Raw genomic sequence first — 456,762 nt, 5'->3', positions numbered from 1 at the left:
CTCAGGAGTGAGGGCACGCCGTTCCCGGTGCAGGCGGACTTCCGCTCGGGCAATACCCGCGTGGCGTTCGTGGGCACGGTTAACGACCCGATGAACATGGGCGGCGTCGACCTCCAGCTTAAGTTTGCCGGGGATTCGCTGGGTGAACTGTACGATCTCACCGGCGTGCTGCTGCCGGATACCCCGCCGTTTGAAACGGACGGGCGGCTGGTCGCAAAAATCGACGCTGAAAAATCGTCCGTCTTTGACTACCGGGGGTTCAACGGCCGCATCGGCGATAGCGATATACACGGCACGCTGACCTACACCACCGGAAAACCGCGCCCGAAACTGGAGGGGGACGTTGAATCCCGCCAGCTGCGTCTGGCCGATCTTGGTCCGCTGATTGGCGTAGATTCGGGTAAAGGCACGAAGTCAAAAGAGGTCAAAAAGGACGCTCAGCCTGCGGGTAAAGTGCTGCCCTATGACCGCTTCGAAACCGACAAGTGGGACGTAATGGATGCGGACGTGCGCTTCAAAGGACGTAAAATTGAGCATGGCAGCACGCTGCCGTTGAGCAACCTCTCGACCCATATCATCCTGAAAAACGCCGATCTGCGCCTGCAACCGCTGAAGTTTGGCATGGCCGGGGGAACCATTTCCTCGAATATCCACCTTGAGGGGGATAAAAAGCCGATGCAGGGAAGGGCGGAGATCCAGGCGCGTCGTCTGAAGCTGAAAGAGCTGATGCCGGACGTGGAGTTGATGCAGAAAACCCTCGGTGAGATGAACGGCGATGCGGACATTCGCGGCACGGGTAACTCTGTGGCCGCGCTGTTAGGCAGCGGAAACGGCAACCTGAAGCTGCTAATGAACGACGGGCTGGTGAGCCGTAACCTGATGGAGATCCTGGGGCTGAACGTCGGTAACTTCATCGTCGGACAAATCTTCGGAGACGATGAAGTGCGCGTGAACTGCGCGGCGGCAAACGTGGACCTGGTCAACGGTGTGGCGCGTCCGCAGATTTTCGCATTCGACACGGAAAACGCGGTTATCAACATCACCGGTACCGCCAGCATGGCGTCCGAGCAGCTGGATTTAACCATCGATCCGGAAAGTAAAGGCATTCGCATCATCACCCTGCGCTCGCCGCTCTACGTTCGCGGGACCTTCAAAGATCCGCAGGCGGGCGTGAAGGCCGGGCCGCTGATTGCGCGCGGTGCGGTTGCCGCCGCCCTCGCCACGCTGGTCACCCCTGCGGCGGCGCTGCTGGCGTTGATTTCGCCGTCAGAAGGCGAAGCGAATCAGTGTCGGACGATTTTGTCGCAGATGAAGAAGTAAGGTGTGGCCTGTTCTTGCCGGGTGACGCTGCGCTTACCCGGCCTACATGTGAATCGTAGGCCGGGTAAGGCGTAGCCGCCACCCGGCATTCGCTTACAGAGTCTGATGCTTAGTTTCGTGCGTCAGCAGCAGCGCAATCAGCGTCAACGCTGCCATTGCCGCCAGATAGACACCCACATAGAACAGACCATAGTTCGCCTGAAGCCACGTGGCGATATACGGGGCCACCGAGGCGCCCAGAATAGACGAAACGTTATAGGAGAACGACGCGCCGGTATAACGCACTTCAGTCGGGAACAGCTCCGGCAGCAGCGCGCCCATTGGGCCAAAGGTCAGCCCCATCAGGCTCAGACCAATCAGCAGATACGCCATCACCAGCGCAGGGCTACCTGAACCCAGCAGCGGCGGGAAGACAAACAGTGCGAACAGGATGATCAGCGAGGTGATGACGATCATGCTTGAACGACGGCCAAATTTATCCGCCAGCAGGCCCGCGATGGGCACCATCACGCCAAATCCAATAACCGCCATCATCAGCATCCACAGCACTTCGTTACGCGGCAGGCCCAGTCCGACCGGTACGGCGGCGGTACTGTAGGTCATGGAGTACACGGTCATGATATAGAACAGCGTGTAGGTCGCCAGCATGATGAACGTACCCAGCACGGTCACGCGGAGGTGTTTGGTCAGCAGCGTCCCCAGCGGAACTTTAACCTGCTTTTTCGCCGCGGCGACTTTAGCGAAGACCGGCGTCTCGTGCAGCGACACGCGCACGTACAGGCCAATCAGCACCAGCACGGCAGAGAAGACGAACGGAATACGCCAGCCCCAGTTCATGAACTGTTCATCGGTCAGCAGCCAGGAGAGGAGCAGGAAGGTGCCGTTCGCGAAGAAGAAGCCAATCGGCGCGCCCAGCTGTGGGAAAGAGCCATACAGGGCACGCTTACGCGCCGGGGCGTTCTCGGTCGCCAGCAGCGCCGCGCCGCCCCATTCCCCGCCCAGCCCCAGGCCCTGACCAAAGCGCGCCAGCGCCAGCAGCACAGGCGCCAGAATGCCGATAGTTTCATAGGTCGGCAGCAGGCCGATGGCGACGGTGGAGATCCCCATCGTCAGCAGCGAGGCAACCAGCGTCACTTTACGACCGACGCGATCGCCAAAGTGGCCAAAGACCGCTGAACCTATAGGACGCGCAACGAAGGCGATAGCAAAGGTAGCTAAAGACTGTAGCGTGGCTGCCGTCGGGTCGCCCTGCGGGAAGAAAATATGCGGAAAGACAATGACCGCAGCGGTGGCGTAAATATAAAAGTCGAAGAACTCAATGGCGGTGCCAATCAGCGATGCGACGACGACTTTATTGCGGGAGTTGACCGGAACGTGTTCCGCCCCTTCGTTAAGTGTGGTGGCTGTTGCTTGCATAATATTTTCTTATTTTTGGACGAACGAAGGGCCATATTAGGCACAGCAAAAGCGACATTTCAATCTGTAACAAAGGCGTGACATGGTCATAAAAGCAACAAAAAGCGGATAATTTTCAGGCCAGCGAAAACACTTCCATGAAATGCTTCACACATTTTAAATATCAGTCATTAAAACTGGTTTTGAGTTAAATAAAAGTTACGGTCTGGATTTATATGCTGAAATGATGAATCGGGCTGAAATATCAGCCCGACAGGACATCAGTGGTGGGTTTTTCCCGGCATGCGCGGGTCGTCTTTATACTCTGCGGTGGCGATCCACGCGGCACAGAACAGCGTCAGGCGTGCGAAGAAATAGAAGAAGGCCATCAGCCCCAGCACCGAACCAAAGGCCGCGCCGGAGGGGGACTTCACCAGCGATGGCAGCGTATAGGTCATCACAATTTTGATCACCTCAAAGCCAATGGCGGCAATCAACGTCCCACGGATCAGCGCCTTCTTGCGCGGCCGATGGCGGGGCAAACGCCAGAAGATCCAGAAGAACAGCAGGTAGTTAGCAAAGATGGAGATAGCAAGCCCTATACCGCGCCAGGCCGGTTTCAGCCATTCAATGTAGTCCAGATACAGCGCGGAGATAATCATCTGCTGCGCAGAACCGGCGACCGAGGTGATAGAGAGCGTGATGACCAGCGCCACCAGCAGACCAATCAGCGAGATAAAGTCGCGCAAATACTTCACCCATATCTTCTCCTGATCCTGCGGCGTACGCTCCCAGACGTCACGCGACTGGGCGCGAATGGCTTCACGCAGGTTGCCCATCCAGTTAACCCCGGAATAGAGCGCAATCAGCAACCCGACGATACCCACGGTGGTACGCTGCTGCACGGCGGTATTGATGGTGCTTTTGAGCGTCGTGGCGAGCGTCTGGTCGCTGACGTTGGTCAGGATCTTATTGAAGATGTCCTGCAACAGCGTCGGGTGAGACGCCAGAACAAAACCGGCGGCAGCAAACGACACCATCAGGATGGGGATCATCGACAGGAAAGAGAAGTAGGTGATCGCCGCGCCAAACTGATTTCCCATGCGGTCGTTAAAGCGCTCAGCGGCGCGGATCAGGTGAGCAATCGCGGGTATCTGCTGAATTTTTTCGGCTATGCCGGTCACGGTGCCCAGCGCTTTGCTGGTCGTTCCAGGCTCCTTCGGCGCTTCAGGCTCGTTATCCATCTTTTTGATGGGTTCATAATCTAAATGTTGAGTCGGTCGTTGCGGGTTATTTTCCGGCGTCACGCGCATTTTCCTTTTCGTTGAGCTGGATGTTACTGAATTATAGCTTGCGACTAGTCCACGTAACTTTTTGTGAGTTCGGTAAGCCACTCCATAAACACATGCACCCGACGGGAGAGATTACGGCGGTGGGGATAAATGAGGGAGACGGGCATTGGTTCAGCCCGATATTGCGGCAGGATCTCAACGAGTTTTTTCGTGCGCAGGGCATCACGCACCCCGACGCGCGGGACCTGAATAATGCCAAGCCCGGCGATACAGGCGGCCTGGTAGGTTTCCGTGCTGTTAACCGTCAAAACGCCTCCCGTTTTTATCCACTGGGTCGCGCTGCCGTTGAAATACTCAAAACCCAGAGGACGGGTGCCCAGCGTGGCGGAGTAATGAATGAGGGCGTGTGAGCCCAAATCATCCAGCGTCTCAGGGTAGCCGAATCGCGTGAGATAATCCGGGCTGGCGCAGTTAATCACTGAAAGCTTCCCAAGCGGGCGGGCGATAAGCCCGGAGTCCTTCAAGTTTCCCACGCGAACCACGCAGTCAAATCCTTCGCGGATGACATCGACCAGACGATCGCTGCTGCTTAGCTCAAGCTCAATGCCGGGAAACTGTTGTAAAAATGCAGGCAGTTTCGGAATGACGACATTTCGTGCAATGGCAACGGGCATATCCACACGTAGCCGACCGCTGATGGTGGAAGGGTCGTGCAGAAACATGCCGTCCAGTTCGTCCAGATTCATCAGCAGATCTTTTGCGCGTTCGTAATAAACCATGCCGTCCTGCGTCAGGCTGACGCGGCGGGTAGTGCGGTGCAGCAGTTGAGTGCCAAGCGCGTTCTCCAGCGCCTGGATCTGCCGCGAGACACTCCCCTTCGGCAGGCTTAACGTCTCCGCCGCGCGGGTAAAACTCTCCAGTTCCGCGACGCGAAGGAAAAGCTGCATTGCGTATATTTTATCCATAGATATGGGTCATTGTTGTTTGAAATGAAACAGTGAAGCGTTGGCGGCACTATTTATTGATTTTCTACCATCTAATAAGCTCATTCTCAATCTTCATCGCAGTCGAAACGAGGTGAATTATGCGTGAACGTATTGCATTAGTGACGGGCGGTAGCCGCGGCCTGGGTAAAAATGCGGTTTTGAAGCTTGCTGCGGAAGGGACAGATATCATCCTGACCTGGAACAGCAGTCAGCAGGAGGCGCAGGAAGTTGTACGCGAAATTGAGGGAAAAGGTAGAAAAGCGGCAGCATTGCAGCTTAACGTCGGCGATACGGCAAGTTTTGCGCGCTTCGCTCAACAGGTGAAGGAAACCCTTACACACGTCTGGCAACGTGACACCTTTGACTATTTAGTGAACAACGCAGGTACAGGGTTATACGCACCCTATACCGAGACGACAGAAGCGCAGTTTGATGATGCGGTGAATATTCACTTCAAAGGTCCGTTTTTCCTCACACAACAGCTGCTGCCGCTCATAAAAGACGGAGGACGGATCCTGAACGTCTCAAGCGGACTGGCCCGTTTTACTCAGCCAGGTTCAGGGAGTTACGCAGCAATGAAAGGAGCGATGGAAGTGCTGACCCGCTATCAGGCAAAAGAGCTTGGCGTGCGCGGAATTTCCGTCAATATCATCGCGCCTGGCGCGATTGAAACCGACTTTGGAGGCGGACGCGTAAGGGATAATGCGGAGCTTAACCAGCTGCTGGCCTCGCAGACGGCGCTGGGACGGGTGGGCCTGCCCGATGATATCGGTGACGCCATTGCGGCGTTGCTCAGTGACAAACTGGGCTGGATGAATGCGCAACGTATTGAAGTTTCAGGCGGTATGTTCCTGTAATGTTCAGACTTAAGGGGGAGGGAACCCTCTTAAGGAAATCCTTAAAGCAGGTGTGTCTAAATGATGAAAGATATAAAGAGAGCTGGGTGAATTGTAACCTCTCCATTCATTGAGTTTTTTCTTAAAAAATGCCTCTGTAGAATCCCCCTTCGCTATTCTCAGAGGAGTAATACGATGCGAGTAATCATGTTTGACAGGCAGTCATTATTTATTCATGGAGCGAAGTGCAGTTTGCAGAAATTAATTCCGGAAATAGATTTGACAGGAACTCGTCAGACTGATGAATTATGGGCACACTTATCCGCGTCACCTTCCGCTATCGTCATGATAGATGGGTATTTAATTCATGATAACGGTGTGGCTTTACCGGAAGAGATTATGAATCGTTTTCCAACAGCGCGCGTGGTGCTGGTGTTAACGAAAAAAGAGCCTCGCTGGGTTGAGCAAATGCTACAGCGCAACGTGGTGGCAATAATCCCTCGTAATGCGAATCCCGAACGCTTTTCCGCCGTGCTGGATTCTGTATCGCGAGGGATGGTCTGTTTTCCCGGCGAGTGGATGAACCAGCACTCCTCTCATGATGAGCTGTCATTGTTAAGTGAGCGCCAGCGTGAGGTATTGAAATTACTGGCGGCCGGAGAGTCAAATAAAGAGATAGGTCGTAATCTCAATATCAGTGCGGCAACGGTAAAAGCCCATCTTGAGACGCTTTTCCGTTGTCTTGATGTCAAAAACCGGACGCAGGCCGCGATGTACTATACCCGGGCGACGGCCTGAAGGATCTTCTCTGGCAGAGGGGAATCTTCCCCAAAACTGAAGAGCGTTAATACCAGTGCATCATGCTGCTGTTGGGTTAATGGGCGTTTGTTCATTTCCCGCAGCAGCGACTCACATAAATGAATATCATTGAAAAGCAAATTCTCCGCCTCAGTCGGCGTGATGAGGCCGTTAAATTTTTCCCACTGGCGAATCACGTGACCGTAACCTATAACCCATATTCCCTTTTCGTCACGGTATTTCTCCAGGGAAAGACCCTGCTGTTTTTTAATTAATGCGATTGCAGCAGAAGATATCTGCATTGCATAACCCGTCATAAGCGTTTCCTCTTTATGGCGGAACTATAAAGGGAAAACAGCCCGGGGAATATCCGCCAAATGGCCGTTGATCAGGTTTTACTGAACAGATATTCCTTTTTCAGTAAACCGAATAGCCAGTCGTTATGCCATTGCCCTGAAAGGAAATAACTCTCGCGCAACTCACCTTCCAGCTGAAAACCTGTTTTTTCCAGCAGTCGCCTTGAGGCGATATTTCCCGCCGTCACGGTCGCGGTGAGCCGACGGATATTGCCCTGGGTCAGCGCGAAATCACACACCGCCCGCAGAGATTCAAAGCCGTAACCTTTCCCCTGCGCAGAGGGCGCAAAGAGAAAACCGACTTCGGCACAATCTGCTTCCCGGTGCACATAGCCGGTTACGCCCAGCGGCGTCTGGCTGGCCGTCTCACGCACCACAAGGCAGAGCCAGTGCGAGCTGCCCGGTGCCCACGGCAACAGACGAGACACAAAGGCCTCCCGAATGTCAGCCTCGCTACGCTCATGGGCGACAAAACGCATCACGTCAGGATTTTGCTGTAGCGACAGAAAAAAGGGCCAGTCTTGCTCTTGCAGCGGCAAGCAGGTGAGACGCGCGGTGGTTAAGGCGGGCATGACGATCCTCCGGAGACATTGCAAATGATTATAGGGTTGTCACTTTATTTCAACAGAAAGTCAGGTATGTTTAACCTCCTATAAATAAAAAGAAAAACGACTTTTAATGCCGCTTTGGCGGTACTCATTGTCTCTCAAGGAAAACAATGATGATTAGCTCATCGCATCATACCCGCGAACAGTTTGAACACTGTCTGGCGGCGATCCGCCAGGCGTCTGTTGAAATCTTACTTCTGTTGAATGTACATGTTTCTGAAGGAAAAGATCCACGCTGGTTTCTGGAACAACTGGATAGCGCCCGCCTGGGGCTGGGCGGGTGGGGCGCCGTAGCCAGAAAGCTGAACCTGAATGATGCGGAAATGACGGCCTTTACGCTGCAATTACGCTTGCTTCAGCAGCGCGTTCCCCAGTATGAAAGCGGGCAGGATGTCAGCGAAAACCAGCTGATTGCGGCGATGCGCTTCGTCACATCCCTTGAATATCTGCGTCTGCAACAGCCCCTTCTGACCTACGATACCGGGAGGGTGCCAGACAAGGCGAGCCAGCTCCAGGCGCAGAAACAGGTGCTTGCCATTGAGCTGATGATAAAAGGATTGATACAGCAGGCATGGCCCGATCCGGTGCGGCTGAATAATCATCTTAAGACCTTGTTTAATGCTGAACGTGTGCGTCGCTGGCTGAAAAACGGTGAAATTAATGATGTTCTGAGCGGCATGTTATTTAGTGAGCTGGCCCAGCTGCTGGTGGATAAGAAAGAATTTAGCCGCTACTACGTGTCGCTGTTTAACGCCCCGGACATGCTGACGCTGCTGGTAGAACCCCGCAAAACCCTGCAAACCTTCCTCGAAGATATCCGTCAAATCCGCAACAGCATCACCGTGCAGCAGCCGTTGAGCGGGGCGCAAATCCAGCTGCTCGACAGCTATTACATGCAGATCACCCGCTCCGTTCAGCGCGCGTTTGAGGAAGGGCGGACACGCGTTAACCCGGCGGCGCTGATGGCGGTGGATGAAAGCGAGCTGCATGCATTCTGGGAAAAGGCGCAAAAAATAGACCGCACAACAGGCGGCGATCTGTTTGAAGTGCGTGACAGCATAGAGAAACCGACTCAGCGCGCCGCGCGTACGCCAGAGCAGCGCGAACAGCTGATTTCCGGCGTGCTGTGGGGAGCGGTTGGCGTGATGGTTATCGCGATTGTCGTGGGAGGAGCCTGGCTGGTAACCAGCAGTAAACCGCAGCCGACTGTGGCCAGCACGGCATCTCCCGCGCCGGTGCAGGAGATGCGCGAAACGCCTTCCTCGCGAGAAACGCTGACGCGCATGGGTGTCACCTGGGATGAAAACAACTTCCGTTCAGCGATTAGCCGCAACGATACCCGCGTGGCGCTCCTGTTCTTGCAGGGTGGCATGGACTGGAAAATGTCATGGACGGAGGAGGCATTGTCGGCAGGCTACGATGACGTGCTGGAAGTGATGTTGCGCTACCGCCTGCAAATGACAGAGCAAAAGCCCTGCCGACGCTTTATTAATACGCTTAGCCATGCGATGGCGAACGGCGAATCGCTGACGTCTATGCGTAAGCAGTACCTGAAAGCATTCTGTACCGTCCCCGCGGTAGTGAAACGTCAGCAGCACGACGCCGATATGGCAACGCGCCGCGCGAAGACGCAGCCCGATGCCAGTACAAAAAAATGGCAGTCCATCCAGACTGCCATTTATGAAGTGATCCGCTGATTATTTTTCCCCCTCACCCCGGCCCTCTCCCCAAAGGGGCGAGGGAGAAAAGGCCGCACCGTTAAGTCCCCTCTCCCCTCAGGGGAGAGGGTCAGGGTGAGGGGTGAGACTCAGGGCTCCCCATACAGCCCAATCAACCGCCGCACCACCCCATTCGTCCAGCCGAAGCCATCCTGCAACGGATACTCACCCCCGCCACCTTCGCGTGGCGTGCTGCTGGCGATGTGGTACTTCTCAATCAGCTTATGATGGGTTTTGTAGTAATGGTTTACCGTGTGCAGCCAGCTCCAGGCGATCTCATCCCCCAGCGAGTCGTTGCCGTACTGCTTGAACCCCTGGATCGCCATCCATTGTAGCGGTGCCCAGCCGTTCGGCTTATCCCACTGCTCACCTGTTTCATATTCGGTGGCGAGAATACCGCCCGGCGTGAGCAGACGGGCTTTAACGGCATCGGACAGCCGTTCAGCCTGCTCATGCGTCGCCATGCCCACATACAGCGGCACAATGCTGGCCGCAGAGAACAGCGCCAGGGCTTCACGGCGCCAGTCGTAATCACGATAACAGCCGTTCTCTTCGTCCCACAGATAGCGGTTCACCGCCGCGCGCCGGTCGCTGGCTTTCTGGCGGAATAGTTCAGCCGTCTCTTTATCCCCTTTCGACGCTGAGATATTGGCGATAGCGCTCTCCAGTTTGAACAGGAATGCGTTCAAATCGATGGGGATAAATTGCGTCGTACGGATGCTGGCCAGCCGCGCAGGATCGCGCAGCCAGCGGGACGAGTAATCCCATCCTGAGGCTGCCCCGGCGCGCAGGTCGCGATACACCTCGTTCGGCGGACGACCGGAATGACGGGCGGTTTCAACGTCCTCAATCCAGGATTCATCCCGTGGCGTATCACGATCGTCCCAGTAGCGGTTGAGCAATGAGCCATCCGGCATGCGCACCGCACTGCGATAGGCCTGGTTGAGCAGCAGCGATTCCGCCCCGTCCATCCAGAAGGCGTACTCCATCTTGAGATGCTCAAGATAGCGCTTCGCCCCGCGCACGCCGTCCTCTTCAAACAGCTCCACCATCAGGGCAAAAACCGGCGGCTGGGAGCGGCTGAGGTAGTAGGTGCGGTTGCCGTTCGGGATATGTCCGTAGCGCTCAATCAGCCAGGCGAAGTTATCGGCCATGCATTTCAGCAGATCGTTACGACCGCTTTCTGCCAGCCCCAGCATGGAGAAATAAGAATCCCAGTAGTAGGTCTCGCTGAATCGCCCGCCGGGCACAATATAGGCCTGCGGCAGCGCCAGCAGCGACGACCACGGGATGTGATCCTGCGGCTCGCGCGTCAGCACCGGCCACAGGTTATCAATGTGTTCTTTCAGGGAGAAGCCGGGATCAGAGACATACTCTTTACTGTAGTCCTCCGGCAGCCAGAAGTGATTCTCCACAAAGCGCGCCAGGTCAAAATCCCGATGACGACGCACTTTACGGTAGCGGATCAGGATATCCAGCGGGTCCATTTTCGGCGCGCAGTCTGGGAAAGTTTTGCTGTCCGCAAACAGCCGTGTCGACTGCACATGTTCGAACAGTTCAAGATAACGATCGGCAGGCGTCAGGGCATCGGAGGCAGGTAGCCCCTCGATCATTTCGGGTTCCGGCTCCGCCTCAATCATTTCATCCAGTTTCAACTCGCAGGGATCGGTCTCGTAGCGCAGCTCTTCTGCAATCTCGAACTCGATGTTCTCGGTAGCCTGTAGTTTCTGGTTGAACATGGTGATAAGGACCTCCGGTTGTGTGTTCTAAAAGACAGGTTTTTCCGGGCGTCTTATAAGCGTAGACATTCGCTTCGGTGGATGTGGAGGGATATGTGCGGTAGATCACGATTTTCGGAGCATTCGTTTTGCAACGATTTATGAATGTTAAAAAAATGCCCCTTTGAAGAGGGGCATCAATATCAACGCATTGTTACAAACTCTTCTGCCGCAGTGGGGTGGATCGCCACGGTGTTATCGAAGTCTTTTTTCGTTGCGCCCATCTTCAGCGCCACTGCGAAGCCCTGCAGGATCTCGTCCATGCCAAAGCCTATGCCGTGGATGCCGACGATCTTCTCGTCCGGGCCCACACAGACCAGCTTCATGCGGCACGGCTGACGGTGCGAGGTGACCGCGGTATACATCGCGGTAAACGCCGATTTATACACTTTCACCTGATCGTCGCCGTACTGCTCGCGCGCCTGCGGCTCGGTTAAGCCGACGGTGCCGATTGGCGGGTGGCTGAAGACCACGGTCGGGATGTTGCTGTAATCCAGATGTTCGTCCGGCTTGTTGTTAAACAGACGCTCGGAAAGACGACGCCCCGCGGCCACGGCAACCGGCGTCAGTTCTACGGCACCTGTGTTATCACCAACGGCATAAATGCCCGGTACACTGGTGTTCTGGAACTTATCAACGACGATGTAGCCTTTTTCATTGGTTTTCACCCCGGTTGCGGCCAGGTTGAAGTTGTCGGTGGCCGGTTCACGACCAATCGCCCAGATCAGGCAATCAACGGTCTGGCTGCGGCCATCTTCCAGCTCCAGGGTCAGGCTACCGTCCGCATTTTTAACCACCGCTTTTGGCACGGCGTTGGTGTGCAGGGTTGGGCCTTCGGCGTTCATCACCTCGACCAGCGTGTCGACGATTAGCGGATCAAAGCTACGCAGCGGCGCGTGTTTACGCACAAACAGGTGCGCTTCCGCCCCAAGGCCGTTAATCACGCCAGCAAGCTCAACCGCGATGTAACCCGCGCCTACAATGGCAACGCGCTCTGGCAGAGCAGGCAGCTCGAAGAACCCGTCGGAGTCGATGCCGTATTCCGCGCCCGGAATGTTCGGATGGCTCGGACGGCCACCGGTGGCGATCAGGATGTGATCGGCGGTGATCGTCTCGCCGTTCACTTCGATCGTCTTCGCATCCACGAAACGGGCGAAGCCGCGGATCACGTCGACGTTATTCTTGCCCAGCACGTTATCGTACGAGGTGTGAATACGGTCGATATAGGCGGTACGGCTGGCGATCAGCTTATCCCAGTCGAAGTGGTTAATGGTGGTGTCAAAGCCGTAGTCCGGGCCATACATATGGATAGCTTCACGGATTTGCGCGGCATGCCACATCACTTTCTTCGGTACACAACCCACGTTTACGCAGGTGCCGCCGAGTTCTTTGGCTTCAATCAGCGCACACTTCTGGCCGTACATGGCCGCACGGTTGATGGAGGCGATGCCGCCGCTGCCGCCGCCGATTGCGATGTAGTCATAATGCTTAGTCATAGCTTTTGTCCTTAATCGTGAATTGCCGCGATTGTATACCTGAAATCAATAGGTTCCACCGATGGCTGCGATTACTCCGGCACGATCCAGCTTATGGTGGCGTGGCCCGTACCGGCTGGCACCAGCGTTTTGTGCAGCCACGGCAGCACGTTGTTCATCTGCGCTTCGAGCTTCCACGGCGGGTTAATCACAATCATGCCGGACGCGGTCATGCCACGCTGGTCGCTGTCGGGGCGCACCGCCAGCTCAATCTGCAGGATTTTGCGGATGCCGGTCGCCTCCAGATCCTTGATCATGCGCTTAATTTGCGCGCGTAGCACTACCGGATACCACAGGGCATAGGTTCCGGTCGCAAAGCGTTTGTAACCTTCGTTGATACCGGTCACCACCGCCTGATAGTCGGTTTTGATTTCGTACGGCGGGTCGATCAGCACCAGGCCGCGACGCGAAACCGGCGGTAGTTTGGCTTTTAGCTGCTGGTAGCCATCGGCTTTGTCCACGCGGGCGCGGTTATCTTTCTGAAACTCAGCGCGCAGCAGCGGGAAGTCGCTTGGGTGCAGCTCGGTCAACTGGAGGCTGTCCTGCTCGCGCAGCAGCTGGCGGGCAATCAGCGGAGAGCCAGGGTAATAGCGCAGCTGGCCGTTGCGGTTGAAATGATTCACCACGCCGATGTACGGCTCCAGTTCGGCAGGCAGATCGTCCTGCTGCCAGATACGGGCGATGCCTTCCAGATATTCACCGGTACGCTCGGCATGTTCGCCGCTCAGCTGATAACGGCCCGCCCCCGCGTGGGTGTCCAGGTAGAGAAACGGCTTGTCTTTCTCTTTAAGCGCTTCAATGATCAGGCTCTGAACGGTGTGTTTAAGGACGTCGGCGTGGTTGCCAGCGTGGAAGCTGTGGCGATAACTGAGCATGGGTAATGATTTTCCGCTGAATTGACGATTTTCCACAGTTTACAGCAGAACGGCACAGATTACCCGTAGGCCCGGTAAGCGCAGCGCCACAGGGCGTTTTTCGACAACCTCCGGCATTGAAATCCTCTACACTTAACCCCATTACAGAAAACAATATGCACAGCGCCGGATGCGCGCTTCATTCATCTATTTCAACAGGACAGCGTTTATGACTAATCCATTACTGACGCCTTTTTCGTTGCCACCGTTTTCTAAAATCCTCCCTGAGCATGTGGTTCCAGCCGTTACCCAGTCGCTGGAAAACTGCCGCGCGGCGGTAGAGAACGTGGTCGCGCAGGGCGCGCCGTACACCTGGGAAAATCTGTGTCAGCCGCTGGCCGAAGTGGACGACGTGCTGGGGCGCATTTTCTCCCCGGTGAGCCACCTGAACTCGGTGAAAAACAGCCCGGAGCTGCGCGAAGCCTACGAACAGACCCTGCCGCTGCTCTCCGAGTACAGCACCTGGGTCGGCCAGCACGAGGGGCTCTACAAAGCCTACCGCGACCTGCGCGACGGCGACCATTATGCCGAACTGAACACGGCGCAGAAAAAATCGGTCGATAACGCGCTGCGTGATTTCGAACTGTCCGGGATTGGCCTGCCAAAAGAAAAACAGGTTCGCTACGGCGAAATCGCCGCGCGCCTGTCCGAGCTGGGCAACCAGTACAGCAACAACGTCCTCGACGCCACCATGGGCTGGACGAAGCTGATTACCGATGAATCCGAACTGGCCGGTATGCCGGAAAGTGCGCTGGCGGCGGCAAAAGCCCAGGCCGAAGCGAAAGAGCAGGAAGGCTTCCTGTTAACGCTGGATATCCCAAGCTATCTGCCAGTGATGACCTACTGCGACAACCAGGCCCTGCGCGAAGAGATGTATCGGGCCTACAGCACCCGCGCCTCCGATCAGGGACCGAATGCCGGTAAGTGGGATAACAGCCCGGTGATGGCGGAGATCCTCGCCCTGCGCCACGAGCTGGCACAGCTGCTGGGCTTCGACAGCTACGCGGATAAATCCCTCGCCACCAAAATGGCCGAGAACCCACAGCAGGTACTCGACTTCCTGACCGATCTGGCGAAACGCGCCCGTCCTCAGGGTGAAAAAGAGTTAGCTCAGCTGCGCGCCTTTGCGAAAGCGGAGTTCGGCGTGGACGAGCTTCAGCCGTGGGATATCGCATACTACAGCGAAAAACAGAAACAGCACCTCTACAGCATCAGCGACGAACAACTACGTCCGTACTTCCCGGAAAACAAAGCCGTCAACGGTCTGTTCGAGGTAGTAAAGCGCATCTACGGCATTACCGCGAAAGAGCGTACCGATATCGACGTCTGGCATCCGGACGTGCGCTTCTTCGAGCTGTATGACGAGAACAACGAGCTGCGCGGCAGCTTCTATCTCGATCTCTACGCGCGTGAGAACAAGCGCGGTGGGGCGTGGATGGACGACTGCGTGGGCCAGATGCGTAAAGCGGATGGTTCCCTGCAAAAACCTGTTGCCTACCTGACCTGTAACTTCAACCGTCCGGTGAGCGGCAAACCTGCTCTGTTTACCCACGATGAAGTGATCACCCTGTTCCACGAGTTCGGTCACGGCCTGCACCACATGCTGACCCGCATCGAAACCGCTGGCGTCGCTGGTATCAGCGGTGTGCCATGGGATGCGGTCGAGCTGCCAAGCCAGTTTATGGAGAACTGGTGCTGGGAGCCGGACGCGCTGGCGTTTATCTCTGGTCATTACGAAACGGGCGAACCGCTGCCGAAAGAACTGCTGGATAAAATGCTGGCGGCGAAAAACTACCAGGCGGCGATGTTTATCCTGCGTCAGCTGGAGTTCGGCCTGTTTGACTTCCGCCTGCACGCCGAGTTCAGCCCGGAGCAGGGGGCGAAAATCCTCGAAACCCTGGCTGAGATTAAAAAGCAGGTTGCCGTCATTCCAGGCCCGACCTGGGGACGCTTCCCGCACGCGTTCAGCCATATCTTCGCAGGCGGGTACGCCGCAGGCTACTACAGCTACCTGTGGGCCGACGTGCTGGCGGCGGATGCCTTCTCGCGCTTCGAAGAAGAGGGGATTTTCAACCGCGAAACCGGTCAGTCGTTCCTCGACAACATCCTGACCCGCGGCGGTTCAGAAGAGCCTATGGAGCTGTTCAAACGCTTCCGTGGCCGCGAGCCGCAGCTGGATGCGATGCTGGAGCATTACGGAATCAAAGGCTGATTGCTACGTGAAGATCTGCTTAGTAGATGAAACAGGCGCCGGTGACGGCGCCTTATCTGTTCTGGCGGCCCGCTGGGAGCTGGAACATGATGAAAAGAACCTGATGGCGCTGGTGATGACGCCGGAACATCTGGAGCTGCGCAAGCGCGATGAGCCAAAGCTTGGCGGGATTTTTGTCGATTTTGTCGGCGGCGCGATGGCGCATCGGCGTAAGTTCGGCGGCGGTCGCGGCGAAGCGGTGGCCAAGGCGGTTGGCATTAAAGGGAGCTATCTTCCGGACGTGGTGGACGCCACGGCGGGGCTGGGGCGCGATGCGTTTGTGCTGGCCTCGGTGGGCTGCCGTGTTCGGATGCTGGAGCGTAATCCGGTTGTCGCCGCGCTGCTCGACGACGGGCTGACGCGAGGCTATGCGGACCCGGAAATCGGCTCGTGGTTACAGGAACGTTTGCAACTTATTCATGCCTCCAGCCTGACGGCGCTGACCGATATCACCCCGCGCCCGCAGGTGGTCTATCTCGACCCGATGTTCCCGCATAAGCAGAAAAGCGCGCTGGTGAAGAAAGAGATGCGAGTGTTTCAGTCGCTGGTGGGGCCAGATTTAGATGCCGATGGCCTGCTGGAGCCGGCTCGTCAACTGGCGACGAAGCGGGTGGTGGTGAAACGTCCTGACTATGCGCCGCCGCTGGCGGACGTTGCGACCACTAACGCGGTGACCACCAAAGGGCATCGCTTTGATATCTATTCAGGTACGCCGGAATAAAAAAAGCCGGGTGGCGGCTTCGCCTTACCCGGCCTACATTCAGTGCCGCTTGTAGGCCCGGTATGCGTTAGCGCCGCCGGGCTTTTTTGCACTTACTCGTCTTCTTCGTCACGCAGTGGAACAATCAGCATATCCACGTGTACGGTGTTAATCAGCTGACGTGCGGAAGACATCAGTTTGCTCCAGAAGTCCTGATGGTGACCGCATACCACCAGGTCCATATCGTATTTCTTAATCGCATCAACCAGCACCTGGCCCAGATCGCCGCTACCGCTTAAGGTTTCAGTGATTGGATAGCCCGCGTTGGTAGAAAGCTCGCTCAGCGCGTGGTGAGTCTCTTCGGAGATGCGTTTCTGCATATCGCCGAGATTCACGTCGATCAGACCGGTGTAGAGGTCGGAGTAATTCACATCAACGTGAATCAGCGAAACTTTCGCGTTGTAGGGACGTGCCATGGATACTGCTTTATCAACCAGCACTTTACTCTCCGGGGAGAGGTCTACCGCGATAAGAATGTGTTTGTAAGCCATAGTGTTACTCCTTCCTTAAGTTATCGATGACTAAATGGGAAAGCCGTCGTCTGATGCTTTCATTACGGCCCAGTTAAACATATTTTTCAAGCTTTGGTGTTGATAACGATTAACCTTGTGGCAAAAAAATTAACGGATCTCCTACACTATTTAATGAGCCGTTCGGATATTAAAACGCGAACCGGATCGACTTTTAGTCATTCTTTCACTGAACTGTCTGTCAGGGCATTGGGGTGCGGTAGCTCAGGAGCCTTGCTTCGTGGGTGGACGCCGGGGAGGATGTATGATTAGCACCGTCGCATTGTTTTGGGCGTTATGCGTGGTTTGCATAGTGAATATGGCGCGCTACTTCTCATCGTTACGTGCGCTGTTAGTGGTACTTCGTGGTTGCGATCCGTTGCTTTATCAATATGTGGACGGTGGAGGGTTCTTCACCTCGCACGGACAGCCCAGCAAGCAGATGCGTCTGGTGGGGTATATCTACTACCAGCGCTACCGCGATCACCACGATGAAGAGTTTATCCGTCGCTGCGAGCGCCTGCGTCGTCAGTTCATTTTGACCAGCGCCCTGTGTGGTCTGGTTGTGGTGAGTATGATTGCGCTGATGATATGGCACTGAGCATAAAAAAAGCGGGCCAGTTTCCTGACCCGCTTTTTTGTCGCCTTCAGCCGATTAAATTAGCTTCAGCGAAATCCAGTACAGACCGCCAGACAGCAGGATGGACGCCGGGAGGGTGAACACCCAGGCCATCAGAATGTTGGTCACGGTTTTACGCTGCAAACCGCCGCCGTCAACAATCATGGTACCTGCCACGGACGAAGAGAGTACGTGGGTGGTGGAGACTGGCATACCGGTGTAGCTCGCCAGACCGATAGACACTGCCGCCGTCATCTGCGCGGACATGCCCTGAGCATAGGTCATGCCTTTCTTACCGATCTTCTCACCGATGGTGGTCGCCACACGACGCCAGCCAATCATCGTACCGATACCCAGCGCCAACGCGACCGCCATGATGATCCAGATTGGCGCGTACTCAATGGTGTTGAGCATATCGCCTTTCAGTTTCTTCAGCAGACGCTTATCGTCAGCATTGACCTCTGGCAGCTTCGCGACTTTATCGGTCACGTCGGAGATACAGAGCATGATACGACGCAGCTGACCACGCTGTTCTACAGCCAGTTTGTCGTAGCTTTCGATATCGGCCAGCATGCCTTTCGCACGTTCCAGCGCGTTAATCGCGTTTGCCGGGTGGCAATGGAACTCGCCCGGTGCAGTCAGTGCGCCAGAGTCAGGAGAAGGGATCAACTGGTCTACGCCGGTCGCTTTCTTCAGCAAATCAGGATGCTGCTGGAAGTAAGTCTCAACGTTGTTTACCGCATCACGGGTACGGGTGATCTCATAGCCAGAGGCGTTCATGTTAACCACGAAGCCTGCCGGTGCGACGCCAATCAGAACCAGCATCACCAGACCGATACCTTTCTGACCATCGTTCGCGCCATGAGAGAAGGCGACGCCGATAGCGGAAATGATCAGCGCGATACGCGTCCAGAACGGCGGCTTTTTCTTGCCGTCTTTCTTCTCACGCTCTGCTGGCGTCAGGTGGATACGTGCACGTTTCTTCGTGTTGCTCCAGTAGCGACGCAGGATGAAAATCAATCCACCTGCTACCACCAGACCGACGATAGGGGAGATGATCAGAGAGCCGAAAATACCCAGTACTTTAGGAAGGTTCAGCGCATCAACAACCGATGTACCGGTCATCAGGGCGTTAGTTAAACCGATACCGATAATCGCGCCGATAAGGGTGTGAGAGCTGGATGCCGGCAGGCCGAAATACCAGGTACCGAGGTTCCAGATAATCGCAGCAAGCAGCATTGAGAACACCATGGCCAGGCCATGACCGGAACTCACGTTAAGCAGCAGATCCGTTGGCAGCATATGCACAATGGCATAGGCAACGCTCAGTCCGCCCAGGAGGACACCAAAAAAGTTAAATACCGCCGCCATAACGACCGCAAGCTGCGATCGCATTGCGCGAGTGTAGATAACCGTTGCAACTGCGTTTGCAGTGTCGTGGAAGCCATTGATCGCTTCGTAAAACAGCACAAAAACCAGAGCAAGCAATAATAAAAGCCCGGTATGTAAATCCAGGCCGGCAAACAAATGTAGCATAGGACGTTACGCCATTTTGAGGACATGAACGCGGCGCATTATCCAGGACAAATGCGCAACGGGCAAAGTGAAATATAGACTTTTTTTGACATACCACCTGATTTGAGAAATGTGCCTGAATAGATAATCTTTAAATATCAATGAAATGGCTTTGTAATATCTTTTTACGCTGGTGCGACCACTGAGGAAACTTTACAATCCGCGGCAGTTAACGAAGAGGATTTTGACGTGGAAAGGTTTGATGCCGTAGTAATTGGCGCCGGTGCGGCGGGTATGTTTTGTGCGGCAATGGCCGGACAAGCGGGTCGTCGTGTGCTGCTGCTGGATAACGGAAAAAAGCCTGGCCGCAAGATCCTGATGTCCGGTGGCGGGCGCTGCAATTTCACTAATCTTTATGTCGAGCCTGCGGCCTATTTGAGCCAGAACCGTCATTTTTGTAAATCTGCGCTGGCGCGCTACACGCAGTGGGATTTCATCGAACTGGTGGGTAAACACGGCATCGCGTGGCATGAGAAGACGCTGGGACAGCTGTTCTGCGACGACTCTGCCCAGCAAATCGTGGATATGCTGGTGGCCGAGTGCGAGAAAGGCGGCGTAGTCATGCGCCTGCGCACCGAAGTGCTGGACGTCGCCCGTAACGAGCAAGGGTACACGCTGCAACTCAACGGCGAAACCGTCAGCGCCGATAACCTGGTGATCGCCAGCGGCGGCCTCTCGATGCCGGGGCTGGGTGCCTCACCGTTCGGCTACAAAATCGCCGAGCAGTTTGGCCTGAAGGTACTGCCCACGCGCGCCGGGCTGGTGCCGTTCACGCTGCATAAGCCGCTGCTGGAACAGCTTCAGACGCTCTCCGGCGTGTCTGTGCCGTCGGTCATTACGGCCGAAGACGGCACGGTGTTCCGCGAAAACCTGCTCTTTACCCATCGCGGTCTCTCGGGGCCAGCGGTATTGCAGATCTCCAGCTACTGGCAGCCGGGGGAGTTTGTCTCCGTAAACCTGGTGCCGGACTGCGATCTGGACGCCTTCCTCAATGAGCAACGCGCCGCGCACCCGAATCAAAGCCTGAAAAATACCCTGGCGATGCAGCTGCCGAAGCGTCTCGTGGAGTGCTTGCAGGTGTTAGAGCAAATTCCGGATGTTGCGCTTAAGCAGCTCAACAGCCGCGAGCAGGACACGCTGGTGGAGACGCTGACGAACTGGCGCGTGCAGCCAAACGGCACCGAAGGCTACCGCACGGCGGAAGTGACGCTGGGCGGCGTGGATACACACGAACTCTCATCCCGCACGATGGAAGCCCGCAACGTGCCGGGTCTTTATTTCATTGGTGAAGTGATGGACGTGACCGGCTGGCTCGGCGGGTATAACTTCCAGTGGGCGTGGGCCAGTGCCTGGGCATGCGCGCAGGCACTCGCTGAGGGTAAATGACAAGCGGGCGCGGTCATTCATCATTGCATTTCAGGGGCTGACGGCGACGTCAGCCAGGTGTACAACGTCCAGAATATTGCTGGCGGCCACGGTTCCCATCTTGATGTATGACGCTGCGCTGACGCCGCCAATATGCGGCGAAATGATGACGTTATCGACGGTCTGCCACAGGTTCGGGGCGGTCAGTGGCTCGCTGGTAAAGCTGTCGAGTGCCGCGCTGTGCAAGGTTCCATCCTTCAGCGCGTGTAACAGGGCTTCATCGTTAATTAACCCGCCGCGCGCTGTGTTCACCAGAATCGCGTTACGTTTACAGTGCGCGAGCGTGTCTGCGTTGATCATTCCTCTGTTGTCGTCAGTGAGCGGACAATGCAATGAGATAACATCGGCACGGGATAAAAGGTCGGGTAAGGTGTTTGCCCGTTCACAACCAGATGGCATCGTTTTAGCGTAAGGATCATACGCCACAATCTGCATGCCGAATGCCTGCCCCACCAGCGCAACCCGCGAGCCAATCGCCCCCAGACCGATAAGCCCCAGCGTCATGCCTTCCAGCTCGATAGATTTGTGCGTGGCTTTATCCCAGTGCCCGTCGCGCAGGCGTTTATCGAGGGTGACCACGGATTTGGCACAAGCCAGAATCAATGCCCAGGTATGTTCTGCAACCGCTGCCGCATTGGCGCCGGGGGCGGAACGAACGGCGATATTACGCGCCGCTGCCGCTGGCTGGTCTATCACGTCAATGCCGCTTCCGTGTTTCGATATAACCTGTAATGCAGGGGCTGCATCCATGATCCTTGCGGTTATTTTGCCGTAACGCACCAGGATGGCCACAGGATTGTGCCGTTCGCACAGCGTAACCAGCTGATCTTCTGTGGGCTGGTGACCGGCATACACCACGTCAAAGTCTCGCAGCATGCTGACAGCCTGGTCCGCCAGGTCGCACCCCGTGACCAGTACAACGCGTTTATCTTCCATTACAGCGTCTCCCCGTCAGATAACATGCCTGCCTTACGCAGCGCGTCGTTAAGCCAGTGTGGACGTAAATCGCCCTCACGAATAGCAGCAAGACGTCGGGTCTCTGTTTCGAGTTTCCCTTTGGCCATGGCGATAACGGCCTGCACTTCATCACGCGGGATCACCACCACGCCGTCGATATCCGCGACCACCAGATCCCCGGCTCGTACCGTTGCACCAGCGATAGAGATGGGGTGATTAACCCGGCCAGGAATTGATTTTGTCGGGCCACAGGGGTTAAGACCGGCGGCGAAGACGGGGTAGTGCCCTTTACTCAGGGTATCGGCATCACGTACCGCCCCGTCAATGATGATGCCCGCAATACCGCTTGCCTGGGCCTGCGTCGCCATAATCTCACCGAGCAGCGCACAGGTCAGGTCGCCTTTCCCGTCAACAACCAACACATCGCCAGGCTGTGCTACGGCCATTGCGGCATGGATGGCCAGATTATCTCCCGGGCGCACCTCCACGGTGACTGCCGGGCCCGCAACGGCCATGTGAGGCGCGAGCGGTTTGATACGACCATGGAGTGTACCGCGGCGACCGGCAACATCCGCCAGAATGGCGGCCTGATACTCGGCAGCCTGGTGAACCTGTTCAGCCGATACGCGTTCGACCTGACGATTAATCAATGATTTTTCAGAAACGGACATATATGCCTCCATATTGTTTTACTGTGTACAATGCAGGTGTACAATACAAAACAACTATAGCGGTGTTACTTTCCCATTAGCCAGATCTGCGATGGCGTTTGTGATGTAAACACGAAGTGACTCACAAAAATTGAGGTACACTCACTGCCGAGCAGAAAAGGAGATGATGATGGGTAACGAAGGCGTTGTAGCGGTCGAAAAGGCGCTGGCTTTACTGGATTGCTTCCGTCCCGGCGATGAGAGCCTGACGCTGACCGCGCTGGCGCAGCTATCGGGTTATCACAAAACCACGGTTTACCGGTTAATGAATTCGCTTGAGCGAATGAACTATGTCGTCAGGCATGATGACGGCAATTATGCGCTTGGCCCACGTCTGCTTTACCTTGGCAAACTTTATGAACAATCTTTCCATCTTTCCCGGGTGGTGCAGCCTGAGCTTCAGGCGTTATCACAGGCCTCTCAGGAGAGCGCCAGCTGGTATGTGTTAGAAGGCGGGCAACGTCTGTGCCTGTTCCGGGCAGAAGCATCGCACGGGTTGCGTCACAGCAATCTGCCGGGTACTCAGTTTCCGCTGGACGATTCTGCCATCAGTAAAGTGCTTCGCCACTGGGGCCTTAATGACGCGCTGCCAGAGGGGAAGCCCGCTGTTCCGCTCTATACCGCAGGCGCCCGTGACCCGCATACTGCGGCGTTCGCAATGCCCGTCTTCGGCGTCAATGACAAGCTGATTGCGGCGCTGGCGTTGACCGGGCCCATCTCCAGACTGACTGAAGATCGCCGTGAACAGGGGATCAGCCAGCTAATGCATGCCACCGCCAGCCGCCTGTCACAGAAAATGGGGGCCAGTAAGCCTTTTTGCCAGCAGTTTTATGGGGAAACGCAGGATACTGCGGAAGAGAGTCTCTAAGCATAAAGCGGGACGTGCGTCCCGCTTTTGTTATGTCTAATGGGTGACCTGCTTTTCATGCAACTGAGCATTGCTGGCCTGGCGTCCCATCACCAATACCGCGATACCCCCCGTGACGCATAACGCCGCCAGAGGAAGCATGGCCAGCGTGTGGCTACCCGTCCGTTCGTTGATAATACCGTAAGCGTTGACCATCACCGCACCGCCGATAAGGTTAGCGATGGCGCCAATTGCAGCCAGGCCCGCAGCCGCCGACGTGCTGCTCATCCAGCCTGACGCCAGCGCCCAGAAAGGCCCCTTCATTGAATACGCCCCTATCAGCATGATGCTCAGGATAACAATGGTGGCGGAAAGAGAGACGCTGACAAAGGCGGCAAATACGCCTGCGGCAATAATGAAAAGGGTCAGAGCGGTATGCCAGCGGCGTTCGTTGGTTCGGTCCGAACTGCGTCCCCACACAATCATCAGTACGGATGCCAGACCGTAAGGAATGGCGTTGAACAGACCCGTCTCCAGATTATCAAGGTGGAACGATTTCAGCAGCTGCGGTGACCAGACGCTGATGGTGGTGCCCGCTGATGACGCGCCTGCGTAAATCAGCGCCAGCAGCCAGATTTGACGATGCCTGAGCAACTGCCATGTCGTCTGGTGTCCGATATTTTTTTGCTGTTGACGCTCGGTTTCAAGCGTCGTTTCCAGCCATTTTTTCTGTTCCGCGTTAAGCCAGTTAGCCTGGTGCGGACGATCGCGAAGAACAAACCAGGCGGCAATACCCAGCAGGACGGCGGGTAAACCTTCAATGATAAACAGCAGATGCCAGCCGCGCAGACCCAGCCATCCATCCAGCGACAGAATCAACCCGGACAGCGGCGAGCCAATAAAATTGGCCAGCGGGATCGCGACCATAAAGGACGCGATAATTCGCGCACGGTAGCGGGAAGGGATCCACCAGGTCAGAAAGAGTACGACGCCGGGGAAGAAGCCCGCCTCCGCGGCACCCAGCAGAAAACGCACGATATAAAGCGACGTCGTGTTTTGTACCAGTGCCATACACATGGATACCACCCCCCAGCTGATCATAATGCGGGGGATCCACAGACGTGCGCCAACTTTCTGCATTGCCAGATTGCTTGGAACTTCAAACAGAAAATACGCCACGAAATAGAGGCTACTGGCGAAGCCAAACGCCGCTTTGCTGAGACCGAGATCCTCATTCATCTGTAGCGAAGCCATGCCGATATTGCCGCGATCGATAATGGAGACCAGATAACTGACTATCAGAAACGGGAGGATACGCCAGATCACCTTGCGCATAGTCTCTCTTTCTATGTCCTCAGTGGCGGCAGTGCCATTACGAATATGTTCTGTCATGTGTTCCTCGCAGGGTCTGTTCTTGGTTTTATCAGGTACAACTCTGTTTTATTAAACAAAACCACTATAGCGTCGGCGCCTTCTTTTTATCCAGTTAATGGAAGGTTTAAATGATGTAAATAAGACGTGACTCACAGTTAACGAGCTTTACCTCGTGAGCCTAAACGACAGATGCGCCACCCCCCGTTGTGAGGTAAAGTACACACCTTGCGCAGCCAAAGAGCTGCGGTTTTGTGGGGTATAGGCGAATAACACGCTCCCCCATTCTCACTTCTGGTTTACGCCAGCCTGCATGGTGTTGTGTTTTGTCTTCTTAAAAGGGTTGTCTATGTCTGCTGCTCATCTCGGTTTCCCGACGGAAACCGTTGTTGTCTTTGTGGTGATGGCCGTTGGGGCGATGTTTATCGACCTCTTCATGCACCGTCACGATAAACCGATCTCGCTGAAAAGCGCGGCCTTGTGGTCCATCTTCTGGGTCATGATGGCGATGGCGTTTGCTGGCTTCTTATACGTGCACCACGGCGCGGAGATGGCCAGTCTGTTCCTCACCGGCTATGCACTGGAAGAGGTGCTCTCCGTCGACAACCTGTTTGTGATGATGGCGATCTTCGCCTGGTTCGGCGTGCCGGATAAGTATCGTCACCGCGTGCTCTACTGGGGCGTGCTGGGGGCGATTGTGTTCCGCGGTATTTTTGTTGCCATCGGCACCAGCCTGCTAAGCCTGGGGCCATACGTTGAGGTGATTTTTGCGCTGGTCGTCGGCTGGACCGCGGTGATGATGCTGAAACGCAATGAAGAGAGTGATGAAGTCGAGGATTACTCCAACCATCTGGCGTACCGCCTGGTAAAACGCTTCTATCCGGTCTGGCCAAAAATCAGCAGCCACGCGTTTATCCTGACCCAAAAAGAGGTGGACGCCGAGCTGGAGAAGCCTGAAAACAAGGATGTAATGGTAGGTCGTGTGAAGAAGGCGAAGCGCTACGCGACGCCGCTGCTGCTCTGCGTGGCGGTGGTAGAGCTGTCCGACGTGATGTTCGCCTTCGACTCCGTTCCCGCGATCATTGCCGTCAGCCGCGAGCCGCTGATTATCTACAGCGCCATGATGTTCGCGATCCTCGGCCTGCGTACCCTCTACTTCGTGCTGGAAGCGCTGAAGCAGTATCTGGTGCATCTTGAGAAAGCGGTAGTGTTACTGCTGTTCTTCGTGGCGTTCAAGCTGGGGCTGAATGCGACCGATCACTTCTGGCATCACGGTTATAACATCGGTGCCACGGCAAGCCTGTTTGTGGTGCTGGGGGTACTGGCGCTGGGGATTATTGCGAGCGTGATGTTCCCGGGGAAACGTGAGGCCTGATGTATCGCCCGGTGGCGCTTCTGTATGACCGGATACATAGGTAACAGATCAGACCGGGAACATAGGTAACACTTTTCAGTCTATCCGGAGCACACTCTGGGTTTTTCGGTCGTAGTACGCAAGCGTTATTCCATTAAAGATGATGGCCTCCAGGCCATCATCTTGTTCTTCCAGCATGATGTACTCATCAGTCAGCGCTTCACTCAGGAACACCGTCCCCTTTTTCCCCATATAGAGTGTCCCCCTTGATTTCACCCTGTAGACCGTACCTCCTTCCGGATAAGCATATTCAGGAACCCTGCCATCCCAGTGCCGGCCTGAGGGTTGCCATACCGTTCCGGGCGTTGCACCCGCCAGGGCTTCATGTGGCCTTTCATAGTTAAACTCTTCCCGGTAGCCACTGAACCACCGCTGTTGTTCTTCCATCGTCATAAATATGTTGCCCTGTTTTACTGCACTTTTCAGCGAACGATGCATTCGCTCATGACGGCCGTTTTCTTCCGGATGCCCCTTTCTGATGCGTTCCGGTCTGATGCCCAGCTTTATCAGCCAGACTGCAAGGCGACTTAACCCGGCGATACCTGTTCCTGCGAAAGGCTGACCATTATCCGTTCTCAGGACTTCCGGCAGACCGTACTCCAGGAACGCATCCGTCAGGCACTGCCTGACGAAGGGCTCGCTCTCCCGGTCTGCTCCCCGGCAGCTCAGAAGATACCGGCTGTGATTGTCGGTGAGGGTGAAGGGATGACAGTATTTCCGGCTCAGCAGCCTGAACTTGCCTTTAAAATCAGCGCTCCAGACCTGATTGTTCTCACTGATGATGGTCAGGGGCTGGCGATTGCCCGGGGTTCTGCGTTTTCGCTTTTTATCCGGAACCAGGCCTTCACGCTTGAGGATATCGCCGATAGTACTGGCAGCGGGGACGGTAAAATCGACGTGATGATTGAGCAGCCACATCCGCAGTTTTTTGGGGCCCCAGTCAGGGTGTTTTTGCCTCAGGGCCGTAAGCTGCCCGGCGATATCATCAGGAACTGTCCGGGAGTGGGAGTGCGGAGCACGCGACCGGTCAGAGAGAGATGACAGGTCAGAGGGGTCAAAACGCTGAAGCCATTTGTAACCGGTTTTTCGACTGATGCCGAAGAGACGGCAGAGGGCAGAAAAAGAATCCGTACCTGCATGGCAGGCACGGATGAAATCAAGGCGTTGCATAGGTCGCGTCTCAGTCCAGGGCATAGCGAGTCTCCTCTTCTATGCCAGTTATAACTGTTACCCATGTATCCGGTCTAAAGTGTTACCCATGTTTCCGGTTCATACCCTTCGCTTACCGGGCCTACGATTGGGATGTAGGCCGGGTAAGGCGCAACCGCCACCCGGCAAAAGGCTACTTTATTATCGGTGAGTTTCGGCGCTTGCGCGGATGATGGAAATGGCGCCAGTGCGGATCCTGCGCCGCCGCCAGCAGCTCGTGGTCGCCACGTGTGTCGCCCCAGGCGCGCAGGTGATATGCGTTCAGATCGCCATACACCTTTTCCAGCCTCGCCACTTTCTGCGCGCAGCGGCAGTTGTTGCCGGTGATCCGCCCGGTCAGCTTGCCGTCTTTCACTTCCAGCTGCGTGCCAATCAGCTTAATGCCGAGCTTATCGGCCCACGGCTGCAATACCAGCGCCGGGGAGGCGGAGCAAATCGTCACTTCCGCACCGGAATTAACTTCGTTGGCGACAGCCATGACCCCTTCCGGGCGCATCAGCTTGTTCCAGTATTTTTCACAGAAGGCCTCTGCCTGCTGACGTAACCAGTGCTCATCCACCCCCGTCAGGAAGGTTTTGATCAACACCTCTTTCAGCTCATCACGCGTCAGCTTGCGACGCACGCAGTGCAGCGTGGGCAGGGCCATGCGCACCAGGCGACCCGCAAAGTAGCGCTTGCCAAAGGCAAAGCGCAGGAACGGAATAAAACTGTCGTGGTGCGTCAACGTACCATCAAAGTCAAAGACAGAGAGCACGCTGGACTTCGCCACGGCTTCGTCGGCAATCATATTGGTCATAAATACGTCTTAGCTGAAATACACATTCTGTTCACTAGTTTACCTGCTTTACCTTCACAGTCCTTCTATCCGATCTCATTTTTTCTCGAACCTGTGGCCTGACGGGTCAAACTATGTCATCCACCACGCCACCGTCAACGCGCAGCGCCGCGCCGGAAGTCGCGGAGGCCTGCATGGAACAGACATACACCACCATATTCGCCACTTCTTCTACCGTTGCGGCGCGCTGAATAACCGAGCTGGGGCGATTCTCCATCACGAACGCTTTCGCCAGCTGCTCCAGCGATTTGCCGGTTCTCTCCATCTCGTCTTTCATCATTGCGGCAAAACCGTCCGACATTGTCGGGCCCGGCAGCACGCTGTTCACCGTGACGCCGCTGCCTGCCACGAACTTCGCCAGACCGCGCGCCAGCGAGAGCTGGGCGGTTTTTGTCACGCCATAGTGGATCATATCCGCAGGAATATTGCAGGCCGATTCTGACGAGATAAACACTACCCGACCCCAGCCTTTTTGTACCATACCGGGCAGCAGGGCACGGGAGAGGCGCACGCCGGACATCACGTTGGTTTGCCAGTAGCGTTCCCAGGTCTCGTCGTCGGTGGAATAAAAATCCTGCTGGCCATAGATCCCGGCGTTATTCACCAGAATATCGACGTGCGTGGCGACCCTGAGCAGTTCGTCAACGCCCTCCTGCGAGCTCAGGTCGGCGATGGCGGCACGGACCTGTACGCCTGGCACCACCTGCTGGAGCGCCTGAATGCCTTTGTTCACCGAGTCGACGCTGCGCCCGTTGACGATCACTTCCGCACCGCTCTCCGCCAGTCCGCGGGCGATGGCAAACCCAATACCGCCGGTGGACGCGGTCACCAGCGCTACTTTCCCCGTTAAATCGATTTTCATCGTTCACTCCTTGCCGTTTTATGGTTCAAAACTTAAAGCGTAGCAGTTGACGATGACGGCTCCTGTTTAAAAAGGCGCAACAGCGTCTCAACCTGCTCGTCCAGCGGGCTGAGGGAGCGTTTAACGATGAGGTGCAGCGGCGTGGCGCGTCGAACGCCGTGGCTGAGGGGCAGGATTTTGAGGATGCCCTGCTGGAGCGGGGTCTGAATGCGTTCTTCCGGTAACCAGCCATATCCAACCTGATACATCACTGCTTCGATCGCGGCATCGATGGTGGAGAATGTCCACGACTCCCCGGTGGGGCGAACGGTGGGCTGGCTGTCTGCGATCTGAATGCGCGGCCACGGTCGAAGCATCTCGTCGTTAAGCGGTGTATCCAGCGCAAACAGCGGGTGCGCGTGATGCGCGACGGCAACAAAATCGATATTCATCAGCCATTCGCCCAGGCCGGTAATGTCCTGGCGGCGGGTTAAGACCATCACGTCGGCCTCATCATTGAGCGCATCTGCGCGGCTGTTTTCCAGCACCTCGGTAAGCCGCACCTGCGTTTGCGGGTACAGCTGCTGAAACTGGCGCAAAATCGCGAACAGCCGGCTGCGCGGAAAAATACTGTCTACCATCAGGTCGATACGGGTTCGCATCCCGCTGCGCAGGGTTGCAGCGCGCGTTTCAACGTAGGCGAAGGCTTTCAGCAGCGGTTTAACCTGATTCAGCAACAGCTCACCCGCCGGGGTCAGCACGGCACGGCGTCCCTCTGTCATCAGGAGCGCTACGCCCAGCCGCTCCTGCAAAAGCGACAGGTTATAGCTGACCGAGGACTGGCTGCGATGGGTCTCTTCCGCCGCCTTAGCGAAGCTGCCAGCCTCGATGACTCTTTCCAGCAAGGCCCACTGTTCGAGCGTCGTCTTGTGCATGATTAATCTAAATTTTGGATGAATTTGATTAAAACATAGCGTTATTCATTCATTTTTTGAAGGGGTACGATCGTCTCATCAAAACAAAGGAGACATCTTATGAGCACCTTCGATAAACATGATTTAAGCGGCTTCGTTGGCAAACATCTGGTATATACCTACGACAATGGCTGGAACTACGAAATTTACGTTAAAAACGAGAACACGCTCGACTACCGTATTCACAGTGGTCTGGTGGGCAATCGTTGGGTGAAAGATCAGCAGGCCTACATTGTCCGCGTCGGGGAAAGCATCTATAAAATTTCCTGGACGGAGCCAACCGGTACCGACGTGAGCCTGATTGTGAACCTGGGCGACCGCCTGTTCCACGGCACCATCTTCTTCCCACGCTGGGTCATGAATAATCCGGAAAAAACCGTCTGCTTCCAGAACGATCACATTCCGCTGATGAACAGCTACCGTGATGCCGGGCCAGCGTATCCAACCGAAGTGATTGATGAATTTGCGACGATTACTTTTGTACGCGACTGCGGTGCGAATGACGATAGCGTTATTGCGTGTGCTGCCAGCGAGTTGCCAAAAAACTTTCCAGATAATTTAAAATAAGCTTAGCAACGCGTTAAATGCACAACGGCCATTTCGGTTTTAACCCGAATGGCCGTTTTTTATGCTGCAGAAATACCGGAGTAAGTCACCGATTCCGCCGTTAAGGTGAAAGGCGTAGGAGTACAGACCGCCAGGCTCAGCGAGCCGAAGCGAAGCTGGCTGACCGGGAGCGACTGGGCGGTGCTGTCAATGCTGACAATCTGCCACGCGCTGCCGCCACGCTGTTTGACGATCGCCTCTTTGCGCGTCCAGATGCGCCAGAATGCGGAAAGCTGTTCTTCCGGCGCTTCACGCTCCAGCTCGTCATGCTCGGTGAGGCTGAAAACGGCATTCGCCAGCGCCTGCCAGTTCTCCCGCGGGCGGATCACTTCGATATCGCAGCCAACCTCGCCTTCATCGCTTATCAGCATGGCAATGTCGTCCCCGCTGTGGCTCAGGTTAAACCACAGCGGATGGCCGTTAGCGAAGGCCGGTTTTCCCTGCTCGCCGTAGATTATCTCGGGAAGCGGTGAGGGGGATAAAGTTCTGGCGAGCAGCGTCCGGCCTGCAAGCCAGGAAGCGTATCGCGCACCCTGAGGTGCCATGTCTGCGAGCGTTGACGCCAGCGGGTCCGCGCTAAGGGTGGAGATCTTTCCCAGTACAAACTGGTACATAGTTACGCCCAGCGTTTAATGATTATCGAGGTATTAATGCCGCCAAAGGCAAAGTTATTGCTCTGAATAAATTCGCAATCAATCGGGCGGGTTTCCCCCATAATATAATCTAAAGCGCCGCATTGCTCATCCGGTTGTCTTAAATTGAGCGTCGGCGTGAACCAGCCCTCCCGCATCATATGCAGACTCAGCAAGGCTTCCAGCGCGCCGCAGGCACCCAGGGTATGGCCGAAATAGCTCTTTAAGGATGAAATGGGCACGCTGTCGCCGAAAATAGCGGCGGTCGCCTGACTCTCGGCGATATCCCCGCGATCGGTTGCCGTGCCGTGGGCAGAAATGTAGCCAATGTCCTGCGGGCTAAGACCCGCCATCGCCAGCGACTGCTCCATACACACCTGCATGGTTTCACGCTGGGGCTGGGTGATGTGCGCCGCATCGCAGTTGGTGGCAAAGCCCACGATCTCGCCATAGATTGTCGCCCCGCGTGCTCTGGCGTGATCCAGCGCTTCCAGCACCAGCGTGCCCGCCCCTTCGCCAATCACCAGGCCATCGCGCTGAACGTCAAACGGCGACGGCGTGGTTTTGGGCGCGTCGTTACGCTGGCTGGTGGCAAACAGGGTATCGAAAACCGCCGCTTCCGACGGGCACAGCTCTTCCGCGCCGCCTGCCACCATCACGGTCTGGTAGCCGTGACGAATCGCTTCCCAGGCGTAGCCAATCGCCTGGCTGCCAGAGGTACAGGCGCTTGAGGTGGGGATCACCCGTCCGCGCAGGCCAAAGAACAGTCCGGTATTCACCGCCGTGGTGTGCGGCATCATCTGCACGTAGGTGGTGCCGGCGATGTTGTGGGTGTGCTTTTCGGTGAGCATGGAGGCAAACTCGCTGACCGGTCCGGTGCTGCCCGTCGACGAGCCGTAGGCGATGCCGGTCTGACCGTTGGTCAGCACCGCGTCGTCGATCAGTCCCGCCTGCTCCAGCGCCAGCTCGGTGGCGCGGGTTGAGAGCAGCGACACGCGGCCCATGGCGCGAATGCGCTTACGGGTATAGTGAGCGGGCAGAGTGAAATCTTCAATCGGCGCGGCGAGCAGGGTTTGCAGGCCGTCATACGCCTGCCACTCCGTCATGGTACGTACCGCATTTTCATACTCGCGCAGACGGCGCGAGATGGTCGGCCAGTCCTCGCCGAATGCGGTGATGCCGCCCATGCCCGTAATCACTACCCGGCGGGTCATAGCATGCCTCCGTTGATCGATATCACCTGTCGCGTCACATAGCCTGCTTTATCCGACATCAGGTAGCTCGCCAGCCCGGCGACCTCCTCGGCCTGGCCCATACGCTGCATCGGGATCATCGACATCGCCGCGTTCAGCGCGGCTTCATCCATCTCGATCATACCGGTATCAATCAGCCCCGGCGCGATGCAGTTGACGGTGATTTTGCGTTTTGCCAGCTCGGTGGCGAGCGCTTTGGTGGCGCCGATGATCCCGGCTTTCGCCGCGCTGTAGTTCACCTGCCCACGGTTGCCCATAATGCCTGACACCGACGACAGGGTGATGATCCGCCCGCCCTTGCGGGTGCCGATCATCGGCATAATGCAGGGATGAATGACGTTATAAAAACTGTCGAGATTGGTGTGGATCACGCTGTCCCAGTCATCGTCGCTGAGCGCCGGAAATGCGCCGTCGCGGGTAATACCGGCGTTACTGACCACGCCATACCACGCGCCGTGGTCAGCGATCGCCTGTTCCAGCACCGTACGGCACTGCTCGCGGTTGCCCACGTCAAAGGTGAGTAAACGGCCCGCGCCGCCTGCCTGGACAATCGCCTCCAGCGTCTCCTGCGCGCCCGCTTCATCACGATGGTAATGCACGCCGACGGTGAAACCGTCCGCCGCAAGCTGAAGGGCGATAGCGCGGCCAATGCCTTTGCTGGCGCCGGTGACCAGTACGGATCTCATGATGGTGTTCCCTGGTTAAAAAGTGTGGTTAATTCTTCCTCGCTCGGCTGGAAGGTGTTCACGCGGCCCGTGGCGAGGGAGACATTGTCCGCATGAATGGTGCACTCGAAGCTGCCAAAGCGCTCATCCTGCATCAGACGTTCGATGGTGATGGTCAGCGTGCAGCCTGCGGCAAAATGCCCTGCGTCGCACACCAGCTCGCGCGCGCCCAGCACCATACCCAGCGCACAGTGCGGCAGCCCTTTTTGCATCCGGTGCCATTCAGACCAGACGCCCACGGTCTGAGCCATCAGCTCCAGCGCAAACCAGCCGGGCAGGTTGCCGCCTGCGTCCAGAAACGGCGCCAGAACGCCCCGATCGTTCACCGTCACGTTGCAAACGGCGCGGTCATCGGTGACGCTTTCCACGCTCTCAAGCAGCAGCATCGGCGTGTCGTGAGGAAGATAATCCCCGGGTGGTAAGTAGCGCATCATACTCTCCCCAGCAGAAGGCTGGCGTTGTTGCCGCCAAACGCGAAGGAGTTTGACAGGATCACTGGTTTATTCAGCGGTGCGCTCTGGTGCAGTAGGCCGAAGGCGGGCAGGGTGTCGTCCGGCGCGTAGCGGGAAAAATCCTGCGGCGGCAGCGGCAGGTCTCGGGTCAGGATCAGCCAGCTCAGGGCGGCCTCGGTGATCCCGGCGGCACCCAGCGTGTGGCCGGTAAGATGTTTCGTGGAGCTGCACGGCACGCGGTCGCCAAAGAGATCGTGGATCACCTGCGCCTCAATGCGATCGTTCAGCGGCGTGGCGGTGCCGTGCAGGTTGATATAACCGACGTCCGCCGCCGTCATGCCCGCCTCGTTCAGCGCCTGGGTGATGGCGCGGATCGCCCCTTCGCCCTGCGGATGTGGGGCGGAAATATGGTACGCATCGCTGGATTCCCCCGCGCCCAGGAGCGCAATCTCGCCCGGCTCGCGGGTCAGTACCATCAATGCTGCCGCTTCGCCAATGGTGATCCCCCGACGGTTGCGGCCAAACGGTTCGCACAGGGTCGGGGAGAAGGATTCCAGGCTGTTGAAGCCGTTGACCGGCATTCGGCTCAGGCTGTCGGCCCCGCCGACGATGGCGACGTCCACCAGACCGGCGTCGATCAGGCGTCGACAGCTGATGATCGCCCGTGCGCTGGAGGAGCAGGCGGTCGAGATGGTATACGCCGGGCCGTCCAGCGCAAGCCAGCTGGCGAGAAAGCGCGACGGATCGCCCAGCTCCTGTTGCGGATATTGCCACTGCGGACTGCGCTCGCCGTTCTGCGCGCGGCGCACGTACTCATCACCCTCGTCCAGTCCGGAGGTGCTGGTGCCCAGCACCACCGCCACGCGGTCGCGCCCCACGCGCGCAATGGCCGCATCGACGGCGGGCCGGATTTGCGCCAGCGCCGCCAGCAGCAGCTGGTTGTTGCGACTTCGATGCGCAGAAAAAGACCCGGGGACAGGGGGAAGATCACCCTCTACCCCGCCCAGCACGGCCTCGGGTAGGCCCTGTAGCCAGCCCGCACGCTGGTGCATCCCGGGGGCCACGCCAGCGTTCAGGTTTGCCGCTATTTCATCAGCCGAGTTGCCGAGCGCGTTGACCATGCCAACGGCAGAAAGGTAAATCATCTCAGTCACCCAGATATTGAATGGTGATGTGGTAGTGAAAAGCGTGCTGCACAATGCTAATCGGTTCGCGCCTGCCGTTACGGTTCAGGTAGGCAATTTCCGTGACCAGCTTGCCATCGGGGTTGCGCAGTTCGCGTCTGGTGTCAGTATCGTTCAGCGTCCAGCCTTTCGGCAACTGCGGCTGCCAGGCGCTGAGGGGCCAGTGGCTGAGCATCACGTCGGCCAGCACCTGGCTGGCTGGCGGCAACTGCGGCATCACAACCGACTGCTCGGTGTGGATCCCGGTGTCGTCGTAGGTGGCGAGGAACAGGCGGATCCCGACGGAGGAGAGGCCGGCAAGCGTCACTTTATTTCCATCGGCGTTCAGCATCACCAGCAGCGACTGGGTCTGGCCTTTAAAACTGCCGGTAAGCAACTGCTGCGCGCGGATGGCAGGCGTGATGCCCGGCGGTGGCAGCGTGACGCGGGTGCCGGGCTGGAGCCAGGCCTGAGGGCGCGCGTCATCGCGGTTCGACGTATGGCTACACCCCGCCAGCAACAGGGCCATCATCACTGCCGCCAGGCGAATGAAACGGGTCATGGTAAGTTCTCTTTGTTAGTCGGCATCGCCAGCGGGGCGAGCAGGAACGCGGTGAAGATACCGCTCACCAGCACAATGCCAAAGCTGCTGATGGCCTGAGTGGTGCTGAACACCAGCATTCCCAGCGTCAGCAGGGTGGTCATCATGGCGAGGGTAATCGCCAGCATGGAGGTCAGCGGCGTGCCGCGCGGGTTGCTGAAAAACAGCGTGTAGTTGATGCCAATGCCGAGGACCAGCACCAGCGCCAGCAGGGAAAACAGGTTCACCGGATGGCCCGTCACGGCCAGCGCCGCCAGCCCGCCGCCCAGCGACAGCACGGACGGCACCAGCGCCACCAGCCCTTTTCGCCAGCCGAGGCGCACCACCGCGCCGCAGGCAATCACCGCCAGCGCCACGCCCAGCAGCCCCGTCAGCAGCGCGCGGTAGAGTGCAAACAGGCTGTCGAAGCTGGCCTTACGGTCAACCCAGACGACTCCGGGATGGCGGGCGGCCAGCTCACCGAGCGCAGCGCTGTTTCTGACGCCATCGACCGGGACCAGCACACCGCTTTTGCCGTCCGGCAGCGTCAGCCACAGCAAACGCCAGCCCTCGCTGGCCGGGCTGGCGAGCCACGCCTCTACGCTGACAGGCATGGCGTTCAGATTCGGGGCGACGGCATTCAGCCCCGTGCTTTGCAGCATTTTCGTCACCGTCGGTGCGGCGTTACGCAGAAGTTGCAGATCGCTGTTCTGCCGCGCCAGCGAGTTCAGCGGCAGGGTGCGCCAGCGGGTTAATTCTCCGGCTTTTTGCGCCTGCGCCAGCGCCGGGGTAAACGCCTCCAGCCGCTCCAGCGTTTCCTGAGCCGACGCGCCATACACTACGAACCACTTCTGATCGACATTTTGCCCGGTCAGGGCGGTGATGGTTTTTTCCTGCGCCAGAATGTCCTGCGGCAGCGCCTGAAGCCGGGCGATATCGTCATCCACCCGCAAGCTGGCGATCCCGATGGCGGAGAGCAGCGCCAGTGCTACCGGCAGCCCGACGGAGAGGGCTTTGCTGTCGCGCCAGGCGTTCAGCCAGCGCTGCATCATCCCTCTCAGGGGGATCGGGCGAACCGGCATGCCACGGCACAACCACGGGTGCCAGAAAATTACCGTCAGGCACGAGGCGCTCAGCCCTGCGGCGGCGAACACCGCCATCTGACGAATGCCGGGGAAGGGGGCCAGCATCATGAAGAGATACGCCACGACGGTAGTCAGCAGCGCCAGCAGCAGCGCGTTACGCACTTTTGCCAGGCTTTGCCAGGGCGAGTGTTCCGCGCCGTGCACCATCCGCTCCGTGAGGTAGTAAATCGTATAGTCCGCCGAGATGCCGATGATGCTCATGCTCATCACCAGCGTCATCAGGTGCAGCTCACCGAACAGCAGGAGCGTCACGACCGTCCCCGCCAGCGCGCCGATGGCAATGGAGAGCAGGCTCAGCAGCAGCGGACGCACGGAGCGAAACACCGACACAATCAGCAGGATCACCCCGAGCACCGTGGCGACGCCGAGCGTGGAAATATCTTTTTTAGCCTGCTGGCTGGCGTAATCGCTGTAGAACACCGTCCCGCGCGAGAGCAGCTGCGCCTGTGGATACTGGCTTTTCAGCGTCTGCTGCATCGCGTTGAGGGTGGTCACCAGCTGGTGGGTTTGCTGCATGTCAAACGAAGAGCCTGCCAGCTCGCCGTGCAGCAGATACCAGTAGTTCCCGGCCGCATCTTTTGTCACCAGCCAGCCGTCCATCAGCTGCATCTTCTGGCTGTTCTTCGCCAGCGCGAGCTGCGCGCCGCGCATCAGCATCAGCGGATCGTTTTGCAGCTCCTTGCCGCTCACGCCGGAAAAGGCGGAGTAAAGCTGGGACAGGATCCACTGAGCCTGCGCTTCACCGCCGTTTTGCAGGCGGGCGCGGGTGGCCGGATCGACCAGGCCATTGCGGTGCTGCCAGAAGAAATCTCCCCAGGCCTGTTGCCCGGCGGCGTCCAGCGGGCCTTTTACCTCGCTGAGCGCCTGGCTGCGTTGCAGCAGGGTTAACCACTGCTGCGCCACGCGCGGGTCCGGCTGTTTACCGGGGCTGACCAGCCAGATGAGCTGGCGGTCGAGGCGCTGCATAAATCCGTCGTTGAGGGCGGGAGGGATCGCGCCGAGCGTCTGTTTCGGCAGCATGGCGAGCACGCTGCTGTTCAGCCGCGCGCCGGGCAGCAGCGACAGCAGCACGCCCAGCAGGATCAGGCATACCGCGGCCCACAGCAGCGCCGGGCGCAGGGCGTTACGGTGCGGCAAAGCGCTGGCGTTCTGCATCGGTCAGGCGGGCGGGCGTCAGTTGGTGGCGGGAGAGGGCGATATCCGTCGTGTCGCCTTGCTTATCGTTCAGGCGAATGGATTCCAGATAGATCGCGCCCTTCAAATCAAGGGTGGAGAAAATCTTGTCCAGCGGCGTGGTAACGGGCGTCAGCACCAGCGACCAGCGGCCTTCGCCCAGGTCTTTGAAATCGATGCGGAAGTTCTCTTCCAGCACCTTGCGGTCGGCCTGGAACAGCGCCCGCAGCAGATGGTTGAACTGGAACATCTGCGGGTTAGTGTCGGCGGTAATGGTCTGCGGCGGCTGACCGTTGACGATTTGCACCATTCGTTTGTCATCCAGCAGCAGCGTCATCGGGAACGGCGCTTTTTGATCCCACAGCAGGCCATTGTCACGGGCGATCAGCATCTCCCCCTGCGAGCGCAGGGGCTGAGGCATGTCCTTGATCGTGCGGGTCTGTTCGAAGTGTGCGCGCACCACCGGTTGCTCCGCAAACCGCTGTTGCAGTTCATCCAGCGTGACCGCGTTCACCAGCGGGCTTACCAGCAGCGCGAGTAGCGTTATCCACTTCATGGCGCGATCCCCATGCGTTCGAACAGAATTGCCGGGCTGACAAAGCACATCTCCCGGCTTGCTTCTTCCACCGCCACCTGAATGGTGTAGCCGGTGGTGGTGCGTTTCCCGGTTTGCGCGTCGAAGATTTGATAGGCGATGCGCAGACGGTTTTCAACCTCTTCAATATGGGCGCGGACGCGAATGCGCTGCTCGAAGGTCACCGCGTCGCGGTATTTCACCCGGGTATCCACCACCGGCCAGACGTAGCCGGACGCTTTCATCTGGCGATAGCCGTAATCAAACTGGTTGAGCAGCGCTTCGCGGGCAATCTCAAAATAGCGGAAATAGTTGCCGTGCCACACCACGCCCATCATATCGACGTCGTGGAACGGAACGGTGATTTCAACTTCAGCCGTAAAGCGGGGATCGGTCAGCACCCTTTACTCCTTCTCGTTGACCTCTGGCAGCTGCCAGAAATCGAAAAAATTAAACCAGTCGAGCGGCGACAAGAGCGCGTAATGCTCCAGCCGCTGCGCATAGCGATCGACGGTCTGCTGTAGCGCCTGCTGGCGTTCGCCGCGTGGCAGCAGCAGCGGGTCGGCAAACGGCTCGCAGTGCAGGGTCAGCTTTCCCTGCTGGCAGAGGGCAAAAATCAGCACCACCGGGCAGCGCAATAGGGACGCCAGGATAAACGGTCCCTGCGGGAACGGCGCGGGCTGGCCCATAAATTCGCTCCATATCACCCGCCAGCTGCCGCCGCGCTGCGGGGTGACGGCGATCCGATCGCCCACGATTGCCACCCACTCGCCGCGATCCAGCTTCTCTTTAATGAGGATGGCGGTCTCCGGGCCAATGTCGGTGACCGGCATCAGGTGAATGCCCGCCTGCGGCGCCATCTCCTCCATCACCTGTTTAAAACGCTGAGCATTGTCGCTAAAGACCAGCGCGTTGATGGTTTTCGCCCCTTCGCGCTGGGCCAGCGCCCGGCAGGCTTCCACATCGCCAAGATGCGACGCGAGCAGCAGTTTGCCCTGAGGATCGTCAAGACCCAGCGCCTCCTGCGCGCCTGGCGCAAAGACCAGATCGCGATGAAGCTTCATTTCGCCGCGCCAGCTGGCCACTTTGTTCAGCATGGCATGACCGAAGCGCAGGAAGTGGGAAAAACTGTTAAGCCGTGCGGGTTGCGGCATTTGCCGCTGTGCCATCACCGTTTTAACCCGCGTCAGCCACTGCTGCGACGCCTGACGCGCAGCGCGGGCGGTCAGCCAGTAGACGGCCGTAACCGGCCACAGCAGGATGGTAAACGCCTTTCGCCCCAGCAACTGCCAGACGCGCAGCATCAGGCGCATGCCCCATAATCCTTTCACCTCCTGCTGCTGCGCCCAGTGCTGCGAGCGGCGACGCATCAGCAGGGAAGGAATGCGCGGCAGCATGCCGAGAAACAGACGGGTATGCATCAACGAGATGCGCACGTTGTCTTTCAGGGCATCGAAATGGGATACCCCGTCCGGCGGATAGGTCACGCGGGTGGGCAGAAAATAGCTGGTGTTGCCCTGCCAGTAGAGGCGCACCATCACTTCAGTATCAAAATCCATCCGCCTGCCGAGCGGCGTGCCCGCCGCCAGGCGCATTACCGGCGCTATCGGGTAAACGCGAAACCCGCACATGCTGTCTTTTAGTTGCAGGGAGAGGGTTTCAATCCAGACCCAGACGTGTGTTATCCAGCGCCCGTACAGGCGCGAACGGGGGATCGAGTCATCATAAACGGGCTGACCGGAAATGAGCGCATCGGGATGGCGTTCGGCCAGCGCCAGCAGTTTGGGGATGTCTTCAATAGCGTGCTGGCCGTCAGCGTCCACCTGAACGGCGTGGGTGAAGCCGCGATCGGCACAGGCTTTCAGCCCCTGCATCACCGCCGCGCCTTTGCCGCTGTTTTCGGCGAGGCGCAGCAGCGTGACCTGCGGACGATCCGCCGCCAGCGCTTCAAGCGTGCGGCGCGTGGTTTCATCGCTGCCGTCGTCCACCACCAGACAGGGCAGATCGAAAGGCGCCAGGCGCGCCAGCACCGAAGCCATCATCGCCCCGTGGTTGTAGCACGGGATCAGGACGCAGGGACGGAAGGTTACTGACATAAGCGAATCTTCCCGCTGCTGGCGGTGTGACGCTCGTTACCCGCATGGCGCTGGTAGCTAAAGGTCAGCATCTGGCGTTCGGGCTGCCAGGCAAGGAGCAGCGTGACCGTGTTCTCCGGTAACAGCGGGGCGGCGAACTTTACGTTCTGAATACTGTGAAAACGGTAGCCCGGCGCCAGCGCGGCGGCGTAATGCATCACCCGGTCGAGCTGGGCTACGCCCGGCAGCAGCGGCTGTACGGCGAAATGTCCCTTAAACCAGAGCAGGTCAGGATCAAGATAAAGGGTTATCTCCAGATACCCGGGTCCAGGCTCGCGGCGTTCGATTTCAGGGATTTTCATGAAACAACTCCTGTAGCTGCGCAGTTACGCGCTTGTTCATGCTGTTGACCGGAATTTCATCAACGATCCGCCAGTAGCGCGGCACGGCAACCGGTTCAAGCCAGGGGCGAAGGGCGCGACGCCAGGCGAGCTCCTGCGCTTTTTTGCTCTGTTCGTGTTGCTGACGCACCGCTTCATTCAGCACCAGCAATACGCCAATACCCTGGCGCCCGCCGCGCGTCACCGTCAGCGCGGCGGCTTCGCGGATGCCGTCCAGCGCCAGCAGGCGGCGCTCAATGTCATCGAGCGAAATGCGCTTATCTTCAATTTTGACCACCCGACCGCGGCGCCCGACGAGGCTGAACTGCCCGTCAGCCGTGAAGTGCAGGATATCATCCAGCAGGACCCCCTCCGCCTCGGGGATCAGCGGCGACGTCACGCGATCGCCGTGAAACGTCACGCCGGGGAAAGGCTGCCAGCGGATGCTTTCCTCCTGACGGTAGCGCCAGGCCATAACCCCCGTTTCTGTGCTGCCATATATTTCATCCGGCCAGACGTTGAGCCAGGCCTGAACCGCGGCGACCTCCTGCCAGGGCAGCGCGCCGCCAGCGGAGAAGAGCAGGTTGACGGGGGGCGGCGTCAGTGACGCGTCCAGCCGCTTGAGAAACGCCGGACTGCTGATGAAAAGATAGCGTTTATTGTCGGGAAGGGCAGAGAGCTGCTCGGCATAGTTGAGCAGGCTGGCGTGCAGCGGCAGGCCGAGCGCCATGGGTAAGACGACACGAAACGTCAGGCCATACAGGTGGTGCAGCACCACGGAAGCGACGACGTGACAGCCTGCCAGACGCTCGCCAAAATGTTCCGCCAGCAGACGAGCCTCACGATCCAGGCTGACCACCGGCTTACTCACCCGCTGCGGCGTGCCGGTCGAGCCGGAGGTGTAAAGCTCGATCGTGCGCATCTCATCGATGGCAGGCAGCGGTGAAAAGGGATGCCCTGCCCGCTGAGCGGAAGCCACCCGCAGCTGTCGCCCCTGAAAATCGAGCGTGGTGTCGCTCAGGACGCCGCTGAACAGCGCCCGCTGTTCGTTAAGCTGTGCCGCCCGGCTGTGCCCGGGGAGGACCGGCGTTTTACCCGCATGCAGCGTCGCCAGCAGCGCGACAATAAACAGATAGCCGTTTTCGATGCACAGCGCCCAGCGCTCGCCTTCTTCATCACGCAGCGTGTCGACCAGCTGAGTGACGTCGTGGCGCAGATCGCCAAGCGTCCAGAGATGGTTGTCCTGCCAGGCGACAGGGGTGTCGTCAGGGCGGGGGGCACTGAGCCACTGGCTAAGCGGGAGAGGGTTAAGCATCGTTTTTCATCACCCGTTGTCGCACCAGCCACTCGCCGGCCATCAGCGTGCCCATCAGGAGATAGGCAATCATCCCGTTCCACAGCGTCCACAGACGGATATCGGCGTGTAATACGGTAAACAGCGCGATCGCCCCGTTAATAATAAAAAAGCCGCACCAGACCCGGGTAACCCGGCGCGTGTAACGTACCCCGACGGGGGAGAGATCCGGTTCACGCAGGCGCGCCAGCCGTTCGACGACAGGCATTGCCGTCCACAGCGAACCGCCAAACACCACCAGCATCACCAGATTCACCACCACCGGATAAAACAGCACCCACTGGTGCGCGTGCAGGACGTAGCTCGCCGCGCAAAGCGCTATGCCAGCCAGCGCCACGCTCACGAAAAGATAACGCAGGGGACCGCCCTGCCGACGGGCCTGGCAGACGCGTAACAGCAGCACCAGCGCCATCACGGGCAGTATCCCGTGCAGGCTATTATTCGCCAGCCCGAAGCCGATCAAAAACGGCCATGCCAGCAGCATCAGCCCCGTCAGGGCGGGAAGAACTGGAATCGAACGCACGTTACGCGTCGCGCTGAAGCTGTTCCACAACGTCCACGACGTCCTGCACCGTGCGCACCGCTTTGAAGGTTTCGGGCTTGATTTTATGGCCCGTCTTCTTTTGCAGGTGCACTACCATATCGACGGCATCAATGCTGTCGAGATCCAGATCCTCGTAAAGCCGTGCCTCAGGGGTAATATCCTCCGGAGCGACTTCAAACAGCGTAATAAGAAGCGCAGAGACTTCCTGATAAATCGTTTGTTGTTCTGTCATAGCGGTCATTCTCAGGCGCGTTGTTGATGAATAAAAGCCGCGAGCGTGGCAACGGAATAGAAGTGCTGACGCATCTCGTCACTTTCGGCAGAAAGCACTACGCCGTACTGATTTTTTACCGCCAGCCCCAGCTCAAGGGCGTCGATTGAGTCCAGACCGAGGCCGTCGCCAAAGAGCGCGGCGTCTGTATCAATATCCTCTGGGGTAAGTTCTTCCAGATTCAGCGTAGAGATAATGAGATTCTTAATTTCAAGATAGAGCGCTTGCATCTTTCGTTCCTGACAAAGATTGAAGACCGGTTGTTAACTGATGCTGCATATGCCGGTTTAACTGCCTTGCTGCCAGCGCCGGTTCGTGCTGACTCGCATCATAAAAATCATGAATGTTGATGCGTTCGCGAACATCCACGGTGAAAACAGGTTTGTTGGGGGGCACGTTATACCAGTTGCTCTGTTTATCCAGCATCCGTTCGCTACAGTGGATCACCACCACGCGCACGGCGCTGTTGCAGCGAACGGCGATATTCGCCGCCCCACGTTGCAGGGTCATGGCTTCTCCCACCCGGGTGCGGGTGCCTTCAGGGAAGATAAGCAGGGTGTCGCCCTGGGCCAGACGCTGCTGGCTTGCGGCAAGCAGCGTGTCGGCTTCGCTGTTAATCAGATAGTCCGCCGCGCGGATCACGCCGCTGACGAACGGGTTACGCAGCAACGCGCTTTTCACCAGACAGTCAGTTTCGTTCATCACCGACGCCAGCAGAACGTAGTCCAGCAGCGAGGGATGGTTCGCAATCACCAGACAGCCCCGCTCGGCGCGCAAAACGTCCAGGTTGTTGAAACGGTAATCCAGTACCCCTACACCGCGTACCACCGCGAGGAACAGGCGGAAACTGGCAGAAATAGTGCGGCGTGCCAGGCGGCGACGTTGGGTGCGGTCACGCTGGAAAATCAGCAGCAGGTTAAACCACACCAGCGACAGCGTCAGCCCGCCGAGGCCGAACAGGGCGAAGCACAATCCGGTCATCAGCATGCGCCATACCCGATCGAGGCGGGAACGTAACCCTCTCATTGGCGCGTCCATTGCCACAGCAGGCGCTCGCCCGGCAGGGTAAACTGGCGCTCGTCCCGCAGGTAATGGCGCAGGAACTGCAGGCTTTGCGGCAGCGCGGGCTCTTCAGGCCTGCGGTTGGCGTGCGTTTCACAGCTGAGCGTATTTCCGGCCTCAATTACCAGCGCCAGCGCGTAGGGCCAGACGGGCATCTGCGGCGGCAGCCCGGCGTGATAAAACTCTGGCAGCAGACCGTCGAAATCTACCAGCAACACGCGTGAGTAGCCCGCATGCAGCAGGCTCAGCACCTCGCATAAGCTCTGTTGGAAGGTATCCATACCGGCGGAAACCGACGAAGAGACAACAGGCTGACGCGCGGCGATAGTGAGATTGCCGACCGCCGAGTTGTGTACCGACATGGCAAAATCGGTGGGGGAAACGGGCTGATCTGCCGCCAGGGCCTGGAGAATACGAAAATTGCGTTCCAGCTCCCCGTGACGGCTGCTGTAGACGACGGCGTCGATGCGGTGTTTGCGCAGCATCATCAGGCCAAGATCGACGGCCAGCTTGCTGCCTGAATTCAGGCGGCGGGCGGTCATCATCGGCAGATCGGTCAGTTTCGCCAGCGGTGCATCAGGATCGATGGCGTCAGACCGGCGTGACCATGCCTGCCATTCGTCGGCATCGCTGAGTCCTGGCGCTCTTGCCTGCCAGTCGATAAGGGTAAGTGTAAATTTCATCTACGCGCGTCCGCGATAAACCTGTTTCTGTGACTTTTTCTTCGCCAGCGCGATTTGCTGCGCACATCGTACAATGTTGTCGTCGCGCTGGCGAATAAACGTCACTTTTAACCCTTTCCACCCGGTTATCCCGGCAAACGGCTTTTTGGCCGACCCGGACCCAGCAGAATGGCGAGTTTACTGCCTCCTTTCGTGGTTTCCATCCAGATTTTACAGACGCTGGTGAGCGGCACGGAGAGCAACATGCCCACCGGTCCCAGCAGCCATCCCCAGATCAGTAACGATAAAAACACCACCATCGTCGACATGCCCAGACGGTGACCCATCATGCGCGGTTCGAGAATATTGCCCAGCACCATATGCACGACGAGGAACAGCGCTCCTACCAGCATGCACTCATAAAAACCGTTAAACAGGAACGCCTGGATCATCGGCGGAACGGCAGAAAGCACCGCGCCGATATTGGGCACGTAGTTCAGTAAAAACGCCAGCACGCCCCACATCAGCGCGAACTGCACGTCCAGCAGCACCAGCCCCAGCCAGACGATCACGCCGGTCCACAGGCTTAACAGCGTTTTCAGCGCCAGATATTTGGACACACCCTTCAGCGCGCGATGCAAGCCGGCAATGTGGATCTGCGGATTGTTCAGGGCAAAACGCAGCTTATACGGCACGTGGCGCACTTCGAACAGCATAAACACCACCGTCATCACCAGCAGCAGAATGCTGGCCATTGCCCCGGAAAGCCCGGTCATCAACGTGGTGGCGTAGGTCATCACCTTCTCGGAATCCATCCGGCGCAGCATCCGTTCCGGTGAGATATGCAAATTAACGAACGGCAACATGCGCTGGAGATCGACCAGCTTGCGCGTCAGCTCTTTATTGTACTGCGGCAGCATGGTGGAAAATTCGCTCAGCGAGGCGGCGAGCACGCCGAACAGCGCCGTCAGGACAACCAGCATCACCATCACCACAATGGTAATCGCGACCGGGCGGCTGATGCCCCGGCGTAAAAACCACGTCACCAGCGGGTTGAGGACGATGGCGAAAAACAGCGCCAGCAGAAGCTGAACAATGATATCCGCCGCCGCATGGATACCCGCAAGGATAACCACCAGGCAGGCGAGTTTTAATAAAATATGAAGTCCGGCTTTGTCGGGCGGGCTGGCAGTCATAAGAATTCCTTTTTCCGGGGGGCTTGCTAATTGTAGTGCGCCGGATTCGCTTCGTCTGGAGCGTTAGTCTTAAAGTCATGGAAAAAAAATGGCCCCCGGCGCAAGCGACGGAGGCCACGTCATCCTGGTGAACGATTACTGGATCACGAGGGTGTTAATGATGTTTTCAGCGGTTGCCTGCGCTTTTTGCTGATTATCTGCAGGCAGAGTGATCTGCATGGTCAGCAGTTTATTATCTACCTTGCCGAGAACCACGGAGGAGTAAGCGGTCTGGCCTTTGGCGGAGATGATGCTGTCCAGCTGTTGCAGCGTGTGGCCTTTCAGCTCGATAGACTTATTGGTCACCACCTGAAGCTGCGGGTCGCGGCTGCGCTGCTGATCTTCCAGACGTTTGGACAGCACACCCAGATCTTCGCTGGTATCGTCACCGACAATCACAATGACTGCTTTTTGCCCGGTGGCATCGGAGTAGACGTGCATGTTGTTCGCCTGGGTGCCCAGCTTACCGCTCTGATCGGTCATGTCCGCGGGCAGAGAGAAACTGAGTTTGCCATCCATCAGGCTCACCGGCTGACCGGTGGCGTTGCTTTCTGCTGACGCGCCCTGAGCAGGCGTTTTGGTGTCGCTGTTATCACAGGCTGCAAGGCCAACAACCAGCAGGCCAATCCCGACATATTTAACCAGATTGCGCATTGACTTCTTCCTTTCGATAAACGGCCATAGCGGCTCATTCGTTCATCTTATCACAACTGATAAAGCGAACCCTTAACCTGCCTGCAATGCGGAGATTTCAGATTTATCTGCCAGTCTTTTCAGCAGCATATTCAACAGCACGCCGTACATCGGCAGGAAGAAGACCAGGCTGATAAGCACCTTAAAGGCGTAGTCCACCAGAGCGATTTCCATCCAGTGTTCTGCCATGAAGGCGTCCGGGCTGCGCCAGAAGGCAATGAAGAAGAAGGCCAGCGTATCGCTCACGTTACCGAACAGCGTGGAAGCCGTTGGTGCCATCCACCAGCGATGGTTCTGACGCAGGCGGTTAAACACGTGGACATCGAGGATCTGCCCCAGGGCATAGGCCATAAAGCTGGCGGCGGCAATACGCGCGACGAACAGGTTGAAGTGCGTCAGCGCTTCGAAGCCCTGCCAGCTGCCCATGTAAAACAGCGAGGAGATGGCGTAGGAGACAAACAGTGCCGGGATCATCACCGCAAAAATAATCCGCCGCGCCAGCGGTGCGCCAAAAATACGCACGGTTAAATCCGTCGCAAGGAAAATAAACGGGAAACTGAACGCGCCCCAGGTGGTATGGAAACCAAAAATGGAGATGGGGAGCTGTACCAGATAGTTACTGGAGATGATCACCAGCAGATGAAATAGCGAAAGCCAGAACAACGCCTTGACGCGTTGCGATTGTGTAAAGGAGTTCATATTGTACCTTTTTGATTAATATTTGGGGTGAGGGAACCCAATAAAGCCGCCGCATGATACTGCTTTAACGACACTTTGCAATGGCTAATTTTCACGCAATCGTTAACCTGGTTTGCATTGGCGATAGCGGGGCGTAAACTACAGCCGTTTTTACCTGAACGAGAAGAACATGACCGACCTGTTTTCCAGCCCAGACCACACGCTTGATGCTCAGGGCCTCCGTTGCCCGGAGCCGGTAATGATGGTGCGTAAGACCGTCCGTAACATGCAGAGCGGCGAAACGCTGCTGATCGTCGCCGATGACCCGGCTACCACCCGTGATATCCCCGGCTTTTGTACCTTTATGGAACATGAGCTGGTGGCGCAGCAAACCGAGACCTTGCCGTACCGGTATTTGATTCGTAAGGGGTAAGTGCGGCCTGACGCCCGGCGGCGCTTCGCTTGCACGGGCCTACGGGTGTAGTAGGTCGGGTAAGGCGCAGCCGCCACCCGACAAGTACTCATCACAATTTCGAACCATCGTTTCAAAATTTCGCGCTTTTTGTGAGGCGCTTCACCCTCCTTTTTCCAGCCGTAGTCTAATTTTTAAACGTCAAAAACTAAAACATCGTTTTAACGCTTATTTCACTACCCTGGAGTTGACTCAATGAAAACGACCCTCAAGCCGTTACTGGCTGCTCTGTGCCTGTCTGCTTTTGCCTGCACCGTTTCTGCCCAGACCATCAAAGCCGCCGATGTGCATCCTGAAGGCTACCCGAACGTGGTGGCGGTTCAGCAGATGGGTGAAAAACTCAAACAACAAACCGATGGCAAGCTGGAGATTAAGGTCTTCCCCGGCGGCGTGCTGGGGGATGAAAAGCAGATGATTGAGCAGGCGCAGATGGGGGCGATAGACATGATCCGCGTCTCTATGGCGCCGGTTGCCGCCATCCTGCCGGATATCGAAGTGTTTACGCTGCCCTACGTATTCCGCGATGAAGACCACATGCACAAGGTGATCGACGGGGATATCGGCAAGCAGATTGGCGACAAGCTGACCGCCAACCCGAAATCGCGCCTGGTCTTCCTCGGCTGGATGGATTCCGGCACCCGCAACCTGATCACCAAAGAGCCAATCGTTAATCCGGAAGACCTGAAAGGGAAGAAGATCCGCGTCCAGGGTAGCCCGGTGGCGCTGGCCACGCTGAAAGCGATGGGGGCGAACTCGGTGGCGATGGGCGTCAGCGAGGTTTACAGCGGCATGCAGACCGGGGTGATCGATGGCGCGGAGAACAACCCGCCAACCTTTATCGCCCACAACTACATGCCGATCGCCAAAAACTACACGCTGAGCGGCCACTTTATCACTCCGGAAATGCTGCTCTACTCCAAAGTGAAATGGGACAAGCTCAGCGCTGACGAACAGCAAAAGATCCTTACGCTGGCCCGCGAAGCGCAGTTCGAGCAGCGCAAGCTGTGGAATGCGTATAACGACCAGGCGCTGGCAAAAATGAAGGCTGGCGGCGTGAAGTTCCACGATATCGACAAAACGGTGTTCATCAAAGCCACTGAGCCGGTGCGCGCGCAGTATGGCGACAAGCATCAGGATCTGATGAAAGCCATCGCTGACGTTCAGTAATCCGGAGTACGTATGTCCGAACTCTACCTGAAGTGGATGGATCGTCTGTACCTGCTCGCCATGGCGGTGGCGGGTCTCTCGCTGCTGGTGATGACGATTGTCATCCCCATCGGCATCTTCTCACGCTACGTGCTCAACCGCGGCGAATCCTGGCCGGAACCGATCGCCATTATCTGCATGGTGACGTTTACCTTCATCGGCGCGGCGGTGAGCTACCGCGCCGGGTCGCATATCGCGGTCAACATGCTTACCGACCGCCTGCCCGCGTCGCTGCAAAGGCTGTGCGCGCGGGTAGTGGATCTGCTGATGCTGCTGATTTCTGGCCTGATGTGCTGGTACAGCTACTGGCTGTGCGTTGAGCTGTGGGAGCAGCCGGTGGCGGAGTTTCCGCTCCTGACCTCCGGCGAAAGCTATCTGCCTCTGCCTGTCGGGTCGGCCATTTTGATCCTGTTTGTGCTTGAACGCCTGCTGTTTGGCTCGCAGGAAAACCGTCCGGTCGTGCTGATCGGCAATCACAGTTAAGGGGTGAACAATGGATGCTTTTGTTTTGTTATTCACCCTCGCCATTTTGCTGGCGCTGGGGATGCCGGTGGCCTTCGCCGTCGGCTTAAGCGCCGTGGCGGGCGCGCTGTGGATTGACCTGCCGCTGGAGGCGCTGATGATCCAGATCACCAGCGGGGTCAATAAATTTACCCTGCTGGCAATCCCGTTCTTCATTCTTGCCGGGGCGATCATGGCGGAAGGGGGCATTGCCCGACGGCTGGTGAATTTCGCCTACGTGTTCGTCGGCTTTATCCGCGGTGGGCTGTCGCTGGTGAACATTGTCGCCTCGACGTTCTTCGGCGCGATTTCCGGCTCGTCGGTGGCGGATACGGCGTCTATAGGCAGCGTGATGATCCCGGAGATGGAGAAGAAGGGTTATCCGCGCGAATACGCGGCGGCGGTGACGGCCAGCGGGTCGGTGCAGGCGATTCTGATCCCGCCCAGCCACAACTCGGTGATTTACTCCCTGGCGGCGGGGGGAACGGTCTCCATCGCCACGCTGTTTATCGCGGGCGTGCTGCCGGGCCTGCTGCTGGGGGTGAGCCTGATGGTGCTCTGCCTGTGCTTCGCCCGCAAGCGCGGCTACCCGAAGGGGGACAAAATCCCGTTCAGGCAGGCGCTGAAAATTATGCTCGATGCCCTGTGGGGGCTGATGACGGTGGTGATTATCCTCGGCGGGATCTTGTCCGGGATTTTTACCGCCACCGAATCTGCCGCCGTGGCCTGCCTGTGGGCGTTCTTCGTCACCATGTTTATCTACCGCGACTACAAGTGGAGCGAACTGCCGAAGCTGATGTGCCGCACGGTGAAAACCGTCACCATCGTGATGATTTTAATCGGCTTTGCCGCGGCGTTTGGGGCGGTGATGACCTACATGCAACTGCCGATGCGCATCACCGAATTCTTCACATCGCTCTCCGATAACAAGTACGTGATCCTCATGTACCTCAACATCATGCTACTGCTGATTGGCACGCTGATGGACATGGCGCCGATCATCCTGATCCTGACGCCGGTGCTGCTGCCGGTGACCAATGCACTGGGTATCGACCCGGTGCATTTTGGGATGATCATGATGGTTAACCTGGGGATTGGGCTGATCACGCCGCCGGTCGGATCGGTGCTGTTTGTGGCGAGTGCGGTGAGTAAGCAGAAGATCGAACACGTGGTGCGGGCGATGCTGCCGTTTTACGGTATGTTGCTGGTCGTGCTGGGGATGGTGACGTACATTCCGGCGATTTCATTGTGGTTGCCGGGGCTGTTAGGGATGCAGTGACGCGTGCGGCCTGATGCCCTCACCCCGGCCCTCTCCCGCGGGGAGAGGGGGCAAACACGAGAAACGGCAACCCGGTTGCCGTTTCACTTTTACCTTTGACGCAACAACCGCAACGCGTTCGCCGTAACCAGCACCGTCGCCCCCGTATCCGCCAGTACCGCCAGCCACAGTCCGGTCATGCCGAGCAGCGTGGTGACCAGGAAAATCCCCTTCAGACCCAGCGCAATGGCGATGTTCTGCCGAATATTGGCGCGTGTTGCCCGCGCAAGTTCTATCATCTGCGCCAGCCCGGTCAGGCGGTTGTGCGTCAGCGCCGCGTCGGCGGTCTCCAGTGCCACGTCGGTGCCGCTGCCCATCGCAATGCCGATGCTGGAAGCTTTCATTGCCGGGGCATCGTTTATTCCGTCCCCGACCATCGCCAGCGGGGCGTTGCTGTTCAGCCCGGTTACCGCGCTGACTTTATCCGCAGGCAACAATCCGGCCTTAAACTCCAGCCCCAGCTCGCCTGCAATCGCCGCCGCCGCGCGCGGATTATCGCCGGTCAGGATCACGCCCTGTACTCCCAGCCTGTGCAGTGCGTCGACGGCCTCTTTCGCATCGTCACGCAGGGTGTCGCGCAGCGCCAGCATGCCCATCGGCACACCGTCCTGCATCACGGTAATGACCGTCTGCCCGGCCTGCTCCAGCGCCTCAACCTGTGGAGTAGAGCGCGCGTCCGCCGCGGCGATCAGCACTTTTTTGCCTTCGACCACAGCTTCAATCCCTGACCCGACCAGCGCTCGCTGGGCCGTTGCCGGAGGGATGTTCAGCCCGCGGCCCTTCGCTTCACGCACAATCGCCTGCGCCAGAGGGTGGGTGGAACCCTGCTCCACGGCAGCGGCCAGCGTCAGCAGGGCGTCTTCACTAATGTCCTGCGGATACACGCCGGTCACCTGCGGCCTGCCGACGGTCAGCGTGCCGGTTTTATCGAAGGCGATGTGCTGGACCTGACTCAGTTGCTCCAGCGCCGCGCCGCCCTTAATCAGCGCCCCGCGACGTGCCGCCGCCGCCAGCCCGGAGGTAATCGCCGCCGGGGTGGAGATCACCAGCGCACACGGACAGCCGATCAGCAGCAGCGTCAGCCCTTTGTAAATCCAGCCCTCCCACGGCGCGCCGAAGAACAGCGGCGGGACGACGGTGACCAGCAGCGCCACCAGCATGATGGCGGGGGTGTAAATCCGGCTGAAGCGATCGATAAAGCGTTCTACCGGCGCGCGGCGCTCCTCGGCCTCTTCAATCAGCCTGAGGATGCGGTCGATGGCGCTGTCGCCCGGTTCGGAAATGACCGTCAACTGCACCAGTCGGTCGACGCTGGTGGCGCCCGCAGGCACCTTTTCACCCGCCGCGCGCGCAACCGGGATGGATTCCCCGGTCAGGGCACTTTCGTCAAAACTTGCGGTGGCGGTAACGAGGGCCCCATCGGCTGGCAGACGTCCGCCTGCGGGCACTTCAATCACGTCACCCGGTCGCAGGGTGTTGATGGCGACCGTTTCACGCTGACCATCAATAACCCGCGTGGCGGTTTCCGGCTTTAGCGCCATCAGCGCGCTCACCCCTTTACGCGCCCGGCTCGCCGCCCAGCCCTCAAGGCGTTCGCCAATTAAGAACAGCAGCAGCACCATCGCCGCTTCCGCCGTCGCGCCAATAAACAGCGCCCCGATAGCCGCCACGCTCATCAGCGTTTCGATGGCAAACCAGCTGCCGCTTCTCATCAGACGCAGCGCCTGACGGGCAATCGGGAACAGGCCAACCAGCGTGGTGGCGATAAACGCCAGGTTGCCGAACGGGTGGTTGATCTGCTCCAGCCCCCAGCTCAGGGCCATCATGATGATGAGGGTGATAAGGGGCAGGTTTTCTTTTAGCGGGGACGTTTTTTCTGCGGGCGCCGTTTCGCTGCGCAGGGTATAACCCGCTTTGCTGACGGCGGCTTCAACCTGTCTGCTGACGTCGTTTTCGGCGCTGACCAGCAGCTTTTCGGTAGCGAACAGCACCTGAACGTGGCTCACGCCCGGCACCTGCTTCACCGCGTTTTCCACTTTGCGGGCGCAGGCCGCGCAGTCCATGCCGTTGACGACCCAGCTGTAGTGATTGCCGCTTTCAGGCAGCGTTTGAGTTTGCGTTTCGCATGCGCCCTCGCAGCAGCAGTCCTCTTTTGGCGGAACCGGGCTGAGCTTAAGTGCCGAGAATTTGGGAACTTTTTTAGGTATTTCTGGAGTCGACATGGCAGTCTCCGGTAATGATAATTTTCTCATTAACCGCAGCATACACTCTGGAGTCGACTCCAGAGTCAAGCGTTATTTAGATATACAGTGAACGCACAATCAGGAAGTGTCCGGCAAAGTAACAGGCGGCAGAAATCGCATTATCCGCACGGAAGCGGCGGCGATAGTGGCTGCCCAGCCAGACGATGTTACCCAACAGCAACAGTGCGGCACCGAAGAACGCGGACATCGCAGGCGCTGTCGGACGGAAGAACCACAGCTCGCCCGCCAGCCACACCATCACCAGCGTCATGGCGATAAACGTACAGACCGGCAGACGCATCTCTTCCAGACGCGACCAGATCACCGCGATCAGCAGGGCGCCAATCACCAGCAGCACCAGCGGCAGCGGCCAGAAGATGGAGAGCGTCATCTGGCTGGCAAAGTAGATGGTATAGAGCAGATGCGACAGGAAGAATGCCCCCACGGCGTACAGCAGACGCTGGCGCGGCAGCAGGGTTAAGGCATCGCCAATCAGGGACGCACACAGCCCCGCGAGGACAAGATAGCTGATGGCGTTAAACATCGGTGCCTGCCAGGCAAGCAACAGCAGGAGCAATAGCGTGACGGGTTTAAACAACCAGCGCTGCCAGGCTGGGCCACGGTAAGACGCATCGACGTAAAGCCATGCGGAAAAACAGACAGCGATAAATGACCAAAGCATATTAACTCCCTGTAACTGTTGAGGCTGAATGATCAGTTTCTGATCCAGTGTAGTGACGCGTGCGGGCGTTTGGCAATGCCGGGGCAGGCGAGGTATCCTGAATTCCGCATAATCTGATGGGATTTTTCAATGAGCAAGATGCCGCTGTTTTTTATTGTCGTGCTGGCGATTATCGTCATTGCCGCCTCGTTTCGCTTCGTGCAGCAGCGCCGTGAGAAGGCCGACAACGATGCCGCGCCGCTGATGCAAAAGCGCGTGGTGGTGACGAACAAGCGCGAGAAACCGCTTAATGACCGCCGATCCCGCCAGCAGCAGGTGACGCCTGCGGGCACAACGATGCGCTATGAAGCGAGCTTTAAGCCGGAAACCGGCGGGCTGGAGATGACCTTCAGACTGGAGGCGCAGCAGTACCACCAGTTGACGGTAGGGGAGAAAGGCACGCTGAGCTACAAAGGGTCGCGGTTTGAAGGGTTTGAACCGGAGCAGTAATTTTCCCCTCACCCCGGCCCTCTCCCCGAAGGGGAGAGGGTGTAAGCGTCCCCTCTCCCTGTGGGAGAGGGTTAGGGTGAGGCGGTTACTTCTTCACCTGCGCCTTAAACTTCTTCATCCACACCAGCAGCTCAAATACGCCGAAAATAAACACCCGTAGCTGCTGCCAGCCGGTCATCGGTGGGCTATCTTTCGGCAGTCCGTTTTTCAGCATCACCATCTGCAAGGCATGCATGAACGCGGTGAAAATCAGCGCCACGTTAATGAAGATATTCAGCGGACGCGGGAACGGGTGCACCAGATTCAAAATCAAAAATGCCCAGACGCCCAGCATCAGCAAGCGCCCTACGTTAATCAGTACTGGCATCGGATCCTCCTTGTGCCTGACGGTGATACAGACGATAAGCCACCTGGCCGGCGACCTTCTCGCGGTGCAGATCCCAGTGAACGGGAACGGGCGGCAGACCATTTTCCACTTCGCTTTCAACGTAAATCAGCGCGTCGTCTGCCAGCCAGCCATTTTTTTCCAGCAACGATAATGTCTCTTCCAGCAGCCCTTTACGGAACGGCGGGTCAACAAACACTACGTTGAACGGCGTCCCCTGTTGCGCGAGGAAGCTCAGCGTGTTGGTATTCACCACTTTGGCGTTGGTTGCTTTCAGCGTAGCCAAATTTTGCTGCAACGTCTGCGCGACGCCGCGCTCCATCTCCAGCAGCGTGGCGCTCGCAGCATAGCGCGACAGCGCTTCCAGCCCTAATGCACCGCTTCCGGCGAAGCAGTCCAGGCAATGGGCGTCTACCATTGACGGGGCGAGCCAGTTAAACAGCGTCTCGCGAACGCGGTCCGTGGTAGGGCGTAAACCGGGGCTGTCCGGCACCGGTAATTTCCGGCCTCGCCACTGACCGCCGATAATGCGAATTTGACCGGCCGGGGCGCGGGTGGGTTTCTTCATCTCAGGAAAGCTCTGTTAACAATGCCCTGCGATTGCGGGCGGTGATGTCAATTAAGTAAAGTGTTAGACTATTTCATCATTTTTTTAGCTTCCCTGTATATAGCGCCGCGAGGAGTGTAGTCGCAGATGGCAAAACAAAAAAAACGTGGCTTCTTTTCCTGGTTGGGTTTCGGTGAAAAAGAGCAAGAAACAGAACAGAAAACCGAAGAACAGCAGGTTGTAGAAGAGCAGTCACAGCCTGAAACGCCTGTCGAAACCGCTGCGGTTGTCGAAGCGGAAGAGCCAGCCCACAGCAAAGAAGAGATTGAATCCTTTGCTGAAGAGGTGGTTGAGGTTACTGAACAGGTTCAGGAGAGCGAAAAACCAGAGCCGGTTATCGTTGAAACCCTTACCGAAGCGCCGCAGGCCGCTATCGAACACGAAGCGCTGCCGCTGCCGGAAGAGGTGAAAGCTGAAGAGGTTTCTGCCGAAGAGTGGCAGGCCGAAGCGGAAACCGTTGAAATTGTTGAGGCGGTGGAAGAAGAAGCGGCCCTTGAGCCAGAGCTGACCGACGAAGAGCTGGAGGCCCAGGCGCTGGCGGCGGAAGCGGCTGAAGAAGCGGTCATCGTCGTGCCGGTGGAAGAGCAGGCCGAAGAAGAGATCGTTCAGGAGCAGGAAAAACCGACCAAAGAAGGTTTCTTCGCGCGCCTGAAGCGCAGCCTGCTTAAAACCAAAGAAAACTTAGGTTCCGGATTTATCAGTCTGTTCCGCGGCAAGAAGATCGACGACGATCTGTTTGAGGAGCTGGAAGAGCAACTGCTGATTGCGGACGTGGGCGTGGAAACCACCCGGAAAATCATCGCCAACCTGACCGAAGGGGCGAACCGCAAACAGCTGCGTGACGCCGAGGCGCTGTACGGCCTGCTGAAAGACGAGATGGGTGAAATTCTCGCAAAAGTTGACGAACCGCTTAATATTGAAGGCAAAATGCCCTTTGTTATTCTGATGGTTGGCGTCAACGGCGTGGGTAAAACCACCACCATCGGCAAGCTGGCGCGCCAGTTTGAGCAGCAGGGCAAATCGGTGATGCTGGCGGCGGGCGATACCTTCCGTGCGGCAGCGGTGGAACAGCTCCAGGTGTGGGGCCAGCGCAACAATATTCCGGTCATTGCCCAGCACACCGGCGCGGATTCCGCGTCCGTGATTTTCGATGCCATCCAGGCGGCGAAGTCGCGTAACGTGGACGTGCTGATTGCAGATACCGCAGGGCGTTTGCAGAACAAATCGCACCTGATGGAAGAGCTGAAGAAAATCGTTCGCGTCATGAAGAAGCTGGACGAAGATGCACCGCATGAAATTATGCTGACTATCGACGCCAGCACCGGACAGAACGCCATCAGCCAGGCGAAGCTGTTCAATGAAGCGGTAGGACTGACCGGGATCACGCTGACCAAGCTGGACGGCACCGCGAAAGGCGGGGTGATCTTCTCCGTGGCCGACCAGTTCGGCATTCCTATCCGTTATATCGGTGTGGGCGAGCGTATTGAGGATTTACGTCCGTTTAAAGCGGACGACTTTATTGAGGCACTATTTGCCCGAGAGGACTAACAATGATTCGCTTTGAACACGTCAGCAAGGCCTATCTCGGCGGGAGACAAGCGCTGCAGGGGGTAACATTCCACCTCCAGCCAGGCGAGATGGCATTCCTGACCGGCCATTCCGGCGCGGGGAAAAGTACCCTGCTCAAGCTGATCTGTGGGATCGAGCGGCCAAGTGCCGGGAAAATCTGGTTCAGCGGCCATGAAATTAGCCGTCTTAAGAACCGTGAAGTGCCGTTCCTGCGTCGTCAGATTGGCATGATTTTCCAGGATCACCACCTGCTGATGGATCGCACGGTTTTCGATAACGTCGCGATCCCGCTGATTATTGCCGGCGCCAGTTACGATGATATCCGCCGTCGCGTTTCGGCGGCGCTGGATAAGGTCGGGCTGCTGGACAAAGCGAAGAACTTCCCGATCCAGCTCTCCGGCGGTGAGCAGCAGCGCGTGGGCATCGCCCGTGCGGTGGTGAACAAGCCTGCCGTCTTGCTGGCGGATGAACCGACCGGTAACCTGGACGATGCCCTCTCTGAAGGGATCCTGCGTCTGTTTGAGGAATTTAACCGCGTGGGGGTCACGGTACTGATGGCGACGCACGACATGGGGCTTATCTCACGCCGTTCGTACCGCATGCTGACCCTGAGCGACGGGCATTTGCACGGAGGCCACGGTGAATAAGCGTGATGCAATGAACCAGATTCGGCAGTTCAGCAACCGGTTTGACCGTTTCCGCAAGCCTCAGGGCGGCGGGGACGGCAATCGCCATGCGCCTAAGCGTGCCAAAGCGACACCGAAACCGAACTCCCGTAAAACCAACGTCTTCAACGAACAGGTGCGCTACGCCTTCCAGGGCGCGTTGCAGGATCTAAAAAGCAAACCGCTGGCGACGTTCCTGACGGTGATGGTGATTGCCATCTCCCTGACGCTGCCCAGCGTCTGCTACATGGTTTACAAAAACGTAAACCAGGCGGCGTCCCAGTACTATCCGTCGCCGCAGATTACCGTTTATCTGGATAAAGCCCTCGACGATAACGCGGCGGCTCAGGTAGTGGGGCAGATTCAGGCCGAGCAGGGCGTGGAGAAGGTGAACTATCTTTCCCGCGATGAAGCGCTGGGCGAGTTCCGCAACTGGTCCGGGTTCGGCGGCGCGCTGGATATGCTGGAAGAGAACCCGCTGCCCGCCGTGGCGGTGGTGATCCCGAAGCTCGATTTCCAGGGCACCGATTCGCTCAACACCCTGCGCGACCGCATTACCCGCATCAATGGGATTGATGAAGTGCGCATGGACGACAGCTGGTTTGCCCGCCTTGCCGCCCTGACCGGGCTGGTGGGGCGCGTATCGGCGATGATCGGCGTGCTGATGGTGGCGGCGGTGTTCCTCGTCATCGGTAACAGCGTGCGCCTGAGCATCTTCGCCCGTCGCGATACCATCAACGTGCAGAAACTGATTGGCGCAACGGATGGTTTCATCCTCCGCCCGTTCCTCTATGGCGGCGCGTTATTAGGTTTTTCTGGTGCATTTCTTTCATTGATTTTGTCAGAAATTTTGGTGATGCGGCTGTCGTCTGCCGTCACCGAGGTGGCGCAGGTTTTTGGAACGAAGTTTGATATCAGTGGCTTAGGGTTCGATGAGTGCCTGCTGTTGCTGCTGGTCTGCTCCATGATCGGCTGGGTGGCGGCATGGCTGGCAACGGTTCAACATTTACGCCACTTTACTCCCGACTAATAAAAGCGTGATATAATCTTTCCCTGCACCGAGATGTTCGCTTGCAGGGAAAGCGTCCCTGTTGTCTCTTCCCCTGTAATCATCTTCATGTCACATTTTGTGCGTAATTTATTCACTGTTGCACCTGGAACTTGTGGATAAAATCACTGTCTGATAAAAGAGTGAATGCTAATCTCGTTGCTCAAACGCTTTGGCATGGTTGTTGCCTGACGGGGACAACCTGGACCAGAAGAAACATTGAGAGGAATGAATGACCAAAGAAATGCAAACTTTAGCTTTAGCCCCTGTTGGTAACCTGGAATCTTACATCCGGGCTGCGAACACCTGGCCGATGTTAACGGCTGAGGAAGAAAAGGAGCTTGCTGAAAAGCTGCATTACCAGGGCGATCTGGAAGCAGCTAAAACGCTGATCCTGTCTCACCTGCGCTTTGTTGTTCACGTTGCTCGTAATTATGCGGGCTACGGCCTGCCGCAGGCGGACCTGATTCAGGAAGGTAATATTGGCCTGATGAAGGCGGTACGTCGCTTCAACCCGGAAGTGGGTGTGCGACTCGTCTCCTTCGCCGTGCACTGGATCAAAGCGGAAATTCACGAATACGTCTTGCGTAACTGGCGTATTGTGAAAGTCGCTACGACGAAAGCGCAGCGCAAACTGTTCTTCAACCTGCGTAAAACCAAGCAGCGTCTGGGCTGGTTCAACCAGGATGAAGTGGAAATGGTGGCGCGCGAGCTGGGCGTTTCCAGCAAAGACGTCCGCGAGATGGAATCCCGTATGGCCGCGCAGGACATGACGTTTGATATGTCTGCCGACGACGATGCCTCCGACAGCCAGCCGATGGCCCCGGTCCTGTATCTGCAGGATAAAACCTCTAACTTTGCTGACGGCATTGAAGAGGATAACTGGGAAGACCAGGCGGCAAACAAGCTGACCTTCGCGATGGAAGGCCTCGACGAGCGTAGCCAGGATATCATCCGTGCCCGCTGGCTGGACGAAGATAACAAGTCCACGTTGCAGGAACTGGCCGACCGCTACGGCGTCTCCGCTGAACGTGTGCGTCAGCTTGAGAAGAACGCCATGAAAAAACTTCGCGCCGCTATCGAAGCGTAACTTCCGCGAAGTACACCGAGAACCCCTGGATGAGAGTCTGGGGGTTTTGTTTTTTTAGCGCCCGCTCTGGCGAATTTCTTCCCCCTGGCAAACACTTACTGATGCGCTAAGCAGGCGACTTTCAGAGGGTGACAGGGTGAAAAATAACGAACTGAACGACCGGCGTTTACAGGCGACGCCGCGCGGTATCGGCGTCATGTGTAACTTCTATGCCGATAAAGCCGACAACGCCACGGTGTGGGATGTAGAAGGTAACGAGTATATTGATTTTGCCGCCGGGATCGCCGTGCTGAATACCGGGCATCGCCATCCTAAAGTTATCGCCGCCATCGAAAAACAGCTTCATGCCTTTACCCATACCGCTTACCAGATCGTCCCCTATGAAGGTTATGTGGCGCTTGCCGAGCGCATCAACCAGCGCGTACCCATAGAGGGGCCAGCCAAAACCGCCTTTTTCTCAACCGGTGCAGAAGCGGTCGAAAACGCGGTGAAAATTGCTCGCGCGTACACCAGACGTCCCGGCCTTATCACCTTCGGCGGCGCGTTCCACGGCCGTACCTTTATGACCATGGCGCTGACCGGCAAAGTGGCGCCCTATAAGCTCGGCTTCGGCCCGTTCCCCGGCTCGGTGTACCACGCGCAATTCCCCAACAGCCTGCACGGCGTCAGTACCGCCGAAGCGTTAAAAAGCCTGGAGCGCATCTTCAAAGCCGATATCGCGCCCGATCAGGTGGCGGCAATCATTATTGAACCGGTTCAGGGCGAGGGCGGATTCAACGTCGCGCCCGCTGATTTTATGCAGGCGCTGCGTGCCCTGTGCGATACCCACGGGATTTTACTGATTGCCGACGAAGTGCAAACCGGCTTCGCCCGTACCGGCAAGCTATTCTCCATGGAAAACCACTGCGTGAAGCCCGATCTGATCACCATGGCGAAAAGCCTGGCGGGCGGAATGCCGCTCTCTGCCGTCTCTGGCCGGGCAGAGGTGATGGACGCGCCCGCTCCGGGCGGACTGGGCGGCACCTACGCGGGTAACCCGCTGGCGATTGCGGCGGCCCATGCGGTGCTGGACGTGATTGACGAGGAAGATCTCTGCACGCGCGCGTCTCATCTCGGCCATCATCTTGTCGAGGTGCTGAATAAAGCGAAGGATGGCTGTCCCTGGATCGCCGATATCCGTGGGCAGGGCTCGATGGTGGCGGTGGAATTTACCGATCCGCAAACCGGACAGCCGTCGCCGGAATTTACCCGTCAGGTTCAGGAGCGCGCGTTGAACGAAGGGCTGCTGCTTTTGAGTTGCGGCGTCTACGGCAACGTTATCCGCTTCCTCTACCCGCTCACCATCCCCGAAGCGCAGTTCCGTAAAGCGCTGGATATTATTTCCGCCTCGCTGACACGATAAAGCCAAAAGCCCGGCTCAAATGACAGTCGGGCTTATCATATTTTCATTTCAAATTAGCTATTCCAAAATCATAAAAATGGGGTATGTTTTAGCAGAGTATGCTGAAAAAGCGCGAACAGCACGCCTATAATTGAAATAAAGCGCTACACAACAACATCACAACAATCGTTATAACCATAATAATGGGGAATCTCAGGATGAACATGAAGGGTAAAGCGTTACTGGCAGGATGTATCGCGTTGGCATTCAGCACTATGGCGCAGGCCGATATTAAAGTGGCCGTGGTGGGCGCGATGTCCGGTCCGGTAGCACAGTACGGCGACCAGGAATTTACGGGCGCGGAACAGGCGGTTGCAGACATTAATACTAAGGGCGGCATCAAGGGCGAAAAGCTGCAAATCGTAAAATATGACGATGCCTGTGACCCGAAACAGGCGGTCGCGGTGGCGAACAAAGTGGTAAATGACGGGATCAAATACGTTATCGGTCACCTGTGCTCCTCTTCCACCCAGCCCGCGTCTGACATCTACGAAGACGAAGGCATTCTGATGATCACGCCGGCTGCGACGGCACCAGAGCTGACCGCGCGCGGCTATAAGCTGATCCTGCGTACCACCGGTCTGGACTCCGATCAGGGGCCAACCGCCGCGAAATACATCGTGGAAAAAGTGAAGCCGCAGCGCATCGCGATTGTTCATGACAAACAGCAGTACGGCGAAGGCCTGGCCCGTGCGGTGCAGGATAACCTGAAAAAAGCGAACGCCAACGTGGTGTTCTTTGACGGTATCACCGCCGGTGAGAAAGACTTCTCGACTCTGGTAGCGCGTCTGAAGAAAGAGAATATCGATTTCGTTTATTACGGCGGCTACCACCCGGAAATGGGGCAGATCCTGCGTCAGGCGCGTGCGGCGGGTCTGAAGACACAGTTCATGGGGCCAGAAGGCGTGGCGAACGTTTCCCTGTCTAACATCGCGGGTGAGTCTGCTGAAGGGCTGCTGGTGACCAAACCGAAAAACTACGACCAGGTGCCTGCGAACAAACCTGTTGTAGATGCCATCAAGGCGAAGAAACAGGATCCAAGCGGTGCGTTCGTCTGGACCACTTACGCAGCGTTGCAGTCTCTGCAAGCGGGCCTGAACCAGTCAGCCGATCCGGCGGAGATTGCCACCTGGCTGAAAGCGAACTCGGTGGAAACCGTGATGGGGCCGCTGTCCTGGGATGAGAAGGGTGACCTGAAGGGCTTCGAGTTCGGCGTGTTTGACTGGCATGCCAACGGCACGGCGACAGACGCCAAATAAAAGCAAAAAGGCAACGTAAGTTGCCTTTTTTAATGTTTTCTCCCTCTCCCCGTGGGAGAGGGCCGGGGTGAGGGCATCAGGCCGCTCAGCCCTCTTTTGCCCGGTGGCGCTTCGCTTACCGGGCCTACAATGAGCACCTCGCAGCCGCCACCCGGCTTTCTTTTAGCGCTTCTCCCACCCGTTCGCCTGCGCCGTAAACCCTAACGCCTGCATAAACGCCGCCATTACGCCGCGATCCTCCACGCCCACGTCGGCCATCCACCAGGAGGTCACGCTCGGGTTTTCGCGGATCACCTCTTCAATCAAATACTGCCCGACCCCGCGACGACGGGTCACGTCGCGCACGCGCAGGGAGTCCAGCGCCCCTTCCGTGCCGCTCAGCGTTACGCGGACGGCGGCCAGCAGGCGCTCGTTAAAGCGCGCGGCATAGATGCGGTGGTTCTCATCGACGGCCAGCGATGAAGAAGAATATTCCGGCCAGATCTTGCCCAGGTCGATATGATCCTGGTCGCTAAAGGTCACCAGACGCACGATAGTCAGTTTCATTAGCTGCTTGTCCAAATCAAAAAGAGTACGGCCAGTGTACTCAATTTAATTGCTCAGGCACTTTCTCTTTTTCTTCCTATTTACCAGGTGATTAGTTTTTTGGCAACGCGATGGGCAGTTTGAAAACACATGGATCGAAAAATAAGCAGAATTTTAACCTGAATGGTAGTGATTTATTCGGCGCTTTGTACCGTTATTTTATGCTGCAAACTGCGCTTTTATTTGTTTATCTCCGTCTGATTTCAGAATATTATCTTTGCTTAATCGCCTGAAAAATAGAGATATTAGTCTGGTTTTTGTTAAAAACCTGCGCTAAACCATTAAAGGCACTGGTAAAAATAGCGTTGTTCATTAAAAGTACAGAATGCTTTTTAACCATAATAAAACAAAATATAAACATCACTTCACGAATGGGGATTCTGAGATGAAAAGGAACGCGAAGACGTTAATCGCGGGGATGGTCGCACTGTCGATCTCGCATGCCGCTATGGCAGACGACATTAAAGTTGCGGTAGTGGGTGCGATGTCCGGCCCCGTTGCCCAGTGGGGCGATATGGAGTTCAACGGCGCGCGTCAGGCCATCAAAGATATCAATGCTAAAGGCGGCATCAAAGGCGACAAGCTGGTGGGCGTGGAGTATGACGACGCCTGCGATCCAAAACAGGCCGTCGCGGTCGCCAACAAAATCGTTAACGACGGTATCCAGTACGTCATCGGGCACCTGTGTTCCTCCTCCACGCAGCCTGCGTCTGATATCTACGAAGACGAAGGCATCCTGATGATCACCCCGGGCGCCACCAACCCGGAACTGACCCAGCGGGGTTACCAGCACATTATGCGTACCGCCGGTCTGGACTCCTCGCAGGGGCCAACCGCCGCCAAATACATCCTCGAAACCGTTAAGCCACAGCGCATTGCCATCATTCATGACAAACAGCAGTACGGTGAAGGCCTGGCGCGCTCCGTACAGGACGGCCTGAAAAAAGGCGGGGCGAATATCGTCTTCTTCGACGGCATTACCGCCGGTGAGAAAGACTTCTCCGCGCTGATCGCCCGCCTGCAAAAAGAGAATATAGACTTCGTTTACTACGGCGGCTACTACCCGGAAATGGGGCAGATGTTGCGCCAGGCGCGCGCCACCGGTCTGAAAACCCAGTTTATGGGGCCTGAGGGCGTTGGTAATGCCTCCCTGTCGAACATCGCGGGCGATTCTGCCGAAGGCATGCTGGTGACGATGCCAAAACGCTATGACCAGGATCCGGCGAATAAAGCTATCGTGGATGCGCTCAAGGCACAGAAGAAAGATCCGAGTGGCCCATACGTCTGGATCACCTATGCCGCCGTACAGTCTCTGGCAACGGCCATGGATCGTACCGGCAGTAAAGAGCCGCTGGATCTGGTGAAAGATTTAAAAGCGCACGGGGCGAACACCGTGATTGGGCCGCTGAACTGGGATGAGAAAGGCGATCTGAAGGGATTTGAATTTGGTGTCTTCAAGTGGCACGCCGACGGGTCTTCCTCGGTCGCCAGATAATAATCCCACCGCCCGGTTTACCGGGCGGATATAAAAAGGTTTGCATATGTCCGAGCAGTTTCTCTACTTTTTGCAGCAGATGTTTAACGGCGTCACGCTGGGAAGCACCTACGCGCTGATCGCCATCGGCTACACGATGGTTTACGGCATTATCGGCATGATCAACTTCGCCCACGGCGAGGTGTACATGATCGGTAGCTACGTCTCCTTTATGATCATCGCCGCGCTGATGATGATGGGCATCGACAGCAGCTGGTTGCTGGTGGCCGCCGGGTTTGTCGGCGCGATTGTGATTGCCAGCGCCTACGGCTGGAGCATCGAACGGGTGGCCTACCGGCCGGTGCGCAGCTCCAAGCGCCTTATTGCGCTGATCTCCGCCATCGGTATGTCCATCTTCCTGCAAAACTACGTCAGCCTGACAGAAGGTTCGCGTGACGTGGCGCTGCCAAGCCTGTTTAACGGCCAGTGGATTGTGGGGGCCAGCGAAAACTTCTCTGCCTCTGTCACCACCATGCAGCTGGTTATCTGGATTGTGACCTTCCTGGCGATGCTGGCCCTGACCGTTTTCATCCGCTACTCCCGCATGGGACGCGCCTGCCGCGCCTGCGCGGAAGACCTGAAGATGGCGAGCTTGCTCGGGATCAACACCGACCGCGTGATTGCCCTGACCTTCGTGATCGGTGCAGCGATGGCGGCGGTGGCGGGCGTGTTGCTCGGCCAGTTCTACGGCGTAATCAACCCGTACATCGGCTTTATGGCCGGGATGAAAGCCTTCACCGCCGCGGTACTGGGCGGTATCGGCAGCATTCCGGGCGCGATGATTGGCGGCCTGATTTTGGGCGTGGCCGAAGCGCTCTCCTCGGCGTACCTGAGCACCGAATATAAAGATGTGGTGTCGTTTGCCCTGCTGATTCTGGTTCTGCTGGTGATGCCTACCGGTATTCTGGGCCGTCCGGAGGTAGAGAAAGTATGAAACCGATGCATTTTGCGATGGCGCTGCTTTCTGCCGCCATGTTCTTCGTCCTGGCGGGCGTCTTTATGGGCGTTCAGTTAGGGCTGGACGGCACGAAGCTGGTGGTGGATACCGCCCCCGACATCCGCTGGCAGTGGGTGTTTATCGGCACCGCCGTGGTATTCCTGTTCCAGCTGCTGCGCCCGGTCTTCCAGAAGACGCTGAAAAACGTCTCCGGGCCGAAATTCGTGCTGCCCGCTATCGACGGTACAACGGTGAAGCAGAAGCTGTTCCTTGTGGCGCTGCTGGTGGCTGCCGTGGCGTGGCCGTTTATGGTATCGCGCGGGACGGTGGATATTGCCACCCTGACCATGATCTACGTGATTCTGGGGCTGGGTCTGAACGTGGTGGTGGGGCTGTCTGGCCTGCTGGTGCTGGGCTACGGCGGGTTCTACGCCATCGGCGCGTACACCTTCGCGCTGCTGAACCATTATTACGGCCTCGGCTTCTGGACCTGTTTGCCGCTGGCGGGGCTGGTCTCTGCCGCCGCGGGCTTCCTGCTCGGCTTCCCGGTGCTGCGCCTGCGCGGTGACTACCTGGCGATTGTGACCTTAGGCTTCGGTGAAATCGTCCGTATCCTGCTGCTCAACAATACCGAAGTGACCGGCGGTCCGAACGGCATCAGCCAGATCCCGAAACCGACCTTCTTCGGCCTGGAGTTCAGCCGTACCGCCCGCGAAGGCGGCTGGGATACCTTCAGCAACTTCTTTGGCATCAAATACGACCCGTCCGACCGCGTGATCTGGCTCTACCTGGTGGCGCTGCTGCTGGTGGTGATTACCCTGTTTGTGATCAACCGCCTGCTGCGCATGCCGCTGGGCCGCGCATGGGAAGCGCTGCGTGAGGATGAGATCGCCTGCCGTTCCCTGGGCCTGAATCCGACCCGTATCAAGCTGACCGCGTTTACCATCAGCGCCGCGTTTGCCGGTTTCGCCGGAACGCTGTTTGCCGCGCGTCAGGGCTTCGTCAGCCCGGAATCGTTCACCTTTGCCGAATCGGCCTTCGTGCTGGCGATTGTGGTGCTCGGCGGGATGGGTTCCCAGTTCGCCGTGATCCTCGCGGCCATCCTGCTGGTGGTCTCGCGCGAGCTGATGCGCGACTTTAACGAATACAGCATGCTGATGCTGGGTGGCTTGATGGTGCTGATGATGATCTGGCGTCCGCAGGGCTTGCTGCCGATGACGCGTCCACAGCTGAAGCTTAAGAGCGCGGAAGCGAAAGGAGAGCAGGCATGAGTCAGCCATTATTATCCGTTAACGGTCTGATGATGCGTTTTGGTGGCCTGCTGGCGGTCAACAACGTGAATCTGGATCTGCATAAGAAAGAGATTGTCTCCCTGATTGGCCCGAACGGCGCAGGGAAAACCACAGTATTCAACTGCCTGACCGGTTTTTACAAGCCGACAGGTGGCACCATCATGCTGCGCGACCAGCACCTCGAAGGGCTACCGGGCCAGCAGATTGCCCGCATGGGCGTGGTGCGTACCTTCCAGCACGTGCGTCTGTTCCGGGAGATGACGGTGATTGAGAACCTGCTGGTGGCGCAACATCAGCAGCTCAAAACCGGCCTCTTTTCCGGCCTGCTGAAAACCCCGGCCTTCCGCCGCGCGCAGGAGGAGGCGCTCGATCGCGCCGCCACCTGGCTCGACCGTATCGGCCTGCTCCAGCACGCCAACCGTCAGGCGAGCAACCTCGCCTACGGTGACCAGCGTCGCCTTGAGATCGTGCGCTGCATGGTGACCCAGCCGGAGATCCTGATGCTCGACGAACCGGCGGCGGGCCTTAACCCGAAAGAGACCAAAGAGCTGGACGAGCTGATTGCCGAGCTTCGCGATCATCACGACACCACCATCCTGCTGATTGAGCATGACATGAAGCTGGTGATGGGCATTTCGGACCGTATCTACGTGGTAAACCAGGGCACGCCGCTGGCAAACGGCACGCCGGAAGAGATCCGCAGCAACCCGGACGTGATCCGCGCATACCTTGGTGAGGCATAAGATGGAAAAAGCGATGTTAACGTTCGACAAGGTCAATGCGCACTACGGCAAGATCCAGGCGCTGCACGACGTCAGCCTGCACATCAATCAGGGCGAGATCGTCACCCTGATTGGCGCCAACGGCGCGGGGAAAACCACGCTGCTCGGCACCCTGTGCGGCGATCCGCGCGCCACCAGCGGGCGGATTATGTTTGACGGCAAAGATATTACCGACTGGCAGACGGCTAAAATTATGCGTGAAGCGGTAGCGATCGTCCCGGAAGGGCGTCGCGTGTTCTCGCGCATGACGGTCGAAGAGAACCTGGCGATGGGCGGTTTCTTCGCCCACCGGGATGAATACCAGACCCGCATCAAATGGGTATACGAACTCTTCCCGCGCCTGTGGGAGCGGCGAATTCAGCGCGCGGGCACCATGTCCGGCGGGGAGCAACAGATGCTGGCGATTGGCCGCGCGCTGATGAGCCAGCCGCGTCTGCTGCTGCTGGATGAACCGTCGCTCGGGCTGGCGCCTATCATCATTCAGCAGATTTTCGACACCATCGAGCAGTTGCGCAAAGAGGGGATGACCATCTTCCTCGTCGAGCAGAACGCCAACCAGGCGCTGAAGCTCGCTGACCGTGGCTACGTGCTGGAGAACGGCCGCGTGGTGCTCTCCGATACCGGCGATGCGCTGCTGGCGAACGAAGCGGTGCGGAGCGCGTATTTGGGCGGCTAATTGCATTTCCCCCTCACCCTAACCCTCTCCCTCAAGGGAGAGGGGACCGATCGCTTTTCTCCCTCTCCCTGTGGGAGAGGGGCGGGGTGAGGGCACCAGACCGCACCCAACCACACCCCAACCCCCTTCACACAACCATCATCCCTCTGACGCCTGGCTGTCACCTATCTGTAAACAAACAGTTATTTTTCTGTCATTCGAGCATGTCATGTTACCTCGCGAGCACAAAACGCGTGATATCGCGCATCCGGCATAATAAGAGAGATGACAATGACATCGTTACGACACACAGCTTTGGGTCTGGCAATCGGTCTGGCTTTTGCGGCGAACGCAATGGCTGTGACCACCATTCCGTTCTGGCATTCTATGGAAGGGGAGTTGGGTAAAGAGGTTGACTCCCTGGCGCAACGTTTCAACGACACCCACCCGGATTACAAAATTGTGCCGGTGTACAAAGGCAACTACGAGCAGAGCCTGAGCGCGGGCATCGCCGCCTTCCGTACCGGCAATGCGCCAGCCCTGTTACAGGTTTATGAAGTCGGCACCGCGACCATGATGGCCTCCAAAGCCATCAAGCCGGTCTATGAAGTGTTCAAAGACGCGGGCATCAACTTTGACGAATCCCAGTTTGTGCCGACCGTCTCCGGTTACTACACCGATTCCAAAACCGGCCACCTGCTGTCCCAACCGTTTAACAGCTCCACGCCGGTGCTGTACTACAACAAAGATGCCTTCAAAAAAGCCGGTTTAGATCCGGAACAGCCGCCAAAAACCTGGCAGGATCTGGCGGAGTACACCGCGAAGCTGAAAGCGGCGGGGATGAAGTGCGGCTACGCCAGCGGCTGGCAGGGCTGGATCCAGATTGAAAACTTCAGCGCCTGGCACGGCCTGCCGGTTGCCACCAAAAACAACGGCTTCGATGGCACCGACGCGGTTCTGGAATTTAACAAGCCGGAGCAGGTGAAGCACATCGCGCTGCTGGCCGATCTGAACAAGAAGGGCGACTTCAGCTATTTCGGGCGCAAAGACGAATCCACCGAGAAGTTCTACAACGGTGACTGCGCCATTACTACCGCGTCTTCCGGTTCGCTGGCGGACATCCGTCACTACGCCAAATTCAACTACGGCGTGGGCATGATGCCGTACGACGCTGATGTAAAAGGCGCGCCGCAGAACGCCATCATCGGCGGGGCGAGCCTGTGGGTGATGCAGGGTAAAGACAACGGCACCTACAAAGGCGTGGCCGAGTTCCTCGACTTCCTGGCGAAGCCGGAAAACGCCGCCGAGTGGCACCAGAAGACCGGCTACCTGCCGATCACCAAAGCCGCGTACGACCTGACCCGGGAGCAGGGCTTCTACAGCAAGAACCCAGGCGCGGACATCGCGACGCGTCAGATGCTGAACAAGCCGCCGTTGCCGTTCACCAAAGGCCTGCGTCTGGGCAACATGCCGCAGATCCGCACCATCGTTGATGAAGAGCTGGAAAGCGTCTGGACCGGGAAGAAAACGCCTCAGCAGGCGCTGGATTCAGCGGTAGAGCGCGGCAACCAACTGTTACGCCGCTTTGAGCAGTCGACGAAATCGTAATTAAAATCTTACCCCTCACCCTAACCCTCTCCCCATAGGGGAGAGGGGACTGCACGGAGCCGTCTTTTCTCCCTCGCCCCTATGGGGAGAGGGCCGGGGTGAGGGGCGAAAACCTACTTGAGCTAACCTATGTCATCATCCCGTCCGGTGTTCCGTTCCCGCTGGCTGCCGTACCTGCTGGTCGCGCCGCAGCTGGTCATCACCGTTATCTTCTTTATCTGGCCTGCGGGCGAAGCGCTGTGGTACTCGGTACAAAGCGTCGATCCGTTCGGGCTTTCCAGCCAGTTTGTCGGGCTGGACAACTTTACCGCGCTGTTCCATGACAGCTACTACCTGGACTCCTTCTGGACGACGATCAAATTCAGCGCGCTGGTCACCGTCAGCGGTCTTGTCGCGTCGCTGTTCTTCGCCGCGCTGGTGGATTACGTAGTGCGCGGCAGCCGTCTGTATCAGACCCTGATGCTGCTGCCTTACGCTGTGGCTCCCGCCGTGGCCGCCGTGCTGTGGATCTTCCTGTTTAACCCGGGGCGCGGGCTGATTACCCACTTCCTGGGCGAGTTTGGCTACGACTGGAACCACGCCCAGAACAGCGGTCAGGCCATGTTCCTGGTGGTGTTCGCCTCGGTGTGGAAGCAGATCAGCTATAACTTCCTGTTTTTCTTCGCCGCGCTACAGTCTATCCCGCGTTCGCTGGTGGAGGCCGCCGCGATTGACGGCGCAGGGCCAGTGCGCCGCTTCTTCCGGCTGTCGCTGCCGCTGATTGCCCCGGTGAGTTTCTTCCTGCTGGTGGTCAACCTGGTGTACGCCTTCTTCGACACCTTCCCGGTGATCGACGCCGCCACTGCGGGCGGTCCGGTACAGGCGACGACCACGCTGATTTATAAAATTTACCGCGAAGGCTTTGCCGGGCTTGATCTCTCTGCCTCTGCCGCCCAGTCCGTGGTGCTGATGTTCCTCGTCATCATCCTGACGGTGGTGCAGTTCCGCTATGTTGAAAGTAAGGTGCGCTACCAATGATTGAGAACCGTCGCGGGCTGACGATTTTCAGCCATACCCTGCTGATCCTGGGCATCCTCGTCATCCTGTTTCCACTGTACGTGGCCTTCGTCGCCGCCACGCTGGACACCAAAGCGGTGTTCGACACGCCGATGACGCTCGTCCCCGGCGGGCATCTTTTCGAGAACATGAAAACTATCTGGACCCAGGGCGTGGGGGCCAACAGCGCGCCGTTCTGGCTGATGATGCTCAACAGTTTCATCATGGCGTTCGGCATCACCATCGGCAAAATCACGGTGTCGATGCTTTCGGCCTTCGCCATCGTCTGGTTCCGCTTTCCGCTGCGTAACCTGTTTTTCTGGATGATTTTTATCACTCTGATGCTGCCGGTGGAGGTGCGTATCTTCCCGACGGTGGAGGTGATCGCCAACCTGAAGATGCTCGACAGCTACGCGGGCTTAACCCTGCCGCTGATGGCTTCGGCGACCGCCACCTTCCTGTTCCGCCAGTTCTTTATGACCCTGCCGGATGAGCTGATTGAAGCCGCGCGTATTGACGGCGCCTCGCCGATGCGCTTCTTCCGCGACATCGTGCTGCCGCTGTCGAAAACCAACCTTGCGGCGCTGTTTGTGATCACCTTTATCTACGGCTGGAACCAGTACCTGTGGCCGCTGCTGATCGTTCAGGACGTCAACCTCGGCACCGCCGTGGCGGGCATCAAAGGCATGATCGCCACCGGCGAAGGCACCACCCTCTGGAACCAGGTGATGGCGGCGATGCTGCTCACCCTTATCCCCCCGGTCGTTATCGTTTTAGCCATGCAGCGTGCGTTTGTGCGTGGTTTAGTGGACAGTGAGAAATAAGATGGCAGGTTTAAAATTACAGGCAGTAACCAAAAGCTGGGACGGCAAAACCCAGGTCATTCAGCCGCTGACGCTCGACGTGGCGGACGGGGAATTTATCGTCATGGTCGGCCCGTCCGGCTGTGGGAAATCCACGCTGCTGCGCATGGTGGCGGGGCTGGAACGCGTGACGTCCGGGGATATCTGGATTGACCGCCAGCGCGTTACCGAGATGGAACCCAAAGATCGCGGCATCGCGATGGTGTTCCAGAACTACGCCCTCTATCCGCACATGAGCGTGGAAGAGAACATGGCCTGGGGGCTGAAAATTCGCGGCATGGGCAAAGGCCATATCGAGGAGCGCGTGAAAGAAGCCGCGCGCATTCTGGAGCTTGACGGCCTGCTCAAGCGTCGCCCGCGTGAGCTTTCCGGCGGCCAGCGTCAGCGCGTGGCGATGGGGCGCGCCATCGTGCGCGACCCGGCGGTCTTTCTGTTCGACGAACCGCTGTCAAACCTCGACGCCAAGCTGCGCGTGCAGATGCGCCTTGAGCTACAGCAGCTGCATCGCCGCCTGAAAACCACGTCCCTCTACGTGACCCACGATCAGGTAGAGGCCATGACTCTCGCCCAGCGCGTGATGGTGATGAACAAAGGCATCGCCGAGCAGATTGGCACCCCGGTGGAAGTCTACGAAAAACCGGCCAGCCGTTTTGTGGCGAGCTTTATCGGCAGCCCGGCGATGAACCTGCTGGACGGGCGGATCAATGCTGCAGGAACCCATTTTGAGCTGGAAAGCGGGATGGCGTTGCCGATCAACTGGTACTATCGTGGCTACGCCGGGCGTAAGATGACGCTCGGTATCCGCCCGGAGCATATTGGTTTGACGTCTCAGGCGGACGGCGGCGTGCCGCTGGTGATGGACACGCTGGAGATGCTGGGCGCAGACAACCTGGCGCACGGACGCTGGGGCGAACAAAAGCTGGTGGTGCGCCTGCCGCATCAGGAGCGCCCGAAGGCAGGCAGCACGCTGTGGCTGCATATGCCGGAAAATCACCTGCACTTATTTGACGGTGAAACAGGACAACGAGTATGAGCAACTGGCCTTACCCCCACATTGTCGCCCACCGTGGCGGCGGTAAACTGGCGCCGGAAAACACCCTGGCGGCAATTGACGCTGGCGCGCGCTACGGCCACACGATGATCGAGTTCGACGCCAAGCTGTCGAAGGACGGCGAAATTTTCCTGCTGCATGACGACAACCTTGAACGCACCAGCAACGGCTGGGGCGTGGCGGGCGAACTGCCGTGGCGCGATCTGCTGAAGGTGGACGCCGGAAGCTGGTTCAGCGGCGAATTCAAAGGCGAGCCATTGCCGCTACTGGCGGAAGTGGCGGACCGCTGCCGACAGCACGGCATGATGGCCAACATCGAAATCAAACCGACCACCGGCACCGGGCCGCTGACGGGCAAAGTCATCGCGCTGGCCGCGCGTGAGCTGTGGGAAGGGATGACGGTACCGCTGCTGTCGTCGTTTGACATCGACGCGCTGGAAGCGGCACAGGCGGCCGTACCAGAGCTGCCGCGCGGGCTGCTGCTGGACGAGTGGCGAGAAGACTGGCGCGCGCTGACTGCCCGCTTAGGTTGCGTGTCGATCCACCTCAACCATAAGCTGCTGGATGAAGCGCGCGTGACGCTATTGAAAGAGGCTGGTCTGCATATCCTGGTCTACACCGTCAACAAACCCCAGCGTGCAGCCGAGCTGCTGCGCTGGGGCGTGGACAGCATCTGTACCGATGCGATTGACCAGATCGGGCCGAACTTTATTTATTAAGCATACTGCCGTTCTGCTGGGTCGGCAGCATATGCTGCTGACCGCTGCTTTGCGACACCCCGCCCCCTAACATCCCACCGTTTGAGTTTGACAGCGGCTGCTCGCGCATCTGGCCCTGCTGCACGCGCTGGGTATTAGCGTTCATCTGGTTTTGCAGGTGCTGCTGCTGCACCTGGGTCTGCGTCTTTAACTGCTGATTAAGCATCCCTTTCTGCTGCTGTTGCTGGCTCATCATCTCCGTCTGCATACGCTGCTGGCTCGGAATGACATAGCCCTGCTGGTTTGGGTTGTTCAGCGTGTTTATCGGCTGTGCGAGCGCGGCGAACGGAAGCAGCGCGATCAGGATCGGTAATCGTTTCATGGTTATCTCCTCCTTTGAGGCTTCTCTTAAGTTTATCCTGATTCCGGCATAACGATGATTTTTTAAGAGTTGTGAACCAGGCTTAAGCGGGGAATATAGGCCCCTTCACCTGGAGAACAATAATGATGAAACCAACCTTTTTGCGCTGGGTCGCCATCGCTGCGCTGATGGCAGGCGGCACATTTACCGTGGTGGCCAACCCGCCCGCCGCTCCTCCGGTCTCTTACGGCGTGGAGGAGGATGTTTTTCATCCCGTGCGGGCGACGCACGGCATGGTGGCCTCGGTTGACGCGCTGGCAACTCAGGTGGGCGTCGATATTCTTAAACAGGGCGGAAACGCGGTGGATGCGGCGGTCGCGGTCGGGTACGCGCTGGCGGTAACGCATCCACAGGCGGGGAACCTGGGCGGCGGCGGGTTTATGATGCTGCGCACGAAAGACGGTAAAACTACGGCCATCGACTTCCGTGAGATGGCACCGAATCAGGCCTCCCGCGATATGTTCCTCGACGATCAGGGCAATCCGGACAGTAAAAAATCCCTGACCTCGCACCTTGCCTCCGGCACGCCGGGCACCGTTGCGGGGTTCTCGCTGGCGCTGGAAAAATACGGCACGCTGCCGCTGAATAAAGTGGTACAGCCTGCCATCAGGCTGGCGCGCGACGGCTTCGTCGTCAACGGCGCGCTGGCGGACGACCTCAAAACCTACGGCAGCGAAGTTATTCCCAATCATGAAAACAGCAAGGCTATCTTCTGGAAAGACGGCGAGCCGCTGAAGAAGGGCGATAAGCTGGTGCAGAAGAACCTCGCAAAAAGTCTCGAACTGATTGCCGAAAACGGTCCGGACGCCTTCTATAAGGGGCCGATTGCCGATCAGATTGCCGATGAGATGCAGAAGAACGGCGGGCTGATCACCAAAGCGGATCTGGCGGAATATAAGGCGGTGGAGCGCGAGCCGATCAGCGGCACCTATCGCGGCTACGAGGTCTTCTCTATGCCGCCGCCGTCCTCCGGGGGCATTCACATTGTGCAGATCCTCAATATTCTGGAAAACTTCGATATGCACAAGTTCGGCTTCGGTAGTGCCGATGCCATGCAGGTGATGGCGGAGGCGGAAAAGCGCGCCTACGCGGACCGCTCGGAATATCTTGGCGATCCGGATTTCGTGAAGGTGCCGTGGCAGGCGCTGACTAACAAAGCCTATGCCAAATCGATTGCCGATGAGATCGACATCAACAAGGCTAAACCGTCCAGCGAGATCCGCCCGGGCAAGCTGGCGCCGTATGAAAGTAACCAGACCACCCACTTCTCGGTCGTGGACAAAGACGGAAACGCGGTGGCGGTGACCTACACGCTCAACACCACCTTCGGCACCGGGATTGTGGCGGGCAACAGCGGTATTTTGCTGAACAACGAGATGGATGACTTCTCGGCCAAGCCGGGCGTGCCGAACGTCTACGGGCTGGTCGGCGGCGATGCAAATGCGGTCGGGCCGAAGAAGCGCCCGCTGTCGTCCATGTCGCCCACCATCGTGGTGAAAGACGGCAAAACCTGGCTGGTGACCGGCAGCCCGGGCGGGAGCCGGATTATCACCACCGTGCTGCAAATGGTGGTGAACAGCATCGACTTTGGGATGAACGTCGCCGAAGCGACCAATGCGCCGCGTTTCCATCACCAGTGGCTGCCGGACGAGTTGCGCGTGGAGAAGGGCTTTAGCCCGGATACCCTCAAGCTGCTTGAGCAGCGCGGGCAGAAGGTGGCGGTGAAGGAGGCGATGGGCAGCACCCAGAGCATTATGGTCGGGCCGGACGGGGCACTGTTTGGCGCGTCGGATCCGCGGTCGGTGGATGATTTAACGGCGGGGTATTGAGGGCTCCCCTCACCCTAACCCTCTCCCCATAGGGGAGAGGGGATTGCACGGTGCGGTCTTTTCTCCCTCGCCCCTTCGGGGAGAGGGTCGGGGTGAGGGGTTACTTCATACGCGCCATATAATACGCATCCACGTACTCGCCGTTGCGCAGGGCGTAGCGCCTGCCGGTGCCTTCAATCTCAAACCCGTGCTTTTTGTACACCGCGATTGCCGGTGCGTTATCGACAAACACCGTTAACTCGATGCGGTCGACGCGCAGCCAGTTGTCGCACATATCAATCATGGTGCGTATCAGCGCGCTGGCGATGCCCCGGTTTTGCCACTGCGCACCCACACAAATTCCAAAATCGGCAACGTGGCTGCGGCGCGGACGCTGGGCTACGGCAATGCACAGATGCCCGGCGACGATATCATCAATACAGGCGACAAGCTGCTTGATACCGGGCTGATCGGTTAGCCGGTCATGCCACATCTGCTCTGAGGGATGAGGAACCTGTAGCGTGTTGTGGTACACCTCCGGCTGGGCGTGGATCTGACGAATGGCGTCGTAATCTTTCGGTTCAGCGTGGCGTATCACTATCTCACTCATTCCTTGTTCCTCAGTCAGTTAAAAGTCCCTTCCAACATCAGTGACTTTAAAAGTTGAGTCAATCGCTATTTTTTGCAAAAAGTGTTGGACAAGTGCGAATGAGAATGATTATTATTGCTCTGCATTCAGGAAGACCTCCTACGGGAACCTGAAAGCACGACATTGCTCACATTGCTTCCAGTATTACTTTAGCCAGCTTCTCGCTGGCTTTTTTTTTGTTATGGTTAGACTCAGTAACCTTCCAAAAGGACTGAGCCATGACACTACATTGTGCATTTATTGGATTTGGCAAAAGCACCACGCGTTACCACCTTCCGTATGTTCTTAACCGAAAAGAGACCTGGCACGTGGCCCATATCTATCGCCGCCGCGCGAAGCCAGAAGAGCAGTCTCCGCAGTATTCCCATATTCATTTCACCAGCGATCTTGATGAAGTGTTAAATGATCCGCAGGTGAAGCTGGTGGTGGTCTGTACCCACGCCGACAGCCACTTTGACTACGCGAAACGCGCGCTGGAAGCGGGTAAAAACGTGCTGGTGGAAAAACCGTTCACCCCGACCATCGCCGAAGCGAAGGAACTCTTTGCGCTGGCGAAAAGCAAAGGGCTGACCGTCACGCCCTACCAGAACCGTCGCTTTGACAGCTGCTTCCTGACGGCAAAAAAGGCAATCGAAAGCGGCAAGCTCGGCGAGATCGTGGAGATCGAAAGCCACTTCGATTACTACCGCCCTGTGGCAGAAACCAAACCCGGCCTGCCGCAGGACGGTTCGTTCTACGGTCTGGGCGTACACACCATGGACCAGATCATCTCCCTGTTTGGCCGCCCGGACCACGTGGCGTACGACATCCGCAGCCTGCGCAATAAGGCCAATCCGGACGATACCTTCGAAGCACAGCTGTTCTACGGCGACCTGAAAGCCATAGTCAAAACCAGTCATCTGGTGAAAATCGACTACCCGAAATTTATCGTTCACGGCAAGAAAGGCTCCTTTATCAAGTACGGCATTGACCAGCAGGAGACCAGCCTGAAGGCCAACATCATGCCGGGCGAACCGGGCTTTGCGGCAGATGATTCCGTGGGCGTGCTGGAGTACGTGAACGACGAGGGCCTGACGGTCAGGGAAGAGCTGAAGCCGGAAACGGGCGATTATGGACGCGTCTACGATGCGCTGTATGAAACCCTCTCCAGCGGCACGCCGAATTACGTCAAGGAATCTGACGTTCTGACGAACCTGGAAATCCTTGAGCGGGCCTTCGAACAGGCTTCCCCTGCCACGGTAACCCTCGCCAGATAAGCAAAAATGGCTCCTTTGTGCTTGTTCTAAATTTTTGAACAGAGGAGTCAATTTTCACCCTCTATGATCCCTGAGCGTTTGCGTCCACACTTACTCCATCGAAACGAACTGAGGGTGAAAACAATGATCTACTTACGCAAAGCAAACGAACGTGGTCACGCGAATCATGGCTGGCTGGACTCATGGCATTCATTCTCGTTTGCCGACTACTACGACCCGAACTTCATGGGCTTCTCCGCGCTGCGCGTCATTAACGACGACGTGATTGATGCAGGCCAGGGCTTCGGTACCCACCCGCACAAGGACATGGAAATCCTGACCTATGTGCTTGAAGGGGCGGTTGAGCACCAGGACAGCATGGGCAATAAAGAGCAGGTTCCGGCGGGCGAGTTCCAGATTATGAGCGCGGGGACCGGGGTGCGTCACTCTGAGTACAACCCGAGCAAAACGGAAAAACTGCACCTGTATCAAATCTGGATCATTCCAGAAGAGACCGGCATCACGCCACGCTACGAACAGCGCCGCTTCGATGCGAAACAGGGTAAACAGCTGGTGCTCTCCCCGGATGCGCGTGAAGGTTCCCTGAAAGTGCATCAGGATATGGAGCTGTACCGCTGGGCGCTGGCGAAAGATGAACAGTCTGTGCACCAGATCGCCGCCAACCGCCGCGTCTGGATCCAGGTGGTGAAAGGCGAGGTGTCCATCAATGGCACCAAAGCCACCACCGCCGATGGCCTGGCAGTCTGGGATGAGCAGGCGCTCTCCGTGCATGCCGACAGCGAAAGTGAAATTCTGCTGTTTGATCTGCCGCCGGTCTAAATAATTTCTCAACCTTCCCTTTAAACGGGGAAGGTTGAGCTTTGTCCGTGATAAACTGAGCAAATCTCTCACTTCAAGATTTCTCAGGACGATGAAAAAGAAACGCCCCGTACTTCAGGATGTCGCCGATCGCGTCGGTGTGACCAAAATGACGGTCAGCCGTTTTTTACGTAACCCGGAGCAGGTTTCCGTGGCGTTGCGTGGCAAGATTGCCGCCGCCCTTGATGAACTGGGTTATATCCCCAACCGCGCGCCCGATATTCTCTCCAATGCGACCAGCCGTGCGGTGGGCGTCCTGCTTCCTTCCTTAACCAACCAGGTTTTCGCTGAAGTGCTGCGTGGCATCGAAAGCGTGACCGATGCCTTTGGTTATCAGACCATGCTCGCCCACTATGGGTACAAGCCGGAACTGGAAGAGGAACGTCTTGAATCGATGCTTTCCTGGAACATTGACGGCCTGATTTTAACGGAACGTACTCACACCCCGCGCACGCTGAAAATGATTGAAGTGGCAGGCATTCCGGTGGTGGAGCTGATGGACAGCCAGTCGCCGTGCCTCGACATCGCCGTGGGGTTCGATAACTTTGAAGCGGCGCGTCAGATGACGGCGGCGATCATCGCCCGCGGTCATCGCCATGTGGCCTATCTGGGTGCGCGTCTGGATGAACGTACTATCATCAAACAGAAGGGATACGAGCAGGCGATGCTCGACGCCGGTTTAACCCCGTACAGCGTGATGGTGGAGCAATCTTCCTCTTATACGTCGGGTATTGAGCTGATGCGTCAGGCGCGACGCGAGTATCCGCAACTGGACGGTATTTTCTGTACCAACGATGACCTTGCGGTCGGCGCCGCGTTTGAGTGTCAGCGCCTGGGTTTAAAAATCCCGGATGATATGGCGATTGCCGGCTTCCACGGCCACGACATTGGCCAGGTGATGGAGCCGCGTCTGGCAAGCGTCCTGACCCCGCGTGAACGCATGGGCCGCATTGGTGCAGAACGCCTGCTGGCGCGCATTCGTGGTGAGGCAGTTACCCCTAAAATGTTAGATTTAGGTTTCACCTTGTCACCGGGTGGATCTATTTAATCCGACAAATTTGAAGTAGCTCACACTTATTCACTTCGCGCACGTTTGGATATTGCTTCTCTTATGCCCCGGCAGGACAATGTTACCGATAACTGTTACCCGTAACAATTGACTGAGGGACACCCTTTGAGCACGACTAATCACGATCACCACGTTTACGTCCTGATGGGCGTGTCCGGTAGCGGTAAATCTGCCGTGGCGAGCGAAGTGGCGCATCAACTCCAGGCTGCGTTTCTTGATGGTGACTTCCTCCATCCGCGTAGCAACATCATGAAAATGGCTTCCGGCGAGCCGCTGAATGACGACGACCGCAAACCCTGGTTGCAGGCGCTGAATGATGCCGCGTTCGCGATGCAGCGCACCAATAAAGTCTCCCTGATAGTCTGTTCCGCGCTGAAAAAAACCTATCGCGACCTGCTGCGCGATGGCAACCCGAACCTCTCTTTCATCTACCTGAAAGGCGATTTCGGGGTAATTGAAAGTCGCCTGAAGGCGCGTAAAGGCCACTTCTTCAAAACCCAGATGCTGGTAACGCAGTTCGAAGCGTTGCAGGAGCCGGGGGCTGACGAACAGGATGTCTTAGTGGTTGATATCGATCAGCCGCTGGAAGGTGTTGTTGCCAGCACCATCGAGGTTATTAATAAAAGGCAGTAAGTTTTGAGTACATTAACGCTAGTTTTGACAGCAGTGGGTTCCGTATTGCTGCTGCTGTTTTTAGTGATGAAGGCACGTATGCACGCCTTCGTTGCTTTGATGGTGGTTTCTATTGGTGCCGGTCTCTTTTCCGGAATGCCGCTCGACAAAATTGCGGCGACGATGGAAAAAGGGATGGGCGGCACGCTCGGCTTCCTGGCCATCGTAGTCGCGCTCGGCGCGATGTTTGGCAAGATTTTGCACGAGACGGGCGCGGTCGATCAGATTGCCGTCAAGATGCTGAAATCCTTCGGACACAGCCGTGCGCACTACGCGATTGGTCTGGCTGGTCTGATTTGCGCGCTGCCGCTGTTCTTTGAAGTGGCGGTGGTGCTGCTGATTAGCGTGGCGTTCTCCATGGCACGCCATACCGGTACCAACCTCGTGAAGCTGGTCATTCCGCTGTTTGCGGGCGTGGCGGCGGCGGCGGCGTTTCTGCTGCCGGGGCCTGCGCCGATGCTGCTGGCTTCCCAGATGCATGCTGACTTTGGCTGGATGATCCTGATTGGCCTGTGTGCGGCGATCCCGGGGATGATTATCGCCGGTCCGCTGTGGGGCAACTTCATTAGCCGTTACGTTGAGCTGCACATTCCGGATGACATCTCCGAGCCGCACCTGGGCGAGGGCAAAATGCCGTCCTTCGGCTTCAGTCTGTCACTGATCCTGCTGCCGCTGGTGCTGGTGGGCCTGAAAACCATCGCTGCGCGTTTTGTGCCGGTGGGGTCAACCGCTTACGAATGGTTCGAATTTATTGGCCATCCGTTCACTGCGATCCTGGTGGCGTGTCTGGTCGCGATTTACGGGCTGGCGATGCGTCAGGGCATGCCAAAAGATCGCGTGATGGAGATATGCGGTGCCGCGCTACAACCGGCGGGGATTATTCTGCTGGTGATCGGGGCGGGCGGCGTGTTCAAGCAGGTGCTGGTGGATTCCGGCGTTGGCCCGGCGCTGGGCGAAGCGCTGACCGGAATGGGCCTGCCGATTGCGGTCACCTGCTTCGTGCTGGCCGCGGCGGTGCGTATCATTCAGGGCTCCGCGACCGTGGCGTGCTTAACCGCGGTGGGGCTGGTGATGCCGGTGATTGAACAGCTGAACTACTCCGGCGCGCAGATGGCGGCGCTCTCTATCTGTATCGCGGGCGGTTCGATTGTGGTTTCTCACGTGAACGACGCAGGCTTCTGGCTGTTCGGTAAATTTACCGGCGCAACCGAAGCGCAAACCCTCAAAACCTGGACGCTGATGGAAACCATCCTCGGCACGACGGGTGCGGTTGTCGGGATGATTGCGTTTACGCTGCTGAGCTAACGAGACCGTATTTTGTCGGGTGGCGGCTTCGCCTTACCCGACCTATAAAAAAATCAGGTCCCGTAGGCCGGGTAAGCGTAAGCGCCACCCGGCTTTTTTACATCTTCACCCTTTCATCCATGCCCGGATCCCATCCAGGAACATCTGCGTCGCCATCATCACCAGAATCAGCCCCATCAGGCGCTCGAGGGCGTTCACCCCTTTCTCGCCCAGCAGGCGCAGGAACAGCGACGACTGCAGCAGAATAATAAATGTCCCGCCCCAGGCGATCAGCAGGGCAATGACCAGGTGGCTCATCTGATTCGGGTACTGATGCGACAGCAGCATCAGCGTTGCCAGAATCGTTGGCCCGGCGACCAGCGGAATCGCCAGCGGCACGATAAACGGTTCTTCACCCGCAGGCAGGCCGCTGCTGCTGCCCTCCGCGCTCGGGAAAATCATCTTTATGGCAATCAGGAACAAAATGATCCCGCCGGAAATGGAGACCGTTTCGGCACGTAAGTTCAGGAAAGCGAGGATTTTTTCACCGGCGAACAGGAAAATAAACATCACCAGCAGGGCGATGAGCAGCTCGCGGATCATGATCGCCCGACGGCGCTTCGGCTCGGTGTGCTTCAGCACCGACATGAAGATCGGCAGATTACCGAGCGGATCCATAATCAGGATCAATAAAACCGCTGCGGAAATGATTTCACTCATCTTAAATTATCCCTGATACTTATTGTGGTCATTGCGATGATTAGCACTTTTTCTGATTGCCGGGCAATCATCGATTAATTTCGCTTGCGACTTTGGCAGCATTTTGTAATGTGAAGCATATCCCAGTTCAATACTGGCTTGCACAATCAGCACACACCCCTTGCAGGAAAAAAATGCTATGAAAAACGTTGGTTTTATCGGCTGGCGCGGTATGGTCGGCTCTGTACTCATGCAACGCATGGTTGAAGAGCGCGATTTCGACGCCATCCGCCCGGTCTTCTTCTCCACTTCCCAGCTCGGCCAGGCTGCACCGTCCTTTGGTGGTACCACAGGCACGTTGCAGGATGCTTACGATCTGGAAGCGCTGAAGGCACTCGACATTATTGTGACCTGCCAGGGCGGCGATTATACCAACGAAATTTATCCGAAGCTGCGTGAAAGCGGCTGGCAGGGCTACTGGATTGACGCGGCCTCTTCGCTGCGTATGAAAGACGATGCCATCATCATTCTCGACCCGGTTAACCAGGATGTCATCACCGACGGCCTGAACAACGGCGTGAAAACGTTTGTTGGCGGTAACTGCACCGTCAGCCTGATGCTGATGTCCCTCGGCGGCCTGTTCGCACAGGATCTGGTGGAGTGGGTCTCCGTAGCGACCTACCAGGCGGCGTCCGGCGGCGGCGCGCGTCATATGCGCGAGCTGCTGACCCAGATGGGCCAGCTGCACCAGAGCGTCGCGACCGAGCTGGCAAACCCGGCGTCCGCGATCCTCGATATCGAGCGTAAAGTCACTCAGCTCACCCGCAGTGGCGAATTGCCGATGGATAACTTTGGCGTACCGCTGGCCGGCGGCCTGATCCCGTGGATCGACAAACAGCTGGATAACGGCCAGACCCGCGAAGAGTGGAAGGGCCAGGCTGAGACCAACAAAATCCTCGCCACCGCGAACACCATTCCGGTTGACGGTCTGTGCGTGCGTATCGGCGCGCTGCGCTGCCACAGCCAGGCTTTCACCATTAAACTGAAAAAAGATGTGTCTATTCCGACCGTGGAAGAGCTGCTGGCCGCGCACAACCCGTGGGCGAAAGTGGTGCCAAACGATCGCGATATCACCATGCGCGAACTGACCCCGGCAGCCGTTACCGGCACGCTGACCACCCCGGTTGGCCGCCTGCGCAAGCTGAACATGGGGCCGGAGTACCTCTCCGCGTTCACCGTTGGCGACCAGCTTCTGTGGGGTGCCGCCGAGCCGCTGCGCCGCATGCTGCGCCAGCTGGCGTAATAATTTGTTAAACACCGGGGGTGAATGTCACCCCCTTTTTTTGCGTACTACATGGAGTAAAACGCAGATGTCTTATTTTTTATCAGGAGGGCCCACGACGTTGGCTATGCTTTAAGGAAGATTTATTTCTCACCTGAGGGTAGGGCGGAGCAGAGAGGATTAACTGCACCGTTTAGGTCACATTAAAAGTCGTCCCGGAGCGCGTAAAAAGGGCGACATAAAAAAACAGGATGAATACCATGTCCGATCGTATTTCGAGAGACGTGATTAATGCGCTTATTGCGGGTCACTTTGCCGACCCCTTTTCTGTGCTAGGGATGCACCGTACAGAGGCCGGACTGGAAGTTCGGGCGCTGTTACCGGATGCAACAGAAGTGTGGGTTATCGAACCCAAAACCGGCCGCAAGGTGGGTAATCTGGAATGCCTCGACTCGCGTGGCTTCTTCTCGGGCGTCATGCCCCGCCGTAAAAATCCTTTTCGTTATCAGCTTGCCGTTATCTGGCACGGTCAGCAAAACCTGATTGATGATCCCTATAGCTTCGGCCCGCTCTTAAAAGAGATGGACGCCTGGCTGCTGTCCGAAGGGACCCATTTACGCCCCTACGAAACGCTGGGTGCCCATGCGGATACCATGGACGGTATCACCGGCACGCGCTTTGCCGTATGGGCGCCAAACGCCCAGCGCGTCTCCGTCGTCGGGCAGTTCAACTACTGGGACGGTCGTCGTCACCCCATGCGCCTGCGCCGGGAAACCGGCATCTGGGAGCTGTTTATCCCCGGCGCGCACAACGGTCAGCTCTACAAATTCGAGATGATCGATGCCAACGGCAAGCTGCGTATTAAATCCGACCCGTACGCCTTTGAGGCCGAACTGCGCCCGAATACCGCCTCGCTGATTTGCGGCCTGCCGGAGAAGGTTGTCCAGAGCGAGGAGCGCAAGCAGGCCAACCGCTTTGATGCGCCGATCTCCGTCTATGAAGTGCATCTCGGCTCCTGGCGTCGCCACACCGATAACAACTTCTGGCTGAGCTATCGCGAGCTGGCGGACCAGCTGGTGCCGTACGCCAAATGGATGGGCTTTACCCATCTGGAGCTGCTGCCAATCAACGAACACCCGTTCGACGGTAGCTGGGGCTATCAGCCGACCGGGCTATATGCGCCTACGCGCCGCTTCGGCACGCGCGATGACTTCCGCTATTTCATTGATGCCGCGCACGCCGCCGGACTGAACGTGATCCTCGACTGGGTGCCGGGCCACTTCCCGTCGGATGATTTTGCGTTGGCAGAGTTTGACGGTACGAAGCTGTACGAGCATAGCGATCCGCGCGAAGGCTATCACCAGGACTGGAACACGCTGATCTACAACTACGGTCGCCGTGAAGTGTCAAACTACCTGGTCGGGAACGCGCTGTACTGGATCGAACGTTTCGGTATTGATGCCCTGCGCGTGGATGCGGTGGCGTCGATGATCTACCGCGACTACAGCCGCAAAGAGGGTGAGTGGATCCCAAACGAGTATGGCGGGCGTGAAAACCTCGAAGCGATTGAGTTTCTGCGCAACACCAACCGCATCATCGGCGAGCAGGTGGAAGGCGCCGTGACTATGGCGGAAGAGTCAACCGACTTCCCGGGCGTTTCCCGTCCACCGGCAATGGGCGGCCTGGGCTTCTGGTACAAGTGGAACCTCGGCTGGATGCACGACACGCTCGACTACATGAAGCTTGACCCGGTTTATCGTCAGTATCACCACGATAAGCTCACCTTCGGGCTGCTCTACAACTACACCGAAAACTTCATGCTGCCGCTGTCGCACGATGAAGTGGTACACGGCAAGAAATCCGTTCTCGACCGCATGCCGGGGGACGCGTGGCAGAAGTTTGCCAACCTGCGCGCCTATTACGGCTGGATGTTCGCCTTCCCGGGCAAAAAGCTGCTGTTTATGGGCAACGAATTTGCGCAAGGGCGCGAATGGAACCACGACACCAGCCTTGACTGGCATCTGCTGGAAGGCGCGGACAACTGGCACCACGGCGTGCAGCGTCTGGTTCGCGACCTGAACCTGACCTATCGTCACCACAAAGCGCTGCACGAGCTGGACTTCGATCCGTACGGCTTTGAGTGGCTGGTGGTGGACGACCACGAGCGCTCGGTGTTTGTCTTTGTGCGCCGCGACAAGGCGGGTAACGAGATCATCGTCGCCAGCAACTTCACGCCGATACCGCGCGAACACTACCGCTTCGGCATTAACCAGCCGGGCAAATGGCGCGAAATCCTTAACACCGACTCCATGCACTACCACGGCAGCAACGCCGGTAACGGCGGGCTGGTACAGAGCGACGCCATCGAAAGCCACGGTCGTCCGAACTCCCTTGGCCTGACGCTGCCGCCGCTGAGCACAATCTGGCTGGTGCGGGAGGGAGAATGACGCAGCTCTCGGCAGGTAAACCCGAACCGCTCGGGGCGAGTTTTGACGGAAAGGGGGTGAACTTCACGCTCTTTTCTGCCCACGCTGAGCGGGTGGAACTCTGTGTGTTTGACGGGGAAGGTAACGAACACCGTTACGATTTACCGGCGCGCACGGGGGATACCTGGCATGGCTACCTGCCCGGAGGACGGCCGGGGGTGCACTACGGTTTTCGCGTTCACGGCCCCTGGGAGCCCTCTCAGGGGCACTGGTTTAACCCGGCGAAGCTGCTGATTGACCCATGTGCGCACCGCGTGGACGGCGAGTTTAAAGACGACTCGCTGTTCCACGTTGGCTACGGCGAACCAGACCACCGCGACAGCGCACCCGTCGCGCCCAAAAGCGTGGTGGTACACGATCTCTACGACTGGGAAGACGATGCCCCGCCGCGCACGCCGTGGGGCAACACCGTTATTTATGAAGCCCACGTCAAAGGGCTGACGTATCTGCATCCGTCAATCCCCAAAGAGATGCGCGGTACCTACAAAGCGCTTGGGCATCCGACGATGGTCGCGTACCTGAAGCACTTAGGGATCACCGCCCTGGAGCTGTTGCCCGTGGCGCATTTTGCCAGCGAGCCGCGGCTGCAGCGTCTTGGGTTAAGCAACTACTGGGGCTACAACCCGCTGGCGATGTTCGCCCTCGACCCGCGCTACGCGGTGCATCCGGAGAAGGCGCGGGATGAGTTTCGCGATGCGGTGAAGGCGCTTCACGCGGCGGGTATCGAGGTCATTCTGGACGTGGTGTTGAACCACAGTGCAGAAAGCGATCTTGATGGCCCGACGCTCTCACAGCGCGGAATCGATAACCGTAGCTATTATTGGATCAGGGACGACGGCGATTACGAGAACTGGACCGGGTGCGGTAACACCCTCAACCTCAGTCATCCGGCCGTTACGCATTACGCGTACGCGTGCCTGAAATACTGGGTTGAGACGTTCCACGTGGACGGTTTTCGTTTCGACCTGGCGCCGGTAATGGGGCGCACCCCGGCGTTCAGCCAGCAGGCGCCGCTGTTTGAGGCCATCAAAAACTGTCCGGTGCTTTCAAAGGTGAAGCTGATTGCGGAGCCCTGGGACATCGGCGAGGGCGGTTATCAGGTGGGGAACTTCCCGCCGCTGTTTGCCGAGTGGAACGACCACTTCCGCGATGCCGTCCGCCGCTTCTGGCTGACGCGCGATCTGTCGCTGGGGGAGTTTGCCGGTCGCTTTGCCGGCTCCAGCGATCTCTTTAAGCGTGACGGCAAACGTCCGTCGGCCACCATTAATCTGGTGACGGCGCACGACGGTTTTACGCTGCGCGACTGCGTTTGTTTCAATCAGAAACACAATGAGGCAAACGGCGAAGAGAATCGCGATGGGACTAACAACAACCATAGCTTTAACCATGGTATAGAAGGGTTAGGCGGAAGTCTGGATGTTATCGAGCGGCGACGCGCCAGCGTTCATGCGCTGCTGACGACGCTTTTGTTGTCGCAGGGCACGCCGATGCTGCTGGCGGGCGATGAGCACGGTCACAGCCAGCACGGCAACAACAACGCCTATTGCCAGGACAACACCCTGACCTGGCTCAACTGGGAAGAAGCGAACAGCGGGTTGACCCATTTCACCGCGGCGCTGATCCATCTTCGCCAGCACATCCCCGCGCTCACCGCCGACTGCTGGTGGGAAGAGGGCGACGGCAACGTTCGCTGGCTGAATAAAGACGCGCAACCGTTAAGCGCGCAAGAGTGGCAACACGGCATACCCTGTCTGCAAATCCTGCTTTCGGATGCGTGGCTGGTGACGCTGAACGCGACGGATGACGTCGCAGAGATTGTTTTACCTGACGGGGAATGGCGAGCCATTCCTCCCTTTGCCGGAGCGGATAATCCGGTTGTTATGGCTGTCTGGCACGGGCCTGCGCACGGAGTGTGCGTATTCCAAAGATGATAAAAAAGGAGTTAGTCATGGTTAGATTAGAGAAGAACGATCCGTTAATGTTGGCGCGCCAGCTACCATTAAAAACAGTTGCCCTGATCCTCGCGGGCGGGCGTGGTACCCGTCTGAAAGATTTGACCATCAAGCGCGCCAAACCGGCCGTTCACTTTGGTGGTAAGTTCCGTATTATCGATTTTGCACTCTCCAACTGCCTGAACTCAGGCATTCGCCGTATTGGCGTCATTACCCAGTATCAGTCGCACACGCTGGTGCAGCACATTCAGCGCGGCTGGTCATTCTTCAGCGAAGAGATGAACGAGTTTGTCGATCTGCTCCCGGCGCAGCAGCGCGTACACGGGGAGAACTGGTACCGCGGCACGGCGGATGCCGTAACCCAGAACCTCGACATCATTCGCCGCTACAACGCGGAATACATCGTTATCCTCGCCGGGGACCACATCTACAAGCAAGATTACTCCCACATGCTGATCGACCACGTCGAAAAAGGTGCGCGCTGCACCGTGGCGTGTCTGCCGGTGCCTGTTGCAGAAGCAACCGCGTTTGGCGTGATGCATGTAGATGGCGATGACAAGATTATCGACTTTGTCGAAAAACCGGCGAATCCGCCAACCATGCCGGGAGACGACACCAAATCGCTCGCCAGCATGGGGATCTATGTCTTTGATGCCGATTATCTTTATGAGCTGCTGGAAGAAGACGACAAAGACGAAAACTCCAGCCACGACTTCGGTAAAGACATCATCCCGAAAATTACCAAAGCTGGCATGGCGTATGCACATCCTTTCCCATTGTCCTGCGTGCAGTCCGATCCAAATGCGGAACCTTACTGGCGCGACGTCGGCACGCTGGAAGCCTACTGGAAAGCCAACCTCGATTTGGCATCTGTGACGCCTGAACTGGATATGTACGACCAGAACTGGCCGATTCGCACCCATATGGAATCGCTGCCGCCGGCGAAGTTCGTCCAGGATCGCTCCGGCAGCCACGGTATGACGCTGAACTCGCTGGTCTCTGGCGGGTGCATTATCTCCGGTTCGGTGGTGGTGCAGTCCGTGCTGTTCCCGCGCGTGCGTATAAACTCATTCTGTAATATCGATTCGGCAGTCCTGCTGCCGGATGTCTGGGTAGGGCGCTCATGTCGTCTGCGTCGCTGCGTTATCGACCGTGCCTGCGTCATTCCCGAAGGGATGGTGATTGGGGAAAACGCGGAAGAAGATGCACGTCGTTTCTACCGATCGGAAGAGGGGATCGTGTTAGTAACACGGGAAATGTTGCGGAAGCTGCAAATCAAACAGGAGCGATGATGCAGGTTTTACACGTATGTTCTGAGATGTTCCCGTTGTTAAAAACGGGCGGACTGGCGGATGTTCTTGGTGCATTACCGGCGGCGCAAATTGCCGGAGGGGTGGATACCCGCGTGTTGTTACCCGCTTTTCCGGATATCCGGCGGGGTATTCCCGATGCGAAGGTTGTTACCCGCCGCGAGACCTTCGCGGGACGTATCACCCTGCTGTTTGGACATTACAATGGCGTAGGGATTTACCTGATTGATGCGCCGCATTTATACGACCGACCCGGCAGCCCGTATCACGATACCAACCTGTACGCCTATACCGATAACGTGCTGCGCTTTGCCCTGCTCGGCTGGGTGGGGGCGGAGATGGCCGTCGGGCTGGATCCGTTCTGGCGTCCGAACGTGGTGCATGCGCACGACTGGCATGCGGGGCTGGCTCCTGCGTATCTGGCGGCGAAAGGACACCCGGCGAAATCGGTGTTTACGGTGCACAACCTGGCGTATCAGGGCATGTATTACGCGCATCATATGAATGACATCGATCTGCCATGGTCGTTCTTTAACATGCACGGACTGGAGTTTAACGGACAGATTTCGTTCCTGAAGGCCGGTCTGTACTACGCCGACCACATCACGGCGGTCAGCCCAACCTACGCGCGGGAAATTACCCAGCCGGAGTTCGGTTACGGTATGGAAGGGCTACTGCAACAGCGCCACCGTGAAGGTCGTCTGTCGGGCATTCTGAACGGCGTGGATGAACAGATCTGGAATCCGGAAACGGACCTCCTGCTGGCAGCGCGCTATGGTCGCGACTCCGTGGAGGACAAAGCGGAGAACAAGCGTCAGCTACAGATTGCGATGGGGCTGAAGGTCAACGACAAGGTACCGCTGTTTGCGGTGGTCAGCCGCCTGACCAGCCAGAAAGGGCTGGATCTGGTGCTGGAAGCGCTGCCAGGATTACTGGAGCAGGGCGGCCAGCTGGCGCTACTCGGCGCGGGCGACCCGGTATTGCAGGAAGGTTTCCTCGCGGCCGCGGCGGAACATCCGGGGCAGGTGGGCGTGCAGATTGGCTATCACGAAGCGTTCTCGCACCGCATCATGGGCGGCGCAGACGTGATTCTGGTGCCGAGCCGTTTCGAGCCCTGCGGCCTGACGCAGCTCTATGGTCTGAAATACGGCACGCTGCCGCTGGTACGCCGCACGGGCGGGCTGGCGGATACGGTGTCTGACAGCTCCCTGGAAAACCTGGCGGATGGTATCGCCAGCGGGTTTGTTTTCGAGGACAGTAATGCCTGGTCGCTACTTCGGGCGATCCGGCGTGCTTTCGTCTTGTGGTCCCGTCCATCCCTGTGGCGTTACGTACAACGTCAGGCGATGTCCATGGACTTTGGCTGGCACGTTGCGGCGCAGTCCTACCGCGACCTTTATCAACGCTTGATGTAACGAGGCGAAGTTACTGATATGAATGCTCCATTTAGCTACTCTTCCCCCACGCTCAGCGTTGAGGCGTTGAAACACTCCATCGCCTATAAGCTGATGTTTACCATTGGGAAAGATCCCGTTATTGCCAACAAACATGAGTGGCTGAACGCCACGCTGTTTGCGGTGCGTGACCGTATGGTCGAACGCTGGCTGCGCTCCAACCGCGCCCAGCTCTCGCAGGAGACGCGACAGGTGTATTACCTGTCGATGGAGTTTTTGATTGGTCGCACCCTCTCCAATGCGCTGTTATCGCTCGGGATTTATGACGACGTCAAAAACGCACTGGAAGAGATGGGGCTGGACTTAGAAGAGCTGATTGACGAAGAGAACGACCCGGGGCTGGGTAACGGCGGTCTCGGGCGTCTTGCCGCCTGCTTCCTCGATTCACTGGCGACGCTGGCGCTGCCGGGACGCGGGTACGGTATTCGCTACGACTACGGCATGTTCAAGCAGAACATCGTTGATGGCCGTCAGAAAGAGTCGCCGGACTACTGGCTGGAGTACGGTAACCCGTGGGAGTTCAAGCGCCACAACACGCGCTACAAGGTGCGTTTTGGCGGGCGTATTCAGCAGGAAGGGAAAAAATCCCGCTGGGTGGAAACCGAAGAGATCCTCGCCGTGGCCTATGACCAGATTATCCCCGGCTACGACACCGATGCGACCAACACGCTGCGCCTGTGGAACGCGCAGGCCAGTAGCGAGATCAACCTCGGTAAATTCAATCAGGGTGACTACTTCGCGGCGGTGGAAGATAAAAACCACTCTGAGAACGTGTCCCGCGTCCTGTATCCGGATGACTCGACCTACTCGGGCCGCGAGCTGCGTCTGCGTCAGGAGTATTTCCTCGTCTCGGCAACGATTCAGGATATCCTTAGCCGTCACTATCAGCTGCACAAAACCTATGCGAATCTGGCGGAAAAAACCGCTATTCACCTCAACGATACCCATCCGGTGCTGTCGATCCCTGAGCTGATGCGCCTGCTGATTGACGAGCATAAGTTCAGCTGGGATGACGCGTTTGAAGTGACCTGCCAGGTGTTCTCGTACACCAACCATACGCTGATGAGTGAAGCGCTGGAGACGTGGCCGGTGGATATGCTCGGCAAAATTCTGCCGCGCCACCTGCAAATCATCTTCGAGATCAACGACTACTTCCTCAAGACCTTGCAGGAGCAGTACCCGAACGATACCGGCCTGCTGAGCCGCGCCTCGATCATTGATGAATCCAATGGTCGCCGCGTACGCATGGCCTGGCTGGCGGTGGTGATCAGCCATAAGGTCAACGGGGTTTCAGAGCTGCATTCGAACCTGATGGTGCAGTCGCTGTTTGCAGACTTTGCGAAGATCTTCCCGACGCGTTTCTGCAACGTGACCAACGGCGTCACCCCGCGCCGCTGGCTGGCGCTGGCGAACCAGCCGCTGTCTGACGTGCTGGACGAAAATATCGGCCGCACCTGGCGCACCGATTTGAGCCAGCTGAGCGAGCTTGAGCAACACATTGATTTTCCGACGGTGAACAAAGCCGTACGGGAAGCCAAGCTGCTGAACAAGAAACGGCTGTCAGTCTGGCTGGCGATGCATCTCAACGTGGTGGCGAACCCGAAAGCGCTGTTCGACGTGCAGATCAAACGTATCCACGAGTACAAGCGTCAGCTGATGAACGTCCTGCACGTCATCACTCACTACAACCGCATTAAGGCTGACCCGACGGCGGAGTGGGTGCCGCGCGTGAAAATCTTTGCCGGTAAGGCGGCCTCCGCGTACTACATGGCGAAGCACATCATTCATCTTATCAACGATGTGGCGAAGGTAGTGAACCAGGATCCGGACATTGGCGACAAGCTGAAAGTGGTGTTTATCCCGAACTACAGCGTAAGCCTGGCGCAGCTGATTATTCCGGCGGCGGATCTCTCTGAGCAGATTTCCACGGCGGGGACGGAAGCATCCGGCACCAGCAACATGAAGTTTGCCCTGAACGGCGCGCTGACCATCGGCACGCTGGACGGCGCAAATGTCGAAATGCTGGAGCATGTGGGCGCGGAGAATATCTTTATCTTCGGGAATACGGCGGAAGAGGTAGAGGCGCTTCGCAAGCAGGGCTACTCGCCGCGTGAGTATTATGAAGAGGATGAAGAGTTACGCCAGGTGCTGACGCAAATCGCCACCGGGGTGTTTAACCCTGAGGAGCCTGGGCGCTATCGTGACCTGGTGGACTCGCTGATTAACTTTGGCGATCACTATCAGGTGCTGGCGGATTACCGCAGCTACGTGGATTGTCAGGATAAGGTGGACGAACTGTACCGTCAGCAGGAGAAGTGGACCAGCGCCGCGATGCATAACATCGCCAACATGGGATACTTCTCGTCAGACAGGACCATCAAAGAGTATGCCGAGAATATCTGGCATATTGATCCAGTGAGGTTGTAAAACAAAGCCGGGTGGCGGCTCCGCCTTACCCGGCCTACTCGATCCTGTAGGCCCGGTAAGCGCAGCGCCACCGGGCATTTTTTGTCACCCTCAGGACGCCAGTGACAATTCACGCTTTCCCGCATGCTGTTGCAACCATTGCGCCACGCGAGACTGCTGCTCGGCATTCAGCCACATCCCTTCTTTAGTACGACGCCAGATGGCATCGTCCAGACGGCGCACCCATTCGTGTTCCACCAGGTAGCGCAGTTCCGCTTCGTACAGCTCATGGCCAAAATGCTCGCCCAGATCGGCAATCTCTTTCGCGTTGCCGAGGAACAGTTCGGTATTGCTGCCGTAGGTGCGGGCGTAGTGGCGCGCCATTCCTTCGGTAATGAACGGGAAGCGGCGACGCAGCTTCGCGGCGTAATCGTCGCGGTTATTGCCGATATCGCCGCCAGGCAGCACGGCGCCTTTCGTCCACGCCGGGCCGATGCCTTTGTAATACGGCGCCAGTTTCTCCAGCGCGTGCTCCGCCAGTTTACGGTAGGTGGTGAGCTTACCGCCAAACACCGACAGCAGCGGCGCCTGACCGTCCACGTCATGAATATCAAGCGTATAGTCACGGGTGATGGCCTGCGGTGAGTCAGACTCGTCATCACACAGCGGACGCACGCCGGAGTAGGTCCAGACCACGTCATCGCGCGCCAGCTGTTTCTTAAAGTGTGCGTTGTACACTTTCAGCAGGTAGCTGACTTCGCTCTCTTCAATCTCAACGTTTTTCGGATCGCCCTTGTACTCCACGTCAGTGGTGCCGATGATGGAGAACTCGTCCATCCACGGGATCACAAACACGATGCGCTTGTCTTCGTTTTGCAGGATATAAGCCTGCTTCTGGGTATGCACGCGCGGCACCACAATGTGGCTGCCCTTGATCAGGCGGATGCCGTACGGAGAAGGCAGGTGCATACCGTCATCGAAGAACTGTTTCACCCACGGGCCGGTGGCGTTCACCAGGCCGCGCGCTTTCCAGCTAAACTTCTCGCCGGTATCCACGTCTTCCGCTTCCACGATCCACAGGCCGTTTTCGCGGCGCGCGGCGATCGCGCGGGTACGGGTTTTCACCTCGCCGCCTTTCTTCTCGACCATCTGCGCGTTAGCCAGCACCAGACGCGCATCGTCCACCCAGCAGTCGGAATATTCGAAACCGCGCACGATTTCAGGCTTAAGGACCGATTCTGAGCCAAAACGCAAACCGGTCGAACCCGGCAGGCTGGTGCGTTTACCCAGATGATCGTACATGAACAGGCCGATGCGGATCATCCACGCCGGACGCAGGTGCGGGCGGTGGGGCAGGCGGAAGCGCATCGGGATCGCCAGATGCGGAGCCATTTTCAGCAGCACTTCGCGTTCGGCCAGCGCTTCGCTGACCAGGCGGAATTCGTAGTGTTCCAGGTAGCGCAGGCCTCCGTGGATCAGCTTGGAGCTGGCGGACGACGTCGCGCAGGCGAGATCGTTAGCTTCCAGCATCAGCACGGATAAACCGCGTCCTGCGGCATCAACCGCAATACCGGCACCGTTGATGCCCCCGCCTATCACAATCAGATCTTTGGTTTCCATAACACCCTCATGCACTTTCGTTAAAGCTCAAAAATGTTCGATATCGCTCATAATAGCAAAGGAACGCGCTTTTGGTAACATCAAAAAAACAATTTAGAGTGATATGGATAACATAATGGCGTTTACCCGCCGCCAGGACGTACACTACGGGGTAAAATCGTGCGACTAACTTTTCTCCCTCTCCCTGTGGGATAGGGCTGGGGTGAGGGCACCAGAGCGCACCCAACCAGAACAACAGAAAGAGAACACCATGGATCAGTTTGAATGTATTAACGTAGAAGAAGCCCATCAGAAGATGCACCAGAAAACCGCGGTGCTGGTGGATATCCGCGATCCGCAGAGCTTTGCGATGGGCCACACGCCGGGCGCGTTCCATCTCACCAACGACACGCTGGGCGCGTTTATGCGCGATAACGACTTCGACACGCCGGTGATGGTGATGTGCTATCACGGCAACAGCAGTAAAGGCGCGGCGCAGTATCTGCTCCAGCAGGGTTACGACGCGGTATACAGCGTCGATGGCGGCTTCGATGCATGGCATCGTCATTTCCCGGCAGAAGTTGAATACGCGTTTGAGCGCTGATCCCGCTATACTGTCCCCTTTTGTGTGGAAATAAGCGACCGCTGCCCATGTTGATGATCACCTCTTTTAGCAACCCGCGCGTCGCCCAGGCGTTTGTCGACTATATGGCGACGCAGGGCATTATCCTGACTATTCAGCAGCATACACAGACGGATGTCTGGCTGGCAGACGAAAGCCAGGCTGGGCGCGTGAACGCCGAGCTGGCGCGTTTCCTGGAAAACCCGGGCGACCCGCGTTATCTGGCAGCAAGCTGGCAATCCGGCCAGACCGACAGTGGCCTGCACTATCAACGTTTTCCGTTTCTCGCCACCCTCCGCGAGCGCGCAGGACCGTTTACGCTGCTTTTGATGGCAGCCTGCATCATCGTCTTCATTATTATGAGCGTGGTGGGCGACCAGAGCGTGATGATTGCCCTCGCATGGCCGTACGATCCCTCCCTGCAATTTGACGTCTGGCGCTACTTCACGCATGCGCTGATGCACTTCTCGGTGATGCATATCCTCTTTAACCTGCTGTGGTGGTGGTATCTCGGCGGGGCGGTGGAGAAGCGGCTCGGCAGCGGCAAGCTGATTGTGATCACCCTTATCAGCGCCCTGTTAAGCGGCTATGTGCAGCATAAATTCAGCGGTCCGTGGTTTGGCGGGTTATCCGGCGTGGTGTACGCCCTGATGGGTTACGCCTGGCTCAGAGGCGAGCGCGACCCGGAAAGCGGCATCTATTTACAACGTGGATTAATAACCTTTGCGTTAATATGGCTTATTGCCGGATGGTTTGATCTGTTTGGTATGTCTATCGCCAATGGTGCGCACGTTACCGGCCTGGCGGTCGGGCTGGCGATGGCGCTGGCCGATACGCTCCATGCGCGAAAACGAACATAATTCCCAGGGATATTTCATGAAACAAACACAACGTCATGACGCCATTATCGAACTGGTAAAAAAACAGGGATACGTCAGTACTGAAGAGCTGGTGGAGCAGTTTGCCGTCAGCCCGCAAACCATCCGTCGTGACCTCAACGACCTGGCCGATCAGAACCGTATTCTGCGTCATCACGGCGGCGCGGCGCTGCCGTCCAGCTCGGTGAACACCTCATGGCATGACCGTAAGGCGACGCAAACGGCAGAGAAAGAGCGTATCGCCCGTAAAGTGGCGAGCCAGATCCCGAACGGCGCGACGCTGTTTATTGATATCGGCACCACGCCGGAAGCGGTCGCCCATGCGCTGCTGAACCATGAGAACCTCCGCGTGGTGACCAACAACCTGAACGTGGCCAACACGTTGATGCAGAAAGACGATTTTCGCATCATCCTCGCGGGCGGCGAACTGCGCAGCCGCGACGGGGGCATTATCGGCGAAGCGACGCTCGATTTTATCTCTCAGTTCCGCCTCGACTTCGGCATTCTGGGGATCAGCGGCATCGACACCGACGGCTCGCTGCTGGAGTTTGATTACCACGAGGTGCGCACCAAGCGCGCGATTATTGAGAACTCGCGCCACGTGATGCTGGTGGTGGATCACTCGAAATTTGGCCGCAATGCGATGGTCAACATGGGCAGCATTAGCATGGTGAATGCGGTCTACACCGACGAGATGCCGCCGGCGGGCGTGTTGCAGGTGATTAAGGATAACAATTTGCAGCTGGAGTTGTGCTAGCGGTGGTGTCGGGTGGCGCTGCGCTTACCCGACCTACAAATTGTTCTCCCTCTCCCTGTGGGAGAGGGCCGGGGTGAGGGCATCAGGCCGCACAAAACTAAACTCCGTATCCCATCATCTTCAACAACTGCTGCGCATGCTGCACCGCGTCCTGACGGTGCGCCACGCCCAGCTTCTGATACAGATTGCGAATGTGCGTTTTGATGGTGGTTGCCGCCACCGCCAGCTCACCGGCTATCTGCTCGTTGCTGTAGCCTGAATAGATCAGCCCCAGCACCTGCCATTCACGCTGTGTGAGCGGGCTGGTGCGGATAAGCTCCGGTACTTCCGGATGGTTCAGCAGACGTTCAACAAAGTTCTCATCGAAGTGCGCAAACTTGTGGCGATGGTGCTGGTTGATCTCGCGCAGAATGCGCTGGGCGCGATGCTGATCGAGTTCCGGCAGCGTGTTGAGCTGAATCAGCTGGCGCAACTGCTGGGCCATCACTTCACCCTCAATCACAAAGTGGCTGATAAACCCGGTGCGGTTCGCCAGCTGCAACGCTTCCAGCAGCACGCGCTGGGCATCGTTTTTACGTCCCGCCTGCCAGTAAAGCTGGTTTAACAGCAGCAGGTTGCGGTTTAAATCGCTCATCAGGCGCAGGCTACGGGCGTTTTCGTTTAACTCTTCCAGCACGATTTCGGCAGGCTCGAAGTCACCCAGCAGGATCTGCACGCGGGCAATATTGCGCCACTGGCTTTGCAGGAAGTGGTTATTGGCAAATTCTGGTTTAGGCGTGTGACGCAGCCAGTTGGCGGCGGACTTTTTATCGCCGGTCATCTGCCAGTAAATCACCCGGACCTTATCGGCGTTGGAGACCCAGTCGCTATGGTACTGTCCGTTGCCAAGCAGGTTTTCCAGGCGGTTAAGGTGGTTGCGGGCATTATCCAGGTCGCCTCGCGCCAGCGAGCACTGCACCAGCAGGGCCAGGCACTGGAGTTGCTGCTGCGGCTGGAAGCTCGAAAGCACATTCAGGCCCTGGCGGGCGCAGCTTTCTGCTTCATCCAGACGCGACCATGCCCAGAGCAGCTGAGCGCGAATACGCAACAGGAACTCGTGCATCGGCAACTGTTCCAGATGCTGTTCACGGATCAGCTGGAACGCTTTCTCCTGGTTTTCCCAGGCGGCCTGCAGGAACCCCTGAGCAAATAAAATCTCGCTTTGCTGGATCAGGCTCCAGAGGGCGTAATGCCAGACATCGTGGCGGCGGGCCATCTGTTCGGTTTGCTGCATGAGCGAAAGCGAACGCGTGAGGTCGCCCTTACAGTGCAGCACTTCGCCGTGTACCGAGGTGGCCACAATACGGCTGTAGAAATTCGCCAGCGGCAGCTCATCCAGCGCGACCATCGCCAGCCGTTCGGCTTCTTCCGGGTCGCCGTCGTTAATCGCCACCTGCGCACGCAGGGCGTTAAATTCGCCGTGCAGGGTGGCATCCATCTCGCTTTCCATCTCCTGCTCGGCGCGCGCCAGCAGGGTGTTCACTTCGCTGTAGCGATGCTGGCTCTGCATCAGCCAGGCCTGGAGCAGCACCAGACGCGGATTCTCCAGCAGGCTCTCCCACGGCAGCGCTTTTAACGACTCTTCCAGCAGCGTAAGTTCGCTGTGGTTGAACAGTCCCCACGCGTGGTTGAGCAGAATATCGCGCAGCATACCGGCATCTCCGGCGGCCAGCGCATGGTGGATAGCCTCGCTCGGGAAACCTTGCGCCATCCAGCTTTCGGCGGCGGCGCGGTGAATTTCTGGCAGCTCTGCGGCCATCTCCCACTGGCAACGCTGGCGCAGGAAGCTGCCAAACAGCGGATGGTAGCTAAACCATTCGCCGGGATCGTCCATTCGCGTCAGGAACAAACCCTGACGTTCAATCTCTTCGAGCTGAAGCTGCCCGTTTTCAATACCGGTGACGCGCACAATCAGCGCATCGTTCATCGAACGTAGCAGGGAGCTTTTCAGCAGGAAATGGCGGGTAGTGAGGTCTACGCTGTTGAGTACCTCATCCACCAGATAATCCGACAGGTGGCTGGCGTTGATGCCCGCCAGGCGGCGCGCGGACTGGTGCGTTGGGCTATTGTTTTGCCGCGCGGAAAGGGCAATCAGCTGAAGCGCCGTGGCCCAGCCTGCAACGTCATCACACAGGCGGCTGCTTTCCGACGCCTCAATCGGAGAAGTCAGACGGCAGTCAAAGAACTGTTTCGCTTCCTGATGGGTAAAGGCCAGCTGCTGACTGCCAATTTCCAGTAGCTGATCGCGCACCCGCAGGTTGGCAATGCCCAGCTGCGGAAGGTTGCGCGACAGGACGACCAGCGTCAGGTTTTCCGGCTGATGGCGCAGGAAGAACCGCATCGACTCGTGAATAACCGGGTTGGTGATCAGATGATAATCATCAATCACCACATACAGCGGGCGATGCCATTCGGCCAGTTCGATAAACAGCTGGGAGAACAGAGAGGACAGGCTGGCGTACTGGCGCTTTTGCACCATCACCTCGCTGGTGACGCAGTGTCCGTTGGTTGCCTGCTGAATCGCGGCAATTAAATAGCTGGCAAAACGCTCCTGCTGGTTATCACCTTCATCCAGGGAGTACCAGCCAAGATCGCTTTTACCTGCCGCCCATTGCGAAATGAGCGTTGTTTTTCCATAACCCGCAGGACTCGTAACCAGCGCCAGTCGGAAATTATGCGCACCGGAAAGTTTAGCCAGCAGGCGCTCGCGGACCACAGTATGGTCAAGACGAACCGGGCGACTTAATTTGGACGGAATCAACATAGTTTTCACTTCACTGTGGGGAACGAGAGAATTTATTTTTTTGCGCTTCGTAATTAATATCTATAAGTTCGGCCAATAGAGGAACTATTGCAAGTTATGTCTGGGTTTGGAGGCTCTGAATTTGCACTCTGTCACAAAACATTCTCATCATTGGTGGAACTTTTCATAAATGGCTGGATGCCGCACTGTTACTGGCTTGACTGCATGGCGCGCGGTTGCGCTGAAACTGGTTTCAGAAAGAGATAATGACGGTGAAGTTAATTAACTTTGGGGAAAGTTGCTCTGGCTTAATAGTGTTGCTGGAAAGCCGCTGTACGTGAGAAATATTATTCTACGTAAGTAATCATTTCAGCGATGATTAATTTCCTCCGAAACTGCATTTCATTTCTTTGACGCTCTTCCGGGATCGCTTTTTCAGCGAAGTGCACACTTACACAGTGGCCTCGATCACACTTTTATGCTCATCCCCGCTACTCCTCCCTGCCTAATCCCCGACAGGAGGAGGAAGAGGCGCAATGAGCCAGGCACACTAGCGCCAAATGTGTTTTCTCTCTACAGGATGCCGATTCCCTATGTCACAGCCTACTTTCAACAAAGCTCAATTCCAGGCTGCCCTGACGCGTCAGTGGCAGCGTTTTGGCCTTCATGCTGCAAACGAGATGACGCCTCACCAGTGGTGGCAGGCGGTGAGCGGGGCGCTCGCAGAGCAGCTGGACGCTCAGCCCGCGACGAAGCATGTGAAAGGCCAGCGTCACGTCAACTACATTTCGATGGAGTTCCTGATTGGCCGTCTGACGGGTAACAATCTGCTGAACCTTGGCTGGTATCAGGACGTCGGCGATGTGCTGAAAGAACACGACATCAACCTGACCGATCTGCTGGAAGAAGAGATTGATCCGGCGCTGGGTAACGGCGGTCTGGGACGTCTGGCAGCCTGCTTCCTGGATTCCATGGCAACCGTGGGCCAGTCGGCCATTGGCTATGGTCTGAACTACCAGTACGGTCTGTTCCGCCAGTCGTTCGCTGACGGCCACCAGATGGAAGCGCCGGACGACTGGCATCGTAATACTTACCCGTGGTTCCGCCACAACGCACAGCTGGATGTGCAGGTCGGGATTGGCGGGAAAGTCACGAAGCAGGGGCTCTGGGAACCAGCGTTCACCATTACCGGTGAAGCCTGGGATCTGCCGGTGCTCGGCTACCGTAACGGCGTGGCGCAGCCGCTGCGTCTGTGGCAGGCGAAGCACGCGCATCCATTTAACCTGACTAAATTCAATGACGGTGATTTCCTGCGCGCCGAGCAGCAGGGGATCGACGCCGAGAAGCTGACCAAAGTGCTCTACCCGAACGACAACCATCTGGCGGGTAAAAAGCTGCGCCTGATGCAGCAATACTTCCAGTGCGCCTGTTCCGTCGCGGACATTCTGCGCCGCCACCACCTGGCAGGCCGCAAGCTGGCGCAGCTGCCGGACTTCGAAGTTATTCAGCTCAACGACACGCACCCAACCATTGCCATCCCGGAACTTCTGCGCGTGCTGATCGACGAGCATCAGCTGAGCTGGGACGACGCCTGGGCCATCACCAGCCGCACCTTCGCCTACACCAACCACACCCTGATGCCGGAAGCGCTGGAGTGCTGGGATGAGAAGCTGGTGAAAACGCTGCTGCCGCGCCATATGCAGATCATCAATAAGATTAACGACCAGTTCAAAACGCTGGTGGAGAAAACCTGGCCGGGCGACAAAGCCGTCTGGGCGAAGCTGGCCGTGGTACACAACAAACAGGTGCGCATGGCAAACATGTGCGTGGTAAGCGGCTTTGCGGTGAACGGCGTGGCCGCGCTGCACTCGGATCTGGTGGTGAAAGATCTCTTCCCGGAATACCACCAGCTGTGGCCGACCAAATTCCACAACGTGACCAACGGCATTACGCCGCGTCGCTGGATCAAACAGTGCAACCCGCTGCTGGCCGGCCTGCTGGACAAGACCCTGAAGAAAGAGTGGGCCAACGATCTGGACCAGCTCATCAACCTGGAAAAATACGCTGACGACGCGAAGTTCCGCGAGCAGTACCGCGCCATTAAGCTGGAGAACAAGGTACGTCTGGCCGAGTTCGTGAAAATGCGTACCGGAATTGAAATTAACCCAAATGCGATTTTCGATATCCAGATCAAACGCCTGCACGAGTACAAACGTCAGCATCTGAACCTGCTGCACATTCTGGCGCTGTACAAAGAGATCCGCGAGAACCCTCAGGCCGACCGCGTCCCGCGCGTGTTCCTGTTCGGTGCGAAAGCGGCGCCGGGCTACTACCTGGCGAAAAACATTATCCTTGCCATTAATAAAGTGGCGGCGGCGATCAACAACGATCCGAAAGTGGGCGACAAGCTGAAGGTGGTGTTCCTGCCGGACTACTGCGTCTCTGCGGCTGAAATGCTGATCCCGGCGGCGGATATTTCCGAGCAGATCTCTACCGCCGGTAAAGAAGCGTCCGGCACCGGCAACATGAAGCTGGCCCTGAACGGCGCGCTGACCGTCGGCACGCTGGACGGTGCGAACGTTGAAATCGCCGAGAAGGTCGGTGAAGAGAACATCTTTATCTTCGGCCATACTGTTGAAGAAGTGAAAGCCATCAAAGCCAAAGGGTATGACCCGGTGAAATGGCGTAAAAAAGACAAAGTGCTGGATGCGGTGTTGAAAGAGCTGGAAAGCGGGAAGTACAGCGATGGCGACAAGCACGCGTTTGACCAGATGCTGCACAGCATGGACAAACAGGGCGGCGACCCGTACCTGGTAATGGCGGACTTTACCGCTTACGTTGAAGCGCAGAAGCAGGTCGACGTGCTGTACCGTGACCAGGATGCCTGGACTCGCGCATGTATCCTGAACACCGCGCGCTGCGGTATGTTCAGCTCTGACCGCTCAATCCGTGATTATCAGGCTCGTATCTGGCAGGCAAAACGCTAAGGAAGCGCGATGGAGAGTAAACGTCTGGACAGTGCCGCGCAGGCGGCGGGAATTAGCCTCAGTTACATCAATGCGCACGGCAAACCACAGTCTATTGGTGCGGACACCAAAAGACGTTTGCTGGATGCCATGCACAAAACCGACGCGAAAGCGTCGGGAGCGCCGGTGCCGAACGTGAAGGTCTTTACCGCGGGCAAAAAGATGCCGCTGGCGGTGGAAGGTCGCGGCGAGTTCAGCTGGCTGCTCACCACCGAAGAGGGGCATCAGCATAAAGGCCATGCCACCGGCGGCAAAACCCTCACCCTTCCGGCGAAGCTGCCGGAGGGCTATCACAGCCTGACGCTCACCCAGAATGACAGCCGCTTCCACTGTCGGGTGATCGTCGCGCCGAAGCGCTGCTATGAGCCGCAGGCGCTACTCGAAGGCAAAAAGCTGTGGGGCGCCTGTGTGCAGCTTTACACCTTGCGTTCAGACAGCAACTGGGGCATTGGCGATTTTGGCGACCTGAAAAAGATGCTGGCATCTGTTGGTGAGCGCGGCGGGGCATTTATCGGCCTCAACCCGATCCACGCCCTCTATCCGGCGAATCCGGAAAGCGCCAGCCCGTACAGCCCGTCTTCCCGCCGCTGGCTGAACGTGATCTACATCGACGTTAACGCGTTAGACGATTTCAAAAACAGCAAAGAGGCGCAGGCGTGGTGGAAGCTTGAGACCACCCAACAGCTGCTGAAACAGGCCCGCGATGCGGACTGGGTCGATTATGCCTCCGTGACCGCGCTGAAAATGGCGGCGCTGCGTCTGGCCTGGAAGGGCTTTGCGAAGCGTGACGACGAGCAGATGGCAGCCTTCCGCCAGTTTGTGATGCAGGAAGGCGAGAGCCTTTACTGGCAGGCGGCGTTTGATGCGCTGCATGCGTATCAGGTCCAGGAGGATGAGATGCGCTGGGGCTGGCCGGTGTGGCCGGAAGCGTATCAGTCCGTGGATACCCCGGAAGTGAAGGCGTTTTGTGAGACGCATGCCGACGAGGTGGACTTCTATCTCTGGTTGCAGTGGCTGGCGTACAGCCAGTTTGCTGCCTGCTGGCAGGTGAGTCAGGGCTATAACATGCCGATCGGTCTGTATCGCGATCTGGCCGTCGGCGTGGCGGAAGGCGGGGCGGAGACCTGGTGTGACCGTGAACTTTACTGTCTGAAAGCCTCCGTCGGTGCGCCGCCGGATATTCTGGGCCCGCTTGGTCAGAACTGGGGCTTGCCGCCGATGGATCCGCACGTGATGGCGGCGCGTGCCTACGAGCCGTTTATCGATCTGCTGCGCGCTAACATGCAGAACTGCGGCGCGTTGCGTATCGACCATGTGATGTCCGTGCTGCGTCTGTGGTGGATCCCGTACGGTGAAACGGCCGATCACGGGGCGTACGTGCAGTATCCGGTGGACGATCTGCTCTCAATCCTCGCGCTGGAGAGTAAACGTCATCAGTGCATGGTGATTGGCGAAGATCTCGGTACCGTGCCGGTTGAGATTGTCAGCAAGCTCCGCGACAGCGGGGTTTACTCCTACAAAGTGCTCTATTTTGAAAACGACCATGAGAAAACCTTCCGCGCGCCGAAAGCGTACCCTGAACAGTCAATGGCAGTCGCGACGACGCATGATCTTCCTACGCTCAGAGGCTACTGGGAAAGCGGCGACCTGACGCTCGGCAAAACGCTGGGTCTCTACCCGGATGAAGAGGTTCTGCGTGGGTTGTATCGGGATCGCGAGCTGGCGAAACAGGGGCTGCTGGATGCGCTGCATAAGCATGGCTGTCTGCCAAAGCGCGCCGGGCATAAGGCGTCGCTGATGTCGATGACGCCAACGCTTAACCGGGGCTTACAGCGCTATATTGCCGACAGCAACAGCGCGTTGCTCGGTCTGCAACCGGAAGACTGGATTGATATGGCGGAGCCGGTAAACATTCCCGGCACCAGCTATCAGTACAAAAACTGGCGTCGCAAGCTGTCCACTACGCTTGAAGCGATGTTCGCCGATGACGGGGTGAACAGGCTGATTAAGGATTTGGATAAACGGCGAAAAGCAGCCGCGAAGAAATGATAAAAAACCCGCCAGTGGCGGGTTTTTTATTATCAGGTCGTGCTCATGTAGGTCGGGTAAGGCGTAGCCGCCACCCGACTTAGGGCATCAGACCACCATATTCAACAGCAGCACCCCGACCAGGCCACACACCGAAATAATGGTTTCCAGCGCGGACCAGGACTTGATGGTTTCACCGATGGTCAGGTTGAAGTACTCCTTGAACAGCCAGAAGCCCGGATCGTTCACGTGGGAGAAAATCACGCTACCGGAACCGACCGCGATAACCATCAGCTCAGGGCTTACGCCCGTGGTCGCAATCAGCGGCGCAACGATACCACCCGCGGTAATCGCCGCAACGGTTGCAGAGCCCAGCGCGATACGCAGCACCGCGGCAATAGACCATGCCATCAGGAGCGGCGATACGTTGGTTTCATGCATCATGGCAGCAATGTATTTATCCACGCCGCTGTCGACCAGCACCTGCTTAAACGCGCCGCCACCGCCGATGATCAGCAGCATCATGGCAATGATTTTGATGGAAGAGGTCAGCGTGTCGTTGATCTGATCCATGGAACGACCACGGTTAAGACCGAAGGTGAACATGGCGATCAGGACCGCAATCAGCGTTGCCATCACCGGGTCGCCCAGGAACTCCGCAACGGACAGGAACGCGTGACCTTTCGGCAGAACCATCTCTGCTACGGCACGCATTGCCATCAGGATCACCGGTACCAGAGAGGTCCAGACGCTGACGCCAAAGCCAGGCATCTCTGCATCTGTGAAGGTTTTGGCGCTGTACAGGCCTTCCGGGATGGGCTTATCAATGCCTTTCAGGAAGCGCGCATAAACAGGACCGGCCAGGATAACCGTTGGGATCGCCAGAATCGTACCGAACAGCAGGGTTTTACCCATGTCGGCGTGGAAGATGGTGGCGATAGCCGTTGGACCCGGATGCGGCGGCAGGAAGCCGTGGGTGACGGACAGCGCCGCAGCCATCGGTACGCCTACGAACAGCAGCGGGATGTTGGCGGCAGCGGCGATGGTGAACACCAGCGGCAGCATCAGGACGAAGCCCACTTCATAGAACAGTGCGAAACCGACGGTAAAACCGGTTAACACCACCGCCCACTGGATGTGCTGCTTGCCAAATTTATCGATAAGGGTAGTGGCAATACGCTGCGCGCCACCGCAGTCCGCGAGCATTTTACCGAGCATGGCGCCGAAGCCCATGATCAGCGCCAGGCTGCCGAGCGTACCGCCGACACCGGCTTTAATGGAGCTGATAACTTTAACCAGCGGCATTCCCTGCATCAGACCGACTGCAAGTGCCACCAGAACCAGAGCGATAAATCCGTTCATTTTGAAGCGGATCATCAAGAGCAGTAATAACACAACACCGATAGCGACGATGACTAATGGCATGATTGACCTGGCCTTTGAATTGTTATGGGTAACGTCATTGTTTCAACGACAAATTCCGGTTGTCCCAACTGGGAACAGAGTATTAACGGCACTCATACTGATGCCTGCGAAAACGATAAGTTTAGTCGGCTGTTATAAGGGTGTTGAGTGCCCATGGGAATGATACGGGTAACATGGCGTGATTGAGAATCACCCAGGGAGGCAAAATTTGAATTATGAGACGCAGGTCAACATATAGAGGGGGAGGCAAGAAAAAGCAGGCCCGGTAAGCGCAGCGCCACCGGGCAATACAGACGGGCACTGAATTAGTAGTAAGAGTGCTCGCCGCGCTGGTGTTCGGTCAGATCGCGCACGCCTTTCAGTTCCGGGAATTCGTTCAGCAGCTGCTTCTCGATCCCTTCTTTCAGGGTTACATCGACCATGGAGCAGCCGTTACAGCCGCCGCCGAATTGCAGGATCGCCAGACCATCTTCGGTGATTTCCATCAGGGAAACACGTCCACCGTGCCCGGCCAGCTGCGGGTTGATCTGCGATTGCAGCAGATATTCCACACGCTCCATCAGCGGGGCATCGTCAGAGACTTTACGCATCTTCGCGTTTGGCGCCTTCAGCGTCAGCTGAGAACCCAGCTGGTCGGTGACGAAATCAATCTCCGCATCTTCAAGATACGGCGCGCTCAGCTCGTCAACGTACGCGGTGAGCTGTTCAAATTTAAGGGCAGTGTCAGTTGCTTCCACAGCATCCGGAGGACAATAAGAGACACCACATTCTGCATTCGGAGTGCCTGGATTGATCACAAACACGCGGATCTGCGTCCCTTCTTCCTGATTTGCCAGCAGTTTGGCAAAGTGCGCTTGTGCAGAATCGGAAATACGGATCATAGCTTTGGCCTAATAGTTGACTAAATTACCTGGGTATAATCATACGCCCATTGAAGAAGGGCTACAAGGTACGGCACAGACACCATACCTGAACTGACGCGGCGCCGCTTTGCAAAAGCAGTCGGGAAAGTTCAGCCACGGTACTGCCCGTGGTGACGACATCATCCACAATCGCGATATGGAGACCGTTGACCGGCAATTCAAGGCGGAAGGCGTTTTTCAGGTTTCTTTTGCGCGACCGGGCGTTGAGCCGGTGCTGAACGGCAGTGGCATGAATACGTTTCAGCGCAGAGGCGGGGTACCGGCAACCCAGCCAGCGGGCGAGCGGACGGCACAGCAGGTCGCTCTGATTGTATCCCCGCCGCCAGTGCCGACGCTGAAAGAGTGGCACGTTCACGAGCGTGTCGACCGACGGTAGCCCGCGCGTTCTTCGCGCCTGCAATACCGCCAGTAATAACAGGCGTGCCAGTGGCTGCGCCAGCGCGAACTGGCTGGAAAACTTAAACTGATGAACCAGACGACTCAGCGGCAAAACGTAATCATCCACCGCCACCAGCGCGCTCCACGGCGGCGCTTTTTTCAGGCATCGACCACAGGGGAGCGTCTGGCTTACGGCAGGCAAGCCGCATTGTGGACAGCCCTTCAGGTAACCCAGCGCTCCCGTGCAAACGGAACAGACGCCCCACGCGCTCAGCGCAAGTGGCATTCGGCATAGCCAGCACAAGCCGGGCACTGTTAGCATACGCAACCTCCATGTGAAAAAAGAGAACGTTAACTGATGAAGACGCTGTGGTGGCAGACCGTTGGGACGGGAAATTGTCATCTTGTGCTGCTGCACGGATGGGGACTGAACGCCGAAGTGTGGCGTTGCATAAGTGAGGAACTGGCCTCGCAATTTACGGTACACCTGGTGGATCTGCCGGGGTATGGCCGTAGCCACGGCTACGGCGCGATGACGCTCGAGGACATGGCGGAGCAGGTTCTGGAAGCGGCGCCGCAAAAAGCCGTCTGGCTCGGCTGGAGCCTGGGCGGGCTGGTGGCAAGCCAGATTACGCTGCGCCATCCTGAGCGGGTGCAGGCGCTGATCACCGTTGCCTCATCACCCTGTTTCAGCGCCCGCGAGGCGTGGCCGGGCATCAAACCTGAGGTGCTGGCCGGGTTCCAGCACCAGTTGAGCGAAGATTTCCAGCGGACGGTGGAGCGTTTCCTGGCGTTGCAGACGATGGGAACAGAAACCGCCCGTCAGGACGCGCGGATGCTGAAGCAGACGGTGCTTTCCCTGCCGATGCCGGAGGTTGAGGTGCTGAACGGTGGACTGGAGATCCTGAAAACGGCCGATCTGCGTGAGCCGCTGGCGTCACTGACCGTGCCGCATCTGCGTATTTATGGCTATCTGGATGGGCTGGTCCCGCGCAAGGTGGTTCCGCTGCTGGATGCGCTGTGGCCGGAGAGTGAATCAATGGTGGTTGCCAAAGCGGCACATGCGCCGTTCATCTCTCATCCTGCTGAGTTTTGTTCGGCGCTGTCCAATTTTATCAGCGAAGCGTCCACCACTCCCTGAGGCAGGCTTTACCTTCCGGACAACTTTTACAACTGCCGGACAGACAACTGTCCGGCTCTTCCTGAATTCGCACGGCTTTCCCCATCGCCTCCAGCCTTTCCAGCATGGCATCGATCATCGGCTGCGGCGTATGCAGGCTGAGGCTGAGCTGCTTCGCCTCCATTCGTCCCTGTAACGCCAGTAGGTCACGGACCTGAATCAACGATGCCATCTTTTTTCCCCTCAGTGACAGTCGCCCGCAGGGCTACTACAGCAGGTCGTTGGGGTTTTGCGCGTTGCCAGCAGGTTAACGTCAACGCGGCTACGCGCCCGGCGCAGCAGGCCAATCACCATCACGTTAAACAGGATCACCGCGAGGATACAGACCAGGCTGTAGCGCGGGTGCTGGCTGTAATTGACGGTTTGATAAAACACGGTCGCCAGCGAGTAGGCAATGTTCAGCCCCCACAGAATGGAGAAGCCCATCCAGCCGCGGCTGGACTCACGGGCAATGGCGCCCATGACCGAGATGCACGGAATGTAGAGCAGGACGAAGATCAGGTAGCTGTAGGCCGCCGACGCGCTGCCAAATTTCTGGCCCATCACGCCCATTGCTCCGGTCGCCATTACGCCGTCGCCTTTGCTGGCTTCAATCGGGTTCGCCAGTACGCTCAGGCTGAAGGTGTCTTTCAGGCTCTGCCAGGTCTCTTCTACTGCACCCAGAAGTTCGTCACCGAGGCTGAACTCAGCTGGGTTGAACTCCTCTTCCTGGATGTTTTCCGCGGTGTAGAGCGTGTTCAGGGTGCCGACAACCACCTCTTTTGCCATCGCGCCAGTGAACAGGCCCACGGTTGCCTGCCAGTTGTCTTCCTGTACGCCAATCGGTTTGAAGACCGGCGTAATGATCCGGCTGACGGAGGCAAGGGCAGAGTCATTAATGTTGTCCGCTGCCTGGCCGCTCAGGGTGAAGCTGTTCAGGGCGCTCAGGAAAATGCTGACCACTACAATCACCTTACCGGCGCGCAGAACAAAGCCCTTCAGGCGCTGCCAGGTTTGAATAATCAGGCTTTTCAGATGCGGAACGTGATAAACCGGCAGTTCCATCACGAACGGCGACGCTTCGCCACGCATGATGGTGTGCTTCAGCATCAGGCCGGTGAGAATAGCCATCACGATACCCAGCACATACAGGGAGAAGACGGCAAGCGCCCCTTCCTGACCAAAGAACGCCGCGGCAAAGACCGCGAAGATCGCCAGACGTGCGCCGCAGGACATGAACGGCGCCATCATGATGGTCATCAGGCGTTCGCGCGGTGCGTCCAGCGTACGCGCGCCCATGACTGACGGCACGTTACAGCCAAAACCGACAATCAGCGGCACGAAGGATTTCCCCGGCAGCCCCAGCGCCTGCATCAGGCGGTCCATTACGAAGGCGGCGCGTGCCATGTAACCGGAATCTTCAAGGAAGGAGAGGAACAGGTACATCATGCCGATCTGCGGTACCAGCGGCAGGACGGTGTTGATCCCGCCGCCGATCCCCTGCGCAAGGAAGATGGTCAACCATTCCGGGAAGTGGAGGGTGTAGCCCAGCCACTGAATACCGTGCACGAAGATAGCGACAGAGCCGCCATCAAAGATGGGTTGTAATGCACCGCCGATGTTTATAGCGAGCAGGAACATTACGTACATCACCAGTAAAAAGATTGGCAAACCGAGGAAGCGGTTGAGCACAATCTTATCCACGGCGGCGGTGAAGCGGCTGGGTTCAGCGGTTAATGCATTACTGACCACGTCACAGATAGCGGCGATGGCCTGATAGCGCGCATCCGCAATATGCAGGGCCGGGTCGTCGAGCTCGTCGCTCAGGCGAGCCTGTGCAACGCTCAGTTTATCCGCCGCATCGCCTGCGTAGGCGCGGCTGTAGATATCGCCTTCCAGCATTTGCAGGCCAAGCCACAGGCGCTGTCTGGCGGGCATGGCGTTGTCCATCTCCTGCGCCAGCTGCCCGGCCTCGCGCAGCAGCGGCTGGGCGTAGTGCACCAGTTCGACGTCGGCATTGCCCGTGTGGCGGTCAATTGCCAGCTTCAGGGCGTCAATGCCGCGCGCGCGGGTAGAAACCAGCGGAACCACCGGGCAGCCCAGACGGGCGGAGAGGGCGTCGACGTCGATGCGCAGCTTTTGCTTCTCGGCGATGTCGAGCATGTTAAGCGCTACGATGCAGGGGATCCCCAGCTCCAGCAGCTGTAGCGTGAGGTACAGATTTCGTTCGAGATTGGAGGCATCCACCACATTGATGAGCAGATCCGCGTCGCCGCTCAGAATATAGTGGCAGGCAATTTGCTCATCGAGAGAGGTCTGAGATGAAATTGTGGTGAGTGAATAGGTCCCCGGTAAATCAACCAGCGTGACCTGATTATCTGTCGTTGTGAACTGGCCTTCTTTGCGTTCAACCGTTACGCCTGCCCAATTTCCCACACGCTGGCGTGCGCCGGTTAACTGATTAAATAAGGTTGTCTTGCCGGAATTAGGATTGCCAATTAAGCCAATAGTTAATTTTTTCATTGTTTTAGACTCACTGAAACCGCTGGCTTGTTAACGGGATAAAGATTCAACTTCAATTAATGCGAGGTCTTTTTTACGCAGAACCAGATTAACGCGTCGGGTTTCGATATGAACAGGATCACCCAACGGCGCCACGCGCACCACCTGGAATGATGAGCCGGGTAGCATGCCCAGTGACAGTAGCTTCTGCCGATAGGCCGGGCTTATCTCACGGGTAAAACCGATAATTTTCCACGCACTTTCTGGAGTGAATTGCATAGCGCCTGATTCCACGAGAGGTTAAATAATCAACACTGCGATGATAATGAGAATAGTTTTTATCAGCAATAATAAAAATGTGACGGGATGTTGTTAATCGTATTAATTTGCGGTCTGCTTGACCTTGCTCAATATTTGCGGGAATACCCGGGAAGGAATAAAAAGCGTATTTGTTAATGGAGTGATAAATAGCGGTTTAAATATGGATATGCAATCGGTTTCATATTTTACGATATAATTTTTCCCCTCACCCCGGCCCTCTCCCCAAAGGGGCGAGGTGTTCAAGTTCCCTCTCCCCTTTGGGGAGAGGGTTAGGGTGAGGGGCATTTACAGGATTAGCGTTTCTTACCCATCGCCGCTGCCAGAGCATCCATCATCGCGCTGTTGCCTGCTGGCTGTGCGTCACGTCCGCGTGGCTTCGCGGCTTTCGCTGCCGGACGCTGCTGTTCACGGCCACCGCCATTACCGCCACGGCGCGCGTTAGTGTCGCCCGGCTGCTCGTCCAGACGCATGGTCAGGGCGATACGCTTACGCTGAAGATCCACTTCCAGCACTTTCACCTTCACGATGTCGCCCGCTTTGACCACGGTGTGCGGATCTTCAACGAACTTGTCGGCGAGGGAAGAGATATGCACCAGACCGTCCTGATGCACGCCGATATCCACAAACGCGCCAAAGTTGGTGACGTTGGTTACCGCCCCTTCCAGCACCATGCCCGGCAGCAGGTCGTTCATGGTTTCCACGCCGTCAGCAAAGGTCGCGGTTTTAAACTCAGGACGCGGATCGCGGCCCGGTTTTTCCAGCTCTTTGATGATGTCAGTGACCGTCGGCACGCCGAACTGTTCGTCGGTAAAATCCACCGCTTTCAGGTTACGCAGCGCGCTGCTGTCGCCCATCAGGTCTTTCAGCGCCTGCCGGGTGGCGGCCAGGATACGCTCGACAACCGGATAGGCTTCCGGGTGAACGGTAGAGGCATCCAGCGGGTTATCGCCGTGGTTGATGCGCAGGAAGCCCGCGCACTGCTCAAATGCTTTTGGCCCCAGACGGCTCACCTTCAGCAGCTGCTGGCGGTTCTGGAACTGACCGTTCTCATCACGCCAGGCGACGATATTCTGCGCCATCATACGGGTCAGGCCTGCTACGCGGGTCAGCAGCGGAACGGAAGCGGTGTTCAGGTCCACGCCGACGGCGTTAACGCAGTCTTCCACCACCGCATCCAGCTTGCGCGCCAGTTGCGTCTGGCTCACGTCGTGCTGATACTGGCCCACGCCGATGGATTTCGGGTCAATTTTCACCAGCTCCGCCAGCGGATCCTGCAAACGACGGGCGATAGAGACCGCACCGCGCAGGGAAACGTCCAGTTCCGGGAACTCCTGCGCTGCCAGCTCAGAGGCGGAATAGACAGATGCCCCCGCTTCGCTGACGATCACTTTCTGCGCCGTCACTTTCGGGAACTGCTTCTGCACGTCGAGATAGAAACGTTCGGTTTCGCGGGACGCCGTACCGTTACCGATGGCAACCAGCTCAACGTTGTACTTCTCGCACAGCGCGGCGACCACGACAGCCGCTTTCGCTGCCTGACCGGTGTGCGGGTAAATGGTGTCGGTGGCAACCAGCTTGCCGGTGCCGTCAACCACGGCCACCTTCACGCCGGTGCGCAGACCCGGATCGAGACCCATGGTGGCGCGCAGGCCAGCCGGCGCAGCCATCAGCAGGTCGTGCAGGTTACGGGCGAAGACGTTGATCGCTTCGTCTTCGGCGCGCTCGCGCACGGTGCCCATCAGCTCGGTTTCGAGGTGCATGAGCACCTTGATGCGCCAGGTCCAGCTCACCACGCCTTTGCGCCAGCTGTCCGCCGGGGCGTTGTTCAGGCGCAGACCGAGGTGATCCATAATGATCTGCTCACAGTGGCTCTCTTTAGGCGGCTCGTCAAACTGCGGATCGGCATTCAGGGAGAGTTGCAGCACGCCTTCGTTACGACCGCGGAACATCGCCAGCGCACGGTGAGACGGCGCGGTAGAAATGGGTTCGTGGTGATCGAAGTAGTCGCGGAATTTCGCGCCTTCGTCCTCTTTGCCGGACACCACGGTGGAGACGATATGGGCGTTCTTCCACAGGTAATCACGCACTTTGGCCAGCAGCGCCGCGTCTTCGGCGAAGCGCTCCATCAGAATGTAGCGAGCGCCGTCCAGCGCGGCTTTGGTGTCCGCTACGCCTTTTTCGGCGTCGATAAATCTGGCGGCTTCGGTTTCCGGATCGTGAGACGGCTCGTTCCACAGCAGGTCGGCCAGCGGCTCAAGGCCGGCTTCGATCGCAATCTGCCCGCGCGTGCGGCGCTTCGGTTTGTACGGCAGATAGAGATCTTCAAGTTCGGTTTTGCTCAGGGTACCGTTAATGGCTTTTTCCAGGTCACTGGTCAGCTTGCCCTGCTCGCCGATAGATTTGAGGATCGCCTGACGTCGGTCTTCCAGCTCGCGCAGATAGCCCAGACGGGTCTCAAGGTTACGCAGCTGCGTGTCATCCAGACCGCCGGTGACTTCCTTACGATAACGTGCAATAAACGGCACGGTGTTCCCTTCATCAAGCAGACGAACGGCAGCTTCTACCTGTTCGGCTCTGGCCTGAATATCACCCGCAATAATGCGGCAGAGCGACTCTTTCATCATGGTCAGTTCATCTTGTGGATCGAAAATCAGGGGGATAGTTATACGGGCTGACACCAAAAAATGCCAGCCGGGGAGGGCGCTCTCGGACTATTTAACATACTCGATTTCGTTGACGTACCAGCTTGCTTCACCCGCGGGCGTCTGGACAACGGCTAAATCGCCCACCTCTTTTTTCAGCAGGGCGCGGGCCATGGGTGAATCGATAGAAATGTAATCCTTACGACCGAAAATTTCATCATAGCCGACGATACGAAAACGCAGGGTGTCGCCGTTGTCGTTTTCAATTTCGACCCACGCGCCGAAAAACACTTTACCTTCCTGCTGCGGGGAGTAATCGACAATTTTGAGATTCTCGAGGCACTTCGTCAGGTAGCGTACCCGGCGATCGATTTCGCGCAGTCGCTTTTTATTGTACTGATAGTCCGCATTCTCGCTGCGGTCGCCCAGACTTGCGGCCCAGGTGACTTTTTTGGTCACTTCCGGACGCTCTTCGCGCCACAGGTAATCCATCTCTTTTTTGAGTTTCTCGTACCCTTCGCGGGTGATCAGAGGCGTTTTCATGGTGCTGCCTTTAATGCCGGTTAACTGTCTTTGCGCACAATACGTAGCGCACAGTGTAACAGACAAGATTAATAATGATTTATGTGATGAAATGAACAGATAAGCTGCTGTTAAATATGCTTTGTAACAATTTCGTCTAGAATTTATACCAGAATTTGCTGGTCGAACCCGTGCACTTTTTTAGAATACGCTGTTCCAGGCTTATCCGAACCTTTGGGAGTACACACAATGCAAGAGAACTACAAAATTCTGGTCGTAGATGACGACATGCGCCTGCGTGCGCTGCTGGAACGTTATCTGACCGAGCAGGGCTTCCAGGTTCGTAGCGTCGCGAACGCGGAACAGATGGATCGTCTGCTGACGCGTGAATCCTTCCACCTGATGGTGTTGGACCTGATGCTGCCTGGCGAAGATGGGCTCTCTATTTGCCGTCGTCTGCGTAGCCAGAGCAACCCGATGCCAATCATCATGGTGACGGCGAAGGGTGAAGAAGTTGACCGTATCGTCGGCCTTGAGATTGGCGCTGATGACTACATTCCTAAGCCGTTCAACCCGCGTGAACTGCTGGCGCGTATTCGCGCTGTGCTGCGTCGTCAGGCGAACGAGCTGCCGGGCGCGCCGTCTCAGGAAGAGGCCGTCATTGCATTCGGTAAGTTCAAGCTGAACCTCGGCACCCGTGAAATGTTCCGTGAAGATGAGCCAATGCCGCTCACCAGCGGCGAGTTTGCGGTACTGAAAGCGCTGGTCAGCCACCCGCGTGAACCGCTTTCACGTGACAAGCTGATGAACCTGGCGCGCGGCCGTGAATACTCCGCAATGGAACGTTCTATCGACGTGCAGATCTCTCGTCTGCGCCGCATGGTGGAAGAAGATCCGGCGCATCCTCGTTATATTCAGACCGTGTGGGGTCTGGGCTACGTGTTTGTCCCGGACGGCTCTAAAGCATGAGGCGAATGCGCTTCTCGCCGCGAAGTTCGTTTGCCCGCACGCTGTTATTGATCGTCACCCTGCTGTTTGTCAGCCTGGTGACGACCTACCTGGTGGTGCTGAACTTTGCGATCCTGCCGAGCCTTCAGCAGTTTAATAAGGTGCTGGCATACGAAGTGCGTATGCTGATGACCGACAAACTGCAACTGGAGGACGGCACGCAGTTGGTTGTCCCCCCGGCGTTCCGTCGGGAAATCTACCGTGAGTTGGGCATTTCTCTCTACTCGAACGAAGCGGCGGAAGATGCCGGCCTGCGCTGGGCGCAGCACTATGAATTCCTTAGCCAGCAGATGGCGCAGCAGCTTGGCGGCCCGACGGAAGTGCGCGTTGAGGTCAATAAAAGCTCGCCGGTTGTCTGGCTGAAAACCTGGCTGTCACCCAACATCTGGGTGCGTGTTCCGCTCACCGAGATTCATCAGGGCGACTTCTCACCGCTGTTCCGATACACCCTGGCGATCATGCTGCTGGCCATCGGTGGCGCATGGCTGTTTATTCGTATCCAGAACCGACCGCTGGTCGACCTGGAGCATGCGGCATTGCAGGTTGGTAAAGGTATTATCCCACCGCCGCTGCGCGAGTATGGCGCATCGGAAGTGCGCTCGGTAACGCGTGCTTTTAACCACATGGCGGCAGGCGTTAAACAGCTGGCTGACGACCGTACGCTGCTGATGGCGGGGGTTAGCCATGACCTTCGCACCCCGCTGACACGTATCCGGCTGGCAACAGAGATGATGGGCGAGCAGGATGGTTATCTTGCAGAGTCCATCAACAAGGATATCGAAGAGTGTAACGCCATCATCGAGCAGTTTATCGACTACCTGCGTACCGGGCAGGAGATGCCGATGGAGATGGCGGATCTGAACGCGGTTCTGGGCGAAGTTGTTGCTGCCGAAAGCGGCTACGAACGTGAAATTGCGACCGACCTTCAGGCGGGTGAGATTCAGGTACGTATGCACCCGCTCTCCATCAAACGCGCGGTGGCGAATATGGTGGTCAACGCGGCGCGCTACGGCAACGGTTGGATCAAAGTCAGCAGCGGTACGGAACTCAACCGCGCCTGGTTCCAGGTGGAAGACGATGGCCCGGGCATCAAGCCTGAGCAGCGTAAGCACCTGTTCCAGCCGTTTGTGCGCGGCGACAGCGCGCGCAGCACCAGCGGAACCGGCTTAGGCCTGGCGATTGTGCAGCGTATTGTTGATAACCATAACGGACTGCTGGAAATTGGCACCAGCGAACGGGGTGGTTTGAGCATTCGCGCATCGTTACCGGTGCCGGTTTTACGGGGGCAGGTGAAAGAGAGTTAAAAAAGGGTGGGGCCTGATGCCCTCACCCCGGCCCTCTCCCACGGGGAGAGGGAGAAAACATTAAAAAAGGCAACTTTCGTTGCCTTTTTGCTTTTACCTTGGTCCCGCATTCACCAGCGCAGCACCCGCCGGGGTGTCGGTATACTTCTCGAAGTTTTCGATAAACAGTTTCGCCAGCGATTCTGCCTTCTCGCGCCACTGTTCCGGTGAACCATAGGTGTTACGCGGATCGAGGATACGCGTATCCACGCCAGGCAGCTCTGTTGGGATCGCCAGATTGAACATCGGCAGCGTAAAGGTCTCGGCGTTATCCAATGAACCATCCAGAATCGCGTCGATGATGGCGCGTGTATCTTTGATGGAGATACGTTTGCCCGTCCCGTTCCAGCCGGTGTTCACCAGGTATGCCTGTGCGCCGGATGCCTGCATGCGTTTCACCAGCACTTCCGCATACTGCGTTGGGTGTAGCGACAGGAACGCCGCGCCGAAGCATGCGGAGAAGGTTGGGGTTGGCTCGGTCACACCGCGCTCGGTACCCGCCAGCTTAGCGGTAAAGCCAGAGAGGAAGTGGTACTGCGTCTGGCTGGCGGTCAGGCGGGAAACCGGTGGCAACACGCCGAACGCGTCTGCGGTCAGGAAAATCACCTTCGTGGCGTGGCCCGCCTTCGACACCGGCTTCACGATGTTGTCGATGTGGTAAATCGGATAAGAGACGCGGGTGTTTTCGGTTTTGGACGCATCGTCGAAGTCGACAGAGCCATCGGCACGCACGGTGACGTTTTCCAGCAGCGCATCGCGGCGAATCGCGTGGTAGATATCCGGCTCTGCCTCTTCAGACAGGCGAATGGTTTTCGCGTAGCAGCCGCCTTCAAAGTTAAACACACCGTCGTCGTCCCAGCCGTGCTCGTCGTCGCCAATCAGACGACGTTTTGGATCGGTGGACAGAGTCGTTTTACCGGTGCCGGAAAGGCCGAAGAACACCGCCACGTCACCTTTTTCACCGACGTTCGCCGAGCAGTGCATGGAGGCGATACCGCGCAGCGGCAGCAGGTAGTTCATGACCGAGAACATCCCTTTCTTCATTTCGCCGCCGTACCAGGTACCGCCGATCAGCTGGATACGCTCGGTCAGGTTGAAGGCGATGAAGTTTTCGGAGTTCAGACCCTGTTCTTTCCACTGCGGGTTGGTGCATTTCGCGCCGTTCATCACGATAAAGTCAGGGGTGAAGTTTTGCAGTTCTTCATCGGTCGGACGAATGAACATGTTCTTCACGAAATGCGCCTGCCAGGCCACTTCAGTGATAAACCGAACGGAGAGACGGGTGTCGGCGTTAGCGCCGCAGAAAGCATCGACGATGAACAGACGCTTGCCGGAAAGCTGATGGGTGACGAGCCCTTTCAGATGCTGCCAGGTTTCAGGAGAGAGCGGTTTGTTATCGTTCTTCCCTTTGCCTTTATCGGCCCACCACAGCGTATCGCGGGTGGTATCATCTCGGACGATGTATTTATCTTTCGGCGAACGGCCGGTAAAAATACCGGTATCGACGGCGATAGCACCAAGATTCGTCAACACACCTCGCTCGTACCCTTCCAGTGCCGGATTGAGCTCTTCCTGATACAGCGTATCGTAATCGGGGTTGTAGACCACTTCCTGGACGTCGTGAATACCATAAGCCTTGAGATCTTGCGGGGTTAAACCATTAACACGCATATCACTGCTCCTTAGCCAATATGTACTGCCTGAAATTGTAGGGTTTTTCTGGGGATGTTAACCGCGACGGGGCTCATAGATTTACGTATCTGGTCAAAACCCTTACTAACGGAAAACGCTGCGACTCCAGTCACAGGGCGGGCAGATTATCGCAGGAATCGCTTTTTGGTTGGGGAAAATGTTCTTAAAAGGTTAATCTCTGGTGAATTTATCCAGAAGAATGTGAATGTAATCGCATACATGAAAGAAAATTACGTAAGAGTTACATTGGGAAAACGATTCAGGTCTCTTGGGTCAGCTATTTTCAGAGTTTGAGGTGGGGGCCAGACTTTTGCCTTGATGAGACAATAGATTTTTCATGAACAAGGGATGAGAAATGGAAAACCGTGAGACGTTATCTCCTTCAACGCGCGTAGCCGTCGTGCTGGCGGGGGCTCTACAGGGCGTAATTTGCTATGTAATTACGTGGTATATCGAGTACGCAAAATTGCCATCGGATACGCTGTGGCTGATGTGTGTAGTACCTGCCACCGTGGTAATGACAACCACGTTGTCTCTTGCCATGACGTCATTCAGAAAGCCATTTTTGTGGCTGTCACTCGGGATGATCGGCGCGGCAGTCGCGGGTATGGGCGGCTGGCTTAAGTGGAGCGTTGCAGGACTCGAAAGCTGGAATCTCAGAGATGAGATGCTCGTTTTCGGCTTTCATCTGCTGCTGATGACGCTGTTCGTGTTGCCATGGCTTCAGCGGCGTCTGGATCCCGTCCCGACTACCTCGTTCTACAGCGACTTTTATCAACGAAACTGGCATAACGCGCTGACGCTGCTCATTATTTTTGTTTCGAATGGTCTCTTCTGGCTGGTGCTTTTCCTCTGGGCCGAGCTTTTCGAACTTATCGGCATCGGCTTTTTTGATCTGCTTTTCTTTCATTCTGACGGATTTATTTCAGTGGCGATTGGCGTGGTTTCAGCCAGTGCGGCCGTGCTCACGCGTATGCAGGTAAGGTTAATCCTTGCCCTGCAAAATCTGCTGACCCTCATAGCCACCGGTCTGCTTCCCCTGATGGCGGCGCTGGCGCTGCTCTTTATTGGCGCGTTGCCTTTTGTCGGCTTTGAATCCATTTCAGCCAGAATATCCGCCGCGGGCTTGCTGACCACCTTAGCGCTGCTGCTGTTATTCCTGGTGACGATAGTGTGGCATCCACAGCGTCAAACGCTGCCTTACTATGCCCCGCTGCGAGGGATGATTCGCCTTGCTGTGGCTATCGTACCCGCGTACCCGGTTCTGGCGGGGTGGGCGCTGTGGCTACGCATTTCGCAATACGGCTGGTCACCCGAGCGTCTGTACGGGGTATTGATAACCATCGTGGCGCTGGTCTGGGCGGTCGGTTTTTGCGCCAGCGTTCTGATTCAGCGCCGTGAACCGCAGAAGATCCATGCGTACGTCATACCGGCGACCGGGCTGCTTTCCCTCATCTTCCTGGCGTTGATCCATACCCCCGTGCTGGATCCGTGGCGAATAAGCGTTGCAAGCCATATGGCCCGCTATCAGGACGGCAGAATAACGGCGGATCAAGTCAGCCTGTATATGCTCAGTAACGCTGGACGAAAGGGGCGGGAGGCGATGCTCACGCTGCAAAACGATCCGCAGTTTATCTCTAACCCAAAACGCCAGCGTGAAATAAATGGTCTTCTCTCCAGGAACGCTGGCGGAGCAGGTAAGATGACCGCCGCGATGCTGGAAAAACAGGTCCAGCTCGCACCGGGAATGGCTCGTCCTGATAAGGCATTGTGGCAAGCCATGCTCAGCAATCAGTATCGCTTTGAGAGCTGCGATAGCGCCCAGAGTAACTGTTTACTCATGCCGCTGGATCTTAACGGCGACGGCAAGCCTGAAGCCGTGCTATTTCAATTTACCGATCGCACGATCGTGGCTTACACACAAACCAACACGGGCTGGAGGATCGCCGGGGACGCGTGGAAAATGCCGGAGGCATTGACCAGAGAAGAACTTGACCGCGCATTAAGGCAGAGGAAAGTGAAATCTGTCGTGAAGCCCTGGGCGGATATTGAGATTTTTGGGGAGCGTGTCGATATGAGCTACGACAGTTACAATAATGCGCGGCGGCGTTAGTGCTCTTTCTTGCCGGGTGGCGCTACGCTTACCCGGCCTACAATTAGCAATCATATCAAAAAATTGCACAATTCATTGTAGGCCCGTGCAAGCGTAGCGCCGCCGGGCAACAGGCTCAGAGCTTAGTGAACCTGCGGATCCGCCGGAGAGGCGTTATTGCGGATCTCCGCGATATCCATCGAATTGAACACGTAGTGCGTACCGCAGTAGTCACAGTGCATATCGATTTCACCGTCTTCCGCCATGATGCTGTCGATCTCTTCATCCGGCAGCGTTTTCAGGGCGCCAGCACAACGCTCGCGGGAGCAGGTGCACTTAAATTCCACCGCCTGCGGATCGTAAACCGTCACTTCTTCTTCGTGGTAGAGACGCCACAGCACGTCGGTCGCCGACAGGGTGAACAGCTCTTCCGCTTTGATGGTTTCCGTCAGCGTTGCCAGATGCTCGAAATCATTGGTCTGCGCATCCTGCGCAGGCAGAACCTGAAGCAGCATACCGCCGGCAGCAGGCTGACCATCCACTTCACCGGTGCGGATGAACAGACGGGTTGGCAGCTGTTCGGAACGCATGAAGTAATCTTCCAGGCAGGCGGCAAGCGTATCGCCTTCCAGACCGACAACGCCCTGATAGCGCTCACCTTCTTCAGGCGAGATCGTGATAACCAGGTAGCCATTTCCGACCAGCGTTTTCAGATCCGCATTTTCAGGGATATCGCCCTGAACGCGCGCCACGCCGCGCATCTGCTGCTGGTTATTGCCGTTGATCACCGCCAGCGACATTGGGCCATCGCCCTGCAACTGGACGGTAATATCGCCAGCGAACTTCAGCGTGGCGGTCAGCAGGCTGGTGGCAACCAGCAGTTCGCCCAACAGGGTTTTTACCGGCAGCGGGTAGTTGTGGTTTTCCAGAATCTGTTTCCAGGTTTCGGATACGGTGACCAGCTCGCCGCGCACGGCGAATTGTTCAAACAGATAGCGGTGTAATTGGTCGTGTTGGGCCATTTTCATCTCTCATGCAGGTGAGGGTTACTCGCTCTCACCGTGTTTAAATTTCATCAGATCACGGCGCTCTTTTTTATCCGGTCGCCGGTCCGGGTGAGGCATCGTCAGCGCGTTCATTTTGCGCGCCAGCGCGGTTTTCTCGCGCTTCTCTATGCTTTCGGCCGTCTCTTCATACAGCAAAACGGCTTCGGTTGCGGGCCGCCGCTGTTCGGTAATGGCTTTCACCACCACCGTTTTCTCATCGTTGCCCTGGCGAAGCGTTAACGTGGCATTCAGTTCAACCAGCTTGCTCGGTTTGCTGCGCTGACCGTTGTAATGCACCTTTCCGCCGTCAACCATTTCTCGGGCAAGGGCGCGCGTTTTGTAAAAACGGGCGGCCCACAGCCATTTATCCAGTCTTACCCCATCAGAGGGTTTTTCTTTCATGGCGTCTCCTTCACGGTGAGTGAGGGGATCATCCGGCGATAGTCGTTCAGCCCCGGATGTCGCAGATAGCTTTTTTCAGCCAGGCCGGAATCAGGATTGGTCACGCCCAGACAATAGCGAATGCCAAATGCGGCCGCAGAATCCAGAATCGGCTCGCTGTCGTCAATGAACAGCGTGCGTTCCGGCTGTAAACCGGTCTCTTCCACCACGGCATGCCACAACCGCTGATCCTCTTTCGGATAACCAAATGTGTGGGTGGAAAGCAATAAATCAAGGTGCGAAGCAAGACCGGTATGTTCCAGCTTCACGGCCAGGTTATGGGGATGCGCATTTGTCAGCAAAATACGGCGCTTACCGCAGGCTTTCAGCGCGTCCAGGAACGGGACCGTATCTTCGCGCAGAACGGCGCGTGCGCCCTGGGCGGTGGTCATGGCGCAAATATCCAAACCGAGTCGCTCGCTCCAGTAGTCAAGACAGTACCAGTTTAGCGTATGCTGCACCGCGCTATATTGCGAACGAATGAATTCCTGCGCTTCCGCCGGGGAGATCCCCTGCTGTTCACCGTACGTTTCCGGAACCAGCTTTTGCCAGAAATAGTTATCAAAGGCGAGATCAAGCAGCGTGCCGTCCATATCAAGCAGGACGGTATCGACCGCCTGCCAGTCGATATTAAGATGCATAAGGGGGAACTCCAGCCAGAAGAAACGTGCGCGACAGGGTAGCACAACTTGTCGCGCAGAGACGTTATCCGATCAGGCTCTCAGAAGAGGAGATCAGTTTCGGGTTAAGGCAATTTTCGTAGTAGGCCTGGATTTCTGCCAGTCGCGTGCGGGAGCGCTGATAGCGGCGTACGGCCTGATAACCGTTCCAGACAATACACGCCAGCATCGCAATCAGCAGCAGGGATGTCCCTACATAGCGCCACAGGCCAGCGCTATCCGGCATACGGTGCAGGCCAATATGACGCGTGCCGTTGGCATCGGTAAAGAGGGTGGTGACGATCCCTTCCGCGCTGAATGGCGTCTGCATCAGCATCTGCGCCAGACGCTGGAATTCGCTCCACTGCTCCTGGGCAGGATAGTCATACAGCGAAACCTGCGGATAGGGTTGATCCACCAGGTCGCTGCCTTCATCGCTGGCAATCACAAAACCGCCAGGCGCCGGGCTGTTAAGCGCCTGGGCGGCACGGGTGGTTTCACGCATCACGAAGGGGGCGGTAGAGGTCGCCACCAGGTTATCCAGCGACTCGGCGCTGACCGGACGCAAAAGCACATTCACACCATCGAGGCGTCCCGCTTCGGCGCGTTTCACCAGCGCGTCCCAGTCTTTGCTGTTGCCGAGGTTGACCAGCGCGTTCTTCAGCCGGATACAGTCATCCTGAGCTGAGCAGAGATCTTCTGTTTTCAGGACGATTTCGCCAAAGTCATCCAGCAGCACCATGCCGGACTTCTGAATGGCCGAACGCAGGGCAGGGCTGACGCGAGAATCATCATCCGGTTTTGGATGGAGCTGGCGATTAATCGTCTGGGTGAGCGCGGTGGCCTTATTGACCACATCCGATTCCGGAAGCGGCAGCGGAGAGGCGTCATTCCAGATGATCTGAGAGCAGTCGAACGGCGCGAACGGCGAGTTCTGGCGCGTGTTCCAGGCGCCCGGTGAGTGGATATTACACATCCCGGTGCCTTTCAGCCGCAACGTATCCCCCACGCGTACACCCGCTTCTTCGAGCTGCTGTACGCTGGTGGCTTCCACGGTTTGCGCCCCTTTGATCCATGACAGGGTAAATTTAATCGGCATATCCAGCGGCACGAAAAGCAGCAGCATGAGGAAGATTAACGCGGCGCCACCGGCAATCACCGCGCTGCGAAGCCAGTGCTGAAGCGGGAAGTTTTTTACTTCGTCGTGCAGGGATAAGTAACGTCCCTGGCGTACAACGTGGCGGTCGAGATAGATATCAATATCCGTTTTGTGGCCCAGGTCCTGCGCAATCCACGGCTGCCAGTGGCGCGGATAGATAAGATCGATGATCCCGAGCGAGATATTGTTGATATGTTCCTGATCGTTCTCGCCGAACAGTCCCCAGCGTTTTGGGGTTCCGCGCAGGCAGTGAATTTCGCGTAATGACGTTTTTGCCGGCGGGGCAAATATGCCCCACAGCCCGGCGGCCAGAAGCAGTACTGCGCCACCCGCGAGCCACGGAACAAACACGTCCGGCGTCAGCAGGCAGATGAAAAAGAGCAGGAACGAGACGACAATCAGCACCGCTTCGCGAATGCCATCCGGGCGGCTCAGGACGTACTCTTCATGCGTTTCCTGGCGGATGTTGAGCAGTTCAATCTGCTCTGTCTCTTCACCACGAATAGAGGCCTGCGTTCCGCTTGCGCGTTCCAGCGCAAAGCGTGGCGCTTCCTGAACATATTCGCTCAGAGTATGACCATTAAGGGAGATAACCAGCGGCAGCGTATCGGTATGGATGAGCTCGACGCTGTTTTCGTCGTTGATATACTGCTCCCAGAAGGGAGGCAGGTGCACTTCAACAGAGTCGAGATAGTAACGCCATTTGTTGGGATCGTCGGTTGTGATGCCGTAGCGGGTAATAGAGCGCGTTACGCACAGAACGGTGTCGCTTTGGGCGTTCAGGTTGAGCGATACGGGGGCGGTGCTGGCGCCGGTAGGGCCAGGCGAAAGCCGGGATCGGTTCAGCGTGTCGAGATACTGCTCAACGGTGCTGCGTTCCTCTGGCGAGAGCTTGCGCGTGTTTGCCCCGGCAAACGCGTTCAAAAAGGGCAGCCGATAACGGCGATGTACGCGGCGCCTGAATACCCACACCGCAATCGACGCGCAGGCCAGCACAGCAGCGAGAAAAATCAAAATGGTGCTCATGCTTTCCCCATCTTACTTATCTTCTTACAGGTGTTGTCAGTCGCACCTTTTGTACAATGAATGAGATTCTGTGGTCGGCTATCGGCAAGTATGGAGTCTAACTTGAGCATGTTGACGCGCATCCCAGTGACCGGTAATGATAACAAAGCCTGTTCCGGCGCGATATCAGCAAATTCCTGGAAACTTTTCAACCTCTTGACATTTGTTTTGAAATGAGAATTGCCTACAGTTACGTTGCATAAATGTAAATAAAGAGCAATTGACATTGCCGAAACCGTGCGGCGTATCGCACAATAAAGCCAGTTCACCCAGCAAAGACCCGTCAAGATGACCAAACCCTTACAAAAGCCCACCATTCTGAATGTTGAAACCGTCGCAAAATCGCGTCTGTTTAATGTTGAAAGTGTGGATCTGGAGTTCAGCAACGGTGTGCGTCGTGTTTATGAGCGTATGCGCCCCTCCTCGCGTGAAGCGGTGATGATAGTGCCTATCGTCGACGAGCACCTGATCCTCATTCGTGAATACGCCGTGGGCACAGAATCCTACGAGCTGGGCTTCTCCAAAGGACTGATCGATCCGGGCGAAACGGTGTTTGAAGCGGCAAACCGGGAGCTGAAAGAAGAGGTCGGCTTTGGCGCGAAAGAGCTGACGTTCCTGAAAAAGCTGAGCATGGCGCCGTCCTATTTCTCCAGCAAAATGAACATTGTTGTCGCGGAAGATCTCTATCCTGAATCGCTGGAAGGAGACGAGCCGGAACCGCTGCCGCAGGTTCGCTGGCCGCTGGCTCATCTGATGGATTTGCTGGAAGATCCTGACTTTAACGAGGCACGCAACGTGAGCGCACTGTTCCTGGTGCGGGAGTGGCTGAAGGGGCAGGGGCGTTTGTAGCGCCACCATTAAAAACGGCAACCGAAGGTTGCCGTTTTGCATTACGCTGTAGGCCGGGTCAGGCGTCGCCACCGCCCGGCTTTTTTGTTGGCGTCAGAAGAGCTCGTGCGTTTCGCCGTTATCAATGATTTCGGTACCCACCTCATGCACCGCCTGCGTGGTTGGCTGCGTACCCTCGATGAAATACTCGGCACGGCTGTTGCCGCCATTCGCGAGCTGTCCGGTGCTGCGGTCAATATTGATCGTGACAATGCCCGGCGGAGGCGTTAGCGGCTGCTCCGGCACGCCCTCGAGAGCGGCCTTCATGTAAGCATCCCAGGCCGGTTGCGCACTCTTAGCCCCGCCCTCGTAACCGGAAATCTGATCTTTAATCGCGCCAGAAGCGGTTGTGCGCCCCAGAGTGCGGCGGTGATCGTCAAAACCAATCCAGACCGAGGTGACAACGCCCGGGCCATAACCTGAGAACCAGGCATCTTTTGAGCTGTTGGTTGTGCCTGTTTTGCCGCCGATGTCGCGGCGCTGCAAATCGCGGCCCGCTCGCCAGCCGGTGCCTTGCCAGCCCGGTTCGCCAAAGATGTTGGTGTTCAGCGCGCTCTTAATCAGGAATGACAGCGGCGTGCTGATCACGTGCGGAGCATACTCCTGCGCGCCACTCTGGACGACCAGCGCCTGATTGGCCTGTTCCAGCTGAGGCTGCGGCACCGCCAGATTCTGACGTTCCTGAGAGATGGCAACATCTTCCATATCCTTGTTTTCAAGGACATTGGATTTTGGCGTGTCGCCGTAAATCACCGGAATATCGCATTCAGGGCAGGCAATTTTCGGCTTCGCTTCAAACAGTACGCCGCCCTGATCGTTCTCGATTTTGCTGATGAAATACGGATCGACCAGGAAGCCGCCGTTTGCCATTACCGAGTAGCCACGCGCGACCTGGAGCGGCGTGAAGGACGCGGAGCCGAGCGCCAAAGATTCGGTATGAACGATGTTTTGCGCCGGGAAGCCGAAGCGTTGCAGATACTCTGCCGCATAATCAACGCCCATCGCACGCATCGCGCGAACCATGACCACGTTCTTCGACTGGCCAAGGCCCTGACGCAGACGGATAGGGCCAGCGTATTGCGCCGGAGAGTTCTTCGGCTGCCAGTCAGAGCCCGCACCGGCATCCCATCGGGAAATTGGCACGTCGTTGAGAATGCTGGCGAGCGTTAGCCCCTTGTCCATCGCCGCGGTATACAGGAACGGTTTGATGTTCGAACCGACCTGACGCAGCGCCTGGGTTGCGCGGTTAAATTTGCTCTGGTTGAAATCGAACCCGCCAACCAGCGCCATCACGGCACCGTTCTGCGGATTGATGGAGACCAGGGCAGAGTTGACGTCCGGCACCTGTGCCAGCCACCAGGCATCGCCTACCTGACGCACCCAGATTTGTTGTCCGGTTTGTACCACATCCGTCACTTTACGTGGAGTAGGCCCCTGAAGGGTGTCAGAACGGTACGGACGCGCCCAGCGGATACCCTCCATACGCAGCGAAACGGATGTACCATCGGCCATCATCGCCACCGCTTCCTGCGGATCGGCCTGGGTGACCACCGCCGGACGCAGCGGGCCATAGGTCGGCAGCGCTTTCAGGGAATCAGTGATTTTTTTGCTGTCCCATGCGCCTTCGCCCACTCTCCACAGCACGTTGGACGGGCCGCGATAGCCGTGACGCATATCGTAATCCATCACGTTATTACGCACCGCCTGCTGGGCAGCCTGCTGCACCTTGCGGGTCACGGTGGTGTAAACGCGATAGCCGTCTTCATATGCTTTGTCGCCGTAGCGGCGCACCATCTCCTGGCGAACCATTTCCGTCAGATACGGCGATGAGAAAGCAATTTCCGGTGCATGGTAATTGGCATCAATCACATCGCTGCGTGCCCGATCGTACTCATCCTGGCTGATGTAGCCTTCGCTCAACATACGCGATAGCACAACGTTACGGCGCGCGGTGGCGCGGTCCAGCGAGTAGAGCGGGTTAAACGTTGATGGCGCTTTTGGCAGGCCGGCAATGGTCGCCATTTCGCTCAGCGTGAGCTGATCGATCGACTTACCGAAATAGACCTGAGCCGCAGCCCCTACACCATAGGCGCGGTAGCCCAGATAGATCTTGTTGAGGTAAAGCTCAAGGATCTCGTCTTTGCTCAGCAGTTGCTCAATGCGGATCGCGAGGAACACTTCTTTGATCTTACGTATCAGCGTCTTTTCCGGGCTGAGGAAGAAGTTACGCGCCAGCTGCTGGGTAATGGTACTTGCCCCCTGAGAGGCATGACCGGAGAACAGCGCCACGCTTGCCGCACGGAAAATACCGACCGGATCGACACCGTGGTGCTCGTAAAAACGGCTGTCCTCGGTGGCGATAAAAGCCTTCACCATCACGGGTGGAATTTGATTTAAGGTCAGTGGGATACGACGTTTCTCGCCGTATTGCGCCATCAGTTCACCATCGGCGCTATAGACCTGCATAGGGATCTGAAGCCGCACATCACGAAGTGTGGCGACATCAGGGAGTTGCGGCTCGACATATTTGTACAAACCAATAATCGAGCCTGCTCCCAGCAGAATGCAACAGACTGCAAGGATCAATAAATACTTTACGAACTTCACCGGAGATTTCCCATTTGGTTTAGCCTGGGCAGTTTCTAAACAATCGCGCGGTAGTATAAAGGCAAGCCTGATTCATTGATATAGCCGTCACTCCGACGGGCGATAAGGAGATCGTGAAGCATGGCTTTTAAAACGTGGCAAACAGGCGTTCATATTCAACAGGATAAGGTGATTGCCGTGGCGCTGACCAGAGAGCGGGCCGGCTGGCGTTTACGGCGCTGGTGGGCGGTGCCGCTGTCGGACGGGGTTATGGGTGAAGGCAAAATACTTAAGCCAGAACAACTGGTTAACGCATTACGTGGCTGGCGGAAAACATTGCCGCACTCGCATCGGGTATTTCTCTCATTTCCGGCAACGCGCGTTCTGCAACGCGCGTTGCCCCGTCCATCCGTTAACTTGCGTGACAGCGAACAGCTCACCTGGGTAGGCGCCGCATTAGCGCGTGAGCTGGAGATGCCTCCCGATACGCTCTGCTTTGACTACGCGCAGGATACGTTCAGCAACACTTTTCAGGTTACCGCCGCGCAAAACAGAGAGGTCGATACCCTGTTGTCGCTGGCGAAAGCGCTGCGTTTGCGCCTGGCCGCAATCGTCCCGGATGCCGGCGCACTGGCTAATCTTCTCTCTGCTGTTGCCCCCGTCCGGTGCGTAGCCTGGAGGGATAAACACCAGTGGCTGTGGGCGATGCGTCACCAGTGGGGGCGGCGCTACACCACAGAAGCGGCGACGGTGAATGAGCTGGCGGCGTTGCTTGCACTTTCTCCTTCTGATATCGCCGTGTTTGATGCTGCACGGTATCCCTGGGAAGCGGTGACGCTGTGTCAGCCGCCGTTGCCAGAATGTGGTGCTGATTACACCGTCGCCCTGGCGCTGGCCATGAGCGAGGCGCCGTAATGAGCATGCCCAATCTTTTACCCTGGCGTCGGCAGCAACGTAATCAGCGCCTGCGTTTTTGGGGGCTGCTGTTTACCGCCTCATTGTTGGTGATGCTGGCGGGAGGCGTCAGCCTTCGGGCGACGCAGACTCTCGCGTCACAGGCGTTGCAGAGCGATCTGGCGGGAACGCGTGCGGTGCAGAAGGTATTGAAAGCCCGTCAGCCGCAGTCTGCGGGGCTGGAACCCCTTTCGCAGCCGCCTGAGACGGTGGCATGGCAACCCGCGCTTGAATCCCTTGCCAGTGCAATGCCCCGGCAGGCGTGGCTGACGGCGCTGCGTTATCAGCCACCCTCGCTGATCCTGACGGGCTATACCACCTCACTCCCGACGCTCTCCGCCATGACCGATGCGCTGAAAAGGGTGACGGGGTTTAACCCCGGACCGGCAGGCGAATTGCAACAGGATAGCCAGGGGCGATGGATGTTCTCTTTTCAACTGCATAGCCGGAGGTAGCCAGTGGGCATCTGGTATCAACGCTGGACAGATGCACGTCCTTCCCGGCGCGTCCTTTGCTGGTTGATCGCGTCGGGGATCGTTGCGTTTGCGATTTGGGGAGCGCTGCTCAGACCCGCTGCTCTGTGCTACGCCGATATTCAGGCGCAGGCCAGCAGTGCGAAGCGAATCAACGCCTCGCTGTGGCCAAAGGCCGGGCGGCGACCTGTGGTTACGCAAGTGAAGCCGGTGCAGCCCTTTTCTCCGCTGGCATTTCAGCGTGAGGACGCAAGGCTGGTGTACTGGAAACCGCAGCACAGTGGGGGAGAGCTGGCGCTGGATGCCTTATGGGGCGCAGTTCCGGCGCTCTTTTCCCGGCTGGCGCTTGAGAACGTGCGGGTGAGCGCGTTTTCCATCACCCCACAGGGAAAACAGCTACGCCTTAGCCTGCAACTGGAGATCGGTCATGCGCAGTAAAACCCTTTTGCTGATCCTGCTTTCTCCGCTTTTCCTGACCGGGATGCGGGATCCCTTCTCCGTGCCGGAAGAGCGTTGCGCAGCAGGGCAACTCAGCCAGTGGCGGTATCAGGGAGTAGTCAGCGGCAGCAGGGATATCGGCCTTATGCAGGACGGGCAGAACCGCTGGCACCGGGTAAAAACGCAGATGCGGTTACCGCCAGGCTGGCGGGTGAGTGCGATAGATACACAACAACTGACCGTTGATGTCGGCGAGATGTGCGAGCCGAAGCGATGGACATGGCAGCGAGAAGGAACGAAAAAAAGTGAAGATATGGATAGGGCTGTTACTGGCGGCACTCAGCCAGCCCCTGTGGGCCGCGACGCCAAAACCGGTCACCCTGCTGGTGGATGATGTCCCGGTGGTGCAGGTATTACAGGCGATGGTAGCGCAGGAGGATCGCAATCTGGTGGTGTCGCCGGATGTCAGCGGTTCGCTTTCGCTGAATCTAACGCGGGTGCCCTGGAGGCAGGCGCTTCAGACGGTAGTGAACAGTGCCGGGCTGGTATTGCGGGAAGAGGGCGGCATTTTTTATGTGCATACGGCGGCCTGGCAGCGGGAGCAACAGACGCGTAAAGAGCAGGAGCGGGCCCAGCGTCTGCTCGACGCTCCGCTGCTCTCTCACAGCATTCCGTTTGCTTATGCGGATGCGGCCGAATTGCAAAAAGCGGCGGAAAAGCTCTTAAGCCCGAAAGGCAGTCTCTACGTCGACAAGCGCACCAACCGTCTCCTGGTCAGGGATAACAAGTCGGTGGTGGATATGATCCAGCGCTGGGCAGCGCAGATGGATCTGCCCGTCGAGCAGGTAGAACTGGCGGCGCAGATTGTGACCATTAGTGAAAAAAGCCTGCGTGAACTGGGGGTGAAATGGAACCTCGCTGACGCAACGGAGGCCGGTAAGGTGGGTCAGGTCACGACGTTGGGCGCTGACCTGTCGGTGGCCAGTGCAACCACACACGTTGGGTTTAATATCGGGCGCATCAACGGCAGGATGCTGGATCTTGAGTTGTCGGCGCTTGAGCAAAAGCAGCAGGTGGATATCATCGCCAGCCCGCGGCTACTGGCGTCGCACATGCAGCCGGCCAGCATCAAGCAGGGCAGCGAAATCCCGTATCAGGTTTCCAGCGGCGAAAGCGGAGCGACCTCCGTTGAGTTTAAAGAGGCGGTATTAGGCATGGAGGTCACGCCGGTGGTGCTCCCGGGCGGCCGCGTTCGTCTGAAGCTGCATATCAGTGAAAATATGCCTGGCCAGGTGCTGCAACAGGCGGACGGCGAAACGCTGGCGATTGATAAGCAGGAGATCGAAACGCAGGTAGAGGTAAAAAGTGGGGAAACGCTCGCGCTGGGCGGGATCTTTTCGCAAAAGAATAAAACCGGACGCGACAGCGTGCCCGTGCTGGGCAACATTCCGTGGCTGGGTCAGTTGTTCCGCCATGACGGAAAAGATAACGAACGGCGCGAGTTAGTGGTGTTTATCACGCCACGTCTGGTCAGTATTCATTAATGGGTAACGATCCCCGCAATGATTTTGCATTCAGTTTGTTGCAGATGTTTGACGTGGGGCATGAATTAGCATACAAGGAGTACCGATTTGAGTTGGACTTACGTCTTATTTCCTTATGCGCCGGGAACGGTGATTTAATCAGTTGCCAAACAAGCCGGAGTATTGAGATAATTTTTCGTCTGACTCTCGCTCTATTGCAAATGAGGTTTCAGTTCATGTCCTGCTACGCCGGGTGTCTGCGCAGCGGGGATTACCATTAACGAATAGTCTTAGTAGTACCGAAAAAATGGCAGAGAAACGCAATATCTTTCTGGTTGGGCCTATGGGTGCCGGCAAAAGCACTATTGGGCGTCAGTTAGCTCAACAACTCAATATGGAATTTTACGATTCTGATCAAGAGATTGAGAAACGAACCGGAGCGGATGTGGGCTGGGTCTTCGACGTAGAAGGCGAAGAAGGTTTCCGTGACCGAGAAGAAAAAGTGATCAACGAACTCACGGAAAAACAGGGCATTGTGCTGGCAACAGGCGGCGGCTCTGTAAAATCTCGCGAAACCCGCAACCGTCTCTCCGCCCGTGGCGTAGTGGTCTATCTTGAGACGACCATCGAAAAACAGCTGGCACGCACGCAGCGTGATAAAAAGCGCCCGTTGTTGCAGGTTGAAACACCGCCACGTGAAGTTCTGGAAGCTTTGGCCGATGAACGCAATCCTCTGTACGAAGAGATTGCTGATGTGACCATTCGTACTGACGATCAAAGCGCTAAAGTGGTTGCAAACCAGATTATTCATATGCTGGAAAGCAACTGATTCTGGCTTTATATACACTCGCCTGCGGGTAAAAGCATTTAAGGTGGATGTCGCGTCATGGAGAGGATTACAGTTACTCTCGGGGAACGTAGTTACCCTATCACCATCGCGGCTGGTTTGTTTAACGATCCAGCTTCCTTCTTACCACTGAAAGCGGGTGATCAGGCGATGCTGGTCACCAACGAGACGCTGGCTCCGCTTTATCTCGACCGTGTACGCCACCTGCTTGAGCAGGCGGGCGTGAAGGTCGACAGTGTGATTCTGCCCGATGGCGAGCAGTACAAAAGCCTGACGGTACTGGATACCGTCTTTACCGCACTTCTGCAAAAACCGCACGGTCGTGATACAACACTGCTTGCCCTGGGCGGCGGCGTTGTGGGCGATCTGACCGGTTTTGCAGCCGCCAGCTACCAGCGCGGTGTGCGCTTTATTCAAATTCCAACCACGTTGCTCTCACAGGTCGATTCTTCTGTGGGCGGTAAAACGGCGGTTAACCATCCGCTCGGCAAAAACATGATTGGCGCGTTCTACCAGCCTGCATCGGTGGTGGTGGATCTCGACTGTCTGCAAACCTTGCCAGCGCGCGAACTGGCGTCCGGCCTTGCAGAAGTGATCAAATACGGCATTATTCTTGACGGTGAGTTCTTCACCTGGCTGGAAGAGAATATGGATGCGCTGCTGCGCCTCGATGGGCAGGCAATGGCCTACTGTATTCGCCGTTGCTGTGAGCTGAAAGCAGAAGTCGTTGCCGCAGATGAGCGTGAAACCGGCTTACGTGCTTTACTGAATCTGGGGCATACGTTTGGTCATGCGATCGAAGCCGAAATGGGCTACGGTAACTGGCTTCACGGTGAAGCTGTCGCTGCCGGAATGGTCATGGCGGCCCGTGCCTCTGAACGTCTGGGGCAGTTCAGGCCGGAAGAGACAGCACGTATCATCACGTTGCTTAAACGTGCTGGCTTGCCGGTGAATGGTCCGCAGGAAATGTCTGCGCAAGCGTACCTTCCCCACATGATGCGCGATAAAAAAGTATTGGCAGGTGAGATGCGTCTGGTACTCCCGCTTGCAATAGGGAAAAGTGAAGTGCGCGGCGGAGTGCCGCACGAAGTCGTACTTGGCGCTATTGCTGATTGTCAGCAGGCGTAACAACTAGAAAGGTCAGGCTGCTGTAACAGGTGGTCGTTTTAGCTTCAGGTAAATGCAGAGTCGTTGGCAGAAGCCTTTGAGTGGGGTGTTAAATGGATGAATTCAAACCAGAAGACGAGCTGAAACCCGATCCCAGCGATCGTCGTACTGGTCGTTCTCGTCAATCTTCAGAACGTGATAACGAGCCGCAGATCAACTTTGACGATGTCGATCTGGATGCAGACGATCGTCGCCCTTCGCGTAGCCGTAATGCGCGAAATGAGCGTGAAGACGAGGAGTATGAATCCGAAGAAGAGTTAATGGATGAACAGCCTGTTGAACGTCGTCCGCGCAAACGTAAAAAAGCGGTAGCGGCAAAACCGGCCTCCCGTCAGTACATCATGATGGGCCTTGGCGTTTTGGTTCTGGTATTGCTGATTGTCGGCATTGGTTCCGCGCTAAAAGCACCTTCTACCCATTCTACCGAGCAGACAGCGTCTGCCGAGAAGAGCATCGACCTGTCTGGTAACGATGCGAGCAACCAGGCGAATGGCGCTCAGCCAGCGCCGGGCACCACTTCCGCAGAGCAGACCGCAGGTAACACCAGCGCCGGTCAGGATATCTCTCTGCCGCCCGTCTCTGCGACCCCAACTCAGGGCCAGGCGCCTGTTACGCCGGAGGGCCAGCAGCGTGTTGAAGTTCAGGGCGATCTGAATAACGCGCTGACGCAGCCGCAGCCGCAGAATCAGGAGCAGGTTAACGCTGCCGTGGTGAACTCCACGCTGCCTACTGAACCTGCCACCGTTGCGCCAGTTCATGGCAGCAATGCCCAGCAGCAAACGGCGGCAACGGAAACCAAACCGCGCCAGACGCAGACTGCGCCGCGTCAGGAGCGTAAGCAGGCTGTGATTGAGCCGAAGCGTGAGACGAAACCGCAGACCGTGGCAAAAGCGCCAGAAACGAAAGCGCCAGCGCAGACAAAACCTGCGGTGAGCCAACCGGTTAAAGCGCCAACGCCTGCGGCAACCGCTGCACCTAAAGCAACGGCGACCACAACCGCGCCTGCTGCAACTGCGGCACCGGCTGCTACGCCAACCGCTAGCGCATCCAGCACCGCGGCAGGTAAAACGACGGGTAACGTGGGTTCTCTGAAATCCGCATCATCCAGCAACTACACGTTGCAGCTGAGCAGTTCGTCTAACTACGACAACCTCAACGCCTGGGCGAAGAAATCGAATCTGAAAAACTATGTGGTTTATCAGACGACCCGTAACGGACAGCCTTGGTACGTTCTGGTAAGCGGAGTTTATGCCTCAAAAGATGAAGCAAAACGAGCCGTCTCCACGCTGCCTGCCGATGTGCAGGCGAAAAACCCGTGGGCGAAGCCAATTCATCAGGTGCAGGCCGATCTGAAGTAATGTTTAAAGCGCAGGATGCTGTCGGAGCTTTCTCCACAGCCGGAGAAGGTGTAATCAGTTAGTCAGCATGAAAAAAAATCGCGCTTTTCTTAAATGGGCAGGGGGGAAATACCCCCTGCTCGACGATATTAAAAAGCACCTGCCGAAAGGCGAGTGTCTTATCGAGCCCTTCGTGGGTGCTGGATCGGTATTCCTGAATACCGATTTTTCTCGTTATATCCTGGCGGATATCAACAGCGACCTTATCAGCCTCTATAACATCGTCAAACTGCGTACCGATGAGTATGTGGAAGAGGCGCGGAAGCTGTTTACGCCAGAGAACAACAACCCGGACATTTACTATCAGTTCCGCGCTGAGTTTAATCAGAGCCAGGACCCGTTCCGTCGCGCGCTGTTGTTTCTTTATCTCAACCGCCATGGCTACAACGGTCTGTGCCGGTATAATCTGCGTGGCGAGTTTAACGTGCCGTTTGGCCGCTATAAGCGTCCCTATTTCCCGCAGGAAGAGCTGTATCACTTTGCTGAAAAAGCGCAGAATGCCGAGTTCTACTGTCTCTCCTATGAAGAGTGCATGGAGCTGGCGGGTGTAAACTCGGTGGTCTACTGTGACCCGCCTTACGCGCCGCTGTCTGCCACGGCAAATTTCACCGCCTACCACACCAACAGCTTCAGCCCGGCCGAGCAGGCGCGTCTGGCTGAGATGGCGGAAAAGCTGGTCAGCAAAAGAATTCCGGTGTTAATTTCGAATCACGACACGCCTGATACGCGCGAATGGTACAAAGCCGCGAAGCATTTTCAGGTAAAAGTGCGGCGTAGCATTAGCAGCAACGGCGGCACACGTAAAAAGGTGGACGAACTTCTGGCGCTTTATCGACCCTGAGCCTTTGCCCGCCGGTAAACACATTTCAAGGAGATGCGGATGAAACAGTTTTTGATTGCCCCCTCAATTCTGTCGGCCGATTTTGCCCGCCTGGGTGAAGACACTGCCAAAGCTCTCGCGGCTGGCGCGGATGTCGTCCATTTCGACGTTATGGATAACCACTACGTTCCCAACCTGACCATCGGTCCGATGGTGCTTAAAGCGCTGCGTAACTACGGGATCACCGCGCCCATTGACGTGCATCTGATGGTGAAACCGGTTGATCGCATCGTGCCTGATTTCGCCGCGGCGGGTGCCAGCATCATCACTTTCCACCCGGAAGCCTCCGAACACGTTGACCGCACGCTACAGCTGATCAAAGAGAACGGCTGTAAGGCGGGGCTGGTCTTTAACCCGGCGACCCCGCTGAGCTATCTCGACTACGTGATGGACAAGCTGGACGTGATCCTGCTGATGTCCGTCAACCCGGGCTTTGGCGGCCAGTCGTTTATTCCTCAGACGCTCGACAAGTTGCGTGAAGTGCGCCGCCGCATTGATGAGTCTGGCTATGATATTCGTCTGGAAGTGGACGGCGGCGTGAAGGTCAATAACATCGGTGAGATTGCGGCGGCAGGGGCGGATATGTTCGTCGCAGGCTCCGCCATCTTCGATCAACCGGATTACAAAAAAGTCATTGATGAAATGCGCCGTGAACTGGCGAAGGTAAGTCATGGATAAATTGCAGGCTATTCGGGGTGTAGCATTTGACCTCGACGGCACGCTGGTCGACAGCGCGCCAGGATTAACCCGCGCCGTCGATCAGGCGCTGTATGCCCTTGAACTCCCCGTTGCGGGCGAAGAGCGCGTCGTGACGTGGATTGGTAACGGTGCAGACGTGCTGATGGAGCGCGCGCTGACCTGGGCTCGTCAGGAACGTGCCTCTCAGCGTTCTGCGCAAGGGAAACCGAGTGTTGACCACGCGGATATTCCCCAGGATGAGCAGCAGCGTATTCTGCGCAAACTGTTCGACCGTTTCTACGAAGAGACCGTCGAAGAGGGCAGCTTCCTGTTCCCGGATGTCGCTGAAACGCTGAGCGCGCTACATGCGAAAGGCATCCCGCTGGGGCTGGTGACCAACAAGCCAACACCGTTCGTTGCGCCTCTGCTGGAAGCGCTGGATATCGCGAAATACTTCTCCGTAATTGTGGGCGGCGATGACGTGCAGAATAAAAAGCCGCATCCGGAACCGCTATTGCTGGTGGCAGGAAAATTATCCTTAGCGCCTGCGGAGCTGCTCTTTGTCGGGGATTCCCGCAATGATATTCTGGCTGCCAGAGCGGCAGGTTGCCCGTCTGTTGGGTTGACCTACGGCTACAACTACGGTGAAGCCATTACGCTGAGTGAGCCGGACGTTGTGTTCGACCACTTCAAAGATTTGTTGCCCGCACTCGGGCTCTCGCACAGTGAACATCAGGAATTGAATAATGACTAAGCCCATCGTTTTTAGTGGCGCACAGCCTTCAGGTGAACTGACCATTGGTAACTACATGGGTGCGTTACGTCAGTGGGTGAGCATGCAGGATGACTACCACTGCATTTACTGCATCGTAGATTTGCATGCTATCACCGCGCGTCAGGATCCCGAGAAGCTGCGCAAGGCGACGCTCGATACGCTGGCGCTGTACCTGGCGTGCGGTATCGATCCAGAGAAGAGCACCATTTTCGTTCAGTCTCACGTGCCAGAGCACGCGCAGCTGGGCTGGGCGCTGAACTGCTACACCTATTTCGGCGAGCTGAGCCGCATGACCCAGTTCAAGGATAAATCTGCGCGCTACTCTGAAAACATCAACGCCGGTCTGTTTGATTATCCGGTGCTGATGGCGGCAGATATTCTGCTGTACCAGACCAACCAGGTACCAGTGGGCGAAGATCAGAAGCAGCACCTGGAGCTGAGCCGCGATATCGCCCAGCGCTTCAATGCGCTTTACGGCGACGTGTTCAAAGTGCCTGAGCCGTTTATTCCGAAATCCGGCGCGCGCGTGATGTCGCTGCTGGAGCCGACCAAAAAGATGTCCAAGTCTGACGATAACCGCAACAACGTTATCGGCCTGCTGGAAGATCCGAAATCGGTGGTGAAAAAGCTCAAGCGTGCGGTGACCGACTCCGACGAGCCGCCAGTGGTGCGCTACGACGTGCAGAACAAAGCGGGCGTATCCAACCTGCTGGACATTCTCTCCGGTGTGACCGGACAGAGCATCCCTGAGCTGGAAAAACACTTTGAAGGCAAGATGTACGGCCACCTGAAAGGTGAAGTGGCAGACGCCGTTTCCGGCATGCTGACCGAGTTGCAGGAGCGCTATCACCGTTACCGTAACGACGAAGCTTTCCTGCAAAAAGTGATGAAAGAGGGCGCGGAAAAAGCCAGCGCGCGCGCCTCCGAAACCCTGAAAGCGGTGTACGACGCGATTGGGTTTGTGGCGAAACCTTAAGCCGCTTTGCCGGGTGGCGCTTACGCTTACCCGGCCTACGGGACCGTGTAGGTCGGGTAAGGCGGAGCCGCCACCCGACAAAACTGACGAAACAAAAAAACCGGGAAATCCCCGGTTTTTTTACGCCTGAAAAACGCTTACTGCTGTGCCGCCGGGCCGCAACCGCCAATGATCTTCGAAATGGAGATTGCCGGATGCAGCAGGTAATCGTAGCTGCAATTATTTTTAGTATTTTGAACGTGACCGGTGCAGGCCGTCAGAGTTGTTAACAGGCCGACCAGAACGGCAGCTTTTGCCAGTTTGAACATACGCATTCCTTGTCAATAAAATCAAAAAATTGGATGTAACACGAGGGAATAAATGGAAAAGTTCCATTACGCGGGCGGTATGTTATCGACTGAGGTAAGAAGGGAGTAGTCCGCTTCAAGACTACTCCCGGAAGAGAGATTGTGCGTTAGTGGCTGGAGAACCAGTTCAGTTTTTCACGCAGTGCTACCACGCGGCCCACCACGATCAGCGCCGGGCTTTCAACCTGCTGCGCCAGCTCGCCCAGCTGCGTCAGTACGCCATCGACCACGCGCTGCGTAATGGCGGTACCGTTTTCTACCAGTGCGACCGGCATATCTGCTTCCATGCCGTGCTCCAGCAGTTTCGCCTGAATCGTGGCTGCCTGATTTAGCCCCATATAGAAGACCAACGTCTGCTTTTCAGCGGCCAGATTATGCCAGTCCAGCTCGCTGCCAGTTTTCAGGTGGCCCGTCACCAGGCGCACGCTCTGGGCATAGTCGCGATGGGTTAACGGAATGCCGGAATAGGCAGAACAGCCGGATGCCGCCGTAATGCCCGGCACCACGGAGAACGGAATGCCCGCGTTGCAGAGAGTTTCCAGCTCCTCGCCGCCGCGACCAAAGATAAACGGATCGCCCCCTTTCAAACGCACCACGCGCTTACCTTTTTGCGCTTCCCGCAGCAGGATCTGGTTGATCTCCTCCTGCGGTACGCAGTGATAACCTGCCCGTTTGCCGACGAACACGCGGTCAGCATCGCGGCGCACCAGATTCATGATGTCATCAGAGACCAGACGGTCATATACCACGATGTCCGCCTGCTGGATCTGCTGGAGACCCTTCAGCGTCAGCAAGCCCGCATCGCCGGGACCTGCGCCCACCAGTACCACTTCACCGCGATGATCCAGCGGTTCAGAGAGGAGTTGCTCGGTCGTCTCTTCAACCGCTTTGGTGTCCTGATTGGCCAGCGACTGCGCCAGCCTGTCGTTGACAAAGAACTTCTCCCAGAAGCGACGGCGTTCGCCCACGGTTGCGAAGGTTTGCTTCACGCGGGAACGCAGCTGCCCGGCATAATGGGCAATCTGACCAAGGTGTTGAGGCAGCACGGCTTCCAGTTTTTCCCGCAGCAGACGGGCAAGAACGGGCGAGCGGCCACCGGACGACACCGCAATCATCAGCGGCGAGCGGTCGATAATGGATGGCATGATAAAGCTCGCCTCTTTCGGCGCATCCACCACGTTACAGAAGATGCGGCGCGCTTCGCAGGCGTCGCTGACGCGCTGGTTAACGTCATCGTTATCCGTTGCGGCGATGGTCAGCCAGCAAGTATCCAGCAGGGATTCATCAAATTCGCCCTGCACCTGCGTGAGCATCCCTTCCTGCGCCCAGACGTCAAACTGTGGGGCGAAGGTGAGGGCGTTAACGGTCAGTCGGGCGCCCGCCTCTAACAGCAGGCGCGCCTTGCGTTCAGCCACATCGCCGCCGCCCACGAGCAGGCAGTCGCGGTTGCGTAATTGACAAAAAATCGGCAGGTGATCCACGACGTTACCTCACAGCATTCATGGCGGGGGAAGAATTGACGTCAGGATAACAGCAGGAATCGTACAGAACATACGGTTTTTCCTGCCGTTACCCATAAGGGGTCATAAGCCTTTCCTATTGAAAAGGCGAGGGGTTACGCTTTCAGCTGCACCTCGCCGTCCTTCACGCGGACGTCGTAGTGTTTGACCGAGAAGCTTTCATCTTCCATGCAGCGCCCGTCGGTTAAGCGGAAGCGCTGCTTTTTCAGCGGGCTGGCAACCCACAGTTCGCCCTGGTGCTCCGCAATCAGACCGCGGGAGAGCACGCTGGCCTCGAAGAACGGGTCGATATTGCTGATGGCAAAAACCTGTTCATCGTGGCGAGGGCGGAAAATCGCCACCTGCTCGTTGCCCAGCAGGGCACAGACGCCGGTTGCTGGCAGAATGTCGTTAATGTTGCAGATGTTTACCCACTGGCTCATGCGTTTTCCTCCACCAGCATCACCGGAATACGTTCATACGGGGTCGCTGGACGATGCTGTTCGCGCTCCGGCACCACCTGCACGTTCGGGTCGCGCTGGGTGCTGTTGATAAAGTGTTTGAAGCGCGTCTGCGCCGCTGGCGTGTTCACGGTTTCGGTCCACTCGCAGATCACCGCCTCGCGCAGGCGAGTCATCTCGGATTCCAGCTGTTCATTCAGGCCCAGCTTGTCGTCGATAATGACTGACTTCAGGTAGTCGATGCCGCCTTCGAGATTATCCAGCCAGGACGCGGTACGGGTCAGCTTATCGGCGGTACGAATGTAGAACATCATGAAGCGGTCGAGGTATTTGATCAGCGTATCGCGATCGAGATCGGCAGCCAGCAGATCGGCGTGGCGAGGTTTCATCCCGCCGTTACCGCACACGTACAGGTTCCAGCCTTTCTCGGTGGCGATAATACCCACGTCTTTACCCTGTGCTTCCGCACATTCACGGGTACACCCTGAGACGCCGAACTTCATTTTGTGCGGCGTACGGATGCCTTTGTAGCGGTTTTCCAGCTCGACGCCGAAGCCCACGCTGTCGCCCACGCCGTAGCGGCACCAGGTGCTGCCCACGCAGGTTTTCGCCATGCGCAACGCCTTGGCGTACGCGTGACCGGTTTCGAAGCCCGCCTCAATCAGCTGACGCCAGATTTCCGGCAGGTCATCTTTCTGCGCACCGAACAGGCCGATACGCTGGGAACCGGTGATTTTGGTGTACAGATTAAACTCACGGGCGATACGGCCCACGGCGACCAGCCCTTCAGGGGTAATTTCTCCCCCGGCAGAACGCGGGATCACCGAGTAAGTCCCGTCTTTCTGAATATTGGCCAGGAAGTTATCGTTGGTGTCCTGAAGCGGAGTGTGTTCTGGTTTGAGCACATATTCGTTCCAGCAGGACGCCAGCAGGGAACCGACGGTAGGCTTACATACTTCACAGCCGTAGCCCTGGCCGTGTTTCTCCAGCAGTTCGTCGAAGGACTTAATGCCTTCCACGCGGATCAGGTGGTACAGCTCCTGGCGAGAGTAAGCGAAGTGCTCGCACAGGTTGTTGTTCACTTCAATGCCCTGTTTTGCCAGCTCGGCGTTCAGCACCTGGGTGACCAGCGGGATACAGCCGCCGCAGCCGGTCCCGGCTTTGGTTTCCGCCTTCAGCGCCGCAACGGTGTGGCAGCCTTTGTTAATGGCGGAGATCAGCATGCCTTTGGTCACGTCGAAGCAGGAGCAGATTTGCGCGCTGTCCGGCAGTTTATCCACGCCAATGGACGGCTTACCGCTGGAGGCGTGCGCCGGGAGGATCAGCGTGTCCGGGTTTTCCGGCAGCTCAATGGCGTTCAGCACCAGCTGGAGCAGGTTGCCGAAGTCGCTGGTGTCGCCCACCAGCACCGCCCCGAGCAGGGTTTTGTTGTCCTGGCTGACGATAAGACGTTTGTAGACTTCTTTGCTTTCGTCCAGATAAACATAGCTGCGGGAGTTCGGGGTGCGACCATGCGCATCGCCAATACCGCCCACGTCCACGCCCAGCAGCTTCAGCTTCGCGCTCATGTCTGCGCCGGTGAAGGCGTTTTCGCTGCCGAGGATATGGTCAACGGCGACCTGCGCCATTTTGTACCCAGGTGCAACCAGACCGTATACGCGGTTATTCCAGCTGGCGCATTCGCCGATGGCGTAGATGTCCGGATCGGAGGTCTGGCAGGTGTCGTTGATCATGATCCCGCCGCGCTGCGCAACGGCCAGACCGCACTGAGTAGCCAGCTTGTCGCGCGGGCGAATGCCGGTGGAGAAGACGATGAAATCCACTTCCAGCTCGCTGCCGTCGGCAAAGCGCATGGTTTTACGCGCTTCAGTGCCTTCCTGCACGATCTCTTTAGTGTTCTTGCTGGTGTGAACCTTAACGCCCATGCTTTCGATTTTACGGCGTAGCTGGTCGCCACCCATATGGTCAAGCTGTTCCGCCATCAGCATCGGGGCAAATTCGATGACGTGGGTTTCAACGCCGAGGTTTTTCAGTGCGCCTGCGGCTTCCAGACCCAGCAGACCACCGCCGACAACCGCGCCGCGTTTGCTTCGACGTGCGCAGGATTCAATGGCGTTGAGGTCTTCAATGGTACGGTAAACGAAGCAATCCTGGGTTTCCGAACCTTTAATCGGCGGGATCCACGGATACGAGCCTGTCGCCATGATCAGCTTAGCGTAAAAAACCGTGCGTCCGGCGCTGGAGTGGATCACTTTCTCCTGACGGTTGATGGTGATAGCGCGTTCGCCCACCAGCACTTTTACGCCATGCTTCTCGTAGAAACCTTCGCGCACCAGAGAGAGTTCTTCGGCGGTATGGTGAGAGAAGTAGGAAGACAAGTGCACACGGTCGTACGCCTTGCGGGGTTCTTCACAGAACACGGTAATATCGAACTGGTTAGCATCGGCTTTATCGAGAAGATCCTCAATAAAGCGGTGGCCGACCATGCCGTTACCGATGATAGCGAGTCTGACTTTGCTCATTTTTGCCTCGATTTCTTTTCTATTACTGCCTACCTTAACGATTCAGCAGGGGCACTTATTGATGCAAATCAAATACGCCTTCACCTACCCCTTAGGGGGTATATCTATGATTTGTCAGGATTTTTATAAGTGACGGATATTGTTTGATTTTTGTGCTTGCTTGTTTTTCACACAATTTTGGTGGGGTTTTTTACCCATCGGCGGGCAGGGCGGGTGAGCAGGGGAAAACCCCTTTGCAGTACGCAAAGGGGTTACGGCGATTAGTGGGTAGCCGTTGCTGTATTGTGCTGGCGGTGACGGGTCACAAAGCCCAGCACGAAGCACATGATGAACACCACGGCGTACAGACCGTTAGCGGTATGCAGCGCCGCCAGCGGGCCGCTGTGCGCCACAATTGGGCCCGTGACCACGAAGGTCAGCATGGTGCCGATGGTGCCGCAGGTCAGCACGAAGTTCACCAGCTTCGGTGAGGCCACTTTGGTCTGAAGAGAGCCAAGGGTGATGATCGAGGTATAAATCGCGCTGGAGAAGAAGCCCAGGGTCAGGATGAACCACGGCATATGCTCCGGGGAACCGTTGATGAACAGATACATCAGCACGGTTGCCAGACCCGCCAGAACGGTCAGGATCCGTTGCAGGTCGAAGAAGCGCAGGATAAAGCTAAACGCCCACATGCCGAACATGTAAGACATCCAGAAATCGCTCACCAGTTTACCCGCGTCGTTCAGACTCATGCCCAGACCTTTCGCATACTCAGGAACCCAGGAGATAAAGCCCAGCTGGCCCAGGATGTAACACAGCGCGGCGATGGAAAGGAACAGCACGCCGATACCCCATTTTTCTTTCGCAACTGGCTCAGACGTGGTCTGCGTTTTTTTGCCCAGCACCGGGAACTCGCAGCCGAAGGTGAGAATAAAGATCGCGACATAGACCAGACCAATGCAGGCGTACACCCAGTACCACTCAATGCTGCGCGCCAGAAGATACGCGGCGACCATCGGGAAAATCATCCCGGCCATGCTGAAGAAGGAGTCGGTGAACAGCAGACGCGCGCCGCGCTGGCGGCCTTCATACATATGGGTGATCAGGAACGTACCGATCGACATGGTGATCCCGCTCACCAGGCCCAGCACGAACATGGCGGCAGAGAAGAGGGCGATGCTGTGGCTCAGCACCAGGCCCGCCACGGCGGCAACCATTAGCACGAAGCCGAAGCGCAGCTGGGTTTTCAGCGGCACGATTTCCATCAGCCAGGCATTAAGGAAAATAGAGATCAGGATCCCCGCGTTCAGGAAAGTGAAGGTATTGCTCATGCTGGAAACGGGCAACTGGAAATAGTCTGCGATATTTCCCATCACCATCCCGGTGACGATCACCAACGCGCCGGTCAGGGCGTAGGAGAAGAAGCTGATCCATGTGAGCTTGATGCGATTGCTGTTAGTCATGTCTGGCCTGTTAAAAGTAAAGAAAAACGCAATGACTGCGTTTGAGCGGGCAGATTTTAGTCGCGAAAGTGATCTAATTAAATCTTTTCAGAAAATATTGAGCACAATTGCAGGCTTTAACGTGATGGAGATCACATTATATCGCGGGGTGAACAATCGTTTGCGCGGTAATAATTGTTTCAATTTCGTAAAATTAGGTAAAAGACTGGTCTGGGGTCATACTGCTCTTTAGAATCAAGCCATTCGCTTTTTATACTGCGCTTTGTTAAGGAATTCTCATGCTCAAATCAACACTGGCGGCTGTCGCAGCTGTGTTTGCTCTTTCTGCCGTTTCCCCTGCTGCGCTGGCAGCTAAAGGAGACCCTCACGTCCTGCTGACTACTTCTGCGGGGAATATTGAGCTGGAGCTGGATAGCCAGAAAGCCCCTGTTTCCGTGAAAAACTTCCTCGACTACGTGAACAGTGGTTTTTATAACAACACCACGTTCCACCGCGTGATCCCGGGCTTTATGATTCAGGGCGGCGGTTTCAACGAGCAGATGCAGCAGAAAAAGCCTAACCCGCCAATCAAGAATGAAGCGGATAACGGCCTGCTGAACAAGCGCGGCACCATTTCTATGGCGCGTACGGCGGATAAAGACAGCGCCACCAGCCAGTTCTTCCTCAACGTGGCGGATAACGCCTTCCTGGACCACGGCCAGCGCGACTTTGGCTACGCGGTGTTCGGTAAAGTGGTGAAAGGCATGGACGTGGCGGACAAGATCTCTCAGGTTCAGACTCACGATGTCGGTCCATACCAGAATGTGCCGTCTAAGCCAGTGGTGATTCTCTCCGCGAAAGTGCTGCCGTAATCGTTCCCTCACACGGGCACATCCTGCCCGTGTCTTTCCGCCCTCCCTGCGAAAGCGCGTTTTGCTGCTTATACTTGTGGCAAACGGACTATTCAGGGAGGCGTAGTGAAAAAACTCACCGACAAGCAAAAATCCCGACTCTGGGAGCAACAGCGTAGCGTCAATCTTCAGGCCAGTTGCCTCCTTGAAAAAGGCAAGGGTCCCGCTGAACCCGATATCGAGATGCTGGCACTGGGGCCTTCTGCACCGGGTTTACCCCATCTGTGCCTTATTCACCGCCATTTATTCCGCAACGAAATGAAAGGCGCTGGCGAGCTGCGCACCGCCGATATTTCCAAGGGCGACATTCCATTTTGCCATTTCGAGTACATCGAGAAGGTGGGTAATGAGCTGATGGCTTCGCTGGAAAGCGATAAATATCTGGTGGGCCTTCAGAAAGAAGAGTTTACAGACAGAATCAGTCATTACTACTGTGAAATCAACATGCTACATCCGTTTATGAGCGGTAATGGCGTGGCTCAGCGGATCTTCTTTGAACAGCTGGCGATCCATGCGGGCTACGTGCTGAACTGGCAGGGGATCGACCCGGACGACTGGGCATCCGCCAACCAGAGCGGGGCGATGGGTGATCTGACCGCCCTGAATGCTATCTTTGCCAAAGTTGTGAGCGAAGCGCGGGGATCTGAGTAAAATAGGGCGGCCATTTTTTCAGGAGCCGCCATGATTCTGCTGATTGATAACTACGATTCCTTTACCTGGAACCTTTACCAGTATTTTTGTGAGCTGGGGGCAGAGGTGGTTGTCCGCCGTAACGATGAGATCGCGCTGGCTGACATTGACGCGCTGGCGCCCCAGAAAATCGTGATTTCGCCCGGGCCGTGTACGCCGTCGGAGTCCGGTATCTCGCTGGAGGTAATCCGCCACTATGCGGGCAAGCTGCCGATTCTGGGCGTCTGCCTGGGTCACCAGGCCATTGCGCAGGTCTTTGGCGCCACCATTGTCCGTGCCGCGAAAGTCATGCACGGCAAAACCTCTCCGGTCACGCACACCGGTACCGGCGTGTTCCTGGGGCTAAACAATCCGTTAACCGTGACGCGCTACCATTCTCTGGTGATTGATCCGCCGACCCTGCCCGCAGACTTTGAAGTGACCGCCTGGAGTGCGACCCGGGAAGTCATGGGCATTCGCCACCGCGAGTACGATCTGGAAGGGGTGCAGTTCCACCCGGAAAGCATTCTCAGCGAACAGGGGCACGCACTGCTGGCCAATTTCCTTAATCGCTGAATATCTGTTGCCTTGTTGTGATTTTTTATGCATATTTTGTGATTATATTTTCACAATCACTGTGACATAAAAATGGATGGTCATGACATGGCAACTGAACAACCAGCAATTACCCGCGCAACATTCGATGAAGTGATCCTGCCGATTTATGCACCGGCTGAGTTTATCCCGGTGAAAGGGAGAGGCAGCCGCGTCTGGGATCAGCAGGGCAATGAGTATGTTGATTTCGCAGGCGGTATTGCGGTGACGGCGCTGGGCCATTGCCATCCTGCGCTGGTGGACGCGCTGAAAACGCAGGGCGAAACGCTGTGGCACACCAGCAACGTGTTCACTAACGAACCGGCGCTGCGTCTGGGGCGTAAGATCATCGATGCCACCTTCGCCGAACGCGTGCTGTTTATGAACTCCGGCACCGAAGCCAACGAAACCGCCTTTAAGCTTGCGCGCTACTACGCAACCACGCGTCATAGTCCGTACAAAACCAAAATCATCGCCTTCCATAACGCCTTCCACGGTCGCTCGTTCTTTACCGTTTCCGTTGGCGGCCAGCCGAAGTATTCCGACGGCTTTGGTCCGAAACCTGCGGATATCATCCACGTGCCGTTTAACGATCTGCACGCCGTTAAAGCGGTGATGGACGATCACACCTGTGCCGTGGTGGTCGAGCCCATTCAGGGGGAAGGCGGCGTCACGGCGGCCACCCCGGAATTTCTGCAAGGGCTGCGCGAACTGTGCGACGAGCACCAGGCGCTGCTGGTGTTTGATGAAGTGCAGTGTGGGATGGGGCGTACCGGAGACCTGTTCGCTTATATGCACTACGGCGTAACGCCGGATATTCTGACCAGCGCGAAAGCGCTCGGCGGCGGTTTCCCGGTCAGCGCGGTGCTAACCACCCAGGATATCGCTTCCGCATTTCATGTGGGCTCACACGGCTCCACTTACGGCGGTAATCCGCTGGCGTGTGCCGTGGCGGGTGCGGCGTTCGACATCATTAATACGCCGGACGTCCTGAATGGCGTGAATGCGAAACGCGCCCTTTTTGTGAAACATCTTCAGCAGATTGACGAACAGTTTGATGTCTTCAGTGAAATCCGCGGGATGGGACTGCTGATCGGCGCCGAGCTGAAGCCTCAGTACAAAGGCCGCGCGCGCGATTTCCTGCACGCCGCCGCGCACGAAGGCGTCATGGTGCTCAACGCCGGGCCGGACGTGATTCGCTTCGCGCCGTCGCTGGTGGTGGAAGACAAAGACATCGAAGACGGGTTAACCCGTTTTGCCGCGGCGGTCGTGAAGATCGTCAGAGGCTAATACGCGGTTCGTTTTAACCGGCGCGTTAACCAAATCCCGTGATGCGGACGCTGACGCCATGCCACCGACGAAATGGTGTGCATGGTGTTGAGATGCCCGAGAACGCGCTGTAAATGCTGCTCCAGGGTGCTCATCGGCCCGTGGGTCAGCGTCTCCGGCGCTTCCAGAATGTTCGAATCCCCTGACTCGCCCGGCGCGTCGTACTCCAGACGCTGCTGACAGCGCTGGAGGGCAATTTCACACGACTGCAAATAGCGCTGCGCCAGATCCGGCGTCAGCATGGTGTGCTCGCGCGCCAGCGTGGTCATGGCATTGATGTGTTCGACGATAAACTGGCTGTGCGTGACCCACAGCTTCATGTCTGCCAGATAGTGCGAGTTGAAGCCCGGCTCCTGCATGGCCTGGTTAAGGGAGTTGAACAGGGCATTATGCGCCTGGTTGACCTTCATGCGCTCGTAGGCCAGCGGAGACGGCTGCGGGTCGTCGCTCAGGATCAGGCGAATGGCCTGCTGATCCGCCTCCAGCGCGTCGTGGGCGTTTTGCCTCAGTAATCCACTTTGCCACTGCGGCCACAGCCAGACCATGCCGCCAAAGGCGATCAGGCAGCCGATCAGGGTATCGACCAGGCGGGCAATAATTAACTGATCGGCGTTGAGCGTAAGCAACTGCAGGGTGTACACCGCCGTTACCGTAAAGCCCACCGTCGCCCAGCCGTAGTTTTTACGGATGATCAGATAACTCACCATCGTAATCGCCAGCATGCCGACCAGCGTATACCCTTCCGGCACGTGGAAGTGCAACGTTACGCCCGCGATAATCAGCCCCGCCATCGTGCCGCCCGCCCGATGCAGAATGCGCACCCGCGTGGCACCATAGCCGTTCTGGGTGACAAACAGCACGGTCATTAAGATCCAGTAGGGTTTCGGCAGGTGCAGGGCCATTCCCATCAGGCTGGCGATGCTGAGCATGACGCTAATTCTTGCGGCGTTGCGCAGGGCGGAAGACTTCAGCGACAGGTAGCTTTTGAGCGCAGGCAGCAACGGCAGTCGTTTTTGCTTATCGGCCATCAGGTCCCGGGTATAAAGCGGGCGCTGGGTGCGCAACACCCGGGCGATGCGGCTGAAATGCCAGGCGGCAAACTGCCCGACCGGGTTATCCGCGTGCTGACGCGCAATCTTTTCCAGCGCGCCGAGCTGTTTGTCCATGTTAAAGCGCGTCGGATAGCGGTGATAGAGGATATCCTCAGCCAGCACCCGCAGGCGCGCCGCGACGGTCTGCGCGTTCCAGCGGATCACCGCTTCCGCATGGCTGCGCTCCACCAGCTTTTGCACCTCTTCCGGATTATGAAGGCTGACGGAAATATGCTCCTGCAAATCCAGCCCGACCTGGAAGGTACGCAGCAGCCGCTTATATTCATGATTTTTGTTGGCGGCAAGCATGTGCAACTGCTGATAGCACTGGCTGATCAGATCCACCACTTTTTGCTGGCGTGCCAGCAGCGGCGGCAGGGATTTTTCCGGGTCGGTATGTTGCGTGAGCAGGGTGTATTTTGCTTCGCAGTATTCAGCAAGCTGCACGTAGAGCAGGCTCAGGGATTCGCGAAGCGGCTGTTCCCGCCACAACCAGAACCAGAACCAGTTAAACAGCCCGTACCACAGCGTGCCGAGGGCGTAGATCAGCAATGGCTCCCACACCGGCATATTGCCCGCAAGGCTTAAGGTGAAGATGGCGGCAATCAGCGACGCGGGAAGCAGGCGGGCGTGCAGCGAGCTGATTTCAGCGGTTACGCCAAGCGTCATCGCCAGCACGGTCAGGATCAGCGGCAGAGGAATGTCGCGGGCCAGTAAGAGTTGCACGGCAAGGCTACAGCCGGCAAACAGGCAGCCGCCAATAATCAGGCGTTTGAAAAAGCGTTTATGCGGGGTGTCCAGACCGGCAATGTTGCAGCAGGCGGGCACGAGAGAAAACAGCAGGCCTTGCTGAAGATGTCCGAGGATCAGGCCCACGGCCACGGGAAGACACAACACCAGCGTTTGTCGCAGTGCGTAGTTAACTTCCGGGTGATAGATCAGCCTGCGCCACATAAGGAGTAGAGACAAAAACGGCGTGCCACCCTGCGGCGGCACGCCGTCTGACCGGAATTAACGGGTCCCGTAAACCACGATGGTTTTACCGTGGGCGGAGATCAGGTTCTGGTCTTCCAGCATCTTCAGGATACGGCCCACTGTTTCACGGGAGCAGCCGACGATCTGACCGATTTCCTGGCGGGTAATTTTAATTTGCATACCATCAGGGTGGGTCATGGCGTCTGGCTGTTTCGCCAGGTTCAACAGAGTCTGCGCGATACGACCGGTCACGTCCAGGAAGGCGAGGTTACCCACCTTCTCAGAGGTCACTTGCAGACGGCGTGCCATCTGGGAAGAAAGACGCATCAGGATGTCAGGGTTGACCTGAATCAGCTGACGGAATTTCTTGTAAGAAATTTCAGCCACTTCACATGCTGTTTTTGCACGAACCCAGGCGCTACGTTCCTGGCCTTCTTCAAACAGGCCCAGTTCACCGATAAAATCGCCCTGGTTCAGATAAGAAAGGATCATCTCTTTCCCTTCTTCATCTTTGATCAGCACGGCCACCGAGCCTTTAACGATGTAATACAACGTTTCCGCTTTTTCACCCTGGTGAATCAGCGTGCTCTTTGATGGGTACTTATGAATGTGGCAATGAGACAAGAACCATTCGAGAGTCGGGTCTGTTTGCGGTTTGCCAAGCACCATGCGCTGTTATCCTCTGTTATAAGCTGTCACCAGAGTCATAAGATGCATCCGGACTCTGGGGTTGCAATCGAATTCTTACCCATACCTGGGAAGTCGGCTGTCGTAACGTTTCGCAGCCAGTAAAGTTTGATGTCCTCTGCATACATGTGTAACGTCAATGTATTACTGTAGCATCCAGAGTGTTTTAGCATAGCTTTCGCCGCGTGTCTCCTGGTGTCTCGCTTCAGCATGACGCAGGTCGCCTTCCGTTGCGAGAAATGTAACGTACACGTAATCTGTCATAAAAAATGCAACGTTGGAGTGAGTGAATATGCAAGCGCGTGTGAAATGGGTTGAAGGGTTAACGTTCCTGGGCGAGTCTGCTTCCGGGCACCAGGTTTTGATGGATGGCAACTCCGGCGATAAAGCTCCCAGCCCGATGGAAATGGTGCTGATGGCGGCAGGTGGATGCAGCGCGATCGACGTAGTGTCGATCCTGCAAAAAGGCCGTCATGACGTGACCGATTGTGAAGTGAAGCTGACGTCAGAACGTCGCGAAGAGGCGCCACGTCTGTTCACGCATATTAATCTGCACTTTATCGTCACCGGCAAAGAACTGAAGGATGCGGCGGTCTCGCGTGCGGTTGACCTGTCTGCGGAGAAATATTGCTCTGTGGCGCTAATGCTGGAGAAAGCGGTAAACATCACCCATTCGTATGAAGTGATCGAGGCTTAATTTTTGGCGGGTGGCGCTTCGCTTACCCGCCCTACAAAAGCACGCCCGTAGGCCCGGTAAGCGCAGCGCCACCGGGCAAAACAACTCACGCGATTTGCTTTCCTTCCATCAGCCGCTGCACCAGCGGCGTCATGATCAGCTCCATCGCCAGCCCCATTTTTCCGCCCGGTACCACTAACGTATTCATGTGCGAAATAAACGAACCTTGTAGCATCGCCAGCAGCCAGGGGTAATCAATGCCTTCCAGGTTGCGGAAGTGGATCACCACAAAGCTCTCGTCCAGGGAAGGGATGCTTTTTGCGGCGAACGGGTTGGAGGTGTCCACGGTGGGGACGCGCTGGAAGTTAATGTGGGTTCGGGAGAACTGCGGCGTCAGGAAGTTGATGTAATCTTCCATGGAGCGCACCACCGAATCCATTACCGCCTCTCGCGAATGGCCGCGCTCGCTCATGTCACGCGTCAGCTTCTGGATCCACTCAAGGTTAACAATCGGCACCACCCCCACCAGCAAATCCACATGGCGCGCCACGTCGTGCTGAGGCGTCACCACGCCGCCGTGCAATCCTTCGTAAAACAGCACGTCAGTCGGTTCCGGCAGCGGCTGCCAGGGCGTGAACGTGCCGGGGACCTGGTTCCAGGGCACGGCTTCATCGTAGGTGTGGAGATACTTGCGGGACTGCCCGGTGCCGCTCTGCCCGTATTCACGGAAGGTTTGCTCCAGCAGGCCGAAGTCATTGGCCTCCGGGCCAAAATAGCTGATGTGTTTACCCAGATCGCGCGCCTTGCGGATGGCCATATCCATCTCCGGGCGCGTGTAGCGGTGAAAGCTGTCGCCCTCTACCTCTGCCGCCCGTAAGTTAAGCTGGGCGAAAATCTTGCGGAAGGCGAGGCTGGTGGTAGTGGTTCCCGCCCCACTCGAACCCGTAACGGCAATAACCGGATGTCTGGCAGACATAGCAACTCCCTGACTGGAAAAGTGTAAGATCAGCCATGAAACGCGTTGCGGGGCATGATATTCACCGTCTCATGCAGTTCGGACCATACCAGCACCACGTCGCCGCTTTTAAGCTGGCGCTTCACATCGCTGACCTTTTGTTCAAGCGAACGTTCATGTTCACCATAATCGGTGCCTTCGCGCAAGACAAAGCTTTCAATCAGATTATCGAGCGTGTCGGGAGAGAGATCCTGCCAGGGAATAATCATTTTTTACCGTCCAGATAGGCCGTTAACCAGTCGGGTATACGCGTCTCAAGCCACATTTTTGGCCGACGCAGCGTGCCGCCAACAAAGCCCACGTGCCCGCCGAACTCGGTGAGCTGATACTCCACGTTATCCGGCAGATAGTCAGGGGCGGGGATCGAGTGATGATCCATAAACGGATCGTCTTTGGCGTGGATAATCAGCGTGGGTTTCGTGATTTGATTCAGTAAAGGCATGGCGCTGCACTGACGGTAATAGTCAATCGCATCGGCAAAGCCGTGAATTTTAGAGGTGATCAAATCATCAAACTCGCGCAGGCGCTTCACGCGTTTGAGCTGTTGCAGCGTCACAGGCAGCGTATCCGGATAGGCCTTAAGTTTACGTGCGGCGTTGGCTTTCAGCAGGTTGAGCAGATAACGCTGATAGACCCGCGAAAACCCCTTTTCCATATGATAACTGCACTGCTCCAGCATAAAGGGCGCAGAGACAATCACCGCCGCATCCAGCGGCACCGCGTCGCTCTCCTTCGCCAGCAGGCAGGCCAGCATATTCCCGCCCAGCGAATACCCCACCGCTGCCGTTGGTGCTTCGCCGAAATTGTCTCTTAGCCAGCGCAGGAACCAGGAGCCGTCCTCGGTTTCACCCGAGTGATAAATGCGTTTCTGACGGTTAGGCTCGCCGCTGCATCCGCGAAAATGCATCACCACCCCAAGCCAGCCGCGGGCTTTCGCCGCCTCAATGAGACCGTGTGCGTAAGGGCTGTGCAGGCTGCCTTCCAGGCCGTGAAACACCACCAGACGGGGTTTAAGTCTGGCCCGATCCGGATCTTCGCTCCAGGCGAGATCCAAAAAGTCACCGTCCGGCAGGTCAATGCGCTGCCAGTGGGGGTTGAACTGCACCTTGCGGCGGATCAGGCGCGGCAGCATGGTTTGCAGGTGAGGGTTAGCCACACCGCGCATGGGCACGAACTCTGCGCTCTCTTCGGCTGCAATGTCGAAGTCTGAGGGAATGATTTGGGTCATAAGGGCGATGCTGATTCTTGTCAGAAATTAACTATACCTTCCGAATTGTACCCCGTTTAGCCCGTTTTTCCGAAACATGAACTGATCCCGATCACATTTCTTTACCTTGATTATTACTCTCAGGCTAATGATTACGTCCTACGCTTAATTGATGCCTTTCTCACCAGAGCGCACACTTTACTCAACGTTAAGCAAATCAGAATGATGTGCTGAATCAGGAGGTTAATAATGTTATCTGGGCAAACACCCACCCGGCAATGGAACACCCGACGCAGCGAGAAAGCGCGTCGTCTGGCGTCCGTACCGGTGCAGGGCAAGGTACTGCCAACCGGCGATCTTGTCGCCATGCTGGAAAAACTGATCGCACCAGGCGACAAAGTCGTTCTGGAAGGCAACAACCAGAAGCAGGCGGATTTCCTTTCCCGTTCACTGGCCGAAGTGAACCCGCAAATCGTGCACGATCTGCATATGATCATGCCGAGCGTGGGCCGCAGCGAACATCTGGACATCTTTGAGAAAGGCATCGCCCGCAAGCTCGACTTCTCCTTCTCCGGTACGCAAAGCCTGCGCATTTCGCAGCTGCTGGAGGATGGTCAGCTCGAAATCGGGGCGATTCACACCTACATCGAACTCTACTCACGTTTATACGTCGACCTTTCGCCAAACGTGGCGCTGATTGCCGGTTTTAAAGCGGACCGTAAAGGTAACCTCTACACCGGGGCGAGTACCGAAGATACCCCGGCGCTGGTGGAAGCCGCCGCGTTCCACGACGGCATCGTCATCGCACAGGTGAACGAGCTGGTGGACGACGAGTGCGACCTGCCGCGCGTCGATATTCCGGGCTCGTGGATCGATTACGTGGTGGTGGCGGACAAGCCGTTCTTTATTGAGCCGCTCTTCACCCGCGACCCGCGCCTGATTAAACAGGAACACATCCTGATGGCGATGATGGCGATTAAAGGCATCTACGCTGAACACCAGGTGCAGTCCCTTAACCACGGGATTGGCTTTAATACCGCAGCGATCGAACTGCTGCTGCCAACCTACGGCGAACAGCTCGGACTCAAAGGCAAAATCTGTAAACACTGGACTTTGAACCCGCATCCAACGCTGATCCCGGCCATCGAAAGCGGCTGGGTGGAGAGCGTCCACTGCTTCGGCGGCGAGCTGGGGATGGAAGAGTACATCCGCGCCCGTCCGGACGTGTTCTTTACCGGTGCTGACGGCTCCATGCGCTCTAACCGCGCCTTCTGTCAGCTGGCTGGTCAGTACGCGGTCGACATGTTTATCGGTTCCACGCTACAGGTTGATGGTTACGCTAACTCCTCAACCGTGACCCGCGGCCGTCTCTCCGGCTTCGGCGGCGCACCAAACATGGGCCACGATCCGCACGGTCGTCGCCACGCCACTCCGGCCTGGCTGAACATGATCACCGAGCCTGACCCGATGCAGCGCGGTAAAAAGCTGGTTGTGCAGATGGTGGAAACCTTCCAGGCGGGCGTGAAGCCAACCTTCGTGGAGAAACTCGACGCCGTAGACGTGGCGAAAGCCTCCGGCATGCCGCTGGCGCCGGTTATGATTTACGGCGATGACGTCACCCACGTGCTGACGGAAGAGGGGATTGCTTACCTCTACCGGGCGAAAGATCTGGAAGAGCGTCGCGCCATGGTCGCCGCCGTGGCGGGTATCACCGATATCGGTCTGGGCGTTGACGCCAAACGCGTGGCGGAACTGCGCCAGAGCGGCAAGGTTGTGTATCCGGAAGATATGGGCATTCGTCGTACCGATGCCACCCGCTCTCTGCTGGCTGCGGGCAGCGTGGCTGACCTCGTTGAGTGGTCCGGCGGCTTGTATAACCCACCTGCGAAATTCCGGAGCTGGTAATGAAACTTCTGCCCCAGATCCAGGTTGAAGGCGGTGCCGAATGGCTGGCGCGAACCGCCACGCAGTGTCTGATTGACGAAGCACGTTTAAGCCCGAAGCCCGGTCTGGTGGACAGCCGGGGGAACGGCGCGCATCACGATTTATCGCTTGCGCTGATGGAGCGCTCCGCTCACAGCCTGACCCCCACGTTTCAGGCGCTGGCGCAACAGAGCTGGCAGTGTCCGGCGGATATTGCCCTCAGGCAAACCGTTGGCCGCCTGGGTCGTGAAGGCGAACGGCAGATGATGGCCGCTACCGACGGCGTGAACACACACCGTGGCGCGATCTGGGCGCTGGGATTGCTGGTGAGCGCGGTGGCGATGCTGGGCGGCGATGCCCGGGCGCAAACTGTCGCGAACACCGCCGCTCAGCTGGCGAAACTGCCGGATGACGCGGCGCCGAAAGTATTCAGCAAGGGGTTACGCGTCACGCACCGCTACCGTGTACCGGGCGCGCGTGAAGAGGCTCAGCAGGCGTTTCCGCACATCATGCAGCGCGCGCTGCCGCAGCTTCACCTCAGCCGTCTCAACGGCAGCAGCGAAACGCAGGCCAGACTCGACGCGCTGATGGCGATCATGACCTCGCTCACCGACACCTGCGTGCTGTCGCGCGCCGGCATGGAGGGGCTGGATGCCATGCAGAACGGCGCCCGTGCGGTGCTGAACGCGGGAGGATGCGCAACACTTGCGGGGCAGCAGGCGCTGGCGCGGTTAGACCGTCAGATGCTGACGCTTAACGCCTCGCCGGGCGGAGCCGCAGACCTGCTTGCCGCCACGCTGTTTCTTGACCGCGTCGAAACGCCCTATTCAAAGCATTAAGAGGATGTTATGGAAAAAATCACATTGACCGTGCCCGCCAGCCGCGAAGTAAGCGGCAGGGCGCTGGCAGGGGTAGTCGGTTCCGGGGATATGGAGGTGCTTTTCACCGCCGAACCGGGCCAGACCTTAATCATTGATATCACCACCTCCGTCGACAACAGCCGTGGGCGCTGGGAGGCGTTGTTCAATCGCCTGCAAACCGTCAGCAGCCTGCCCGCAGGTAAGCTGACCATCCACGACTTCGGCGCGACGCCGGGCGTGGCACGCATTCGTATCGAACAGGTTTTTGAAGGGGTGAACCATGCGTGATGACAGCAGCTTTATCGAATTAAAAGCGCGCCAGCGTGCGCAGGCGCTGCTCGACGACGGCAGCTACCGCGAACTGCTGGATCCGTTTGAAGGCATTATCTCTCCGTGGCTTGGGCCACAGGGGATTGTTCCTCAGGCCGATGACGGCATGGTAGTCGCGAAAGGGACCATCAACGGCCAGCCTGCAGTGGTGGTGGCGATTGAAGGCACCTTCCAGGGCGGCAGCATGGGCGAAGTGTCCGGTGCCAAAATGGCGGCGGCGCTGGAGCTGGCTGCGGAAGATAACCGCAACGGCATTCCGACTCAGGCGGTACTGTGCCTCGAAACCGGCGGCGTACGTTTGCAGGAAGCCAACCTCGGCCTGGCGGCGATTGCCGATATCCACGCCGCGATCGTTGACCTGCGTCGCTATACCCCGGTTGTCGGGATTGTCGCCGGGACCGTGGGCTGCTTCGGCGGGATGTCTATCGCCGCGGCGCTGTGCAGCTACCTGATTGTGACCCGCGAAGCGCGTCTTGGCCTCAACGGCCCGCAGGTTATTGAGCAGGAAGCGGGCATTGAAGAGTATGACTCCCGCGACCGTCCGTTTATCTGGAGCATGACCGGCGGCGAAGTGCGCTATGAAAGCGGACTGGTGGACGCGCTGGTGGGCGACGGCGTGAACGCGGTGAAAGCCGCGATGAACGAGGCCATCGCCAAAGGCGTACCGGCGAAACATCGCACCGATAACTACGACGATTACCTGAACCGTCTGACGAATTTCGACACCCGCAAACAGGCCGATGCCGAACAGATTAAAGCGCTTTTTGCCCGGGAGGTGAAATGATGACTAACTCAATTAGCCGTGGCGAACTCTGGCTGGAAACTCTGGCCCCGAACGCGAAACGTCTGGAGGGGTTATGCCCGTCCGTGCAGGCGGCAGACGGCGAGCTGAACGGTGAAACGGTGCGCTTTGTCGCCGTGGTGCCGGACGCCAACAACCACTTCCCGCGCGCGGCGCAAGGGGAAGTGGGGCTGCTGGAGGGCTGGACGCTGGCAAAAGTGGTCAGCGAAACCGTCGCCGCTGACGCAGATAAAGCCGTGAAGCGCCCGATTGTGGCGGTGATCGATGTCCCAAGCCAGGCCTATGGCCGTCGCGAAGAGGCGTTTGGTATCCACCAGGCGCTGGCCGGCGCCGCTGCCGCCTATGCCAATGCGCGGCTGGCGGGGCATCCGGTGATTGGTCTTATCGTCGGTAAGGCCATGTCCGGCGCGTTTCTGGCGCACGGCTACCAGGCTAACCGCCTGATTGCCTTCAACGATAAAGGCGTGCTGATCCATGCCATGGGCAAAGAGTCTGCGGCGCGCATTACGCTGCGTACCGTTGAGGCGCTGGAAAAACTGGCGGCAACCATTCCGCCAATGGCGTACGACATCAGCAACTACGCCACGCTGGGGCTGCTCTCCGACCTGCTGGATATCAGCAACCCGGATGCCCCTTCCGAAAGCGATCTGACGCGGGTGAAAACTACCCTGCAACAGGCCATCAGCGACGCTCGTCAGGACATCACGTTGAAAAACCGTCTGGGTGCTGACAACCGCCGCAGCTCGGCGCTCGTACGTGAACGTATGCGAGCCAGCTGGTAAGTAAAAAGAGACCTGCCAGATGCATTACCCCGTGGGCGCGCCCGTTGCGTCCACGCGGGAACCTGCATCCTGAAAATAATAAACATCGCGCCAGTGCTTAAACTTTTTTACTACAGGTGATTTATGACTTACGTAATTGTTCATGCTCTTGCACCGATTTTCGTCATCATGCTGCTGGGATTCTGGGCCGGTAAAGCAAAGATGGTCGATAACAAAAATGTTTCCCTGCTGAATATCTTCGTTATGGATTTTGCACTCCCTGCCGCGCTGTTCAGCGCCACCGTGCAAACCCCGTGGACCGGCATTGTGGCGCAGTCGCCGCTGATCCTGGTTCTCACCCTGGCGATGTGGATCACCTATGCGGCCATCTACTTCCTCGCCACCAAAGTCTTTAAAAAATCTCCGCAGGATGCGGCCGTACTGACGCTGACCGTCGCCCTGCCAAACTATGCGGCGCTCGGCCTGCCGATTCTGGGCAGCGTGCTGGGTGAAAGTTCTTCTACTTCACTCTCCGTGGCTGTCTCCATCGCCTGTGGTTCGGTGCTGATGACCCCGTTCTGCCTGCTTATTCTGGAGCGTGAGAAAGCCCGCGCCGAAGGCAATAACTCCGGTTCAACGCTTTCCATGCTGCCGGTGCTGATGTGGCGCTCCATTAAAAAACCGATCGTGATGGGCCCGCTACTGGGTGTGATCCTGTCCGCTATCGGCATCAAAATGCCAGAGCTGGTACTGGCGGCGATTAAACCTCTGGGACTGTCCGCGACCGCTGCGGCGCTGTTCCTGACCGGGGTGATCCTCTCCGCGCGTAAGCTTCAGATCAACACCATGGTGATCACTTCCACTATCGCCAAGCTGCTGATCCAGCCAGCAATTGCCTGGGGTATCGTTTTAATCTTCGGTCTGCACGGCTCCGTGGCGATCACCGCCATCCTGATGATTGCGCTGTCTGCGGGCTTCTTTGGCGTGGTGTTCGGTAACCGCTTTGGCGTGCAGTCGCCGGATGCTGAAGCCGTGCTGCTGTTGAGCTCCATACTGTGTATCCTGTCGCTGCCGCTGTTTATCTCGCTGACTTCAGGAATGTAATTATGACCACAACATTACGCCCACACGACCTCATCTGGCTTACCGCGCGCGACGCCCTGGAAGGGATTACCGAATCCTGGGCAGACGCGGCCTGGCATACCGGGCTGCCGGTAGTGGTGCGGCGTGATGTTGATAATGAAGGCCGTATTCCCGTTGGCGTGCGCGGATTGCGCCGCGACCAGCGGGCGGCCGGATGGGTGAAGCCTGAGAACGTGTTGCGCGTGGTGTCGCCCGAAGAGTTGAGCGTTGCCGCCGACCTGCTGCGTTCGCCGTTTGTCACTCAGCCGCCGGTTCAGGTGGCGCTTCAGCTTGCGCAGCAGTCGTGGCCGTGGACGTGGGGGATAACCGGCAGTACGGGTTATGCGCTGGCGACCGGCATTCCGGTGATCCACGCCGACAGCGATCTCGATCTGCTGATCCGCGCCCCGCGTACCGTTTCCCCTGAGGCGTTTACTGACTGGCAGGCTCAGCTCAGCCGTGCGTTGTGCCGGGCGGATACGCAGGTGGACACGCCCGAGGGCGGATTCGCGCTGGCAGAATGGCTACGCGACGGCAAAACGCTGCTAAAAACGCAATGTGGACCGCGCCTGGTAGCGGATCCATGGCACAGGGAGGAGTAATGAAAATACTGTTTACCTTTCCGGGGCAGGGCACACAGCACGAAGGTATGCTGCAAAACCTGCCGGGAACGGAGCTGGAGCAGGCCCGTGCTGTGCTGGGGGCGGAAGTCGATACCCTGGACAGCGCATCCTCGTTAACCCACACCCGTGCGGTTCAGCTTTCACTGCTGATTGCCGGCGTGGCCTGGGCGCGCGAGCTGGAACGTCGCGGCGTGTCGCCGGATATTGTCAGCGGTCTGTCCATTGGCGCTTATCCTGCGGCGGTTATCGCAGGCTCGCTGGACTTTACGGATGCGCTGAAGCTGGTGGCGCTGCGCGGTGATTTGATGGAGCAGGCGTATCCGCACGGCTACGGCCTGACGGCGATTATGGGGTTGACCCTGCCGCAGGTGGAAAACCTGATTCAGGGGACTGGAACCTATATCGCTAACCTGAACGCCGAAACGCAGATCGTGATTGCCGGAACCGATGACGGTATGGCGCAGGTGGCGGAGCGCGCGCTGGCGAAGGGCGCAAGCAAGGCCAAACGGCTGGCGGTGAGTGTGCCATCGCACTGCGCGCTGCTGGCGGAACCGGCGAAGAAGCTGGCAGCGGCGTTTGAATCGGTCACGCTTTCCCGGCCCCGCTGCGCGTACCTGAGCGGCAGTACCGGACGCGTGCTCTGGCAGCCGGAGAAAATTGCCGACGATCTGGCAATGAACATGGCGCGAACCGTGCGCTGGCAGGAGGCGGTGATTTCCGCTAACGAGCGTGAAGCGCGGCTGGCGATTGAGATGCCGCCGGGAGGCATATTAACCTGCCTGACGCGGCAGGCGGCGTGGGAAGGCGAATCCATTTCGCTGGAGCGCAGCGGGGTGGACGTGGCGGTGCATCTGGCGGGGCGGCTTCGTGCGTGAGTTTTTTTGCCCGGTGGCGGCTGCGCCTTACCGGGCCTACGGGTTCGGTTGTATTATTTTGTAGGCCGGGTAAGACGCAACGCGTCGCCACCCGGCAAGGCCTCAGGCTCCGTCCTGCAAACTTCTGGCGTACATCCGCCCTTCCGCGGCCAATGCTCGCAGGCTCGGATCCTGCTCGCGGTTGCGGGCAAAGACGATCGCAATCAGCTGCTGCATCTGGTACGGCTGTGCCAGCTTCAGTAGCTGCACCGAATTTTCGTACACTTTCTTCATCCTGCCCGGCATCAGCGTAAACCCGACCCCCGCCTGCACCAGGCTCAGCATCGAGAAAATATCGTTTACCCGCGTCACAATCTCCGGCTCGAAACCGGCAATATGAAACGCTTCCTGAAACCCGGCGTAAGTGGCGAACCCTTCCGCGAGGGCGACAAACTTCTGATCTTTATAGTCACGCAGATCGGCGGGACCGCTGGTATTCAGCGTGGCAGAGGCCGGTGCGGCAAGGAAAATATCGTCATGGAACAGGGGCAGCACTTCGAGGCTGTTACGGTCGATATCGCTCTCGGAGATAGAGATTAAAATCGCATCCAGCGACCCCTCATCCAGCATATGGAGCAGGGTTTCGTTCGAGCCCATCGTCAGATCCATCTCCAGATCCGGACGGCGCAGCTTCATGCCCATTATCAGGCGCGGCACGGTTTCCAGCGTCAGCGAGTAAAGCGTACCGACGCGCAACCGTCCCTGGCCGATACCGGCAATCTTGCGCGACTCTTCCAGTCCGCGCTCCATCACCTGCATCACCTCCTGACAATACTCCAGCAGCGTCCACGCGGAGGGGAGGGCAATCAGGTTACGCCCTTTGTGAGCAAAGAGCGGGCAGCGGACGTTCTCTTCGAGGGTATGCAGCGCGCGGTGCACGCTGACACCGCTCAGGCCGAGCGTTTCGGCGGTACGTGCGATATTGCCCTTGTCCATGAACGTCATGAAGATGCTGAGCTTACGGAATGTAATCTCGCTCGTGGTATCGAAGCCCATAACCCTCCCGGCGTGTTAGTCGGCTTGCAGCATCGCTTCCAGCTGTTCCTGCGCGTCCAGCCATGCCATTTCGCACTCTTCGAGACTGGATTTGGTTTTCGCCTGCGTTTGCAGACAGTCCGTCAGCTCCGCTTTGCGGCTCTGATCGTACAGTTCGCTGTCGCCCAGCTTCTCTTCGACGGCGGCAAGCGTGGCGTTAAGCTTTTCCATCTCTTTTTCGAGACGGGTAATCTCTTTACGCAGCGGCTGAGTCTGGGTGCGCAGTTCCGCTTCACGGCGCTTCTGGTCTTTACGCGCCTGGGCGCTGTTGGCGTTGTCTTTCGCTGACTCTTCCGGCTGGTTTTCCTGCTTCTGCACGTCCGTCAGCCACTGCTGGTAATCTTCCAGGTCGCCGTCGAACGGTTCCACTTTGCCGCCGTGAACCAGATAGAGATCGTCGGTGGTGGAGCGGATCAGGTGGCGATCGTGCGAAACGACAACCAGCGCCCCTTCGAACTCGATCAGCGCTTCGGTCAGCGCCTGACGCATGTCGAGATCGAGGTGGTTGGTCGGTTCATCGAGCAGCAGCAGGTTTGGACGCTGCCAGACGATCAGCGCCAGCACCAGACGCGCTTTTTCGCCGCCGGAGAAACGCGCTGTATTTTCAGTCACCTTATCGCCCTGGAAGCCAAAGCCGCCGAGGTAGTCGCGCAGCTTCTGCTCCATCTCCTGCGGCGCCAGGCGCGCCAGGTGCTGGATCGGCGATTCATCGGCGCGTAAAAATTCCAGCTGATGCTGAGCGAAGTAGCCAAGCTTGATGCCCTTCGCCAGCCCGATTTCGCCGCTGACCGGGTTAAGCTCGCCCGCCAGCAGCTTGATCAGCGTCGATTTACCGGCGCCGTTACGCCCCAGCAGACCGATGCGTGAACCCGGCACCAGGTTGAGCTTGATAGAGTCGAGAATAATGCGATCGCCATAGCCCGCGCTCACTTTTTCCATCTTCAGCAGCGGGTTCGGCAGGCTCTCCGGCTCGCGGAAGCTGAAGTGGAACGGGTTATCCACGTGCGCGGGGGCGATCATCTCCATGCGTTCCAGCATTTTGACGCGGCTCTGCGCCTGCTTGGCTTTTGACGCCTTGGCCTTGAAGCGATCCACAAAGCTTTGCAGGTGCGCCACGCGCTGCTGCTGGCTTTCATACATCGCCTGCTGCTGGGCGAGGCGCGTCGCGCGCTGGCGCTCGAAAGAGCTGTAGTTGCCGGTGTACTCGAACAGGCTTTGCTGTTCGATATGAATGATTTTATCCACCACCGGGTCGAGGAAGTCGCGGTCGTGGGAGATCAGAATCAGAGTGCCCTGATAGCTCTTGAGCCACTTCTCCAGCCAAATAACCGCATCGAGATCGAGGTGGTTGGTCGGTTCATCGAGCAGCAGGAGGTCAGAGCGGCAGATCAGCGCCTGCGCCAGGTTAAGGCGCATACGCCAGCCACCCGAGAAATCGCTCACCGGGCGTTCAAGCTGTTCGTTGCTGAAGCCCAGGCCGTGCAGCAGGCTGGAGGCGCGGGAGCGAATGGTCCAGGCGTCGATGGCGTCCAGCTTGCCGTGGACGGTGGCGATGGCGTGGCCGTCGTTGCGCTCGTTGGCGGCGTTGAGCTCCGCTTCGAGCTTGCGGTATTCACGGTCGCCGTCGATAACATAGTCGAGCGCCGGTTCGCTCAGCGCGGGGGTCTCCTGGTTTACCCAGGCGAGCTGCCAGTTGCCCGGGAAGGTAAAGTTCCCGCCATCCGCGCTTATCTCGTTTTTCAGCAGTGCCAGCAGGGTGGATTTACCGCAGCCGTTTTTGCCGACCAGCCCCACTTTCTGGCCCGGGTTGATGGTAGCAGTCGCGTTATCCAGCAGGACGCGCACGCCGCGACGAATTTGTAACGAGGAGAAAACAATCATAGAAGCGCCGTATGTTCCGACTATGTTAATTTGTCATTATGATAATGTAAGGTGTGGGCCAATTTCCCCACCGGGCCGCCATGGTAGCCCAAAACGACAACAATACACAAAAACAGAACCGGGAGGGGAGTGATGTCTCAGACAGCGAAAGTGCTGCTGCTGTATGCCCATCCGGAATCACAGGACTCGGTGGCAAACCGGGTGCTGCTTAAGCCGGCCACACAGCTCAGTAACGTAACGGTGCACGATCTCTACGCGCACTACCCCGATTTCTTTATTGATATTCCTTACGAGCAGGAACTGCTGCGTCAGCACGACGTGATTGTGTTCCAGCATCCGCTTTATACCTATAGCTGTCCGGCGCTGCTGAAAGAGTGGCTGGACCGCGTGCTGAGCCGGGGCTTTTCCAGCGGGGTGGGGGGCAACCAGCTGGCGGGAAAGTACTGGCGGAGTGTCATCACCACCGGTGAGCCGGAAAGCGCTTACCGTCACGACGGGCTGAACCGTTACCCCATGAGCGACATTCTGCGGCCGTTTGAGCTGACGGCGGCGATGTGCCGTATGCACTGGATGAGCCCGATTATTATCTACTGGGCACGGCGGCAGGATCCGAAAGCGCTGGCGAGCCATGCCAGGGCCTATGGCGAATGGCTGGCGTCACCGATTCCGGCGGGAGGACGCTAATGGACGGTTCGAATTTACTCCTCGCCGGGGTGCTGTTTTTGTTTGCCGCCGTCGTCGCGGTCCCCCTTGCCGCGCGTCTCGGCATTGGCGCGGTGCTGGGCTATTTGCTGGCGGGGATAGCCATTGGTCCCTGGGGGCTTGGGTTTATCAGCGATGTGGATGAAATTCTCCACTTCTCCGAGCTGGGCGTGGTGTTCCTGATGTTTATCATCGGGCTTGAGCTTAATCCGTCCAAGCTGTGGCAACTGCGGCAATCTATTTTTGGCGTCGGGGCGGCGCAGGTGTTGCTCAGCGCCGCCATTCTGGCGGGCCTGCTGATGCTGACGCAGTTTTCCTGGCAGGCCGCGGTGATTGGCGGGATCGGTCTTGCAATGTCGTCGACGGCGATGGCGCTTCAGCTGATGCGCGACAAAGGGATGAACCGCAACGAGGCGGGGCAACTGGGCTTTTCGGTGCTGCTGTTCCAGGATTTAGCGGTGATCCCGGCGCTGGCGCTGGTGCCGCTGCTGGCAGGCTCCGGAGACGATCATTTCGACTGGATGAAGATCTCCATGAAGGTGCTGGCCTTCGCGGGGATGCTGATCGGCGGACGGTTTTTACTGCGTCCAGTGTTCCGGTTTATTGCCGCATCCGGCGTACGCGAGGTCTTCACCGCCGCAACGCTGCTGCTGGTGCTTGGTTCAGCGCTGTTTATGGATGCGCTGGGGCTGTCGATGGCGCTCGGGACGTTTATCGCCGGGGTGCTGCTTGCGGAAAGCGAGTACCGCCACGAGCTGGAGACCGCCATCGATCCGTTTAAGGGGCTGCTGTTAGGGCTGTTCTTTATCTCGGTGGGTATGGCGCTTAATCTTGGCGTGCTCTATACCCATCTGCTGTGGGTTATTGCGAGTGTCGCCGTGCTGGTGGCGGTCAAAACGCTGGTGCTGTATCTCCTCGCGCGGATTTACGGGCTGCGCAGCTCGGAAAGGATGCAGTTTTCCAGCGTGTTAAGTCAGGGCGGAGAGTTTGCGTTTGTGCTGTTTTCCACTGCGTCGTCTCAGAAGCTGTTCAAAGATGACCAGATGGCGCTGCTACTGGTGACGGTCACGCTGTCGATGATGACCACGCCGCTGCTGATGAAGCTGGTGGACAAACTGCTGTCGCGCCGCCTGAATCCCGCAGACGATGAAGACGAAGCGCCGTGGGTGGAAGATGATAAACCGCAGGTGATCGTCGTGGGCTTTGGCCGCTTCGGACAGGTGATTGGTCGCCTGTTGATGGCAAATAAAATGCGCATTACGGTGCTGGAGCGCGATATCAGCGCCGTCAACCTGATGCGCAAATATGGTTATAAGGTGTACTACGGGGATGCGACGCAGCTTGAGCTGTTGCGCTCGGCGGGGGCAGAGGCTGCGGAGTCCATCGTCATCACCTGTAACGATCCGGAAGACACAATGAAGCTGGTGGAGCTGTGCCAGCAGCATTTCCCGCATCTGCATATTCTGGCGCGTGCGCGCGGACGTGTTGAGGCTCACGAACTTTTGCAGGCGGGTGTGAAACACTTCTCCCGCGAAACCTTCTCCAGCGCGCTGGAGCTGGGGCGCAAGGCGCTGGTTTCGCTGGGTATGCATCCTCACCAGGCGCAACGCGCCCAGATGCATTTCCGCCGGCTGGATATGCGAATGCTGCGTGAACTGATGCCTGTGCACAGCGACACGGCGCAGATCTCCCGCGTGCGGGAAGCGCGTCGCGAACTGGAGGAGATCTTCCAGCGTGAGATGCAACAGGAACGACGCCAGCTCGACGGCTGGGATGAATTTGAATAAAGGGTAACGAAAGATGGCTTTACGTAAACGCTTTATCGCGGGCGCAAAATGCCCGTCCTGCCAGGCGCAAGATACGCTGGCCATGTGGCGGGAGAATAATATCGATATTGTTGAATGTGTTAAGTGCGGTCACCAGATGCGTGAGGTCGACAAAGAAGCCCGCGATCACGTTCGCAAAGAAGAGCAAGTGATCGGCATTTTTCATCCAGACTAGCGATATGCTCTGAGTTTTTTTAAGCTTAAGGGTACACGGGTGCAGAATTCCGCTACAATCTGCGCCAGCAATTTTCCCACGCTCAGGAGATATCATGAAAGTAGCAAAAGACCTGGTGGTCAGCCTGGCCTATCAGGTACGTACAGAAGACGGTGTGTTGGTTGATGAGTCTCCGGTGAGTGCGCCGCTGGACTACCTGCATGGTCACGGTTCCCTGATTTCCGGCCTGGAAACGGCGCTGGAAGGTCATGAAGTTGGCGACAAATTCGACGTTGCTGTCGGCGCGAACGACGCTTACGGTCAGTATGATGACAACCTGGTTCAGCGCGTTCCTAAAGACGTGTTCATGGGCGTTGACGAGTTGCAGGTTGGCATGCGCTTCCTGGCTGAAACTGACCAGGGTCCGGTTCCGGTTGAAATCACAGAAGTTGAAGACGACCACGTTGTGGTTGACGGCAACCACATGCTGGCTGGTCAGAACCTGAAGTTCAACGTAGAAGTTGTTGCTATCCGTGAAGCGACCGAAGAAGAGCTGGCTCATGGCCACGTTCATGGTGCGCACGGTCACGACCATGACCACGATCACGGCCACGACGGCTGCTGCGGTGGTCACGGCCACGATCATGGTCATGACCACGGCCACGGTAAAGGTGGTTGCGGTAACGGCGGCTGCGGCTGCCACTGATTCCGTACTGCGGAAAATAAAAAAGCGGGATAATCCCGCTTTTTTTACGCCTCAATAATGAGGTGGTGGCGTCTCTTCAGCCTGAGAGGCGATGTGCGACGACTGCGTTGCCTTCACTTTTTCAGTGAGAAGTCGCATCAAATCGCGCATTTTTGCCATTTCAAGCTCATGAGCCGTCACGGTCTGGTTCAGTTCTTCGATGGTGATGTCCTGAAAAGCCAGGCGGCTTTCCAGCTCAGCCAGTCTCGCTTCGATCGTTGTATCCTTCATCATTCACCTCGTTTATCTCTCATGCGCCATAATGGACCAGCGGCGGCGAAGTTTATCTGACTTTTTCCTTAAGTACAGTATCCATCTCCCTGACAAGAAACTTATTTAAACAAAAATAGTCTGAAAAGAAGCGACATTCGGGGGAGTCTGTCTGTAGATTTCTTCCACAACGTTTTATAGTACGTCACTCATTTACATTTAACACTGGGGTGAGAGACCTCAGGTCCTGGAGATATGGATGAAATCACTGTTTAAAGTTACGCTGCTGGCGACCACTATGGCTGTAGCGCTCAATGCGCCGCTGTCTTTCGCTGCTGATACTGCTGCGAAGCCTGCTGCGACTACAGACAGCAAAGCGGCATTCAAGAATGACGACCAGAAATCCGCCTACGCACTCGGCGCGTCTCTGGGCCGTTACATGGAAAACTCTCTGAAAGAACAAGAGAAACTGGGCATCAAACTGGACAAAAATCAGCTGATCGCAGGGGTTCAGGATGCGTTCGCAGACAAGAGCAAACTGTCTGACCAGGAAATCGAGCAGACTCTGCAAGCGTTTGAAGCGCGCGTGAAAGGCGCCGCTCAGACCAAGATGGAAGCAGACGCTAAAGATAACGAAGCGAAAGGCAAAGCCTACCGCGATAAGTTCGCTAAAGAGAAAGGCGTTAAAACGTCTTCTACTGGCCTGATCTATAAAGTTGAGAAAGAAGGTACCGGCGACGCGCCTAAAGACAGCGACACCGTTGTAGTTAACTACAAAGGTACGCTGATCGACGGTAAAGAGTTCGATAACTCTTATACTCGCGGTGAGCCTCTCTCCTTCCGTCTCGACGGTGTGATCCCGGGCTGGACCGAAGGCCTGAAGAACATCAAGAAAGGCGGTAAAATCAAGCTGGTCATCCCACCGGATCTGGCTTACGGCAAAACCGGCGTTCCGGGTATCCCGGCTAACTCTACGCTGGTATTTGATGTAGAACTGCTGGACATCAAACCGGCGCCGAAAGCGGATGCGAAAACAGACGCACCGGCTGACGACAAAGCCGCAGCAGCTAAGAAGTAATGCTGAAAAAAACCGCCGCCTTTACAGGCGGCGGTTTTTTTATTGTGGGGCAGATATAATTAACACTGGAAAGCGTTATACACGCTGTATTAATTTAGTTGTCCGTGTAGATAATGAGCCTGCCCTGAAAACCTAACGACAGGCTCCTGAAAAGGAGTGTTTTTTTCATGTCCAGGTCGCTTTTAACCAACGAAACCAGTGAACTTGATTTGCTGGATCAACGTCCATTTGACCAGACCGACTTCGATATTCTGAAATCCTACGAAGCGGTAGTGGACGGGTTAGCGATGCTCATTGGTTCCCACTGCGAAATCGTATTGCATTCCCTGCAAGATCTTAAGTGTTCCGCTATCCGCATTGCGAATGGTGAGCACACTGGCCGTAAAATTGGTTCGCCAATCACCGACCTTGCATTGCGTATGTTGCATGACATGACCGGCGCGGACAGCAGCGTCTCAAAATGCTATTTCACCCGCGCCAAAAGCGGCGTGCTGATGAAATCAGAAACTATCGCGATTCGAAACCGCGAACACCGGGTAATCGGTTTGCTGTGCATCAACATGAACCTTGATGTGCCATTCTCGCAAATCATGAGCACCTTCATCCCGCCAGAAACGCCGGACGTGGGCTCATCGGTGAACTTTGCCTCTTCTGTTGAGGATCTCGTGACACAGACGCTGGAGTTCACCATTGAAGAGGTGAATGCCGATCGCAACGTATCCAACAACGCCAAGAATCGTCAGATCGTCCTGAACCTCTATGAGAAAGGGATTTTTGATATCAAAGATGCCATCAACCAGGTGGCCGATCGCCTGAATATCTCCAAACACACGGTTTACCTCTATATTCGCCAGTTCAAAAGCGGCGACTTCCTGGGGCAAGACAAGTAATGCGTTTTGCGTTAATGGTGACGGGCCCGGCGTATGGTACCCAGCAGGCCAGCAGCGCGCTACAGTTTGCCCATGCGCTGCTTGATGCCGGTCATGAACTGGCAAGCGTCTTCTTCTATCGTGAAGGGGTCTATAACGCGAACCAGTTTACGTCCCCGGCGAGCGATGAGTTTGACCTTGTGCGCGCCTGGCAAAAATTAAACGAAACGCAGGGCGTCGACCTGCATATCTGCGTCGCGGCGGCACTGCGTCGCGGCGTGACGGATGCGACTGAAGCCGAACGCCTTGGTCTGGCAGGGGCTAACCTGCAACCGGGCTTTTCGCTCAGCGGATTAGGCGCATTAGCACAGGCGGCGTTGACCTGCGACAGAGTGGTGCAATTTTGATGAAGCGCGTAGCGTTTGTTTTTACTTCTGCCCCGCATGGCAGCGCTTCAGGCCGGGAAGGGCTGGATGCATTGCTCGCGACCTCGGCTCTAACCGAAGATATTGGCGTCTTCTTTTTAGGCGATGGCGTATTCCAGCTTCTGGCAGGCCAACAACCGCAGGCTATTCTTGCGCGCGACTACATTGCGACCTTTAAAGTTCTGCCGCTCTATGACATTGAAACCTTCTATGTGTGCGCCGACTCGCTGGCCGCTCGTGGGTTAAATGAGAAAATACCGTTCGTGCTGGACGTGACGATCCTGACATCTTCTGCGCTGCGCGAACAACTTTCTCACTACGATACCGTTCTGACTTTCTGAGGCTGTCATGCTCCATACCCTGAGCCGTTCACCGTGGCAATGCGATATCGACACGTTACTGAGCATGCTGCGCGAAGGCGATGATCTGCTGCTGATTCAGGATGGCGTACTCGCGGCGCTTGATGGCAGCCGTTTTGTTGAAATCCTCGCTAATGCCCCCATAACAGTCTCTGCGCTTAAAGAGGATCTGGATGCGCGGGGTCTTTCTGGTCAAATTTCAGCCAAAATTGACGTGGTTGGCTATACTGATTTCGTCAATCTTACTGTGACGCACGCCAGTCAAATGAACTGGTGATTTGAGATCGCTGTATATTTCTTGACACCTTTTCGACGTAGCCCTAAAATTTCGCGTCCTCATATTGTATGAGGTCGTTTTATTACGTGTTTACGAAGCAAAAGCTAAAACCAGGAGCTATTTAATGGCAACAGTTAACCAGCTGGTACGCAAACCACGTGCACGCAAAGTTGCAAAAAGCAACGTGCCTGCGCTGGAAGCCTGCCCGCAGAAACGTGGCGTATGTACTCGTGTATATACCACCACTCCTAAAAAACCAAACTCCGCACTGCGTAAAGTATGCCGTGTGCGTTTGACTAACGGTTTCGAAGTGACTTCCTACATCGGTGGTGAAGGTCACAACCTTCAGGAGCACTCCGTGATCCTGATCCGTGGCGGTCGTGTTAAAGACCTTCCGGGTGTTCGTTACCACACCGTTCGTGGTGCGCTGGACTGCTCAGGTGTTAAAGACCGTAAGCAGGCTCGCTCCAAGTACGGCGTGAAGCGTCCTAAGGCTTAATGGTTCTCCGTTAAGTAAGGCCAAACTGATTTATCTTAATGTCAAACTAAACTCGTAGAGTTTTGGACAATCCTGAATTAACAACGGAGTAATCCCATGCCACGTCGTCGCGTCATTGGTCAGCGTAAAATTCTTCCAGATCCGAAATTCGGATCAGAACTGCTGGCAAAATTTGTAAATATCCTGATGGTAGATGGTAAAAAATCTACTGCAGAAGCAATCGTATACAGCGCGCTGGAGACCCTGGCTCAGCGTTCTGGTAAAAATGAACTGGAAGCTTTCGAAGTCGCTCTCGACAACGTGCGCCCGACTGTAGAAGTTAAGTCTCGCCGCGTTGGTGGTTCTACTTATCAGGTTCCAGTTGAAGTTCGTCCGGTTCGTCGTAATGCTCTGGCAATGCGTTGGATCGTTGAAGCTGCTCGTAAACGCGGTGATAAATCCATGGCTCTGCGTCTGGCGAACGAACTTTCTGATGCTGCAGAAAACAAAGGTACTGCAGTTAAGAAACGTGAAGACGTTCACCGTATGGCAGAAGCCAACAAGGCGTTCGCACACTACCGTTGGTAATCCCTTCGGAGTCGTAGTCACCAGGCGGGCGCTTCAGAGAAGCCGCCCGCTCTGGGTAACTTAACTGAACGCCTAAAGATATAAACGAGGAATCAAATGGCTCGTACAACACCCATCGCACGCTACCGTAACATCGGTATCAGTGCGCACATCGACGCCGGTAAAACCACTACTACCGAACGTATTCTGTTCTACACCGGTGTAAACCATAAAATCGGTGAAGTTCATGACGGCGCAGCCACCATGGACTGGATGGAACAGGAGCAGGAGCGTGGTATTACTATCACCTCCGCAGCGACTACTGCTTTCTGGTCAGGTATGGCTAAGCAGTACGAACCGCATCGCGTAAACATCATCGACACCCCAGGGCACGTTGACTTCACCATCGAAGTAGAACGTTCCATGCGTGTTCTTGACGGCGCGGTAATGGTTTATTGCGCAGTTGGTGGTGTTCAGCCACAGTCTGAAACCGTATGGCGTCAGGCTAACAAATATAAAGTTCCACGCATCGCGTTCGTTAACAAAATGGACCGTATGGGTGCTAACTTCCTGAAAGTTGTTGGCCAGATCAAAACCCGTCTGGGCGCGAACCCTGTTCCGCTTCAGCTGGCAATTGGTGCTGAAGAAGGCTTCACCGGTGTTATCGACCTGGTGAAAATGAAAGCCATCAACTGGAACGAAGCAGATGCGGGCGTTACCTTCGAATACGAAGATATCCCGGCAGAGATGCAGGACCTGGCTGACGAATGGCACCAGAACCTGATCGAATCCGCAGCAGAAGCTTCTGAAGAGCTGATGGAGAAATACCTGGGTGGTGAAGAACTGACTGAGCAAGAGATCAAATCTGCTCTGCGTCAGCGTGTTCTGAACAACGAAATCATCCTGGTAACCTGTGGTTCTGCGTTCAAGAACAAAGGTGTTCAGGCAATGCTGGATGCGGTAGTTGACTACCTGCCATCCCCGGTTGACGTTCCTGCGATCAACGGCATCCTGGACGACGGTAAAGATACTCCGGCTGAGCGTCACGCAAGTGATGACGAGCCGTTCTCTGCGCTGGCGTTCAAAATTGCTACCGACCCATTCGTGGGTAACCTGACCTTCTTCCGCGTTTACTCTGGTGTGGTTAACTCCGGTGACACCATCCTGAACTCCGTGAAATCGGCGCGTGAACGTTTTGGCCGTATCGTACAGATGCACGCTAACAAACGTGAAGAGATCAAAGAAGTTCGTGCGGGCGACATCGCTGCTGCTATCGGTCTGAAAGACGTGACTACTGGTGACACCCTGTGTGACCCGGATCACCCGATCATTCTGGAGCGTATGGAATTCCCTGAGCCGGTAATCTCCATCGCGGTTGAACCAAAAACCAAAGCTGACCAGGAAAAAATGGGTCTGGCTCTGGGCCGTCTGGCGAAAGAAGACCCATCATTCCGCGTATGGACTGATGAAGAATCTAACCAGACCATCATCGCTGGTATGGGTGAACTGCACCTGGACATCATCGTTGACCGTATGAAGCGTGAATTCAACGTTGAAGCGAACGTGGGTAAACCTCAGGTTGCTTACCGCGAAGCGATTCGCGCGAAAGTTACCGATGTTGAAGGTAAACACGCTAAGCAGTCTGGTGGTCGCGGTCAGTACGGTCACGTTGTGATCGACATGTACCCACTGGAGCCGGGCTCTAACCCTAAAGGTTACGAGTTCATCAACGACATCAAAGGTGGTGTAATTCCTGGCGAATACATCCCTGCCGTTGATAAAGGTATCCAGGAGCAGCTGAAAGCTGGTCCTCTGGCTGGTTACCCGGTTGTAGACATGGGTGTTCGTCTGCACTTCGGTTCTTACCACGACGTTGACTCCTCTGAACTGGCGTTTAAACTGGCTGCGTCTATTGCCTTTAAAGAAGGCTTTAAGAAAGCAAAACCAGTTCTGCTTGAGCCAATCATGAAGGTTGAAGTAGAAACTCCGGAAGAGAACACCGGTGACGTTATCGGTGACTTGAGCCGTCGTCGCGGTATGCTGCGTGGTCAGGAATCCGAAGTAACTGGCGTTAAGATCCACGCTGAAGTTCCGCTGTCTGAAATGTTCGGATATGCAACTCAGCTGCGTTCTCTGACCAAAGGTCGTGCATCATACACTATGGAATTCCTGAAGTATGATGATGCGCCGAACAACGTTGCTCAGGCCGTTATCGAAGCCCGTGGTAAGTAATCCACAGGATTAAAACCTAAGTCCCGTGCTCTCTCCGAAGGGGAGAGCACTATAGTAAGGAATATAGCCGTGTCTAAAGAAAAATTTGAACGTACAAAACCGCACGTCAACGTTGGTACTATCGGCCACGTTGACCATGGTAAAACTACCCTGACTGCTGCAATCACTACCGTACTGGCTAAAACCTACGGCGGTGCTGCTCGTGCTTTCGACCAGATCGATAACGCACCAGAAGAAAAAGCTCGTGGTATCACCATCAACACCTCTCACGTTGAGTATGACACCCCGACTCGCCACTACGCACACGTAGACTGCCCAGGCCACGCCGACTATGTTAAAAACATGATCACCGGTGCTGCGCAGATGGACGGCGCGATCCTGGTTGTTGCTGCGACTGACGGCCCTATGCCTCAGACTCGTGAGCACATCCTGCTGGGTCGTCAGGTAGGCGTTCCTTTCATCATCGTGTTCCTGAACAAATGCGACATGGTTGATGACGAAGAGCTGCTGGAACTGGTAGAGATGGAAGTTCGTGAACTGCTGTCTCAGTACGATTTCCCAGGCGACGATACCCCAATCGTTCGTGGTTCCGCGCTGAAAGCGCTGGAAGGCGAAGCAGAGTGGGAAGAGAAAATCATCGAACTGGCTGGCTACCTGGATTCTTACATCCCAGAACCAGAGCGTGCGATTGACAAGCCATTCCTGCTGCCAATCGAAGACGTATTCTCCATCTCCGGTCGTGGTACCGTTGTTACCGGTCGTGTAGAGCGCGGTATCATCAAAGTTGGTGAAGAAGTTGAAATCGTTGGTATCAAAGAGACTGCGAAGTCTACCTGTACTGGCGTTGAAATGTTCCGCAAACTGCTGGACGAAGGCCGTGCTGGTGAGAACGTTGGTGTTCTGCTGCGTGGTATCAAACGTGAAGAAATCGAACGTGGTCAGGTTCTGGCGAAGCCAGGCTCAATCAAGCCACACACCAAGTTCGAATCTGAAGTGTACATTCTGTCCAAAGACGAAGGCGGCCGTCATACTCCGTTCTTCAAAGGCTACCGTCCACAGTTCTACTTCCGTACAACTGACGTGACCGGTACCATCGAACTGCCAGAAGGCGTAGAGATGGTAATGCCAGGCGACAACATCAAGATGGTTGTGACTCTGATCCACCCAATCGCGATGGATGACGGTCTGCGTTTCGCAATCCGTGAAGGCGGCCGTACCGTTGGCGCGGGCGTTGTTGCTAAAGTTCTGGGCTAATTAATTATCCCTGAAATAAAAAGGACGCTTCGGCGTCCTTTTTTGTTTTCTGCCGTTGGGCATTGTCATAAAAATTCGCATTTTTTGCTTTCTCCCGCCACGTATTCCGACGCCCGTGCTATTGTAATCATAACCATTCTCACTTACACTTTGCGCATATTTTGAACGGGAGTCTTTATGTACGTTTGTTTATGTAATGGTGTAAGCGACAAAAAAATTCGTCAGGCCGTTCGCCAGTTTCAACCACAATCTTTCCAGCAGCTTCGTAAGTTTGTTCCGGTGGGAAATCAATGCGGTAAATGCGTTCGCGCAGCGCGTGAGATCATGCAGGACGAACTGATGCAGATCCCGGAATTCAAAGAGATCGCGTAAGCCTCCATCTTTTTTTTGACATCCCTGTAGCCCGATCTACGCTTCAATGAGTGGAAGCGGAGGGACTATATAATGAAAGGTGATGTTAAAATCATAAGTTATCTCAATAAATTATTGGGAAATGAGCTTGTCGCAATCAATCAGTATTTTCTCCATGCAAGAATGTTCAAAAACTGGGGACTGACTCGCCTCAACGATGTTGAATACCATGAGTCCATTGATGAAATGAAACACGCCGATAAATATATTGAGCGTATTTTATTCCTCGAAGGCATTCCTAACCTACAGGATCTCGGAAAACTGGGCATCGGAGAAGATGTTGAAGAGATGCTGCGTTCTGATCTCCGGCTGGAGCTGGAGGGTGCAAAAGACCTGCGTGAAGCCATTGCCTATGCGGACAGCGTACATGACTACGTCAGCCGGGATATGATGATCCAGATCCTGGCCGATGAAGAAGGGCACATCGACTGGCTTGAGACCGAACTGGATCTCATTAGCAAAATTGGCCTACAGAACTACCTTCAGTCTCAGATCAAAGTGGAAAGTTAATCAGGCTTTCCCAGCCAACGCATAAACCCGCTGCCGCCAGAAATGGCCCAAAAGGCAGTGGGTTTTTTAATGCCTGCTTATCAGGGTTGAACAACGAGAAACCAACCAGATACAGCAGAGCCATTAACGCGGCCACTAATGCCAGTACTGGCAGTACACACCAGCCATGCCATGCTCCCAGCGCCGCAAGATATTTTATGTCGCCATACCCCATCCCTTCACGTCGGCAGATGTGTCGATATCCCCAATAGATAACGGCGAATCCGGCGTATCCTGCCGTCGCACCCACTACCGCGCTCGGCAAAAAATCAGGATGAAGACAAAGCTGGTAGAGCAGGCCTGTCCATAGCAGCGGGCAAAGGAATTTATCGGGAAGCAGCCCCGTGCGAATATCGGTGCGTACAAGCAAGGCCGATAACGCAAAATAGATCAGCAGAAAGGGGAGGGACATTAGCATAGCGAGAGCCTCAAAATGGTTTGAGCGCATACTCGTAACAATCTGCATGCCCGGCAATGTGTAAAAACAACAATTGCATAGCGGCTTCAGACAAAGAGTTGAGAAGGGATACTTTGCATAAAAAATTGCGAGGCCTTACGCAGAGTACGACTTTGGCGCTTAATTTCTAAACGGCACTTGCGTCTTTCGCTGATTTACGTATAATGCGCGGGCTTGTCGTAATTGACGGCGGGTTCAATCTGAACCAGAGTAGCTCACTTTGTTACTCAACAATGCTCCCAATTGGGGAGCTACGTAAGAACGGTTACACTCTCCCATCAATCGTAATGGGTTTGAGGAGTAATCATTTTCGTTTATAAAATAATTGGAGCTCTGGTCTCATGCAGAACCAAAGAATCCGTATCCGCCTTAAAGCGTTTGATCATCGTCTGATCGATCAATCAACCGCGGAAATCGTCGAGACTGCTAAGCGCACTGGTGCGCAAGTCCGTGGTCCGATCCCGCTGCCGACCCGCAAAGAGCGCTTTACCGTTCTGATCTCTCCGCACGTTAACAAAGATGCGCGTGATCAGTACGAGATCCGCACTCACAAGCGTCTGGTTGACATCGTTGAGCCAACTGAGAAAACCGTTGATGCTCTGATGCGTCTGGATCTGGCTGCCGGTGTAGACGTGCAGATCAGCCTGGGTTAATCAGGTCATCGAGCGATTGAGAGGTTGATACAATGATTGGTTTAGTCGGTAAAAAAGTGGGCATGACCCGCATCTTCACTGAAGATGGCGTTTCAATCCCAGTAACCATAATCGAAGTTGAAGCAAACCGCGTTACCCAGGTTAAAGATCTGGCTAACGATGGCTACCGCGCTGTTCAGGTGACCACTGGTGCTAAAAAAGCTAACCGTGTAACCAAACCAGAAGCGGGTCACTTCGCTAAAGCTGGCGTAGAAGCTGGCCGTGGTCTGTGGGAATTCCGTCTTGCTGAAGGCGAAGAGTTCACCGTAGGTCAGGACATTAGCGTTGAGCTGTTTGCTGACGTTAAAAAAGTTGACGTAACCGGTACCTCTAAAGGTAAAGGTTTTGCTGGTACCGTTAAGCGCTGGAACTTCCGTACCCAGGACGCTACTCACGGTAACTCCTTGTCTCACCGCGTTCCGGGTTCTATCGGTCAGAACCAGACTCCGGGCAAAGTGTTCAAAGGCAAGAAAATGGCAGGTCAGCTGGGCAACGAACGTGTAACCGTTCAGAGCCTGGACGTAGTACGTGTTGACGCTGAGCGCAACCTGCTGCTGGTTAAAGGTGCGGTCCCGGGTTCAACCGGTAGCGACCTGATCGTTAAACCAGCTGTGAAGGCGTAAGGGGATAGCAATGGAATTAGTATTGAAAGACGCGCAGAGCGCGCTGACTGTTTCCGAAACTACCTTCGGTCGTGATTTCAACGAAGCGCTGGTTCACCAGGTTGTTGTTGCTTATGCAGCTGGTGCTCGTCAGGGTACTCGTGCTCAGAAGACTCGTGCTGAAGTAACTGGTTCAGGCAAAAAGCCATGGCGCCAGAAAGGTACCGGCCGTGCGCGTTCAGGTTCTATCAAGAGCCCGATCTGGCGTTCAGGTGGCGTGACCTTCGCTGCGCGTCCACAGGACCACAGTCAAAAAGTTAACAAAAAGATGTACCGCGGCGCGCTGAAAAGCATCCTGTCCGAACTGGTACGTCAGGATCGTCTGATCGTTGTCGAGAAGTTCTCTGTTGAAGCGCCTAAAACTAAGCTGCTGGCACAGAAACTGAAAGACATGGCTCTGGAAGATGTGCTGATCATCACCGGTGAGCTGGACGAGAACCTGTTCCTGGCCGCGCGTAACCTGCACAAGGTTGACGTACGCGACGCGACTGGTATCGACCCGGTTAGCCTGATCGCCTTCGACAAAGTCGTAATGACTGCTGATGCTGTTAAGCAAGTTGAGGAGATGCTGGCATGATTCGTGAAGAACGTCTGCTGAAGGTGCTGCGCGCACCGCACGTTTCTGAAAAAGCGTCTACTGCGATGGAAAAAACAAACACCATCGTTCTCAAAGTTGCTAAAGACGCGACCAAAGCAGAGATCAAAGCTGCTGTGCAGAAACTGTTTGAAGTCGAAGTCGAAGTCGTTAACACCCTGGTAGTTAAAGGGAAAGTTAAACGTCACGGACAGCGTATCGGTCGTCGTAGCGACTGGAAAAAAGCTTACGTCACCCTGAAAGAAGGCCAGAACCTGGACTTCGTTGGCGGCGCTGAGTAAGTCGGAGGAGTAATACAATGGCAGTTGTTAAATGTAAACCGACATCTCCGGGTCGTCGCCACGTAGTTAAAGTGGTTAACCCTGAGCTGCACAAGGGCAAACCTTTTGCTCCGTTGCTGGAAAAAAACAGCAAATCCGGTGGTCGTAACAACAATGGCCGTATCACCACTCGTCACATCGGTGGTGGCCACAAGCAGGCTTATCGTATTGTTGACTTCAAACGCAACAAAGACGGTATCCCAGCAGTTGTTGAGCGTCTTGAGTACGATCCGAACCGTTCCGCGAACATCGCGCTGGTTCTGTACAAAGATGGCGAACGCCGTTACATCCTGGCCCCTAAAGGCCTGAAAGCTGGCGACCAGATTCAGTCTGGCGTTGATGCTGCAATTAAAGCAGGCAACACCCTGCCGATGCGCAATATCCCGGTTGGTTCTACCGTTCATAACGTAGAAATGAAACCAGGTAAAGGCGGTCAGCTGGCGCGTTCCGCGGGTACTTACGTTCAGATCGTTGCGCGTGACGGTGCTTATGTCACCCTGCGTCTGCGTTCTGGTGAAATGCGTAAAGTCGAAGCAGACTGCCGCGCTACTCTGGGCGAAGTTGGCAATGCTGAGCATATGCTGCGCGTTCTGGGTAAAGCTGGTGCTGCACGCTGGCGTGGTGTTCGTCCTACCGTTCGCGGTACTGCGATGAACCCAGTCGATCACCCACATGGTGGTGGTGAAGGTCGTAACTTTGGTAAGCACCCGGTAACTCCGTGGGGCGTTCAGACCAAAGGTAAGAAGACCCGCAGCAACAAGCGTACTGATAAATTTATCGTACGTCGCCGTAGCAAATAATTTTAGAGGATAAGCCATGCCACGTTCTCTCAAGAAAGGTCCTTTTATTGACCTGCACTTGCTGAAGAAGGTAGAGAAAGCGGTGGAAAGCGGAGACAAGAAGCCCCTGCGCACTTGGTCCCGTCGTTCAACGATCTTTCCTAACATGATCGGTTTGACCATCGCTGTCCATAATGGTCGTCAGCACGTTCCAGTCTTTGTTACCGACGAAATGGTTGGTCACAAACTGGGTGAATTCGCACCGACTCGTACTTATCGCGGCCACGCTGCTGATAAAAAAGCGAAGAAGAAATAAGGTAGGAGGAAGAGATGGAAACTTTAGCTCAACATCGCCATGCTCGTTCTTCTGCACAGAAGGTTCGCCTTGTTGCTGACCTGATTCGCGGTAAGAAAGTGTCGCAGGCCCTGGACATCCTGACCTATACCAACAAGAAAGCTGCGGTATTGGTCAAGAAAGTACTGGAATCTGCCATTGCTAACGCTGAACACAACGATGGCGCTGACATCGACGATCTGAAAGTCGCGAAAATTTTCGTAGATGAAGGCCCAAGCATGAAGCGCATTATGCCGCGTGCGAAAGGTCGTGCAGATCGCATCCTGAAGCGCACCAGCCACATTACTGTGGTTGTGTCCGATCGCTGAGACTCTGGAGACTAGCAATGGGTCAGAAAGTACATCCTAATGGTATTCGCCTGGGTATTGTAAAACCATGGAACTCTACCTGGTTTGCGAACACCAAAGAATTCGCTGACAACCTGGACAGCGATTTTAAAGTACGTCAGTACCTGACTAAGGAACTGGCTAAAGCGTCTGTATCTCGTATCGTTATCGAGCGTCCAGCTAAGAGCATCCGTGTGACTATTCACACTGCTCGCCCTGGTATCGTTATCGGTAAGAAAGGCGAAGACGTAGAAAAACTGCGCAAGGTCGTAGCGGATATCGCTGGCGTTCCTGCACAGATCAATATCGCTGAAGTTCGTAAGCCTGAACTGGACGCTAAATTGGTTGCTGACAGCATCACTTCTCAGCTGGAACGTCGTGTTATGTTCCGTCGTGCTATGAAGCGTGCTGTACAGAACGCAATGCGTCTGGGCGCTAAGGGTATCAAAGTTGAAGTTAGCGGCCGTCTGGGCGGCGCGGAAATCGCACGTACCGAATGGTACCGCGAAGGTCGCGTACCGCTGCACACTCTGCGTGCTGACATCGACTACAACACCTCTGAAGCGCACACCACTTACGGTGTAATCGGCGTTAAGGTATGGATCTTCAAAGGTGAGATCCTGGGTGGTATGGCTGCTGTTGAACAACCGGAAAAACCGGCTGCTCAACCTAAAAAGCAGCAGCGTAAAGGCCGTAAATAAGGAGCGTCGCTGATGTTACAACCAAAGCGTACAAAATTCCGTAAAATGCACAAAGGCCGCAACCGTGGTCTGGCGCAGGGTACGGATGTTAGCTTCGGCACTTTCGGTCTGAAAGCTGTTGGCCGTGGTCGTCTGACTGCACGTCAGATCGAAGCAGCACGTCGTGCAATGACCCGTGCAGTTAAGCGTCAAGGTAAGATCTGGATCCGTGTATTCCCGGACAAACCGATCACCGAGAAGCCACTGGAAGTTCGTATGGGTAAAGGTAAAGGTAACGTGGAGTACTGGGTTGCCTTGATCCAACCGGGCAAAGTCCTTTATGAAATGGACGGTGTTCCGGAAGAGCTGGCCCGTGAAGCCTTCGGCCTGGCAGCAGCGAAACTGCCTATCAAAACCACCTTTGTAACTAAGACGGTGATGTAATGAAAGCAAAAGAGCTGCGTGAAAAAAGCGTTGAAGAGCTGAACGCTGAGCTGCTGAACCTGCTGCGTGAGCAGTTCAACCTGCGTATGCAGGCTGCAAGTGGCCAGCTGCAACAGACTCACCTGCTGAAGCAAGTGCGTCGCAATGTTGCGCGCGTTAAGACTTTACTGACTCAGAAGGCGGGTGCGTAATGACCGATAAAATCCGTACTCTGCAAGGTCGTGTTGTTAGCGATAAAATGGAGAAATCCATTGTTGTAGCTATCGAACGTTTTGTGAAACACCCGATCTACGGTAAATTCATCAAGCGTACGACCAAACTGCACGTACATGACGAGAACAACGAATGTGGTATCGGCGACAAGGTTGAAATCCGTGAATGCCGTCCACTGTCCAAGACTAAGTCCTGGACGCTGGTTCGCGTTGTAGAGAAAGCGGTTCTGTAATAGAGTACGCATTCTCAATACGAATAAACGGCTCAGCAATGAGCCGTTTATTTTTTCTACCCATATTGCAGAAGCGGTGTTATAATGCCGCGCCCTCGATATGGGGCTTTTTAACGGCTCTGATTTTAGAGTCTCAGGTAGTAGTTGACATTAGCGGAGCACTAAAATGATCCAAGAACAGACTATGCTGAACGTCGCCGACAACTCCGGTGCACGTCGCGTAATGTGTATCAAGGTTCTGGGTGGCTCGCACCGTCGCTACGCAGGCGTAGGCGACATCATCAAGATCACCATCAAGGAAGCAATTCCACGTGGTAAGGTCAAAAAAGGTGATGTGCTGAAGGCGGTAGTGGTGCGCACCAAGAAGGGTGTTCGTCGCCCTGACGGTTCTGTCATTCGCTTCGATGGTAATGCATGCGTTATTTTAAACAATAACAGCGAGCAGCCTATCGGCACGCGTATCTTTGGGCCGGTAACTCGTGAACTTCGTACTGAGAAGTTCATGAAAATTATCTCTCTGGCACCAGAAGTACTCTAAGGAGCGAATCATGGCAGCGAAAATCCGTCGTGATGACGAAGTTATCGTGTTAACCGGTAAAGATAAAGGTAAACGCGGTAAAGTAAAAAATGTTCTGTCTTCCGGCAAACTCGTCGTTGAAGGTATCAACCTGGTTAAGAAACATCAGAAGCCGGTTCCGGCCCTGAACCAACCAGGCGGCATCGTTGAAAAAGAAGCTGCTATTCAGGTTTCTAACGTTGCAATCTTCAATGCGGCTACCGGTAAGGCTGACCGTGTAGGCTTTAGATTTGAAGACGGCAAAAAAGTCCGTTTCTTCAAGTCTAACAGCGAAACTATCAAGTAATTTGGAGTAGTACGATGGCGAAACTGCATGATTACTACAAAGACGAAGTAGTTAACAAACTCATGACTGAGTTTAGCTACAATTCTGTCATGCAAGTCCCTCGGGTCGAGAAGATCACCCTGAACATGGGTGTTGGTGAAGCGATCGCTGACAAGAAACTGCTGGATAACGCAGCAGCTGACCTGACAGCAATCTCCGGTCAAAAACCGCTGATCACCAAAGCACGCAAATCTGTTGCAGGCTTCAAAATCCGTCAGGGCTATCCGATCGGCTGTAAAGTAACTCTGCGTGGCGAACGCATGTGGGAGTTCCTTGAGCGCCTGATCACTATTGCTGTTCCACGTATCCGTGACTTCCGTGGCTTGTCCGCTAAGTCTTTCGACGGTCGTGGTAACTACAGCATGGGTGTCCGTGAGCAGATCATCTTCCCAGAAATCGACTACGATAAAGTCGACCGCGTGCGTGGTTTGGATATTACCATTACCACTACTGCGAAATCTGATGAAGAAGGCCGTGCTCTGCTGGCTGCCTTTGACTTCCCGTTCCGCAAGTAAGGTAGGGTTACTGAATGGCTAAGCAATCAATGAAAGCACGCGAAGTAAAGCGCGTAGCTTTAGCTGATAAATTCTTCGCTAAACGCGCTGAACTGAAAGCGATCATTTCTGATGTGAACGCTTCCGACGAAGATCGTTGGAATGCGGTTCTCAAGCTGCAGTCTCTGCCGCGTGATTCCAGCCCGTCTCGTCAGCGTAACCGCTGTCGTCAAACAGGTCGTCCACATGGTTATGTGGGCAAGTTTGGGTTGAGCCGTATCAAACTGCGTGAAGCCGCCATGCGCGGTGAAGTACCAGGCTTGAAAAAGGCTAGCTGGTAATTACCAATTGAATCACGGGAGTAAAGACAGATGAGCATGCAAGATCCGATCGCGGATATGCTGACCCGTATCCGTAACGGTCAGGCCGCGAACAAAGTTGCGGTCACCATGCCTTCCGCCAAGCTGAAAGTGGCAATTGCCAACGTGCTGAAGGAAGAAGGTTTTATCGAAGATTTTAAAGTTGAAGGCGACACCAAGCCGGAACTGGAACTTACTCTCAAGTATTTCCAGGGTAAAGCTGTTGTAGAAAGCATTCAGCGTGTCAGCCGCCCAGGCCTGCGCATCTATAAGAAAAAAGATGAGCTGCCAAAAGTAATGGCTGGTCTTGGTATCGCAGTTGTTTCTACCTCTAAAGGTGTTATGACTGATCGTGCAGCGCGCCAGGCTGGTCTTGGTGGCGAAATTATCTGCTACGTAGCCTAATCGGAGGAAAGAATGTCTCGTGTTGCTAAAGCACCGGTCGTTATTCCTGCCGGCGTTGATGTCAAAATCGACGGTCAGGTTATTACGATCAAAGGTAAAAACGGCGAGCTGACTCGTACCCTCAACAAAGCTGTTGAAGTTAAACATGCAGATAACGCTCTGACCTTCGGTCCACGTGATGGTTTCGTGGATGGATGGGCTCAGGCTGGTACCGCGCGTGCCCTGCTGAACTCAATGGTTGTTGGTGTTACCGAAGGCTTCACTAAAAAGCTTCAGCTGGTTGGTGTAGGTTATCGTGCAGCTATCAAAGGGAATGCAGTAGGCCTGTCTCTGGGCTTCTCACACCCTGTTGAGCATCCGCTGCCGGCCGGAATCACTGCAGAATGCCCGACTCAGACTGAAATCGTGCTGAAAGGCGCTGATAAACAGCTGATCGGTCAGGTTGCAGCAGATCTGCGCGCCTACCGTCGTCCTGAGCCTTATAAAGGCAAGGGTGTTCGTTACGCCGACGAAGTCGTGCGTACCAAAGAGGCTAAGAAGAAGTAAGGTAACACTATGGATAAGAAATCTGCTCGTATCCGTCGTGCGACCCGCGCACGCCGCAAGCTCAAAGAGCTGGGTGCAACTCGCCTGGTGGTACATCGTACCCCGCGTCATATTTACGCACAGGTAATTGCACCGAACGGTTCTGAAGTTCTGGTAGCTGCTTCTACTGTAGAAAAAGCTATCTCAGAACAATTGAAGTATACCGGTAACAAAGACGCCGCTGCAGCTGTAGGTAAAGCTGTTGCAGAACGCGCTCTGGAAAAAGGCATCAGCAATGTTTCCTTTGACCGTTCCGGGTTCCAATATCATGGTCGTGTCCAGGCACTGGCAGATGCTGCCCGTGAAGCTGGCCTTCAGTTCTAAGGTAGAGGTGTAAGATGGCTCACATCGAAAAACAGGCTGGCGAACTGCAGGAAAAGCTGATCGCGGTAAACCGCGTATCTAAAACCGTTAAAGGTGGTCGTATTTTCTCCTTCACAGCTCTGACTGTAGTGGGTGATGGTAACGGTCGCGTTGGTTTTGGTTACGGTAAAGCGCGTGAAGTTCCAGCAGCGATCCAGAAAGCGATGGAAAAAGCCCGTCGCAATATGATTAACGTCGCGCTGAACAACGGTACCCTGCAACACCCAGTTAAAGGTGTTCACACGGGTTCTCGTGTATTCATGCAGCCAGCTTCCGAAGGTACCGGTATCATCGCCGGTGGTGCAATGCGCGCCGTTCTGGAAGTTGCTGGAGTTCATAACGTTCTGGCTAAAGCATATGGTTCCACCAACCCGATCAACGTGGTTCGTGCAACTATTGATGGCCTGGAAAATATGAATTCTCCAGAAATGGTCGCTGCCAAGCGTGGTAAATCCGTTGAAGAAATTCTGGGGTAATTGACCATGGCAAAGACTATTAAAATCACTCAAACCCGCAGTGCAATCGGTCGTCTGCCGAAACACAAGGCAACGCTGCTTGGCCTGGGTCTGCGTCGTATTGGTCATACCGTTGAGCGCGAGGATACTCCTGCTGTTCGTGGTATGGTCAACGCGGTTTACTTCATGGTTAAAGTTGAGGAGTAAGAGATGCGTTTAAATACTCTGTCTCCGGCCGAAGGCTCTAAAAAGGCGGGTAAACGCCTGGGTCGTGGTATCGGTTCTGGCCTCGGCAAAACCGGTGGTCGTGGTCACAAAGGTCAGAACTCTCGTTCTGGCGGTGGCGTACGTCGCGGTTTCGAGGGTGGCCAGATGCCACTGTACCGTCGTCTGCCGAAGTTCGGCTTCACCTCTCGCAAAGCAGCGATTACAGCGGAAATCCGTCTGTCTGACCTGGCGAAAGTTGAAGGCGGCGTTGTAGACCTGAATACGCTGAAAGCAGCTAACATTATCGGTATCCAGATCGAGTTCGCGAAAGTGATCCTGTCTGGTGAAGTTTCTACTCCGGTAACTGTTCGTGGCCTGCGTGTTACTAAAGGTGCTCGTGCTGCTATCGAAGCTGCTGGCGGTAAAATTGAGGAATAAGTAGCAGATGGCTAAGCAACCGGGATTAGATTTTCAAAGTGCCAAAGGTGGATTTGGCGAGCTGAAACGCAGACTGCTGTTTGTAATCGGCGCGCTGATTGTGTTCCGTATTGGCTCTTTTATTCCGATCCCTGGTATTGATGCCGCTGTACTTGCCAAACTGCTTGAGCAACAGCGAGGCACCATCATTGAAATGTTCAACATGTTCTCTGGTGGTGCTCTCAGCCGTGCTTCTATTTTCGCACTGGGTATTATGCCGTACATTTCGGCATCGATTATTATCCAGCTGCTGACGGTCGTTCATCCGGCCCTGGCAGAGTTGAAGAAAGAAGGGGAGTCTGGACGTCGTAAGATTAGCCAGTACACCCGTTACGGCACTCTGGTGCTGGCAATATTCCAGTCGATCGGTATTGCTACCGGTCTTCCGAATATGCCTGGTATGCAGGGCCTGGTATTAAACCCAGGCTTTGCATTCTATTTCACCGCTGTTGTAAGTCTGGTCACAGGGACCATGTTCCTGATGTGGCTCGGCGAACAGATTACTGAACGAGGTATCGGTAACGGTATCTCAATCATTATCTTCGCCGGTATCGTTGCGGGTCTCCCGCCGGCCATCGCCCATACTATCGAGCAAGCGCGTCAAGGCGACCTGCACTTCCTCCTGTTGCTGTTGGTTGCAGTATTAGTATTTGCAGTGACGTTCTTTGTTGTCTTCGTTGAACGTGGTCAACGCCGCATTGTGGTGAACTACGCTAAACGTCAGCAGGGTCGTCGTGTCTATGCTGCACAGAGCACACATTTACCGCTGAAAGTGAATATGGCGGGGGTTATCCCGGCTATCTTCGCTTCCAGTATTATTCTGTTCCCGGCAACCATCGCGTCATGGTTCGGGGGCGGTACTGGTTGGAACTGGCTGACAACAATTTCGCTGTATTTGCAGCCTGGGCAACCACTTTATGTGTTACTCTATGCGTCTGCGATCATCTTCTTCTGTTTCTTCTACACGGCGTTGGTCTTCAACCCGCGTGAAACAGCAGATAACCTGAAGAAGTCCGGTGCATTTGTACCAGGAATTCGTCCGGGAGAGCAAACGGCGAAGTATATCGATAAAGTAATGACTCGCCTGACTTTGGTTGGTGCGCTTTATATTACTTTTATCTGCCTGATCCCGGAGTTCATGCGTGATGCAATGAAAGTACCGTTCTACTTCGGTGGGACCTCACTGCTTATCGTTGTTGTCGTGATTATGGACTTTATGGCTCAAGTGCAAACTCTGATGATGTCCAGTCAGTATGAGTCTGCATTGAAGAAGGCGAACCTGAAAGGCTACGGCCGCTAAATGGTCGTCTGAGAAGTTACGGAGAGTAAAAATGAAAGTTCGTGCTTCCGTCAAGAAATTATGCCGTAACTGCAAAATCGTTAAGCGTGATGGTGTCATCCGTGTGATTTGCAGTGCCGAGCCGAAGCATAAACAGCGCCAAGGCTGATTATTTCGCATATTTTTCTTGCAAAGTTGGGTTGAGCTGGCTAGATTAGCCAGCCAATCTTTTTTATGTCTGTACGTTTCCATTTGAGTATCCTGAAAACGGGCTTTTCAGCATGGTGCGTACATATTAAATAGTAGGAGTGCATAGTGGCCCGTATAGCAGGCATTAACATTCCTGATCAGAAACATGCTGTGATCGCATTAACTTCGATCTACGGCGTCGGCAAGACCCGTTCCAAAGCCATTCTGGCTGCAGCGGGTATCGCTGAAGATGTTAAGATCAGTGAGCTGTCTGAAGAACAAATCGACACGCTGCGTGACGAAGTTGCCAAATTTGTCGTTGAAGGTGATCTGCGCCGTGAAATCAGCATGAGCATCAAGCGCCTGATGGATCTTGGTTGCTATCGCGGTTTGCGTCATCGTCGTGGTCTGCCAGTGCGCGGTCAGCGTACTAAGACCAACGCACGTACCCGTAAGGGTCCGCGCAAACCGATCAAGAAATAATCGGGGTGATTGAATAATGGCAAAGGCACCAGTTCGTGCACGTAAACGTGTAAGAAAACAAGTCTCTGACGGCGTGGCTCATATCCATGCTTCTTTCAACAACACCATCGTTACTATTACTGATCGTCAGGGTAACGCATTGGGTTGGGCAACAGCCGGTGGTTCCGGTTTCCGTGGTTCTCGCAAATCCACTCCGTTCGCAGCTCAGGTTGCAGCAGAGCGTTGCGCTGAAGCCGTAAAAGAATACGGCATCAAGAATCTGGAAGTTATGGTTAAAGGTCCGGGTCCGGGTCGTGAATCTACTGTTCGCGCTCTGAACGCCGCTGGTTTCCGCATCACGAATATTACTGATGTGACTCCGATCCCTCATAACGGTTGTCGTCCGCCGAAAAAACGTCGCGTATAACGCTCGTTTTTTAGGTTAGTTGGAGATAGAAAATGGCAAGATATTTGGGTCCTAAGCTCAAGCTGAGCCGTCGTGAGGGCACCGACTTATTCCTTAAGTCTGGCGTTCGCGCGATCGATACCAAGTGTAAAATTGAACAAGCTCCTGGCCAGCACGGTGCGCGTAAACCGCGTCTGTCTGACTATGGTGTGCAGTTGCGTGAAAAGCAAAAAGTTCGCCGTATCTACGGTGTGCTGGAGCGTCAGTTCCGTAACTACTATAAAGAAGCAGCACGTCTGAAAGGCAACACAGGTGAAAACCTGCTGGCTCTGCTGGAAGGTCGTCTGGACAACGTTGTATACCGTATGGGCTTCGGCGCGACTCGTGCTGAATCACGCCAGTTGGTTAGCCATAAAGCAATCATGGTAAACGGTCGTGTTGTTAACATCGCTTCTTATCAGGTTAAAGCGAATGACGTTGTTAGCATTCGTGAGAAAGCGAAAAAGCAATCTCGCGTGAAAGCCGCTCTGGAGCTGGCTGAGCAGCGTGAAAAGCCAACCTGGCTGGAAGTTGATGCTGGCAAGATGGAAGGTACGTTCAAGCGTCAGCCTGAGCGTTCTGATCTGTCTGCGGACATTAACGAACACCTGATCGTCGAGCTTTACTCCAAGTAAAGCTTAGTACCAAAGAGAGGACACAATGCAGGGTTCTGTGACAGAGTTTCTAAAACCGCGCCTGGTAGATATCGAGCAAGTGAGTTCGACGCACGCCAAGGTGACCCTTGAGCCTTTAGAGCGTGGCTTTGGCCATACTCTGGGTAACGCACTGCGCCGTATTCTGCTCTCATCGATGCCGGGTTGCGCGGTGACCGAGGTTGAGATTGATGGTGTACTTCATGAGTACAGCACCAAAGAAGGCGTTCAGGAAGATATCCTTGAAATCCTGCTCAACCTGAAAGGGCTGGCGGTGAGAGTTCAGGGTAAAGATGAAGTTATTCTTACTCTGAATAAATCTGGCATTGGCCCTGTGACTGCAGCCGACATCACCCACGACGGTGATGTTGAAATCGTCAAGCCGCAGCACGTGATCTGCCACCTGACCGATGAGAACGCAGCTATTAGCATGCGTATCAAAGTTCAGCGCGGTCGTGGTTATGTGCCGGCTTCTGCCCGAATTCATTCGGAAGAAGATGAGCGCCCAATCGGCCGTCTGCTGGTCGACGCATGCTACAGCCCTGTAGAGCGTATTGCCTACAATGTTGAAGCAGCGCGTGTAGAACAGCGTACCGACCTGGACAAGCTGGTCATCGAAATGGAAACCAATGGCACAATCGATCCTGAAGAGGCGATTCGTCGTGCGGCAACCATCCTGGCAGAACAACTGGAAGCTTTCGTTGACTTACGTGATGTACGTCAGCCGGAAGTGAAAGAAGAGAAACCAGAATTCGATCCGATCCTGCTGCGCCCTGTTGACGATCTGGAATTGACTGTCCGCTCTGCTAACTGCCTCAAGGCAGAAGCTATCCACTATATCGGTGATCTGGTACAGCGTACCGAGGTTGAGTTGCTGAAAACGCCGAACCTGGGTAAAAAATCTCTTACCGAGATTAAAGACGTGCTGGCTTCACGTGGTCTGTCTCTGGGCATGCGCCTGGAAAACTGGCCACCGGCAAGCATTGCTGACGAGTAACCGGATCACAGGTTAAGGTTTTACTGAGAAGGATAAGGTCATGCGCCATCGTAAGAGTGGTCGTCAACTGAACCGCAACAGCAGCCATCGCCAGGCTATGTTCCGCAACATGGCAGGTTCACTGGTTCGTCATGAAATCATCAAGACGACCCTGCCTAAAGCGAAAGAGCTGCGTCGCGTAGTTGAGCCGCTGATTACTCTTGCCAAGACTGACAGCGTTGCTAATCGTCGTCTGGCATTCGCCCGTACTCGTGATAACGAGATCGTGGCAAAACTGTTTAACGAACTGGGCCCGCGTTTCGCGAGCCGTGCCGGTGGTTACACTCGCATTCTGAAGTGTGGCTTCCGTGCAGGCGACAACGCGCCGATGGCTTACATCGAGCTGGTTGATCGTTCAGAGAAAGCAGAAGCTGCTGCAGAGTAATCTGTAGTAACGTAAAAAAACCCGCCTCGGCGGGTTTTTTTATATCCGCAGAATCTCCACTTATCTACAATGTCTGTATCTTTTCTGCTCATCCCCTGGAGTTCATTATGTGGTTGCTCGATCAGTGGGCTGAACGCCATATTAGCGATGCCCAAAACAAAGGCGAGTTTGAAAATCTCCCCGGTAGCGGTGAGCCACTGGTGCTGGACGATGATTCACACATTCCCCCTGAATTACGAGCCGGTTATCGCTTACTGAAAAACGCAGGTTGTTTACCCCCTGAACTTCAGCAACGCAATGAAGCCGTCGAGCTTGCCGATCTGCTTAAAGGCATTCATAAGAATGACCCGCGGTACTCCGAAATCAGCCGTCGATTAGCGCTCTTCGAAATAAAACTGCGCCAGACGGGAATGAATACTGACTTTTTGCATGGTGAGTACAGTGAAAGGTTAATGCAAAAAATAAACGAGGAGTAGCCATGTACCGCATAGGTGAACTTGCGAAGCTTGCTAACGTAACGCCGGATACTATCCGCTACTACGAAAAGCAGCAGATGATCGATCATGAGGTCAGAACAGAAGGTGGATTTCGCCTTTATACGGATAACGACCTGCAACGCCTTCGTTTTATCCGCTATGCCCGGCAACTCGGCTTCACGCTGGAGTCGATCCGTGAACTGCTGTCGATCCGTATCGATCCTGAACATCATACGTGTCAGGAATCTAAAAGCATCGTTCAGGCCCGGCTGGATGAAGTTGAAGGACGAATTCAGGAGCTGCAGGCCATGCAACGATCTCTACAAAGGCTGAATGACGCGTGCTGCGGTACTGCTCACAGCAGTGTTTATTGCTCAATACTGGAAGCCCTTGAACAGGGCGCCAGTAGTGAAACTCAGGGTTGTTGATTTTTTATCAGCCACGGACTAGACTCCCGCCGACATTAACTATGCTCAGGAGAAATGATGAGCCGCTATCAGCATACTAAGGGACAAATTAAGGATAACGCCATTGAGGCATTGCTTCACGACCCGCTTTTTAGACAGCGTGTTGAGAAGAACAAGAAGGGAAAAGGGAGTTATTTGCGTAAAGGTAAACATGCACAACGTGGTAACTGGGAGGCCAGTGGCAAGCAAGCTAATCGCTTTTTTACCACTGGCCTTTCTGTTTCTCTCGCCTGATTAAACGCGGTTATTCTGCTCTTTTAACAGATCGCGAATTTCAGTCAGTAAGACTTCTTCTTTAGTTGGTGCTGGCGGGGCAGCAGCCGGTTCTTCTTTTTTACGGTTAAGTCTGTTGATAAGTTTGATCGCCATGAAAATGGCAAATGCCACGATCACGAAATCAAATACGTTCTGAATGAATACGCCGTAGTGCATTACAACCGCAGGGATATCGCCCTGAGCTTCCCGAAGGGTGAAGGCAAATTGTTTGAAATCAATGCCTCCAATCAACAGTCCTAACGGCGGCATAATAATGTCGGCGACTAATGATGAAACGATCTTACCGAACGCCGCACCAATAATGACACCCACAGCCAAATCCACCACATTCCCGCGCATCGCAAATTCGCGAAATTCTTTAATAAAACTCATTATGTTCTCCTTGTGCCAGCTGACGCCTATAAGTTTAACAAATGATTAGCTAATTGCCATTGGGGATAAATAATCGTTATGAAAAATAAAAGGCATGAAAATTAGAAGGTTAATATTTGGGTGCCCTCGTCTGAGCACCCAAATCATTACAGGAAGAACGGGCTTGGCTGGAATAAACGCTCGACGTCGGTAATAAATTTTTTATCGGTCAGGAACATAATAACGTGGTCACCCTGCTCAATACGTAAATTATCATTGGCGATCATCACATCATTACCTCGCACTACTGCGCCGATAATGGTGCCTGGTGGAAGTTTAATTTCATCGATTGCGCGACCAACAACGCGTGACGTCGTTTCATCCCCGTGAGCGACGGCTTCAATGGCTTCAGCAACACCACGACGAAGAGATGACACGCCGACAATATCCGCTTTACGCACATGGCTTAGCAGGGCAGAGATGGTGGCTTGCTGGGGTGAAATAGCAATATCAATTACGCTACCCTGTACCAGATCGACATAAGCCTTACGCTGGATAAGCACCATAACTTTTTTCGCCCCCATACGTTTAGCGAGCATGGCGGACATAATATTCGCTTCGTCGTCGTTGGTGACGGCAATAAAAAGATCAACCTGATCGATATGCTCTTCGGCCAGCAATTCCTGATCCGAAGCATCGCCATAAAACACGATGGTATTCTGAAGTTTTTCAGCCAGCTCTGACGCGCGTTGTTGATCCCGTTCGATCAGCTTCACGCTGTAGTCTTTTTCCAGCCGTCTCGCCAGACCTGCGCCAATATTACCGCCGCCAACCAGCATAATACGTTTATACGGTTTTTCGAGACGCTGTAGTTCACTCATCACCGCACGGATATGCTGAGAAGCCGCAATAAAGAAGACTTCATCCCCGGCTTCTACAATGGTGGAACCTTGCGGACGAATAGGTCTGTCGTGACGGAAAATCGCCGCAACACGCGTATCGATATGTGGCATATGCTCGCGCATTGTCGACAGGGCATTACCAATCAGCGGGCCCCCGTAATAAGCCTTCACGACCGCCAGGCTTACTTTCCCTTCAGCAAAGTTCACAACCTGCAACGCGCCCGGGTACTCAATCAGACGATAAATACTGTCGATAACCAGCTGTTCAGGCGCAATAAGATGGTCGATAGGTACTGCTTCTGAATTAAACAGCTTTTCCGCATCCCGGACATAGTCCGGGGAGCGAATGCGGGCGATGCGGTTTGGGGTGTTGAAAAGCGAGTAGGCCACCTGACATGCAACCATGTTGGTTTCATCAGAACTGGTTACTGCAACCAGCATGTCGGCATCGTCCGCGCCCGCTTCCCGAAGCACACGTGGATGAGAGCCGTGCCCCTGAACAACGCGGAGGTCGAACTTGTCCTGCAAAACGCGCAGGCGATCGCCATTGGTATCCACAATGGTGATATCGTTGTTTTCACCCACGAGATTTTCCGCCAGCGTTCCGCCAACTTGCCCTGCGCCCAGAATGATAATTTTCATCTTTCGTGACCTGTTCTCAACATCACTCTTTGATTAGCTTAGCGTAAAAGAAGCCATCACCCTCTTCTGCGCCCGGCAGGTTTTGCAGACCCGGGTGCTCAGGCGTTCCCGTATCGTGCAGCGTAGCGTCCGGGGTGCGTTTCAGGAAAGCCGCAATTTGCTGACTGTTCTCTTCCGGGAGAACAGAGCAGGTTGCATACACCAGGGTTCCGCCGGGTTTGAGATGCGGCCAGATGGCATCCAGAATTTCGGATTGCAACTGGGCAAGCTCCTTGATATCACGATCGCGACGCAGCCATTTGATATCGGGATGACGACGAATCACGCCGGTTGCTGAGCAGGGGGCGTCCAGCAAAATGCGATCGAACCGGGTATCACCACACCAGTCAGCGGGTTTGCGTCCATCGCCTTGCTTAACCTGTGCTTTCATACCCAGACGCTTAAGGTTGTCATAGACGCGTGAAAGGCGCTGCTCATCAACATCCACGGCCATCACGCCGGCCTGCGGCGCCACTTCCAGGATGTGCGTTGTTTTCCCCCCTGGCGCCGCACAGAGATCGAGGATCTGCTCCCCGTCTTTCGGCTCAAGCCAGGTCATGCAGCCCTGAGCAGATGCGTCCTGTACCGTTACCCAGCCCTCTTCAAAACCGGGTAATGCATGTACCGGTGCAGGGGAGGCTAAACGAACCGCATCAGGATAAGCAGCGTGTGTGAAGCCGCTCATTCCGGCCTCTTCCAGCAGGGCCAGCCATGCGTCGCGTGTATGATGGTTACGATTGACGCGTAACCACATCGGCGGACGTTGATTATTGGCATCCACAATGTCTTGCCATTGCTGTGGGTAGGCTTTTTTAAGGCGATTCAGCAGCCATTCAGGGTGAAGGAAGCGCGCTTCGCTTTGCGCAAATTCTGCCAGCAGTTCGTCCTGCTGACGCTGGAACTGACGCAGCACGCCGTTGATCAATCCTTTTAGCTGAGGACGTTTAATCGCAACGGCACCCTCCACTGTCTCGGCCAGCGCAGCATGAGGTGGAATGCGGGTATGAAGAAGCTGGTAGAAACCGACCATGATCAAATAATGCACGGTACGCTGCTTGCCGCTCATCGGGCGTGACATCAGCTTGTTAATCAACCACTCAAGCTGAGAGAGGGTGCGCAGCACGCCAAAGCACAGCTCCTGAAGCAGGGCTTTGTCTTTATCGGAAACCTTTTGTTGCAGTGGAGGCAGGACATTACTCAGTGACTGGCCCTGCTCGATAACCTGCTCAACGGCCTGAGCCGCCATAGTGCGTAGATTTTGTCTTTTCATAACCGTAAAAATAAAAATGCCCGGAAACACCGGGCCTTAAGAATAAATTTGTTCAGGCAAGGCGATTGCCAGGGATGAACCATTCACGACGAGAATTTAATAGATCCTGCGCGCTCATTGCCTTTTTACCGGCCGGTTGCAGCGATTCAAGATTCAGTATCCCTTCTCCGGTCGCAACCTGGATACCGTTTTTGCTGGCGTCGATAATCGTACCGGGCTCTGCCGATGCATTGCCGTTAATAACTGAAGCTTTCCAGACTTTCACTGGCTGCTCATCAATCATCAACCAGCTCATCGGCCATGGATTAAAGGCGCGGCTGCAGCGTTCGAGTTGAGCTGCTGACAGGGACCAGTCGATCCGGGCTTCTTCTTTACTCAGTTTCTCAGCATAGGTCACCTGTGCCTCATCCTGCACTTCAGGTGTCGCTGTATTGTCAGCAAGCTGTTGCAGCGTCTCAATCAGCCCCTGCGGGCCGAGATCCGCCAGCTTGTCATACAGCGTGGCGCTGGTATCTTCTGCGGTGATGGGACACGCCAGTTTATACAGCATGTCGCCCGTGTCTAAACCTACATCCATCTTCATGATTGTCACGCCAGTTTCAGCATCGCCTGCCCACAGAGCACGCTGAATAGGAGCTGCACCACGCCAGCGTGGGAGCAAAGAACCATGAACGTTCACACAGCCCAGGCGGGGCATATCGAGTACCGCTTTCGGCAGAATGAGGCCGTAAGCCACAACTACCATCACGTCCGCGTTCAGGTCTGCCACTAACTTCTGGTTTTCCTCAGGTCGTAATGACGCAGGCTGGAAAACCGGTAAACCATGTGTTTCTGCCAGTACCTTAACCGGGCCAGGCATCAGTTTTTTACCGCGGCCAGCCGGACGGTCCGGCTGAGTAAATACGCCAACAATCTGATGGCCAGACGTTAACAGCGCGTCGAGATGACGCGCTGCAAAATCAGGGGTACCCGCGAAGATTATACGTAGTGATGTAGACACGTTATTCCTTGTATCCGGGGGCGTTAAGCGCGAGAACGCAAACGATCCAGTTTCTCAACTTTCTGACGAATACGCTGTTGCTTCAGAGGTGAGAGGTAATCGATAAACAGTTTACCGACCAGGTGATCCATCTCATGCTGAATGCAAATCGCCAGCAGATCGTCGGCTTCCAGCTCAAACGGATTGCCGTCACGATCCAGTGCGCGGATTTTAACTTTTTCGGCACGTGGCACCAAAGCGCGCTGTTCAGGGATAGACAGACAGCCTTCCTCAATACCTGTTTCGCCGCTTTTTTCCAGCAGCTCAGGGTTGATCAGCACCAGGCGCTCATCACGATTTTCAGAAACGTCGATCACAATAATACGTTTGTGAATGTCTACCTGGGTCGCGGCAAGGCCAATGCCTTCTTCAGCGTACATGGTATCGAACATATCATCGACGATACGCTGAATTTCTGCATTCACTTCTTTAACCGGTTCCGCGACGATGCGAAGGCGCTCGTCAGGAATATGTAACACTTGCAAAACTGCCATAAATTTCCAGAGTCGTGTTCAGGAGTTGATAAGAATATTACTTCTATTCTAGACAAATCCCCGGTCGATTGACAGCATCAGTGACCAATCGCAAAGATTGCTGAGGCTGCTTATGGCAGGGAAAAGGATGACGTCCACAGAGATATGGTTACGGCTTATAAACATTGGGTCGTTATACGGTGATGCGATGCTGGAGATTGCGCAGAGGCTGCTTCGCCAGGCAACCGTCGATGCTGAAGCTGTCAACGCGTCAGGGCTTTCGCCCAAACATGCCGTAAAGTTTTTTTCGTTCAGCGAGAGTGAGCTTGAACGTAGTCTGGAATGGCTGGAACACGCCGACAACCACCTTCTCACGGCGGATGATCCTCGCTTCCCGCCATTGTTGCGTTCTATCCCTGATTTTCCCGGGGCGCTATTTGTGCGAGGCCGCGTTGACGTGCTTAATAGCATGCAGCTTGCGGTTGTGGGCAGCCGTGCGCCCTCGTGGTACGGCGAGCGTTGGGGGAAAATGCTGAGCGAACAGCTGTCCCAATGTGGCTTTACGATCACCAGTGGTCTGGCTTGCGGCATCGACGGTGTAGCACATCATGCGGCGTTGTCTGCAAAAGGGCGAAGTGTCGCCGTGCTTGGCAATGGTCTTTTTAGTCTCTATCCGCGTCGTCATCACATTCTGGCTGAGCAACTTATCGCTTCAGAGGGGACAATAGTGTCTGAGTTTTCACTCTCAACACCGCCCAGACCGGGTAACTTTCCACGGCGTAACCGGATCATCAGTGGGTTAAGCCAGGGTGTGCTGGTGGTCGAAGCTGCGATTCGGAGTGGATCGCTGGTTACCGCAAGGTGCGCACTGGAGCAGGGGCGTGAAGTTTTTGCGCTGCCCGGCCCGTTGGGGAACCCCGGCTGCGAAGGCCCTCACTGGCTGATAAAACAGGGGGCGACGCTGGTGACCTGCAAAGAAGATATCCTTGAAAATTTGCAGTATGGACTGCATTGGTTGCAGGATGATCTCCAAAAGCGACATATTTCATCGGATCAGGAGGCAGTAGCATTGCCATTTCCCAAGCTCCTGGCTAACGTAGGAGATGAGGTAACACCTGTTGACGTTGTCGCTGAACGTGCCGGCCAACCTGTGCCAGTAACGGTAGCACAGCTACTCGAACTGGAGTTAGCAGGGTGGATCGCAGCTGTACCCGGCGGCTATGTCCGATTAAGGAGGGCATGCCATGTTCGACGTACTGATGTATTTGTTTGAGACTTACATCCACAACGAAGCAGAAATGCAGGTGGATCAGGACAAATTAACACGGGATCTGACCGACGCAGGTTTTGAGCGGGAAGATATATATAATGCGTTGATGTGGCTGGATAAGTTGGCTGATTATCAGGACGGCCTCGCCGAACCGATGCAGCTTGCTTCTGACCCATTGTCTGTGCGCATCTATACAGCTGAAGAGTGTGAAAGGCTGGATGCCAGCTGCCGGGGATTCATTTTATTCCTCGAGCAGATTCAGGTGCTAAACCTCGAAACGAGAGAGATGGTGATAGAGCGCGTCATGGCGCTGGATACTGCTGAGTTTGAACTGGAAGATCTGAAATGGGTGATCCTGATGGTTCTGTTCAACATTCCAGGCTGTGAAAATGCCTATCAGCAAATGGAAGAATTACTCTTTGAAGTGAATGAAGGTATGCTGCATTAATTCTATGTGCAGCAACAAGAGTTGTTATGGCCAAATCAGCACTCTTCACGGTGCATAAAAACGAGCCCTGCCCACAGTGCGGGGCAGAACTTGTTATTCGGTCCGGGAAACACGGTCCGTTTCTCGGTTGTTCACACTATCCGGAATGTGATTATGTCCGTCCCCTGAAAAGCCAGGCGGATGGACATATCGTCAAAATTCTGGAGGGACAGCTTTGTCCTCTCTGTGGCGGTGAACTGGCGCTGCGGCAGGGGCGGTTCGGGATGTTTATCGGATGCAGCCGCTACCCGGAGTGTGAACATACGGAACAAATTGATAAGCCAGATGAAACGGCAATTGCCTGCCCTCAGTGCCAGCGTGGCCAATTGGTGCAGCGGCGCTCTCGTTATGGCAAGACCTTCCATTCGTGCGATCGCTATCCTGAATGCCAGTTCGTCATCAATTTCAAACCAGTAGCGGGCGTCTGCTCTCATTGCGATTATCCGTTACTTATAGAGAAGAAAACCGCGCAAGGCTTGAAACGCTTTTGCGCCAGTAAACAATGTGGAAAGCCGGTTTCGGCGGATCAAATCAGTGAATAATAACCTGCCATCAGGCTCCATCGCGCAGGCGGTGGAAATCCTGAAAAAAGAAGAAGTCATCGCCTATCCAACAGAAGCCGTTTTCGGGGTCGGGTGTGATCCTGACAGCGAAGTCGCCGTTAACCGTCTGCTGGCGCTAAAACAGCGGCCTGTCGAAAAAGGATTGATTTTGATCGCTGCGAACTACGAGCAGCTTAAGCCTTATATTGATGATTCCATGCTGACACCTGCACAGCGGGAAACCATTTTCTCTGCGTGGCCTGGTCCCGTGACGTTTGTTTTTCCTGCACAGCCGACAACGCCGCGCTGGTTAACCGGGCGTTTCGATTCACTCGCGGTACGTGTCACCGACCATCCGCTGGTGGTGGAGTTATGCCAGGCATTTGGTAAACCTCTGGTTTCAACCAGCGCCAACCTGACCGGGCTTCCCCCTTGTCGGACAACCGAAGAAGTTCTGGCGCAGTTCGGGAATGATTTCCCGGTAGCCGTGGGTGAAACCGGTGGTCGTCTTAACCCGTCAGAAATTCGCGATGCCTTGACCGGCGAACGTTTTCGCCAGGGATAATGTGATGGAAACCTATGCTGTTTTTGGTAACCCGATCGCGCACAGCAAGTCGCCTCTGATCCATCGGCTGTTTGCGGAGCAATTGCATATAGATCACCCGTATGGTCGGGTTCTTGCGCCTGTTGATGCATTTATACCGACGCTGAATAGCTTTTTTGATGCGGGTGGTAAAGGTGCGAACGTCACGGTGCCTTTTAAAGAAGAGGCTTTCGGGCGCGCGGATGAACTGACCGAACGTGCGTCGCTCGCTGGCGCCGTCAATACTCTTAAGCGGCTTGAAGATGGTCGCCTTCTGGGCGATAACACCGATGGGATTGGTTTACTCAGCGATCTGGAGCGATTGTCGTTTATTAAACCAGGCTTTCGGATCCTGCTGATCGGCGCGGGTGGCGCCTCGCGCGGCGTATTGCTTCCTCTTCTTTCGCTGGATTGTGCGGTGACAATCACCAACCGTACTTTCTCCAGAGCAGAAGAGCTGGCGGCGTTGTTCGCACACACAGGCAGCGTAGCTGCGGTAGCACCTGACGATCTCGCGCGTCACGAATTTGATCTTGTGATTAATGCCACCTCAAGCGGTATTAATGGAGAGATCCCGGCGATTCCTGCATCCCTGATTCATTCCCACATCTACGCCTATGACATGTTTTATCAAAAAGGGAAAACGCCCTTTCTGACCTGGTGCGAACAACAGGGGGCAAAACACGTGGCTGATGGTCTGGGAATGCTGGTGGGGCAGGCGGCTCATGCGGTGCTACTCTGGCATGGCGTGTTACCCGCAGTAGAACCGGTGATTGAAAAGCTCAAACAGGAAATGACGGCGTGAATCAGGCGATTCTTTTTCCCGACAGAGAAATCTGGGATGAAAACAAGCAAGCGGTTTGTTTCCCGGTGCTGGTGCATGGTATGCAGCTTACCTGTGCGATTAAAGGGGAAACGTTGCTTCAGCGCTTTGGGGGGGCAGATCCGTTAGCGGTCTTTTGCGAAAATCGCTGGGACCTGGAAGAGGATGCCAGCGATTTGATCCGCGATCAGCAGGAAGACGATCAGGGTTGGATCTGGTTATCCTGATCCAGCTAGTCGTTTTTCCATTTAACGTAATTGTTCGCTGAGTATTTCAATCCTTCGATCTCCGTCTCTTTTAGGGGGCGGATCTGTTTAACCGGGCTGCCTAAATAGAGATACCCACTTTCAAGACGCTTGTTTTGTGGAACAAGACTCCCTGCGCCAATCATTACGTCATCTTCTACAATGACGCCATCCAGCAAAATCGATCCCATCCCAACGAGAACCCTGTTACCGATCGTGCAGCCGTGGAGCATCACTTTATGGCCGACGGTAACATCTTCCCCAATAATGAGCGGGTTGCCCTCAGGGTTATAAGATGACTTATGAGTCACATGCAACACGCTGCCGTCCTGAATATTGGTGCGTGCACCGATTGCAACGTAGTTAACATCGCCCCGGATCGCGACAAGTGGCCAGATGCTGACATCATCGGCCATGCGAACATCACCAATGACCACGCTGCTGGCATCGATCATCACGCGATCGCCTTTTTGGGGGAACAGATGTTTATAAGGACGTAATACTGCAAACATATCTACCTCGATACAGATGAGCGTTATTAAAGAAGACTTTGATCGTATTCCTGGAGCGAGGCAAGGCAAAATGCGTCAATTTTTAAGCGGATCGGGTGGGTTTTCAGCGAAAAGCACGGAAAATCATCAGTTGGAAAAAAAGATCTAAAAAATACTTGTGCTAAAAACTGGGATCCCTATAATGCGCCTCCATCGACACGGCAGATGTGAATCACTTCACAGACTACCCGGTCGGTTGAAGAGAAAAATCCTGAAATAACGGGTTGACTCTGAAAGAGGAAAGCGTAATATACGCCACCTCGCGACAGAGCGCTGAAGCGCGTCGCAACTGCTCTTTAACAATTTATCAGACAATCTGTGTGGGCACTCAAAGTGACATGGATTCTTAACGTCCTCGGACGAAAAATGAATACCAAGTCTCTGAGTGAACACGTAATTCATTACGAAGTTTAATTCACGAGCATCAAACTTAAATTGAAGAGTTTGATCATGGCTCAGATTGAACGCTGGCGGCAGGCCTAACACATGCAAGTCGAACGGTAACAGGAAGCAGCTTGCTGCTTCGCTGACGAGTGGCGGACGGGTGAGTAATGTCTGGGAAACTGCCTGATGGAGGGGGATAACTACTGGAAACGGTAGCTAATACCGCATAACGTCGCAAGACCAAAGAGGGGGACCTTCGGGCCTCTTGCCATCGGATGTGCCCAGATGGGATTAGCTAGTAGGTGGGGTAACGGCTCACCTAGGCGACGATCCCTAGCTGGTCTGAGAGGATGACCAGCCACACTGGAACTGAGACACGGTCCAGACTCCTACGGGAGGCAGCAGTGGGGAATATTGCACAATGGGCGCAAGCCTGATGCAGCCATGCCGCGTGTATGAAGAAGGCCTTCGGGTTGTAAAGTACTTTCAGCGGGGAGGAAGGCGACAGGGTTAATAACCCTGTCGATTGACGTTACCCGCAGAAGAAGCACCGGCTAACTCCGTGCCAGCAGCCGCGGTAATACGGAGGGTGCAAGCGTTAATCGGAATTACTGGGCGTAAAGCGCACGCAGGCGGTCTGTCAAGTCGGATGTGAAATCCCCGGGCTCAACCTGGGAACTGCATTCGAAACTGGCAGGCTAGAGTCTTGTAGAGGGGGGTAGAATTCCAGGTGTAGCGGTGAAATGCGTAGAGATCTGGAGGAATACCGGTGGCGAAGGCGGCCCCCTGGACAAAGACTGACGCTCAGGTGCGAAAGCGTGGGGAGCAAACAGGATTAGATACCCTGGTAGTCCACGCCGTAAACGATGTCGACTTGGAGGTTGTGCCCTTGAGGCGTGGCTTCCGGAGCTAACGCGTTAAGTCGACCGCCTGGGGAGTACGGCCGCAAGGTTAAAACTCAAATGAATTGACGGGGGCCCGCACAAGCGGTGGAGCATGTGGTTTAATTCGATGCAACGCGAAGAACCTTACCTACTCTTGACATCCAGAGAACTTAGCAGAGATGCTTTGGTGCCTTCGGGAACTCTGAGACAGGTGCTGCATGGCTGTCGTCAGCTCGTGTTGTGAAATGTTGGGTTAAGTCCCGCAACGAGCGCAACCCTTATCCTTTGTTGCCAGCGGTCCGGCCGGGAACTCAAAGGAGACTGCCAGTGATAAACTGGAGGAAGGTGGGGATGACGTCAAGTCATCATGGCCCTTACGAGTAGGGCTACACACGTGCTACAATGGCGCATACAAAGAGAAGCGACCTCGCGAGAGCAAGCGGACCTCATAAAGTGCGTCGTAGTCCGGATTGGAGTCTGCAACTCGACTCCATGAAGTCGGAATCGCTAGTAATCGTGGATCAGAATGCCACGGTGAATACGTTCCCGGGCCTTGTACACACCGCCCGTCACACCATGGGAGTGGGTTGCAAAAGAAGTAGGTAGCTTAACCTTCGGGAGGGCGCTTACCACTTTGTGATTCATGACTGGGGTGAAGTCGTAACAAGGTAACCGTAGGGGAACCTGCGGTTGGATCACCTCCTTACCTTAAAGAACCTGACTTTGTAGTGTCCACACAGATTGTCTGATGAAAAGTAAATAGCAAGGCGTCTTGCGATTGAGACTGTACGTCCCCTTCGTCTAGAGGCCCAGGACACCGCCCTTTCACGGCGGTAACAGGGGTTCGAATCCCCTAGGGGACGCCACTTGCTGGTTCGTGAGTGAAAGTCACCTTCCGTCGTATCTCAAAACTGACTTGCGAGTCATGTTTGAGATATTTGCTCTTTAAAAATCTGGATCAAGCTGAAAATTGAAACGACACATCTTTAATGGTGTGTTCGAGTCTCTCAAATTTTCGCAATCAGAAGTGAAACATCTTCGGGTTGTGAGGTTAAGCGACTAAGCGTACACGGTGGATGCCCTGGCAGTCAGAGGCGATGAAGGACGTGCTAATCTGCGAAAAGCGCCGGCGAGGTGATATGAACCTTTGACCCGGCGATGTCCGAATGGGGAAACCCAGTGCAATCCGTTGCACTATCGTTAACTGAATACATAGGTTAACGAGGCGAACCGGGGGAACTGAAACATCTAAGTACCCCGAGGAAAAGAAATCAACCGAGATTCCCCCAGTAGCGGCGAGCGAACGGGGAGCAGCCCGGAGTCTGAATCAGCTTGTGTGTTAGTGGAACGGTCTGGAAAGTCCGACGGTACAGGGTGATAGTCCCGTACACGAAAGCACACTTGCTGTGAACTCGAAGAGTAGGGCGGGACACGTGGTATCCTGTCTGAATATGGGGGGACCATCCTCCAAGGCTAAATACTCCTGACTGACCGATAGTGAACCAGTACCGTGAGGGAAAGGCGAAAAGAACCCCGGCGAGGGGAGTGAAAAAGAACCTGAAACCGTGTACGTACAAGCAGTGGGAGCCTCTTTATGGGGTGACTGCGTACCTTTTGTATAATGGGTCAGCGACTTATATTCTGTAGCAAGGTTAACCGTATAGGGGAGCCGAAGGGAAACCGAGTCTTAACTGGGCGTTAAGTTGCAGGGTATAGACCCGAAACCCGGTGATCTAGCCATGGGCAGGTTGAAGGTTGGGTAACACTAACTGGAGGACCGAACCGACTAATGTTGAAAAATTAGCGGATGACCTGTGGCTGGGGGTGAAAGGCCAATCAAACCGGGAGATAGCTGGTTCTCCCCGAAAGCTATTTAGGTAGCGCCTCGTGAACTCATCTTCGGGGGTAGAGCACTGTTTCGGCTAGGGGGCCATCCCGGCTTACCAACCCGATGCAAACTACGAATACCGAAGAATGTTATCACGGGAGACACACGGCGGGTGCTAACGTCCGTCGTGAAGAGGGAAACAACCCAGACCGCCAGCTAAGGTCCCAAAGTCATGGTTAAGTGGGAAACGATGTGGGAAGGCACAGACAGCCAGGATGTTGGCTTAGAAGCAGCCATCATTTAAAGAAAGCGTAATAGCTCACTGGTCGAGTCGGCCTGCGCGGAAGATGTAACGGGGCTAAACCATGCACCGAAGCTGCGGCAGCGACGCTTAGGCGTTGTTGGGTAGGGGAGCGTTCTGTAAGCCGTTGAAGGTGTCCTGTGAGGGGTGCTGGAGGTATCAGAAGTGCGAATGCTGACATAAGTAACGATAAAGCGGGTGAAAAGCCCGCTCGCCGGAAGACCAAGGGTTCCTGTCCAACGTTAATCGGGGCAGGGTGAGTCGACCCCTAAGGCGAGGCCGAAAGGCGTAGTCGATGGGAAACAGGTTAATATTCCTGTACTTGGTGTTACTGCGAAGGGGGGACGGAGAAGGCTATGTCAGCCGGGCGACGGTTGTCCCGGTTTAAGCATGTAGGCGGAGGTTCCAGGTAAATCCGGTACCTTATTAACGCTGAGGTGTGATGACGAGGCACTACGGTGCTGAAGTGATAAATGCCCTGCTTCCAGGAAAAGCCTCTAAGCATCAGGTAACACGAAATCGTACCCCAAACCGACACAGGTGGTCAGGTAGAGAATACCAAGGCGCTTGAGAGAACTCGGGTGAAGGAACTAGGCAAAATGGTGCCGTAACTTCGGGAGAAGGCACGCTGATATGTAGGTGAAGCCCCTGCGGGCGGAGCTGAAATCAGTCGAAGATACCAGCTGGCTGCAACTGTTTATTAAAAACACAGCACTGTGCAAACACGAAAGTGGACGTATACGGTGTGACGCCTGCCCGGTGCCGGAAGGTTAATTGATGGGGTTAGCGGCAACGCGAAGCTCTTGATCGAAGCCCCGGTAAACGGCGGCCGTAACTATAACGGTCCTAAGGTAGCGAAATTCCTTGTCGGGTAAGTTCCGACCTGCACGAATGGCGTAATGATGGCCAGGCTGTCTCCACCCGAGACTCAGTGAAATTGAACTCGCTGTGAAGATGCAGTGTACCCGCGGCAAGACGGAAAGACCCCGTGAACCTTTACTATAGCTTGACACTGAACACTGGTCCTTGATGTGTAGGATAGGTGGGAGGCTTTGAAGCGTGGACGCCAGTCTGCGTGGAGCCAACCTTGAAATACCACCCTTTAATGGCTGGTGTTCTAACGTAGACCCGTAATCCGGGTTGCGGACAGTGTCTGGTGGGTAGTTTGACTGGGGCGGTCTCCTCCCAAAGAGTAACGGAGGAGCACGAAGGTTGGCTAATCCTGGTCGGACATCAGGAGGTTAGTGCAATGGCATAAGCCAGCTTGACTGCGAGCGTGACGGCGCGAGCAGGTGCGAAAGCAGGTCATAGTGATCCGGTGGTTCTGAATGGAAGGGCCATCGCTCAACGGATAAAAGGTACTCCGGGGATAACAGGCTGATACCGCCCAAGAGTTCATATCGACGGCGGTGTTTGGCACCTCGATGTCGGCTCATCACATCCTGGGGCTGAAGTAGGTCCCAAGGGTATGGCTGTTCGCCATTTAAAGTGGTACGCGAGCTGGGTTTAGAACGTCGTGAGACAGTTCGGTCCCTATCTGCCGTGGGCGCTGGAGAATTGAGGGGGGCTGCTCCTAGTACGAGAGGACCGGAGTGGACGCATCACTGGTGTTCGGGTTGTCATGCCAATGGCACTGCCCGGTAGCTAAATGCGGAAGAGATAAGTGCTGAAAGCATCTAAGCACGAAACTTGCCCCGAGATGAGTTCTCCCTGAGACCTTGAGTCTCCTGAAGGAACGTTGAAGACGACGACGTTGATAGGTCGGGTGTGTAAGCGCAGCGATGCGTTGAGCTAACCGATACTAATGAACCGTGAGGCTTAACCTTACAACGCCGAAGCTGTTTTGGCGAAGAGAGACAGACACGATTTTCAGCCTGATACAGATTAACAGAATTTGCCTGGCGGCTTTAGCGAGGTGGTCCCACCTGACCCCATGCCGAACTCAGAAGTGAAACGCCGTAGCGCCGATGGTAGTGTGGGGTCTCCCCATGTGAGAGTAGGGAACTGCCAGGCATCAAATTTAGCGTGCTGATATGGCTCAGTTGGTAGAGCGCACCCTTGGTAAGGGTGAGGTCCCCAGTTCGACTCTGGGTATCAGCACCACTTTATACTTAGGTTAAAGTTCGGCAAGAAGTAAAAGAATTTGTCTGGCGGCTTTAGCGCGGTGGTCCCACCTGACCCCATGCCGAACTCAGAAGTGAAACGCCGTAGCGCCGATGGTAGTGTGGGGTCTCCCCATGTGAGAGTAGGGAACTGCCAGACATCAAACAAGTAGAAAGGCCATCCGAAAGGATGGCCTTTTTGCGTTATGCCCTCAGCTAAACCAATTTCCTTATCAGATATTCCAACGAGTGCCGTTAATACTTTACTTGACGTATTAAAGCGTCTTAACCCAGCTATAAATGAATTCACGGAATGCATAATGCTTACTCGCAGCAGCGTTAAATCAATTCAGTGATTCAGACGGAGGTTGTATAGGTAAGGAAATAGGGCTATAAAAAAAACAGGATACTGAATCTAAAAATTATCTGATGATATCTGAGAGGGGAAATATACATCCCTTTGATTAGATAAAATAAAAGCGCGGCGATGGCCGCGCTTTTAAAAGTATTATTTAGTCAGGGCGACAATACCGAGAGTCAGGCCAGCTATTGCTGCGGCACCACCGGCAATCGCACCTGCTGTTTCCCAGTTATCCTGGGTAGTCCCCTTCATACAGGTATTGGTGTGAACCAGTCGCCCCTGATCGTCGTATACCGGTACACAGGGAGAGTCGTGCGCGCAACCCGCAAGCAGCGCAGCGAGGAGTGCAACGGAAAGGAATCTTTTCATGATGTTACCTCAATATGATCGCTTATTCGCTTAAGAGCCGATGCGGCAATTTACGAATTGATGATTATTTTACCACCGCACTAATACCATACAGCACGGGGAATAATCTCAAATTGTGTGGATTGTAAAAATCATGGAGAAAAAAGAGGGGCGTTGATTATTTATGGAGGAAATGTGAAGAGATGTCTTTTTATTAGAATGCTGACAGGAAATAAAAAAGGCACCAGAGGTGCCTTTATGATTTTCATTAATCCTTATGCTTTGTAAACCGTCTCCGGACAACAACGAAGAAAACAGGAACAAAGAAAATGGCCAGCAGAGTGGCTGACAGCATCCCGCCCATCACGCCCGTCCCGACAGCGTTTTGTGCCCCACTACCTGCGCCACTACTGATGACCAGAGGCATAACACCAAGGATAAATGCCAGAGAGGTCATCAGGATAGGGCGCAGACGCATACGTGAGGCTTCCAGCGTGGCTTCAATAATCCCTTTGCCTTCTTTATCCATAAGATCCTTGGCGAACTCAACGATCAGTATGGCGTTTTTGGCTGATAAACCAATTGTCGTAAGCAGACCAACCTGGAAGTAAACGTCATTGTTCAGCCCACGTATTGATGCAGCCAGAAGCGCGCCGATCACCCCCAGGGGCACAACCAGCATGACCGAGAATGGAATTGACCAGCTTTCATAGAGAGCCGCCAGACACAGGAACACCACAATCAGTGAAATGGCATACAGTGCTGGAGCCTGATTTCCGGAAAGACGTTCCTGATAAGACATCCCCGTCCAGTCGTAGCCAATTCCGGAAGGCAGTTTCGACGCAAGGCTTTCCATCATCTCCATTGCCTCACCGGTACTTTTGCCTGGCGCAGACTCACCGAGGATCTCCATTGATGGCATCCCATTGTAACGTTCCAGACGAGGTGAGCCGTACACCCAGTGAGAGCTGCTAAAGGCAGAGAAAGGCACCATTTCGCCGTTAGCACTACGCACATACAGGTCGTTAATATCTCCTGGTAACATACGGAAGCGAGCATCAGCCTGGACATAAACTTTTTTCACGCGTCCATGATCGATAAAGTCGTTCACATAAGTGCCACCCAATGCTGTTGAGATGGTCTGATTGACATCAGATATGCTCACACCCAGCGCCTGGGCCTTCTCCTGGTCGACATCCAGTTTGTACTGTGGCGTATCTTCCAGTCCGTTAGGACGCACGCGGACCAGTAAGTCAGGATGTTCCCTTACCATGCCAAGCAGTTGGTTACGTGCCTGCGTGAGCTGCGTATGTCCCAGGTTTGCCTGGTCAATCAGTTCAAAGTCAAAGCCTGTTGCGGTACCCAGTTCAATAATGGCAGGGAGGTTAAACGGAAATACAAGACCATCTTTGATCTGGCTAAACGCTTTCGTTGCGCGGCTGACAATCGCCTCAACGCCGTTTTCCTTGCCCGGGCGTTCTTCCCATGGCTTCAGGCTGACGAAAGCGATACCGGAGTTCTGCCCCTGCCCGCTAAAGCTAAATCCGTTTACGGTAAAGACCGATTCAACGTTCGCTTTCTCTTTCGTCAGATAATAGTCCTGAACCTGATCGAGTACCTGCTGGGTACGCATCTGCGTCGCCCCTGCCGGCAGCTGAACCATCGTCATAAACACCCCCTGATCCTCTTCCGGCAGGAAGGAGGAAGGCAGGCGCAGGAACAGTACTGCCATGCCGCCGACGATGATGACGTAAACCAGCAGATAGCGTCCGGTCTTACGTAAAATGCCGCTCACGCTGTTGCTGTAGTGCTCCACGCTCTTATCAAAAAGCGCGTTAAACCAGCCGAAGAATCCACCTTTCTTTTCATGATGGTCGCTGGAAACCGGTTTGAGCAGCGTTGCACATAAAGCAGGCGTTAATATCAACGCCACCAGCACCGATAAGGCCATCGCGGAGACAATGGTCAGCGAGAACTGGCGATAGATAGCCCCGGTTGAACCTCCAAAAAATGCCATCGGAATAAACACCGCTGAAAGCACCATGGCAATGCCCACCAGAGCGCCCTGGATTTGCTCCATCGACTTCTGGGTCGCCTCTTTTGGCGGCAGCTTGTCCTCAACCATGACGCGTTCTACGTTCTCAACCACCACGATGGCATCATCGACGAGCAAACCTATCGCCAATACCATCCCGAACATCGTCAGGGTGTTAATGGAGAAACCAAACGCAGCCAGTACCGCAAAGGTACCCAGTAGCACCACGGGCACGGCAATAGTCGGAATAAGGGTTGCCCGCAGGTTTTGCAGGAACAAGTACATCACCAGGAACACGAGAACGATCGCTTCAAACAGCGTCTTCACCACTTCATGGATTGAGATCTTCACGAAAGGTGTGGTGTCGTACGGATAAACGACTTTCAGGCCCTGAGGGAAGAAGGGCTGCAACTGCGCCAGTTTACTCTTAATGGCGGCAGCGGTATCCAGCGCGTTTGCGCCAGTCGCCAGCTTGATCCCGAGCCCCGTTGCTGCCTGGCCATTGATTTTGGTGACCATGTTGTAGTTTTCGCCACCCAGCTCAATGCGGGCCACATCTTTCAGGCGGACCATTGAACCGTCCTGGTTAACCTTCAGCGTCACACGGCCAAACTCCTCCGGCGATTTCAGGCGCGTTTGAGCAATAATTGAGGCGTTCAGTTGCTGCCCTGGTACGGACGGCGTTCCTCCCAACTGGCCCGCAGCAATCTGGTCGTTCTGCGTTTTCAGTTGGTTAATGACATCCAACGGCGTGAGCTGATATTTATTCATCGCGTTGCTGTCAAGCCAGATGCGCATTGCATACTGCGCACCGAACAGCTGCACATCACCGACGCCGGAAGTACGGCTGATCGCATCTTTTACGTTAGAAGCGACATAGTCGGAGATATCATCCTGAGTGAGGTTTTTATTATCCGACACAAATCCCGCGACCAGCAGGAAGCTGCTGCTGGATTTTTCCACGCCGATCCCCTGTTGCTGTACTTCTTGCGGTAGCAGCGGCATAGCGAGCTGGAGTTTGTTCTGAACCTGCACCTGCGCGATATCAGGATCCGTACCCGACTCGAACGTCAGGGTGATGGTGACGTTACCGGCAGAATCACTGGTGGACGACATGTACATCAGATTGTCGATTCCGTTCATGTTCTGTTCGATAACCTGCGTCACGGTATCCTGGACCGTCTGGGCATCAGCGCCAGGGTAGGTCGCTGTCACCGCAACTGCTGGCGGCGCAATGGTTGGATATTGCGCCACCGGCAGTTTTAAAATGGCCAGCCCGCCCGCAATCATCAGAATGATGGAGAGCACCCAGGCGAAAACAGGCCGTTGAATAAAGAAATTAGCCATCTCGTTATCCCTTAACTGGCTGGAGTCGCGGCGGTATCAGGAATAGCCACGGCGGTGACGCCAGGGCGAACTTTTTGCAGGCCGCTGATAATGACGCGGTCGCCATTTTTCAGACCTTCCGTGATCAACCACCGATCGCCAATCGCCTGCGGTGCAACGACAGTGCGAGATTCCACCTGGTTTTTATCGTTTACCACAAGCACGGTTGCATCACCGCGAGGTGTACGGGTTACCCCCTGCTGGGGAACAAGGATGGCATCAGGCTGTGTGCCTTCGTCAATGCGTGCACGGACAAACATACCCGGTAACAGCATATGCTGAGGGTTAGGGAAGAGAGCGCGAAGGGTGATTGAGCCGGTACTTTCATCTACCGTGACATCAGAGAACTGGAGCGTTCCTTTCAGCGGATAAGGCTGGCCATTTTCCATCAGCAACTCAACGCTGCTGGTGTCTCCCTTTTGCAGGCTCGTCTGCTGCTTCAGACGCATAAAATCGCTGCTGGATTGCGTTACATCGACATAAATGGGATCGAGCTGCTGAACTGTCGCCAGTGCGTTTGACTGACCATTAGTGACTAACGCCCCTTCAGTGACGCTGGATTTGCCAATGCGCCCGTTGATTGGCGATGTGACTTTCGTATAAGCAAGATTGATCCGCGCGTTTTCAACGCCAGCTTTCGCGGCAACGACGCTTGCATCCGCCTGCTGGGCGGTTGCCACCGCCTGATCATACTCCTGCTTGCTCACATATTGCGTACCGACCAGCGGAAGGTAACGTTTTACCGTCAGATGGGCTATGTTTGCCGCCGCCTGCGCTTTTACCAGTTCACCTTTCGCATTGTCGTAGGCTGCCTGATAGGTGGCCGGATCGATCTGATAAAGTGATTCACCCGCTTTGACGTCGCTGCCTTCGGTAAAATTACGGTGCAGAATGATACCACTTACCTGGGGACGAACCTCCGCCACACGATAAGCGTCAGTTCTGCCTGGCAATTCCGTCGTTACGGCCAGTGGCGCGCTTTTGACAATATGAACACTGACCTGAGGAGCTTGCCCATGCTGCTGTGGGTTTTCTTGCCCATCGCACCCGGCGAGCAGTGCAGCACAGACAATGAAACCGGATAAGGGTAAGCGTCTGAAGTGATTCGTCATTACTGTTCCTTAAACTACCCTTGAACCGATATATGCCATAAGTCGGTGAAAGGGTGTGAGGCAAAAAAAGAAATGTAGCTGCGTATAATAATGAGGGTATTCAAGGTTTTTTAATTTATAAGTGCTGATGGAGGCAATAAAAAGCAAAATCAGATTCTGAACCAGTGTATTCGAAATCCGGCTTCTGTCAGGATAATCAACGGAATACTTATGAGTAAATACAAACTATTTATTTAATGAATTTGATTCGCTCAATTTATTCGTATGAATTATAAATTAAATGAATTGACTTTTTTTGTGCAAAACTAAAACGGGTTATGGTGAATACTTTGACTTACACGACCCTTTAATAACGTTTGATGTCGTATCAACCGTATAAGTAATGAGTAGCAGGCTATGGCGCGTAAAAAGAAAGAAGAGGCTCAAAAGACCCGGCAGCAGCTGATTGAAGCCGCTATCGGGCTATTCGCGACACGTGGCGTGGCTAATACCACGCTTACCGACATCGCCGATGCTGCTCAACTTACTCGCGGGGCGGTTTACTGGCATTTTTCGAGTAAAGCGGAAATATTTAACGCCATCTGGGAACAGCAATTGCCGCTGCGTGAAATGATTCGTGACAGGTTAATACTTTCTGAAAAAGATGACCCTTTGTTAATGCTTCGTGAACAGTTTATTGTCGCGCTGCAATATATTGCGAGCGAGCCACGTCAGTATGCTCTTTTACAAATTCTGTATCATAAGTGTGAATTTCATGACGATGTGATTTCAGAATGTGAAATACGCAAGCGGATCGGTTTAAACGATACTTATCTTCGCAGGACGTTGAGACAATGCGTTGCGCGTAGCATTATTTCTTCCCAAACTAATATTGAACTGGCGCTGATTGTTTTCCACGCATTTTTTAGCGGAGTCATTAAAAACTGGTTAATGGATAGCAACAGTTTTAATCTGTACAAACAGGCGCCGGCGCTGGTGGATAATATTCTTGCGACACTAAATATCACTCGAGTGGCGCCAGTGTTCTACGATACAGCCTCTTGATTGCATACGGGATGGAGACATCTCCCCGTGCTGGCACTGTTCCATAATAGCCTGCGCGGTAATCGGTTTGCCCAGCAGATAACCCTGTAGCGTATTGCATCCCAGTTCTGTCAGAAAGGTCTGCTGCGCTGCGGTTTCGACCCCTTCTGCCACGACCTTCAGATTCAGCGTTTTTGCCAGGGCGATAATCGCCGAGACGATCGTCGCATCTTCACTCTCTCCACTTAACTCTTTTACAAAAGCACGATCGATTTTCAACTCGCAGGCAGGGAGTCGCTTAAGATAAAGAAGGCTTGAATAACCTGTACCAAAATCGTCTATCGAGGCTTTTACGCCCGCATCCGTCAGCGCTGTCAGGACACGAACGCTTTCGTCCGGATTGCTCATCGCCGTGGTTTCGGTCACCTCCAGGATCAACATGCCGGGCGGTACGCTATGGCGCGTCAGACAATCGAGAACCGTTTTAACCAGCGACGGCTGTTCGAACTGCAACGTAGAAAGATTCACCGCCATTGACCAGTCCGTGTGGCCCTGAAGGTGCCATTCTCGCAGCTGGCGGCAGGCCTCGTCGATTACCCAGTTTCCAATTGGAATAATCAGCCCGGTTTTCTCTGCAAGCGGTAGAAACAGGTCGGGGGGCAGTAATCCCTGTTTGGGATGCTGCCAGCGTAACAGCGCTTCGAATCCGATGACCGGCCCGGCAGGGGCGTGGAATTTAGGTTGATAAAGCAGACGTAACTCATTACGGTCGATGGCCTGCCACAGATCATTCATCAGCTGAAGATGCGTCTGCGCCAGCGTATTCATTGACGGCTGAAAGAAGTGATAACCGTTGCGACCCATATGTTTCGTGTGGTACATCGCAGCATCAGCGTTAAACATCAGTTCACGATCGGTTTTGCCATCGTGTGGATAGAGCGCAATGCCAATGCTCAGGGTGACCATCAGTTCGTAAGGATCGAGATGGAACGGGCTATCAATGACGCGTACCAGTGAATTTGCCAGTGAGGCAGCATCATCCGGGGTAGTGGTTTCGGCCAGCAGGACGAATTCATCCCCACCGATACGCGCCAGCGTGTACTGACCTTTCAACTGCAACAGCAAACGCTGAGTCACCGCAACCAGAAGATTGTCACCGACATCATGACCATAGGCATCGTTGACGGTTTTAAAGCCATCAAGATCCATAAACATCAGCGCGAAAGGGCTTCCTTCGCGATCGGCCTTGCTGATGGCCTGATCGAGGCGATCCTCAAGCAGAATACGATTGGGTAAGCGCGTCAGCGTATCATGCAACGCCAGCTGAGCGAGTTCACGGTTAGCTTCTGCCAGTGATGAGGCCAGCAGCGAGGTACGAGCCTGAAGGCGGGCATCGAACATCGATACCAGCAGCGTAATCCCCAGAATAGCGAGCGCGACCACGCTAACCAGTATCGCCAGCCAGCTCCCGTTAATGCCATGATGGTGGACCATCGTCGACATTGGAAATTGTGCTGCTTCCATGCCGGCGTAATGCATGCCAGCGATAGCGATGCCCATGGTGATCGCCGCCCCCAGACGCATCAACGCCATTCGTGCAGCTTCCTGACGTAAACGGAACGTCAGCCAAAGAGCGGCCAGTGAAGCGGCAAGGGCTATGCCCACAGAGATAGCCATCCACGTTTTATCCCAGACAATACCCGGAGTGACCTCCAGGGCAGCCATACCGGTGTAGTGCATGGTAACTATGCCTGCACCCATCACGACGGCGCCAGGCAGCAGTCGGCGCAAATGTAGCTGCTCGCCGCTAACGAGCCACAGGGCGAACATTGACGAGCTGATGGCGATAATCATCGAAAGCACGGTCAGGGTCGCGTTGTAACTCATGCTCATGGAAAGATCCATCGCCAGCATACCGATGAAATGCATCGCCCACACGCCAATCCCCATCGAAACACCGCCACCTGCCAGCCAGACGCGTGCAGCGACGCCCTGGCTTCCGGCAACGCGCGCAGCCATATTCAGCGCGGTATAGGCGGCAAGAATGGCGACAATAAAGGAGATGACGACGAGGATTTGGTTGTATTGGCTAACCAGCATGGTCTGTTCACTCGTTGTGAGACGTTAAGCAAGAGCGGTTGAAAAGGGCACAGACATTATCATCGTCAGGAAATGACGAAAAGTGATTTAAGCCCCTGTTTTTATTGGGTGATAACAGAGGGGTACAGGATGGAAGAGGCTAGTCCAGCTCTGAGCAGTTGACCAGTTTTAGCGGGTTCACGGAATTCATATTGCGACATTTATCGGTTTCGGTGCTCATCAGTTCAATCCACTGCATCAGCAGCGCATCGAAAATGAAAACAGAGACAGCAAAAACGACCAGCCACCAGTATTTACGAATCATGTGTCATTCCGCGAAAAGAGAGCCTGTAAGGTGGTGGAAATATACACGAAAAGCGGGCGTTGAAAAGTGGGGAAGGAGAAGGTTTACAAAGCGTTGACGGTCACCCATCCGGGCAATAAAAAAGGCGCTTCCCCATGCCGAAGAGCGCCTTTTTAAACAAGCATTTAACTGATTAGTATCAGTTCATGCCGTATTTTTTCAATTTCTTACGCAGGGTACCACGGTTGATGCCCATCATCAGGGCAGCGCGGGTTTGATTACCACGGGTGTATTGCATCACCATGTCCAACAGTGGCTGTTCAACTTCAGCCAGTACCAGCTCATACAGGTCATTAACATCCTGACCGTTCAGTTGAGCAAAATAGTTCTTCAGTGCCTGTTTAACCGAGTCACGCAGGGGCTTTTGAGTCACCTGATCCTGAGAGTTAACGGTAGAAACGGTCAGTACGTCAGAATTTACGCGTTGTTCGAACATAGTTCTGTCAGCTCTTTATTTCATTACGCAAGATTTTCGAAGTATGCCTCCAACGCCTCCAGCTGTTCGCTGGCATCCTCAATGGCGTTGAATGTGCGCCGAAACTGGTCATTTGGAGCGTGCTCCTGGAGATACCAGGATACGTGTTTACGCGCAATTCGGTACCCTTTTGCCTGGCCGTAGTGGTCATGCAGTTCCCGAACATGCGAACAAAGCAAGCGCTTAACCTCTGCCAGAGGCAGCGGGGCAAGCAGCTCCCCAGTGTCCAGATAATGCTGGATTTCCCGAAAGATCCAGGGTCTTCCCTGAGCGGCACGTCCTATCATCAGAGCATCAGCTCCCGTATAGTCGAGCACAGCTCTGGCTTTAAGCGGGTCAGTTATGTCGCCATTCGCGATAATCGGAATGGAAACTTTCTGCTTAACTGCCCGAATGCTGTCGTATTCAGCTTCACCGTTGAACAAACAGGCGCGAGTGCGTCCATGAATGGTCAGGGCCTGAATGCCACAGTCTTCGGCCAGTTGGGCAATCTCTACACAGTTACGGTGTTCCGGCGACCAACCCGTGCGAATCTTCAACGTAACAGGAACGTCCACTGCGCTGACAACCGCCGTCAGGATTGACTTCACCTGGTCGGGGTATTGCAGAAGGGCTGAACCTGCAAGCTTGCGATTCACCTTTTTGGCCGGGCAACCCATATTGATATCAATAATCTGGGCGCCACTTTCCACGTTAATACGCGCGGCATCTGCCATCTCTTCAGGCACGCTTCCGGCAATTTGCACGGTGCGGATACCTGGCTCATCCACGTGCACCATCCGAAGGCGGGACTTGTCGCTTTCCCAAACCTGCGGGTTAGACGACATCATCTCGGAAACGGTTAATCCTGCTCCCATCTCGTAGCACAGCGTCCTGAACGGCCGGTCGGTAATACCTGCCATTGGGGCTGCGATCAGGCGATTTCTAAGCTGGTGGTGTCCGATGCGCATGAGTTAAGAAATGACCATACTGTGACTGCAAGGCGGCGTATATTACGCATTTTTTGCACGAGATGAAAGGCCAAACTTTGAACAATCCTCTGTTGTAGATCAAGGAATCGCCAGTCATTCTTTTCGGATAAGATTATTCGCTATTTAAATCATTGTGTTATGAAGAAATGAACATTTTGTGGGCGCTTACAATTTCCCGTAACTTCTCATCATTTCTGAATAAATGAATCAATTGGCCGGGATAATCTGCTGCGATATGCAGCAGATTATGGCGCTTCTTTGCGATCTGCGTCGCATTTCAGCACAGGATATCAGCGCAAAAAATCGGCTTATTCAACAACCAGACGGCCATGAAGCGGCTGAACCGGGCGGCTGTTTTCGTGGTGCATAGTGTGAGTGAATTTTTGCAGCTGTTCAGCAGAGACGGTCAGCGGATGCTTGAGCACCAACCATGTCACCCCTTCTGAGCACGGTGGCGTGGTCAGGGAGCCGCTAAAACGCCAGTAGGTTTTATCCGCAGGCAGTAATTTATTCATATCGAGGGTTGGCTTAATTGTAACGTTCTGGTCAACCTGTCCTGGCATCACGCCCCAGAGTTTATCCAGCTCAGTGTTTGCCGCGCCCTGATCGAACATAACGGCAACGACCGTCAGTTCGCCGTCAGCGTTTTTATGGACCAGATGCATTTCCATTGCGTATTTTTTACCGTGCACCGTGTTTTCGGATGGTGCATGGAAATGGAACTGCTGTAACGTCCAGCGCTGTTTATCAAGCGTGATGCTGTCGCGTGTATCGGCATTTTCACTCGCCTGGATAGTATGGCCGTTGTTTGTCAGAATGACCGGGCCGTCGATATAGTGCGTTTCCAGCGGAGAGATGTGGGCTTTGACCGTGTTGTCTATGTTGACCGGCGACTGATACATTCCGCTTTTACACGTCTTGTACGCCTCGTCCAGTTCGCCCCAGTGTTCCGGTGCGCCTTCTCCCTGATAGCTCCAGTGTGATGCGTAAGCCGTAGCCGAAATCATGCTCAGCGCCAGCAGCGCTGCCTTGCCTGAAATGTGTTTCATCGTATTCTTCCTGTGAATTTTATTATCCAAATCAATGATTAACATTATGATTTGTGAGGTTATTTTATCGAAGAAAGGATGAAGGGGGGAGAAAAAACCGAAGGGAAAAGGCGTGGTCAGACGACCACGCCAAAGGCTTATTTTTTACGACCGGTGATGCGACACCACTCTTCTTTCTCGACAACCGGGTCGAGCGCAAAGAGATCGGCGTAGGCTTCACAGACGCTGGCTGCCTGGCTGGCAAGGATACCGGACAGGCCCAGCAGACCGCCTTCAACCGGCAGCACGCTGATTAACGGCGCCAGCTCGCGTAACGGGCCAGCCAGGATATTCGCGACCACCACATCGGCTTTCATGGCCTCTGGCTGTGCATCGGGCAGATACAGTTCAAGGCGATCGGAAACGCCATTACGCTCGGCGTTATCACGGCTGGCCTGAATCGCCTGCGGATCGATGTCGATCCCGATGGCTTTTGCCGCGCCCAGTTTCAGCGCCGCGATAGCGAGGATCCCGGATCCGCAACCGAAGTCGATCACGGTTTTGCCTTCCAGATCCAGGCCATCCAGCCATTGCAGGCACAGGGAGGTTGTCGGGTGGGTACCGGTGCCGAACGCCAGACCCGGATCCAGCATTACGTTGACCGCATTTTCATCGGGAACGTCGCGCCAGCTTGGGCAGATCCACAGACGCTGACCAAACTGCATCGGATGGAAGTTGTCCATCCACTCGCGTTCCCAGTCTTTGTCTTCCAGCTGTTCGATTTTATGCGCGAAACCCGCGCCCAGCAGCGGATGGTTTTCCAGAATCGCCACGACCTCTTTCATGTCGGTTTCTGCATCGAACAGGCCGATAACGTCCGTATCACCCCACAGGCGCGTTTCGCCTGGTAGCGGCTCAAAGACCGGCGTGTCATGCGTGTCCTGGAACGTGATAGAGACCGAACCGGCCTCCATCAGCGCATCACTCAGTTCTTCGGCGTTCGCGCCGGTTGTGTTCAGTTTCAATTGGATCCACGGCATGGCAAAACTCTTTATTTATCAGTAGAAATCAGGGTGGCGGGTGGAACGGGACGGCCAAAACGGTTACCCACCACAAACGCCAGTAAACTTAACAGTAACGAAGGCACGATCGGGTGAAAGCCAAGATACTGAATTTTCAACGTGGCGAGAACGGCATACAGGACGCCCCCGACAATCATGCCGCTTAATGCACCCGCGGCATTCGCGCGTTCCCAGTACAGCCCCAGCACCAGCGGCCACAGGAAAACGGCTTCCAGCCCGCCAAAGGCGAGCAGGTTCAACCAGATGATCATCTCCGGTGGACGCCACGCGGCCAGCAGCAGCAACGCCCCCAGCACCAGGGTAATCACCGCCGACATGCGCTTGAGGCGTCGCTCATTTTCGACCTGTTCAGGGCGCAAATTCAGATAGAGATCTTTAATGATCGTAGCGGAACTTTGCAGCAACTGAGCGTTGATGGTCGACATAATGGCCGCCATGGGTGCGGCGAGGAAAATTCCGGCGGCAAACGGCGGAAGTACTTTCACCATCAGGGTTGGAATGACCAGATCCGGTACGGTAAGGTCAGGGATCACCGCGCGTCCCAGCGCGCCCGCCAGGTGCATACCAAACATCAGGATTGCCACCACAATTGTCCCGATAATAATCCCGCGGTGTACCGCTTTGCTGTCTTTATATGAGATGCAGCGCACGGCGGTATGCGGCAGGCCAATCACGCCAAAGCACACCAGCACCCAGAACGAGGTCATAAAGGTTGGAGAGAGGATGTCATCCGCCCCCTGCGGCGAGACCAGTTTCGGATCGATCGCTTCCAGGGTTTCAACCGCATGGCTCAGGCCCCCTGCGGCATGCACGATACCCACCAGCAGAACGAGAGTGCCAATAAGCATCACCATTCCCTGCATCGTGTCGTTCAGAACGCTGGCACGGAACCCGCCAAACGCGGTGTACAGCGCGATACTCACACCGAAAATGACCAGACCCGTCTCGTAGGGGATCCCGGCTGCCGTTTCCAGCAGACGTGCGCCGCCGATAAACTGCACCGTCATCGCACCAATAAACGCCACCAGCAGACTCAGGCTTGCCAGCCATACCAGCAAGCGACTCTGATAGCGGGCAAACAGCATATCGTTCAGCGTCACGGCATTGTAGCGACGGGCCAGAATGGCAAACTTTTTACCCAGTATGCCCAGAGAGAGCCAGATGGCAGGCAGCTGGATCATGGCCAGCAGTACCCAGCCCAGTCCGTACTTATAAGCGGCGCCCGGGCCACCGATAAACGAGCTGGCGCTGATGTAAGTAGCGGTCAGCGTCATGGCCAGCACGACGCCACCCATTGAGCGGCTCCCGAGGAAATACTCGTTCAGAAAGGTGCCGGTCGAACGTTTACGCATCGCATAAACCGACAGGCCAAACACCAGGAACAGGTAAGCGACAAGCGGCAGAATGACTTCAAGCTGCATCATCGTCCTCCAGGGAGATATCGCGATAGATGAATTTCACCATCGCCCAGCACAGCACAATAAACACCAGCGGCAGCAGCAGGCAGGCCATTTCAAACCAGTGCGGGAGGCCGGTAATGCCAATCGCTGAATCAGGTAAGTAAGCAGTTACTAACCATGCAGCGAGATAGAGAAGGGTCAGCCACAGCGCCCAGCGCGCTTCTTTATGGGCCTGAACAAAACGTTTGTCCATTTTTTGTCCCTTGTGGATGAAGAAAGCGGGGATTGTACATGATGGGGCTTTGCGATCCCCAGAAATAAAAAAGGCCGGATAATCCGGCCTTTTAGCAACACTGGTCTCTTACTTCTCGTTCAGACCAAGTTTTTTCTCCAGGTAGTGGATGTTAGTACCACCATTCTGGAAGTGCTCGTCGCTCATGATGCGCATCTGGAGATCTACGTTGGTTTTGATCCCGTCGATGATCAGCTCCTGAAGGGCGTTCTTCATGCGGGCAATGGCCACGTCACGGTTTTCGCCGTAGCAGATCAGCTTACCGATCATTGAGTCATAGTACGGCGGTACGGTGTAACCGGCGTAAATATGGGACTCCCAGCGCACACCAAAGCCACCCGGCGCGTGGAAACGCGTGATTTTACCCGGGCTTGGCAGGAAGGTGTTCGGGTCTTCGGCGTTGATACGGCACTCTACCGCATGGCCTTTAACCACAACTTCTTCCTGTTTGATGGACAGCGGCTGACCGGCTGCGATACGCAGCTGTTCTTTGATCAGGTCAACGCCGGTGATCATTTCGGTAACCGGATGTTCAACCTGAATACGGGTGTTCATCTCAATGAAGTAGAACTCGCCGTTTTCGAACAGGAACTCAAAGGTACCCGCCCCGCGATAGCCGATATCGACACACGCTTTGGCGCAACGCTCACCGATGTAGCGACGCAGTTCCGGCGTAATGCCCGGCGCTGGCGCTTCTTCGACGACTTTCTGGTGACGACGCTGCATGGAGCAGTCACGTTCAGCCAGATAGATCGCGTTGCCCTGACCGTCAGCCAGCACCTGAATTTCGATGTGGCGTGGGTTTTCCAGGTATTTTTCCATGTACACCATGTCATTGCTGAAAGCCGCTTTCGCTTCCGCTTTGGTCATGGAGATAGACTGCGCCAGTTCAGCATCGCTGCGTACAACGCGCATACCGCGACCGCCGCCGCCGCCAGACGCCTTGATGATAACCGGGTAGCCAATGCGTTTAGCATGGGCGCGGTTAGCATCCATATCGTCGGTCAGCGGGCCGTCAGAGCCCGGTACGGTTGGCACGCCGGCTTTTTTCATCGCGGTGATGGCAGACACTTTGTCACCCATCAGGCGAATGGTGTCGGCTTTCGGGCCAATGAAGATAAAGCCAGAGCGTTCAACCTGCTCAGCAAAGTTGGCGTTCTCAGAGAGGAAACCATAACCCGGGTGAATCGCGACCGCGCCAGTGATTTCGGCGGCGCTGATGATCGCCGGGATGTTCAGATAGCTTTTTACGGACGGAGCCGGACCGATACAGACCGTCTCATCCGCCAGCAATACGTGTTTTAAATCGCGATCCGCGCTTGAGTGCACGGCCACGGTCTTGATGCCCAGTTCTTTACAGGCACGAAGAATACGCAGTGCAATCTCGCCACGGTTGGCGATAACAATTTTATCCAGCATGTTCGCCTCGTTACTCGATGACGACCAGCGGCTCGTCAAATTCTACCGGCTGACCACTTTCGACCAGAATCGCTTTCACAGTACCTGATTTGTCTGCTTCGATCTGGTTCATCATTTTCATGGCTTCAACGATGCACAGGGTATCGCCTACGTTGACTTTCTGACCCACTTCGATGAACGCTTTCGCGTCCGGGCTCGGGGTGCGGTAGAAAGTACCAACCATTGGGGAACGTACGATGTGACCACTGATTTCTGCAGCTGCTGCAGGTGCGGCTTCTGCTGCTGGTGCAACGGCTGCGGAGAGCGCAGGCTGCTGCACTGGCGCAGCATAAGCTTGCTGCATTACCGGGAAGCTAGCGGCTGGGGCTGCACGGCTGATGCGTACAGACTCTTCGCCTTCAGAAATTTCCAGTTCGGAGATGCCTGATTCTTCAACCAGCTCGATCAGTTTTTTAATCTTACGAATATCCATGAGTGGGTTCCGTACTCTTGTTTAGTGTGATTGTGACAAGCGTTTTACCGCTGTCTGTAAAGCGTATGAATAGCCGTCTGCACCCAGCCCACATATCACGCCAGCGGCGATATCTGACAAGTAGGAATGGTGGCGGAACGGCTCTCGGGCGTGCACGTTACTCAGATGGATCTCGATAAACGGGATACTCACCGCGAGCAGTGCGTCGCGTATAGCAACACTGGTGTGCGTAAACGCGGCCGGATTGATCAGGATATAGTCCACAGTGTCTTTAGCCTGATGAATACGGTCGATGATTGCGTACTCCGCGTTTGACTGAAAATGGTCCAAATCCACATTCAGCGAGGCTGCTTCCGTACCCAGACGGTTAACAATTTCGCTCAATGTCAGCGTGCCGTACTTCTCTGGCTCACGGGTGCCGAGCATGTTCAGGTTCGGTCCGTTCAATACTAAAATTTGGAATTTGTCAGCCATTGTGCCGCTATCTCCTGCGATTTTCGGGTAAAAAACAACATATACCGTCAACACGCAATTGTCACCCTTTCAGAGGCCAAAAACCCCTGTCCGGAAAACCGAAGTCGCACATTATAACGATTTCGTAGCATTTGGCAGCTAAATACTGGTCTTATCAGGGAAGATTATCAACCGCTATCCGAAAAAGATTCGCGGCTGATAAATAATCTGCGGGAAAACGCACAGTTTCGTGGACTATCGTACCCACTGGCGGAACTTCTTGTAACGCCATGCTAAAAGGGCCAATGCCAGCAGGGTGTAGATGACCGGCTGAGGAGATAATATCTTCACCGACCACAGGTAATGGATGGGCGCAAGGATCGCGACAAGATAGACGAAGTTGTGCAGCAGTTGCCAGCGCCGTCCCATTTTTCGCTGCGCGTACTGCGTGGATGTCAGCGTCAGCGCCAGTAAAACCAGCCAGCTTACGATACCCAGCGTCAGATAAGGACGCGTAACCAGTTCGCTGCCAAGGAGTGCCAGGTTGTTAATGCCCAGTTCCAGCAGGGCGTAACTGGTGAGATGCAGCGTCGCCCAGGCAAAACACCATAGCCCCAAAAGCCGACGGGTACGTATTAGCAATGGCTGTTTAGCGTAGCGCGCAAGCGGTGAGACGAGCAAGGTCGCCAGCAAAAATTTCAGAGCCATCCGACCCGTAAAATGCTGAATATCTTTAGCCGGATCGGCACTGAACTGTCCCTGGCTGGCTGCCCAAAAGAGCCAGATAAAGGGGAGCAATCCGGCTAAATGCAGGAGTACCTTCAGCCAGGTTATCTGCTTTGCCGTTAAACGCACTTAGAAGTTCTCCCGTAAATTCAGCCCACGATAGAGGGATGCCACCTCATCTGCATAGCCGTTAAACAGCAGCGTTGGCTGGCGTTTAACATCCAGCGCGCCGCCGGAACCGATAAAACGTTCCGTCGCTTGCGACCAGCGTGGATGATCAACGTGCGGGTTAACGTTGGCAAAAAAACCATACTCATCTGGCGCTGCGAGGTTCCAGGTGGTGGGTGGGCGTTCACGGGTGAGCTTAATGCTGACGATCGATTTGATGCCCTTGAAACCGTATTTCCACGGTACGGTCAGGCGAATGGGCGCCCCGTTTTGCGGCGGCAGCGCTTTGCCGTAAACCCCGACGGTGAGCAGCGTAAGCGGATGCATGGCTTCGTCGAGACGTAAACCTTCAACGTAGGGATACTCCAGCCCGCCGCCGATAAACCGATCCTTCTGGCCTGGCATCTCGTCCGGGGCATAGCGCGTCTGGAAGGAAACATACTTCGCGTTGCTGGTGGGCTCAACCAGCGCCAGCAGTTTATGCAAAGGGAAACCTACCCACGGCACCACCATCGACCAGGCTTCCACACAGCGCATACGGTAAATGCGTTCTTCAAGTGGGAAGCGGGTGGTGAGGTCATGATGATCCAGCGTCAGCGGCTTTGCCACTTCGCCATCAATCTTCAGCGTCCAGGGATCGGTTTTCATGCTCCCGGCGTTGGCGGCAGGATCGGCCTTATCGAGCCCAAACTCATAGAAGTTGTTATAGCCGGTGACTTTATCTTCCGGCGTCAACGTCAGTTTATTCTGCCACTGCGCCGGTTTCGTGAAGTTAAGCGGTGCGCCAGAGGGGGCTTTCGGGCGGTCGTTGCCCTTAAACCAGTCGAGCAGATCGGCGTGGGCCGCAGGGGTGAGCGTCAGGGCAGTGGCGCTGATGCCAAGCATTTTCAGGATCTGGCGACGCTGTAGCATAAAGACAGACTCGGACGTTACGTCTGCTTCCGTCAGTTTTCGGGTTTTCATGGCATCCTCCGTCAGGCGTTTTTCTAAGCATGACGGAGGAGGAGGGTTAGCGCGAATATGTCACGAAAATTTGAAGATTAGGCGATTTTAACCAGCGCACGACCGTGGAACTGGTTGTCCATGATTTTATTGGCGTACTCTGGCGCCTGGCTCAGGGTAATCTCAGTGGCGCTCTGCTCATAGAATGAGGCTGGCAGATCCCGCGCCAGACGTTCCCAGGCCTCAGCCCGCCGCTCGGCTGGGGTCATGACCGAATCGACACCCTGAAGACGCACGTTACGCAGAATAAATGGCATCACCGTCGTCGGCAGGGCAAAACCACCCGCCAGACCACAGGCCGCCACGCAGCCACCGTAATTCATTTGCGCCAGTACCTTCGCCAGCACTTTGTCGCCGACGGTATCTACAGCGCCAGCCCAGACCTGTTTTTCCAGCGGACGGGTCTCGGCGAATTCGTCGCGGCTCAGAATACGGCTTGCGCCCAACTGACGTAGATAATCATGCGTACTTTCGCGGCCAGAGACGGCGGCGACCTGGTACCCCAGCTTGTGCAGCAGCGTGACGGCCGTGCTGCCCACGCCACCGCTGGCGCCGGTCACGACAATTTCGCCAGAGTCAGGACGGATCCCGGCCTCTTCCAGCGCCATCACGCAGAGCATGGCGGTGAAACCTGCCGTGCCGACGATCATCGCCTTACGGCCGTCCAGGCCTTTCGGCATCGGGACCAGCCAGTCACCTTTTACGCGCGCCTGCGCTGCCAGTCCTCCCCAGTGGTTTTCACCTACGCCCCAGCCGGTGAGCAGTACCTGCTGTCCGGCGTGAAAACGCGGATCTTCACTGGTATGCACGCGGCCAGCCAAGTCGATGCCTGGCACCATTGGGAAATTTCGGATGATTTTACCTTTTCCCGTAATGGCCAGTGCATCTTTATAGTTCAGACTTGACCAGTCGATATCTACGGTCACGTCGCCCTCCGGCAGGCGGCTCTCGTCAATGGCTTGCACCGAGGCAACGGTTTTGCCGTCCTGCTGTTCTAAGATCAAAGCCTGCATACAGGGTCCTCACTAGGATTGATGATGGGAAAATATGTACTGAAGACTATACTCGCTCAATGAAACGCAGTGCCGATTTAACGCAATAAATTGCCAGATACACCAGGTTTGGTAGTATGCCGCATTTGAAATGCAAGTTAGCGCTCACTTGCGACCCCTTCAACCCACGGAGTAATCTCAAGGATGCGATTAACGACGAAGTTCTCAGCTTTTATCACCTTGCTGACGGGACTGACCATATTTGTCACGCTAATCGGCTGCTCGCTGAGCTTTTATAATGCCATCCAGGATAAGCTGGTTAACCGGGTAGAATCGGTTGCATCGGTTATCGACACTCGCCTGATTACAACCTCCTTCCCGGCACTTTCGCGTGAACTGGATGAGTTAATGGTGCCTGTGGATATAGTGCAGATCGACATTAAACAGGGGAAGCAGACCGTTTTCAGCCATACCCGTCAGGGCAGCTACCGTCCTGCCGGCACGGTAGATCAGTATCGGGACATAACGGTACGCTCACTTAAACATCCGGGTATGACAATCCATCTGATGTACCAGGACCCGATGAGCAACTATTTACGCTCGCTCATGACCACCGCGCCCTTAACCATCGCCGTAGCCTTGATCGTCCTGCTGATTTTCCTCGCCGTTCGCTGGCAGCGTCGTCAACTTTCCGGCCAGGAACTGCTGGAAACACGCTCGGTGCGAATACTGAATGGCGAGCGGGGTCCGCAGGTACGGGGATCGGTTTATGAATGGCCATCACGTACCAGTAGCGCCCTGGACGTGCTGCTCTCCGAAATCCAGTTTGCCAGCGATCAGCGTAGCCGTATGGACACGTTGATTCGCTCCTACGCCGCGCAGGATAACAAAACGGGCCTTAACAACCGTCTCTTCTTTGATAATCAGCTGGCTACGCTTCTTGATGATCCCGAAAAGGTGGGGACGCATGGCGTGGTAATGATGATTCGCCTGCCCGACTTCGATCTGCTCCGTGATACCTGGGGCCAGCGCGTGGCGGAAGAGAACCTCTTCACGCTGATTAACCTGCTATCCACCTTTATTATGCGCTACCCCGGCGCGTTACTGGCACGCTACCACCGCAGCGACTTTGCCGTCTTGCTGCCGCATCGCACCTTAAAGGAGTCCGAGAGTATCGCCAGCCAGCTGTTGAAAGCCGTCGATGCGCTACCCCAGAGCAAAATGCTCGACCGCGACGACATGGTGCATATGGGCATCTGTGCCTGGCGCGGCGGTCAGTCGACGGAGCAGGTGATGGAACATGCAGAAGCGGCCACGCGCAACGCCGTATTGCAGGGGGCGAACGGCTGGGCGGTCTATGATGATACGCTACCGGAAAAAGGGCGCGGCAACGTACGCTGGCGAACCCTGATTGAACAGATGCTGAGCCGGGGTGGACCGCGCATCTATCAAAAACCGGCGGTCATAAAAAATGGTCATGTCCATCATCGTGAGCTGATGTGCCGTATTTTTGATGGGACCGAGGAGGTTATCTCCGCAGAGTATTTGCCGATGGTGCTGCAATTCGGATTGTCCGAAGAGTATGACCGCCAGCAAATCACCCGCCTCATTCCGTTTTTATCGTACTGGCCTGAAGAAAATCTGGCTTTACAGGTGACCGTCGAATCGCTGATCCGTCCGCGTTTTCAGCGTTGGTTACGTGACACGTTAATGCAATGCGAAAAATCGCAACGCAAACGCATTATTTTGAACTTGCAGAGGCAGATGTAGGTCAACACATCAGCCGGTTGCGCTCGGTTGTGCGTTTAATCAATGCGCTTGGGGCTCGCGTGGCGGTAACACAGGCGGGTCTTACCCTGGTCAGCACCAGCTGGATCAAAGAGCTGGATGTCGAATTATTGAAGCTGCATCCGGGTCTGGTAAGGAATATCGAAAAGCGCACGGAAAACCAGCTGCTGGTACAAAGCCTGGTGGAGGCGTGCAAAGGAACGCAAACGCAAGTATTTGCCGCAGGCGTACGTTCACGCAGTGAATGGCAGATGTTGACAGAGCGCGGCGTGACGGGCGGTCAGGGGGATTTTTTTGCCGCCTCTCAGCCGCTTGACACCAATGTGAAAAAATATTTGCAAAGATACTCTGTTTGACCTGCCGTTTACTTTGTTTTCACGTAGAATATCGCGCCTGTAGCTTTGAGTAAGACGAGCATAAAAGCCAGTGAACGACCTTTTATAGGTTACAAGTGAAAGTGAGGGACGCTGCTGTTTACTCAGCCCTGAGGGATTCAGGGGATGAATTTGTAACAAAGGAAACGTGCTGCACTAATTTTCACCGTAGCAGACGATTTTTGCGCCTTGTCGCTGCTGCGTGTGGTTGGTAAAGTAAGCGGATTTTGTTTTCCGCCCCAGCTTTCAGGATTATCCCTTAGTATGTTGAAAAAATTTCGTGGCATGTTTTCCAATGACCTGTCCATTGACCTGGGTACCGCGAATACCCTTATCTATGTAAAAGGACAAGGCATCGTATTGAATGAGCCTTCCGTTGTGGCCATTCGTCAGGATCGTGCTGGCTCGCCAAAAAGCGTGGCCGCAGTAGGCCATGATGCGAAGCAGATGCTGGGCCGTACGCCGGGCAACATTGCCGCGATCCGCCCAATGAAAGATGGCGTTATTGCTGACTTCTTCGTGACCGAAAAAATGCTTCAGCACTTCATCAAGCAGGTTCACAGCAACAGCTTTATGCGCCCAAGCCCGCGCGTACTGGTGTGTGTGCCGGTTGGCGCAACCCAGGTTGAACGCCGTGCAATCCGTGAATCCGCTCAGGGTGCCGGTGCGCGTGAAGTGTTCCTGATTGAAGAACCGATGGCTGCGGCAATTGGTGCGGGTCTGCCGGTTTCTGAAGCAACTGGTTCTATGGTGGTGGATATCGGTGGCGGTACCACTGAAGTGGCCGTTATCTCCCTGAACGGCGTGGTGTACTCCTCTTCCGTGCGTATCGGCGGCGACCGTTTCGACGAAGCCATCATCAATTACGTTCGCCGTAACTACGGCTCTCTGATCGGTGAAGCGACCGCAGAGCGCATCAAGCATGAAATCGGTTCTGCCTATCCGGGTGATGAAGTTCGCGAGATCGAAGTTCGCGGTCGTAACCTGGCAGAAGGCGTGCCACGCGGATTCACCCTGAACTCCAACGAAATCCTGGAAGCGTTGCAGGAGCCGCTGACCGGCATCGTGAGCGCGGTGATGGTTGCGCTGGAACAGTGCCCGCCAGAGCTGGCCTCCGATATCTCCGAGCGCGGTATGGTTCTGACCGGTGGTGGTGCGCTGCTGCGTAACCTCGACCGCCTGTTAATGGAAGAGACAGGTATTCCTGTCGTAGTTGCAGAAGATCCACTGACTTGCGTCGCCCGTGGTGGTGGCAAGGCGCTGGAAATGATCGACATGCACGGCGGCGACTTGTTTAGCGAAGAGTAGTCGGGTGTGAGAGGGTAGCAAATGGCTACCCTTTCTCTCTGACGCGAGAATACGCATAGCCTATGAAGCCAATTTTTAGCCGTGGCCCGTCGCTACAGTTTCGCCTGATCCTGGCGGTTCTGGTGGCGCTCGGGGTCATTATTGCCGATAGCCGCCTCGGTACGTTCAGCCAGATCCGAACGTACATGGATACCGCCGTCAGTCCTTTCTACTTTATTTCAAATGGTCCCCGTGAACTGCTCGACTCCGTGTCGCAAACGCTTTCATCGCGTGACCAGCTCGAACTCGAAAACCGTGCATTACGCCAGGAACTGCTGCTGAAAAACAGCGAGCTACTGATGCTGGGGCAATATAAGCAGGAAAACGCGCGTCTGCGGGAACTGCTTGGCTCGCCGCTGCGCCAGGATGAACAGAAAATGGTCACCCAGGTGATCTCCACCGTAAACGATCCATACAGCGATCAGGTGGTGATTGATAAAGGCAGCGTGAACGGCGTATACGAAGGTCAGCCTGTCATCAGCGATAAAGGCGTTGTGGGCCAGGTCGTGGCGGTTGCCAAACTGACCAGCCGTGTGCTGCTGATTTGCGATGCCACCCATGCACTGCCGATTCAGGTGCTGCGTAACGATATTCGCGTAATTGCCGCCGGTAATGGTTGTACGGACGATCTGCAACTGGAACACCTGCCCGCCAACACGGATATCCGCGTGGGTGACGTGCTGGTGACGTCTGGTCTGGGCGGTCGTTTCCCTGAAGGCTACCCGGTTGCGGTTGTCTCTTCCGTGAAGCTCGACACTCAACGTGCCTACACCGTGATCCAGGCGCGTCCAACGGCTGGCTTGCAGCGTTTACGCTACCTGCTGCTGCTATGGGGCGCCGATCGCAACGGCGCTAACCCGATGACGCCGGAAGATGTGCATCGCGTGGCCAATGAGCGCCTGATGCAGATGATGCCGCAGGTGCTGCCTGCGCCGGATGCAATGGGGCCACCTGCGCCCGTACCGGCTCCGGCGACGGGGTTAACGCAGCCGCTACCGGATGCGCCGCCACCGCCGCAAGTCTCGGGTGGAGGGCAGTAGTGGCCAGTTATCGTAGCCAGGGGCGCTGGGTAATCTGGCTCTCATTCCTCGTTGCATTGTTGCTGCAAATTATGCCCTGGCCGGACGACATTCTTGTTTTCCGGCCAAACTGGGTATTACTCATTTTGCTCTACTGGATCCTTGCCCTGCCGCACCGCGTAAATGTCGGCACAGGTTTTGTGATGGGTGCCATACTGGATCTTATCAGTGGCTCTACGCTTGGCGTCCGCGCCTTATCCATGAGCATTATTGCGTATCTCGTTGCACTCAAATTCCAGCTCTTTCGTAACCTTGCGCTCTGGCAACAGGCGCTGGTGGTGATGTTGTTGTCGCTCGCTGCGGATATCGTTGTTTTCTGGGCAGAGTTTTTAGTGATCAACGTCTCTTTCCGACCGGAAGTGTTCTGGAGTAGTGTAGTAAACGGTGTGCTCTGGCCGTGGCTGTTCCTGCTGATGCGTAAAATTCGCCAGCAGTTTGCCGTGCAATAAAAGGTTTCTATGACGTCTTTGTATCTTGCCTCCGGTTCTCCGCGTCGCCAGGAACTGCTCGCGCAGTTGGGTGTATCCTTCGAACGCATCGTTACCGGTATCGAAGAAAAACGAGCTGAGGGCGAAAGCGCTCAGCAGTATGTCTCCCGTCTGGCGCGTGAAAAAGCGCAGGCGGGCGTTGCATGCGTGCCGCGTGACTTACCGGTGCTGGGGGCCGATACCATCGTCATCCTCAATGGTGAGGTGCTTGAGAAACCCCGCGACGCAGACCATGCTGCGCGGATGCTGCGTAACATGTCCGGACAAACCCATCAGGTGATGACGGCGGTAGCGCTGGCAGACAGCCAGTACGTTCTGGATTGCCTTGTGGTAACGGAAGTGACGTTCAGAGTCCTCACCGACGAGGAGATCGCCGGCTATATCGCCAGCGGTGAACCTATGGATAAAGCAGGTGCATACGGTATTCAAGGGTTGGGTGGCTGTTTTGTCAGGAAGATAAATGGCAGCTATCACGCCGTAGTCGGCTTACCGCTGGTGGAAACGTATGAGTTGCTGAGCAATTTTAACTCACTGCGTGAGGGAAGGGATAATTATGACGGCTGAATTGTTGGTAAACGTAACGCCATCGGAAACCCGTGTGGCCTACATTGATGGTGGCATTCTTCAGGAAATTCATATTGAGCGTGAAGCGCGGCGCGGAATCGTAGGCAATATCTACAAAGGTCGTGTCAGTCGTGTACTGCCGGGTATGCAGGCGGCTTTTGTAGATATTGGGCTCGATAAAGCGGCGTTTTTGCACGCCTCCGACATCATGCCGCATACCGAATGCGTGGCAGGCGAAGAGCAAAAACAGTTTGCCGTGCGCGACATCTCTGAGCTGGTGCGTCAGGGCCAGGATCTGATGGTGCAGGTGGTAAAAGATCCGCTGGGCACCAAAGGCGCGCGTCTGACCACCGACATCACCCTTCCTTCACGTTATCTGGTCTTTATGCCGGGGGCGTCGCACGTCGGCGTGTCACAGCGTATTGAGAGCGAAAGCGAGCGTGAACGCCTGAAAAAGGTGGTCAGCGCCTACTGCGACGAGCAGGGCGGGTTTATTATCCGTACCGCAGCGGAAGGGATCAGCGAAGAAGACCTGGCCTCGGATGCGGCCTATCTGAAGCGCGTCTGGACCAAAGTGATGGAGCGTAAAAAACGCAACCAGACCCGCTACCGGCTATACGGTGAGCTGGCGCTCGCTCAGCGCGTATTACGTGATTTCGCCGATGCGCAGCTCGACCGCATCCGCGTGGACTCCCGTCTGACGTACGAAGCCTTACTGGAGTTCACCGCCGAGTACATCCCGGAAATGCCGGGGCTGCTGGAGCATTACACCGGACGCCAGCCGATATTTGATCTCTATGACGTTGAAAACGAAATCCAGCGTGCGCTGGAGCGTAAGGTTGAGCTGAAATCGGGTGGCTATCTGATCATCGATCAAACCGAAGCGATGACCACCGTCGACATCAACACCGGCGCGTTTGTCGGCCATCGCAACCTCGATGACACCATCTTTAATACCAATATAGAAGCGACGCAGGCCATCGCACGCCAGCTTCGCCTGCGTAATCTGGGCGGTATTATCATCATCGACTTTATCGATATGAATAATGAAGACCACCGCCGTCGCGTGCTGCACTCCCTGGAGCAGGCGCTGAGTAAAGATCGCGTGAAAACCAGCATCAATGGCTTCTCGCAGCTCGGTCTGGTGGAAATGACCCGGAAACGGACCCGCGAAAGCGTGGAACATGTCCTGTGTAATGAGTGTCCAACCTGCCATGGACGCGGAACGGTAAAGACGGTGGAGACGGTCTGCTACGAGATCATGCGTGAGATTGTCCGTGTCCATCATGCCTACGACTCAGACCGTTTTCTGGTCTATGCTTCCCCTGCGGTGGCGGAGGCCCTGAAAGGGGAAGAGTCGCACGCGCTGGCGGAAGTGGAAATCTTTGTCGGCAAACAGGTAAAAGTGCAAATTGAGCCGCTCTATAACCAGGAGCAGTTTGACGTCGTCATGATGTAAACGCAGTTCGCTGCGAGATTTAAGGCTGACAAGGAGAGACGCGTGAGGCGATTGCCGGGGATTTTACTGCTTACAGGGGCAACGCTGGTCGTGATTGTCGCGTTGCTCGTGAGCGGGCTGCGTCTCGCCTTGCCGCATCTGGACAGCTGGCGGCCGCAGATCCTGGCAAAAATCGAATCTGCCACCGGTCTGCCGGTGGACGTGAGCCATATCGAGGCAAGCTGGCAGAACTTTGGCCCGACGCTTGATGCGCGGGATATCAGCGCCAGCCTGAAAGATGGCGGCCATCTTAAAATCAAACGCGTCACCCTGGCGCTGGATGTCTGGCAAAGCCTGCTGCATCTGCGCTGGCAGTTTCGCGATCTCACCTTCTGGCAACTTCAGCTGATGACCAACACGCCGCTGCAAAGCGGCGACAGCGATCGTGGGCTGGAAACCAGCCGTATCAGCGATCTCTTCCTGCGTCAGTTCGATCATTTCGATCTCCGCGACAGCGAAGTGAGCTTTATAACCCTTTCCGGACAGCGCGCTGAGCTGGCGATCCCACAGCTGACCTGGCTAAACGGGAAAGATCGCCACCGCGCCGAGGGGCAGGTGAATCTCTCCAGCCTGAACGGGCAGCACGGCGTTATGCAGGTGCGGATGGATCTGCGCGACGACAATGGCCTGCTGAACAACGGCAGGGTGTGGCTACAGGCGGACGACGTGGACGTGAAGCCGTGGCTGGGTGAGTGGCTACAGCAGAACATGCAGCTGGAAACCGCGCGCTTCAGCCTGGAAGGCTGGATGACCCTGACGAACGGGGCGTTCGCCAGCGGCGATATCTGGCTTAAGCAGGGGGGCGCGAGCTGGAAGGGGGAAAACCATCAGCATCAGCTTTCCGTCGATAACCTCACCGCACACGTGACGCAGGATAAAGGCGGCTGGCAGTTCGCTATTCCGGATACGCGCATCTCCATGGATAACAAACCCTGGCCGCGCGGCGCACTGACGCTGGCGTGGATGCCGGAGCAGGACGTCGGCGGTATAAACGGTAAACGCAGCGATGAGCTGCGTATCCGCGCCAGTAACCTGGATCTGACGGCGATCGAAGGGTTGCGTTCAATGGCCGCAAAACTCTCCCCGGAGCTGGGCGAAATCTGGCTGGCGACGCAGCCGAGCGGGCAGATAAACCGGCTGGCGCTGGATATTCCGCTCCAGGCCACGGAAAAGACGCGTTTTCAGGCGGCATGGAAAAATCTCGCATGGAAACAGTGGAAGCTGCTGCCGGGTGCCGAGCACTTCAGCGGTAAACTGGAAGGAAGCGTGGAAAACGGCAGGCTGACGGCAGAAATGCAGGAAGCAAAAATGCCGTACGAAACGGTCTTCCGTGCGCCACTGGAGATCGAAAAGGGAAACGCCACTCTTAACTGGCTGAAGAATGACAAAGGTTTTCAGCTCGATGGTCGCGATATTGATGTAAAAGCCAAAGCGGTACATGCCCGCGGTAATTTCCGTTATCTACAGCCTGAAGGCGATGAGCCGTGGCTGGGCATTCTGGCGGGCATCAGCACGGATGATGGTTCGCAGGCGTGGCGCTACTTCCCGGAAAACCTGATGGGGAAAGCGCTGGTAGACTATCTCAGCGGCGCCATTCAGGGCGGTCAGGCGGATAACGCCACGCTGGTCTACGGCGGCAATCCGCACCTGTTCCCGTATAAGCATAACGAAGGCCAGTTCCAGGTTCTGGTGCCGCTACGCAACGCCACCTATGCCTTCCAGCCGGACTGGCCCGCGCTGAAGAATCTGAATATCGAACTCAACTTCCTGAATGACGGCTTGTGGATGAAGACGGACAGCGTTGCGCTGGGCGGCGTAACGGCAAGCAACCTGACGGCAAACATCCCGGATTACTCCAAAGAGAAACTGCTGATTGATGCGGATATTAAGGGGCCGGGTAAAGCGGTTGGCCCGTATTTTGAAGATACGCCGCTGGATGACTCCCTGGCGGCCACTCTCCAGCAGTTGCAGTTAGATGGTGATGTGAATGCTCGCTTACATCTGGATATCCCGCTCGACGGTGAAATGACCACCGCCAAAGGCGACGTTCGTCTGAACAATAACAGCCTCTATATCAAGCCGCTGGACAGCACGCTGAAAAACCTTAGCGGTCAGTTCAGCTTTGTTAACGGCAATCTGAAAAGTAAGCCGCTGAAAGCGACCTGGTTCAATCAACCCGTCAATATCGATTTCTCCACCACCGAGGGCGACAAAGCCTACCAGGTGGCGGTCAATATGGACGCGAACTGGCAGCCGTCACGCATGGATGTTCTGCCGAAGCCGATTGAGAATGCGGTGGACGGCGCGGTGTCATGGAATGGCAAGGTCGCCATCGATCTGCCTTATCATGCCGGTGCGCGCTATAACGTCGACATTACGGGCGATCTGAAAAACCTCAGTAGCCAGCTTCCCGCACCGCTGAACAAGAAAAGCGGTGAAGCACTGCCCGTCAACGTAAAGGTTGCGGGCAACCTTAACAGCTTCGATTTAACCGGAAACGCTGGCGGAACAAACCACTTCAACAGCCGCTGGCTGCTTAACCGCAAGCTGACGCTGGACAGGGCGATCTGGACGACGGACAGCCGTACCACGCCGCCGCTGCCGGAGCAGGCGGGCATTGAACTGAATCTCCCGCCGATGGATGGCGCAGAGTGGCTGGCACTGTTTCAGAAAGGTGTCGGGCAAAACGTAGATCAAACGGCGCAGTTCCCCCAGTCCATTACCTTGCGCACGCCTGCGCTGACGCTGGGTGGGCAGCAGTGGAATAACCTGAGTATTGTCTCCCAGCCGACGGTGAACGGCTCAAAGGTCGAGGCGCAGGGGCGTGAAATTAACGGTTCGTTGACGATGCGCGATAACGCGCCATGGCAGGCGGCTATCCGTTATCTCTATTACAACCCGACCTTTACGGCGTCTAAAACACAGTCGACAAGTACGTCTCCTTTCAGCAGCAGTGGAACGTCGCGCGTGGATTTCAGCAACTGGCCCGATCTCCAGCTGCGCTGTGCGGAGTGCTGGCTGTGGGGACAGAAATATGGCCGTATCGACGGTGATTTTGATATTCAGGGCAATACGCTGAGCCTCTCTGGTGGGCTGGTGGATACCGGCTTTGGCCGCATGACCGCCGCTGGCGAGTGGGTGAACAAACCGGGTGAACAGCGCACCTCGCTGAAGGGCGATATTAAAGGCAACAAGCTGGACTCCGCGGCTAACTTCTTTGGGATCAGCACGCCGCTTCGCGGATCGTCCTTCGATGTGAATTACGATCTGCACTGGCGCGCGGCACCGTGGCAGCCGGACGTTGCCTCGCTGAACGGTATCCTCAGAACCCGTTTTGGTAAGGGACAAATTGCCGATGTTAGCACCGGTCATGCAGGGCAAATACTGCGCCTGCTGAGCTTTGACGCGCTGCTGCGCAAGCTGCGCTTCGATTTCAGCGATACCTTCAACGACGGTTTCTATTATGACTCCATTCGCGGAACGGCCTGGATCAAGGACGGCGTGATGCATACCGATGATACGCTGCTGGACGGCCTGGAAGCGGACATCGCCATGAAAGGATCAGTGAACCTCGTGCGCCGGGAGCTGGATATGGAAGCGGTTGTTGCCCCGGAAATCTCCGCTACAGTGGGTGTTGCTACCGCTTTTGTGGTCAACCCGATAATCGGCGCGGCGGTATTTGCCGCCAGCAAAGTGCTGGGGCCGCTCTGGAGCAAAGTCTCGATTCTGCGCTACCGCATTACGGGCCCAATCGATAAACCGCAGATTAATGAAGTGCTGCGCCAGCCGCGCAAAGAAGCACAGCAATGATTTGACGTGGGCAGGTAATTGCCTCACTCTCAATAATATTGATTTTATACCGCCACTGGCGGCAACGAACGAGTAGCAATACGATGAGTCTGAACCTGGTAAGTGAACATTTGCTCGCAGCGAACGGCCTGAGCCATCAGGACCTGTTCTCCATTCTTGGTCAACTGACCGAACGCCGCCTCGACTACGGCGATCTCTATTTCCAGTCGAGCTATCACGAATCCTGGGTTTTAGAAGACAGCATCATTAAAGATGGTTCTTATAACATTGACCAGGGCGTCGGCGTGCGCGCCGTCAGCGGCGAAAAAACCGGTTTTGCTTATGCAGACCAGATAAGCCTGGCCGCGCTGGAGCAGAGCGCGCAGGCGGCGCGAACCATTGTGCGTGATACTGGCGACGGTCGCGTGAAAACCCTGGGTGAAGTGCAGAACGCTGCGCTTTATACCAGCATCGACCCACTGCAAAGCATGAGCCGCGAAGAGAAGCTGGACATCCTGCGTCGCGTGGACAAAGTGGCTCGCGCGGCGGATAAACGCGTGCAGGAAGTTTCTGCCAGCCTGAGCGGTGTTTATGAACTGATCCTGGTGGCGGCGACGGACGGTACGCTGGCCGCCGACGTGCGTCCGCTTGTGCGCCTCTCTATCAGCGTGCAGGTGGAAGACGACGGCAAGCGCGAGCGCGGCTCAAGCGGTGGCGGCGGTCGTTTTGGCTACGACTGGTTCCTCGGCGACGTTGACGGCGAAGCGCGCGCGGATGCGTGGGCAAAAGAAGCCGTGCGCATGGCGCTGGTCAACCTGTCTGCCGTGGCGGCACCTGCCGGTACGCTGCCGGTGGTTCTGGGCGCAGGCTGGCCTGGCGTGCTGCTGCACGAAGCGGTCGGTCACGGCCTGGAGGGGGATTTCAACCGTCGCGGGACGTCCGTATTCAGCGGTCAGATGGGGCAGCTTGTCTCCTCCGAACTGTGTACCGTGGTGGATGATGGCACCATGCTCGACCGTCGCGGCTCGATTTCTATCGACGATGAAGGCACGCCGGGCCAGTACAACGTGCTGATCGAAAATGGCGTACTGAAAGGTTACATGCAGGACAAGCTTAACGCGCGTCTGATGGGCGTTGCGCCAACGGGTAACGGTCGTCGCGAATCCTACGCGCACCTGCCGATGCCGCGCATGACCAACACCTACATGCTGCCGGGTAAATCCACGCCGCAGGAGATTATCGAATCCGTTGATTACGGTATCTTCGCGCCGAACTTTGGCGGCGGCCAGGTGGATATCACCTCCGGTAAATTTGTCTTCTCTACCTCAGAGGCGTATCTGATTGAGAAGGGCAAAGTGACCAAAGCGGTAAAAGGGGCGACGCTGATCGGATCCGGGATTGAAGCAATGCAGCAGATCTCCATGGTCGGTAACGATCTGAAGCTGGATAACGGCGTGGGCGTCTGCGGCAAAGAAGGTCAGAGCCTGCCGGTAGGCGTGGGCCAGCCAACCCTGAAGGTCGATAACCTGACGGTGGGCGGCACGGCGTAATTTTTTCATTTTCCCCTCACCCTAACCCTCTCCCCAACGGGGAGAGGGGACTGCTCCGTGCTGTCTTTTCTCCCTCGCCCCTTTGGGGAGAGGGCCGGGGTGAGGGGGGAGGCCTACTCTTTCCTTCTTCCCCGCATCCCCTGAAACAGCTCTGCCACTTCCACAAAATAGTCCGTCAGATAGTTAATACAGACCTGCACCTTCAGCGGCAGCTTGTCCTTTTCGGTATAGAGCGCGTACACCGGGCGCGGATCCGACTGGTAGCGCGGGAAGAGGATCTCCAGTTCGCCGCTGTTGATCTCGTTGATCACCCACATCAGCGGCACGTAGGCGATCCCGGCCCCGGCCACCAGCCAGCGTGAGATGGTCATCGGATCGTTGGTCACGAAGCGGCCTTCAGGCAGCAGTTTGGTGGAAAGCCCTTCTGGCGCGATCAGTTCAAATTCGTTATCTGGGCGAACGCTGTATTCCAGCCACGAGTGGTTGCTCAGGTCGGCAGGTTTTTCCGGTACGCCATACTGTGCCAGATAGCTTTTCGAAGCGCAGACCACCATCGGCATGCTGCCCAGTCGACGCGAGAACAGGCTCGAGTCCTGCAATGCGCCAACGCGGATCACCACGTCTAACCCATCGGCAATCAGATCCGGTGCCGGAATACCCGTTACCAGATTAACGGTTAAACCGGGATACTCTTTCAGCATTTCCGCCGTCATGGCAGCGAGAACATTTTGTGCCATAGTTGAAGAACACCCGATACGCAGCGTGCCGATAGGCGTGTTGTTAAAGGCGTAGAGCTGCTCGTGAACATCCTGCACTTCATGCAGCATTCGACGGCAGCCCTGATAGTAAATTTTACCCGCTTCCGTCAGCCCAATGCTGCGGGTGCTGCGGTTGAGCAGCTTCACCTGGAGCTCATCTTCCAGTTTTGACACTGTCTGGCTAATGGATGAGACGCTCATTTGTAGCTGACGTGCTGCGGCGGTAAAAGAGCCTTGCTCAACCACTTTCGCAAAGACGGACATGCGTTTTAGACGTTCCATTATTCACTCTGGCTTAAAAGTGATTTAGATCACATATGATAGATAACAGCATAACAGTTACGTTAATATATTATTAATTACATAACGGCTGCGCCACTCTCGCCCGGCAATTCATGCTCTCCTGCGGCGGCGTGAGCTTAATAATCCAGTAACCTGCATCTCTTTAATCAAGGTCAACATGAGTCTGTTTCCCGTTATCGTGGTGTTCGGTCTGTCGTTCCCACCGATATTTTTCGAGCTTCTTTTATCACTGGCGATCTTCTGGCTGGTGCGCAAGGTGCTGGTCCCTACCGGGATTTATGATTTCGTCTGGCATCCTGCATTGTTTAATACCGCGCTGTATTGCTGCCTGTTCTATTTAATATCGCGCATGTTTGTCTGAGGTTGATGTGAAAACGCTAACAAGAAAAATCTCCCGCACTGCCATCACTATGGCGCTGGTCATCCTGGCGTTCATCGCTATTTTTCGCGCCTGGGTTTATTACACCGAATCCCCGTGGACGCGCGATGCGCGTTTCAGCGCGGAGGTGGTCGCGATAGCGCCCGATGTCGCCGGTCTCATTACGGCGGTCAATGTCCACGATAACCAGCTGGTGAAAAAAGATCAGGTACTGTTCACTATCGACCAGCCGCGCTATCAAAAAGCGCTGGAAGAAGCGGAAGCCGACGTAGCGTATTACAACGCGCTGGCCGCTGAAAAACGCCGTGAAGCAGGACGTCGTAACAAGCTGGGCATCCAGGCCATGTCCCGGGAAGAGATTGATCAGTCCAATAACGTGCTGCAAACCGTGCTGCATCAGCTGGCAAAAGCGCAGGCGACGCGCGATCTGGCGAAGCTCGATCTGGAACGTACCGTTATCCGCGCCCCGTCCGATGGCTGGGTAACCAACCTCAACGTCTATGCGGGTGAGTTTATCACGCGCGGCTCTACGGCCGTGGCGCTGGTGAAACAGAACTCTTTCTACGTCCTCGCCTATATGGAAGAGACCAAGCTGGAAGGTGTGCGTCCGGGCTATCGAGCCGAAATCACGCCGCTCGGCAGCAACCGGGTCCTGAAAGGAACCGTGGACAGCGTGGCCGCGGGGGTGACCAACGCCAGCAGTACCAATGATTCAAAAGGGATGGCGACCGTCGATTCTAACCTCGAGTGGGTTCGTCTGGCGCAGCGCGTACCGGTACGCATTCGTCTGGATGAGCAGCAGAGCAACCTCTGGCCCGCAGGCACCACGGCGACGGTAGTGATCACCGGTGAAAAAGACCGTGATGCCAGCCAGGATTCTATCTTCCGTCAAATCGCCCATCGCCTGCGCGAGTTTGGTTGATCGCTATGGGCATTTTTTCCATAGCCAGCCAGCACATCCGCTTCGCCGTGAAGCTGGCATGCGCCATTGTGCTGGCGCTGTTTGTTGGCTTCCATTTCCAGCTTGAAACGCCGCGCTGGGCTGTTCTGACCGCCGCGATCGTCGCCGCCGGTCCTGCCTTCGCGGCGGGTGGCGAGCCTTACTCCGGGGCAATTCGCTATCGCGGGATGCTGCGTATTATCGGTACCTTTATCGGCTGTATCGCCGCCCTGACCATTATCATCCTGATGATCCGCACGCCGCTGCTGATGCTGATTGTATGCTGTATCTGGGCGGGTTTTTGCACCTGGGTCTCTTCGCTGGTGAAGGTGGAGAACTCGTACGCCTGGGGCCTGGCGGGATATACCGCGCTGATTATTATCATCACCATTCAGAGTGAACCGCTGCTTGCTCCGCAGTTCGCCGTGGAACGTTGCAGCGAGATTGTCATTGGTATCGTCTGCGCGATTGTCGCCGATCTGCTTTTCTCTCCGCGATCCATCAAGCAGGAAGTCGATCGTGAGCTGGACGCGCTGATTGTTGCCCAGTACCAGCTTATGCAGCTGTGCATTAAACACGGCGACAGCGAAGAGGTCGACAAGGCCTGGAGCGCGCTGGTGCGCCGCACGCAGGCGCTGGAAGGGATGCGCAGTAATCTCAATATGGAGTCTTCCCGCTGGGAGCGTGCCAATCGTCGTCTGAAAGCGATCAATACCGTCTCGTTAACGCTGATCACCCAGGCGTGTGAAACCTACCTGATTCAGAACACTCGCCCCGAAGTGGTAACGGATACCTTCCGCGAACTGTTTGATGAGCCTGTGGAGACAGTGCAGGACGTGCATCGACAGCTTAAACGCATGCGTCGTGTGATTGCCTGGACGGGCGAACGGGATACGCCAGTCACCATTTATACCTGGGTTGGCGCCGCAACGCGCTACCTGCTTCTGAAACGCGGCGTGATTAGCAACACCAAAATCAGTGCGGCGGAAGAAGAGGTGTTACAGGGCGAAGTGGTGATCAAACCGGAATCCGCCGAGCGTCATCATGCGATGGTTAACTTCTGGCGTACCACCCTGGCCTGTATACTCGGCACGCTGTTCTGGCTGTGGACCGGCTGGACGTCCGGCAGCGGCGCGATGGTGATGATTGCCGTCGTTACCGCGCTGGCGATGCGTCTGCCCAACCCGCGCATGGTCGCTATTGATTTTCTGTACGGCACCATTGCGGCGTTACCCATTGGCGCGCTCTACTTCCTGGTAATCATCCCCTCGACGCAGCAAAGCATGCTTTTGCTCTGTATCAGCCTGGCGGTGATGGCGTTCTTTATCGGGATTGAGGTACAAAAACGCCGTCTGGGATCGTTAGGTGCGCTGGCGAGTACGATTAACATCCTCGTGTTGGATAACCCGATGACCTTCCATTTCAGCCAGTTCCTGGATAGCGCATTAGGCCAGCTGGTGGGCTGTTTCCTGGCGATGATGGTGATCCTGCTGGTGCGGGATAACTCTCAGGCGCGGACAGGGCGCGTGCTGCTCAATCAGTTTGTGTCGGCCGCCGTATCGTCCTTGACCACCAACACCGCGCGGCGCAAGCAGAACCACCTTCCGGCCCTTTACCAGCAACTGTTCCTGCTGTTGAATAAATTCCCGGGCGATGTCGCTCGCTTCCGTCTGGCGTTAACCATGATTATCGCGCACCAGCGTCTGCGGAACGCGCCAGTGCCGATCAACGACGATTTGTCCGCTTTCCACCGCCAGCTACGGCGAACGGCGGACCATGTGATATCGGCATCCAGTGATGACAAACGTCGCCGCTACTTTAAGCAACTGCTGGAGGAGCTGGATATCTACCAGGAGAAACTGCGATTCTGGGAAGCCCCGCCGCAGGTTACCGAGCCGGTAGAGCGGCTGGTGTTTATGCTGCACCGCTACCAGAATGCGCTGACAGACAGCTAACGAAGAGAAAACCGACGCCAAAAGCGTCGGTTTTTTTGTGGCTATACTTATTCTTGCAGGTTCAAACATTCAGGAAGGGAGGACACATGACAACCCAGGCTCTTCAGGACAGTATTCTTTTTCAGACCGGGTATCTGGTTAACGGTATCTGGAAAACACTCGACACCACGTTTGATGTGCTAAACCCGGCCACGGGCGAGGTGGTTGCGAAAGTGGCGAAAGCAGGGAAAGCCGAAACCGAAGAGGCCATTGCGGCCGCGACGAAAGCCTTTCCCGCATGGCGCGCAAAAACGGCAAAAGAGCGTTCCACGATCCTCTATCGCTGGTATGAACTGATTATCGAGAACAAAAGCTGGCTCGGGCGGCTGATGACCACCGAGCAGGGCAAGCCGCTGAAAGAGGCTGAGGGCGAGGTGGACTACGCTGCCAGCTTTATTCAGTGGTTTGCGGAGCAGGCCAAGCGCGCTAACGGTGAAATCATTCCTCCGGTTAAACCCGGCTCCCGTATTCTGGCCACTCGTGAACCTGTTGGGGTGGTTGCTGCTATCACGCCATGGAATTTCCCGATGGCTATGCTCACCCGTAAGCTCGGCCCGGCGCTGGCAGCAGGATGTACCGGCGTCATCAAGCCTGCAAACAACACGCCGCTGAGCGCCTTTGCGCTGCTGACGCTGGCGAAGCAGGCCGGTGTGCCGGATGGTGTGCTGAATGCGGTCGCGGGGAGCACCTCAGAAATTAGCGACGCCATTATGGCCAGCCATGACGTGCGCAAAATCTCGTTTACGGGGTCAACCGCCGTCGGGAAAACGCTGGTTCGCAATTCCGCTGAGACCATGAAAAAGGTATCGATGGAGCTGGGCGGCAATGCGCCGTATATCGTTTTCGAGGACGCGGATATTGAGGCCGCCGTCAAAGGCGCCATCGCCAATAAATTCCGTAACGCCGGGCAGGTCTGCGTCAGCGTAAACCGTTTCTATATTCAGGAGACGGTCTATGACAAGTTTGTCAATCAGCTTGCCGATGCGGTGAAGGCGCTGAAGGTGGGTAACGGTCTGGACGAGGGCGTCGTTGTCGGCCCGCTGATTGAGCCTTCGGCTGTCGAGAAAGTCCGTGAGCACGTCGAAGATGCGGTAGCGAAGGGGGCCACGGTGCTGGCTGGGGGTAAACCGCACGAACTTGGCGGCAACTTCTGGATGCCAACCGTACTCGGTGACTGCCATGAAGGCATGAAGCTGGCAGAAGAGGAGACCTTTGGTCCCGTTGCCGCCTGCTTCCGCTTCACGTCGGAAGACGAAGTGGTTATGCGCGCTAACAATACGCCTTACGGGCTGGCGGCCTACTTTTATACCCAGAATCTCTCGCGTGTGTTCCGCGTCTCACAGGCCGTTGAGAGCGGCATGATCGGAATTAATGAATGTGCGGTCTCGACCGAGCTGGGTCCGTTTGGGGGCGTAAAAGAGTCCGGGCTGGGACGCGAGGGGTCCGTGCTGGGGCTGGAGGAGTTTCTGGAAGTTAAAACCCTGCATATCGGGGGCTTATAATAGACAGGGCGGCATCTGCCGCCCGCCTGTACCGGGTGGCTGGCAATGAAAATTTATACCTTTGATTTTGACGAAATTGATAGTCAGGAAGACTTCTACCGCGAGTTTATCCGGGCGTTCGACCTGGAGCGGGGCAGCGTAAACAATCTTGATATGCTGTGGGATGTGGTTACCGGCGACAGGCTGCCGTTACCGCTGGAGATCGAATTTACCCATCTGCCTGAAAAACTGCGCAGACGCTTTGGCGCATTGATTTTATTGTTTGATGAAGCGGAGGAGGAGCTGGAAGGGCAACTGCGTTTCAACGTGCGCCAGTGATAAAAAAGCCCCTGACCGGGAGGTCAGGGGCAAGTCGTATGATGAGATACGACGAGGGTTTATTTGTACAGTTCTGCGGTAGCGTGCCAGTGGTCGCCACTGCGCGCTTCGATGATGCGATAAGATGACGCACCCTGTTCTTCCGCTTTTTTGTTCAGCATTTCGTGCATGTCCATCGGAGAAGTACCGATGGCACCAACAGAAACGGTCCCGATAGCCTGACGGGATTGTGCCTGTTCGGCGTTAATAGTGTCGGCTGCAAACGCACCGAATGACAGGACTGACAGTACGCTCAGGGCAGCTACAGTGGTTCTAATTTTCATGATTATTTACCTCGTCAATTATTTTACTGGGGTCTTTGTTCTGTGACCCTCATCACAAAATCAAGTATACACTAATCACGCAAAAAATTAATACCAGACTAATGGTTTCGCCTGTTATTACGTGTTAAAAACATCATTTTTTATAACGGGAATGAATAAAAAAGGGCGTTACTCTGCAGGTGTTATGATTTTTTCTTATTTAAATCAATTGGATAGGTGGCTTTGATTTTTAGTGCGATTTTAAGGCAGATCATTCACTGAATGAATGTTAACAGGCGGTAAAAAGCACTATTTGCAAAAGCAGCAGGCAGAGAAAAGCAGGGTAAAACGAGGCGGCCGCAGAATGATCCCCGCAGCCAGGCGCTACGGGGCAGAAGATTACAGCTCCTGTTCGAACAGGACCAGAATCGCTTCGTAGAGGTCTTTCACCGAGAAACCATTTGCCGGGGTCGTAAAAATGGTGTCATCACCGGCGATGGTCCCGAGGATCCCCTCTGCTTTACCCAGCGAGTCCAGCAGGCGGGCAATCAGCTGGGCTGCACCCGGGCTGGTGTGGATCACGACCACGGCATCGTTATAGTCGATGTCCAGAACCAGGTTTTTCAGCGGGCTGGAGGTCGTTGGCACGCCAAGTTCAGCAGGCAGGCAATAAACCATCTCCATTTTGGCGTTGCGCGTACGCACTGCACCAAACTTGGTTAACATGCGGGAGACCTTCGACTGGTTGATGTTGTCGAAGCCTTGCTCCTGCAACGCCTGAACAATTTCTCCCTGAGAACTGAATTTCTCTTCTTTGAGTAGCGCTTTAAACGCTTTAACTAATTCTTCTTGCTTAGACGAGCTTCGCATAAGTCACCCGGAATATGACGATAGAAACAACATTATTATGCATGTGGATGAATTTTTATGCAAATTATCTACCTGGCACCAGGCTGAAATAATGTTATGAAAGGGAGAGATTTTATCAGATTTCGTTATCAGAAAACATGCCTGGGTCACGCCGCGCAAATAAGCTTAAAAGTAAATTAAATGTTATCAAAATGATGTTGTTTTGGTGGCGTGGCAGGGTGTATTGTAACCCCCTCTTAATTCGTTGTTGCCCACAGCCTGATAGCATTCGGGTGAAGGTCAAAGACGTGCGACCTCAAATTCTTTAGCGATGAAAATTGTAATTAATGACGTGCTGAATTATGGTCGCCGCAACGGAGTTACAGATACTTAAGTTAACCATAATAAGGAGTTTAGGATGAAAGTCGCAGTCCTCGGCGCTGCTGGTGGTATCGGCCAGGCGCTTGCCCTACTACTGAAAACCCAACTGCCTTCAGGCTCAGAACTCTCCCTGTACGATATTGCTCCGGTAACCCCAGGTGTGGCGGTTGACCTGAGCCACATCCCGACAGCTGTGAAAATCAAAGGCTTCTCCGGTGAAGATGCGCGTCCTGCGTTGCAGAATGCCGATGTGGTGCTGATCTCCGCGGGTGTTGCACGTAAACCGGGTATGGATCGTTCAGACCTGTTCAACGTCAACGCGGGCATCGTGAAAAACCTGGTTCAGCAGATCGCTGAAACCTGCCCGAAAGCGTGCATCGGTATCATCACCAACCCGGTGAACACCACCGTTGCCATCGCAGCAGAAGTGCTGAAGAAAGCGGGCGTTTACGACAAGAACAAACTGTTCGGCGTAACTACGCTGGATATCATCCGTTCCAATACCTTCGTGGCTGAGCTGAAAGGCAAGCAGCCAACGGAAGTGGAAGTGCCGGTTATCGGCGGACACTCTGGCGTGACCATCCTGCCTCTGCTGTCGCAGATCCCGGGCGTGAGCTTCACCGAGCAGGAAGTGGCTGACCTGACCAAACGTATTCAGAATGCAGGCACCGAAGTGGTGGAAGCGAAGGCGGGTGGCGGTTCTGCAACCCTGTCTATGGGCCAGGCGGCGGCGCGTTTCGGCCTGTCTCTGGTTCGCGCGCTGCAGGGCGAGAAAAACGTGGTTGAATGCGCTTACGTAGAAGGCGACGGTGAACACGCGCGCTTCTTCTCTCAGCCGCTGCTGCTGGGTAAAAACGGCGTTGAAGAGCGTAAGTCTATCGGCACGCTGAGCGCGTTTGAGCAAAACGCGATGGAAGGCATGCTGGATACGCTGAAGAAAGACATCACGCTGGGCGAAGAGTTCGTTAACAAGTGATCTTGTCCCGGTAAAAAAAACGGAGCGCTAAGCTCCGTTTTTTTATGCCCGTCAGTTAGTGGCCGGGTATTCCTGGATGGTGACCTGAATTGTGAGCTTCTTGTCATTACGCATGACTTCTACGGGGATGATAGAGCCCGGTCGAATTTCCGCCACCTGGTCCATCGTTTCCAGCGCAGAGACCGCCGGCGTGCCGTTGACGGAAAGAATAACGTCGTTCACCTGGATACCTGCATTGGCCGCCGGGCCGCCAGGTGCCACTTCGTTGACCACAATCCCCTGGATCTGATCGATACCACCGCCCTGTGTATGCATCGGCGCGATTTCACGCCCGCCAATACCGATGTAGCCACGGATCACGCGGCCATCGCGGATCAGCTTGTCCATGATCTTGGTCGCCAGCTGGAACGGAATGGCAAAGCCAATCCCTTCCGGTGTTTCACCATCGTTGCTCTTGTCGAAGGAGAGGGTATTAATGCCCATCAGTTCGCCCAGAGAGTTCACCAGCGCACCGCCGGAGTTACCGTGGTTGATCGAGGCATCGGTTTGCAGGAAGTTCTGCCGCCCTGACGGGTTCAGTCCAATTCGACCTGTCGCGCTGATGATCCCCTGAGTGATGGTCTGGCCCAGGTTGTACGGGTTACCGATCGCCAGCACCACATCGCCGATGTGCGGCGTTCGTTTGCGATTAATCGGGATAGTCGGCAGACCGCCCGTGGCGTTGATCTTCAGCACCGCCAGATCGGTCAGGCTGTCCGACCCCACCAGCAGGGCTTCAAACACGCGGCCATCCTGCAAGGCGACGATAATCTGGTCGGCATCGTTGATCACGTGTTTATTGGTGATGATGTAACCCCGGTCATCCATGATCACACCGGAACCGAGCGTGCGGATCTCCAGCTGGTTATGAGCGGAACTGTTAAGCCCGCGGTTATAGACGTTAACCACGGCGGGGGCGGCACGGCGTACCGCCTGATTGTACGTTGCAGGCGTTTCATCCGTGCTGTCGAACTGAGGAGCCGACAGTTTGTTGAACTGGCGTAAAGATGGCATAGCCACCAGCAGCAGACCGGCAACGATCAAACCAATGACAATTGAACGAAAGAGCTTTAAAAGCATGATGCGTGTGTCGTTAAAAAAGGAACGGTTTGCAGCATAACATGAGTTATCCGGACATCACACGCAGCGGCGATGCCCGGAGTCGCAAATGGTTAACGCAGTAAAATGTAGAGGGTGTCGTTGCCACGGATAATTTGCAGGGCAATGACCGCCGGTTTACTCTCCAGCACCTTGCGCATTTCGGCAATAGACTGCACGCGAGTGCGGTTCACGCCCACGATCACGTCGTCCTGATGCAAACCTGCCTGCGCGGCTGGACTGCTTTTCTCAACGGCAGTGACAGAAATGCCTTTCGTGCCGTCTTTAAGCTGACCGTCGCTCAGCGTTGCGCCCTGTAGCGCCGGGGAGATCTGTTCTGCACTGGCGGAAGAGGAGGTGCTCTTGTCCAGTGTCACTTCCACGGTCAGCGGTTTGCCCTCGCGGATCAGGCCCAGCTTCACTTTAGCGCCAGGCTCCGTGGTGGCAATACGCGAACGTAATTCAGCGAAGCTGCTCAGCGGTTTATCGTTCAGGCTGACAATAACGTCACCGGATTTCACGCCCGCTTTCGCAGAGCCTGAGTTGGGCAGCACTTCGCTGACAAACGCCCCGCGCTGGACGTTGAGCTTAAAGGCTTTGGCGATATCGGCGCTCATCTCCATGCCTTTAATGCCCAGCAGCCCGCGCTTAACCTCGCCAAACTGTATCAGCTGTTGAGACAGGGTTTTCGCCATGTTACTCGGAATGGCAAAACCAATTCCGATGCTGCCGCCGCCTGGTGCGAGGATAGCGGTATTAATGCCGATCAGTTCGCCGTTCAGGTTAAGCAGCGCACCGCCGGAGTTGCCCCGGTTGATGGAGGCATCGGTCTGGATGAAATTTTCCAGCCCTTCGAGATTCAGGCCGCTGCGCCCCAGGGCAGAGACAATCCCGGAGGTGGCGGTCTGCCCTAAACCGAACGGATTACCGACCGCGACGGCAAAATCACCCACGCGCAGCTTATCGGAATCGGCGATGGCGATCTGGGTCAGGTTGCTGGGGTTTTGCACCTGTAGCAGGGCGATATCACTCTGATCGTCACCGCCGATCAGTTTGGCGTCAAACTCCCGGCCATCGTTCAGCTGAACGCTGATTTTATCAGCCTGGCTGATCACGTGGTTATTGGTCAGGATATAGCCTTTGGCCGCGTCGATAATCACGCCCGAACCAAGGCCTTCAAACGGCTGAGCCTGCTGATCCGGCGCCTCTTCGCCAAAATATTTCTTCAGCTCTTCGGGAATACGCTGGCTTTGGCGTGCCGTCCCTTCCACCTGAACGCTGACTACCGCAGGCAGGACTTTTTCAAGCATCGGCGCAAGGCTGGGAATGGCTTCTTGTCCTGGCACCTGCGAAGGTAGTGCCGCACTGGCGGGGAAGGACGCCGAGAGAGATAACCCGACACTTAACGCTAAGGCGCTCAACAGCTGGTTTTTTTTCTTCATCGATGCTGACTCTCGTATCCTGGAATGAAAAAGAACGGCCCCAAAAACATCTTGATGTTATTGAATTTTCAACCGCTGAACAATGAGGTGTTTGACTAAATAATAGCTGGGGACGGGAAGAAAGGACGGGCGCATAAGGTGCGCCCGTAAAATTTATTCAGGTTGTGCGATTAATCGCGTTTTACGCCACCGCGCAGCAGGCCGGACGCGCCGTCTGAATAGTCGCGTGGCATCTGAACCGGTGCCTGATCGTTACCGGCCTCAGAGTCCGCCAGACGATTGCGGAAGGGGTTGCTCTCCGCGGTCATTTCCGGCAGCAGGCTGCTGGAGCTTTTCGCCATGTGCTGGTAGAGCTGGCGATAATCTGTCGCCATGTTGTCCAGCAGCTCAGCGCTACGGGCAAAGTGGCTGACCAGCTCTTCGCGGTATTCTTCCAGTTCGGCTTTGTTCTTTTCCAGTTCGTATTGCAGTGACTGCTGCTGACGCAATTTGCGGTTACCGAAACGCATGGCCACAGCACCAATGATGATGCCGACGACTAAACCGATTAGCGCATATTCCCAGGTCATGAACTTCTCCCGTTGTCTTGTTGTTCCGTAGGGTGTTGGCTCGGCTCCTGCCTGTGCCTGATTATGCCACTATAACCGCTATTTCCGCAGAAGTGGAATCCTGACGTATCATCGCGTAGTGTAGAACGGCCTTTTTTTCATCAGCCACGACCGCTGATGAGGTTTAACTAAAGGAATAACAATAACATCATGCAAAACCTGTCCCCATCATCGCGTTACCAACTCGCCCTGAGTGAGGGCACACACCAGCCGGATGATGTCCAGCGTGAAGCGGTAAACCGCCTGGACACGATTTACCAGGAGCTTCTGGCGAAACCCGCCGATGCGGTGCAGAGCAGTGGGCTGAAGGCGGCATTCGGCCGTTTACTGGGCAAAAAAGAGCCCACGGTAAACGCACCGGTTCGTGGCTTATATATGTGGGGCGGCGTTGGGCGGGGTAAGACCTGGCTGATGGACATGTTCTACCAGAGCCTGCCCGGCACGCGTAAGCAGCGTCTGCACTTTCACCGTTTTATGCTGCGGGTTCATGAGGAGTTGACGGCGCTCCAGGGCGAAACCGACCCGCTGGAAATCGTGGCGGACCGCTTCAAGGCGGAAACGGACGTACTCTGCTTCGACGAATTCTTTGTTTCCGATATTACGGACGCGATGCTGCTGGGGGGGCTGATGAAAGCGCTGTTTGCGCGTGGGATCACCCTGGTGACGACCTCAAATATCCCGCCGGATGAGCTTTATCGCAACGGTCTCCAGCGGGCGCGTTTCCTGCCAGCCATAGATGCCATTAAGCAGTACTGCGACATCATGAATGTCGACGCTGGCGTCGACTATCGTTTGCGCACGCTGACGCAGGCGCACCTGTGGCTTTCACCGCTGAATGCCGACACATCCCGCGAGATGGATAAACTCTGGCTGGCGCTGGCAGGGGCGCCGCGGGATAACGCGCCAGCGCTGGAGATTAATCATCGTCCGTTGCCGACGCTTGGCGTAGAGAACCAGACGCTGGCCGTCTCGTTTGCAACGCTCTGCGTGGACGCCCGCAGCCAGCATGACTACATTGCGCTTTCGCGTCTGTTCCATACCGTTATGTTATGGGATGTGCCCGTCATGACCCCTCTCATGGAGAGCGAAGCGCGCCGCTTCATCGCGCTGGTGGACGAGTTTTATGAGCGCCACGTCAAGCTGGTAGTCAGTGCCGAGGTGCCTTTATATGAGATCTATCAGGGCGAGCGCCTGAAGTTTGAGTTCCAGCGCTGCCTGTCGCGCCTGCAAGAGATGCAGAGCGAAGAGTACCTCAAGCGTGAGCATATGCCATAAATGCTACCCTCTCCCCGTGGGAGAGGGGCTGTGGGTAAGGGCACCAGGCCTTAACAAACGCTACCCTCTCCCTGTGGGAGAGGGGCTGGGGGTGAGGGCACCAGACCGCACAATACGCAACCCCGAAAAACCCATCCCAAATCACATTTAAGGGTCGATCTTTGACCTCAACTTCTCTATAATCTTGCGACCCCACGTTACGAGAAGGTTTTTTTCCCGAAACTTTCTATGTGTCGGCATGTGCTATTCGAAGGGGTAGGTTTGCCGGACTTTGTCGTGTGAACCTCAACTGACTAAACGTTTGGGTGTTCACCAACGTGTAACTTATTATTTGGGTAAGCTTTTAATGAAAACTTTTACAGCTAAACCAGAAACCGTACAGCGCGACTGGTATGTTGTTGACGCGACCGGTAAAACTCTGGGCCGTCTGGCTACTGAACTGGCTCGTCGCCTGCGCGGTAAGCATAAAGCGGAATATACTCCGCACGTTGATACCGGTGATTACATCATCGTTCTGAACGCTGACAAAGTTGCTGTTACCGGCAACAAGCGTACTGACAAAATGTACTACCACCACACCGGCCACATCGGTGGTATCAAAGAAGCGACCTTTGAAGAGATGATTGCCCGCCGTCCTGAGCGTGTGATTGAAATCGCGGTTAAAGGCATGCTGCCAAAAGGCCCGCTGGGTCGTGCTATGTTCCGTAAACTGAAAGTTTACGCAGGCAACGAGCACAACCACGCGGCACAGCAACCGCAAGTTCTTGACATCTAATCGGGATTATAGGCAATGGCTGAAAATCAATACTACGGCACTGGTCGCCGCAAAAGTTCCGCAGCTCGCGTTTTCATTAAACCGGGCAGTGGTAAAATCGTAATTAACCAGCGTTCTCTGGAACAATACTTCGGTCGCGAAACTGCCCGCATGGTAGTTCGCCAGCCGCTGGAACTGGTTGATATGGTAGAAAAACTGGATCTGTACATCACCGTTAAAGGTGGTGGTATCTCCGGTCAGGCAGGTGCGATCCGTCACGGTATCACCCGCGCGCTGATGGAGTACGACGAATCCCTGCGTTCTGAACTGCGTAAAGCTGGCTTCGTTACTCGTGACGCTCGTCAGGTTGAACGTAAGAAAGTGGGTCTGCGTAAAGCACGTCGTCGTCCACAGTTCTCCAAACGTTAATCTATTCTGCTTACGCAGAACGATTGGCGAAAAACCCGCTTCGGCGGGTTTTTTTATGGATAATGCGCAGGTTATCCACAGTAACATTTCATATATCTTCTCTTTTTCCACATTTCCGGCATCCCCTCACCACAAAGCCATCAAAATCTGGTAAACTATCATCCAATTTTATGCCCAAATATCGGTGAATACTCGATTTTTGTTCGATTCTTGAACAATGTGTTTTCTCTGGGATGGGCGATACATCATCTGGCTGGCCCCGTTGGGCTGGTAGCAGTAAAAATTCTGAATATACCTGGAGGTTTTCATGGCTGTCGCTGCCAACAAACGTTCGGTAATGACGCTGTTTTCTGGTCCTACTGACATTTATAGCCATCAGGTTCGTATCGTGCTGGCCGAGAAGGGTGTCAGTTTTGAGATCGAGCATGTGGAAAAGGATAACCCGCCTCAGGATCTGATCGATCTCAACCCGAGCCAAAGCGTACCGACGCTGGTGGATCGTGAGCTGACCCTGTGGGAATCCCGTATCATTATGGAATACCTGGATGAGCGTTTCCCGCATCCGCCGCTGATGCCTGTTTACCCTGTTGCGCGTGGTGAAAGCCGCCTGTACATGCAGCGTATCGAGAAAGACTGGTACTCGCTGATGAACGTTATCGTTAACGGTTCCTCTTCAGAAGCGGATGCTGCGCGTAAACAGCTGCGTGAAGAGCTGCTGGCGATTGCGCCGGTATTTGGTCAAAAACCTTTCTTCCTGAGCGATGAGTTCAGCCTGGTAGATTGCTACCTGGCACCGCTGCTGTGGCGCCTGCCAACCCTGGGCGTAGAATTCAGCGGTCCTGGCGCGAAAGAGCTGAAAGGCTACATGACTCGCGTATTCGAACGCGACTCTTTCCTGGCATCCTTAACTGAACCGGAGCGCGAAATGCGTCTCGGCCGAGGCTAATGACTGTGGAAATGTCACAACTTTCACCACGCCGTCCGTATCTGCTGCGCGCCTTCTATGAATGGCTGCTGGATAACCAGCTCACGCCGCACCTGGTTGTGGATGTGACGTTGCCGGGCGTGCAGGTTCCAATGGAATACGCACGCGACGGACAGATTGTACTGAATATTGCGCCACGTGCAGTGGGTAACCTGGAACTGGCGAACGACGAAGTGCGCTTTAATGCGCGTTTCGGCGGCGTGCCGCGTCAGGTTTCCGTTCCGCTGGCTGCGGTTCTGGCTATCTACGCCCGTGAAAACGGTGCAGGTACCATGTTCGAACCGGAAGCGGCTTATGATGAAGAGGTCGCCAGCCTGAACGATGATGGGACATCCGATGAACGTGAAAGCGACACGGTAATGTCTGTGATTGATGGCGATCAACCCGACCATCACGACGACAATGACCCTGATGACGATCCGCCTCCGCGCGGTGGTCGTCCGGCACTCCGTGTCGTCAAATAAACTTCATAAAGCACAATATTTTTCCGAACCTGCACAACTGTGCAGGTTTTTTTATTTTCTGCATAAAATTACTCTCTAAAAAACTTGTGTCTTTGCAAAAGATATCGGTCTATTAATTGGCATGGGATTAATCTTGTTGGGTTATTTTCTGTAGGACAGTTAAATTTATCTTCAATAATGTTTTATTTTAATTTGATTGTATCCGATATCACCCTGTGAAAATATATATGTGCGTTAACAAAAACGGATTTTCTTTTAAGGACAAATTATGAATATCACTTTTAAAAAATTATTTTCATCTGCTGCTATTTGTGCAGCCCTCGCCATGTCAAATGCACACGCTGCTAATGATGTGACGTTGAAAGTTATTGGTAATATCGTTCCTGGTTCCTGCGTACCCTCACTGCCAAACGGTGGAGTGGTAGATTATGGCACAATGCCAGCTTCTACCATCAATCCAACTGGCACGGCGAATACACTGGTTCAGTTGGGGGCTAAAAGTATTACTCTCACTATTACCTGTGACAGCGATACCAGCGTTGGGGTGACTTCTACGGATAACCGCCATGATACTCGTGTGGGCCTGGGGAGCGCCGCTTATATTGAAAATGGGTTTTTCGATAATGTAAATGCTAACGCTTCAGGAAACGCCTATGGCTTGGGTAAAACGAGTGCGGGTGTGAATATTGGCTCCTATGTAATTGCAGCAGATCCCGTTAATACAACAACAGATGGTGTTGTCGCTGATCTCATTGCAGCCACAGGTACCGATACATCAAATTATACCTGGGTAAAATCCAGTACGGGTGCTTTTGCACCAGTTAACAGTGGCACAGGCCAGACACGTGTCTTTACGGCTGCTGCATCGGGAACCACCACACCAAAAGCTTTTAAAGTTATGAATATGCCGTTACGCATTACAACTGCGCTTCAGGACAACACTGTATTGGGTACAGGCGATACTATCACGCTTGACGGTAATGCCACGCTGAGCCTTGTTTATCTTTGATATTCGTTATTGCTAAATGTTGTAGAAAATAAATCGGGAAATGAAAATAATGGAATTTAAAAAAGTACTCTCGGCAGCAACCGTCGCCGTAGCCTTCGGTTTATCCGCTTTTGCTGCCCAGGCCGCTAACGATGTTACGCTGAAAGTTGTCGGTACGATTAACCCGGCTGCATGTACGCCGACCCTGCCTGATGGCGGCGTTGTAGATTATGGAACGGTACTGAACCAAAATATTGCACCGACCGGTGCGACAAACAAGCTGGTACAATTGGGGCAGAAAAGCATCACGCTAAATATCAGTTGCGAAAGCAACATGAGCGTTGCTTTTACCTCCACCGATAACCGCCTGGACAGTCGCGTTAACCTGTCTTCAACCGCGTTTATCGCAGGTAGCGGTACGGATAAATCAGACTTCAGCAACACCGCTGGTGCCTTTGGTCTGGGTAAAACCACCGCTGGCGTGAGCATTGGTGCTTACACCGTTGCCATCAATACTGAAGCGGTCACAGCGGATGGCGCGAATGTTGACACCCTGGTAACAGGGAGCATCACTGAAGGCCAGCGTTCCTGGGAGAAAGTTGCGCCAGGCCTGGGTTACCTCTGCTCGCTTAATGGCTGCACGGGCTACCAAAAAGCGAATACCGTAGCAACAGCCGGTACCACGCAGCCAAAAGCCTTCAAACAGCTTAGCGTGCCGTTGCTGGTTACCTCTGCAGTGCAGGATAACTCGGTATTAGGTACGACTGACGTAATTACGCTGGACGGTAACGCAACCATTAGTCTGGTATATCTCTAATAATTTAACGCTTAATTAACGTGGCAATGGTTAGAGTATTTAAAAGCCATTGTCACGCTTTTTTTGCATTAAAATAGCTTTCTCTGCCGCAAGAATAATAAAAATAATGCCGGTATGATTTTTATTTATTTATGTGAGTGGAAAGTCATGAAGAAAATTCTATATCTTGCGTTGTTGGCTGTAGCGACAAAGTGTTGTGCCACCGGTATGGTTCCAGAAACATCGGTTTTATTAGTCGATGCACAAAAAGGCGAAGCCAGTATGAATGTTAAAAATACGGATTCGCAGCCTGCATTGCTTTATACAAACATTGTAGATTTACCTGATAGCGATAAATCTATTCGTTTAATCGTTTCTCAACCTGTAGTCCGTGTCGACGCCGGGGAAACACAGCGAATGCGTTTTCTGCTGCAAACCAGCAAACCCATGAAGTATGAAGAACTTAAACGCGTCACGTTCGAAGGCATTCCTCCAAAGGAGAAAGGAGAAGATAAAGTTGCGTTGACTATCCGCCAGGATCTTCCTGTTGTAATTCATCCTGCGGGTCTACCTGAGGAGACGCAGCCATGGAAATTTTTGACATGGAACAAAAAGGGTGATGGCCTGGTTATCAACAATCCCAGCGATTACGTTGTTCGTATAACGGCATCCTTTAAAACATTACCCTCAGGAAAAGCGGGTGTGCTGGATAAGACCTACATCCTTCCTCACACCTCGATAAAAACAACATTACCAAATTTCTCTGATAATAAAGTTGAATTCTATCCGGCGAGTCGTTACGGCTATAAAGGGGATCGCTTTACTACAGATTTGAAGTAAGCCTCTATAAGGACAGCAAAGGATATGCAGCAAAAAACGTTACTCGCCTGTCTCATTGGCCTGGTCTGTTCTGGCCAGGCGATGGCTCAGCAGATGGAAACTGCTGCCATTAATTTTGATCAGGAAACGCTTCGTTCACTGGGGATAAACCCGGACGTATCAAATTATTTCTCTCGCAAGACGAAGTATTTACCGGGTAGCGTTTCCGTCGCCCTGAAGGTGAATGGTGATAATAAAGGCAACGTTATTGCTCGTTTCGACAACAACGGCGATCTCTGTTTCGACAAACCTTTTATGGAGCAGGCAGGATTAAAAGTTCCCTCTGACTATGAGTCCGGCTGCTACGATTATACCGGTCATATCCCGAGCGCTATTGTGGAGGCTTCGCCTGCGCAAGAATCTCTAAGTCTGGTTGTACCGGCGGATCGGATAGCAAACAGCGAATCGGATATCGGAGCTTATACTTCCGGTGGCACTGCTGCGCTGTTGAATTATTCTCTTCTCTCCTCGCGCAATGAGTTTGGTGACGGGCACTCAGACTATTCACAGGCCATGCTGGACGGTGGGGTCAATTTCGACGACTGGATCTTACGTACTCAGCAACTGCTGAGCCGGAGCGACGGAGAATTCGAGAGTAATAACTCGTCGACCTATTTGCAGCATACTTTTGTCCCCCTGAAAAGTACCCTGAGGGCGGGCGAGGTCAATATCAATAACTCCCTTCTTCAGGGAACGGGAATCTATGGTATCGAGCTTTCACCGGAGAGCGCCTTACAACAGGGCGGTAGCGGAGTGAGCGTGTCCGGTATCGCCAATACGCCTCAGGCCCGTATTGAAGTGCGTCAGCAAAATGTTCTGGTGTACAGCACACTGGTGCCGGTCGGGCCGTTTAATCTCACCGATGTGCCGGTACGTAACGGCGTTAGCGATCTGAACGTGACGGTAGTGGAAACCGATGGCAGCCAGCACAGCTATGTGGTGCCCGCAGCGCTGTATAACCAGAGCGCAGGGGCGCCTTCAGGATATCACTTCGCGCTGGGACGAGTGAGCGATAGCTATAGTGAAACGCCATGGGTAGCCAGCCTTTCTGGAGGCTGGAAACTAAGCGAACGGGTGAATGTCAACGCAGGCTCAATCGTAGGCGAAGATTACCAGGCTGTCGCCACCAGCCTTGATACAGTGCCGCTACCAGCCTGGCTTGTTTCACTCCAGGCGAACCAGTCCAACGATTCGAAAGATTCACTGAAAGGGCAGAGGTACACGCTATCGGCAACATGGAGTTCTGACCCCGCATTTGGCATGGGGGCTAACGCCTCTGTTACGCATAAATCGCAAGACTATCGCGAACTTTTTGAAGCACTGGATGATGATTTCGACAGCGGTAATAAAAATGAGTATTCCGCCGGGCTGACCTGGAGTGTGCCCTACTTAGGCACGCTTAGCACCAGCTACTACCAAACGCAGGGTTATGATAAGTCAGATGATTCCCGCTTCATCTCTGCGGGTTGGAACAAGTCATTCAAGTACGCCACGATTTCCATGAACTGGCAACATCAGTTGAGTGCAGATGAGGAGAATGAGGATGATGGCGATCTGTTCTACGTCAACTTCAGTATTCCTTTTGGTGCCAGCAATAGCGTTAGCCTGTACAGCCGTCATGATGACCATAAAACGCGGTATGGCGCCTCTGCGCTTGGCGTTGTAAGTGATACCACATCCTGGTCGCTGGGAGCTGAACACGATCAGGCCACGAATCGCGATAATGTAAACGGTGGGATAAGCAGCAACCTTCACTATACGCAGCTTGGCCTGAGCGCCAGTTCGGATAACGAGAATAGCCGCAGCTATTCAGGATCGCTACAGGGGGGCATCGCGGTTCATGGACAAGGCGTTACGTTCTCTCCATGGGCGATCCGCGACACGTTCGCGATCGCTGCTCTGGATAAACCCGTCTCCGGTGTGAGGATTGACACGCCCCAGGGGCCGGTATGGACCGACTTCCGTGGTCAGGCAGTGGTACCGTCAGTGGGAGCCTGGCGCCCAGCGCGGGTAGAAGTGGATACGGAAACATTGCCGAAAAATATGGATATCGGGAATGGAACCCGTGTCGTCACGCTTGGCAAAGGAGCGGTAGGGCATCTTGATTTTACTGCGTTAACCCAGCGACGTGCACTGGTGAACGTTACCCTGGCAAACGGTAAAAAGCTGCCGAAAGGGATCGCCCTTGAGGATTCGCACGGAAATTATCTTACGACCTCAGTGGATGACGGCGTGGTCTTTTTTAACGATGTTGAACCTGCTCAACAGGTGGTGGCAAAACTGGATAACGGCACCTGTGCATTTGGTCTGAAGCTTCCGAAAGAGGCAAATACCGATACATTCTATGAAACTGTCAATGAGGTGTGTAAATGAAGGCGCTTTTTTTAGCCGTGTGCGCAATGGCGTTTTCTCTGCATGCTATGGCTGACTGCCAGTTAGTATCAAGCCAGCAAAAACTCAGCTATGGCCGTATGAGTGCCGCAGAGCGCCAGGCGGAAGGGAACACGTTGATTGAGATGCCGGAGAAACAGATTGTCCTGAACGTGATATGCGATGAACCGTCGCGTATTCGTCTCTTTCTGGGCAGTAACGTACCGAAAGGGCATGAATTTGGTTTTGGTGATAACGGCGTCATGCGCATTACTGCCGCGCAGGCAACGGTGGACGATCGTACAGTCAATCTGGCGGCTATCCATGCCGGCGACCCGTGGGTTACCAATGGCGGCGTGAGAGAGATCGCGCCAGCGCTTAACGAAGGGATTGCGTTTATCAACGGTCAGGAGCTGCGGGGAAAAACGGCGTCTGTCACGCTTACCATCAAACCGCGCTTCAAAAGTAACCATATTACGGACAGAGAAGTGTGGCGCGGAAATTTACGCGTAAGGATGGATGTACAATGAAAAAGCGTATAGCGCTATTACTCTGCGGAATGTCTGCCGCTTCAGCGGTATGGGCAACTGATACGGTCAATATTGATGTGGATGTCACCGTTGACGCTGCCGCCTGTACACCGGCGTTGAGCAATGGCGGTGTGGCAGATTTCGGCACGCGCTATGCGGGGTCGCTCTCCTCCAGCGCATTCACACAGCTTGGTACTCGCGATCTTACACTATCGGTGACGTGTGAATCTTCTACGGGAGTTGCGATTACCGCGCGTGATACCCGCGCCAGTTCCGTGGTCGTTGGCAAAGATAAATCCGGGCAAGAAGGGGTAAAATTCCAGATAAATAACGGTGCCTATGTGCGTGATACGACCCGCCTGTTTGGTTTAGGATTGACCAGCGAGCAGAAGCCGATTGGCAGTTATGGGGTGCAAATTAACGCGGCAGGCGTGACGGCAGCCGACGAAAGTGCCGCTGTTCAGGTGGAGATCGCCGGGGCCGCGACCAAAAATGGTCCATGGACGCGCACGACGCTATTGCCCTTGCCGACCCAGCAGGACTTTTTCTATACGTTTGTGCAAAAAGGCACGGATATTCCGCAGCCGATCTCATCGGCGGTTGTTCCGCTACAGGTGAGCGCCGCTGTCGCCAACGGGCTTGGCAGCGGGCAAGAGATCAAGCTGGACGGCGAGGCGGTGATTACGCTGGTCTATTTATAATCTCTTTTCTGTAAAAGAATATCGAAAATAGACGCGCCAGTTCACCACTGGCGCCGCACTTACCAGGTCTGCAAAGAGGCTGCGGTTTGTAGACCTGATAAAGCGTAAACAGGCTGATACGTCTCCGGATGAGATTTCCTGAAGCGATAATTACCGTTTAAAGGTCACCGCTTCCGGCTGCGTCAGATGCAGCGTTGTCTGGCTGGGTACCGTCTCGGCGATAACCCGCCCGTGACGAACAGAATAACGCGCAGGCGTCTGGCGACGAACCGCATCAAAGCCATTTTCGGCCGGTAAAACAACCAGGTTCGCAGAATTACCCACCTTCACGCCGTAGTCCTGCAGGTTGAGCGTTTTCGCGCTGTGGGTGGTGATCAGATTCAGCCCGTCGTTAATCTGCCCGTACCCCATCAGCTGGCAGACGTGTAAACCCATATGCAGCACCTGCAACATATTGGCGGTGCCCAGGGGATACCACGGATCGAAAACGTCATCATGCCCAAAGCAGACGTTGATCCCCGCCTCCAGCATCTCTTTCACGCGCGTTACGCCGCGGCGCTTAGGATAGGTGTCGAAACGGCCCTGAAGGTGGATGTTCACCAGCGGATTGGCGACGAAGTTGATGCCCGACATTTTCAGCAAACGAAACAGGCGGGACGCGTAGGCGCCATTATAGGAGTGCATCGCTGTGGTATGGCTGGCGGTAACGCGCGCGCCCATCCCATCACGGTGCGCCAGCGCGGCGACGGTTTCCACGAAGCGCGACTGTTCATCATCGATTTCGTCGCAGTGTACGTCGATCAGCCTGTCGTACTTCTGCGCCAGTGCGAAGGTTTTGTGCAACGACTCCACACCATACTCGCGGGTAAATTCAAAGTGCGGAATTGCGCCAATAACGTCCGCCCCCATACGCACCGCCTCTTCCAGCAACGCTTCACCGTTGGGATAAGAAAGAATGCCCTCCTGGGGGAACGCCACGATTTGCAGATCGACCCACGGGGCGACCTCCTGCTTCACTTCCAGCATCGCTTTCAGCGCCGTCAGCGTGGGATCGGAGACGTCAACGTGAGTACGCACATGCTGAATGCCGTTGGCCATCTGCCATTTCAGCGTCTGCATTGCGCGGGTCTTAACATCTTCGTGGGTGAGCAGCGCCTTACGTTCAGCCCAGCGCTCAATCCCCTCGAATAAGGTACCAGACTGGTTCCAGCTCGGTTCACCAGCCGTTTGAGTGGTATCCAGATGGATATGCGGCTCAACGAAAGGGGGAATGACCAGCCCGCCTTCAGCATCAAGCACCTGGCCCACCGGTGACGATGCCGCGTCCTGCGGTTCAATACGGCTAAAGCGCCCGTTTTCAATTGCGATCTGCCATAACCCCTCTTGCCCCTGTAAACGGGCCTGACGAATGGTGAGGGTATTATTCTGCATGGGGAGCCTCCGGGGCGGTAGCAAAGGTACGTCTGACAAAGGGGGTTAACAGAAGGTAGCTGAATACGCCACCGAGGACCGCATTCACCGGCACTATACCGGGAATAATATTCCCGGCAGCCACGCCGAGCGCGACCGAAAGAATGGCTACCCAGTTGACCGGCACAAAGGTAGCGCTATGGAAGCTGGCGTAGCGGCGGCGGTTGATCAGATAGTCGGCGATAATCACCCCACCGACGGGAGGGATCGCCGCCGACAGAAAGGTGAGCCAGCCGACAAAGTTATTGTACAGCCACAGCGCGCAGAGCGTGCCGATAATACCGTTAACCACCGACAGCGTGCGGCTGGAAAGGCCGGTCACGTTGGCAAAGCCCAGACCCGACGCATAGAGCGCGTTATCGTTGGTTGTCCAGATGTTCAGGCCGAGAACGATAATGGCGGGCAGCAGTAGCCCCTGAGCGATCATCACGTCCGAGATATCCGCCTGTCCAACTGCCGCGGCGCCTGCCGCACCGAAGATAAACATCAGCGAGTTGCCAAGGAAAAACGCCACCATTGCCACCACCACGGCGCCTTTCGCGTTACGCCCAAAGCGGACGAAGTCGGCGGTCAGCGTTCCGGCGCTGATGAAGGAGCCGACGACCAGCGCCAGCGCGCCTGAAAAATTGAGCGGGGTCTGTGGCACCATCGCTTTTAAATGATCCAGCCCGCCCACGCCGTCCACCGCCAGCCAGACGGAGTAGCTGCCGAGGATAACTATCGCGGGAACGGCGATGATCGACAGAATCGTCAGCGCTGAGATACCAAAGAAGATGGTCATAGTCATCAACAGACCGGATACCGCGATCAGGATATTGACGTCGATGCCCGTGGCTTTACTCACCGGGATGGCAAACATCGCTACGCCGACGCCAAACCATCCTACCTGCGTACCGCCTAAAAGCATGGAGGGAAGCCAGGAACCTTTTATACCGAACGAGTAACGCGCAAGAAGATGGGTTGAGAGGCCGGTTTTTGCGCCAATGTAGCCAAGAAAAGCAGTGTAAATACCGAGGAGGAGATTGCCGAAGAGAACTGCGAGGAAGAAATCATTATAGGAAAGACCGGTACCGAGCGTACCTCCGGTCCACATACTGGCGGAAAAAAAGGTTAACCCTAACATCACAAAAGTGAGTGGAATCACGCCTTTCCGCGCCGCCAGAGGGACGGGGCCCTGGCTATAATTGTTATCTTGCGACACAACGCCTCCTTGAATTTTGGCCAAAAAATCCGCCGCATAATATACATTTTTTTCATGAAAGCAAACGTTTACGTCAGGATTTACGCTGCTTTTTTGCTTAAAAAGGTATCATTAACTTAAGGGCAGGCTACTGAAAACAGGCTCCCCAGCGTTCCGCTTTATGCTTCTGCCGGGGAGTCAGAGGGGCTTACACTTCCAGGAAGTTCATGATCCCGTCAGCCGCTTTACGGCCTTCGGCAATCGCCGTGACCACCAGGTCAGAGCCGCGAACGATGTCGCCACCGGCGAAGATTTTCGGGTTGCTGGTCTGGAACGCGTTGTCGCTGCCTTCCGGCGCAATTATGCGGCCCTGAGAGTCCAGCTCTACGCTGTGCTTCGCCAGCCACTCCATGCTGTGAGGACGGAAACCAAACGCCATCACCACGGCGTCAGCCGGGATCACGTGTTCAGAACCGGCCACGATCTCCGCGCGACGACGGCCTTTCGCATCCGGCGCGCCCATCTCCGTGCGCGCCATCTTCACGCCGCTCACTCTACCGTTGGCATTCACCTCAATACCCAGAGGCTGGATGTTGAACTGGAACTCCACGCCCTCTTCACGCGCGTTTTTCACTTCGCGCTTAGAGCCCGGCATGTTCTCTTCGTCACGACGGTAAGCACAGATGACGTGCGCCGCGTTCTGACGAATGGAGGTACGCACGCAGTCCATCGCGGTATCACCGCCGCCCAGCACCACCACGCGTTTGCCTTCCATGCTGACGAACGGCTCATCGGCGGTCTCGCCGTAGCCCATTAGCTGTTTGGTATTCGCAATCAGGAACGGCAGCGCGTCGTACACGCCTGGCGCATCTTCGTTCTCCAGACCACCGCGCATGGACTGATAAGTGCCTACGCCCAGGAACACGGCGTCGTAATCTTTCAGCAGGTCGTCGAGCTGCACGTCGCGGCCCACTTCGGTGTTGAGTTTGAACTCAATGCCCATGCCGGTGAAGATTTCGCGGCGGCGGGTCATCACCTCTTTCTCCAGCTTGAAGGCCGGGATACCGAAGGTCAGCAGGCCGCCAATCTCAGGGTGGCGATCAAAGACCACCGCCTTCACGCCGTTACGGGTCAGCACGTCCGCACAGGCCAGGCCTGCCGGGCCCGCGCCGATAATCGCCACGCGCTTGTCGGTTTGACGCACGCCGGTCATATCCGGACGCCAGCCCATTTCGAACGCTTTATCGTTGATATAGCGTTCGATGTTGCCGATGGTCACCGCGCCAAACTCGTCGTTCAGCGTACAGGAGCCTTCACACAGACGATCCTGAGGGCACACGCGGCCGCACACTTCCGGCAGGGTGTTGGTCTGATGAGACAGCTCGGCGGCTTCAAAAATACGCCCTTCGTTGGCCAGCTTCAGCCAGTTCGGGATGTAGTTATGGACCGGACACTTCCATTCGCAGTAAGGGTTACCGCAGGACAGGCAGCGGTCTGCCTGTGCTTTGGCCTGGCCTTCTGAAAACGGCTCGTAGATTTCAACAAATTCAATTTTACGGATCTTCAGCGGTTTCTTTGGCGGATCAACACGCTGAAGGTCGATAAACTGGTAAACGTTCTGGCTCATCTGAATTCCTTACTGCGCCTGCACGCGCAGCTCTGCTGCGCTACGACTACGGTGACCCAACAGGGCTTTAACATCGCTGGACTTCGGCTTAACCAGCGCAAATTTCGCAGAGAACGCCGGCCAGTTGGCCAGGATCTCTTCGCCGCGCGAAGAACCGGTATGCTGCACGTGTTCGGTAATTAAGCCGCGCAGGTGTTCTTCGTGGATGGCCAGCGTATCAACGTCCAGCACTTCCACCAGTTCCGGGTTCACGCGTTTGCGGAACTCACCGTCTTCATCCAGGACGTAGGCAAAACCGCCCGTCATGCCCGCCCCAAAGTTCACGCCGGTTTTACCCAGGACGCACACAATTCCGCCCGTCATGTATTCACAGCCGTTATCGCCGATGCCTTCCACCACGGTGATGGCACCGGAGTTACGCACCGCAAAACGCTCGCCCGCACGGCCCGCGGCAAACAGACGACCGCCGGTTGCACCGTACAGACAGGTATTGCCGATGATGCTTGCTTCATGGCTGCGGAAGGCTGAACCAACCGGAGGACGCACCGCCAGCAGACCGCCCGCCATGCCTTTTCCGACGTAGTCGTTGGCATCACCGGTCAGGTATAACTCAACGCCGCCCGCGTTCCACACACCGAAGCTCTGACCCGCGGTACCGCTGAAGTGCGCGGTAATCGGATCCGACGCCAGGCCCTGGTCACCGTGCGTTTGCGCGATGTAACCGGAGAGGGATGCACCCACGGAACGATCGGTGTTGCGGATATCAAACCAGAACGTTTTGCTCTGCTTCTCATCCACGTACGGCTTCGCCTGTTGCAGCAGCTGCGCGTTCAGCACGCCGTTGTCGAACGGCGGGTTGTTCTCGGTGCAGTAAACCGCTTTGCCAGGATGCGGCTGAGCGGTTTCCAGCAGCTTAGACAGCTCCAGCTTCTGCTGCTTGGCCGTGAAGCCCTCAAGCTCTTTCAGCAGGTCGGTACGGCCAATCAGATCCACCAGACGCTTCACGCCCAGCTGCGCCATCAGCTCGCGGGTTTCACGGGCGATGAAGTCAAAGTAGTTAGTCACTTTGAACGGGAGGCCGTGATAGTGATTCTTACGCAGCTTTTCATCCTGGGTAGCAACGCCCGTTGCGCAGTTGTTCAGGTGGCAAATACGCAGGTATTTACAGCCGAGCGCAACCATCGGGCCGGTACCGAAGCCGAAGCTTTCCGCACCCAGAATCGCCGCTTTGATGATGTCGAGGCCGGTTTTCAGCCCGCCGTCTACCTGCAAACGGATTTTGTGACGCAGGCCGTTGGCGACCAGCGCCTGCTGGGTTTCCACCAGACCAAGCTCCCACGGACAACCCGCGTATTTTACGGAGGAGAGCGGGCTTGCGCCGGTGCCGCCGTCGTAGCCGGCGATGGTGATCAAATCCGCATAGGCTTTCGCCACGCCGGTGGCGATGGTGCCAACGCCCGGCTCGGAAACCAGCTTCACGGAGATCATCGCTTTCGGGTTGACCTGTTTCAGGTCGAAAATCAGCTGCGCCAGATCCTCGATAGAGTAAATATCGTGGTGCGGCGGCGGGGAGATCAGCGTCACGCCCGGCACCGAGTAGCGAAGCTTAGCGATGTACGGGGTGACTTTATCACCCGGCAGCTGACCGCCTTCACCCGGTTTTGCCCCCTGCGCGACCTTAATCTGGATGACGTCGGCGTTAACCAGGTACGCAGGCGTTACGCCGAAACGGCCGGACGCCACCTGCTTGATACGGGACACTTTATTGGTGCCGTAACGGGCAGGATCTTCACCGCCTTCGCCGGAGTTGGAGTTGCCGCCGATGCTGTTCATGGCTTCCGCCAGCGCTTCGTGGGCTTCCGGGCTCAGCGCGCCGATGGACATCGCCGCGGTATCGAAACGTTTGAACAGCTCAGATGCGGGTTCAACCTCGTCAATGCTGACCGCTTCCTCACCCGGATTGAGGGCAATGAGATCGCGCAGCGTCGCCGCCGGACGGTTGTTCACCAGCTCAGCATACTGCTGATAATCGCTGTACTCGCCGCTTTGCACCGCCTGTTGCAGTGTGCGCACCACGTCCGGGTTATAAGCGTGATACTCACCCCCGTGAACGTATTTCAGCAGACCGCCCTGTTCCAGCGGCTTACGTGCCAGCCAGGCGCGTTTCGACAGGTTCACCAGATCCTGCTGGAAGTCAGCAAAGCCTGCGCCACCGATACGGCTGATCACGCCCTGGAAGCAGAGGTTGGCAACGTCGTCATGCAGACCGACCGCTTCAAACAGCTTCGAGCAGCGGTAAGAGGCGATGGTCGAGATGCCCATTTTGGACATGATCTTGTACAGACCTTTATTGATGCCGTTACGGTAGTTCAGCATCACAGCACGGTAGTCTTTATCGATCGCGCGGGTATCCACCAGGCGGGCCAGTGTTTCGTAGGCCAGATACGGGTAGATCGCCGTGGCGCCAAAGCCTAACAGCACCGCAAAGTGGTGCGGGTCGCGCGCGCTCGCAGTTTCAACGATGATGTTGGCATCGCAGCGCAGGCTCTTGTCCACCAGACGCGTCTGGATAGCCCCCACCGCCATGGGTGCAGGTACCGGCAGACGGTTTTTCGCGATGTTGCGGTCAGACAGCACCAGCAGAACGGTGCCGTTACGCACCATCTGCTCGGCTTTGTCGCACAGCGCGTTCACCGTCTCTTCGAGGCTCGTTTCGGTCACGTCGAAGGTGATATCGAGCGTGTCGGCGCGATAGTGCTCCTCGGTCATGGTGGTGAGCTGTTTGAAATCGGAGTACAGCAGGATCGGTGATTTAAAGGTCAGACGGTGCGCCTGGCCTTCGGCTTCACAGAATACGTTCATCTCACGGCCGATGCTGGTGGCCAGCGACATGACGTGGGCTTCGCGCAGCGGATCGATTGGCGGGTTGGTGACCTGCGCAAACTGCTGACGGAAATAGTCGTAAATAATGCGTGGCTGGCTGGAGAGCACAGCAAACGGGGTATCGTCACCCATTGAGCCGACCGCTTCCTGGCCGTTTTCGCCGAGCACGCGAATAACCGAGTCCAGCTCTTCCGCGCTGTAGTTAAACTGCTTCTGGAAGCTCGCGAGGGTGTCATCGTCCAGCTCGCGGCTACCCACTTCTTCGTCTGACAGATCTTCAAACGGCACCAGACGACGCACGTTTTTCTCCATCCACTCTTTGTACGGATGGCGGCTCTTCAGATCGTTGTCGGTTTCAGCAGAGTGCAGAATACGCCCACCGCGGGTGTCAATCACCATCAGCTCGCCCGGTCCGACGCGGCCTTTCTCGACCACTTCGTCTGGCTGGTAATCCCAGATACCCACTTCAGAGGCACAGGTGATGAGCTTGTCTTTGGTAATGACATAGCGCGCCGGACGCAGACCGTTACGGTCCAGGTTACAGGCGGCAAAACGTCCGTCGGACATAACGATGCCTGCCGGGCCATCCCACGGCTCCATGTGCATGGAGTTAAAGTCAAAGAACGCGCGCAGCTCAGGGTCCATATCCGGGTTGTTCTGCCAGGCCGGCGGTACAAGCAGACGCATGGCGCGCACGATATCCATCCCGCCCGCCAGCAGCAGTTCCAGCATGTTATCCATTGAGCTGGAGTCCGAGCCGGTTTCGTTCACGAACGGCGCGGCATCGTGCAGGTCCGGGATCAGCGGGGTCTGGAACTTATAGGTACGGGCGCGGGCCCACTGGCGGTTACCGGTGATGGTGTTGATCTCACCGTTGTGCGCCAGGTAGCGGAACGGCTGAGCCAGCGGCCAGCGTGGAACGGTATTGGTGGAGAAGCGCTGGTGGAACAGGCAAATGGCCGATTCCAGACGCAGATCCGCCAGGTCCAGGTAGAAGCGCGGCAGGTCAGCCGGCATGCACAGACCTTTATAGATGTTCACCAGGTTAGAGAGGCTACAGACGTAGAACTCTTTATCGTCCTGAAGACGTTTTTCAATGCGGCGGCGGGCAATAAACAGACGGCGTTCCATATCACGCGGACGCCAGCCCGCAGGCGCGTTGACGAAAATCTGTTCAATACGAGGCAGCGAGGAGAGGGCGATTTCACCGAGCACCCCTTCGTTGGTTGGCACATCGCGCCAGCCGACAATCGACAGGGTTTCACGCTGAAGTTCTTCTTCAACGATGCGGCGTGACGCGGCAGCTTTTTCAGGATCCTGATTCAGGAACAGCATACCGACAGCGTAGTTTTTAGCTAAACGCCAGCCGCGCTCTTCCGCCACGATGCGGAAGAAACGATCCGGTTTTTGCAGCAGCAGACCGCAACCGTCGCCGGTTTTACCATCGGCAAGGATGGCGCCACGGTGCTGCATACGGGCCAGTGCGTGAATAGCAGTACGCACTACCTTGTGGCTAGGTTCGCCTTCTATGTGGGCGATCAGGCCGAAACCACAGTTATCCTTCTCAAGGGATTTATCGTACAACATATCAGTGAACCTCCCCAGGCTCGTCGGGCTTCCCACTGAACTTTACCGTGGCGCACAGGCGCAGAAAGAGCATGGCGACGGGGTTAGCGTTTCATACGCGGACCTCGCATTCGCCCTCTTTTTCATCCTTTCGCGCAGGTAAACAAGTTTGAGGACTTGCTTCAGAGGGAATCTCAATTACTGCATAAATATGATGAGCAGGCCGCTCATCCAGAAAGCTTCCAGCGGATTCCCAACTTATCGGGAATTGGTACACAGGTCAAATGGCAATCTTATTTATACAAAAATGTGCTAAAGAGTGCTCATATTGTTGTTTTTATTGATTATTTCACTATTTTTACAACCACTTAAAGCGCCGGGAAGGTGCAGGGGAGTGTGATCTGACTCACTATATGAAAGCGGTATTATCAATGCAGCGTGCTGAAATGCAGATTTATAGCAGAATAATAATCTGGGGTGGCATTCAAACCCGCATAAAATCACTGTTTTTCAGACCTGGCGCTATAAATGAAAAAAACCATCAGAACATAAGGAAAAGTAATTACGTGCAGGGTGAATGAAATCTCGGTAATCGTGATTATTTATTCAAATAGATAAAGGCCGTCCAGGGCGATTGATCCAGGTCATCGCCGACAGAGGCTAAAAATGGCAGGCTTGTCCCCTTTCTTCGGGACGGTCTATCAGATTATGCAGTTACAGAAATTAGTCAATATGTTTGGTGGGGATCTTTTGCAGCGCTACGGACAAAAGGTTCACAAACTGACGCTGCACGGCGGCTTTAGCTGTCCGAACCGCGATGGCACCATCGGGCGTGGTGGCTGCACCTTCTGTAACGTGGCCTCGTTTGCTGATGAAGCCCAACAGCATAAATCTATCGCTGAACAGCTCGCCCATCAGGCGAGTCTGGTGAACCGCGCGAAGCAATATCTGGCCTATTTCCAGGCCTACACCAGCACGTGGGCGGAGGTGCAGGTGCTGCGCGCTATGTATCAACAGGCGGTTGCTCAAGCGAACATTGTCGGGCTGTGCGTGGGGACGCGTCCGGACTGCGTGCCGGACGCCGTGCTGGATTTACTTAGTGAGTACAAAGAGAAGGGCTACGAGATCTGGCTGGAGCTGGGCTTGCAGACCGCGCACGACAAAACCCTGCACCGTATCAATCGCGGGCATGATTTTGCTTGCTACCAGCGCACCACGCGTCTCGCCCGCGAGCGTGGATTAAAAGTCTGCTCGCATCTGATTGTCGGCTTGCCGGGAGAAGGGCAGCAGCATGGCCTTGAAACGCTGGAAAAAGTCGTCGAGACCGGCGTGGACGGCATTAAGCTGCACCCGCTGCATATCGTTACGGGAAGCATTATGGCGAAAGCCTGGGAAGCGGGGCGGTTAAGTGGCATCGAACTCGACGACTATACGGTGACGGCGGGGGAGATGATTCGCCACACGCCGCCGGAGATTGTTTACCACCGCATCTCGGCAAGCGCCCGCCGCCCAACGCTTCTGGCACCGCTCTGGTGTGAGAACCGCTGGACGGGGATGCTGGAAATCGACCGCTATCTACAGGAGAACGGCGTACAGGGGTCGGCGCTTGGCCGCCCGTGGGTTCCACCGCTACCGGCGACGGCCGCCTAACAGACTTCCCAGCATGCCGCGCACTATCTGGTTGGTAATCTGACGCGTCGCGCTTTTTGCCATGGTCTGCACCACGCCATCGCGTTTGCCGCCGCGCGGCCCGGTGCTGCCGAACAGAATATCTTTCAGCCCGCCGAGAATACCGTCGTCCACGGCTACAGATTGCCCTTTGGCGGCAGGCGCATCCTGCGATTCGGCAGTCGCCTGCACCCCTTTTTGCAGCATCTCGAATGCGGATTCGCGATCCACCTCGTCTTCATACTTCCCGTACACCGGGGAGTGGTTGATCAGGCCGTTGCGTTCATCGTCCGTTACTGGCCCCATGCGCGAGCAGGGCGCAATCACCATCGCGCGCTCGACAACTGTCGGGCTGCCTTTTGCATCGAGGAACGAAATCAGCGCTTCACCGGTGCCCAGCGCCTGAATGGCGGTTTCGGTATCAAAGGCCGGATTGGCACGCATGGTTTGCGCCGCGGCTTTCACCGCTTTTTGATCTTTCGGCGTAAAGGCGCGCAGGGCGTGCTGCACGCGGTTACCCAGTTGCCCCAGTACGTTGTCCGGAATATCCGACGGGTTTTGCGACACAAACCAGACCCCGACGCCTTTGGAGCGGATCAGGCGGATAACCTGTTCAATTTTATCCAGCAGCACCTGCGGCGCGTCGTTAAACAACAGGTGCGCTTCGTCAAAGAAGAACACCAGTTTGGGTTTTTCCAGATCGCCTGCTTCCGGCAGTTGTTCGTAGAGTTCAGAGAGCATCCACAGCAGGCTGGCGGCGTAGAGCTTCGGCATCTGGTAGAGCTTCTCTGCGCTCAGAATGTTGATGATGCCTTTGCCGCTGCTGTCGGTGCGCATCCAGTCTTTGATATCCAGCATTGGCTCGCCGAAGAAATGCTCGGCGCCCTGTTGCTCCAGCGTCAGGAGCCCGCGCTGAATGGCGCCCACCGAGGCGCTGCTGATATTGCCGTACTGGTTCTGGAAGGATTTGGCGTTATCGCCAATGTACTGGGTGATGGCGCGCAGATCTTTGAAGTCGAGCAGCAGTAAGCCCTGATCGTCGGCGATACGGAAAATAATGTTCAGCACCCCGGACTGCACGTCGTTAAGATTAAGCAGACGGGCCAGCAGCAAAGGGCCGAGGTCGGAGACGGTGGCGCGCACCGGATGCCCTTTTTCGCCGAAGATATCCCAGACCACCACTGGATTACCGTGCGGCGTCCAGTCCGTGATGCCGATATTTTTCAGGCGCTCGAGCAGTTTTTCTGACGCCGTGCCTTCCTGAGCCACCCCGGTTAAATCGCCCTTCACGTCAGCCATAAAAACCGGCACGCCAGCCTCGGACAACGACTCAGCCAGCTTTTGCAGGGTGACGGTTTTTCCCGTCCCGGTCGCGCCGGTGATCAGGCCATGACGGTTCGCCATCGCGGGCAGTAAAAACAGCTCTTTTTCCAGCGTCCTGGCGATTAACAATGGTGTACTCATGATGCACGTCCTCTCGTAGTCCTGGGTGGAGTATAGGCAACCTGACGGCAAAATGTCTGCGTAAATTCCTCACTTTGCGGCGCATTATCCAGTGCGGACTATGCTTTTGCATACGGTAAACAAAATTTTGGGAAACTATGTCCAGATTCTTTTTTAACGACCGCAAACAGCTTGTCAACGATGCCATTGAAGGCATACTTCTCTCCGCGCCGCACGGTAATCTCGTCAAACTGGATATCGATCCGGCCATCCGCGTGGTGGCACGCGGCGACTGGGATAAAAGCCGCGTGGCGGTGATCTCCGGTGGCGGCTCCGGCCATGAACCGGCACATGCCGGGTTCGTCGGTAAAGGCATGCTTACCGCAGCGGTGTGTGGCGATTTGTTCGCCTCCCCAAGCGTGGATGCGGTCCTCAATGCCATTGTGGCGGTGACGGGCGATCGTGGCTGCCTGCTAATTGTGAAAAACTACACCGGCGACCGGCTTAACTTTGGCCTGGCAGCGGAAAAAGCCAAACGCTACGGCCTGAAGGTGGAGATGGTTATCGTCGCGGATGATATTGCCCTGCCGGATAACAAGCAACCGCGTGGTATCGCGGGAACGGCGCTGGTGCATAAGATTGCGGGATATGCGGCAGAGCAGGGGAAATCGCTAAACGACGTGCGGGATATAGCGCAACAGGCCTGCGATAACCTCTGGAGCCTGGGCGTGGCGATGCAAACGTGCAACCTGCCGGGCAGCGATGATGAAGAGGGGCGCATAAAACAAGGCCATGTCGAGCTGGGTTTGGGCATTCACGGCGAGCCGGGGGCATCGGTGGTGGATACGCAAAACAGCAAAGCCATTATCGACACGCTGGTGACGCCGTTACGCGCGCAGGCGGGTGACGGGCGCTTTGCGGTGCTGATCAACAACCTCGGCGGCGTGTCAGCGCTTGAGATGGCTCTGCTCACCAAAGAGCTGGCGCATTCGGCGCTGAAAGAGAACATAGCGTATCTGATTGGCCCGGCGCCGCTGGTGAGTGCGCTGGATATGAAAGGGTTTTCGCTAACGCTGTTAAAGCTCAGCGATTTCTTCGAGAAGGCGATACACGCCGAGGTCGAGACGCTGGGCTGGCAGAAGCCCGTCGCGTTCGCGCCCCTGCGTACCGTCCCCCATAGCGCCCTTCATGACCGCGTGGAATATACCCCATCGGACAATCCGCAGGTGAGCGAGGCCGTCGCTTCGGTAACGAAGACATTGATCCAGCTGGAAAATCGCCTCAACGCGCTGGATGCCAAAGTAGGCGATGGCGATACGGGCTCCACCTTTGCGCAAGGGGCGCGGGATATTGCGCAGCGACTTGAGGAGAACAACCTGCCCCTTAACGACGTGCCGACATTACTCCTGCTGGTGGGGGAGCGGCTGGCTACGGTAATGGGCGGGTCGAGCGGGGTGCTGATGTCGATCTTCTTCACGGCGGCAGGACAAAAGCTTCACGATGGACAGCCGCTACCAGAAGCATTGTTGAGCGGACTGGCGCAGATGAAGCAGTATGGCGGTGCAGATCTCGGGGATCGCACGCTGATCGACGCCCTGCAACCGGCGCTGGAGGCGTTAAGGGATGGCGATCTGCGGACGGCGGCGCAGGCTGCGCAGCAGGGCGCCGAAGCAACGGCAAAAATGGCGAAAACCGGCGCGGGACGCTCGTCGTATGTCAATAAAGAGAACCTGGATGGGGTGATGGATCCGGGAGCGGTCGCGGTGGCAGAAGTACTTAACGTATTGGCGCGGCAGTGAAAGTAGGCCGGGTCAGGCGAAGCCGCCACCCGGCAAACTCACATCAGAAATCCGCTTTCAACACCACGCGGTAGCGGGCTTTGCCGTCGCGCACGTGCTGGATTGCTTCGTTGATTTTTGACATCGGATACAGTTCGGTGGTCGGCGCCACTTTTGTGCGTCCGGCAAACTTCATCAGCTTGCGTAACTCATATGGCGTGCCGGTAGCAGATCCGGATACGCTGCGATCGCCGCCGATCAGGGTAAACGCCGGAACCGGCAGCGGCTTCATCACCGCACCCACGGTGTGGAAGTTACCGCCGTAGGCCAGGGCTTCAAAGTACGGCTGCCAGTCGAGATCGACGTTGACGGTGTTGATGATCAGGTCAAACTGGCCTGCCAGGGCGGTGAGCGCCTCGGGATCGCGACTGTTCACCACTTTATCCGCACCCATCGCCAGCACTTCCTGCTCTTTCGCCGGGTTAGAGCTGAACGCTGTCACTTCACAGCCCATCGCGTGCAGCAGTTTGATGGCAATATGCCCCAGCCCGCCAATACCGATCACGCCCACGCGGCTGGTGGCAGTTACGTGATGCATCAGCAGCGGTTTAAATACGGTGATACCGCCACACAGTAGCGGACCTGCTGATTCAATATCAATGCTGTCCGGCAGCGGGATAACCCATTGCCAGTCGGCGCGTAGTTTATCGGCGAAACCACCCTTGTTCAGGATGGTCGGCGTAGCGCCCTCAAGGCAGTTGATCTGGTTACCGCTAATACAGGCGTCGCAGTGGCCGCAGCTGCGTGCCGTCCAGCCGATACCCACGCGCTGGCCCACTTTCAGCCCTTTGTCCTGCGCGGCGCTGCCGAGCGCAACGACGCGGCCAATGACTTCGTGCCCGGCAACCAGCGGATAGCTGGAAAAGCCCCATTCATTGTCGATCATCGAGAGGTCTGAATGGCAGATCCCGCAGTAATCCACCTGTACTTCGACGTCTTCCGCTTTTAGTTCGCCCGCATCGTACTCGTACAGCTCAAGTTCTGCACCCGCCTGCGGTGCGGCGTAGCTTTTTATCTTCGACATCGCGTTTCCCCTGTTTTGGTGTGAACTGTGAGTGTAGAGCATTCAGTTTACAGACGCTTAACAGAAGACGGCAGGAACAAAACTTACAGACTTTTCAGCATCCTGACTTCGCAGTCCACGTGGCCCGTGCAGCCCAGTGGGGCATCGATATGCTCAAAGCCCAGATGCTCATACAGGCCAATGGCCTCTTTAAGGAAAGCGGTGGTTTCAAGGTAGCAACGTTTAAAGCCCTGTGAGCGTGCATGTTCCAGGGCGACCAGCGCCAGCTTTTTCGCCAGGCCTTGTCCGCGTATCGTTGGCAGGAAATACATTTTCTGGAGTTCACAGATATCCGGCTCGCTGCAGAGCAGGGGGGCAATGCCGCCGCCGCCCACGACCTGGCCGTCCTGCTCGATGACCCAATAGGCATGGCCCGGCTGGCTGTACAGCTGAAAAAGTTCGTCCAGATTTGGGTCGGCCACGGTGTAGCCTTTGTCGGCGGTCAGGCCATATTCGGCCGATACCGTGCGGATAACGGCGGCGATAGCCGGGTTGTCCTGCTCAGTGATCCGACGCATTGTCGTCGCGACGGGGGTAATCACGCTCATAGCATTACTCATGACAAAAATTGACACACAACTGCTGTTAATAGCACCGCAGAAAGGGGAGTGCAAGCGAGGAGTTTTCAGGAAGGATACCCCTTACGCCCTGAAGCGTAAGGGGTAAAAGCATTACAGGGCTGCGATAACCGCCTGCTGCTCGATCAGTTTGGTCTTCGCATCGGCGAAGGCAACCAGACGCTCACGCTCTTTGGCGATGACCGCTTCCGGCGCGCGGGCCACAAAGCCTTCGTTCGCCAGTTTGCTTTCGATTTTGCCGATTTCCACGTCGACTTTCGCCACTTCTTTCGCCAGACGAGCCAGCTCAGCGTCTTTGTCGATCAGGCCCGCCATCGGGATCAACAGCTCCGCGCCGTCGATAATTTTGGTCACGGAAACCGGACCTTTGTCATCGGCAGGCAGCACGGTGATGCTTTCCAGACGCGCCATGGTTTTCAGGAAGGTGTTGTTCTCGGTGACGCGACGAACGGCAGCTTCGCTGCAACCGCGCAGCAGCAGCTCCAGTGGTTTACCCGGAGCGATGTTCATTTCCGCGCGGATGTTACGTACCGCAACGATCGCCTGTTTCAGCCACTCGGTATCCGCAGACGCGGCTTCATCCACTTTCGCGGCATCGAATGCCGGGAACGGCTGGAGCATGATGGTATCGGCGTTTATACCGGCAATTACCTTCACGCGCTGCCAGATGGTTTCGGTGATGAACGGAATGATCGGGTGCGCAAGGCGCAGCAGACCTTCCAGGACGGTAATCAGCGTATTACGCGTACCGCGCAGCTCCGCCTCAGTGCCGCCGTTCATGACCGGCTTCGCCAGCTCCAGATACCAGTCACAGAACTGGTTCCAGGTGAATTCGTACAGGATGCCTGCCGCGATGTCGAAGCGGTAGCTGTCCAGCGCGTCGCGGAACGCTTTCACCGTCTGGTTAAATTCCGCCAGGATCCAGCGGTCTGCCAGAGACAGGGTCATTTCGCCGCCGTTAAATCCGCAATCCTGATCTTCGGTGTTCATCAGCACGAAGCGGCTGGCGTTCCACAGCTTGTTACAGAAGTTACGGTAACCTTCGAGACGCTTCATATCCCAGTTGATGTCACGACCGGTGGAGGCCAGCGCCGCCAGGGTGAAGCGCAGGGCGTCGGTACCGTGAGATTCGATCCCGTTCGGGAACTGCTTCTCGGTACGCTTGCGGATTTTCTCCGCCAGCTGCGGCTGCATCATGTTGCCGGTACGTTTTTCCAGCAGCTCTTCCAGAGAGATACCATCAACCATGTCCAGCGGGTCGATAACGTTACCCTTGGATTTGGACATCTTCTGGCCTTCGTCGTCGCGGATCAGGCCGGTCATGTAAACGGTATGGAACGGAACCTGCGGCTTGCCATCTTCGTCTTTGATGAAGTGCATGGTCATCATGATCATGCGGGCGATCCAGAAGAAGATGATGTCGAAGCCGGAGACCATCACGCTGGTTGGGTGGAACTGACGCAGCGCGTCGGTGTTTTCCGGCCAGCCGAGGGTCGAGAAGGTCCACAGCGCGGAAGAGAACCAGGTATCCAGCACGTCTTCGTCCTGGCGCAGCGCAACGTCAGCGCCCAGGTTGTTTTCCTGACGCACTTCCTCTTCGGTGCGGCCAACGTAGACGTTGCCTTCATTGTCGTACCACGCCGGGATACGGTGACCCCACCACAGCTGACGGGAGATACACCAGTCCTGAATATCGCGCATCCAGGAGAAGTACATGTTTTCGTACTGCTTCGGCACGAACTGAATGCTGCCGTTCTCAACCGCTTCCACAGCCGGTTTCGCCAGCACGTCGGCACGCACGTACCACTGGTCGGTCAGCATTGGCTCGATAACCACGCCGCCACGGTCGCCGTACGGCACGGTCAGATCGTGAGGTTTAATCTCTTCCAGCAGGCCGAGCGCGTCCACGGCGGCTACGACGGCTTTACGCGCGGCAAAGCGCTCCAGCTTCTGGAACTCAGCCGGGATGTCGCTGGAATAAACGTCGGATTCGTTGCCTTTGGTGTCGTACACTTCTGCGCTTTCGCGGATATCGCCGTCGAAGGTCAGAATGTTGATCATCGGAAGTTGATGACGACGACCGACTTCATAGTCGTTAAAGTCGTGCGCCGGGGTAATTTTCACGCAGCCGGTGCCTTTTTCCATGTCGGCGTGTTCGTCGCCCACAACCGGAATACGGCGGTTCACCAGCGGCAGCACCACAAATTTGCCGATCAGATCTTTATAGCGCGGATCTTCCGGGTTAACGGCCACGCCGGTATCGCCCAGCAGGGTTTCCGGACGGGTGGTCGCCACCACCAGGTAATCTTTACCGTCGGCGGTTTTCGCGCCGTCGGCCAGCGGATAGCGGATGTGCCACATGGAGCCTTTAGACTCGCGGTTTTCCACTTCCAGGTCAGAGATGGCGGTACGCAGTTTCGGGTCCCAGTTGACCAGGCGTTTGCCACGGTAAATCAGGTCTTCTTTGTACAGGCGCACGAAGACTTCTTTCACGGCGTTGGACAGGCCTTCATCCATGGTGAAGCGCTCACGCTCCCAGTCCACGGAGTTGCCGAGACGGCGCATCTGACGGGTAATAGTGCCGCCGGATTCCGCTTTCCACTGCCAGATTTTGTCGATAAACGCGTCGCGACCGTAGTCGTGGCGGGTTTTACCCTCTTCAGCGGCAATTTTACGCTCAACCACCATCTGGGTCGCGATACCCGCGTGGTCAGTCCCCGCCTGCCACAGGGTGTTTTTACCCTGCATACGCTGGTAGCGGATCATGGTATCCATGATGGTCTGCTGGAAAGCATGCCCCATATGCAAACTGCCGGTGACGTTCGGCGGCGGGATCATGATGCAGAAGGACTCTTTGCTTTCGTCGCCGTTAGGCTTGAAATAGCCCTGCTGTTCCCAGTGCTCGTAAAGCGGCTGTTCGATATCGCGTGGGTTATATGTCTTTTCCATTATTTCCAGGTTGCCGTATTCAGGTTAAAACCGGCCAGGCGGTACGCTTTGTAGCGTTCGCGCGCCAGCTGTTTCAAAGATTCTTCGTAAGGGACAAAGTCTACCACTTCTGTGAAAGCGGTGGCAAAATCTGCAAAGTCTGTCCGCAGGCTAATGAGAATGTCGCGCGCGCTGCTGTTGCGTTTTTGCGGCCAGGCAATCTCCACCGGTGCCCCGCCGCGTGGACCTTCGCCCGACAGGTTATGCGGAACAAAACTCTCCGGCGGGCGCGCCCATAGCGCTTCATCCAGACGAATCGCCTGCTGCTCATCTTCACAGGCAATCAGGACGCGTTTACCTGCGCGCCAACGTTCTGCGGCAATTTCACACACCAGTTGTTCAACGGCGCTGAGGCCATCCTGATGGGTGTCATTGTCCAGAAGGTAGAACGTTGCATTCTTCATATATGGGGTTTCTTGTCGTGGATTTAAATGCAAAGCCGGGTGGCGCTACGCTTACCCGGCCTACGGTTGAGTGACGTTGTAGGCCGGGTAAGGCGAAGCCGCTACCCGGCGTTTTTCATCACTCGTCGCCGTTAAAACCCGCGCGATTGAGCAGGAACTGCGACAGCAGCGCCACCGGACGTCCGGTCGCGCCTTTGGCTTTACCGGAGCGCCATGCGGTCCCCGCAATGTCCAGGTGCGCCCAGTTGTACTTGCGGGTGAAGCGCGCCAGGAAGCAGCCTGCGGTAATTGCGCCGCCAGGACGACCACCAATGTTCGCCATATCCGCGAAGTTAGACTCCAGCTGTTCCTGGAACTCGTCCCCCAGCGGCAGACGCCACGCGCGGTCGCCAGCCTGTTCGGACGCGCCGATCAGCTCATGCGCCAGCGGATTGTGGTTCGACATCAGGCCGGTGATGTGATGCCCCAGCGCAATCACGCAGGCGCCGGTCAGGGTAGCTACGTCGATAACCGCTTCAGGTTCGAAACGCTCAACGTAGGTCAGCACGTCGCACAGCACCAGACGGCCTTCGGCGTCGGTGTTCAGCACTTCAACGGTCTGGCCGGACATGGTAGTCAGCACATCACCCGGGCGATAAGCGCGGCCGCCAGGCATGTTTTCGCAGCCCGCCAGCACGCCGATCACGTTGATGGGCAACTGAAGTTCCGCGACCATGCGCATGACGCCGTAAACCGCCGCCGCGCCACACATGTCGTACTTCATCTCATCCATGCCTTCTGAAGGCTTGATGGAGATACCGCCGGAGTCGAAGGTCAGCCCTTTGCCAACGAGCACGATCGGACGCGCGTCTTCAGACGGATTGCCTTTGTATTCGATGACCGACATCAGGGATTCGTTCTGGGAGCCGTTACCGACCGCCAGATAAGAGTGCATCCCCAGCTCTTTCATCTGCTGTTCGCCGATAACGCGGGTGATGACGTTCTTGCTGTAGGCGTCAGCCAGCTGGCGCGCCTGTGACGCCAGGTACGCGGCGTTACAGATGTTTGGCGGCATATTGCCAAGATCTTTTGCCGCTTTAATACCGGCAGCAATCGCCAGACCGTGGTGAATGGCGCGCTCGCCGCTGGTCAGCTCGCGACGGGTCGGCACGTTAAAGACCATTTTACGCAGCGGGCGACGCGGCTCGCTTTTGGTGGTCTTCAACTGATCAAAGCTGTAGAGGCTCTCTTTTGCGGTTTCGACGGCCTGGCGTACTTTCCAGTACGTGTTGCGGCCCTTAACGTGCAGCTCCGTGAGGAAGCAGACGGCTTCCATCGAACCAGTATCATTCAGTGTATTAATGGTTTTCTGAATAACCTGCTTGTACTGGCGCTCATCAAGCTCACGTTCTTTACCGCAGCCAATCAGCAGAATACGCTCGGACAGGACGTTTGGAACGTGGTGCAGCAACAGGGTCTGCCCTGGTTTGCCTTCCAGTTCGCCACGGCGCAGCAGGGCGCTGATATAGCCGTCGCTGATTTTATCGAGTTGCTCGGCGATCGGGGAGAGTCGGCGTGGTTCAAAGACGCCCACAACGATGCAGGCACTCCGCTGTTTCTCCGGGCTACCGCTTTTTACACTGAACTCCATGCACTACGCTCCTGAATCTTAAAGACAACGGCGGCGGCTACGGATAGAATTGAAACCTTTCGTAACTCATGTCCGCCGTTGTGGTGACTTCGTGTTAATCTTACGTTACTACGGTTTCGACACGTCAATAAATGTCATGAAGCGCGAATCCGCCGGGTTTTTTAATCTTAGCGATGATTTCGACGACTCAAGAGAATAAATGACGTTTAAGCCATGAAACAAGCTAAATTCCTGCATAAGACGAGTTTTAACGGGCGTATTTAAAGTGATAATCATAAGATATCTGGTTCGGGAGACGCTGAAGAGCCAACTGGCGATCCTCTTTATCCTCCTTCTGATCTTTTTCTGTCAGAAGCTGGTCAGGATCCTCGGCGCGGCAGTTGATGGCGAAATCCCAACGAATCTGGTGCTTTCCCTGCTCGGGCTTGGCGTGCCGGAAATGGCGCAGCTTATCCTGCCGTTAAGCCTGTTCCTTGGTCTGCTGATGACCTTGGGTAAGCTCTATACCGAAAGTGAAATCACCGTGATGCATGCCTGCGGCCTCAGTAAGGCCGTATTGGTAAAGGCAGCCATGGTGCTGGCGCTGTTTACGGGCATTGTTGCCGCGGTTAACGTCATGTGGGCGGGGCCGACCTCGTCCCGTCATCAGGATGAGGTGCTGGCGGAAGCAAAAGCTAACCCGGGGCTGGCGGCGCTGGCGCAGGGGCAGTTCCAGCAGGCGACCGACGGTAACTCCGTGCTGTTTATCGAAAGCGTCGATGGCAGCCGCTTCAATGACGTGTTTCTTGCTCAACTGCGCCCGAAAGGTAACGCTCGCCCTTCTGTGGTAGTGGCGGATTCCGGTCAGCTGGCGCAGCGTAAAGACGGCTCTCAGGTTGTCACGCTGAACAAAGGAACGCGTTTCGAAGGCACGGCTATGCTGCGTGACTTCCGTATCACCGATTTCCAGAACTACCAGGCCATTATTGGTCACCAGGCCGTCGCGCTCGATCCAACGGATACCGAGCAGATGGATATGCGCACCTTAATGAATACTGATACCGATCGTGCGCGTGCTGAACTGCACTGGCGTATCACGCTGGTATTCACCGTATTTATGATGGCGCTGATGGTGGTTCCGTTGAGCGTGGTAAACCCGCGCCAGGGCCGCGTGCTGTCGATGCTGCCAGCGATGCTGCTGTATCTGGTGTTCTTCCTGCTGCAAACCTCAATCAAGTCTAACGGCGGGAAAGGAAAAATTGACCCGATGATCTGGACCTGGGTCGTGAATGGTTTGTATCTGCTGCTGGCAGTCGGACTCAACTTGTGGGACACGGTGCCTGTGCGTCGTCTTCGTGCCCGGTTTACGCGTAAAGGAGCCATCTAATGCAGGCGTTTGGCGTACTTGACCGCTATATCGGTAAAACAATTTTTACCACCATCATGATGACCCTGTTCATGCTGGTGTCGCTCTCGGGCATTATCAAATTTGTCGACCAGCTGAAAAAAGCCGGGCAGGGGAGTTACGACGCGTTGGGCGCCGGGATGTACACCCTGCTCAGCGTACCAAAAGATGTGCAGATCTTCTTCCCGATGGCGGCCCTGCTGGGTGCGCTGCTGGGCCTGGGGATGCTGGCTCAGCGTAGCGAACTGGTGGTGATGCAGGCATCGGGCTTTACCCGTATGCAGGTTGCGCTGTCGGTGATGAAAACCGCGATCCCGCTGGTGCTGCTGACCATGGCGATCGGCGAATGGGTCGCGCCGCAGGGCGAACAGATGGCGCGTAACTACCGTGCTCAGGCGATGTACGGCGGTTCTCTGCTCTCCACGCAGCAGGGATTATGGGCGAAAGATGGCCAGAACTTTGTCTATATCGAACGCGTGAAAGGGGATGACGAGCTGGGTGGCGTGAGTATCTATGCTTTCAATAACGATCGTCGTTTGCAGTCAGTGCGTTATGCCGCCTCTGCTAAATTTGATGCAAACAACAAGCTGTGGCGGTTATCCCAGGTTGATGAATCTGACCTGACTAACCCGAAACAGATCACCGGTTCGCAGACCGTTAGCGGTACCTGGAAAACCGACCTGACGCCGGACAAGCTTGGCGTCGTGGCGCTTGATCCCGATGCGCTCTCCATCAGCGGTCTGCATAACTACGTGAAGTATCTGAAATCGAGCGGGCAGGATGCGGGGCGTTACCAGCTCAACATGTGGAGCAAAATCTTCCAGCCGCTGTCCGTGGCGGTGATGATGCTGATGGCGCTGTCGTTCATCTTTGGACCGCTACGTAGCGTGCCGATGGGGGTTCGCGTGGTAACCGGTATCAGCTTTGGTTTCGTGTTCTACGTCCTCGATCAGATTTTTGGTCCGCTGACGCTGGTGTATGGCATTCCGCCAATTATCGGCGCGCTGTTGCCGAGCGCCAGTTTCTTCCTGATCAGCCTCTGGATGCTGCTAAAACGCTCCTGATAAACCTTCTTCCTCGCTCCCGCTTGCCCGGGGGCGAGGCTAATCTCCTGTTTCACCCCGCACTTTTTCTCACAACCTTCAACGCCTCGCCGTGAATTTGAGTATTATTGAGCGATAAAGTCGTGAAGGGATCCTCTATGAAGCAAATTCGAATGCTGGCCCAGTACTACGTCGACCTGATGATGAAGCTCGGGCTGGTGCGTTTTTCCATGCTGCTGGCGCTGGCGCTGGTCGTTCTGGCCATCGTCGTGCAAATGGCCGTGACCATGGTTCTGCATGGTCAGGTCGAGAGCATCGACGTGATCCGCTCTATTTTCTTTGGCCTGCTGATCACCCCATGGGCGGTCTATTTCCTCTCCGTGGTGGTTGAGCAGTTGGAAGAGTCCCGACAGCGTTTATCGAAACTGGTGGATAAGCTGGAAGAGATGCGCGAGCGCGATCTTAAACTCAACGTTCAGCTCAAGGACAACATTGCCCAGCTGAATCAGGAAATTTCAGACCGTGAGAAGGCGGAAGCCGAGCGTCAGACCACGCTGGAGCAGCTGAAAATTGAGATGAAAGAGCGTGAGGTCACGCAGATCCAGCTTGAACAGCAATCCTCTTTCCTGCGCTCGTTCCTCGATGCGTCGCCGGATCTGGTGTTCTACCGTAATGAAGATAAAGAGTTCTCCGGCTGTAACCGGGCCATGGAATTGTTGACCGGGAAAAGCGAAAAGCAGCTGATACACCTGAAACCTCAGGATGTCTATTCCGAAGAGGCGGCGGCAAAAGTGATGGAGACGGATGAAAAGGTGTTCCGTCATAACGTCTCGTTGACCTATGAGCAGTGGCTGGACTACCCCGACGGGCGCAAGGCCTGCTTTGAGATCCGCAAAGTGCCTTATTACGATTGGGTGGGTAAACGTCATGGTCTGATGGGCTTTGGCCGTGATATCACCGAGCGTAAGCGATATCAGGATGCGCTGGAGCGCGCCAGTCGTGACAAGACCACCTTCATCTCCACCATCAGCCATGAGCTTCGTACGCCGCTAAACGGTATCGTGGGGCTGAGCCGTATTCTGCTGGATACCGACCTGACCAGCGAGCAGGAAAAATACCTCAAAACGATCCACGTTTCGGCGGTCACGCTGGGCAATATCTTCAATGATATTATCGACATGGATAAGATGGAGCGCCGTAAAGTTCAGCTCGACAACCAGCCGGTTGATTTTACCGGCTTCCTCGCAGACCTGGAGAACCTGTCAGGTTTGCAGGCCCAGCAGAAAGGATTGAGCTTCGTGATGGAGCCGACGCTGCCGCTGCCGCATAAAGTGGTGACGGACGGCACGCGTCTGCGTCAGATCCTGTGGAATCTCATCAGCAACGCCGTGAAGTTTACCCAGAAGGGACAGGTTGCGGTGCGCATTCGCTATGATGAGGGGGACATGCTGCACTTTGAAGTTGAGGACTCGGGTATCGGCATTCCTCAGGATGAGCAGGATAAGATCTTCGCCATGTATTATCAGGTTAAAGACAGCCACGGCGGTAAACCGGCGACCGGCACGGGCATTGGCCTGGCGGTGTCGAAACGTCTGGCGAAAAGTATGGGTGGGGATATCACCGTTGCCAGCCAGCCGGGTAAAGGCTCCACCTTTACGCTTACCGTCCACGCCCCTGCTGTTGCTGAAGAAGTGGAAGATACGTTTGAGAACGACGATATGCCGCTTCCAGCCCTGCACGTCCTGCTGGTTGAAGATATTGAGCTGAACGTCATTGTCGCCCGGTCGGTACTGGAAAAACTCGGTAACAGCGTGGATGTCGCGATGACCGGCAAAGCCGCGCTGGAGATGTTCACGCCGGGCGAGTACGACCTGGTGCTGCTCGATATTCAGCTACCGGACATGACCGGGCTGGATATCTCCCGCGAGCTGACGCACAAATATGCTCCTGACGAGCTGCCGCCTCTGGTTGCGTTGACCGCAAACGTGTTGAAAGATAAAAAAGAGTACCTCGAGGCCGGTATGGACGATGTGCTCAGCAAGCCGCTGGCAGTACCTGCCCTGACGGCGATGATCAAGAAGTTCTGGGATACCTGTGATGAAGAGGAGAGCACCATGACGTCTGTTGATAGCGCCAAAACCCAAACGATACTGGATACCGCCATGCTGGAGCAGTATATCGATCTGGTGGGACCCAAACTGATCACCGATGGCCTGGCCGTGTTCGAAAAAATGATGCCGGGCTATCTGAACGTGCTCGAATCCAACCTGACGGCGCGTGACCAGAAGGGCATCGTCGAAGAGGGACATAAAATCAAAGGCGCAGCTGGTTCAGTCGGGTTACGCCATCTCCAGCAATTGGGCCAACAGATTCAGTCGCCTGATTTACCTGCCTGGGAAGATAACGTAGGTGATTGGGTTGAAGAGATGAAACAAGAGTGGCAAAACGATGTGGCAGTGCTGAAAGCCTGGGTAGAATCCCGAAAAAAATGACCCCGGCTATACCGGGGTGCGCGAATACTGCGCCAACACCAGGGAAATCGTGGCTGCGCCTGATTTTTATGGGTTGTTTTCGCATGGACGCCGCCTGAAAATTAAGGCCGCACGCAGATAAGATAGCAAATCTTAAACAGTTTGTTACATGAATCAGTGAAATGTGTGAAGCATAGCGTTTTAATCAGAATTTTTAATGTGCTTCAGCGAGTTGCATAGAAGGATCGTCAGAATGAAGAAAGTGGGTGTCGTGCTGAGCGGATGTGGCGTTTACGATGGTTCAGAGATACATGAAACCGTATTAACGCTGCTGGCATTATCGCGCCAGGGGGCCGACGTTATCTGCTTCGCTCCGGATAAAACGCAGGCAGACGTGGTTAATCATCTTACCGGCGAGCCAATGGCGGAAAGCCGTAACGTGCTGATTGAAGCGGCGCGTATTGTGCGCGGGGATATTCATCCGCTGGTACAGGCCGATGCGGCTGAGCTAGATGCGCTCATCGTGCCGGGCGGCTTTGGCGCGGCGAAAAACCTGAGCACGTTTGCAACGCAAGGCGCGGCGTGTCAGGTCGAGCCCGATTTGAAAGCGCTATCGCTGGCGATGCATGCGGCGGGTAAGCCGCAGGGCTTTATCTGCATTGCGCCAGCCATGCTGCCGAAAATTTTTGATTTCCCGCTGCGGCTCACGATCGGAACCGACATTGATACTGCTGAAATTGTCGAAGATATGGGCGGCGAACACGTGCCATGCCCGGTAGACGACATTGTGGTGGATGAGGACAATAAAATCGTCACCACGCCGGCGTATATGCTGGCGCAGAACATTGCCGAGGCTGCTGCAGGCATTGAAAAGCTGGTGGACAGAGTGCTGGTTCTTACCGAATGAGCCGTAAATTATCCCCTGGCGGGTGGTTAAAACGGATCCTGCTGCGTATTGTGCTGGTCCTGGCCGTTTTTTGGGGCGGAGGCATTGCGCTGTTCAGCATCCTGCCCGTCCCGTTCTCGGCCGTGATGGCAGAGCGGCAGATTAGCGCCTGGCTCTCGGGTGATTTTGGCTATGTTGCCCACTCAGACTGGGTCGGCATGGACGAAATCTCCCCGTGGATGGGGCTGGCGGTCATTGCGGCAGAAGATCAGAAATTCCCGGAGCACTGGGGTTTTGACGTGGCGGCTATCGAGAAGGCGCTGGATCATAATGAACGTCATGAAAACCGCGTCCGCGGTGCGTCGACGCTTTCCCAGCAGACGGTAAAAAACCTGTTCTTATGGGACGGTCGCAGCTGGGTGAGAAAAGGGCTGGAGGCCGGGCTGACGCTGGGCGTCGAGACGGTGTGGAGCAAAAAACGCATTTTGACCGTCTACCTGAATATCGCGGAGTTTGGTGACGGCGTGTTTGGCGTCGAAGCGGCATCGCAGCGCTATTTTGGCAAGCCCGCCAGCAGGCTGACTATGTCCGAAGCGGCACTGCTTGCCGCCGTGCTGCCGAACCCGCTGCGTTTTAAGGCCAGCGCGCCGTCAGGCTACGTGCGAAGCCGCCAGGCGTGGATTATGCGCCAGATGCGTCAGCTGGGTGGGGAAGGCTTTATGGAGCGAAATAATCTTATGTAAAGCGGGTAAGCGCAGCGCTACCCGCCGACGTGGCGAACGTTAATCTTCGTCAAACCCGGCGTTAAACAGGGCAATCACTGCCGCCAGCGCTTCTTCTTCCTGCGGGCCGGTGGCTTCAACTTCAATCTGGCGGCCTTTGGCAGAATCCAGCATCAGCAGCGCAATCACGCTGTTGGCTTCTGCCTCGGTTCCCTCATCGTTGCGCAGCAGCACCTCAGCATCAAAACCCTGCATCAGTTCAAACAGCTTCATCGCCGGGCGCGCATGCATGCCCAGCTTATTGGTGATTTCGACGGTCTGTTTTACGGTCATGTTTTACGTTTTTCCAGCGTGCGATGACGGGACTGAACGTTCTTCCCGCGTGAGCGGAAGTAATCGGCCAGCTGTTCGGCAATGTAGACCGAACGATGTTTACCGCCGGTACAGCCAATCGCCACCGTCAGGTAGCTACGATTGTTTGTCTCCAGCATAGGTAACCATAGCTCAAGGTAGCTTCGCGTCTGGTAGATAAAATTGTGTACTTCTGTGTGTCGGTCGAGGAACGCCGCCACCGGCTTATCCAGACCGGTCATCGGACGCAGTTTCGGATCCCAGTGTGGGTTCGGCAGGAAACGCACATCAAAAACGTAATCCGCATCGATAGGGATACCGTGCTTAAAGCCGAAGGATTCAAACACCATCGTCAGTTCGCGCTCGCGCTTGCCGAGTAAGCGAGTACGCAGCATTTCCGCCAGCTCGTGGACGGACATTTCTGAGGTGTCGACAATCAGGTCGGCCCGGGAACGCAGCGGCTCAAGCAGATCGCTCTCTTTATCGATGGCGCTTTCCAGCGAAAGATTTTTACTTGAGAGCGGATGCAAACGACGTGTATCGCTGTAACGGCGGATCAGCGTGTTGCGGTCAGCGTCCAGGAACAAGAGCTGAGGCGAGAAGCACTCCGGCAGACTGTTCATTGCCTGCTCGAAGATTTCCGGCGATTCCGGCATGTTACGCACGTCAATACTGACGGCGGCAGAGATTTGCCTGTCCGCCAGCGTCCGCGCCAGATCGGGTAACAGCACTACCGGCAGGTTATCTACGCAGTAAAATCCCATGTCTTCCAGCGCGCGCAGGGCCACGGACTTCCCGGACCCCGAACGACCGCTGACGATCATCAGCACCATGTTCCGTTTCTCCTCAGGGCAGCCGTTCTGAAGGCCCTTTCCCGATTATGCCTCATCCTGATTGCCTTCTGCTTCAGTGATAATTTGATAAAGCTCTTCATCACTTTGAGCTGAGCGCAGTCGACGACAAATGGTTTTATCCGCCAGACGTTTGGCAACCAGCGACAGCGTGTGCAGGTGGGTTTTGGTCTGATCGGCAGGAACCAGCAGCGCGAAGAGCAGATCCACAGGCTGGTTATCGATGGCGTCAAAAGCGATAGGCGTTTCCAGTTGCACAAACACCCCCACGGCACGCAGCGTATCTTCTTCCAGCTTGCCATGCGGGATCGCAATGCCATTGCCGATGCCGGTACTGCCCATTTTTTCACGGGTCAGAATGGCTTCAAACACGATCTGCGGCGGCAGACCCAGCTGTTTTGCGGCCAGCTCACTGATGATTTCCAGCGCACGTTTTTTGCTCTGGCAGTGAACGCCACTGCGGGTACAATCCTGGTTAAGGACATTGCTCAGTTGAAGAGCGGAATCGTTGTTTATCATAATTTCACCTAAGCGCTAACTGTACAAATGGCCTGTTGTGTTTCACAACAGGCCGTCCTGCACCCGTTAACTGCCCGGACAATTAGTGTTGTTTCAGTTTATCTTTATGTTTATTGAGCTGTCTCGCAAGCTTATCAATCAAGCCGTCGATAGCCGCGTACATGTCTTGCCCTTCCGCACTGGCATGAAGTTCCCCTCCGTTGACGTGCAGGGTCGCATCCGAGATATGCGTCACTTTCTCCACTTTCAACACAACATAGACCTGGTTGATCCTCTCGAAATACTGCTCGAGTTTCGCGAACTTAGCGTTTACAAAATCGCGTAAAGCCTCAGTAATTTCGACGTTATGTCCGGTGATATTGAGCTGCATAGTGTCTTCCTTATCGGTTGTGTCAAACCAGTTGTTTACGCTGGTTAGACGGCGGAATGGATAAAGACTCTCGATACTTCGCGACAGTACGGCGTGCCACCATAATACCCTGATCGGACAGCATGGTGGTTAACTTACTGTCACTGAGTGGCTTCGCGGGGTTCTCCGCGGCGATCAACTTCTTCACCAGGGCGCGAATAGCCGTTGACGAGGCTTCGCCGCCGCCTTCGGTGTTCACGTGGCTGGAGAAGAAATACTTAAGCTCAAAAATACCGCGTGGGCTGTGCAGATACTTCTGCGTGGTCACGCGGGAAATGGTTGATTCATGCATCTCGACGGCCTGGGCGATGTCCGCCAGCACCATCGGTTTCATAAACTCTTCGCCCTGCTCAAAGAATGCCTGCTGCTGTTCGACAATACAGCGGCTGACGCGCAGCAGCGTGTCATTACGGCTTTCCAGACTCTTAATCAACCAGCGTGCTTCCTGAAGGTTGCTGCGAATGTATTGATTATCAGCGTCGTTACGGGCGCTGGTGCACATGGAGGCGTATTGCTGGTTGATTTGCAGGCGAGGAATGCTGTCGGCGTTCAGTTCAACGACCCAGCGGCCATTGTGTTTTCTCACCAGCACATCAGGAATAACGTATTCCGGTTCGCTGGTCTGGATAGATTGCCCCGGACGCGGATCGAGTGACTGGATCAGATTCACCGCTTCCTTCAGCACCTCTTCTTTGAGGCGCGTGACGCGCATCAGGGTGCGGAAGTCGTGATTTGCCAGCAAATCCAGATGCTCGCTGATGATGAGCCGGGCTTCGTCAATCCACGGTGTCTCTTTGGCAAACTGCGAAAGCTGGATCAGAAGGCAGTCGCGCAGATCTTTCGCGGCGACGCCAATCGGGTCGAAACGCTGAACGCGTTTCAGGACGGCTTCGATCTCTTCCAGTTCAATCTCGTCATCGCCGATGCTTTCCAGAATCTCGTCCAGCGTCACGGTCAAATAGCCCGTGTCGTCAACGGCATCGACAATCGAGGTGGCAATGGCGCGATCGGTATCGGAGAAAGGCGTCAGCTCCACCTGCCACATCAGGTAGTCCTGAAGCGACTGGGTAGTTTCGCCCTGGTAGACCGGGAGTTCATCGTCCTGGTAATCTGCACGCGTCCCGGAAGGGGTACCCGCGGTGTAGATTTCATCCCAGCTGGCATCCAGCGGCAGTTCCTCCGGCATCTCTTTCTGTTCGAGCGCATCTACGGAGTCGAGCGTTTCTGTGTCCTGCGTCTGCTGAGCGTCTATCTCGTCATGAAGATCGGTTTGCTCCAGCAGCGGATTGCTGTCCAGCGCCTGCTGGAGCTCCTGCTGGAGTTCTAACGTGGACAGCTGCAACAGACGGATTGCCTGTTGTAGCTGCGGCGTCATGGCCAGTTGCTGGCTGAGCCGTAATTGCAAACCTTGCTTCATGTTCAGAGCGTTTTTCTCCGGTTCGGCGTGACTTAACCTCTACCCTATCAGAGTCTGAAGTCTTCCCCAAGGTACACGCGCTTAACATGCTCATCTTCGAGGATTTGCTGCGGCGTACCGTGGGCAATCAGATGGCCCTGGCTCACTATGTAGGCGCGCTCACACACGGCCAGCGTTTCGCGAACGTTGTGGTCCGTGATCAGTACGCCAAGCCCGCTGTCGCGCAGGTGCTCAATAATACGTTTGATATCGATAACGGAGATGGGGTCAACGCCCGCAAACGGTTCATCCAGCAGGATAAATTTCGGGTTTGCTGCCAGCGCGCGCGCAATCTCAACGCGGCGGCGTTCACCACCGGACAGCGCCTGACCGAGGCTGTCACGCAGATGTTCGATATGAAACTCTTCCATCAGCTCGTTCGCACGGTCAGTGCGCTGCTCGCTGGTCAGATCGTCACGGATCTGGAGCACGGCCATCAGGTTGTCGAACACGCTTAAGCGGCGGAAGATGGAGGCTTCCTGCGGCAGATAGCCGATGCCACGACGCGCGCGGGCATGCAGTGGCAGCAGACTGATATCTTCATCATCGATGATGATGTTGCCGGCGTCACGCGGGACGATGCCCACCACCATGTAGAAAGTCGTGGTTTTACCCGCCCCGTTAGGGCCAAGCAAACCCACGATTTCGCCGGAGTTGACGGTCAGACTGACATCTTCGACGACGCGGCGGCCCTTATACGCTTTCGCGAGGTTTTTTGCAGTTAAAGTTGCCATAACGAATTAGTTACTCTTTTTCTGTGCCGGAGCCTGGCCGTTGTTCTTGTCCTGCAATTGCGAAGGCACAAGAACGGTCGTGACGCGTTTGCCTTTTTCACTGGAGGCCTGCATTTTCTGCTCTTTCACCAGATAAGTGATCTTGTCGCCTTTGATATTGCTGTCCAGCTGTTCCAGGTAAGCATTACCGGTCAGGATGACCAGATCCTTCGCCAGTTCATAGTGCATATGCGAGGCATGGCCTTTCACCGGCTTGCCGTTGTCCTGCATCTGGTAGAAGGTGGCCGGGTTGCCATAACCATCGATAATCTCTTTGCCCTGCTCGCCGCCCGGTCGGGTAACGACCACTTTGTCGGCGTTGATTTTGATGGTGCCCTGGGTCATGACCACGTTGCCGGTAAAGGTGACGACGTTACCCTGCATATCCAGAGACTGGGTATCGGATTCAATATGAATCGGCTGTTCGGTGTCGCCAGTCACAGCAAGCGCGGGAAGACTGGCCGCCAGCAGCGCGCTGGCGATAACAACTTTAAGGCTGAGTTTGTTTGTTTTGAATTTCATAGGAGGTTCTAACCTTTTCAATCAGCTCGGCGTTTTTGCTGCGTAAGTTCCCGCGCATTCTTAAACCGCTGGAATTAAATGTTGTGCCATACAGGGTGACTAAATCCTGCGACGTGACATCCTGGGTGACCAGGTTGATCTGGGCGTTATCCGTCGTAATTTTTCGCAGTTGCGCGTCAGCGGTCAGGGCGTTGACTTCAACGTGACCATACAGGTAAAGCATACGGTCATTTGTCAGTTTTGCCCGGTCAGACTTGATAGACCACGTCGGCACTTTGTCCGTATCAAAGGTGGTCATGACCGGTTGGGTAAACCACGAAGTACCGTCATCTGAAAAATATTCTACATGCTGAGCAACGAGGCGATAGTTCAGCGCGCCTTCCGGGCTATAGACCACGGTGTCGCTGTGATCGCTTTTATAGGTCGGGTCGCTCGTGTTAACCACTTCCGCTTGCGTATCTTCGCGGTCAGCGAGGTTTACGCCAATCAGTACCAGGGCGACAAGCGCAAGCAGAATGATAACCCAACGTCTGGTTTTACTCATATCGATTGCCCTTTCGCCTCATCAAGCTTGCCCTGCGCCAGCAGAAGCAGATCGCAGACTTCACGGACGGCGCCGCGGCCACCGTGAATATGGGTAACATAATCAGCACGCGGGATCAGCAGCGGGTGCGCGTCAGCCACGGCGATGCTCAGACCCACCTCCGCCATGACTGGCCAGTCGATCAAATCATCCCCGACGTATGCCACATTCTCTGGTGCAATGGCCAGTTTTCCCAACAGATCCCGGAAGGCTACCATCTTATCAGACTGCCCCTGATAGAGATGGGTAATGCCCAGCGTTTCACACCGATCTTCTACCAGTTTAGCTTTCCGCCCGGTGATGATTGCAACTTCAATACCGGACGTGAGCGCACAGCGGATACCGTAACCGTCGCGAACGTTAAAGGCTTTCAGCTCTTCGCCGTTATTGCCCATATAAATCAGACCGTCGGAGAGCACACCATCCACATCGAGGATCAGCAGGCGGATATTTTCCGCCTTTGCCATCATGTGGGCGCTCACCGGGCCATAACAGGTTGCAAGGGATGCACCCGCATTACTCATTGTCTTATCCTTCATTACACTACGCCAGCGCGCAGCAGATCATGCATATGTACCACACCCAGCAGTTGGTCGCCATCGGCAACCATCACTGAGGTAATATGACGGGACTGCATCAGGTTCAGTACATCTACCGCCAGCGTGCCCGGACGGACGCGGATCCCGCCTGGTGTCATTACATCAGCGATGCCCAGCGTTCGGACATCCACACCCATATCGAATACCCGGCGCAGGTCGCCGTCGGTGAAAATGCCCTGAATCTTCATCAGATCGTCGCAGATAACCGTCATGCCCAGGTTTTTACGGGTGATCTCCAGTAACGCGTCGCGCAAAGAGGCCTCTTTGCTGACGTGCGGGATCTCATCCCCGGTGTGCATAATATCGTTGACCCGCAGCAGCAGTTTGCGCCCGAGCGCGCCGCCGGGGTGAGACAGGGCGAAATCTTCTGGCGTAAAACCGCGGGCTTCCAGCAGCGCAACGGCAAGGGCATCGCCCATCACCAGCGCGGCGGTTGTGCTGGAGGTCGGCGCCAGCCCCAGCGGGCAGGCTTCTTTAGGCACCTTCACGCACAGGTGAATATCTGCCGCACGCGCCATGCTGCTTTCCGGGCGGCTGGTCATGCAAATCAGCGGTACGTGCAGACGCTTCAGCACCGGGATCAACGCCAGGATTTCATTCGATTCCCCGGAGTTGGACAGCGCAATAACCACGTCCTGCGGCGTAACCATGCCGAGGTCACCGTGCGCGGCTTCACCGGGATGAACGAAGAATGACGACGTGCCGGTACTGGCAAAGGTCGCCGCCATTTTGCGCCCGATATGGCCGGATTTGCCCATCCCCATCACCACGACTTTACCGGCGCAGTAGAACATCTTCTCACAGGCCAGACTAAAATCCTGATTAATGTACTGATCTAACTGCGCCAGACCTTCACGTTCAATCTCCAGAACGTCTTTGCCTGCTTTCTGAAAGTCAAAACCCGGCTGCAATTCTATTTGCGACATAATGCGTTTCCGTTTACCCAGAGAGAAGTGGCGAGAGCCAGTACAGCATCGCCAGCCATACGATAAATCCACCCGTCAGCAGCGCGCCCGCGCCTTTGCCGATCTGCTCTTTTCGCCGCCAGCAGAGCAGGGCGAAAATTACGCTGACCAGTAGCATCACACCGTAATCGCGCGTGAAGACCATAGGGTTAAACGGCCCCGGTGAGATTAATGCCGGCAGCCCCGTCACGATCGCGATATTGAAAATATTCGAGCCAATGATATTGCCGATGGCGATATCATCTTCCCCTTTACGCGCCCCGGCGATGGCGGTAGCCAGCTCTGGCAGGCTGGTGCCGATGGCGATGACCGTCAGACCGATTGTCAGTTCGCTCATCGCAAACGCGTTCGCCAGCACCGTCGCGTTATCGACCACCATCCGCGTGGCCATTGGCATTATGATCAGCGCGACGCCCAGCCACAGCAGGGCGACGGGTAAGGTCCCTTCCCGTGGCAGCTCGGCGAGATGCTCACGCGTGAGGCTATCATTACCCTGTTTTTCCGCCAGACGTGCGATCTTCACGCTGTAAAGCAACCAGATCACGGCCAGGGCGAGCAGGAATATACCGTCACCGACGCTCAGCACCCCGTCATAAAGCACATAGCCTGCCAGCAGACTGACGACTAACATTAGCGGCAATTCACGACGCAAAACATCGGAATGTACGCGAAATGGATGCAGTAATGCGGCTAAGCCTAAAATCAGCAAGATATTGACGATGTTAGAGCCAATCGCAGTGCCAATAGCGAGGTCGACCTGGCCATGCAACGAGGCTGAAACAGAAACGATGATTTCAGGAAGCGATGTGCCTACACTGACCACCGTCATCCCAATAATGATGGGCGGCATGCCAATGAGTCGACAGAGAATGGATGCGGCAAAGACCAAACGGTCAGCACTGTAGACCACCAACAGTAAACCAATTATTAACAGTGCTGTTGCTAAAAGCATCAAAAGTCCTTTCTTCAGGTATACTCGCTGGTCCACTGCGCACGAATTTTAGCGCCAGATGAAGTCTGAGACGTGACGAATTCCTAATTTTGACTTTATGCGCCGGAAAAGTAAAACAAATGCCAGCTTTCGCTAACCCCAATAGTGAATATTCTGTAAAAATGCGGGGTTTAGGGCTGATTTACGCTTCATGCCAGCAGTGAAGCAAGGTAAGTAAGGAACCATAAATGAGCCAAACGATGGCGAATATAGTCGATGTCCGGGGCGTCAGTTTTTCTCGCGGCAACCGGGTGATATTTGATGATATTTCGCTGACCGTGCCGCGCGGTAAAATCACCGCCATCATGGGGCCGTCAGGGATCGGTAAAACGACGTTGCTGCGTCTTATCGGCGGGCAAATCCCCCCTGATAGCGGCGAAATTCTCTTCGACGGTGAAAACGTCCCGGAGATGTCTCGCTCGCGCCTCTACACGGTTCGCAAACGGATGAGCATGCTCTTTCAGTCGGGTGCGCTGTTCACCGATATGAACGTATTTGACAACGTGGCCTATCCGCTGCGTGAGCACACCCATCTTCCTCCTGCGCTGTTGCACAGCACGGTGATGATGAAGCTCGAAGCCGTGGGGTTGCGGGGGGCTGCGAAACTTATGCCGTCCGAACTCTCGGGTGGGATGGCGCGCCGCGCCGCGCTGGCGCGTGCTATTGCCCTGGAACCCGATTTAATCATGTTCGATGAACCGTTCGTTGGGCAGGACCCTATCACCATGGGCGTGCTGGTGAAGTTAATCTCGGAGCTGAACAGCGCCCTTGGCGTCACCTGCGTGGTGGTTTCCCACGACGTGCCGGAAGTGCTGAGTATTGCTGATTACGCCTATATTGTGGCTGACAAAAAGATCGTCGCCCACGGCAGCGCTCAGGCGTTGCAGGAGAATGGCGATCCGCGCGTGCGGCAGTTCCTGGACGGTATCGCAGATGGGCCGGTGCCTTTCCGCTATCCGGCGGGCGACTATCATGACGATTTACTGGGAATAGGGAGTTAATCCACTCATGCTGTTAAATGCGTTGGCGGGTCTTGGACACCGTGGCCTAAAAACCATCAGTACGTTCGGGCGTGCCGGATTAATGTTGTTCAACGCGCTGGTTGGCAAACCGGAGTTCCGCAAGCATGCGCCGTTACTGGTGCGGCAGCTTTATAACGTCGGCGTGCTGTCGATGCTTATCATCATCGTGTCGGGTCTGTTTATTGGCATGGTGCTAGGGTTGCAGGGGTATCTGGTGCTGACAACCTACAGCGCGGAAACCAGCCTTGGCATGCTGGTGGCGCTCTCGCTGCTGCGTGAACTCGGGCCGGTTGTAGCAGCGCTGCTGTTCGCCGGGCGTGCCGGATCAGCGCTGACGGCTGAAATTGGCCTGATGCGCGCCACAGAGCAGCTCTCCAGTATGGAGATGATGGCGGTCGATCCGCTGCGCCGGGTGATCTCGCCGCGCTTCTGGGCCGGGGTTATCTCCTTGCCGTTACTGACTATCCTCTTTGTGGCGGTAGGTATCTGGGGAGGCGCGCTGGTTGGCGTCAACTGGAAAGGCATTGATGCCGGGTTCTTCTGGTCTGCCATGCAGGACGCCATCGATCTGCGGATGGATCTGGTGAACTGTCTGATCAAGAGCGTGGTTTTCGCTGTGACGGTTACCTGGATTGCGTTGTTTAATGGTTACGATGCCATTCCGACGTCGGCGGGCATTAGCCGTGCAACGACGCGTACTGTCGTACATTCGTCGCTGGCCGTTTTAGGTCTGGATTTTGTGCTCACCGCACTGATGTTTGGGAATTGAGTTCATGCAAACGAGAAAAAATGAAATTTGGGTTGGCGTGTTTTTGCTTCTGGCGCTGCTGGCCGCGCTGTTTATCTGCCTGCGCGCGGCGGACATCACCTCTGTTCGCACCGAGCCGACGTATCGCGTCTACGCGACTTTCGATAATATCGGCGGCCTGAAGGCGCGCTCACCGGTCCGTATTGGTGGCGTCGTTATTGGACGTGTCGCTGACATTACGCTTGATGAGAAAACCTATCTGCCGCGCGTCGCAATGGATATCGAAGAACGCTATAACCACATTCCGGACACCAGCTCGCTCTCTATCCGCACCTCTGGCCTGCTGGGGGAGCAATATCTGGCCCTTAACGTTGGTTTTGAAGATCCTGAGCTGGGAACGTCTATCCTTAAAGACGGTAGCGTAATCCAGGATACCAAGTCAGCGATGGTGCTGGAAGATATGATTGGTCAGTTCCTTTACAACAGTAAAGGGGATGATAAAAAGTCTGACGATGCCCCTGCGCAGAGTGAAGACCACACCAACGTCGAACCGACGCCAGGCGCGACGAATTAATTTCAGGAGAAGTCATTCATGTTTAAACGACTGTTAATGGTTGCCATGCTGGTCATTGCCCCTCTAACCGCGGCGCACGCTGCGGATCAGAGTAACCCGTACAAACTGATGGATGAGGCCGCGAAGAAAACCTTCGACCGTCTTAAAAACGAACAGCCCAAAATCCGTTCTAACCCTGATTATCTGCGCGATGTGGTGGATCAGGAGCTGCTGCCGTATGTGCAGATCAAGTACGCGGGCGCACTGGTGCTGGGCCGTTACTACAAAGACGCGACCCCGGCGCAGCGCGAGGCTTACTTTGCGGCGTTCCGTGAATACCTGAAACAGGCTTACGGCCAGGCGCTGGCGATGTACCACGGGCAGACCTATCAGATTGCCCCTGAACAGCCGCTGGGCGATGCCACCATCATTCCTATCCGCGTGACGATTATCGATCCAAACGGTCGTCCACCGGTACGCCTGGACTTCCAGTGGCGTAAAAACAGCCAGACCGGAAACTGGCAGGCGTACGACATGATCGCTGAAGGCGTCAGCATGATCACCACTAAACAGAACGAGTGGAGCGATCTGCTGCGCACCAAAGGCATCGATGGCCTGACGGCTCAGCTTCAGTCCATCTCTCGTCAGAAAATTACCCTGGACGAGAAGAAGTAATGTCACAGCAGCTTAGCTGGGCGCGTGACGGCGAGACGTTGACGCTGACGGGAGAGCTGGATCAGGATCTGCTTAACCCGCTGTGGGACGCTCGCCATAACGCGATGCAGGGCGTGACGTTGATTGATCTCCATGGCGTCACGCGGGTAGATACCGCCGGTATCGCCCTGCTGGCGCACCTGGTGGCCACGGGCAAAAAGCAGGGGAGTAGCGTCACCCTGACGGGGGTAAGCGATAATGTCGTAACCCTTGCACAGCTTTACAATTTGCCTGAAGACGTATTACCTCGCTAACTTTTTCAGTACGTTACTTCCGAAAGCCCCGACAGTTTACGCGTCGGGGCTTTTTGCTTGTTTAAGACCGCGCCACTTTGCTCTAAGATGTTGAGCTTGTTTTCACTATCAGATGATGTAGACCCCATGGAAAATAATGAAATCCAGACAGTGCTGATGAATGCACTCTCCCTTCAGGAAGCCCACGTCTCTGGCGATGGCAGTCACTTCCAGGTTATTGCTGTGGGTGAGATGTTCGACGGAATGAGTCGCGTGAAGAAACAGCAGGCTGTGTACGCGCCGCTGATGGAATACATTGCGGATAACCGCATCCACGCCCTGTCGATTAAAGCGTTCACCCCACAGGAGTGGGCACGCGATCGCAAACTAAACGGTTTTTGAGCTGAGGGCGAAGCGCCCGCAGCACGGTTGAATTTATAAGAGAGCAAACGATGGATAAATTTCGTGTACAGGGACCCACGCGTCTCCAGGGCGAAGTCACAATTTCTGGCGCTAAAAACGCCGCGCTGCCCATTCTTTTCGCTGCGCTGCTCGCAGAAGAGCCGGTAGAGATCCAGAACGTACCGAAGCTGAAAGATATCGACACGACCATGAAGTTGCTCGGCCAGTTGGGCACCAAAGTGGAGCGTAACGGTTCCGTCTGGATCGATGCCAGCAACGTGAACAACTTCTCAGCGCCGTATGAGCTGGTGAAAACCATGCGTGCTTCCATCTGGGCGCTTGGCCCGCTGGTTGCGCGTTTCGGTCAGGGACAGGTTTCACTGCCGGGCGGATGCGCTATCGGTGCCCGTCCAGTCGACCTGCATATCTTCGGTCTGGAAAAGCTGGGCGCGGAGATCAAGCTGGAAGAGGGGTACGTTAAAGCGTCCGTCAATGGTCGCCTGAAAGGCGCGCACATTGTCATGGACAAAGTGAGCGTGGGCGCAACGGTAACCATCATGTCGGCTGCTACGCTGGCAGAAGGCACTACCATCATCGAAAACGCCGCCCGAGAGCCGGAAATCGTGGATACCGCGAACTTCCTGGTCGCGCTGGGGGCGAAGATCAGCGGGCAGGGCACAGACCGTATCACCATCGAAGGCGTTGAACGTCTGGGTGGTGGTGTGTACCGCGTACTGCCAGACCGTATCGAAACCGGTACTTTCCTGGTAGCGGCTGCCATTTCTGGCGGTAAGATTGTTTGTCGTAACGCACAACCGGATACCCTGGATGCGGTGCTGGCGAAACTGCGCGATGCGGGTGCGGACATTGAAATTGGTGAAGACTGGATCAGCCTCGATATGCACGGGCAGCGTCCTAAAGCCGTTAACGTGCGCACTGCGCCACATCCGGCATTCCCGACGGATATGCAGGCACAGTTCACCCTGTTGAACCTGGTGGCCGAAGGCACAGGCTTCATCACGGAAACTATCTTCGAAAACCGTTTCATGCACGTACCTGAACTGATCCGTATGGGTGCGCATGCTGAGATTGAAAGCAACACGGTCATTTGCCACGGCGTTGAAAAACTGTCCGGTGCGCAGGTGATGGCGACCGATCTGCGCGCGTCTGCGAGCCTCGTACTGGCAGGTTGTATTGCAGAAGGGACTACCGTTGTCGATCGTATCTACCACATCGATCGTGGTTACGAGCGTATTGAAGACAAACTGCGCGCGCTGGGTGCGAATATCGAGCGTGTGAAGGGCGAGTAATCGTTCCGGCACCCCCCTGCCAGAACAGGCCGGGGGATTGCTGTTCCTGTAAATCCGGGTGCATCAGTCCTGATGTGCTTTCTTCGCTTTGCTCTGGCGCATCATGCGCGTTCTGTCGATAAATTCATGGGTAATGGGATCGTGATAGCGTGACGGCCATATCACCCACGGATGCGTATCCAGCGCCGTCGCAATAATCAGTTCCCCCTTCGGCCATGGGCGGGTCAGGGCGTTTGCCAGCGTCGACGAGCTCAGCCCATGACGACGTGATTCGGCAGCCAGCGATGTCCCTTTTTTACGCAGTGCCGCAATAATGTCAGCAGAATGCCAGTCGATGAATTTTGTATCCATAATGCTGTCCTTGTGTTCGTTATCGTCCACGTCGTTTCGTGTGAAAAGACAGCATTACTATACTCACTTCGAACATCTGTTCTAAAAAGTTCATGTTACGAGAAGCAATATTCAGAATAAGGCACGGCTTTATACATACGGCCTGTAACCTGATGAGCTTACGCGTAAATGTAATTTATTGGTGCGTACTGGAACCTCCCTACGAGATCGCAGGGAGATGAGGAGAGGATTAACGGTCGCGCTGGACGGCGATGTGCGCGAGGCCGATTAGCGCATCACGCCATGGGCTGTCGGGAATGACCTGAATTGCGGCGATGGCTTTGTCTGCTTCTTCTTCAGCACGCTGACGCGTCCATTCAAGGGAACCACAGATGGCCATTGTTTCCAGTACCGGTTCCAGAAGATGGCGACCATTTCCCTGCTCGATAGCCTCCCGGATCATTTTCGCCTGCTCTGGTGTGCCATTGCGCATCGCGTGGAGCAGCGGCAGCGTTGGCTTCCCTTCGTTCAGGTCATCGCCAACGTTTTTACCGAGCGTTTCGCCATCCGCGCTGTAGTCCAGCAAATCATCAATCAGCTGGAACGCGGTGCCGAGGTAACGGCCGTAGTCCTGAAGCCCTTTTTCCTGAGCTTCGCTACAGCCTGCCAGAATGCCGGAGCACTGCGCGGCGGCTTCAAACAGACGTGCGGTCTTGCTGTAAATCACCCGCATATAGTTTTCTTCGGTGATATCCGGGTCGTTGACGTTCATCAACTGTAGGACTTCGCCTTCAGCGATAACGTTTACGGCTTCTGACATCACTTCCAGCACCTTCAGCGAGCCAAGGCTGGTCATCATCTGGAAGGCTCGGGTATAGATAAAATCCCCTACCAGAACGCTTGCCGCATTACCAAACGCGGCATTGGCGGTGGCTTTGCCACGACGCATGTCTGATTCATCCACAACATCGTCATGAAGCAGGGTGGCGGTGTGGATAAATTCGATCAGCGCCGCGATCGTGACGTGGGCATTTCCTTGATAGCCAACCGCGCGTGCGGCCAGAATAGCAATCATCGGACGAATACGTTTACCGCCGCCGCTGACGATGTAATAGCCCAACTGATTGATCAGCTGAACGTCAGAGTTGAGTTGCTCCAGGATTGCTGCATTCACACCCGCCATATCTTGCGCGGTTAACTCATTGATTTTTTCTAAATTCATCGCAAAAGCCGGGCTTTTTATCCTGTTTATCCCACACGAGATGGGTACACAAAGGGTTTCGGTTTATAAATAGTATTGCTGATTGTACTGAAAAAATGGCTCAGATAAACGTTACCGTACGTGTTGTGTTTTTTTTCTTCATGTATTGATGGTAGCACTTGTCAAAGGCTCGCGTTTTGCGTAATATTCGCGCCCTATTGTGAATATTTATAGCGCACTCTGAATCATACGAGGATGTGCGCGGAAGCGGAGTTTATATGTACGCGGTTTTCCAAAGTGGTGGTAAACAACACCGAGTAAGCGAAGGTCAGACCGTTCGCCTGGAAAAGCTGGACATCGCAACTGGCGAATCTGTTGAGTTCGCTGAAGTTCTGATGATCGCAAACGGTGAAGAAGTCAAAATCGGCGTTCCTTTCGTTGATGGCGGCGTTATCAAAGCTGAAGTTGTTGCTCACGGTCGTGGCGAGAAAGTTAAAATCGTTAAGTTTCGTCGTCGTAAACACTATCGTAAGCAGCAGGGCCACCGTCAGTGGTTCACTGATGTGAAAATTACTGGCATCAGCGCCTAAGACCTGAGGAGAGATTTAAATGGCACATAAAAAGGCTGGCGGCTCCACACGTAACGGTCGCGATTCAGAAGCTAAACGCCTGGGCGTTAAGCGTTTCGGTGGCGAATCCGTTCTGGCGGGTAGCATCATCGTTCGTCAGCGTGGCACCAAGTTCCACGCGGGTACCAACGTAGGTTGCGGTCGTGACCACACTCTGTTTGCTAAAGCAGACGGTAAAGTGAAATTTGAAGTTAAAGGCCCGAACAACCGTAAATACATCAGCATCGTTGCTGAGTAAGGTTTTCTCGGTCCGGTAACGGATTAAAGCCCCGCAACGTGTTGCGGGGCTTTTTACATTGGAAACCCGGAAAATTTTCTGTAGGGAAAACGGGCATGAAGCAGCAGGCCGGCATTGGTATTCTTTTGGCGCTCACTACCGCGATGTGCTGGGGTGCACTGCCAATTGCAATGAAGCAGGTACTGGAAGTGATGGAACCGCCCACGGTGGTGTTTTATCGCTTCCTGATGGCAAGTATAGGCCTGGGCGCCATTCTGGCCGTCAAAGGTAAGCTGCCACCGCTGCGCATCTTCCGAAAACCGCGCTGGCTGGTGTTACTGGCTATCGCGACGGGCGGTCTGTTCGGTAACTTCATTCTGTTCAGCTCTTCCCTGCAATATCTTAGCCCTACAGCGTCGCAGGTGATTGGTCAGCTATCACCGGTCGGCATGATGGTCGCCAGCGTATTCATCCTCAAGGAGAAGATGCGCGGTACGCAGATCATCGGGGCAAGCATGCTGCTTTGCGGTCTGGTGATGTTCTTTAACACCAGTCTGATCGAGATTTTTACCCGCCTGACGGATTACACCTGGGGTGTCATTTTTGGGGTGGGCGCAGCAACGGTCTGGGTGAGTTATGGCGTCGCGCAAAAGGTGTTATTGCGTCGACTTGCCTCACAGCAGATCCTCTTTTTGCTGTACACTTTGTGTACACTGGCATTATTGCCGTTAGCTAAGCCGGGGGTGATTACCCAGCTCAGCGACTGGCAACTGGCGTGCCTCATTTTTTGTGGGCTGAACACGCTGGTCGGTTATGGCGCACTGGCTGAAGCCATGGCGCGCTGGCAGGCAGCACAGGTGAGCGCCTTAATCACGCTTACCCCGCTGTTTACGCTGTTATTTTCAGATTTGTTATCAATGGCCTGGCCCGATGTCTTCGTCAAGCCGATGCTCAACCTGTTGGGTTATCTCGGTGCGTTTGTCGTGGTTGCGGGCGCGATGTATTCCGCCATTGGTCATCGTCTCTGGGGGCGTTGGCGCAAAAATGAAGCGGTTGTAATAGTCCCCCGCTCAGGCGAATGAGTTACGGAGAGTAAAATGAAGTTTGTTGATGAAGCGACGATTCTGGTCGTGGCAGGTGATGGCGGTAACGGTTGTGTAAGCTTCCGCCGTGAAAAATATATTCCTCGTGGCGGTCCTGACGGTGGGGACGGTGGGGACGGTGGCGACGTGTGGCTGGAGGCGGATGAAAACCTCAACACGCTGATCGACTACCGTTTCGAAAAATCTTTCCGCGCCGAACGTGGGCAGAATGGCCAGAGCCGCGACTGTACCGGTAAACGCGGTAAAGACGTGACGATCAAAGTGCCGGTAGGTACGCGTGTCATCGATCAGGGCACGGGCGAAACCATGGGTGATATGACAAAACACGGTCAGCGCCTGATGGTGGCGAAAGGCGGCTGGCACGGTCTGGGTAACAGCCGTTTCAAATCTTCCGTTAACCGTACCCCGCGTCAGAAAACCATGGGTACCCCGGGTGATAAGCGCGACCTGCAACTGGAACTGATGCTGCTGGCGGATGTGGGGATGCTGGGTATGCCAAACGCCGGTAAATCGACGTTTATCCGTGCGGTCTCTGCGGCGAAACCAAAAGTGGCAGATTATCCGTTTACGACGCTGGTACCGAGCCTGGGCGTTGTCCGTATGGATAACGAGAAGAGCTTCGTGGTCGCTGACATCCCGGGTCTGATTGAAGGGGCAGCAGAAGGCGCCGGTCTGGGGATTCGCTTCCTGAAGCACCTTGAGCGTTGTCGCGTACTGTTGCACCTCATCGACATCGATCCAATCGACGGTTCCGATCCGGTTGAAAACGCCCGTATCATTATCGGTGAGCTGGAGAAATACAGTGAAAAACTGGCGCAAAAACCGCGCTGGCTGGTATTTAACAAGATCGACCTGATGGATAAAGCGGAAGCTGAAGCGAAAGCTAAAGCGATTGCCGAAGCGATGGGTTGGGAAGATAAGTACTACCTGATCTCTGCCGCCAGCCAGGTTGGCGTGAAAGATCTCTGCTGGGATGTGATGACCTTTATCATCGAGAATCCGGTTGTTCAGGCAGAAGAGGCAAAACAGCCTGAAAAAGTTGAATTCATGTGGGATGACTACCACCGCCAGCAGCTCGAAGAGCTGGAAGCGGAAGAAGATGATGAAGACTGGGACGATGACTGGGATGAAGACGACGAAGAAGGCGTCGAGTTCATCTACAAGCACTAACCTCAGTATAAAGCCCCTTAACGGGGCTTTTTTTTATCCTATTTTCGCCGGTAACCAACAGCTGGCGATGAGGCCGCCCTCATCGCCGTTCTCCAGCGTTAAATTGCCATGATGGAGCTGTACGATACGCTGTACGATGCTCAGCCCAAGGCCGCTGCCGCCGTAGCGCTGGTCGAGACGTCGGAAAGGTTCGGTGATCGACTGGCGGTGTGCCTCATCAATACCCGGCCCCTGATCGATAACGCTCACCCGGGTACCGCTCTCCGTCGCTGTTAATGCCACTTCAATGGTTGTGCCTGCCGGGCTGTAGCGGGCGGCATTCTCCAGAAGGTTCCTTAGCATCAGACGTAACAGGACGGCGTCCCCCTGAACCGTCAGCGCGCTGTGGGCCGGCCATATCACCGTATGCTCTTTGGCTTCATGCTCCAGGCTAAGCGGAGCAATGATCGTCTCAGTCCAGTTCACGGTATCGTAATGGCCGCTGGCCATCGCCTGTCCGGCACGCGCCAGCATCAGCAGCTGTTCCACCGTGTGCATCAACTGATCGATCCGGTTTATCAGTGGTGTGGCCTGCGGGGAACCGGACTGAGCCATCAGTTCCAGATGGAGCCTGATCCCCGCAAGCGGCGTACGTAACTCGTGTGCCGCATCGGCGGTAAACAGGCGTTCCTGTTGAATAGTGTGATCCAGCCGGGCGAGGAGTTGATTGAGCGATGTGGTCACAGCGCCTATCTCTTCCATATCAGAATACATCGGCAGGGGAGTCAGATTATCCGCCGAACGGTTCGCAAGGCTGACGCGAAGTTTGTTGAGTGGTCGGGTGATCCAGGTGACGGCCCAGAATGAGAAGAGCAGGGTAAAACCGACCATCACCAGAGAAGGGACCAGCAGGGAGGCAATGGCTTCGCGGATCTCTTTTTCGACATGGTTGTTGCGCGCTTTCGCAGACAACGTTTCATTCACCAGAAAACCGATTTGCTCGCGGCTCTCATGCCACAGCCAGACTACGCTAACCAGTTGAAAAAATAGCAGTATAACCGCCAGCAACACCATTAATCGCCGGCGCATACTGTTCATTTCTGGCTCTCCAGACGGTAACCCACGCCACGTACGGTTTTGATGCGATCTTTACCGAGCTTGCGGCGCAGATTATGAATGTGAACTTCAAGCGTGTTTGATCCTGGATCGTCCTGCCAGGAGTAGATGTCCTGTTGCAGCGTTTCACGGTGCACGGTCTGCCCGCTGCGCATGATCAGACGCGTCAGCAGAGCGAACTCTTTTGGGGTCACTTCCACAGGCTGAGACTGGCGCAGCACCTGCTGAGTTTGCAGATTGAGGGTGATATCCCCGTCCGTCAGCATGTTGTCGCTGTGGCCCTGATAGCGGCGGATCAACGCCCGTACGCGAGCCTGTAGCTCGGCAAGGGCGAAGGGTTTTACCAGATAATCGTCAGCGCCAGAATCCAGCCCGTTAATTCTGTCTTCAATGGCATCGCGGGCGGTGAGAATCAATACGGGATTCTCCACTCCGCGACGACGCCACTGGCAGAGCAGCGTCGCGCCGTCTTTATCCGGCAGTCCCAAATCCAGGATCACAAGGCTGTATTCTCCGCTCTGGATCAAGGCATCTGCTTCAGCCGCCGTGTCGGCACAATCCAGGGCGTAGCCCTCATTCCCCAGCGCCAGCGCTAACCCTTCCTGTAATAACAGATCGTCTTCAACTATCAGTAGTTTCATTGCTAGTTATTCTGGTAGATGTCCTTATAGAGCCTGCTTTCGAAACGCACCAGTGGAATACGACGATTGCGCTGGTCAGCCGGTTCGACGGCATAGCCGGACAGATACTGCACAAAGGCCATGCGTTGCCCGCTGGCTGTCGTGATAAAACCGGCAAGGTTGTAAACGCCCTGCAGGGAACCCGTTTTGGCTGACACTTTGCCATCCACGCCTGCAGCGTGAAGGCCCGCACGGTACTGAAGTGACCCATCGTGTCCGGCGAGCGGCAGCATTGTAATAAAGTTTAGCTCAGCGTCATGCTGAGCGATGTACTGCAACACCTGCATCATGGTGGCCGGTGAGATCAGGTTATGGCGCGATAAACCGGAACCGTCGACAGCGATCGTATTGCCCAGATCGATACCCGCCTGCTGACGCAGGATCTGACGTACGGCATCAGAACCGGCCCGCCAGGTTCCAGGCACACCAAAGCGTGCGTGCCCAATCATACGGAACACGGTGTCGGCAATCATGTTATCCGACTTTTTCAGCATAATCTTAAGCAAATCATGCAGTGGCGCGGACTGTTTGCTGGCAATCACCGTGCCTGGTTCATTCACCTGCGTCTGGCGCAGCAGCGTTCCGGTGTAGGTTATGCCCGCCTGCTTCAGTTCATCTTTAAAAATGGCACCGGCATAGCCTGCGCCATCCTGAATGGCAAAGGCCAGCGGGAGGGGATCGGCCCGCTGGGTCAGGCAGCCGGTGAGCGTATAGCGATTGAGATCGCCCGGTACCACGTCGAGCTCACAATACTGCGCCTCCGGGGAGCCTTTCGCCAGCGTCCGCACCTGGCTGAACATCGTGACCGGGTAGTAAGACGCCACGCGGATAAACGCTAAGTCATTGGGTTTTGGCGCGCTGTAAAGCGATACGGAGAAGCAGTTACGGTCAACGATGGCGGCGGCTGGCGGGGCGCTAAAGCACTGCGTCATGTCGTTCCATGGCCAGCCAGGCGCTTTATCGTGGCTGGCGAAAATGGAGGTGTCGATCAGCACGTTGCCATCAATTTTTGTTACGCCGGATTTTTTCAGTACCGCCACCATGTTGCGGACATCCTGGCGCTTAAAGGTGGGATCGCCACCAAAACGGGCGATAAGATCGCCTTTCAGTTCGCCACCCTCAACGTTACCTCTGGTTTCAAGGGTGGTAGTAAAACGGAAGTCAGGCCCGAGCTGGAGCAGGGCGGCGAGGGCAGTGATCACCTTCTGGGTACTGGCAGGCAGCGCCATCTGTTGACTGTGATAGTCAATCTCGGGAGCCTGCGCGCCAACCTTCTGCACCATCAGGGCAAGGTTCGCGCCGGCGGGCAGTTGATTAATGTACTCATCAACATTCGCGGCCTGAACGGTGAACGTTATACTGGTAGTCAATCCGATGATAAAACTGGAAAATCGCATAATCTCGCGCTAACAACCCGAAAACAAACCGTCATACTACGGTGCATGGCACTGTAAAGTAAACGATGACCCATAGTGAACTTCGCGGTAAAATGCGTATCAAATTGAAAAATTGCTGCTGACCTGGGGCGTTGCTCCCGGGTCGGTTTTCTTTTTGCTTCTGGCCTGTTCAGGTGGGCTGGAGCAGGGAACACTGCTCCCAACAGGAATGTTTAAGAGGTATAACAAATGCAAGCTATTCCGATGACCTTACGTGGTGCCGAAAAACTGCGCGAAGAGCTGGATTTTCTGAAATCCGTACGTCGCCCTGAAATCATCGCCGCTATCGCGGATGCGCGTGAGCATGGCGACCTGAAAGAGAATGCTGAATACCACGCGGCGCGTGAGCAGCAGGGTTTCTGCGAGGGGCGTATCAAAGATATCGAAGCGAAACTGTCCAACGCGCAGGTTATCGATATCACTAAAATGCCAAACAACGGTCGCGTGATCTTCGGCTCTACCGTCACCGTCCTGAATCTGGACAACGACGAAGAGCAAACCTATCGCATCGTGGGTGATGATGAAGCGGACTTCAAACAGAACCTGATTTCGGTGAACTCCCCGATTGCTCGCGGCCTGATTGGCAAAGAGCAGGATGATGTTGTGACTATCCGCACCCCAGGTGGCGAAGTGGAATACGAAATTATTAAGGTTGAATACCTGTAATTCGCTTCTCTTCTAAGATGTTGATACATTGTAAAGAAAAGAAAAAGGCCGCATAGCGGCCTTTTATCAACTCAAGGAGCATGGCATTTTGCTCGCCTGCTGAAAGAAATCCCTCGTTTCACACAGAAAATGTGTTTGATTCAGGATATCCTTAACGTGGCAGCGAGATTTTGCGCTCTTTAGATGGGCGATAGAGCACCAGCGTTTTACCGATGACCTGTACATTACAGGCGCCGGTTTCGCGCACGATGGCTTCCACGATCAGGTTTTTAGTGTCTCTGTCTTCAGAGGCGATTTTCACCTTGATCAGCTCGTGGTGTTCCAGCGCTTGTTCAATCTCGGCAAGCACCCCTTCGGTCAAACCATTGTTGCCAAGCATCACTACAGGCTTGAGCGGATGTGCCAGACCTTTAAGGTGCTGTTTTTGTTTAGTACTCAGATTCATCGTATATTTTTGCTTACGTTGGGATTGAAAACGGTTCATTCTACCGCCATCTCCCTAATATCGCCAAATAGCTGCGTAGAAATTTACGTCACAGGCAAGTAACGATGAACCAGGACGGAAATGTTAAATGACAGGTAAAAAGCGTTCTGCCAGCTCCAGCCGCTGGCTTCAGGAACACTTTAGCGATAAATATGTTCAACAGGCGCAGAAAAAGGGGTTACGTTCCCGCGCCTGGTTTAAACTTGATGAAATACAGCAAAGTGACAAACTTTTTAAACCGGGAATGACGGTGGTCGACCTCGGTGCGGCACCTGGCGGATGGTCTCAGTATGCGGTTACGCAGATCGGCGGAACGGGCCGAATCATCGCATGCGATCTTTTACCAATGGATCCCATCGTCGGTGTCGACTTCCTTCAGGGCGACTTTCGTGATGAATTAGTGCTTAAAGCATTACTTGATCGTGTAGGTGACAGTAAGGTCCAGGTTGTCATGTCGGATATGGCACCAAATATGTGTGGAACACCGGCGGTGGATATCCCCCGCGCCATGTATCTGGTGGAACTAGCGTTAGAAATGTGTCGTGATGTACTAGCGCCTGGTGGTAGTTTTGTTGTGAAGGTGTTTCAGGGCGAAGGTTTCGAGGAGTATCTTAAGGAAATTCGCTCCCTGTTTGCGAAGGTCAAAGTTCGTAAGCCGGACTCTTCCCGGGCCCGTTCCCGTGAAGTGTATATTGTAGCGACCGGGCGAAAATGATAACCGGTAGATTTCAGGCGAAAGTTTGAATGAAACTGGATATAGAGTATCCTGACGCTGTTTTTAACACAGTTGTAATATGAGGTTAATCCCTTGAGTGACATGGCGAAAAACCTAATACTCTGGCTGGTCATTGCCGTTGTGCTGATGTCAGTTTTCCAGAGCTTTGGGCCCAGCGAGTCGAATGGCCGCAAGGTGGATTATTCTACCTTCCTGCAAGAGGTCAATCAGGACCAGGTTCGCGAAGCGCGTATCAACGGACGTGAGATCAACGTTACCAAGAAAGATAGTAACCGTTACACGACTTACATCCCGGTGAACGATCCTAAGCTGCTTGATAACCTTCTGACCAAAAACGTCAAAGTGGTAGGCGAGCCGCCGGAAGAACCAAGCCTGTTGGCTTCTATCTTCATTTCCTGGTTCCCGATGCTGCTTCTTATCGGTGTCTGGATCTTCTTTATGCGCCAGATGCAGGGCGGTGGTGGCAAAGGTGCCATGTCGTTCGGTAAGAGCAAGGCGCGTATGCTGACGGAAGACCAGATCAAGACCACCTTTGCTGACGTAGCAGGTTGTGACGAAGCAAAAGAAGAGGTGGGTGAACTGGTTGAATACCTGCGCGAGCCGAGCCGTTTCCAGAAACTGGGCGGTAAGATCCCGAAAGGCGTCCTGATGGTCGGCCCTCCGGGTACCGGTAAAACCCTGCTGGCAAAAGCCATTGCGGGTGAAGCGAAGGTCCCGTTCTTTACTATTTCAGGTTCTGACTTCGTTGAAATGTTCGTGGGTGTCGGTGCATCTCGTGTGCGTGACATGTTCGAGCAGGCTAAGAAGGCAGCACCGTGCATCATCTTCATCGATGAAATCGACGCCGTTGGCCGCCAGCGTGGCGCAGGCCTGGGCGGTGGTCACGATGAACGTGAGCAGACCCTGAACCAGATGCTGGTTGAAATGGACGGCTTTGAAGGTAACGAAGGTATCATCGTTATCGCGGCAACTAACCGTCCAGACGTACTCGACCCTGCGCTGCTGCGTCCAGGCCGTTTCGACCGTCAGGTTGTGGTCGGTCTGCCGGATGTTCGTGGTCGTGAACAGATCCTGAAAGTGCATATGCGTCGCGTACCGCTGGCGCCAGATATCGACGCGGCAATCATCGCGCGTGGTACTCCAGGCTTCTCCGGTGCGGATCTGGCTAACCTGGTCAACGAGGCAGCACTGTTTGCCGCTCGCGGTAACAAACGTGTAGTGTCCATGGTGGAATTTGAGAAAGCGAAAGACAAAATCATGATGGGTGCGGAACGTCGCTCCATGGTGATGACGGAAGCGCAGAAAGAGTCCACGGCATATCACGAAGCGGGCCACGCGATTATCGGTCGTCTGGTGCCGGAACACGATCCGGTACACAAGGTGACGATCATTCCACGCGGTCGTGCGTTGGGTGTGACCTTCTTCCTGCCTGAAGGCGACGCGATCAGCGCCAGCCGTCAGAAGCTGGAAAGTCAGATTTCAACCCTGTACGGCGGTCGTCTGGCAGAAGAGATCATCTACGGTGCGGAACATGTTTCCACCGGTGCGTCGAACGATATTAAAGTGGCGACAAACCTGGCACGTAACATGGTGACCCAGTGGGGCTTCTCCGACAAACTCGGTCCGCTGCTCTATGCAGAAGAAGAGGGCGAAGTATTCCTGGGCCGCTCCGTGGCAAAAGCGAAACATATGTCCGATGAAACGGCTCGTATCATCGACCAGGAAGTGAAAGCGCTGATTGAGCGTAACTACGCTCGCGCCCGTCAGATCCTGAATGACAATATGGACATCCTGCATTCGATGAAAGATGCGCTCATGAAATATGAGACCATCGATGCGCCGCAGATTGACGACCTGATGGCTCGCCGCGAAGTGCGTCCGCCAGCAGGCTGGGAAGACCCAGGCGCGTCTAACAATTCTGACAACAATGGCACCCCGCGTGCACCGCGTCCGGTCGATGAACCGCGTACGCCAAACCCGGGCAACACCATGTCAGAGCAGTTGGGCGACAAGTAAGTCACTGCTGTTGAAGCGTTTGTCTGTACATCAAACCCTGGAGCGTGCTCCGGGGTTTTTCTTTTTTATATAACCATGCAAATAACAGGGATTTAGCCATGAAACTCTTCGCCCAGGACTCGCATCTCGACCTTTCACATCCGCATGTGATGGGGATCCTGAATGTCACGCCTGATTCCTTCTCTGACGGCGGCACGCATGACTCGCTTATCGACGCGGTTAAACACGCGAATTTAATGATCAACGCGGGTGCCACCATCATTGACGTTGGAGGGGAGTCAACGCGGCCTGGCGCGGCGGAGGTTTCGGTGGAAGAAGAGCTGGCGCGCGTGGTGCCGGTGGTGGAGGCTATCGCCCGGCGCTTTGAAGTGTGGATCTCCGTTGATACCTCCAAACCCGAAGTGATCCGTGAAGTGGCGAGAGTGGGTGCTCACATTATTAATGATATCCGCTCGCTGACCGAGCCGGGCGCAATTGAAGCCGCCGCTGAAACCGGGCTACCGGTGTGTCTGATGCATATGCAGGGCCAGCCTAAGACAATGCAGGAGGCGCCGAAATATGAAGATGTGTTTGCCGACGTCACCCGCTTCTTTATTGAGCATATCGAACGCTGTGAACGTGCGGGTATCGCAAAAGAGAAATTGCTGCTCGACCCGGGCTTCGGTTTCGGTAAAAATCTCTCACACAATTACGCGTTGCTTGCGCGCTTATCAGAGTTTCATCAGTTCGGCCTGCCACTGCTGGTGGGAATGTCGAGAAAATCGATGATTGGTCAGTTGTTGAATGTCGGGCCGAACGAACGTCTGAGCGGCAGTCTGGCCTGCGCGGTGATTGCCGCGATGCAAGGTGCACACATCATTCGCGTCCATGACGTAAAAGAAACAGTAGAAGCCATGCGTGTGGTGGAAGCCACACTGGCAGCGAAGGAAAACAAACGCTATGAGTAATCGTAAATATTTTGGTACCGATGGCATCCGTGGGCGCGTAGGCGATGCGCCAATTACCCCTGACTTTGTCCTGAAGCTGGGCTGGGCGGCGGGTAAGGTACTGGCGCGTCATGGCTCCCGTAAGATCATTATTGGTAAAGATACCCGTATTTCGGGTTATATGCTTGAGTCCGCGCTGGAAGCCGGGCTGGCGGCGGCGGGGCTTTCAGCTTCCTTTACGGGGCCAATGCCGACCCCTGCTGTTGCCTATCTGACTCGTACCTTCCGTGCGGAAGCGGGCATCGTCATTTCAGCTTCTCATAATCCGTTCTATGACAACGGTATCAAATTCTTCTCCATCGACGGCACTAAACTGCCGGATGACGTGGAAGAGGCGATTGAAGCGGAAATGGAGAAAGAGATCACCTGTGTCGACTCCGCTGAGCTGGGTAAAGCCAACCGTATTGTCGATGCCGCAGGCCGCTACATTGAATTCTGCAAAGGCACGTTCCCGAATGAACTGAGCCTGGCACACCTCAAAATTGTGGTGGACTGTGCAAACGGTGCGACCTATCACATTGCGCCGAATGTTTTCCGCGAGCTGGGTGCGAAAGTGATCACCATCGGCTGCGAGCCGGACGGTCTGAACATCAATGAAGAAGTCGGCGCGACAGACGTGCGTGCCTTGCAGGCGCGTGTACTGGCTGAAAAAGCCGATCTGGGTATTGCCCTGGATGGCGATGGCGATCGTGTGATCATGGTTGACCACGAAGGTAACAAGGTCGACGGGGATCAGATCCTCTACATCATTGCGCGTGAAGGCCTGCGTCAGGGACAACTGCGCGGTGGCGCGGTGGGCACGCTGATGAGCAATATGGGTCTGGAGCTGGCGCTGAAACAGCTGGGCATCCCGTTTGTTCGCGCGAAAGTGGGTGACCGCTACGTGCTGGAAAAACTTCAGGAAAAAGGCTGGCGCATTGGCGCGGAAAACTCCGGCCACGTGATCCTGCTCGATAAAACCACCACCGGTGACGGCATTGTGGCGGCGCTTCAGGTTGTTGCCGCGATGGCGCGTAACCATATGAGCCTGCACGATCTGTGCAGCGGCATGAAAATGTTCCCGCAGATCCTGGTGAACGTGCGTTTCACCGCTGGTAAAGGCGACCCGCTGGAAAATGATAACGTGAAAGCGGTGATGGCAGAGGTGGAAGCGACGCTTGGCAGCCGTGGACGCGTCCTGCTGCGTAAGTCGGGTACCGAGCCGCTGATCCGCGTGATGGTGGAAGGTGAAGACGAAGCGCAGGTAACTGAATTTGCGCACCGCATTGCGGATGCAGTGAAAGCTGCATAATCTTTCAGAATAAGTGTTTAAAAAGGCGGCGTTTGCCGCCTTTGTTTTAAGCAATTAATGGCTTTTTGCTGTTTTTTTCCGCAGTTGATACAATGCCTCGAAAATGCCCTTGCGAAGGTGATTCGCTTTGGTTAGTATTCACACCCGCTTCAGTGGGAAACAAAATCCTGCTAATTGGTCGAAGCATTGGTATGCGGCAAATCCGCAAGGAACAGGTTGATTATGTACGAAGCTCTTTTAGTTATTTTCCTTATTGTAGCCATCGCTCTCGTAGCGCTGATTATGCTGCAGCAAGGTAAAGGCGCTGATATGGGAGCCTCCTTCGGAGCAGGCGCTTCCGGTACGCTGTTCGGTTCAAGTGGTTCTGCGAACTTCATGACCCGTACGACGGCGATTCTGGCTACGCTGTTCTTCATCATCAGTCTGGTGCTGGGCAATATCAACAGCAACAAGACCAGTAAAGGAAGCGAGTGGGAAAATCTGAGCGCGCCAGCAAAAACTGAGCAAACTCAGCCAGCTGCACCGGCTAAGCCAACCAGCGATATCCCGCAGTAAGTATTCAGTACCGAGGTGGTGGAATTGGTAGACACGCTACCTTGAGGTGGTAGTGCCCTAACGGGCTTGTGGGTTCGAGTCCCATCCTCGGTACCAATATTCCAGAAGAAAGACGTCGCAAGACGTCTTTTTTTTCGTCTGTACATTCTGTGTTTCCGATCTATTGTAGGGCGGGTAAGCGCAGCGCCGCCCGCCGTTTTGCCCGGCGGCGCTGCGCTTACCGGGCCTACGAAGACCACAAAAAAGGCGCCCATTGGGCGCCTTTTGCATGTCTTGCTGTCGATTACTTCTTATCGCTGTGTTCCAGGTTCTCAACCTGCGGCAGACCATTACCGGAATTCGCGGAGAGCAGGCCATTCTCAACATAGTTGAACAGCTTCTCACGGGTATCGGTGATGTCCAGGTTACGCATGGTCAGCTGGCCAATACGATCGTCCGGAGAGAATACTGACTCACCTTTCTCCATGGTCAGACGCTCTGCTTTATAGGTCAGGTTGTCAGACACGGTATTGAGGATGGAGTAATCATTGCCGCGACGCAGTTCCAGCGTCACTTCGCCGGTGATTGCGCTCGCCACCCAACGTTGCAGGGCGTCACGCAGCATCAGCGCTTGTGGATCAAACCAGCGACCCTGATACAGCAGTTTGCCCAGCTGACGGCCATGAGCGTGATACTGCTCAATGGTGTCTTCGTTGTGAATACCGGTCAGCAAACGCTCGTAAGCGATGTGCAGCAGCGCCATCCCCGGAGCTTCGTAAATGCCACGGCTTTTCGCTTCGATGATACGGTTTTCGATCTGATCGCTCATACCCAGACCGTGACGACCGCCGATGCGGTTTGCTTCCAGCATCAGTTCAACATCGTCTGAGAAGGTTTTACCGTTCAGGGCAACCGGATGACCGCGTTCGAAACGCACGGTCACTTCTTCCGCCGGGATCTTCACGTTCTCATCCCAGAATTTTACGCCCATGATCGGGTTAACAATTTTTACGCTGGAGTTCAGGAATTCCAGGTCTTTCGCTTCGTGCGTCGCACCCAGCATGTTGGAGTCGGTTGAGTAGGCTTTCTCAACGGACATCTTATAGTCAAAGCCGCAGGCAATCATAAACTCAGACATTTCATGACGGCCACCCAGTTCGTCGATGAAGTCGGTATCCAGCCACGGTTTGTAGATCTGCAACTCGGCGTTGGTCAGCAGACCGTAACGATAGAAACGTTCAATATCGTTGCCTTTATAGGTACTGCCATCACCCCAGATGTTCACGCCATCTTCTTTCATGGCGGCGACCAGCATGGTGCCGGTGACAGCACGACCCAGCGGAGTGGTATTAAAATAGGTCAGGCCGCCGGTAGTGTTATGAAAAGCACCGCACTGGATAGCGGCAATGCCTTCAGCGACCAGTTGCTTACGGCAGTCAATCAGACGTGCGTTCTCTGCGCCATACTCCATGGCACGACGAGGGATCGCGTCATAATCTTCCTCGTCCGGCTGACCCAGGTTCGCAGTATATGCATACGGAACCGCTCCCTTCTGGCGCATCCACAGCAGTGCAGCGCTGGTATCCAGGCCGCCTGAGAAAGCGATGCCAATACGTTGTCCTACCGGAAGATGCTTGAGAATCGTCGTCATAGAATAAAACCCTGCTTGATTGACTGATTAGAGACCGCTTTCGCTCTCTTGTGCATTTTTATGCAAAATAAGTGAGTATTCATTTAATCATCTTTTGTCGAAGACCGAAAGAGACTCGTGCGTTTTTTGTAAAAAAATTGGTCTGTTCTGTCTGGCAGAAGCTGGGTTGACAGGTGGGGTCAACTATCAATATACTAAACGCCGATTTTACGTCCCGTCTTCGGTACCAAATCCCAGCATTATTTGCAAATTCTGTCCAAAACGCGTAGAATTTGCCACGTTTCAGGCGCGGGGTGGAGCAGCCTGGTAGCTCGTCGGGCTCATAACCCGAAGGTCGTCGGTTCAAATCCGGCCCCCGCAACCACTTTCCTATAAAGTTCTTTTTCAAATATACTGTGAAGACTTAGAGCCTTCGTAGCTGGATTTGAAAAAATTCTTTCGGAAAGTGCTCCAGGCCACAGTTGTGGCTATAGGGTTCAGTTATCTAAAGCCCCGATTTATCGGGGTTTTTTGTTATCTGACTACAGAATAACTGGGCTTTACGCCCTTTTTTTATGTCTTGGGGGTGGGCTTGTCCACATTAGAGCAAAAATTAACAGAGATGATTACTGCACCGGTCGAAGCACTGGGCTACGAACTGGTCGGCATCGAATTCGTTCGCGGCCGCACATCGACGCTGCGCATCTATATTGATAGTGAAGATGGCATCAATGTTGATGATTGTGCTGATGTCAGCCACCAGGTGAGTGCGGTTCTTGATGTTGAAGATCCGATTACCGTTGCGTACAACCTGGAAGTTTCCTCACCTGGCCTCGATCGTCCGATGTTCACGGCCGAGCACTATGTGCGCTTTACCGGTGAAGAAGTGGCTCTCGTTCTGCGTATGGCCGTACAGAACCGCCGTAAATGGCAGGGAATTATCAAAGCCGTTGATGGTGAAATGATCACGGTGACAGTCGAAGGCAAAGATGAAGTGTTCGCGCTGAGTAATATCCAGAAGGCGAACCTGGTTCCCCACTTTTAACAGTCTGGATTGAGGTGAAAAGCCCGCGATGAACAAAGAAATTTTGGCTGTTGTTGAAGCCGTCTCCAACGAGAAATCACTGCCGCGTGAGAAGATTTTCGAAGCGCTGGAAAGTGCACTGGCTACAGCAACCAAGAAAAAATACGAACAAGAGATCGATGTTCGCGTAGAAATCGATCGTAAAAGCGGTGACTTCGATACATTCCGTCGTTGGGTAATCGTTGAAGAAGTGACCCAACCGACCAAAGAGATCACCCTGGAAGCGGCACGTTTTGAAGACGAAAGTCTGAACGTGGGTGACTACGTTGAAGATCAGATTGAATCTGTCACCTTCGACCGTATCACCACCCAGACCGCGAAGCAGGTTATCGTGCAGAAAGTTCGCGAAGCCGAGCGCGCGCTGGTTGTCGATCAGTTCCGCGATCAGGAAGGCGAAATCATCACTGGCGTGGTGAAGAAAGTGAACCGCGATAACATCTCTCTGGAGATCAAATCCGAAGGGCTGCCGGGTAACGCTGAAGCCGTTATCCTGCGTGAAGACATGCTGCCGCGTGAAAACTTCCGCCCAGGCGACCGTATTCGTGGTGTGCTGTATGCCGTACGTCCTGAAGCACGTGGTGCACAGCTGTTCGTGACGCGTTCTAAACCAGAAATGCTGGTTGAACTGTTCCGTATCGAAGTGCCGGAAATCGGCGAAGAAGTTATCGAAATCAAAGCGGCGGCCCGCGATCCGGGTTCCCGTGCGAAAATTGCGGTGAAAACCAACGACAAGCGTATCGACCCGGTCGGTGCTTGCGTCGGTATGCGTGGCGCACGTGTTCAGGCGGTTTCTACCGAACTGGGCGGCGAGCGTATTGATATCGTTCTGTGGGACGACAATCCGGCGCAGTTCGTGATCAACGCAATGGCACCGGCTGATGTGGCGTCTATCGTTGTTGACGAAGACAAACACACCATGGATATCGCTGTAGAAGCGGGCAACCTGGCGCAGGCGATTGGCCGTAACGGTCAGAACGTACGTCTGGCGTCACAGCTGAGCGGCTGGGAACTCAACGTGATGACCGTTGATGACCTTCAGGCCAAGCATCAGGCTGAAGCCCACGCGGCGATCGATACCTTCACCAAATACCTGGACATTGACGAAGACTTCGCCACTGTGCTGGTTGAAGAAGGTTTCTCTACGCTGGAAGAACTGGCCTACGTGCCAATGAAAGAGCTGCTGGAAATTGACGGTCTGGATGAACCAACCGTTGAAGCCCTGCGTGAACGCGCTAAAAACGCACTGACCACCCTGGCGCTGGCTCAGGAAGAAAGCCTTGGCGATAAGAAGCCGGCTGATGACCTGCTGAATCTGGAAGGTCTTGATCGTGCGATTGCGTTCAAGCTGGCTGCCCGTGGTGTTTGTACGCTGGAAGATCTCGCTGAGCAAGGCGTTGATGACCTGGCTGATATCGAAGGTTTAACCGACGAGAAAGCCGGCGAACTCATCATGGCCGCACGTAATATTTGCTGGTTCGGCGACGAAGCGTAATAAACTGTAGCAGGAAGGAACAGCATGACTGATGTAACTGTAAAATCGCTGGCTGCTGAGATTCAGACCTCCGTGGACCGCCTGGTACAGCAATTTGCTGATGCAGGGATCCCGAAGGCCGCTGATGACTCGGTGACCGCGCAAGAAAAACAAACCTTGTTAGCGCACCTGAACCGTGAACACGGCTCTACGCCTGACAAGTTAACGCTGCAGCGCAAAACGCGTAGCACGTTGAACATCCCTGGTACCGGTGGCAAAAGCAAATCGGTACAAATTGAAGTCCGCAAGACGCGCACCTTTGTAAAACGTGATCCGCAAGAGGCAGAACGCCTTGCTGCGGAAGAGCAGGCACAGCGTGAAGCGGAAGAACAAGCTCAGCGTGAGGCAGAAGCCACTGCTAAACGCGAAGCAGAATTAAAAGCTGAACGTGAGGCCGCAGAAAAAGCGAAACGCGACGCCGGTGAAAAAGCGAAGCGTGACGCTGCGGAAAAAGACAAAGTGAGCAATCAACAGACCGACGAAATGACCAAAACTGCCCAGGCTGAAAAAGCCCGCCGTGAAAATGAAGCTGCCGAGCTGAAGCGTAAAGCGGAAGAAGAAGCCCGCCGCAAGCTTGAAGAAGAAGCTCGCCGCGTCGCCGAAGAAGCGCGTCGCATGGCAGAAGAAAACGAGAAGAACGGTGTGAATACCGCTGAACCAACTGAAGACAACAGCGATTATCACGTAACCACCTCTCAGCATGCGCGCCAGGCAGAAGACGATAACGACCGTGAAGTTGAAGGTGGTCGTGGCCGTACTCGCAGTACAAAAGCGGCGCGTCCTGCGAAAAAAGGTAACAAGCACGCTGAATCTAAAGCTGACCGTGAAGAAGCACGTGCAGCGGTTCGCGGTGGTAAAGGCGGTAAGCGTAAAGGTTCCGCTCTGCAGCAGGGCTTCCAGAAGCCAGCTCAGGCCGTTAACCGTGACGTTGTGATCGGCGAAACCATCACCGTTGGCGAACTGGCTAACAAGATGGCGGTGAAAGGCTCTCAGGTCATCAAAGCGATGATGAAGCTGGGCGCAATGGCCACCATCAACCAGGTCATCGACCAGGAAACCGCACAGCTGGTTGCCGAGGAGATGGGCCACAAAGTTATCCTGCGTCGTGAAAACGAGCTGGAAGAAGCAGTAATGAGCGACCGTGATACGGGCGCAGCGGCTGAACCGCGCGCACCGGTTGTGACCATCATGGGTCACGTTGACCACGGTAAAACCTCTCTGCTTGACTACATTCGTTCTACTAAGGTTGCCTCCGGCGAAGCGGGTGGTATTACCCAGCATATCGGTGCTTACCACGTAGAAACCGAAAACGGTATGATCACCTTCCTGGATACCCCAGGCCACGCAGCGTTTACCTCAATGCGTGCTCGTGGTGCTCAGGCAACGGATATCGTTGTTCTGGTTGTTGCTGCCGATGATGGCGTGATGCCACAGACCATTGAAGCTATCCAGCACGCGAAAGCGGCGCAGGTGCCTTTGGTTGTTGCAGTCAACAAAATCGATAAGCCAGAAGCCGATATGGATCGCGTTAAGAACGAACTGTCACAGTACGGCGTTATGCCGGAAGAGTGGGGCGGTGAAGCGCAGTTCATCCCTGTATCTGCAAAAGCAGGTACCGGTATCGACGACCTGCTGAACGCTATCCTGCTTCAGGCTGAAGTTCTGGAGCTGAAAGCGGTTCGTAAAGGTATGGCGAGCGGCGCGGTAATCGAATCCTTCCTGGATAAAGGTCGTGGTCCGGTTGCAACCGTTCTGGTTCGCGAAGGTACTCTGCACAAGGGCGACATCGTTCTGTGTGGTTTCGAATACGGTCGCGTTCGTGCGATGCGTAACGAACTGGGTCAGGAAGTGCTGGAAGCGGGTCCGTCCATCCCAGTGGAAATCCTCGGCCTGTCCGGTGTTCCGGCTGCCGGTGACGAAGTAACCGTGGTACGTGACGAGAAGAAAGCACGTGAAGTGGCTCTGTATCGTCAGGGTAAATTCCGTGAGGTGAAACTGGCTCGCCAGCAGAAATCTAAACTCGAGAACATGTTCGCCAACATGACTGAAGGCGAAGTTCACGAAGTGAACATCGTTCTGAAAGCGGACGTACAGGGTTCTGTGGAAGCGATCTCCGACTCCTTGCTGAAACTGTCTACCGACGAAGTGAAAGTGAAGATCATCGGTTCTGGCGTAGGTGGTATCACCGAAACCGACGCAACCCTGGCAGCTGCGTCCAACGCTATCCTGGTTGGCTTCAACGTTCGTGCTGACGCATCTGCGCGTAAAGTTATCGATGCTGAAAGCCTGGATCTGCGTTACTACTCCGTCATCTATAACCTGATTGACGAAGTGAAAGCAGCGATGAGCGGCATGCTGTCTCCTGAGCTGAAACAGCAGATCATCGGTCTGGCTGAAGTACGTGACGTGTTCAAATCACCGAAATTCGGTGCGATCGCGGGCTGTATGGTTACCGAAGGGACCATTAAGCGTCACAACCCAATCCGCGTACTGCGCGACAACGTGGTTATCTACGAAGGTGAGCTGGAATCCCTGCGCCGCTTCAAAGATGACGTTAACGAAGTTCGTAACGGCATGGAATGTGGTATCGGTGTTAAGAACTACAACGACGTTCGCGTTGGCGATATGATCGAAGTGTTCGAGATCATCGAAATTCAGCGTACCATCGCGTAATCTTCGTCAACTGAAGATTAATTAGCGTAGGCCGGGTAAGCGAAGCGCCACCCGGCAGTAATTTTAAAAAGGGGCTTAAGCCCCTTTTTTGTCTGGAGAATTTATTATGGCGAAAGAATTTGGTCGCCCACAGCGCGTCGCGCAGGAGATGCAGAAAGAGATCGCTCTCATTCTGCAACGTGAAATCAAAGATCCACGCGTGGGGATGATGACCACCGTGTCTGGCGTGGAAATGTCCCGCGACCTGGCGTACGCCAAAGTGTTTGTGACATTCCTGAATGACCAGGATGAAGACGCCGTGAAGAACGGCATTAAAGCGCTGCAGGAAGCCTCTGGTTTCATCCGCTCTCTGCTTGGCAAAGCGATGCGTCTGCGTATTGTGCCGGAGCTGACCTTCTTCTACGACAACTCGCTGGTTGAGGGTATGCGTATGTCCAACCTGGTGACCAGCGTGGTGAAACATGACGATGAGCGTCGTGTTAACCCGGCGGACGACAGCAAGGAGGACTGATGAGTCGTCCTCGTCGTCGCGGTCGTGACGTGCATGGCGTGCTGTTGCTGGATAAACCACAGGGCGCATCCAGCAACGACGTGCTGCAAAAAGTAAAGCGTATTTATAATGCCAATCGCGCGGGGCACACCGGCGCGCTGGATCCGCTGGCAACCGGGATGCTCCCGATCTGCCTGGGTGAAGCGACAAAGTTTTCCCAGTATCTGCTGGATTCCGATAAGCGCTACCGCGTGATTGCCAAACTGGGCCAGCGCACGGACACTTCCGATGCGGATGGTCAGGTGGTTGAAGAGCGCCCGGTAACCTTCAGCGCAGAGCAACTTGATGCGGCGCTGGAGAGCTTCCGGGGCGACACAATGCAGGTGCCGTCGATGTATTCGGCGTTGAAATATCAGGGTAAGAAGCTTTACGAATATGCGCGTCAGGGCATTGACGTTCCGCGTGAAGCCCGTCCGATTACCGTGTATGAGCTGTTGTTCATTCGCCACGAAGGTGATGAGCTGGAGCTGGAAGTGCACTGCTCGAAAGGGACCTACATCCGCACCATCATTGACGACCTCGGTGAAAAGCTGGGCTGCGGCGCGCATGTGATTTATCTGCGTCGTCTGGCGGTCAGCAAGTATCCGGTCGAACGTATGGTAACGCTTGAGCATCTGCACGCCCTGGCTGAACAGGCGCAAGCGCAGGGAATTGCGCCGGCAGATCTGCTGGATCCGCTGCTGATGCCAATGGACAGTCCGGCAGCAGATTTCCCGGTTGTTAATCTTCCTTTAACATCGTCCGTTTATTTTAAGAACGGAAACCCGGTCCGCACAACGGGGGCGCCGCTTGAGGGCCTGGTCCGTGTGACGGAAGGGGAGGAAGGCAAGTTTATCGGGATGGGCGAAATGGACGGTGAAGGGCGCGTTGCCCCGCGTCGTCTGGTCGTCGAATACCCGGTCGAAGCGTGACGGTGATAACGCCTCATCTTGCGATAAGCAGGGGAGACGAGTAGAATATCGCCGCTTAACGCCTGGTAAATTGTTTAACAATCTGCGGGGCGTACATGGGATAGCTGAATTAGAGATCGGCATCCTTACATTCTTTATACTTTGGAGTTTGAAAATGTCTCTAAGCGTTGAAGCTAAAGCTAAAATCGTTTCTGAGTTTGGTCGTGGTACTAACGACAGCGGTTCTACCGAAGTTCAGGTTGCACTGCTGACTGCACAGATTAACCACCTGCAGGGTCACTTTGCAGAGCACAAAAAAGATCACCACAGCCGTCGTGGTCTGCTGCGTATGGTTTCTCAGCGTCGTAAACTGCTCGACTACCTGAAGCGTAAAGATGTTGCACGCTACACCGCGCTGATCGAGCGTCTGGGTCTGCGTCGCTAATTCTTGCGAGTTTCAGAAAAGGGGGCCTGATGGCCCCTTTTTTCAACCAGACGGCAGCAATTCAGGGGAAACTATTGTATTGTTGCTATAAATGATCTTCATTGCAGAGGTTCGCGCGGCTAATGAGAGGCTTCACCCATGGGGGTGTCGGTTGTCATTAGTCGCGAGGATGCGAAGAAGGTCGGGTTAAATCGTCAGCACACCTGAGGTGTGCTTTCAAACATTTAAGAAAGGACAGAATTTTGCTGAATCCGATCGTTCGTAAATTCCAGTATGGTCAGCATACCGTCACGCTGGAAACCGGCATGATGGCTCGTCAGGCTACTGCTGCCGTAATGGTAAGCATGGATGACACTGCTGTATTCGTTACCGTAGTTGGCCAGAAAAAAGCTAAACCAGGTCAGGACTTCTTCCCACTGACCGTGAACTACCAGGAGCGTACCTACGCTGCCGGTAAAATCCCGGGTGGCTTCTTCCGTCGTGAAGGCCGTCCAAGCGAAGGCGAAACCCTGATCGCGCGTCTGATTGACCGCCCGGTTCGTCCGCTGTTCCCGGAAGGTTTCGTCAATGAAGTGCAGGTTATCGCAACCGTTGTTTCCGTTAACCCACAGGTTAACCCGGACATCGTAGCGATGATCGGTGCGTCTGCTGCCCTGTCACTGTCTGGTATCCCATTCAATGGCCCAATCGGTGCCGCGCGCGTCGGTTACATCAACGACCAGTACGTGCTGAACCCAACTCAGGAAGAGCTGAAAGAGAGTAAGCTGGACCTGGTTGTTGCCGGTACTGAAGCAGCGGTTCTGATGGTTGAATCTGAAGCAGAACTGCTGAGTGAAGACCAGATGCTGGGCGCAGTGGTCTTCGGCCACGACCAGCAGCAGATTGTTATCCAGAACATCAACGACCTGGTGAAAGAAGCCGGTAAACCACGTTGGGACTGGCAGCCAGAAGCGGTAAACGACGCGCTGAACGCACGCGTAGCTGCACTGGCAGAATCTCGTCTGAGCGATGCATATCGCATTACAGACAAACAGGAGCGTTATGCTCAGGTTGACGTGATCAAAGATGAAACCATCGCAACCCTGATCGCGGAAGACGAAACGCTGGACGCTAACGAGCTGAGCGAAATCCTGCACGCTATCGAGAAAAACGTTGTTCGTAGTCGCGTACTGGCAGGCGAGCCGCGTATTGATGGCCGTGAAAAGGACATGATCCGTGGTCTGGATGTGCGTACTGGCGTGCTGCCACGTACTCACGGTTCCGCGCTGTTCACCCGTGGTGAAACCCAGGCGCTGGTTACCGCTACCCTGGGTACTGCACGTGACGCACAGAACATCGATGAACTGATGGGCGAGCGCACTGACAGCTTCCTGTTCCACTACAACTTCCCTCCGTACTCTGTGGGCGAGACCGGTATGGTTGGCTCACCGAAGCGTCGTGAAATTGGTCACGGTCGTCTGGCGAAGCGCGGCGTGCTGGCAGTAATGCCAGAAGCAGACAAATTCCCGTACACCGTACGTGTCGTGTCTGAAATCACTGAATCCAACGGTTCTTCTTCCATGGCTTCCGTGTGTGGTGCCTCTCTGGCGCTGATGGATGCAGGCGTGCCGATCAAAGCCGCCGTTGCGGGTATCGCAATGGGTCTGGTGAAAGAAGGCGACAACTTCGTTGTTCTGTCTGACATTCTGGGTGACGAAGATCACCTGGGTGATATGGACTTCAAAGTGGCGGGTTCCCGCGACGGTATCTCTGCCCTGCAGATGGATATCAAAATTGAAGGTATCACCAAAGAGATCATGCAGGTTGCTCTGAACCAGGCTAAAGGTGCGCGTCTGCACATTCTGGGCGTGATGGAACAGGCTATCAACGCACCACGCGGTGATATCTCTGAATTCGCTCCGCGTATTCACACCATCAAGATCAATCCAGACAAGATCAAAGATGTTATCGGTAAGGGCGGTTCTGTTATCCGTGCACTGACCGAAGAAACGGGCACCACCATCGAAATCGAAGATGACGGTACTGTGAAAATCGCAGCAACCGACGGTGAGAAAGCGAAATATGCTATCCGCCGTATCGAAGAGATTACAGCAGAAATCGAAGTGGGCCGTATCTACAATGGTAAAGTGACCCGTATCGTTGACTTTGGTGCATTCGTTGCCATCGGTGGCGGTAAAGAAGGTCTGGTACATATCTCTCAGATCGCTGACAAGCGCGTTGAGAAAGTGACCGATTACCTGCAAATGGGTCAGGAAGTACCGGTGAAAGTTCTGGAAGTTGACCGCCAGGGCCGTATCCGTCTGAGCATTAAAGAAGCAACCGAGCAGTCTCAGCCTGCTGCGGCGCCGGAAGCTCCGGCTGCCGAACAGCAAGGCGAGTAAGGTTGCCATTTGCCCTCCGCGCAGGCGGAGGGCTTATTATCAGGCAGGACGCCTTGTTAAGCCGCCGGGGGACAGGACGTTCATCCAATAGTTGTCTTCGGGAGTGGGAAATGAAGCCTTTTTTGCGCTGGTGTTTCGTTGCGACAGCTTTAACGCTGGCAGGATGCAGCAACTCTGCCTGGCGTAAGAGCGAAGTCCTCGCAGTGCCATTGCAACCGACTTTGCAGCAGGAAGTGATTCTGGCACGCATGGAACAAATACTTGCCAGTCGGGCTTTAACCGATGACGAACGCGCACAGCTTTTATATGAGCGCGGAGTGTTGTATGATAGTCTCGGTCTGAGGGCATTAGCGCGAAATGATTTTTCACAAGCGCTGGCAATTCGACCTGATATGCCTGAAGTATTCAATTACTTAGGCATTTATTTAACGCAGGCAGGCAATTTTGATGCTGCCTATGAAGCGTTTGATTCTGTACTTGAGCTTGATCCAACTTACAACTACGCGCACTTGAATCGCGGTATCGCATTGTATTACGGCGGTCGTGATAAGTTAGCGCAAGATGATCTGCTGGCGTTTTATCAAGACGATCCTAATGATCCTTTCCGCAGCCTGTGGCTTTACATCGTTGAGCAGAAGCTCGATGAGAAGCAGGCCAAAGAAGCACTGAAACAGCGCTTCGAGAAATCGGACAAGGAACAGTGGGGATGGAACATTGTCGAGTTCTACCTGGGCAACATTAGCGAAGCAACGCTGATGGAACGCCTCAAGGCGGACGCAACGGATAACACCTCGCTCGCTGAGCATCTCAGTGAAACCAACTTCTATTTAGGTAAGTACTACCTAAGTCTGGGGGATATGGACAGCGCTACGGCACTGTTCAAATTAGCGGTTGCTAACAACGTACATAACTTCGTTGAGCACCGTTATGCATTGTTGGAATTATCGCTCTTGGGCCAGGAGCAAGACGACCTGGCAGAATCGGACCAGCAATAGCTGACGACATAAACATCAGCCCGTAATCTTTTGATTGCCATCACCTTCACTGGTGAGGGCGTTGTTGTTCGTCAATACACCTAATTTGAGCCGGTTCACACTTTTCAATGAAAATTGCTAATCATTTTCACGATGAGCTAAGTAGACTGGCCGCCATTAATATCGAGGCACTTGTACTACATGGCTGAATTCGAAACCACTTTTGCAGATCTGGGCCTGAAGGCTCCTATCCTTGAAGCCCTTAACGATCTGGGTTACGAAAAACCATCTCCGATCCAGGCTGAGTGTATCCCACACCTGCTTTCTGGTCGTGACGTGCTGGGCATGGCCCAGACCGGTAGCGGTAAAACCGCAGCATTCTCGCTGCCGCTGCTGAACAACATTGATCCGGACCTGCGTGCACCGCAAATCCTCGTCCTGGCTCCAACCCGTGAACTGGCTGTTCAGGTTGCTGAAGCAATGACGGAATTCTCTAAACATATGCGCGGCGTAAACGTGGTAGCCCTGTACGGCGGCCAGCGTTATGACGTGCAGTTACGCGCCCTGCGCCAGGGCCCACAGATTGTTGTCGGTACGCCGGGCCGTCTGCTGGATCACCTGAAGCGCGGTACCCTGGACCTCTCTAAGCTGAGCGGCCTGGTACTGGATGAAGCAGATGAAATGCTGCGTATGGGCTTCATCGAAGACGTTGAAACCATCATGGCGCAGATCCCGGAAGGTCATCAGACCGCTCTGTTCTCTGCAACCATGCCAGAAGCGATCCGTCGCATTACCCGCCGCTTCATGAAAGAGCCGCAGGAAGTGCGTATTCAGTCCAGCGTGACCACTCGCCCGGACATCAGCCAGAGCTACTGGTCTGTATACGGCATGCGCAAAAACGAAGCGCTGGTCCGTTTCCTGGAAGCGGAAGATTTTGATGCGGCGATTATCTTCGTACGTACCAAAAACGCGACCCTGGAAGTGGCTGAAGCGCTGGAGCGTAGCGGCTATAACAGCGCAGCGCTGAACGGCGACATGAACCAGGCGCTGCGTGAGCAGACTCTGGAGCGTCTGAAAGACGGTCGTCTGGATATCCTGATTGCAACCGACGTGGCAGCACGTGGTCTGGACGTTGAGCGTATCAGCCTGGTTGTAAACTACGATATCCCAATGGACTCCGAGTCTTACGTTCACCGTATCGGCCGTACCGGTCGTGCGGGTCGTGCGGGCCGTGCGCTGCTGTTCGTTGAGAACCGCGAGCGTCGTCTGCTGCGTAACATTGAACGCACCATGAAGCTGACCATTCCAGAAGCGGAACTGCCAAACGCAGAACTGCTGGGCAAACGCCGTCTGGAAAAATTCGCCGCGAAAGTACAGCAGCAGCTGGAAAGCAGCGATCTGGATCAGTACCGTGCGCTGCTGTCCCAGATCCAGCCTGTCGCTGAAGGCGAAGAGCTGGATATGGAAACTCTGGCCGCAGCACTGCTGAAAATGGCGCAGGGCGAACGTAGCCTGATCGTGCCACCTGATGCACCGATGCGTCCTAAGCGTGAGTTCCGTGACCGTGACGATCGTTTCGAACGTCGTGGCGACCGTAACGACCGTGGTCCACGCGGTGACCGTCCAGAGCGTGGTGGTGAAGACCGTCCACGTCGCGAGCGTCGTGACGCTGGCGAAATGGAACTGTATCGCATTGAAGTGGGCCGTGATGATGGTGTTGAAGTTCGTCACATCGTTGGCGCGATCGCTAATGAAGGCGACATCAGCAGCCGTTACATCGGTAACATCAAGCTGTTCGGTTCACACTCAACGATCGAGCTGCCAAAAGGCATGCCGGGCGAAGTACTGCAGCACTTTACTCGCACCCGCATTCTGAACAAGCCAATGAACATGCAACTGATGGGTGATGCACAGCCTCGCTCTGACCGCGGTGGCGAACGCCGTGGCGGTGGTCGCAGCTTCGGTGGCGAGCGTCGTGAAGGCGGTCGTAGCGAAGGTCGCACTGGCGAACCTCGTCGTTTCTCCGGCGAGCGCCGTGAAAATCGTGGCCCACGCCGCGAAGAAGGCACCAGCCGTCGTCGTTTCGGTGACGCGTAAGCCTTTTCGCTTTTGACGTAAAGTAAAATATACAGCCCCGATAGTTGTTATCGGGGCTTTTTTTATTCCTTTTGTACTCTTGTACTGGTACAGTGCATCACATTAAAATGCACACCACATTTTTGACTGGAGATAAGGCCGCATGGCAACACTAACCACCACCCAAACGTCACCTTCGCTGCTTGGCGGCGTGGTGATCATCGGCGGAACCATTATTGGTGCCGGGATGTTCTCCCTGCCAGTGGTTATGTCCGGTGCGTGGTTCTTCTGGTCGCTGGCGGCGCTGGTTTTCACCTGGTTCTGCATGCTCCATTCCGGGCTGATGATCCTTGAAGCAAACCTGAACTACCGCATTGGCTCCAGCTTCGACACCATCACCCGAGATCTGCTGGGCAAAGGCTGGAACCTGGTGAACGGGTTGTCCATCGCGTTTGTACTCTATATCCTGACCTACGCGTACATTTCAGCGAGCGGGTCGATTCTGCATCACACCTTCTCCGAGATGTCGCTGAACGTTCCGGCGCGTCTGGCGGGTCTCTGCTTCGCGCTGGGCGTGGCGTTTATCGTCTGGATGAGTACCAAAGCGGTCAGCCGCATGACGGCGATCGTGCTGGGCGCCAAGGTCATCACCTTCTTCCTGACCTTCGGCAGCCTGCTGGGGCACGTCACGCCGGCCACGCTGTTTAACGTTGCGGAAGTGAACACCTCCTACACGCCATACCTGCTTATGACGTTGCCATTCTGTCTGGCGTCGTTCGGCTACCACGGCAACGTACCGAGCCTGATGAAGTACTACGGCAAGGATCCGCGCACCATCGTGAAATGCCTGATTTACGGCACGCTGCTGGCGCTGGGGCTGTATGTGATCTGGCTGCTGGGGACGATGGGTAACATCCCGCGTCCGGAATTTATCGGCATTGCGCAGAAGGGCGGTAACATTGATGTGCTGGTACAGGCGCTGAGTGGCGTGCTGAACAGCCGCAGTCTGGATCTGCTTCTGGTGGTCTTCTCTAACTTTGCGGTGGCGAGCTCATTTCTCGGCGTGACGCTGGGCCTGTTTGACTACCTGGCAGATCTGTTTGGTTTTGATGACTCTGCGATGGGGCGCTTCAAAACGGCGCTGTTAACCTTCCTGCCGCCGATTGTGGGCGGCCTGCTGTGGCCGAACGGTTTCCTGTACGCCATCGGCTATGCAGGACTGGCGGCTACCATCTGGGCGGCGATTGTACCGGCGCTGCTGGCGCGTAAATCACGTAAGCGCTTCGGCAGCCCGAAATTCCGCGTCTGGGGCGGAAAACCGATGATTGCGCTGATCCTGGTATTTGGTCTCGGCAACGCGGTGGTGCACATGCTGTCGAGTTTTAATCTGTTGCCTGTGTATCAGTAAACAGAAAGCCCGGTGGCGCTGCGGTATGAACCGGAAACATGGGTAACACTTTAGACCGGATACATGGGTAACAGTTATAACTGGCATAGAAGAGGAGACTCGCTATGCCCTGGACTGAGACGCGACCTATGCAACGCCTTGATTTCATCCGTGCCTGCCATGCAGGTACGGATTCTTTTTCTGCCCTCTGCCGTCTCTTCGGCATCAGTCGAAAAACCGGTTACAAATGGCTTCAGCGTTTTGACCCCTCTGACCTGTCATCTCTCTCTGACCGGTCGCGTGCTCCGCACTCCCACTCCCGGACAGTTCCTGATGATATCGCCGGGCAGCTTACGGCCCTGAGGCAAAAACACCCTGACTGGGGCCCCAAAAAACTGCGGATGTGGCTGCTCAATCATCACGTCGATTTTACCGTCCCCGCTGCCAGTACTATCGGCGATATCCTCAAGCGTGAAGGCCTGGTTCCGGATAAAAAGCGAAAACGCAGAACCCCGGGCAATCGCCAGCCCCTGACCATCATCAGTGAGAACAATCAGGTCTGGAGCGCTGATTTTAAAGGCAAGTTCAGGCTGCTGAGCCGGAAATACTGTCATCCCTTCACCCTCACCGACAATCACAGCCGGTATCTTCTGAGCTGCCGGGGAGCAGACCGGGAGAGCGAGCCCTTCGTCAGGCAGTGCCTGACGGATGCGTTCCTGGAGTACGGTCTGCCGGAAGTCCTGAGAACGGATAATGGTCAGCCTTTCGCAGGAACAGGTATCGCCGGGTTAAGTCGCCTTGCAGTCTGGCTGATAAAGCTGGGCATCAGACCGGAACGCATCAGAAAGGGGCATCCGGAAGAAAACGGCCGTCATGAGCGAATGCATCGTTCGCTGAAAAGTGCAGTAAAACAGGGCAACATATTTATGACGATGGAAGAACAACAGCGGTGGTTCAGTGGCTACCGGGAAGAGTTTAACTATGAAAGGCCACATGAAGCCCTGGCGGGTGCAACGCCCGGAACGGTATGGCAACCCTCAGGCCGGCACTGGGATGGCAGGGTTCCTGAATATGCTTATCCGGAAGGAGGTACGGTCTACAGGGTGAAATCAAGGGGGACACTCTATATGGGGAAAAAGGGGACGGTGTTCCTGAGTGAAGCGCTGACTGATGAGTACATCATGCTGGAAGAACAAGATGATGGCCTGGAGGCCATCATCTTTAATGGAATAACGCTTGCGTACTACGACCGAAAAACCCAGAGTGTGCTCCGGATAGACTGAAAAGTGTTACCTATGTTCCCGGTCTGATCTGTTACCTATGTATCCGGTCATACACTACGCTTACCGGGCCTACAGGGATCGCGTAGGCCGGATAAGGCGAAGCCGCCATCCGGCAAAAAACTACCCCACCAACTCCTCTTTCACCTGCATCGCCAGATCAAATGAATGCAAACGCGCCTGATGATCGAAAATCTGGCCGTTGACCATAATTTCATCCGCCTGCGTTTCTCGTAGCACTGCCTCCAGACCGTGACGCACCTTCGCCTTATCACCCACCAGCGACATGCTCAGGGCCTGCTGCACGCCATACTGCTCAGAGGCCGACCACAGCTGATGCATATTTTCTACCGGTGGTGGCAACTGGCCCGTCTCGCCGCGACGCAGCTTCACAAACGCCTGCTGCATGGAGGTAAACAGGAATTCCGCGTCGCGGTTGCTGTCGGCGGCAATGATATTGATGCACACCATCGCATACGGCTTCTCAAGACGCTCGGAAGGCTTGAAGTTTGTGCGGTAGAGATGCAGAGCCTGATGCAGCATATCCGGTGCGAAGTGGGAAGCGAACGCGAACGGCAGCCCCAGCTGTGCGGCAAGCTGTGCGCTGTACAGACTTGAGCCTAACAGCCACACCGGGATTTTCTCGCCGTAGCCCGGCACCGGGCGCACGTGCGGGTTAGGATCGCTCGCATCGAACCAGTCTACCAGCTCCGCTACATCACGCGGGAAGTTGTCGATATCGCCGCTCATATGGCGACGCAGGGCGCGCATGGTCGGCTGGTCGCTGCCCGGCGCGCGGCCAAGACCCAAATCAATGCGTCCGGGGTAGAGTGTATTCAGGGTGCCAAACTGCTCGGCAATCACCAGCGGGGCATGGTTCGGCAGCATCACGCCACCGGAGCCAAGGTGCAAAGTAGTGGTATTCGCCGCCAGATAGCCAATCAGTACTGAGGTGGCGGCGCTGGCGATGCCCACCATGTTATGGTGCTCCGCCAGCCAGTAGCGGTGATAGCCACGTTTTTCGGCAAGCTGAGCCAGATCCAGAGAGTGCGAAAAGGCTTCTCTTGCCGAGGAGCCTTGTGGAATCGGTGCCAGATCCAGCACCGAAAACGGAATGGTTTTGTCAGTCATAACAGCTCACTTTGTCGACGGTCAATCTTTAATACTGCATTAAAAAATGATAACCGTTGTTAACAAAGTGAGCTTTTTTACCCCTGCAATTCCAGCCCGGCGAGACGTTTCCAGTAACCGTTGCAGTCGCTGTTTGCCGTCAGCGGCAGCGGCGAGGCGCCGTTTTCGTTGGCGCGGAAGGCGTGCAGCATGGCGAACACGCCGGTATCGAGCGGCGAAAGACGCACCATATCCACCAGCCCATGCATTGACGCCAGCTCGTTGCCGAGGTTATAGACGTAACCGCTCATAGTCTGAATGCCGTTGAGGACAAACACCTGCTGATTCTCCTGCGAGAGCATGCTGCGTCCGTTCGGGTACTTAATGCAGCAGGTTTCACACTCGTCTTTCGGGCGATCTTCGGAACGCGCGGTGAAGCAGCGGGCAGAGTAGGCCAGCGGCAGATGGCCGTAGCTCAGCACTTCGACTTCAAACTGATTGCGAATGCCCAGCTCGTCACACTGATTTAGCAGGTTGACCAGCCAGTCGCGGGAGAGCTCAACCGGCATGCACCAGCGTGTCATCCCTTGTTTGAGCAGCAGGCGCAGGGTCACCGCGTTATAGCAGTTCAGCGCATGTCCGGCGACAAACGGCAGCTTACGCTCGGCGCACATGTTCACCACGCCCAGGTCGCTCGCCTCCAGCAGGAACTCACCGTTTTCGACGTAGCGCTTCAGCTCGCCCAGTTCAGAGGACGCCTGCACCAGCGCCAGCGTCGAGAGCACCACCTGCTTGCCGCTGCCGGCCAGGCTTTTCGCCATATCCAGCCAGTCGCCCACTTTGGTGGCACGGCGCTTGCTGCACACCGCTTCGCCGAGGTAAATCACATCGGCGCTGCTGTTAGCCGCCTGCTGGTAAAAATCTTCCAGCGTCTCTTTTGGCCAGTAGTAAAGCACCGGCCCTAATGAATATTTCATGATTATCTCACTGCCATTTACGGTGATACGCGCCGAGCGTGGTTTGCGTGCCTTCGGACATCGCGCCGAGCGTCTCCATCCAGGCCGCCTGCGGGGCGTAGTTTTGCGGGTCCGCCATGCAGCGGTCGATAGCCTGACGCCACACCTTCGCCACCTGGCTCACGTAGGCCGGGCTACGCTGGCGGCCTTCGATTTTCACCGAGGCAATGTTGGCGGCCAGCAGTTCCGGCAGCAGCTCCAGCGTGTTGAGGCTGGTGGGCTCCTCCAGCGCGTGGTAGCGCTCGCCGTCCACCAGATAGCGGCCTTTGCACAGCGTCGGGTAGCCCGCGTTTTCACCGTCCTGATAGCGGTCGATTAACACGTTATTCAGGCGCGACTCCAGCCCCTGCGGCGTTTGCTGCCAGCGAACGAAGCGGGCAGGCGAGCAGGCACCGACGGTATTTGGCGATTCCCCGGTAAGATAGGAAGAAAGATAGCAGCGGCCTTCGGCCATGATGCACAGGCTGCCGAAGGCAAAAACCTCCAGCGGCACTGGCGTGACGCGCGCCAGTTGCTTAACCTGATGAATAGAGAGCACGCGCGGCAGCACCACGCGAGCCACGTCAAAGTGTCGATGATAAAAACGCACGGCCTCTTCATTGGTGGCCGATGCCTGAACAGAGACGTGGCGCTCAATATGCGGATAACGTTCTGCCGCATACTCAAGCATAGCGAGGTCGGCCAGGATCAACGCATCGGCGCCCAGCTGGGCCGCCATATCCACGGCGCGCTGCCAGCGGGCGTAGCCATCAGGATGGGCAAAGGTATTGATGGCGATGTGCAGTTTTCGCCGGTGCTGGTGAACGAAGTTAACGGCTTCCTGAAGCTTTTTCTCCGTAAAGTTAAGACCCGCAAAATGGCGGGCATTGGTATCATCTTTCAGCCCGATATAGACCGCATCGGCCCCATTTTCGATGGCCGCCTTAAGCGCCGGAAGGTTTCCGGCAGGGCAGAGCAGCTCCATAATTTATCCCGATGTTGTCGATCGCAGGGATCGTAAAAAATGTTAACGAGCTGGGATTTTAATTAACCCATACGCGACAATTTTTGATTTAAGGCAGCTTATGGCGTATTGATGGCACCAATAATGAGGTATACCGGACAACGGTTTGTTGATTTACGCCGCTATCTTCTTGTCGGGATATGGCAAAATAGCAGGACTATAGCTATCAGGGAGTAAAGCTCGTGCTGGATAAACTGCGTTCACGTCTCGTACAATTCGGTCCATCAATGCTGAGCGTGCCGGTAAAACTGGCGCCGTTCGCGCTTAAACGCCAGGTGCTGGAACAGGTACTGAGCTGGCAGTTCCGCCAGGCGCTACAGGACGGTGAGCTTGAGTTTCTGGAAGGCCGCTGGTTAAAGATTGAAGTACGCGATATCGGGTTGCGCTGGTTTACTTCCGTAGAGAACGATCGGCTTATCGTCCGTGAAACCGCCGAGGCGGATGTCAGCTTTAGCGCGGATGCCAGCGATCTGCTGATGATCGCCGCGCGCAAACAGGATCCGGACACCCTTTTCTTCCAGCGTCGTCTGGTGATTGAAGGCGACACGGAGCTCGGTCTGTACGTCAAAAATTTAATGGATGCCATTGAGCTGGAGCAGATGCCGAACGCACTGCGTATGATGTTGATGCAAATGGCAGATTTCGTTGAGGCCGGGCTAAAAACCCCGCCGGACAGTAAACACACTTCAGTAGGTGAACCATGCTGATTCGAGTCGAAATTGGGATTGATGCGCCGGGTATCGATGCGTTGTTACGCCGCTCTTTTGCAGGCGACGCCGAAGCTCAACTGGTTCACGATCTTCGCGAAGATGGCCTGATTACGCTGGGCCTGGTTGCCACCGACGATGAAGGGCAGGTAGTCGGCTACGTGGCGTTCAGCCCGGTGATTGTGCAGGGTGAAGAGTTGCAGTGGGTCGGCATGGCGCCGCTGGCGGTGGATGAAAACTACCGTGGACAGGGCCTGGCACGCCAGCTGGTCTATGAAGGGCTGGATTCCCTGAATGAATTTGGCTATGCCGCTGTCGTCGTTCTGGGCGATCCGGCGTTCTACGAGCGTTTAGGCTTTGAGCCAGCGTCCAGATACGATCTGCGCTGTCACTGGCCAGGCACGGAAACATCTTTCCTGGTACATCCTCTGGCGGACGATTCGCTCGACGGCGTTACCGGTCTGGTGGAGTACCACGATCATTTCAATCGTTTTTAAGCAGGCTTTCGCGTAGCGCCTCGAAAGAGCCGTCCCCGTTGACGAGACGCTCTTTCTGGCGCTTCGTCAGCTGCTTGATGCGGTATTCCAGCCTGAGCGCCAGGGATCTGTCGCCCACGGCGGCTGAAAACGCCAGCTGAAGTTCACCTTTCCCCCGCAGTGCTTTCGCCCCTTTTCCCGTTTGATGTTGTAAAAAACGCCGTGCCACATCGGTAGTGATCCCGGTGTAGAGTGCGTTATCAGCGGTTCGGACAAGATAGAGAAACCAGCACACGGTAAACAGATTCAGTATGTTAAGGTGAACGCACCATAGCATGAGAGAGAGCGAAAATGGAAACACTGGCCGCCATTAACCGCTGGCTGGCAAAGCAGCATGTTGTGACCTGGTGCGTCTGTAAAGACGAGGAGATGTGGTGCGCAAATGCCTTTTATTACTACGATCCCGAGCGCGTGGCCTTTTACGTGATGAGCGAAGACAAAACGCGGCATGCGCAGATGACGGGCCAACAGGCAAAAGTGGCGGGCACGGTAAATGGTCAGCCTAAAACCGTTGCGCTGATCCGCGGGGTCCAGTTCAAAGGCGAAATTCGTCGCCTGGAAGGTGAGGAAAGCGACGCCCAGCGTAAACGCTATACGCGCCGCTTCCCGGTGGCCGCAGCGCTAAAAGCCCCGGTGTGGGAAATCCGCCTTGATGAGCTGAAATTTACCGACAACACCCTGGGCTTTGGCAAGAAGCTGCACTGGTTACGCACCGAGCAGGCGTAGCGCTTCGCGGTTAAACGCTGGAAGATCGTCCGGCGTACGGCTGGTGATCAGCTGATCGTTATCGTTCACCACTTCCTGATCGTAGAACTCGGCACCGGCGTTTTTCAGATCGATAACGATCGGTTTCACCGCGGTGAGCTTACGCCCGCGTACCACCTCGGCGCTGATCAGCAGCTGTGGACCGTGGCAAATGGCAAACACCGGTTTACCGGTGCCGACGAAGTCACGGGTAAAGGTGACGAAACGCTCGTCCCCGCGCAGGGAATCCGGTGAATGGCCGCCCGGTAACAGCAGGGCGTCGAAATCCGACGGGCTGACGTTATCAATGGATTCGTCAATGGTCACGCTGGCTTCACCCTTGTGGCCCTTCACGGTTTTACCCGCTTCTTTTTCGATGGTGACCACCTCGTGGCCCGCCTTGCGGAATGCCTCTGCTGGCGACGTAAATTCTGAATCTTCAAACTCGTCGGTAATCAAGACTGCGATTTTTTTACCCATGCTTCCTCCGTTGTTTTCGCTTCAGACTGTTTTTTTCCCGTTTGTGGTAAATACTTACCGGTAACAGACTTTTAAGTGTGGTAGAGCAGGCCCAGATCGCAAACGGACAATTCTGTAAAGGGGACAAGATGAGTCAGGTACTGATTACCGGCGCAACCGGGCTGGTGGGTGGACATCTGCTGCGGCTGCTGATCCAGGATCGGCATATCAACTATATCGCCGCCCCGACGCGTCGCCCGCTGTTGGATATCACCGGCGTCTATAACCCGCACGATCCCCAGCTTACCGACGCGCTGGCGCAGGTGCAGGATCCCATTGATATCGCCTTTTGCTGCCTTGGCACCACCCGACGGGAAGCGGGCAGTAAAGAAGCCTTTGTCCATGCAGATTACACGCTGGTGGTAGATACCGCCCTGACGGCCAAGAAGCTGGGTGCTAAGCATTTCCTGGTGGTCAGCGCGCACGGCGCGAACGCAGGCTCGCCGTTTTTTTACAACCAGGTGAAGGGCAAAATGGAAGAGGCGTTAATCGCGCAGCAATGGGAGCGCCTGACCATCGTACGGCCTTCCATGCTGATGGGCCACCGCGACGAACGGCGTTTTAACGAGTCTTTTTTCGCTCCGCTGTTTCGCATCCTGCCCGGTAACTGGAAGTCCATCGAGGCGCGGGATGTCGCGCAGGCGATGCTGAAAGAGGCACTGGCTCCGTCGCAAGAGGGGGTTAATATTATCCCTTCGGCAAAACTGCGTGAAATCGCGCAGGGCGAGGCGTAAACTTCCCCGGCTTATTAAATAACACCTTCCGGGGAATGGTATGACTGGTCAGTCTTCATCTCAGGCGGCAACACCTGTTCAGTGGTGGAAGCCCGCACTCTTCTTTCTCGTGGTCATCATTGGCCTCTGGTATGTGAAATGGCAGCCGTACTACGGTAAAGCCTTCACCGCCGCCGACACCCACAGCATCGGTAAATCGATTCTCGCGCAGGCCGATTCCAGCCCGCTTCGCGCGGCGTGGGATTACGCAATGGTCTATTTTCTTGCCGTCTGGAAAGCGGCGGTATTGGGCGTATTGCTGGGCTCGCTGATTCAGGTACTTATCCCGCGTAACTGGCTGATAAAAACCCTGGGACAACCGCGCCTGCAGGGCACGCTGCTGGGAACGATTTTCTCCCTGCCGGGCATGATGTGCTCCTGCTGCGCTGCACCGGTGGCGGCGGGTATGCGCCGACAGCGCGTGTCGATGGGCGGTGCGCTTGCCTTCTGGATGGGTAACCCCCTGCTGAACCCGGCAACGCTGGTGTTTATGGGCTTCGTTCTCGGCTGGCATTTCGCGTTTATCCGTCTGGCGGCTGGCCTGCTGACGGTGGTGCTTGTCGCTACGCTAGTGCAGCACCTGGTGAAAGACAACGAGGCCGGGCCTGCCTCCGTTGAGCTGGACCTCAGCGATCCGCAGGGCAGTTTCTTAGCTCGCTGGGGCAAAGCGCTGTGGCAGCTTTTCTGGAGCACAATCCCGGTCTATATCCTGGCCGTACTGGTGCTGGGGGCGGCGCGCGTCTGGCTGTTCCCGCATGCGGATGGCGCTATCGACAACACGCTGATGTGGGTGATTGCGATGGCGGTGGCCGGTTGCCTGTTTGTGATCCCAACCGCGGCGGAGATCCCGATTATTCAGACCATGATGATGGCTGGCATGGGTACCGCACCGGCGCTGGCGCTGCTCATCACGCTGCCGGCGGTGAGCCTGCCGTCGCTGATCATGCTGCGTAAGTCATTCCCGGCGAAAGCGCTGTGGCTGACGGCGGGGCTGGTGGCGTTGAGCGGAGTGATTGTGGGGAGTATGGCGCTGGTGTGAAAGAAAGCCCGGTGGCGTTGGCGCTTACCGGGCTTACAGTCAGGTGTGAATTACTTGATATAAGTAAAGGCGGTGGTGACGTGCTTCACGCCGCTCACCCGGCTGGCGATATCCGCCGCCGCTTTCCCTTCACGTTCTGTCACCAGGCCTAGCAGGAACACTTCGCCGTTCTCAGTGGTTACTTTCACGTTTGAGGATTTCACCTGGTCGGTACCCAGCAGCTGGGAACGCACTTTGGTGGTGATCCAGGTATCAGATGACGCGGTGCCGAGACCAATCGGCTGGCCCTGGCGGATCTCGTTAAACACTTCCGCCGTACCTTCTACGCCCATCGCGATCTGTTTGGCGCGCGAGGCGAGTTCAGGGGTTGGCGCCTGGCCTGCCAGCAGAACTTTACCCTGATAAGCCGTCACGTTAATGCGTGCTTCCTTCTTGATCTGTTCGTCTTTCGACAGCGCACTGTTTACGCGCAGCTCAAGCGTACCGTCATCCACCTGCGTCCCAACGGTACGCGGATCGGTCGCTGCTTTGGTGCCGACCGCTGCGGTACCGACTACAGCGGCAGCGATGCATCCCTGAAGCAGTAATGCAGACATCACGACTGCAAGGGCCGATAAAACCTTCATGAGAACTCCTTAATCATCCTGGTGAGGGAAAAGCGTGTTATCGATCAGATCGCATAAGCAGTTCACCGTGAGCATATGCATCTCCTGGATGCGGGCGCTACGGTGCGAAGGAATGCGGATCTCCACATCCTGCGGCCCCAGCAGGCCAGCCAGCTCACCGCCGTCGTAACCGGTCAGGGCGACAATCGTCATGTCCCGGGTTACTGCCGCTTCAACCGCCTTAACGATATCCCGGCTGTTACCGCGCGTGGAGATCGCCAGCAACACGTCTCCGGCATGGCCTAAGGCGCGCACCTGCTTGGCGTAAATTTCGTCATGCAGACGATCGTTGGCAATCGCAGTTAAGACCACGTTATCGGTGTTTAGTGCAATGGCAGGTAAACTCGGTCGCTCGGTTTCGAAGCGATTGATCATGCTGGCAGCAAAATGCTGTGCGTTGGCGGCGGACGTGCCATTGCCACAACAGAGGATTTTGTTGCCGTTGAGCAGCGACTGAACCAGCGTCATCGCTGCACGCGAGATCGCGTCCGGAAGGGCTTCCGCTGCGGCAATCTGCGTTTGAATGCTTTCTGTGAAGCACACTTTTATTCGTTCGAGCACGGTATCCCTTTAAAATCTTATTTATGCGTCTTCGCCAAACGCGTTTTTAAGCCAGTCGATCGCATTTCCGGTGAAGGCTACCACATCGAAACGGCAATCCACAGTATCAAAACTCCCATTATGGCGGGCAAGCCACAAGTGGGCAGTCTGTAATAATTTTTGTTGTTTGGCGAGCGTCACGCTGGCGGCAGCACCGCCAAAACGGGACGACTGTCGGTAGCGTACTTCAACAAACACGATGGTTTGACCGTCTTTCATAATCAGGTCAATCTCGCCGCCGCGCCCGCGAACGTTGGCGGCGACAAAGCGCAGTCCTTTGCCTTCAAGCCAGCGGCGCGCTTTTAGCTCCCACGCGTCGCCGGTCTCTTTGCGGCTTAACTGGCCGGGACGATCTGCCCCTGCTGGTATTTGAGCCATGATAACTTCCTGTTAATCACACAATCCTGATCGGCGGTCAGATCGCCGGTATTCCCGTTAAGCTCAAAGCCCGGTACCTGGCGCATCTGGGTAAAGTGGTTTGCCAGCGCCCAGGCATCGACGCCCATCGCGTACAGACGCGCCAGGGAATAATCATTGCGCACCGCGCCCAGCGCCTGCTGCATCAACTGCGGGTTGCTGCCTGCCAGCATAGGGATCTCGCTGTATTGCAGTCCTTCCATTTCCAGACGGAAATCCGGGCCTGCGGTACCCTGTGCGCTGCGTGAGCTGGCGTAGAGCGTTGCGCCGCTCTGGCTGCCGTTACGCATGGCGATCATTGGTTTGATAAAGGCGATCTCTTCCGGCGTAGCGACGATGTACGCCGAATCCACTTTACCGCCGCCGCTGATTTGCGCGTCGGTAGGGGGGGCTGGGATCGTCAGACCGCCGATGGTGACGCTCTGCTGCTGCGGCAGGCTGGCGGATACCGGGCTACCGTTGAGGGCAATACCTGCCCCGCCGTTCACGCCCGCTCTCAGTTCGGAAGCTGAGCCAAATTTCTGCTGCAACACCACGCCACCGCCAAGGGTCTGCCACTCTTGCGCAAAGGCGTTGGCAACGCGGTCGCCCAGCGTGCTGCGTGGGATCAGCAGCAGCGGCGCCTGTTTGCCCTGCTCGTGGATATGACGGGCCGCATCGCGGGCTTCATCCTCCGGAGAGAGGGCGAAGTAACAGATATTGGCGCGGTTCTGAACCTGCTCAGGCTGGTTAAGCGCCAGCACGTTCAGCGTGGTGTTGCTCTTCATCAGCGCTTCCACGTTGTTTTTCAACAGCGGGCCGACAACGATGCTGGCCCCGTCCTGCTGAACCTGCGCCAGCACCTGGTCAAGCGGCTGGGCGCTGGTGTCGTAGATTTTCAACTCTGCACCAGGGTTAGCGCTGGTGGTGGCCACAGCCTGCGGCTGGGCTGCTGGCTGCTGTTCCGGCTGCGCGGTTTGCGGCTGAGGTTGTTCTGCCGTCGCGGGCGCCGGGGTTTCAGCCGGGGCCTGTGTTGCCGCAGGCGCTGAGGTAGCGGGTTGCGTCGTTGGGGCGGTAACCGGATTCTGCATGGTGCCCTGGGCAGGGGTTTGCGCGGTGGTCAGGTCGCTGGTTTCGGCGGCTGACGGACTGACGACGTCATTCACATTCGCCGCCTGTGCTGCCTGCGCCGGAACGGCGCTGCCGGTGACGGCGGTAGTGCCGTTTTTCGCGGCTTCAAAACCTTGCTGAATGGCGCGGCCAAACACCGCTGCCTGGCCGTTTAACGGCAGCAGCAGGGCGATTTTGCTGGTGGAGGCGGGCTTAAAGTTTTGCACGTTCACCAGCTGCGTTGGCAGCATTTTTGCTCCCGGGTTTTGCGGGTAGCGCTTTTGCCAGTCGGTAATGCCGGCTTTCAGCATGTTCGGATCGCTGCGGTTGTTGAACCACATCTGTTGCAGATCCAGCCAGCCTTGCAGGACATTTTCATCGGCGTTGATCACCAGCGCTCTGGCCTGATCCTGGGTCATGGAGGCGAGTGCCTGCCAGGTTGCGTCAATATTTTTCTGCTTGTCCGCACCCGCAAGCAGAGGCTCCTGGGCAATCAGCGCGCGGAGAAGCGTCAGGGAGGGGTGACCCTGCTCAGCGGTGATACCGGCCTGCCAGAAACGGGCCTGCTGATTCTTATCCAGCGCGCTCAGTTCGATAGTGCCGAGGATCTTCTTAGCGCCGTCGAAATCTTTCTGCGCGACCTTCAGTTCTGCCGACAGCAGCGTCTGCTCATGGCGCTGATCGTCGTTAAGATCCTGCGGCAGCTGGCTGAACAGCTCGGCAGCCTGCTGGGTTTTTCCTTCCTTCAGCAGTGCACGAATGGCGAGTAATTGCCAGTTGATCCTGGTATCATTTGAACTCTGCGACATTTGTTGCAGATAAAAGCCAGAATCAGCCTGAGCGGATCCCTGCATATGAGCAGTGCTCTGGTCAGGTGCCTGGGTGCCGCAGCCGGTAAAGATCAGGGCTGCCAGCAGGAGGGGCACGCTGTGCGCGGCTTTTTTTCGAAGAAACGTTAACGGTACCATACTGTATCCAGTGATTTTTTTACGCAATGCTCAATATTAAATCGGCAATACGGACGAAACAATGAAACAACACGAAACGGCAGATAATTCTCAAGGCCAGCTTTATATTGTACCTACTCCTATCGGGAATTTGTCTGATATTACCCAACGTGCACTCACTGTATTGCAAGCTGTTGATTTAATTGCTGCTGAAGACACCCGTCATACCGGTTTACTGCTGCAGCACTTTGCCATTAACGCCCGTTTGTTTGCCCTGCACGATCACAATGAGCAACAAAAAGCCGAAACGCTGGTGGCGAAGCTGAAAGAAGGGCAGAACATCGCGCTGGTCTCCGATGCGGGTACGCCGCTTATCAACGATCCGGGCTACCATCTGGTGCGCACCTGCCGTGAAGCAGGGATCCGCGTTGTGCCGCTGCCGGGGCCGTGTGCTGCTATTGCTGCATTAAGCGCGGCGGGCCTGCCGTCCGATCGTTTCTGCTACGAAGGTTTCCTGCCTGCTAAATCCAAAGGCCGTCGCGACGTGTTAAAGGATCTGGAAGCAGAGCCGCGTACCCTGATTTTTTACGAATCAACCCACCGCCTGCTGGAAAGCCTGGACGATATGGTTACCGTCTGGGGCGAATCCCGCTACGTGGTGCTGGCGCGCGAGCTGACCAAAACCTGGGAAACCATTCACGGCGCGCCGGTTGGCGAACTGCTGGCGTGGGTGAAAGAGGATGAGAACCGCCGCAAGGGCGAAATGGTGCTGATTGTCGAAGGGCATAAAGCGCAGGAAGACGCCCTGCCTGCCGATGCGCTGCGTACGCTGACCCTGCTACAGGCTGAACTGCCCCTGAAAAAAGCGGCGGCGCTGGCGGCGGAGATCCACGGCGTGAAGAAAAATGCGCTGTATAAATATGCGCTGGAGCAGCAGGGGGAGTAAGCCCCTGCCGCCTGTTTTGCCGGGTGGCGGCTTCGCCTTACCCGGCCTACACCGTGTCAAAGCCTTACTATTTTCCCGGAATCGCCTCAAACACCAGCGTTTCCAGCGGTTGCAGCGTAATCACCACAGCGTTTTTATATTCCTCTGGTACGGTCGAATTACTGCCGTACACGGCTTTCAGGGTAAACTGCGAGCGCTCTCCTGCCGGGATCTCAAAATCTTTGGTTAAATCCAGGTAGTAACGTTGCGGCTTATCCGACGGGTTGCGTAAACCAAAAATCGCTTTGTCTTTACTCCATGAGGCCCAGCCGTAAACCTCAAGCGAAGTTGGGTCACCGCCAATCCAGTGCGTATCCACCAGCACGCTGGCATTCTCACGCGACCACTTCGCCGCCTGTGCCAGGGTGTCCCACTTCGCCTTGTTAAGCATGGACGGCGTGATGTACAGCTCCTGAAGTTGAGTTCCGGTCGCGAAGTAGCTCCAGACCTGATCGGCAAAATCACCGTCCGTTTGTACTTTCTCCAGTCCATAGTAAGCGTTCTCTGCACTGACGATCCCGTGGTACATCAGGGAGTTCAGCGGGAACAGCGGGCCTTTGCGTACGATGGAGCGATAAGTTTCGGCATCCCGGTAGGTCATCCACTGCTGCACTGGCGTGCCGGGACCGTACAGGTTGATATCATCGCCCTGACGCCAGATTGAATCAGCATAGAACAGCCAGGACGGGCTCGCGTCGGTCCCGGTGGTCAGGTTGATAAACAGGTTCGGGTTTGCGCTGCGCATGTTGTGCAGCAGGGCAATGGACGCGTCAAAATCCGATGCAAATGGGCTGCCCTTGATATGCGAATTGGCGTTACCCATTCCGTCGAGTTTGAACGAGGTAATGTGCTCGTTTTTGATCAGCTTAATGATCTGATCGTTAAAGTTTTTAAAGTAGTTCGGCCCCGACAGCGCCAGCTTGCCGTCTACGGTTTCGAAACCATACTCTTTTGCATGCGAGACGCGAATATCGCGCGGCTTGTTGTAACCGCCCCACGGTGAAAGCCACAGCCCAACCGAGCTATGCAGGCTATCGGCTTTTTCCCTGACTTTGCCAAAACCGTTGCTGAATGCCGGGCCAAACAGCCAGCGTCCGGTGCGATCGTCCCAGCCATCGTCCAGCAGGAACGCGTCCAGCGCCACCCCGCGTCCGGCAATAAATTCTTTATTCCATTCGTCCATCCGCCCAATGACATCCTGCTCGGAGTAAGGAGTAAAGAAGCCAATGTCCATCCAGCTGTTGTAGTGCAGATAAGGCTTATAAGGCCGCGGGCGCACGGCATCGATAAACTGGTTTACGCTGCGCCGCAGCTGATTAGTTTCCGGGAAAGTGCCGAACCAGGTGGTAAAACTGACCGGTGTCTCAGGCAGAATTGGCGTTTTCAGCTCCACGTTGAGGTTCGTGGTGGCTTCATAAGCGTAAGTATTCACAATCGGTTTGTCTGGCAGGATGAAGAACGAGTCGGCCACGATTGGCGAGCTGTTAATCGCCCCGTCAACGTAAGGTGCCTGAGACTGCTTCTTCGTCGGGAAGAAGGTCATTTTCGCTACGTCCCGCGGCTGCCCGACGGCGGCGATGGTGTAGCCGATGCTGGCGTATTTTCCCTTCACCAGGTTCAGTTTCACCGTTACGTTAAAATCCGGATGCGTAAAGTCGATGACTATCGCGTTGTCCTGCTTTTCGACGTGCTTGATTTTGAAATCAGCGGTGTGGATTTTTGTTTCATCCGGCAGCGTCAGAAAGAACAACTCCTGTGGCGTGAGCGGATGGTTAGCCTTGCTGTCCGTTACTACTACCGTTGCATTTGCATCATCAAACGAAAGGGCAATATTGTTGTTACTGAGCGCGTAGTTTGCTGCCGCCGCGCCATGAGAAACACAGAGAGCCAGCAGCGAGAGAGTGAGCCTTGTTTTCATCGGGGTAAGATCCTTATCAGTAATGCTTCAGCATTCGGTTGATGGACTGTTCCAGCCAGTAGCGCTGGGTGCCGAAGTTAATACGCAGGTAGTTTTCGCCGTTTTGTACGTAGTGGCTGCCATCTTCGATGACCACGCCAGCCTGTTTGGCGAAATGTTGGGTTAGCGCCGTCGCACTGCGATCGTCCGCACTGACGTCTATCCAGGCGAGATACGACGACTCCGGGTTCATCATCTTCCATGCAGGGAAGTGGGTCTGGATGGCATCCGCAAGGTAGCGGGCATTGCCGCGCAGATAACCATTCAGCGCGTCGAGCCATGGCAGACCTTGCCGATAGGCCAGAATAATTCCCCACACGCCGAAGATATTGGGCGAGGTAATGGAGTTCTTCTCCAACTGCTGGCGGAAACGCTGGCGCAGCGAATCGTCTGGAATCATTGAGTAGGATGTTTTTAGCCCGCCAAGGTTGAAGGCTTTATTGGGGGAGGTCAGCACAATCAGGTTGTCCTGGGCGGCACAGCCCGAAGTCAGACAGCTGACGAATGTACCGTCCAGAATGTGCTCGGCGTGAACCTCATCAACCACCAGAATCGTGCCGTAGCGCTTACAGAGATCGGACACCTGGCGTATCTCATCCGCGCGCCAGATGCGGCCCGAGGGGTTATGCGGCGAGCAGAAGAACCACAGTTTTGGACGGTGAGTTTTGAGCTGAACTTCAATCAGATTAAAATCCAGCTGATAGCGGTTTTCCTTCACGCTCAGCGGATTTGCAAGCACCCGCACGCCCTGTCGCTGTGTCGCCATCGCAAACGGGTCATACACCGGGGTGTTCATCATCACGCAGTCGCCGGGATTGCAGAACGCCTGAACCGTATAGTGCAGCGTAGAAACGGTGCCGTAGGTCAGGGTGATCCATGACTTATGCACCTCAACCTGATGACGGGTGCGCTGGAAGGCGATGACCGCATCGTAGAATTCGTCGAAGCACCAGGTGTAACCGAAGGTGCCATGCTCCACGATGCGCTGAAAGCCTTCAATCACGGCGGGTGGCGAGGTGAAATCCATGTCTGCTATCCACAGCGGGATAAATCCCTCCGGGACATCACCGAAACGCGAACACACAAACGCATGATCCCATTTACGGCATTTATCGCTTTTACGCTCAATGATTCTGTCGAAATCAAACACAACGACCCCCTGTTAAATTAAGGCTTCAATGCCGGATTTGACGCTCTGCACCTGCGGGCCGATGATCACCTGAACGCTGTGGGCATCAAGCACCACGACTGACAAGGCGCCAGCGGCCTTCAGCGCCTGCTGGTCGATAAGCCCCATATCTTTCACCACCAGACGTAAGCGGGTAATGCAGTTGTCGAGCGACTCAATATTCTCTTTACCGCCAAGCGCGCGAAGAATAAGCCCATGATCGTATTTTGATTTTCCACGTGCCCGGGTATTGGCTTCCACCGCCTGGAGCGCACCCTGCGCGTCAACCTCACGGCCTGGCGTTTTTATATCGTGCTTGAGGATGTACCAGCGGAAGACGAAGAAGTAGATAGCAAACCAGGCAATACCCACCGGGAACAGCAGATACCATTTGGTCGACATCCCCTGCATGACGCCGAAGATCAGCAGATCCAGAATACCGCCGTCAGTGTTGCCGATGGTGACGCCGAGCAGCGCCATCACCATCAGCGCCAGGCCAGACATAACGATATGAAACGCGTAAAGCACAGGGGCAATAAACAGGAACAGGAACTCAATCGGCTCTGAAATACCCGTGACAACTGAAACCAGCACGCCTGAAAGCAGCAGCCCTTTAATCACCGGACGGTTTTCCGGGCGCGCGGTGCGGTAGATAGCGTAAGCCACGGCAGGCAGGCCGAAGATAAAGGTCGGCATAAACCCTTGCGATAAAAATGCCGTAACGTGCGGGCTAAACGGCAGACCCGCTTTCAGCTCGGCGTAGAAAATGTTCAGCGCACCGGCCACTTCCTGGCCGTTAACCATCTCAATGCCGCCCGCCGGGGTGAAGCGCACCATCGCCAGCAGTATGTGATGCAGGCCAAAAGGTTTGAGTAGCAGCACGCCCACGCCATACAGGAACGGCCCAAAGACGCTGGTGCTCTGGATGATATGACCAATCCCGGCAATGCCCATTGCCACATATTCCCACAGCAGGGGGATGACCAGGCCGACCAGCGACAGGGTGAGGGCGGTAACAATCGGTACAAAACGAATGCCGCTAAAGAAGGCAAATGCGTCGTGCAGCACCGTGTCCTGGAAGCGTTCGTGCAGGAAGTAGGTGATCACCCCTACCACAATGCCGCCGAGCACGCCCATCTCCAGCGTTTGAATGCCAAGCACGATGGATTGTCCCACCTGTCTCATGGTGGCGGCATCCGCAAGCTGGTGGGTGGCGGTCAGGTAGTAGTTGATGCTCATGTTCATCAGCATGTAGCCAACGAATCCGGCAAAAGCGCCCACCGCTTTATTACGCCTGGCAAGGCCCATTGGGATCGCCATGGCAAACATCAGCGGCAGATAGGTAAAAGCAAAGCCACCGACCATGGCGATAAAACCAAAGGTGAGCTGCGTTAACTCGCCGCCCAGAAAGGGAAAACTTTTGATGGTGGAAGGGCTGGTGACAGAACTACCGATACCTAACAACAACCCCATAAAGGCCAATAGCGAAACCGGGAACATAAACGTCTTTCCCAGGCTCTGGAAAAACTCCCACGCTTTCGATTTAAACGACTTTTCCTGTGTCATGTAGGGACTCCTCGGATTTTTAGGATAATGGAAGGCGCTGTCCGGCTTAAGGACGCGCCTTCATATTTGCGAGGCTTATAGTTATTTTTTCGGTACTAACGTTATGCGCGATGGGTTCAGGCTTCAGCCGGAAGCAGCAGGCGGTTCGCCGAGCCGCAAACGGTGATTTTGCTTCTGACCACCTCTTTCATGGCATCCATGCCGACGCGCATGTAGAAGCGCGGATCGTTGCCCTGTGGGTTCTCGGCAAACCAGGCTTTGACTGCGTCAGAGAAGGCGATTTTCAGCTCTGTTGCGACGTTAACTTTGCAGACGCCCAGCTCAATGGTGCGGCGCACATCCTCATCCGGAACATCGCTCGCACCGTGCAGTACCAGCGGCACTGTCACTACCTCACGGATCTCGGCCAGCCGCTGGAAGTCGATTTTTGGGCGTTTGGTATAGAGGCCGTGCGCGGTTCCGATGGCAACGGCGAGGCTGTCCACGCCTGTCAGTTCGACAAAGCGTTTTGCTTCCTGCGGGTCGGTCAGGAACGCGCTTTCGGCGTCGACGCTCATGTCATCTTCCACTCCACCCAGTCGGCCCAGTTCGGCCTCGACGCTACAGTCGTTGAGGTGACAGAAATCGACGACCGATTTCACCAGCTTGACGTTTTGTTCGAAGGGGTAATGGCTACCGTCGATCATTGCGCTACGTACGCCGGCATGGACTTTGCGGCGAATGTCATCCAGCGATTCGTGGTGATCGAGGTGTAGCGCCAGCGGCATGTCATAAGTAAGGGAATATGCGCTGCACAAGGCGTAGATCTCTTCCAGCGCAATATGTTTAAACGTCCCCGGCGTACCCGCGAGGATCACCGGGGATCGCATTTCGCTACAGACTTCGAGGATCGCCTGGATCGTCTCGGCGTTATGAATGTTAAAGGCCGGAACGGCATAGCCCTTTGCCTGTGCGTCCTGCAAAAGATATTTGGTAGAAATAATACTCATGAGCCTGTCCTCTTAAGCCTGCCACGGATGAATAACGACGCCCTGGACCACACGGTTAACCGTACCGCTGGCGGATGGCGTATCTGGCGTATTGCCAACGTGCAGAGACTGGGTCAGTGCGAAGACCTGGGCGTACATCAGGAAGCAGAACGCCTGCTCCATATCGTTAAATGAACGAGAAGGCGGCAGCAGGATATGCGGGCCAGCTTCAATGACCGGATCCGTTTCGGCTGCAATGGCTACTACCCGCATAGCCTGACGATCGCGACGTAGCTCGGCGAGCAGATCCAGATCGTACTGACGCGTGTACGGATGGCTGGAGACAAACACGACGACCAGCGTTTCGTTGTCCACCAGTGACTTAGGCCCGTGACGGAAACCCGTTGGCGAATCGTAGAATGCCGCCAGCTTACCGGCGGTCAGCTCCAGCACTTTCAGCGCAGACTCCCGTGCGGCGCCCTGTAATCCACCGCTGCCCAGATAAACAATGCGTTTCCACGGTTCGTTACCAAAGACGCCGGGGCTGAAATCGCCAAGCGATGTGAGGATCGCCTGACAGCGATCGGACACGTCGCGGAACGTTTTGCTGTTGATCGTTTCCGGTGCGAATACCGCCAGGCAGCTCGCCATCATGGTGGTGATGCTGCTTGTCATCGCGAACCCGCGATCGTGCGTTTCGGCTGGCATGAGCAGAGCGCAGGCGTTATCGCTGTCGACGGCATTCTGATACAGGCTGCCCGCTTCATTACAGGTGATCGACAGGTGGTAGCACTCCGGTACGAACTGATTCGCCAGCTCAACGGCGGCGACGCTCTCCGGGCTATTGCCAGAACGGGCGAAAGAGACCAGAAGCAGCGGGTGCGCAGGGCTGAAATAATCCATCGGGTTGGTGACCAGATCGGTCGTAGGTATCGCGGTGATGTTTTTCCCCGTGTGGCTGGCAAGCCATGGCGCAATGATGTCGCCGATAAAAGCGGACGTACCCGCACCGGTCAGAACGATCCGCAGATCGCGCTTGCGCAACAGTGGCGTCAGAAAACTGTCGATCGAGGTGCGCAGGTTATCAATATTGTTGAGCGAGCGAAGCCAGCTGGCTGGCTGCTGGCGGATCTCTTTTTCGGTCCAGGTGCCGGTGGTGGCGGTAGTGGTTTGTGGCATAACTCAGTCCTTAGTCGTGTGAATTCCACATCAGACGCTGGCAAACGTGTCGCTATCTTTCGTTTCGTTTCACTTATTCACTTTAGCAGTTAAATAAAATCTATAGAAAAGAAATCGAAAGTTCAATGGCGTAAAAGAAATAAAACGAAAAGTGTGATCGCGAAAGGAAAGGAGAAAATCAAGGAAAGGAAAAGAAAGGCCTTACGATCGTCTTCCGTAAGGCCAACAGGGCACACTGTGAAAGGGCTACAGGGAAAGAGCCTGACCCTGGATCCAAATCTGCCGGAGGTGTAAACCCGCATCCAGCGCAATAATATTGGCGCGTTTGCCCGGCGCTAACGATCCCAGCAGGTGATCCATACCGAGCAGACGGGCGGGATGCAGTGAAGCCATATGGATAGCTTGCTCTGGGGCGACCCCCGTATGCTCCACCATATTTCGCACGGCGGCATCCAGCGCGAGCGTGCTGCCCGCCAGCCCGCCTGAGGCCGTGCGGACAACGCCGCCCTGCATCTCGACATTTCCACCACACAACGTATAGCGTCCATCAGGCATACCCGCCGCCTGCATGGCATCGGTAATCAGCACCGTACGATCCTTCGCGCAGCAACAACACAGCCGCATGGCTCCAGGATGAACGTGATGCCCGTCGGCAATAAGCTCCAGCCACGCGCGTGGGTCCGTAAGGCCAGCGCCAACCATGCCGGGCTCCCAGTGGTGTAACCCCGTCATGCCGTTGTAGCAGTGCACCAGCCCGGCTGCGCCTGCATCAAATGCGGCCAAGGTTTGCGCGTATGTAGCGGCGCTGTGGCCCAGCATGACGCGTATCCCTTTTTGCTTGAGGTGATGGATCGCCTTCAGGGCTTCCGCTTTTTCCGGCGCAAGCGCCACTACCCGCAGCGTGTTCTGCGAAACCGCAATCAGATCATCAAGTTCCGCGAGATCCAGTTCGCGAAACAGTTCTTGCGGATGTGCCCCTTTGTTCTGCGGCGTAAAGTACGGGCCTTCCAGATAGCTGCCCAGGACCTGCGCACCGGGGCCACCGACATGACAGCGTCGGGCAATGCGCCGTAACGCGCCATGGATCGCCTCCAGCGGAGCGGTGACGGTGGTAGGCAGAAACGCCCCCACGCCTTCACGCGCTTTATGCATGGCTAACCGGTCCAGCACGTCGGGGGCATCATCCATCACATCCACACCCGCGCCGCCGTGGACGTGGATATCAATGTATGCCGGGCAAAGCAGGTCTGCCTCGCGGGTGTTAACCCCTGCCGGAATCGGCTCGATGGCGGTGATGACGCCTCTATCCATGCGCAGCTGATGGTCATCCAGCCAGCCCTGCCCGGTAAGCAGACGACGCGCGCGCAGCAGCTGGCTCATATCCCTTCCTCGGCGGGCGCTTCCTCGCGACAGCGTGCAAGCTCATCCACCAGGCTGGTCAGGCCGCGATGGCCGCACTCCAGCGCCTGCAAACGAAATGCTTCACTGCTTAACCCTTCGCGCTCCAGAACCATCTCCAGCAAAAGCTGGAGATTGGTGCCGGTGATCACTTCGCTGCCGGGGTGTTGCATCGCGAGGGTAGAGGCCACACGAAACGGCGTACCGCCGAGAAGATCGGTGAGAAACACGATATCGTGCTCTGCATCCAAATCATTCACTGCCTGCTCAAGCTGCGCGGTCAGCCGCGCAGTGGTGGAGCTTTCCGGAAAATCGATGGCGATAAACTGCGGCTGTTCGCCGAGGATTTGCTTCATCGCCTGTTCCAGCCCGCTGGCAAAACCGCCATGACCCGTCAAAATAATGCCTAACATCGCAACCTCTTTGCTTTTACAGGAAGTGACAGAATTTACCGACAACGCCCAGCACCACGGTGATACCAATCAGGCGCAGCGGGCTCCAGCCACGGCGTACCAGCCAGAACATGGTCAGGGTGTAGACCAGCGGCAGAAAGGCGGGCATCAGTTTGTCGATCACGTCGGTTTGCAGTTTGACGACCGCATCCCCGGCTTTGATCTCAAGTGTGGTATTCAGGCGCACATAGGTTGCCACCAGCGCACCAATCACCGTCATCCCGACAATGGACGCAGCATGACCAACCTTTTTGGTGTTGGCCTTGATCAGCGGGATCGCGGCGACACCCATCCGGTAGGCATAGTGCGCCAGACCAAAACGCAGGCCGAGATGCACCACGTTAAACAGCACGATAAAGACCACGGCGCCAAGAATGGATCCCTGTAGCGCCAGGCTGGCGCCAATCCCCCCGCAAATAGGCAGCAGGGTTAGCCAGAACATGGCGTCACCAATGCCACCGAGCGGTGCACCGACGGCAATTTTAGTGCTCTGGATGCTGTTCACATCCTGCTTGGAACGCTCCATTGCCAGAATAATGCCGATGACGAAGGTCACCAGGAACGGGTGGGTGTTAAAGAAGCCCATATGGCCTTTCATGGCGCGCGCCAGGTCCCGCTTATTGGTGTGGATCTTTTTCAGCGCGGGCAGTAGCCCATACAGCCAGCCGGAGGCCTGCATTCGCTCGTAGTTGAACGAGGCCTGTAGCAGCATGGAACGCCAGGCGACACGGTTAATATCCTTTTTCGTTAGCTCAGCGCCAATACTCTGGTCTTCGTAGACGTTTTCATTCACGCCGGTCAGCAGCGTCTCTTCACTTTCAGACACGCCCGGCAGGGTGGTTGGATTAGATGCCATCTTCAAATTCCTCTTTCTGGGCCGCAGGCGCCGTCGGTTCAGGCGATTTGCGCAGCAGGTCGATCAGCGCCATCGCCAGCGCAGCCGCGGCAATCGCCAGCACCGGCAGTTTCAGCCAGGCCGCGGCGACAAAGCCGATAATGAAGTAAGGGATGTAGACGTTTTTCATCATGATCTTCAGCAGCACGGCGAAGCCGATCGCTGGCATGATGCCGCCCGCGACGCCCAGACCGTCGATCAGACGTTCCGGCAGGACATCAATCGCGGTATTCGCATGTTCAGCCCCGAAGTAGATGGGCAGAAACGCACACAGGAAGTAGAAGACGCCGAGCGCCAGCAGTGCCAGATAGTTGACCCGTTCAATACCACGGGTGTCTGCGTTAGCCGCCATGCGATCGCAGCGGGACATCACGCCGGACATCACCGAGAAGAGGAAAGTGATCCCCATCTGAACCGCCACGGCAAACGGCACGGCGACCCCAACCGCGACATCCGGTTTCACGCCTGTGGTAATGGCAAATGTGGTGCCAACGATGGTGCCGATAATCACGTTTGGCGGCTGCGCGCCCGCCAGCGGCGCGAGACCCATCCAGACCAGTTCTAACGTACCGCCGGTCAGAATTCCGGTGTGCAGATCGCCCAGAATCAGGCCAACCAGTGGCCCGAGCACCACCGGACGGTGCATGTGTGTTAAGCCGTTAAACATATCCAGGCCCGCGATAAAGGCGAGAAGCCCCAGCGCGAAAGCCTGCAACAGACTGATTTCCATTGTGAATCCCTCAGAGCAGTTTAAAGAGATCCAAAGCAGTCTCTGTTGGAACGCCCTGAACGAAGCATTCCACTCCGGCCGCCTTCAGGCCGTTAAACGCGGCGATATCGTTCGCGTCTACAGATACCGTTTTGGCAATTTGCTGTTTGCCACTGGCGTAATGCATATTTCCGACGTTGATACGGGTGATGGGCACGCCGCCCTCGACCAGCGTTAAAAAATCAGCCGGTGTTTTACAAACCAGCAGAATTTTCTGCCGATCGGCGGCGCGATGAATGTTGTCGATCACTTTTTGCAGGGACCAGAAACGCACGGCGATGCCTTCCGCAAGCACCATCTCCATCAGGTTTTGCTGAACCGGATCGTCTGCAACCTCGTCATTTGCCACCAGCACCAGGTTCGCCCCCGCAAACCCCACCCACTGTACGCCCACCTGACCGTGGATCAGGCGTTCATCAATGCGGCATAAGACAATGTTTGGCATAGCGTTTTCCTCTTTTTAATTATGCGTGTTGAGTCGTTACGCCTTCGCAGGCGGCATGGTACTGCTGGAGTATGTCCTGAATGTGGTCGAGAATGAGCTCCCGTGGTGTGGACCTGAGAGCACCCTCGCGAACTTTGCTGTACTGCAACGGCAGATACTGGCTGATCAGCGGCAGCGGGATCGGTTCATCCGCCAGGTTGCGTACCAGTCGCTCAAAAGCCTCGTCAATCTGGCTGTCTGGCCAGTAATAGCGCACGCGGTCGGAATAGCTGTAACCGCGGGCCAGGCGACGGGCATTGCCGTCGCCGTGATAGTGGCTTTGCCAGTATTCCGGGCGATCGAGCATCACGTTTTCCAGGACGTGACGCAGTCCTGAGCAGGCTTTTGCCGGCAAAAGCTCTTCTTCAATTGCAGCCAGGGAGAACAGCGCTTCGCGCAGCGCGAAGGTTAGCGCAGGGCCGACTTTCAGAATGGCGAAGTGATCTTTCACCAACTGGCGCAGCGCCTGCGGCGTCTGGTAATCGGTAGAGTGTGCTTCAAATACGAGCGTGTCGTAGGCTTCAACCATCTTGCTCAGTGCGACGGCTTTATGCGGTTGATAGTCACAAACGTGCGCATGGTCGAACTCAACGCCAGGCTGAACCACCAGGCCAATAATGCGCGGCCAGATGTCGCTTAACCCTTCCTTCTCGAATGCGTGGCGGTGTGCCTCAAGCGTGGCACGTGCCGCCTCTGGTGTGGTGACCTCAAGCTCGGTCAGCGTTTCGTGTGCCCCACCGGGAACCGGAACTTCCGTGCCGATAACGTAGACCAGATCCGCTACGCCAAATTGCTCGAGACAGGTGGTTTCGGCAATTTTAGCCAGCCGAGCGGCACGCCCGGCAACGATTGCATCGGTTAAAGGAACCGGATCGTCTTCGCAGGACATGCTGCAATCGAGGTGAATTTTTTTAAATCCGGCCGCCACGTAGCTTCTGATCAGATCGTCGGCGTTCGCCATCGCCTGCAAAGCTGGCAGGTTTTGCCAGCGGTTTGGACCTAAATGATCGCCGCCAAGGATCAGCTGTGAGGTGGGGAAACCGAGGGATCCCGCCAGATTGCAGACAAACCCATAAAAATCGGCGGGCGTCATACCGGTATAGCCGCCAAATTGATCCACCTGGTTTGAGGTGGCTTCAATCAGCAGAGGCGTCTGTTGTGAATGGGCGTAACGAATTGCAGCTTCAAGTACCAATGGATGTGCGGAACAGACGGCGTAAATCCCGTTTGTATTCCCCCGTTTATGTTGTTCCACCATTTCTGTCAGATGTTTCACTTTCCTCTCCATTTCGGATGGTGTTGGTATTCATCTTTCGTTTTGTTTCATTTGATACTGCATTATGGTGGGGTAAAAATAAAACGAAAGATAATAGTTTTCCGATCTGTTTCACAAAAGAAACATAATGAAAGGTTTCAGCGGCGGTTAAGCTTGCGTCTGCTCACCATACAGGGCTTGCATTCCCTCAAAAGAAAGGCGTTAATAAGCAAAACGAAATGAAACGAAAGTTTATTTACTAAGGAGCTCGTATGAGCAGCACCGATTCATCCGCAGAGAAGCGCATCACCGGCACCAGTGAAAGGCGAGAGCAGATCATTCAGCGGTTGCGGGCGCAGGGAAGCGTGCAGGTTAACGATCTTTCTCTTTTATACGGCGTGTCGACGGTGACGATCCGTAACGATCTGGCCTTTCTGGAAAAGCAGGGGATTGCCGTTCGCGCTTACGGCGGCGCGCTGATTTGTGAAGGTAATGCCCCCGGCGTGGAGCCGTCCGTTGAGGACAAAAGTTCCCTTAATACGGCTGTGAAGCGCAGCATCGCGCAGGCGGCGGCTGAACTGGTGAAGCCGGGTCACCGCATTATTCTGGACTCCGGCACCACGACCTTTGAAATTGCTCGCATGCTGCGCCAGCACACCGATGTTATTGCCATGACCAACGGGATGAACGTGGCAAACGCGCTGCTGGAAGCGGAGGGCGTAGAGCTGCTGATGACCGGCGGGCACTTGCGCCGTCAGTCGCAGTCCTTCTATGGTGACCAGGCGGAGCAGTCCTTACAGAATTACCATTTTGACCTGCTGTTCCTGGGCGTCGATGCCATCGATCTCGATCGGGGGGTGAGTACGCACAACGAGGATGAAGCCCGTCTGAACCGGAAAATGTGCGAGGTGGCGGAGCGTATTATCGTTGTCACTGATTCCAGCAAGTTTAACCGTTCAAGCCTGCATAAAATCATTGATACTCAGCGGATCGACATGATTATCGTTGATGAAGGTATTCCGGCGGAAAGCCTGGAAGGGTTACGCAAAAGCGGGATCGATGTGGTGCTGGTCTAAAGAGGCTTTTCCCCTCACCCTAACCCTCTCCCCATAGGGGAGAGGGGACTGCTCGGTGCGGTTTTTTTACCCTCTCCCCGGTGGGGAGAGGGCAGGATGAGGGGCCATCACGTCACCGGCGCCGGGTTAAACACCGCCAGCGAGTTATGCAATCCCCATTGATCGGAGAAGGTTTTCTTCCGCCCGCTTGCCACATCCAGAATGAAGTGGAACAGCTTCCAGCCCACCTCTTCAATACTCTCTTCCCCGGTGGCGATGGTGCCCGCGTTGATATCCATTAAGTCATACCAGCGGTTTGCCAGCTCGGTGCGGGTCGCCATTTTGATCACCGGTACCGCCATCAGGCCGTACGGCGTGCCGCGTCCGGTGGTAAAGACCTGTACCGTAATGCCGGATGCTACCTGCTGGGTGCCGCACACGAAATCACTGGCAGGCGTTGCCGCGTAGATCAGACCGCGTTTGGTTGGTCGCTGGCCAGGTGAGAGCACTTCCACAATCGCGCTCTGGCCGGATTTGGCAATCGACCCGAGGGCCTTTTCCACCACGTTCGCCAGGCCGCCTTTCTTGTTACCCGGAGACGGGTTGGCGCTGCGGTCGGTTTTGCCCATGTCGAGATAGTTATCGTACCAGGCCATCTCCTCCAGCAGGCGTTTGCCCACCTCTTCGTTAACGGCGCGCGGCGTGAGCAGGTGGATAGCATCACGCACCTCGGTGACTTCAGAGAACATCACCGTGGCGCCGCAGCGCACGAACAGATCGGAGGCATAACCTACCGCCGGGTTAGCGGTGACGCCGGAAAACGCATCGCTGCCGCCACACTGTGTCCCAACCACCAGTTCAGAGGCCGGGCAGGTTTCACGCTGGCGTTTGTTCAGCTTCTCCAGATGGCGCTCTGCCACCTGTAAAATGTCGTCGACCATCGATCTGAAGCCGACATGGTGTTCATCCTGAAGACGCACAATACTGGCCTCGTCAACCGGAATGGCTTTCACATCCTCAGTACCCTGCAACAGGCGTTCTGGCTGCAATTTTTCACAGCCGAGGCCAATCACCATCACCTCGCCGCCAAAGTTTGGGTTAAGGGCGATATTGTGGATCGTGCGGATCGGCACGACCGCTGCGGGCGCGTTGATCGCCACGCCGCAGCCGTACAGGTGGTTAAGACCCACCACGCCGTCAACGTTGGGGTATTTCGGCAGCAGATCGCGCTCAATAATTTTCACCACGTAATCCACGACACCCGCCACGCAATGCACGCTGGTGGTGATGCCAAGCAGGTTTTTGGTTCCCACGCTGCCATCCGCGTTGCGGTAACCTTCGAAGGTATAACCCTCCAGCGGAGGTAACGGCTCAGGGACGCGGGTAGCCAGCGGCAACGTCTCCAGCGGCGGGGCGGTGGGCAGCTCAACCAGCGACTCCTCAATCCAGCTACCCTGCGGGATAGCGCGCACCGCATAGCCGATGACTTCGCCGTAGCGCACGATTTCGCCCTGCGCCGGGATATCGACCAGTGCGACTTTATGCCCCTGCGGAATGTGCTCAATCAGCTCGAGCCCGTCCGGAAAGCGGGTACCCGCTTTTAAGCCATTGTCGTTGACAATAATCGCCACGTTATCGGTATCGTGCACTTTTATATAGAACGCCGTCGGCGACGCCTGTCGAATTTCAATATCGGCCATTGTTCACTCATCTCCAGCAAAATATCTGATACTAAATATAGCCAGATGGTTAATCGTTTCTTATTGAGGAAATAAAGAATGTCAGGAGAGGAAAAGTGAGAATGTGATCGCGATCGCTCCCGAAACACTAATCGTTGATTCTGTGCATCAGCGCCCACTGCATTGGGCATATGCTCAAAATAGCGTGCTAACCCCGTTGGATAATTGAGCATTGAGACAATGTGCTGCCGGGTGGTGACGATTATACTGAATGACGATTTTATAAAGCCAAAATTCAGTCAGGAAAATAAATATAACGCTGACGCTGAGTCGGAATAAATAAGAAAAGCTACTGGCTAAAACTGCGGAATTAAAAAAGGTATACGTAATGAGTAACGACATCTTCCCGAATAAATTTAAAGCGGCCCTTGCGGCGCATCAGATTCAGATTGGCTGCTGGTCTGCGCTGGCCAACCCCATCAGCACCGAAGTGCTGGGCCTGGCCGGATTCGACTGGCTGGTGCTGGACGGCGAACATGCGCCAAACGATATCAACACGTTTATTCCGCAGCTGATGGCGCTGAAAGGCAGCCACAGCGCGCCGGTGGTGCGTGTACCTACCAACGAGCCGGTGATCATCAAGCGTCTGCTGGATATCGGCTTCTACAACTTCCTGATCCCGTTTGTTGAAACGGAAGAAGAAGCGGTGCTGGCCGTAGCTGTCACCCGCTATCCGCCGGAAGGGATCCGCGGCGTGTCTGTCTCGCACCGCGCCAACATGTTTGGCACCGTGCCGGACTATTTCGCCCAGTCCAACAAGAACATCACCATTCTGGTTCAGATCGAGAGCCAGCAGGGGGTCGATAACGTCGACGCCATTGCCGCGACCGAAGGTGTCGACGGTATTTTCGTCGGCCCGAGCGATCTGGCGGCCGCCTTTGGTCATCTGGGCAACGCCAGCCACCCGGACGTGCAGCGGGCAATCCAGCACATTTTTGCCCGTGCCAAAGCGCACGGTAAACCGTGCGGCATTCTGGCGCCGGTGGAAGCTGATGCCCGCCGCTACCTGGAGTGGGGCGCAACGTTTGTCGCCGTCGGCAGCGACCTCGGCGTATTCCGCGCCGCCACGCAGAAATTAGCAGACGCTTTTAAAAAATAACCATCATTGAGGAAACAGATTATGACGCTGAAAGTGGGTTTTATTGGCCTGGGTATCATGGGCAAACCAATGAGCAAAAACCTCATCAAAGCAGGTTACTCACTGGTGGTTTTAGATCGTAATTCAGACGCGGTGGCAGAAGTGATTGCGGCTGGCGCAGAAACGGCGACAACTGCAAAAGCGATCGCCGAGCAGTGCGATGTCATTATCACCATGCTGCCAAACTCCCCGCACGTGAAAGAGGTGGCGCTGGGTGAGAACGGCATTATCGACGGCGCGAAGCCGGGTCTGGTGGTGATCGACATGAGTTCTATCGCGCCGCTGGCGAGCCGCGAAATCAGTGAGGCGCTGAAAGCGAGAGGCGTGGAGATGCTGGATGCGCCGGTCAGCGGCGGCGAACCGAAAGCCATCGACGGTACTCTGTCGGTGATGGTGGGGGGCGATAAAGCCGTGTTCGACAAATACTACGACCTGATGAAAGCCATGGCTGGCTCCGTGGTGCATACCGGTGAAATTGGCGCAGGCAACGTCACCAAGCTGGCAAACCAGGTGATTGTGGCGTTGAACATCGCGGCCATGTCCGAAGCACTGACGCTGGCCACCAAAGCGGGCGTTAATCCGGATCTGGTCTATCAGGCCATTCGCGGTGGTCTTGCGGGCAGCACCGTGCTGGATGCCAAGGCACCGATGGTGATGGATCGTAACTTCAAGCCGGGCTTCCGCATCGATCTGCACATTAAAGATCTGGCGAATGCGCTGGATACCTCCCACGGCGTGGGCGCGCAGTTGCCGCTGACTGCCGCCGTCATGGAGATGATGCAGGCGCTGCGTGCGGACGGTCTGGGCACCGCCGATCACAGCGCGTTAGCGTGCTATTACGAAAAGCTGGCGAAGGTTGAAATTGCTCGCTAATGACGTCCCGCCCGGTGGCGTTACGCTTACCGGGCCTACGGCTCAGGCATACAACTATGAAAATCGTAATCGCGCCAGACTCTTATAAAGAAAGCCTGTCTGCCACTGAGGTGGCGCAGGCGATAGAAAAAGGATTTCGGGAAATTTTCCCCGACGCTCATTACGTGTCTGTTCCCGTTGCTGACGGCGGAGAAGGTACGGTTGAAGCGATGATCGCCGCGACGCAGGGCACCTGGCAGCAGGCTGTCGTCACCGGCCCGTTAGGGGAAAAGGTGAAGGCCAGCTGGGGGATCTCGGGCGACGGTACCACCGCGTTTATCGAGATGGCCGCCGCCAGCGGCCTGGTACTTGTTCCTCCCGCGCAGCGTAACCCGCTGGTCACGACGTCGCGCGGGACGGGGGAGCTGATCCTCCGCGCGCTGGATAAAGGCGCGCGCAACATCATTATCGGTATCGGCGGGAGCGCAACCAACGATGGGGGCGCGGGTATGATGCAGGCGCTGGGCGCGAGGTTTACGGATGCGAACGGGACGGAGATCGGCTACGGCGGCGGCAGCCTGATGGCGCTGAACCGTATTGATATTTCGGATCTTGATCCGCGTCTTCAGGGGTGCGCAATCCGCGTCGCCTGTGACGTGACGAATCCGCTGGTCGGTGAAAGCGGCGCGTCGCGTATCTTTGGCCCGCAAAAAGGCGCCACGGAGGAGATGATCCTCGAACTCGACGCCAGTCTTAGCCACTACGCCAACGTGATCAAAAAATCCCTGCGCATTGACGTCAACCCGGTTCCGGGGGCAGGAGCGGCGGGCGGCATGGGCGCGGCGCTGATGGCCTTCCTGGGCGCTGAGCTGAAAAGCGGCATTGAGATTGTCACTCAGGCGCTCAATCTTGAAGAACATATTCACGACTGCACGTGGGTGCTGACGGGAGAAGGGCGCATCGACAGCCAGAGCATTAATGGCAAAGTGCCCGTCGGCGTGGCGAGCGTCGCCAAAAAATACCATAAGCCGGTGATAGGGATTGCCGGAAGTCTGACGCAGGATGTGGGTGTGGTGCATCAGTACGGCATCGACGCGGTGTTCAGCGTATTGACCCGCATCGGTTCACTGGAAGAGGCGTTCCAGGGAGCGTACGACAACATTTACCGCGCCTCGCGTAATATCGCGGCCACATTGCAGGTAGGCATGCGTAGCCAGGGGTGACAGCGGCGCGCAAACCCTCTATACTGCGCGCCGAAGCTGACCAGACAGTCGCCGCTTCGTCGTCGTCCCTTTCGGGGGAGACGGGCGGAGGGGAGGAAAGTCCGGGCTCCACAGGGCAGGGTGCCAGGTAACGCCTGGGGGGGAAACCCACGACCAGTGCAACAGAGAGCAAACCGCCGATGGCCCGCGTAAGCGGGATCAGGTAAGGGTGAAAGGGTGCGGTAAGAGCGCACCGCGCGGCTGGTAACAGTCCGTGGCACGGTAAACTCCACCCGGAGCAAGGCCAAATAGGGGTTCACATGGTACGGCCCGTACTGAACCCGGGTAGGCTGCTTGAGCCAGTGAGCGATTGCTGGCCTAGATGAATGACTGTCCACGACAGAACCCGGCTTATCGGTCAGCTTCAACTTCTTACGAAACCCCGCTTCGGCGGGGTTTTTGTTTTCTGAAGGTTGCATGCCGGGTCAGCGAAGCGCCAAACGACATCAATTCTCAATTTTGCGACGCCAAGCACATTTCACTGCTTTACCGATTATGCGTTCCTTTCATCTGCTGCGCATGATCGTAATCACAAAATTTAACGCTATAAAATTAGAAAATTTTAGTGTTGAACAGATGTTGTGAATGTTGAATCAGTGATGCTGAATGTTATTCATTTGATAATTTAATATTGAATCTAAAAACATTCTTCTGGTGAATGTGTGATATATCCCACTCTTTAACCGGAAGCTGAGAAAATATTCCTGATAAAGTTGATAAACCACAAAAATGTTTTAAAAGAATAATGATGGTTTATTAACCTTTAATTGCCTGAAAGATAGTCTTTATTAATATTGTTAAGGCAAAAAAATTCATGCTGGTTATTGCCATAAAATAAATTTATTACCGCGGATTTTGTTGATCAATATCAGCGTAATTGCGTATTTTTAGCTATCTAACTGTTTGAATAATAAGATTATAAATCGATTTTGAATGTGGTTGTAAAAAGGGCATCCTGGCAAATTGTGAGTAACAGCACATACCCCCTGAAACAATATTGGGTAGAATCCGCTGCGTCATAGGGAAATAAGCGCAGAATATTATGAATACTATTATTCTACCGAAAACACAGCACCTCGTGGTATTTCAGGAAGTCATCAAAAGTGGCTCCATAGGTTCTGCTGCAAGACAACTGGGGCTGACGCAACCTGCCGTCAGCAAAATCATCAGCGACATCGAATCCTACTTTGGGGTGGAAGTGATGGTGCGTAAAAACACCGGCGTAAAACTCACTGCCGCCGGTCAGGTGCTGCTGTCCTACGCTGAGTCGATCACCCGCGAAATGAAAAACATGGTGAGCGAGATCAACAGCCTCAGTTTCAGTACCGTCATGGACGTCTCCTTCGGCTATCCGTCGCTGATTGGCTTCACCTTCCTGTCCGGGATGATCAAAAAATTCAAGGAAGTGTTCCCGAAGGCGCGCGTCTCAATGTATGAAGCGCAGCTCTCTTCATTCCTGCCCGCCATTCGCGATGGCCGGCTGGATTTCGCCATCGGCACGCTGAGCGACGGGATGTTGCTCCAGGATCTTCACGTTGAGCCACTCTTTGAATCTGAGTTTGTGCTGGTGGCGAGTAAATCACGAACGTGCACCGGCCCGACCAGACTGGCATCGCTCACGCACGAGCAGTGGGTGATGCCGCAAACCGATATGGGCTACTACAATGAACTCCTGACCACCCTGCAAGATAACCACATCAGCATTGAAAACATCGTCCAGACCGATTCCGTCGTCACCATCTATAACCTTGTTCTCAATGCCGATTACCTGACGGTGATCCCCCGTGACATGATTGCGCCATTCGGCTCGGACCAGTTTATTGTCCTGCCGGTGGAAGATGCATTACCTGTGGCGCGTTATGCTGCCGTGTGGTCAAAAAATTACAGTATTAAAAAATCGGCGTCAGTATTAGTTGAACTGGCAAAACAATATTCGTCGATGAATATCGAAAAACGACGATAGAAATAATGATGATTTAAAAGACCCGGAGCGACGCTTTTTAACGCTCTGATACCCTGACTTTGCCTGAAAATAATGAATTATTATAACGAGGATATTATGCACATTACTTACGATCTCCCGGTGACCATTGACGATATTCAGGACGCCAGAAAAAGACTGGCGGGAAAGATCTATAAAACCGGTATGCCGCGTTCAAATTATCTGAGCGAACGGTGTAAGGGTGAGATATTCCTGAAATTTGAAAATATGCAGCGTACCGGTTCGTTTAAAATACGTGGGGCGTTTAATAAATTAAGCTCGCTGACCGATGCGGAAAAACGCAAGGGCGTGGTTGCCTGTTCCGCAGGGAACCACGCGCAGGGGGTGTCGCTCTCCTGCGCCATGCTCGGCATCGACGGCAAAGTGGTAATGCCTATGGGCGCGCCGAAATCCAAGGTGGCCGCCACGCGCGACTACTCCGCCGAAGTTGTGCTGCATGGCGAGAACTTTAACGACACTATCGCCAAAGTGAGCGAAATCGTCGAGATGGAAGGGCGCATATTTATCCCGCCTTACGACGATCCGAAAGTGATCGCCGGTCAGGGCACCATCGGCCTGGAAATCCTCGAAGATTTATACGACGTGGATAACGTGATTGTCCCCATCGGCGGCGGTGGTTTAATTGCCGGTATTGCGACAGCAATTAAATCCATCAACCCAACTATCAATATTATCGGCGTGCAGTCTGAAAACGTGCACGGAATGGCGGCGTCGTATCAGACCGGTGAAATAACGAACCACCGCATTACCGGCACATTAGCGGACGGCTGCGACGTGTCTCGCCCGGGTAATTTAACCTTCGAAATCGTTCGTGAACTGGTTGACGACATTGTGCTGGTCAGCGAAGACGAGATTCGCAACAGCATGATCGCGCTTATTCAGCGAAATAAAGTGGTTACGGAAGGTGCTGGCGCGCTGGCGTGCGCGGCGTTATTAAGCGGCAAGCTGGACCACTATATTCAGGGCCGTAAAACCGTCTGCATTATTTCCGGTGGCAATATTGATCTCTCCCGTGTTTCCCAAATTACCGGCTTCGTTGACGCATAAAGGTGACCTATGAGCAACACAGAAAGCATTATCGTTGGCCAGACAAAAACGTCCTCCTGGCGTAAATCGGATACCACCTGGACGCTCGGCCTGTTTGGTACCGCCATTGGCGCTGGCGTGCTGTTCTTCCCCATCCGCGCAGGCTTTGGGGGGTTGATCCCTATTCTGCTGATGCTGGTACTCGCGTTCCCGATTGCCTTTTACTGCCACCGCGCGCTGGCGCGTCTGTGTTTGTCCGGCAGTAACGTCTCCGGCAACATCACCGAAACGGTGGAGGAGCATTTTGGTAAGACCGGCGGGGTGGTGATCACCTTCCTCTACTTCTTTGCCATTTGCCCGCTGCTGTGGATTTACGGCGTCACCATTACCAACACCTTTATGACCTTCTGGGAAAACCAGCTCCAGATGCCTGCCCTGAACCGCGGCGTGGTGGCGCTGTTCCTGCTGCTGCTGATGGCCTTTGTTATCTGGTTCGGTAAAGACCTGATGGTGAAGGTGATGAGCTACCTGGTGTTCCCGTTCATCGCCAGCCTGGTGCTGATTTCTCTCTCGCTGATCCCGTACTGGAACTCAGCGGTGATCGACCAGGTTAACCTGAGCGATATCGCCTTCACCGGTCATGACGGCATTCTTGTCACGGTGTGGCTGGGGATTTCCATTATGGTCTTCTCCTTCAACTTCTCGCCTATCGTCTCCTCGTTTGTGGTCTCCAAGCGCGAAGAGTACGAGCCGGAGTTTGGTAAAGAATTCACCGAGCAGAAATGTTCCAAAATCATCGGTCGCGCCAGCCTGCTGATGGTGGCGGTGGTGATGTTCTTCGCCTTTAGCTGCCTGTTTACGCTCTCTCCGCAGAACATGGCGGACGCCAAAGCGCAGAACATTCCGGTGCTCTCTTACCTGGCGAACCACTTTGCGTCGATGTCAGGCAGTAAATCCACGTTCGCCACGGTGCTGGAGTACGGCGCGTCCATCATCGCGCTGGTCGCTATCTTTAAATCCTTCTTCGGTCACTACCTGGGCACGCTGGAGGGGCTGAACGGCCTGATCGTTAAGTTCGGCTACAAGGGCGACAAGAAGAACGTCTCCGTGGGCAAGCTGAACACCATCAGCATGGTCTTCATCATGGGCTCCACCTGGATTGTGGCCTATGCCAACCCGAACATTCTCGACCTTATTGAAGCCATGGGCGCGCCAATTATCGCCTCTCTGCTGTGCCTGCTGCCGATGTACGCCATCCGCAAAGCACCGGCGCTGGCGAAATACAAAGGCCGGACCGAGAACATCTTCGTAACCGTGGTCGGCCTGCTGACCATTCTGAACATCGTGTACAAATTGTTTTAAACCAAAGCTCAGGAAGAGCGGAGCCATACCATGATTGAGTTTCCGGTAGTACTGGTCATTAACTGCGGATCGTCCTCTGTTAAGTTTTCGGTGCTGGACGCCGCAGGCTGCGATGCCCTGCTGACGGGCATTGCGGACGGCATCAACACAGAAAAAGCCTTTATTTCCGTGAATGGGGGTGAGCCAGTCAGACTGGCTCATCAGGACTACGAAGGGGCGCTGGCCACCATCGCCCTGGAGCTGGAGAAGCGCGACCTGATGGGCAGCGTGGCTTTGATTGGCCATCGCATTGCCCACGGCGGCGATCTCTTCAGCGAGTCGACCCTGATCACGGAAGAGGTGATGGAGCAGATCCGCCAGGTCTCCCCGCTGGCGCCGCTGCATAACTACGCTAACCTGAGCGGCGTGGAAGCCGCAGAGCGACTCTTCCCCGGGGTGCAGCAGGTGGCGGTATTTGATACCAGCTTCCACCAGACCATGGCGCCGCAGGCGTATCTGTACGGCTTGCCGTACCGCTATTTTGAAGAGCTGGGCGTGCGCCGCTACGGCTTCCACGGCACCTCTCACCGCTACGTGGCGGCGCAGGCGCACGCGCTTCTCGGGCTCTCCGCCGAAGACAGCGGCCTGGTGATTGCCCATCTCGGCAACGGGGCGTCCATTTGCGCGGTGCGTAACGGCAGAAGCGTGGACACGTCCATGGGGATGACGCCGCTTGAAGGACTGGTGATGGGCACGCGCTGTGGCGACGTAGATTTTGGCGCGATGGCGTGGATTGCCCGGCAGACCGGCCAGACGTTCGAGGATCTGGAGCGCGTGGTCAACAAAGAGTCCGGGCTGCTGGGGATCTCCGGCATCTCCTCCGATTTGCGCGTGCTGGAGAAAGCCTGGCATGACGGCAACGAGCGGGCGCGGCTGGCGATAAAGACCTTTGTCCACCGCATAGCGCGGCATATCGCCGGTCATGCCGCATCCCTGCACCGTCTGGATGGCGTGGTGTTTACCGGCGGGATCGGTGAGAACTCTGTTCTCATACGCGCGCTGGTGGTGGAGCACCTGAAGGTGTTTGGCATCATCCTCGACGAGTCCAAAAATGCCCTGCCGGGCAGCGCGGGTGAGCGCGTGATCTCCACCGAGTCGTCCCGCGCGGCCTGCGCGGTGATCCCTACCAATGAAGAAAAAATGATCGCGCTGGATGCCCTCCGTCTTGGGAAGGTCACCCCGGCTGCGGCTTACGCCTGATAAAGCGAGAATCTGATGAAAGTAACAATCGATACGGGCGTCGCGCCTTACAGCGATGCATGGGCCGGGTTTCGCGGTGAAGAATGGAAAAACGCCATTAACGTGCGCGATTTTATTCAGCATAACTACACCCCTTATGAAGGCGATGAAGCTTTCCTCGCGCAGGCGACGCCAGCAACGACGGCGCTGTGGCAGAAGGTGATGGTCGGCATTCGCCAGGAGAATGCCACCCACGCTCCGGTGGATTTTGACACCAACATCGCCACCACCATAACCGCGCACGGGCCGGGCTATATTGACCAGGAGCTGGAGACGATCGTCGGCCTGCAAACCGACAAGCCGCTCAAGCGGGCCCTGCATCCGTACGGCGGGATCAACATGATCCGCAGCTCGTTCGAAGCCTACGGCCGCGAGATGGATCCGCAGTTTGAATATCTCTTCACCGACCTGCGCAAAACCCACAACCAGGGCGTGTTTGACGTTTACTCCCCGGAGATGATGCGCTGCCGAAAATCCGGCGTGCTCACCGGTTTGCCGGACGGCTACGGGCGCGGACGCATCATCGGCGACTACCGCCGCGTGGCGCTATACGGCATCAGCTATCTGGTGCGCGAGCGTGAACTTCAGTTCGCCGATCTCCAGGGGAAACTGGAGCGCGGAGACGATCTGGAGGCCACGATCCGCCTGCGCGAGGAGCTGGCGGAGCACAAACGTGCGTTGCTCCAGATCCAGCAGATGGCGGCGAACTATGGCTTTGATATTTCACGTCCGGCGATGAATGCGCAGGAAGCGGTGCAGTGGGTCTACTTTGCCTACCTTGCCGCAGTGAAATCCCAAAACGGCGGGGCGATGTCGCTGGGGCGCACGGCCTCGTTCCTCGATATCTACATTGAACGCGACATGCAGGCAGGAAGGCTGAACGAGGTGCAGGCCCAGGAGCTGATCGACCACTTCATCATGAAGATCCGCATGGTGCGCTTCCTGCGCACGCCGGAGTTCGACACGCTCTTCTCCGGCGATCCGATCTGGGCCACGGAAGTGATCGGCGGCATGGGGCTGGATGGCCGTACGCTGGTGACCAAAAACAGCTTCCGCTATCTGCATACCCTGCACACCATGGGGCCTGCGCCGGAGCCAAACCTGACGATCCTCTGGTCCGAACAGCTGCCGATCGCTTTCAAGAAATACGCCGCGCAGGTCTCGATCGTCACCTCCTCGCTGCAATACGAGAACGATGATCTGATGCGTGCCGACTTTAACAGCGACGACTACGCCATTGCCTGCTGCGTCAGTCCGATGGTGATCGGCAAGCAGATGCAGTTCTTCGGCGCACGCGCCAACCTGGCGAAAACGCTGCTGTACGCGATTAACGGCGGGGTGGATGAGAAGCTGAAGATCCAGGTGGGGCCGAAAACCGAGCCGCTGCTGGATGATGTACTGGATTACGACACCGTAATGGCGAGCCTCGATCACTTCATGGACTGGCTGGCAGTGCAGTACATCAGTGCGCTGAATCTCATTCACTACATGCATGATAAATACAGCTACGAAGCCTCGCTGATGGCGCTGCACGACCGGGACGTTTACCGCACCATGGCCTGTGGCATTGCCGGACTGTCGGTGGCGGCGGATTCCCTGTCAGCCATCAAATACGCCACGGTAAAACCGGTGCGCGACCACACCGGTCTGGCGGTCGATTTCGTCATCGAAGGCGACTATCCGCAATACGGCAACAACGACGATCGGGTGGACAGTATCGCCTGCGATCTGGTTGAGCGCTTTATGAAGAAAATCCAGGCGCTGCCGACGTACCGCAACGCCGTGCCGACGCAGTCGATCCTGACCATCACCTCCAATGTGGTTTACGGGCAGAAGACCGGCAACACGCCGGACGGACGTCGCGGCGGTACACCGTTTGCGCCTGGCGCCAACCCGATGCACGGGCGCGACAGAAAAGGGGCGGTGGCGTCGTTGACCTCGGTCGCCAAGCTGCCGTTCACCTATGCCAAAGACGGGATCTCCTACACCTTCTCCATCGTGCCGCAGGCACTGGGCAAGGACGAGCTGGTGCGCAAAACCAACCTTGTCGGGCTGCTGGACGGGTACTTCCACCACGAAGCGACCATTGAGGGCGGGCAGCACCTGAACGTCAACGTGATGAACCGGGAGATGCTGCTGGATGCCATCGCCCATCCGGAGAACTATCCGAACCTGACGATCCGCGTTTCAGGCTATGCGGTGCGGTTTAACGCTCTGACGCGCGAGCAGCAGCAGGACGTGATTTCGAGGACGTTTACGCAGGCGATCTAACACAGGCTCCATCTTCAGCCTCCTCAGATGAGGAGGCTTTTAATTTTGTGAACACCGTCAATTTTAGAAAACTCGCTCTCTTTTCTGCTATCCCGAAGTAATATTTTCCTCTCGCCTAAGGAAATCCCTATAAAAGTTGTGACTTTTTTCTCCCGCGCTCCGGATATGATCTCCCCATACCAATAACTCACACCTGCACCCTCTGACTCGCAATCGCTGGCGATCGGAACCTTATAAAAACAAATCGTTACCCTACAAAATAAGCGAGTGCCCAATGAATATGGCAACAAACAGCAGTGTGATTGTGAGTGATTCCCCTGCGGCAAGGCGGGCGGGAATGAGCGAAAGCGAATGGCGAGAGGCGATTAAATTCGACAGCACCGATACGGGCTGGGTCATCATGAGTATTGGGATGGCTATCGGCGCGGGCATTGTTTTTCTTCCGGTGCAGGTTGGATTAATGGGGCTATGGGTATTTTTACTCTCGTCGATAATTGGTTATCCGGCCATGTACCTGTTCCAGCGCCTGTTTATTAATACGCTGGCGGAATCACCGGAATGTAAAGACTATCCGAGCGTTATTAGCGGATATTTAGGCAAAAACTGGGGCATCTTATTGGGTGCACTTTATTTCGTGATGCTGGTGATCTGGATGTTTGTCTATTCGACGGCCATTACCAACGACAGCGCATCCTATTTACACACCTTCGGCGTAACCGACGGTTTGCTCTCGGAAAATCCGTTCTACGGCTTATTCCTGATCTGCATTCTGGTCGCCATTTCGTCGCGCGGTGAAAAGCTGCTGTTTAAAGTCTCCAGCCTGATGGTGCTGACCAAATTATTTGTGGTGGCGGCGCTGGGGCTTTCGATGATTGGCCTCTGGCATTTAGCCAACGTCGGCATGCTGCCGCCAATGGGGCTGCTGATTAAAAACGCCATTATTACGCTGCCTTTCACCTTAACCTCCATTCTGTTTATTCAGACATTAAGCCCGATGGTGATTTCCTATCGTTCAAGGGAAAAATCCGTTGAGGTGGCGCCGTCATAAAGCGCTGCGGGCAATGAATATCGCCTTTGGCGTGCTGTTTGTGACGGTCTTTTTCTACGCTGTCTCCTTCACCCTGGCGATGGGGCACGACGAGGCGGTAAAAGCCTACGAGCAGAATATTTCCGCCCTGGCAATCGCAGCACAGTTTATCAGCGGTGACGGCGCGGGCTGGGTCAAAATCGTCAGCGTAATCCTCAATATTTTCGCTGTGATGACCGCGTTCTTTGGCGTCTATCTCGGCTTTCGTGAGGCGACGCAGGGCATTGTGATGAACATCCTGCGCCGCAAAATGCCGGCGGAGAAAATCAATGAAAATGCCGTCCAGCGCGGGATTATGCTGTTTGCCATCCTGCTGGCCTGGAGCGCGATTGTGTTAAACGCGCCGGTGCTGAGCTTCACTTCCATCTGTAGCCCTATTTTCGGGATGGTGGGCTGCTTAATTCCGGCGTGGCTGGTCTACAAAGTGCCCGCACTTCATAAATATAAAGGCGTATCGCTGGTGATTATTGTAATTACCGGGCTGCTGCTTTGTGTTTCTCCTTTCCTCGCCTTCTCATGAGGTTAAATAAGGTCGTAACGATGTCTGAGCAAATTAATCCTTTATGGAACCATTTTATTCGCGCGGTGCAGGAAGAGGTAAAGCCTGCGCTGGGCTGTACCGAACCCGTCTCGCTGGCGCTGGCGTGCGCGATGGCTGCCGGACAGCTTGACGGTGAGGTGACGCGTATCGAGGCGTGGGTATCGCCGAACCTGATGAAAAACGGGCTTGGTGTAACGGTGCCCGGTACCGGTATGGTCGGTTTACCCATCGCGGCCGCGCTGGGCGCGATTGGCGGTAACGCGCATGCCGGACTGGAGGTGTTGAAAGACGCGTCGTCCGAGGCGCTAACGCGCGCCAAAGCACTGCTGAACGCGGGTCTGGTGCAGGTAAAATTGCAGGAGCCGTGCGATGAGATCCTCTATTCACGTGCCTGCGTTTACGTCGGTGAATCCTCGGCGATGGTGACCATCGCCGGCGGGCACACCCGTGTGGTGGAGATGGTGTGTCAGGGCGAAACGCGCTTCAGGCTTGACGATAATCAGAGCCAGAACAGCGACGATCCGCTGGAGGTGCTCTCGACCACCACGCTGTCGCAGATCCTTGAGTTTGTGGAACAGGTGCCGTTCGACGCGATCCGCTTTATCCTCGATGCGGGACGGCTGAACGATGCGCTCTCCCGGGAAGGTTTACGTGGCAACTGGGGGCTGCATATTGGTGCGACGCTCAATAAACAGCGCACACGCGGATGGATGGCGCAGGATCTGGGTTCAGACATTGTTATCCGCACCAGCGCAGCTTCGGATGCCCGCATGGGGGGCGCGACGCTGCCGGCGATGAGCAACTCGGGTTCCGGGAATCAGGGCATCACCGCCACCATGCCGGTGGTGGTGGTGGCTGAGCACGTTCAGGCCGATGACGAACGGCTGGCGCGGGCGCTGATGCTCTCGTACCTGTCGGCGATCTATATCCATTACCAGCTTCCGCGCTTGTCCGCGCTGTGTGCGGCGACAACGGCCGGAATGGGGGCCGCCGCAGGGATGGCGTGGCTGATGGGCGGTTCTTACCAGACAATTTCCATGGCGATCGGCAGTATGATCGGCGACGTCAGCGGGATGATCTGTGACGGGGCGTCTAACAGTTGCGCAATGAAGGTCTCGACCAGCGTCACCAGCGCCTGGAAAGCCGTGATGATGGCGCTGGATGATACTGCCGTGACGGGCAACGAGGGGATTGTGGCCCACGACGTGGAGCAGTCGATCGCGAACCTGTGCGCGCTGGCGTGCCGCTCGATGCAGGCAACGGACCGGCAGATTATTGAGATTATGGCGAGTAAGGTGTAAAAATTTCCCCTCACCCCAATCCCTCTCCCCATTGGGGCGAGGGGCTCGATCGTTCCCTCTCCCCTTTGGGGAGAGGGCTAGGGTGAGGGGGGGGGTTAAACCGGTAAATCAATCAGCAGCGCGCGCAGCGGCGTATCCGCCACCAGGGTGATATTCGCTTCATCACGAATAAACGCGCCGTCGCCGCAGGTGAGCGCCTCTTTCTCTTCCGCGTGCGTCACCGCATGCACCGTTCCGTGAATGGACTGCAGATAGGCGCGCGGGCCATGAAGCTGGAAGCTTGCCTGTTCACCTTTTTTCAGTTCGATATGGTGCAGCCACACCTGCTGGCGTAACTGCAGGCTGCCTTTGCTGCCGTCTGGCGAGGCAATCAGCTGCTGTTTATCGCCCTTCAGATCGATTTTTTGCACCAGCGGATTTTCCCGCTCCGGACAGGCATCCAGCCACAGCTGCATGCGGGTCAGCGTTTTGTCTTTGCTGAGGTTATGCTCGCTATAGCTAATACCCGGCTGCGTGGAAATTAACAGCGCCTCGCCAGCCTTCGCCTGGACATGATTGCCCTCGCTATCGCGGTATTCTGCCTCGCCTTCCAGGATCAGGTTCAGGATATCGACTTTCGGGTACGTGCGCGGCTGGAAGGACGCGCCCGGGGCGAGCACTTCCTGGTTCAATACGCGCAGTGAAGCGTAACCGAGAAGTTTAGGGTCAAAGTAGTGTCCAAAGGAAAAGGTGTAGCGGGCCTGCAACCAACCGAAATCGGCTTGTCCGCACTGTTTCGCTGTTCTTGTCGTAATCATAAACTTGACCTCTCTTTACACTAAATCAATGGTAAAGGTATGGACGCTGCATTGTTAGCCAGATATTCTGCCCGGTATGTTCAAATTTCCTGAATGAGAACGAGATGGCTAAAGAGAGAGCATTGACGCTTGAGGCGCTTCGCGTCATGGACGCGATTGACAGGCGCGGCAGTTTTGCCGCGGCGGCAGATGAACTGGGGCGCGTTCCGTCTGCGCTGAGCTATACCATGCAAAAGCTGGAGGAGGAGCTGGATGTTGTGCTCTTCGATCGCTCCGGTCATCGAACAAAATTCACCAACGTTGGGCGGATGCTGCTGGAGCGCGGCCGCGTATTGCTGGAAGCGGCGGATAAACTGACGACCGATGCCGAAGCGCTGGCCCGCGGCTGGGAAACCCATCTGACGTTAGTGACCGAAGCGCTGGTGCCCACCGAGGCGCTGTTCCCGCTGGTGGACAGACTGGCCGCGAAAGCCAATACCCAGCTGTCGATCATCACCGAGGTACTGGCCGGGGCGTGGGAGCGTCTTGAGACGGGCAGGGCGGATATCGTCATTGCGCCGGATATGCATTTCCGCTCATCGTCAGAAATTAACTCGCGCAAACTGTACAGCGTGATGAACGTCTACGTCGCTGCGCCGGGTCACCCGATCCATCATGAGCCGGAACCGCTCTCTGAGGTCACGCGCGTGAAATACCGCGGCGTGGCGGTGGCGGATACCGCGCGCGAGCGCCCGGTGCTAACGGTGCAGTTGCTGGATAAACAGCCGCGTCTGACGGTGACGTCGCTGGAAGATAAGCGTCAGGCGCTGCTGGCGGGGCTGGGCGTGGCGACCATGCCGTATCCGTTCGTCGAAAAGGACATTGCAGAGGGACGGCTGCGCGTTGTCAGCCCGGAATACACCAGCGAAGTGGATATTATTATGGCGTGGCGTCGTGACAGCATGGGCGAAGCCAAATCATGGTGTTTACGCGAAATTCCGAAGCTTTTCACGCAATATAATAAATAAAATCGTAATTTGTAGGCCCGGTAAGCGAAGCGCCACCGGGCTTTTTTTTATGCGCAGATCTTCGGATCCGGACCAAAGCGGTTTTCTCCCGGCGTTCCGCTCTGACAGTTGAAAATCAAAATCACGATCCAGCCGATAAGCGGGATCAACAGCAACAGCAGCCACCACGCCGAACGATCGGTGTCGTGAAGACGACGAAACAGTACGGCCCATGAAGGCAGCAGAACCAACACACCATAAATGGTGGTGAGAATGCCTTCGCCCCCCTCGCGTTCCCAGCCGAGGATTTTGTCCACAATACCCAGCACCATAATCAGGACGAAGTTCACCAGAACGAACATCCAGTACTCTTTACGGCGGGCACGGCCACCAAATCCAACGTAGTTGCGCAGTACTTTTAAATACCAGTCCATTTTTCCTTGCCTCTTAGTCAGTCAATCACTTGTTTTCTAAGCGATCGAGGTAAGGATAGATGTATGCCGTGAATTAAAAAAGGGAATCAATTGATTCCCTAAATAATTATCCGAAACGCACGTCGCGCCCGTGTGGTTCATCCAGAACCTGCCACGGACCAATGGAGATAATGCCCGTTGGGTTGATGGTCTTATGACTACGGAAATAGTGGGTGCGAATATGGTCAAAATTGACCGTCTCCGCAATACCCGGCATCTGATAGATGTCGCGCAGGAAACCGTGCAGGTTCAGATAATCGCTGATGCGATGCTTGTCGCACTTGAAGTGGGTGACATACACCGGATCGAAGCGGATCAGCGTCGTCCACAGGCGGATGTCTGCTTCGGTGAGGCGATCGCCCGCTAAATAACGATGCTGGCCGAGGATCTGCTCCAGACGTTCCAGGGATCCAAACACGTTGCCGACCGCTTCGTCGTACGCTTCCTGACTGGTGGCAAAACCGGCTTTATAGACGCCGTTGTTGACGTTGTCGTAGATCCAGCCGTTCAGCTCGTCAATTTTCTCGCGCAGCTCAACCGGATAGTAATCCCCGGCGCGGGCGCCGTGCGCGTCAAACGCGGTATTGAACATGCGAATGATTTCAGCGGATTCATTGCTGACGATCGTCTGGTTTTTCTTGTCCCACAGCACAGGCACCGTTACGCGTCCGGTGTAGTGCGGATCGGCGCGCAGATAGAGCTGATACAGGAAATCGTGATGATAAAGCTCATCACCCGTCGCGGCCGGGAAGTCACTGTCGAACGTCCAGCCGTTTTCCAGCATCAGCGGGTTGACCACCGAAACCGGAATTAGCGATTCGAGACCTTTAAGTTTGCGCACAATCAGCGTGCGGTGCGCCCACGGACAGGCGAGAGAAACATACAGATGATAACGATCTTTCTCCGCCGCAAAGCCCCCTTCGCCACTCGGGCCGGGCGCGCCGTCGGCGGTCAGCCAGTTACGGAAGGCCGAAACAGAGCGCTTAAAGCGTCCACCGGTGGATTTGGTGTCATACCAGACATCCTGCCAGACGCCGTCTACGAGTTGTCCCATTTTTTACTCCTCCGTCAGATAGCAAAAGCGAGGAGATGTCTCCTCGCTTTGAATTTAATCAGTATAGCGTGCTTACCACTTCTTATTCAGAAGACGGTCGATGCTGTAGGCGCCCGGACCCGTGATAGCCAGCAGCAGGAAGCCACCTGCGATGGTCAGGTTTTTCATGAACATCAGGGAGTTCACGCCTTCCGCAAAGTTGCTGTGGAAGATGAACGCGGTCAGCAGGGTAAAGCCTGCGGTGAACAGCGCCGTGGTGCGGGTCAGGAAACCGAACAGCACTGCCAGGCCGCCGCCGAACTCAAGCAGGATGGTCAGTGGCAGCAGGAAACCCGGTACGCCCATCGCTTCCATATACTGCTGAGTGCCCGCATAGCCGGTAATTTTGCCCCAGCCTGCGGTGATGAACAGCACAGGCATCAGAATACGCGCTACCAATACACCAACATCATCTAATTTTTTCATTTTACTCTCCAGGAAACCACATCAGCGGCTAAACGTTATTTGCGTGCAAATTCGGGTAGATACCGCGTCTTTGCTGTCGATGGAGAGGAGTGTAAACGGGGCGGATGGCAATTGTTAGCAAGGAAAACTGTCAATCTTTTTCAAAGATATTGAGTAAGGGAGCATAGAGAGATTTTGCCGGGTGACGGCTACGCCTTACCCGGCCTACTTTTTTACCGTAGGCCGGGTAAGCGCAGTGCCACCCGGCGAGAAGGCTAGCGCAGCTGCTGCTGACGAATCGTTGCTTTCACCAGACGCCATGCGCTCCAGACACCAAAGCCACGGCGTGCCCAGCGAATCAGCATGTTTGGATGACGAATCGTCCAGATCGCCATCACGCTGCTACCCACCAGCGCCCACGAACGCAGGCTCAGAAGAGTATTCCAGCCGCGATCGTAACGCTGGGTCAGCTCCAGCCAGTCGCGACGGCTGGCGGACAGGTCCAGCCGCTGCTGCTGGATCTGGCTCAGCAGATACGCTTTCCGCTTTTGACGTTCGGCTTTGTCGCTCACGACTTATCATCCTCCAGCAGGGCGCGGTCGTTGGCCAGCTCCTGGCGAGTATGGCGCAGGAAGGTCGACGTGCGCGCTTTATGCAGGGTCCAGATACCGCCTATCAGCGCCGCCACCAGCAGAACCACGGTAGTCGCAATCATCGCGTTCAGCCGATACTGTGGATCGATAGCCCAGATGATTAACACCATCAGGCTCATCAGACCAAACGCGGCAAAGAGCATCGTAAGCCCAAGCATGAGCAGCATCTGGAAGAGATTGGCTTTCTCCTCTTCCAGTTCCACTACCGCAAGCCGGACGCGCGTTTCGGCAATCCCGACCAGCGTCGTAAGAATACGCTGGCCGATGCCGAGGACGTTTTTAGCAGGCCCTTGTGCGTGACGTGGATCTTCCATAATCAACGACGCGTCAGCAGGACACCCAGCACCACACCCACTGCGGCACCAATACCAACGCCTGTCCATGGATTGTCACGTACATATTCGTCTGCGCGCGCAGCCGCTTCGCGGGTCTGTTTCGCCAGTGCATCACCGGTTTCACCCAGACGGTAACGGCTCTCTTTCAGTGCCTGCTCCGCTTTGCTGCGCAGTTTGCTGACTTCTTCTTTCGATTTATCGGCAGAAGAGTTCAGCACCTCTTCCAGGGTGTCCGCCAGGGATTTCAGCTCAGCGCGCAGATGTTCTGAAGTTGTATCTTTTGACATGATTCTCTCCTGTTGAGATTTCCGTTAACTCAATAATCGCGAGCTTCCAGCGCTTTCAGTTCGTCCTGCGCCTCTTGCAACTTCCTCTCGCGCTTGGCAATTTTTTCCGCATCACCTTTCTCTTTCGCTTCTTGCAGGTCTTGACGGCGCTCGGCTATCTCGTCCTTCTGTTCAGCGATTTTTTCCTGATGATCGGCACGCAGCTTGCTGTCCGTACAATTGTCTTTCACTTCGCTCAACGCTTTTTTCAGTCCGTCGATCCGGTGCTGATTGTTATGCTTTTCGGCATAACTGATTTCGCGTTGAATATCCTGTTCTTTCTCCTGACAAAGAGACATAGCGAAGGAAGCTGTGCTTAAAGAAAAAAGGGCCAGAGCCAGGGTGATGCGGTATTTCATTATAGAAACCTTCCATTGTGTTACGGCGTAAGCCGTGTTCCAGAACTATGCGGAGAACATCTGAGGGGTGCTCCGCGTACTTAAGCATAGTAAGTAAACGGGAGTTTCACCAAAGTGGGTGAAAATATTCGGAATATTAGTCGTTAGCCAAATCGATGCGACGTGTCGCGTAACCGTGACATCCAGGAGGCTACGTGGCTGTCATCATCCTGTTGCGCGATGATGTAACCCTGCGGCAACGTGCGGTCCAGCACCGCTTTCGCCGCGGCGCTTTGCGCACTGGAGTCAAATTTTATCAGCAGCACATCGTCTTGCGGCGTGATGCTCTTAAAGCGGATCCCGTTAGCGTCCAGATGATGCCAGATGGAAAAACCATCCGGCACGCTGGTTCCTTGACTCACAGGACGGATAGTCAGCGTCGACTCCTGGTGCTGTAGGGCAGACCATAGCAGGATGAGAGCGCTGAACATCATTAGCGCGACGATGGCGTAAGAGAAGCGGCGCAGCGCGAGCGGGGAGATAACCATCGTTAACCCCTGGCTCCGTATTTCTTTTTCCACAGTACGACCAGTGAACCGACCAGGCCAAACACCAGCAGGACGACGGGCAGCAGCATCAGGCAAGACATCAGCTGGTCTTCATATTTCATAAAGACCGGCGTTTTACCGAGCGCGTAGCCGAGCGTGGTCAGGATCAGAACCCACAGCAGGCCGCTCATCCAGTTAAAGAACTGGAAGCGCGCGCTGCTCAGGCCGGACAAGCCCGCAATGGTCGGCAGCAGGGTGCGTACGAATGCGATAAAGCGGCCAATCAGCAAGGCGGAGAGCCCGTGCTTATGGAAAAGGTGGTGCGCTCGCTGGTGATAATGTGCCGGAAGATGCGAAAGCCAGTTCTGAACGATTCGCGTGTTGCCCAGCCATCGCCCCTGAATATAACTCACCCAGCAACCCAGGCTGGCGGCAATGGTCAACAGCAGAACCGTTTGTGGGAAAGCCATCGCCCCTTTTGCACAGAGCACCCCAACCAGCACCAGCAGGCTGTCGCCCGGTAAAAAGGCAGCAGGCAGCAAACCGTTCTCAAGGAACAGGATCATAAATAACACAAAGTAGAGCATGCCAATCATGGACGGGTTGGCCAGCGTTTCGAAATCCTGAGCCCAGAGGGCGTTCAGTAGTTGGGTCAAAAGTTCCATTCAGTGTTCCTGGAAATCGGTTAACGTCACGCCTGTCATTCGGGAAAACAGCACGGCGACATTGTTATGATTTCATTATGGTCGCTCGCGGACACAATGATGTGTGGCCAACACTGTTCCCTGTTAATTGGCTGGTTAGCAAGCACTAACTTACAAAATAACGAAGTGAATCCAATTGTAACAAAGCCCGACGTTCTGCGTCACAGAATTTGAGGGGAAACACGATTTTGGCGTAAGCCACGGAGGGGAGCGAGAGATTTTACAAAGGCTGACACTATAGAGCTTTTCTTACCCTGTCTGGCCGGAAGGCGCGGCGGTGCGCCTGCCAGCAGTTCAGGAGGTTATTTTGCGACATTGGTCGCGGTATCGAGGTGAACCACCGGATTATCAGCAAAAAGATAGCGGTCAGCGTTAAATTCAAAGTCATCACTCGTTTCATTAAAAAGCATCTGTTTAGTGTTCTCCAGATGCTGCCACATTGCCAGTTTCGCCGCATGCGGATCTTTACGAATCAGGGCCTTAAGAATCTGGTCGTGGTCGTCACACCAGTTGTCTACCGTGCGGGAATCAATGTGATCGTGCAGTTTCTTCCAGTACGGGTTGTGAACGCGCTGAGTCCACATTTTTTCAACGATTGCCGCCAGCGCTGTGTTTTGAGTCGCAAGGGCGACCTGGACGTGGAATTGCAGGTCCCATTCGGAATCGCGGAAACATTTTTCTTTACGCGCATGATCCTGGATTTCCATCAGCTTCATGATGTCCTGCTTGGTGACCTGCGTCGCTGCGAATTCTGCGATATTGCTTTCAATCAGCTGGCGAGCCTGGAGAAGCTCAAACGGACCGTAGCTGGCAAATTCCAGACTTTCGTCCGGCGTGGGGGAGTGTTTCGCCTGGCTGGAAATCACGTGAATACCGGAACCTTTGCGTACCTCAACATACCCTTCAACTTCCAGCATGATGATGGCTTCGCGGACCACCGTACGGCTGACGCTTTTTTCATCCGCAATAAAACGCTCAGCGGGAAGTTTATCACCGACAAGATAGACCCCTTGCTCGATGCGATCTTTCAGCTCGGCGGCAAGTTGTTGATATAAACGACGTGATTCGGTGATTTCCATATGCGCTCCAGGCAGGGTACGGCGAATGATTTGTTATACCACTTTTGCTTGCCACTCTCCAGATTTCGCCATTAAAAAAGCCGCCCGGAGGCGGCTTTTGCGACGTTTTTGCCGGGTGGCGCTACGCTTACCCGGCCTACGGTTTTATCGGGTGTTGTAGGCCGGGTAAGGCGAAGCCGCCACCCGGCACAACAAGCTAACTCTGCGTCGCCGGTCCCCCAAGGGACTCTTTCGCCAGTTCCTCGGCGGATTTACTCTTCAGCACCGTCCAGATAACCACTGCACCCAGCAGGTCGAAGATGGCCAGTACCGCGAACAGCGGGCTGAAACCGATGGTGTCTGCCAGCGCGCCGACCACCAGCGCAAACAGGGTACTTGCGGTCCAGGCGGCCATCCCGGTCAGACCGTTGGCGGTGGCAACTTCGTTACGACCAAACACGTCGGACGAGAGCGTAATCAGCGCGCCAGACAGAGACTGGTGAGCAAAGCCCCCGATACACAGCAGGGCGATAGCCACGTAAGGACTGGTGAACAGGCCAATCATGCCAGGGCCAATCATCAGCAGGGCGCCCATGGTGACCACCATCTTACGGGACACAATCAGGTTCACGCCAAACCAGCGCTGGAACAGCGGTGGCAGGTAGCCGCCGACGATACAGCCCAGGTCTGCAAACAGCATTGGCATCCAGGCGAACATCGCGATCTCTTTCAGGTTAAAGCCGTAGACTTTGAACATGAACAGCGGGATCCAGGCGTTGAACGTACCCCAGGCCGGTTCCGCCAGGAAGCGTGGCAGGGCGATACCCCAGAACTGACGGGTACCCAGGATCTGCCAGACGGACATTTTCTTGCCGTTGTCGGTCTGATGATGAGATTCCTGACCATTGATAATGTAGTCACGTTCTTCGGTAGACAGCTTTTTCTGGTCGCGCGGGTGTTTATAGAAGATCAGCCACGCCATGGCCCAGGCAAAACTCAGCACACCGGAGATGATGAACGCCATTTGCCAGCTGTGCATCACAATCGCCCACACCACCAGTGGCGGAGCAATCATCGCCCCGATGGAGGAACCCACGTTGAAGTAACCGACAGCGATTGAACGTTCTTTTGCCGGGAACCATTCAGAGCTGGCTTTCAGACCCGCAGGGATCATCGCCGCTTCGGCAGCACCTACCGCACCACGCGCCAGCGCCAGCCCGCCCCAGCTGCCAGCCAGCGCCGTCGCCCCGCAGAAGACGGCCCATGCTACAGCGAAGAAGGCATAACCAATTTTTGTACCCAGAATATCAAGAACATAACCTGCAACAGGCTGCATTACGGTGTAAGCGGCAGAATACGCCGCAATGATGTAAGAGTATTGTTGTGTGGAGATATGTAACTCTTCCATCAACGTTGGCGCCGCTGCTGCCACGGTGTTACGTGTCAGGTAGCCCAGCACGGTGCCGAGCGTCACCAGTGCGATCATGTACCAACGTAACCCTTTAATTTTACGCATGTAAAACCTCATCGTTATGTTATTTCCGTGTCGGGACACGGCAACAACTCAACCGTTGCCGGGAGCTGTTCTGTAACGGGAGGGGCGTAACCGGGAACCTGTCCCGGAACGGCCCGAACCTTGCCATAAGTCATCGTGCTAAGTCGGCTTCCGTACCGTTAAATCCGATGTAACAAACACCGGTAATGCATTCCGTCGGCTTATAGTTTGCGACGGCGAAAAGATAACTTGTCATACAACTTTAAAAGGTGAGTGACATCACAAAAGAGTGAATCTTTGTAGGGATATTATGCGGCGTGCGCAAAGCCAGATCTGGCGCGGCCTGCAAGAAGGTTTACCCCTTTGAGGGTAATTTATTTGTCGACGTTTATTGATCTAACTCACGAAAAAAACGTCGGACTCTGGGAATTGGTGTGATAACTTTGCAGCATCTGAACATAAGCTTTCTGACGCTCCCGTAATGAGGAAGACGATAATGACACCGTTTATGACCGAAGATTTCCTGTTAGATACCGAATTTGCTCGCCGCCTGTACCACGACTACGCAAAAGATCAGCCGATTTTCGACTACCACTGCCATTTACCGCCGCAACAGGTTGCCGAAAATTACCGTTTCAAAAACCTGTATGATATCTGGCTGAAGGGTGACCACTATAAGTGGCGCGCGATGCGCACCAACGGCGTGGCCGAGCGCCTGTGTACCGGCGACGCGACCGATCGCGAGAAGTTTGACGCCTGGGCCGCTACCGTTCCCCACACCATCGGTAACCCGTTATACCACTGGACGCACCTCGAACTGCGTCGTCCTTTTGGTATCACCGGCAAGCTGCTCTCTCCCGCCACGGCGGATGAAATCTGGGATCAGTGCAACGAATTGCTGGGGCAGGATAGCTTCTCGGCGCGCGGCATCATGCACCAGATGAACGTGAAGATGGTGGGCACAACCGACGATCCGATCGACTCCCTGGAGCACCACGCGGTTGTCGCGAAGGACAGCACCTTTGACATCAAAGTGCTGCCAAGCTGGCGTCCGGATAAAGCCTTCAACATTGAGCTGCCGACCTTTAATGACTACATGACGAAGCTGGCGGAAGTATCGGATACCGATATCCGTCGTTTCGCCGATCTGCAATCCGCGCTGACCAAACGTCTGGATCACTTTGCCGCACACGGCTGTAAAGTGTCTGACCACGCGCTGGACGTGGTGCTGTTCGCGGATTCCAGCGAAGCCGAGCTGGACAGCATCCTGGCGCGTCGTCTCTCCGGCGAAGCCCTGAACGAGCATGAAGTCGCCCAGTTCAAAACCGCGGTGCTGGTGTTCCTCGGTGCGGAATATGCCCGTCGCGGCTGGGTTCAGCAGTACCATATCGGCGCGCTGCGTAATAACAACCAGCGTCAGTTTAAACTGCTGGGCGCGGACGTGGGCTTCGACTCCATCAACGACCGCCCTCTGGCGGAAGAGCTGTCAAAACTGCTGAGCAAACAGAACGAGCAAAACCTGCTGCCAAAAACCATTCTCTACTGCCTGAACCCGCGCGATAACGAAGTACTGGGCACCATGATCGGCAACTTCCAGGGCGAAGGGATGCCGGGCAAGATGCAGTTCGGTTCCGGCTGGTGGTTTAACGATCAAAAAGACGGCATGGAGCGTCAGATGACGCAGCTGGCGCAGCTCGGCCTGTTGAGCCGCTTCGTTGGCATGCTGACCGACAGCCGCAGTTTCCTCTCCTATACCCGCCATGAATATTTCCGCCGCATTCTGTGCCAGATGATTGGCCGCTGGGTGCACGCGGGTGAAGCGCCAGCTGATATCCAGCTGCTGGGCGAAATGGTGAGAAACATCTGCTTTAACAATGCGCGTGACTACTTCGCCATTGAACTGAACTAAGGCCGTTTGAGGTTGATATGCAATACATCAAAATCCATTCGCTGGATAACGTTGCCGTCGCGCTGGCCGATTTAGCCGAAGGGACGGAAGTGACCTTCGACAACCAGTCGGTGACGTTACGCCAGGCCATTGGACGTGGACATAAGTTTGCCCTGATCCCCATCGCGAAAGGGGAGAACGTGGTGAAGTACGGTTTGCCCATCGGTCATGCGCTGGCGGATATTGCGCCGGGTGAATACATTCATTCCCACAATACCCGCACCAATCTCAGCGATCTGGACGAGTACAGCTATCAACCTGACTTCCAGCCAGAAGAAGGACAGGCGGCCGATCGTGAGGTACAGATCTACCGCCGCGCCAGCGGCGAGGTGGGGATCCGCAATGAGCTGTGGATCCTCCCGACTGTCGGCTGCGTGAACGGGATCGCGCGTCAAATTCAGACGCGTTTCCTGAAAGAGACTAATGATGCTGAAGGCACCGACGGCGTGTATCTGTTCAGCCACACCTACGGTTGTTCCCAGCTGGGCGACGACCACATCAATACCCGCACCATGCTGCAAAACATGGTGCGCCACCCGAACGCGGGCGCGGTGCTGGTGATCGGCCTCGGCTGCGAGAACAATCAGGTCGACGCCTTCCGCGACACGCTGGGCGAATTTGACCCTGAGCGCGTGCACTTTATGGTGTGTCAGCACCAGGACGACGAAGTGGAAGCGGGCGTTGAACAGCTGCATCAGCTGTACGAGGTGATGCGTCACGACAAGCGCGAGCCGGGCAAGCTGAGCGAACTGAAGTTTGGCCTGGAGTGCGGCGGATCTGATGGCCTTTCCGGCATTACCGCTAACCCAATGCTGGGTCGCTTCTCGGATTACGTGATTGCCAACGGCGGCACTACGGTGCTGACCGAAGTGCCGGAGATGTTCGGCGCAGAGCGCATTCTGATGAGCCACTGCCGCGACGAAGAGACCTTTGAGAAGACCGTCACCATGGTCAACGACTTCAAACAGTACTTCATCGCCCATAACCAGCCGATATACGAGAACCCCTCGCCGGGTAACAAAGCGGGCGGGATCACCACGCTTGAAGAGAAATCCCTGGGCTGCACTCAAAAAGCGGGCGCCAGCCAGGTGGTGGACGTGCTGCGCTACGGTGAGCGGCTGAAAACGCACGGCCTGAACCTGCTCAGCGCACCGGGCAACGATGCGGTCGCCACCAGCGCGCTGGCGGGAGCGGGCTGTCATATGGTGCTGTTCAGTACCGGTCGCGGTACGCCGTACGGCGGGTTTGTGCCGACGGTGAAAATCGCCACTAACAGCGAACTGGCGGCGAAGAAAAAGCACTGGATCGACTTTGATGCGGGCCAACTGATCCACGGCAAAGCGATGCCGCAGCTGCTGAGCGAATTCGTGGACACGATTGTGGAATTTGCCAGCGGCAGGCAGACCTGCAACGAGAAGAACGACTTCCGCGAGCTGGCGATCTTTAAGAGTGGTGTGACGCTATAAGTCGGGTGCGGGCTGGTGCCCTCACCCCGGCCCTCTCCCACAGCGAGAGGGTGCAAACACTAAAAACGGCAACACATGTTGCCGTTTTGCATTTACCTTGTAGGCCCGGTAAGGCGTAGCCGCCACCGGGCTTTTCTTTTTAACTGCGCAGGGCGTTCTTCGCTAAACGCGCATCTTCCGCCTGACAGGCTGCGGCGGTAAACAGCACGTCGGTAGAGGAGTTCAGCGCGGTTTCGCAGGAATCCTGCAATACGCCGATAATGAAACCGACCGCGACAACCTGCATGGCAATCTCGTTCGGAATACCGAACATGTTACAGGCCAGCGGGATCAGCAGCAGAGAGCCGCCCGCCACGCCGGATGCGCCACAGGCACACAGTGATGCAACGACGCTCAGCAGCAGCGCGGTTGGCAGATCTACCGGAATACCCAGCGTATGCACCGCCGCCAGCGTCAGCACGGTGATGGTAATCGCCGCACCGGCCATGTTCACGGTTGCACCCAGGGGAATCGACACCGAATAGGTATCGCGGTCCAGGTTCAGCTTCTCCGCCAGCGCCATGTTCACCGGTATGTTCGCCGCTGAGCTGCGGGTGAAGAAGGCATACACGCCGCTCTCGCGCAGGCAGGTCAGCACCAGCGGATACGGGTTGCGGCGGATCTGCCAGAACACCAGCAGCGGGTTGATCACCAGCGCCACCAGCAGCATACAGCCGACCAGGACGACCAGCAGCTGCGCGTAGCCCCACAGTGCGTCGAAACCGGTGGTGGCCAGCGTCGAAGAAACCAGACCAAAGATACCGACTGGTGCAAAGCGAATCACCAGCTTCACCATGAAGGTCACTGCATTGGACAAATCGTTAACCAGGTTTTTCGTGGTCTCGTTGCCATGACGCAGCGCGAAGCCCAGACCAATCGCCCAGACCAGGATGCCAATGTAGTTTCCGTTCATCAGTGCGGTGATGGGGTTAGAGACCATGCTCATCAGCAGGCCGCGAAGGACTTCCACAATCCCGGACGGCGGGGTGATATCACCGGCCGCGCTGGTCAGGTGCAGCGTGGACGGGAACAGGAAGCTAAACACAACGGCCGTTAAGGCAGCAGAGAAGGTTCCCAGCAGATACAGGAACAGAATAGGGCGAATGTTGGTTTTTTGTCCGTGCTGGTGGTTGGCAATCGACGCCATCACCAGCATCAGCACCAGTACCGGGGCGACGGCCTTCAGTGCGCCAACGAAAAGGGTGCCGAGCAGTCCCGTCGCTTCCGCGGCAGGTTTTGACACCATCGCCAGCAGAATACCCAGTACCAACCCGACCAGAATTTGTTTTACAAGACTGCCCTGCGCCAGGCGCGCAAGCAGGCCCTTAGATTGTGTGCTCATACGTTATTCCTGAGTGAAATTGCGTTCCATCCTGGATGTGCTCTAAGTCACATTTGTATCCGGATGTAAGTATTTGTTTGCCTGGTTGAGTATCAGGGAAAGCAGCGAAAGGCGGAAGCGTAAAATGCTGGATTTTACGTGTTGCGTCATGTTTTTTAACTATTGGTTAACGAAAGTGCCGGGTGGCGCTGCGCTTACCCGGCCTGCATTGCATTTCCCCCTCTCCCCGTGGGAGAGGGGTGGGGTGAGGGCATCAGCCCGCACCGAACGTTGCACTAAGCCTGCTGCTTCTTATCGTGCTGGCGGTTAACCCAGGTATTGATAATCAGCGTCACCAGCAGAATGCCAAACACCACGCCGAGCGAAATGGCGATCGGGATATGGTAGAAATCAACAATCAGCATCTTGATACCGATAAAGACCAGAATCACCGACAGACCGTACTTCAGCATTGAGAAGCGCTCTGCCGCGCCCGCCAGCAGGAAGTACATCGCACGCAGGCCGAGGATGGCGAACAGGTTCGAGGTCAGGACGATGAACGGGTCGGTAGTGACCGCGAAGATAGCCGGGATACTGTCCACCGCGAAAATCACGTCGCTCAGCTCGACCAGAATCAGCACCAGCAGCAGCGGGGTGGCGAACAGCAGGCCGTTCTTACGCACGAAGAAATGCTCGCTCTCGATCTTGTCCGTCATGCGCAGATGACCCCGGATCCACTTCACCAGCGGCTTATCACCGATACCGGTATCGTCTTCTTTCGCCAGCGCCATTTTGACCCCGGTGAACAGCAGGAACGCACCAAACACGTACAGCAGCCATTCGAACTGGGTAATCAGCCAGCTACCGGCGAAGATCATGATGGTACGCAGGATGATGGCGCCTAGCACGCCGTATACCAGCACGCGGCGTTGCAGGGCCGCAGGCACGGCGAAGTAACTGAACAGCATCAGCCAGACGAAGACGTTATCAACCGCCAGCGCTTTTTCAATCAGATAGCCGGTGAGGAAGGCGAGTGCCTGAGGATCGGCCACCGCGCGACCTTCGGTTGAGGCCAGATACCACCAGAAGGCGGCGCAGAAAAGAAGTGAGAGGGTAACCCATACCAGTGACCAGACGGCGGCTTGCTTAACGCTCATGCCGTGTTCGCCGCGACGACCCTGCAAAAAGAGGTCGATCGCCAGCATGATGAGCACGACAACCGCGAATCCGCCCCACAGCATTGGAGTGCCGACAGAATGCATACTATTTTCCTTACACATAAAAAAACAAAAACGGCTATGGTCAGAAGACGATAGCCGTTAGCTTTTTATGCATAGACCTCGCCTTCCGGCAAGGTCTCACTTACAACCACGAAGGTTGCCCGGCGACCGGATGCGGTTTTGCACGCATCGTAATGACGATCCACCGGCGAAGAAGTTACTCCCCTTTGCAGGTAACAAATTATGTCAGACCATTGATTTCGTCAATGGTCTGCACGATTTCATTACACAGCTTTACGCGACGGCTTCCACATTCACGCCGTCTGCGGGGAAGATTACGCCGGTCTGTCGGCGGATCTCCGTTTGCAGCTTCGCCGTGGTGCGGCTGATCGCCAGTCCCGGGTGGTTAACTTCGTTGTCTTCTACCAGACGGGCGAAGACCTCTGCCTCATAAAGCATAGTGTTAATATGCTGAGGCTGCGTCAGCTCCTGCGCTTTTCCGCCGCGCGGAACGATGCTGAGCTTCTGGCATTCGGAGATTTTTTCGATCACCAGCGAGCCGTCTTCGCCCTGAATTTCGCTTGGCAGCACGGAGTCGCTGACCTTCGAGTGCTGCAACGTCACGCTGAAATCGCCGTAGTCCAGCACCACAACGCCGTGTGCATCCACGCCGCTCTCCAGCAGGCTGGCGGTGGCCGTCACGCCGTGTGGTTCCCCCCACAGCGCAACCGCAGAGGCCAGGCAGTAAAAACCGATATCCATAATCGAGCCATTCGAGAAGGCCGGGTTAAAGGTGTTCGGGTTTTCGCCGTCCAGATAGCGCTGGTAGCGCGAGGAATACTGGCAGTAGTTGATAAAGGCTTTACGCACTTTGCCAATTTTCGGCAGGGACTGCTGCAACAGCAGGAAGTTGGGCAGGCTGGCGGTTTTGAACGCTTCAAACAGCACCACCTGGTTTTCGCGGGCAAGCGCAATGGCGGCTTCCACTTCGTGGATATTCGACGCCAGCGGCTTCTCGCAGATCACATGCTTTTTATGGCTGAGGAACAGCTTCGTTTGCGGGAAGTGCAGAGCATTCGGGCTGGCGATATAGACCGCGTCAATGGCGTCGCTTTGCGCCATCTCATCGAGCGAGGTGAACAGATGTTCAACCAGGTAGTCATTCGCAAAACTTTGCGCCTGCTCAAGGCTGCGGGAATAGACTGCGGTGAGCTTATATTTGCCGGTTTCGTGGGCGGCGTCGACGAACTGGCGAGTGATCCAGTTCGTACCGATGACTGCGAAACGTATCATAAACGTTTACGTACTCCGTAGCAGGGAACCTAAAGCCACTGTAGCACGTCCTCATGACATTTCGCGTGCGCTACTGCGCATTACTCTTTAACGATAAATGCGTCAGCCACAAACGGGTATCAAACTCCAGCTGGTGGTACTGCGGCTCCATATGGCAGCACAGGGAATAGAACGCTTTGTCGTGATCTTTCTCTTTCAGGTGCGCCAGCTCGTGCACCACGATCATCCGCAGAAAGGCTTCCGGCGCATTGCGAAAGACGGTCGCGACGCGGATCTCCGCCTTAGCCTTCAGCTTGCCGCCCTGCACGCGGGAGATGGCGGTATGCAGGCCGAGCGCGTTTTTCAGCACGTGGATCTTGTTGTCGTACATCACCTTGTTGATCGGCGGGGCGCTCTTCAGATACTGGCTTTTCAGATCCTGCGTATACTGCCAGAGGGCTTTGTCAGTCGCGAAATCATGCGTGCCCGGGTAGCGTTTTTCCAGCACCGCGCCGAGCTTTCCCGCGGCGATCAGGTCGCGAACCTGGGATAGTAATTGCTCCGGGTAGCCCTGGAGATAAGTCAGCTGGTTCATCAAAACCCCAAAATAGTGTGAAAACGGGTATACTCACGCACCCTTTTCAGGGATACGCCAAATTTTACCATTCAGGAGGGCCGATGAGCCACTTAGACAACGGTTTCCGTTCACTCAACCTTAAACGTTTCCCGGAAACGGACGACGTGAACCCGCTTCAGGCGTGGGAAGCGGCGGATGAATATCTGCTGCAGCAGTTGGATGAGACTGAAATCCGCGGCCCGGTTCTGATCCTGAATGACGCGTTTGGCGCGCTGGGCTGTGCGCTGGCGGAACATGCGCCTTACAGTATCGGCGATTCTTACTTAAGCGAGCTGGCGACGCGTGAAAACCTGCGCCACAACGATATCGACGAATCCAGCGTGAAGTTCCTCGACAGCACCGCGGGCTACCCGCAGGCGCCAGGGGTGGTGCTGATTAAAGTGCCCAAAACCATGGCGCTGCTGGAGCAGCAACTGCGCGCGCTGCGTAAAGTCGTGACGCCAGAAACGCGCATCATCGCGGGCGCCAAGGCGCGTGATATTCACACTTCGACGCTGGAACTGTTCGAGAAAGTGCTCGGCCCGACCACTACGACGCTTGCCTGGAAAAAAGCGCGCCTGATCAACTGTACCTTCAGCGCACCGGCGCTGGCCGACGCGCCGGAGACGCTGAGCTGGAAGCTGGAAGGCACCGACTGGACCATCCACAACCACGCGAACGTCTTCTCCCGTACCGGTCTGGATATCGGCGCACGCTTCTTTATGGAACATCTGCCGGAAAACCTGGAAGGGGAGATTGTCGATCTCGGCTGCGGTAACGGCGTGATTGGCCTGACGCTGCTGGCGAAGAACCCGGAGGCCAGCGTGGTGTTCAGCGACGAATCGCCAATGGCGGTGGCTTCAAGCCGTCTGAACGTGCAAACCAATCTGCCGGAGGCGCTGGATCGCTGCGAGTTTATGATCAATAACGCACTGTCCGGCGTAGAGCCTTTCCGCTTCAACGCGGTGTTTTGCAATCCTCCGTTCCACCAGAAGCACGCCCTGACGGATAACGTCGCGTGGGAGATGTTCCACCACGCGCGCCGCTGCCTGAAAATCAACGGCGAGCTGTACATCGTGGCGAACCGCCATCTGGACTACTTCCACAAGCTGAAGAAGATTTTCGGTAACTGCGTCACCATTGCGACAAACAACAAGTTTGTGGTGCTGAAGTCGGTGAAGCTGGGGCGTCGTCGATAAGATCGCTTTGCCTGGCGGCGCTTCGCTTGTACAGGCCTACGGTTTCAAATGCCCGGTGGCGCTTCGCTTACCGGGCCTACAATGGCCTCGGACCCGTAGGCCCGGTAAGCGAAGCGCCACCGGGCGATGCCGTTAAATACTCAGCGCCAGTTTTGTCCCCTGCGCAATCGCGCGCCGCGCATCCAGCTCCATCGCCACGTCGCACCCGCCAATCAAATGTACCGTTTTCCCTGCCTCACGCAGCGGATTGGCCAGATCGCGCTTCGGCTCCTGCCCGGCGCACAAAATCACATGATCCACGTCCAGCAGCTGCGGCTCACCGCCGATCAGAACGTGTAGCCCGTCGTCGTCGATCTTCTGGTAGTTCACCCCCGGGATCATCTTTACCCCGCGCGAGAGCAGGGTGGCGCGGTGGATCCAGCCTGTGGTTTTCCCCAGCCCTTCACCCGGCTTGCTGGCTTTACGCTGGAGCATCACGATCTGACGCGGGCTTTTCGGCAGTTGCGGACCTTCCGGGCGTAAACCACCGGACTGACTGAGACTGGTATCAATGCCCCATTCCACGCAGAACTCAGCGATGTTCTGGCTGGTGGCTTCGCCCGGCTGGCTTAAATACATCGCGGTATCAAAACCGATCCCGCCGCAGCCGATGATCGCCACCTTCTCGCCAACCGGCGCTTTGTCGCGCAGCACGTCCAGATAGCTCAATACCTTCGGATGATCGATGCCTTCGATCGCAGGGGTGCGCGGGGCGATCCCACTCGCGAGGATCACCTCGTCGAAACCGATCAGATCCGCCGCGCTGACAACCTGATTGAGCCGCAGATCGACGCCCGTCACCTCGATCATCCGGCGGTAATAGCGCAGCGTTTCATAGAACTCCTCTTTGCCGGGGATCTGTCTGGCGATAGTAAACTGCCCGCCGATTTCCGCCAGCGCATCAAACAGCGTCACGCTGTGCCCACGCGAGGCGGCATTGACCGCAAACGCCAGGCCAGCGGGTCCTGCGCCCACCACGGCCAGACGCTTCTTGTTGGTCGCAGGAACGATCGGCATTTTGGTTTCATGGCAGGCGCGGGGATTCACCAGGCAGGAGGTGACCTTGCCGACGAAGATCTGATCCAGACACGCCTGGTTACAGCCGATACAGGTGTTGATCTCATCCGCACGGCCGCTTTGCGCTTTGGAGAGCAGTTCGGCATCCGCGAGGAACGGACGCGCCATCGACACCATATCGGCGTCGCCGCGGGAGATCACATCGTCCGCCACCTGCGGATCGTTAATGCGGTTAGTGGTCACCAGCGGAACGGAGACTTTGCCTTTCAGCTTGCGCGTTACCCAGCTGAACACCGCACGCGGCACCGGCGTGGCGATGGTGGGGATGCGCGCTTCGTGCCAGCCAATCCCGGTGTTGATAATGGTGGCACCGGCGGCTTCAATCGCCTGCGCCAGCTGTACGGTTTCGTCGAAGGTGCCGCCGCCTTCCACCAGGTCGAGCATCGACAGGCGGAAGATGATAATAAAATCCGCACCGGCACGTTCACGCACCGCGCGCACCACCTCCACGGCAAAACGCATGCGGCGGGCATAGTCACCACCCCATTCGTCGTCGCGCTGGTTGGTGCGTGCGGCGAGGAATTCGTTGATCAGATAGCCCTCGGAGCCCATCACCTCCACGCCGTCATAGCCCGCTTCCCGCGCCAGCGCGGCGCAGCGAGCAAAGTCATCTATCAGCGCCAGGATCTCGTCATGGCTGAGGGCATGGGGAGTAAAGCGGTTAATCGGTGCCTGAATAGCAGAGGGGGCAACCAGGTTCGGCTGATAGCTGTAGCGCCCGGTATGCAGAATTTGCAGGGCGATTTTGCCGCCCTCGTTGTGAACCGCGTCGGTCACCATGCGGTGGTGCGGCAGCTGTGTCGCATCGTTCAACACCGCGCCGCCCTCCATCGTCACCCCGGAAGGGGCAGGGGCTACGCCGCCAGTGACAATCAGCGCCACCCCGTGGCGCGCGCGCTCGGCATAGAAGGCTGCCAGACGTTCAGCCCCGTCCGGACGCTCCTCCAGCCCGGTGTGCATTGAGCCCATTAACACGCGGTTTTTGAGGGTAGTGAACCCCAGATCGAGAGGGGCGAATAACGACGGGTAGCGGCTCATAGTCTCTTCCAGTGTAAAATTATTGTTATGTGGTCGGATGAGTTACTAATTTAGCCAGCGGCGGCAGAAAGGTAAAAGCGGGATCGAATGATTGTGATAGATCTCAAAGAACTTCACCCCTCACCCCGGCCCTCTCCCCAGAGGGGAGAGGGTGAAAGGCCGCACGGAGCAGTCCCCTCTCCCCTCTGGGGAGAGGGTTAGTGTGAGGGGCGTGTGTCGCGCATCAGGCCCGGCGCCTGCCACATCGAGGTTGTCAGCCCGCTGTCCACCAGCCCGAGCTGGTCCGCGTACACCGCCTGCCATTTCTGCATCATGCCGTCGTACAGCTCGCGGTGCGCCGGGTTTGGCGTGAACTCGCGGCTCCACTTCACCAGCCGCTCGCCCGTCGAGGCCATATCCGCGAACAGCCCCGCGCCAGCTCCTGCGGCAATGGCGCAGCCGAGCGCCGTTGCCTCTTTGACTTCTGGCACGCGCACCGGCAGGCCGGTGACGTCGCTTAAAATCTGGCTCCACAGGGCGCCCTTTGCGCCGCCGCCCGCAAACACCAGGCTCTCAAACGTCACGCCGGAGAAGCGCGAAATCTGCGCCAGGTTGCAGGCCGAGACGATCGCCGCGTTCTCTTCCAGCGCGCGGAACAGCGTCGCTTTGTTGCACTTTTCCGGGTCAATGGAGAGGTTAATAAACGACGGCGCGGCGTGGTACCACTGTTTGAAATGCATCGCGTCGGAGAAGATCGGCATCACCCCGTGGGAGCCCGGCGGGACGCGGCTCGCCATCTCTTCGAGCAGGGAGTAGGGGTCCATTCCCATGCGTTCGGCAATCAGCTTCTCTTCGGCGCAGAAGGCGTCGCGGAACCAGCGCATGGTCAGCCCGGTAAAGAAGCTGATCGACTCTGCCTGCGCCATGCCGGGGATAACGTGCGGGTTTACGCGGATGTTCATCTCAGGGTCGGTGCGCACCTGCGGCAGGTTCACCACCTGTTGCCAGAAGGTGCCGCCCAGCACCGCCGTTTGTCCGGCGCGCACCACGCCCAGCCCCAGACAGCCCAGTTGCACGTCGCCGCCGCCCATCACCACCGGGGTGCCCTCGCGCAGGCCGCTCTGTTGTGCGGCTGCTTTGGTGATGGCCCCCAGCACGGTGCCGGTCTCTTTTACCGGGGAGAGGATATCGGCGCGCAGCCCGGCCATGTCGAGCAGCGCCGGACGCCAGTCGCGGGAGAAGAGATCCAGCATGCCCGTCGTGCCCGCATTGGACGGGTCCACCGCCAGCTCGCCGGAGAGCTTCGCCGCCAGCCAGTCGCTGATCATGGTGATGGTGGCGGCTTTACGATAAATATCCGGACGATGGTGCGCCAGCCACAGCAGGCGCGGCATGGCGCTGAGGGCAAGCGTCTGGCCGGAAACGTCATACACTTCGGATTCAAACCGGTAGTCGTGGATCTCTTTGAGTTCAGCTACCTCTCGGCTGGCGCGGGCGTCGACGTTGGCGCAGGCCCAGATAGCCTCGCCGTTGCGGTCGTACAGCACAATCCCTTCGCGCATCGAACAGCAGGCGACGGACTGAATATCCGCCGCGCTCAGGCGCGCGCGCTCCAGCGCCTGATGAATACACCGGCAGGCCAGCTGCCAGTTGGTGTCGAGGTCGAACTCCATCGAGCCCGGCACGTTCTCGACGCTCAGGTGTTTCCACTCGGCCTGGCCAACGGCAATCTGGTTGCCCTGCAAATCGAAAATAACGGCGCGAACGCTGCCTGTCCCTGCATCTAACGCTAAAAGGTAACTCATGAGCATGCCTCATTGTTAGCGCAGGGAGGGCTCTTAAATGGCCAGAGCCAGCACCGCGCGGGCTGTCGTCTCTTCCGTCACCAGGCCATTAATACGACGGCCCTTCAGTGCGGCATAAATCGCATCGGCTTTCTCTTCCCCCCCGGCCACGCCTACGATGGTGGGCAGCTGTGCCAGTTCATCGAGCGTGACGCCCAGTAGTTCTTTGTGGATCTCCAGCTCCTCGACGCATTCCCCTTCGGCATTGAGGAAATAGCCAAGGATATCGCCGACCGCGCCCTTGCGGGCGTACATCAACTGTTCACCTTCGCTGATATAGCCGGAGCGCAGTATCGTCGCGTCACGGCGCTGGTTCACCGAGCCAATGCCGACCACCGCCACGTCAGCGGCGGTGGCGGCGAGGATCACGTCCCGCACGCTGGTTTCGCGCTTTAAGATCCCGGCGACTTCAGCGGATGACACGCGAAGCGGGGCAGGGATCATGCTGACGCTACAGGCCGCATCCAGCTGGCCGATACCGGTCATATACGGCCCCACGCCGCCGGAGAGCGTCACCAGGCGGATCTGCTGTGAGCTGATAAAGCCGCTCAGGTGTTGCAGGCTGCTCATGGTGGTTTCACCGAAGCCCACCGCTAACAGCTGGCCGGGCTCCAGCACGCCCATCAGCGACTGGGCCGCGCCAATGCCTAACCGCACGTTCATCGGCGGCGTATTCAGGGCGGGCATCACGCGCACCAGCTTCAGGCCAAATCGTTGTTGCAACTCGGTTTCCAGCGCCAGGCAGCCCTCGTAGCGGGAGTTTATCTGCACGCGGATCACCCCGGACTGACGGCCTTTCTCCAGCAGGCGGGAGATCTTCAGGCGCGGCAGCCCGAGCCGCTCGCCGATGTCGTTCTGAGTCAGCCCGTCGTGGTAGTAGCACCAGGCCACGCGCGCCACCAGCTCCTCTTCCGCCAGTGCCAGCCCGGCAAACCGTCCTTCTTCCGCAGTGCGTTTATCGCTCATAGTTGAACTCTTATAAAAATTTAGATCATATGTTCGTGATGGTGCGGCGTGAAAATGTGAGCCACGCGACAAAACGGATCTTTTCGATCCTTTCCGGTTTATCTGAATCTCAATCGATAAAACTGTGATCCCTGCACGGTTGTAAATATAGTTCACCGTCTACGCTTTTGAACATTATTAAATCTAAAAATCATTTGTTCAATAGCGGAGCGATGATGACACCACTTCTCGAGGCACGTGACATCTGCAAACAGTTCTCTGGCGTGCCTGTGTTAAAAGGCATTGATTTCACGCTGCTTGCTGGGCAGGTGCATGCGCTGATGGGCGGTAACGGCGCGGGAAAATCGACGTTGATGAAAATCATCGCCGGGGTTGAAACGCCGGATCGCGGTGAGCTTTCGGTTGCGGGCGAGTCTTTTGCACGGCTTACCCCGTCGCAGGCGCACCGGTTAGGCATTTATCTGGTGCCACAGGAGCCGCTGCTTTTCCCCAACCTGACGGTGCGGGAAAACATCCTGTTTCGTCTGCCGCGCGAACGAGATCGGGAAAAGCGGCTGGCGGAGAAACTCCAGCAGCTGCAATGTCAGCTTAATCTCGATGCCGCTGCCAGCACTCTGGAAGTCGCGGATCAGCAGATGGTGGAGATCCTTCGCGGGCTGATGCGCAACGCCAGAATTCTGATCCTCGACGAGCCCACGGCATCGCTCACGCCGGGCGAGACCGAACGCCTGTTTCGCCAGATCCGCGCGCTGCAGGATCTCGGCGTTGGCATTGTTTTTATCTCGCACAAGCTGCCGGAAATTCGCATGATTTCGAGCCACGTCTCGGTGATGCGCGACGGCGCGGTGGTGCTGAGCGGCGAAACCGCGCAGTTTGACGATAACGCCCTGATCGCCGCCATGACGCCGGTCAGCCGGGAAAAGTCGCTAAGCGATACGCAAAAGCTGTGGCTGGCGCTGCCGGGCAACCGCCGAACCCAGGCGCAGGATTTCCCGGTGCTGCGGGTGGAGGATCTCACCGGGGAAGGGTTTATCGATCTCAGCCTTGAGATTTATGCCGGGGAGATTGTCGGTCTGGCCGGGCTGGTGGGGTCCGGGCGTACCGAGTTTGCCGAAACGCTTTACGGCCTGCGTCCGGTACGCGGCGGGCGGGTGTGGCTGGAGAACCAGGAGATCACCGCCGATCCGGTCAGTTCCCGTCTGAAAAAAGGGCTGGTTTATCTGCCGGAAGACAGGCAGGTGTCCGGCCTGTTTCTCGACGCGCCTGTCCGCTGGAACACCGTGACGCTGAACGAGCCGTCGCTCTGGCAGCAGCGAAAGCGGGAGTCTGCGGTAGTGGAGCGTTACCACCGGGCGCTGGGGATCAAGCTCAACCATGCGGATCAAACCGTGCGCACGCTCTCCGGTGGTAATCAGCAGAAGGTGCTGCTGGCGCGCTGCCTGGAGGCTAATCCTTTATTGCTGATCGTCGATGAACCGACGCGCGGCGTGGACGTATCGGCGCGCGCCGATATCTACCAGCTGCTGAAAAGCGTGGCGGCGCAGAACGTGGCAGTGCTGATGATCTCAAGCGATCTCGATGAATTTCCCGGCCTCGCGGATCGGGTGCTGGTAATGCATCAGGGCGTGCTCAGCGGCGAACTGCCGCGCCAGGCCGTCAGTCTCGACCGGATGATGGCGCTGGCGTTTGGAGGGCAATCATGAAGATCTTACTGAAAAACCGCGAGCTGAGCGCGTTTCTCGCCATTCTGGCCCTGTTCGCCGTGCTGGTGGCGCTGAACCCGTCCTACCTTAGCTTACAAACCCTGGGGATGATCTTCGCCAGTTCGCAGATCCTGATTTTGCTGGCCATCGGCGCGGCGCTGGTGATGCTGACCCGTAATATCGACGTCTCCGTCGGCTCCACCGTCGGGCTGTCCGCCATTGCCGTCGGCGTGGCGCTCAACAGCGGCTACAGTCTGCCCGTTTCCATTCTCTTCGCGCTGACGATTGGCGCGCTGGCGGGGGCGTTCAACGGTTTTCTGGTGGTGGGGCTGCGCATTCCAGCGATTGTCGCCACCCTCGGCACGCTGGGGCTGTATCGCGGAGCGATGCTGCTCTGGACCGGCGGGAAGTGGATTGAAGGGCTGCCGCCGGGGCTGAAATCCCTCTCTGAGCCTGCCGCCGTCGGCATTTCGCCGCTCGGCATTGTGGTGTTGATAATCGTGGTCACAGGCGCGTGGATACTGTCGCGCACCGCCTTTGGCCGTGATTTCTACGCCGTGGGGGATAACCTCGCCGCCGCACGTCAGCTGGGCGTGGCGGTGAACCGCACCCGCATGATCGCCTTTACCCTCAACGGCATACTCGCGGCCTGCGCCGGGATCGTCTTTGCCGCGCAGATTGGCTTTGTGCCCAACCAGACCGGCAGCGGGCTGGAGATGAAGGCCATCGCCGCCTGCGTGCTCGGCGGCATCTCGCTGCTGGGCGGCACCGGCACGCTGATCGGCGCCCTCCTCGGCGCGTTCTTCCTCACCCAAATCGACACCGTGCTGGTGCTGTTCAGGCTGCCGGCCTGGTGGAATGACTTTATCGCCGGGCTGGTGCTGCTGGGCGTGCTGGTGCTCGACGGGCGGCTGCGTCAGGCGCTCTCACGGCATCAGCGGGCGCTGAAATACAGCCGTTTCCAGCCGGGTAACAGAGGGGGAAAGCACGTCACCCCGTTTCCCAAACGCAACAAAGAGGTGGCATAAATGAGGCTTAACTGGGAAAGCGCGCTGCTGATTTTACTGGTGCTGGAGATCCTGCTCTTCGGCGCCATCAACCCGCGCATGCTCGACATCAATATGCTGCTGTTCAGCACCAGCGACTTTATCTGCATTGGTATCGTGGCGCTACCGCTCACGCTGGTGATTATCAGCGGCGGGATCGACATCTCCCTCGGCTCAACCATCGGCCTGTGCGCTATCGCGCTGGGGGTGATGATGCAGGCAGGGTGGCCGATGGCGGTCGCCATCCCGCTGACGCTGCTGCTCGGCCTGCTGTGCGGACTGTTGAATGCGGCGCTGATCCACTACACCGGCATCAGCCCTTTAGTGATCACTCTCGGCACGCTCTACCTCTACGGCGGCGGGGCGCTGCTGCTCTCCGGCATAGCGGGTGCGACGGGCTACGAGGGGATCGGCGGCTTCCCGGACAGCTTCACGGCGTTCGCTAACCTGACGGTGTTGGGCCTGCCGATCCCGCTGGTGCTGTTCGCGGTGATTACCGCTTTCTTCTGGCTGATTACCCATCGCGGGCGCTTTGGTCGGCATCTGTTTTTAATTGGCCAGAATCCGCGCGCGGCGCGCTATGCGGCGCTGTCGGTGAACGGTATGCCGTATGCGCTGTACGGCCTGGTGGGCGTGGCCTCGGCGGTTGCCGCGCTGGTGATGGTCTCCTATTTCGGCTCCGCGCGTTCGGATCTGGGGCGCGATTTACTGATGCCTGCGCTCACCGCCGCCGTGCTCGGCGGAGCGAATATCTACGGCGGCTCAGGTTCGGTTGTCGGTACGGCGCTGGCGGCGCTGCTGGTGGGGTACCTGCAACAGGGTTTACAGATGGTTGGTATCCCCAACCAGGTGTCGAGCGCGCTGTCAGGGGCGCTGCTGGTTGTGGTGGTGATGGGGCGTTCGCTGAGTCTGCACCGTGAATGGGTGCGTTCTCTCTTCAGAAAACTATCCGGAGCGTAAGATGAAAACAAAACTGCTCGTCCTGGCAATGGCCCTCAGCTTCGCTTCGGCGCAGGCGGCGGACCGCATTGCCTTTATCCCAAAACTGGTGGGTGTGGGATTCTTCACCAGCGGCGGCAACGGCGCGAAAGAGGCGGGGAAAGAACTTGGCGTGGACGTGACTTACGACGGCCCGACCGAGCCGAGCGTCTCCGGCCAGGTGCAGTTGATCAATAACTTCGTCAACCAGGGCTATAACGCCATCATCGTCTCTGCCGTGTCGCCGGACGGTCTCTGCCCGGCGCTGAAGCGCGCGATGCAGCGCGGCGTGAAGGTCCTGACCTGGGATTCCGACACCAAACCGGAGTGCCGCAGCATTTACATCAACCAGGGCACGCCGGAACAGCTGGGCGGCCTGCTGGTGGAGATGGCAGGCAAGCAGGTCACCAAACCGAACGCGAAAGTGGCGTTCTTCTACTCCAGCCCCACCGTCACCGACCAGAACCAGTGGGTGAAAGAGGCGAAGGCCAAAATCGAGAAAGACCATCCCCAGTGGCAGGTCGTCACCACGCAGTTTGGCTATAACGACGCCACTAAATCCCTGCAAACCGCCGAGGGGATCTTAAAAGCCTATCCGGATCTGGATGCGATCATCGCCCCGGACGCCAACGCCCTGCCGGCGGCGGCACAGGCGGCGGAAAACCTGAAGCGGGAAGGGGTGGCGATTGTCGGCTTCAGCACGCCAAACGTGATGCGTCCGTACGTTGAGCGCGGCACAGTGAAAGCCTTCGGCCTGTGGGACGTGGTGCAGCAGGGCAAAATTGCGGTCAATGTCGCCGATCGTTTGCTGAAAAAGGGCGATCTTAACCCTGGCGACAGCGTGGAGGTGAAAGATATCGGGACGCTGAAGGTCGAGCCGAACAGCGTGCAGGGCTACCAGTATGAGGCGAAGGGCAACGGCATCGTGCTGCTGCCGGAGCGGGTGGTGTTCACCAAAGAGAACATCAGCAAATACGATTTCTGACGGGGGAGCAAATGGCTGATTTAGACGACATCAAAGACGGCAAGGATTTTGGCATCGGTACGCCGCAGCAGAATGTGCCGTACACCCTGAAGGGCTGCGGTTCGCTCGACTGGGGCATGCAGTCGAGGCTTTCGCGCATCTTCAACCCGCAGAGCAACCGCACGGTGATGCTGGCCTTTGACCACGGTTACTTTCAGGGACCGACCACCGGCCTTGAGCGTATCGATCTCTCCATCGCGCCGCTGTTTGGCGAAACCGACGTGCTGATGTGTACCCGCGGCATCCTCAGGAGCCAGGTACCTGCCGCGACGAACAAACCGGTGGTGCTGCGCGCCTCCGGCGGTAACTCGATTCTGGGCGAGCTGTCTAACGAGTGCGTGGCGGTGGCGATGGAAGACGCGCTGCGCCTGAACGTCTGCGCGGTGGCGGCGCAGGTCTATATCGGAAGCCCGTTTGAACATCAGTCGATCAACAACATCATCAAGCTGGTGGATGCGGGGGCACGTTACGGCATGCCGACGCTGGCGGTGACGGGCGTGGGTAAAGAGATGGCGCGCGACGCGCGCTATTTCTCGCTCGCCAGCCGCATCGCTGCCGAAATGGGGGCCCAGTTCGTCAAAACCTACTACGTGGACGAGGGCTTTGAAAAAGTGACCGCCAGCTGTCCGGTGCCGATTGTTATCGCGGGCGGCAAAAAGCTGCCGGAGCATGAGGCGCTTGAGATGTGCTGGCGGGCGATTGACCAGGGCGCGTCCGGCGTGGATATGGGGCGCAACATCTTCCAGTCCAGCGCGCCGCTCGCCATGCTGAAGGCGGTGAAGAAAGTGGTTCACGAGAACATGAGCGCCCGGGAGGCGTTCCAGTTCTGGCAGGAAGAGAAACAGGGAGAAGCAAAATGAACGTGACGCTGGTGGAAATCAACATCAAACCCGAGCGGGTGGATGAGTTTCTGGAGGTATTTCGCGCCAACCACGAGGGGGCGATCCAGGAGCCGGGAAACCTGCGCTTTGACGTCTTGCAGGACCCGAGGGTGAAAACCCGGTTCTTTATCTATGAGGCCTATAAAGACGAAGAGGCGGTGTTGGCGCATAAGCAAACGCCACACTATCTGGCGTGCGTGGACAAGCTCGAAGAGTTGATGTCAGAGCCGCGCAAAAAACGCTGCTTTGTGGGGTTGTTGCCGGAGTAGCGTTTTGCCCGGTGGCGCTGCGCTTACCGGGCCTACGGGGGCGAGAGGGGGCGGTGTTTGCCCGGTGGCGCTAACGCTTACCGGGCCTACGGGAGGATGGTGCGGTGTTTGCCCGGTGGCGCTGCACTTACCGGGTCTACGGGTACGGGGGGGTTGATTTTGTAGGCCGGGTAAGCGAAGCGCCACCCGGCGTTGTTCACGCCAGCTCCAGCAACTGAACACGCGCCGTCGCGCCCGGCATCAGCTTTTGCAGATTGCTCACCAGCTCATCGCCAGCTTCCTGTAATGCCGCCAGCGGCATCGACGGCAGGCTTTCGAGAATAAACCACATGGACTGCGCCTGGCTGTCCAGACGCGTGCGTATCCCCTGTCGCCAGTTCCAGCGGCGGCAGGTGACGCCAAGATCGTCACGCCAGATAACTTCGCCTGGTTCCGGGTTTTCGACTACCGGCTCACCCTCTTTAAAGGTATCAAACGGCTCGCTGCCGTCGGCCAGCGTCAGGCGCGGCGCACCCGCGTAAGCCGCCAGATTTTCTCCCCCCACCGGAATAGCGTAGCGGATGCTGATGGCATTATAGATATCCACCACCGGGTCGAGCGGCGGCAGCGAACCATCTCTCATCACGCGCTTACGCAGAGCCGAGGCCGAGCAGGGCGTACGTTTGGGTTTTGCACCAAAGGCTTTAAACACCTCATCCCAGGCGGCGAGATGATTTTCTGCCCAGGGCACATCATCATTGAGCATCTGCTGGCAGACCTGCGCCAGCGCGGCGGGAGCAACCTCCGGTTGGGTAATCGGGGCGGCTTCAACCTGAATGCTCAGCGCCCGAAAGCCGGGCGCGATCCCGACAAGTCGCGAATCTATTGACGGTGCTACAAGAGACATAAATAATCCTGTATTGACTGTTTTATACCATGGTAGTGACCAATGACTGATAAAGTCAATATAATGACCGATGCGGGCGCCGATGTTGCCCAGGTAAGCCTGGCCGTGGCTAACCGTATCCGCAGCTGGCGGAAAGAGAAAAAACTGTCGCTGGACGAGCTTTCTCGCCGCGCCAGCGTCAGCAAAGGCATGCTGGTGGAGATCGAAAAAGGGGCTGCCAACCCCAGCATTGCCATTCTGTGTAAACTGGCCGCCGCGCTTGGCGTCTCGGTGGCAGATATCGTTAATGTCTCCAGCGAGCCGCAGGTACACATTATTCAGGAAGAGGCGATCCCGGTTCTGTGGCAGGGCGCACAGGGCGGTTACGCCAGATTGCTGGCAGGCACCGCAGGCCCGGACATGATTGAGCTGTGGCAGTGGGAGATGCATCCGGGAGAAACGTTCACCTCTCCGGGACATCCGGCGGGAACGTTTGAGCTGCTGCACGTGAACGAAGGCGTATTAACCCTGACGGTGGACGAGACGGTGGCACAGGTTAATGCTGGCGCGTCGGCGGTAGCGAAAACGGAAGCGGCGCACGGCTACGCCAATGAAGGCGATACCGTGCTTCGCTTCACCATGACGGTGGCAGAGTTTCACCGATAAAAAGCAGCCCGGTGGCGCTAACGCTTACCGGGCCGACATCTGCAGTATGTTGTAGGCCGGGTAAGCGTTAGCGCCACCGGGCGTTTTTACGCCTCTTCCACGCTCACCCGCAGCGCCGCCAGCGCCTTACGCGCCGCCTTCAGCACCTGTTCACACTGCTCAATGGTGAGCGTCAACGGTGGCTCAATGCGGATGGTTTTCGAGTTGTTGAGCGTTCCCGCCACCAGTACCCGCTGGCGGAACATCTCGCTTGCGAAGCTATAACCGGTTTCGTTATCAACGAACTCAATCGCCATCAGCATCCCTTTCCCGCGTGCATCCTGTACCAAATCCGGGTATTCCCGGCCCAGCTGACGGAAGCCGTCCAGCAGCATGTCGCCTTTCTGCTCCGCCTGCGCAGGCAGGTTTTGCTCCAGCAGCACGTTGATGGTGGCCAGCGCTGCCGCACAGGCCAGCGGGTTACCGCCAAAGGTGGTGGTATGTAAGAACGGGTTGACGAATAGCACCGAGAAGACCTCCTCAGTGGCGACCGTTGCGCCAATCGGCATCACGCCGCCGCCGAGCGCTTTCGCCAGGCATAAAATGTCTGGCTGAACGTTCTCATGCTCGCAGGCGAACATCCTGCCGGTACGCCCCATCCCGGTCTGCACTTCGTCGAAGATCAGCAGCGCGCCAAACTCATCGCACAGCTGACGCACGGCGGGCAGATAGCCCTGCGGCGGGAGAATCACCCCGCCTTCGCCCTGAATCGGCTCCAGGATCACCGCCGCCACGTCGTCGCCGGTTTTACGGCATTCACTCAGCATGGTGCGCATGGCGTTGATTTCGCCAAACGGTACGTGGCGGAAGCCCGGCAGCAGCGGCATAAACGGTTTGCGGAAGGTGGATTTGGCGGTCGCCGACAGTGCGCCCAGGGATTTCCCGTGGAACGCGCCGCTGGTGGCGATAAAGGTGAATTTCCCGCGCGGTGACTGGTACGCTTTGGCGAGTTTAATCGCCGCTTCGACCGATTCGGTGCCGCTGTTGCTGAAGAAGCTGTATTTCAGCTTACCGGGCGTTAAGGCTGCCAGCGTTTTCGCGAGCATGGCGCGAAGCGGATCGAGCAGTTCCTGGCTATGGAGAGGTTGTTTCGCAAGTTGATTCTGTACGGCGGAAACCACAACTGGATTACGGTGCCCCACGTTGAAAATACCAAAACCACCCAGGCAATCGATAAACTCCTGTCCCTGGGTGTCGACAAGCGTATTCAGACTCCCCGCTTGCCACTCTACGGCTCCGTAATCCCCGCCGGCGGTAACAGATTTGCGATACTCCAGAAAACCAGGATTCACATGCTCTTTAAAGTAATCAATGACCTCACGGTTAAGTTGTTTCATCTCCTCATGATCAAGCGTTCGCTTTTCAATGAGATTCAGTGCGTGCGCGGTACAGGCAAGAGCCGAGGCGCTGGAAGGTAACCTGTTCAAAATATGCTCCCGGGGATCGCGTATCACATGATACTGAGTTAAGTATTGCAGGGATTACGCCACCTCAGATGCCTTAACAAAAATCGGGATAAACGCCAGGTGAAATCAAAGTTGCACAATATTTAATCATGCCATCGCGCGCCGCACGGGATAAGGGATAACGAGCCGGGGATTGGGTTTCGTCAATTGCACTGCTCCAGGGCAGGAAATGCGCCTTAAGTGTGCGCCGGAGGATCATGCTTTGTAGGTAGTTGCGTGTCGAAAGTATTTTAAATCAATTAATTAGAAAAGCGTACGAAAAGTGCGGTTTAACCGAGATTTGCGATCTCAATCATATTTAACAACTAAAGATAAATTTTTTATCGCCGAAAAAACATAAGCCACAAAATTAACATTCAAATAACCTGCAAGGGATGCTCACTATGTCCTCTCCTGACTATGTCACCCAGAATGAATATCCGCTGGACGATGACACCACGCTTATGTCGACCACCGACCTCCACAGCTACATGACCCACACTAACGACACCTTTGTGCAAGTGAGTGGCTTTACGCTTCAGGAGTTGCTCGGGCAGCCGCACAACATTGTGCGCCACCCGGATATGCCGAAAGCGGCTTTTGCCGACATGTGGTACACGCTGCAAAAGGGCGAGCCCTGGAGCGGGATTGTCAAAAACCGACGTAAAAATGGCGATCACTATTGGGTACGCGCCAATGCGGTACCAATGGTGCGTAACGGTCAGATGACGGGCTATATGTCCATTCGTACCCGCGCCACCGAGGACGAGGTCGCCGCGGTGGAGCCGCTTTATAAGGCGCTCAATGAAGGACGTAGCAAAAAACGCATTCATAAAGGGCTGGTGGTACGCAAAGGCTGGCTCGGCAAATTACCGGCGATGCCGCTGCGCTGGCGCGTGCGTAGCGTAATGGCGGTACTTTTTGCGGTGATGGCTGCAACGCTGGTTGCCAGTGCCGCAGGCTGGGCTTCGCTGGTGGCGGCAGCCGTGGTGATGCTGCTTGGCACCCTGGTGTTTGAGCAACAGATTATCCGCCCGGTGGAAAACGTCGCAAGGCAGGCGCTCAGGGTCGCTACCGGCGAGCGTAACAGCGTGCAGCATCTTAACCGCAGCGATGAACTGGGGCTGACGCTGCGGGCCGTCGGACAACTGGGGCTGATGTGCCGCTGGCTTATCAACGACGTCTCCAGCCAGGTGGTGAGCGTGCGCGACGGCAGCGACAGGCTGGCGCAGGGTAATGAAGATCTCAACGACCGCACGCGCCAGACCGTGGCTAACGTGCAGCAGACCGTGGCAACAATGAACCAGATGGCGGCGTCGGTGCAGAGTAACTCTGAGACCGCAGCCGAAGTCGACAAGCTGTCGATGGCTGCCAGCAGCGCGGCCACGCAGGGCGGCACCGTGATGCAGACCGTGGTGAAAACCATGGATGACATTGCCGACAGTACCCAGCGCATTGGCTCTATTACCTCGCTTATCAATGACATCGCCTTCCAGACCAATATTCTGGCGCTGAACGCCGCGGTTGAGGCGGCACGCGCGGGCGAACAGGGGAAAGGCTTTGCGGTGGTGGCGGGCGAAGTGCGTCATCTTGCCAGCCGCAGCGCGAACGCGGCTAACGATATTCGCAAGCTGATCGACGCCAGCGCCAGCAAAGTGCAGTCGGGCGCCGATCAGGTCCACGCCGCGGGACGTACCATGGATGATATTGTCGAGCAGGTGAAAAACGTCACGCAGCTTATCGCGCAGATCAGCCACTCCACCTCCGAGCAGGCTACAGGCCTGACAGAGCTGACCCGTGCCGTGGCAGAACTGGACAGCATTACGCAGAAAAATGCTGACCTGGTCGAAGAGAGCGCGCAGATTTCCGCGATGGTTAAGCACCGGGCCGGACGTCTTGAAGATGCGGTTACCGTGCTGCATTAAGAAATGCATGCTTCGATAAAGCCGTTTATTCCTCCGGGGTAAACGGCTTTTTTGTTTTTCAGAATAAGTTATGTTGTTAATGAAATATTAAGTAACTAAAAAAAGCACCCGATTTTTAATTGCTACGCCCCGGATTTATTGAAAGTTAGAAATAAAAAAACGATCAAAGTCATAAAGTTAGCGAGTTTCCTACCGATAACAGCGATCGTCTGAGAAATAATCACATCGATGGGGTAAATATGTTCATACATAACGTAAAGATCGGCACGAAATTATTTCTGGCGTTTGGATTATTTATTGTCCTGATGGTCGTCAGCGCAAGCTTGTCTCTGATGAGCCTGAATCGGGCAAACAATGGAATGCAAACCATTCTTACCAGCGACTATCCAACTACGGTAAAAGCGAACCAGTTAATCGACAACTTCCAGGAATTTATCAGCACGCAGCAGCTCATGCTGCTGGACGAACAGGGAACGTACACGACGCAATCAGAACAGCGTCTGAAGGCGATAAGCGAGCGCATCACCGCAATCCTGAGCGAGCTGGACAACGCTCTCAAGGATAAAAAATCCCAACAGGTGCTGGCGGACATCCACGGCGTACGCCAGCAATATCTTGACTCGCGCTACCGCATTTTGCAGGCCGTGCAGAATAACGACCGTGCGGGCGCGATAAACGAGATGATGACCAACACCCTGGACCTGCAACAGTCTTATAAAGCGAAAGTGCAGGCGCTGATTGCGATCCAGGATCATGAAATGCAGAGTGCGGGCGAGCAGGTGGAAGGCGATTTCCGCACTAATCGTCTGCTGCTGATCCTGATTACGCTTTTCAGCGTCGCGGCAGCCAGCCTGACTGGCTGGTTCATTGTGCGATCCATTACCCGCCCGCTGAACGACGCGGTGAATTTTGCGGAGGCCATCGCCGATGGCGATCTCACCGGCAGCATTACCTCGCACGGTAAAGATGAAACCGGACTGCTCCTCACCGCATTGATGGAGATGAAAACGCGCCTGCTGGAGATTGTGCAGCAGGTGCAAACCGGATCGGAAAACATCTCCAGCGCCGCCGCGCAGATTGTCGCGGGCAACCAGGATCTGGCTGCCCGCACGGAGGAGCAGGCCAGTTCCGTTGAACAGACGGCCGCGTCGATGGAGCAGATTACCGCCACGGTGAAGAACACCGCGTCCCACACCGGAGAAGCGACGAACCTGTCTGCCGATGCGGCTGCCGTGGTCAAAAACAACGGCGAGATGATGAAGCAGGTCACCAGCAAGATGCGCCTGATTAACGAAACATCGAACAGGATGTCCGACATCATCGACCTGATCGACGCCATTGCCTTCCAGACCAACATTCTGGCGCTGAACGCGGCGGTCGAAGCGGCGCGTGCGGGTGAGCATGGCCGCGGCTTTGCGGTGGTGGCGGGTGAGGTACGCCAGCTCGCGCAGAAAAGTGCAACATCTGCGAGTGAGATCCGCCAGCTGATTGAAAGCTCCACAAGCCAGACGCAGGACGGCATGAACCTTGTGGAGAAAGCCAGCGGGCTTATCAACGGCATGGTCGGCAACGTGGAAGAGATGGACGTCATCCTGCGTGAAATTCGCCAGGCCAGCCATGAACAGACGGAAGGTATCTCGCAGATCAACAGCGCGATTGGCCTGATAGACGCCACCACCCAGCAGAACTCCGCGCTGGTGGAGGAGTCCGTTGCGGCGGCGGCATCCCTTAACGAACAGGCGATGCACCTGAAAGAGCTGGTCCGCGTGTTCCGCGTGAGCGACGGCGTGCTGGCTTAATCCAGCTGGGAGATCTCCAGTGCCGCGCGGTCAATCACGCCGATAATCTGTTTTAACTGCGCGTCGCTGAGTTCTCCCTGATTAACCTTCAGATCCAGAACCGCTTTGAAGTTATCCAGCGCCCGCTTCATCTGTGGGTTTTTGCGCAGCTGGAACCCGACGGAGCGCGCCTTGATACGCGTCTGGATCTGCTCCAGCTGTTCCCGATTGTCATCCAGCCATTGCTGCCCGGCGGCGTTAATTGCAATCCGCTTACGGCCGTTCTCTTCTTCGGTAATGGTGATCAGCGCCTGATCCTGCAAGTAATCCAGCGTCGGGTAGATCACGCCAGGGCTTGGCGTGTAATGTCCCTGCGTCAGGTTTTCGATCTCTTTGATCAGCTCATAACCATGGCTCGCGTTGCGGGTCAGGATATCCAGGATCACCAGCCGCAAATCACCATGGCCAAAAAATCGTGGCCGGCGTCCGCCGCCGTCGTGTTCGTGTCGCATGTTTCTTCCTCAATTTGATATATCTAAACTATATCTAAGATATATTCAGATGCAATCTAAAAGATCTTGATTTCTGAGTTAATAGCAATCATTATCATTAAAAATTCATTCCGATATATCGTATTCACCTGAGAAGGGCATCAACATGGCATCTACCCGTTACCCTCAACGTGTCCGCAATGACCTGCGTTTTCGTGAGCTGAACGTGATGCGCACTGAGCGAGTCAGCGCAGGATTTCAGCGCATTGTACTAGGCGGCGAGGCGCTGGAGGGCTTTAGCTCTCGCGGCTTTGACGACCATACCAAAGTCTTTTTCCCGGCACCGGGCACCCCTTTCGTGCCGCCTGTGGTGACCGATGAAGGCATCGACTGGGGCGACGGGGTGCGTCCGCAGGCGCGTGACTACACCCCGCTGTACGATGACGAAAAACACGAGCTGGCGCTCGATTTTTTCGTGCATGATGGCGGCATTGCCAGCAACTGGGCGGTAGAGGCGAAGGTGGGCGACAAGCTGACCATCGGCGGTCCGCGTGGTTCGCTGGTGGTGCCGGAAGATTACGCCTGGCAGTTGTACGTGTGCGACGAGTCGGGTATGCCCGCGCTGCGCCGCCGTTTAGAAAGCATCGCAAAACTGCCTGTTCCCCCGGCGATCCACGCCATCGTCACCGTGGGCGATGCGGCGTACCAGGACTATCTGGCGCACCTGAGCGGGTTCAACATCACCTGGGTTATCGGCCACAACGAGCAGGCGGTAGCCGACCATCTTGCAGCGCTGGCCGTGCCGGAAGAGGATTACTTTATCTGGCTGACCGGAGAGGGGAAGGTGGTGAAACGCCTGAGCCGTCAGTTTGAAACCGACGCAATTGACCCACAGCTGGTACGTGCCAGTGCGTACTGGCACGCCAAATAATCAGGCTGCGGGATCCAGCTGCGCTTCGCTCACCTGATGTTCGAGCGAGGCGCATACCTCTCTCAGCGCTTTCTCCTGCTGGGCAAAGTAGGCTTCCATATTGCTGAGCGACGAGACGAGCAGCCAGGACTCTTCCTTCTCCAGCTCTGCCAGCTCGTTCACCAGGATGTCGATTTGCTCACGCACCTGCGCCATTTTTTTGCGAATACGTTCCAGGTCGTTCAGCCTGTCGCTCGCCATCATCGGTTCAAACCCTTGTTGCAGACGGGCGACCAGCGAGCGAATGGCCTTCACGTCGCCGCGCTGTTTGGCCTGGTTGAGTTGCACCATCATCCTGTTGGCTTCCTCTTTTAAATCATCGGCAACCAGATCCGGGTGGCATAGCTTGCTCGCCTGACGCCAGAGCCGCTTCAGCTCGTTCCGATCCTCTTCAGAGAGATCCTTGCCTTTACGCAGGCGCACTTCGGCATCATGATGCTGTTCGCGATACTTTTTGTACTCTTCGTTGGCCTCATCGCGCGCCTGACGTGCTGGCTCTTCTTCACGCGTTAAACCGGTCTCCAGCTCCATCGCTTCGGCCAGTAGGTTGGCAATCAGATTACTTTGCTGCTGAAGATGCTTGCGCGCCTCTGCCGCCTGAACGGAATCTGCAGGCAGATCTCGCCAGCGCCGGGTGAGCGTTGTCAGAACCTCTACGGCCTGCGCCATATAGCCCTGGCAGCGGCGGTAATCCTCTTCCCGACGACGCGTCTCCGCCTGCTGACGACGCAGGTTAAGCTCCGCCAGCGTTTTACGCAGGGCGAGGATCTGCTGCATCAACGGCCCGAGGCGGGAGAAATAGAGATCGTTGAATTCATCAAGCTGCTGTACCCGGGCGTTACGGCGATCAATCAGATCGCGCAAGCGCTCTTCCAGAGCTTTCAGCTCCAGCTTGCTGGCCGCCAGCTGCGGGTCACGCCACGGGGTAACGGCGCGCTGGCTTTGCAGCCAGGCGGTGATAGCGCGAAGGGCTGCGGTGTAATTTTTCTGCTCAAGCGCCGCGACGATGGACAGGAGATTATCGTCAAAGGCTTCCTCTTTGAGACGTTTCAACTGGCTCCGGATGATGTCGTCATCTTCCAGCTCAATGGCATTTTTAATGATTTCTAGCCGTTTGATCGGTGTGCTCATGATGCCTTTCGCTCTGGCGCTTAAGTATTTGAGTTAAGGTTAGTTGTTGTAAAAGCTACTGGAAATAATACACACGGATGATGATCGGCGCGATGGGGGATTTCTTTAGAATTGCAGAATGTGAAGATGGGCGCGTAACAGATGAAATGAGCAGGTTGCTTTTGATGATAAGCGCTAATCCGTTGAAATAAATAGCAATCGCTTTAAAACCAAGACCAGTCCCTACTTAAAATTACCAGGTAAAACGCGTATTCCCCCGAATAGTTTGCCCTTTCGGGAGTGCTTACGCTTCGTGTCACTGACTTTTCCTGACACTGGCAGACGATGGTTCGCCGTGCGGAATGCTTTTCCAAAGGAGTGTAGATGAAGATGAAAGCTATTGTAGACGCCCTGCCGATCGTGATGATCCCGGCTACCGTTCTGGCGGCAAACAGAAAGAGCACTTAGGCGGTGAGCGTCTGTATGTCGACCGGGGCTATCACTATATCGATATGGGTAAGATCGACAGTGGATATAACAACTATGCGAACATGCGTGGCTTAAAGGATGAGCAGATGAAGGCGCAAATTGTCTCTAACGAATTTACGCTGGGCATGTGTTACGTGTTTTAACCTGTTGTGAATATCACTGCTTTAAAGCAAGGCCAACACCGTGGGAGTGTGGGGCTGGCTTTTTTCTTGTGCGCATGTGGCATGTGGGGTTCCTGATTTCCATCAAAACCAACGATTATGTTTTACATAAAAATAGGTAACGATGATGATCCATGTCAGGGTAAGAATACCAAAATAGCCAGGGATGAAACGCGCAAAAAGATAAGCACCAGCAACGATGAGCGCTATAGGGATATAATAAATATATGATTGCAAAAACCATAATATTGCTCGTTTCATCTTCTTAATAACTCATATAAAGCATCGCCGATTATTTCCTCATTGTTGCCACCTGATTCAATTTGATAAATTATTTTTGTCATTTGCGGTTCAATAAGAAAGTAAAGCATCTCCAGATTCTGTTGGTACAATGCCTGGTAATATGCAGGGTCCTGAAATTTGAGCTTATTAGCTGCTAGCGCCGCCACCTGTGCTTTCGAATAGATTATAGCACCGTTAACATACATTGATGATAAAGAATTAACCATTCTGATATGCGACTCGTGAAAATCGCCGCTACTGATTATCAGCTTTGCAATAGTTAAGGACAGCGCTAGTTTGCTAGATTTCTCAGCGTACTCATAAGCCTTATCGCCTAATTCCTTTTTAAGAAATGCAGCGAGATTGTTACTTTTTTGCTCTCCCAGTCTTTTGAGAGTTTTCTGAAAGTAAATCTCAACCATATCAAGAGTAACATCGTTTCGGTTATAGATTTCGGCAAGTGCTAATGTGAGACGGCGGTCTTCATTTATTAGCTCGCGACAGGTATTGCGATAGTAATCGTCTGGTATCAGGCACGAACCATAGTTAATTATACGTTGTGTACCAAGCTTTAGATTTTCGATAGCACTCATATTGGTAGCTTGTATTTCTCGCAATGCTTTGGTTAGCGCCAGGGCTAGATTCCTTTCTGATTGCAACTTCATTTTTGCATAGCCGTCTGCCATTGTAATTTCCCTTGTTGTAACATTACCCTGTCAATAATTGATCATCATTGTCATAGGGGGCAAGGAAGAAAATGAAAAAAAGCGGTAGAGTGGCAATTTATGTTCTAGTGGTGATTATTTTCTTTCTAACTATTCCAGAGATCGTCGTTCGTGTACTCACTCCGGAGCAGTTTGCTCGATTGGGTGATTTTACAAGCTTTGGTGGCTTGTTTAGTCATATCCTTTCTTTATTGATTTTCCTTGGCTTAGCTTCAATTCTGCTGGGCATACTCGCCATTTTTGTAACGAAAAAAATTTACCGCCATGTCACTCGATACAAAAGCTAATCTTCAAAACTGATCCACAAGGCGGCAGGTGAGGGGGGAGTTAAGTGTGTTCTGATCTGCGTCATACAATTGGGGTCTGGATCGAGATCGGGTTCAGTTAAGATGCCATGTAACGATAATGGAACACTGTCAGTTACATAGAAAAAGCCACTCGTTAGAGTGGCTTAATTATATGATTCTAAAGCTAAAATTTGGTGGCCCCTGCTGGACTTGAACCAGCGACCAAGCGATTATGAGTCGCCTGCTCTAACCACTGAGCTAAGGGGCCGTGGCGGTGAATTATAAAGTAACTCCCCTCATCAATCCAGCCATTCACACCTGCCTGCTGTTTTTATAAACAACGCATAATCAATCCTTTATACTTATCTTAAGATGCATAGACAGGAGTAGAGATGATCAACGATATTCTGGCCCCTGGCCTGCGGGTGGTGTTCTGCGGAATCAACCCGGGCAAGTCCTCGGCGCACACCGGTTTTCACTTTGCTCATCCGGGAAATCGCTTCTGGAAGGTGATCCACCAGGCCGGTTTTACCGACAAACAGCTTAAGCCGGAAGAAGAGCAGCAGCTGCTGGATACGCGCTGTGGCATCACCATGCTGGTCGAGCGTCCAACGGTGCAGGCGAGCGAAGTAAATCTGCATGAGCTGCGTACTGGCGGGCGGGAACTGGTGAAGAAGATTGAAGACTACCAGCCCGCGGCGCTGGCGATCCTCGGCAAGCAGGCCTACGAGCAGGCGTTCAGCCAGCGCGGTGCGAAGTGGGGTAAGCAGAACATTACCATTGGCGTAACGCAGGTTTGGGTGTTGCCGAATCCGAGCGGGCTGAACAGGGCGACGCTGGACAAGCTGGTGGAGGCGTATCGGGAACTTGATGAGGCGCTGGTGGTGAGGGGGCTTTAGCTCCTCTGCGGCCTGATGCCCTCACCCTGGTCCTCTCCTACAGGGAGAGGGAATAAACAAAAAAAAAGCTCCCGATTGGGAGCTTTTTGCGGTTTACATGGGTTAGTCGTCCAGGAAGCTACGCAGCACTTCAGAGCGGCTCGGATGGCGCAGCTTACGCAGCGCCTTCGCTTCGATCTGACGGATACGTTCGCGGGTAACGTCAAACTGTTTGCCCACTTCTTCCAGCGTGTGGTCGGTGTTCATGTCGATACCGAAACGCATACGCAGCACTTTGGCTTCACGGGCGGTCAGGCCAGCCAGCACGTCGTGCGTAGCGGCACGCAGGCTCTCGGTGGTGGCAGAGTCCAGCGGCAGCTCGAGGGTGGTATCCTCGATGAAATCACCCAGATGCGAATCTTCATCATCACCGATTGGCGTTTCCATGGAGATTGGCTCTTTAGCGATTTTCAGCACTTTACGGATCTTGTCTTCCGGCATCAGCATGCGTTCAGCCAGCTCTTCCGGCGTCGGCTCGCGACCCATCTCCTGCAACATCTGGCGAGAAATACGGTTGAGCTTGTTGATGGTCTCAATCATATGCACCGGAATACGGATGGTGCGCGCCTGGTCTGCGATAGAGCGGGTGATCGCCTGACGGATCCACCAGGTAGCATAGGTGGAGAACTTGTAACCACGACGGTATTCAAACTTATCTACCGCTTTCATCAGACCGATGTTGCCTTCCTGAATCAGATCCAGGAACTGCAGGCCACGGTTGGTGTATTTCTTGGCGATAGAGATAACCAGACGTAAGTTCGCTTCAACCATCTCTTTCTTAGCACGGCGGGCTTTCGCTTCACCGATAGACATACGACGGTTGATGTCTTTCACCTGCTCGATGGTCAGGCCGGTCTCTTCTTCAATCTGATGCAGCTTTTGCAGGCCGCGCTGTACGTCTTCTTTCACGTCGTGCAGCTTTTCAGACCACGGCTTGTTCATCGCGATAGCGGCGTTGAACCAGGTTTCGCTGGTTTCATTGCCGGTGAAGAGGGTGATGAAATTCTTCTTCGGCATTTTGCACTGTTCAACACACAGCTTCATGATGATACGTTCCTGGGTACGTACGCGATCCATCATCACGCGCATGCTGTTCACCAGGTAGTCGAACTGTTTTGGCACCAGGCGGAACTGTTTGAACACTTCCGACAGCTTCAGGATCTCTTCCTGAGCGGCAGCATGGCTGCGGCCTTTCGCTTTGATGGTGTCACGCGTCACTTCGTACTGAGTACGCAGCTCGGCAAACTTCTCGCGCGCCAGTTCAGGGTCGATGCTGTTGTCGTCGTCGCTGCTGTCGTCGTCTTCTTCTTCATCTTCGTCTTCGTCGTCATCCATCTCTTCCTGAGACAGCTCAGAACCGACGTGAGTGGCGGTTGGCGCCATATCTTCTTCAGCGTTCGGGTCGACAAAGCCAGTGATCAGATCGGACAGACGCGCTTCTTCCGCTTCAACGCGATCGTACTGCTCCAGCAGATAGGTAATCGCTTCCGGGTATTCGGCAACAGAGCACTGAACCTGGTTGATCCCGTCTTCGATGCGTTTTGCGATGTCAATTTCGCCTTCGCGGGTCAACAGTTCAACGGTACCCATTTCACGCATGTACATGCGGACCGGGTCAGTGGTACGCCCGATTTCAGATTCCACGCTGGACAGTACCTGTGCAGCAGCTTCTTCCGCATCTTCGTCAGTGTTGTTGGAGGTTTCAGCCAGCAACAGATCATCGGCATCCGGTGCTTCTTCCATCACCTGAATGCCCATGTCATTGATCATTTGGATGATATCTTCGATCTGATCTGAATCGACGATATCTTCCGGCAGATGGTCATTGACCTCGGCATAGGTCAGATAGCCTTGCTCCTTACCGCGTTGGACAAGAAGTTTCAGCTGTGACTGCGGGTTTTGCTCCATAAGACGGTATCCACACTTAATTCGTTTGATTGGTGTCGGCGATAGGGCTGCCAACCTTTAAAGCGAGGGCGTACTTATATTTTTGCCGCTGCCTCTCAGTGCGGCTGCCGGGGGCTTCCCGATCGATATTCGGCACTTAAGCCGTTAAATTTTTTATTTCTTCGCCAGTTCCTGGTTAATCATCCAGAGCTCCCGGCGTTCTTCGCTGCTTAAGCCATGGGTGCGCTCGCGAGCTATCAACTCTTCCTGGCGCAACTCAAGCATCGAATCAAACATATGGTTGAGTGAGTCGGTGAACGTTTTTTCTGCGATATCCTTATCTGCTATATCGTCCCACATCGACAGTTTTTCAAGGGTAGCGGCCTCTTTTGTGCCGCGATAATGCTCTAAAAGTTGTCCGGTGGTCAGACCTGGCTGCGACAAACAAGTGTTGACCAATTCTGAAAATAAGCCAAGTCCGGGCAATTTTTCGTGGTTCAAACCCGCCAGTGACGGCACTTGCGGAGCAAGTTCGGGGTTTTGCACCAGCAACCCTATCAGTATACGCATGGTTGTGCGTTTTAGCTGAGGCGCGGGGCGTACCGTGCCGTTTTCAGCCTGTTTAGGCATTAAACGTTCAAGCTGGCTGTCATCCAGAATGCCGAGCTTGTTGCCTAACTCCTGACGCAGATAGATGCGCAGCGTTTCGCCGGGCACCTGGCTGATTAACGGCAGCGCCAGCGTGCTGAGCTGCGCGCGCCCGTCAGGGGTACTCAAATCCACCTGCGGCATCAGGCTGTTAAACAGAAACGTAGAGAGCGGCTGAGCCTGCTCCATCCGCGCTTCAAATGCCGCTTTGCCCTCTTTACGCACCAGCGTATCCGGGTCTTCACCGTCGGGCAGGAACATAAAGCGTAGCTGACGCCCGTCGGTCATATACGGCAACGCGGTTTCCAGCGCTCGCCAGGCGGCGTCGCGTCCTGCGCGGTCACCGTCGTAACAGCAAATCACGTTGTTGGTGACGCGGAACAGCAACTGGATATGGTCCGCCGTGGTGGACGTTCCCAGCGACGCAACGGCATAGTTAATGTCGTACTGCGCCAGCGCAACAACATCCATATAGCCTTCGACGACCAGAAGACGCGGAGGTTCCGCATTATCCTGCTGTGCCTCATAAAGACCGTAAAGCTGGCGGCCCTTATGGAAAATATCGGTTTCCGGGGAGTTAAGGTATTTCGGCAGGGCATCACCCAGCACGCGACCACCAAAACCTATCACCCGGCCACGCTTGTCGCGGATCGGGAACATCACCCGTTCACGGAAGCGGTCGTAGCTTCGTCCCTGGTCGTTGGTGACCAGCATGCCTGCGTCGATGAGGGATTTACGATCTTCGCTATTGCCGCCAAAACGCTTTAACACGTTGTCCCAGCCGGGCGGGGCGTAACCAATAGCGAAACGCGCAATCACATCGTCGCTCAGTCCGCGCTTGTTCAGATACTGACGCGCAGGCTCAGCCGCAGAGTGCTTAAGAGACTGTTGGTAAAACGAATTCAGGCCATCCATCAACTGATATAGCGTTTGCCGCTGATGGCGCTCGATCTGACTTGGCCCACTGCCTGCTTCATATGGCACTTCAAGGTTATGCATCGCCGCCAGCTCTTCGACGGTTTCAACGAACTCGAGCTTATCGTAGTTCATCAAAAAATCGACGGCATTACCGTGTGCGCCACAGCCGAAGCAATGGTAAAACTGCTTTTCACCGTTTACGGTGAAAGAGGGGGTTTTTTCGTTATGGAACGGACAGCACGCATGGTAGTTCTTGCCCTGCTTTTTTAGCTTCACCCGCGCGTCGATGAGATCGACGATGTCGGTTCTGGCAAGCAGGTCATTGATGAAAACGCGTGGGATTCTTCCGGCCATATGCCCCAAAAATTTAAGCGACTTATAAACGAAAACAAGCCGCGCATTCCTTCCGGAAGCACGGCCTTACGACTACAACTCTGTCTGTCAATTGAGGGCTGTGGCCCTCAACAGATTAGTACAGACGAGTACGGCGTGCGTTTTCGCGAGCCAGTTTCTTCGCGTGACGTTTCACAGCGGAAGCTTTAGCGCGCTTACGTTCGGTCGTTGGTTTTTCATAAAACTCACGACGACGAACTTCAGCCAGAACACCTGCTTTCTCGCATGAACGTTTGAAGCGACGCAGTGCTACGTCGAACGGCTCGTTTTCACGTACTTTAATTACCGGCATGTAACTCTCACCTTTAATAAATTCGGTTTGCCGCTGGCATCAACGCCAGCTTATTTCAAAATGGTGCGGAATTTTACTGCAAATGCTGCTGCTTTGTAAAGCACCGATGCGATTTTGAAAGGGACTTTTATAAGGGGGAAGAGTATACACGAGGCTTCTTCCTGGGGCGAACAAAGTTTTACATCAACCCGCCCAGGCTCTACACTGCGCGGTATTGAAACGAGGTAAAACAAGTCATGCGTGTACTGGGTATTGAAACATCCTGCGATGAAACCGGCATCGCGATTTACGACGACGAAAAAGGGCTTCTGGCCAACCAACTGTATAGTCAGGTGAAATTGCACGCTGACTACGGCGGCGTCGTGCCTGAACTGGCCTCTCGTGACCACGTGCGTAAAACGGTTCCCCTGATTCAGGCGGCACTGAAAGAGGCCGGGTTAAGTGCAAAAGATATTGATGCCGTGGCCTATACTGCAGGACCGGGCCTGGTTGGCGCGCTGCTGGTCGGCGCAACGGTAGGGCGTTCGCTGGCCTTCGCGTGGGACGTTCCGGCCATTCCGGTTCACCATATGGAAGGACATCTTCTGGCTCCGATGCTGGAAGCCAATCCGCCAGCGTTCCCGTTTGTGGCGCTGCTGGTCTCCGGCGGTCATACGCAGCTGATTAGCGTAACGGGCATTGGCAAGTATGAGCTGCTGGGCGAATCAATCGACGACGCGGCCGGTGAAGCCTTCGACAAAACCGCCAAGCTGCTGGGCCTGGATTATCCTGGCGGCCCGATGCTGTCGAAAATGGCCGCGCAGGGAACGGAAGGGCGCTTTGTCTTCCCGCGTCCGATGACCGATCGTCCGGGGCTGGATTTTAGTTTCTCCGGTCTGAAAACCTTCGCGGCGAACACCATTCGCAATAATGACGACAGCGAGCAGACGCGTGCCGACATCGCCCGCGCGTTCGAAGATGCGGTGGTGGATACGCTGATGATCAAGTGCAAGCGTGCGCTGGATCAGACGGGCTTTAAGCGCCTGGTGATGGCCGGTGGCGTGAGCGCCAACCGTACGCTGCGCGCGAAGCTTGCCGAAATGATGCAAAAGCGTCGTGGGGAAGTGTTCTACGCGCGTCCGGAATTTTGTACCGATAACGGGGCGATGATCGCCTACGCCGGGATGGTGCGCCTGAACGCTGGCGCCACGGCTGACCTGAGCGTGTCCGTGCGTCCGCGCTGGCCGCTGGCGGAGCTGCCTGAGGCGTAAGTCTTTTGCCCGGTGGCGCTGCGCTTACCGGGTCTGCAAAAATCGTAGGCCGGGTCAGGCGAAGCCGCCACCCGGCAATAAACCGCACTACATCCGCAGCATCCCTTTCTCTTCCAGAAACGCAATGATCGTCGCCAGCCCGTCACCCGCCTTCAGGTTGGTAAAGGTCCACGGACGCTCGCCGCGCATGCGATTAGTGTCGCGCTCCATTACCTCCAGGGACGCCCCCACGTACGGCGCGAGGTCGGTTTTATTGATCACCAGAAAATCGGATTTGGTGATCCCCGGCCCGCCCTTGCGCGGGATTTTTTCCCCTTCGGCCACGTCGATCACGTAGATGGTGAGGTCCGCCAGCTCCGGGCTGAAGGTCGCGCTCAGGTTATCCCCGCCGCTTTCGACGAAGATCAGATCCAGATTGCCGAACTTCTCGCTCAAGGCTTCCACCGCTGCCAGGTTCATTGAGGCATCTTCGCGGATGGCGGTGTGCGGACAGCCGCCCGTTTCCACCCCTACGATGCGCTCTGGCTCAAGCGCACCCGCCTCGGTCAGGATGCGCTGATCCTCTTTGGTGTAGATATCGTTAGTCACCACCGCAAGATGATAGGTGTCGCGCATCGCCTTGCAGAGCGCTTCCAGCAGGGCGGTTTTGCCCGACCCTACCGGGCCGCCCACGCCAACGCGCAGGGGATGTTTGTAATCAGCCATATTGACTCCTCAGGAACGGAATAGTCGTGAATATTGGGTTTCGTGGCGTGCGGAGGCGATGGCGGACAGCGGCGTAGCTGCCCCCAGCGCGTCGTCGCCACGTAAAAATGCCTGTTCAAACCCGGCGGCAAAATGGTCGCTCAGGTCGATAATCAGCTGTTGTGCGGCCTGCTGCCCAAACGGCACCAGCTTGACGCCCGCCATCACCGCGCTCTCAATCCAGCTGTAGCCGAGGCTCAGCGCCAGCTCGCGCGCGCTAATGCCCCAGCGCACGCCGAGCCACGCCATACCGCCGAGCTGGCTCTGCATCAACAGCGGCAGCCATTCTGGCGGGCAGGCGGGTTCCCAGCTTTTAACCAGGCGCGTAAAGGCTGCGCCGCGGTTGCGTTCTTCCTCGCGCAGTTCGCGCGTTTCCCGACAGGCGAGGAGGTATGCCGTCCAGCGTTTTGCTGTCGCGACCTCCTGCTTCTCGCAGGCATGATACAGGCGGATAAACAGCGGCAGGTCGACGCAGAAAAAGCTCTGCTCCATCTGCTGGATCTGCCAGCGCCTGAAAGCCTCAGCGTCCGTGATCCACCCGGCCTCGACAGCCCACTCCAGCCCCTGTGACCAGGTATACGATCCGACCGGCAGGCTACTGCTGGAGAGCTGCATCAGGCGCAGCCGCTGGCGGGCGTGCTCCATCAGCTCATCAACGCCAGCAGGGCAGAGACGATCAGCCCGCCGCCGAAGGTTTTACGCAGGCCGTCGTGACGGCGCAGCAGCAGCCCTGCCGCGAAGCTGGCGCACAGCACCGTGGCACTGGCTAACATAAATCCGCTGGTAAAGAGCCAGAAGCTGTGGCCGGACATCTCCACGCCGTGCGCCCAGCCGTGGAACATCGCCAGGGCTGGAACCGCCAGCAGCAGGCGATTTTCAGTCTTAAACATCATCACGCCGCAGACCGCCAGCGAGGCGATAATCAGCATCTCCATGCCGCTAAAGCCGCCGAGCAGGCTGCCCGCAACGGCGCCAGCCAGCATCATGCCGAGCGTTGCTAACGGCAGCAGCAGCTTGCGGCCGCTCAGGGCGGACAGCACGCCAGCCCCCGTCAGCATCAGCAGGTGATCCAGCCCGGTCAGCGGATGGAGAAAACCTGCCTGAAAGCTGTCGGTCCCGTGACCGGGATGGGCAAGCGCCGGAACGGAAAAGGCCAGCAGAAACAACGGCAAATACTTACGCATGATGAGTCCTTAATGTGAATGAGCGTGGGAGTGGCCATGGCTGTGGGCATCGCTGGTGTAAGCGCCCGCTTCCGGTTCAAAGGGCAGGCTGGCGAAGGTCACCTCCAGCCCGAACTGACGTAGCATGTCGTCGAGAACGTGATCGTGGTGGTAGCGCAGTTCGCCGGGCATGATTTGCAGCGGTACGTGGCGGTTGCCCAGGTGATAACAGGCGCGGGCGAGCAGGAACGGGTCGGCGCAGCGCACCACGGAAACCGACTCCGGGGCGGCGATCACTTCGATCACTTCGCTGCCGTCGTCGGTAGTCAGCAGGTCGCCCCCGCGCAGCAGCAGGCCGCGCGGCAGCATTAGCCCGGCTTCGCGGCCGTCGTTCAGCGCCACGCGGGCGCGGCTTTTCACCCGCACGTCAATCGGCAGCGTGACGCTGGAGGTAATCGGGTGCGCGTGGTCCAGGCGTTGGGTTAAATAAATCATCATCACTCCTCAAAACAGAAAATAGCGTTGCGCCATCGGCAAAACTTCTGCCGGTTCGCTGGTGATCAATTCGCCGTCGACGCGAACCTCATAGGTTTGCGAGTCAACGGTGATATTCGGCTGTAAATCGTTGTGGATCATGTCGGCCTTTTTCACCGTCCGGCAGCCTTTCACCACCGCAGTGGAGCTTTGCAATCCGAGCCGCTGCGGAATGCCGCTGGCATCAGCGGCCTGCGAGACAAACGTCAGCCGCGTGGCGTGGCGTGCGGCACCAAGTGCACCAAACATCGGGCGGTAATGCACCGGCTGCGGCGTGGGGATCGAGGCGTTGATGTCGCCCATTGGCGCACAGGCGATCATCCCGCCTTTGACGATGGTGGCGGGTTTGACGCCAAAGAAAGCGGGGGACCAGACCACCAGATCCGCCAGCTTGCCCGCCTCAATAGAACCGACCTCATGGGCGATGCCGTGGGTAAGAGCCGGATTAATGGTGTATTTGGCGACATAGCGCTTCACGCGGAAGTTGTCGTTCTCGCCTGTCTCTTCCGGCAGTGCGCCGCGCTGCACCTTCATGCGGTGCGCCACCTGCCAGGTGCGGATAATCACTTCCCCCACGCGGCCCATGGCCTGTGAATCTGACGAGGTGAGCGAGAACGCGCCGATATCGTGCAGCACGTCTTCGGCGGCGATGGTTTCCCGACGAATACGGGATTCCGCAAACGCCACGTCCTCGGCGATATCCGGGTCGAGATGGTGACAGACCATCAGCATGTCCAGGTGCTCGTCGATGGTATTCACCGTGTAGGGCAGCGTCGGGTTGGTAGAGGAGGGCAAAATATTCGGGTGCGCGCAGGCGGTGATGATATCCGGCGCATGGCCGCCGCCCGCCCCTTCGGTGTGGAAGGTGTGGATGGTGCGCCCGGCGATGGCAGCCAGCGTGTCTTCGACAAAACCGGACTCGTTCAGCGTGTCGCTGTGCAGCGCCACCTGAATATCCATCTCTTCAGCGACCTCCAGCGAGCAGTTGATTGCCGCAGGCGTCGCGCCCCAGTCTTCGTGGATCTTAAGCCCGATAGCGCCTGCCGCGATCTGCTCGCGCAGCGCGTCCGGGTTTGAACCGTTCCCTTTGCCCAGCAGGCCAATATTCACCGGCAGCGTATCGGCGGCCTGCAACATGCGGGCGATATACCACGGCCCCGGCGTGCAGGTGGTGGCGTTTGTACCTGCCGCAGGGCCGGTGCCGCCGCCGATCATGGTGGTGACGCCGGAGACCAGCGCCTCTTCCGCCTGCTGCGGACAGATCCAGTGGATGTGGGTGTCGATCCCGCCAGGGGTGACGATCTTCCCTTCTGCGGCGATCACTTCCGTTGCCGCGCCAATCGGGATCGTCACGCCGGGCTGAATGTCCGAGTTTCCGGCTTTGCCGACGGCGAAGATCCGCCCATCTTTTATGCCGATATCCGCTTTCACAATCCCCCAGTGATCGACAATCAGCGCGTTGGTGAGCACCAGATCCACGCAGTCGTCGGCGGTCATCTGCCCCTGTCCCATGCCGTCGCGGATCACTTTTCCGCCGCCGAATTTAACCTCTTCGCCGTAGATCGTGAGATCGTCCTCCACTTCGATCCACAGCTCGCTGTCGGCCAGCCGCACTTTATCCCCGGTAGTGGGGCCGAACATATCGGCATACGCCTGGCGTGAAATCTCAGCCATGTTTCACCTCGCCCATGACCTCGCCGCGAAAACCGAAAATGCGCTGCGCGCCCGTCACCTGCACCAGCGCCACTTCCCGCTTCTGGCCGGGCTCGAAGCGCACGGCAGTACCGGCCGGGATGTTGAGTCGGTAGCCTCGAGTGGCTTCGCGATCGAATTTCAACGCCGGGTTGACCTCGTAAAAGTGGTAGTGCGAGCCGACCTGGATCGGCCTGTCGCCGTGGTTTTCCACGATCACACTTCGGGTTTCGCGCCCGACGTTGAGCGCAATGTTGCCGGACTGGATCCGGTATTCGCCTGGGATCATCACGCGCTCCTTACACGATCGGATTGTGGACGGTGACGAGCTTGGATCCGTCCGGGAAGGTGGCTTCCACCTGGATATCCGGGATCATCTCCGGCACGCCCTCCATCACCTGATCGCGCGTCAGGACGTGGCGGCCGGCTTCCATCAGCGAGGCGACGGTTTCGCCATCGCGCGCGCCTTCCATAATAAAGGCGCTGATCAGCGCGACCGATTCCGGGTAGTTGAGCTTTACCCCGCGCGCGAGGCGGCGTTCGGCAACCAGCGCGGCGGTGAACAGCAACAGCTTGTCTTTTTCTCTGGGAGTCAGTTCCATAGCGTTTCTCTTATGTCTGCCAGATACGCGGCGAACAGGCGGTTTTGGGGGTTAAAAGCGGGCGAAGCGACTGCCAGATATCGCGCATCACCCGCTGGCAAATGAGGTTGTCGAGGGAGAGAAAACGCACCGACAGCAGGTCGTCGGTGAGCGTCGCCCCGCCAAAGTTTTCCAGCGGGGCGAGCCGCTCGCGCACTGTATCAAGATGAGCTTCCCGGGCCGGGTAGAACAGCAGCGTGCCGACCCACGGATGGCCTGCGACGGGCGACAGATCGCCATCGTTAAGATGCAGTCGCTCAATCAAACGCGGCTCGCCATCCACCCACACCTCAAGGCGGCTCTCCAGCGTGCCGTGGCTGAAGGTTTCGTTTATCACCGGTCGGCCAAGGCAGTACAGCTCCCACGCCAGCAGCGTGCTGGTGGCGTGCAGGTGAAAGACGGAACGCAGCGCGGCGTGCGCACCGGGGAAAATAATGGTGTCCTGCGGCAGCCACTCCAGCGTGGCCTCTTCGTCGAGGTAAAAATGCTGATTCAGACAGGCCAGCGGGCCGCTGCTGCGATAGAACTTGCTGGCGCCGGGCATGGTGATGAGGGCATGGCTTTTGGCGTCGAGCCGCACGGAAATATCCAGCGTATCCCCGCCCACAATCCCGCCTGGCGGATGCAGCAGGTAAAGGTGACAGGTTTCCCCTTCGGGATAAAACGGGCGCTGAACGGTGAGCGGCCCGGTGTGACGCGCGAAATGGAGGAGGGTTTTCTCAGGGGTATAACAAAACTGGAGGGCAAGCGTGGCCTGCCAGCCTTTGTATGAATTATCAGTGACCTGAGTTGCTAACATGGTGCTTCCATTTCCACACTATCGGGGTACGTTTCAGTATGCCCTGGCGGAAATGAAGGCTGTCATATGAGTCGCTTATGGATAAAAAACCGGTTCATGTGAGCCGGTTTCAGTAATGTAGGCCGGGTAAGCGCAGCGTCACCCGGCAAGAAAGGTTAACGATAATCCTCTGCATCCACATCATACCCCGACGGCTCCCAACGGATCGCCAGCAGCGATACCAGGCCGATAAACGGCGCCAGCGCAATCACCCAGAACACGGCGGTATCCAGCGACGCGACCAGTAGCGGGAACAGAAACAGTGACAGCGTTGAACTGCTGCGCATCAGCGTCTGGTTAAGCCCCACGCCCACGCCGCGCAGCGAGGTCGGGTAGCTCAAGGAGGCAAACGTCATGGTATGCGCACCCGGACCAAAACCCTGGCCAAACAGGAACAGCGCCAGCATCGCGACGGCGACCACGCCTTCCGTGGCCCCGTCAGGGCGGCCAATCAGCGCCAGACCGAGCAGCGCCACCAGCTGGCAGGCGTAACCCGCCAGTGACATCCGCCACGCGCCGAAGCGCGGAACATAGCGCACTGCCAGCAGCCCGCCGACAAACGCGAACAGCAGGTTAAGCGCCAGCGAGATCAGAATGGTGGTCAGCATCGACTGCACAAAGAAGCTGGAGATGATCACCGGCAGGCCAAAGGCTACGGCGTTATAGGCGAACGAGGAGACGACCGACAGCAGCGTGGCGAGCGTGGTACGCCGCAGATAGAAACCGCGGAACAGGTTCAGGTAGTTCGACCATTTTGCCTTATTGACCACCGGCGCGGGCTGGTCAAGCGCATCCTGTGGCACGTGGGCATTAATGTTGTACGACTGCCGCAGGATGGACGCCGCCTCCTTCAGATTGCCCTGATTCGCCGCCCAGACCGGGGATTCGCTCATATAGCGGCTGCGGATGGCGATAATCACCAGCGCGGGCACCGCGCCGAAGCCAAGGATCAGACGCCAGAGCCAGTCGCTGTGGCCTTCCGGCAGCACGGCGTAGAAGAAGAGCACCAGAAGATAAGAGATGCTGATGGCCGCATACCAGGTGGGGCACCACATTGCCACGCTGGAGGCTTTATTCCCCGGGCCTTTCAGCCTGGCGAACTCGCTGAGAAACGCCATCGCCACGGGAAGGTCGATCCCGACGCCAAGACCCATCACAAAGCGTGCGCCCGCCAGCACATATTCGTTCGGAGCCAGCGCACAGGCGATGGCGGCGACGACAAAGAACACCATGTCGGCCATAAAGACGCGGTAGCGCCCGATTTTATCCGTAAGATAGCCGCCGAGCAGCGCCCCGACAATGGCACCAAAGGTAATAGCTGAAGCCACCATGCCGGTACCAGCGGGCGTCAGGTTAAATTCGCGGGTGATGTCTTTGATGCCAAATGCCAGCGCGCCGAGATCGTAGGCATCGAGAAAAATTCCCCCGAGCGCGATACCGACCACGATGCGGGCATTGGCCCGGCGCTGAGAGCCGTCATTAACGAGACGTGAAACGTCCGATGCGCTGCGTACCCACTTGATGTCGCCATCCGGGGTGTTTCCTGCCGTTGGGAGGGGAGTTGTGTCTGTGATTTCTGCCATTTTCTTTTATGTGGTTGTGTTGTGTACCTAACAGTTACCACAGGCAGAAGGGGACAAAAATCACATTTGGTTATAAGGCATAACGAACGGTTTACTGAGCGTCTTTCTTTTTACGCTTGAGCTTCGTCCAGATTTTGGTTTCCTGGCGACGCCACAGGCGCTGAATGTTGTCATGATGACGCAGCAGGATCAGGCACGAGAGCATCGATACCGGGAAGGTAAACTGCGGTTTGAACCACCAGACATAAAACGGAGCGATCAGCGCGCTGACGATGGCACCCAGCGATGAATAGCCGCTCAGCAGGATGGTCAGCAGCCAGGTGCCCGCCATCACGCCAGTGAGATCCCAGCCGATCGGCGCAATCGCGCCAAACGCGGTTGCAACGCCTTTACCGCCTTTAAAACCAAAGAAAACGGGCCAGATATGGCCGACGCAGGCGGCGATAGCAATCAGCCCCAGCCAGAAGGGTGTGACGCCCAGCGCATACGCACCCCAGACGGGGAGCATTCCTTTCAGAACATCAAAAATCAAAACCGCTACGGCTGCTCCCTTGCCGCCAATTCGTAGTACATTGGTCGCCCCCGGATTCCCGGAACCACTTTCACGCGGGTCAGGCAACCCGGCGATGCGGCAGACCAGAATGGCGCTGGAGATTGAGCCGCAAAGGTAGGCGAGGATAATCATTCCAGGCGCGATTGCACTCATAACGCTGTTCCGTTTTGAAAATGTATCTGTATTCTCAGCATCTGTGGATAATACGCATAATTCGCCGGAAGTGGTATCCGGTTTAGCCAAAAAGCAGGCAGGTCGTGATGGATATTGTATTTATAGAGCAACTTTCGGTAATCACCACAATTGGTGTTTACGACTGGGAACAGACCATCGAGCAGAAACTGGTGTTCGATATCGAAATGGGCTGGGATAACCGCAAGTCAGCAAAAAGCGATGATGTGAATGACTGTCTGAGCTACGCCGACATCAGTGAAGCGGTAGTTGGCCACGTGGAAGGGCAACGATTTGCGCTGGTGGAACGCGTGGCGGAAGAGGTAGCGGACCTGCTACTGAGCAAATTTAACTCCCCGTGGGTGCGCATCAAACTAAGCAAGCCGGGCGCGGTGGCGCGCGCCGCCAACGTGGGCGTGATTATCGAGCGTGGCACAAATCTGAAAGGAAAAGATTTAACGTCATAATAGCTAAACCATTTTAGGTTATATCGGTCTTAAAGCTGTATCTTTCACGGTTGTCCGCGTGGGACACCGTTTTTTTATATCTTTTTAGGGGTTTATAGATGAGCGATATGCACTCGCTGCTGGTGGCGGCAATTCTGGGTGTGGTCGAAGGATTGACGGAGTTTTTGCCGGTGTCCAGTACGGGCCATATGATTATCGTTGGCCATCTCCTGGGCTTTGAAGGCGATACCGCAAAGACGTTTGAGGTGGTGATTCAGCTGGGCTCTATTCTGGCGGTGGTCGTCATGTTCTGGCGTCGTCTGTTTGGTCTGATCGGCATCCACTTCGGGCGTTTACCGCAGCGTGAAGGAGAGGGCAAGGGGCGCCTGACGCTGATTCATATTCTGCTGGGGATGATCCCGGCGGTGGTGCTGGGGCTGGTGTTCCACGACACCATAAAATCGCTTTTCAACCCGATTAACGTGATGTACGCGCTGGTTGTCGGCGGCTTCCTGCTGATTGCCGCCGAAGTGCTGAAGCCAAAAACCCCGCGTGCAGAAGGTCTGGACGATATGACGTATCGCCAGGCGTTTATGATTGGCTGCTTCCAGTGTTTGGCGCTGTGGCCGGGCTTCTCCCGTTCAGGGGCAACCATTTCCGGCGGGATGCTGATGGGCGTGAGCCGTTACGCGGCGTCTGAGTTCTCGTTCCTGCTGGCGGTACCGATGATGATGGGCGCCACCGCACTGGATCTCTACAAAAGCATCGGCTTCCTGACCGTAGGCGACATTCCGATGTTCGCCGTGGGCTTTATCACCGCCTTTATCGTGGCGCTGATTGCCATCAAAACCTTCCTGCAACTGATTAAGCGTATCTCGTTTATTCCGTTCGCGATCTACCGCTTTATCGTCGCGGCTGCCGTGTACGTGGTCTTCTTCTGATGACCGACCGCCCTCAGTCTTTCGGCTGAGGGCAACGTTTTTCCTTCCACGCCGCGACCGCATCAATCCGCCGTTTCGTCAGCTCTTCGCGGATCTCCGGGCCTTTAAACCCTGCCTCCACCACCTCTTTCGTTGGCACCGCTTTTGCGATTTCCCACGCCTCGCGCAGCAAACGACCCTGCGGATAATCGGACGCTTCAAACCCGGTACGGCCGCGCACGTCCGCTTCGCTGGTCAGCGCAATTTGCTCCACGCGCTGCGGCTTGCGCCAGGCGTCGATGTTATCGAACAGCCTGACGATGGTGGCGGGTTTCAGGATCGGGAAGGTGTGGATCAGGTCGTGGAACTCGGCGACCAGTTTTGCCAGATCGCGAATGTCATTCGGCACGCGCAGGCGCTGGCAAAGCCCTTCAACCAGCTTTACGCCAGCCGGACCGTGCCCGTGGTGGCGTGGCCACAACTCCTTTGGCGTTAAACCTTTGCCGAGGTCATGGCAGAGGGTGGAAAAGCGCACGTCCACTTCAGGGCTGAGCATGGCGGCCATGCTCAGGGTCATCAGAGTGTGAATGCCGGTATCAATTTCCGGGTGCCATTTCGCCGGGGCGGGCACGCCAAACAGCGCGTCTATTTCCGGGAACAGCACTTTCAGCGCCCCGCAGTCGCGCAGAACCTGGAAAAAGACCTGTGGGTTGCGGGTGGTCAGGGCGTTTTCGGTCTCTTTCCAGACGCGTTCTGGCGTCAGGTGTTCCAGCTCGCCCGCGTCGGTCATGGCCGTCATCAGCGCCATCGTCTCGTCGGCGATACGGAAGCTCAGATGGGCATAACGGGCGGCAAAACGCGCCACGCGCAGTACGCGAAGCGGATCTTCAGAAAAGGCGGGGGAAATATGGCGTAAAAGACGATCGCGCAAATCGTTCTGGCCGCCGTAGGCGTCGATGATATGTCCGTTTTCGTCCTGCGCCAGGGCGTTAATGGTGAGATCGCGGCGCAGTAAGTCCTGCTCCAGCGTGACATCCGGCGCGGCATAGCAGGTGAAGCCGGTATAACCGGAACCCGATTTCCGTTCGGTACGCGCCAGGGCGTACTCTTCGCGGCTTTTCGGATGGAGGAACACAGGAAAATCGCGGCCTACCTGCTGGTAGCCCGCGTCAATCATCGCTTCGGGCGTGGCACCGACCACGACCCAATCTTTATCTTTGACCGGCAGACCTAATAACGCATCACGTACCGCACCACCGACCAGATAACTCTTCACGCCAACACTCCCGTTTTCTCTTTTCGCAAGATGATACGTAAGTGTGGCAGAGAAGACGAGTTAGTTCATCCAGCGGTCTTTACGTTTACGGCTTGGGATAAGGTGAGGAAGCACCAGACCCAGCACCAGACCGACGCCCAGTACGCCGCCGCCATACATAAACCACTGCATGATGATGGTGCGTTGTTTGTCATCCAGCTGTAGATTAGCGGCGTTTACTTTCTTCTGTGCGACGATCAGCTCATTTTTCAGCTTCTGATTTTCGTCTTTCAGACCGGCGATCACGCTGTCGCTTTGCGCCACTTTCTGCTGCATCTCTGCGGTGCGCTGGTTCCAGGTACCGTCAATGTTGTTCAGCTTATCGGTCAGGGTTTTCACCTGATTTTCCAGATCCGGCACGCGGGTGCGCAGGCTTGGCACTGTGCTTAGCTCTTTCAGCGGGATCCATGAGGTGCGGCCAGAGCTGTCACGAACCTGACCGTAATTGGTGTCTGCGTTAGTTTGCAGCAGAGTCACTTCCTCGCCGGCATTTACCGTACCCACGAGGCGATAATTGTCTCCAGGGCCGCTGCGTACCCAGGTATTCAGTTCATCAGAAACGTAACGTTTCTCTTCAGCGTGGACCGCGGTTGCGGCGCTAAAAGCGAGTAAAGTAAGTCCAATCAGGCGTAATTTAAGCATATCAGTCGTTATTTTCATAAAAAGTGGAACGATAGTAGTGGTATCAGTGTCGCTACGCAAAGGATTCATCATCAATCGGAATCATCTGTGTCATGATTTCCACCGCTTTAAACTTTTACGCCCGTCAAATTGCTCATTGCGTGGCAATTTGGCGCAAAATACTATGTACTGACAAACAAATGGCGAGGAAGTTCGCCTTCATCGACGCGTCTGTGACGCACGCAAAAGTACAAGGCTATGGCACAAGAGATCGAATTAAAGTTTATCGTCGAAAAAGACAGCGCTGACGCGCTCCGCCAGCATCTGAATACGCTGTCCGGCGAGCACCATGAACCCGTACAGCTGCTCAACATCTATTACGAAACGCCGGACAACTGGCTGCGCAACCACGATATGGGCCTGCGCATCCGTGGTGCGAACGGGCGCTACGAGATGACGATGAAAATCGCCGGTCGCGTGGTGGGCGGTTTGCACCAGCGTCCGGAATACAATATCGACATCAGTAAGCCAGAACTTGAGCTGGATCGTTTTCCGGCGGAAGTGTGGCCGGAAGGGACGCTGCCCGCAACGCTGTCGGCAGAGGCGCAACCGCTGTTCAGCACCGATTTCTGGCGCGAGAAATGGCTGGTGACGGAAGGCAAGAGCCGCATTGAGATTGCGTTTGATCGAGGTGAAATTAAGGCTGGTGAAGAGCAGGAGCCGATCTGCGAGCTGGAGCTTGAACTGCTGGAAGGTGAGGCGAGCGACGTGCTGAAGCTGGCGCACAAGCTGGTGAACCAGCCTGGCCTGCGTCAGGGCAGCCTGAGTAAAGCGGCGCGCGGCTATCACCTGGCCGCCGGGAATGCGCCGCGCGTGCTGCGAGAAACCCCGATTCTGCGCGTTGTGCCGAAAGCCTCCGTTGAGCAGGGCATGGAAGCGGCGCTGGAGCTGGCGCTCTCTCAGTGGCAGTACCACGAGGAGCTGTGGGCGCGTAACGTGAAAAATGCCAAAAAACAGGTGCTCGCTGCTATAGGGCTGGTGCGTCACACCCTGGCGCTGTTCGGCGGTATTGTACCGCGTAAAGCCAGTGCTCACTTACGTGATCTGCTCACTCAAACCGAAACGCTGATGCTTTCTGACGTGTCGGCACAAACGGCGATCTACAGCCCGCAAAACGCCAGCGCGAAACTGGCGTTGACCGAATTTCTGGTGACGCGCGGCTGGCGCATTTTCCTCGATGCGAAAGGGCAGACTAAAATCGCGGAAAACTTCAAACGTTTTGCGGATATCCACCTCTCCCGTCACGCGGCCGAGCTGCGAACCACCTTCGCGCATCCGCTGGGCGATCAGTATGGCGATCAGCTTCCCCGCCTGGCGCGTAACATCGACAGCATGTTGCTGCTGTCAGGTGCGTATGAGGGCGTGAAGGCGCAGGCCTGGCTGGAGAACTGGCAGGGGCTTAAGCATGCCATCGAGACCCGTCAGCAGATTGAGATCGAGCATTTCCGCAACGAGGCCATTTCGCAGGATCCGTACTGGCTGCACAGCGGAAAACGTTAATTCTGGCAAGGAACCCCTGATATGCCGCTTTCTTCGCAGTTACAGCAGCACTGGCAGACCGTTTGTGAACGCCTGCCTGAGTCGTTACCCGCGTCATCGTTAAGCGAGCAGGCGAAAAGCGTGCTCACGTTCAGTGATTTTGTGCAGGAGAGCGTCAGCGCTTACCCGGACTGGCTGGCAACGCTGGAAAGCGCGCCGCCGCAGGCTGACGAGTGGCGGCATTATGCTGGCTGGCTGCAAACCGCGCTGGCAGAGGTGGCAGATGAACCCACGCTGATGCGCGTTCTGCGTCAGTTCCGCCGCCGGGTGATGGTACGCATTGCCTGGGCGCAGGCGCTGGAGCTGGTGAGTGAAGAGAGCACCTTGCAGCAGTTGAGCGAGCTGGCGCAGACGCTGATCGTCGCCGCGCGGGACTGGCTCTACGCCGCCTGCTGTAAAGAGTGGGGCACGCCGTGCAGCGAAGACGGGGTTCCGCAACCGCTGTTGATTCTGGGGATGGGCAAGCTGGGCGGCTGCGAGCTCAATTTCTCCTCAGACATCGATCTGATTTTTGCCTGGCCGGAAAACGGCTCCACGCGCGGCGGTCGTCGCGAGCTGGACAACGCCCAGTTCTTTACCCGCCTCGGCCAGCGGCTGATTAAGGCGCTGGATCAGCCCACCCAGGATGGTTTTGTCTACCGCGTGGACATGCGTCTGCGTCCGTTTGGCGACAGCGGGCCACTGGTGCTGAGCTTTGCCGCGCTGGAAGATTATTACCAGGAGCAGGGGCGCGACTGGGAGCGTTACGCGATGGTCAAAGCGCGGATCATGGGCGACAGCGACGATGCCTACGCCAACGAGCTGCGCGCCATGCTGCGCCCGTTCGTGTTCCGCCGCTACATTGACTTCAGCGTGATCCAGTCCCTGCGAAATATGAAAGGGATGATTGCCCGCGAGGTGCGTCGCCGTGGCCTGAAGGACAACATCAAGCTCGGCGCGGGCGGTATTCGTGAGATCGAATTTATCGTTCAGGTCTTCCAGCTGATACGCGGCGGGCGCGAACCTTCTCTGCAATCCCGTTCGCTGCTGCCAACGCTCAGCGCTATCGATCAGCTGCATCTGCTGCCGGAAGGCGACGCGCAAACGCTGCGTGACGCTTATCTCTTCCTGCGTCGTCTGGAAAATTTGCTGCAAAGTATCAACGACGAACAGACCCAGACGTTACCGGGCGATGAGCTGAACCGGGCGCGTCTGGCCTGGGGGATGCGGGTGGATGACTGGGCAGCGCTGACGGAACGGCTGGAAGCGCATATGGCGGGCGTGCGCCGCATCTTTAACGATCTGATCGGCGACGACGAAAGTGAATCGCAGGACGATGCGCTCTCCGAGCACTGGCGCGAACTGTGGCAGGACGCGCTTCAGGAAGATGACACCACGCCGGTGCTGGCGCACTTAAGCGACGATGCCCGCCATCGCGTGGTGGCGTTGATTGCTGATTTCCGTCTCGAACTGAACAAACGCGCCATTGGCCCGCGCGGTCGTCAGGTGCTGGATCATCTGATGCCGCATCTGCTGAGCGATGTCTGCTCCCGCGAGGATGCGCCGGTGCCGCTGTCGCGCATGATGCCGCTCCTGAGCGGGATCGTCACGCGTACCACCTACCTTGAACTGTTAAGTGAGTTTCCCGGCGCGCTGAAGCATCTGATTTCCCTTTGCGCCGCCTCCCCGATGGTGGCGAACAAGCTGGCGCGTTATCCGCTGCTGCTCGACGAACTGCTCGATCCGAATACGCTCTATCAGCCGACGGCGACGGATGCTTACCGCGACGAGCTGCGTCAGTATCTGCTGCGCGTGCCGGAAGAGGACGAAGAGCAACAGCTTGAGGCGCTGCGTCAGTTTAAGCAGGCACAGATGTTGCGCGTGGCGGCGGCAGATATCGCCGGTACCCTGCCGGTAATGAAAGTGAGCGATCACTTAACCTGGCTGGCGGAAGCGATCATCGACGCGGTGGTCCACCAGGCGTGGGTGCAGATGGTGGCCCGCTACGGGCAGCCGAAGCACCTTGCTGACCGTGAAGGCCGCGGTTTTGCGGTGGTGGGTTACGGCAAGCTGGGCGGCTGGGAGCTGGGCTACAGCTCCGATCTGGATCTGATTTTCCTCCACGACTGTCCGGTTGACGTGATGACCGACGGCGAGCGCGAAATCGACGGGCGGCAGTTCTACCTGCGCCTGGCCCAGCGCATCATGCACCTGTTCAGCACTCGCACCTCATCCGGCATTCTGTATGAAGTGGATGCGCGTCTGCGCCCGTCCGGCGCGGCAGGCATGCTGGTTACCTCCACGGAGGCTTTTGCCGACTATCAGAAGAACGAAGCCTGGACGTGGGAGCATCAGGCGCTGGTGCGCGCCCGCGTGGTGTACGGCGATCCGCAGCTCAAAACGCAGTTCGATGCGATCCGCAAGGCGGTCATGACGACCCCGCGCGAAGGCTGTACGCTGCAAACCGAAGTGCGGGAAATGCGTGAGAAAATGCGCGCGCACCTTGGCAACAAACATCGCGATCGCTTTGATATCAAAGCTGATGAGGGCGGGATTACCGATATTGAGTTTATCACTCAGTATCTGGTGCTGTTGCACGCGCACGATAAGCCGAAGCTGACCCGCTGGTCGGATAACGTGCGCATACTGGAACTGCTGGCGCAGAACGACATTATGGATGAGCAGGAGGCGCAGGCATTAACCCGCGCCTACACCACGCTGCGTGACGAGCTGCACCATCTGGCCTTACAGGAACAGCCGGGCCATGTGGCGCTGGACGGTTTCACCGATGAACGCGCGCAGGTGACCGCAAGCTGGCAGAAGTGGCTGGTGGAACCGTGCGTAACAAAACAAGTGTGATATTATCGCGCGCAAATTGTGAATCTTTCTGGAGTCAGGAATGAAAGTAACACTGCCAGAGTTTGAACGTGCTGGAGTTATGGTTGTCGGGGATGTGATGCTGGATCGCTACTGGTATGGGCCGACCAGCCGTATCTCTCCGGAAGCGCCGGTGCCGGTAGTTAAGGTCGACACCATTGAAGAACGTCCAGGCGGCGCGGCAAACGTGGCGATGAACATAGCCTCGCTGGGCGCGCATTCGCGTCTGGTGGGCCTGACCGGCATTGACGATGCGGCGCGTGCGCTGAGCCAGTCGCTGGCGGACGTGAACGTGAAGTGCGACTTCGTTTCTGTTCCGACCCACCCAACCATCACCAAGCTGCGCGTGCTGTCGCGTAACCAGCAGCTGATCCGCCTCGACTTTGAAGAAGGGTTCGAAGGCGTTGATCCTGAGCCGCTGCATGAGCGCATTAGCCAGGCGCTGGGCAATATCGGCGCGCTGGTGCTGTCTGATTATGCCAAAGGTGCGCTGGCGAGCGTGCAGACCATGATCCAGCTGGCGCGCAAAGCCAGCGTTCCGGTGCTGATCGACCCGAAAGGCACCGATTTCGAGCGCTATCGCGGCGCAACCCTGCTGACGCCCAACCTCTCTGAGTTCGAAGCGGTGGCGGGCAAGTGCAAAACTGAAGAAGAGCTGGTTGAGCGCGGCATGAAAATCATCGCTGATTTCGAGCTGTCTGCGCTGCTGGTGACCCGTTCCGAACAGGGCATGACGCTGCTGCAACCGGGCAAGGCGCCGCTGCATATGCCAACTCAGGCGCAGGAAGTGTACGACGTGACCGGTGCCGGTGATACGGTGATCGGCGTGCTGGCAGCGACGCTGGCGGCGGGGAACTCCCTGGAAGAAGCGTGCTACTTCGCGAACGCCGCGGCGGGCGTGGTCGTCGGTAAACTCGGGACCTCCACCGTTTCGCCAATCGAGCTGGAAAATGCTGTGCGTGGGCGTGCGGATACCGGCTTTGGCGTCATGACCGAAGACGAGCTGAAAGTGGCCGTTGCCGCCGCGCGCAAACGCGGTGAAAAAGTGGTGATGACGAACGGCGTGTTCGACATCCTGCATGCGGGTCATGTCTCGTATCTGGCGAATGCGCGCAAGCTGGGCGACCGCCTGATTGTGGCGGTCAACAGCGATGCCTCAACCAAACGTCTGAAGGGTGAAACGCGTCCGGTGAACCCGCTGGAGCAGCGCATGATAGTGCTCGGCGCGCTGGAAGCGGTGGACTGGGTGGTCTCATTTGAAGAAGACACCCCGCAGCGCCTGATTGCCGGAATTCTGCCTGACCTGCTGGTGAAGGGCGGTGATTACAAGCCAGAGCAAATCGCAGGTAGCGAAGAGGTCTGGGCGAATGGCGGTGAAGTGATGGTGCTCAACTTTGAGGACGGGTGTTCAACCACCAACATCATTAAGAAGATCCAGAAAGACAGTCAGTAAAAAACGGGCCAGTTGGCCCGTTTTTTTATGTCGGGTGGCGGCTGCGCCTTACCCGACCTACGCGTTCATGTAGGCCCGGTAAGGCGTAGCCGCCACCGGGCACAACAGACCGCACTATGCCTGGTCATCCACCGGTGGAATAGCTGGCGCTGGCTTCACCTCTTCCGGCGCATTGCGGCTCTCCAGCTCGCTCAGACGCTGTTCCAGCAGCGCCAGCTTCTCGCGGGTGCGCAGCAGCACCTGCGTCTGCACGTCAAACTCTTCGCGGCTGACTAAATCAAGGCGAACCAACTGTGCCTGCAACGTCTGGCGAATTTTCTTCTCAACGTCATCACCAAACTCACGAATACCTTTCGGCATGGACTCATGAACCTGACGCGCGATCTGCTCAATTTTCTTTGGGTCAATCATTGTCGTTTCCCTTGATGAAAAGGTGTTAGTGCCTATTGTAGCGCGTCATGCCGCGGGTTAAACAAAATTGTTTGAAGCTTATGCATTGCCCAGGGTAATCAATAGCGTTATAGTTATCTCGCTTATTCTCAGGGCGGGGCGAAATTCCCCACCGGCGGTAAATCAGCTTAACGCTGAAAGCCCGCGAGCGCTTTGGGTGAATTCTCAAAGGTCAGCAGATCCGGTGTAATTCCGGGGCCGACGGTTAGAGTCCGGATGGGAGAGAGTAACGATCCAGTCGGGCAAGGCCCGCTCACGTTATTTTTTTGCCGCTTGTACGGCGCTCCTAAGACTGCCCTGATTCTGGTAACCATAAAGTTAATGAGGTTTTTTTACCATGAATCAGACGCTACTTTCCTCTTTTGACACTTCAACTCAACGTGTTGAACATGCACTGGATGCACTGCGCGAAGGCCGCGGTGTGATGGTGCTTGACGATGAAAACCGTGAAAACGAAGGCGACATGATTTTTGCCGCCGAGAACATGACCGTTGAGCAGATGGCGCTGACCATCCGTCACGGTAGCGGCATCGTATGCCTGTGCATCACCGAAGACCGTCGCCAGCAGCTTGATCTGCCGATGATGGTTGAAAACAACACCAGCGCCTTTGGTACCGGCTTCACCGTGACCATTGAAGCGGCACATGGCGTCACCACCGGGGTGTCGGCGGCTGACCGCCTGACTACCGTGCGTGCAGCGATTGCTGATGGTGCAAAACCCTCCGATCTGCACCGCCCTGGTCATGTCTTCCCGCTGCGCGCGCAGCCGGGCGGCGTGCTGACCCGTGGTGGTCATACCGAAGCGACCATCGATCTGGTGACGCTGGCTGGCTTCAAACCCGCAGGCGTGCTGTGCGAACTGACCAACGATGATGGCACCATGGCGCGCGCGCCGGAGTGCATCACCTTTGCGCGTCTGCACAATATGCCAGTGGTGACGATTGAAGATCTGGTTGAATACCGCCGGGCGCATGAGCGTAAAGCCAGCTGAACATGCTGATGTGAAAAAGCCGGGGAAACCCGGCTTTTTTGTTTCTAGTGGTAGTTAATTTTGAACAGTACCACGGTTTCAAACGGCCCGGACTGAATCGCTTTTCCTTCATCCCGCGAAAGTTCAGCCGTGTAGTTTTGCTCAAGATTCATCATATCGCCCGTAAAATCGGCGTATTCCTTGTACTGGTTGAATGTGTAAGGCTCCGTTCCGTTAAGAATACGCAGCTTTAACCCATTCCCTATCAGTACCGCGGTGTCGTCTGCGCTGAGCGTTTCGGTTGTGTAAAATGACGAGTCCATCTTAAATCCGTCCGAGCACTGGGCATCCTGCACTTTGGTGGTTCGTATTGAAAACATGCGAATACGCTTCTGCTGATTCACAATGTCGCGCGCACTGAAAGTGCCGAAGTCGATCTCCTGATTCTCAGGGTAAATGCTAAACGTCGCCCCGCAATCAAGGACCGTAATGTTTTGCAGCCCGTTGATGTGATACTTCAGGTTCTTCGCGTCGGCCATCTGATTAACGCCGCCCTTACCGTCAAATTGCACAACGATGTAATCGCTGAGCGAACTGACATAGCCATGCGGCGGCACAGCCTTTATTCTCACGAAAAGTCGTAATCGGGCGACGAATGTGCGCGAAATATGGATATCATCCGGATTACCAGAACAAATGCGATTCTCCCACCCCATCTGGCGGATTTGAGCAGGGGTGTAAATAGTGATGTTATCGTTGTCCAGGCACTGGCGGGTATCCACGCCGTTGGGCTGGCCTGTGGCATCGTAATCTATGCCTTCATAGGTGACGCCCAGTTCATAGTAGGGATCGGTTGCGGCAGGATAAGGGTTTACCCAGGCAAAGACATCTTCCGGCTTAAAATTGCTCGAGACGTTGTTATCACACGTCACCGGAATCTTAATGTCATCAGACTCCCATATTTTTTGGCCAATTTGGGCGTTGCTGGGTATGGCAAAGGGGGAGATCGTTTTTGTCTCCTCGACGGAACCGCCAGAGCCACCCAGATAACAGTTAAGCGCCATCGCATCTTCCAAAGGCAGCGCTGAAAGCAGCAATGTAAGCAGGACACTAGCGAGCTTTCGCATCTTTATCGATTTTCCGTTCGGTAAGTTTACATTGCGCCGTTCCGGTGCACTGCACGTCGACTTTTTTCAGTGCACCGTAATCGTCGATATAGCCGATGCTGTAATAACTACCGTGGTAATCGCCGGTAGACGCGGTTGCCGTGGCGAAAGGCGCAATCATCAGACTGTCAAAACCCGGCAGCATGGTTTTAGCATTTTTGCTCAGCCACGCCAGCGTGATGTAGTACGGCGTAGGGTTGTGGACCGTGAGCCCATTCGCGTTGGCGGAAATTTCCATTCGCATTTCAGTCAGTTCGCCGGATTTTTTGCTAATCGCTTCTGGACGCCAGAACAGCTTAATTCGGCTCTGCATTGCTACCTGCATCACGCTGCGCTCCTCGCTGGCGCTGGTGTTTTTTGGCGGTACTTCACGCAGGTTGAAATAAAACAGCGATTCCCTGTCTCCTGGCAGCTGGCGAGTAGCGGCTTGTTTAACAATCCTTATCTGCGACGAGGTGCCCGCTTCGATACGTTGAATGGGGGGAAGCGCCATAAAGTGCGTATCTTCTTTTTGTCCCTTTTCATCTTCAATCCAGGAGAGCGCCAGATAAGGCAGCACCTTGCTCTGATTGTCCACTTTCAGGCTGCTGGCCTTGTCGCTTTCTGGAAAAACAATGCGCGTGCGGTCCAGATTAATGGCTGCGTGGGTAGCAAATGCTGTGCTGGTTAGCATCAGGCACAGGCTTTTAAACGGCGTTAATTTCATGATGATTTCTTACTGACACGGCAGTATCAACTGCATACTGTTTTCTAAGTGAGAAGGTAACGAGAAGCGACACTGTTGGTTGTCGCCCCATGTCACGCGAAACTGCTGTTCTGGCTCAACGGCGGCCAGCCAGACGCGGCCTTCATCGGCCACCATCCCAACCTGCAAATTGCTTGCTTCCAGGCGAACAATCGCCCCGAGAGGTGGCGCTCCTGATGACATTCGCAGAACGCCTGTCACGTCCTTACCTGCGCGCGTGGCAATCTGACGATAACCAATGGCTCCCTCAGTCCAGGTTGAGGTCACGACGCGGTTGTCTACGTCCACGCCATCAGGGAGGTTGTTCAGATTGACCTGCACGCTGGAGGGGGAATAGCTGGAGAATGACGGTAAAACGCCGATGCCAAAACGGTTGGTCTCATCTCGCGACATGTTCAGCGGGATATTGCCTACCCCGTCGGTGCTGACCATCACACGAGGTTCATTACCGTAGCTGCGCCGGTGCAGCGCGGCGCCTTTCGCCGTTGAGGTGAAGGAACCACTCCAGCTCGCGCTGAGGGAGTTATATTCGTCAGCTTTATAGCTGCCTGAGAGATTGAGATCGCCGTACGTAGAATAATGCTGATAATTCCCGCTGACCTGCGCGCCGGAATCTGGCTTTCCGCTCTCCGCGCCTGCGGAAACGCCCCAGGTATTATTGCGATCCGACGTGTCATACCACGACACGTTATGACTCAGCGCTTCGCTGTTACGCAGGTCATAGTTAAGACGATGATCGGGATCGAGCGGTACGCTGAGCGAGAGATAGAACTGAGTATCGTCACTTTCGTCTTCCTCATCGTAATGCGTTTTACTCCAGGACAGGGTTACGCCGAGGTTCTTCCAGCGGCCCATATCAAAGTTGTAGCCCGCCGTGATGCTGCCGGTCGTGGAAGGTGAATCATTCCACCATGTCTGACGCAGCATGTTGACGTACAGGTTCAGGGATAACGCTGAAATGTACTGGCTTGCCGTCACGCTCAGGGTTTGTTTCTCCGACTGGCGGTCACCGTCGTCATAATCAAGGTAGCGGGCGTAGCTCAAAAACTGGGGGTCTGAGTAGCGGTAGCTGGCAAGCGTAAGCTGACTGCCGGTGGTATCGAAACGCTTGCTGTAGTTTATGCGATAGCTGTAACCCGTCTGACTGCGCTGGTGTGGCAGCTGGCTGGTGGCCTGCGTGACGTCAAAAGAGAGCGCCCCCAGCCAGGCCATATTCTGGCCGATCCCGGCAGCGACGGAACGATAACCGTCGCCATCGGTCAGCGTGCCGCCATACAGGGAGGTGTGTGACAGCATGCCCCAGGAAAATTCGCCGCTCATGAAGGCGTTATCTTCAACGTCATGGGAGGCACCCTGGCGCGCTTTACCCGCCGCGAACTTGTAGCGAACCTGACCCTTGCGCGTTAAAAACGGCACGGACTCGGCAGAGACCTGGAAGGTGCTGACGCGGCCGTCCTCTTCCGTGACTTTGACGTCCAGCGTGCCCTGAACCGACTGGTTAAGATCCTGAATAACAAACGGGCCTGGTGGCACTTTACTTTGGTAAATCACGCGATCGGCAAGGCTTACGGTCACCGTGGCGTTGGTTTGCGCTATCCCGGTAATCTGCGGGGCATAGCCGCGCAGCGACCATGGCAGCATACGTTCTTCGCTGATTAGCGATGCGCCGGTATAGGTAAAGGCGTCAAAAATTGCGGACTGGAAATCCGTTTCACCCAGCGTCAGTTTCGCTCCGATTGAGGGCAGAGGGCGGAACATATATACGCGTGAAAAACGGCCATCCTGCTCTGAGCCTGCTTCAGTATCGCTTCGCGTGTACTGGTAATCGCTTCGCAGGCGCCACGCGCCCATGTTCGCACCGACGGTGCCATAGGTATTGGCGTTGTTATTGCTGCTGCCGCTATTGGGCTGATAATGGCTGGCAAAAAGATTGTAATCCAGCAGTACGCCCGGCACGCCGTTGTCCCAGGTGGATGGCGGCATCCAGTCCACCGCACGGTATTGCAGCCATGCCTGGGGGATCGTCACATTCAGGGATTGGCTATCTTGCTCAAACGTAAATCTGATGTCTGGTCTGGCGGCGAAATCAACGCATCCCTCTTTTTCTGGCAAAGCGTGACGAACCTCATCCTGTAACGCAAATGTATCGGCCAGTTCGGGAGGAATACACACTTGAACTGCATTATTTATTTCTCTCCAGCGAAGGAGCCAGCCATTTGCCAGCGGAATATCATTAACTGAAACGGTAACGAAATAGCTTCCCGGCGTAACCGATATTTGATCTTTAAAACGTGATAAATCGACGCTGCCGCGCTGATCTTTATCAATGGCATTTATATTAAATTCAGTGGCAGAGGTAAGTCTCGTCATTAACAGGGATGCAATGATGATTATCCATTGTAATTTGTATGTCATCATCCTGTTACTCGAATATATAAAGGATGCCGACCGGCATGAATTACCAGTCGGCTAATACTGTTACGTAACAGAACTATTTGTACAACAGGACGTAGTTAGCCGTGGCTTCAACCTGGCCTGCCGTCGCAGTTTTACCCGTGGGGACTTCCATAACCGCTTTGAAATGCAGCGTCTGGGTGGTTGATCCTGCCAGCAACTCAACCTCGTTGGATTCTCCCAGCGTGATAGCAGCCTCCGCATTATCCAGCAGACGTACACCCACGTTCTGCGCACCACTTGCATAGGTGTTACTCATCAGGCTGGTGTCTGTCGCGTCTGTCGCTGCGCTGGTGAAGGTGACATCCACTTTGGTAATTGGCGTGTCGGTTTCGTCTGCCGGATCGTCAAGCTGGCAGTTTTCCAGATTAATATCGACCGGAACCGGCGTGGATTTTTTGTTGGCGTTGATAACGGCCGTAGTCACTTCACCCAGATCGACTTCTTTATCAACGCTGTCTGGTGCGATGCTGCACGGTGCGTCAATAACAACACCTTTGAATTTGATTTTGCCAGAGCCTTGATCTTCAGCAAAAGCAGAACCCGACACAATGCCAGCCATAGCCGCTGCTAACAGTAATTTCTTACCCATATACATGGAAATATCCTTTTTCAGAGTGATTCATAATGTGAATATTAATTTCAGAATACTTGCAAAGTATACGGATTGGGGTGGGAATACGCGATTAACGTGACTTAAATATATTTGTAGGTGCTTTTAATTAATATTTTCAGGCTATCTTAAGAGACGCCTTTTTTTGAAATTCTAATGGGTTTATATTTGGTGGGTTATTATAGGGTAAATATATAGGATTGTTATTTTGAATAGTATAATGCCTCCGTATGAAACGGAGGCATTAATTCTTAACCTATACCTGCCGTTTGTAGCAGAACCAGACTCATCCCCATCACTGACATTCCACACAGCACGCCGTAGCTTGGGTTATTGTTGGGATCGATCTCTTTTGCCAGCGGCATCAGCTCATCGACAGATAGCGCGACCATAATCCCGGCCACGGCAGCCATAATTGCAGCCATTACAACCGGGGATACGAGGCTACCGAGGATCAGCCACGCCAGCACGCCGCCGAGAATTTCAGCCATCCCGGAGATACCCGCCCAAAAGACAGCTGTACGTTTTGAACCCGTGGCGGCATAAACGGGCCCGGCAACGGCAAGTCCTTCAGGAATATTGTGCAAAGCAACGGCCAGCGCGACACCAAAACCCATTTCCAGGTTGCTGCTAGCCGTGACATAGGTGGCGATACCTTCCGGAAAGTTATGCAGGCTGATACCCAGCGTCAGCAGAATGGCCGTGCGTTTGATATTGCCAGGGATGGGGGCAACGCTTTTTTGCATTAGATCCTGCGGGTGCGCGTGAGGAAGGATACGGTCGAGTGCAAAATAACCCAGCAGGCCAATGATAAACATGCCATAGCCCAGAACAGGCGACATCCCTTCGGCGTGAAGCGCGGCGGGCAGCATCTCCATCAGCGAGATAAGCAGCATGATCCCGGCGGCGAAACCCAGCGAGAAGGCCAGCAGGCGATTAGAGGGTTTTTGACCGAGTACCCCAAGGAACGCACCGATAAAGGTCGCGGCGCCAGCAAGTAAGGTCAAAATCAAAGGTACTGACATGCATTCTCCTTAAGCGATATCTGGCATTCAAATTTCCTGATGATGATCTTCACGGTTATCTACGTTCATCTTCACCTGAATGCGCGTAATGTAGGCCCATCACTTTGTCACTTCCTCTAAGGATATCACCATGTCTCCTTCTCGTATGCCAGCACTGTTTTTAGGCCATGGCAGCCCCATGAACGTTCTGGAAGATAACGTCTATACCCGCGCCTGGTGTCAACTGGGTAAGACGTTACCGCGTCCGAAGGCAATTGTGGTGGTCTCTGCGCACTGGTTTACCCGGGGTACCGGCGTGACGGCCATGGAAGCGCCAAAAACGATCCATGATTTTGGCGGTTTTCCGCAGGCGCTATACGATACGCATTATCCGGCCCCCGGTTCGCCTGAGCTGGCGCAGCGGCTGGTTGATCTGCTCGCCCCTGTTCCGGTTGCGCTGGACAAAGAAGCCTGGGGCTTTGACCATGGCTCGTGGGGCGTGCTGATTAAGATGTATCCTGATGCGGATATCCCGATGGTGCAACTGAGTATCGACAGCACCAAACCGGCTGCCTGGCACATGGAGATGGGGCGTAAGCTGGCTTCGCTTCGTGATGAGGGCATCATGCTGATTGCCAGTGGCAACGTGGTGCATAACCTGCGTACGGTACGCTGGCACGGTGAAAATACGCCGTACCCTTGGGCAACAGCCTTTAATGACTATGTAAAAGACAACCTGACCTGGCAAGGGCCGGTCGAACGGCACCCTTTGGTGAACTATCTGGATCACGACGGCGGTTCGCTCTCTAACCCGACGCCGGAACACTTCTTGCCATTGCTGTATGTATTAGGCGCATGGGATGGTCAGGAGGTTATCACAACACCGGTCGACGGTATTGAGATGGGGAGCTTAAGTATGCTGTCGGTGCAGGTGGGGTAAAACATGCCCGGTGGCGCTGCGCTTACCGGGCCTACGCTCGACATGTAGGCCGGGTAAGGCGAAGCCGCCACCCGGCAAGTCTTATTCAATAAAAATATGCGGGTAGAAACGCGACAGATCCTGCGTAATCAGCGCGCGATCTTCGCGAATACCAATCCCGGCAGGCTGATCGTTAATAAGCCAGCTGCCGATCAGCGTATAGCTTTCGCCAAACTTCGGCAGTTGATAAAACGCCTGGACGATCATCCCTTCCTCACCGTACGGCCCTTCAACCGCTTCCAGCGTTTTACCGTTTTCGATAATCGAGACGTTCGCGCCTTCACGGGAGAAGATTGGCTTAACGACGTATTTCTCCATCGGCGGGAAATCATCTTCGGCAAAGTAAGCAGGCAGCAGGTTCGGGTGGTTCGGGAACATCTCCCACAGCATTGGCAGCAGGGCTTTATTGGAGATAATGCTCTTCCAGGCTGGTTCCAGCCAACGCACACCGGCGTCTTCCAGCTTGGTAGAAAACATTTCGCGCAGCATGTATTCCCACGGGTAGAGCTTGAACAGGTTGCTGATCACCTGATCCTGCGTGTCCGTAAACTGACCTTTTTCACCTAAACCGATCTCTTCGATATAGAGGAATTCCGTCGCCACTTCCGCTTCGGCTGCGCAGTCCTGCAAATACTGAACCGTACCGCGATCTTCTTCGGTATCGCGACAGCAGGCGAGGTGCAATAGGTTGAAACCGTGCTGTTCACGCAGTTCGGCGAAACGCTCAATCAGTTTTTCCTGAAGGCTGTTGAACTGGTCGCTGCCTTCCGGCAAGTTTCCGGCATTCGCCTGATCTTCCAGCCAGATCCACTGGAAGAACGCGGCTTCGTACAGGGAGGTTGGCGTATCTGCGTTGTTTTCTAAAAGCTTCGGTTCACCCACGCCATCCCATGCCAAATCGAGGCGAGAGTAGAGCGAAGGCTGGTTCGTTTTCCAGGACTGACGAACAAAGCTCCAGGTGTGCTTCGGAATGCGGAATTTGGTCATCAGCTCATCGCTGTCGATGACTTTCTCTACCACCTTCAGGCACATCTGGTGCAGTTCTGCGGTCACCTCTTCAAGCTTTTCGACCTGCGCGAGCGTGAGCTTATAGTAAGCGTCTTCACACCAGTACGGCTCGCCGTACATGGTGTGAAAGTTGAAACCGTATTCGGTGGCTTTTTCGCGCCAGTCCGGGCGCTCGACAATACTGACTCGTTCCATGATCAGCCGCCCATTGAGCGAGTCGAAGAGCCGGTCGCACTACGCTGCATGGTGGTTTGTTTCGCCACAGACTCACCGAAGCCGCCACGGGTAATGGTGCTGGTAGTGGCTGGTTTCGGTGCCATCGCGGTTTTCGGTACGGTCATCGTACGGCCAGGCGTTGCAGCACCGTAACCCTTGCCGGTGGCATCGGTGTATTTACCGTACGCCGGGCTGTTTGGGTTTTTAGAACTAAACAGCGGTTGCTGCTGGTAGCCCGCGCCGCCGCTCATCAGACGGCCCATCATATAACCCGCCATCAGAGGCATCCAGAAGCTACCGCTGGACTGTGCCTGCGCCTGGTTTTCCGGCGCCATACCTGCCTGAGCAGGAGCCTGCTGGCACTGGCCTTCGCCGAATTCGGCTACACAGTCTTCGCGTGAGGCATATTTCGGCGCGGTACGTTCTGCCTCTTTCAGGGCGTTGTTATAGGCCGTCGTACACTCGGCGGCTTTACCGGTTGCGCTCGCACAATCGTCAGCGTTTTGATAGAGCGACACCGTTTCGTCGCTTTGCTCACAGCCTGCCAGCATAAAGACGGCGGTGACCGCCAGCGCGACAGGTGTCAGGTGGCGTGCGTTCCAGCTTTTGCGGAACGACGCGTGATTCATCGTTTTTGTCCGTTTCATATTTGTCTTCCAGGACCCAGGGGTATTAACGCTCAGGATAGAGGATGAGTGGTTGAAAATGAAGCGAAGAGGGGCGAAATCCGGGGGATCTTTACGTTGGCTTACGTTCGGGGGGGATTAATGTGCTCCCTCTCCCTGTGGGAGAGGGCTGGGGTGAGGGCATCAGGCCGCACTGGGCCTGATGACACACTTAGTTGCGGAACGGATTCGTGCCGCTGCTGGCAGGTGAGGTGCTGCGTGCTGCCGCTGGCTGTGCAACCGGGGCGCTGCCGTTAGCGTTGAAGTTATCAACCGCGGCATCCTGCTCTGGATTTTCCGGCGCCACGCTGTCAGGCGACGTGGATACCGGTTTACCCAGCGTACTGTTCAGCATTTGCAGATCCTGCTCGTTCAGCGTACCCAGCGCCTGCTTGATGTTCAGCTGGTTAATCAGGTACTGGTAACGTGCGCTGGAAAGCTGCTGTTTCGCGTTATACAGCGTGGTCGTTGCGTCTAACACGTCAACGATGGTACGCGTACCGACGGAGTAGCCTGCTTCCATCGCGTCCAGAGAGCTTTGCGCAGAGACAACGGCCTGTTTGTAAGCGTTGATGCTACTGATAGAGGCATTGACGTTGTTAAAGGAAGAACGCACGGTCTGCACCACGTTGCGGTGCGCGCTTTCCAGCTGCTCGCTGGCACCCACAAAGTTGTATTGCGCCTGTTTCACCTGAGAGTTAACCATCCCGCCCTGGTACAGCGGCAGAGAGAAGCTAAGGCCCACTTTATTCTGGCCAACGTTGCTGTCGTCATAGGCCTGAGACGTCGTTTTAGACCCGCTGTAGCTGGTATCCGATACGCCGGTAGAGGCGCTCAGGCTCAGGGTTGGCAGGTGACCATCCTGTGCAAGGCGGATCTGCTCGCGTGCCAGATCCTGGCTCAGGCGCGCCTGCAATAAGGTCAGGTTACGGTTTTCCGCTTCTTTCAGCAGAGCATTAACCGCCTGCGGTTTGTCTGTTTTGAAACTGTCCACGTTCAGAGAGGCCAGCTCAGGATAGTAGTTACCGGTGACCTGACGCAGTGCTTCCAGTGCGTTGTCGAGGTTGTTACGTGCGGTCACTTCGTTAGCCAGTACGGTATCGTACTGTGAACGGGCGTTCTGCACGTCCGTGATCGCGACCAGGCCTACGTTAAAACGCTGGGTGGTTTGATCTAACTGGCGGTAAATCGCCTGTTTCTGCGCTTCGGTATAGGAGAGCGCGTCAATCGCGCTCAGCACCTGGAAATAGGCGGTCGCGGTATTCAGGATCAGCGTTTGCTGATCGGTCTGATAGGTGACATCCTGAATGCCTGCGCTCTTTTCCTGCAAACTCAGTTCACGCCATTTGGACATGTCGAACAGGGTCTGTGTAAGCTGTAAAGAGGCGCTGGTGGCATTCGAGTCGATGCCATTGTTATCGCGAAAACCGTTAGTGTAGGTATAATCTGCACCTAAGCCTAACTGCGGCAGCAGTGGACTACGTGCTTCGTTAATCTTTTCAAACGCAGCATCACGATCGGCCGCTGATTTACGTAAATCAGGGTTGCCCAGACGTGCCTGCTGGTAGACCTGTAACAGGTTCTCTGCCTGGCTCATTGCACTGAAGCCCGTCAGGCTCAGGCCGATAAGGATGGGGAGCAATTTCTTCATTTGCATTCCTTGTTGTGAAGCAGTATTAGCGCTGATCTAATTAAAAATAATTGCCGATTCTAACAGAATCATCCACACCAAAAGGTTGGCGTAACGTGCCATCTGGCGGTAATTTGCTCCAATCTACCATATAGCCATACAAACGGCAGCCAAACAGCCTTGAAATTCACAATTTCATCACCATTGCTACCAGGACTCGACCGATGCAAAAACCAGAAAACGTGCCTGTCACCTTCGCCAAAAACGATGTAGAAATTATTGCACGAGAAACGCTTTATAGCGGTTTTTTTTCAATGGAACTTTACCGTTTCAGGCATCGCCTGTTTAACGGTGAAATGAGCGGTGAAATCAAACGCGAAATTTTTGAGCGCGGGCATGCGGCAGTCTTGCTACCCTTTGACCCAGTGCGTGATGAAGTCGTGCTGGTCGAGCAGGTCCGTATTGCGGCGTATGATACCAGCGAAACGCCGTGGTTGCTGGAGATGGTGGCCGGGATGATCGAGGAGGGTGAGTCGGTCGAAGACGTCGCTCGCCGCGAGGCGCTGGAAGAGGCAGGCCTGGCGATCGGTCGGACGAAACCGGTGTTGAGCTACCTGGCAAGTCCGGGGGGAACAACGGAACGCTCATCTATTATGGTGGGCGAAGTGGACGCCACGACAGCGAAAGGGATCCACGGTCTGGCAGATGAAAACGAAGATATTCGGGTTCATGTGGTGAGTCGGGAGCAGGCTTACCAATGGGTAGAAGAGGGTTTAATCGACAACGCAGCGTCTGTCATCGCCTTGCAATGGCTGCAACTGCATCATCAGAATTTACGAAACGAGTGGAAAAAATGAAGCGCTATACACCTGACTTCCCAGAAATGATGCGCCTGTGCGAAACCAATTTCGCCCAGCTGCGCCGCCTGCTGCCGCGAAACGACGCGCCCGGCGAAACGGTAAGCTATCAGGTGAGCAACGCGCAGTATCGGTTAACGATAACAGAATCAACGCGCTACACTACGCTGGTGGAGATTGAGCAAACGGCGCCGAGCATCAGCTACTGGAGCCTGCCGTCAATGACGGTACGTCTTTATCATGATGCGATGGTCGCTGAAGTGTGTTCAAGCCAGCAGATCTTTCGCTTCAAAGCGCGGTATGATTATCCGAATAAAAAGTTGCATCAACGCGACGAAAAGCATCAAATTAACCAGTTTTTAGCCGACTGGCTAAGATATTGTTTAGCACATGGAGCAATGGCGATTCCGGTTTGTTAGCGTCATAAACCTACCTAAGGACACCATTTGGAAAGCCTGTTGAACCTGACTGTTGCTGGTGGGGCGCCAGTCAGGATATTACAAATCACCGACACCCACCTTTTTGCCGAAAAGCATGAGACGCTTCTGGGCGTGAACACCTGGGAGAGTTATCAGGCGGTTCTTGACGCGATCCATGCTGAAAAGCGGCCATGCGATCTGATCGTCGCGACAGGCGATCTGGCGCAGGATCAATCCTCCGCAGCCTATCAGCATTTCGCCGAAGGAATTGCGAGCTTTAGTGTGCCTTGCGTCTGGCTACCGGGCAATCACGATTTTCAGCCCGCCATGTACAGTTCGCTTCAGGAGGCGGGGATTTCGCCGGCAAAATGTGTCTTTACGGGGGACCAGTGGCAAATTCTGCTCCTCGACAGTCAGGTGTTTGGCGTTCCGCACGGTGAGTTGAGCGACTATCAGCTTGACTGGCTGGAGACAAAACTGGCCGCCGAACCGAATCGTAATACGCTGCTGTTACTGCATCATCATCCGCTGCCGGCGGGCTGTAGCTGGCTTGATCAGCACAGCTTACGCAACTCTGCGGCGCTGGATAGCGTGCTGGCGAAATTCCCGCGCGTGAAAAATTTGCTGTGTGGGCACATTCACCAGGAACAGGATCTCGACTGGAACGGTCGCCGCCTGCTCGCGACGCCGTCCACCTGCGTGCAGTTCAAGCCCCATTGCGCTAACTTCACGCTGGACACCATCGCACCGGGCTGGCGCTGGCTGGACCTGCATGCCGACGGCTCGCTGACCACCGAAGTGTGCCGTCTGGCTGGCGCGCAGTTCCGCCCGGATACCGCTTCAGAAGGCTATTGATGTCGACGCTCCTCTATCTGCACGGGTTCAACAGTTCTCCGCGTTCCGCAAAGGCGACGCAGTTTCGCCAGTGGCTGAGCGAACATCATCCGCACGTGGAGATGATTATTCCGCAGCTGCCCCCTTATCCGGCGGACGCGGCAGAAATGCTGGAATCGATTGTGCTTGAACACGGCGGCGAATCGTTTGGCGTTGTCGGCTCGTCCCTCGGCGGCTACTACGCCACCTGGCTGTCGCAATGCTTTATGGTGCCCGCTGTCGTCGTTAACCCGGCGGTCCGGCCATTTGAGCTGTTAAGGGACTTTCTTGGCGAAAACGAGAACCCCTACACCGGCCAACAATATGTGCTAGAGTCACGCCATATTTACGATCTCAAAGTTATGCAGGTCGACCCGCTTGAAGCGCCCGATCTTATCTGGCTGCTGCAACAGACGGGAGATGAAGTGCTGGATTACCGCCAGGCAGTGGCGTATTACGCATCCTGCCGCCAGACTGTAGAAGAGGGCGGAAACCATGCTTTCACGGGCTTTGAAGATCATTTCACCCAGATTGTCGATTTTCTTGGACTGCACAGCCACTGACAATCAATGCGAATTGCTAGCTTAAATCATGACGCAAACCTATAACGCTGATGCCATTGAGGTACTCACCGGGCTTGAGCCGGTTCGCCGCCGCCCGGGGATGTACACCGATACGACGCGCCCAAACCACCTGGGCCAGGAAGTAATTGATAACAGTGTGGACGAAGCGCTGGCAGGTCATGCCAAACGCGTGGACGTTATCCTGCACGCCGATCAGTCGCTGGAAGTCATCGACGATGGCCGCGGCATGCCGGTGGATATTCACCCGGAAGAGGGGGTTCCTGCCGTTGAGCTGATCCTCTGCCGTCTGCATGCGGGCGGTAAGTTCTCCAACAAAAACTACCAGTTCTCTGGCGGCTTGCACGGCGTGGGGATCTCCGTGGTTAACGCTCTGTCAAAGCGCGTGGAAGTGAACGTCCGTCGCGACGGACAGGTGTATAACATCGCGTTTGAAAACGGCGAAAAAGTGCAGGATTTGCAGGTCGTCGGGACGTGCGGTAAACGCAACACCGGCACCAGCGTCCATTTCTGGCCTGACGAAAGCTTCTTCGACAGCCCACGCTTTTCTGTTTCCCGCCTGACGCACCTGCTGAAAGCCAAAGCGGTGCTGTGCCCAGGCGTAGAAATCACCTTTAAAGATCACGTTAACAACACCGAACAGAGCTGGCGCTACGAAAAGGGTCTGAACGACTACCTGTGCGAAGCGGTTAACGGCCTGCCGACCCTGCCGGAAAAACCGTTCGTCGGGAATTTCGAAGGTGATACCGAGGCGGTGGACTGGGCGCTGCTGTGGCTACCTGAAGGCGGTGAGCTGCTGACGGAAAGCTACGTCAACCTGATCCCAACGCTGCTCGGTGGGACGCACGTCAACGGCCTGCGTCAGGGTCTGCTGGATGCGATGCGCGAGTTCTGCGAATACCGCAACATTCTGCCGCGCGGCGTGAAGCTTTCCGCAGAAGATATCTGGGACCGCTGCGCCTACGTGCTTTCCGTGAAAATGCAGGATCCGCAGTTTGCCGGTCAGACTAAAGAGCGCCTGTCGTCACGCCAGTGTGCGGCGTTTGTTTCCGGCGTGGTGAAAGATGCGTTTACCCTGTGGCTGAACCAGAACGTTCAGGCCGCAGAAATGCTGGCTGAAATGGCGATCTCCAGCGCCCAGCGTCGTCTGCGCGCGGCGAAGAAAGTGGTGCGTAAAAAACTGACCAGCGGCCCCGCGCTGCCGGGCAAGCTGGCGGATTGTACCGCGCAGGATCTCAACCGCACCGAGCTTTTCCTGGTGGAAGGGGACTCGGCGGGCGGATCGGCCAAGCAGGCGCGCGATCGTGAGTATCAGGCGATCATGCCGCTCAAGGGTAAGATCCTGAATACCTGGGAAGTCTCGTCTGATGAAGTGCTGGCCTCGCAGGAAGTACACGACATCTCCGTGGCGATCGGCATCGATCCGGACAGCGACGATCTGAGCCAGCTGCGCTACGGCAAGATCTGCATTCTCGCGGATGCGGACTCCGATGGCCTGCACATCGCCACGCTGCTGTGCGCGCTGTTCGTGAAGCACTTCCGCGCGCTGGTGAAAAACGGTCACGTCCACGTGGCGCTGCCGCCGCTGTACCGTATCGACCTTGGCAAAGAAGTCTACTATGCGCTGACGGAAGAAGAGAAAGCGGGCGTGCTGGAACAGCTGAAGCGCAAGAAGGGCAAACCGAACGTGCAGCGCTTTAAAGGGCTGGGCGAGATGAACCCGATGCAGCTTCGCGAAACGACGTTGGATCCGAACACGCGCCGTCTGGTGCAGCTGACGATCAGCGACGAAGACGAACAGCAAACCAACGCCATGATGGATATGCTCCTTGCCAAGAAACGTTCGGAAGACCGACGTAACTGGCTGCAGGAGAAAGGCGATATGGCGGATATTGAGGCCTGATGCTGAAAAAGCCCTGCGATGCAGGGCTTTTTTTTGCCCGGTGGCGCTGCGCTTACCGGGCCTACGATCGATCCCCTCGCCCCTCTGGGGAGAGGGTTAGGGTGAGGGGAACGCCTCGCACTGACGTCAAAACTCCATCTTCACCGTAAACTGCACTTCACGCGGGTCGCCAATCTGGTTGCCCAGGTTATTGGTCGCAATCGACGACGTGTAGTAGGTCTTATCAAACAAATTCTTCACGTTCACCTGTAGCGTCACCGGATATTGCAGCTTCATTTTGTACGCCGCAAATGCATCCGCCACGAAATAGCCCGGCAGATAATAATCCGCACCGTTAGTCGCTGAACGACGGCTCACGCCGTGCCCGCCGCCGCCAATTGTCAGCGTATTCCCGGCAAACGCATTGTGAATATCGTACGTCAGGAACAGGGAGCCGGTATGGCGCGGCACGTTCGGCAGCGGTTTGCCCGCGTAGTCCGGGTCTTCCAGCACCTTCGCATCGGTATAGCCGTAGCTGGCGATAATGTTGGTGTTCTCGGTCAGCGATCCGGCGAGATCCACTTCGACACCCTGCGAGCGCACGCGGCCCGCGGTTTTGGCGACGGTTTCATCACCGATGCTCTCGGTGTACAGCACGTTGCGCTTGTGGATATCAAACAGCGCGATATTGGCGGTAATGCCGTCGAACAGGTCGAATTTAGCGCCTATTTCATACGCGTTCGACGTTTCCGGCGGCAGGTCGCCGATGTAGCTCGCAATGGACGACTGCGGCATAAACGTCTGGGAATAGTTAGCAAACAGGGAGACTGCCGGCGTGAGCTTGTATACCAGGCCCAGCTTCGGCGTCCACTGGTCGTCGCGGCTGTCGGTGTTGACGTTAAACGGACGGCCTTTGCCCGCGTACTGGGTGTAATACTGGTAGCGCAGTCCGGCAACGGCGATCCATTTATCGGTCAGGTACAGCGCGTCCTGCGCGTAAGCGGAGTAGCTCTCCTGCTTGATGGTTTGATCGCTGTCGGATGCCGAGACGGTGGTGCACTTGCCGAGGCTGCCATAGCTCGGGTTGTAAATATTGAAATCCTTAACGTTCTTACAACGGATCATGTCCGTACGCAGCAGATCGTAATTCTCATACGACACGCCGGTCAGGATCTCATTGTAAAAGCCCGCGATGTCCACGTTCCCCTGCAAATCTGCCCGCGTTGTGTGCATACGCTGGGTCGAACCCTGGGTCGCATCCACGCGGCGGGTCAGGTTGCCGGTTTTTGAATCGTAGGCCATCACGCGAGCCTGGTTATCGCTGTACTTATCCTGGCTGTAGCTGTAGTCGAACTTCGCGGTCCACTGGCTGTTAAGGCGATACTCCGCGTTAAGCTGAGCGAGGTCGGACTGACCGTCGGTCACGTTAAATGGCTCATCAAAGCGGGTTTTGCGATCGACGTCGACGGCCTTTTTGGTGTTGAGATCGAAGATCGTTCCGCGATCGAACGGCGTTTTATAGTCGCGATGCGAATAGAGCACGGTCACGGTGGCATCATCGCCGAACCAGGTCAAAGACGGGGCAATAAAGGTGCTGCGTTCGGTGCCGAAATTACGCCAGTAATCCTCGTCCTGATACTCCCCCGTCAGGCGATAGGCCAGACGCGTACCTTCAATCGGACCGGTGACGTCAAACTGTCCGGTACCGCCGCCAAAGCTGGTTGATGTGGCAGAAATCGAGCCGCCGAAGGTTTTCTCCGGGCGTTTGGTCACCACGTTAATCAGGCCGCCGGGGTCGAGAATACCGTAAAGGGTCGAGGCCGGGCCTTTTAGCACCTCCACGCGCTCGGTTGCGGCATTGAAGCTGCGCGGCAGCACGGTGCGCAGGCCGTTGGTCATGATCGAGCCGTCGCGGTTTGCGCCGAAGCCACGGCGCACGAAAGCATCCTGCGTGCCGCCCAGGGTGTTGGTCTGCACCACGTTGCTGACGTTATACAGCGCCTCGTCGAGCGTGGTCGCGTTTTGGTCTTCCAGCACTTCATCGCTGACGGTATTGACCACCTGCGGGATGTCCAGCATCGGCATGTTGGTCAGCGTGGCGGTGGAGGTGTTCAGGGGCTGATAGCCGCTGGTGGCGTCGGTGGAAGCGTAAGGGTCGGCAGTGACGGTAAGCGTCTCACCGTCTTTTGCTGCTGCGTGCACCAGAGGCGCCATGAACAGGAGTGAAAAGAGCGCGCGCCCTTTTACCCCGGCGAATGAAGGTGTGAACTTAGCCATTACATCTGTTTTCCCAAAATATCCTGCGATGAAATGCTCGCGGAAGAATGTGTGAGTCATTGCCCTTACGGTCTGTCCGTTAGCCTCTACGGCATCGGACTTGTAATTGAGAATCATTCAAGCATGAGGGAATGTAGTAGTAAATGGAATAAATAAAAATTTCGCTACAGAGGTTTCTCTCTGGCTAATACGCGTTGATTTCCTGTTTAAGGCATTGAAAATAATTGATAAAAAGGAATTTTGATTTGTGAAGCGATGCTCAGTTATCCCTGGGGTTTACAGGGTATATCTTCGCTTGACTACTACATAGCGCGGCGGCAAACTCACAGAAGAGAATGAGTTTTATTTTTATTTGTTGGTTTTTTTTCTTACGTTGGCGTTCACGTGGCTCACTACATCAAAAAGCCGGGACTGGTTCTTGAGAACCTCTCCGCGGGTTACCAGAAAAAAATCATCGTTGATGATATCTCCCTTGCGATCCCCCAGCAGAAAATGACTGTTCTGGTGGGCGCAAACGGCTGCGGAAAATCGACGCTGTTAAGTACCCTCGCGCGGCTGCTTCAGCCGCTCGGCGGCAGCGCGGTGCTGGACGGCAAAGCCATCCACTCGCAGCCAACCAAAGCGGTCGCCCGCCAGCTCGGGATCCTGCCGCAGTCTCCGCTGCTTCCAGAAGGGTTAACCGTATTTGAGCTGGTCTCGCGCGGACGTTTCCCCTGGCAGAACGTGATGCGCCAGTGGAGCGAGGAAGACGAGCGGGCCGTGGAGGAGGCGTTACGCCTGACCGGGACGGCAGAGTTTGCCCATCATCTGGTTGAAAGCCTGTCCGGCGGCCAGCGCCAGCGCTGCTGGATCGCCATGGTGCTGGCGCAGCAAACGCCCTACATCCTGCTGGATGAACCCACGACGTACCTCGATCTTCGCTACCAGGTGGAGATCCTCGAACTGCTGCACACGCTGACGCGCCGGCACGGGCGCACCGTGGTGGTGGTTCTGCACGATCTCAACTTCGCCGTGAACTACGGTGATTCGCTGGTCTTTTTACGTCAGGGAAAGGTTGAGGGGGTACTGCATGAGGGCGACGCCTGCACGCCGGAGCTGATCAAAGCGGTGTTTGATGTCGACGTGCATATGTCGGTTAACCCGCTGACCGGCAAGCCGTTCTTTATGCCGTTCCGTCAGGCTGTCGACAAACCATGATGCGCACGTCTGTGGCCTTTATTCTCTTTACGCTGCTGCTTCTGGCAGGCGCGATTGCGCACCTGAGCATCGGGGCGCGCGTTATCGCCCCCCGGACGGTAGTAGACGCATTTTTCCACTTCGACCCGCGCAATTTTGAGCATAGCGTGATCGTCAGGCTGCGCTTGATGCGACTGTGCGCCGCCCTGATGACGGGCGCGGCGCTCGGCG

442 protein-coding genes, 5 tRNA genes, 4 rRNA genes, 1 other RNA gene, 2 pseudogenes and 1 riboswitch (2 of these 455 only partly in view) are annotated in these 456,762 nt (G+C 55.8%); of the genes and pseudogenes, 251 read left to right on the top strand and 203 right to left on the bottom strand.

Annotated features, from left to right (window positions below; translation table 11 throughout):
- A protein-coding gene (locus tag L3069_RS21495; RefSeq protein WP_023298835.1) for an AsmA family protein crosses the window boundary here: on the top strand, positions 1 to 1,320 show its 3' portion. 723 nt of this gene lie to the left of the window's left edge; 1,320 of the gene's 2,043 nt are visible here — the last part of the coding sequence; its start codon lies off the left edge, out of view; it ends in the stop codon at positions 1,318 to 1,320.
- Between the two features lie 93 nt (positions 1,321 to 1,413).
- Here L3069_RS21495 and L3069_RS21490 read toward each other — a convergent pair whose 3' ends face one another.
- The 3 genes from L3069_RS21490 to L3069_RS21480 all read right to left on the bottom strand — a co-directional run bounded on the left by L3069_RS21490 (position 1,414) and on the right by L3069_RS21480 (position 4,972).
- Entirely contained in the window at positions 1,414 to 2,736 is a 1,323-nt protein-coding gene (locus L3069_RS21490; RefSeq protein ID WP_038416891.1) for an MFS transporter, read from the bottom strand.
- 260 nt (positions 2,737 to 2,996) lie between these two features.
- Positions 2,997 to 4,022: an inner membrane protein YhjD gene (yhjD, locus tag L3069_RS21485; protein ID WP_022649719.1), complete on the bottom strand. Its 1,026-nt coding sequence runs from the start codon at positions 4,020 to 4,022 to the stop codon at positions 2,997 to 2,999.
- A 50-nt stretch (positions 4,023 to 4,072) separates the two neighbouring features.
- Positions 4,073 to 4,972 carry a LysR family transcriptional regulator gene (locus L3069_RS21480; RefSeq protein ID WP_032621978.1) on the bottom strand — a complete coding sequence of 300 codons (900 nt, stop codon included), beginning with the start codon at positions 4,970 to 4,972 and terminating at the stop codon, positions 4,073 to 4,075.
- Between the two features lie 119 nt (positions 4,973 to 5,091).
- Between L3069_RS21480 and L3069_RS21475 the strand changes: the two genes are divergently transcribed.
- Together L3069_RS21475 and L3069_RS21470 are read left to right on the top strand one after the other, a co-directional pair.
- Positions 5,092 to 5,850 carry an SDR family NAD(P)-dependent oxidoreductase gene (locus tag L3069_RS21475; protein WP_038416889.1) on the top strand — a complete coding sequence of 253 codons (759 nt, stop codon included), beginning with the start codon at positions 5,092 to 5,094 and terminating at the stop codon, positions 5,848 to 5,850.
- 174 nt (positions 5,851 to 6,024) lie between these two features.
- Positions 6,025 to 6,627 (top strand): response regulator transcription factor, encoded by a 603-nt coding sequence (locus L3069_RS21470; protein WP_038416888.1) that lies wholly within the window; start codon positions 6,025 to 6,027, stop codon positions 6,625 to 6,627.
- Here the strand turns inward: L3069_RS21470 and L3069_RS21465 are convergent.
- Positions 6,606 to 6,944 carry a lysozyme gene (locus L3069_RS21465; RefSeq protein ID WP_022649714.1) on the bottom strand — a complete coding sequence of 113 codons (339 nt, stop codon included), beginning with the start codon at positions 6,942 to 6,944 and terminating at the stop codon, positions 6,606 to 6,608. The two genes, L3069_RS21470 and L3069_RS21465, sit on opposite strands and share 22 nt — an antisense overlap.
- Positions 6,945 to 7,015: 71 nt before the next feature.
- Positions 7,016 to 7,555: a GNAT family N-acetyltransferase gene (locus L3069_RS21460; RefSeq protein WP_038416887.1), complete on the bottom strand. Its 540-nt coding sequence runs from the start codon at positions 7,553 to 7,555 to the stop codon at positions 7,016 to 7,018.
- 146 nt (positions 7,556 to 7,701) lie between these two features.
- Here L3069_RS21460 and L3069_RS21455 point away from each other — a divergent pair, with 146 nt between their 5' ends.
- Positions 7,702 to 9,288: an STY4199 family HEPN domain-containing protein gene (locus tag L3069_RS21455; RefSeq protein ID WP_038416886.1), complete on the top strand. Its 1,587-nt coding sequence runs from the start codon at positions 7,702 to 7,704 to the stop codon at positions 9,286 to 9,288.
- A gap of 110 nt (positions 9,289 to 9,398) precedes the next feature.
- On the opposite strand, the gene L3069_RS21450 is transcribed toward L3069_RS21455, so the two are convergent.
- The 3 genes from L3069_RS21450 to L3069_RS21440 form a co-directional block, all read right to left on the bottom strand.
- Entirely contained in the window at positions 9,399 to 11,048 is a 1,650-nt protein-coding gene (locus tag L3069_RS21450; RefSeq protein WP_022649711.1) for an alpha,alpha-trehalase, read from the bottom strand.
- A gap of 182 nt (positions 11,049 to 11,230) precedes the next feature.
- Entirely contained in the window at positions 11,231 to 12,583 is a 1,353-nt protein-coding gene (gorA, locus tag L3069_RS21445; protein ID WP_022649710.1) for a glutathione-disulfide reductase, read from the bottom strand.
- Between the two features lie 71 nt (positions 12,584 to 12,654).
- The gene (locus L3069_RS21440) at positions 12,655 to 13,497 is read right to left on the bottom strand and encodes a 23S rRNA (adenine(2030)-N(6))-methyltransferase RlmJ (protein ID WP_038416885.1); all 843 of its coding nucleotides are present in this window, start codon (positions 13,495 to 13,497) and stop codon (positions 12,655 to 12,657) included.
- 208 nt (positions 13,498 to 13,705) lie between these two features.
- Here L3069_RS21440 and prlC point away from each other — a divergent pair, with 208 nt between their 5' ends.
- Positions 13,706 to 15,748 (top strand): oligopeptidase A, encoded by a 2,043-nt coding sequence (gene prlC / locus L3069_RS21435; protein ID WP_038416884.1) that lies wholly within the window; start codon positions 13,706 to 13,708, stop codon positions 15,746 to 15,748.
- 7 nt (positions 15,749 to 15,755) lie between these two features.
- Positions 15,756 to 16,508, top strand: a complete 753-nt coding sequence (gene rsmJ / locus L3069_RS21430) for a 16S rRNA (guanine(1516)-N(2))-methyltransferase RsmJ (RefSeq protein WP_032677156.1) — start codon at positions 15,756 to 15,758, stop codon at positions 16,506 to 16,508.
- Between the two features lie 92 nt (positions 16,509 to 16,600).
- Here rsmJ and uspA read toward each other — a convergent pair whose 3' ends face one another.
- Positions 16,601 to 17,038 carry a universal stress protein UspA gene (gene uspA, locus L3069_RS21425; protein ID WP_003861223.1) on the bottom strand — a complete coding sequence of 146 codons (438 nt, stop codon included), beginning with the start codon at positions 17,036 to 17,038 and terminating at the stop codon, positions 16,601 to 16,603.
- 283 nt (positions 17,039 to 17,321) lie between these two features.
- On the opposite strand from uspA, the gene uspB reads away from it, so the two are divergent.
- Positions 17,322 to 17,657 (top strand): universal stress protein UspB, encoded by a 336-nt coding sequence (gene uspB, locus L3069_RS21420; protein ID WP_003861224.1) that lies wholly within the window; start codon positions 17,322 to 17,324, stop codon positions 17,655 to 17,657.
- Positions 17,658 to 17,711: 54 nt separating this feature from the next.
- Here uspB and pitA read toward each other — a convergent pair whose 3' ends face one another.
- Positions 17,712 to 19,211 carry an inorganic phosphate transporter PitA gene (pitA, locus tag L3069_RS21415; RefSeq protein WP_022649706.1) on the bottom strand — a complete coding sequence of 500 codons (1,500 nt, stop codon included), beginning with the start codon at positions 19,209 to 19,211 and terminating at the stop codon, positions 17,712 to 17,714.
- Between the two features lie 228 nt (positions 19,212 to 19,439).
- On the opposite strand from pitA, the gene L3069_RS21410 reads away from it, so the two are divergent.
- Positions 19,440 to 20,636, top strand: coding sequence for an NAD(P)/FAD-dependent oxidoreductase (locus L3069_RS21410; RefSeq protein ID WP_038416883.1), 1,197 nt, complete (start codon positions 19,440 to 19,442; stop codon positions 20,634 to 20,636).
- A gap of 30 nt (positions 20,637 to 20,666) precedes the next feature.
- On the opposite strand, the gene L3069_RS21405 is transcribed toward L3069_RS21410, so the two are convergent.
- The gene (locus L3069_RS21405) at positions 20,667 to 21,611 is read right to left on the bottom strand and encodes a hydroxyacid dehydrogenase (RefSeq protein ID WP_038416882.1); all 945 of its coding nucleotides are present in this window, start codon (positions 21,609 to 21,611) and stop codon (positions 20,667 to 20,669) included.
- On the bottom strand, positions 21,611 to 22,303 hold the full coding sequence (locus L3069_RS21400) for an RraA family protein (RefSeq protein WP_022649701.1): 693 nt from the start codon (positions 22,301 to 22,303) through the stop codon (positions 21,611 to 21,613). The genes L3069_RS21405 and L3069_RS21400 overlap by 1 nt, the downstream gene beginning before the upstream one ends.
- A 169-nt stretch (positions 22,304 to 22,472) precedes the next feature.
- Between L3069_RS21400 and L3069_RS21395 the strand changes: the two genes are divergently transcribed.
- Positions 22,473 to 23,210: an IclR family transcriptional regulator gene (locus L3069_RS21395; RefSeq protein ID WP_038416881.1), complete on the top strand. Its 738-nt coding sequence runs from the start codon at positions 22,473 to 22,475 to the stop codon at positions 23,208 to 23,210.
- 36 nt (positions 23,211 to 23,246) lie between these two features.
- Here the strand turns inward: L3069_RS21395 and L3069_RS21390 are convergent, their stop codons facing one another.
- Entirely contained in the window at positions 23,247 to 24,581 is a 1,335-nt protein-coding gene (locus tag L3069_RS21390; protein WP_022649699.1) for an MFS transporter, read from the bottom strand.
- A gap of 328 nt (positions 24,582 to 24,909) precedes the next feature.
- On the opposite strand from L3069_RS21390, the gene L3069_RS21385 reads away from it, so the two are divergent.
- Entirely contained in the window at positions 24,910 to 25,935 is a 1,026-nt protein-coding gene (locus L3069_RS21385; protein ID WP_038416880.1) for a TerC/Alx family metal homeostasis membrane protein, read from the top strand.
- Positions 25,936 to 26,010: 75 nt separating this feature from the next.
- Here the strand turns inward: L3069_RS21385 and L3069_RS21380 are convergent, their stop codons facing one another.
- From L3069_RS21380 to L3069_RS21365, 4 genes are all read right to left on the bottom strand, one after another.
- Positions 26,011 to 27,168: a DDE-type integrase/transposase/recombinase gene (locus L3069_RS21380; RefSeq protein ID WP_023305267.1), complete on the bottom strand. Its 1,158-nt coding sequence runs from the start codon at positions 27,166 to 27,168 to the stop codon at positions 26,011 to 26,013.
- A 148-nt stretch (positions 27,169 to 27,316) separates the two neighbouring features.
- A complete protein-coding gene (locus tag L3069_RS21375) occupies positions 27,317 to 27,979 on the bottom strand; it encodes an HAD family hydrolase (RefSeq protein ID WP_063201337.1) in 663 nt (220 codons plus the stop codon).
- 106 nt (positions 27,980 to 28,085) lie between these two features.
- Entirely contained in the window at positions 28,086 to 28,880 is a 795-nt protein-coding gene (locus L3069_RS21370) for an SDR family NAD(P)-dependent oxidoreductase (protein ID WP_022649696.1), read from the bottom strand.
- A gap of 32 nt (positions 28,881 to 28,912) precedes the next feature.
- The gene (locus L3069_RS21365) at positions 28,913 to 29,794 is read right to left on the bottom strand and encodes a LysR family transcriptional regulator (RefSeq protein WP_023298821.1); all 882 of its coding nucleotides are present in this window, start codon (positions 29,792 to 29,794) and stop codon (positions 28,913 to 28,915) included.
- A gap of 99 nt (positions 29,795 to 29,893) precedes the next feature.
- Here L3069_RS21365 and L3069_RS21360 point away from each other — a divergent pair, with 99 nt between their 5' ends.
- Positions 29,894 to 30,400: a phenolic acid decarboxylase gene (locus L3069_RS21360; RefSeq protein WP_022649694.1), complete on the top strand. Its 507-nt coding sequence runs from the start codon at positions 29,894 to 29,896 to the stop codon at positions 30,398 to 30,400.
- A gap of 59 nt (positions 30,401 to 30,459) precedes the next feature.
- Here the strand turns inward: L3069_RS21360 and acpT are convergent, their stop codons facing one another.
- The 20 genes from acpT to L3069_RS21260 form a co-directional block, all read right to left on the bottom strand.
- Entirely contained in the window at positions 30,460 to 31,053 is a 594-nt protein-coding gene (acpT, locus tag L3069_RS21355; protein ID WP_022649693.1) for a 4'-phosphopantetheinyl transferase AcpT, read from the bottom strand.
- 2 nt (positions 31,054 to 31,055) lie between these two features.
- Positions 31,056 to 32,285, bottom strand: coding sequence for a beta-ketoacyl-ACP synthase (locus tag L3069_RS21350; RefSeq protein ID WP_236901897.1), 1,230 nt, complete (start codon positions 32,283 to 32,285; stop codon positions 31,056 to 31,058).
- On the bottom strand, positions 32,282 to 33,013 hold the full coding sequence (locus L3069_RS21345; RefSeq protein WP_032626847.1) for a 3-ketoacyl-ACP reductase FabG2: 732 nt from the start codon (positions 33,011 to 33,013) through the stop codon (positions 32,282 to 32,284). The genes L3069_RS21350 and L3069_RS21345 overlap by 4 nt, the downstream gene beginning before the upstream one ends.
- Positions 33,007 to 33,480: a 3-hydroxy-fatty acyl-ACP dehydratase gene (locus tag L3069_RS21340; RefSeq protein ID WP_038417084.1), complete on the bottom strand. Its 474-nt coding sequence runs from the start codon at positions 33,478 to 33,480 to the stop codon at positions 33,007 to 33,009. Before L3069_RS21340 ends, L3069_RS21345 begins: the two co-directional genes overlap by 7 nt.
- Positions 33,480 to 34,646 (bottom strand): beta-ketoacyl-[acyl-carrier-protein] synthase family protein, encoded by a 1,167-nt coding sequence (locus L3069_RS21335; RefSeq protein WP_038416878.1) that lies wholly within the window; start codon positions 34,644 to 34,646, stop codon positions 33,480 to 33,482. The genes L3069_RS21340 and L3069_RS21335 overlap by 1 nt, the downstream gene beginning before the upstream one ends.
- Before the next feature lies 1 nt (position 34,647).
- Positions 34,648 to 35,226: a DUF3261 domain-containing protein gene (locus L3069_RS21330; protein ID WP_032626841.1), complete on the bottom strand. Its 579-nt coding sequence runs from the start codon at positions 35,224 to 35,226 to the stop codon at positions 34,648 to 34,650.
- Entirely contained in the window at positions 35,223 to 37,544 is a 2,322-nt protein-coding gene (locus L3069_RS21325; RefSeq protein WP_038416877.1) for an MMPL family transporter, read from the bottom strand. The genes L3069_RS21330 and L3069_RS21325 overlap by 4 nt, the downstream gene beginning before the upstream one ends.
- Complete coding sequence (locus L3069_RS21320; protein WP_017384113.1) at positions 37,513 to 38,118, bottom strand: outer membrane lipoprotein carrier protein LolA; 606 nt, start codon at positions 38,116 to 38,118, stop codon at positions 37,513 to 37,515. The genes L3069_RS21325 and L3069_RS21320 overlap by 32 nt, the downstream gene beginning before the upstream one ends.
- Positions 38,115 to 38,537 carry a thioesterase family protein gene (locus tag L3069_RS21315; protein WP_006812302.1) on the bottom strand — a complete coding sequence of 141 codons (423 nt, stop codon included), beginning with the start codon at positions 38,535 to 38,537 and terminating at the stop codon, positions 38,115 to 38,117. The genes L3069_RS21320 and L3069_RS21315 overlap by 4 nt, the downstream gene beginning before the upstream one ends.
- 3 nt (positions 38,538 to 38,540) lie before the next feature.
- Entirely contained in the window at positions 38,541 to 40,232 is a 1,692-nt protein-coding gene (locus tag L3069_RS21310; RefSeq protein WP_038416876.1) for a glycosyltransferase, read from the bottom strand.
- The gene (locus tag L3069_RS21305) at positions 40,223 to 40,573 is read right to left on the bottom strand and encodes a (3R)-hydroxymyristoyl-ACP dehydratase (RefSeq protein WP_022649683.1); all 351 of its coding nucleotides are present in this window, start codon (positions 40,571 to 40,573) and stop codon (positions 40,223 to 40,225) included. The genes L3069_RS21310 and L3069_RS21305 overlap by 10 nt, the downstream gene beginning before the upstream one ends.
- Positions 40,560 to 41,906: an AMP-binding protein gene (locus tag L3069_RS21300; RefSeq protein WP_038416875.1), complete on the bottom strand. Its 1,347-nt coding sequence runs from the start codon at positions 41,904 to 41,906 to the stop codon at positions 40,560 to 40,562. The genes L3069_RS21305 and L3069_RS21300 overlap by 14 nt, the downstream gene beginning before the upstream one ends.
- Positions 41,899 to 42,498, bottom strand: a complete 600-nt coding sequence (locus L3069_RS21295; protein WP_038416874.1) for a hypothetical protein — start codon at positions 42,496 to 42,498, stop codon at positions 41,899 to 41,901. The genes L3069_RS21300 and L3069_RS21295 overlap by 8 nt, the downstream gene beginning before the upstream one ends.
- Positions 42,470 to 42,721, bottom strand: a complete 252-nt coding sequence (locus L3069_RS21290) for an acyl carrier protein (RefSeq protein ID WP_022649680.1) — start codon at positions 42,719 to 42,721, stop codon at positions 42,470 to 42,472. Before L3069_RS21290 ends, L3069_RS21295 begins: the two co-directional genes overlap by 29 nt.
- Positions 42,722 to 42,732: 11 nt before the next feature.
- On the bottom strand, positions 42,733 to 42,990 hold the full coding sequence (locus L3069_RS21285) for a phosphopantetheine-binding protein (RefSeq protein WP_003861263.1): 258 nt from the start codon (positions 42,988 to 42,990) through the stop codon (positions 42,733 to 42,735).
- Positions 42,971 to 43,786: a 1-acyl-sn-glycerol-3-phosphate acyltransferase gene (locus L3069_RS21280; RefSeq protein ID WP_038416873.1), complete on the bottom strand. Its 816-nt coding sequence runs from the start codon at positions 43,784 to 43,786 to the stop codon at positions 42,971 to 42,973. Before L3069_RS21280 ends, L3069_RS21285 begins: the two co-directional genes overlap by 20 nt.
- The gene (locus L3069_RS21275; RefSeq protein ID WP_023307137.1) at positions 43,783 to 44,505 is read right to left on the bottom strand and encodes a beta-ketoacyl synthase chain length factor; all 723 of its coding nucleotides are present in this window, start codon (positions 44,503 to 44,505) and stop codon (positions 43,783 to 43,785) included. Before L3069_RS21275 ends, L3069_RS21280 begins: the two co-directional genes overlap by 4 nt.
- Positions 44,506 to 44,630: 125 nt before the next feature.
- Entirely contained in the window at positions 44,631 to 45,680 is a 1,050-nt protein-coding gene (locus tag L3069_RS21270; RefSeq protein WP_003861270.1) for an AI-2E family transporter, read from the bottom strand.
- Between the two features lie 135 nt (positions 45,681 to 45,815).
- Positions 45,816 to 46,373, bottom strand: coding sequence for a DcrB family lipoprotein (locus L3069_RS21265; protein WP_022649677.1), 558 nt, complete (start codon positions 46,371 to 46,373; stop codon positions 45,816 to 45,818).
- Between the two features lie 72 nt (positions 46,374 to 46,445).
- A complete protein-coding gene (locus tag L3069_RS21260) occupies positions 46,446 to 47,111 on the bottom strand; it encodes a 7-cyano-7-deazaguanine/7-aminomethyl-7-deazaguanine transporter (RefSeq protein ID WP_022649676.1) in 666 nt (221 codons plus the stop codon).
- Between the two features lie 169 nt (positions 47,112 to 47,280).
- Between L3069_RS21260 and tusA the strand changes: the two genes are divergently transcribed.
- The 4 genes from tusA to L3069_RS21240 all read left to right on the top strand — a co-directional run bounded on the left by tusA (position 47,281) and on the right by L3069_RS21240 (position 50,548).
- Entirely contained in the window at positions 47,281 to 47,523 is a 243-nt protein-coding gene (gene tusA, locus L3069_RS21255; RefSeq protein WP_000130627.1) for a sulfurtransferase TusA, read from the top strand.
- 234 nt (positions 47,524 to 47,757) lie between these two features.
- A complete protein-coding gene (locus L3069_RS21250; RefSeq protein ID WP_038416871.1) occupies positions 47,758 to 48,729 on the top strand; it encodes a TRAP transporter substrate-binding protein in 972 nt (323 codons plus the stop codon).
- A 12-nt stretch (positions 48,730 to 48,741) separates the two neighbouring features.
- Positions 48,742 to 49,251 carry a TRAP transporter small permease gene (locus L3069_RS21245; protein ID WP_023298808.1) on the top strand — a complete coding sequence of 170 codons (510 nt, stop codon included), beginning with the start codon at positions 48,742 to 48,744 and terminating at the stop codon, positions 49,249 to 49,251.
- 10 nt (positions 49,252 to 49,261) lie between these two features.
- The gene (locus L3069_RS21240; RefSeq protein WP_022649674.1) at positions 49,262 to 50,548 is read left to right on the top strand and encodes a TRAP transporter large permease; all 1,287 of its coding nucleotides are present in this window, start codon (positions 49,262 to 49,264) and stop codon (positions 50,546 to 50,548) included.
- Between the two features lie 89 nt (positions 50,549 to 50,637).
- On the opposite strand, the gene zntA is transcribed toward L3069_RS21240, so the two are convergent.
- Positions 50,638 to 52,809, bottom strand: coding sequence for a Zn(II)/Cd(II)/Pb(II) translocating P-type ATPase ZntA (gene zntA, locus L3069_RS21235; RefSeq protein WP_038416870.1), 2,172 nt, complete (start codon positions 52,807 to 52,809; stop codon positions 50,638 to 50,640).
- Between the two features lie 76 nt (positions 52,810 to 52,885).
- The gene (locus tag L3069_RS21230) at positions 52,886 to 53,512 is read right to left on the bottom strand and encodes a lysoplasmalogenase (protein ID WP_022649672.1); all 627 of its coding nucleotides are present in this window, start codon (positions 53,510 to 53,512) and stop codon (positions 52,886 to 52,888) included.
- Between the two features lie 129 nt (positions 53,513 to 53,641).
- Between L3069_RS21230 and L3069_RS21225 the strand changes: the two genes are divergently transcribed.
- A complete protein-coding gene (locus L3069_RS21225; protein ID WP_022649671.1) occupies positions 53,642 to 54,001 on the top strand; it encodes a DUF2500 domain-containing protein in 360 nt (119 codons plus the stop codon).
- 85 nt (positions 54,002 to 54,086) lie between these two features.
- Here L3069_RS21225 and L3069_RS21220 read toward each other — a convergent pair whose 3' ends face one another.
- The gene (locus L3069_RS21220) at positions 54,087 to 54,368 is read right to left on the bottom strand and encodes a DUF1145 family protein (RefSeq protein WP_022649670.1); all 282 of its coding nucleotides are present in this window, start codon (positions 54,366 to 54,368) and stop codon (positions 54,087 to 54,089) included.
- Complete coding sequence (rsmD, locus tag L3069_RS21215) at positions 54,352 to 54,954, bottom strand: 16S rRNA (guanine(966)-N(2))-methyltransferase (RefSeq protein WP_022649669.1); 603 nt, start codon at positions 54,952 to 54,954, stop codon at positions 54,352 to 54,354. The genes L3069_RS21220 and rsmD overlap by 17 nt, the downstream gene beginning before the upstream one ends.
- A 126-nt stretch (positions 54,955 to 55,080) precedes the next feature.
- Between rsmD and ftsY the strand changes: the two genes are divergently transcribed.
- The 6 genes from ftsY (at position 55,081) to livJ (ending at position 62,065) form a co-directional block, all read left to right on the top strand.
- Positions 55,081 to 56,541, top strand: a complete 1,461-nt coding sequence (gene ftsY, locus L3069_RS21210; protein WP_023298805.1) for a signal recognition particle-docking protein FtsY — start codon at positions 55,081 to 55,083, stop codon at positions 56,539 to 56,541.
- A gap of 2 nt (positions 56,542 to 56,543) precedes the next feature.
- Positions 56,544 to 57,209, top strand: coding sequence for a cell division ATP-binding protein FtsE (gene ftsE / locus L3069_RS21205; RefSeq protein WP_006812284.1), 666 nt, complete (start codon positions 56,544 to 56,546; stop codon positions 57,207 to 57,209).
- Positions 57,202 to 58,257: a permease-like cell division protein FtsX gene (ftsX, locus tag L3069_RS21200; protein WP_022649667.1), complete on the top strand. Its 1,056-nt coding sequence runs from the start codon at positions 57,202 to 57,204 to the stop codon at positions 58,255 to 58,257. Before ftsE ends, ftsX begins: the two co-directional genes overlap by 8 nt.
- 250 nt (positions 58,258 to 58,507) lie before the next feature.
- A complete protein-coding gene (rpoH, locus tag L3069_RS21195) occupies positions 58,508 to 59,365 on the top strand; it encodes an RNA polymerase sigma factor RpoH (protein WP_000159624.1) in 858 nt (285 codons plus the stop codon).
- A 136-nt stretch (positions 59,366 to 59,501) separates the two neighbouring features.
- A complete protein-coding gene (locus L3069_RS21190; protein WP_038416869.1) occupies positions 59,502 to 60,767 on the top strand; it encodes a 4-aminobutyrate--2-oxoglutarate transaminase in 1,266 nt (421 codons plus the stop codon).
- 197 nt (positions 60,768 to 60,964) lie between these two features.
- Positions 60,965 to 62,065, top strand: a complete 1,101-nt coding sequence (gene livJ / locus L3069_RS21185; RefSeq protein WP_074129331.1) for a branched chain amino acid ABC transporter substrate-binding protein LivJ — start codon at positions 60,965 to 60,967, stop codon at positions 62,063 to 62,065.
- 162 nt (positions 62,066 to 62,227) lie between these two features.
- Here the strand turns inward: livJ and panM are convergent, their stop codons facing one another.
- Positions 62,228 to 62,611 carry an aspartate 1-decarboxylase autocleavage activator PanM gene (gene panM, locus L3069_RS21180; protein WP_022649664.1) on the bottom strand — a complete coding sequence of 128 codons (384 nt, stop codon included), beginning with the start codon at positions 62,609 to 62,611 and terminating at the stop codon, positions 62,228 to 62,230.
- Between the two features lie 424 nt (positions 62,612 to 63,035).
- Here panM and livK point away from each other — a divergent pair, with 424 nt between their 5' ends.
- The 10 genes from livK to ugpQ all read left to right on the top strand — a co-directional run bounded on the left by livK (position 63,036) and on the right by ugpQ (position 73,126).
- Complete coding sequence (livK, locus tag L3069_RS21175) at positions 63,036 to 64,145, top strand: high-affinity branched-chain amino acid ABC transporter substrate-binding protein LivK (RefSeq protein WP_023307130.1); 1,110 nt, start codon at positions 63,036 to 63,038, stop codon at positions 64,143 to 64,145.
- 46 nt (positions 64,146 to 64,191) lie between these two features.
- Entirely contained in the window at positions 64,192 to 65,118 is a 927-nt protein-coding gene (gene livH, locus L3069_RS21170; protein ID WP_022649662.1) for a high-affinity branched-chain amino acid ABC transporter permease LivH, read from the top strand.
- Entirely contained in the window at positions 65,115 to 66,392 is a 1,278-nt protein-coding gene (locus tag L3069_RS21165) for a high-affinity branched-chain amino acid ABC transporter permease LivM (RefSeq protein ID WP_063135858.1), read from the top strand. Before livH ends, L3069_RS21165 begins: the two co-directional genes overlap by 4 nt.
- On the top strand, positions 66,389 to 67,156 hold the full coding sequence (gene livG / locus L3069_RS21160; protein ID WP_022649661.1) for a high-affinity branched-chain amino acid ABC transporter ATP-binding protein LivG: 768 nt from the start codon (positions 66,389 to 66,391) through the stop codon (positions 67,154 to 67,156). Before L3069_RS21165 ends, livG begins: the two co-directional genes overlap by 4 nt.
- Position 67,157: 1 nt before the next feature.
- On the top strand, positions 67,158 to 67,871 hold the full coding sequence (livF, locus tag L3069_RS21155) for a high-affinity branched-chain amino acid ABC transporter ATP-binding protein LivF (RefSeq protein ID WP_038416866.1): 714 nt from the start codon (positions 67,158 to 67,160) through the stop codon (positions 67,869 to 67,871).
- Positions 67,872 to 68,141: 270 nt separating this feature from the next.
- Positions 68,142 to 69,458 (top strand): sn-glycerol-3-phosphate ABC transporter substrate-binding protein UgpB, encoded by a 1,317-nt coding sequence (gene ugpB / locus L3069_RS21150; protein WP_032626829.1) that lies wholly within the window; start codon positions 68,142 to 68,144, stop codon positions 69,456 to 69,458.
- Between the two features lie 129 nt (positions 69,459 to 69,587).
- On the top strand, positions 69,588 to 70,475 hold the full coding sequence (gene ugpA, locus L3069_RS21145; protein ID WP_003861551.1) for a sn-glycerol-3-phosphate ABC transporter permease UgpA: 888 nt from the start codon (positions 69,588 to 69,590) through the stop codon (positions 70,473 to 70,475).
- Positions 70,472 to 71,317, top strand: a complete 846-nt coding sequence (gene ugpE, locus L3069_RS21140) for a sn-glycerol-3-phosphate ABC transporter permease UgpE (RefSeq protein ID WP_022649657.1) — start codon at positions 70,472 to 70,474, stop codon at positions 71,315 to 71,317. The genes ugpA and ugpE overlap by 4 nt, the downstream gene beginning before the upstream one ends.
- A gap of 1 nt (position 71,318) precedes the next feature.
- Complete coding sequence (locus L3069_RS21135; RefSeq protein WP_022649656.1) at positions 71,319 to 72,389, top strand: sn-glycerol-3-phosphate import ATP-binding protein UgpC; 1,071 nt, start codon at positions 71,319 to 71,321, stop codon at positions 72,387 to 72,389.
- Entirely contained in the window at positions 72,386 to 73,126 is a 741-nt protein-coding gene (ugpQ, locus tag L3069_RS21130; protein WP_038416862.1) for a glycerophosphodiester phosphodiesterase, read from the top strand. Before L3069_RS21135 ends, ugpQ begins: the two co-directional genes overlap by 4 nt.
- Here ugpQ and L3069_RS21125 read toward each other — a convergent pair.
- Entirely contained in the window at positions 73,116 to 73,487 is a 372-nt protein-coding gene (locus tag L3069_RS21125) for a DUF2756 family protein (RefSeq protein ID WP_023298798.1), read from the bottom strand. The genes ugpQ and L3069_RS21125 overlap by 11 nt on opposite strands.
- Before the next feature lie 122 nt (positions 73,488 to 73,609).
- Between L3069_RS21125 and ggt the strand changes: the two genes are divergently transcribed.
- Positions 73,610 to 75,355, top strand: a complete 1,746-nt coding sequence (gene ggt, locus L3069_RS21120) for a gamma-glutamyltransferase (protein WP_074133672.1) — start codon at positions 73,610 to 73,612, stop codon at positions 75,353 to 75,355.
- Between the two features lie 100 nt (positions 75,356 to 75,455).
- Here ggt and yhhY read toward each other — a convergent pair whose 3' ends face one another.
- The gene (yhhY, locus tag L3069_RS21115; protein ID WP_038416861.1) at positions 75,456 to 75,944 is read right to left on the bottom strand and encodes an N-acetyltransferase; all 489 of its coding nucleotides are present in this window, start codon (positions 75,942 to 75,944) and stop codon (positions 75,456 to 75,458) included.
- Positions 75,945 to 76,201: 257 nt separating this feature from the next.
- Between yhhY and L3069_RS21110 the strand changes: the two genes are divergently transcribed.
- The 5 genes from L3069_RS21110 (at position 76,202) to gntU (ending at position 81,143) form a co-directional block, all read left to right on the top strand.
- Positions 76,202 to 77,239 carry an oxidoreductase gene (locus L3069_RS21110; RefSeq protein ID WP_022649651.1) on the top strand — a complete coding sequence of 346 codons (1,038 nt, stop codon included), beginning with the start codon at positions 76,202 to 76,204 and terminating at the stop codon, positions 77,237 to 77,239.
- Positions 77,240 to 77,362: 123 nt separating this feature from the next.
- On the top strand, positions 77,363 to 78,058 hold the full coding sequence (locus tag L3069_RS21105; RefSeq protein ID WP_003861565.1) for a pirin family protein: 696 nt from the start codon (positions 77,363 to 77,365) through the stop codon (positions 78,056 to 78,058).
- 91 nt (positions 78,059 to 78,149) lie between these two features.
- On the top strand, positions 78,150 to 79,145 hold the full coding sequence (gene gntR / locus L3069_RS21100) for a gluconate operon transcriptional repressor GntR (RefSeq protein WP_003861567.1): 996 nt from the start codon (positions 78,150 to 78,152) through the stop codon (positions 79,143 to 79,145).
- Positions 79,146 to 79,271: 126 nt separating this feature from the next.
- Complete coding sequence (gene gntK / locus L3069_RS21095; protein ID WP_003861569.1) at positions 79,272 to 79,799, top strand: gluconokinase; 528 nt, start codon at positions 79,272 to 79,274, stop codon at positions 79,797 to 79,799.
- 3 nt (positions 79,800 to 79,802) lie between these two features.
- On the top strand, positions 79,803 to 81,143 hold the full coding sequence (gene gntU / locus L3069_RS21090; RefSeq protein ID WP_017693851.1) for a gluconate transporter: 1,341 nt from the start codon (positions 79,803 to 79,805) through the stop codon (positions 81,141 to 81,143).
- A 105-nt stretch (positions 81,144 to 81,248) separates the two neighbouring features.
- On the opposite strand, the gene yhgN is transcribed toward gntU, so the two are convergent.
- A complete protein-coding gene (yhgN, locus tag L3069_RS21085; RefSeq protein WP_003861574.1) occupies positions 81,249 to 81,842 on the bottom strand; it encodes an NAAT family transporter YhgN in 594 nt (197 codons plus the stop codon).
- Positions 81,843 to 82,020: 178 nt separating this feature from the next.
- On the opposite strand from yhgN, the gene asd reads away from it, so the two are divergent.
- The 6 genes from asd to glgP all read left to right on the top strand — a co-directional run bounded on the left by asd (position 82,021) and on the right by glgP (position 92,732).
- Positions 82,021 to 83,124, top strand: coding sequence for an aspartate-semialdehyde dehydrogenase (gene asd, locus L3069_RS21080; protein WP_038416860.1), 1,104 nt, complete (start codon positions 82,021 to 82,023; stop codon positions 83,122 to 83,124).
- Between the two features lie 239 nt (positions 83,125 to 83,363).
- On the top strand, positions 83,364 to 85,550 hold the full coding sequence (glgB, locus tag L3069_RS21075; RefSeq protein WP_023298793.1) for a 1,4-alpha-glucan branching enzyme: 2,187 nt from the start codon (positions 83,364 to 83,366) through the stop codon (positions 85,548 to 85,550).
- Positions 85,547 to 87,520, top strand: coding sequence for a glycogen debranching protein GlgX (gene glgX / locus L3069_RS21070; protein WP_038416859.1), 1,974 nt, complete (start codon positions 85,547 to 85,549; stop codon positions 87,518 to 87,520). The genes glgB and glgX overlap by 4 nt, the downstream gene beginning before the upstream one ends.
- A 17-nt stretch (positions 87,521 to 87,537) precedes the next feature.
- On the top strand, positions 87,538 to 88,833 hold the full coding sequence (gene glgC / locus L3069_RS21065; protein ID WP_003861582.1) for a glucose-1-phosphate adenylyltransferase: 1,296 nt from the start codon (positions 87,538 to 87,540) through the stop codon (positions 88,831 to 88,833).
- Positions 88,833 to 90,266 (top strand): glycogen synthase GlgA, encoded by a 1,434-nt coding sequence (gene glgA / locus L3069_RS21060; protein WP_022649646.1) that lies wholly within the window; start codon positions 88,833 to 88,835, stop codon positions 90,264 to 90,266. Before glgC ends, glgA begins: the two co-directional genes overlap by 1 nt.
- An 18-nt stretch (positions 90,267 to 90,284) precedes the next feature.
- Positions 90,285 to 92,732, top strand: a complete 2,448-nt coding sequence (gene glgP, locus L3069_RS21055; protein ID WP_023307123.1) for a glycogen phosphorylase — start codon at positions 90,285 to 90,287, stop codon at positions 92,730 to 92,732.
- A gap of 90 nt (positions 92,733 to 92,822) precedes the next feature.
- Here glgP and glpD read toward each other — a convergent pair whose 3' ends face one another.
- On the bottom strand, positions 92,823 to 94,331 hold the full coding sequence (gene glpD / locus L3069_RS21050) for a glycerol-3-phosphate dehydrogenase (RefSeq protein WP_038416857.1): 1,509 nt from the start codon (positions 94,329 to 94,331) through the stop codon (positions 92,823 to 92,825).
- A gap of 250 nt (positions 94,332 to 94,581) precedes the next feature.
- On the opposite strand from glpD, the gene glpE reads away from it, so the two are divergent.
- The 3 genes from glpE to L3069_RS21035 are packed head-to-tail and all read left to right on the top strand — an operon-like array spanning position 94,582 to position 96,567.
- Positions 94,582 to 94,914 carry a thiosulfate sulfurtransferase GlpE gene (gene glpE, locus L3069_RS21045; RefSeq protein ID WP_022649643.1) on the top strand — a complete coding sequence of 111 codons (333 nt, stop codon included), beginning with the start codon at positions 94,582 to 94,584 and terminating at the stop codon, positions 94,912 to 94,914.
- A 47-nt stretch (positions 94,915 to 94,961) separates the two neighbouring features.
- Positions 94,962 to 95,792: a rhomboid family intramembrane serine protease GlpG gene (glpG, locus tag L3069_RS21040; protein ID WP_022649642.1), complete on the top strand. Its 831-nt coding sequence runs from the start codon at positions 94,962 to 94,964 to the stop codon at positions 95,790 to 95,792.
- Positions 95,793 to 95,808: 16 nt separating this feature from the next.
- Positions 95,809 to 96,567, top strand: a complete 759-nt coding sequence (locus L3069_RS21035; protein ID WP_022649641.1) for a DeoR/GlpR family transcriptional regulator — start codon at positions 95,809 to 95,811, stop codon at positions 96,565 to 96,567.
- A gap of 97 nt (positions 96,568 to 96,664) precedes the next feature.
- On the opposite strand, the gene malT is transcribed toward L3069_RS21035, so the two are convergent.
- On the bottom strand, positions 96,665 to 99,370 hold the full coding sequence (gene malT / locus L3069_RS21030; RefSeq protein WP_022649640.1) for an HTH-type transcriptional regulator MalT: 2,706 nt from the start codon (positions 99,368 to 99,370) through the stop codon (positions 96,665 to 96,667).
- A 572-nt stretch (positions 99,371 to 99,942) separates the two neighbouring features.
- On the opposite strand from malT, the gene malP reads away from it, so the two are divergent.
- Both malP and malQ read left to right on the top strand, forming a co-directional pair.
- Complete coding sequence (gene malP / locus L3069_RS21025; protein WP_038416856.1) at positions 99,943 to 102,336, top strand: maltodextrin phosphorylase; 2,394 nt, start codon at positions 99,943 to 99,945, stop codon at positions 102,334 to 102,336.
- 9 nt (positions 102,337 to 102,345) lie between these two features.
- Positions 102,346 to 104,424 (top strand): 4-alpha-glucanotransferase, encoded by a 2,079-nt coding sequence (malQ, locus tag L3069_RS21020; RefSeq protein WP_038416854.1) that lies wholly within the window; start codon positions 102,346 to 102,348, stop codon positions 104,422 to 104,424.
- Positions 104,425 to 104,511: 87 nt separating this feature from the next.
- Here malQ and gntT read toward each other — a convergent pair whose 3' ends face one another.
- The 3 genes from gntT to gntX form a co-directional block, all read right to left on the bottom strand.
- Positions 104,512 to 105,828 (bottom strand): gluconate transporter, encoded by a 1,317-nt coding sequence (gene gntT, locus L3069_RS21015; protein ID WP_022649637.1) that lies wholly within the window; start codon positions 105,826 to 105,828, stop codon positions 104,512 to 104,514.
- A gap of 305 nt (positions 105,829 to 106,133) precedes the next feature.
- Complete coding sequence (nfuA, locus tag L3069_RS21010) at positions 106,134 to 106,709, bottom strand: Fe-S biogenesis protein NfuA (RefSeq protein WP_003861601.1); 576 nt, start codon at positions 106,707 to 106,709, stop codon at positions 106,134 to 106,136.
- Between the two features lie 61 nt (positions 106,710 to 106,770).
- Positions 106,771 to 107,451, bottom strand: a complete 681-nt coding sequence (gntX, locus tag L3069_RS21005; RefSeq protein WP_023298787.1) for a DNA utilization protein GntX — start codon at positions 107,449 to 107,451, stop codon at positions 106,771 to 106,773.
- 36 nt (positions 107,452 to 107,487) lie between these two features.
- Here gntX and bioH point away from each other — a divergent pair, with 36 nt between their 5' ends.
- The gene (bioH, locus tag L3069_RS21000; RefSeq protein WP_038416853.1) at positions 107,488 to 108,270 is read left to right on the top strand and encodes a pimeloyl-ACP methyl ester esterase BioH; all 783 of its coding nucleotides are present in this window, start codon (positions 107,488 to 107,490) and stop codon (positions 108,268 to 108,270) included.
- Here bioH and feoC read toward each other — a convergent pair.
- The 5 genes from feoC to greB all read right to left on the bottom strand — a co-directional run bounded on the left by feoC (position 108,245) and on the right by greB (position 114,296).
- Complete coding sequence (gene feoC / locus L3069_RS20995; protein WP_015571443.1) at positions 108,245 to 108,481, bottom strand: [Fe-S]-dependent transcriptional repressor FeoC; 237 nt, start codon at positions 108,479 to 108,481, stop codon at positions 108,245 to 108,247. The genes bioH and feoC overlap by 26 nt on opposite strands.
- Before the next feature lie 11 nt (positions 108,482 to 108,492).
- A complete protein-coding gene (gene feoB / locus L3069_RS20990) occupies positions 108,493 to 110,811 on the bottom strand; it encodes a Fe(2+) transporter permease subunit FeoB (protein ID WP_022649634.1) in 2,319 nt (772 codons plus the stop codon).
- Between the two features lie 30 nt (positions 110,812 to 110,841).
- Positions 110,842 to 111,069, bottom strand: a complete 228-nt coding sequence (gene feoA, locus L3069_RS20985; RefSeq protein ID WP_022649633.1) for a ferrous iron transporter A — start codon at positions 111,067 to 111,069, stop codon at positions 110,842 to 110,844.
- A gap of 335 nt (positions 111,070 to 111,404) precedes the next feature.
- Positions 111,405 to 113,735 (bottom strand): Tex family protein, encoded by a 2,331-nt coding sequence (locus L3069_RS20980; protein ID WP_038417082.1) that lies wholly within the window; start codon positions 113,733 to 113,735, stop codon positions 111,405 to 111,407.
- Positions 113,736 to 113,822: 87 nt separating this feature from the next.
- Entirely contained in the window at positions 113,823 to 114,296 is a 474-nt protein-coding gene (gene greB, locus L3069_RS20975; RefSeq protein ID WP_022649631.1) for a transcription elongation factor GreB, read from the bottom strand.
- A gap of 228 nt (positions 114,297 to 114,524) precedes the next feature.
- Here greB and ompR point away from each other — a divergent pair, with 228 nt between their 5' ends.
- Together ompR and envZ are read left to right on the top strand one after the other, a co-directional pair.
- Positions 114,525 to 115,244 carry a two-component system response regulator OmpR gene (gene ompR / locus L3069_RS20970; protein ID WP_001157751.1) on the top strand — a complete coding sequence of 240 codons (720 nt, stop codon included), beginning with the start codon at positions 114,525 to 114,527 and terminating at the stop codon, positions 115,242 to 115,244.
- Positions 115,241 to 116,587, top strand: coding sequence for a two-component system sensor histidine kinase EnvZ (gene envZ / locus L3069_RS20965; protein WP_038416850.1), 1,347 nt, complete (start codon positions 115,241 to 115,243; stop codon positions 116,585 to 116,587). The genes ompR and envZ overlap by 4 nt, the downstream gene beginning before the upstream one ends.
- A gap of 93 nt (positions 116,588 to 116,680) precedes the next feature.
- Here the strand turns inward: envZ and pckA are convergent, their stop codons facing one another.
- Positions 116,681 to 118,297, bottom strand: a complete 1,617-nt coding sequence (gene pckA / locus L3069_RS20960; RefSeq protein ID WP_038416849.1) for a phosphoenolpyruvate carboxykinase (ATP) — start codon at positions 118,295 to 118,297, stop codon at positions 116,681 to 116,683.
- Between the two features lie 376 nt (positions 118,298 to 118,673).
- On the opposite strand from pckA, the gene L3069_RS20955 reads away from it, so the two are divergent.
- On the top strand, positions 118,674 to 120,431 hold the full coding sequence (locus L3069_RS20955; protein ID WP_038416848.1) for a DUF4153 domain-containing protein: 1,758 nt from the start codon (positions 118,674 to 118,676) through the stop codon (positions 120,429 to 120,431).
- A gap of 122 nt (positions 120,432 to 120,553) precedes the next feature.
- Here the strand turns inward: L3069_RS20955 and hslO are convergent, their stop codons facing one another.
- The 4 genes from hslO to L3069_RS20935 form a co-directional block, all read right to left on the bottom strand.
- Positions 120,554 to 121,438, bottom strand: a complete 885-nt coding sequence (gene hslO / locus L3069_RS20950; RefSeq protein ID WP_006812239.1) for an Hsp33 family molecular chaperone HslO — start codon at positions 121,436 to 121,438, stop codon at positions 120,554 to 120,556.
- An 18-nt stretch (positions 121,439 to 121,456) separates the two neighbouring features.
- Complete coding sequence (gene hslR / locus L3069_RS20945; RefSeq protein WP_003861618.1) at positions 121,457 to 121,858, bottom strand: ribosome-associated heat shock protein Hsp15; 402 nt, start codon at positions 121,856 to 121,858, stop codon at positions 121,457 to 121,459.
- On the bottom strand, positions 121,855 to 122,538 hold the full coding sequence (gene yrfG / locus L3069_RS20940; RefSeq protein ID WP_003861619.1) for a GMP/IMP nucleotidase: 684 nt from the start codon (positions 122,536 to 122,538) through the stop codon (positions 121,855 to 121,857). The genes hslR and yrfG overlap by 4 nt, the downstream gene beginning before the upstream one ends.
- Before the next feature lie 64 nt (positions 122,539 to 122,602).
- Positions 122,603 to 124,741: an intracellular growth attenuator family protein gene (locus L3069_RS20935; RefSeq protein WP_038416847.1), complete on the bottom strand. Its 2,139-nt coding sequence runs from the start codon at positions 124,739 to 124,741 to the stop codon at positions 122,603 to 122,605.
- Positions 124,742 to 125,068: 327 nt separating this feature from the next.
- Between L3069_RS20935 and nudE the strand changes: the two genes are divergently transcribed.
- Positions 125,069 to 125,629: an ADP compounds hydrolase NudE gene (gene nudE / locus L3069_RS20930; protein ID WP_003861622.1), complete on the top strand. Its 561-nt coding sequence runs from the start codon at positions 125,069 to 125,071 to the stop codon at positions 125,627 to 125,629.
- Between the two features lie 93 nt (positions 125,630 to 125,722).
- Here nudE and mrcA read toward each other — a convergent pair whose 3' ends face one another.
- Positions 125,723 to 128,275: a peptidoglycan glycosyltransferase/peptidoglycan DD-transpeptidase MrcA gene (mrcA, locus tag L3069_RS20925; protein ID WP_038416846.1), complete on the bottom strand. Its 2,553-nt coding sequence runs from the start codon at positions 128,273 to 128,275 to the stop codon at positions 125,723 to 125,725.
- A gap of 120 nt (positions 128,276 to 128,395) precedes the next feature.
- Between mrcA and pilM the strand changes: the two genes are divergently transcribed.
- From pilM to trpS, 12 genes are all read left to right on the top strand, one after another.
- Positions 128,396 to 129,169: a pilus assembly protein PilM gene (gene pilM, locus L3069_RS20920; RefSeq protein ID WP_038416845.1), complete on the top strand. Its 774-nt coding sequence runs from the start codon at positions 128,396 to 128,398 to the stop codon at positions 129,167 to 129,169.
- Positions 129,169 to 129,663, top strand: a complete 495-nt coding sequence (locus L3069_RS20915; RefSeq protein WP_023307110.1) for a PilN domain-containing protein — start codon at positions 129,169 to 129,171, stop codon at positions 129,661 to 129,663. The genes pilM and L3069_RS20915 overlap by 1 nt, the downstream gene beginning before the upstream one ends.
- Before the next feature lie 3 nt (positions 129,664 to 129,666).
- Positions 129,667 to 130,119, top strand: a complete 453-nt coding sequence (locus L3069_RS20910) for a hypothetical protein (RefSeq protein WP_038416844.1) — start codon at positions 129,667 to 129,669, stop codon at positions 130,117 to 130,119.
- The gene (locus L3069_RS20905; protein WP_032677155.1) at positions 130,109 to 130,513 is read left to right on the top strand and encodes a HofP DNA utilization family protein; all 405 of its coding nucleotides are present in this window, start codon (positions 130,109 to 130,111) and stop codon (positions 130,511 to 130,513) included. The genes L3069_RS20910 and L3069_RS20905 overlap by 11 nt, the downstream gene beginning before the upstream one ends.
- Positions 130,425 to 131,663, top strand: coding sequence for a DNA uptake porin HofQ (gene hofQ / locus L3069_RS20900; protein ID WP_038416843.1), 1,239 nt, complete (start codon positions 130,425 to 130,427; stop codon positions 131,661 to 131,663). Before L3069_RS20905 ends, hofQ begins: the two co-directional genes overlap by 89 nt.
- Before the next feature lie 286 nt (positions 131,664 to 131,949).
- Positions 131,950 to 132,471, top strand: coding sequence for a shikimate kinase AroK (gene aroK / locus L3069_RS20895; RefSeq protein WP_003861630.1), 522 nt, complete (start codon positions 131,950 to 131,952; stop codon positions 132,469 to 132,471).
- A gap of 57 nt (positions 132,472 to 132,528) precedes the next feature.
- Positions 132,529 to 133,617 carry a 3-dehydroquinate synthase gene (gene aroB / locus L3069_RS20890; RefSeq protein WP_038416842.1) on the top strand — a complete coding sequence of 363 codons (1,089 nt, stop codon included), beginning with the start codon at positions 132,529 to 132,531 and terminating at the stop codon, positions 133,615 to 133,617.
- A gap of 92 nt (positions 133,618 to 133,709) precedes the next feature.
- Positions 133,710 to 135,014, top strand: a complete 1,305-nt coding sequence (gene damX / locus L3069_RS20885; protein WP_038416840.1) for a cell division protein DamX — start codon at positions 133,710 to 133,712, stop codon at positions 135,012 to 135,014.
- 67 nt (positions 135,015 to 135,081) lie between these two features.
- Positions 135,082 to 135,894 carry an adenine-specific DNA-methyltransferase gene (gene dam, locus L3069_RS20880; RefSeq protein WP_038416839.1) on the top strand — a complete coding sequence of 271 codons (813 nt, stop codon included), beginning with the start codon at positions 135,082 to 135,084 and terminating at the stop codon, positions 135,892 to 135,894.
- A gap of 39 nt (positions 135,895 to 135,933) precedes the next feature.
- The gene (rpe, locus tag L3069_RS20875) at positions 135,934 to 136,611 is read left to right on the top strand and encodes a ribulose-phosphate 3-epimerase (protein ID WP_003861634.1); all 678 of its coding nucleotides are present in this window, start codon (positions 135,934 to 135,936) and stop codon (positions 136,609 to 136,611) included.
- A complete protein-coding gene (gph, locus tag L3069_RS20870; protein WP_017384158.1) occupies positions 136,604 to 137,365 on the top strand; it encodes a phosphoglycolate phosphatase in 762 nt (253 codons plus the stop codon). Before rpe ends, gph begins: the two co-directional genes overlap by 8 nt.
- Entirely contained in the window at positions 137,358 to 138,362 is a 1,005-nt protein-coding gene (gene trpS / locus L3069_RS20865) for a tryptophan--tRNA ligase (RefSeq protein WP_015571430.1), read from the top strand. Before gph ends, trpS begins: the two co-directional genes overlap by 8 nt.
- 137 nt (positions 138,363 to 138,499) lie before the next feature.
- Here the strand turns inward: trpS and L3069_RS20860 are convergent, their stop codons facing one another.
- The 5 genes from L3069_RS20860 to tsgA form a co-directional block, all read right to left on the bottom strand.
- The gene (locus L3069_RS20860; protein WP_003861638.1) at positions 138,500 to 138,670 is read right to left on the bottom strand and encodes a YhfL family protein; all 171 of its coding nucleotides are present in this window, start codon (positions 138,668 to 138,670) and stop codon (positions 138,500 to 138,502) included.
- 146 nt (positions 138,671 to 138,816) lie between these two features.
- On the bottom strand, positions 138,817 to 140,190 hold the full coding sequence (gene cysG / locus L3069_RS20855) for a siroheme synthase CysG (RefSeq protein WP_023298772.1): 1,374 nt from the start codon (positions 140,188 to 140,190) through the stop codon (positions 138,817 to 138,819).
- Positions 140,191 to 140,324: 134 nt separating this feature from the next.
- Positions 140,325 to 140,651 (bottom strand): nitrite reductase small subunit NirD, encoded by a 327-nt coding sequence (nirD, locus tag L3069_RS20850; RefSeq protein WP_022649617.1) that lies wholly within the window; start codon positions 140,649 to 140,651, stop codon positions 140,325 to 140,327.
- Positions 140,648 to 143,191, bottom strand: coding sequence for a nitrite reductase large subunit NirB (gene nirB / locus L3069_RS20845; protein WP_100167806.1), 2,544 nt, complete (start codon positions 143,189 to 143,191; stop codon positions 140,648 to 140,650). Before nirB ends, nirD begins: the two co-directional genes overlap by 4 nt.
- Before the next feature lie 260 nt (positions 143,192 to 143,451).
- Positions 143,452 to 144,636 (bottom strand): MFS transporter TsgA, encoded by a 1,185-nt coding sequence (gene tsgA, locus L3069_RS20840; protein WP_038416837.1) that lies wholly within the window; start codon positions 144,634 to 144,636, stop codon positions 143,452 to 143,454.
- A 278-nt stretch (positions 144,637 to 144,914) separates the two neighbouring features.
- On the opposite strand from tsgA, the gene ppiA reads away from it, so the two are divergent.
- The 4 genes from ppiA to L3069_RS20820 all read left to right on the top strand — a co-directional run bounded on the left by ppiA (position 144,915) and on the right by L3069_RS20820 (position 148,079).
- Complete coding sequence (ppiA, locus tag L3069_RS20835) at positions 144,915 to 145,487, top strand: peptidylprolyl isomerase A (protein ID WP_022649614.1); 573 nt, start codon at positions 144,915 to 144,917, stop codon at positions 145,485 to 145,487.
- Between the two features lie 105 nt (positions 145,488 to 145,592).
- Positions 145,593 to 146,177, top strand: coding sequence for a putative adenosine monophosphate-protein transferase Fic (locus L3069_RS20830; protein WP_038416836.1), 585 nt, complete (start codon positions 145,593 to 145,595; stop codon positions 146,175 to 146,177).
- A 30-nt stretch (positions 146,178 to 146,207) separates the two neighbouring features.
- Entirely contained in the window at positions 146,208 to 146,771 is a 564-nt protein-coding gene (gene pabA, locus L3069_RS20825) for an aminodeoxychorismate synthase component 2 (RefSeq protein ID WP_038416835.1), read from the top strand.
- Between the two features lie 87 nt (positions 146,772 to 146,858).
- Positions 146,859 to 148,079: an aspartate aminotransferase family protein gene (locus L3069_RS20820; protein WP_172754450.1), complete on the top strand. Its 1,221-nt coding sequence runs from the start codon at positions 146,859 to 146,861 to the stop codon at positions 148,077 to 148,079.
- Here L3069_RS20820 and L3069_RS20815 read toward each other — a convergent pair.
- A complete protein-coding gene (locus L3069_RS20815; protein ID WP_023298768.1) occupies positions 148,076 to 150,163 on the bottom strand; it encodes a YccS/YhfK family putative transporter in 2,088 nt (695 codons plus the stop codon). The two genes, L3069_RS20820 and L3069_RS20815, sit on opposite strands and share 4 nt — an antisense overlap.
- A gap of 57 nt (positions 150,164 to 150,220) precedes the next feature.
- Positions 150,221 to 150,853: a cAMP-activated global transcriptional regulator CRP gene (crp, locus tag L3069_RS20810; protein WP_000242758.1), complete on the bottom strand. Its 633-nt coding sequence runs from the start codon at positions 150,851 to 150,853 to the stop codon at positions 150,221 to 150,223.
- A 310-nt stretch (positions 150,854 to 151,163) separates the two neighbouring features.
- Here crp and L3069_RS20805 point away from each other — a divergent pair, with 310 nt between their 5' ends.
- Positions 151,164 to 151,568, top strand: coding sequence for an OsmC family protein (locus L3069_RS20805; protein ID WP_022649609.1), 405 nt, complete (start codon positions 151,164 to 151,166; stop codon positions 151,566 to 151,568).
- 85 nt (positions 151,569 to 151,653) lie between these two features.
- Here the strand turns inward: L3069_RS20805 and L3069_RS20800 are convergent, their stop codons facing one another.
- Genes L3069_RS20800 through L3069_RS20790 form a run of 3 tightly spaced genes read right to left on the bottom strand, consistent with a single transcriptional unit; the run spans position 151,654 to position 153,790 of the window.
- On the bottom strand, positions 151,654 to 152,523 hold the full coding sequence (locus tag L3069_RS20800; RefSeq protein WP_003861663.1) for a phosphoribulokinase: 870 nt from the start codon (positions 152,521 to 152,523) through the stop codon (positions 151,654 to 151,656).
- A 29-nt stretch (positions 152,524 to 152,552) separates the two neighbouring features.
- Complete coding sequence (locus tag L3069_RS20795) at positions 152,553 to 152,771, bottom strand: YheU family protein (RefSeq protein ID WP_022649608.1); 219 nt, start codon at positions 152,769 to 152,771, stop codon at positions 152,553 to 152,555.
- Positions 152,768 to 153,790, bottom strand: coding sequence for a hydrolase (locus tag L3069_RS20790; RefSeq protein WP_032626777.1), 1,023 nt, complete (start codon positions 153,788 to 153,790; stop codon positions 152,768 to 152,770). Before L3069_RS20790 ends, L3069_RS20795 begins: the two co-directional genes overlap by 4 nt.
- A gap of 228 nt (positions 153,791 to 154,018) precedes the next feature.
- Here L3069_RS20790 and mdcA point away from each other — a divergent pair, with 228 nt between their 5' ends.
- From mdcA to mdcH, 8 genes are all read left to right on the top strand, one after another.
- The gene (gene mdcA / locus L3069_RS20785) at positions 154,019 to 155,674 is read left to right on the top strand and encodes a malonate decarboxylase subunit alpha (RefSeq protein ID WP_023298766.1); all 1,656 of its coding nucleotides are present in this window, start codon (positions 154,019 to 154,021) and stop codon (positions 155,672 to 155,674) included.
- Positions 155,674 to 156,531 carry a triphosphoribosyl-dephospho-CoA synthase gene (locus L3069_RS20780; protein ID WP_038416831.1) on the top strand — a complete coding sequence of 286 codons (858 nt, stop codon included), beginning with the start codon at positions 155,674 to 155,676 and terminating at the stop codon, positions 156,529 to 156,531. Before mdcA ends, L3069_RS20780 begins: the two co-directional genes overlap by 1 nt.
- Before the next feature lie 9 nt (positions 156,532 to 156,540).
- Positions 156,541 to 156,840 carry a malonate decarboxylase acyl carrier protein gene (gene mdcC, locus L3069_RS20775; RefSeq protein WP_022649604.1) on the top strand — a complete coding sequence of 100 codons (300 nt, stop codon included), beginning with the start codon at positions 156,541 to 156,543 and terminating at the stop codon, positions 156,838 to 156,840.
- On the top strand, positions 156,833 to 157,666 hold the full coding sequence (locus L3069_RS20770; protein WP_003861672.1) for a biotin-independent malonate decarboxylase subunit beta: 834 nt from the start codon (positions 156,833 to 156,835) through the stop codon (positions 157,664 to 157,666). Before mdcC ends, L3069_RS20770 begins: the two co-directional genes overlap by 8 nt.
- On the top strand, positions 157,666 to 158,466 hold the full coding sequence (gene mdcE, locus L3069_RS20765; protein WP_038417081.1) for a biotin-independent malonate decarboxylase subunit gamma: 801 nt from the start codon (positions 157,666 to 157,668) through the stop codon (positions 158,464 to 158,466). The genes L3069_RS20770 and mdcE overlap by 1 nt, the downstream gene beginning before the upstream one ends.
- Positions 158,467 to 158,589: 123 nt before the next feature.
- Positions 158,590 to 159,549, top strand: coding sequence for an AEC family transporter (locus L3069_RS20760; RefSeq protein ID WP_023307100.1), 960 nt, complete (start codon positions 158,590 to 158,592; stop codon positions 159,547 to 159,549).
- A gap of 2 nt (positions 159,550 to 159,551) precedes the next feature.
- Positions 159,552 to 160,169: a malonate decarboxylase holo-ACP synthase gene (locus L3069_RS20755; protein ID WP_038416830.1), complete on the top strand. Its 618-nt coding sequence runs from the start codon at positions 159,552 to 159,554 to the stop codon at positions 160,167 to 160,169.
- Positions 160,169 to 161,065: a malonate decarboxylase subunit epsilon gene (gene mdcH / locus L3069_RS20750; RefSeq protein WP_022649600.1), complete on the top strand. Its 897-nt coding sequence runs from the start codon at positions 160,169 to 160,171 to the stop codon at positions 161,063 to 161,065. The genes L3069_RS20755 and mdcH overlap by 1 nt, the downstream gene beginning before the upstream one ends.
- A 102-nt stretch (positions 161,066 to 161,167) precedes the next feature.
- Here the strand turns inward: mdcH and L3069_RS20745 are convergent, their stop codons facing one another.
- Together L3069_RS20745 and L3069_RS20740 are read right to left on the bottom strand one after the other, a co-directional pair.
- Positions 161,168 to 162,100: a LysR substrate-binding domain-containing protein gene (locus tag L3069_RS20745; RefSeq protein WP_022649599.1), complete on the bottom strand. Its 933-nt coding sequence runs from the start codon at positions 162,098 to 162,100 to the stop codon at positions 161,168 to 161,170.
- 15 nt (positions 162,101 to 162,115) lie between these two features.
- Positions 162,116 to 164,020: an ABC transporter ATP-binding protein gene (locus L3069_RS20740; protein WP_023298762.1), complete on the bottom strand. Its 1,905-nt coding sequence runs from the start codon at positions 164,018 to 164,020 to the stop codon at positions 162,116 to 162,118.
- Between the two features lie 132 nt (positions 164,021 to 164,152).
- On the opposite strand from L3069_RS20740, the gene kefG reads away from it, so the two are divergent.
- The 4 genes from kefG to slyD all read left to right on the top strand — a co-directional run bounded on the left by kefG (position 164,153) and on the right by slyD (position 167,408).
- Positions 164,153 to 164,704 (top strand): glutathione-regulated potassium-efflux system ancillary protein KefG, encoded by a 552-nt coding sequence (kefG, locus tag L3069_RS20735; protein WP_003861686.1) that lies wholly within the window; start codon positions 164,153 to 164,155, stop codon positions 164,702 to 164,704.
- Complete coding sequence (gene kefB / locus L3069_RS20730; protein WP_003861688.1) at positions 164,704 to 166,509, top strand: glutathione-regulated potassium-efflux system protein KefB; 1,806 nt, start codon at positions 164,704 to 164,706, stop codon at positions 166,507 to 166,509. The genes kefG and kefB overlap by 1 nt, the downstream gene beginning before the upstream one ends.
- A 13-nt stretch (positions 166,510 to 166,522) precedes the next feature.
- The gene (locus L3069_RS20725; RefSeq protein WP_038416829.1) at positions 166,523 to 166,723 is read left to right on the top strand and encodes a YheV family putative zinc ribbon protein; all 201 of its coding nucleotides are present in this window, start codon (positions 166,523 to 166,525) and stop codon (positions 166,721 to 166,723) included.
- A gap of 94 nt (positions 166,724 to 166,817) precedes the next feature.
- On the top strand, positions 166,818 to 167,408 hold the full coding sequence (gene slyD, locus L3069_RS20720; protein ID WP_003861691.1) for a peptidylprolyl isomerase: 591 nt from the start codon (positions 166,818 to 166,820) through the stop codon (positions 167,406 to 167,408).
- Positions 167,409 to 167,459: 51 nt separating this feature from the next.
- Here the strand turns inward: slyD and L3069_RS20715 are convergent, their stop codons facing one another.
- Positions 167,460 to 167,678, bottom strand: coding sequence for a protein SlyX (locus L3069_RS20715; RefSeq protein ID WP_023298761.1), 219 nt, complete (start codon positions 167,676 to 167,678; stop codon positions 167,460 to 167,462).
- A 238-nt stretch (positions 167,679 to 167,916) separates the two neighbouring features.
- On the opposite strand from L3069_RS20715, the gene fkpA reads away from it, so the two are divergent.
- From fkpA to bfr, 11 genes are all read left to right on the top strand, one after another.
- Positions 167,917 to 168,735, top strand: a complete 819-nt coding sequence (fkpA, locus tag L3069_RS20710; RefSeq protein ID WP_003861695.1) for an FKBP-type peptidyl-prolyl cis-trans isomerase — start codon at positions 167,917 to 167,919, stop codon at positions 168,733 to 168,735.
- 167 nt (positions 168,736 to 168,902) lie between these two features.
- Entirely contained in the window at positions 168,903 to 169,625 is a 723-nt protein-coding gene (locus L3069_RS20705) for a transcriptional regulator (RefSeq protein ID WP_003861697.1), read from the top strand.
- Positions 169,625 to 170,011 carry a sulfurtransferase complex subunit TusD gene (gene tusD / locus L3069_RS20700; protein ID WP_003861699.1) on the top strand — a complete coding sequence of 129 codons (387 nt, stop codon included), beginning with the start codon at positions 169,625 to 169,627 and terminating at the stop codon, positions 170,009 to 170,011. The genes L3069_RS20705 and tusD overlap by 1 nt, the downstream gene beginning before the upstream one ends.
- Positions 170,011 to 170,370, top strand: coding sequence for a sulfurtransferase complex subunit TusC (tusC, locus tag L3069_RS20695; RefSeq protein WP_023298759.1), 360 nt, complete (start codon positions 170,011 to 170,013; stop codon positions 170,368 to 170,370). The genes tusD and tusC overlap by 1 nt, the downstream gene beginning before the upstream one ends.
- 7 nt (positions 170,371 to 170,377) lie before the next feature.
- The gene (gene tusB / locus L3069_RS20690; protein ID WP_022649592.1) at positions 170,378 to 170,665 is read left to right on the top strand and encodes a sulfurtransferase complex subunit TusB; all 288 of its coding nucleotides are present in this window, start codon (positions 170,378 to 170,380) and stop codon (positions 170,663 to 170,665) included.
- Positions 170,666 to 170,789: 124 nt separating this feature from the next.
- Positions 170,790 to 171,164: a 30S ribosomal protein S12 gene (gene rpsL, locus L3069_RS20685; protein WP_000246815.1), complete on the top strand. Its 375-nt coding sequence runs from the start codon at positions 170,790 to 170,792 to the stop codon at positions 171,162 to 171,164.
- A gap of 96 nt (positions 171,165 to 171,260) precedes the next feature.
- Positions 171,261 to 171,731, top strand: a complete 471-nt coding sequence (gene rpsG / locus L3069_RS20680) for a 30S ribosomal protein S7 (protein WP_003861706.1) — start codon at positions 171,261 to 171,263, stop codon at positions 171,729 to 171,731.
- Between the two features lie 96 nt (positions 171,732 to 171,827).
- Positions 171,828 to 173,942, top strand: coding sequence for an elongation factor G (fusA, locus tag L3069_RS20675; protein ID WP_022649591.1), 2,115 nt, complete (start codon positions 171,828 to 171,830; stop codon positions 173,940 to 173,942).
- A 69-nt stretch (positions 173,943 to 174,011) separates the two neighbouring features.
- Positions 174,012 to 175,196 carry an elongation factor Tu gene (gene tuf, locus L3069_RS20670; protein ID WP_017693880.1) on the top strand — a complete coding sequence of 395 codons (1,185 nt, stop codon included), beginning with the start codon at positions 174,012 to 174,014 and terminating at the stop codon, positions 175,194 to 175,196.
- Positions 175,197 to 175,373: 177 nt separating this feature from the next.
- Entirely contained in the window at positions 175,374 to 175,568 is a 195-nt protein-coding gene (gene bfd, locus L3069_RS20665) for a bacterioferritin-associated ferredoxin (RefSeq protein ID WP_003863268.1), read from the top strand.
- A gap of 72 nt (positions 175,569 to 175,640) precedes the next feature.
- Entirely contained in the window at positions 175,641 to 176,117 is a 477-nt protein-coding gene (gene bfr / locus L3069_RS20660) for a bacterioferritin (protein WP_003863270.1), read from the top strand.
- Here the strand turns inward: bfr and L3069_RS20655 are convergent.
- Positions 176,101 to 176,574 carry an A24 family peptidase gene (locus L3069_RS20655; protein WP_038416827.1) on the bottom strand — a complete coding sequence of 158 codons (474 nt, stop codon included), beginning with the start codon at positions 176,572 to 176,574 and terminating at the stop codon, positions 176,101 to 176,103. The two genes, bfr and L3069_RS20655, sit on opposite strands and share 17 nt — an antisense overlap.
- Positions 176,575 to 176,954: 380 nt before the next feature.
- On the opposite strand from L3069_RS20655, the gene rpsJ reads away from it, so the two are divergent.
- The 31 genes from rpsJ to L3069_RS20500 all read left to right on the top strand — a co-directional run bounded on the left by rpsJ (position 176,955) and on the right by L3069_RS20500 (position 191,784).
- Complete coding sequence (gene rpsJ, locus L3069_RS20650; protein ID WP_001181005.1) at positions 176,955 to 177,266, top strand: 30S ribosomal protein S10; 312 nt, start codon at positions 176,955 to 176,957, stop codon at positions 177,264 to 177,266.
- A gap of 32 nt (positions 177,267 to 177,298) precedes the next feature.
- Positions 177,299 to 177,928 carry a 50S ribosomal protein L3 gene (rplC, locus tag L3069_RS20645; protein WP_236901896.1) on the top strand — a complete coding sequence of 210 codons (630 nt, stop codon included), beginning with the start codon at positions 177,299 to 177,301 and terminating at the stop codon, positions 177,926 to 177,928.
- Between the two features lie 10 nt (positions 177,929 to 177,938).
- Positions 177,939 to 178,544 carry a 50S ribosomal protein L4 gene (rplD, locus tag L3069_RS20640; protein ID WP_000424395.1) on the top strand — a complete coding sequence of 202 codons (606 nt, stop codon included), beginning with the start codon at positions 177,939 to 177,941 and terminating at the stop codon, positions 178,542 to 178,544.
- Positions 178,541 to 178,843: a 50S ribosomal protein L23 gene (gene rplW, locus L3069_RS20635; protein ID WP_000617546.1), complete on the top strand. Its 303-nt coding sequence runs from the start codon at positions 178,541 to 178,543 to the stop codon at positions 178,841 to 178,843. The genes rplD and rplW overlap by 4 nt, the downstream gene beginning before the upstream one ends.
- 17 nt (positions 178,844 to 178,860) lie before the next feature.
- Positions 178,861 to 179,682 (top strand): 50S ribosomal protein L2, encoded by an 822-nt coding sequence (gene rplB / locus L3069_RS20630; RefSeq protein WP_000301859.1) that lies wholly within the window; start codon positions 178,861 to 178,863, stop codon positions 179,680 to 179,682.
- 16 nt (positions 179,683 to 179,698) lie between these two features.
- Complete coding sequence (rpsS, locus tag L3069_RS20625) at positions 179,699 to 179,977, top strand: 30S ribosomal protein S19 (protein ID WP_001138117.1); 279 nt, start codon at positions 179,699 to 179,701, stop codon at positions 179,975 to 179,977.
- Positions 179,978 to 179,991: 14 nt separating this feature from the next.
- Positions 179,992 to 180,324 (top strand): 50S ribosomal protein L22, encoded by a 333-nt coding sequence (rplV, locus tag L3069_RS20620; RefSeq protein WP_002919773.1) that lies wholly within the window; start codon positions 179,992 to 179,994, stop codon positions 180,322 to 180,324.
- 17 nt (positions 180,325 to 180,341) lie between these two features.
- Positions 180,342 to 181,043 carry a 30S ribosomal protein S3 gene (gene rpsC, locus L3069_RS20615; RefSeq protein WP_000529945.1) on the top strand — a complete coding sequence of 234 codons (702 nt, stop codon included), beginning with the start codon at positions 180,342 to 180,344 and terminating at the stop codon, positions 181,041 to 181,043.
- 12 nt (positions 181,044 to 181,055) lie between these two features.
- Positions 181,056 to 181,466, top strand: coding sequence for a 50S ribosomal protein L16 (rplP, locus tag L3069_RS20610; RefSeq protein ID WP_038416824.1), 411 nt, complete (start codon positions 181,056 to 181,058; stop codon positions 181,464 to 181,466).
- Positions 181,466 to 181,657 (top strand): 50S ribosomal protein L29, encoded by a 192-nt coding sequence (rpmC, locus tag L3069_RS20605; protein ID WP_003863282.1) that lies wholly within the window; start codon positions 181,466 to 181,468, stop codon positions 181,655 to 181,657. Before rplP ends, rpmC begins: the two co-directional genes overlap by 1 nt.
- Positions 181,657 to 181,911: a 30S ribosomal protein S17 gene (gene rpsQ, locus L3069_RS20600; RefSeq protein ID WP_002438707.1), complete on the top strand. Its 255-nt coding sequence runs from the start codon at positions 181,657 to 181,659 to the stop codon at positions 181,909 to 181,911. The genes rpmC and rpsQ overlap by 1 nt, the downstream gene beginning before the upstream one ends.
- A gap of 166 nt (positions 181,912 to 182,077) precedes the next feature.
- On the top strand, positions 182,078 to 182,449 hold the full coding sequence (gene rplN, locus L3069_RS20595; protein WP_002919748.1) for a 50S ribosomal protein L14: 372 nt from the start codon (positions 182,078 to 182,080) through the stop codon (positions 182,447 to 182,449).
- 10 nt (positions 182,450 to 182,459) lie between these two features.
- Entirely contained in the window at positions 182,460 to 182,774 is a 315-nt protein-coding gene (gene rplX / locus L3069_RS20590; RefSeq protein WP_003863287.1) for a 50S ribosomal protein L24, read from the top strand.
- Between the two features lie 14 nt (positions 182,775 to 182,788).
- Complete coding sequence (gene rplE / locus L3069_RS20585; protein WP_022649589.1) at positions 182,789 to 183,328, top strand: 50S ribosomal protein L5; 540 nt, start codon at positions 182,789 to 182,791, stop codon at positions 183,326 to 183,328.
- Positions 183,329 to 183,342: 14 nt separating this feature from the next.
- Entirely contained in the window at positions 183,343 to 183,648 is a 306-nt protein-coding gene (gene rpsN, locus L3069_RS20580) for a 30S ribosomal protein S14 (RefSeq protein ID WP_003863291.1), read from the top strand.
- Positions 183,649 to 183,678: 30 nt separating this feature from the next.
- The gene (rpsH, locus tag L3069_RS20575; RefSeq protein WP_006178918.1) at positions 183,679 to 184,071 is read left to right on the top strand and encodes a 30S ribosomal protein S8; all 393 of its coding nucleotides are present in this window, start codon (positions 183,679 to 183,681) and stop codon (positions 184,069 to 184,071) included.
- A gap of 12 nt (positions 184,072 to 184,083) precedes the next feature.
- Complete coding sequence (rplF, locus tag L3069_RS20570; RefSeq protein WP_003863296.1) at positions 184,084 to 184,617, top strand: 50S ribosomal protein L6; 534 nt, start codon at positions 184,084 to 184,086, stop codon at positions 184,615 to 184,617.
- A 9-nt stretch (positions 184,618 to 184,626) separates the two neighbouring features.
- Positions 184,627 to 184,980 carry a 50S ribosomal protein L18 gene (gene rplR / locus L3069_RS20565; protein WP_003863297.1) on the top strand — a complete coding sequence of 118 codons (354 nt, stop codon included), beginning with the start codon at positions 184,627 to 184,629 and terminating at the stop codon, positions 184,978 to 184,980.
- Positions 184,981 to 184,994: 14 nt separating this feature from the next.
- On the top strand, positions 184,995 to 185,495 hold the full coding sequence (gene rpsE, locus L3069_RS20560; RefSeq protein WP_003863299.1) for a 30S ribosomal protein S5: 501 nt from the start codon (positions 184,995 to 184,997) through the stop codon (positions 185,493 to 185,495).
- 6 nt (positions 185,496 to 185,501) lie between these two features.
- A complete protein-coding gene (gene rpmD / locus L3069_RS20555) occupies positions 185,502 to 185,681 on the top strand; it encodes a 50S ribosomal protein L30 (RefSeq protein ID WP_003863301.1) in 180 nt (59 codons plus the stop codon).
- Positions 185,682 to 185,684: 3 nt separating this feature from the next.
- Positions 185,685 to 186,119 carry a 50S ribosomal protein L15 gene (rplO, locus tag L3069_RS20550; protein ID WP_014885468.1) on the top strand — a complete coding sequence of 145 codons (435 nt, stop codon included), beginning with the start codon at positions 185,685 to 185,687 and terminating at the stop codon, positions 186,117 to 186,119.
- Between the two features lie 7 nt (positions 186,120 to 186,126).
- Entirely contained in the window at positions 186,127 to 187,458 is a 1,332-nt protein-coding gene (gene secY / locus L3069_RS20545) for a preprotein translocase subunit SecY (protein ID WP_003863305.1), read from the top strand.
- 31 nt (positions 187,459 to 187,489) lie between these two features.
- Positions 187,490 to 187,606 carry a 50S ribosomal protein L36 gene (gene rpmJ / locus L3069_RS20540; RefSeq protein ID WP_000868187.1) on the top strand — a complete coding sequence of 39 codons (117 nt, stop codon included), beginning with the start codon at positions 187,490 to 187,492 and terminating at the stop codon, positions 187,604 to 187,606.
- A gap of 146 nt (positions 187,607 to 187,752) precedes the next feature.
- Positions 187,753 to 188,109, top strand: a complete 357-nt coding sequence (gene rpsM, locus L3069_RS20535) for a 30S ribosomal protein S13 (protein WP_003863308.1) — start codon at positions 187,753 to 187,755, stop codon at positions 188,107 to 188,109.
- A 16-nt stretch (positions 188,110 to 188,125) separates the two neighbouring features.
- Complete coding sequence (gene rpsK, locus L3069_RS20530; protein ID WP_003863312.1) at positions 188,126 to 188,515, top strand: 30S ribosomal protein S11; 390 nt, start codon at positions 188,126 to 188,128, stop codon at positions 188,513 to 188,515.
- A 32-nt stretch (positions 188,516 to 188,547) separates the two neighbouring features.
- On the top strand, positions 188,548 to 189,168 hold the full coding sequence (gene rpsD, locus L3069_RS20525) for a 30S ribosomal protein S4 (protein ID WP_003863314.1): 621 nt from the start codon (positions 188,548 to 188,550) through the stop codon (positions 189,166 to 189,168).
- 25 nt (positions 189,169 to 189,193) lie between these two features.
- The gene (rpoA, locus tag L3069_RS20520) at positions 189,194 to 190,183 is read left to right on the top strand and encodes a DNA-directed RNA polymerase subunit alpha (protein ID WP_002919219.1); all 990 of its coding nucleotides are present in this window, start codon (positions 189,194 to 189,196) and stop codon (positions 190,181 to 190,183) included.
- Positions 190,184 to 190,223: 40 nt separating this feature from the next.
- Positions 190,224 to 190,607: a 50S ribosomal protein L17 gene (gene rplQ, locus L3069_RS20515; RefSeq protein ID WP_001216368.1), complete on the top strand. Its 384-nt coding sequence runs from the start codon at positions 190,224 to 190,226 to the stop codon at positions 190,605 to 190,607.
- A gap of 107 nt (positions 190,608 to 190,714) precedes the next feature.
- Complete coding sequence (locus tag L3069_RS20510) at positions 190,715 to 191,083, top strand: DUF1992 domain-containing protein (RefSeq protein ID WP_126509694.1); 369 nt, start codon at positions 190,715 to 190,717, stop codon at positions 191,081 to 191,083.
- A 2-nt stretch (positions 191,084 to 191,085) separates the two neighbouring features.
- Complete coding sequence (gene zntR, locus L3069_RS20505; protein ID WP_003863328.1) at positions 191,086 to 191,511, top strand: Zn(2+)-responsive transcriptional regulator; 426 nt, start codon at positions 191,086 to 191,088, stop codon at positions 191,509 to 191,511.
- A 57-nt stretch (positions 191,512 to 191,568) separates the two neighbouring features.
- Complete coding sequence (locus tag L3069_RS20500; RefSeq protein WP_022649585.1) at positions 191,569 to 191,784, top strand: alternative ribosome-rescue factor A; 216 nt, start codon at positions 191,569 to 191,571, stop codon at positions 191,782 to 191,784.
- Here L3069_RS20500 and mscL read toward each other — a convergent pair whose 3' ends face one another.
- The 5 genes from mscL to def all read right to left on the bottom strand — a co-directional run bounded on the left by mscL (position 191,785) and on the right by def (position 196,563).
- Positions 191,785 to 192,198 (bottom strand): large-conductance mechanosensitive channel protein MscL, encoded by a 414-nt coding sequence (gene mscL / locus L3069_RS20495; protein WP_003863335.1) that lies wholly within the window; start codon positions 192,196 to 192,198, stop codon positions 191,785 to 191,787.
- A 146-nt stretch (positions 192,199 to 192,344) separates the two neighbouring features.
- On the bottom strand, positions 192,345 to 193,721 hold the full coding sequence (trkA, locus tag L3069_RS20490; protein ID WP_003863337.1) for a Trk system potassium transporter TrkA: 1,377 nt from the start codon (positions 193,719 to 193,721) through the stop codon (positions 192,345 to 192,347).
- 22 nt (positions 193,722 to 193,743) lie between these two features.
- Positions 193,744 to 195,030, bottom strand: coding sequence for a 16S rRNA (cytosine(967)-C(5))-methyltransferase RsmB (rsmB, locus tag L3069_RS20485; protein WP_038417080.1), 1,287 nt, complete (start codon positions 195,028 to 195,030; stop codon positions 193,744 to 193,746).
- 52 nt (positions 195,031 to 195,082) lie between these two features.
- A complete protein-coding gene (fmt, locus tag L3069_RS20480; protein ID WP_038416822.1) occupies positions 195,083 to 196,030 on the bottom strand; it encodes a methionyl-tRNA formyltransferase in 948 nt (315 codons plus the stop codon).
- A 23-nt stretch (positions 196,031 to 196,053) separates the two neighbouring features.
- Positions 196,054 to 196,563: a peptide deformylase gene (def, locus tag L3069_RS20475; RefSeq protein ID WP_006812188.1), complete on the bottom strand. Its 510-nt coding sequence runs from the start codon at positions 196,561 to 196,563 to the stop codon at positions 196,054 to 196,056.
- Between the two features lie 127 nt (positions 196,564 to 196,690).
- On the opposite strand from def, the gene dprA reads away from it, so the two are divergent.
- The 6 genes from dprA to L3069_RS20445 are packed head-to-tail and all read left to right on the top strand — an operon-like array spanning position 196,691 to position 200,474.
- Positions 196,691 to 197,815 carry a DNA-protecting protein DprA gene (gene dprA, locus L3069_RS20470; protein WP_038416821.1) on the top strand — a complete coding sequence of 375 codons (1,125 nt, stop codon included), beginning with the start codon at positions 196,691 to 196,693 and terminating at the stop codon, positions 197,813 to 197,815.
- Positions 197,787 to 198,260, top strand: coding sequence for a DUF494 family protein Smg (gene smg, locus L3069_RS20465; protein WP_000460665.1), 474 nt, complete (start codon positions 197,787 to 197,789; stop codon positions 198,258 to 198,260). Before dprA ends, smg begins: the two co-directional genes overlap by 29 nt.
- Before the next feature lie 26 nt (positions 198,261 to 198,286).
- On the top strand, positions 198,287 to 198,841 hold the full coding sequence (locus L3069_RS20460; protein WP_023298754.1) for a type I DNA topoisomerase: 555 nt from the start codon (positions 198,287 to 198,289) through the stop codon (positions 198,839 to 198,841).
- Positions 198,834 to 199,406 carry an L-threonylcarbamoyladenylate synthase type 1 TsaC gene (tsaC, locus tag L3069_RS20455; protein ID WP_022649580.1) on the top strand — a complete coding sequence of 191 codons (573 nt, stop codon included), beginning with the start codon at positions 198,834 to 198,836 and terminating at the stop codon, positions 199,404 to 199,406. Before L3069_RS20460 ends, tsaC begins: the two co-directional genes overlap by 8 nt.
- A gap of 4 nt (positions 199,407 to 199,410) precedes the next feature.
- The gene (gene aroE / locus L3069_RS20450) at positions 199,411 to 200,229 is read left to right on the top strand and encodes a shikimate dehydrogenase (protein WP_032626754.1); all 819 of its coding nucleotides are present in this window, start codon (positions 199,411 to 199,413) and stop codon (positions 200,227 to 200,229) included.
- Positions 200,226 to 200,474 (top strand): DUF1488 domain-containing protein, encoded by a 249-nt coding sequence (locus tag L3069_RS20445; protein WP_038416820.1) that lies wholly within the window; start codon positions 200,226 to 200,228, stop codon positions 200,472 to 200,474. Before aroE ends, L3069_RS20445 begins: the two co-directional genes overlap by 4 nt.
- Before the next feature lie 5 nt (positions 200,475 to 200,479).
- On the opposite strand, the gene L3069_RS20440 is transcribed toward L3069_RS20445, so the two are convergent.
- The gene (locus L3069_RS20440) at positions 200,480 to 201,004 is read right to left on the bottom strand and encodes a gamma carbonic anhydrase family protein (protein ID WP_038416819.1); all 525 of its coding nucleotides are present in this window, start codon (positions 201,002 to 201,004) and stop codon (positions 200,480 to 200,482) included.
- Positions 201,005 to 201,475: 471 nt separating this feature from the next.
- Between L3069_RS20440 and L3069_RS20435 the strand changes: the two genes are divergently transcribed.
- From L3069_RS20435 to rrf (L3069_RS20410), 6 genes are all read left to right on the top strand, one after another.
- Positions 201,476 to 203,017 (top strand): 16S ribosomal RNA (locus tag L3069_RS20435).
- A gap of 84 nt (positions 203,018 to 203,101) precedes the next feature.
- Positions 203,102 to 203,177 (top strand) — tRNA-Glu (locus L3069_RS20430).
- 183 nt (positions 203,178 to 203,360) lie between these two features.
- A 23S ribosomal RNA gene (locus L3069_RS20425) occupies positions 203,361 to 206,266 on the top strand.
- Positions 206,267 to 206,337: 71 nt separating this feature from the next.
- A 5S ribosomal RNA gene (gene rrf, locus L3069_RS20420) occupies positions 206,338 to 206,453 on the top strand.
- 14 nt (positions 206,454 to 206,467) lie between these two features.
- A tRNA-Thr gene (locus L3069_RS20415) sits at positions 206,468 to 206,543 on the top strand.
- Between the two features lie 43 nt (positions 206,544 to 206,586).
- Positions 206,587 to 206,702 (top strand): 5S ribosomal RNA (gene rrf / locus L3069_RS20410).
- The 16S, 23S and 5S rRNA genes sit together here with 2 tRNA genes alongside, the layout of an rRNA operon.
- A 348-nt stretch (positions 206,703 to 207,050) precedes the next feature.
- On the opposite strand, the gene L3069_RS20405 is transcribed toward rrf (L3069_RS20410), so the two are convergent.
- The 3 genes from L3069_RS20405 to L3069_RS20395 all read right to left on the bottom strand — a co-directional run bounded on the left by L3069_RS20405 (position 207,051) and on the right by L3069_RS20395 (position 211,784).
- Positions 207,051 to 207,272: a lipoprotein gene (locus L3069_RS20405; protein WP_003860364.1), complete on the bottom strand. Its 222-nt coding sequence runs from the start codon at positions 207,270 to 207,272 to the stop codon at positions 207,051 to 207,053.
- 247 nt (positions 207,273 to 207,519) lie between these two features.
- Positions 207,520 to 210,633: an efflux RND transporter permease subunit gene (locus tag L3069_RS20400; RefSeq protein WP_063160752.1), complete on the bottom strand. Its 3,114-nt coding sequence runs from the start codon at positions 210,631 to 210,633 to the stop codon at positions 207,520 to 207,522.
- An 11-nt stretch (positions 210,634 to 210,644) separates the two neighbouring features.
- A complete protein-coding gene (locus tag L3069_RS20395; RefSeq protein WP_038416815.1) occupies positions 210,645 to 211,784 on the bottom strand; it encodes an efflux RND transporter periplasmic adaptor subunit in 1,140 nt (379 codons plus the stop codon).
- A 396-nt stretch (positions 211,785 to 212,180) separates the two neighbouring features.
- On the opposite strand from L3069_RS20395, the gene envR reads away from it, so the two are divergent.
- Positions 212,181 to 212,828, top strand: coding sequence for an acrEF/envCD operon transcriptional regulator (gene envR, locus L3069_RS20390; RefSeq protein ID WP_022649574.1), 648 nt, complete (start codon positions 212,181 to 212,183; stop codon positions 212,826 to 212,828).
- Here the strand turns inward: envR and L3069_RS20385 are convergent.
- The 14 genes from L3069_RS20385 to L3069_RS20320 form a co-directional block, all read right to left on the bottom strand.
- On the bottom strand, positions 212,781 to 214,907 hold the full coding sequence (locus L3069_RS20385; protein WP_051979835.1) for a bifunctional diguanylate cyclase/phosphodiesterase: 2,127 nt from the start codon (positions 214,905 to 214,907) through the stop codon (positions 212,781 to 212,783). The two genes, envR and L3069_RS20385, sit on opposite strands and share 48 nt — an antisense overlap.
- 139 nt (positions 214,908 to 215,046) lie before the next feature.
- Entirely contained in the window at positions 215,047 to 215,211 is a 165-nt protein-coding gene (locus L3069_RS20380) for a DUF2556 family protein (RefSeq protein WP_003860373.1), read from the bottom strand.
- Positions 215,212 to 215,389: 178 nt separating this feature from the next.
- The gene (gene fis / locus L3069_RS20375; RefSeq protein ID WP_000462905.1) at positions 215,390 to 215,686 is read right to left on the bottom strand and encodes a DNA-binding transcriptional regulator Fis; all 297 of its coding nucleotides are present in this window, start codon (positions 215,684 to 215,686) and stop codon (positions 215,390 to 215,392) included.
- A 23-nt stretch (positions 215,687 to 215,709) separates the two neighbouring features.
- A complete protein-coding gene (gene dusB / locus L3069_RS20370; RefSeq protein WP_006812176.1) occupies positions 215,710 to 216,675 on the bottom strand; it encodes a tRNA dihydrouridine synthase DusB in 966 nt (321 codons plus the stop codon).
- A gap of 329 nt (positions 216,676 to 217,004) precedes the next feature.
- Positions 217,005 to 217,745: a carbonic anhydrase gene (locus L3069_RS20365; RefSeq protein WP_038416814.1), complete on the bottom strand. Its 741-nt coding sequence runs from the start codon at positions 217,743 to 217,745 to the stop codon at positions 217,005 to 217,007.
- Positions 217,746 to 217,882: 137 nt separating this feature from the next.
- Positions 217,883 to 218,764 (bottom strand): 50S ribosomal protein L11 methyltransferase, encoded by an 882-nt coding sequence (gene prmA, locus L3069_RS20360; RefSeq protein ID WP_038416812.1) that lies wholly within the window; start codon positions 218,762 to 218,764, stop codon positions 217,883 to 217,885.
- A gap of 11 nt (positions 218,765 to 218,775) precedes the next feature.
- Entirely contained in the window at positions 218,776 to 220,227 is a 1,452-nt protein-coding gene (panF, locus tag L3069_RS20355; RefSeq protein WP_022649570.1) for a sodium/pantothenate symporter, read from the bottom strand.
- Positions 220,217 to 220,459, bottom strand: a complete 243-nt coding sequence (locus tag L3069_RS20350; RefSeq protein ID WP_022649569.1) for a YhdT family protein — start codon at positions 220,457 to 220,459, stop codon at positions 220,217 to 220,219. Before L3069_RS20350 ends, panF begins: the two co-directional genes overlap by 11 nt.
- Positions 220,460 to 220,567: 108 nt before the next feature.
- The gene (accC, locus tag L3069_RS20345) at positions 220,568 to 221,917 is read right to left on the bottom strand and encodes an acetyl-CoA carboxylase biotin carboxylase subunit (RefSeq protein ID WP_003860388.1); all 1,350 of its coding nucleotides are present in this window, start codon (positions 221,915 to 221,917) and stop codon (positions 220,568 to 220,570) included.
- 10 nt (positions 221,918 to 221,927) lie between these two features.
- Entirely contained in the window at positions 221,928 to 222,389 is a 462-nt protein-coding gene (accB, locus tag L3069_RS20340) for an acetyl-CoA carboxylase biotin carboxyl carrier protein (protein WP_010436174.1), read from the bottom strand.
- A gap of 21 nt (positions 222,390 to 222,410) precedes the next feature.
- Positions 222,411 to 222,863, bottom strand: a complete 453-nt coding sequence (aroQ, locus tag L3069_RS20335) for a type II 3-dehydroquinate dehydratase (RefSeq protein ID WP_022649568.1) — start codon at positions 222,861 to 222,863, stop codon at positions 222,411 to 222,413.
- 234 nt (positions 222,864 to 223,097) lie between these two features.
- Positions 223,098 to 223,697, bottom strand: coding sequence for a protein-methionine-sulfoxide reductase heme-binding subunit MsrQ (gene msrQ, locus L3069_RS20330; RefSeq protein ID WP_038416810.1), 600 nt, complete (start codon positions 223,695 to 223,697; stop codon positions 223,098 to 223,100).
- On the bottom strand, positions 223,698 to 224,699 hold the full coding sequence (gene msrP / locus L3069_RS20325) for a protein-methionine-sulfoxide reductase catalytic subunit MsrP (RefSeq protein ID WP_032626457.1): 1,002 nt from the start codon (positions 224,697 to 224,699) through the stop codon (positions 223,698 to 223,700).
- Positions 224,700 to 224,776: 77 nt separating this feature from the next.
- Entirely contained in the window at positions 224,777 to 225,751 is a 975-nt protein-coding gene (locus tag L3069_RS20320; protein ID WP_023298743.1) for an MDR family oxidoreductase, read from the bottom strand.
- Positions 225,752 to 225,934: 183 nt separating this feature from the next.
- Between L3069_RS20320 and csrD the strand changes: the two are divergent.
- The 8 genes and pseudogenes from csrD to tldD all read left to right on the top strand — a co-directional run bounded on the left by csrD (position 225,935) and on the right by tldD (position 238,207).
- Positions 225,935 to 227,874 (top strand): annotated as a pseudogene (gene csrD / locus L3069_RS20315) (RNase E specificity factor CsrD).
- Between the two features lie 282 nt (positions 227,875 to 228,156).
- Positions 228,157 to 229,200 carry a rod shape-determining protein MreB gene (gene mreB, locus L3069_RS20310; RefSeq protein ID WP_000913396.1) on the top strand — a complete coding sequence of 348 codons (1,044 nt, stop codon included), beginning with the start codon at positions 228,157 to 228,159 and terminating at the stop codon, positions 229,198 to 229,200.
- A gap of 62 nt (positions 229,201 to 229,262) precedes the next feature.
- Positions 229,263 to 230,279, top strand: coding sequence for a rod shape-determining protein MreC (mreC, locus tag L3069_RS20305; protein ID WP_003860400.1), 1,017 nt, complete (start codon positions 229,263 to 229,265; stop codon positions 230,277 to 230,279).
- Positions 230,279 to 230,767, top strand: coding sequence for a rod shape-determining protein MreD (gene mreD / locus L3069_RS20300; RefSeq protein ID WP_003860402.1), 489 nt, complete (start codon positions 230,279 to 230,281; stop codon positions 230,765 to 230,767). Before mreC ends, mreD begins: the two co-directional genes overlap by 1 nt.
- A gap of 9 nt (positions 230,768 to 230,776) precedes the next feature.
- The gene (locus L3069_RS20295) at positions 230,777 to 231,370 is read left to right on the top strand and encodes a nucleoside triphosphate pyrophosphatase (protein ID WP_003860403.1); all 594 of its coding nucleotides are present in this window, start codon (positions 230,777 to 230,779) and stop codon (positions 231,368 to 231,370) included.
- Positions 231,360 to 232,829: a ribonuclease G gene (gene rng / locus L3069_RS20290; RefSeq protein WP_003860405.1), complete on the top strand. Its 1,470-nt coding sequence runs from the start codon at positions 231,360 to 231,362 to the stop codon at positions 232,827 to 232,829. The genes L3069_RS20295 and rng overlap by 11 nt, the downstream gene beginning before the upstream one ends.
- A gap of 42 nt (positions 232,830 to 232,871) precedes the next feature.
- Positions 232,872 to 236,678: an AsmA2 domain-containing protein YhdP gene (gene yhdP, locus L3069_RS20285; protein WP_063135874.1), complete on the top strand. Its 3,807-nt coding sequence runs from the start codon at positions 232,872 to 232,874 to the stop codon at positions 236,676 to 236,678.
- An 83-nt stretch (positions 236,679 to 236,761) separates the two neighbouring features.
- A complete protein-coding gene (gene tldD, locus L3069_RS20280) occupies positions 236,762 to 238,207 on the top strand; it encodes a metalloprotease TldD (protein WP_038416807.1) in 1,446 nt (481 codons plus the stop codon).
- 113 nt (positions 238,208 to 238,320) lie between these two features.
- On the opposite strand, the gene aaeR is transcribed toward tldD, so the two are convergent.
- Positions 238,321 to 239,247 carry an HTH-type transcriptional activator AaeR gene (gene aaeR / locus L3069_RS20275; RefSeq protein ID WP_022649561.1) on the bottom strand — a complete coding sequence of 309 codons (927 nt, stop codon included), beginning with the start codon at positions 239,245 to 239,247 and terminating at the stop codon, positions 238,321 to 238,323.
- Between the two features lie 178 nt (positions 239,248 to 239,425).
- Between aaeR and aaeX the strand changes: the two genes are divergently transcribed.
- The 5 genes from aaeX to L3069_RS20250 all read left to right on the top strand — a co-directional run bounded on the left by aaeX (position 239,426) and on the right by L3069_RS20250 (position 244,401).
- On the top strand, positions 239,426 to 239,629 hold the full coding sequence (aaeX, locus tag L3069_RS20270) for a p-hydroxybenzoic acid efflux pump operon protein AaeX (protein ID WP_003860416.1): 204 nt from the start codon (positions 239,426 to 239,428) through the stop codon (positions 239,627 to 239,629).
- 7 nt (positions 239,630 to 239,636) lie between these two features.
- Positions 239,637 to 240,569, top strand: coding sequence for a p-hydroxybenzoic acid efflux pump subunit AaeA (gene aaeA, locus L3069_RS20265; RefSeq protein WP_023298740.1), 933 nt, complete (start codon positions 239,637 to 239,639; stop codon positions 240,567 to 240,569).
- A gap of 5 nt (positions 240,570 to 240,574) precedes the next feature.
- The gene (gene aaeB / locus L3069_RS20260; protein WP_038416806.1) at positions 240,575 to 242,542 is read left to right on the top strand and encodes a p-hydroxybenzoic acid efflux pump subunit AaeB; all 1,968 of its coding nucleotides are present in this window, start codon (positions 240,575 to 240,577) and stop codon (positions 242,540 to 242,542) included.
- A gap of 86 nt (positions 242,543 to 242,628) precedes the next feature.
- Positions 242,629 to 244,083, top strand: coding sequence for an NAD-dependent succinate-semialdehyde dehydrogenase (locus L3069_RS20255; protein WP_236901895.1), 1,455 nt, complete (start codon positions 242,629 to 242,631; stop codon positions 244,081 to 244,083).
- Positions 244,084 to 244,128: 45 nt separating this feature from the next.
- Positions 244,129 to 244,401: a barstar family protein gene (locus L3069_RS20250; RefSeq protein ID WP_022649557.1), complete on the top strand. Its 273-nt coding sequence runs from the start codon at positions 244,129 to 244,131 to the stop codon at positions 244,399 to 244,401.
- Positions 244,402 to 244,460: 59 nt separating this feature from the next.
- Here the strand turns inward: L3069_RS20250 and yhcN are convergent, their stop codons facing one another.
- Both yhcN and argR read right to left on the bottom strand, forming a co-directional pair.
- Complete coding sequence (gene yhcN, locus L3069_RS20245) at positions 244,461 to 244,724, bottom strand: peroxide/acid stress response protein YhcN (RefSeq protein WP_063135872.1); 264 nt, start codon at positions 244,722 to 244,724, stop codon at positions 244,461 to 244,463.
- Between the two features lie 378 nt (positions 244,725 to 245,102).
- Complete coding sequence (gene argR, locus L3069_RS20240) at positions 245,103 to 245,573, bottom strand: transcriptional regulator ArgR (protein WP_003860428.1); 471 nt, start codon at positions 245,571 to 245,573, stop codon at positions 245,103 to 245,105.
- Between the two features lie 397 nt (positions 245,574 to 245,970).
- On the opposite strand from argR, the gene mdh reads away from it, so the two are divergent.
- Positions 245,971 to 246,909 (top strand): malate dehydrogenase, encoded by a 939-nt coding sequence (mdh, locus tag L3069_RS20235; RefSeq protein WP_022649556.1) that lies wholly within the window; start codon positions 245,971 to 245,973, stop codon positions 246,907 to 246,909.
- 51 nt (positions 246,910 to 246,960) lie between these two features.
- On the opposite strand, the gene degS is transcribed toward mdh, so the two are convergent.
- The 3 genes from degS to zapG form a co-directional block, all read right to left on the bottom strand.
- A complete protein-coding gene (degS, locus tag L3069_RS20230) occupies positions 246,961 to 248,028 on the bottom strand; it encodes an outer membrane-stress sensor serine endopeptidase DegS (RefSeq protein WP_003860430.1) in 1,068 nt (355 codons plus the stop codon).
- Positions 248,029 to 248,120: 92 nt separating this feature from the next.
- Entirely contained in the window at positions 248,121 to 249,488 is a 1,368-nt protein-coding gene (gene degQ, locus L3069_RS20225) for a serine endoprotease DegQ (RefSeq protein ID WP_022649555.1), read from the bottom strand.
- A gap of 170 nt (positions 249,489 to 249,658) precedes the next feature.
- Positions 249,659 to 250,057 carry a Z-ring associated protein ZapG gene (gene zapG / locus L3069_RS20220; protein WP_022649554.1) on the bottom strand — a complete coding sequence of 133 codons (399 nt, stop codon included), beginning with the start codon at positions 250,055 to 250,057 and terminating at the stop codon, positions 249,659 to 249,661.
- Between the two features lie 189 nt (positions 250,058 to 250,246).
- Between zapG and zapE the strand changes: the two genes are divergently transcribed.
- From zapE to L3069_RS20165, 11 genes are all read left to right on the top strand, one after another.
- Positions 250,247 to 251,371 (top strand): cell division protein ZapE, encoded by a 1,125-nt coding sequence (zapE, locus tag L3069_RS20215; RefSeq protein WP_038416804.1) that lies wholly within the window; start codon positions 250,247 to 250,249, stop codon positions 251,369 to 251,371.
- Positions 251,372 to 251,717: 346 nt separating this feature from the next.
- Positions 251,718 to 252,146: a 50S ribosomal protein L13 gene (gene rplM / locus L3069_RS20210; RefSeq protein ID WP_003860434.1), complete on the top strand. Its 429-nt coding sequence runs from the start codon at positions 251,718 to 251,720 to the stop codon at positions 252,144 to 252,146.
- Between the two features lie 15 nt (positions 252,147 to 252,161).
- Entirely contained in the window at positions 252,162 to 252,554 is a 393-nt protein-coding gene (gene rpsI, locus L3069_RS20205) for a 30S ribosomal protein S9 (RefSeq protein WP_003860436.1), read from the top strand.
- Positions 252,555 to 252,861: 307 nt separating this feature from the next.
- A complete protein-coding gene (gene sspA, locus L3069_RS20200; protein ID WP_003860438.1) occupies positions 252,862 to 253,500 on the top strand; it encodes a stringent starvation protein SspA in 639 nt (212 codons plus the stop codon).
- Between the two features lie 5 nt (positions 253,501 to 253,505).
- The gene (gene sspB, locus L3069_RS20195; protein WP_126509619.1) at positions 253,506 to 254,003 is read left to right on the top strand and encodes a ClpXP protease specificity-enhancing factor; all 498 of its coding nucleotides are present in this window, start codon (positions 253,506 to 253,508) and stop codon (positions 254,001 to 254,003) included.
- 268 nt (positions 254,004 to 254,271) lie between these two features.
- On the top strand, positions 254,272 to 255,012 hold the full coding sequence (locus L3069_RS20190) for a DUF1120 domain-containing protein (RefSeq protein ID WP_022649551.1): 741 nt from the start codon (positions 254,272 to 254,274) through the stop codon (positions 255,010 to 255,012).
- A gap of 49 nt (positions 255,013 to 255,061) precedes the next feature.
- Positions 255,062 to 255,808, top strand: coding sequence for a DUF1120 domain-containing protein (locus tag L3069_RS20185; RefSeq protein ID WP_022649550.1), 747 nt, complete (start codon positions 255,062 to 255,064; stop codon positions 255,806 to 255,808).
- Between the two features lie 147 nt (positions 255,809 to 255,955).
- Entirely contained in the window at positions 255,956 to 256,627 is a 672-nt protein-coding gene (locus L3069_RS20180; protein WP_022649549.1) for a fimbria/pilus chaperone family protein, read from the top strand.
- A 24-nt stretch (positions 256,628 to 256,651) separates the two neighbouring features.
- Positions 256,652 to 259,039 carry a fimbrial biogenesis usher protein gene (locus tag L3069_RS20175; protein WP_038416803.1) on the top strand — a complete coding sequence of 796 codons (2,388 nt, stop codon included), beginning with the start codon at positions 256,652 to 256,654 and terminating at the stop codon, positions 259,037 to 259,039.
- Entirely contained in the window at positions 259,036 to 259,566 is a 531-nt protein-coding gene (locus L3069_RS20170; protein ID WP_038416802.1) for a hypothetical protein, read from the top strand. Before L3069_RS20175 ends, L3069_RS20170 begins: the two co-directional genes overlap by 4 nt.
- Entirely contained in the window at positions 259,563 to 260,267 is a 705-nt protein-coding gene (locus L3069_RS20165; protein ID WP_022649546.1) for a DUF1120 domain-containing protein, read from the top strand. Before L3069_RS20170 ends, L3069_RS20165 begins: the two co-directional genes overlap by 4 nt.
- A 150-nt stretch (positions 260,268 to 260,417) precedes the next feature.
- Here the strand turns inward: L3069_RS20165 and codA are convergent, their stop codons facing one another.
- The 4 genes from codA to gltB all read right to left on the bottom strand — a co-directional run bounded on the left by codA (position 260,418) and on the right by gltB (position 269,014).
- Complete coding sequence (gene codA / locus L3069_RS20160) at positions 260,418 to 261,698, bottom strand: cytosine/isoguanine deaminase (RefSeq protein WP_038416801.1); 1,281 nt, start codon at positions 261,696 to 261,698, stop codon at positions 260,418 to 260,420.
- Positions 261,688 to 262,938 (bottom strand): cytosine permease, encoded by a 1,251-nt coding sequence (gene codB, locus L3069_RS20155; RefSeq protein ID WP_038416800.1) that lies wholly within the window; start codon positions 262,936 to 262,938, stop codon positions 261,688 to 261,690. The genes codA and codB overlap by 11 nt, the downstream gene beginning before the upstream one ends.
- A gap of 187 nt (positions 262,939 to 263,125) precedes the next feature.
- Entirely contained in the window at positions 263,126 to 264,544 is a 1,419-nt protein-coding gene (gltD, locus tag L3069_RS20150) for a glutamate synthase subunit GltD (protein WP_023298729.1), read from the bottom strand.
- A 9-nt stretch (positions 264,545 to 264,553) separates the two neighbouring features.
- Positions 264,554 to 269,014: a glutamate synthase large subunit gene (gltB, locus tag L3069_RS20145; RefSeq protein WP_022649542.1), complete on the bottom strand. Its 4,461-nt coding sequence runs from the start codon at positions 269,012 to 269,014 to the stop codon at positions 264,554 to 264,556.
- Positions 269,015 to 269,701: 687 nt separating this feature from the next.
- On the opposite strand from gltB, the gene L3069_RS20140 reads away from it, so the two are divergent.
- Positions 269,702 to 270,643, top strand: coding sequence for a TIGR01212 family radical SAM protein (locus L3069_RS20140; protein ID WP_096147825.1), 942 nt, complete (start codon positions 269,702 to 269,704; stop codon positions 270,641 to 270,643).
- Here L3069_RS20140 and L3069_RS20135 read toward each other — a convergent pair.
- Positions 270,623 to 272,125 carry a helicase HerA-like C-terminal domain-containing protein gene (locus L3069_RS20135; RefSeq protein WP_038416799.1) on the bottom strand — a complete coding sequence of 501 codons (1,503 nt, stop codon included), beginning with the start codon at positions 272,123 to 272,125 and terminating at the stop codon, positions 270,623 to 270,625. The genes L3069_RS20140 and L3069_RS20135 overlap by 21 nt on opposite strands.
- A 137-nt stretch (positions 272,126 to 272,262) precedes the next feature.
- Between L3069_RS20135 and L3069_RS20130 the strand changes: the two genes are divergently transcribed.
- A complete protein-coding gene (locus tag L3069_RS20130; RefSeq protein ID WP_236901894.1) occupies positions 272,263 to 273,903 on the top strand; it encodes a dihydroxyacetone kinase subunit DhaK in 1,641 nt (546 codons plus the stop codon).
- A 43-nt stretch (positions 273,904 to 273,946) separates the two neighbouring features.
- Here L3069_RS20130 and L3069_RS20125 read toward each other — a convergent pair whose 3' ends face one another.
- The 5 genes from L3069_RS20125 to pepA form a co-directional block, all read right to left on the bottom strand.
- Positions 273,947 to 274,966 carry an NAD(P)-dependent alcohol dehydrogenase gene (locus L3069_RS20125; protein WP_022649538.1) on the bottom strand — a complete coding sequence of 340 codons (1,020 nt, stop codon included), beginning with the start codon at positions 274,964 to 274,966 and terminating at the stop codon, positions 273,947 to 273,949.
- An 83-nt stretch (positions 274,967 to 275,049) separates the two neighbouring features.
- A complete protein-coding gene (locus L3069_RS20120; RefSeq protein ID WP_003861887.1) occupies positions 275,050 to 275,553 on the bottom strand; it encodes a GNAT family N-acetyltransferase in 504 nt (167 codons plus the stop codon).
- Between the two features lie 123 nt (positions 275,554 to 275,676).
- A complete protein-coding gene (locus L3069_RS20115) occupies positions 275,677 to 278,532 on the bottom strand; it encodes a valine--tRNA ligase (RefSeq protein WP_038416797.1) in 2,856 nt (951 codons plus the stop codon).
- On the bottom strand, positions 278,532 to 278,975 hold the full coding sequence (gene holC, locus L3069_RS20110) for a DNA polymerase III subunit chi (protein WP_003861884.1): 444 nt from the start codon (positions 278,973 to 278,975) through the stop codon (positions 278,532 to 278,534). Before holC ends, L3069_RS20115 begins: the two co-directional genes overlap by 1 nt.
- Positions 278,976 to 279,093: 118 nt before the next feature.
- A complete protein-coding gene (pepA, locus tag L3069_RS20105) occupies positions 279,094 to 280,605 on the bottom strand; it encodes a leucyl aminopeptidase (protein ID WP_038416796.1) in 1,512 nt (503 codons plus the stop codon).
- Between the two features lie 265 nt (positions 280,606 to 280,870).
- Here pepA and lptF point away from each other — a divergent pair, with 265 nt between their 5' ends.
- The 5 genes from lptF to mtgA all read left to right on the top strand — a co-directional run bounded on the left by lptF (position 280,871) and on the right by mtgA (position 287,132).
- Positions 280,871 to 281,971 carry an LPS export ABC transporter permease LptF gene (gene lptF, locus L3069_RS20100; protein ID WP_023307066.1) on the top strand — a complete coding sequence of 367 codons (1,101 nt, stop codon included), beginning with the start codon at positions 280,871 to 280,873 and terminating at the stop codon, positions 281,969 to 281,971.
- Positions 281,971 to 283,053, top strand: coding sequence for an LPS export ABC transporter permease LptG (gene lptG / locus L3069_RS20095; RefSeq protein WP_022649534.1), 1,083 nt, complete (start codon positions 281,971 to 281,973; stop codon positions 283,051 to 283,053). Before lptF ends, lptG begins: the two co-directional genes overlap by 1 nt.
- Positions 283,054 to 283,190: 137 nt before the next feature.
- A complete protein-coding gene (gene arcB / locus L3069_RS20090) occupies positions 283,191 to 285,524 on the top strand; it encodes an aerobic respiration two-component sensor histidine kinase ArcB (protein ID WP_038416795.1) in 2,334 nt (777 codons plus the stop codon).
- 232 nt (positions 285,525 to 285,756) lie between these two features.
- Positions 285,757 to 286,410 carry an isoprenoid biosynthesis glyoxalase ElbB gene (gene elbB, locus L3069_RS20085; RefSeq protein ID WP_038416794.1) on the top strand — a complete coding sequence of 218 codons (654 nt, stop codon included), beginning with the start codon at positions 285,757 to 285,759 and terminating at the stop codon, positions 286,408 to 286,410.
- On the top strand, positions 286,407 to 287,132 hold the full coding sequence (gene mtgA, locus L3069_RS20080; RefSeq protein ID WP_023298721.1) for a monofunctional biosynthetic peptidoglycan transglycosylase: 726 nt from the start codon (positions 286,407 to 286,409) through the stop codon (positions 287,130 to 287,132). The genes elbB and mtgA overlap by 4 nt, the downstream gene beginning before the upstream one ends.
- A 39-nt stretch (positions 287,133 to 287,171) precedes the next feature.
- Here mtgA and npr read toward each other — a convergent pair whose 3' ends face one another.
- The 11 genes from npr to L3069_RS20025 all read right to left on the bottom strand — a co-directional run bounded on the left by npr (position 287,172) and on the right by L3069_RS20025 (position 295,091).
- Positions 287,172 to 287,444, bottom strand: coding sequence for a PTS phosphocarrier protein NPr (gene npr / locus L3069_RS20075; RefSeq protein WP_003861872.1), 273 nt, complete (start codon positions 287,442 to 287,444; stop codon positions 287,172 to 287,174).
- Positions 287,441 to 288,295 carry an RNase adapter RapZ gene (gene rapZ, locus L3069_RS20070; protein WP_003861870.1) on the bottom strand — a complete coding sequence of 285 codons (855 nt, stop codon included), beginning with the start codon at positions 288,293 to 288,295 and terminating at the stop codon, positions 287,441 to 287,443. Before rapZ ends, npr begins: the two co-directional genes overlap by 4 nt.
- A 45-nt stretch (positions 288,296 to 288,340) precedes the next feature.
- Positions 288,341 to 288,832 carry a PTS IIA-like nitrogen regulatory protein PtsN gene (ptsN, locus tag L3069_RS20065; RefSeq protein WP_003861869.1) on the bottom strand — a complete coding sequence of 164 codons (492 nt, stop codon included), beginning with the start codon at positions 288,830 to 288,832 and terminating at the stop codon, positions 288,341 to 288,343.
- Between the two features lie 82 nt (positions 288,833 to 288,914).
- Positions 288,915 to 289,202, bottom strand: a complete 288-nt coding sequence (hpf, locus tag L3069_RS20060) for a ribosome hibernation promoting factor (RefSeq protein WP_014171818.1) — start codon at positions 289,200 to 289,202, stop codon at positions 288,915 to 288,917.
- A 22-nt stretch (positions 289,203 to 289,224) separates the two neighbouring features.
- Positions 289,225 to 290,658: an RNA polymerase factor sigma-54 gene (gene rpoN / locus L3069_RS20055; protein ID WP_038416793.1), complete on the bottom strand. Its 1,434-nt coding sequence runs from the start codon at positions 290,656 to 290,658 to the stop codon at positions 289,225 to 289,227.
- 47 nt (positions 290,659 to 290,705) lie between these two features.
- Positions 290,706 to 291,431 (bottom strand): LPS export ABC transporter ATP-binding protein, encoded by a 726-nt coding sequence (gene lptB, locus L3069_RS20050; protein ID WP_003861862.1) that lies wholly within the window; start codon positions 291,429 to 291,431, stop codon positions 290,706 to 290,708.
- Between the two features lie 6 nt (positions 291,432 to 291,437).
- Positions 291,438 to 291,992 (bottom strand): lipopolysaccharide ABC transporter substrate-binding protein LptA, encoded by a 555-nt coding sequence (gene lptA / locus L3069_RS20045; protein WP_006812136.1) that lies wholly within the window; start codon positions 291,990 to 291,992, stop codon positions 291,438 to 291,440.
- Positions 291,961 to 292,536, bottom strand: coding sequence for an LPS export ABC transporter periplasmic protein LptC (lptC, locus tag L3069_RS20040; RefSeq protein WP_022649529.1), 576 nt, complete (start codon positions 292,534 to 292,536; stop codon positions 291,961 to 291,963). The genes lptA and lptC overlap by 32 nt, the downstream gene beginning before the upstream one ends.
- Positions 292,533 to 293,099, bottom strand: coding sequence for a 3-deoxy-manno-octulosonate-8-phosphatase KdsC (kdsC, locus tag L3069_RS20035; RefSeq protein ID WP_017382729.1), 567 nt, complete (start codon positions 293,097 to 293,099; stop codon positions 292,533 to 292,535). The genes lptC and kdsC overlap by 4 nt, the downstream gene beginning before the upstream one ends.
- A gap of 14 nt (positions 293,100 to 293,113) precedes the next feature.
- Positions 293,114 to 294,100: an arabinose-5-phosphate isomerase KdsD gene (gene kdsD, locus L3069_RS20030; protein ID WP_003861853.1), complete on the bottom strand. Its 987-nt coding sequence runs from the start codon at positions 294,098 to 294,100 to the stop codon at positions 293,114 to 293,116.
- Positions 294,101 to 294,113: 13 nt separating this feature from the next.
- A complete protein-coding gene (locus L3069_RS20025) occupies positions 294,114 to 295,091 on the bottom strand; it encodes a calcium/sodium antiporter (protein WP_003861852.1) in 978 nt (325 codons plus the stop codon).
- A gap of 227 nt (positions 295,092 to 295,318) precedes the next feature.
- Here L3069_RS20025 and mlaF point away from each other — a divergent pair, with 227 nt between their 5' ends.
- The 7 genes from mlaF to murA all read left to right on the top strand — a co-directional run bounded on the left by mlaF (position 295,319) and on the right by murA (position 300,112).
- The gene (mlaF, locus tag L3069_RS20020; RefSeq protein ID WP_022649527.1) at positions 295,319 to 296,131 is read left to right on the top strand and encodes a phospholipid ABC transporter ATP-binding protein MlaF; all 813 of its coding nucleotides are present in this window, start codon (positions 295,319 to 295,321) and stop codon (positions 296,129 to 296,131) included.
- A gap of 7 nt (positions 296,132 to 296,138) precedes the next feature.
- Positions 296,139 to 296,921 (top strand): lipid asymmetry maintenance ABC transporter permease subunit MlaE, encoded by a 783-nt coding sequence (gene mlaE, locus L3069_RS20015; protein WP_003861848.1) that lies wholly within the window; start codon positions 296,139 to 296,141, stop codon positions 296,919 to 296,921.
- 4 nt (positions 296,922 to 296,925) lie between these two features.
- A complete protein-coding gene (gene mlaD, locus L3069_RS20010; RefSeq protein ID WP_022649526.1) occupies positions 296,926 to 297,474 on the top strand; it encodes an outer membrane lipid asymmetry maintenance protein MlaD in 549 nt (182 codons plus the stop codon).
- A gap of 18 nt (positions 297,475 to 297,492) precedes the next feature.
- Positions 297,493 to 298,128, top strand: coding sequence for a phospholipid-binding protein MlaC (gene mlaC / locus L3069_RS20005; RefSeq protein ID WP_006812130.1), 636 nt, complete (start codon positions 297,493 to 297,495; stop codon positions 298,126 to 298,128).
- Positions 298,128 to 298,421: a lipid asymmetry maintenance protein MlaB gene (gene mlaB, locus L3069_RS20000; protein ID WP_022649525.1), complete on the top strand. Its 294-nt coding sequence runs from the start codon at positions 298,128 to 298,130 to the stop codon at positions 298,419 to 298,421. Before mlaC ends, mlaB begins: the two co-directional genes overlap by 1 nt.
- Before the next feature lie 126 nt (positions 298,422 to 298,547).
- Positions 298,548 to 298,802, top strand: a complete 255-nt coding sequence (gene ibaG, locus L3069_RS19995; RefSeq protein WP_003861840.1) for a BolA family iron metabolism protein IbaG — start codon at positions 298,548 to 298,550, stop codon at positions 298,800 to 298,802.
- 50 nt (positions 298,803 to 298,852) lie between these two features.
- The gene (gene murA, locus L3069_RS19990) at positions 298,853 to 300,112 is read left to right on the top strand and encodes a UDP-N-acetylglucosamine 1-carboxyvinyltransferase (RefSeq protein ID WP_006812128.1); all 1,260 of its coding nucleotides are present in this window, start codon (positions 298,853 to 298,855) and stop codon (positions 300,110 to 300,112) included.
- Positions 300,113 to 300,175: 63 nt separating this feature from the next.
- Here murA and sfsB read toward each other — a convergent pair whose 3' ends face one another.
- The gene (gene sfsB / locus L3069_RS19985; protein ID WP_022649524.1) at positions 300,176 to 300,463 is read right to left on the bottom strand and encodes a DNA-binding transcriptional regulator SfsB; all 288 of its coding nucleotides are present in this window, start codon (positions 300,461 to 300,463) and stop codon (positions 300,176 to 300,178) included.
- Positions 300,464 to 300,692: 229 nt separating this feature from the next.
- Positions 300,693 to 301,664, bottom strand: coding sequence for an octaprenyl diphosphate synthase (gene ispB / locus L3069_RS19980; protein ID WP_006812126.1), 972 nt, complete (start codon positions 301,662 to 301,664; stop codon positions 300,693 to 300,695).
- Positions 301,665 to 301,921: 257 nt separating this feature from the next.
- Between ispB and rplU the strand changes: the two genes are divergently transcribed.
- The 4 genes from rplU to cgtA all read left to right on the top strand — a co-directional run bounded on the left by rplU (position 301,922) and on the right by cgtA (position 304,762).
- On the top strand, positions 301,922 to 302,233 hold the full coding sequence (rplU, locus tag L3069_RS19975; protein ID WP_003025032.1) for a 50S ribosomal protein L21: 312 nt from the start codon (positions 301,922 to 301,924) through the stop codon (positions 302,231 to 302,233).
- A 19-nt stretch (positions 302,234 to 302,252) separates the two neighbouring features.
- Positions 302,253 to 302,510: a 50S ribosomal protein L27 gene (gene rpmA, locus L3069_RS19970; RefSeq protein ID WP_003861831.1), complete on the top strand. Its 258-nt coding sequence runs from the start codon at positions 302,253 to 302,255 to the stop codon at positions 302,508 to 302,510.
- 95 nt (positions 302,511 to 302,605) lie between these two features.
- Entirely contained in the window at positions 302,606 to 303,571 is a 966-nt protein-coding gene (locus tag L3069_RS19965; protein ID WP_003861826.1) for a DMT family transporter, read from the top strand.
- A 15-nt stretch (positions 303,572 to 303,586) separates the two neighbouring features.
- Positions 303,587 to 304,762, top strand: coding sequence for an Obg family GTPase CgtA (gene cgtA / locus L3069_RS19960; RefSeq protein ID WP_003861823.1), 1,176 nt, complete (start codon positions 303,587 to 303,589; stop codon positions 304,760 to 304,762).
- Positions 304,763 to 304,795: 33 nt separating this feature from the next.
- Here cgtA and pmrB read toward each other — a convergent pair whose 3' ends face one another.
- The 3 genes from pmrB to dacB are packed head-to-tail and all read right to left on the bottom strand — an operon-like array spanning position 304,796 to position 307,934.
- Positions 304,796 to 305,839: a two-component system sensor histidine kinase PmrB gene (gene pmrB / locus L3069_RS19955; RefSeq protein WP_038416791.1), complete on the bottom strand. Its 1,044-nt coding sequence runs from the start codon at positions 305,837 to 305,839 to the stop codon at positions 304,796 to 304,798.
- The gene (gene pmrA / locus L3069_RS19950) at positions 305,836 to 306,498 is read right to left on the bottom strand and encodes a two-component system response regulator PmrA (protein WP_038416790.1); all 663 of its coding nucleotides are present in this window, start codon (positions 306,496 to 306,498) and stop codon (positions 305,836 to 305,838) included. Before pmrA ends, pmrB begins: the two co-directional genes overlap by 4 nt.
- A gap of 2 nt (positions 306,499 to 306,500) precedes the next feature.
- Complete coding sequence (dacB, locus tag L3069_RS19945) at positions 306,501 to 307,934, bottom strand: serine-type D-Ala-D-Ala carboxypeptidase (protein WP_003861817.1); 1,434 nt, start codon at positions 307,932 to 307,934, stop codon at positions 306,501 to 306,503.
- A gap of 228 nt (positions 307,935 to 308,162) precedes the next feature.
- Between dacB and greA the strand changes: the two genes are divergently transcribed.
- Complete coding sequence (gene greA / locus L3069_RS19940) at positions 308,163 to 308,639, top strand: transcription elongation factor GreA (RefSeq protein WP_014171793.1); 477 nt, start codon at positions 308,163 to 308,165, stop codon at positions 308,637 to 308,639.
- A gap of 151 nt (positions 308,640 to 308,790) precedes the next feature.
- Here the strand turns inward: greA and yhbY are convergent, their stop codons facing one another.
- Positions 308,791 to 309,084: a ribosome assembly RNA-binding protein YhbY gene (gene yhbY / locus L3069_RS19935; RefSeq protein ID WP_003861814.1), complete on the bottom strand. Its 294-nt coding sequence runs from the start codon at positions 309,082 to 309,084 to the stop codon at positions 308,791 to 308,793.
- A 127-nt stretch (positions 309,085 to 309,211) separates the two neighbouring features.
- Here yhbY and rlmE point away from each other — a divergent pair, with 127 nt between their 5' ends.
- The 6 genes from rlmE (at position 309,212) to L3069_RS19905 (ending at position 314,803) form a co-directional block, all read left to right on the top strand.
- A complete protein-coding gene (rlmE, locus tag L3069_RS19930; RefSeq protein WP_003861812.1) occupies positions 309,212 to 309,838 on the top strand; it encodes a 23S rRNA (uridine(2552)-2'-O)-methyltransferase RlmE in 627 nt (208 codons plus the stop codon).
- Positions 309,839 to 309,940: 102 nt separating this feature from the next.
- Positions 309,941 to 311,875, top strand: coding sequence for an ATP-dependent zinc metalloprotease FtsH (gene ftsH / locus L3069_RS19925; protein ID WP_003861810.1), 1,935 nt, complete (start codon positions 309,941 to 309,943; stop codon positions 311,873 to 311,875).
- Positions 311,876 to 311,973: 98 nt separating this feature from the next.
- Positions 311,974 to 312,822 carry a dihydropteroate synthase gene (gene folP / locus L3069_RS19920; RefSeq protein ID WP_038416788.1) on the top strand — a complete coding sequence of 283 codons (849 nt, stop codon included), beginning with the start codon at positions 311,974 to 311,976 and terminating at the stop codon, positions 312,820 to 312,822.
- Complete coding sequence (gene glmM, locus L3069_RS19915; protein WP_003861804.1) at positions 312,815 to 314,152, top strand: phosphoglucosamine mutase; 1,338 nt, start codon at positions 312,815 to 312,817, stop codon at positions 314,150 to 314,152. The genes folP and glmM overlap by 8 nt, the downstream gene beginning before the upstream one ends.
- A 222-nt stretch (positions 314,153 to 314,374) precedes the next feature.
- On the top strand, positions 314,375 to 314,707 hold the full coding sequence (gene secG, locus L3069_RS19910) for a preprotein translocase subunit SecG (RefSeq protein WP_003861803.1): 333 nt from the start codon (positions 314,375 to 314,377) through the stop codon (positions 314,705 to 314,707).
- 9 nt (positions 314,708 to 314,716) lie between these two features.
- A tRNA-Leu gene (locus tag L3069_RS19905) sits at positions 314,717 to 314,803 on the top strand.
- 187 nt (positions 314,804 to 314,990) lie between these two features.
- Here the strand turns inward: L3069_RS19905 and argG are convergent.
- On the bottom strand, positions 314,991 to 316,337 hold the full coding sequence (argG, locus tag L3069_RS19900; RefSeq protein WP_022649518.1) for an argininosuccinate synthase: 1,347 nt from the start codon (positions 316,335 to 316,337) through the stop codon (positions 314,991 to 314,993).
- Positions 316,338 to 316,624: 287 nt separating this feature from the next.
- On the opposite strand from argG, the gene L3069_RS19895 reads away from it, so the two are divergent.
- From L3069_RS19895 to L3069_RS19835, 13 genes are all read left to right on the top strand, one after another.
- Positions 316,625 to 316,701 (top strand) — tRNA-Met (locus L3069_RS19895).
- A 207-nt stretch (positions 316,702 to 316,908) separates the two neighbouring features.
- Positions 316,909 to 317,361, top strand: coding sequence for a ribosome maturation factor RimP (gene rimP, locus L3069_RS19890; RefSeq protein WP_014833432.1), 453 nt, complete (start codon positions 316,909 to 316,911; stop codon positions 317,359 to 317,361).
- A 28-nt stretch (positions 317,362 to 317,389) separates the two neighbouring features.
- Positions 317,390 to 318,892, top strand: coding sequence for a transcription termination factor NusA (gene nusA / locus L3069_RS19885; RefSeq protein ID WP_003861798.1), 1,503 nt, complete (start codon positions 317,390 to 317,392; stop codon positions 318,890 to 318,892).
- 24 nt (positions 318,893 to 318,916) lie between these two features.
- On the top strand, positions 318,917 to 321,604 hold the full coding sequence (gene infB / locus L3069_RS19880; RefSeq protein ID WP_022649517.1) for a translation initiation factor IF-2: 2,688 nt from the start codon (positions 318,917 to 318,919) through the stop codon (positions 321,602 to 321,604).
- Between the two features lie 106 nt (positions 321,605 to 321,710).
- A complete protein-coding gene (rbfA, locus tag L3069_RS19875) occupies positions 321,711 to 322,115 on the top strand; it encodes a 30S ribosome-binding factor RbfA (RefSeq protein ID WP_003861793.1) in 405 nt (134 codons plus the stop codon).
- Positions 322,115 to 323,065, top strand: a complete 951-nt coding sequence (gene truB, locus L3069_RS19870; RefSeq protein ID WP_023298718.1) for a tRNA pseudouridine(55) synthase TruB — start codon at positions 322,115 to 322,117, stop codon at positions 323,063 to 323,065. The genes rbfA and truB overlap by 1 nt, the downstream gene beginning before the upstream one ends.
- Before the next feature lie 154 nt (positions 323,066 to 323,219).
- Positions 323,220 to 323,489: a 30S ribosomal protein S15 gene (gene rpsO / locus L3069_RS19865; RefSeq protein WP_003861789.1), complete on the top strand. Its 270-nt coding sequence runs from the start codon at positions 323,220 to 323,222 to the stop codon at positions 323,487 to 323,489.
- A gap of 242 nt (positions 323,490 to 323,731) precedes the next feature.
- The gene (gene pnp / locus L3069_RS19860) at positions 323,732 to 325,870 is read left to right on the top strand and encodes a polyribonucleotide nucleotidyltransferase (protein WP_022649515.1); all 2,139 of its coding nucleotides are present in this window, start codon (positions 323,732 to 323,734) and stop codon (positions 325,868 to 325,870) included.
- A 110-nt stretch (positions 325,871 to 325,980) separates the two neighbouring features.
- Positions 325,981 to 326,865 (top strand): lipoprotein NlpI, encoded by an 885-nt coding sequence (gene nlpI, locus L3069_RS19855; protein ID WP_003861782.1) that lies wholly within the window; start codon positions 325,981 to 325,983, stop codon positions 326,863 to 326,865.
- A 107-nt stretch (positions 326,866 to 326,972) separates the two neighbouring features.
- Entirely contained in the window at positions 326,973 to 327,053 is an 81-nt protein-coding gene (gene yrbN, locus L3069_RS19850; protein ID WP_097397692.1) for a protein YrbN, read from the top strand.
- Positions 327,046 to 328,941, top strand: a complete 1,896-nt coding sequence (locus L3069_RS19845) for a DEAD/DEAH family ATP-dependent RNA helicase (RefSeq protein WP_022649514.1) — start codon at positions 327,046 to 327,048, stop codon at positions 328,939 to 328,941. The genes yrbN and L3069_RS19845 overlap by 8 nt, the downstream gene beginning before the upstream one ends.
- Positions 328,942 to 329,083: 142 nt before the next feature.
- The gene (mtr, locus tag L3069_RS19840; protein ID WP_038416787.1) at positions 329,084 to 330,328 is read left to right on the top strand and encodes a tryptophan permease; all 1,245 of its coding nucleotides are present in this window, start codon (positions 329,084 to 329,086) and stop codon (positions 330,326 to 330,328) included.
- Between the two features lie 104 nt (positions 330,329 to 330,432).
- Positions 330,433 to 331,590, top strand: coding sequence for a DDE-type integrase/transposase/recombinase (locus L3069_RS19835; RefSeq protein ID WP_023305267.1), 1,158 nt, complete (start codon positions 330,433 to 330,435; stop codon positions 331,588 to 331,590).
- A gap of 120 nt (positions 331,591 to 331,710) precedes the next feature.
- On the opposite strand, the gene L3069_RS19830 is transcribed toward L3069_RS19835, so the two are convergent.
- From L3069_RS19830 to L3069_RS19820, 3 genes are all read right to left on the bottom strand, one after another.
- A complete protein-coding gene (locus L3069_RS19830; RefSeq protein ID WP_022649512.1) occupies positions 331,711 to 332,718 on the bottom strand; it encodes an LLM class flavin-dependent oxidoreductase in 1,008 nt (335 codons plus the stop codon).
- A gap of 77 nt (positions 332,719 to 332,795) precedes the next feature.
- The gene (locus L3069_RS19825) at positions 332,796 to 333,674 is read right to left on the bottom strand and encodes a U32 family peptidase (protein ID WP_038416786.1); all 879 of its coding nucleotides are present in this window, start codon (positions 333,672 to 333,674) and stop codon (positions 332,796 to 332,798) included.
- A 7-nt stretch (positions 333,675 to 333,681) separates the two neighbouring features.
- Positions 333,682 to 334,677 (bottom strand): peptidase U32 family protein, encoded by a 996-nt coding sequence (locus L3069_RS19820; RefSeq protein ID WP_022649510.1) that lies wholly within the window; start codon positions 334,675 to 334,677, stop codon positions 333,682 to 333,684.
- 221 nt (positions 334,678 to 334,898) lie between these two features.
- On the opposite strand from L3069_RS19820, the gene L3069_RS19815 reads away from it, so the two are divergent.
- A complete protein-coding gene (locus L3069_RS19815; RefSeq protein WP_023307057.1) occupies positions 334,899 to 335,423 on the top strand; it encodes an SCP2 domain-containing protein in 525 nt (174 codons plus the stop codon).
- On the top strand, positions 335,417 to 335,920 hold the full coding sequence (locus tag L3069_RS19810) for a GNAT family N-acetyltransferase (RefSeq protein WP_022649509.1): 504 nt from the start codon (positions 335,417 to 335,419) through the stop codon (positions 335,918 to 335,920). The genes L3069_RS19815 and L3069_RS19810 overlap by 7 nt, the downstream gene beginning before the upstream one ends.
- On the opposite strand, the gene L3069_RS19805 is transcribed toward L3069_RS19810, so the two are convergent.
- Complete coding sequence (locus L3069_RS19805; protein ID WP_003861768.1) at positions 335,907 to 336,236, bottom strand: GIY-YIG nuclease family protein; 330 nt, start codon at positions 336,234 to 336,236, stop codon at positions 335,907 to 335,909. The two genes, L3069_RS19810 and L3069_RS19805, sit on opposite strands and share 14 nt — an antisense overlap.
- A 14-nt stretch (positions 336,237 to 336,250) precedes the next feature.
- Here L3069_RS19805 and L3069_RS19800 point away from each other — a divergent pair, with 14 nt between their 5' ends.
- Positions 336,251 to 336,685, top strand: a complete 435-nt coding sequence (locus tag L3069_RS19800) for a YhbP family protein (protein WP_022649508.1) — start codon at positions 336,251 to 336,253, stop codon at positions 336,683 to 336,685.
- Here the strand turns inward: L3069_RS19800 and L3069_RS19795 are convergent.
- The gene (locus L3069_RS19795) at positions 336,665 to 337,183 is read right to left on the bottom strand and encodes a type 1 glutamine amidotransferase domain-containing protein (protein ID WP_015571965.1); all 519 of its coding nucleotides are present in this window, start codon (positions 337,181 to 337,183) and stop codon (positions 336,665 to 336,667) included. The genes L3069_RS19800 and L3069_RS19795 overlap by 21 nt on opposite strands.
- Before the next feature lie 128 nt (positions 337,184 to 337,311).
- Here L3069_RS19795 and L3069_RS19790 point away from each other — a divergent pair, with 128 nt between their 5' ends.
- Both L3069_RS19790 and L3069_RS19785 read left to right on the top strand, forming a co-directional pair.
- On the top strand, positions 337,312 to 337,956 hold the full coding sequence (locus L3069_RS19790; protein ID WP_022649507.1) for an NAD(P)H-binding protein: 645 nt from the start codon (positions 337,312 to 337,314) through the stop codon (positions 337,954 to 337,956).
- 40 nt (positions 337,957 to 337,996) lie between these two features.
- Entirely contained in the window at positions 337,997 to 339,034 is a 1,038-nt protein-coding gene (locus L3069_RS19785) for a permease (protein ID WP_023307055.1), read from the top strand.
- 50 nt (positions 339,035 to 339,084) lie between these two features.
- On the opposite strand, the gene dolP is transcribed toward L3069_RS19785, so the two are convergent.
- The 4 genes from dolP to L3069_RS19765 are packed head-to-tail and all read right to left on the bottom strand — an operon-like array spanning position 339,085 to position 342,773.
- Positions 339,085 to 339,660, bottom strand: coding sequence for a division/outer membrane stress-associated lipid-binding lipoprotein (gene dolP, locus L3069_RS19780; RefSeq protein WP_022649505.1), 576 nt, complete (start codon positions 339,658 to 339,660; stop codon positions 339,085 to 339,087).
- A gap of 9 nt (positions 339,661 to 339,669) precedes the next feature.
- Positions 339,670 to 340,260, bottom strand: coding sequence for a DnaA initiator-associating protein DiaA (gene diaA, locus L3069_RS19775; RefSeq protein WP_003861754.1), 591 nt, complete (start codon positions 340,258 to 340,260; stop codon positions 339,670 to 339,672).
- Positions 340,261 to 340,281: 21 nt separating this feature from the next.
- Positions 340,282 to 340,677 (bottom strand): YraN family protein, encoded by a 396-nt coding sequence (locus L3069_RS19770; protein WP_022649504.1) that lies wholly within the window; start codon positions 340,675 to 340,677, stop codon positions 340,282 to 340,284.
- Positions 340,635 to 342,773, bottom strand: coding sequence for a penicillin-binding protein activator (locus L3069_RS19765; protein WP_038416784.1), 2,139 nt, complete (start codon positions 342,771 to 342,773; stop codon positions 340,635 to 340,637). Before L3069_RS19765 ends, L3069_RS19770 begins: the two co-directional genes overlap by 43 nt.
- A 61-nt stretch (positions 342,774 to 342,834) precedes the next feature.
- Between L3069_RS19765 and rsmI the strand changes: the two genes are divergently transcribed.
- Positions 342,835 to 343,698, top strand: coding sequence for a 16S rRNA (cytidine(1402)-2'-O)-methyltransferase (gene rsmI, locus L3069_RS19760; RefSeq protein WP_032626405.1), 864 nt, complete (start codon positions 342,835 to 342,837; stop codon positions 343,696 to 343,698).
- 67 nt (positions 343,699 to 343,765) lie between these two features.
- On the opposite strand, the gene L3069_RS19755 is transcribed toward rsmI, so the two are convergent.
- The 11 genes from L3069_RS19755 to kbaZ all read right to left on the bottom strand — a co-directional run bounded on the left by L3069_RS19755 (position 343,766) and on the right by kbaZ (position 355,861).
- Complete coding sequence (locus L3069_RS19755) at positions 343,766 to 345,655, bottom strand: enterotoxin (protein WP_023307052.1); 1,890 nt, start codon at positions 345,653 to 345,655, stop codon at positions 343,766 to 343,768.
- A gap of 16 nt (positions 345,656 to 345,671) precedes the next feature.
- The gene (locus L3069_RS19750) at positions 345,672 to 346,844 is read right to left on the bottom strand and encodes a MalY/PatB family protein (protein ID WP_022649500.1); all 1,173 of its coding nucleotides are present in this window, start codon (positions 346,842 to 346,844) and stop codon (positions 345,672 to 345,674) included.
- Positions 346,845 to 346,856: 12 nt separating this feature from the next.
- Positions 346,857 to 348,428 (bottom strand): maltose/glucose-specific PTS transporter subunit IIBC, encoded by a 1,572-nt coding sequence (malX, locus tag L3069_RS19745; RefSeq protein ID WP_022649499.1) that lies wholly within the window; start codon positions 348,426 to 348,428, stop codon positions 346,857 to 346,859.
- 116 nt (positions 348,429 to 348,544) lie between these two features.
- On the bottom strand, positions 348,545 to 349,417 hold the full coding sequence (gene kbaY / locus L3069_RS19740) for a tagatose-bisphosphate aldolase subunit KbaY (protein ID WP_003861740.1): 873 nt from the start codon (positions 349,415 to 349,417) through the stop codon (positions 348,545 to 348,547).
- Between the two features lie 12 nt (positions 349,418 to 349,429).
- Positions 349,430 to 350,575: an SIS domain-containing protein gene (locus L3069_RS19735; RefSeq protein WP_038416782.1), complete on the bottom strand. Its 1,146-nt coding sequence runs from the start codon at positions 350,573 to 350,575 to the stop codon at positions 349,430 to 349,432.
- A gap of 246 nt (positions 350,576 to 350,821) precedes the next feature.
- A complete protein-coding gene (nagA, locus tag L3069_RS19730) occupies positions 350,822 to 351,955 on the bottom strand; it encodes an N-acetylglucosamine-6-phosphate deacetylase (protein ID WP_236901893.1) in 1,134 nt (377 codons plus the stop codon).
- Positions 351,952 to 352,386, bottom strand: coding sequence for a PTS galactosamine/N-acetylgalactosamine transporter subunit IIA (agaF, locus tag L3069_RS19725; RefSeq protein ID WP_038416780.1), 435 nt, complete (start codon positions 352,384 to 352,386; stop codon positions 351,952 to 351,954). The genes nagA and agaF overlap by 4 nt, the downstream gene beginning before the upstream one ends.
- A gap of 16 nt (positions 352,387 to 352,402) precedes the next feature.
- Positions 352,403 to 353,281 carry a PTS N-acetylgalactosamine transporter subunit IID gene (gene agaE / locus L3069_RS19720; protein WP_022649494.1) on the bottom strand — a complete coding sequence of 293 codons (879 nt, stop codon included), beginning with the start codon at positions 353,279 to 353,281 and terminating at the stop codon, positions 352,403 to 352,405.
- Positions 353,271 to 354,050: a PTS N-acetylgalactosamine transporter subunit IIC gene (gene agaW / locus L3069_RS19715; RefSeq protein WP_038416778.1), complete on the bottom strand. Its 780-nt coding sequence runs from the start codon at positions 354,048 to 354,050 to the stop codon at positions 353,271 to 353,273. Before agaW ends, agaE begins: the two co-directional genes overlap by 11 nt.
- A gap of 10 nt (positions 354,051 to 354,060) precedes the next feature.
- The gene (gene agaV, locus L3069_RS19710; protein ID WP_003861728.1) at positions 354,061 to 354,534 is read right to left on the bottom strand and encodes a PTS N-acetylgalactosamine transporter subunit IIB; all 474 of its coding nucleotides are present in this window, start codon (positions 354,532 to 354,534) and stop codon (positions 354,061 to 354,063) included.
- A 19-nt stretch (positions 354,535 to 354,553) separates the two neighbouring features.
- On the bottom strand, positions 354,554 to 355,861 hold the full coding sequence (kbaZ, locus tag L3069_RS19705) for a tagatose-bisphosphate aldolase subunit KbaZ (protein WP_032677146.1): 1,308 nt from the start codon (positions 355,859 to 355,861) through the stop codon (positions 354,554 to 354,556).
- A 239-nt stretch (positions 355,862 to 356,100) separates the two neighbouring features.
- On the opposite strand from kbaZ, the gene L3069_RS19700 reads away from it, so the two are divergent.
- Positions 356,101 to 356,904 (top strand): DeoR family transcriptional regulator, encoded by an 804-nt coding sequence (locus L3069_RS19700; RefSeq protein WP_015571958.1) that lies wholly within the window; start codon positions 356,101 to 356,103, stop codon positions 356,902 to 356,904.
- A 107-nt stretch (positions 356,905 to 357,011) separates the two neighbouring features.
- Here the strand turns inward: L3069_RS19700 and garD are convergent, their stop codons facing one another.
- Positions 357,012 to 358,583, bottom strand: a complete 1,572-nt coding sequence (gene garD, locus L3069_RS19695) for a galactarate dehydratase (protein ID WP_023307046.1) — start codon at positions 358,581 to 358,583, stop codon at positions 357,012 to 357,014.
- 367 nt (positions 358,584 to 358,950) lie between these two features.
- Between garD and garL the strand changes: the two genes are divergently transcribed.
- From garL to L3069_RS19640, 11 genes and pseudogenes are all read left to right on the top strand, one after another.
- The gene (gene garL / locus L3069_RS19690; protein ID WP_038416776.1) at positions 358,951 to 359,721 is read left to right on the top strand and encodes a 2-dehydro-3-deoxyglucarate aldolase; all 771 of its coding nucleotides are present in this window, start codon (positions 358,951 to 358,953) and stop codon (positions 359,719 to 359,721) included.
- 21 nt (positions 359,722 to 359,742) lie between these two features.
- Positions 359,743 to 360,633 (top strand): 2-hydroxy-3-oxopropionate reductase, encoded by an 891-nt coding sequence (gene garR / locus L3069_RS19685; protein ID WP_038416775.1) that lies wholly within the window; start codon positions 359,743 to 359,745, stop codon positions 360,631 to 360,633.
- Between the two features lie 56 nt (positions 360,634 to 360,689).
- A complete protein-coding gene (gene garK / locus L3069_RS19680) occupies positions 360,690 to 361,835 on the top strand; it encodes a glycerate 2-kinase (protein WP_022649489.1) in 1,146 nt (381 codons plus the stop codon).
- Between the two features lie 32 nt (positions 361,836 to 361,867).
- Positions 361,868 to 362,244: RNase P RNA component class A (rnpB, locus tag L3069_RS19675), an RNA gene on the top strand.
- Between the two features lie 672 nt (positions 362,245 to 362,916).
- Positions 362,917 to 363,837, top strand: coding sequence for a transcriptional regulator TdcA (gene tdcA / locus L3069_RS19670; protein ID WP_023298702.1), 921 nt, complete (start codon positions 362,917 to 362,919; stop codon positions 363,835 to 363,837).
- Positions 363,838 to 363,933: 96 nt separating this feature from the next.
- Entirely contained in the window at positions 363,934 to 364,923 is a 990-nt protein-coding gene (tdcB, locus tag L3069_RS19665) for a bifunctional threonine ammonia-lyase/L-serine ammonia-lyase TdcB (RefSeq protein WP_023298701.1), read from the top strand.
- 9 nt (positions 364,924 to 364,932) lie between these two features.
- Positions 364,933 to 366,264 carry a threonine/serine transporter TdcC gene (gene tdcC, locus L3069_RS19660; RefSeq protein WP_022649486.1) on the top strand — a complete coding sequence of 444 codons (1,332 nt, stop codon included), beginning with the start codon at positions 364,933 to 364,935 and terminating at the stop codon, positions 366,262 to 366,264.
- Positions 366,265 to 366,294: 30 nt separating this feature from the next.
- Positions 366,295 to 367,503 carry a propionate kinase gene (gene tdcD, locus L3069_RS19655; RefSeq protein ID WP_023307043.1) on the top strand — a complete coding sequence of 403 codons (1,209 nt, stop codon included), beginning with the start codon at positions 366,295 to 366,297 and terminating at the stop codon, positions 367,501 to 367,503.
- A gap of 15 nt (positions 367,504 to 367,518) precedes the next feature.
- Positions 367,519 to 369,813, top strand: coding sequence for a formate C-acetyltransferase (gene pflB, locus L3069_RS19650; RefSeq protein ID WP_023298699.1), 2,295 nt, complete (start codon positions 367,519 to 367,521; stop codon positions 369,811 to 369,813).
- A 274-nt stretch (positions 369,814 to 370,087) separates the two neighbouring features.
- Positions 370,088 to 371,420 (top strand): annotated as a pseudogene (locus L3069_RS19645) (amino acid permease).
- Positions 371,421 to 371,440: 20 nt separating this feature from the next.
- On the top strand, positions 371,441 to 372,742 hold the full coding sequence (locus L3069_RS19640; protein WP_126509606.1) for a serine dehydratase subunit alpha family protein: 1,302 nt from the start codon (positions 371,441 to 371,443) through the stop codon (positions 372,740 to 372,742).
- A gap of 95 nt (positions 372,743 to 372,837) precedes the next feature.
- Here the strand turns inward: L3069_RS19640 and L3069_RS19635 are convergent, their stop codons facing one another.
- On the bottom strand, positions 372,838 to 373,539 hold the full coding sequence (locus tag L3069_RS19635) for a pirin family protein (RefSeq protein WP_022649481.1): 702 nt from the start codon (positions 373,537 to 373,539) through the stop codon (positions 372,838 to 372,840).
- 104 nt (positions 373,540 to 373,643) lie between these two features.
- Between L3069_RS19635 and L3069_RS19630 the strand changes: the two genes are divergently transcribed.
- A complete protein-coding gene (locus L3069_RS19630; protein WP_038416772.1) occupies positions 373,644 to 374,546 on the top strand; it encodes a LysR family transcriptional regulator in 903 nt (300 codons plus the stop codon).
- 47 nt (positions 374,547 to 374,593) lie between these two features.
- Here the strand turns inward: L3069_RS19630 and L3069_RS19625 are convergent, their stop codons facing one another.
- The 11 genes from L3069_RS19625 to L3069_RS19575 form a co-directional block, all read right to left on the bottom strand.
- Complete coding sequence (locus L3069_RS19625) at positions 374,594 to 374,959, bottom strand: DUF805 domain-containing protein (protein WP_022649479.1); 366 nt, start codon at positions 374,957 to 374,959, stop codon at positions 374,594 to 374,596.
- A 106-nt stretch (positions 374,960 to 375,065) separates the two neighbouring features.
- Positions 375,066 to 376,052 carry a glutathione S-transferase family protein gene (locus L3069_RS19620; protein WP_063135867.1) on the bottom strand — a complete coding sequence of 329 codons (987 nt, stop codon included), beginning with the start codon at positions 376,050 to 376,052 and terminating at the stop codon, positions 375,066 to 375,068.
- 72 nt (positions 376,053 to 376,124) lie between these two features.
- Positions 376,125 to 376,517, bottom strand: coding sequence for a DoxX family protein (locus tag L3069_RS19615; protein ID WP_032626373.1), 393 nt, complete (start codon positions 376,515 to 376,517; stop codon positions 376,125 to 376,127).
- A 254-nt stretch (positions 376,518 to 376,771) separates the two neighbouring features.
- Positions 376,772 to 377,068, bottom strand: a complete 297-nt coding sequence (locus L3069_RS19610; RefSeq protein WP_022649477.1) for a YqjK-like family protein — start codon at positions 377,066 to 377,068, stop codon at positions 376,772 to 376,774.
- Positions 377,065 to 377,463, bottom strand: a complete 399-nt coding sequence (locus L3069_RS19605; RefSeq protein ID WP_003862647.1) for a phage holin family protein — start codon at positions 377,461 to 377,463, stop codon at positions 377,065 to 377,067. Before L3069_RS19605 ends, L3069_RS19610 begins: the two co-directional genes overlap by 4 nt.
- A 2-nt stretch (positions 377,464 to 377,465) precedes the next feature.
- Positions 377,466 to 377,771: a YqjD family protein gene (locus L3069_RS19600; RefSeq protein ID WP_008503141.1), complete on the bottom strand. Its 306-nt coding sequence runs from the start codon at positions 377,769 to 377,771 to the stop codon at positions 377,466 to 377,468.
- Positions 377,772 to 377,800: 29 nt separating this feature from the next.
- Entirely contained in the window at positions 377,801 to 378,169 is a 369-nt protein-coding gene (locus L3069_RS19595) for a DUF1090 domain-containing protein (protein ID WP_017382428.1), read from the bottom strand.
- Between the two features lie 143 nt (positions 378,170 to 378,312).
- Entirely contained in the window at positions 378,313 to 378,696 is a 384-nt protein-coding gene (gene mzrA, locus L3069_RS19590; protein WP_022649476.1) for an EnvZ/OmpR regulon moderator MzrA, read from the bottom strand.
- Positions 378,697 to 378,698: 2 nt separating this feature from the next.
- The gene (yqjA, locus tag L3069_RS19585; RefSeq protein WP_022649475.1) at positions 378,699 to 379,361 is read right to left on the bottom strand and encodes a DedA family general envelope maintenance protein YqjA; all 663 of its coding nucleotides are present in this window, start codon (positions 379,359 to 379,361) and stop codon (positions 378,699 to 378,701) included.
- A gap of 341 nt (positions 379,362 to 379,702) precedes the next feature.
- Positions 379,703 to 380,479 (bottom strand): transcriptional regulator ExuR, encoded by a 777-nt coding sequence (exuR, locus tag L3069_RS19580; RefSeq protein WP_023298695.1) that lies wholly within the window; start codon positions 380,477 to 380,479, stop codon positions 379,703 to 379,705.
- A gap of 196 nt (positions 380,480 to 380,675) precedes the next feature.
- The gene (locus tag L3069_RS19575; RefSeq protein ID WP_022649474.1) at positions 380,676 to 381,974 is read right to left on the bottom strand and encodes an MFS transporter; all 1,299 of its coding nucleotides are present in this window, start codon (positions 381,972 to 381,974) and stop codon (positions 380,676 to 380,678) included.
- A 475-nt stretch (positions 381,975 to 382,449) separates the two neighbouring features.
- Here L3069_RS19575 and uxaC point away from each other — a divergent pair, with 475 nt between their 5' ends.
- Positions 382,450 to 383,862 carry a glucuronate isomerase gene (uxaC, locus tag L3069_RS19570; RefSeq protein WP_038416769.1) on the top strand — a complete coding sequence of 471 codons (1,413 nt, stop codon included), beginning with the start codon at positions 382,450 to 382,452 and terminating at the stop codon, positions 383,860 to 383,862.
- Between the two features lie 17 nt (positions 383,863 to 383,879).
- A complete protein-coding gene (locus L3069_RS19565; RefSeq protein ID WP_038416768.1) occupies positions 383,880 to 385,367 on the top strand; it encodes a UxaA family hydrolase in 1,488 nt (495 codons plus the stop codon).
- A gap of 139 nt (positions 385,368 to 385,506) precedes the next feature.
- Here the strand turns inward: L3069_RS19565 and sstT are convergent, their stop codons facing one another.
- The 4 genes from sstT to L3069_RS19545 form a co-directional block, all read right to left on the bottom strand.
- The gene (sstT, locus tag L3069_RS19560) at positions 385,507 to 386,748 is read right to left on the bottom strand and encodes a serine/threonine transporter SstT (protein ID WP_023298692.1); all 1,242 of its coding nucleotides are present in this window, start codon (positions 386,746 to 386,748) and stop codon (positions 385,507 to 385,509) included.
- A gap of 275 nt (positions 386,749 to 387,023) precedes the next feature.
- Entirely contained in the window at positions 387,024 to 387,989 is a 966-nt protein-coding gene (locus L3069_RS19555; RefSeq protein WP_022649470.1) for a TerC family protein, read from the bottom strand.
- Between the two features lie 252 nt (positions 387,990 to 388,241).
- On the bottom strand, positions 388,242 to 389,240 hold the full coding sequence (locus tag L3069_RS19550) for a Gfo/Idh/MocA family protein (RefSeq protein ID WP_022649469.1): 999 nt from the start codon (positions 389,238 to 389,240) through the stop codon (positions 388,242 to 388,244).
- A gap of 70 nt (positions 389,241 to 389,310) precedes the next feature.
- Positions 389,311 to 389,814: a M48 family metallopeptidase gene (locus L3069_RS19545; RefSeq protein ID WP_023298690.1), complete on the bottom strand. Its 504-nt coding sequence runs from the start codon at positions 389,812 to 389,814 to the stop codon at positions 389,311 to 389,313.
- Between the two features lie 83 nt (positions 389,815 to 389,897).
- Between L3069_RS19545 and rlmG the strand changes: the two genes are divergently transcribed.
- The gene (gene rlmG / locus L3069_RS19540) at positions 389,898 to 391,034 is read left to right on the top strand and encodes a 23S rRNA (guanine(1835)-N(2))-methyltransferase RlmG (RefSeq protein ID WP_038416767.1); all 1,137 of its coding nucleotides are present in this window, start codon (positions 389,898 to 389,900) and stop codon (positions 391,032 to 391,034) included.
- A gap of 132 nt (positions 391,035 to 391,166) precedes the next feature.
- Here rlmG and L3069_RS19535 read toward each other — a convergent pair whose 3' ends face one another.
- The 3 genes from L3069_RS19535 to lsrR form a co-directional block, all read right to left on the bottom strand.
- The gene (locus tag L3069_RS19535) at positions 391,167 to 393,188 is read right to left on the bottom strand and encodes an NADPH-dependent 2,4-dienoyl-CoA reductase (RefSeq protein ID WP_038416766.1); all 2,022 of its coding nucleotides are present in this window, start codon (positions 393,186 to 393,188) and stop codon (positions 391,167 to 391,169) included.
- A gap of 197 nt (positions 393,189 to 393,385) precedes the next feature.
- Positions 393,386 to 394,972, bottom strand: coding sequence for an autoinducer-2 kinase (gene lsrK / locus L3069_RS19530; protein ID WP_063135866.1), 1,587 nt, complete (start codon positions 394,970 to 394,972; stop codon positions 393,386 to 393,388).
- 33 nt (positions 394,973 to 395,005) lie between these two features.
- Positions 395,006 to 395,977, bottom strand: a complete 972-nt coding sequence (lsrR, locus tag L3069_RS19525; protein ID WP_022649464.1) for a transcriptional regulator LsrR — start codon at positions 395,975 to 395,977, stop codon at positions 395,006 to 395,008.
- Positions 395,978 to 396,192: 215 nt separating this feature from the next.
- Here lsrR and lsrA point away from each other — a divergent pair, with 215 nt between their 5' ends.
- Genes lsrA through lsrG form a run of 6 tightly spaced genes read left to right on the top strand, consistent with a single transcriptional unit; the run spans position 396,193 to position 401,878 of the window.
- Complete coding sequence (gene lsrA / locus L3069_RS19520) at positions 396,193 to 397,680, top strand: autoinducer 2 ABC transporter ATP-binding protein LsrA (RefSeq protein WP_038416764.1); 1,488 nt, start codon at positions 396,193 to 396,195, stop codon at positions 397,678 to 397,680.
- Positions 397,677 to 398,708 carry an autoinducer 2 ABC transporter permease LsrC gene (lsrC, locus tag L3069_RS19515; protein ID WP_038416763.1) on the top strand — a complete coding sequence of 344 codons (1,032 nt, stop codon included), beginning with the start codon at positions 397,677 to 397,679 and terminating at the stop codon, positions 398,706 to 398,708. The genes lsrA and lsrC overlap by 4 nt, the downstream gene beginning before the upstream one ends.
- Positions 398,709 to 399,686, top strand: coding sequence for an autoinducer 2 ABC transporter permease LsrD (gene lsrD / locus L3069_RS19510; protein ID WP_038416762.1), 978 nt, complete (start codon positions 398,709 to 398,711; stop codon positions 399,684 to 399,686).
- 1 nt (position 399,687) lies between these two features.
- Positions 399,688 to 400,689: an autoinducer 2 ABC transporter substrate-binding protein LsrB gene (gene lsrB / locus L3069_RS19505; RefSeq protein ID WP_032626349.1), complete on the top strand. Its 1,002-nt coding sequence runs from the start codon at positions 399,688 to 399,690 to the stop codon at positions 400,687 to 400,689.
- A gap of 11 nt (positions 400,690 to 400,700) precedes the next feature.
- Positions 400,701 to 401,588: a 3-hydroxy-5-phosphonooxypentane-2,4-dione thiolase gene (lsrF, locus tag L3069_RS19500; RefSeq protein ID WP_022649459.1), complete on the top strand. Its 888-nt coding sequence runs from the start codon at positions 400,701 to 400,703 to the stop codon at positions 401,586 to 401,588.
- Positions 401,585 to 401,878: a (4S)-4-hydroxy-5-phosphonooxypentane-2,3-dione isomerase gene (gene lsrG, locus L3069_RS19495; RefSeq protein ID WP_022649458.1), complete on the top strand. Its 294-nt coding sequence runs from the start codon at positions 401,585 to 401,587 to the stop codon at positions 401,876 to 401,878. Before lsrF ends, lsrG begins: the two co-directional genes overlap by 4 nt.
- A gap of 196 nt (positions 401,879 to 402,074) precedes the next feature.
- Here the strand turns inward: lsrG and L3069_RS19490 are convergent, their stop codons facing one another.
- Positions 402,075 to 402,764, bottom strand: coding sequence for a B3/4 domain-containing protein (locus tag L3069_RS19490; RefSeq protein ID WP_023298680.1), 690 nt, complete (start codon positions 402,762 to 402,764; stop codon positions 402,075 to 402,077).
- 42 nt (positions 402,765 to 402,806) lie between these two features.
- On the opposite strand from L3069_RS19490, the gene L3069_RS19485 reads away from it, so the two are divergent.
- A complete protein-coding gene (locus L3069_RS19485; protein ID WP_017382413.1) occupies positions 402,807 to 403,409 on the top strand; it encodes a helix-turn-helix domain-containing protein in 603 nt (200 codons plus the stop codon).
- An 86-nt stretch (positions 403,410 to 403,495) separates the two neighbouring features.
- Here the strand turns inward: L3069_RS19485 and ygjG are convergent, their stop codons facing one another.
- Positions 403,496 to 404,875: a putrescine aminotransferase gene (gene ygjG / locus L3069_RS19480; RefSeq protein WP_038416761.1), complete on the bottom strand. Its 1,380-nt coding sequence runs from the start codon at positions 404,873 to 404,875 to the stop codon at positions 403,496 to 403,498.
- Positions 404,876 to 405,297: 422 nt separating this feature from the next.
- Here ygjG and L3069_RS19475 point away from each other — a divergent pair, with 422 nt between their 5' ends.
- Together L3069_RS19475 and L3069_RS19470 are read left to right on the top strand one after the other, a co-directional pair.
- The gene (locus L3069_RS19475) at positions 405,298 to 406,818 is read left to right on the top strand and encodes a PAS domain-containing methyl-accepting chemotaxis protein (protein ID WP_038416760.1); all 1,521 of its coding nucleotides are present in this window, start codon (positions 405,298 to 405,300) and stop codon (positions 406,816 to 406,818) included.
- 239 nt (positions 406,819 to 407,057) lie between these two features.
- Positions 407,058 to 408,617: a methyl-accepting chemotaxis protein gene (locus L3069_RS19470; RefSeq protein WP_038416759.1), complete on the top strand. Its 1,560-nt coding sequence runs from the start codon at positions 407,058 to 407,060 to the stop codon at positions 408,615 to 408,617.
- Here L3069_RS19470 and L3069_RS19465 read toward each other — a convergent pair.
- Positions 408,614 to 409,108 carry a PadR family transcriptional regulator gene (locus L3069_RS19465; protein WP_017382401.1) on the bottom strand — a complete coding sequence of 165 codons (495 nt, stop codon included), beginning with the start codon at positions 409,106 to 409,108 and terminating at the stop codon, positions 408,614 to 408,616. The genes L3069_RS19470 and L3069_RS19465 overlap by 4 nt on opposite strands.
- 145 nt (positions 409,109 to 409,253) lie before the next feature.
- On the opposite strand from L3069_RS19465, the gene L3069_RS19460 reads away from it, so the two are divergent.
- Entirely contained in the window at positions 409,254 to 410,018 is a 765-nt protein-coding gene (locus tag L3069_RS19460; RefSeq protein ID WP_032626343.1) for a siderophore-interacting protein, read from the top strand.
- On the opposite strand, the gene L3069_RS19455 is transcribed toward L3069_RS19460, so the two are convergent.
- On the bottom strand, positions 410,019 to 411,188 hold the full coding sequence (locus tag L3069_RS19455) for a DNA repair protein (protein WP_038416757.1): 1,170 nt from the start codon (positions 411,186 to 411,188) through the stop codon (positions 410,019 to 410,021).
- Between the two features lie 341 nt (positions 411,189 to 411,529).
- Between L3069_RS19455 and L3069_RS27485 the strand changes: the two genes are divergently transcribed.
- Positions 411,530 to 411,799 carry a hypothetical protein gene (locus tag L3069_RS27485; protein WP_038416755.1) on the top strand — a complete coding sequence of 90 codons (270 nt, stop codon included), beginning with the start codon at positions 411,530 to 411,532 and terminating at the stop codon, positions 411,797 to 411,799.
- 275 nt (positions 411,800 to 412,074) lie between these two features.
- Here L3069_RS27485 and L3069_RS19445 read toward each other — a convergent pair whose 3' ends face one another.
- Positions 412,075 to 412,785 carry a hypothetical protein gene (locus L3069_RS19445; protein ID WP_038416754.1) on the bottom strand — a complete coding sequence of 237 codons (711 nt, stop codon included), beginning with the start codon at positions 412,783 to 412,785 and terminating at the stop codon, positions 412,075 to 412,077.
- Between the two features lie 71 nt (positions 412,786 to 412,856).
- On the opposite strand from L3069_RS19445, the gene L3069_RS19440 reads away from it, so the two are divergent.
- Positions 412,857 to 413,111 (top strand): hypothetical protein, encoded by a 255-nt coding sequence (locus tag L3069_RS19440; RefSeq protein WP_022649451.1) that lies wholly within the window; start codon positions 412,857 to 412,859, stop codon positions 413,109 to 413,111.
- 192 nt (positions 413,112 to 413,303) lie between these two features.
- Here L3069_RS19440 and L3069_RS19435 read toward each other — a convergent pair.
- Positions 413,304 to 413,379, bottom strand: a tRNA-Ile gene (locus tag L3069_RS19435).
- A gap of 124 nt (positions 413,380 to 413,503) precedes the next feature.
- Here L3069_RS19435 and mug point away from each other — a divergent pair.
- Positions 413,504 to 414,010 carry a G/U mismatch-specific DNA glycosylase gene (gene mug / locus L3069_RS19430; RefSeq protein ID WP_023298636.1) on the top strand — a complete coding sequence of 169 codons (507 nt, stop codon included), beginning with the start codon at positions 413,504 to 413,506 and terminating at the stop codon, positions 414,008 to 414,010.
- Between the two features lie 102 nt (positions 414,011 to 414,112).
- On the opposite strand, the gene rpoD is transcribed toward mug, so the two are convergent.
- From rpoD to rpsU, 3 genes are all read right to left on the bottom strand, one after another.
- Positions 414,113 to 415,957 carry an RNA polymerase sigma factor RpoD gene (gene rpoD, locus L3069_RS19425; protein ID WP_006812010.1) on the bottom strand — a complete coding sequence of 615 codons (1,845 nt, stop codon included), beginning with the start codon at positions 415,955 to 415,957 and terminating at the stop codon, positions 414,113 to 414,115.
- A gap of 153 nt (positions 415,958 to 416,110) precedes the next feature.
- On the bottom strand, positions 416,111 to 417,856 hold the full coding sequence (gene dnaG / locus L3069_RS19420; RefSeq protein ID WP_003862574.1) for a DNA primase: 1,746 nt from the start codon (positions 417,854 to 417,856) through the stop codon (positions 416,111 to 416,113).
- Between the two features lie 115 nt (positions 417,857 to 417,971).
- On the bottom strand, positions 417,972 to 418,187 hold the full coding sequence (gene rpsU, locus L3069_RS19415) for a 30S ribosomal protein S21 (RefSeq protein ID WP_001144069.1): 216 nt from the start codon (positions 418,185 to 418,187) through the stop codon (positions 417,972 to 417,974).
- A 236-nt stretch (positions 418,188 to 418,423) separates the two neighbouring features.
- On the opposite strand from rpsU, the gene tsaD reads away from it, so the two are divergent.
- Complete coding sequence (gene tsaD, locus L3069_RS19410; protein ID WP_022649449.1) at positions 418,424 to 419,437, top strand: tRNA (adenosine(37)-N6)-threonylcarbamoyltransferase complex transferase subunit TsaD; 1,014 nt, start codon at positions 418,424 to 418,426, stop codon at positions 419,435 to 419,437.
- Between the two features lie 87 nt (positions 419,438 to 419,524).
- Here the strand turns inward: tsaD and ureG are convergent, their stop codons facing one another.
- The 10 genes from ureG to plsY all read right to left on the bottom strand — a co-directional run bounded on the left by ureG (position 419,525) and on the right by plsY (position 427,338).
- Positions 419,525 to 420,142 (bottom strand): urease accessory protein UreG, encoded by a 618-nt coding sequence (gene ureG / locus L3069_RS19405; RefSeq protein WP_023298635.1) that lies wholly within the window; start codon positions 420,140 to 420,142, stop codon positions 419,525 to 419,527.
- A 9-nt stretch (positions 420,143 to 420,151) separates the two neighbouring features.
- Positions 420,152 to 420,826: an urease accessory protein UreF gene (locus L3069_RS19400; RefSeq protein ID WP_023298634.1), complete on the bottom strand. Its 675-nt coding sequence runs from the start codon at positions 420,824 to 420,826 to the stop codon at positions 420,152 to 420,154.
- The gene (locus L3069_RS19395; RefSeq protein ID WP_003862561.1) at positions 420,826 to 421,365 is read right to left on the bottom strand and encodes a HupE/UreJ family protein; all 540 of its coding nucleotides are present in this window, start codon (positions 421,363 to 421,365) and stop codon (positions 420,826 to 420,828) included. The genes L3069_RS19400 and L3069_RS19395 overlap by 1 nt, the downstream gene beginning before the upstream one ends.
- Positions 421,366 to 421,374: 9 nt before the next feature.
- On the bottom strand, positions 421,375 to 421,839 hold the full coding sequence (gene ureE, locus L3069_RS19390; protein ID WP_038416753.1) for an urease accessory protein UreE: 465 nt from the start codon (positions 421,837 to 421,839) through the stop codon (positions 421,375 to 421,377).
- 9 nt (positions 421,840 to 421,848) lie between these two features.
- On the bottom strand, positions 421,849 to 423,552 hold the full coding sequence (gene ureC / locus L3069_RS19385; protein WP_038416752.1) for an urease subunit alpha: 1,704 nt from the start codon (positions 423,550 to 423,552) through the stop codon (positions 421,849 to 421,851).
- On the bottom strand, positions 423,545 to 423,859 hold the full coding sequence (locus L3069_RS19380; protein WP_022649443.1) for an urease subunit beta: 315 nt from the start codon (positions 423,857 to 423,859) through the stop codon (positions 423,545 to 423,547). The genes ureC and L3069_RS19380 overlap by 8 nt, the downstream gene beginning before the upstream one ends.
- 10 nt (positions 423,860 to 423,869) lie before the next feature.
- Positions 423,870 to 424,172, bottom strand: a complete 303-nt coding sequence (locus tag L3069_RS19375; protein WP_003862556.1) for an urease subunit gamma — start codon at positions 424,170 to 424,172, stop codon at positions 423,870 to 423,872.
- 10 nt (positions 424,173 to 424,182) lie between these two features.
- On the bottom strand, positions 424,183 to 425,010 hold the full coding sequence (locus L3069_RS19370) for an urease accessory protein UreD (protein WP_038416750.1): 828 nt from the start codon (positions 425,008 to 425,010) through the stop codon (positions 424,183 to 424,185).
- A gap of 155 nt (positions 425,011 to 425,165) precedes the next feature.
- Complete coding sequence (locus L3069_RS19365) at positions 425,166 to 426,632, bottom strand: MFS transporter (RefSeq protein WP_038416749.1); 1,467 nt, start codon at positions 426,630 to 426,632, stop codon at positions 425,166 to 425,168.
- 91 nt (positions 426,633 to 426,723) lie between these two features.
- Positions 426,724 to 427,338 carry a glycerol-3-phosphate 1-O-acyltransferase PlsY gene (gene plsY / locus L3069_RS19360; RefSeq protein WP_022649440.1) on the bottom strand — a complete coding sequence of 205 codons (615 nt, stop codon included), beginning with the start codon at positions 427,336 to 427,338 and terminating at the stop codon, positions 426,724 to 426,726.
- A gap of 107 nt (positions 427,339 to 427,445) precedes the next feature.
- Here plsY and folB point away from each other — a divergent pair, with 107 nt between their 5' ends.
- Together folB and bacA are read left to right on the top strand one after the other, a co-directional pair.
- Positions 427,446 to 427,823, top strand: coding sequence for a bifunctional dihydroneopterin aldolase/7,8-dihydroneopterin epimerase (folB, locus tag L3069_RS19355; RefSeq protein ID WP_023298628.1), 378 nt, complete (start codon positions 427,446 to 427,448; stop codon positions 427,821 to 427,823).
- A gap of 98 nt (positions 427,824 to 427,921) precedes the next feature.
- Complete coding sequence (gene bacA / locus L3069_RS19350) at positions 427,922 to 428,743, top strand: undecaprenyl-diphosphate phosphatase (protein ID WP_003862545.1); 822 nt, start codon at positions 427,922 to 427,924, stop codon at positions 428,741 to 428,743.
- 13 nt (positions 428,744 to 428,756) lie between these two features.
- On the opposite strand, the gene L3069_RS19345 is transcribed toward bacA, so the two are convergent.
- Complete coding sequence (locus tag L3069_RS19345) at positions 428,757 to 429,998, bottom strand: multifunctional CCA addition/repair protein (RefSeq protein ID WP_023298627.1); 1,242 nt, start codon at positions 429,996 to 429,998, stop codon at positions 428,757 to 428,759.
- Between the two features lie 60 nt (positions 429,999 to 430,058).
- Complete coding sequence (locus L3069_RS19340) at positions 430,059 to 430,679, bottom strand: TIGR04211 family SH3 domain-containing protein (protein ID WP_001303390.1); 621 nt, start codon at positions 430,677 to 430,679, stop codon at positions 430,059 to 430,061.
- 237 nt (positions 430,680 to 430,916) lie between these two features.
- Between L3069_RS19340 and L3069_RS19335 the strand changes: the two genes are divergently transcribed.
- Genes L3069_RS19335 through hldE form a run of 3 tightly spaced genes read left to right on the top strand, consistent with a single transcriptional unit; the run spans position 430,917 to position 436,566 of the window.
- Positions 430,917 to 432,218: an inorganic triphosphatase gene (locus tag L3069_RS19335; protein WP_038416748.1), complete on the top strand. Its 1,302-nt coding sequence runs from the start codon at positions 430,917 to 430,919 to the stop codon at positions 432,216 to 432,218.
- A gap of 21 nt (positions 432,219 to 432,239) precedes the next feature.
- On the top strand, positions 432,240 to 435,095 hold the full coding sequence (glnE, locus tag L3069_RS19330; RefSeq protein ID WP_038416747.1) for a bifunctional [glutamate--ammonia ligase]-adenylyl-L-tyrosine phosphorylase/[glutamate--ammonia-ligase] adenylyltransferase: 2,856 nt from the start codon (positions 432,240 to 432,242) through the stop codon (positions 435,093 to 435,095).
- 40 nt (positions 435,096 to 435,135) lie between these two features.
- Complete coding sequence (gene hldE / locus L3069_RS19325) at positions 435,136 to 436,566, top strand: bifunctional D-glycero-beta-D-manno-heptose-7-phosphate kinase/D-glycero-beta-D-manno-heptose 1-phosphate adenylyltransferase HldE (protein WP_015571898.1); 1,431 nt, start codon at positions 435,136 to 435,138, stop codon at positions 436,564 to 436,566.
- Positions 436,567 to 436,680: 114 nt separating this feature from the next.
- Here hldE and ubiK read toward each other — a convergent pair whose 3' ends face one another.
- Positions 436,681 to 436,977 (bottom strand): ubiquinone biosynthesis accessory factor UbiK, encoded by a 297-nt coding sequence (ubiK, locus tag L3069_RS19320; RefSeq protein ID WP_000566823.1) that lies wholly within the window; start codon positions 436,975 to 436,977, stop codon positions 436,681 to 436,683.
- A 120-nt stretch (positions 436,978 to 437,097) separates the two neighbouring features.
- A riboswitch (FMN riboswitch) is annotated at positions 437,098 to 437,248 on the top strand.
- A 105-nt stretch (positions 437,249 to 437,353) separates the two neighbouring features.
- Here ubiK and ribB point away from each other — a divergent pair.
- The gene (gene ribB / locus L3069_RS19315; RefSeq protein ID WP_100167841.1) at positions 437,354 to 438,007 is read left to right on the top strand and encodes a 3,4-dihydroxy-2-butanone-4-phosphate synthase; all 654 of its coding nucleotides are present in this window, start codon (positions 437,354 to 437,356) and stop codon (positions 438,005 to 438,007) included.
- A gap of 44 nt (positions 438,008 to 438,051) precedes the next feature.
- Here the strand turns inward: ribB and L3069_RS19310 are convergent, their stop codons facing one another.
- The 5 genes from L3069_RS19310 to zupT all read right to left on the bottom strand — a co-directional run bounded on the left by L3069_RS19310 (position 438,052) and on the right by zupT (position 443,989).
- Complete coding sequence (locus L3069_RS19310) at positions 438,052 to 439,113, bottom strand: type 1 fimbrial protein (protein WP_038416745.1); 1,062 nt, start codon at positions 439,111 to 439,113, stop codon at positions 438,052 to 438,054.
- Positions 439,097 to 439,858 (bottom strand): molecular chaperone, encoded by a 762-nt coding sequence (locus L3069_RS19305; RefSeq protein ID WP_023298622.1) that lies wholly within the window; start codon positions 439,856 to 439,858, stop codon positions 439,097 to 439,099. The genes L3069_RS19310 and L3069_RS19305 overlap by 17 nt, the downstream gene beginning before the upstream one ends.
- Positions 439,859 to 439,867: 9 nt before the next feature.
- The gene (locus L3069_RS19300) at positions 439,868 to 442,312 is read right to left on the bottom strand and encodes a fimbria/pilus outer membrane usher protein (protein ID WP_063135865.1); all 2,445 of its coding nucleotides are present in this window, start codon (positions 442,310 to 442,312) and stop codon (positions 439,868 to 439,870) included.
- Positions 442,313 to 442,388: 76 nt separating this feature from the next.
- Positions 442,389 to 442,949 carry a fimbrial protein gene (locus L3069_RS19295; RefSeq protein ID WP_022649431.1) on the bottom strand — a complete coding sequence of 187 codons (561 nt, stop codon included), beginning with the start codon at positions 442,947 to 442,949 and terminating at the stop codon, positions 442,389 to 442,391.
- 266 nt (positions 442,950 to 443,215) lie between these two features.
- The gene (gene zupT, locus L3069_RS19290) at positions 443,216 to 443,989 is read right to left on the bottom strand and encodes a zinc transporter ZupT (RefSeq protein ID WP_022649430.1); all 774 of its coding nucleotides are present in this window, start codon (positions 443,987 to 443,989) and stop codon (positions 443,216 to 443,218) included.
- Positions 443,990 to 444,119: 130 nt separating this feature from the next.
- Here zupT and ygiD point away from each other — a divergent pair, with 130 nt between their 5' ends.
- A complete protein-coding gene (ygiD, locus tag L3069_RS19285) occupies positions 444,120 to 444,908 on the top strand; it encodes a 4,5-DOPA dioxygenase extradiol (protein WP_038416743.1) in 789 nt (262 codons plus the stop codon).
- An 81-nt stretch (positions 444,909 to 444,989) separates the two neighbouring features.
- Here the strand turns inward: ygiD and L3069_RS19280 are convergent, their stop codons facing one another.
- The 3 genes from L3069_RS19280 to tolC all read right to left on the bottom strand — a co-directional run bounded on the left by L3069_RS19280 (position 444,990) and on the right by tolC (position 448,487).
- Positions 444,990 to 446,150, bottom strand: coding sequence for a glutathionylspermidine synthase family protein (locus L3069_RS19280; RefSeq protein WP_038416742.1), 1,161 nt, complete (start codon positions 446,148 to 446,150; stop codon positions 444,990 to 444,992).
- A 2-nt stretch (positions 446,151 to 446,152) separates the two neighbouring features.
- On the bottom strand, positions 446,153 to 446,818 hold the full coding sequence (locus L3069_RS19275; RefSeq protein WP_006811983.1) for a DUF1190 family protein: 666 nt from the start codon (positions 446,816 to 446,818) through the stop codon (positions 446,153 to 446,155).
- A 190-nt stretch (positions 446,819 to 447,008) separates the two neighbouring features.
- On the bottom strand, positions 447,009 to 448,487 hold the full coding sequence (tolC, locus tag L3069_RS19270; RefSeq protein WP_022649426.1) for an outer membrane channel protein TolC: 1,479 nt from the start codon (positions 448,485 to 448,487) through the stop codon (positions 447,009 to 447,011).
- Positions 448,488 to 448,690: 203 nt separating this feature from the next.
- Here tolC and nudF point away from each other — a divergent pair, with 203 nt between their 5' ends.
- The 5 genes from nudF to parE are packed head-to-tail and all read left to right on the top strand — an operon-like array spanning position 448,691 to position 453,099.
- Positions 448,691 to 449,323, top strand: a complete 633-nt coding sequence (gene nudF, locus L3069_RS19265) for an ADP-ribose diphosphatase (protein ID WP_022649425.1) — start codon at positions 448,691 to 448,693, stop codon at positions 449,321 to 449,323.
- Positions 449,320 to 449,742: a DUF1249 family protein gene (locus L3069_RS19260; RefSeq protein WP_003862516.1), complete on the top strand. Its 423-nt coding sequence runs from the start codon at positions 449,320 to 449,322 to the stop codon at positions 449,740 to 449,742. Before nudF ends, L3069_RS19260 begins: the two co-directional genes overlap by 4 nt.
- Before the next feature lie 27 nt (positions 449,743 to 449,769).
- Positions 449,770 to 450,597 (top strand): 3',5'-cyclic-AMP phosphodiesterase, encoded by an 828-nt coding sequence (gene cpdA / locus L3069_RS19255; protein WP_023298619.1) that lies wholly within the window; start codon positions 449,770 to 449,772, stop codon positions 450,595 to 450,597.
- Positions 450,597 to 451,178: an esterase YqiA gene (yqiA, locus tag L3069_RS19250; RefSeq protein WP_022649423.1), complete on the top strand. Its 582-nt coding sequence runs from the start codon at positions 450,597 to 450,599 to the stop codon at positions 451,176 to 451,178. The genes cpdA and yqiA overlap by 1 nt, the downstream gene beginning before the upstream one ends.
- Positions 451,179 to 451,206: 28 nt before the next feature.
- A complete protein-coding gene (gene parE, locus L3069_RS19245) occupies positions 451,207 to 453,099 on the top strand; it encodes a DNA topoisomerase IV subunit B (RefSeq protein WP_022649422.1) in 1,893 nt (630 codons plus the stop codon).
- Between the two features lie 126 nt (positions 453,100 to 453,225).
- Here the strand turns inward: parE and L3069_RS19240 are convergent, their stop codons facing one another.
- Complete coding sequence (locus L3069_RS19240; protein WP_038416739.1) at positions 453,226 to 455,355, bottom strand: TonB-dependent siderophore receptor; 2,130 nt, start codon at positions 455,353 to 455,355, stop codon at positions 453,226 to 453,228.
- Between the two features lie 384 nt (positions 455,356 to 455,739).
- Here L3069_RS19240 and L3069_RS19235 point away from each other — a divergent pair, with 384 nt between their 5' ends.
- Positions 455,740 to 456,552, top strand: coding sequence for an ABC transporter ATP-binding protein (locus tag L3069_RS19235; RefSeq protein WP_023306964.1), 813 nt, complete (start codon positions 455,740 to 455,742; stop codon positions 456,550 to 456,552).
- Positions 456,549 to 456,762, top strand: partial view of an iron ABC transporter permease gene (locus L3069_RS19230; protein WP_038416738.1) — the beginning only. Its footprint extends 770 nt past the window's final position; only the first 214 of its 984 coding nucleotides appear in the window; it begins with the start codon at positions 456,549 to 456,551; its stop codon lies off the right edge, out of view. The genes L3069_RS19235 and L3069_RS19230 overlap by 4 nt, the downstream gene beginning before the upstream one ends.

Source organism: Enterobacter cloacae complex sp. ECL411, from assembly GCF_021869665.1.
GTDB classification, from domain to species: Bacteria; Pseudomonadota; Gammaproteobacteria; order Enterobacterales; family Enterobacteriaceae; genus Enterobacter; species Enterobacter intestinihominis.
This window is presented reverse-complemented; position numbering and strand designations above follow the sequence as displayed.

Bases quoted from the DNA above. Each gene is read 5' to 3' on its own strand.
- lsrK (WP_063135866.1), bottom strand. From the start codon at position 394,972: ATGAGTTACCTTTTAGCGTTAGATGCAGGGACAGGCAGCGTTCGCGCC.
- rpsD (WP_003863314.1), top strand. From the start codon at position 188,548: ATGGCAAGATATTTGGGTCCTAAGCTCAAGCTGAGCCGTCGTGAGGGC.
- L3069_RS21475 (WP_038416889.1), top strand. From the start codon at position 5,092: ATGCGTGAACGTATTGCATTAGTGACGGGCGGTAGCCGCGGCCTGGGT.
- rsmD (WP_022649669.1), bottom strand. From the start codon at position 54,954: ATGAAGAAACCCACCCGCGCCCCGGCCGGTCAAATTCGCATTATCGGC.
- L3069_RS19535 (WP_038416766.1), bottom strand. From the start codon at position 393,188: ATGAGCCGCTACCCGTCGTTATTCGCCCCTCTCGATCTGGGGTTCACT.
- L3069_RS19370 (WP_038416750.1), bottom strand. From the start codon at position 425,010: ATGTTAGCAACTCAGGTCACTGATAATTCATACAAAGGCTGGCAGGCC.
- rplE (WP_022649589.1), top strand. From the start codon at position 182,789: ATGGCGAAACTGCATGATTACTACAAAGACGAAGTAGTTAACAAACTC.
- L3069_RS21335 (WP_038416878.1), bottom strand. From the start codon at position 34,646: ATGATTTACCTTTCTGCCGTTGGCATGGTCAACGCGCTCGGCAACTCG.
- ispB (WP_006812126.1), bottom strand. From the start codon at position 301,664: ATGAATTTAGAAAAAATCAATGAGTTAACCGCGCAAGATATGGCGGGT.
- envZ (WP_038416850.1), top strand. From the start codon at position 115,241: ATGAGGCGAATGCGCTTCTCGCCGCGAAGTTCGTTTGCCCGCACGCTG.
- dolP (WP_022649505.1), bottom strand. From the start codon at position 339,660: ATGAAGGTTTTATCGGCCCTTGCAGTCGTGATGTCTGCATTACTGCTT.
- agaV (WP_003861728.1), bottom strand. From the start codon at position 354,534: ATGCCAAACATTGTCTTATGCCGCATTGATGAACGCCTGATCCACGGT.
- plsY (WP_022649440.1), bottom strand. From the start codon at position 427,338: ATGAGTGCAATCGCGCCTGGAATGATTATCCTCGCCTACCTTTGCGGC.
- L3069_RS20185 (WP_022649550.1), top strand. From the start codon at position 255,062: ATGGAATTTAAAAAAGTACTCTCGGCAGCAACCGTCGCCGTAGCCTTC.
- L3069_RS20905 (WP_032677155.1), top strand. From the start codon at position 130,109: ATGCGCAGTAAAACCCTTTTGCTGATCCTGCTTTCTCCGCTTTTCCTG.
- L3069_RS20980 (WP_038417082.1), bottom strand. From the start codon at position 113,735: ATGATGAAAGAGTCGCTCTGCCGCATTATTGCGGGTGATATTCAGGCC.
- glpE (WP_022649643.1), top strand. From the start codon at position 94,582: ATGGATCAGTTTGAATGTATTAACGTAGAAGAAGCCCATCAGAAGATG.
- L3069_RS19335 (WP_038416748.1), top strand. From the start codon at position 430,917: ATGGCACAAGAGATCGAATTAAAGTTTATCGTCGAAAAAGACAGCGCT.
- L3069_RS21305 (WP_022649683.1), bottom strand. From the start codon at position 40,573: ATGAAAATCCCTGAAATCGAACGCCGCGAGCCTGGACCCGGGTATCTG.
- zntR (WP_003863328.1), top strand. From the start codon at position 191,086: ATGTACCGCATAGGTGAACTTGCGAAGCTTGCTAACGTAACGCCGGAT.
- mreB (WP_000913396.1), top strand. From the start codon at position 228,157: ATGTTGAAAAAATTTCGTGGCATGTTTTCCAATGACCTGTCCATTGAC.
- nudE (WP_003861622.1), top strand. From the start codon at position 125,069: ATGACCAAACCCTTACAAAAGCCCACCATTCTGAATGTTGAAACCGTC.
- ribB (WP_100167841.1), top strand. From the start codon at position 437,354: ATGAATCAGACGCTACTTTCCTCTTTTGACACTTCAACTCAACGTGTT.
- dusB (WP_006812176.1), bottom strand. From the start codon at position 216,675: ATGCGCATCGGACACCACCAGCTTAGAAATCGCCTGATCGCAGCCCCA.
- L3069_RS19575 (WP_022649474.1), bottom strand. From the start codon at position 381,974: ATGCGTAAAATTAAAGGGTTACGTTGGTACATGATCGCACTGGTGACG.
- L3069_RS20125 (WP_022649538.1), bottom strand. From the start codon at position 274,966: ATGTCGAAGATAAAAAGCTACGCCGCACCGCAGGCGGGTGCAGAACTT.
- L3069_RS20350 (WP_022649569.1), bottom strand. From the start codon at position 220,459: ATGGACAAACGTTTTGTTCAGGCCCATAAAGAAGCGCGCTGGGCGCTG.
- rplB (WP_000301859.1), top strand. From the start codon at position 178,861: ATGGCAGTTGTTAAATGTAAACCGACATCTCCGGGTCGTCGCCACGTA.
- L3069_RS20795 (WP_022649608.1), bottom strand. From the start codon at position 152,771: ATGATTATTCCCTGGCAGGATCTCTCTCCCGACACGCTCGATAATCTG.
- infB (WP_022649517.1), top strand. From the start codon at position 318,917: ATGACTGATGTAACTGTAAAATCGCTGGCTGCTGAGATTCAGACCTCC.
- L3069_RS20460 (WP_023298754.1), top strand. From the start codon at position 198,287: ATGGCCAAATCAGCACTCTTCACGGTGCATAAAAACGAGCCCTGCCCA.
- yrfG (WP_003861619.1), bottom strand. From the start codon at position 122,538: ATGCATCTTAATATCGACTGGCAGGCGGTCGATACCGTCCTGCTTGAT.
- fusA (WP_022649591.1), top strand. From the start codon at position 171,828: ATGGCTCGTACAACACCCATCGCACGCTACCGTAACATCGGTATCAGT.
- bioH (WP_038416853.1), top strand. From the start codon at position 107,488: ATGAAGACGCTGTGGTGGCAGACCGTTGGGACGGGAAATTGTCATCTT.
- dnaG (WP_003862574.1), bottom strand. From the start codon at position 417,856: ATGGCCGGAAGAATCCCACGCGTTTTCATCAATGACCTGCTTGCCAGA.
- L3069_RS21125 (WP_023298798.1), bottom strand. From the start codon at position 73,487: ATGAAACGATTACCGATCCTGATCGCGCTGCTTCCGTTCGCCGCGCTC.
- mdcA (WP_023298766.1), top strand. From the start codon at position 154,019: ATGTTATCTGGGCAAACACCCACCCGGCAATGGAACACCCGACGCAGC.
- damX (WP_038416840.1), top strand. From the start codon at position 133,710: ATGGATGAATTCAAACCAGAAGACGAGCTGAAACCCGATCCCAGCGAT.
- trpS (WP_015571430.1), top strand. From the start codon at position 137,358: ATGACTAAGCCCATCGTTTTTAGTGGCGCACAGCCTTCAGGTGAACTG.
- mreC (WP_003860400.1), top strand. From the start codon at position 229,263: ATGAAGCCAATTTTTAGCCGTGGCCCGTCGCTACAGTTTCGCCTGATC.
- L3069_RS21105 (WP_003861565.1), top strand. From the start codon at position 77,363: ATGATCTACTTACGCAAAGCAAACGAACGTGGTCACGCGAATCATGGC.
- folP (WP_038416788.1), top strand. From the start codon at position 311,974: ATGAAACTCTTCGCCCAGGACTCGCATCTCGACCTTTCACATCCGCAT.
- mlaE (WP_003861848.1), top strand. From the start codon at position 296,139: ATGCTGTTAAATGCGTTGGCGGGTCTTGGACACCGTGGCCTAAAAACC.
- L3069_RS19550 (WP_022649469.1), bottom strand. From the start codon at position 389,240: ATGATACGTTTCGCAGTCATCGGTACGAACTGGATCACTCGCCAGTTC.
- L3069_RS20395 (WP_038416815.1), bottom strand. From the start codon at position 211,784: ATGACGAATCACTTCAGACGCTTACCCTTATCCGGTTTCATTGTCTGT.
- lsrB (WP_032626349.1), top strand. From the start codon at position 399,688: ATGAAAACAAAACTGCTCGTCCTGGCAATGGCCCTCAGCTTCGCTTCG.
- L3069_RS19810 (WP_022649509.1), top strand. From the start codon at position 335,417: ATGCTGATTCGAGTCGAAATTGGGATTGATGCGCCGGGTATCGATGCG.
- gntT (WP_022649637.1), bottom strand. From the start codon at position 105,828: ATGCCATTAGTCATCGTCGCTATCGGTGTTGTGTTATTACTGCTCTTG.
- L3069_RS27485 (WP_038416755.1), top strand. From the start codon at position 411,530: ATGCTTTTCCAAAGGAGTGTAGATGAAGATGAAAGCTATTGTAGACGC.
- rpsH (WP_006178918.1), top strand. From the start codon at position 183,679: ATGAGCATGCAAGATCCGATCGCGGATATGCTGACCCGTATCCGTAAC.
- glgC (WP_003861582.1), top strand. From the start codon at position 87,538: ATGGTTAGATTAGAGAAGAACGATCCGTTAATGTTGGCGCGCCAGCTA.
- L3069_RS20500 (WP_022649585.1), top strand. From the start codon at position 191,569: ATGAGCCGCTATCAGCATACTAAGGGACAAATTAAGGATAACGCCATT.
- L3069_RS21405 (WP_038416882.1), bottom strand. From the start codon at position 21,611: ATGGAAGATAAACGCGTTGTACTGGTCACGGGGTGCGACCTGGCGGAC.
- L3069_RS21330 (WP_032626841.1), bottom strand. From the start codon at position 35,226: ATGACCCGTTTCATTCGCCTGGCGGCAGTGATGATGGCCCTGTTGCTG.
- L3069_RS19490 (WP_023298680.1), bottom strand. From the start codon at position 402,764: ATGTCTCTTGTAGCACCGTCAATAGATTCGCGACTTGTCGGGATCGCG.
- feoA (WP_022649633.1), bottom strand. From the start codon at position 111,069: ATGCAATTCACTCCAGAAAGTGCGTGGAAAATTATCGGTTTTACCCGT.
- rpsU (WP_001144069.1), bottom strand. From the start codon at position 418,187: ATGCCGGTAATTAAAGTACGTGAAAACGAGCCGTTCGACGTAGCACTG.
- L3069_RS19765 (WP_038416784.1), bottom strand. From the start codon at position 342,773: ATGGTACCGTTAACGTTTCTTCGAAAAAAAGCCGCGCACAGCGTGCCC.
- tldD (WP_038416807.1), top strand. From the start codon at position 236,762: ATGAGTCTGAACCTGGTAAGTGAACATTTGCTCGCAGCGAACGGCCTG.
- rpmA (WP_003861831.1), top strand. From the start codon at position 302,253: ATGGCACATAAAAAGGCTGGCGGCTCCACACGTAACGGTCGCGATTCA.
- hslR (WP_003861618.1), bottom strand. From the start codon at position 121,858: ATGAAAGAAAAACCCTCTGATGGGGTAAGACTGGATAAATGGCTGTGG.
- lptG (WP_022649534.1), top strand. From the start codon at position 281,971: ATGCAGGCGTTTGGCGTACTTGACCGCTATATCGGTAAAACAATTTTT.
- tsgA (WP_038416837.1), bottom strand. From the start codon at position 144,636: ATGACTAACAGCAATCGCATCAAGCTCACATGGATCAGCTTCTTCTCC.
- yhbY (WP_003861814.1), bottom strand. From the start codon at position 309,084: ATGAATCTGAGTACTAAACAAAAACAGCACCTTAAAGGTCTGGCACAT.
- rplQ (WP_001216368.1), top strand. From the start codon at position 190,224: ATGCGCCATCGTAAGAGTGGTCGTCAACTGAACCGCAACAGCAGCCAT.
- L3069_RS21390 (WP_022649699.1), bottom strand. From the start codon at position 24,581: ATGACAGAACATATTCGTAATGGCACTGCCGCCACTGAGGACATAGAA.
- kdsC (WP_017382729.1), bottom strand. From the start codon at position 293,099: ATGAGTAATGCGGGTGCATCCCTTGCAACCTGTTATGGCCCGGTGAGC.
- L3069_RS19625 (WP_022649479.1), bottom strand. From the start codon at position 374,959: ATGGACTGGTATTTAAAAGTACTGCGCAACTACGTTGGATTTGGTGGC.
- L3069_RS20805 (WP_022649609.1), top strand. From the start codon at position 151,164: ATGCAAGCGCGTGTGAAATGGGTTGAAGGGTTAACGTTCCTGGGCGAG.
- L3069_RS19460 (WP_032626343.1), top strand. From the start codon at position 409,254: ATGGCATCTACCCGTTACCCTCAACGTGTCCGCAATGACCTGCGTTTT.
- L3069_RS21340 (WP_038417084.1), bottom strand. From the start codon at position 33,480: ATGCGCTACTTACCACCCGGGGATTATCTTCCTCACGACACGCCGATG.
- rapZ (WP_003861870.1), bottom strand. From the start codon at position 288,295: ATGGTGCTGATGATCGTCAGCGGTCGTTCGGGGTCCGGGAAGTCCGTG.
- L3069_RS19240 (WP_038416739.1), bottom strand. From the start codon at position 455,355: ATGGCTAAGTTCACACCTTCATTCGCCGGGGTAAAAGGGCGCGCGCTC.
- glgX (WP_038416859.1), top strand. From the start codon at position 85,547: ATGACGCAGCTCTCGGCAGGTAAACCCGAACCGCTCGGGGCGAGTTTT.
- L3069_RS21395 (WP_038416881.1), top strand. From the start codon at position 22,473: ATGGGTAACGAAGGCGTTGTAGCGGTCGAAAAGGCGCTGGCTTTACTG.
- yhhY (WP_038416861.1), bottom strand. From the start codon at position 75,944: ATGAGTGAGATAGTGATACGCCACGCTGAACCGAAAGATTACGACGCC.
- tdcB (WP_023298701.1), top strand. From the start codon at position 363,934: ATGCACATTACTTACGATCTCCCGGTGACCATTGACGATATTCAGGAC.
- rpoH (WP_000159624.1), top strand. From the start codon at position 58,508: ATGACCAAAGAAATGCAAACTTTAGCTTTAGCCCCTGTTGGTAACCTG.
- L3069_RS21490 (WP_038416891.1), bottom strand. From the start codon at position 2,736: ATGCAAGCAACAGCCACCACACTTAACGAAGGGGCGGAACACGTTCCG.
- zapG (WP_022649554.1), bottom strand. From the start codon at position 250,057: ATGACCTGGGAATATGCGCTAATCGGTTTAGTCGTCGGCATCATCATT.
- gntX (WP_023298787.1), bottom strand. From the start codon at position 107,451: ATGCTAACAGTGCCCGGCTTGTGCTGGCTATGCCGAATGCCACTTGCG.
- rpoN (WP_038416793.1), bottom strand. From the start codon at position 290,658: ATGAAGCAAGGTTTGCAATTACGGCTCAGCCAGCAACTGGCCATGACG.
- L3069_RS20725 (WP_038416829.1), top strand. From the start codon at position 166,523: ATGGCTTTACGTAAACGCTTTATCGCGGGCGCAAAATGCCCGTCCTGC.
- rplO (WP_014885468.1), top strand. From the start codon at position 185,685: ATGCGTTTAAATACTCTGTCTCCGGCCGAAGGCTCTAAAAAGGCGGGT.
- tdcC (WP_022649486.1), top strand. From the start codon at position 364,933: ATGAGCAACACAGAAAGCATTATCGTTGGCCAGACAAAAACGTCCTCC.
- panF (WP_022649570.1), bottom strand. From the start codon at position 220,227: ATGCAGCTTGAAGTCATTCTGCCGCTTGTCGCTTACCTGTTCCTGGTG.
- L3069_RS19565 (WP_038416768.1), top strand. From the start codon at position 383,880: ATGCAATACATCAAAATCCATTCGCTGGATAACGTTGCCGTCGCGCTG.
- rpsN (WP_003863291.1), top strand. From the start codon at position 183,343: ATGGCTAAGCAATCAATGAAAGCACGCGAAGTAAAGCGCGTAGCTTTA.
- L3069_RS20180 (WP_022649549.1), top strand. From the start codon at position 255,956: ATGAAGAAAATTCTATATCTTGCGTTGTTGGCTGTAGCGACAAAGTGT.
- glgA (WP_022649646.1), top strand. From the start codon at position 88,833: ATGCAGGTTTTACACGTATGTTCTGAGATGTTCCCGTTGTTAAAAACG.
- rpsL (WP_000246815.1), top strand. From the start codon at position 170,790: ATGGCAACAGTTAACCAGCTGGTACGCAAACCACGTGCACGCAAAGTT.
- rlmG (WP_038416767.1), top strand. From the start codon at position 389,898: ATGAGCCACTTAGACAACGGTTTCCGTTCACTCAACCTTAAACGTTTC.
- L3069_RS21360 (WP_022649694.1), top strand. From the start codon at position 29,894: ATGAGCACCTTCGATAAACATGATTTAAGCGGCTTCGTTGGCAAACAT.
- hslO (WP_006812239.1), bottom strand. From the start codon at position 121,438: ATGAAAATGGCCCAACACGACCAATTACACCGCTATCTGTTTGAACAA.
- L3069_RS19835 (WP_023305267.1), top strand. From the start codon at position 330,433: ATGCCCTGGACTGAGACGCGACCTATGCAACGCCTTGATTTCATCCGT.
- L3069_RS20320 (WP_023298743.1), bottom strand. From the start codon at position 225,751: ATGCAGGCTTTGATCTTAGAACAGCAGGACGGCAAAACCGTTGCCTCG.
- pckA (WP_038416849.1), bottom strand. From the start codon at position 118,297: ATGCGTGTTAATGGTTTAACCCCGCAAGATCTCAAGGCTTATGGTATT.
- L3069_RS20740 (WP_023298762.1), bottom strand. From the start codon at position 164,020: ATGATTGTTTTCTCCTCGTTACAAATTCGTCGCGGCGTGCGCGTCCTG.
- lptA (WP_006812136.1), bottom strand. From the start codon at position 291,992: ATGAAATTCAAAACAAACAAACTCAGCCTTAAAGTTGTTATCGCCAGC.
- L3069_RS21380 (WP_023305267.1), bottom strand. From the start codon at position 27,168: ATGCCCTGGACTGAGACGCGACCTATGCAACGCCTTGATTTCATCCGT.
- L3069_RS21365 (WP_023298821.1), bottom strand. From the start codon at position 29,794: ATGCACAAGACGACGCTCGAACAGTGGGCCTTGCTGGAAAGAGTCATC.
- rplP (WP_038416824.1), top strand. From the start codon at position 181,056: ATGTTACAACCAAAGCGTACAAAATTCCGTAAAATGCACAAAGGCCGC.
- glgB (WP_023298793.1), top strand. From the start codon at position 83,364: ATGTCCGATCGTATTTCGAGAGACGTGATTAATGCGCTTATTGCGGGT.
- rpsK (WP_003863312.1), top strand. From the start codon at position 188,126: ATGGCAAAGGCACCAGTTCGTGCACGTAAACGTGTAAGAAAACAAGTC.
- lptB (WP_003861862.1), bottom strand. From the start codon at position 291,431: ATGGCAACTTTAACTGCAAAAAACCTCGCGAAAGCGTATAAGGGCCGC.
- L3069_RS20135 (WP_038416799.1), bottom strand. From the start codon at position 272,125: ATGAGTACACCATTGTTAATCGCCAGGACGCTGGAAAAAGAGCTGTTT.
- L3069_RS21260 (WP_022649676.1), bottom strand. From the start codon at position 47,111: ATGAACTCCTTTACACAATCGCAACGCGTCAAGGCGTTGTTCTGGCTT.
- truB (WP_023298718.1), top strand. From the start codon at position 322,115: ATGAGTCGTCCTCGTCGTCGCGGTCGTGACGTGCATGGCGTGCTGTTG.
- lsrA (WP_038416764.1), top strand. From the start codon at position 396,193: ATGACACCACTTCTCGAGGCACGTGACATCTGCAAACAGTTCTCTGGC.
- ftsE (WP_006812284.1), top strand. From the start codon at position 56,544: ATGATTCGCTTTGAACACGTCAGCAAGGCCTATCTCGGCGGGAGACAA.
- nirB (WP_100167806.1), bottom strand. From the start codon at position 143,191: ATGAGCAAAGTCAGACTCGCTATCATCGGTAACGGCATGGTCGGCCAC.
- feoB (WP_022649634.1), bottom strand. From the start codon at position 110,811: ATGAAAAAATTAACTATTGGCTTAATTGGCAATCCTAATTCCGGCAAG.
- L3069_RS20815 (WP_023298768.1), bottom strand. From the start codon at position 150,163: ATGTGGCGCAGGCTGATCTATCACCCGGAAGTTAACTACGCACTGCGA.
- L3069_RS20770 (WP_003861672.1), top strand. From the start codon at position 156,833: ATGCGTGATGACAGCAGCTTTATCGAATTAAAAGCGCGCCAGCGTGCG.
- nfuA (WP_003861601.1), bottom strand. From the start codon at position 106,709: ATGATCCGTATTTCCGATTCTGCACAAGCGCACTTTGCCAAACTGCTG.
- rpoA (WP_002919219.1), top strand. From the start codon at position 189,194: ATGCAGGGTTCTGTGACAGAGTTTCTAAAACCGCGCCTGGTAGATATC.
- L3069_RS21455 (WP_038416886.1), top strand. From the start codon at position 7,702: ATGATGATTAGCTCATCGCATCATACCCGCGAACAGTTTGAACACTGT.
- L3069_RS20255 (WP_236901895.1), top strand. From the start codon at position 242,629: ATGACAACCCAGGCTCTTCAGGACAGTATTCTTTTTCAGACCGGGTAT.
- L3069_RS20820 (WP_172754450.1), top strand. From the start codon at position 146,859: ATGGCAACTGAACAACCAGCAATTACCCGCGCAACATTCGATGAAGTG.
- L3069_RS19785 (WP_023307055.1), top strand. From the start codon at position 337,997: ATGACTGGTCAGTCTTCATCTCAGGCGGCAACACCTGTTCAGTGGTGG.
- rplF (WP_003863296.1), top strand. From the start codon at position 184,084: ATGTCTCGTGTTGCTAAAGCACCGGTCGTTATTCCTGCCGGCGTTGAT.
- L3069_RS20250 (WP_022649557.1), top strand. From the start codon at position 244,129: ATGAAAATTTATACCTTTGATTTTGACGAAATTGATAGTCAGGAAGAC.
- feoC (WP_015571443.1), bottom strand. From the start codon at position 108,481: ATGGCATCGTTGATTCAGGTCCGTGACCTACTGGCGTTACAGGGACGA.
- tdcD (WP_023307043.1), top strand. From the start codon at position 366,295: ATGATTGAGTTTCCGGTAGTACTGGTCATTAACTGCGGATCGTCCTCT.
- L3069_RS20295 (WP_003860403.1), top strand. From the start codon at position 230,777: ATGACGTCTTTGTATCTTGCCTCCGGTTCTCCGCGTCGCCAGGAACTG.
- L3069_RS21470 (WP_038416888.1), top strand. From the start codon at position 6,025: ATGCGAGTAATCATGTTTGACAGGCAGTCATTATTTATTCATGGAGCG.
- ubiK (WP_000566823.1), bottom strand. From the start codon at position 436,977: ATGATTGACCCAAAGAAAATTGAGCAGATCGCGCGTCAGGTTCATGAG.
- aaeB (WP_038416806.1), top strand. From the start codon at position 240,575: ATGGGCATTTTTTCCATAGCCAGCCAGCACATCCGCTTCGCCGTGAAG.
- mdcE (WP_038417081.1), top strand. From the start codon at position 157,666: ATGACTAACTCAATTAGCCGTGGCGAACTCTGGCTGGAAACTCTGGCC.
- folB (WP_023298628.1), top strand. From the start codon at position 427,446: ATGGATATTGTATTTATAGAGCAACTTTCGGTAATCACCACAATTGGT.
- L3069_RS21240 (WP_022649674.1), top strand. From the start codon at position 49,262: ATGGATGCTTTTGTTTTGTTATTCACCCTCGCCATTTTGCTGGCGCTG.
- L3069_RS21300 (WP_038416875.1), bottom strand. From the start codon at position 41,906: ATGCTTAACCCTCTCCCGCTTAGCCAGTGGCTCAGTGCCCCCCGCCCT.
- zapE (WP_038416804.1), top strand. From the start codon at position 250,247: ATGCAAAACCTGTCCCCATCATCGCGTTACCAACTCGCCCTGAGTGAG.
- L3069_RS19630 (WP_038416772.1), top strand. From the start codon at position 373,644: ATGGCTAAAGAGAGAGCATTGACGCTTGAGGCGCTTCGCGTCATGGAC.
- L3069_RS19280 (WP_038416742.1), bottom strand. From the start codon at position 446,150: ATGGAACGAGTCAGTATTGTCGAGCGCCCGGACTGGCGCGAAAAAGCC.
- gntR (WP_003861567.1), top strand. From the start codon at position 78,150: ATGAAAAAGAAACGCCCCGTACTTCAGGATGTCGCCGATCGCGTCGGT.
- L3069_RS19375 (WP_003862556.1), bottom strand. From the start codon at position 424,172: ATGGAACTGACTCCCAGAGAAAAAGACAAGCTGTTGCTGTTCACCGCC.
- glmM (WP_003861804.1), top strand. From the start codon at position 312,815: ATGAGTAATCGTAAATATTTTGGTACCGATGGCATCCGTGGGCGCGTA.
- L3069_RS21350 (WP_236901897.1), bottom strand. From the start codon at position 32,285: ATGACCCGCCGGGTAGTGATTACGGGCATGGGCGGCATCACCGCATTC.
- rpsC (WP_000529945.1), top strand. From the start codon at position 180,342: ATGGGTCAGAAAGTACATCCTAATGGTATTCGCCTGGGTATTGTAAAA.
- L3069_RS19260 (WP_003862516.1), top strand. From the start codon at position 449,320: ATGAAGCGCTATACACCTGACTTCCCAGAAATGATGCGCCTGTGCGAA.
- sfsB (WP_022649524.1), bottom strand. From the start codon at position 300,463: ATGGATACAAAATTCATCGACTGGCATTCTGCTGACATTATTGCGGCA.
- mlaF (WP_022649527.1), top strand. From the start codon at position 295,319: ATGAGCCAAACGATGGCGAATATAGTCGATGTCCGGGGCGTCAGTTTT.
- accC (WP_003860388.1), bottom strand. From the start codon at position 221,917: ATGCTGGATAAAATTGTTATCGCCAACCGTGGCGAGATTGCACTGCGT.
- L3069_RS21370 (WP_022649696.1), bottom strand. From the start codon at position 28,880: ATGAAAATCGATTTAACGGGGAAAGTAGCGCTGGTGACCGCGTCCACC.
- zntA (WP_038416870.1), bottom strand. From the start codon at position 52,809: ATGTCGACTCCAGAAATACCTAAAAAAGTTCCCAAATTCTCGGCACTT.
- L3069_RS20510 (WP_126509694.1), top strand. From the start codon at position 190,715: ATGTGGTTGCTCGATCAGTGGGCTGAACGCCATATTAGCGATGCCCAA.
- L3069_RS20170 (WP_038416802.1), top strand. From the start codon at position 259,036: ATGAAGGCGCTTTTTTTAGCCGTGTGCGCAATGGCGTTTTCTCTGCAT.
- L3069_RS19395 (WP_003862561.1), bottom strand. From the start codon at position 421,365: ATGCGTAAGTATTTGCCGTTGTTTCTGCTGGCCTTTTCCGTTCCGGCG.
- L3069_RS20955 (WP_038416848.1), top strand. From the start codon at position 118,674: ATGGAAAACCGTGAGACGTTATCTCCTTCAACGCGCGTAGCCGTCGTG.
- yqjA (WP_022649475.1), bottom strand. From the start codon at position 379,361: ATGGAACTTTTGACCCAACTACTGAACGCCCTCTGGGCTCAGGATTTC.
- mscL (WP_003863335.1), bottom strand. From the start codon at position 192,198: ATGAGTTTTATTAAAGAATTTCGCGAATTTGCGATGCGCGGGAATGTG.
- L3069_RS20800 (WP_003861663.1), bottom strand. From the start codon at position 152,523: ATGTCTGCCAGACATCCGGTTATTGCCGTTACGGGTTCGAGTGGGGCG.
- ftsH (WP_003861810.1), top strand. From the start codon at position 309,941: ATGGCGAAAAACCTAATACTCTGGCTGGTCATTGCCGTTGTGCTGATG.
- greA (WP_014171793.1), top strand. From the start codon at position 308,163: ATGCAAGCTATTCCGATGACCTTACGTGGTGCCGAAAAACTGCGCGAA.
- pabA (WP_038416835.1), top strand. From the start codon at position 146,208: ATGATTCTGCTGATTGATAACTACGATTCCTTTACCTGGAACCTTTAC.
- L3069_RS19605 (WP_003862647.1), bottom strand. From the start codon at position 377,463: ATGGAAGATCCACGTCACGCACAAGGGCCTGCTAAAAACGTCCTCGGC.
- arcB (WP_038416795.1), top strand. From the start codon at position 283,191: ATGAAGCAAATTCGAATGCTGGCCCAGTACTACGTCGACCTGATGATG.
- aroQ (WP_022649568.1), bottom strand. From the start codon at position 222,863: ATGGCTGACAAATTCCAAATTTTAGTATTGAACGGACCGAACCTGAAC.
- L3069_RS19465 (WP_017382401.1), bottom strand. From the start codon at position 409,108: ATGCGACACGAACACGACGGCGGCGGACGCCGGCCACGATTTTTTGGC.
- hldE (WP_015571898.1), top strand. From the start codon at position 435,136: ATGAAAGTAACACTGCCAGAGTTTGAACGTGCTGGAGTTATGGTTGTC.
- livF (WP_038416866.1), top strand. From the start codon at position 67,158: ATGGAAAAAGCGATGTTAACGTTCGACAAGGTCAATGCGCACTACGGC.
- L3069_RS21375 (WP_063201337.1), bottom strand. From the start codon at position 27,979: ATGACCAATATGATTGCCGACGAAGCCGTGGCGAAGTCCAGCGTGCTC.
- ygiD (WP_038416743.1), top strand. From the start codon at position 444,120: ATGTCTCCTTCTCGTATGCCAGCACTGTTTTTAGGCCATGGCAGCCCC.
- L3069_RS19620 (WP_063135867.1), bottom strand. From the start codon at position 376,052: ATGGGACAACTCGTAGACGGCGTCTGGCAGGATGTCTGGTATGACACC.
- L3069_RS19545 (WP_023298690.1), bottom strand. From the start codon at position 389,814: ATGAACCAGCTGACTTATCTCCAGGGCTACCCGGAGCAATTACTATCC.
- L3069_RS21440 (WP_038416885.1), bottom strand. From the start codon at position 13,497: ATGCTCAGTTATCGCCACAGCTTCCACGCTGGCAACCACGCCGACGTC.
- fkpA (WP_003861695.1), top strand. From the start codon at position 167,917: ATGAAATCACTGTTTAAAGTTACGCTGCTGGCGACCACTATGGCTGTA.
- L3069_RS21280 (WP_038416873.1), bottom strand. From the start codon at position 43,786: ATGAGAGGGTTACGTTCCCGCCTCGATCGGGTATGGCGCATGCTGATG.
- L3069_RS19555 (WP_022649470.1), bottom strand. From the start codon at position 387,989: ATGCATTCTGTCGGCACTCCAATGCTGTGGGGCGGATTCGCGGTTGTC.
- dacB (WP_003861817.1), bottom strand. From the start codon at position 307,934: ATGCGATTTTCCAGTTTTATCATCGGATTGACTACCAGTATAACGTTC.
- rplU (WP_003025032.1), top strand. From the start codon at position 301,922: ATGTACGCGGTTTTCCAAAGTGGTGGTAAACAACACCGAGTAAGCGAA.
- acpT (WP_022649693.1), bottom strand. From the start codon at position 31,053: ATGTACCAGTTTGTACTGGGAAAGATCTCCACCCTTAGCGCGGACCCG.
- slyD (WP_003861691.1), top strand. From the start codon at position 166,818: ATGAAAGTAGCAAAAGACCTGGTGGTCAGCCTGGCCTATCAGGTACGT.
- L3069_RS19380 (WP_022649443.1), bottom strand. From the start codon at position 423,859: ATGATCCCAGGCGAATACCGGATCCAGTCCGGCAACATTGCGCTCAAC.
- L3069_RS19770 (WP_022649504.1), bottom strand. From the start codon at position 340,677: ATGGCTCAAATACCAGCAGGGGCAGATCGTCCCGGCCAGTTAAGCCGC.
- ureE (WP_038416753.1), bottom strand. From the start codon at position 421,839: ATGATTTATTTAACCCAACGCCTGGACCACGCGCACCCGATTACCTCC.
- aroK (WP_003861630.1), top strand. From the start codon at position 131,950: ATGGCAGAGAAACGCAATATCTTTCTGGTTGGGCCTATGGGTGCCGGC.
- asd (WP_038416860.1), top strand. From the start codon at position 82,021: ATGAAAAACGTTGGTTTTATCGGCTGGCGCGGTATGGTCGGCTCTGTA.
- L3069_RS21135 (WP_022649656.1), top strand. From the start codon at position 71,319: ATGGCAGGTTTAAAATTACAGGCAGTAACCAAAAGCTGGGACGGCAAA.
- codA (WP_038416801.1), bottom strand. From the start codon at position 261,698: ATGCAGAATAATACCCTCACCATTCGTCAGGCCCGTTTACAGGGGCAA.
- L3069_RS20140 (WP_096147825.1), top strand. From the start codon at position 269,702: ATGCAGTTACAGAAATTAGTCAATATGTTTGGTGGGGATCTTTTGCAG.
- tusB (WP_022649592.1), top strand. From the start codon at position 170,378: ATGCTCCATACCCTGAGCCGTTCACCGTGGCAATGCGATATCGACACG.
- accB (WP_010436174.1), bottom strand. From the start codon at position 222,389: ATGGATATTCGTAAGATTAAAAAACTGATCGAGCTGGTTGAAGAATCA.
- L3069_RS20385 (WP_051979835.1), bottom strand. From the start codon at position 214,907: ATGCTGGTTAGCCAATACAACCAAATCCTCGTCGTCATCTCCTTTATT.
- livH (WP_022649662.1), top strand. From the start codon at position 64,192: ATGTCCGAGCAGTTTCTCTACTTTTTGCAGCAGATGTTTAACGGCGTC.
- L3069_RS21460 (WP_038416887.1), bottom strand. From the start codon at position 7,555: ATGCCCGCCTTAACCACCGCGCGTCTCACCTGCTTGCCGCTGCAAGAG.
- L3069_RS19735 (WP_038416782.1), bottom strand. From the start codon at position 350,575: ATGCCACAAACCACTACCGCCACCACCGGCACCTGGACCGAAAAAGAG.
- L3069_RS19700 (WP_015571958.1), top strand. From the start codon at position 356,101: ATGAGCAGCACCGATTCATCCGCAGAGAAGCGCATCACCGGCACCAGT.
- panM (WP_022649664.1), bottom strand. From the start codon at position 62,611: ATGAAACTGACTATCGTGCGTCTGGTGACCTTTAGCGACCAGGATCAT.
- ureC (WP_038416752.1), bottom strand. From the start codon at position 423,552: ATGGCTGAGATTTCACGCCAGGCGTATGCCGATATGTTCGGCCCCACT.
- fis (WP_000462905.1), bottom strand. From the start codon at position 215,686: ATGTTCGAACAACGCGTAAATTCTGACGTACTGACCGTTTCTACCGTT.
- L3069_RS21285 (WP_003861263.1), bottom strand. From the start codon at position 42,990: ATGCAAGCGCTCTATCTTGAAATTAAGAATCTCATTATCTCTACGCTG.
- L3069_RS21480 (WP_032621978.1), bottom strand. From the start codon at position 4,972: ATGGATAAAATATACGCAATGCAGCTTTTCCTTCGCGTCGCGGAACTG.
- zupT (WP_022649430.1), bottom strand. From the start codon at position 443,989: ATGTCAGTACCTTTGATTTTGACCTTACTTGCTGGCGCCGCGACCTTT.
- L3069_RS19965 (WP_003861826.1), top strand. From the start codon at position 302,606: ATGAAGCAGCAGGCCGGCATTGGTATTCTTTTGGCGCTCACTACCGCG.
- malQ (WP_038416854.1), top strand. From the start codon at position 102,346: ATGGAGAGTAAACGTCTGGACAGTGCCGCGCAGGCGGCGGGAATTAGC.
- glnE (WP_038416747.1), top strand. From the start codon at position 432,240: ATGCCGCTTTCTTCGCAGTTACAGCAGCACTGGCAGACCGTTTGTGAA.
- livJ (WP_074129331.1), top strand. From the start codon at position 60,965: ATGAACATGAAGGGTAAAGCGTTACTGGCAGGATGTATCGCGTTGGCA.
- sstT (WP_023298692.1), bottom strand. From the start codon at position 386,748: ATGAGCACACAATCTAAGGGCCTGCTTGCGCGCCTGGCGCAGGGCAGT.
- argR (WP_003860428.1), bottom strand. From the start codon at position 245,573: ATGCGAAGCTCGTCTAAGCAAGAAGAATTAGTTAAAGCGTTTAAAGCG.
- rpsS (WP_001138117.1), top strand. From the start codon at position 179,699: ATGCCACGTTCTCTCAAGAAAGGTCCTTTTATTGACCTGCACTTGCTG.
- degQ (WP_022649555.1), bottom strand. From the start codon at position 249,488: ATGAAGAAAAAAAACCAGCTGTTGAGCGCCTTAGCGTTAAGTGTCGGG.
- pilM (WP_038416845.1), top strand. From the start codon at position 128,396: ATGGCTTTTAAAACGTGGCAAACAGGCGTTCATATTCAACAGGATAAG.
- L3069_RS20190 (WP_022649551.1), top strand. From the start codon at position 254,272: ATGAATATCACTTTTAAAAAATTATTTTCATCTGCTGCTATTTGTGCA.
- rplV (WP_002919773.1), top strand. From the start codon at position 179,992: ATGGAAACTTTAGCTCAACATCGCCATGCTCGTTCTTCTGCACAGAAG.
- L3069_RS20380 (WP_003860373.1), bottom strand. From the start codon at position 215,211: ATGATTCGTAAATACTGGTGGCTGGTCGTTTTTGCTGTCTCTGTTTTC.
- rplD (WP_000424395.1), top strand. From the start codon at position 177,939: ATGGAATTAGTATTGAAAGACGCGCAGAGCGCGCTGACTGTTTCCGAA.
- bacA (WP_003862545.1), top strand. From the start codon at position 427,922: ATGAGCGATATGCACTCGCTGCTGGTGGCGGCAATTCTGGGTGTGGTC.
- tusD (WP_003861699.1), top strand. From the start codon at position 169,625: ATGCGTTTTGCGTTAATGGTGACGGGCCCGGCGTATGGTACCCAGCAG.
- npr (WP_003861872.1), bottom strand. From the start codon at position 287,444: ATGACCGTAAAACAGACCGTCGAAATCACCAATAAGCTGGGCATGCAT.
- murA (WP_006812128.1), top strand. From the start codon at position 298,853: ATGGATAAATTTCGTGTACAGGGACCCACGCGTCTCCAGGGCGAAGTC.
- rng (WP_003860405.1), top strand. From the start codon at position 231,360: ATGACGGCTGAATTGTTGGTAAACGTAACGCCATCGGAAACCCGTGTG.
- rpmC (WP_003863282.1), top strand. From the start codon at position 181,466: ATGAAAGCAAAAGAGCTGCGTGAAAAAAGCGTTGAAGAGCTGAACGCT.
- aaeR (WP_022649561.1), bottom strand. From the start codon at position 239,247: ATGGAACGTCTAAAACGCATGTCCGTCTTTGCGAAAGTGGTTGAGCAA.
- L3069_RS20760 (WP_023307100.1), top strand. From the start codon at position 158,590: ATGACTTACGTAATTGTTCATGCTCTTGCACCGATTTTCGTCATCATG.
- L3069_RS19340 (WP_001303390.1), bottom strand. From the start codon at position 430,679: ATGCTTAAATTACGCCTGATTGGACTTACTTTACTCGCTTTTAGCGCC.
- L3069_RS19475 (WP_038416760.1), top strand. From the start codon at position 405,298: ATGTCCTCTCCTGACTATGTCACCCAGAATGAATATCCGCTGGACGAT.
- L3069_RS19275 (WP_006811983.1), bottom strand. From the start codon at position 446,818: ATGAAACGGACAAAAACGATGAATCACGCGTCGTTCCGCAAAAGCTGG.
- L3069_RS21310 (WP_038416876.1), bottom strand. From the start codon at position 40,232: ATGTCAGTAACCTTCCGTCCCTGCGTCCTGATCCCGTGCTACAACCAC.
- livK (WP_023307130.1), top strand. From the start codon at position 63,036: ATGAAAAGGAACGCGAAGACGTTAATCGCGGGGATGGTCGCACTGTCG.
- elbB (WP_038416794.1), top strand. From the start codon at position 285,757: ATGAAGAAAGTGGGTGTCGTGCTGAGCGGATGTGGCGTTTACGATGGT.
- kbaZ (WP_032677146.1), bottom strand. From the start codon at position 355,861: ATGGAGAGGAAAGTGAAACATCTGACAGAAATGGTGGAACAACATAAA.
- rpsQ (WP_002438707.1), top strand. From the start codon at position 181,657: ATGACCGATAAAATCCGTACTCTGCAAGGTCGTGTTGTTAGCGATAAA.
- rsmB (WP_038417080.1), bottom strand. From the start codon at position 195,030: ATGAAAAGACAAAATCTACGCACTATGGCGGCTCAGGCCGTTGAGCAG.
- L3069_RS21165 (WP_063135858.1), top strand. From the start codon at position 65,115: ATGAAACCGATGCATTTTGCGATGGCGCTGCTTTCTGCCGCCATGTTC.
- L3069_RS20440 (WP_038416819.1), bottom strand. From the start codon at position 201,004: ATGTTTGCAGTATTACGTCCTTATAAACATCTGTTCCCCCAAAAAGGC.
- agaF (WP_038416780.1), bottom strand. From the start codon at position 352,386: ATGTTAGGCATTATTTTGACGGGTCATGGCGGTTTTGCCAGCGGGCTG.
- kefG (WP_003861686.1), top strand. From the start codon at position 164,153: ATGTCTCAGACAGCGAAAGTGCTGCTGCTGTATGCCCATCCGGAATCA.
- L3069_RS21400 (WP_022649701.1), bottom strand. From the start codon at position 22,303: ATGTCCGTTTCTGAAAAATCATTGATTAATCGTCAGGTCGAACGCGTA.
- rpmJ (WP_000868187.1), top strand. From the start codon at position 187,490: ATGAAAGTTCGTGCTTCCGTCAAGAAATTATGCCGTAACTGCAAAATC.
- rplR (WP_003863297.1), top strand. From the start codon at position 184,627: ATGGATAAGAAATCTGCTCGTATCCGTCGTGCGACCCGCGCACGCCGC.
- ggt (WP_074133672.1), top strand. From the start codon at position 73,610: ATGATGAAACCAACCTTTTTGCGCTGGGTCGCCATCGCTGCGCTGATG.
- nusA (WP_003861798.1), top strand. From the start codon at position 317,390: ATGAACAAAGAAATTTTGGCTGTTGTTGAAGCCGTCTCCAACGAGAAA.
- def (WP_006812188.1), bottom strand. From the start codon at position 196,563: ATGGCAGTTTTGCAAGTGTTACATATTCCTGACGAGCGCCTTCGCATC.
- L3069_RS21265 (WP_022649677.1), bottom strand. From the start codon at position 46,373: ATGCGCAATCTGGTTAAATATGTCGGGATTGGCCTGCTGGTTGTTGGC.
- L3069_RS20915 (WP_023307110.1), top strand. From the start codon at position 129,169: ATGAGCATGCCCAATCTTTTACCCTGGCGTCGGCAGCAACGTAATCAG.
- L3069_RS19295 (WP_022649431.1), bottom strand. From the start codon at position 442,949: ATGTATATGGGTAAGAAATTACTGTTAGCAGCGGCTATGGCTGGCATT.
- garD (WP_023307046.1), bottom strand. From the start codon at position 358,583: ATGGCCGATATTGAAATTCGACAGGCGTCGCCGACGGCGTTCTATATA.
- cgtA (WP_003861823.1), top strand. From the start codon at position 303,587: ATGAAGTTTGTTGATGAAGCGACGATTCTGGTCGTGGCAGGTGATGGC.
- glpD (WP_038416857.1), bottom strand. From the start codon at position 94,331: ATGGAAACCAAAGATCTGATTGTGATAGGCGGGGGCATCAACGGTGCC.
- L3069_RS20705 (WP_003861697.1), top strand. From the start codon at position 168,903: ATGTCCAGGTCGCTTTTAACCAACGAAACCAGTGAACTTGATTTGCTG.
- L3069_RS20755 (WP_038416830.1), top strand. From the start codon at position 159,552: ATGACCACAACATTACGCCCACACGACCTCATCTGGCTTACCGCGCGC.
- mdcH (WP_022649600.1), top strand. From the start codon at position 160,169: ATGAAAATACTGTTTACCTTTCCGGGGCAGGGCACACAGCACGAAGGT.
- uxaC (WP_038416769.1), top strand. From the start codon at position 382,450: ATGACACCGTTTATGACCGAAGATTTCCTGTTAGATACCGAATTTGCT.
- ugpB (WP_032626829.1), top strand. From the start codon at position 68,142: ATGACATCGTTACGACACACAGCTTTGGGTCTGGCAATCGGTCTGGCT.
- L3069_RS21290 (WP_022649680.1), bottom strand. From the start codon at position 42,721: ATGACAGAACAACAAACGATTTATCAGGAAGTCTCTGCGCTTCTTATT.
- L3069_RS19825 (WP_038416786.1), bottom strand. From the start codon at position 333,674: ATGAAATATTCATTAGGGCCGGTGCTTTACTACTGGCCAAAAGAGACG.
- secG (WP_003861803.1), top strand. From the start codon at position 314,375: ATGTACGAAGCTCTTTTAGTTATTTTCCTTATTGTAGCCATCGCTCTC.
- L3069_RS19640 (WP_126509606.1), top strand. From the start codon at position 371,441: ATGTCTGAGCAAATTAATCCTTTATGGAACCATTTTATTCGCGCGGTG.
- L3069_RS21245 (WP_023298808.1), top strand. From the start codon at position 48,742: ATGTCCGAACTCTACCTGAAGTGGATGGATCGTCTGTACCTGCTCGCC.
- L3069_RS19805 (WP_003861768.1), bottom strand. From the start codon at position 336,236: ATGCTATGGTGCGTTCACCTTAACATACTGAATCTGTTTACCGTGTGC.
- ugpE (WP_022649657.1), top strand. From the start codon at position 70,472: ATGATTGAGAACCGTCGCGGGCTGACGATTTTCAGCCATACCCTGCTG.
- rpoD (WP_006812010.1), bottom strand. From the start codon at position 415,957: ATGGAGCAAAACCCGCAGTCACAGCTGAAACTTCTTGTCCAACGCGGT.
- L3069_RS20115 (WP_038416797.1), bottom strand. From the start codon at position 278,532: ATGGAAAAGACATATAACCCACGCGATATCGAACAGCCGCTTTACGAG.
- rpsO (WP_003861789.1), top strand. From the start codon at position 323,220: ATGTCTCTAAGCGTTGAAGCTAAAGCTAAAATCGTTTCTGAGTTTGGT.
- L3069_RS19440 (WP_022649451.1), top strand. From the start codon at position 412,857: ATGAAAAAAAGCGGTAGAGTGGCAATTTATGTTCTAGTGGTGATTATT.
- livG (WP_022649661.1), top strand. From the start codon at position 66,389: ATGAGTCAGCCATTATTATCCGTTAACGGTCTGATGATGCGTTTTGGT.
- rplX (WP_003863287.1), top strand. From the start codon at position 182,460: ATGGCAGCGAAAATCCGTCGTGATGACGAAGTTATCGTGTTAACCGGT.
- tdcA (WP_023298702.1), top strand. From the start codon at position 362,917: ATGAATACTATTATTCTACCGAAAACACAGCACCTCGTGGTATTTCAG.
- garK (WP_022649489.1), top strand. From the start codon at position 360,690: ATGAAAATCGTAATCGCGCCAGACTCTTATAAAGAAAGCCTGTCTGCC.
- rpe (WP_003861634.1), top strand. From the start codon at position 135,934: ATGAAACAGTTTTTGATTGCCCCCTCAATTCTGTCGGCCGATTTTGCC.
- rpsG (WP_003861706.1), top strand. From the start codon at position 171,261: ATGCCACGTCGTCGCGTCATTGGTCAGCGTAAAATTCTTCCAGATCCG.
- ppiA (WP_022649614.1), top strand. From the start codon at position 144,915: ATGCTCAAATCAACACTGGCGGCTGTCGCAGCTGTGTTTGCTCTTTCT.
- L3069_RS21320 (WP_017384113.1), bottom strand. From the start codon at position 38,118: ATGAAGTGGATAACGCTACTCGCGCTGCTGGTAAGCCCGCTGGTGAAC.
- exuR (WP_023298695.1), bottom strand. From the start codon at position 380,479: ATGGAAATCACCGAATCACGTCGTTTATATCAACAACTTGCCGCCGAG.
- dprA (WP_038416821.1), top strand. From the start codon at position 196,691: ATGACGTCCACAGAGATATGGTTACGGCTTATAAACATTGGGTCGTTA.
- kefB (WP_003861688.1), top strand. From the start codon at position 164,704: ATGGACGGTTCGAATTTACTCCTCGCCGGGGTGCTGTTTTTGTTTGCC.
- rlmE (WP_003861812.1), top strand. From the start codon at position 309,212: ATGACAGGTAAAAAGCGTTCTGCCAGCTCCAGCCGCTGGCTTCAGGAA.
- crp (WP_000242758.1), bottom strand. From the start codon at position 150,853: ATGGTGCTTGGCAAACCGCAAACAGACCCGACTCTCGAATGGTTCTTG.
- L3069_RS20365 (WP_038416814.1), bottom strand. From the start codon at position 217,745: ATGAAACACATTTCAGGCAAGGCAGCGCTGCTGGCGCTGAGCATGATT.
- L3069_RS19310 (WP_038416745.1), bottom strand. From the start codon at position 439,113: ATGCGAAAGCTCGCTAGTGTCCTGCTTACATTGCTGCTTTCAGCGCTG.
- garL (WP_038416776.1), top strand. From the start codon at position 358,951: ATGAGTAACGACATCTTCCCGAATAAATTTAAAGCGGCCCTTGCGGCG.
- gltD (WP_023298729.1), bottom strand. From the start codon at position 264,544: ATGAGCCAGAACGTTTACCAGTTTATCGACCTTCAGCGTGTTGATCCG.
- L3069_RS20130 (WP_236901894.1), top strand. From the start codon at position 272,263: ATGTCCAGATTCTTTTTTAACGACCGCAAACAGCTTGTCAACGATGCC.
- rplW (WP_000617546.1), top strand. From the start codon at position 178,541: ATGATTCGTGAAGAACGTCTGCTGAAGGTGCTGCGCGCACCGCACGTT.
- L3069_RS21275 (WP_023307137.1), bottom strand. From the start codon at position 44,505: ATGAAATTTACACTTACCCTTATCGACTGGCAGGCAAGAGCGCCAGGA.
- aaeX (WP_003860416.1), top strand. From the start codon at position 239,426: ATGAGTCTGTTTCCCGTTATCGTGGTGTTCGGTCTGTCGTTCCCACCG.
- L3069_RS21220 (WP_022649670.1), bottom strand. From the start codon at position 54,368: ATGCCAGTACTGATTAACGTAGGGCGCTTGCTGATGCTGGGCGTCTGG.
- L3069_RS20655 (WP_038416827.1), bottom strand. From the start codon at position 176,574: ATGCTAATGTCCCTCCCCTTTCTGCTGATCTATTTTGCGTTATCGGCC.
- glpG (WP_022649642.1), top strand. From the start codon at position 94,962: ATGTTGATGATCACCTCTTTTAGCAACCCGCGCGTCGCCCAGGCGTTT.
- gorA (WP_022649710.1), bottom strand. From the start codon at position 12,583: ATGACTAAGCATTATGACTACATCGCAATCGGCGGCGGCAGCGGCGGC.
- L3069_RS19305 (WP_023298622.1), bottom strand. From the start codon at position 439,858: ATGAAATTAACGCCGTTTAAAAGCCTGTGCCTGATGCTAACCAGCACA.
- ptsN (WP_003861869.1), bottom strand. From the start codon at position 288,832: ATGATAAACAACGATTCCGCTCTTCAACTGAGCAATGTCCTTAACCAG.
- L3069_RS19600 (WP_008503141.1), bottom strand. From the start codon at position 377,771: ATGTCAAAAGATACAACTTCAGAACATCTGCGCGCTGAGCTGAAATCC.
- tusC (WP_023298759.1), top strand. From the start codon at position 170,011: ATGAAGCGCGTAGCGTTTGTTTTTACTTCTGCCCCGCATGGCAGCGCT.
- nlpI (WP_003861782.1), top strand. From the start codon at position 325,981: ATGAAGCCTTTTTTGCGCTGGTGTTTCGTTGCGACAGCTTTAACGCTG.
- L3069_RS20780 (WP_038416831.1), top strand. From the start codon at position 155,674: ATGAAACTTCTGCCCCAGATCCAGGTTGAAGGCGGTGCCGAATGGCTG.
- malX (WP_022649499.1), bottom strand. From the start codon at position 348,428: ATGACACAGGAAAAGTCGTTTAAATCGAAAGCGTGGGAGTTTTTCCAG.
- kdsD (WP_003861853.1), bottom strand. From the start codon at position 294,100: ATGTCGCAAATAGAATTGCAGCCGGGTTTTGACTTTCAGAAAGCAGGC.
- tolC (WP_022649426.1), bottom strand. From the start codon at position 448,487: ATGAAGAAATTGCTCCCCATCCTTATCGGCCTGAGCCTGACGGGCTTC.
- L3069_RS19455 (WP_038416757.1), bottom strand. From the start codon at position 411,188: ATGAGCACACCGATCAAACGGCTAGAAATCATTAAAAATGCCATTGAG.
- agaW (WP_038416778.1), bottom strand. From the start codon at position 354,050: ATGGAAATCAGTCTGTTGCAGGCTTTCGCGCTGGGGCTTCTCGCCTTT.
- mtgA (WP_023298721.1), top strand. From the start codon at position 286,407: ATGAGCCGTAAATTATCCCCTGGCGGGTGGTTAAAACGGATCCTGCTG.
- mlaB (WP_022649525.1), top strand. From the start codon at position 298,128: ATGTCACAGCAGCTTAGCTGGGCGCGTGACGGCGAGACGTTGACGCTG.
- L3069_RS21110 (WP_022649651.1), top strand. From the start codon at position 76,202: ATGACACTACATTGTGCATTTATTGGATTTGGCAAAAGCACCACGCGT.
- L3069_RS19445 (WP_038416754.1), bottom strand. From the start codon at position 412,785: ATGGCAGACGGCTATGCAAAAATGAAGTTGCAATCAGAAAGGAATCTA.
- garR (WP_038416775.1), top strand. From the start codon at position 359,743: ATGACGCTGAAAGTGGGTTTTATTGGCCTGGGTATCATGGGCAAACCA.
- L3069_RS20025 (WP_003861852.1), bottom strand. From the start codon at position 295,091: ATGCTTTTAGCAACAGCACTGTTAATAATTGGTTTACTGTTGGTGGTC.
- L3069_RS21465 (WP_022649714.1), bottom strand. From the start codon at position 6,944: ATGACGGGTTATGCAATGCAGATATCTTCTGCTGCAATCGCATTAATT.
- L3069_RS20165 (WP_022649546.1), top strand. From the start codon at position 259,563: ATGAAAAAGCGTATAGCGCTATTACTCTGCGGAATGTCTGCCGCTTCA.
- rplM (WP_003860434.1), top strand. From the start codon at position 251,718: ATGAAAACTTTTACAGCTAAACCAGAAACCGTACAGCGCGACTGGTAT.
- mdcC (WP_022649604.1), top strand. From the start codon at position 156,541: ATGGAAAAAATCACATTGACCGTGCCCGCCAGCCGCGAAGTAAGCGGC.
- malT (WP_022649640.1), bottom strand. From the start codon at position 99,370: ATGTTGATTCCGTCCAAATTAAGTCGCCCGGTTCGTCTTGACCATACT.
- L3069_RS20715 (WP_023298761.1), bottom strand. From the start codon at position 167,678: ATGAAGGATACAACGATCGAAGCGAGACTGGCTGAGCTGGAAAGCCGC.
- rpsJ (WP_001181005.1), top strand. From the start codon at position 176,955: ATGCAGAACCAAAGAATCCGTATCCGCCTTAAAGCGTTTGATCATCGT.
- kbaY (WP_003861740.1), bottom strand. From the start codon at position 349,417: ATGAGTATTATTTCTACCAAATATCTTTTGCAGGACGCACAGGCAAAG.
- trkA (WP_003863337.1), bottom strand. From the start codon at position 193,721: ATGAAAATTATCATTCTGGGCGCAGGGCAAGTTGGCGGAACGCTGGCG.
- L3069_RS19400 (WP_023298634.1), bottom strand. From the start codon at position 420,826: ATGGAGCACGCCCGCCAGCGGCTGCGCCTGATGCAGCTCTCCAGCAGT.
- degS (WP_003860430.1), bottom strand. From the start codon at position 248,028: ATGCTTTTAAAGCTCTTTCGTTCAATTGTCATTGGTTTGATCGTTGCC.
- ugpA (WP_003861551.1), top strand. From the start codon at position 69,588: ATGTCATCATCCCGTCCGGTGTTCCGTTCCCGCTGGCTGCCGTACCTG.
- pitA (WP_022649706.1), bottom strand. From the start codon at position 19,211: ATGCTACATTTGTTTGCCGGCCTGGATTTACATACCGGGCTTTTATTA.
- L3069_RS21035 (WP_022649641.1), top strand. From the start codon at position 95,809: ATGAAACAAACACAACGTCATGACGCCATTATCGAACTGGTAAAAAAA.
- parE (WP_022649422.1), top strand. From the start codon at position 451,207: ATGACGCAAACCTATAACGCTGATGCCATTGAGGTACTCACCGGGCTT.
- holC (WP_003861884.1), bottom strand. From the start codon at position 278,975: ATGAAGAATGCAACGTTCTACCTTCTGGACAATGACACCCATCAGGAT.
- nirD (WP_022649617.1), bottom strand. From the start codon at position 140,651: ATGAGCCAGTGGGTAAACATCTGCAACATTAACGACATTCTGCCAGCA.
- lsrF (WP_022649459.1), top strand. From the start codon at position 400,701: ATGGCTGATTTAGACGACATCAAAGACGGCAAGGATTTTGGCATCGGT.
- uspA (WP_003861223.1), bottom strand. From the start codon at position 17,038: ATGGCTTACAAACACATTCTTATCGCGGTAGACCTCTCCCCGGAGAGT.
- ureG (WP_023298635.1), bottom strand. From the start codon at position 420,142: ATGGCTGATTACAAACATCCCCTGCGCGTTGGCGTGGGCGGCCCGGTA.
- pflB (WP_023298699.1), top strand. From the start codon at position 367,519: ATGAAAGTAACAATCGATACGGGCGTCGCGCCTTACAGCGATGCATGG.
- malP (WP_038416856.1), top strand. From the start codon at position 99,943: ATGTCACAGCCTACTTTCAACAAAGCTCAATTCCAGGCTGCCCTGACG.
- L3069_RS19615 (WP_032626373.1), bottom strand. From the start codon at position 376,517: ATGAAAAAATTAGATGATGTTGGTGTATTGGTAGCGCGTATTCTGATG.
- L3069_RS20790 (WP_032626777.1), bottom strand. From the start codon at position 153,790: ATGACCCAAATCATTCCCTCAGACTTCGACATTGCAGCCGAAGAGAGC.
- msrP (WP_032626457.1), bottom strand. From the start codon at position 224,699: ATGAAAACCCGAAAACTGACGGAAGCAGACGTAACGTCCGAGTCTGTC.
- rplN (WP_002919748.1), top strand. From the start codon at position 182,078: ATGATCCAAGAACAGACTATGCTGAACGTCGCCGACAACTCCGGTGCA.
- yqiA (WP_022649423.1), top strand. From the start codon at position 450,597: ATGTCGACGCTCCTCTATCTGCACGGGTTCAACAGTTCTCCGCGTTCC.
- L3069_RS21325 (WP_038416877.1), bottom strand. From the start codon at position 37,544: ATGCAGAACGCCAGCGCTTTGCCGCACCGTAACGCCCTGCGCCCGGCG.
- mug (WP_023298636.1), top strand. From the start codon at position 413,504: ATGATCAACGATATTCTGGCCCCTGGCCTGCGGGTGGTGTTCTGCGGA.
- L3069_RS19795 (WP_015571965.1), bottom strand. From the start codon at position 337,183: ATGGGTAAAAAAATCGCAGTCTTGATTACCGACGAGTTTGAAGATTCA.
- L3069_RS19845 (WP_022649514.1), top strand. From the start codon at position 327,046: ATGGCTGAATTCGAAACCACTTTTGCAGATCTGGGCCTGAAGGCTCCT.
- L3069_RS20175 (WP_038416803.1), top strand. From the start codon at position 256,652: ATGCAGCAAAAAACGTTACTCGCCTGTCTCATTGGCCTGGTCTGTTCT.
- rbfA (WP_003861793.1), top strand. From the start codon at position 321,711: ATGGCGAAAGAATTTGGTCGCCCACAGCGCGTCGCGCAGGAGATGCAG.
- bfd (WP_003863268.1), top strand. From the start codon at position 175,374: ATGTACGTTTGTTTATGTAATGGTGTAAGCGACAAAAAAATTCGTCAG.
- lsrR (WP_022649464.1), bottom strand. From the start codon at position 395,977: ATGAGCGATAAACGCACTGCGGAAGAAGGACGGTTTGCCGGGCTGGCA.
- uspB (WP_003861224.1), top strand. From the start codon at position 17,322: ATGATTAGCACCGTCGCATTGTTTTGGGCGTTATGCGTGGTTTGCATA.
- yrbN (WP_097397692.1), top strand. From the start codon at position 326,973: ATGAAAATTGCTAATCATTTTCACGATGAGCTAAGTAGACTGGCCGCC.
- pmrB (WP_038416791.1), bottom strand. From the start codon at position 305,839: ATGAACAGTATGCGCCGGCGATTAATGGTGTTGCTGGCGGTTATACTG.
- L3069_RS19790 (WP_022649507.1), top strand. From the start codon at position 337,312: ATGAGTCAGGTACTGATTACCGGCGCAACCGGGCTGGTGGGTGGACAT.
- yhgN (WP_003861574.1), bottom strand. From the start codon at position 81,842: ATGAGTGAAATCATTTCCGCAGCGGTTTTATTGATCCTGATTATGGAT.
- mlaC (WP_006812130.1), top strand. From the start codon at position 297,493: ATGTTTAAACGACTGTTAATGGTTGCCATGCTGGTCATTGCCCCTCTA.
- L3069_RS21230 (WP_022649672.1), bottom strand. From the start codon at position 53,512: ATGCTTTGGTCATTTATCGCTGTCTGTTTTTCCGCATGGCTTTACGTC.
- rpsI (WP_003860436.1), top strand. From the start codon at position 252,162: ATGGCTGAAAATCAATACTACGGCACTGGTCGCCGCAAAAGTTCCGCA.
- ompR (WP_001157751.1), top strand. From the start codon at position 114,525: ATGCAAGAGAACTACAAAATTCTGGTCGTAGATGACGACATGCGCCTG.
- L3069_RS20120 (WP_003861887.1), bottom strand. From the start codon at position 275,553: ATGAGCGTGATTACCCCCGTCGCGACGACAATGCGTCGGATCACTGAG.
- gph (WP_017384158.1), top strand. From the start codon at position 136,604: ATGGATAAATTGCAGGCTATTCGGGGTGTAGCATTTGACCTCGACGGC.
- L3069_RS19830 (WP_022649512.1), bottom strand. From the start codon at position 332,718: ATGACTGACAAAACCATTCCGTTTTCGGTGCTGGATCTGGCACCGATT.
- rpmD (WP_003863301.1), top strand. From the start codon at position 185,502: ATGGCAAAGACTATTAAAATCACTCAAACCCGCAGTGCAATCGGTCGT.
- L3069_RS19595 (WP_017382428.1), bottom strand. From the start codon at position 378,169: ATGAAATACCGCATCACCCTGGCTCTGGCCCTTTTTTCTTTAAGCACA.
- L3069_RS19820 (WP_022649510.1), bottom strand. From the start codon at position 334,677: ATGGAGCTGCTCTGCCCTGCCGGAAACCTTCCGGCGCTTAAGGCGGCC.
- rplC (WP_236901896.1), top strand. From the start codon at position 177,299: ATGATTGGTTTAGTCGGTAAAAAAGTGGGCATGACCCGCATCTTCACT.
- L3069_RS21450 (WP_022649711.1), bottom strand. From the start codon at position 11,048: ATGTTCAACCAGAAACTACAGGCTACCGAGAACATCGAGTTCGAGATT.
- L3069_RS19470 (WP_038416759.1), top strand. From the start codon at position 407,058: ATGTTCATACATAACGTAAAGATCGGCACGAAATTATTTCTGGCGTTT.
- ugpQ (WP_038416862.1), top strand. From the start codon at position 72,386: ATGAGCAACTGGCCTTACCCCCACATTGTCGCCCACCGTGGCGGCGGT.
- L3069_RS19365 (WP_038416749.1), bottom strand. From the start codon at position 426,632: ATGGCAGAAATCACAGACACAACTCCCCTCCCAACGGCAGGAAACACC.
- ibaG (WP_003861840.1), top strand. From the start codon at position 298,548: ATGGAAAATAATGAAATCCAGACAGTGCTGATGAATGCACTCTCCCTT.
- envR (WP_022649574.1), top strand. From the start codon at position 212,181: ATGGCGCGTAAAAAGAAAGAAGAGGCTCAAAAGACCCGGCAGCAGCTG.
- L3069_RS20400 (WP_063160752.1), bottom strand. From the start codon at position 210,633: ATGGCTAATTTCTTTATTCAACGGCCTGTTTTCGCCTGGGTGCTCTCC.
- L3069_RS19755 (WP_023307052.1), bottom strand. From the start codon at position 345,655: ATGAAAACAAGGCTCACTCTCTCGCTGCTGGCTCTCTGTGTTTCTCAT.
- greB (WP_022649631.1), bottom strand. From the start codon at position 114,296: ATGAAAACGCCTCTGATCACCCGCGAAGGGTACGAGAAACTCAAAAAA.
- mzrA (WP_022649476.1), bottom strand. From the start codon at position 378,696: ATGGTTATCTCCCCGCTCGCGCTGCGCCGCTTCTCTTACGCCATCGTC.
- L3069_RS19485 (WP_017382413.1), top strand. From the start codon at position 402,807: ATGACTGATAAAGTCAATATAATGACCGATGCGGGCGCCGATGTTGCC.
- L3069_RS20860 (WP_003861638.1), bottom strand. From the start codon at position 138,670: ATGTTCAAACTGGCAAAAGCTGCCGTTCTGGTCGGCCTGTTAACAACT.
- prlC (WP_038416884.1), top strand. From the start codon at position 13,706: ATGACTAATCCATTACTGACGCCTTTTTCGTTGCCACCGTTTTCTAAA.
- argG (WP_022649518.1), bottom strand. From the start codon at position 316,337: ATGACGACGATTCTCAAGCATCTTCCGGTAGGACAACGTATTGGCATC.
- lsrC (WP_038416763.1), top strand. From the start codon at position 397,677: ATGAAGATCTTACTGAAAAACCGCGAGCTGAGCGCGTTTCTCGCCATT.
- mlaD (WP_022649526.1), top strand. From the start codon at position 296,926: ATGCAAACGAGAAAAAATGAAATTTGGGTTGGCGTGTTTTTGCTTCTG.
- L3069_RS20745 (WP_022649599.1), bottom strand. From the start codon at position 162,100: ATGGGCTTCGATACCACGAGCGAGATTACATTCCGTAAGCTCAGCATC.
- smg (WP_000460665.1), top strand. From the start codon at position 197,787: ATGTTCGACGTACTGATGTATTTGTTTGAGACTTACATCCACAACGAA.
- ftsY (WP_023298805.1), top strand. From the start codon at position 55,081: ATGGCAAAACAAAAAAAACGTGGCTTCTTTTCCTGGTTGGGTTTCGGT.
- lsrD (WP_038416762.1), top strand. From the start codon at position 398,709: ATGAGGCTTAACTGGGAAAGCGCGCTGCTGATTTTACTGGTGCTGGAG.
- rsmI (WP_032626405.1), top strand. From the start codon at position 342,835: ATGAAACAACACGAAACGGCAGATAATTCTCAAGGCCAGCTTTATATT.
- lptC (WP_022649529.1), bottom strand. From the start codon at position 292,536: ATGAGTAAAACCAGACGTTGGGTTATCATTCTGCTTGCGCTTGTCGCC.
- dam (WP_038416839.1), top strand. From the start codon at position 135,082: ATGAAAAAAAATCGCGCTTTTCTTAAATGGGCAGGGGGGAAATACCCC.
- mtr (WP_038416787.1), top strand. From the start codon at position 329,084: ATGGCAACACTAACCACCACCCAAACGTCACCTTCGCTGCTTGGCGGC.
- rpsE (WP_003863299.1), top strand. From the start codon at position 184,995: ATGGCTCACATCGAAAAACAGGCTGGCGAACTGCAGGAAAAGCTGATC.
- L3069_RS21225 (WP_022649671.1), top strand. From the start codon at position 53,642: ATGAGCAAGATGCCGCTGTTTTTTATTGTCGTGCTGGCGATTATCGTC.
- L3069_RS19300 (WP_063135865.1), bottom strand. From the start codon at position 442,312: ATGACATACAAATTACAATGGATAATCATCATTGCATCCCTGTTAATG.
- pmrA (WP_038416790.1), bottom strand. From the start codon at position 306,498: ATGAAACTACTGATAGTTGAAGACGATCTGTTATTACAGGAAGGGTTA.
- L3069_RS21270 (WP_003861270.1), bottom strand. From the start codon at position 45,680: ATGACTGCCAGCCCGCCCGACAAAGCCGGACTTCATATTTTATTAAAA.
- nagA (WP_236901893.1), bottom strand. From the start codon at position 351,955: ATGAGCCAGCTGCTGCGCGCGCGTCGTCTGCTTACCGGGCAGGGCTGG.
- L3069_RS20935 (WP_038416847.1), bottom strand. From the start codon at position 124,741: ATGAGCACCATTTTGATTTTTCTCGCTGCTGTGCTGGCCTGCGCGTCG.
- prmA (WP_038416812.1), bottom strand. From the start codon at position 218,764: ATGCCGTGGATCCAATTGAAACTGAACACAACCGGCGCGAACGCCGAA.
- tsaD (WP_022649449.1), top strand. From the start codon at position 418,424: ATGCGTGTACTGGGTATTGAAACATCCTGCGATGAAACCGGCATCGCG.
- L3069_RS19635 (WP_022649481.1), bottom strand. From the start codon at position 373,539: ATGATTACGACAAGAACAGCGAAACAGTGCGGACAAGCCGATTTCGGT.
- aroB (WP_038416842.1), top strand. From the start codon at position 132,529: ATGGAGAGGATTACAGTTACTCTCGGGGAACGTAGTTACCCTATCACC.
- agaE (WP_022649494.1), bottom strand. From the start codon at position 353,281: ATGGCATCTAATCCAACCACCCTGCCGGGCGTGTCTGAAAGTGAAGAG.
- glgP (WP_023307123.1), top strand. From the start codon at position 90,285: ATGAATGCTCCATTTAGCTACTCTTCCCCCACGCTCAGCGTTGAGGCG.
- yhcN (WP_063135872.1), bottom strand. From the start codon at position 244,724: ATGAAAATTAGAACCACTGTAGCTGCCCTGAGCGTACTGTCAGTCCTG.
- L3069_RS19800 (WP_022649508.1), top strand. From the start codon at position 336,251: ATGGAAACACTGGCCGCCATTAACCGCTGGCTGGCAAAGCAGCATGTT.
- L3069_RS21250 (WP_038416871.1), top strand. From the start codon at position 47,758: ATGAAAACGACCCTCAAGCCGTTACTGGCTGCTCTGTGCCTGTCTGCT.
- hpf (WP_014171818.1), bottom strand. From the start codon at position 289,202: ATGCAGCTCAATATCACCGGACATAACGTCGAAATTACTGAGGCTTTA.
- tusA (WP_000130627.1), top strand. From the start codon at position 47,281: ATGACCGACCTGTTTTCCAGCCCAGACCACACGCTTGATGCTCAGGGC.
- mdh (WP_022649556.1), top strand. From the start codon at position 245,971: ATGAAAGTCGCAGTCCTCGGCGCTGCTGGTGGTATCGGCCAGGCGCTT.
- aroE (WP_032626754.1), top strand. From the start codon at position 199,411: ATGGAAACCTATGCTGTTTTTGGTAACCCGATCGCGCACAGCAAGTCG.
- secY (WP_003863305.1), top strand. From the start codon at position 186,127: ATGGCTAAGCAACCGGGATTAGATTTTCAAAGTGCCAAAGGTGGATTT.
- nudF (WP_022649425.1), top strand. From the start codon at position 448,691: ATGCAAAAACCAGAAAACGTGCCTGTCACCTTCGCCAAAAACGATGTA.
- pepA (WP_038416796.1), bottom strand. From the start codon at position 280,605: ATGGAGTTCAGTGTAAAAAGCGGTAGCCCGGAGAAACAGCGGAGTGCC.
- sspA (WP_003860438.1), top strand. From the start codon at position 252,862: ATGGCTGTCGCTGCCAACAAACGTTCGGTAATGACGCTGTTTTCTGGT.
- lsrG (WP_022649458.1), top strand. From the start codon at position 401,585: ATGAACGTGACGCTGGTGGAAATCAACATCAAACCCGAGCGGGTGGAT.
- gltB (WP_022649542.1), bottom strand. From the start codon at position 269,014: ATGTTGTACGATAAATCCCTTGAGAAGGATAACTGTGGTTTCGGCCTG.
- L3069_RS20405 (WP_003860364.1), bottom strand. From the start codon at position 207,272: ATGAAAAGATTCCTTTCCGTTGCACTCCTCGCTGCGCTGCTTGCGGGT.
- L3069_RS21385 (WP_038416880.1), top strand. From the start codon at position 24,910: ATGTCTGCTGCTCATCTCGGTTTCCCGACGGAAACCGTTGTTGTCTTT.
- bfr (WP_003863270.1), top strand. From the start codon at position 175,641: ATGAAAGGTGATGTTAAAATCATAAGTTATCTCAATAAATTATTGGGA.